Origin of the sequence: Burkholderia orbicola, from assembly GCF_900100915.1 — a bacterium.
GTDB classification, from domain to species: Bacteria; Pseudomonadota; Gammaproteobacteria; order Burkholderiales; family Burkholderiaceae; genus Burkholderia; species Burkholderia orbicola.
In genome coordinates this window covers 2,449,876-2,897,915 of the sequence record NZ_FNKW01000002.1, presented here as the reverse complement: position 1 = coordinate 2,897,915, position 448,040 = coordinate 2,449,876, and the positions used below count along the sequence as shown (strand labels likewise).

General features: G+C 66.9%; 402 protein-coding genes, 1 tRNA gene and 6 pseudogenes (1 of these 409 running past the window's edge). 159 read left to right on the top strand and 250 right to left on the bottom strand.

All coding sequences use genetic code 11. The features are described 5' to 3' along the window. The 3 genes from BLS50_RS29895 to BLS50_RS29880 form a co-directional block, all read left to right on the top strand. A partial coding sequence (locus BLS50_RS29895; RefSeq protein ID WP_176934322.1) for an FUSC family protein occupies positions 1-1,196 on the top strand: 1,196 nt, incomplete at its 5' end. Continuing rightward, positions 1,183-2,727, top strand: a complete 1,545-nt coding sequence (locus BLS50_RS29890) for a TolC family protein (RefSeq protein WP_074806444.1) — start codon at positions 1,183-1,185, stop codon at positions 2,725-2,727. The genes BLS50_RS29895 and BLS50_RS29890, both read left to right, overlap by 14 nt. Before the next feature lie 305 nt (positions 2,728-3,032). After that, positions 3,033-3,740, top strand: a complete 708-nt coding sequence (locus tag BLS50_RS29880) for an MgtC/SapB family protein (RefSeq protein ID WP_006483946.1) — start codon at positions 3,033-3,035, stop codon at positions 3,738-3,740. A 48-nt stretch (positions 3,741-3,788) separates the two neighbouring features. Here BLS50_RS29880 and BLS50_RS29875 read toward each other — a convergent pair whose 3' ends face one another. After that, entirely contained in the window at positions 3,789-4,508 is a 720-nt protein-coding gene (locus BLS50_RS29875) for an autoinducer binding domain-containing protein (RefSeq protein WP_011547409.1), read from the bottom strand. Between the two features lie 73 nt (positions 4,509-4,581). On the opposite strand from BLS50_RS29875, the gene BLS50_RS29870 reads away from it, so the two are divergent. The 3 genes from BLS50_RS29870 (at position 4,582) to BLS50_RS29860 (ending at position 6,659) form a co-directional block, all read left to right on the top strand. Beyond that, positions 4,582-5,025, top strand: a complete 444-nt coding sequence (locus BLS50_RS29870; protein ID WP_011547408.1) for a DUF4902 domain-containing protein — start codon at positions 4,582-4,584, stop codon at positions 5,023-5,025. Between the two features lie 210 nt (positions 5,026-5,235). Then, entirely contained in the window at positions 5,236-5,844 is a 609-nt protein-coding gene (locus tag BLS50_RS29865) for an acyl-homoserine-lactone synthase (RefSeq protein WP_011547407.1), read from the top strand. A 50-nt stretch (positions 5,845-5,894) separates the two neighbouring features. Continuing rightward, positions 5,895-6,659, top strand: a complete 765-nt coding sequence (locus BLS50_RS29860; protein ID WP_175807742.1) for a hypothetical protein — start codon at positions 5,895-5,897, stop codon at positions 6,657-6,659. Between the two features lie 204 nt (positions 6,660-6,863). Here the strand turns inward: BLS50_RS29860 and BLS50_RS29855 are convergent, their stop codons facing one another. Continuing rightward, a complete protein-coding gene (locus tag BLS50_RS29855; RefSeq protein ID WP_074806436.1) occupies positions 6,864-7,154 on the bottom strand; it encodes a hypothetical protein in 291 nt (96 codons plus the stop codon). A gap of 301 nt (positions 7,155-7,455) precedes the next feature. Between BLS50_RS29855 and BLS50_RS29845 the strand changes: the two genes are divergently transcribed. Next, positions 7,456-7,842: a VOC family protein gene (locus BLS50_RS29845; RefSeq protein ID WP_074806853.1), complete on the top strand. Its 387-nt coding sequence runs from the start codon at positions 7,456-7,458 to the stop codon at positions 7,840-7,842. A 21-nt stretch (positions 7,843-7,863) separates the two neighbouring features. Here the strand turns inward: BLS50_RS29845 and BLS50_RS29840 are convergent, their stop codons facing one another. Continuing rightward, the gene (locus BLS50_RS29840) at positions 7,864-8,304 is read right to left on the bottom strand and encodes a GNAT family N-acetyltransferase (protein ID WP_409410370.1); all 441 of its coding nucleotides are present in this window, start codon (positions 8,302-8,304) and stop codon (positions 7,864-7,866) included. Between the two features lie 449 nt (positions 8,305-8,753). Between BLS50_RS29840 and BLS50_RS29835 the strand changes: the two genes are divergently transcribed. Continuing rightward, positions 8,754-9,665, top strand: coding sequence for a hypothetical protein (locus tag BLS50_RS29835; protein WP_012339759.1), 912 nt, complete (start codon positions 8,754-8,756; stop codon positions 9,663-9,665). Positions 9,666-9,837: 172 nt separating this feature from the next. Here the strand turns inward: BLS50_RS29835 and BLS50_RS29830 are convergent, their stop codons facing one another. The 11 genes and pseudogenes from BLS50_RS29830 to BLS50_RS29780 all read right to left on the bottom strand — a co-directional run. Further along, a complete protein-coding gene (locus tag BLS50_RS29830; RefSeq protein WP_074806433.1) occupies positions 9,838-10,197 on the bottom strand; it encodes a hypothetical protein in 360 nt (119 codons plus the stop codon). Further along, positions 10,190-10,504, bottom strand: coding sequence for a hypothetical protein (locus BLS50_RS35700; RefSeq protein WP_124620146.1), 315 nt, complete (start codon positions 10,502-10,504; stop codon positions 10,190-10,192). The genes BLS50_RS29830 and BLS50_RS35700 overlap by 8 nt, the downstream gene beginning before the upstream one ends. 492 nt (positions 10,505-10,996) lie before the next feature. Continuing rightward, on the bottom strand, positions 10,997-11,296 hold the full coding sequence (locus BLS50_RS29820; protein ID WP_074806850.1) for an H-NS histone family protein: 300 nt from the start codon (positions 11,294-11,296) through the stop codon (positions 10,997-10,999). A 232-nt stretch (positions 11,297-11,528) separates the two neighbouring features. Then, complete coding sequence (locus tag BLS50_RS29815) at positions 11,529-12,116, bottom strand: hypothetical protein (RefSeq protein ID WP_124484571.1); 588 nt, start codon at positions 12,114-12,116, stop codon at positions 11,529-11,531. Next, positions 12,091-13,092, bottom strand: a complete 1,002-nt coding sequence (locus BLS50_RS29810; protein ID WP_012339756.1) for a hypothetical protein — start codon at positions 13,090-13,092, stop codon at positions 12,091-12,093. The genes BLS50_RS29815 and BLS50_RS29810 overlap by 26 nt, the downstream gene beginning before the upstream one ends. Next, positions 13,067-15,778 (bottom strand): annotated as a pseudogene (locus BLS50_RS29805) (type VI secretion system Vgr family protein). The gene BLS50_RS29810 and the pseudogene BLS50_RS29805 overlap by 26 nt, the downstream one beginning before the upstream one ends. Positions 15,779-15,999: 221 nt before the next feature. Next, on the bottom strand, positions 16,000-16,398 hold the full coding sequence (locus BLS50_RS29800) for a hypothetical protein (RefSeq protein WP_249191690.1): 399 nt from the start codon (positions 16,396-16,398) through the stop codon (positions 16,000-16,002). A 38-nt stretch (positions 16,399-16,436) separates the two neighbouring features. After that, positions 16,437-16,685: a phage portal protein gene (locus BLS50_RS29795; protein ID WP_074806427.1), complete on the bottom strand. Its 249-nt coding sequence runs from the start codon at positions 16,683-16,685 to the stop codon at positions 16,437-16,439. After that, on the bottom strand, positions 16,682-17,065 hold the full coding sequence (locus BLS50_RS29790; RefSeq protein WP_074806424.1) for a hypothetical protein: 384 nt from the start codon (positions 17,063-17,065) through the stop codon (positions 16,682-16,684). The genes BLS50_RS29795 and BLS50_RS29790 overlap by 4 nt, the downstream gene beginning before the upstream one ends. After that, a pseudogene (locus BLS50_RS36465) lies at positions 17,017-17,271 on the bottom strand (hypothetical protein); the annotation flags it as partial. The pseudogene BLS50_RS36465 and the gene BLS50_RS29790, both read right to left, overlap by 49 nt. Next, positions 17,262-17,792: pseudogene (locus tag BLS50_RS29780) on the bottom strand (ParB/RepB/Spo0J family partition protein); the annotation flags it as partial. The pseudogenes BLS50_RS29780 and BLS50_RS36465, both read right to left, overlap by 10 nt. 127 nt (positions 17,793-17,919) lie before the next feature. On the opposite strand from BLS50_RS29780, the gene BLS50_RS35695 reads away from it, so the two are divergent. The 4 genes from BLS50_RS35695 (at position 17,920) to BLS50_RS29755 (ending at position 20,799) form a co-directional block, all read left to right on the top strand. Further along, positions 17,920-18,318, top strand: coding sequence for a hypothetical protein (locus BLS50_RS35695; RefSeq protein ID WP_124620143.1), 399 nt, complete (start codon positions 17,920-17,922; stop codon positions 18,316-18,318). Positions 18,319-18,483: 165 nt separating this feature from the next. Beyond that, positions 18,484-18,972, top strand: a complete 489-nt coding sequence (locus tag BLS50_RS35690) for a hypothetical protein (protein WP_124620142.1) — start codon at positions 18,484-18,486, stop codon at positions 18,970-18,972. Between the two features lie 339 nt (positions 18,973-19,311). Continuing rightward, positions 19,312-19,779, top strand: a complete 468-nt coding sequence (locus tag BLS50_RS29765) for a helix-turn-helix domain-containing protein (protein WP_074806418.1) — start codon at positions 19,312-19,314, stop codon at positions 19,777-19,779. A 501-nt stretch (positions 19,780-20,280) separates the two neighbouring features. Next, complete coding sequence (locus BLS50_RS29755) at positions 20,281-20,799, top strand: hypothetical protein (protein ID WP_074806413.1); 519 nt, start codon at positions 20,281-20,283, stop codon at positions 20,797-20,799. A gap of 592 nt (positions 20,800-21,391) precedes the next feature. Here BLS50_RS29755 and BLS50_RS29750 read toward each other — a convergent pair. Beyond that, complete coding sequence (locus BLS50_RS29750; RefSeq protein ID WP_074806410.1) at positions 21,392-21,904, bottom strand: hypothetical protein; 513 nt, start codon at positions 21,902-21,904, stop codon at positions 21,392-21,394. 590 nt (positions 21,905-22,494) lie between these two features. Between BLS50_RS29750 and BLS50_RS29745 the strand changes: the two genes are divergently transcribed. After that, on the top strand, positions 22,495-22,788 hold the full coding sequence (locus BLS50_RS29745; protein WP_124620141.1) for a hypothetical protein: 294 nt from the start codon (positions 22,495-22,497) through the stop codon (positions 22,786-22,788). Between the two features lie 139 nt (positions 22,789-22,927). Beyond that, complete coding sequence (locus BLS50_RS36460) at positions 22,928-23,050, top strand: hypothetical protein (protein ID WP_256334219.1); 123 nt, start codon at positions 22,928-22,930, stop codon at positions 23,048-23,050. On the opposite strand, the gene BLS50_RS35685 is transcribed toward BLS50_RS36460, so the two are convergent. The 3 genes from BLS50_RS35685 to BLS50_RS29735 form a co-directional block, all read right to left on the bottom strand. Continuing rightward, on the bottom strand, positions 23,051-23,671 hold the full coding sequence (locus BLS50_RS35685) for a hypothetical protein (RefSeq protein ID WP_124620140.1): 621 nt from the start codon (positions 23,669-23,671) through the stop codon (positions 23,051-23,053). Between the two features lie 100 nt (positions 23,672-23,771). After that, positions 23,772-23,942 carry a hypothetical protein gene (locus BLS50_RS36115; protein ID WP_176934320.1) on the bottom strand — a complete coding sequence of 57 codons (171 nt, stop codon included), beginning with the start codon at positions 23,940-23,942 and terminating at the stop codon, positions 23,772-23,774. 5 nt (positions 23,943-23,947) lie between these two features. Further along, positions 23,948-24,415 (bottom strand): hypothetical protein, encoded by a 468-nt coding sequence (locus BLS50_RS29735; RefSeq protein WP_074806401.1) that lies wholly within the window; start codon positions 24,413-24,415, stop codon positions 23,948-23,950. A 98-nt stretch (positions 24,416-24,513) separates the two neighbouring features. Here BLS50_RS29735 and BLS50_RS36455 point away from each other — a divergent pair, with 98 nt between their 5' ends. Further along, positions 24,514-24,636: a hypothetical protein gene (locus BLS50_RS36455; RefSeq protein WP_256334218.1), complete on the top strand. Its 123-nt coding sequence runs from the start codon at positions 24,514-24,516 to the stop codon at positions 24,634-24,636. A 23-nt stretch (positions 24,637-24,659) separates the two neighbouring features. Here the strand turns inward: BLS50_RS36455 and BLS50_RS29730 are convergent, their stop codons facing one another. Continuing rightward, the gene (locus tag BLS50_RS29730) at positions 24,660-25,256 is read right to left on the bottom strand and encodes a hypothetical protein (protein WP_074806398.1); all 597 of its coding nucleotides are present in this window, start codon (positions 25,254-25,256) and stop codon (positions 24,660-24,662) included. Positions 25,257-25,340: 84 nt separating this feature from the next. Between BLS50_RS29730 and BLS50_RS35680 the strand changes: the two genes are divergently transcribed. Beyond that, complete coding sequence (locus tag BLS50_RS35680; protein WP_124620139.1) at positions 25,341-25,898, top strand: adenine nucleotide alpha hydrolase family protein; 558 nt, start codon at positions 25,341-25,343, stop codon at positions 25,896-25,898. Positions 25,899-25,901: 3 nt separating this feature from the next. Next, positions 25,902-26,435, top strand: a complete 534-nt coding sequence (locus tag BLS50_RS35675) for a hypothetical protein (RefSeq protein WP_074806392.1) — start codon at positions 25,902-25,904, stop codon at positions 26,433-26,435. Positions 26,436-26,454: 19 nt separating this feature from the next. On the opposite strand, the gene BLS50_RS35670 is transcribed toward BLS50_RS35675, so the two are convergent. Next, on the bottom strand, positions 26,455-27,324 hold the full coding sequence (locus BLS50_RS35670; protein WP_124620138.1) for a hypothetical protein: 870 nt from the start codon (positions 27,322-27,324) through the stop codon (positions 26,455-26,457). 119 nt (positions 27,325-27,443) lie between these two features. Further along, on the bottom strand, positions 27,444-27,629 hold the full coding sequence (locus tag BLS50_RS29715) for a hypothetical protein (RefSeq protein WP_074806389.1): 186 nt from the start codon (positions 27,627-27,629) through the stop codon (positions 27,444-27,446). A gap of 36 nt (positions 27,630-27,665) precedes the next feature. On the opposite strand from BLS50_RS29715, the gene BLS50_RS29710 reads away from it, so the two are divergent. Continuing rightward, entirely contained in the window at positions 27,666-28,226 is a 561-nt protein-coding gene (locus tag BLS50_RS29710) for a helix-turn-helix domain-containing protein (RefSeq protein ID WP_074806387.1), read from the top strand. Positions 28,227-28,249: 23 nt separating this feature from the next. Here BLS50_RS29710 and BLS50_RS29705 read toward each other — a convergent pair whose 3' ends face one another. Next, positions 28,250-28,870: a hypothetical protein gene (locus tag BLS50_RS29705; protein WP_074806383.1), complete on the bottom strand. Its 621-nt coding sequence runs from the start codon at positions 28,868-28,870 to the stop codon at positions 28,250-28,252. A gap of 269 nt (positions 28,871-29,139) precedes the next feature. Between BLS50_RS29705 and BLS50_RS36110 the strand changes: the two genes are divergently transcribed. The 3 genes from BLS50_RS36110 to BLS50_RS29685 all read left to right on the top strand — a co-directional run bounded on the left by BLS50_RS36110 (position 29,140) and on the right by BLS50_RS29685 (position 30,305). Continuing rightward, positions 29,140-29,448: an endonuclease VII domain-containing protein gene (locus BLS50_RS36110; RefSeq protein ID WP_074806381.1), complete on the top strand. Its 309-nt coding sequence runs from the start codon at positions 29,140-29,142 to the stop codon at positions 29,446-29,448. A 231-nt stretch (positions 29,449-29,679) separates the two neighbouring features. After that, positions 29,680-30,060: a DUF4031 domain-containing protein gene (locus BLS50_RS29690; RefSeq protein WP_074806378.1), complete on the top strand. Its 381-nt coding sequence runs from the start codon at positions 29,680-29,682 to the stop codon at positions 30,058-30,060. Continuing rightward, the gene (locus BLS50_RS29685; protein ID WP_074806374.1) at positions 30,057-30,305 is read left to right on the top strand and encodes a hypothetical protein; all 249 of its coding nucleotides are present in this window, start codon (positions 30,057-30,059) and stop codon (positions 30,303-30,305) included. The genes BLS50_RS29690 and BLS50_RS29685 overlap by 4 nt, the downstream gene beginning before the upstream one ends. On the opposite strand, the gene BLS50_RS29680 is transcribed toward BLS50_RS29685, so the two are convergent. After that, a complete protein-coding gene (locus BLS50_RS29680) occupies positions 30,296-30,538 on the bottom strand; it encodes a hypothetical protein (protein WP_074806371.1) in 243 nt (80 codons plus the stop codon). The genes BLS50_RS29685 and BLS50_RS29680 overlap by 10 nt on opposite strands. 35 nt (positions 30,539-30,573) lie before the next feature. Here BLS50_RS29680 and BLS50_RS29675 point away from each other — a divergent pair, with 35 nt between their 5' ends. Then, positions 30,574-30,873 (top strand): helix-turn-helix transcriptional regulator, encoded by a 300-nt coding sequence (locus tag BLS50_RS29675; RefSeq protein WP_311767685.1) that lies wholly within the window; start codon positions 30,574-30,576, stop codon positions 30,871-30,873. On the opposite strand, the gene BLS50_RS29670 is transcribed toward BLS50_RS29675, so the two are convergent. Together BLS50_RS29670 and ribA are read right to left on the bottom strand one after the other, a co-directional pair. Then, positions 30,818-32,092: a tyrosine-type recombinase/integrase gene (locus tag BLS50_RS29670; RefSeq protein WP_074806365.1), complete on the bottom strand. Its 1,275-nt coding sequence runs from the start codon at positions 32,090-32,092 to the stop codon at positions 30,818-30,820. The two genes, BLS50_RS29675 and BLS50_RS29670, sit on opposite strands and share 56 nt — an antisense overlap. Before the next feature lie 221 nt (positions 32,093-32,313). Then, positions 32,314-32,964 (bottom strand): GTP cyclohydrolase II, encoded by a 651-nt coding sequence (gene ribA, locus BLS50_RS29665; protein ID WP_006480964.1) that lies wholly within the window; start codon positions 32,962-32,964, stop codon positions 32,314-32,316. 176 nt (positions 32,965-33,140) lie between these two features. Here ribA and BLS50_RS29660 point away from each other — a divergent pair, with 176 nt between their 5' ends. Further along, positions 33,141-33,602, top strand: coding sequence for a CBS domain-containing protein (locus BLS50_RS29660; protein ID WP_006480963.1), 462 nt, complete (start codon positions 33,141-33,143; stop codon positions 33,600-33,602). Between the two features lie 157 nt (positions 33,603-33,759). Here BLS50_RS29660 and BLS50_RS29655 read toward each other — a convergent pair whose 3' ends face one another. After that, a complete protein-coding gene (locus tag BLS50_RS29655; protein WP_006480962.1) occupies positions 33,760-34,089 on the bottom strand; it encodes a DUF4148 domain-containing protein in 330 nt (109 codons plus the stop codon). Positions 34,090-34,600: 511 nt separating this feature from the next. On the opposite strand from BLS50_RS29655, the gene BLS50_RS29650 reads away from it, so the two are divergent. Then, a complete protein-coding gene (locus BLS50_RS29650) occupies positions 34,601-34,999 on the top strand; it encodes a GreA/GreB family elongation factor (protein ID WP_006486027.1) in 399 nt (132 codons plus the stop codon). Between the two features lie 177 nt (positions 35,000-35,176). Here BLS50_RS29650 and BLS50_RS29645 read toward each other — a convergent pair whose 3' ends face one another. Then, the gene (locus BLS50_RS29645) at positions 35,177-36,265 is read right to left on the bottom strand and encodes a porin (protein ID WP_006480960.1); all 1,089 of its coding nucleotides are present in this window, start codon (positions 36,263-36,265) and stop codon (positions 35,177-35,179) included. A gap of 586 nt (positions 36,266-36,851) precedes the next feature. Here BLS50_RS29645 and BLS50_RS29635 point away from each other — a divergent pair. Further along, positions 36,852-37,223, top strand: a complete 372-nt coding sequence (locus tag BLS50_RS29635; protein ID WP_074806358.1) for a YXWGXW repeat-containing protein — start codon at positions 36,852-36,854, stop codon at positions 37,221-37,223. A 250-nt stretch (positions 37,224-37,473) separates the two neighbouring features. On the opposite strand, the gene BLS50_RS29630 is transcribed toward BLS50_RS29635, so the two are convergent. Beyond that, complete coding sequence (locus BLS50_RS29630; protein WP_034175255.1) at positions 37,474-37,860, bottom strand: winged helix-turn-helix transcriptional regulator; 387 nt, start codon at positions 37,858-37,860, stop codon at positions 37,474-37,476. A 330-nt stretch (positions 37,861-38,190) separates the two neighbouring features. On the opposite strand from BLS50_RS29630, the gene BLS50_RS29620 reads away from it, so the two are divergent. Next, positions 38,191-38,667, top strand: a complete 477-nt coding sequence (locus BLS50_RS29620) for a nuclear transport factor 2 family protein (protein ID WP_074806352.1) — start codon at positions 38,191-38,193, stop codon at positions 38,665-38,667. 64 nt (positions 38,668-38,731) lie between these two features. Here the strand turns inward: BLS50_RS29620 and BLS50_RS29615 are convergent, their stop codons facing one another. The 7 genes from BLS50_RS29615 to BLS50_RS29580 all read right to left on the bottom strand — a co-directional run bounded on the left by BLS50_RS29615 (position 38,732) and on the right by BLS50_RS29580 (position 48,431). Beyond that, positions 38,732-39,343: a cysteine hydrolase family protein gene (locus tag BLS50_RS29615; RefSeq protein WP_074806349.1), complete on the bottom strand. Its 612-nt coding sequence runs from the start codon at positions 39,341-39,343 to the stop codon at positions 38,732-38,734. Positions 39,344-39,520: 177 nt separating this feature from the next. Further along, positions 39,521-40,771, bottom strand: coding sequence for an MFS transporter (locus BLS50_RS29610; RefSeq protein ID WP_074806346.1), 1,251 nt, complete (start codon positions 40,769-40,771; stop codon positions 39,521-39,523). Between the two features lie 276 nt (positions 40,772-41,047). Next, the gene (locus BLS50_RS29605; protein ID WP_074806344.1) at positions 41,048-41,695 is read right to left on the bottom strand and encodes a glutathione S-transferase family protein; all 648 of its coding nucleotides are present in this window, start codon (positions 41,693-41,695) and stop codon (positions 41,048-41,050) included. A gap of 250 nt (positions 41,696-41,945) precedes the next feature. Continuing rightward, complete coding sequence (locus BLS50_RS29595) at positions 41,946-42,401, bottom strand: MarR family winged helix-turn-helix transcriptional regulator (RefSeq protein WP_074806339.1); 456 nt, start codon at positions 42,399-42,401, stop codon at positions 41,946-41,948. A gap of 132 nt (positions 42,402-42,533) precedes the next feature. Beyond that, complete coding sequence (locus BLS50_RS29590) at positions 42,534-44,045, bottom strand: efflux transporter outer membrane subunit (RefSeq protein WP_074806336.1); 1,512 nt, start codon at positions 44,043-44,045, stop codon at positions 42,534-42,536. Beyond that, complete coding sequence (locus tag BLS50_RS29585; RefSeq protein ID WP_074806841.1) at positions 44,042-47,215, bottom strand: efflux RND transporter permease subunit; 3,174 nt, start codon at positions 47,213-47,215, stop codon at positions 44,042-44,044. The genes BLS50_RS29590 and BLS50_RS29585 overlap by 4 nt, the downstream gene beginning before the upstream one ends. Before the next feature lie 13 nt (positions 47,216-47,228). Further along, positions 47,229-48,431, bottom strand: coding sequence for an efflux RND transporter periplasmic adaptor subunit (locus tag BLS50_RS29580; RefSeq protein ID WP_074806335.1), 1,203 nt, complete (start codon positions 48,429-48,431; stop codon positions 47,229-47,231). Positions 48,432-48,510: 79 nt separating this feature from the next. On the opposite strand from BLS50_RS29580, the gene soxR reads away from it, so the two are divergent. After that, the gene (soxR, locus tag BLS50_RS29575; protein ID WP_027805447.1) at positions 48,511-48,990 is read left to right on the top strand and encodes a redox-sensitive transcriptional activator SoxR; all 480 of its coding nucleotides are present in this window, start codon (positions 48,511-48,513) and stop codon (positions 48,988-48,990) included. 24 nt (positions 48,991-49,014) lie between these two features. Here soxR and BLS50_RS29570 read toward each other — a convergent pair whose 3' ends face one another. Then, a complete protein-coding gene (locus BLS50_RS29570) occupies positions 49,015-49,776 on the bottom strand; it encodes an SDR family NAD(P)-dependent oxidoreductase (RefSeq protein WP_074806332.1) in 762 nt (253 codons plus the stop codon). 108 nt (positions 49,777-49,884) lie between these two features. On the opposite strand from BLS50_RS29570, the gene BLS50_RS29565 reads away from it, so the two are divergent. Next, positions 49,885-50,796, top strand: coding sequence for a LysR family transcriptional regulator (locus BLS50_RS29565; protein ID WP_011547390.1), 912 nt, complete (start codon positions 49,885-49,887; stop codon positions 50,794-50,796). Positions 50,797-50,820: 24 nt separating this feature from the next. On the opposite strand, the gene BLS50_RS29560 is transcribed toward BLS50_RS29565, so the two are convergent. Then, positions 50,821-51,480 (bottom strand): TetR/AcrR family transcriptional regulator, encoded by a 660-nt coding sequence (locus BLS50_RS29560; protein ID WP_074806329.1) that lies wholly within the window; start codon positions 51,478-51,480, stop codon positions 50,821-50,823. 146 nt (positions 51,481-51,626) lie between these two features. On the opposite strand from BLS50_RS29560, the gene BLS50_RS29555 reads away from it, so the two are divergent. Then, complete coding sequence (locus BLS50_RS29555) at positions 51,627-52,919, top strand: NAD(P)/FAD-dependent oxidoreductase (protein ID WP_074806327.1); 1,293 nt, start codon at positions 51,627-51,629, stop codon at positions 52,917-52,919. A gap of 44 nt (positions 52,920-52,963) precedes the next feature. Beyond that, positions 52,964-53,353 carry a DUF3331 domain-containing protein gene (locus BLS50_RS29550; protein WP_053525057.1) on the top strand — a complete coding sequence of 130 codons (390 nt, stop codon included), beginning with the start codon at positions 52,964-52,966 and terminating at the stop codon, positions 53,351-53,353. 3 nt (positions 53,354-53,356) lie between these two features. Here the strand turns inward: BLS50_RS29550 and BLS50_RS29545 are convergent, their stop codons facing one another. After that, positions 53,357-54,685 carry a dicarboxylate/amino acid:cation symporter gene (locus BLS50_RS29545; RefSeq protein WP_074806325.1) on the bottom strand — a complete coding sequence of 443 codons (1,329 nt, stop codon included), beginning with the start codon at positions 54,683-54,685 and terminating at the stop codon, positions 53,357-53,359. A 154-nt stretch (positions 54,686-54,839) separates the two neighbouring features. After that, on the bottom strand, positions 54,840-56,591 hold the full coding sequence (gene ggt / locus BLS50_RS29540; RefSeq protein ID WP_074806322.1) for a gamma-glutamyltransferase: 1,752 nt from the start codon (positions 56,589-56,591) through the stop codon (positions 54,840-54,842). A 372-nt stretch (positions 56,592-56,963) separates the two neighbouring features. Here ggt and BLS50_RS29535 point away from each other — a divergent pair, with 372 nt between their 5' ends. Then, complete coding sequence (locus tag BLS50_RS29535; protein WP_011547384.1) at positions 56,964-57,842, top strand: MurR/RpiR family transcriptional regulator; 879 nt, start codon at positions 56,964-56,966, stop codon at positions 57,840-57,842. 119 nt (positions 57,843-57,961) lie between these two features. Here BLS50_RS29535 and tssJ read toward each other — a convergent pair whose 3' ends face one another. The 11 genes from tssJ to BLS50_RS29485 form a co-directional block, all read right to left on the bottom strand. After that, a complete protein-coding gene (tssJ, locus tag BLS50_RS29530; RefSeq protein ID WP_256334215.1) occupies positions 57,962-58,519 on the bottom strand; it encodes a type VI secretion system lipoprotein TssJ in 558 nt (185 codons plus the stop codon). Further along, positions 58,489-60,339: a type VI secretion system baseplate subunit TssF gene (gene tssF / locus BLS50_RS29525; protein ID WP_074806316.1), complete on the bottom strand. Its 1,851-nt coding sequence runs from the start codon at positions 60,337-60,339 to the stop codon at positions 58,489-58,491. Before tssF ends, tssJ begins: the two co-directional genes overlap by 31 nt. After that, entirely contained in the window at positions 60,336-63,920 is a 3,585-nt protein-coding gene (locus tag BLS50_RS29520; RefSeq protein WP_256334214.1) for an ImcF-related family protein, read from the bottom strand. Before BLS50_RS29520 ends, tssF begins: the two co-directional genes overlap by 4 nt. Continuing rightward, positions 63,868-65,220, bottom strand: a complete 1,353-nt coding sequence (locus BLS50_RS29515) for a hypothetical protein (protein ID WP_256334213.1) — start codon at positions 65,218-65,220, stop codon at positions 63,868-63,870. The genes BLS50_RS29520 and BLS50_RS29515 overlap by 53 nt, the downstream gene beginning before the upstream one ends. Then, entirely contained in the window at positions 65,172-65,432 is a 261-nt protein-coding gene (locus tag BLS50_RS29510) for a PAAR domain-containing protein (RefSeq protein ID WP_074806309.1), read from the bottom strand. Before BLS50_RS29510 ends, BLS50_RS29515 begins: the two co-directional genes overlap by 49 nt. A gap of 89 nt (positions 65,433-65,521) precedes the next feature. After that, positions 65,522-66,187 (bottom strand): hypothetical protein, encoded by a 666-nt coding sequence (locus BLS50_RS35660; RefSeq protein WP_143028386.1) that lies wholly within the window; start codon positions 66,185-66,187, stop codon positions 65,522-65,524. After that, a complete protein-coding gene (locus tag BLS50_RS29505; RefSeq protein ID WP_412668067.1) occupies positions 66,151-68,523 on the bottom strand; it encodes a hypothetical protein in 2,373 nt (790 codons plus the stop codon). The genes BLS50_RS35660 and BLS50_RS29505 overlap by 37 nt, the downstream gene beginning before the upstream one ends. A 73-nt stretch (positions 68,524-68,596) precedes the next feature. Beyond that, entirely contained in the window at positions 68,597-70,951 is a 2,355-nt protein-coding gene (locus BLS50_RS29500) for a type VI secretion system Vgr family protein (protein ID WP_074806304.1), read from the bottom strand. A gap of 696 nt (positions 70,952-71,647) precedes the next feature. Then, the gene (locus BLS50_RS29495) at positions 71,648-72,994 is read right to left on the bottom strand and encodes an ABC transporter ATP-binding protein (RefSeq protein WP_074806301.1); all 1,347 of its coding nucleotides are present in this window, start codon (positions 72,992-72,994) and stop codon (positions 71,648-71,650) included. A gap of 11 nt (positions 72,995-73,005) precedes the next feature. After that, positions 73,006-74,760: an ABC transporter permease gene (locus tag BLS50_RS29490; protein WP_074806299.1), complete on the bottom strand. Its 1,755-nt coding sequence runs from the start codon at positions 74,758-74,760 to the stop codon at positions 73,006-73,008. An 87-nt stretch (positions 74,761-74,847) separates the two neighbouring features. Further along, positions 74,848-75,057 carry a phosphate transporter gene (locus BLS50_RS29485; protein ID WP_074806296.1) on the bottom strand — a complete coding sequence of 70 codons (210 nt, stop codon included), beginning with the start codon at positions 75,055-75,057 and terminating at the stop codon, positions 74,848-74,850. A gap of 254 nt (positions 75,058-75,311) precedes the next feature. Between BLS50_RS29485 and BLS50_RS29480 the strand changes: the two genes are divergently transcribed. Together BLS50_RS29480 and BLS50_RS29475 are read left to right on the top strand one after the other, a co-directional pair. Further along, positions 75,312-76,256 (top strand): metallophosphoesterase family protein, encoded by a 945-nt coding sequence (locus tag BLS50_RS29480; protein WP_074806293.1) that lies wholly within the window; start codon positions 75,312-75,314, stop codon positions 76,254-76,256. 19 nt (positions 76,257-76,275) lie between these two features. Beyond that, the gene (locus BLS50_RS29475) at positions 76,276-76,617 is read left to right on the top strand and encodes a cupredoxin domain-containing protein (RefSeq protein ID WP_074806290.1); all 342 of its coding nucleotides are present in this window, start codon (positions 76,276-76,278) and stop codon (positions 76,615-76,617) included. Between the two features lie 153 nt (positions 76,618-76,770). Here BLS50_RS29475 and BLS50_RS29470 read toward each other — a convergent pair whose 3' ends face one another. Next, a complete protein-coding gene (locus BLS50_RS29470; protein ID WP_074806287.1) occupies positions 76,771-77,940 on the bottom strand; it encodes an alpha/beta fold hydrolase in 1,170 nt (389 codons plus the stop codon). An 85-nt stretch (positions 77,941-78,025) separates the two neighbouring features. Next, complete coding sequence (locus BLS50_RS29465) at positions 78,026-78,736, bottom strand: HAD family hydrolase (protein WP_074806284.1); 711 nt, start codon at positions 78,734-78,736, stop codon at positions 78,026-78,028. Positions 78,737-78,986: 250 nt separating this feature from the next. Between BLS50_RS29465 and BLS50_RS29460 the strand changes: the two genes are divergently transcribed. Both BLS50_RS29460 and BLS50_RS29455 read left to right on the top strand, forming a co-directional pair. Beyond that, a complete protein-coding gene (locus BLS50_RS29460) occupies positions 78,987-79,295 on the top strand; it encodes an ArsR/SmtB family transcription factor (protein WP_006496873.1) in 309 nt (102 codons plus the stop codon). A gap of 81 nt (positions 79,296-79,376) precedes the next feature. Next, positions 79,377-80,438, top strand: coding sequence for an alkene reductase (locus BLS50_RS29455; RefSeq protein ID WP_011547376.1), 1,062 nt, complete (start codon positions 79,377-79,379; stop codon positions 80,436-80,438). 18 nt (positions 80,439-80,456) lie between these two features. Here the strand turns inward: BLS50_RS29455 and BLS50_RS29450 are convergent, their stop codons facing one another. After that, complete coding sequence (locus tag BLS50_RS29450) at positions 80,457-80,984, bottom strand: GNAT family N-acetyltransferase (protein ID WP_074806281.1); 528 nt, start codon at positions 80,982-80,984, stop codon at positions 80,457-80,459. A 116-nt stretch (positions 80,985-81,100) separates the two neighbouring features. On the opposite strand from BLS50_RS29450, the gene BLS50_RS29445 reads away from it, so the two are divergent. Next, a complete protein-coding gene (locus BLS50_RS29445) occupies positions 81,101-82,057 on the top strand; it encodes an alpha/beta hydrolase family protein (RefSeq protein ID WP_074806277.1) in 957 nt (318 codons plus the stop codon). On the opposite strand, the gene BLS50_RS29440 is transcribed toward BLS50_RS29445, so the two are convergent. After that, positions 82,058-82,978 (bottom strand): phosphatidylinositol-specific phospholipase C, encoded by a 921-nt coding sequence (locus BLS50_RS29440; protein ID WP_176934318.1) that lies wholly within the window; start codon positions 82,976-82,978, stop codon positions 82,058-82,060. Between the two features lie 6 nt (positions 82,979-82,984). On the opposite strand from BLS50_RS29440, the gene BLS50_RS29435 reads away from it, so the two are divergent. Then, positions 82,985-84,007: a LacI family DNA-binding transcriptional regulator gene (locus tag BLS50_RS29435; protein ID WP_074806273.1), complete on the top strand. Its 1,023-nt coding sequence runs from the start codon at positions 82,985-82,987 to the stop codon at positions 84,005-84,007. A 32-nt stretch (positions 84,008-84,039) separates the two neighbouring features. Here the strand turns inward: BLS50_RS29435 and BLS50_RS29430 are convergent, their stop codons facing one another. The 11 genes from BLS50_RS29430 to ypfJ all read right to left on the bottom strand — a co-directional run bounded on the left by BLS50_RS29430 (position 84,040) and on the right by ypfJ (position 96,949). After that, positions 84,040-84,900: a carbohydrate ABC transporter permease gene (locus BLS50_RS29430; RefSeq protein WP_074806269.1), complete on the bottom strand. Its 861-nt coding sequence runs from the start codon at positions 84,898-84,900 to the stop codon at positions 84,040-84,042. After that, entirely contained in the window at positions 84,897-85,766 is an 870-nt protein-coding gene (locus BLS50_RS29425; RefSeq protein WP_006480925.1) for a carbohydrate ABC transporter permease, read from the bottom strand. The genes BLS50_RS29430 and BLS50_RS29425 overlap by 4 nt, the downstream gene beginning before the upstream one ends. Positions 85,767-85,800: 34 nt before the next feature. Further along, a complete protein-coding gene (locus BLS50_RS29420) occupies positions 85,801-87,039 on the bottom strand; it encodes an ABC transporter substrate-binding protein (RefSeq protein WP_074806266.1) in 1,239 nt (412 codons plus the stop codon). 300 nt (positions 87,040-87,339) lie between these two features. Then, a complete protein-coding gene (locus tag BLS50_RS29415) occupies positions 87,340-88,548 on the bottom strand; it encodes a porin (protein WP_027807155.1) in 1,209 nt (402 codons plus the stop codon). A 167-nt stretch (positions 88,549-88,715) separates the two neighbouring features. Continuing rightward, positions 88,716-89,654: a helix-turn-helix domain-containing protein gene (locus BLS50_RS29410; protein WP_012339722.1), complete on the bottom strand. Its 939-nt coding sequence runs from the start codon at positions 89,652-89,654 to the stop codon at positions 88,716-88,718. A 69-nt stretch (positions 89,655-89,723) separates the two neighbouring features. Continuing rightward, positions 89,724-90,344 carry a DUF3156 family protein gene (locus BLS50_RS29405; protein ID WP_074806262.1) on the bottom strand — a complete coding sequence of 207 codons (621 nt, stop codon included), beginning with the start codon at positions 90,342-90,344 and terminating at the stop codon, positions 89,724-89,726. Continuing rightward, positions 90,341-91,843 (bottom strand): APC family permease, encoded by a 1,503-nt coding sequence (locus tag BLS50_RS29400; protein WP_053524878.1) that lies wholly within the window; start codon positions 91,841-91,843, stop codon positions 90,341-90,343. The genes BLS50_RS29405 and BLS50_RS29400 overlap by 4 nt, the downstream gene beginning before the upstream one ends. 221 nt (positions 91,844-92,064) lie before the next feature. Then, the gene (locus tag BLS50_RS29395; protein ID WP_053524879.1) at positions 92,065-93,405 is read right to left on the bottom strand and encodes an aspartate aminotransferase family protein; all 1,341 of its coding nucleotides are present in this window, start codon (positions 93,403-93,405) and stop codon (positions 92,065-92,067) included. A gap of 48 nt (positions 93,406-93,453) precedes the next feature. Further along, positions 93,454-94,956, bottom strand: a complete 1,503-nt coding sequence (locus BLS50_RS29390; RefSeq protein ID WP_074806259.1) for an aldehyde dehydrogenase family protein — start codon at positions 94,954-94,956, stop codon at positions 93,454-93,456. A 220-nt stretch (positions 94,957-95,176) separates the two neighbouring features. Continuing rightward, on the bottom strand, positions 95,177-95,908 hold the full coding sequence (locus tag BLS50_RS29385; RefSeq protein WP_074806257.1) for a helix-turn-helix transcriptional regulator: 732 nt from the start codon (positions 95,906-95,908) through the stop codon (positions 95,177-95,179). 162 nt (positions 95,909-96,070) lie between these two features. Continuing rightward, positions 96,071-96,949 (bottom strand): KPN_02809 family neutral zinc metallopeptidase, encoded by an 879-nt coding sequence (ypfJ, locus tag BLS50_RS29380; protein ID WP_034175238.1) that lies wholly within the window; start codon positions 96,947-96,949, stop codon positions 96,071-96,073. A gap of 433 nt (positions 96,950-97,382) precedes the next feature. On the opposite strand from ypfJ, the gene BLS50_RS29375 reads away from it, so the two are divergent. The 5 genes from BLS50_RS29375 (at position 97,383) to BLS50_RS29355 (ending at position 102,314) form a co-directional block, all read left to right on the top strand. Further along, on the top strand, positions 97,383-98,174 hold the full coding sequence (locus BLS50_RS29375) for an SDR family NAD(P)-dependent oxidoreductase (RefSeq protein WP_074806254.1): 792 nt from the start codon (positions 97,383-97,385) through the stop codon (positions 98,172-98,174). A gap of 176 nt (positions 98,175-98,350) precedes the next feature. After that, the gene (locus BLS50_RS29370) at positions 98,351-99,388 is read left to right on the top strand and encodes a LysR family transcriptional regulator (RefSeq protein ID WP_074806251.1); all 1,038 of its coding nucleotides are present in this window, start codon (positions 98,351-98,353) and stop codon (positions 99,386-99,388) included. 99 nt (positions 99,389-99,487) lie between these two features. Continuing rightward, positions 99,488-100,186: a DUF4286 family protein gene (locus BLS50_RS29365; protein WP_074806248.1), complete on the top strand. Its 699-nt coding sequence runs from the start codon at positions 99,488-99,490 to the stop codon at positions 100,184-100,186. A 57-nt stretch (positions 100,187-100,243) separates the two neighbouring features. Then, on the top strand, positions 100,244-101,563 hold the full coding sequence (locus BLS50_RS29360; RefSeq protein ID WP_053526339.1) for an MFS transporter: 1,320 nt from the start codon (positions 100,244-100,246) through the stop codon (positions 101,561-101,563). Between the two features lie 49 nt (positions 101,564-101,612). After that, positions 101,613-102,314 carry a DUF2848 domain-containing protein gene (locus BLS50_RS29355; protein ID WP_027809445.1) on the top strand — a complete coding sequence of 234 codons (702 nt, stop codon included), beginning with the start codon at positions 101,613-101,615 and terminating at the stop codon, positions 102,312-102,314. Between the two features lie 352 nt (positions 102,315-102,666). Here BLS50_RS29355 and BLS50_RS29350 read toward each other — a convergent pair whose 3' ends face one another. Beyond that, positions 102,667-103,644, bottom strand: coding sequence for an NAD-dependent epimerase/dehydratase family protein (locus BLS50_RS29350; protein WP_074806245.1), 978 nt, complete (start codon positions 103,642-103,644; stop codon positions 102,667-102,669). Positions 103,645-103,743: 99 nt separating this feature from the next. On the opposite strand from BLS50_RS29350, the gene BLS50_RS29345 reads away from it, so the two are divergent. Continuing rightward, on the top strand, positions 103,744-104,646 hold the full coding sequence (locus BLS50_RS29345; RefSeq protein WP_074806242.1) for a LysR family transcriptional regulator: 903 nt from the start codon (positions 103,744-103,746) through the stop codon (positions 104,644-104,646). A gap of 31 nt (positions 104,647-104,677) precedes the next feature. On the opposite strand, the gene BLS50_RS29340 is transcribed toward BLS50_RS29345, so the two are convergent. After that, positions 104,678-104,998, bottom strand: coding sequence for a DUF7660 family protein (locus BLS50_RS29340; RefSeq protein ID WP_074806239.1), 321 nt, complete (start codon positions 104,996-104,998; stop codon positions 104,678-104,680). Positions 104,999-105,043: 45 nt separating this feature from the next. After that, on the bottom strand, positions 105,044-105,916 hold the full coding sequence (locus BLS50_RS29335) for a LysR family transcriptional regulator (RefSeq protein ID WP_011547351.1): 873 nt from the start codon (positions 105,914-105,916) through the stop codon (positions 105,044-105,046). Between the two features lie 147 nt (positions 105,917-106,063). On the opposite strand from BLS50_RS29335, the gene BLS50_RS29330 reads away from it, so the two are divergent. Next, positions 106,064-107,524: an MFS transporter gene (locus BLS50_RS29330; protein ID WP_074806236.1), complete on the top strand. Its 1,461-nt coding sequence runs from the start codon at positions 106,064-106,066 to the stop codon at positions 107,522-107,524. Between the two features lie 92 nt (positions 107,525-107,616). Here the strand turns inward: BLS50_RS29330 and BLS50_RS29325 are convergent, their stop codons facing one another. Then, positions 107,617-107,814 carry an oxidoreductase-like domain-containing protein gene (locus tag BLS50_RS29325; RefSeq protein ID WP_074806233.1) on the bottom strand — a complete coding sequence of 66 codons (198 nt, stop codon included), beginning with the start codon at positions 107,812-107,814 and terminating at the stop codon, positions 107,617-107,619. Between the two features lie 161 nt (positions 107,815-107,975). Between BLS50_RS29325 and BLS50_RS29320 the strand changes: the two genes are divergently transcribed. Continuing rightward, on the top strand, positions 107,976-108,398 hold the full coding sequence (locus tag BLS50_RS29320) for a RidA family protein (protein WP_027809451.1): 423 nt from the start codon (positions 107,976-107,978) through the stop codon (positions 108,396-108,398). Between the two features lie 184 nt (positions 108,399-108,582). Here the strand turns inward: BLS50_RS29320 and creD are convergent, their stop codons facing one another. The 4 genes from creD to BLS50_RS29300 all read right to left on the bottom strand — a co-directional run bounded on the left by creD (position 108,583) and on the right by BLS50_RS29300 (position 113,058). Next, positions 108,583-109,971, bottom strand: a complete 1,389-nt coding sequence (gene creD / locus BLS50_RS29315) for a cell envelope integrity protein CreD (RefSeq protein ID WP_074806230.1) — start codon at positions 109,969-109,971, stop codon at positions 108,583-108,585. A gap of 103 nt (positions 109,972-110,074) precedes the next feature. Further along, positions 110,075-111,526 (bottom strand): two-component system sensor histidine kinase CreC, encoded by a 1,452-nt coding sequence (creC, locus tag BLS50_RS29310; RefSeq protein WP_074806227.1) that lies wholly within the window; start codon positions 111,524-111,526, stop codon positions 110,075-110,077. Between the two features lie 15 nt (positions 111,527-111,541). After that, positions 111,542-112,255, bottom strand: a complete 714-nt coding sequence (gene creB / locus BLS50_RS29305) for a two-component system response regulator CreB (protein WP_027809454.1) — start codon at positions 112,253-112,255, stop codon at positions 111,542-111,544. An 89-nt stretch (positions 112,256-112,344) separates the two neighbouring features. Further along, the gene (locus tag BLS50_RS29300; protein ID WP_074806224.1) at positions 112,345-113,058 is read right to left on the bottom strand and encodes an SDR family NAD(P)-dependent oxidoreductase; all 714 of its coding nucleotides are present in this window, start codon (positions 113,056-113,058) and stop codon (positions 112,345-112,347) included. A gap of 401 nt (positions 113,059-113,459) precedes the next feature. Between BLS50_RS29300 and BLS50_RS29295 the strand changes: the two genes are divergently transcribed. After that, complete coding sequence (locus BLS50_RS29295) at positions 113,460-114,137, top strand: dihydrodipicolinate reductase C-terminal domain-containing protein (RefSeq protein ID WP_074806221.1); 678 nt, start codon at positions 113,460-113,462, stop codon at positions 114,135-114,137. Between the two features lie 92 nt (positions 114,138-114,229). Here BLS50_RS29295 and BLS50_RS29290 read toward each other — a convergent pair whose 3' ends face one another. Together BLS50_RS29290 and BLS50_RS29285 are read right to left on the bottom strand one after the other, a co-directional pair. Then, positions 114,230-115,039, bottom strand: a complete 810-nt coding sequence (locus tag BLS50_RS29290) for an SDR family oxidoreductase (RefSeq protein WP_074806218.1) — start codon at positions 115,037-115,039, stop codon at positions 114,230-114,232. Next, positions 115,036-115,869, bottom strand: a complete 834-nt coding sequence (locus BLS50_RS29285; protein ID WP_074806833.1) for a molybdenum cofactor biosynthesis F family protein — start codon at positions 115,867-115,869, stop codon at positions 115,036-115,038. The genes BLS50_RS29290 and BLS50_RS29285 overlap by 4 nt, the downstream gene beginning before the upstream one ends. A 170-nt stretch (positions 115,870-116,039) precedes the next feature. On the opposite strand from BLS50_RS29285, the gene BLS50_RS29280 reads away from it, so the two are divergent. The 3 genes from BLS50_RS29280 (at position 116,040) to BLS50_RS29270 (ending at position 118,699) form a co-directional block, all read left to right on the top strand. Then, a complete protein-coding gene (locus BLS50_RS29280) occupies positions 116,040-116,834 on the top strand; it encodes an AraC family transcriptional regulator (RefSeq protein ID WP_074806215.1) in 795 nt (264 codons plus the stop codon). A gap of 181 nt (positions 116,835-117,015) precedes the next feature. Then, positions 117,016-117,948, top strand: a complete 933-nt coding sequence (locus BLS50_RS29275; RefSeq protein WP_074806835.1) for a DMT family transporter — start codon at positions 117,016-117,018, stop codon at positions 117,946-117,948. 202 nt (positions 117,949-118,150) lie between these two features. Then, positions 118,151-118,699 (top strand): permease, encoded by a 549-nt coding sequence (locus BLS50_RS29270; protein ID WP_074806212.1) that lies wholly within the window; start codon positions 118,151-118,153, stop codon positions 118,697-118,699. 94 nt (positions 118,700-118,793) lie between these two features. Here the strand turns inward: BLS50_RS29270 and BLS50_RS29265 are convergent, their stop codons facing one another. Next, on the bottom strand, positions 118,794-118,928 hold the full coding sequence (locus BLS50_RS29265; RefSeq protein ID WP_006485835.1) for an entericidin A/B family lipoprotein: 135 nt from the start codon (positions 118,926-118,928) through the stop codon (positions 118,794-118,796). 234 nt (positions 118,929-119,162) lie between these two features. On the opposite strand from BLS50_RS29265, the gene BLS50_RS29260 reads away from it, so the two are divergent. Next, positions 119,163-120,458 carry an aspartate carbamoyltransferase gene (locus BLS50_RS29260; protein WP_011547337.1) on the top strand — a complete coding sequence of 432 codons (1,296 nt, stop codon included), beginning with the start codon at positions 119,163-119,165 and terminating at the stop codon, positions 120,456-120,458. A 144-nt stretch (positions 120,459-120,602) separates the two neighbouring features. Here the strand turns inward: BLS50_RS29260 and BLS50_RS36450 are convergent. Then, positions 120,603-120,671 (bottom strand): annotated as a pseudogene (locus BLS50_RS36450) (VapC toxin family PIN domain ribonuclease); the annotation flags it as partial. 283 nt (positions 120,672-120,954) lie between these two features. On the opposite strand from BLS50_RS36450, the gene BLS50_RS29255 reads away from it, so the two are divergent. From BLS50_RS29255 to BLS50_RS36105, 7 genes are all read left to right on the top strand, one after another. Beyond that, positions 120,955-123,198, top strand: a complete 2,244-nt coding sequence (locus BLS50_RS29255; RefSeq protein WP_074806209.1) for a TonB-dependent receptor — start codon at positions 120,955-120,957, stop codon at positions 123,196-123,198. A gap of 3 nt (positions 123,199-123,201) precedes the next feature. Next, positions 123,202-123,957 carry a tetratricopeptide repeat protein gene (locus tag BLS50_RS29250; RefSeq protein WP_074806206.1) on the top strand — a complete coding sequence of 252 codons (756 nt, stop codon included), beginning with the start codon at positions 123,202-123,204 and terminating at the stop codon, positions 123,955-123,957. Beyond that, positions 123,954-124,637, top strand: coding sequence for a Fe2+-dependent dioxygenase (locus BLS50_RS29245; protein ID WP_074806203.1), 684 nt, complete (start codon positions 123,954-123,956; stop codon positions 124,635-124,637). Before BLS50_RS29250 ends, BLS50_RS29245 begins: the two co-directional genes overlap by 4 nt. An 85-nt stretch (positions 124,638-124,722) precedes the next feature. Continuing rightward, positions 124,723-124,959: a type II toxin-antitoxin system Phd/YefM family antitoxin gene (locus BLS50_RS29240; RefSeq protein ID WP_074806200.1), complete on the top strand. Its 237-nt coding sequence runs from the start codon at positions 124,723-124,725 to the stop codon at positions 124,957-124,959. 259 nt (positions 124,960-125,218) lie between these two features. Continuing rightward, on the top strand, positions 125,219-125,899 hold the full coding sequence (locus tag BLS50_RS29230; RefSeq protein ID WP_256334211.1) for a M15 family metallopeptidase: 681 nt from the start codon (positions 125,219-125,221) through the stop codon (positions 125,897-125,899). A gap of 102 nt (positions 125,900-126,001) precedes the next feature. Further along, on the top strand, positions 126,002-126,586 hold the full coding sequence (locus tag BLS50_RS29225; protein WP_074806191.1) for a nucleotidyltransferase family protein: 585 nt from the start codon (positions 126,002-126,004) through the stop codon (positions 126,584-126,586). Between the two features lie 173 nt (positions 126,587-126,759). Next, a complete protein-coding gene (locus tag BLS50_RS36105; RefSeq protein ID WP_012339712.1) occupies positions 126,760-126,900 on the top strand; it encodes a hypothetical protein in 141 nt (46 codons plus the stop codon). A 53-nt stretch (positions 126,901-126,953) separates the two neighbouring features. Here the strand turns inward: BLS50_RS36105 and BLS50_RS29220 are convergent, their stop codons facing one another. From BLS50_RS29220 to panE, 8 genes are all read right to left on the bottom strand, one after another. Continuing rightward, a complete protein-coding gene (locus BLS50_RS29220) occupies positions 126,954-127,712 on the bottom strand; it encodes an SDR family oxidoreductase (RefSeq protein WP_074806188.1) in 759 nt (252 codons plus the stop codon). Continuing rightward, a complete protein-coding gene (locus BLS50_RS29215) occupies positions 127,709-129,256 on the bottom strand; it encodes an FGGY-family carbohydrate kinase (RefSeq protein WP_074806830.1) in 1,548 nt (515 codons plus the stop codon). Before BLS50_RS29215 ends, BLS50_RS29220 begins: the two co-directional genes overlap by 4 nt. Before the next feature lie 29 nt (positions 129,257-129,285). Beyond that, complete coding sequence (locus tag BLS50_RS29210; protein WP_074806185.1) at positions 129,286-130,374, bottom strand: alcohol dehydrogenase catalytic domain-containing protein; 1,089 nt, start codon at positions 130,372-130,374, stop codon at positions 129,286-129,288. 46 nt (positions 130,375-130,420) lie between these two features. After that, positions 130,421-131,434 carry an ABC transporter permease gene (locus tag BLS50_RS29205; RefSeq protein WP_011354493.1) on the bottom strand — a complete coding sequence of 338 codons (1,014 nt, stop codon included), beginning with the start codon at positions 131,432-131,434 and terminating at the stop codon, positions 130,421-130,423. Then, positions 131,421-133,085 carry a sugar ABC transporter ATP-binding protein gene (locus BLS50_RS29200; RefSeq protein ID WP_412668066.1) on the bottom strand — a complete coding sequence of 555 codons (1,665 nt, stop codon included), beginning with the start codon at positions 133,083-133,085 and terminating at the stop codon, positions 131,421-131,423. The genes BLS50_RS29205 and BLS50_RS29200 overlap by 14 nt, the downstream gene beginning before the upstream one ends. Further along, positions 133,004-133,945 (bottom strand): substrate-binding domain-containing protein, encoded by a 942-nt coding sequence (locus tag BLS50_RS29195; protein WP_074806182.1) that lies wholly within the window; start codon positions 133,943-133,945, stop codon positions 133,004-133,006. Before BLS50_RS29195 ends, BLS50_RS29200 begins: the two co-directional genes overlap by 82 nt. Positions 133,946-134,066: 121 nt before the next feature. Next, a complete protein-coding gene (locus BLS50_RS29190; RefSeq protein ID WP_027812839.1) occupies positions 134,067-135,026 on the bottom strand; it encodes an AraC family transcriptional regulator in 960 nt (319 codons plus the stop codon). A gap of 250 nt (positions 135,027-135,276) precedes the next feature. Next, positions 135,277-136,224 carry a 2-dehydropantoate 2-reductase gene (panE, locus tag BLS50_RS29185; protein WP_069231404.1) on the bottom strand — a complete coding sequence of 316 codons (948 nt, stop codon included), beginning with the start codon at positions 136,222-136,224 and terminating at the stop codon, positions 135,277-135,279. Positions 136,225-136,472: 248 nt separating this feature from the next. Here panE and BLS50_RS29180 point away from each other — a divergent pair, with 248 nt between their 5' ends. Next, the gene (locus tag BLS50_RS29180; protein ID WP_027808829.1) at positions 136,473-138,026 is read left to right on the top strand and encodes a methyl-accepting chemotaxis protein; all 1,554 of its coding nucleotides are present in this window, start codon (positions 136,473-136,475) and stop codon (positions 138,024-138,026) included. Positions 138,027-138,079: 53 nt separating this feature from the next. Here the strand turns inward: BLS50_RS29180 and BLS50_RS29175 are convergent, their stop codons facing one another. From BLS50_RS29175 to BLS50_RS29145, 7 genes are all read right to left on the bottom strand, one after another. Next, on the bottom strand, positions 138,080-141,043 hold the full coding sequence (locus BLS50_RS29175; protein WP_256334210.1) for a hybrid sensor histidine kinase/response regulator: 2,964 nt from the start codon (positions 141,041-141,043) through the stop codon (positions 138,080-138,082). A gap of 92 nt (positions 141,044-141,135) precedes the next feature. After that, on the bottom strand, positions 141,136-141,798 hold the full coding sequence (locus BLS50_RS29170; protein ID WP_074806175.1) for a response regulator: 663 nt from the start codon (positions 141,796-141,798) through the stop codon (positions 141,136-141,138). A gap of 306 nt (positions 141,799-142,104) precedes the next feature. Next, complete coding sequence (locus BLS50_RS35010) at positions 142,105-143,172, bottom strand: fimbrial protein (RefSeq protein ID WP_143028385.1); 1,068 nt, start codon at positions 143,170-143,172, stop codon at positions 142,105-142,107. A 138-nt stretch (positions 143,173-143,310) separates the two neighbouring features. Further along, on the bottom strand, positions 143,311-145,782 hold the full coding sequence (locus BLS50_RS29160; RefSeq protein WP_256334209.1) for a fimbria/pilus outer membrane usher protein: 2,472 nt from the start codon (positions 145,780-145,782) through the stop codon (positions 143,311-143,313). 156 nt (positions 145,783-145,938) lie between these two features. After that, on the bottom strand, positions 145,939-146,661 hold the full coding sequence (locus BLS50_RS29155; RefSeq protein WP_074806167.1) for a fimbrial biogenesis chaperone: 723 nt from the start codon (positions 146,659-146,661) through the stop codon (positions 145,939-145,941). Between the two features lie 58 nt (positions 146,662-146,719). Next, entirely contained in the window at positions 146,720-147,385 is a 666-nt protein-coding gene (locus BLS50_RS29150; protein WP_249183185.1) for a fimbrial protein, read from the bottom strand. 116 nt (positions 147,386-147,501) lie between these two features. Continuing rightward, complete coding sequence (locus BLS50_RS29145) at positions 147,502-148,179, bottom strand: LuxR C-terminal-related transcriptional regulator (protein ID WP_074806162.1); 678 nt, start codon at positions 148,177-148,179, stop codon at positions 147,502-147,504. A gap of 503 nt (positions 148,180-148,682) precedes the next feature. Here BLS50_RS29145 and BLS50_RS29140 point away from each other — a divergent pair. Further along, a pseudogene (locus BLS50_RS29140) lies at positions 148,683-148,868 on the top strand (hypothetical protein); the annotation flags it as partial. 18 nt (positions 148,869-148,886) lie between these two features. On the opposite strand, the gene BLS50_RS29135 reads toward BLS50_RS29140, so the two are convergent. Next, complete coding sequence (locus BLS50_RS29135) at positions 148,887-149,564, bottom strand: LuxR C-terminal-related transcriptional regulator (RefSeq protein ID WP_074806828.1); 678 nt, start codon at positions 149,562-149,564, stop codon at positions 148,887-148,889. Between the two features lie 17 nt (positions 149,565-149,581). Then, on the bottom strand, positions 149,582-149,941 hold the full coding sequence (locus BLS50_RS29130) for a hypothetical protein (RefSeq protein ID WP_256334207.1): 360 nt from the start codon (positions 149,939-149,941) through the stop codon (positions 149,582-149,584). Between BLS50_RS29130 and BLS50_RS29125 the strand changes: the two genes are divergently transcribed. After that, on the top strand, positions 149,940-150,431 hold the full coding sequence (locus BLS50_RS29125) for a hypothetical protein (protein WP_011547320.1): 492 nt from the start codon (positions 149,940-149,942) through the stop codon (positions 150,429-150,431). The two genes, BLS50_RS29130 and BLS50_RS29125, sit on opposite strands and share 2 nt — an antisense overlap. Positions 150,432-150,456: 25 nt before the next feature. Here BLS50_RS29125 and BLS50_RS29120 read toward each other — a convergent pair whose 3' ends face one another. From BLS50_RS29120 to BLS50_RS29090, 7 genes are all read right to left on the bottom strand, one after another. After that, entirely contained in the window at positions 150,457-150,963 is a 507-nt protein-coding gene (locus BLS50_RS29120; protein WP_074806159.1) for a hypothetical protein, read from the bottom strand. A gap of 130 nt (positions 150,964-151,093) precedes the next feature. Then, positions 151,094-152,491, bottom strand: coding sequence for a sigma-54 dependent transcriptional regulator (locus BLS50_RS29115; protein WP_256334232.1), 1,398 nt, complete (start codon positions 152,489-152,491; stop codon positions 151,094-151,096). Positions 152,492-152,626: 135 nt separating this feature from the next. After that, positions 152,627-153,211, bottom strand: a complete 585-nt coding sequence (locus BLS50_RS29110; protein ID WP_074806154.1) for a hypothetical protein — start codon at positions 153,209-153,211, stop codon at positions 152,627-152,629. Positions 153,212-153,366: 155 nt separating this feature from the next. Further along, entirely contained in the window at positions 153,367-154,971 is a 1,605-nt protein-coding gene (locus BLS50_RS29105) for a chemotaxis protein CheA (protein WP_074806151.1), read from the bottom strand. Positions 154,972-155,015: 44 nt separating this feature from the next. Further along, positions 155,016-155,297 (bottom strand): hypothetical protein, encoded by a 282-nt coding sequence (locus BLS50_RS29100; protein ID WP_011547315.1) that lies wholly within the window; start codon positions 155,295-155,297, stop codon positions 155,016-155,018. A gap of 79 nt (positions 155,298-155,376) precedes the next feature. Further along, on the bottom strand, positions 155,377-155,967 hold the full coding sequence (locus BLS50_RS29095; RefSeq protein WP_012339704.1) for a hypothetical protein: 591 nt from the start codon (positions 155,965-155,967) through the stop codon (positions 155,377-155,379). A gap of 111 nt (positions 155,968-156,078) precedes the next feature. Then, positions 156,079-156,402, bottom strand: a complete 324-nt coding sequence (locus tag BLS50_RS29090) for a hypothetical protein (RefSeq protein WP_012339703.1) — start codon at positions 156,400-156,402, stop codon at positions 156,079-156,081. 1,844 nt (positions 156,403-158,246) lie between these two features. Between BLS50_RS29090 and BLS50_RS36445 the strand changes: the two genes are divergently transcribed. Continuing rightward, entirely contained in the window at positions 158,247-158,471 is a 225-nt protein-coding gene (locus tag BLS50_RS36445; RefSeq protein ID WP_256334205.1) for a hypothetical protein, read from the top strand. 224 nt (positions 158,472-158,695) lie between these two features. On the opposite strand, the gene BLS50_RS29065 is transcribed toward BLS50_RS36445, so the two are convergent. After that, entirely contained in the window at positions 158,696-159,619 is a 924-nt protein-coding gene (locus BLS50_RS29065) for an AraC family transcriptional regulator (RefSeq protein ID WP_006480869.1), read from the bottom strand. Between the two features lie 181 nt (positions 159,620-159,800). Between BLS50_RS29065 and BLS50_RS29060 the strand changes: the two genes are divergently transcribed. The 7 genes from BLS50_RS29060 (at position 159,801) to BLS50_RS29030 (ending at position 180,113) form a co-directional block, all read left to right on the top strand. Further along, a complete protein-coding gene (locus tag BLS50_RS29060) occupies positions 159,801-160,262 on the top strand; it encodes a (2Fe-2S)-binding protein (protein WP_012339700.1) in 462 nt (153 codons plus the stop codon). 2 nt (positions 160,263-160,264) lie between these two features. After that, on the top strand, positions 160,265-162,475 hold the full coding sequence (locus tag BLS50_RS29055; protein WP_074806140.1) for a xanthine dehydrogenase family protein molybdopterin-binding subunit: 2,211 nt from the start codon (positions 160,265-160,267) through the stop codon (positions 162,473-162,475). 448 nt (positions 162,476-162,923) lie between these two features. Next, a complete protein-coding gene (locus tag BLS50_RS29050) occupies positions 162,924-163,322 on the top strand; it encodes a winged helix-turn-helix domain-containing protein (protein ID WP_011547308.1) in 399 nt (132 codons plus the stop codon). Positions 163,323-163,722: 400 nt separating this feature from the next. Then, positions 163,723-164,877, top strand: coding sequence for a type III secretion system cytoplasmic ring protein SctQ (sctQ, locus tag BLS50_RS29045; RefSeq protein ID WP_074806137.1), 1,155 nt, complete (start codon positions 163,723-163,725; stop codon positions 164,875-164,877). A gap of 3 nt (positions 164,878-164,880) precedes the next feature. After that, complete coding sequence (sctR, locus tag BLS50_RS29040) at positions 164,881-165,555, top strand: type III secretion system export apparatus subunit SctR (RefSeq protein WP_006480865.1); 675 nt, start codon at positions 164,881-164,883, stop codon at positions 165,553-165,555. After that, complete coding sequence (locus BLS50_RS29035) at positions 165,555-166,340, top strand: lytic transglycosylase domain-containing protein (protein ID WP_074806825.1); 786 nt, start codon at positions 165,555-165,557, stop codon at positions 166,338-166,340. The genes sctR and BLS50_RS29035 overlap by 1 nt, the downstream gene beginning before the upstream one ends. 252 nt (positions 166,341-166,592) lie before the next feature. Continuing rightward, positions 166,593-180,113 carry an LWXIA domain-containing protein gene (locus BLS50_RS29030; RefSeq protein WP_074806133.1) on the top strand — a complete coding sequence of 4,507 codons (13,521 nt, stop codon included), beginning with the start codon at positions 166,593-166,595 and terminating at the stop codon, positions 180,111-180,113. A gap of 78 nt (positions 180,114-180,191) precedes the next feature. Here BLS50_RS29030 and asnB read toward each other — a convergent pair whose 3' ends face one another. From asnB to BLS50_RS28955, 15 genes are all read right to left on the bottom strand, one after another. Next, the gene (gene asnB, locus BLS50_RS29025; protein WP_006480863.1) at positions 180,192-182,162 is read right to left on the bottom strand and encodes an asparagine synthase (glutamine-hydrolyzing); all 1,971 of its coding nucleotides are present in this window, start codon (positions 182,160-182,162) and stop codon (positions 180,192-180,194) included. Between the two features lie 270 nt (positions 182,163-182,432). Next, the gene (locus BLS50_RS29020) at positions 182,433-183,464 is read right to left on the bottom strand and encodes an EscU/YscU/HrcU family type III secretion system export apparatus switch protein (RefSeq protein WP_027807112.1); all 1,032 of its coding nucleotides are present in this window, start codon (positions 183,462-183,464) and stop codon (positions 182,433-182,435) included. Between the two features lie 16 nt (positions 183,465-183,480). Next, positions 183,481-184,290, bottom strand: coding sequence for a type III secretion system export apparatus subunit SctT (gene sctT / locus BLS50_RS29015; protein ID WP_006480861.1), 810 nt, complete (start codon positions 184,288-184,290; stop codon positions 183,481-183,483). Continuing rightward, entirely contained in the window at positions 184,284-184,964 is a 681-nt protein-coding gene (locus BLS50_RS29010) for a hypothetical protein (RefSeq protein WP_074806130.1), read from the bottom strand. Before BLS50_RS29010 ends, sctT begins: the two co-directional genes overlap by 7 nt. After that, the gene (gene sctN / locus BLS50_RS29005; RefSeq protein WP_074806126.1) at positions 184,957-186,333 is read right to left on the bottom strand and encodes a type III secretion system ATPase SctN; all 1,377 of its coding nucleotides are present in this window, start codon (positions 186,331-186,333) and stop codon (positions 184,957-184,959) included. The genes BLS50_RS29010 and sctN overlap by 8 nt, the downstream gene beginning before the upstream one ends. Continuing rightward, the gene (sctL, locus tag BLS50_RS29000; protein WP_011547299.1) at positions 186,330-186,959 is read right to left on the bottom strand and encodes a type III secretion system stator protein SctL; all 630 of its coding nucleotides are present in this window, start codon (positions 186,957-186,959) and stop codon (positions 186,330-186,332) included. Before sctL ends, sctN begins: the two co-directional genes overlap by 4 nt. Further along, entirely contained in the window at positions 186,941-187,690 is a 750-nt protein-coding gene (locus BLS50_RS28995; RefSeq protein WP_074806123.1) for a SctK family type III secretion system sorting platform protein, read from the bottom strand. Before BLS50_RS28995 ends, sctL begins: the two co-directional genes overlap by 19 nt. After that, the gene (gene sctJ / locus BLS50_RS28990) at positions 187,687-188,574 is read right to left on the bottom strand and encodes a type III secretion system inner membrane ring lipoprotein SctJ (RefSeq protein ID WP_012339692.1); all 888 of its coding nucleotides are present in this window, start codon (positions 188,572-188,574) and stop codon (positions 187,687-187,689) included. Before sctJ ends, BLS50_RS28995 begins: the two co-directional genes overlap by 4 nt. Positions 188,575-188,624: 50 nt before the next feature. Next, complete coding sequence (locus BLS50_RS28985; RefSeq protein WP_011694788.1) at positions 188,625-189,101, bottom strand: hypothetical protein; 477 nt, start codon at positions 189,099-189,101, stop codon at positions 188,625-188,627. A gap of 124 nt (positions 189,102-189,225) precedes the next feature. After that, positions 189,226-189,438: a hypothetical protein gene (locus BLS50_RS28980; protein ID WP_006480857.1), complete on the bottom strand. Its 213-nt coding sequence runs from the start codon at positions 189,436-189,438 to the stop codon at positions 189,226-189,228. Positions 189,439-189,579: 141 nt separating this feature from the next. Beyond that, positions 189,580-190,938, bottom strand: coding sequence for a type III secretion system inner membrane ring subunit SctD (gene sctD / locus BLS50_RS28975; protein ID WP_074806122.1), 1,359 nt, complete (start codon positions 190,936-190,938; stop codon positions 189,580-189,582). After that, entirely contained in the window at positions 190,919-192,964 is a 2,046-nt protein-coding gene (gene sctC, locus BLS50_RS28970; protein ID WP_074806119.1) for a type III secretion system outer membrane ring subunit SctC, read from the bottom strand. The genes sctD and sctC overlap by 20 nt, the downstream gene beginning before the upstream one ends. Further along, the gene (gene sctS, locus BLS50_RS28965) at positions 192,964-193,242 is read right to left on the bottom strand and encodes a type III secretion system export apparatus subunit SctS (RefSeq protein WP_074806116.1); all 279 of its coding nucleotides are present in this window, start codon (positions 193,240-193,242) and stop codon (positions 192,964-192,966) included. Before sctS ends, sctC begins: the two co-directional genes overlap by 1 nt. Beyond that, positions 193,239-195,458, bottom strand: coding sequence for a type III secretion system export apparatus subunit SctV (gene sctV / locus BLS50_RS28960; RefSeq protein WP_074806112.1), 2,220 nt, complete (start codon positions 195,456-195,458; stop codon positions 193,239-193,241). Before sctV ends, sctS begins: the two co-directional genes overlap by 4 nt. Positions 195,459-195,708: 250 nt before the next feature. Next, positions 195,709-196,542, bottom strand: coding sequence for a helix-turn-helix transcriptional regulator (locus BLS50_RS28955; protein ID WP_011547293.1), 834 nt, complete (start codon positions 196,540-196,542; stop codon positions 195,709-195,711). A 283-nt stretch (positions 196,543-196,825) separates the two neighbouring features. Here BLS50_RS28955 and BLS50_RS28950 point away from each other — a divergent pair, with 283 nt between their 5' ends. After that, positions 196,826-197,734 carry a helix-turn-helix transcriptional regulator gene (locus tag BLS50_RS28950; RefSeq protein WP_011547292.1) on the top strand — a complete coding sequence of 303 codons (909 nt, stop codon included), beginning with the start codon at positions 196,826-196,828 and terminating at the stop codon, positions 197,732-197,734. A gap of 131 nt (positions 197,735-197,865) precedes the next feature. Here the strand turns inward: BLS50_RS28950 and BLS50_RS28945 are convergent, their stop codons facing one another. Together BLS50_RS28945 and BLS50_RS36100 are read right to left on the bottom strand one after the other, a co-directional pair. Next, positions 197,866-199,512 (bottom strand): NRAMP family divalent metal transporter, encoded by a 1,647-nt coding sequence (locus tag BLS50_RS28945; protein ID WP_074806109.1) that lies wholly within the window; start codon positions 199,510-199,512, stop codon positions 197,866-197,868. A gap of 122 nt (positions 199,513-199,634) precedes the next feature. Further along, entirely contained in the window at positions 199,635-199,772 is a 138-nt protein-coding gene (locus BLS50_RS36100) for a hypothetical protein (RefSeq protein ID WP_162838124.1), read from the bottom strand. Between the two features lie 1,080 nt (positions 199,773-200,852). Between BLS50_RS36100 and BLS50_RS28940 the strand changes: the two genes are divergently transcribed. Together BLS50_RS28940 and BLS50_RS28935 are read left to right on the top strand one after the other, a co-directional pair. Beyond that, a complete protein-coding gene (locus BLS50_RS28940) occupies positions 200,853-201,119 on the top strand; it encodes a hypothetical protein (protein WP_074806106.1) in 267 nt (88 codons plus the stop codon). 90 nt (positions 201,120-201,209) lie between these two features. Next, complete coding sequence (locus BLS50_RS28935; protein WP_074806103.1) at positions 201,210-202,691, top strand: carbohydrate porin; 1,482 nt, start codon at positions 201,210-201,212, stop codon at positions 202,689-202,691. 124 nt (positions 202,692-202,815) lie between these two features. Here BLS50_RS28935 and treA read toward each other — a convergent pair whose 3' ends face one another. After that, the gene (gene treA / locus BLS50_RS28930) at positions 202,816-204,534 is read right to left on the bottom strand and encodes an alpha,alpha-trehalase TreA (RefSeq protein WP_074806100.1); all 1,719 of its coding nucleotides are present in this window, start codon (positions 204,532-204,534) and stop codon (positions 202,816-202,818) included. A gap of 136 nt (positions 204,535-204,670) precedes the next feature. Continuing rightward, entirely contained in the window at positions 204,671-205,300 is a 630-nt protein-coding gene (locus BLS50_RS28925; protein ID WP_074806097.1) for a TetR/AcrR family transcriptional regulator, read from the bottom strand. A gap of 426 nt (positions 205,301-205,726) precedes the next feature. Here BLS50_RS28925 and BLS50_RS28915 point away from each other — a divergent pair, with 426 nt between their 5' ends. Together BLS50_RS28915 and BLS50_RS28910 are read left to right on the top strand one after the other, a co-directional pair. Beyond that, complete coding sequence (locus BLS50_RS28915) at positions 205,727-207,115, top strand: MFS transporter (protein WP_074806096.1); 1,389 nt, start codon at positions 205,727-205,729, stop codon at positions 207,113-207,115. A gap of 355 nt (positions 207,116-207,470) precedes the next feature. Continuing rightward, complete coding sequence (locus BLS50_RS28910; RefSeq protein WP_074806093.1) at positions 207,471-208,682, top strand: winged helix-turn-helix domain-containing protein; 1,212 nt, start codon at positions 207,471-207,473, stop codon at positions 208,680-208,682. 20 nt (positions 208,683-208,702) lie between these two features. On the opposite strand, the gene fabI is transcribed toward BLS50_RS28910, so the two are convergent. Genes fabI through BLS50_RS28890 form a run of 4 tightly spaced genes read right to left on the bottom strand, consistent with a single transcriptional unit; the run spans position 208,703 to position 212,921 of the window. Continuing rightward, a complete protein-coding gene (fabI, locus tag BLS50_RS28905; protein ID WP_074806091.1) occupies positions 208,703-209,464 on the bottom strand; it encodes an enoyl-ACP reductase FabI in 762 nt (253 codons plus the stop codon). Between the two features lie 28 nt (positions 209,465-209,492). Further along, entirely contained in the window at positions 209,493-210,614 is a 1,122-nt protein-coding gene (locus tag BLS50_RS28900) for an alpha/beta fold hydrolase (protein WP_069231428.1), read from the bottom strand. 8 nt (positions 210,615-210,622) lie between these two features. Next, positions 210,623-211,831 carry an acetate/propionate family kinase gene (locus BLS50_RS28895; protein ID WP_074806088.1) on the bottom strand — a complete coding sequence of 403 codons (1,209 nt, stop codon included), beginning with the start codon at positions 211,829-211,831 and terminating at the stop codon, positions 210,623-210,625. A gap of 10 nt (positions 211,832-211,841) precedes the next feature. Continuing rightward, complete coding sequence (locus tag BLS50_RS28890) at positions 211,842-212,921, bottom strand: phosphate acetyltransferase (RefSeq protein ID WP_074806085.1); 1,080 nt, start codon at positions 212,919-212,921, stop codon at positions 211,842-211,844. 36 nt (positions 212,922-212,957) lie between these two features. Here BLS50_RS28890 and atpG point away from each other — a divergent pair, with 36 nt between their 5' ends. After that, complete coding sequence (gene atpG / locus BLS50_RS28885; RefSeq protein ID WP_080486935.1) at positions 212,958-213,833, top strand: ATP synthase F1 subunit gamma; 876 nt, start codon at positions 212,958-212,960, stop codon at positions 213,831-213,833. Positions 213,834-213,843: 10 nt separating this feature from the next. After that, positions 213,844-214,302 (top strand): ATP synthase F1 subunit epsilon, encoded by a 459-nt coding sequence (gene atpC / locus BLS50_RS28880; RefSeq protein ID WP_074806081.1) that lies wholly within the window; start codon positions 213,844-213,846, stop codon positions 214,300-214,302. A gap of 22 nt (positions 214,303-214,324) precedes the next feature. Here the strand turns inward: atpC and BLS50_RS28875 are convergent, their stop codons facing one another. Then, on the bottom strand, positions 214,325-214,543 hold the full coding sequence (locus tag BLS50_RS28875; RefSeq protein WP_006480837.1) for a DUF1653 domain-containing protein: 219 nt from the start codon (positions 214,541-214,543) through the stop codon (positions 214,325-214,327). Positions 214,544-214,600: 57 nt separating this feature from the next. Next, positions 214,601-215,044, bottom strand: coding sequence for a GNAT family N-acetyltransferase (locus BLS50_RS28870; protein ID WP_074806078.1), 444 nt, complete (start codon positions 215,042-215,044; stop codon positions 214,601-214,603). Between the two features lie 205 nt (positions 215,045-215,249). Between BLS50_RS28870 and BLS50_RS28865 the strand changes: the two genes are divergently transcribed. From BLS50_RS28865 to BLS50_RS28850, 4 genes are all read left to right on the top strand, one after another. After that, positions 215,250-215,510: a type II toxin-antitoxin system Phd/YefM family antitoxin gene (locus tag BLS50_RS28865; protein WP_011547275.1), complete on the top strand. Its 261-nt coding sequence runs from the start codon at positions 215,250-215,252 to the stop codon at positions 215,508-215,510. Continuing rightward, positions 215,507-215,773, top strand: coding sequence for a Txe/YoeB family addiction module toxin (locus BLS50_RS28860; RefSeq protein ID WP_074806075.1), 267 nt, complete (start codon positions 215,507-215,509; stop codon positions 215,771-215,773). Before BLS50_RS28865 ends, BLS50_RS28860 begins: the two co-directional genes overlap by 4 nt. Before the next feature lie 49 nt (positions 215,774-215,822). Continuing rightward, complete coding sequence (locus tag BLS50_RS28855; protein WP_006480833.1) at positions 215,823-216,446, top strand: HAD hydrolase-like protein; 624 nt, start codon at positions 215,823-215,825, stop codon at positions 216,444-216,446. A gap of 406 nt (positions 216,447-216,852) precedes the next feature. Continuing rightward, positions 216,853-217,431: a DUF4142 domain-containing protein gene (locus tag BLS50_RS28850; protein WP_006480832.1), complete on the top strand. Its 579-nt coding sequence runs from the start codon at positions 216,853-216,855 to the stop codon at positions 217,429-217,431. A gap of 114 nt (positions 217,432-217,545) precedes the next feature. On the opposite strand, the gene BLS50_RS28845 is transcribed toward BLS50_RS28850, so the two are convergent. Both BLS50_RS28845 and BLS50_RS28840 read right to left on the bottom strand, forming a co-directional pair. Continuing rightward, the gene (locus BLS50_RS28845; RefSeq protein ID WP_012339671.1) at positions 217,546-218,145 is read right to left on the bottom strand and encodes a GNAT family N-acetyltransferase; all 600 of its coding nucleotides are present in this window, start codon (positions 218,143-218,145) and stop codon (positions 217,546-217,548) included. A 60-nt stretch (positions 218,146-218,205) separates the two neighbouring features. Beyond that, entirely contained in the window at positions 218,206-219,120 is a 915-nt protein-coding gene (locus BLS50_RS28840; protein WP_074806072.1) for a LysR family transcriptional regulator, read from the bottom strand. Positions 219,121-219,228: 108 nt separating this feature from the next. Here BLS50_RS28840 and lysA point away from each other — a divergent pair, with 108 nt between their 5' ends. Further along, positions 219,229-220,467, top strand: coding sequence for a diaminopimelate decarboxylase (lysA, locus tag BLS50_RS28835; protein ID WP_074806070.1), 1,239 nt, complete (start codon positions 219,229-219,231; stop codon positions 220,465-220,467). A gap of 191 nt (positions 220,468-220,658) precedes the next feature. Here the strand turns inward: lysA and BLS50_RS28830 are convergent, their stop codons facing one another. Continuing rightward, positions 220,659-221,546, bottom strand: a complete 888-nt coding sequence (locus BLS50_RS28830; RefSeq protein ID WP_074806821.1) for a DMT family transporter — start codon at positions 221,544-221,546, stop codon at positions 220,659-220,661. 128 nt (positions 221,547-221,674) lie between these two features. Here BLS50_RS28830 and BLS50_RS28825 point away from each other — a divergent pair, with 128 nt between their 5' ends. Next, positions 221,675-223,150 carry an aminotransferase-like domain-containing protein gene (locus BLS50_RS28825; RefSeq protein WP_074806068.1) on the top strand — a complete coding sequence of 492 codons (1,476 nt, stop codon included), beginning with the start codon at positions 221,675-221,677 and terminating at the stop codon, positions 223,148-223,150. 42 nt (positions 223,151-223,192) lie between these two features. Here BLS50_RS28825 and BLS50_RS28820 read toward each other — a convergent pair whose 3' ends face one another. After that, the gene (locus BLS50_RS28820; RefSeq protein ID WP_027806945.1) at positions 223,193-224,626 is read right to left on the bottom strand and encodes a nicotinate phosphoribosyltransferase; all 1,434 of its coding nucleotides are present in this window, start codon (positions 224,624-224,626) and stop codon (positions 223,193-223,195) included. A gap of 73 nt (positions 224,627-224,699) precedes the next feature. Beyond that, positions 224,700-225,740: a bifunctional nicotinamide-nucleotide adenylyltransferase/Nudix hydroxylase gene (locus BLS50_RS28815; protein WP_074806064.1), complete on the bottom strand. Its 1,041-nt coding sequence runs from the start codon at positions 225,738-225,740 to the stop codon at positions 224,700-224,702. 186 nt (positions 225,741-225,926) lie between these two features. Here BLS50_RS28815 and BLS50_RS28810 point away from each other — a divergent pair, with 186 nt between their 5' ends. Continuing rightward, positions 225,927-226,379, top strand: coding sequence for an SRPBCC family protein (locus tag BLS50_RS28810; RefSeq protein WP_011547264.1), 453 nt, complete (start codon positions 225,927-225,929; stop codon positions 226,377-226,379). 121 nt (positions 226,380-226,500) lie between these two features. Here the strand turns inward: BLS50_RS28810 and speD are convergent, their stop codons facing one another. Genes speD through BLS50_RS28790 form a run of 5 tightly spaced genes read right to left on the bottom strand, consistent with a single transcriptional unit; the run spans position 226,501 to position 230,008 of the window. After that, on the bottom strand, positions 226,501-226,884 hold the full coding sequence (speD, locus tag BLS50_RS28805) for an adenosylmethionine decarboxylase (protein ID WP_074806061.1): 384 nt from the start codon (positions 226,882-226,884) through the stop codon (positions 226,501-226,503). Continuing rightward, on the bottom strand, positions 226,881-227,030 hold the full coding sequence (locus BLS50_RS36095; RefSeq protein ID WP_153489189.1) for a hypothetical protein: 150 nt from the start codon (positions 227,028-227,030) through the stop codon (positions 226,881-226,883). The genes speD and BLS50_RS36095 overlap by 4 nt, the downstream gene beginning before the upstream one ends. Beyond that, on the bottom strand, positions 227,027-228,544 hold the full coding sequence (locus BLS50_RS28800) for a DUF4178 domain-containing protein (protein ID WP_074806058.1): 1,518 nt from the start codon (positions 228,542-228,544) through the stop codon (positions 227,027-227,029). The genes BLS50_RS36095 and BLS50_RS28800 overlap by 4 nt, the downstream gene beginning before the upstream one ends. 9 nt (positions 228,545-228,553) lie before the next feature. Beyond that, entirely contained in the window at positions 228,554-229,594 is a 1,041-nt protein-coding gene (locus BLS50_RS28795; protein ID WP_012339663.1) for an SPFH domain-containing protein, read from the bottom strand. Between the two features lie 27 nt (positions 229,595-229,621). Then, positions 229,622-230,008 (bottom strand): DUF350 domain-containing protein, encoded by a 387-nt coding sequence (locus BLS50_RS28790; protein WP_006480820.1) that lies wholly within the window; start codon positions 230,006-230,008, stop codon positions 229,622-229,624. A gap of 121 nt (positions 230,009-230,129) precedes the next feature. On the opposite strand from BLS50_RS28790, the gene BLS50_RS28785 reads away from it, so the two are divergent. The 6 genes from BLS50_RS28785 to BLS50_RS28760 all read left to right on the top strand — a co-directional run bounded on the left by BLS50_RS28785 (position 230,130) and on the right by BLS50_RS28760 (position 235,808). Beyond that, entirely contained in the window at positions 230,130-231,644 is a 1,515-nt protein-coding gene (locus tag BLS50_RS28785) for a polyamine aminopropyltransferase (RefSeq protein ID WP_011547260.1), read from the top strand. Next, positions 231,644-233,263 carry an FAD-dependent oxidoreductase gene (locus tag BLS50_RS28780; RefSeq protein ID WP_074806055.1) on the top strand — a complete coding sequence of 540 codons (1,620 nt, stop codon included), beginning with the start codon at positions 231,644-231,646 and terminating at the stop codon, positions 233,261-233,263. Before BLS50_RS28785 ends, BLS50_RS28780 begins: the two co-directional genes overlap by 1 nt. A gap of 124 nt (positions 233,264-233,387) precedes the next feature. Next, positions 233,388-234,143 (top strand): N-acetylmuramoyl-L-alanine amidase family protein, encoded by a 756-nt coding sequence (locus tag BLS50_RS28775; protein ID WP_069231440.1) that lies wholly within the window; start codon positions 233,388-233,390, stop codon positions 234,141-234,143. A 54-nt stretch (positions 234,144-234,197) separates the two neighbouring features. After that, positions 234,198-234,587, top strand: a complete 390-nt coding sequence (locus BLS50_RS28770; RefSeq protein ID WP_006480817.1) for a lysozyme inhibitor LprI family protein — start codon at positions 234,198-234,200, stop codon at positions 234,585-234,587. A gap of 61 nt (positions 234,588-234,648) precedes the next feature. Next, positions 234,649-235,230: a hypothetical protein gene (locus BLS50_RS28765; RefSeq protein ID WP_256334200.1), complete on the top strand. Its 582-nt coding sequence runs from the start codon at positions 234,649-234,651 to the stop codon at positions 235,228-235,230. Between the two features lie 50 nt (positions 235,231-235,280). Next, entirely contained in the window at positions 235,281-235,808 is a 528-nt protein-coding gene (locus tag BLS50_RS28760; protein ID WP_074806049.1) for a GNAT family N-acetyltransferase, read from the top strand. 25 nt (positions 235,809-235,833) lie between these two features. Here the strand turns inward: BLS50_RS28760 and BLS50_RS28755 are convergent, their stop codons facing one another. The 3 genes from BLS50_RS28755 to BLS50_RS28745 form a co-directional block, all read right to left on the bottom strand. Then, complete coding sequence (locus tag BLS50_RS28755) at positions 235,834-237,180, bottom strand: glutamine synthetase family protein (RefSeq protein ID WP_074806046.1); 1,347 nt, start codon at positions 237,178-237,180, stop codon at positions 235,834-235,836. 157 nt (positions 237,181-237,337) lie between these two features. Continuing rightward, the gene (locus tag BLS50_RS28750) at positions 237,338-237,895 is read right to left on the bottom strand and encodes a helix-turn-helix domain-containing protein (protein WP_074806043.1); all 558 of its coding nucleotides are present in this window, start codon (positions 237,893-237,895) and stop codon (positions 237,338-237,340) included. 22 nt (positions 237,896-237,917) lie between these two features. After that, positions 237,918-239,207: an NAD(P)/FAD-dependent oxidoreductase gene (locus tag BLS50_RS28745; RefSeq protein WP_074806040.1), complete on the bottom strand. Its 1,290-nt coding sequence runs from the start codon at positions 239,205-239,207 to the stop codon at positions 237,918-237,920. A gap of 286 nt (positions 239,208-239,493) precedes the next feature. Between BLS50_RS28745 and BLS50_RS28740 the strand changes: the two genes are divergently transcribed. The 4 genes from BLS50_RS28740 to BLS50_RS28720 all read left to right on the top strand — a co-directional run bounded on the left by BLS50_RS28740 (position 239,494) and on the right by BLS50_RS28720 (position 242,829). Then, positions 239,494-239,721, top strand: a complete 228-nt coding sequence (locus BLS50_RS28740; RefSeq protein ID WP_012339655.1) for a hypervirulence associated TUDOR domain-containing protein — start codon at positions 239,494-239,496, stop codon at positions 239,719-239,721. Further along, entirely contained in the window at positions 239,718-240,302 is a 585-nt protein-coding gene (locus BLS50_RS28735; RefSeq protein ID WP_074806038.1) for a DUF488 domain-containing protein, read from the top strand. The genes BLS50_RS28740 and BLS50_RS28735 overlap by 4 nt, the downstream gene beginning before the upstream one ends. Positions 240,303-240,422: 120 nt before the next feature. Then, positions 240,423-241,160, top strand: coding sequence for a sulfite exporter TauE/SafE family protein (locus BLS50_RS28730; RefSeq protein ID WP_027812739.1), 738 nt, complete (start codon positions 240,423-240,425; stop codon positions 241,158-241,160). Between the two features lie 289 nt (positions 241,161-241,449). Beyond that, complete coding sequence (locus tag BLS50_RS28720) at positions 241,450-242,829, top strand: amino acid permease (RefSeq protein WP_074806035.1); 1,380 nt, start codon at positions 241,450-241,452, stop codon at positions 242,827-242,829. A 33-nt stretch (positions 242,830-242,862) separates the two neighbouring features. Here BLS50_RS28720 and BLS50_RS28715 read toward each other — a convergent pair whose 3' ends face one another. The 7 genes and pseudogenes from BLS50_RS28715 to ftrA form a co-directional block, all read right to left on the bottom strand. Next, a complete protein-coding gene (locus BLS50_RS28715) occupies positions 242,863-243,441 on the bottom strand; it encodes an NnrU family protein (protein ID WP_011547246.1) in 579 nt (192 codons plus the stop codon). Positions 243,442-243,752: 311 nt separating this feature from the next. Then, positions 243,753-244,103, bottom strand: coding sequence for a hypothetical protein (locus BLS50_RS36440; RefSeq protein WP_256334234.1), 351 nt, complete (start codon positions 244,101-244,103; stop codon positions 243,753-243,755). 35 nt (positions 244,104-244,138) lie between these two features. Then, positions 244,139-244,402, bottom strand: a pseudogene (locus tag BLS50_RS36435) (TfoX/Sxy family protein); the annotation flags it as partial. Beyond that, positions 244,399-245,508 (bottom strand): malate/lactate/ureidoglycolate dehydrogenase, encoded by a 1,110-nt coding sequence (locus tag BLS50_RS28705; RefSeq protein WP_074806032.1) that lies wholly within the window; start codon positions 245,506-245,508, stop codon positions 244,399-244,401. The gene BLS50_RS28705 and the pseudogene BLS50_RS36435, both read right to left, overlap by 4 nt. 60 nt (positions 245,509-245,568) lie before the next feature. Next, positions 245,569-247,023 carry a M20 family metallopeptidase gene (locus BLS50_RS28700; protein WP_027812735.1) on the bottom strand — a complete coding sequence of 485 codons (1,455 nt, stop codon included), beginning with the start codon at positions 247,021-247,023 and terminating at the stop codon, positions 245,569-245,571. A 78-nt stretch (positions 247,024-247,101) separates the two neighbouring features. Then, the gene (locus BLS50_RS28695; RefSeq protein WP_074806029.1) at positions 247,102-248,172 is read right to left on the bottom strand and encodes an NAD(P)H-dependent flavin oxidoreductase; all 1,071 of its coding nucleotides are present in this window, start codon (positions 248,170-248,172) and stop codon (positions 247,102-247,104) included. Positions 248,173-248,258: 86 nt separating this feature from the next. Beyond that, on the bottom strand, positions 248,259-249,221 hold the full coding sequence (ftrA, locus tag BLS50_RS28690; protein WP_027812733.1) for a transcriptional regulator FtrA: 963 nt from the start codon (positions 249,219-249,221) through the stop codon (positions 248,259-248,261). 114 nt (positions 249,222-249,335) lie between these two features. On the opposite strand from ftrA, the gene BLS50_RS28685 reads away from it, so the two are divergent. Beyond that, on the top strand, positions 249,336-249,755 hold the full coding sequence (locus BLS50_RS28685; RefSeq protein WP_074806026.1) for a rhodanese-like domain-containing protein: 420 nt from the start codon (positions 249,336-249,338) through the stop codon (positions 249,753-249,755). Between the two features lie 90 nt (positions 249,756-249,845). Then, on the top strand, positions 249,846-250,172 hold the full coding sequence (locus tag BLS50_RS28680) for a superinfection immunity protein (protein ID WP_006480800.1): 327 nt from the start codon (positions 249,846-249,848) through the stop codon (positions 250,170-250,172). A 15-nt stretch (positions 250,173-250,187) separates the two neighbouring features. Here BLS50_RS28680 and BLS50_RS28675 read toward each other — a convergent pair whose 3' ends face one another. Together BLS50_RS28675 and BLS50_RS28670 are read right to left on the bottom strand one after the other, a co-directional pair. Continuing rightward, complete coding sequence (locus tag BLS50_RS28675) at positions 250,188-251,357, bottom strand: cytochrome P450 (RefSeq protein WP_074806023.1); 1,170 nt, start codon at positions 251,355-251,357, stop codon at positions 250,188-250,190. Between the two features lie 101 nt (positions 251,358-251,458). Then, positions 251,459-251,725 (bottom strand): YodC family protein, encoded by a 267-nt coding sequence (locus BLS50_RS28670; RefSeq protein ID WP_006480798.1) that lies wholly within the window; start codon positions 251,723-251,725, stop codon positions 251,459-251,461. A gap of 145 nt (positions 251,726-251,870) precedes the next feature. On the opposite strand from BLS50_RS28670, the gene BLS50_RS35640 reads away from it, so the two are divergent. Next, positions 251,871-252,122, top strand: a complete 252-nt coding sequence (locus BLS50_RS35640; RefSeq protein ID WP_143028384.1) for a hypothetical protein — start codon at positions 251,871-251,873, stop codon at positions 252,120-252,122. On the opposite strand, the gene BLS50_RS28665 is transcribed toward BLS50_RS35640, so the two are convergent. The 5 genes from BLS50_RS28665 to BLS50_RS28645 form a co-directional block, all read right to left on the bottom strand. Then, complete coding sequence (locus BLS50_RS28665; protein ID WP_074806815.1) at positions 252,070-252,930, bottom strand: isocitrate lyase/PEP mutase family protein; 861 nt, start codon at positions 252,928-252,930, stop codon at positions 252,070-252,072. The genes BLS50_RS35640 and BLS50_RS28665 overlap by 53 nt on opposite strands. A 145-nt stretch (positions 252,931-253,075) precedes the next feature. Next, on the bottom strand, positions 253,076-254,743 hold the full coding sequence (locus tag BLS50_RS28660; RefSeq protein ID WP_074806019.1) for an ankyrin repeat domain-containing protein: 1,668 nt from the start codon (positions 254,741-254,743) through the stop codon (positions 253,076-253,078). A gap of 183 nt (positions 254,744-254,926) precedes the next feature. Beyond that, complete coding sequence (locus BLS50_RS28655; RefSeq protein ID WP_027808068.1) at positions 254,927-255,352, bottom strand: GNAT family N-acetyltransferase; 426 nt, start codon at positions 255,350-255,352, stop codon at positions 254,927-254,929. A gap of 58 nt (positions 255,353-255,410) precedes the next feature. Continuing rightward, entirely contained in the window at positions 255,411-256,271 is an 861-nt protein-coding gene (locus BLS50_RS28650; protein ID WP_027812727.1) for a MurR/RpiR family transcriptional regulator, read from the bottom strand. Positions 256,272-256,326: 55 nt separating this feature from the next. Beyond that, positions 256,327-256,680, bottom strand: coding sequence for a YgiW/YdeI family stress tolerance OB fold protein (locus tag BLS50_RS28645; RefSeq protein ID WP_074806016.1), 354 nt, complete (start codon positions 256,678-256,680; stop codon positions 256,327-256,329). A 234-nt stretch (positions 256,681-256,914) separates the two neighbouring features. Between BLS50_RS28645 and BLS50_RS28640 the strand changes: the two genes are divergently transcribed. The 5 genes from BLS50_RS28640 (at position 256,915) to BLS50_RS28620 (ending at position 260,903) form a co-directional block, all read left to right on the top strand. Continuing rightward, positions 256,915-257,577 carry a response regulator gene (locus tag BLS50_RS28640; RefSeq protein WP_011547236.1) on the top strand — a complete coding sequence of 221 codons (663 nt, stop codon included), beginning with the start codon at positions 256,915-256,917 and terminating at the stop codon, positions 257,575-257,577. Between the two features lie 5 nt (positions 257,578-257,582). After that, positions 257,583-258,950: an ATP-binding protein gene (locus tag BLS50_RS28635; protein ID WP_412668074.1), complete on the top strand. Its 1,368-nt coding sequence runs from the start codon at positions 257,583-257,585 to the stop codon at positions 258,948-258,950. A gap of 322 nt (positions 258,951-259,272) precedes the next feature. Beyond that, positions 259,273-259,719, top strand: a complete 447-nt coding sequence (locus tag BLS50_RS28630) for a MarR family winged helix-turn-helix transcriptional regulator (RefSeq protein WP_074806010.1) — start codon at positions 259,273-259,275, stop codon at positions 259,717-259,719. 35 nt (positions 259,720-259,754) lie between these two features. Then, positions 259,755-260,123: an antibiotic biosynthesis monooxygenase family protein gene (locus BLS50_RS28625; RefSeq protein WP_060211865.1), complete on the top strand. Its 369-nt coding sequence runs from the start codon at positions 259,755-259,757 to the stop codon at positions 260,121-260,123. Between the two features lie 579 nt (positions 260,124-260,702). Further along, complete coding sequence (locus BLS50_RS28620) at positions 260,703-260,903, top strand: DUF805 domain-containing protein (protein WP_011547232.1); 201 nt, start codon at positions 260,703-260,705, stop codon at positions 260,901-260,903. A gap of 482 nt (positions 260,904-261,385) precedes the next feature. Here BLS50_RS28620 and blaPEN-B read toward each other — a convergent pair whose 3' ends face one another. Beyond that, entirely contained in the window at positions 261,386-262,324 is a 939-nt protein-coding gene (blaPEN-B, locus tag BLS50_RS28615; protein ID WP_074806007.1) for a PEN-B family class A beta-lactamase, read from the bottom strand. Between the two features lie 136 nt (positions 262,325-262,460). Between blaPEN-B and penR the strand changes: the two genes are divergently transcribed. After that, positions 262,461-263,351 (top strand): beta-lactamase transcriptional regulator PenR, encoded by an 891-nt coding sequence (gene penR, locus BLS50_RS28610; RefSeq protein ID WP_027808062.1) that lies wholly within the window; start codon positions 262,461-262,463, stop codon positions 263,349-263,351. A gap of 483 nt (positions 263,352-263,834) precedes the next feature. Here the strand turns inward: penR and BLS50_RS28605 are convergent, their stop codons facing one another. The 3 genes from BLS50_RS28605 to BLS50_RS28595 all read right to left on the bottom strand — a co-directional run bounded on the left by BLS50_RS28605 (position 263,835) and on the right by BLS50_RS28595 (position 275,154). Next, positions 263,835-264,083 carry a hypothetical protein gene (locus BLS50_RS28605; protein WP_027808061.1) on the bottom strand — a complete coding sequence of 83 codons (249 nt, stop codon included), beginning with the start codon at positions 264,081-264,083 and terminating at the stop codon, positions 263,835-263,837. 96 nt (positions 264,084-264,179) lie between these two features. Continuing rightward, positions 264,180-266,402, bottom strand: coding sequence for an amylo-alpha-1,6-glucosidase (locus BLS50_RS28600; RefSeq protein WP_027808060.1), 2,223 nt, complete (start codon positions 266,400-266,402; stop codon positions 264,180-264,182). 154 nt (positions 266,403-266,556) lie between these two features. Further along, positions 266,557-275,154, bottom strand: a complete 8,598-nt coding sequence (locus BLS50_RS28595) for an autotransporter-associated beta strand repeat-containing protein (RefSeq protein ID WP_080486933.1) — start codon at positions 275,152-275,154, stop codon at positions 266,557-266,559. Between BLS50_RS28595 and BLS50_RS28590 the strand changes: the two genes are divergently transcribed. After that, on the top strand, positions 275,153-275,335 hold the full coding sequence (locus BLS50_RS28590; protein WP_074806003.1) for a hypothetical protein: 183 nt from the start codon (positions 275,153-275,155) through the stop codon (positions 275,333-275,335). The two genes, BLS50_RS28595 and BLS50_RS28590, sit on opposite strands and share 2 nt — an antisense overlap. A 529-nt stretch (positions 275,336-275,864) precedes the next feature. On the opposite strand, the gene BLS50_RS28585 is transcribed toward BLS50_RS28590, so the two are convergent. Then, the gene (locus tag BLS50_RS28585; RefSeq protein WP_074806000.1) at positions 275,865-276,557 is read right to left on the bottom strand and encodes a YdcF family protein; all 693 of its coding nucleotides are present in this window, start codon (positions 276,555-276,557) and stop codon (positions 275,865-275,867) included. Between the two features lie 167 nt (positions 276,558-276,724). After that, entirely contained in the window at positions 276,725-277,759 is a 1,035-nt protein-coding gene (gene mreB / locus BLS50_RS28580) for a rod shape-determining protein (RefSeq protein ID WP_023476573.1), read from the bottom strand. A 271-nt stretch (positions 277,760-278,030) separates the two neighbouring features. Here mreB and BLS50_RS28575 point away from each other — a divergent pair, with 271 nt between their 5' ends. Beyond that, entirely contained in the window at positions 278,031-280,451 is a 2,421-nt protein-coding gene (locus tag BLS50_RS28575) for a patatin-like phospholipase family protein (RefSeq protein ID WP_074805997.1), read from the top strand. Positions 280,452-280,549: 98 nt separating this feature from the next. On the opposite strand, the gene BLS50_RS28570 is transcribed toward BLS50_RS28575, so the two are convergent. Further along, the gene (locus BLS50_RS28570; protein WP_006480781.1) at positions 280,550-281,680 is read right to left on the bottom strand and encodes an ATP-binding protein; all 1,131 of its coding nucleotides are present in this window, start codon (positions 281,678-281,680) and stop codon (positions 280,550-280,552) included. Between the two features lie 64 nt (positions 281,681-281,744). Beyond that, positions 281,745-282,455 (bottom strand): response regulator, encoded by a 711-nt coding sequence (locus tag BLS50_RS28565; protein WP_074805996.1) that lies wholly within the window; start codon positions 282,453-282,455, stop codon positions 281,745-281,747. 219 nt (positions 282,456-282,674) lie between these two features. Here BLS50_RS28565 and BLS50_RS28560 point away from each other — a divergent pair, with 219 nt between their 5' ends. Next, positions 282,675-283,589 (top strand): glutaminase, encoded by a 915-nt coding sequence (locus BLS50_RS28560; RefSeq protein WP_074805993.1) that lies wholly within the window; start codon positions 282,675-282,677, stop codon positions 283,587-283,589. 232 nt (positions 283,590-283,821) lie between these two features. Here the strand turns inward: BLS50_RS28560 and BLS50_RS28555 are convergent, their stop codons facing one another. After that, positions 283,822-284,727 carry an SDR family oxidoreductase gene (locus BLS50_RS28555; RefSeq protein WP_074805990.1) on the bottom strand — a complete coding sequence of 302 codons (906 nt, stop codon included), beginning with the start codon at positions 284,725-284,727 and terminating at the stop codon, positions 283,822-283,824. A gap of 638 nt (positions 284,728-285,365) precedes the next feature. Beyond that, complete coding sequence (locus BLS50_RS28550) at positions 285,366-286,175, bottom strand: hypothetical protein (protein ID WP_074805988.1); 810 nt, start codon at positions 286,173-286,175, stop codon at positions 285,366-285,368. Between the two features lie 509 nt (positions 286,176-286,684). Here BLS50_RS28550 and BLS50_RS28545 point away from each other — a divergent pair. After that, positions 286,685-287,896 carry a hypothetical protein gene (locus tag BLS50_RS28545; protein WP_074805985.1) on the top strand — a complete coding sequence of 404 codons (1,212 nt, stop codon included), beginning with the start codon at positions 286,685-286,687 and terminating at the stop codon, positions 287,894-287,896. Positions 287,897-288,278: 382 nt separating this feature from the next. Here the strand turns inward: BLS50_RS28545 and BLS50_RS28540 are convergent, their stop codons facing one another. Beyond that, entirely contained in the window at positions 288,279-288,995 is a 717-nt protein-coding gene (locus BLS50_RS28540) for an alpha/beta fold hydrolase (RefSeq protein WP_176934315.1), read from the bottom strand. 118 nt (positions 288,996-289,113) lie between these two features. After that, positions 289,114-289,719: a hypothetical protein gene (locus BLS50_RS28535; RefSeq protein WP_256334198.1), complete on the bottom strand. Its 606-nt coding sequence runs from the start codon at positions 289,717-289,719 to the stop codon at positions 289,114-289,116. A gap of 260 nt (positions 289,720-289,979) precedes the next feature. Between BLS50_RS28535 and BLS50_RS28530 the strand changes: the two genes are divergently transcribed. Then, the gene (locus tag BLS50_RS28530) at positions 289,980-290,633 is read left to right on the top strand and encodes a cysteine hydrolase family protein (protein ID WP_074805979.1); all 654 of its coding nucleotides are present in this window, start codon (positions 289,980-289,982) and stop codon (positions 290,631-290,633) included. Positions 290,634-290,658: 25 nt separating this feature from the next. Here the strand turns inward: BLS50_RS28530 and BLS50_RS28525 are convergent, their stop codons facing one another. From BLS50_RS28525 to BLS50_RS28515, 3 genes are all read right to left on the bottom strand, one after another. Next, on the bottom strand, positions 290,659-291,390 hold the full coding sequence (locus BLS50_RS28525; RefSeq protein ID WP_027811744.1) for a ribonuclease T2: 732 nt from the start codon (positions 291,388-291,390) through the stop codon (positions 290,659-290,661). Between the two features lie 126 nt (positions 291,391-291,516). Then, positions 291,517-292,095 carry a hypothetical protein gene (locus tag BLS50_RS28520; RefSeq protein ID WP_074805976.1) on the bottom strand — a complete coding sequence of 193 codons (579 nt, stop codon included), beginning with the start codon at positions 292,093-292,095 and terminating at the stop codon, positions 291,517-291,519. Between the two features lie 99 nt (positions 292,096-292,194). After that, the gene (locus BLS50_RS28515) at positions 292,195-293,598 is read right to left on the bottom strand and encodes an HdeD family acid-resistance protein (RefSeq protein ID WP_074805974.1); all 1,404 of its coding nucleotides are present in this window, start codon (positions 293,596-293,598) and stop codon (positions 292,195-292,197) included. 448 nt (positions 293,599-294,046) lie between these two features. Here BLS50_RS28515 and BLS50_RS28510 point away from each other — a divergent pair, with 448 nt between their 5' ends. From BLS50_RS28510 to BLS50_RS28490, 6 genes are all read left to right on the top strand, one after another. Beyond that, positions 294,047-294,613: a helix-turn-helix domain-containing protein gene (locus BLS50_RS28510; RefSeq protein ID WP_074805972.1), complete on the top strand. Its 567-nt coding sequence runs from the start codon at positions 294,047-294,049 to the stop codon at positions 294,611-294,613. Between the two features lie 78 nt (positions 294,614-294,691). Beyond that, positions 294,692-295,273 carry an HD domain-containing protein gene (locus tag BLS50_RS28505; RefSeq protein WP_074805969.1) on the top strand — a complete coding sequence of 194 codons (582 nt, stop codon included), beginning with the start codon at positions 294,692-294,694 and terminating at the stop codon, positions 295,271-295,273. Continuing rightward, positions 295,257-295,409, top strand: a complete 153-nt coding sequence (locus BLS50_RS35635; RefSeq protein WP_249191785.1) for a hypothetical protein — start codon at positions 295,257-295,259, stop codon at positions 295,407-295,409. The genes BLS50_RS28505 and BLS50_RS35635 overlap by 17 nt, the downstream gene beginning before the upstream one ends. A 275-nt stretch (positions 295,410-295,684) precedes the next feature. Further along, positions 295,685-296,878, top strand: coding sequence for an efflux RND transporter periplasmic adaptor subunit (locus BLS50_RS28500; RefSeq protein WP_074806804.1), 1,194 nt, complete (start codon positions 295,685-295,687; stop codon positions 296,876-296,878). A gap of 2 nt (positions 296,879-296,880) precedes the next feature. Then, complete coding sequence (locus tag BLS50_RS28495) at positions 296,881-298,935, top strand: MacB family efflux pump subunit (RefSeq protein WP_074805966.1); 2,055 nt, start codon at positions 296,881-296,883, stop codon at positions 298,933-298,935. 13 nt (positions 298,936-298,948) lie between these two features. Further along, positions 298,949-300,322: an efflux transporter outer membrane subunit gene (locus BLS50_RS28490; RefSeq protein ID WP_074805963.1), complete on the top strand. Its 1,374-nt coding sequence runs from the start codon at positions 298,949-298,951 to the stop codon at positions 300,320-300,322. Between the two features lie 44 nt (positions 300,323-300,366). On the opposite strand, the gene BLS50_RS28485 is transcribed toward BLS50_RS28490, so the two are convergent. Next, on the bottom strand, positions 300,367-301,905 hold the full coding sequence (locus BLS50_RS28485; protein WP_074805960.1) for an MFS transporter: 1,539 nt from the start codon (positions 301,903-301,905) through the stop codon (positions 300,367-300,369). A 185-nt stretch (positions 301,906-302,090) separates the two neighbouring features. Between BLS50_RS28485 and BLS50_RS28480 the strand changes: the two genes are divergently transcribed. Then, the gene (locus BLS50_RS28480; protein WP_012339624.1) at positions 302,091-302,996 is read left to right on the top strand and encodes a LysR family transcriptional regulator; all 906 of its coding nucleotides are present in this window, start codon (positions 302,091-302,093) and stop codon (positions 302,994-302,996) included. An 86-nt stretch (positions 302,997-303,082) separates the two neighbouring features. Here the strand turns inward: BLS50_RS28480 and BLS50_RS28475 are convergent, their stop codons facing one another. The 6 genes from BLS50_RS28475 to BLS50_RS28450 all read right to left on the bottom strand — a co-directional run bounded on the left by BLS50_RS28475 (position 303,083) and on the right by BLS50_RS28450 (position 310,602). Beyond that, positions 303,083-304,222, bottom strand: coding sequence for an enoyl-CoA hydratase/isomerase family protein (locus tag BLS50_RS28475; protein WP_074805958.1), 1,140 nt, complete (start codon positions 304,220-304,222; stop codon positions 303,083-303,085). Continuing rightward, a complete protein-coding gene (locus BLS50_RS28470; RefSeq protein ID WP_074805956.1) occupies positions 304,219-305,010 on the bottom strand; it encodes an enoyl-CoA hydratase in 792 nt (263 codons plus the stop codon). The genes BLS50_RS28475 and BLS50_RS28470 overlap by 4 nt, the downstream gene beginning before the upstream one ends. Continuing rightward, positions 305,010-305,909 carry a 3-hydroxyisobutyrate dehydrogenase gene (gene mmsB / locus BLS50_RS28465; RefSeq protein WP_006480765.1) on the bottom strand — a complete coding sequence of 300 codons (900 nt, stop codon included), beginning with the start codon at positions 305,907-305,909 and terminating at the stop codon, positions 305,010-305,012. Before mmsB ends, BLS50_RS28470 begins: the two co-directional genes overlap by 1 nt. A gap of 18 nt (positions 305,910-305,927) precedes the next feature. Further along, complete coding sequence (locus BLS50_RS28460) at positions 305,928-307,457, bottom strand: CoA-acylating methylmalonate-semialdehyde dehydrogenase (protein ID WP_074805954.1); 1,530 nt, start codon at positions 307,455-307,457, stop codon at positions 305,928-305,930. Positions 307,458-307,563: 106 nt separating this feature from the next. Beyond that, positions 307,564-309,270: an AMP-binding protein gene (locus tag BLS50_RS28455; protein WP_074805950.1), complete on the bottom strand. Its 1,707-nt coding sequence runs from the start codon at positions 309,268-309,270 to the stop codon at positions 307,564-307,566. 198 nt (positions 309,271-309,468) lie between these two features. Further along, positions 309,469-310,602, bottom strand: coding sequence for an acyl-CoA dehydrogenase family protein (locus BLS50_RS28450; RefSeq protein ID WP_011547202.1), 1,134 nt, complete (start codon positions 310,600-310,602; stop codon positions 309,469-309,471). Positions 310,603-310,739: 137 nt separating this feature from the next. Here BLS50_RS28450 and BLS50_RS28445 point away from each other — a divergent pair, with 137 nt between their 5' ends. The 3 genes from BLS50_RS28445 (at position 310,740) to BLS50_RS28435 (ending at position 314,218) form a co-directional block, all read left to right on the top strand. Further along, positions 310,740-311,774: an AraC family transcriptional regulator gene (locus BLS50_RS28445; protein WP_023477776.1), complete on the top strand. Its 1,035-nt coding sequence runs from the start codon at positions 310,740-310,742 to the stop codon at positions 311,772-311,774. Between the two features lie 123 nt (positions 311,775-311,897). Further along, positions 311,898-313,448, top strand: coding sequence for an NfeD family protein (locus BLS50_RS28440; RefSeq protein ID WP_074805946.1), 1,551 nt, complete (start codon positions 311,898-311,900; stop codon positions 313,446-313,448). After that, positions 313,445-314,218, top strand: a complete 774-nt coding sequence (locus tag BLS50_RS28435; protein ID WP_034175199.1) for a slipin family protein — start codon at positions 313,445-313,447, stop codon at positions 314,216-314,218. The genes BLS50_RS28440 and BLS50_RS28435 overlap by 4 nt, the downstream gene beginning before the upstream one ends. A 92-nt stretch (positions 314,219-314,310) precedes the next feature. Here BLS50_RS28435 and BLS50_RS28430 read toward each other — a convergent pair whose 3' ends face one another. Continuing rightward, positions 314,311-315,588, bottom strand: coding sequence for an HAD family hydrolase (locus tag BLS50_RS28430; protein ID WP_074805943.1), 1,278 nt, complete (start codon positions 315,586-315,588; stop codon positions 314,311-314,313). 509 nt (positions 315,589-316,097) lie between these two features. Between BLS50_RS28430 and BLS50_RS28425 the strand changes: the two genes are divergently transcribed. The 5 genes from BLS50_RS28425 to BLS50_RS28405 all read left to right on the top strand — a co-directional run bounded on the left by BLS50_RS28425 (position 316,098) and on the right by BLS50_RS28405 (position 320,753). Continuing rightward, positions 316,098-316,997, top strand: a complete 900-nt coding sequence (locus tag BLS50_RS28425; RefSeq protein WP_011547197.1) for a M24 family metallopeptidase — start codon at positions 316,098-316,100, stop codon at positions 316,995-316,997. 41 nt (positions 316,998-317,038) lie between these two features. Beyond that, positions 317,039-318,826 carry an SDR family oxidoreductase gene (locus BLS50_RS28420; protein ID WP_074805940.1) on the top strand — a complete coding sequence of 596 codons (1,788 nt, stop codon included), beginning with the start codon at positions 317,039-317,041 and terminating at the stop codon, positions 318,824-318,826. A 29-nt stretch (positions 318,827-318,855) separates the two neighbouring features. Continuing rightward, a complete protein-coding gene (locus tag BLS50_RS28415; RefSeq protein WP_011694810.1) occupies positions 318,856-319,761 on the top strand; it encodes a metal-dependent hydrolase in 906 nt (301 codons plus the stop codon). 79 nt (positions 319,762-319,840) lie between these two features. After that, entirely contained in the window at positions 319,841-320,128 is a 288-nt protein-coding gene (locus BLS50_RS28410; protein ID WP_074805937.1) for a hypothetical protein, read from the top strand. Positions 320,129-320,378: 250 nt separating this feature from the next. Next, entirely contained in the window at positions 320,379-320,753 is a 375-nt protein-coding gene (locus tag BLS50_RS28405) for a DUF2917 domain-containing protein (RefSeq protein ID WP_074806801.1), read from the top strand. Positions 320,754-320,924: 171 nt separating this feature from the next. On the opposite strand, the gene BLS50_RS28400 is transcribed toward BLS50_RS28405, so the two are convergent. Then, entirely contained in the window at positions 320,925-321,203 is a 279-nt protein-coding gene (locus tag BLS50_RS28400) for a hypothetical protein (RefSeq protein ID WP_006480752.1), read from the bottom strand. Between the two features lie 794 nt (positions 321,204-321,997). On the opposite strand from BLS50_RS28400, the gene BLS50_RS28390 reads away from it, so the two are divergent. Then, on the top strand, positions 321,998-323,299 hold the full coding sequence (locus BLS50_RS28390) for an NCS2 family permease (protein WP_074805931.1): 1,302 nt from the start codon (positions 321,998-322,000) through the stop codon (positions 323,297-323,299). A gap of 244 nt (positions 323,300-323,543) precedes the next feature. Here BLS50_RS28390 and BLS50_RS28385 read toward each other — a convergent pair whose 3' ends face one another. Both BLS50_RS28385 and BLS50_RS28380 read right to left on the bottom strand, forming a co-directional pair. Next, positions 323,544-323,831, bottom strand: a complete 288-nt coding sequence (locus BLS50_RS28385; RefSeq protein ID WP_006480750.1) for a DUF1488 family protein — start codon at positions 323,829-323,831, stop codon at positions 323,544-323,546. A 239-nt stretch (positions 323,832-324,070) separates the two neighbouring features. Further along, the gene (locus BLS50_RS28380) at positions 324,071-324,346 is read right to left on the bottom strand and encodes a DUF2964 family protein (RefSeq protein WP_023477572.1); all 276 of its coding nucleotides are present in this window, start codon (positions 324,344-324,346) and stop codon (positions 324,071-324,073) included. Positions 324,347-324,530: 184 nt separating this feature from the next. Here BLS50_RS28380 and BLS50_RS28375 point away from each other — a divergent pair, with 184 nt between their 5' ends. The 8 genes from BLS50_RS28375 to BLS50_RS28340 all read left to right on the top strand — a co-directional run bounded on the left by BLS50_RS28375 (position 324,531) and on the right by BLS50_RS28340 (position 329,969). Then, positions 324,531-326,444: a sigma-54-dependent Fis family transcriptional regulator gene (locus tag BLS50_RS28375; RefSeq protein WP_074805928.1), complete on the top strand. Its 1,914-nt coding sequence runs from the start codon at positions 324,531-324,533 to the stop codon at positions 326,442-326,444. 82 nt (positions 326,445-326,526) lie between these two features. Next, on the top strand, positions 326,527-326,829 hold the full coding sequence (locus tag BLS50_RS28370) for a 2Fe-2S iron-sulfur cluster-binding protein (protein WP_006480747.1): 303 nt from the start codon (positions 326,527-326,529) through the stop codon (positions 326,827-326,829). A gap of 58 nt (positions 326,830-326,887) precedes the next feature. Then, the gene (locus BLS50_RS28365; protein WP_011547189.1) at positions 326,888-327,382 is read left to right on the top strand and encodes an SRPBCC family protein; all 495 of its coding nucleotides are present in this window, start codon (positions 326,888-326,890) and stop codon (positions 327,380-327,382) included. Positions 327,383-327,474: 92 nt separating this feature from the next. Further along, positions 327,475-327,852 (top strand): DUF2946 domain-containing protein, encoded by a 378-nt coding sequence (locus tag BLS50_RS28360; RefSeq protein WP_074805925.1) that lies wholly within the window; start codon positions 327,475-327,477, stop codon positions 327,850-327,852. Between the two features lie 291 nt (positions 327,853-328,143). Further along, positions 328,144-328,509, top strand: coding sequence for a copper resistance CopC family protein (locus BLS50_RS28350; RefSeq protein WP_074805921.1), 366 nt, complete (start codon positions 328,144-328,146; stop codon positions 328,507-328,509). 90 nt (positions 328,510-328,599) lie between these two features. Then, positions 328,600-329,043, top strand: coding sequence for a copper chaperone PCu(A)C (locus BLS50_RS28345; RefSeq protein ID WP_027813678.1), 444 nt, complete (start codon positions 328,600-328,602; stop codon positions 329,041-329,043). A 29-nt stretch (positions 329,044-329,072) separates the two neighbouring features. Then, positions 329,073-329,246 carry a hypothetical protein gene (locus BLS50_RS36090; protein ID WP_011547185.1) on the top strand — a complete coding sequence of 58 codons (174 nt, stop codon included), beginning with the start codon at positions 329,073-329,075 and terminating at the stop codon, positions 329,244-329,246. Positions 329,247-329,339: 93 nt separating this feature from the next. Continuing rightward, positions 329,340-329,969: a LysE family translocator gene (locus BLS50_RS28340; RefSeq protein WP_074805919.1), complete on the top strand. Its 630-nt coding sequence runs from the start codon at positions 329,340-329,342 to the stop codon at positions 329,967-329,969. A 15-nt stretch (positions 329,970-329,984) separates the two neighbouring features. On the opposite strand, the gene BLS50_RS28335 is transcribed toward BLS50_RS28340, so the two are convergent. Further along, positions 329,985-331,298: a leucine-rich repeat-containing protein kinase family protein gene (locus BLS50_RS28335; RefSeq protein ID WP_074805916.1), complete on the bottom strand. Its 1,314-nt coding sequence runs from the start codon at positions 331,296-331,298 to the stop codon at positions 329,985-329,987. Positions 331,299-331,441: 143 nt separating this feature from the next. On the opposite strand from BLS50_RS28335, the gene BLS50_RS28330 reads away from it, so the two are divergent. After that, a tRNA-Leu gene (locus tag BLS50_RS28330) sits at positions 331,442-331,526 on the top strand. A 74-nt stretch (positions 331,527-331,600) separates the two neighbouring features. Here the strand turns inward: BLS50_RS28330 and BLS50_RS28325 are convergent. Continuing rightward, positions 331,601-332,473, bottom strand: a complete 873-nt coding sequence (locus BLS50_RS28325) for a LysR family transcriptional regulator (protein WP_023477565.1) — start codon at positions 332,471-332,473, stop codon at positions 331,601-331,603. A 138-nt stretch (positions 332,474-332,611) separates the two neighbouring features. Between BLS50_RS28325 and BLS50_RS28320 the strand changes: the two genes are divergently transcribed. Further along, positions 332,612-333,853, top strand: coding sequence for an MFS transporter (locus BLS50_RS28320; protein WP_027807286.1), 1,242 nt, complete (start codon positions 332,612-332,614; stop codon positions 333,851-333,853). A 76-nt stretch (positions 333,854-333,929) separates the two neighbouring features. Here the strand turns inward: BLS50_RS28320 and BLS50_RS28315 are convergent, their stop codons facing one another. The 10 genes from BLS50_RS28315 to BLS50_RS28270 form a co-directional block, all read right to left on the bottom strand. Beyond that, positions 333,930-335,177 (bottom strand): RhtX/FptX family siderophore transporter, encoded by a 1,248-nt coding sequence (locus BLS50_RS28315; RefSeq protein WP_074806797.1) that lies wholly within the window; start codon positions 335,175-335,177, stop codon positions 333,930-333,932. A gap of 22 nt (positions 335,178-335,199) precedes the next feature. Further along, positions 335,200-336,711 carry a PepSY-associated TM helix domain-containing protein gene (locus BLS50_RS28310; RefSeq protein ID WP_074805913.1) on the bottom strand — a complete coding sequence of 504 codons (1,512 nt, stop codon included), beginning with the start codon at positions 336,709-336,711 and terminating at the stop codon, positions 335,200-335,202. A gap of 1 nt (position 336,712) precedes the next feature. Beyond that, positions 336,713-336,976: a hypothetical protein gene (locus BLS50_RS28305; protein WP_074805911.1), complete on the bottom strand. Its 264-nt coding sequence runs from the start codon at positions 336,974-336,976 to the stop codon at positions 336,713-336,715. Beyond that, entirely contained in the window at positions 336,976-339,159 is a 2,184-nt protein-coding gene (locus tag BLS50_RS28300; protein WP_074805908.1) for a TonB-dependent siderophore receptor, read from the bottom strand. Before BLS50_RS28300 ends, BLS50_RS28305 begins: the two co-directional genes overlap by 1 nt. A 146-nt stretch (positions 339,160-339,305) precedes the next feature. Beyond that, a complete protein-coding gene (locus tag BLS50_RS28295; protein ID WP_074806794.1) occupies positions 339,306-341,066 on the bottom strand; it encodes an ABC transporter ATP-binding protein in 1,761 nt (586 codons plus the stop codon). After that, positions 341,066-342,790 (bottom strand): ABC transporter ATP-binding protein, encoded by a 1,725-nt coding sequence (locus BLS50_RS28290; protein WP_074805904.1) that lies wholly within the window; start codon positions 342,788-342,790, stop codon positions 341,066-341,068. The genes BLS50_RS28295 and BLS50_RS28290 overlap by 1 nt, the downstream gene beginning before the upstream one ends. After that, positions 342,787-343,839, bottom strand: coding sequence for a Gfo/Idh/MocA family oxidoreductase (locus BLS50_RS28285; RefSeq protein ID WP_074805902.1), 1,053 nt, complete (start codon positions 343,837-343,839; stop codon positions 342,787-342,789). Before BLS50_RS28285 ends, BLS50_RS28290 begins: the two co-directional genes overlap by 4 nt. Further along, positions 343,836-349,313 carry a non-ribosomal peptide synthetase gene (locus BLS50_RS28280; protein WP_074805899.1) on the bottom strand — a complete coding sequence of 1,826 codons (5,478 nt, stop codon included), beginning with the start codon at positions 349,311-349,313 and terminating at the stop codon, positions 343,836-343,838. The genes BLS50_RS28285 and BLS50_RS28280 overlap by 4 nt, the downstream gene beginning before the upstream one ends. Beyond that, positions 349,310-353,683 (bottom strand): non-ribosomal peptide synthetase, encoded by a 4,374-nt coding sequence (locus BLS50_RS28275; RefSeq protein WP_074805896.1) that lies wholly within the window; start codon positions 353,681-353,683, stop codon positions 349,310-349,312. The genes BLS50_RS28280 and BLS50_RS28275 overlap by 4 nt, the downstream gene beginning before the upstream one ends. 123 nt (positions 353,684-353,806) lie before the next feature. Further along, positions 353,807-354,748 (bottom strand): helix-turn-helix transcriptional regulator, encoded by a 942-nt coding sequence (locus BLS50_RS28270; protein WP_011547171.1) that lies wholly within the window; start codon positions 354,746-354,748, stop codon positions 353,807-353,809. Positions 354,749-354,965: 217 nt separating this feature from the next. Here BLS50_RS28270 and BLS50_RS28265 point away from each other — a divergent pair, with 217 nt between their 5' ends. The 4 genes from BLS50_RS28265 to BLS50_RS28250 are packed head-to-tail and all read left to right on the top strand — an operon-like array spanning position 354,966 to position 359,120. After that, a complete protein-coding gene (locus BLS50_RS28265; protein ID WP_074805893.1) occupies positions 354,966-356,618 on the top strand; it encodes a (2,3-dihydroxybenzoyl)adenylate synthase in 1,653 nt (550 codons plus the stop codon). Further along, positions 356,615-357,388, top strand: coding sequence for a thioesterase II family protein (locus tag BLS50_RS28260; RefSeq protein WP_074805890.1), 774 nt, complete (start codon positions 356,615-356,617; stop codon positions 357,386-357,388). Before BLS50_RS28265 ends, BLS50_RS28260 begins: the two co-directional genes overlap by 4 nt. Next, on the top strand, positions 357,385-357,690 hold the full coding sequence (locus BLS50_RS28255; RefSeq protein ID WP_011547168.1) for an isochorismate lyase: 306 nt from the start codon (positions 357,385-357,387) through the stop codon (positions 357,688-357,690). The genes BLS50_RS28260 and BLS50_RS28255 overlap by 4 nt, the downstream gene beginning before the upstream one ends. Further along, on the top strand, positions 357,687-359,120 hold the full coding sequence (locus BLS50_RS28250) for an isochorismate synthase (RefSeq protein WP_074805887.1): 1,434 nt from the start codon (positions 357,687-357,689) through the stop codon (positions 359,118-359,120). The genes BLS50_RS28255 and BLS50_RS28250 overlap by 4 nt, the downstream gene beginning before the upstream one ends. A 13-nt stretch (positions 359,121-359,133) precedes the next feature. Here BLS50_RS28250 and BLS50_RS28245 read toward each other — a convergent pair whose 3' ends face one another. Further along, positions 359,134-360,018, bottom strand: a complete 885-nt coding sequence (locus BLS50_RS28245; RefSeq protein ID WP_074805883.1) for a LysR family transcriptional regulator — start codon at positions 360,016-360,018, stop codon at positions 359,134-359,136. A 78-nt stretch (positions 360,019-360,096) separates the two neighbouring features. Here BLS50_RS28245 and BLS50_RS28240 point away from each other — a divergent pair, with 78 nt between their 5' ends. Further along, positions 360,097-361,398 carry an aspartate aminotransferase family protein gene (locus BLS50_RS28240; protein ID WP_074805880.1) on the top strand — a complete coding sequence of 434 codons (1,302 nt, stop codon included), beginning with the start codon at positions 360,097-360,099 and terminating at the stop codon, positions 361,396-361,398. 73 nt (positions 361,399-361,471) lie between these two features. Here the strand turns inward: BLS50_RS28240 and BLS50_RS28235 are convergent, their stop codons facing one another. Further along, positions 361,472-362,221: an SDR family oxidoreductase gene (locus BLS50_RS28235; protein ID WP_074805878.1), complete on the bottom strand. Its 750-nt coding sequence runs from the start codon at positions 362,219-362,221 to the stop codon at positions 361,472-361,474. A gap of 100 nt (positions 362,222-362,321) precedes the next feature. On the opposite strand from BLS50_RS28235, the gene BLS50_RS28230 reads away from it, so the two are divergent. The 3 genes from BLS50_RS28230 (at position 362,322) to BLS50_RS28220 (ending at position 364,622) form a co-directional block, all read left to right on the top strand. Further along, positions 362,322-363,239 (top strand): AraC family transcriptional regulator, encoded by a 918-nt coding sequence (locus BLS50_RS28230; protein ID WP_074805875.1) that lies wholly within the window; start codon positions 362,322-362,324, stop codon positions 363,237-363,239. Positions 363,240-363,312: 73 nt separating this feature from the next. After that, positions 363,313-364,170, top strand: a complete 858-nt coding sequence (locus tag BLS50_RS28225; RefSeq protein ID WP_011547162.1) for an AraC family transcriptional regulator — start codon at positions 363,313-363,315, stop codon at positions 364,168-364,170. A 44-nt stretch (positions 364,171-364,214) separates the two neighbouring features. Next, positions 364,215-364,622, top strand: coding sequence for a DUF2000 domain-containing protein (locus tag BLS50_RS28220; RefSeq protein WP_006484757.1), 408 nt, complete (start codon positions 364,215-364,217; stop codon positions 364,620-364,622). Between the two features lie 30 nt (positions 364,623-364,652). Here the strand turns inward: BLS50_RS28220 and BLS50_RS28215 are convergent, their stop codons facing one another. From BLS50_RS28215 to BLS50_RS28200, 4 genes are all read right to left on the bottom strand, one after another. Continuing rightward, positions 364,653-365,003 carry a VOC family protein gene (locus BLS50_RS28215; protein WP_074805871.1) on the bottom strand — a complete coding sequence of 117 codons (351 nt, stop codon included), beginning with the start codon at positions 365,001-365,003 and terminating at the stop codon, positions 364,653-364,655. Between the two features lie 65 nt (positions 365,004-365,068). After that, the gene (locus BLS50_RS28210) at positions 365,069-365,992 is read right to left on the bottom strand and encodes a DMT family transporter (RefSeq protein WP_023475666.1); all 924 of its coding nucleotides are present in this window, start codon (positions 365,990-365,992) and stop codon (positions 365,069-365,071) included. Positions 365,993-366,005: 13 nt separating this feature from the next. Then, entirely contained in the window at positions 366,006-366,992 is a 987-nt protein-coding gene (locus BLS50_RS28205) for a 2OG-Fe(II) oxygenase family protein (RefSeq protein ID WP_074805868.1), read from the bottom strand. A gap of 29 nt (positions 366,993-367,021) precedes the next feature. Beyond that, a complete protein-coding gene (locus BLS50_RS28200) occupies positions 367,022-368,002 on the bottom strand; it encodes a hypothetical protein (protein ID WP_006480718.1) in 981 nt (326 codons plus the stop codon). A gap of 132 nt (positions 368,003-368,134) precedes the next feature. Between BLS50_RS28200 and BLS50_RS28195 the strand changes: the two genes are divergently transcribed. After that, positions 368,135-368,986, top strand: a complete 852-nt coding sequence (locus tag BLS50_RS28195; RefSeq protein ID WP_011547156.1) for a LysR substrate-binding domain-containing protein — start codon at positions 368,135-368,137, stop codon at positions 368,984-368,986. A 93-nt stretch (positions 368,987-369,079) separates the two neighbouring features. On the opposite strand, the gene BLS50_RS28190 is transcribed toward BLS50_RS28195, so the two are convergent. From BLS50_RS28190 to BLS50_RS28170, 5 genes are all read right to left on the bottom strand, one after another. Further along, positions 369,080-369,781 carry an ABC transporter ATP-binding protein gene (locus BLS50_RS28190; RefSeq protein ID WP_011694813.1) on the bottom strand — a complete coding sequence of 234 codons (702 nt, stop codon included), beginning with the start codon at positions 369,779-369,781 and terminating at the stop codon, positions 369,080-369,082. Then, positions 369,781-370,554 carry a high-affinity branched-chain amino acid ABC transporter ATP-binding protein LivG gene (gene livG / locus BLS50_RS28185; RefSeq protein ID WP_006480715.1) on the bottom strand — a complete coding sequence of 258 codons (774 nt, stop codon included), beginning with the start codon at positions 370,552-370,554 and terminating at the stop codon, positions 369,781-369,783. The genes BLS50_RS28190 and livG overlap by 1 nt, the downstream gene beginning before the upstream one ends. Next, a complete protein-coding gene (locus BLS50_RS28180) occupies positions 370,551-371,822 on the bottom strand; it encodes a high-affinity branched-chain amino acid ABC transporter permease LivM (protein WP_012339585.1) in 1,272 nt (423 codons plus the stop codon). Before BLS50_RS28180 ends, livG begins: the two co-directional genes overlap by 4 nt. 11 nt (positions 371,823-371,833) lie before the next feature. Then, the gene (gene livH / locus BLS50_RS28175) at positions 371,834-372,760 is read right to left on the bottom strand and encodes a high-affinity branched-chain amino acid ABC transporter permease LivH (protein ID WP_012339584.1); all 927 of its coding nucleotides are present in this window, start codon (positions 372,758-372,760) and stop codon (positions 371,834-371,836) included. Between the two features lie 183 nt (positions 372,761-372,943). Next, on the bottom strand, positions 372,944-374,062 hold the full coding sequence (locus tag BLS50_RS28170) for a branched-chain amino acid ABC transporter substrate-binding protein (RefSeq protein WP_074805864.1): 1,119 nt from the start codon (positions 374,060-374,062) through the stop codon (positions 372,944-372,946). 785 nt (positions 374,063-374,847) lie between these two features. Between BLS50_RS28170 and BLS50_RS28165 the strand changes: the two genes are divergently transcribed. Continuing rightward, positions 374,848-375,501 (top strand): hypothetical protein, encoded by a 654-nt coding sequence (locus BLS50_RS28165; RefSeq protein ID WP_074805861.1) that lies wholly within the window; start codon positions 374,848-374,850, stop codon positions 375,499-375,501. A 151-nt stretch (positions 375,502-375,652) separates the two neighbouring features. Here BLS50_RS28165 and BLS50_RS28160 read toward each other — a convergent pair whose 3' ends face one another. The 8 genes from BLS50_RS28160 to BLS50_RS28125 form a co-directional block, all read right to left on the bottom strand. Beyond that, complete coding sequence (locus tag BLS50_RS28160) at positions 375,653-376,021, bottom strand: hypothetical protein (RefSeq protein ID WP_074805859.1); 369 nt, start codon at positions 376,019-376,021, stop codon at positions 375,653-375,655. A 338-nt stretch (positions 376,022-376,359) separates the two neighbouring features. Next, a complete protein-coding gene (locus tag BLS50_RS28155) occupies positions 376,360-376,737 on the bottom strand; it encodes an immunity 22 family protein (protein ID WP_074805857.1) in 378 nt (125 codons plus the stop codon). A gap of 6 nt (positions 376,738-376,743) precedes the next feature. Next, a complete protein-coding gene (locus BLS50_RS28150) occupies positions 376,744-381,249 on the bottom strand; it encodes a DUF6531 domain-containing protein (RefSeq protein ID WP_256334192.1) in 4,506 nt (1,501 codons plus the stop codon). A gap of 7 nt (positions 381,250-381,256) precedes the next feature. Continuing rightward, the gene (locus BLS50_RS28145; RefSeq protein ID WP_011547149.1) at positions 381,257-381,679 is read right to left on the bottom strand and encodes a DcrB-related protein; all 423 of its coding nucleotides are present in this window, start codon (positions 381,677-381,679) and stop codon (positions 381,257-381,259) included. Positions 381,680-381,707: 28 nt separating this feature from the next. After that, entirely contained in the window at positions 381,708-383,828 is a 2,121-nt protein-coding gene (locus BLS50_RS28140; protein WP_074805854.1) for a type VI secretion system Vgr family protein, read from the bottom strand. Positions 383,829-384,231: 403 nt separating this feature from the next. After that, complete coding sequence (locus BLS50_RS28135; RefSeq protein WP_011547147.1) at positions 384,232-384,744, bottom strand: OmpA family protein; 513 nt, start codon at positions 384,742-384,744, stop codon at positions 384,232-384,234. A gap of 86 nt (positions 384,745-384,830) precedes the next feature. Further along, positions 384,831-386,099, bottom strand: a complete 1,269-nt coding sequence (locus tag BLS50_RS28130; RefSeq protein WP_027807264.1) for a diguanylate cyclase domain-containing protein — start codon at positions 386,097-386,099, stop codon at positions 384,831-384,833. Next, positions 386,096-386,803, bottom strand: a complete 708-nt coding sequence (locus tag BLS50_RS28125; protein WP_069231513.1) for a YfiR family protein — start codon at positions 386,801-386,803, stop codon at positions 386,096-386,098. The genes BLS50_RS28130 and BLS50_RS28125 overlap by 4 nt, the downstream gene beginning before the upstream one ends. A 431-nt stretch (positions 386,804-387,234) precedes the next feature. Between BLS50_RS28125 and BLS50_RS28120 the strand changes: the two genes are divergently transcribed. The 5 genes from BLS50_RS28120 to BLS50_RS28100 all read left to right on the top strand — a co-directional run bounded on the left by BLS50_RS28120 (position 387,235) and on the right by BLS50_RS28100 (position 393,839). Continuing rightward, entirely contained in the window at positions 387,235-388,122 is an 888-nt protein-coding gene (locus tag BLS50_RS28120) for a LysR family transcriptional regulator (RefSeq protein WP_012339574.1), read from the top strand. Between the two features lie 145 nt (positions 388,123-388,267). Next, complete coding sequence (locus tag BLS50_RS28115) at positions 388,268-389,704, top strand: N-acyl-D-amino-acid deacylase family protein (protein ID WP_012339573.1); 1,437 nt, start codon at positions 388,268-388,270, stop codon at positions 389,702-389,704. A gap of 80 nt (positions 389,705-389,784) precedes the next feature. Next, positions 389,785-391,125, top strand: coding sequence for an MFS transporter (locus tag BLS50_RS28110; protein WP_080486931.1), 1,341 nt, complete (start codon positions 389,785-389,787; stop codon positions 391,123-391,125). Between the two features lie 14 nt (positions 391,126-391,139). Then, the gene (locus BLS50_RS28105; protein WP_074806785.1) at positions 391,140-392,480 is read left to right on the top strand and encodes an amidase family protein; all 1,341 of its coding nucleotides are present in this window, start codon (positions 391,140-391,142) and stop codon (positions 392,478-392,480) included. A gap of 117 nt (positions 392,481-392,597) precedes the next feature. Then, the gene (locus BLS50_RS28100) at positions 392,598-393,839 is read left to right on the top strand and encodes an NAD(P)/FAD-dependent oxidoreductase (RefSeq protein ID WP_074805851.1); all 1,242 of its coding nucleotides are present in this window, start codon (positions 392,598-392,600) and stop codon (positions 393,837-393,839) included. Between the two features lie 52 nt (positions 393,840-393,891). On the opposite strand, the gene BLS50_RS28095 is transcribed toward BLS50_RS28100, so the two are convergent. From BLS50_RS28095 to BLS50_RS28050, 10 genes are all read right to left on the bottom strand, one after another. Next, positions 393,892-395,037, bottom strand: a complete 1,146-nt coding sequence (locus BLS50_RS28095; protein ID WP_074805847.1) for an alpha-hydroxy acid oxidase — start codon at positions 395,035-395,037, stop codon at positions 393,892-393,894. A gap of 182 nt (positions 395,038-395,219) precedes the next feature. After that, the gene (locus tag BLS50_RS28090; protein ID WP_069231518.1) at positions 395,220-395,987 is read right to left on the bottom strand and encodes a FadR/GntR family transcriptional regulator; all 768 of its coding nucleotides are present in this window, start codon (positions 395,985-395,987) and stop codon (positions 395,220-395,222) included. 68 nt (positions 395,988-396,055) lie between these two features. Beyond that, the gene (locus BLS50_RS28085) at positions 396,056-396,946 is read right to left on the bottom strand and encodes an L-fucono-1,5-lactonase (RefSeq protein WP_074805845.1); all 891 of its coding nucleotides are present in this window, start codon (positions 396,944-396,946) and stop codon (positions 396,056-396,058) included. A gap of 67 nt (positions 396,947-397,013) precedes the next feature. Beyond that, on the bottom strand, positions 397,014-397,955 hold the full coding sequence (locus tag BLS50_RS28080) for an ABC transporter substrate-binding protein (RefSeq protein WP_074805842.1): 942 nt from the start codon (positions 397,953-397,955) through the stop codon (positions 397,014-397,016). An 82-nt stretch (positions 397,956-398,037) separates the two neighbouring features. Beyond that, positions 398,038-399,075, bottom strand: coding sequence for an ABC transporter permease (locus BLS50_RS28075; RefSeq protein ID WP_006480700.1), 1,038 nt, complete (start codon positions 399,073-399,075; stop codon positions 398,038-398,040). Positions 399,076-399,102: 27 nt separating this feature from the next. After that, on the bottom strand, positions 399,103-400,641 hold the full coding sequence (locus BLS50_RS28070; protein ID WP_074805839.1) for a sugar ABC transporter ATP-binding protein: 1,539 nt from the start codon (positions 400,639-400,641) through the stop codon (positions 399,103-399,105). A 12-nt stretch (positions 400,642-400,653) separates the two neighbouring features. Then, the gene (locus tag BLS50_RS28065) at positions 400,654-401,430 is read right to left on the bottom strand and encodes an SDR family oxidoreductase (RefSeq protein ID WP_074805836.1); all 777 of its coding nucleotides are present in this window, start codon (positions 401,428-401,430) and stop codon (positions 400,654-400,656) included. 88 nt (positions 401,431-401,518) lie between these two features. Then, entirely contained in the window at positions 401,519-402,796 is a 1,278-nt protein-coding gene (locus tag BLS50_RS28060; RefSeq protein WP_074805833.1) for an L-fuconate dehydratase, read from the bottom strand. Positions 402,797-402,819: 23 nt separating this feature from the next. Further along, on the bottom strand, positions 402,820-403,662 hold the full coding sequence (locus BLS50_RS28055; protein WP_074805830.1) for an ureidoglycolate lyase: 843 nt from the start codon (positions 403,660-403,662) through the stop codon (positions 402,820-402,822). Between the two features lie 57 nt (positions 403,663-403,719). Further along, positions 403,720-404,484 carry an SDR family oxidoreductase gene (locus BLS50_RS28050; RefSeq protein WP_074806781.1) on the bottom strand — a complete coding sequence of 255 codons (765 nt, stop codon included), beginning with the start codon at positions 404,482-404,484 and terminating at the stop codon, positions 403,720-403,722. Between the two features lie 666 nt (positions 404,485-405,150). Between BLS50_RS28050 and BLS50_RS28045 the strand changes: the two genes are divergently transcribed. The 3 genes from BLS50_RS28045 to BLS50_RS28035 all read left to right on the top strand — a co-directional run bounded on the left by BLS50_RS28045 (position 405,151) and on the right by BLS50_RS28035 (position 407,115). After that, entirely contained in the window at positions 405,151-405,441 is a 291-nt protein-coding gene (locus BLS50_RS28045) for a DUF3331 domain-containing protein (protein WP_006484717.1), read from the top strand. Between the two features lie 170 nt (positions 405,442-405,611). Then, entirely contained in the window at positions 405,612-406,598 is a 987-nt protein-coding gene (locus tag BLS50_RS28040; RefSeq protein WP_074806778.1) for an oxidoreductase, read from the top strand. A 214-nt stretch (positions 406,599-406,812) separates the two neighbouring features. Next, entirely contained in the window at positions 406,813-407,115 is a 303-nt protein-coding gene (locus tag BLS50_RS28035) for a DUF4148 domain-containing protein (RefSeq protein WP_006480691.1), read from the top strand. A 193-nt stretch (positions 407,116-407,308) separates the two neighbouring features. On the opposite strand, the gene BLS50_RS28030 is transcribed toward BLS50_RS28035, so the two are convergent. The 6 genes from BLS50_RS28030 to BLS50_RS28005 form a co-directional block, all read right to left on the bottom strand. Continuing rightward, positions 407,309-408,514 carry a TauD/TfdA family dioxygenase gene (locus tag BLS50_RS28030; RefSeq protein ID WP_074805827.1) on the bottom strand — a complete coding sequence of 402 codons (1,206 nt, stop codon included), beginning with the start codon at positions 408,512-408,514 and terminating at the stop codon, positions 407,309-407,311. A gap of 23 nt (positions 408,515-408,537) precedes the next feature. Continuing rightward, positions 408,538-409,494 carry an alpha/beta hydrolase gene (locus BLS50_RS28025; protein ID WP_074805824.1) on the bottom strand — a complete coding sequence of 319 codons (957 nt, stop codon included), beginning with the start codon at positions 409,492-409,494 and terminating at the stop codon, positions 408,538-408,540. 49 nt (positions 409,495-409,543) lie between these two features. After that, a complete protein-coding gene (locus BLS50_RS28020; RefSeq protein ID WP_074805820.1) occupies positions 409,544-410,032 on the bottom strand; it encodes a thioesterase family protein in 489 nt (162 codons plus the stop codon). Between the two features lie 10 nt (positions 410,033-410,042). Then, entirely contained in the window at positions 410,043-411,008 is a 966-nt protein-coding gene (locus BLS50_RS28015; RefSeq protein WP_011547128.1) for an L-carnitine dehydrogenase, read from the bottom strand. Positions 411,009-411,098: 90 nt separating this feature from the next. Further along, on the bottom strand, positions 411,099-412,028 hold the full coding sequence (locus BLS50_RS28010; RefSeq protein ID WP_074805817.1) for a beta-keto acid cleavage family enzyme: 930 nt from the start codon (positions 412,026-412,028) through the stop codon (positions 411,099-411,101). A 61-nt stretch (positions 412,029-412,089) separates the two neighbouring features. Further along, positions 412,090-413,043 carry a choline ABC transporter substrate-binding protein gene (locus BLS50_RS28005; RefSeq protein ID WP_074805815.1) on the bottom strand — a complete coding sequence of 318 codons (954 nt, stop codon included), beginning with the start codon at positions 413,041-413,043 and terminating at the stop codon, positions 412,090-412,092. Positions 413,044-413,437: 394 nt separating this feature from the next. Between BLS50_RS28005 and BLS50_RS35625 the strand changes: the two genes are divergently transcribed. Continuing rightward, positions 413,438-413,656: a hypothetical protein gene (locus BLS50_RS35625; RefSeq protein WP_124480107.1), complete on the top strand. Its 219-nt coding sequence runs from the start codon at positions 413,438-413,440 to the stop codon at positions 413,654-413,656. A gap of 51 nt (positions 413,657-413,707) precedes the next feature. Here BLS50_RS35625 and BLS50_RS28000 read toward each other — a convergent pair whose 3' ends face one another. Beyond that, positions 413,708-414,589 (bottom strand): LysR family transcriptional regulator, encoded by an 882-nt coding sequence (locus BLS50_RS28000; RefSeq protein ID WP_074805812.1) that lies wholly within the window; start codon positions 414,587-414,589, stop codon positions 413,708-413,710. A 122-nt stretch (positions 414,590-414,711) separates the two neighbouring features. On the opposite strand from BLS50_RS28000, the gene BLS50_RS27995 reads away from it, so the two are divergent. Then, positions 414,712-415,155 (top strand): DMT family transporter, encoded by a 444-nt coding sequence (locus BLS50_RS27995; RefSeq protein ID WP_006480683.1) that lies wholly within the window; start codon positions 414,712-414,714, stop codon positions 415,153-415,155. A 57-nt stretch (positions 415,156-415,212) separates the two neighbouring features. Here the strand turns inward: BLS50_RS27995 and BLS50_RS27990 are convergent, their stop codons facing one another. From BLS50_RS27990 to BLS50_RS27960, 7 genes are read right to left on the bottom strand one after another with little or no spacing between them, the layout of a single operon-like run. Next, entirely contained in the window at positions 415,213-416,718 is a 1,506-nt protein-coding gene (locus BLS50_RS27990) for an aldehyde dehydrogenase family protein (RefSeq protein WP_074805809.1), read from the bottom strand. Between the two features lie 34 nt (positions 416,719-416,752). Continuing rightward, positions 416,753-417,289, bottom strand: coding sequence for a c-type cytochrome (locus BLS50_RS27985; RefSeq protein ID WP_074805807.1), 537 nt, complete (start codon positions 417,287-417,289; stop codon positions 416,753-416,755). Continuing rightward, on the bottom strand, positions 417,286-417,786 hold the full coding sequence (locus BLS50_RS27980; RefSeq protein ID WP_074805805.1) for a c-type cytochrome: 501 nt from the start codon (positions 417,784-417,786) through the stop codon (positions 417,286-417,288). The genes BLS50_RS27985 and BLS50_RS27980 overlap by 4 nt, the downstream gene beginning before the upstream one ends. Beyond that, positions 417,783-418,328: a methylamine dehydrogenase light chain gene (locus BLS50_RS27975; RefSeq protein ID WP_074805802.1), complete on the bottom strand. Its 546-nt coding sequence runs from the start codon at positions 418,326-418,328 to the stop codon at positions 417,783-417,785. Before BLS50_RS27975 ends, BLS50_RS27980 begins: the two co-directional genes overlap by 4 nt. A gap of 39 nt (positions 418,329-418,367) precedes the next feature. Next, a complete protein-coding gene (gene mauD / locus BLS50_RS27970) occupies positions 418,368-419,003 on the bottom strand; it encodes a methylamine dehydrogenase accessory protein MauD (protein WP_074805798.1) in 636 nt (211 codons plus the stop codon). Beyond that, the gene (locus BLS50_RS27965; RefSeq protein ID WP_012339551.1) at positions 419,000-419,554 is read right to left on the bottom strand and encodes a MauE/DoxX family redox-associated membrane protein; all 555 of its coding nucleotides are present in this window, start codon (positions 419,552-419,554) and stop codon (positions 419,000-419,002) included. The genes mauD and BLS50_RS27965 overlap by 4 nt, the downstream gene beginning before the upstream one ends. Positions 419,555-419,561: 7 nt before the next feature. Then, positions 419,562-420,719, bottom strand: a complete 1,158-nt coding sequence (locus tag BLS50_RS27960) for an amine dehydrogenase large subunit (RefSeq protein ID WP_053524667.1) — start codon at positions 420,717-420,719, stop codon at positions 419,562-419,564. A gap of 241 nt (positions 420,720-420,960) precedes the next feature. Here BLS50_RS27960 and BLS50_RS27955 point away from each other — a divergent pair, with 241 nt between their 5' ends. From BLS50_RS27955 to BLS50_RS27935, 5 genes are all read left to right on the top strand, one after another. Then, positions 420,961-421,923: a helix-turn-helix domain-containing protein gene (locus tag BLS50_RS27955; protein ID WP_011547115.1), complete on the top strand. Its 963-nt coding sequence runs from the start codon at positions 420,961-420,963 to the stop codon at positions 421,921-421,923. 93 nt (positions 421,924-422,016) lie between these two features. After that, the gene (locus BLS50_RS27950; RefSeq protein ID WP_006480675.1) at positions 422,017-422,961 is read left to right on the top strand and encodes a GlxA family transcriptional regulator; all 945 of its coding nucleotides are present in this window, start codon (positions 422,017-422,019) and stop codon (positions 422,959-422,961) included. A gap of 492 nt (positions 422,962-423,453) precedes the next feature. Continuing rightward, positions 423,454-425,166, top strand: a complete 1,713-nt coding sequence (locus BLS50_RS27945) for a M36 family metallopeptidase (protein WP_074805795.1) — start codon at positions 423,454-423,456, stop codon at positions 425,164-425,166. A gap of 79 nt (positions 425,167-425,245) precedes the next feature. Beyond that, entirely contained in the window at positions 425,246-426,499 is a 1,254-nt protein-coding gene (locus BLS50_RS27940; RefSeq protein ID WP_074805792.1) for a M20/M25/M40 family metallo-hydrolase, read from the top strand. 134 nt (positions 426,500-426,633) lie between these two features. Then, entirely contained in the window at positions 426,634-426,996 is a 363-nt protein-coding gene (locus BLS50_RS27935; RefSeq protein ID WP_074805789.1) for a YbjQ family protein, read from the top strand. A 13-nt stretch (positions 426,997-427,009) separates the two neighbouring features. Here the strand turns inward: BLS50_RS27935 and BLS50_RS27930 are convergent, their stop codons facing one another. The 4 genes from BLS50_RS27930 to betC all read right to left on the bottom strand — a co-directional run bounded on the left by BLS50_RS27930 (position 427,010) and on the right by betC (position 432,464). After that, positions 427,010-428,260, bottom strand: coding sequence for an MFS transporter (locus BLS50_RS27930; RefSeq protein WP_074805787.1), 1,251 nt, complete (start codon positions 428,258-428,260; stop codon positions 427,010-427,012). Positions 428,261-428,499: 239 nt separating this feature from the next. Further along, on the bottom strand, positions 428,500-429,639 hold the full coding sequence (locus BLS50_RS27925) for a porin (protein WP_011547110.1): 1,140 nt from the start codon (positions 429,637-429,639) through the stop codon (positions 428,500-428,502). Positions 429,640-429,899: 260 nt separating this feature from the next. Next, positions 429,900-430,868 (bottom strand): choline ABC transporter substrate-binding protein, encoded by a 969-nt coding sequence (gene choX, locus BLS50_RS27920; protein ID WP_074805784.1) that lies wholly within the window; start codon positions 430,866-430,868, stop codon positions 429,900-429,902. Positions 430,869-430,913: 45 nt separating this feature from the next. Next, a complete protein-coding gene (betC, locus tag BLS50_RS27915) occupies positions 430,914-432,464 on the bottom strand; it encodes a choline-sulfatase (RefSeq protein ID WP_074805779.1) in 1,551 nt (516 codons plus the stop codon). Positions 432,465-432,704: 240 nt separating this feature from the next. Between betC and BLS50_RS27905 the strand changes: the two genes are divergently transcribed. Both BLS50_RS27905 and purU read left to right on the top strand, forming a co-directional pair. Continuing rightward, on the top strand, positions 432,705-433,610 hold the full coding sequence (locus tag BLS50_RS27905; RefSeq protein WP_074805776.1) for a choline sulfate utilization transcriptional regulator: 906 nt from the start codon (positions 432,705-432,707) through the stop codon (positions 433,608-433,610). A gap of 204 nt (positions 433,611-433,814) precedes the next feature. Next, positions 433,815-434,699: a formyltetrahydrofolate deformylase gene (gene purU, locus BLS50_RS27900; protein WP_074805773.1), complete on the top strand. Its 885-nt coding sequence runs from the start codon at positions 433,815-433,817 to the stop codon at positions 434,697-434,699. 110 nt (positions 434,700-434,809) lie between these two features. Here purU and BLS50_RS27895 read toward each other — a convergent pair whose 3' ends face one another. From BLS50_RS27895 to BLS50_RS27845, 11 genes are all read right to left on the bottom strand, one after another. Next, positions 434,810-436,465: an APC family permease gene (locus tag BLS50_RS27895; RefSeq protein WP_074805769.1), complete on the bottom strand. Its 1,656-nt coding sequence runs from the start codon at positions 436,463-436,465 to the stop codon at positions 434,810-434,812. A 225-nt stretch (positions 436,466-436,690) separates the two neighbouring features. Continuing rightward, positions 436,691-437,554 (bottom strand): glycine betaine ABC transporter substrate-binding protein, encoded by an 864-nt coding sequence (locus tag BLS50_RS27890; RefSeq protein WP_074805765.1) that lies wholly within the window; start codon positions 437,552-437,554, stop codon positions 436,691-436,693. 134 nt (positions 437,555-437,688) lie between these two features. Further along, a complete protein-coding gene (locus tag BLS50_RS27885; RefSeq protein WP_074805762.1) occupies positions 437,689-438,837 on the bottom strand; it encodes an FAD-binding oxidoreductase in 1,149 nt (382 codons plus the stop codon). Between the two features lie 29 nt (positions 438,838-438,866). Beyond that, on the bottom strand, positions 438,867-440,108 hold the full coding sequence (locus BLS50_RS27880; RefSeq protein ID WP_074805759.1) for an aromatic ring-hydroxylating oxygenase subunit alpha: 1,242 nt from the start codon (positions 440,106-440,108) through the stop codon (positions 438,867-438,869). A gap of 53 nt (positions 440,109-440,161) precedes the next feature. Continuing rightward, positions 440,162-440,947, bottom strand: coding sequence for a drug:proton antiporter (locus BLS50_RS27875; protein WP_011547100.1), 786 nt, complete (start codon positions 440,945-440,947; stop codon positions 440,162-440,164). After that, a complete protein-coding gene (locus BLS50_RS27870) occupies positions 440,944-442,113 on the bottom strand; it encodes an electron transfer flavoprotein subunit alpha/FixB family protein (RefSeq protein WP_074805755.1) in 1,170 nt (389 codons plus the stop codon). The genes BLS50_RS27875 and BLS50_RS27870 overlap by 4 nt, the downstream gene beginning before the upstream one ends. A 4-nt stretch (positions 442,114-442,117) precedes the next feature. Next, complete coding sequence (locus BLS50_RS27865) at positions 442,118-444,043, bottom strand: (Fe-S)-binding protein (protein WP_074805752.1); 1,926 nt, start codon at positions 444,041-444,043, stop codon at positions 442,118-442,120. A gap of 3 nt (positions 444,044-444,046) precedes the next feature. Then, complete coding sequence (locus tag BLS50_RS27860; RefSeq protein WP_012339534.1) at positions 444,047-446,110, bottom strand: NADH:flavin oxidoreductase; 2,064 nt, start codon at positions 446,108-446,110, stop codon at positions 444,047-444,049. Between the two features lie 76 nt (positions 446,111-446,186). Beyond that, positions 446,187-446,720 carry a DUF5943 domain-containing protein gene (locus BLS50_RS27855; RefSeq protein ID WP_006480657.1) on the bottom strand — a complete coding sequence of 178 codons (534 nt, stop codon included), beginning with the start codon at positions 446,718-446,720 and terminating at the stop codon, positions 446,187-446,189. Positions 446,721-446,858: 138 nt separating this feature from the next. Then, a complete protein-coding gene (locus BLS50_RS27850) occupies positions 446,859-447,830 on the bottom strand; it encodes a dipeptidase (protein WP_006480656.1) in 972 nt (323 codons plus the stop codon). A 38-nt stretch (positions 447,831-447,868) separates the two neighbouring features. Next, positions 447,869-448,040 carry the end of a serine hydroxymethyltransferase gene (locus BLS50_RS27845; RefSeq protein ID WP_023475628.1) on the bottom strand. The gene runs 1,103 nt beyond the window's last position, so only the last 172 of its 1,275 coding nucleotides appear in the window; its start codon lies off the right edge, out of view — the gene reads right to left on this strand; the stop codon is at positions 447,869-447,871.

Below are 448,040 nucleotides of genomic sequence, written 5' to 3'. Positions count from 1 at the left end.
CGGCCGACGCGCTGCCGCCGCTCGCACGCATCGCCGCGACCGATCTCCAGGATGCGATCACGCATTTCGCGGAGCCGGGCGCGACGGCGCCGACGACTCCGACGACTCCGACGGCCGATGCAACGACGCAGGCTTCGGCCAACGCAACGCCCGCCGCCGCTGCGGCCACGCCCGAAGCACCCGCCGCCGCGCCGGCACCGGCGCCACGCGGCGGCTTCTTCCTGCCCGACGCACGCACCAATCCCGACCACATCCGCTATGCGCTGAAGACGACCGCCGCGGCGATCTTCTGCTATCTGCTGTACTCGCAACTCGACTGGTCGGGCATTCATACCTGCGTCGTCACCTGCTACATCGTGTCGCTCGGCTCGACGGCCGAAACGGTCGAGAAGCTCACGCTGCGGATCTTCGGCTGCATCATCGGCGCATTGCTCGGCACCGCCGCGCTCGTGTTCGTCGTGCCGGTGCTGTCGTCGGTCGGCCACCTGATGGCGCTGGTGTTCGCCGGCGCGTGGCTGTCCGCGTGGATCGCCTTCGGCTCGCCGCGCATCGCGTACGCGGGCTTCCAGGTCGCGTTCGCGTTTTTCCTGTGCGTGATCCAGGGCGCCGGCCCCGGCTTCGACCTGACGATCGCGCGCGACCGCACGATCGGCATCCTGCTCGGCAACGTCGTCGTGTATCTGGTGTTCACACGCATCTGGCCGGTCAGCATCGGCAAGCAGATCGACGTCGCGTTCGCCGCGCTGCTCGACCAGTGGCGACGCATCGCGCAGATCGCGCAGCCGGCCGAACGGCGCGCATTGGCCGCCGAAGCGTTCGCCCGCCACGGCGCGATCTCGCAGGAGCTCGGCCTGGTCCATTACGAGCCGTCGTGGGTGCGGCCGGCCGCGACGTGGCTCGCCACCCGTCGGCGCGCGCTCGCGGAACTCGGCGCGATCGAAGGTCCGCTGTTCCTGCTCGCCGAACGCAGGCCCGGGGATGCGGCAATCGACGCGCGGCTCTCGCGCGTGACCAAACCGGGCAATGGCGACACCGTGCCCCGCACGCCTTCTGCGGCGCCACCGTCGAGCGCCGCCGCCCCCACCGACCCCGCGCGCGATGCGCTGCTGAACCTGATCGACACGCGGCTCGCGCAGATCGCCGACGCCGCCCGTCAAGCCACACCGAAGGAGCCTGCCCCTCATGCGCCTACCTGAACCGCCGGCCGCCACGATCGCCGCCACCGTGCTCGCGACCGCCGTCGCGCTGGCCGGCTGCGCGACGTCGTCGATCGATCTGGCGCCGGAGGCGTCCGACCGCCCGTGGCAGCCGCAAACGTCCGCCGCGGGCGACATCGTGGCGGCGCCGCCGCGGGCATCCGCGCAAGGTGCGCATGACTACACGCTGCCTGCCTCGCCCGCGCTCGCGTCGGTTTCGGCGCCGGCCGCGCTCGACGCCGCGCATGCGTACACGCTGCCCGAGCTGATCGATCTCGCCGAATCGGCCAATCCGCTGACCCGCATCGCATGGAACGACGCGCGCAACGCGGCGCTCGCGGTGGGCCTCGCCAAGTCCGCCTATCTCCCGCGCCTGTCGGCGACGGCGATGGGTGCGTACCAGGCGAACCACGGCTCGACGTCGACGATCCTCGGCGATTCATCGAGCAACACCACCGCGCACGGCACGATTTCGGCGCTGTCGCTGCAATGGCTGCTGTTCGATTTCGGCGGCCGCGCGGCGCGCGTCGAAGCGGCGGAACAGGCATCGATCGCGTCGAACGTCGCGTTCACGGCCGTGCATCAGCAGGTGATCCACGACGTGACGGTCTCGTACTACCGCTACGAAGCCGCCCGCTCGCGCGCGCTCAGCGCGCAACAGGGGCTCACGAACGCGGATGCGATCCTCGCGGCGTCCCGCGCACGGCTCAAGCACGGCGTCGGCACGGTCGTCGAGCTCGCGCAGGCGACGCAGAACCGCGCGCAGGCGAATCTCGCGCTCGTGCAAGCGAACGGTGCCGAGAGCGACAGTTACCTCGCCCTCGTCTCCGCGCTCGGCATCTCGCCGCTGTCGAAGCCGACCATCGCCGCGCTGCCGAAGCGGCCGCTGCCGCCCGCGCTCGGTTCGTCGGTCGACACGATCGTGTCGGACGCGATCGCGCGCCGCCCCGACCTGCAGGGCGCGTTCGCGGTCGAAAAGGCCAACCGCGCGAAGATCAAGGCGGCTCAAGCCGCGTTCATGCCGAAGATCTTCCTGTCCGCATCGACGTCGTATGCGAGCGGCGGCACGTCCATTTCCGCGCTGCCGGCGATCGGCGACCAGGCGCCGACCGTCAACCTGAACGGCAGCCGCTACGGCGGCGGCGTGTTCCTCGGCGTGACGATCCCGCTGTACGACGGCGGCCTGCGCTCGGCCGTGCTGATGCAGGCACGCAACGACGCGGAAAGCGCATCCGCGCGCCTCACGCGGACCAAGGAGGAAGCGGTGCGCCAGGTCGTCGCCGCGCAGAACGCGGTGCAGACGAGCCTGGCCTCGCACGACGCCGCGAAGGCGCTCGTCGATGCCGCGCAAACGAGCTACGACGCGGCGCTGACCGCGTACCGGAACGGCGTCGGCTCGGTCACCGACGCGACGATCGCGCAAAGCCAGTTGCTCGCCGCGCGCAACGCGGAGGTCGACAGCTATGCCGGCGCCTTGTCGGCCGCCGCCGCGCTCGCGCTCGCGACCGGGACGATCGGCTCGGCGCAGTAGCGCCGGCCGCAACGCGGTTGACGCAGGCGCGCGCCGCCCACTAGAATGCCGCCCATTCTTCCTTCAGGAACCATCGTGGACAGTTGCAGCACTCCGTTGCGTGCGCCGCTTGCCGCCTGAACGCCTGTCCGCCGCAGTTCTCCTGCCACGGCTCGCGTTCCGCGAGCCGCACGCTCACCCGTTTCACACTGAATGACGCATTCGCGCGGTACAGTACCGCGCGATGACGGCTAGCGCCGCGTCGCCTTCGGCCTTGCGCCGCGGCGGCGCGTGCCGGCATGCGCTTCTTGCACGGCAGGACAACCATGACTTTCGATTTCGCACTTCGCCTTTTCACCGCGTTCGCCTGCGGCGTCGCCATCGGCCTCGAGCGCCAGATGCGCCAGCGCACGGCCGGCCTGCGCACCATCACGCTCGTCGCGAGCGGCGCGTGCCTGTTCGTCACGCTCGGCGTGCTGACCGGCAACGGCGTCGCGGGCGTCACGCAGATCGCCGCGTACGTCGTGTCGGGCGTCGGCTTTCTCGGCGGCGGCGTGATCATGCGCGACAAGGGCTCGATCCAGGGCATCAACACGGCCGCCACGCTGTGGTGCTCGGCCGCCGTCGGCGTACTGGCCGGCTCCGGCCACTACGTGCCCGCGCTCGCCGGCACCGGCGTCGTGCTGCTTACCAATACGGTGCTGCGCGGCGTCAGCCAGGCCATCAACGCGACGCCCGTCTCCAATGCCGATCTCGTGCGCGAATACCAGATCACCGTGATCTGCCTTGCCGCCGACGAAGTGCACATCCGCACGCTGCTGTCGAACGCGATGTATGCGAAGCCGCTGTCGTTCCAGAGTCTCACGAGCGAGGACGTGCCCGACCAGCCGGACCGGCTGAAGGTCACCGCGACGTTGAAGCTGCATCCGAAGGATCAGCAGAAGCTCGAGCAGATCGCGAGCCGGATGAGCATGGAGAAAAGCATTTCCAGCGTGAGCTGGACCGCGAAGGAAGCGGAGCCGATGATGGAGTGAGCCGCGTGGCGGCCGCCGCCTCCGGCGCCGCCGTCGCGTGGCGTCACGTCAAGGTGTTTCGATGAGCCCGGCCGAGATCGCCTTGACGACCGCCTGGACCTTGTTGGTCGCGCCGAGCTTTTCGAGGATGTTGTTCACGTGGAAGTTGACCGTGCGCTCCGAGATGCTGAGGATCTGACCGATTTCGCACGCGGTCTTGCCCTCGGCCGTCCAGCACAGCACCTCGCGCTCGCGCGCGGTCAGCGTGACGCCCGCCGCCGGCGACAGTTTCGGCACCATGAAGCGGCTCATCAGCGAATGCGACAGGTTCGCGAGCCAGTTGGTCTGAAGCGTCAGCATGTTGATCTCGGCCGGCGTCAGCCGGTCGGCATGGCGGGCGATGCTCAACAGGCCGAATGCGCCGCGCGCCGCCCAGCTCGATTGCGCGACGCCCACCGACAGCCCGAAATCGCGCGCGTCCTGCCACAGCGGGCACGGGTCGATCCGGTCGACGTCCGGCCAGACGATCATGTTGGTGCTGAGCGCGCCGTCGCGAACCGTCGAGTCGATCTCGATGTAGTTCTGCGCTTGGTAGTGCGCCATCCAGCCGTCCGGATAGGTATTGAAGATCGCGACCGCGGGCTTCGAAACGGGCAGCGGTACGCGAATGCCGTAACAGCAGTATTCGAATCCGAGCCGCTTGGAATAGGCGGCGATCCGCTGGAAGAGCTGCTGCTCGTCTTCCGCGGCGCTGAATTGTTGGTAGGCATCCTGCCAGCGCAGTTCCATTCGTTCTCCGACAACGTCACGCTGTCATACTTGTCAGGTTCCAGCACCCGTTCGAGGCTGATACATTCCGCGCATGACTTCACCCTTGCTGCACCCTGTCCCCGGCCCGTCCCCGGACGGCTACGTACGCCTGTCAGAAGGCGCACTGGCCGCACTCGCGCTCGACCATGTCGCGAGCGGCCTCGACCCGTCGCTGCTGGCCGAACTGCGCGACAACGCAATCGACGCCCGCCTCGCCGGCTATACCGAATGGCATCGCCCGGCCGGTGCCGGCGTCGCCTACGTGACGGTCGGCTGGGACTGGTACCTCGAACGCGCGACGGGCACGTTCGTGATCGCGGGCGGCGACGTCCGCAGCAACGTGATGGCCATCGACGCCAGGGGCGCCGACATCGGCATGTTCCGCACGGCCGCCGCGCTCACCGCACGGCTCGCCGCGATCGACTGGCCTGCCGCGGTCGCGTCGGCCCTGCTCGGGCGCGACGACGCCTATCATGCCGGCCCCACGCTCCAGTGACAACCGGCCGCGCATTCTTCCGACGATTTTGCCAGACTGGCGCTCTTTATAAATAAAAGCCGCCCGGTTTTCAATCCCGTCGATCAAGAAACCGTTACCACGTCCCGAATGGCGTCTTTACGTCGCCACCCTGTAAGAGTTACCAGTTACAGGCTCCTCGTGCCGCGCGCTGTAATGCACGCATATAAAAGCACAGATCCGAGGACATCCATGCAGACCTTCGTTCACGAGGAAGGGCGGTTGCCACACGAACTCGCGGCGGATCTCGGGCGCTATCGGCGCCGTGTGTTCGTCGAACAGCTCGGTTGGGCGCTCCCGTCGGCGAACGAAAGTTTCGAGCGTGACCAGTTCGATCGCGACGATACCGTCTACGTGTTCGCGCGAAACGCCGACGGCGACATGTGCGGATGCGCGCGCCTGCTGCCGACGACGCGCCCGTATCTGCTGAAGTCGCTGTTTGCCGACCTGGTCGCCGAGGACATGCCGCTGCCGCAATCGGCCGCCGTCTGGGAGTTGTCCCGATTCGCGGCGACCGACGACGAAGGCGGCTCCGGCAACGCGGAGTGGGCCGTGCGTCCGATGCTCGCGGCCGTCGTCGAGTGCGCGGCGCAGCTCGGCGCGCGGCAGCTGATCGGCGTGACGTTCGCGAGCATGGAGCGGCTGTTCCGCCGGATCGGCATACACGCGCACCGCGCAGGCCCGCCGAAGCAGGTAGATGGGCGTCTGGTGGTCGCGTGCTGGATCGACATCGATCCGCAAACGTTTGCTGCGCTAGGAATAGAGCCGGGGCAGACTACCCGGCAAGCTATCGCCGCCTGAATTGGAACGCGCGTTCCATCCGGGCGGCATCGTAACGAAGGAGAACCAACGTGGATCAGTCTCAGGTCTTTCGCGCGATGATGCCCGGGTTGACGAGCGCCGGCGGCGCCCGCATCGCGGTCGCCTATCCGTCGTTTCCCAGGCCGTTGCCGCTCGTGCGGCTCGATCGTCGCGGGCTCGTGTTTCGTGCCGTCGGCGCCGCGCCGCTCGTGTGCGGGCTGCCGCGCCCGGCAACGCTGCTGGTCGCGGACGAGCCGCTGTGCTCGCTGCGCCTCGTGATCCGCGACATCGCCCCGGCCGGCGACGGCCGCCACGACCTGACGATGCAGCCGTCCGGCGCCGCCGGCGACGAATTGCTGTGGCACGCATTACGCGATCGCGAGCCGTACCGGCAGATTCGGCACCCGCTCGCGCCGGTCGCCCTGCCCGTCGCCAGCGGCGGCGAACCGCATGTGGCGGCCGCCGAAACCGCGGCGCGCCCGTCGCGCAGCGCGGCCTTCCGCCTGCCCAGCCACAGCGACGCGCTGTTCTTCGCGGACTGGCTCGAATATCACTTCGACGAACTGCGCGCGCTGTCGCAACAGCACGGGCCGCAACTGCAGCTCAATCAGCTCGAACGACAGGTCGACGATGATGAAGTCGGCGTGCGTTTCGTCTACGACATCGACGGGCACGCGACGCGGCACGCATTGACCGACTGCGCGCGCGAAGCGTGTACATGGATCGAGACGGAGATGCGCAGCAAATACGCGCTGCCGGTCGCGCAAGAGCGGTTTGGCGCGTTTGCGGCGCATGCACGGGCCGCCGGCATGTGAATGAGGCCGTGCCGCGCGCCGCCGCAACGCGGTCTGCGCGGCGGCAAGTTGCGCGGGTGCAACGAGGGCTTGCAAACGTCCGGGTTTTCCCTTAAATTTACGTCTGTCTCCTCCATGTCTCCAAACATGGATTCAGCCCGCTCACAGTAGCGGGCTTTTTTATTGCCTAAATGGTTTACGGGGCCATATCATCACCTCCGCCGGCTAGCTTGCCGGACGCATCCCGGTCGGCCGCACCCAGTAGTGATGCAGCGCAAATAACAGCGCCACCGCCGCGATCAGTATCAGGAGCAGGTACAACCACCCTTTCCTGGTCGACGGCAGGTCCGCCAAGGCGCTCACGTCACCCGTCAGCGCCGCCAACGCGACCATCGCCAGGCCGGCCAGCACCAACGTCCCCTTTGCCACCCATCCGAACGCGGCCTCCAGCCTGGCTGCCCATCGCGACTGGCGATAGGGTCCGGCAACCGGCCGACGCAGATCAGGCTTACCCATTCGTCAGTTCCCTACCGGCATGCGCGTGTCCGCGCATCGTGCGGCAAGCGCTGCCGGACGCATGAATTTGAATGTCTTGCTGACGAGTAGCCGCTGCGATGCGGAGTGCACACACAGGATTGAAATGCGTCATGTTTTTCTTTCGCGAGACGAGGCTCGACACAATTCGATTCGTTTGGCCGGGCCGAATCGATATCGTTCGATACGGCCAGTATCGCCCGAAACACGATCCGCTCGCCTCGCCCAATCGCGATCGGCCAGCTTATCATTGACCGGCCAGCCACTTCCCGTCGAGGTCATCTTGCACGCCCATCTGCGCATTGCCCGCCCGGTCAACAACCTCGCCCGCACCGAACGCATGTATCGCGACGGCCTCGATCTGTCGGTACTGGCGCGCTTCGAAGATCACGACGGCTTCTCCGGCGTGATGCTCGGACGCGAAGGCCTCGACTATCACTTCGAGTTCACGCACTGCCCCGACCATCCGATCGCGCCGTCACCGACGCCCGAGGACCTGATCGTGTTCTACCTGCCCGATCGGCCGGAATGGGAAGCCGCCTGCGAGCGTGCGACCGTACATGGCTTCATGCCGGTGACGTCGTTCAATCCGTACTGGGAAATATCAGGTCAGACCTTCGAGGATGCCGACGGTTACCGGATCGTTTTGCAGAACGGTACGTGGCGCTGACGGGCTGACACGCGTGAGCGGTTACACGGCGGCGTGGCTGCCGGAGCGGGCGACGTAAACGACGTGCCGTCGCAGTGCGTGCCCTTCTGGCAACGCGGGATGGTCGAAATCGCGCGCGGGCTGGCGCAGCATGCCGAGTCGCTGCATCACTTGTTGCGATCGCAGGTTGGTGTCGGCCGTCCACGCGAAGATCTCGCCGAGCCCGATCCGGTCGAACCCGTCGGCCAATGCGGCAACGGCCGCTTCGCCAATGTAGCCATGCCCCCACGCGTGGCGCGCCTGTCGCCACATGATCTCGACGCATGGCGCCATCGGATGCGTTGCGCGGGCCTCATACGACAGGCCGCAAACGCCGACCAGCAATGCATCGGCGCGACGCTCGACCGCCCACGGGCCGAAGCCGTGCGCATCGACATGCGCATCGAAGCGCGCAATGACGGCACCCGCCTCATCGATCGACATCGGGCCACGCGGTCACGTCCGGATCCGCATGCATCGCCGATAACGCTTCCGCATCCGCAGGTCGCCAGCGGCGCGGCGTCAGGCGTTCGGTTTCGATTCTGAATGGCGTGATCGTCATGGAAATGCGAAACGGATAGACGGCGCGTGCAATGCAGATGACTTCCCGAACGAAGGGGAAAGATCGCGATCGTCGCGTGTACCGGCAACGATCGGAACAACGGATGACGAGAAATGAGCGCAGGCGCGCCCGCTCGGGTTACTCGTTTTCCTCGAAGTAACACCATGCATAGCCACATCAAAAAAGCTACGCCAAAACTTACGCCAACGATAACGACTTCAGATCGACTGCCGGCCCACCTGCCATGCCGTCTGTGGCTGGAATAGAATAACCCCAAAACCAAAATTCACTTACAACTCGCGCGTTCGAATGCTACGGGAAGACCGGGGACATGTCCGAAATTATCACTATTGCCTACGACGTACTTTCACGCATCCCCAACGTTGTTTGGTCTGGAATCGTCGCTTCCCTCATCACAGTCTTAGGTGTGCTCGTCACCAATGCTGGACTCTCAAAGCGCCATCGGCAACAGCTGGCACACTCGGCGAGCGAAAGCAAAGTGGAGCGAGAGATGGAATTGCGGCGGGATATCTACATGCCAGCAATCGAAGCGACCGTCATTGCAACGTCTGCGATTGGTGGTCTGTCCAACCCGGTGACGTCGCAGGATGACGTAACTGAAAAGTACGCCGACGCAGCGGCAAAACTTGGGAAAGCGAGCGCGATCGCGAGCCCCGAAACAGTGCGCACGCTTGGGACACTGACCGAGAGGATGCGCGTCCTGTACACCAAACTGTTGATCTGCCGCCAGCCGATTATGAACGCCCATAGTCGAATGTCAGCCGCTATCGCGCTGATCGACCGCAATAGCCAAGACCGGGACCGCTGGATTCAATCTCGACTGGACGTCATTTATAACGAAGGCGTGAATCAAGAGCGCGATGATTTTCTGGTCAGGCAGATCGATTTTTGCAACCGGATGATTGATCACTGGACCATTCAGCGTGACGAAGTGGGGCTTGAATTGAGCAGAGCGCAGGTTGATTTTCTGAAAGAAATGCTGATTCTGTACCCAGATCTAGCCCAAGCAATGAGTACGGCATGCGTTGCGATTCGAGAAGACTTCAATTTTGAAGGCGACGATCTCGAGGCAGTGCGCCAGGTATTCACCGATAACGCCACCGCGGCAACACGGTTCTTAGACGAAACGACGGCCAGCCTCGAGGTTGCGTTACAGGCACAGGCGCAAGCCTTCGCCGAAGCGCAGGCCCAACGCCAAGACAATCAGAATCCTAGAGCGTGATGCTCCCGGGGGGGACCAGTGACACCCCACCCTAGCCTTATACAGCAAGCCTCATCGGCGAATTTGGCGTAACGCCGAATCACTTCACTTCGCCTCTGCATACATTTCGTCCGCCGGATAGAGCTGCAGCATCGCGCGCGCGACCTCGACGTTCGGCGTCGTCAGCCACTCTTCAAATCCCATCATCCGAAATGATATCGTCGAGCACATCATCTATTCGATAGAGCTTTTCCTTGACGACAACAAATAGCTCCGAGAAAGATGCAATTGCTTCTTTTGTACCGATTTCCCTATCGGAATATTTCACCATATCTACAGACTCCCAATCCCCACTTTGCTCGCAGCGGCTCAGCGCCTCCAAAGTTATCGAGCCAGGGTAATACCAGAGGTATGTCTCATCTTCCCTTTGAGCAATTGACCATTTATATTTATTCTTGTACAAGAAAAAATACTCGCTTTCACCCTTCACTACATTCGTTATGAGATTCCTGTTGAAAACCATCGAATTTACCGCCTGAAAAATTTTACTCATTCCCAACCCCTGCAATAGATTCAATATTCACAACTTGAATATTTTTCAGTTTCTCGCGCATCTCGCTTACAATAGACGGCTTGGATGTCTCCGACAGTTTTCTTCCATTCGCTAAGCGATCTATCTTAAGCACCAAATCTGGAATCGCATCCGATAGACGCTGCTCCCCCCGCATTTGACCGGAGATTTCATGGAGTATGTTTTTTATTTCTTGAATATCGTCGGGCTCGTTCGCATTATACTCATTCAGCCGCTCAATTTTCTCCTTGAGTGCAATCGTGGCAGTTTGTGGTGCGTTTGGCGTCATGTATACCCTAGGCGCCCAGATTGGCAAAGACTCTGCGCATAGCGAGTGTCGAAGTGCCACGGACGAGCTTGATTCCACAAAACGAAAGCTATCTGACACTCAGGGCGAGCTTGACACAATTCGCAAGAATTTCGGCACTTGGAAGGACGCCTTTAATAATTCTCAGAAGACCGTCAATGAGCAGACGTCCCAAATTGCACTTCTGACCGAGCGATTGAAGGCTTCCAATCAGTGTGATTTCTTACGCCGGCAGTTCGATTATTACCAAGGCGAACTCAATACGCATACCTGGACGGCAGACGACCCACGTCGCGACGAACTCATGACTGGGCGTCGTGAAGTTCTGTCTCGCATGGACTCTTGCGCCCATCCGTGAAAATAAAAAAGCCCGCTTGCTTTCGCTTGCGGGCTTTACTCGGACGCACCTCGCGCCCGACGTCGTCAATATAGCGAAACGCGGGCGGGTTTACAACCCCCATCTACTAAAAAGATTTACCCTTCGATCAGGAATCGGTTCCGGTTCTTGGCATCCTTGATCCAAGCCGGCGCGCGGCCACGGCCTGACCAAGTCACGCCAGTCTTTGGATCACGGTACTTCGCCTCCACAGGCACCGTCTTTTGCTTTGCTAATTTGCCACGACGTGCACCGAAAATGTCCTTCTCGGTGATGCCGTACTCTGCGACCCTGGTACGAATGTCATCGATAGTGGATTGCATCTCGGCCCGCCGCGCAGCCTCTGCTTTCTCGGCCAATGCCTCCGCTTGGGCTTTCAGTTCCTTGTAGGTCGCCATGCATTCCTCCAATTGTTGTGTCGTGCATATGATAGACGTTTTGACTTAAGCGAAGGAGCACGTCGATATCGTGCATGTGTGGATTCCAATGGAAGCCTCGGTTACCCGCAGGAGACCGCACAACTTTCAGAGGTGCGACACCTGACGGCGAGTGAGCTCGTCGACCAGACCGAGCTACTCGGCACACTGCCAACGATGTCGCAGAAGTTTTTCAAGCCTACATCGACAAAAACTACTTCTTGCTTTCGACGAATGTACTGCCGTTGTAGCGATACTCACGGGTTGCGGGACCAGCGTCGTCGATATTGGTCCATGCAATCTTGAAACCAGGGGAGCCGTCTAGCCATTCGATCGCGAGGTACGGTGAGCGATTGTTCACGTCGGTGTCGAGCGACACGCTATTCAAACAACTTTGCACGGGCATCGCATACTTCGAGGCGGCGACATTTCCCTTCATTTGGAGGACGTAGAGGGTACCTTCCTCTCCCGAGCCGCAGAAGCCCATCGGATTGTTGCTGGACGACTGGTTCACAACAACCAATACGAATTCCTTCCCGTCGACGACCTTCGAGCTCGCCGATGGGAATCCAATACTCGATGCGGAAGCTACGGCCCGACGAAGTGCCAGCGGCAATTGCACCGTCGCTGAACGATGGTGTCCAACATCGACCTCGACCAAGTGCTTACCGTCTTGTTGCATCTCACGGCCATTTGACAGCCGGATCGAATTAGGTGCTGCGGTCTCTGCGAACGCGCTTGCAGCAATCGAAAGCGCCGCTGCACACAACCACCACTTAGTTTCCGAGAATGTGATCGGCATAACAAATACCTGAATAGGTCCATCGATGGTCTTTGCTCTGACCAGCCTTCATCTTTTTGTACTCGTCCTTGTCGCGCTCATGCAACTCTGCTTCCGTCTTGCCCGCGTTTGTGGGATCGGCGGGGTTCCAGCCGATATTGCCGGTCTGCGAGTCACATAGCATATCTTGACGCTCGAGCTGCTGCGTTTTCGCGTTCCATTGATAGTAACTGCCGCCGTTCCATCTTGTGAAGGTTTCGTGTTTCAACTGGTCCTCAGTATATGGATGCCCCTTGAAGCTGGAGATTGCATCCCTCTGTTTTTGCTGAAACAGCGACGTTCCCGCCTTCATGTTCTCTTTCCAATTCCACACCTGCTCATACGTAGGCGAGGGATGGGTCATCTGAGTCATACCGAAACCTTTGTCGCCTGCGACCACAGGTTCATTGTCGGTATCCCAAAAATTCTTGAAGTGGCTCTCTTGCTCAAGGATCAAGTCAAAGCCAATGGTGTTCGGAATCTGCTTTAGATACGCAAGCACGTCATCCTTCGACGGATTCTTACCAAGGACGAACACCGTCCGCCGGAATTCAGTGCTACCTGCCTTGACTTCGACAGACAGCTTCCCGCCAAGGATCTTGTCGTTGAGCGTAGCTTCCCACGTCGTATCGTTACTGGTGAATGATCCCGTCTCCGAGAATGACCTGACCTTCTTACCACGCTTACCCGATTTTCGAAACGGACTAACCTGTGCGTCCCATACGATGGTCCACTTCCATTGATAGGGAGGCGGCTCGGTGGTCTTAATTTCGAACGTCACCGAAGGGAATTTGGCTGTTTCGTCGATGTAAAACTTGTCTCCCGTCGCCGGCCGTACCCATTCGCCAACGTCGTTCTGAATAACTGCTTTCGTCAGTGAATTTTGATCAGCATTGGTCGTCGACGCATGCCTCACGTGGCGCTTTACAGTCTTACGCTTCTTGGTCTTCGTCGTCATCATCGACCTCCTTGTAGATCGTCAGAGATAGGGACTCCGGCTGTTCAGTGTAGATATGCTGCGTGAAACCATCGGCGTCGCTGTAGCCGCTCCACTTCTTCCCCGACTCGCTCTCAATTTCATAGCGCGTGTGTGGTAATACTGTCTCGCCGTCGTCCTCGACCAGATGGAACTGCTCATGATATCGGGGCGCGTCGCCGGCATGGGGTAGCCCAGGAAGCACGTAGCCTTGTGCCGTCGGTCCGTCCAGACTGTGCGATGCTCCCTTGATATCAATCTTTCCTGGCGCGTGGATCTGGATATCCCCATTTGCAATGCGGATGTAAGCGCCACCAGAAGTAAGGTAGATCTCCTGGTCGGCTGCAACCTCAACCTTCGCGGTTGTCGATTGGACTTTCACCGATTTCTACGCGGTCAGTTCGATGTTGTCCGAATGCGCCTGGACCTCGACCTTCCCGCGGCCGGCAAACAACTTCATCCCTGCGCCCTGGACGAAGATGCTGAGCTTGTCAGCGATACTCGCGATCAGCGATTTTCCGACAGCGAGATGCGTGCTCTGACCGCTCACGATGTTAACGTGTTGGGCGGCAGACAGGTGTGCCGATTCGTTGCTCGAGAGCGCGATACCCGACGGGCTGCCAAACAGCATGATGGGCTCTTTGAAAACGTTCGCGGAACCAGTACCGCCGCCCGCAGTACGGCCACCAGACGCCGCACCCGTGGCGGCCTCTTGCGTCGCATCGGTCAGCTGTTTGAGAGCGTCATACCCTGCCTGCAGATCCTCGGCGTTATGAGCCTTGGTCGCGTCCGACAGTGACTCGATCAAGCTTTCTGCCCGCACTAACTGCTGTTGAGTTTCGCGGGCGTCGAGGGGCTGACTGTTGACCGTCTTCGGATACGTCGAAACATAGAGCCCACGGTTCGCTCGGACGGCACCGTAATTGTCCGTACGTAAATCGAAGCCACTCCCCAGATAGTCACCACGAGCATTGCCCGCTTGATCGATCAGGTAGCCCAAATGAAGTGCTGAGTTCGCTTGGCTGCTGAAAAGTTGCACCCTGTTTTGGCCAGTCGAGTCGTCCATTACCATCTGGTTGTATCCAGCTCCGGCGAACTCTTTCGACCGGTACCCTGATAGCAACCCATTCGTATGCCATTGAGGTTTCGTTGCGCCGTTATACACGCGTGCGATTGCGATCGGACGGTCACAGTCTCCTCCGACGTAATCGATCAAGACTTCTTCGCCGACCCGCGGCAAGTGGACTGCGCCGTAGCCGCTTCCAGTATCTGACTGCGCAATGCGCACCCAGCACGACGCGCTTTCGTTACCTTCATTGACTCGATCCCAAATGAACCGCACTTTGATACGATTCAACTCGTCGGTGTAAACCTCTTCATTTTGCGGGCCGACCACAATTGCAGTCTCGAGATGCGTTGTCGGTTTCGTATGTTCAAACGGGCTCCTGAACGGAACGGTGGTGCGTTGGGCCTCGATCTCGACCTGATAAGCGCCCGTGGGTCCATCAAGAGCTACCGGCGCGGGTGTGGCTCCGTACATGTCTTCAATACCCGATTCCTCAATCTGCTGATCGAGACTGTGAGGCATTCGTGCCGACGCACGCGTAACCGGCAGGTTGTTTCGGACAGTCCAACGTACCGCGATGACGGCAAATTCGCGCTGCTCACCGGAGTCACCGTCATGCTCGGGATGTCCATTCAAGGTGAACCGCTTGCCAGCGTCAGCTGCACGCCAGCCTCCCATGCCGAAAAAGCGCTTCGATCGAGACTCCCACTCCTCCAGACGCGTCTTAGACAGGGCATCTCCCCGCTCCTGTGCCATGAAGGTGTACGCACCGGTGTATTGATAGACTTCCGCCTGCTCAGGCAGATCGCCCTGATTCGGCATCGTGGGCAGGGACGTGCCCTTTGAGTTGAACACGCTCCCTGGGTTCTTGTAGTCGAACGTGCGAGTCGTGAGCGATGTGCTTTGGAGCGTGCGGCTACCGCTCCACTGAGTAAGTCCATCGGAAGCGATAGTTGTGCCGGCGCGAGTGAACGAGAGCGGCACCGCCTGGTCTAGCGCACTCAGGCGATCGGTGATAACAAGCCGATGTGTCTTACCATCGCCATCGTGTTTCCAGTAGCCGTAAAGTCCTTCAGCCTCCAGAAGCCGGTGGACGAAGTTCCAATCCGTCTCATCCTGGCGGCAGAAAGATAGTGACGGCAAGGAGTTGGAAAGATGAAACTCGAAGAAGCCGCGCGCTTGCGGATGCGCATTAAAGATGTCGGTGATGATCGAATCGACAGGCTTGTCTTGCCAGATCTTCTGGTCGCGACGAAATCGGAGGAAGTGCATCCAAGAGGCTATGGTGATCTGATGGAACGTTAAACCACCATCGGCGCCGAGGCGCCTCGCCGTGTGCACGTAGCCATTGTGTGGCGCATATGTCCCATCGCGCTGCTGGATCCACAACGTCACGGGCTGGGCTATGAGGTTCTTGAGCTCAATACTCGATGTTGTCGACACAACATCGACAACAAATTCGAAGTGACGCCCGAGACGGGACTGACCGACCATCTGATGCGGAAGCAGCACATCATTGCCTAACGGCGTGTCAAGCTTAAGAAGGCGATCCTGCTGAATCAGACCGCCTCGTATTGCTCGAACCAAGTCATGCGTGTCCATCTGCACACCTTTCTTTTTTATTACGCAATCTTTCGAATTGGTAATTCAACTCGACTCTCATTTGCGATTGTACAAAAGGCGCGGCGATGCTCTCAAAAATTTGCTAATTCGTATAGTCTTTATATGCAGGATACCTACAGACACTGCGCAAATGGCGATGACAGCAACTAGGTCTAGCCTTACTCACTATAGGCCGCGCGCGCCTCCTTCAACAGACTACGCTAACTCACGTACGGATATAACACCTCCTTCGCAGCCTGATAGCTCGCATGAGCGTCCGACACATCGAGTCCGCGTGGATTGCTCCAGACTTTTGCGCTGCATGCCTCGTTCATCGCGCCGATTCGCTCAGCCTTCATGTGTCGCTGGATTGCTGCGCGCTCCTGCCACGTGAGAGCGTCAACGCACACGTCAACCTGTTCCACGCGCTTCTTCGCCGCCTTCCGGTCGGCCTCCTCCGATCGCTCGTCGGTCGTCAACGTGCGTTCGTCTTCCGAGAAGCCACGACACGACGGATCGACGCGCCCATAACCGAGACTCGGCACATAACCTGCCTGCCAGTCGTACCATTCGTCGAGCAGTTCTTCGATCTGGTTGCTTTCGTCGATCGTCATGTTCATCCTATTTTCGATTTGCTTGAGACACCGGTCGTTAGTCGTTACATGACGACCGTGAAGTTGATGCTGTAGTGCGTGAGCCAATCGCCGATCGCATGGCGCATCGTCCGGTTGCGCGGCCACGGAAACGCGATCTGCGTGCCATGTTCCGTCTCTGTGATCTCGCCGCTGAACGGACATTCGTCGAAGGCGATGAGATCCGCGCCAGTCACCCCGTCGAAATGGTGGATTGCCGAGATGAGCAGCCTCTCAGGCACATCGCTGTACAAGATGCACGCGGCTGCGCTCATGCCCCGTCCCTCAAATCGACTTGGAATGCGCCGCTCTGCAAGAACTGGCCGAGCGCGCGGCATTTCTGGTTGCGGTAGACGTACGCCTTCGTCCGGAACACGCCCGGCTCAACCCACCGCGGATCGGTCTTCGGCATGCGCGCCCGATGCATTTCGGGAATGAACGCGTCCACTTCGACGGCCGTGATCAGTTGCCGCTTGACGGTTGCGATACGGGCGATGCGGAACACGGTCGCATCGATCTCGCGGGTGCGCTCATAGAACACGATTCCGCCGCCACCGCGCTTTCTCGACGCGCTATATACGCCGTCCGGAATCTCAATCCACAGTCTCACTGGCAATTTGCTTCTCCCATCTTTCTGGTGCGCACTGGCGCCCATTCCTCGTATGCCCGATCCCACACATCGAACTTGATCTGCTTCGGCGTACCCACGCGGTTCTGGTCGATCCATGCGTGACAAGCGCTACATCCGGGAACCGTGAATTCATTTTTCGCCTTCAGACCACCCGCCTTGCCGTGTAGCCCTTGGTTCGAATGACATGGCACTACCGTGTCGTCCATCGGATTCAGTCGGCAGAGATCTGGTCGGCCTCGAGCGCATCACGGACGGCAGCCGTGCAATCGAGCAACTTCAACTGCTGGCGGACCGTCGGCACCTCGACGCCGAACATGGTTGCGACGGTTTCTTCCGTGTGGCCGACGTCGAGCATGCGCGCCATCTTCTCGGCGCGGTTAATCGGCGAATCCTCTTTGCGGATCTCGTTCGTGCTAACCATCACGGCAGAGAACGACTTACCGCCGTCATTGATAACCTTCTGCGGGATGGCCGGGATTGTGATCGGCGGCTCGCCCGCGGCGATCAACTGCCGATTGAGCTCGCGGGCATTGATCACCCGCGTGCGGCCGTCGATGACCAGGTTCTTGCCGGTCTCCGGATCCTTGTAGAACAGCACCGGCTTACGCACCCCGATCGCGCGGTAGTTCAACACCGTCTTCGGGTTCGGATCTTGATGCACGCGCCGGTCGTACAGAGGGTGCGACGGGTCTTGTTGATCGGCACGCCGAGATTCCCCGAGAGGAAACGGCTCACCTGCGAATCGTCCCAGCCGAGCGCATCAGCGGACCGCGGCTGCGCGGATCGCTTAGCGCTTCCCGAAACGCCCGCTCAATGCTGGGTCTCCGGATGACCTCAATCGTGTTCATAGCAACTCAACTCCGTTCAAAACTGATTGAATGACCTTGAAGGTCGAATTTTCTAAACTTCAAGCATCAAATCTCGATGCAGATCGGATTAAGGAGAGGGTTCCGGCCCTATCTGTAGAATTAGCAGCTCTCACAACCATTCCGATACGGGGAACCCTCATGAACGAACAAGATGCGAAAAACTTCGAGAACGGGATTGCAATGTCGCTCGCTCACACGGTCGGGATCGCGGCGGCCTTAGCACTGGCTTCCAAAGCCCACCCGAACGGCAAAGAAATGCTTGACACCTATGAGCGCACCCTCCTTTCGTCCTCGATATGGCAACTCGGCAATTCAGCAGCACCACAATCATTCGGTGAAAAGTACCGCGCGGAAGTCCATGAAATCTTCAGCCGTGCCCGTGCAAACGCAGGGTATGAATCAGCCTAACTTTCGCGCCGCTAAGTCGCGAAACGCCTGGATCAGCTGACCCTCGTGATGCTGCTGGCGCTCCGCCCTGAGGTTGAGCGCCGGCCTGATCAGCCAGAGGACCAAACGTGCGTATAAGCGCTTCATGCGACCTCCACTAACGTTACGGAATGTGAAATAACACTCATGATTGATTCACTTGTCTCCGCAGTCGGAGCGGCAAACACCACGTTCGAGTTTCTGAAAAACGCGCTCAGTGTCCGCGACGAAGCGAAGGTGGGAGCCAAAACCGCCGAACTTGAAATCAAGCTCCGAGAAATCAACCAAGCTGCCCTGGTGGCGACCCAAGAAGCACTCAAGACGGCGCAAGATATGCGCGCGCTGGACCAAAAACTTGCCGCTCTCGAGCGTGAAAACCAAGAGCTCAAGGCGAATGCGAATCGCCGCGGTCAGTACGTTCTGGCGGACATCGGCGGCGGAACGCTCGCGTACCGCTATAACCACATCGACGGAGGTTGCGATGCTCCGCACTACCTTTGCCAGCCCTGCATGAGCAAGGGCGATGAGATCGCCCTGCAGCCGTATGGACGCCACGGTAGCTACCGCTGCCCATCGTGCGAGACTGTCTACGTCACGGACGGACAGCCTCCGCGCGCAACGTTCGAGTTTTTTTGACGCCAGCCAATCTGCTTTTGTGGAGCGAAGGACATCCGACGCGACGAAATGAAGCAGACGTGCGTACAGGCGCTTCATGCGATCTCCTTTTGTTGAGCGAGCTCGCTCCACCACGCCTGTATCGCCACGAACGTACTGCTCTTGCAGTCCGATTTCCCTCGCAGGATTCGATTGACCGTCGGCTGGGAAATCTTGAGTCGGTGCGCAATCGCGACTTCGCTCAGACGGCGTTGAGTCTTGATATCGCGGAGAAGCCCCGAGGCGGTAGTTGGCATGTCCACGCCGGCATTCTATACGCGAATGATTAATTGCCAATGCGCGATCGAGTGATTTGTTGATATGGCCTATTCATTGACGCATAGTCTCGCCATGAAAAAAGTCGGTGATCGATTGAGAGAGCTGCTTCTTGCCCACCCCAACTATGGGGAACGTGGGCAGAGCAAGCTTTCGCGTGATACTGGGGTTCCTCAGCCCACGATCAGCCGCATCCTCCGCGGTGGATCGGTTCCAGAGCTGGAGACTTTGGCCGCGCTTGCGATTCCCTTCGGCGTCACATGTGAGTGGCTTCTGACCGAACGCGGCCCGAAGTTTGTGGCAGAGCTATACGCTTCGCAGCCTCATGAGCGCGCGACTGAGACTGCACGCCCTCTTCCGCCAAACGCCCAGAAATTGATTTCCGAGATTAAGCGTGCCAGCGAGGCGGGGGTCCCAGAGGACGCTTTTGCCGCCGTCATGACATTGCTCAGACTGATACCGGCGCAGCAAGGCTCCGCTGATGATGGTGACCTTCCTCACCTGCAGCCATAAGATCTCCACGCTCACTTGGACCAGCGGCCCGAATAGGTTTGAGCGCAGAGTCATACGCGAGCGCGCAGTTGCCAGCGGTTATACGCTTCCTATTTTTTGTTAGCGTCACCCCAGGCTCCCCCAGCAAGGTAACAACCCATTCGGTTCTCGAATGGGCGGCCTTAATCAGGACGATCCGGCCAACTAGGGCCGGACTCCATGCCTCTTTTACCTTTGCCAAATCCCCCGGTCTGCACCGCAGCCCGCTCGCGTTCGTCTCTCGATCCACCCTAGCCCCCGCCTACCTACCTAGAATACTGTATGCATGCACAGTAGTTTAGCCTCTGACAGGAAAACCTTTCAACTAGATTCCACGACTCACTTAGTAGGGCCATACCGATATGGTCGACGCGGCCTATGTCGAGCGACTTTTCGGCGACAATCCAATATCTAATACCGGACGTGCAACGCTCCCCATAGTCATAGGTCGCCACAGGCTCTCAACAATAGACACCATTCGACATGACCGAGAAACTCCTTAACACCATCGGCCAAAACCTCGTCGCGGTCGGGTTATACACCGTTGCTTTCGAATCAATGGTATTGACGTTTCGCGCTCAGATGCATGGGTACCTGAGCAAGTATGACCCAAGCCGTCTTCAGGAATTTGAGAAAAAGGCATGCAAGACGGCAGATCAAACCTTGCAATTCTGTGAGCCAACGCTAGTTCAAGCTGGCATCCTCGATCAAGCAGAAATTGCCGCTTTGACTATACTTCGCAGACGTCGAAACAAAATGGCGCATGAGGGATACAATGAGATGTTCACCCTCACCGTAAAAGACATTGAAGACGATGTCACCCTAATGTTTAAAGCCTCCCGAAAGGTCGAACAATGGCGCCAAGCGATCCGAGAACCCAACCCTGATGGAAGTGTTCCGTTCTCGGTCTCTCCTAGTATTTTTCGCCTCTACCTTTCGGTGGCCCAGGAACTCGCCTGTACAAAACTTAGCGTTGAGACAGGCGGCGCCGACGACACTTGAATTGTCAAACATCAACGCCACCAAAGTTCGTGTGCGTCGCATCTGACACCGGTCTCGCCCAAGTCCCTTTCTGTTTCACTACGATCAGTGGCTCGAAAACGGTAACCACGTCGCTGGGAATCATAACTCGTTCCCGGCTTGCTCCCGGAATATGCGCCACCGGATTGGGATGGCGCAACTTTTTGATTTACTCGGACTCGCTGATATTCGCCTCGATCAAACCAGATGAGTTGAGAAGGCACGAGATGTTGTGCTTCATCTCAAGGTTGTAGCTGTTTCGGGCGGTAAAGCTCGATCTAACACTCGTGTTACCGTTCGGATGATCTGTGACACTCAAATCTACAAAACGTGAAAAATCCACAGTGCTCGAGTGGGTCGCGTGGGATCGAGCATACTCCTTACATAGCGACACGGCTTGGGCACGGTCAATGTTGCTCGGCGTCACAAGCTTTCTATCACCGGCAACATCCCTGCCAGAAAAGTACACATTGAACGCACCGGCACCAGACCCGCACGTTACGTAGAATACTGGTTCGTCCTTTGTGCCTTTTGAGCCGCTGATATAGGCTGAATCCGGCCTGATGTCGCGGCATCAGTCGTTTTCGCGGTAGATCCGGTTCACTCCATCGATAATGGTCGTTTTGTAGGGCCGAGTCACGTCATCAAATGCGAAGTCTGCCTCCGTGAATACTCGCTTTCCGGATGAGTCTACTTGAGGTTTACGCAAGGAACTCGATGGGATCCAGCCAATGTGAGTATCACGCAGCCATTCCGGGTCGGTAACATAAACGCGCGACCATTCGCCTTTGGTGCATTCTTCCGTCACCGTGGTCGAGTTATCGACGGTCATGTACTCGGTCGAATGCGTGACTTGACTGGCCTTCTCGTTAACAAGCTTCTCGGCCTCGGCATTGGGGGCCGCAAGGATTGGGATCCCTTGGCCAGTGATGCTGAAACTCTGTCCGGACTTCACGCTGTCGGAACCGCACGGCTCAGCGATTCCAAGTGGAGCGGAAACACCATCCCCCTTGTCGTCCTTGCCGTTCCCGCACGCGACAAGCACGGCCCCCGCAATGATCGCGCCCGCGATCGCGTATTTGTTCATCTTCTGGTCTCTTTAGTGCGCACACCATTCTTCGGCGCCGGATCCGCCGGAGCCACATACGCAAGCGATATGTCAGCACGGCGTAAGCATGCCGCCACTCTTCCGCCTCCCCCAAACATTTATCCATTTGCGTTTAGTTTTTTCTTGCCATTTCCATTCATTCGCGTATATCTCAACCCAACGCAGTACAGAACGCTGCGCCACCGCCGATGCGGTCGATCTTTAAGAGTGCTAGTGCGCCGGGACCGCAGTACTGGGAGCAACCGGCCGGCTCGACGGTGTAGCCGAGAAACGGGGTAGCGCCCGACACCGCTCAACAGCTTTCAGTGAGGGCGCCTCAAGCCGGCGCGGCGGCTCTAAACAGCCCGTATCCATCGCCACCCCGTAGTGGTATCGAGGCGCCCTCCCTGAACGTTGTTGGAATGCCGGAGCGTTGAATGGCGCGCGGTCGGCCCGCGGATTGTCCGCATCCTATGACCGAGTGCGCGCCCTTGAATGCTTCGACAGCGTTGATCGGACGGCATTGAACGCGAGTGCCGCTCGTTGAGCGCTGTCTTATGTTCGGATTACCAAACATATTGGAGAAAAATTTGACTGCGACCACCAAGGAACAGATCTACGACGAGCAGATCTCGCCGCTCATGACGCAGATCATCTCAATCTGCAAGGAACGCAAGATCCCCATCGTCGCGTCGTTCTTCACGCCCGGTGACGATGATCCCGAGCTCGCGGTCACGACCGCCCTCCTCGGCGCCGGCTTCGAAGCACCGCAGAACTTCAGTAACGCGCTGCGCGAGCTTCGCCCTGAGCTATTCGGTGGAGCACCGTTGATGCTTCGCACCGAACACGGCGACGGCAGCACGTCGCTGAGTGCGGTCATCTAATTACGACCGCGCCACGCAAGATCAACAACGTGAGGTAACGATGAATCGAGATTGGATTCCGCTCTGTGTGATCGCCGGCTTCTACCTACTTGCCCGCGCGGTCGCCCCCCCCGATCGAAGCGCTGATGGGAGTGTGGTCGTGAAAGCCCTTCTGATCCTGTGGCTCAAGAGCCTCGGCGTACTCATCGCCGCAGTGCTGGTTCTTGCTACTACCCAGCAATGGGACGAATCGGCAAGCTGTACCAGCACCTACTGCACGTAACTATGCAGAACCTCTAACCGATTTTTCATTGGTATCGTGGTGGGCTATGTGTAGACAATAGAGTTCGACAGTCGCGTGATACCGCTGAAGGTCTGCGCGAAATCGATCGAGAGCGTGATCGGAATTATCACGAGACTCCATTCGATCGTGAACGGTTTGAACCATCTGGGAAAGCGCAGATTTTATGATGATCAACGCTCGAACCGCGGTTGCACTCCCCAACTCCTGGAGGGGAATTTGTTCAACGGCAGTCAACGCACCCGCAAGAATCGGTCCGTTTTGCCCCTCCCACGTGCGATAGAAGTCCGCTCTGTTCAAGCTAGAGGCTAATCGCGCAACGTTGCCGGCTTGGTCTCGCGCGCCTTCAACAACGGCAATATATGCATCCAACCTGCGACGAAGCGCACGCTCGTCCATTTCACGAGCGTGCTTCAGATTCGCCGCCGACTGACGCTCTCCAATCCAATATGCACCCAAGATAGCGGCGATTGACCCAATCGCTTGAATCCATGCGGCCGCACCTTCGCTTTGACGTTTGAATGCGTAGACAAGAAACGCGAGCACAATACCTAGCGCAACAATCGCAAACCCAACTTCAATCCACTGCCACACTTTCCTCATCGCCCCCCCTTGATTTGGGGTGCATCGTAGCATGGCATCCTTGTTCACCAAGACGTGACTGACGTCACGTGCCTGCTATACGGGCCAGCGATGGCGTAGGCTAATAAAAATCCGGCGGCTCAATCGCAACTCGTTCGCCACCAACAACGTCGAGAAATTTCTGATAGCACTCGTCAAGCTGCGCAAAGTTATTGTTCATGGTCGCTTTTACAGCATAGTCCCCAGGGTAATGTTCAGGTGGATCGAAGCGGCTTTCGTTGTAGTATTTCATATGGCTCAGCAGGCTTTCGCAACGTCGGCGGATTCCAAGGACGGCTCGACCAGCTCACCAGATTCAAGATCAAACACCGGCAGCGATCGGAGCTGGTCGATCGAATCCTGCATGGTGTCCGCAGAGACGGATACAAAGGCGAGCATCCCGAAATCACCTTCGTCTCTTGTGGAAAATTCCAGCTTCTTCGCGCGCGCGTACGCATCGTCCACCAAGGCCTTCAGGGTCGAATGCCGGTTCGCAAGATGATCTGCGCGAGCTTTTTCGGCCAGATCTCGCTGAAACACTTCCTCTCTGCGCCCAAGGAAATATGCACCGCCGATAGCAGCAATCGAGCCAGTGGCCTGTATCCAATACGCCATGTTTTCGATCCTATAGCCAGCCGTGCCGAACGTGGTCGCGCCAAGCCACGCGACAAAGATCGCGATCACGAAGCAAGCGCCCGGTACCGCGAACGACTTCAGTTTTTCCATCCCACCCTCGCGTATTTTGGCGCAAATCATAGCAAGCTGAATGAGCAGCTATCGGCTGCGTCTGGTTCCTCTGTTACCTACCGTGCGGGAGTGCCGCGATGACCCTTCTGAAAATCTGGCTGGGCGCGTTCGTCGCCGTCCTCGCGTTTCTCTACTTGCAAGCCGTCCTATCCGGAAATCTTGACGATGATCGGCAAGCATCGGAGATGCCACTGTCCTGACATACCGCAACAAGCCAAGCATTTCATTCACGTGGACCTGCTGCAGAGATTCGGCTAAGCCACGCCAGCTTCAAGGAATGAACCAGCGAAAGGAATCGCTCCGCATCGTCGGGAGTCGGACGATCGCGTATGGAATGTGCCGCTCTATTTCGAATTTGCTGAAGCTCTCGCAACAAGTGCACTTCGGCATCGGGAAGTTGCCTCTCCCTAATGAGAAGGTTGACAATCTCTGTAGGCCCCGCGGTGGCGAAGATAAGTCGGTTTGTGACCGACAGATCTGAACTGTTCACGAGATCGGCGCCTACTAAGTTCAACTCCTTCCACGCCTCCATTATTACGCCGGTTGGATTTGCGGACAGCGCAACAGGATCAGTTTCCGGGACATCATCGGCTTCGACATCGACGTCATCCCCGAAATCCAACTGAAGCTGTTCTCGCAAATACTCGGCCTTTCGCAACGGAGCTTCGAACTTTCCCGAGATTCCGCCCGGCAACGTGACCTCCGTCAACTTGCCAAGCAAGTCGCGAAAGCGGTCGCTGAATTTGAAAACAAGGATGACGATTGTCCCCGGCCAAGCAACGGCCTCGATGACTTTCGAAGTGAATTCTAGTCCATCCATCCCCTACCCCGATTCTGCGTAATTGTTGTCTGGAATCGTAGCACGAGCCCCCACCCAGACCGCGCACTTACCGCTGCCTCGGATGTGCGGTTTCTTCTCGAGGGCGGTCTGTTTGGCGCCCGTCCATTTTCCCCTCCTGGCTTCAACGGCAGACGCTCGGCAACGCAAATCAGCCGAGCCCCCGCCATTGAAGCTCAATCTACCGATTCAGAGGATGCGATGACTTCGCGTAACCCGTACTTTCTCGACGGACCGAGCCAGTTTGGATTCAGCGGCGGCCGCTCGTCGGCGTACATGCTTGAGAAAACTGTCGAAGCGCACGGCGGTACGCTGCCGGGCTACGTGTTCGTGACGTTCCACAACACCGGGAAGGAACGCCCGGAAACGCTCGAATTCGTGCGCGACGTCGGGTCGTACCTCGGCGTGCATGTCTACTGGACCGAATTCACGGGCGTCTATGGCTCAGGCCTGTCGTGGCGCATCACTGATTTCGAACATGCCGAACGCAACGGCGAACCGTTCGAGCGCGTCCTCGAGTATTACAAGAATCTGCGCGCCATCGAAAAAGGAGAGCCGCCAATCCTGCCGAACCCTGCGAACCGCATGTGCACCGACCGCACGAAGATCAAGGCGGCATCCTGATTCATGCGCGAGCGAGGATACGACGAGTGGGACGCAATCATCGGCGTCCGGGCTGACGAAGAGCGCCGCTATCACAAACGCATGGCCGCGAACGAACGAGGCTCGGACCGCTGGACGAATTACATGCCGATGTTCCACGCGGGCGTGACGAAGCCAATGGTCAATGTGTTCTGGCGATCGATGCCTTTCGACCTGAAGCTCGACCCGAACAGCGACGAAGGCAACTGCGACGCGTGCTTCCTGAAGGCCGAGCACAAGATCGTCCGCATCTTCATGAGGCGACCCGAAGCGGCCGAGTGGTGGATTCGGCAAGAGCGCGAAACCGGGCAGCGGTTCCGGCAAGACCGTCCGTGCTATGCCGACCTGCTGCGCCAGGCTGATTTCTACCGCGCTCAGATGGATCTGTTCCAGCCCGACGAAACCGAAGAAGACATCGCCGACTGCATGTGCGGGACCTATCGAGCTACGATATCAACGACTGGATCGACCGATCTCATCGCGCGACTGCCCCGACCTGATGCGCGCCATGATCGCTGATGGCGTGATGGTACATTATTCAATTGCTTGCCGGTTGGTAAATTAGCGCCCGTGTATCGTCACATGACGCGAACCAAATACAACGCAGTCCCCGAATTGTGGAACGTTGTCGAGCGTCATCGATTTCCGAAATCGATGACCAGAGTACGAAAAGCAAATGACTGTCTGATCGCTTTACTAGGACACCCTTGTCCAAATAGCGAAGAACAACCATTTTGGATAGTACTTGATTGTTAGTCAGCGTCACAGATGCCGTAGGATTTTCCTTAAGCGCTGAAACAGCCGCTCTATCGCCCGCAGAAAACGCTGATGCCGCTAACATCGGCCCGAACAGGATAGCGATTCGCAGTTGTGACACAAGCCATTTCGGAGCTTTATCGATCGGCGGCAACACCAAATACAAGAGCAGGCCCAATAACGCGGCGGTAGCAACCAGGAATCCTCCGAGCTGTCCACCGCCATAGTACAAAAACGCACCACCGTTTACTACCGCGCCGGTCCAGAGGAGCGAATAGGGAGACACAAAGATCCGCACGAACATACGCTTGTGCCATCTCGCCGTGGCGACGCGCGCTACTGCACCGCGATACAACTCCGCCGGATCCGCCCACCCATCCAATCGGCGACCAGCAAGATGAAGCGCAATTGTGATTGCCGTGGCCAGCACCATCGCGGGCAGCCAGTTCACTGCCGTGCGCGCATGATCGCTAAGAGTTGTGGGCACTTGCGCTAGCTCCAAGCCCAAGCGCGAATAGTAGGCCCAGTCGTAGACAACCGAGCAAGGTAAGGCGAGCGCAGCAACAAGAGTGATCCCTTTCGACGCGCTCTCTAGAGCGCTTGACGATCCCGAAGGAACCGCTAGCACGGAGGTCTGTGTATTGTCGGTCATGGAACGTCGGCTCTATACGTTGGTTGGCTTTCACCCATGGAAGTACGTGAAATCATCAGCGCTCCTTCTACGCTATCTGCTTGAAGTCGCGCAAATCCACAGCACTAACTGAGCAAGTTTTACGAGAACTTCCTCGCGTATGCGACCGCTTCGGCCTCGGTGTCGAACTCGCCGAGTCTCCGAAACGCCGCCTCGCGGCTGAATCCGACCTTCGTCACTTCCACCTGCGCGGCAAACTTGCCGTCGTCAGTCGGGCGTGGCGTGCAGTTCATCTCGTACCCACGCATCAGGAAAACCGTCTTCATCTGGTGCTCGCTGGAAAAATCCGGAGGAATCGTAGCATGTCGAGGTCGACACCCAACGCGTGGACGACTGGCGAGGTGCGCCTTCTCGCTCGTCTCTACCCATCACCCATCCCGTCAAGGGCGCTCTATGCTGCGTTTCCGCGGCACCCGCGCAAGTCGGTGCAGACCTACGCGTGCACGGTGCTGAAGATCTCGCGGTCGCCGCGAGATTACAAGACGGTCACGGCGCCGGCCTGGAACCGAATGCGTGCCATCCTCGAAACGAAACAGCTGTCAGCTCGCGAGCTGGTGGAGCGTTGCGGCGTGTCGCAGCAGCGCGTCAGCGAGCTGCTGACGATTCACCGCGCCGAAGTGCAGATCGTCGACTGGATCCCGCCCGTCGGCCGAGCTCAGTGGCGGGCGGTCTGGGCGGTTGGCACCGGGCCTGACGTGCCGTGCCCGGCAGCGATCAAAACCGAAGCCGCTCGCGCGGCGCGCAGCGCCATGAAGCGCAATCCGTTCCTTACCGTAGCGGGTCTCGTGACAATCCCCGTCGGTGAGCGCGGTCGCGTCTTTCAGCAACCCATGGACACTACCGACGAGGAACTTGTGGCATGAGCGAACCGCTCAACGCTCGCATGTCACTCTTGATACGGGCTGGTTACGATGAGCGAAGCCTTCCGACACTCGTCGACCGCGACCCTGAGCAGACTCTCAGCTTCGGTCATCGCCAAGCTGGCGATGCCGAAAGTTTCCTTGCGGCGTTCAGAAATAAGCCGGTCCTTCTCGCCCAGTGACTCCAGAAATTCGGCCGCAGCATGCAGCGTGTCTCGACAACCAGCGAGCCGAAAGGCGCAACGGTTCGGGAGCGGAATCAGCTTCACCTGTTCTTCGTCGCTGCACACACTGATGTCTCGTATGTATGCCAAGAATTCACTAAGGCGAGACGGGGCAGCGTCGTATCGGTGCGCGGCCTGGATCTTCTCGGCCATATACCTGACTCGCGCGAGCGCACTACCGGTTCTGAGCCGCATAGACGCAGCAGTCAGCACCGCGAGCTCATATGCCTCCTTGTGCCGTCGGCGATCTTCCCGTGTTGCGATCCACACCGTCGCACCTATCGCCGCTACGGTTCCGACGGCCTGTGCCCAGCTCGCCCAATCGCTTCGGCTGAAATCTCCCCACGGAACATATTCGTAGCCAAGCGCGCCGATCAGTGACGTGATGACAAGTACAGCATACCTGTTGATGACTTTCTCCATCTCTACCCCGCGATTTTTCGAGGCATCCTAGCATGAGCGAGAACACAAAAATCGAGTGGTGCGACCACATTGATCCGAACGCAACCGGGCGACAACTCGGTGCCTATAAGAGTGCCGCGAAGAAAGTAGGTTGCTCAGTGCAAGAATGGATCGATCGACGCTTGGCGGGCTTGCGACATTGTTTCACCTGTCGGACGTGGAAAGCTCGAACGCAATTCACAGTGGATCGCCAGAGACCGGGCGGCTTAGCCGCTAGGTGTCGCGAATGCATGTCCGACGCGAGCACCGCATCGCGTTACGGCATAAGCGTCGAAGAACTTCACGCATTTCGCGTTGCCCACGACCACCGCTGTCAAATTTGTGGCGCCACTGAGATCCTGTACATCGACCACTGCCACCACACCGGCAAGTTGCGCGGACTTCTTTGCCCGAACTGCAATTCTGGTATCGGTCATTTTCGCGAGAATCCGGCGCTTTTCATTGCCGCACTTCACTATCTCGACATGCATCGCGCAGGCAAGCGCGCCGTCGGCCGCCACCTCGACGGCCGCACGCACGACGAATTCCCGGAGGCATGATGGGCTACGTCAATCCCCTGCTGCGACTGCCGGCCGCACGCGCGCTTACCTCGCTGCCGCTCGAATCGAGGCGTGCCCTATCCGTGGTACTCCGCGCGCTGCGCGACCAAGCGAACGCCGATGCGAGATCGCATGGAAACGCCGCAAGGGGTCGATGGCTGCATATTGGCGCGCCGTCGCGACCTACGCGCGACACCTAGCGCATGCGCTTGACCGCGCAGGAGAATCATCATGACCGTCTACGTCGACGACATGTATCGATCCCCGGTCGGCCGGTTCGGCCGGATGAAGATGTCGCACCTGATCGCGGACACTACCGATGAGCTCGCCATGGCGCGCGAGATCGGCGTCAACCCGAAATGGATTCAGCACCCAGGCACGCGCGACGAACACTTCGACATCGCCATCAGCAAACGCGCCGCTGCGATCGCCGCCGGCGCCATTCCGATTACCTATCGACAATGCGGCGCGATGAACAAGCGCCGCCGCGTCACCGGCGCGCTCGGCTCGCCCGGCGACGCAGTCGAAGGGCTCGAACAGTTCGTCGCGGCGCGCCGCGAGGCACGCACTGCCGCGACCAACACCCAGAACACTACGGAGCCTCAATCATGAGCGAAGCCCCGAAACGCGCCGTCCAGTTCGAGGCGGTCATCCAGGCGGATACGCCCCAGAATCTGGCGGATGCGCTGACCGATATGGCCGCGCTGATCGCCGCCGGAGAGATGCCGGTGCGGTCGATCGGGGGCGGCGTCTATACCACCCACGACTGCACGCTGGTCGTCTCCGAGCATCCGACGCATGAGGAATACGTCGAGCTGCTGCAGGACTATCTGCAACACACGGATGGTCAGTCGTGAGCAACGCGTGACATGAACGGATCAACCGCGTAGTTCGAATTCACGTGGTCGATCACCTGCTTGATATGACCGACCGCCGACTGCGGCTCGAGATCGTAGCCAGTGGCCGTTCGCCCGTTCGCCCCTTCCGGGAAGAGAAAAACCCGCCAGCCAGCCTCATATGCGTGGTGATTGGGAAGGCGCCGGTTCACCTCCGCGATGAACTCTTCCGGCGAAATAACGGGCTTCGACATGGCGGTCTCCGTCTGAATTTTCGAGGAATCGTAGCATGACTACATCGTCCACCATGAAGCCGCTCTACCTCGACTTGCCCGCAGTGGCGATCGCTCTCTCGCTATCGGAAGCGACCGTCCAGAAGCTGGTACGCGAAAGCAAATTTCCGAAGCCGCGCCTGCTTTCCAATCGGCGAGTGGCGTGGCTGACGCGCGAGGTGGAAGCTTGGGCGGAGGCATGCCCTGAATCGGATCTCGCACCTCCGCCCAATACCGGCCACAACAATCGACGTCGGCGCTCTACTTCGTCCGATACTTCAGAGCAAGCTCGTCAAGAAACTGCCCAAGGCGCGTGAGCCATTCGCGCCGCTCGCGATCATAGTGGTGGCGGTTGTACACGCCTGCGACGCCAGGCTGGATGTGGCCGAGTACCGCCTCCGCCACATCGTGCGGGCACCCGAGTGCAGCAAGCATCGTTCTGGCCGTCCGGCGCAAGTCATGCGGCGACCAGTGCGTGACAGGAAGCCGAGGCCGATTATGATTTGGCGCCTGCTTACAGTACGGCTGATGATAGTAGATGCCGTGCGAAATAACGGTCTGCTTCATCATCTCGCCGGTCGACGTCGGGAACAGAAAGCCGTTCACGGCCTGGTCCTTGCGTCGACGGACAACGGCCTCGGCTCGACCAACGAGCGGCACCCGCAAATCCCCTGCTTTCGCGCGCCACGAGTTCTTGGTTTTTTCCTTCGGCACGGTCCACCATAGGCCGTCCGCCTCGTCGGCGATTTCGTGCGACTCCATCGAAATGATTTCGCCGCCACGGGCGCCCGTCCACAGATACAACGTGATCGCGTCGGAAACCGTTAGGCTCATATTCGGCAGCCAGCGGAGCAGCGTGCCGATCTCATCCTCGCTCAATACCCGCTTTTTCGTGCCCATGACGACGCCGTCGATCGTGCGCCCCTTACTGCGAAGCTTGCCGCGCAGGATCATTCGCCACCAATTCGGCGTGCCGTCAGGCAGCCTCCCAGCGTCCATCGCATAGTCCCATGCTCCGCCTAACTCCATGCGGAGGCGCGCAGCGAGTGCCGGCGTGGCACGATAGGAATTCAAGAATTCGAACGCCTGCGCACGAGTTATCGACGCAGCCGGAACGCTCTCGATCGGGCTGAGCATCGCCTTGAACATCCGCCTAACCTCGATCACGCCCTTGTCCTTGCGGTTCGGCTCCAGATAGCCGCCCATATAGTCGAAACACACCTGCTTGACGGTGTATGCGTCGACGGCGCGCGAATGTGCAACCGCGGCGCGTTTCTCACGCTTTGCAGCAGCAGGATCAGCCCCAGCATCACGCGCCGCTCGCTTTTGCTCCCATTCAGAAATCGCCGCAGGGAAACCCATAGCCGGCCACTCGCCGAGCTTCACCTGGCGCATTCGGTCGTCAACGGGGGACTTGTATCGGTAGATCCAGGAACGGCGACTCTCGCTGGCCTGGAAGCGGAGGCCCGGGAGTCCGTCAAAGGTCATGTGTTGTCCCGCAGGCAGCTTGCTCGCGGTTCGTGCGTCGAATCTCATCAGCGGTCGGCGTAGGTTTTTGTTGTAGGCCTAGACCGGAGCGTAGCTTTTCGATCCGGCGTAGGAAAATTCTACGCCAGAGTGCCAAGTTTCCGCTTATTTCGTCAAGTGCAGACAAGGCACCTGACAAACGCAACTTTCGGCTCAAAGCCTTAATCAGAAAGGCTCGGAAGTGTGAGAGCCAGATGGAGTAAGGGGCTCCGCAGAGCCCCTAATTTTCGTTACTCGTTTTCTTCGAAGTAATGTCCGAACTTCGTCTGCTTCGTGCGGATATAACGCTCGTTTTCCTCACGCACGGGCACCGCGAGCGCCACGCGCTCGCAGACAGGAATGCCATGCTTCACGAGCGTATCGAACTTCTTCGGATTGTTGCTCATCAGCCGCACCGACGTCACGCCGAGGATGCGCAGGATCGCAGCGGCCGAGTCGTATTCGCGAGCGTCGTCGGGGAGGCCGAGATCGAGGTTCGCCTCGACGGTGTCACGCCCCTGCTCCTGCAGCGCGTACGCGCGGATCTTGTTGCTCAGGCCGATGCCGCGGCCTTCATGGCCGCGCAGATACAGCAGCACGCCGCGGTCTTCGGCCGCGATGTAACGCAACGCGAGATCGAGTTGCTCGCCGCAATCGCAGCGGTACGAGCCGAACACGTCACCGGTCAGGCATTCGGAATGCAGCCGGGTCAGCACGGACTGTTCGCCCGTCACGTCGCCCATCACGAGCGCGAGATGTTCGGCATCGCTGCCCGATACGCGAAACGCGTATGACGTGAACGTACCGTAGCGCGTGGGCAGCGACGCCGTGGCGACGAGCGTCACGCACTCGTCGGCCTGGCCATTGCCCGGCGTGGGCGATTGGGGACGCGAAGACATCATGAATTCAATCGAAACTTCAGGAATGTAGGAGTTGTGTGGATGGTGCGTGACGGGAGTTTACCGCTAATCTGGAAACGTCACGCGACTGCCGCCGCCCGCCCGGCTATACTGGGCTCACCGGGTGACGCGCAGCACGCCCCGCCTGCCCTGCATCGACCTGCACACGGAGAAAGCGAATGAGTACGACTGTCGCGCAGATTCTCAAGGCCAAGCCGGATTCGGGCCGCACCATCTACACCGTCACGAAGTCCGATCTCGTCTACGACGCCATCAAGCTGATGGCGGAAAAGGGCATCGGTGCACTGCTGGTCGTGGACGGCGACGACATCGCGGGTATCGTCACCGAGCGCGACTACGCGCGCAAGATCGTCCTGCAGGACCGCTCGTCGAAAGCCACCCGCGTCGAGGAAATCATGACGGCGAAGGTGCGCTACGTCGAACCGTCGCAATCCACCGACGAGTGCATGGCGCTGATGACCGAGCACCGGATGCGCCACTTGCCCGTGCTCGACGGCGGCAAGCTGGTCGGTCTCATCTCGATCGGCGACCTCGTGAAGAGCGTGATTGCCGATCAGCAGTTCACGATCAGCCAGCTCGAACACTATATCCACGGCACGCCTACCGTCACGTCCGCCTGATCCGCGCAGCAAAAAAGGCCCAAACGCGTGAGCGTCTGGGCGGAAAGCCGCCGGCATGCGGCGACGGAGGTTCTGCTCCTGCGGACGGACGACGCGCGCAGTTCGCGCGCGTCTCGTCAATTCAGCGGTACGCTCGGGCAGACCGGGGGATGTTCAATCAGTTACCGAAGTACACCGAATTCACGGGATTCGGCGCGTCCCGCGTCACGCGGCGGCCGCCTTGCGCGGCACCCGTCGCCACGGCACCGTAGCCGCTCGTATCGGCTTGCGCGAGCATCGGCTGATTGGGCTGGATGCGCTGCTCGGCAGCCTGGATGTCGCTCGGATATTGCGAATCGCTCGCCAGCGGCTTGTACCCGTTCTGCTCGAGTTGCACGAGTTCGGCCTTGACCTGAGCGCGGGTCAACCCCTGCTCGGACTGTGCGAACGATGCAATCGGAGTGGCAAGGACGGATGCGGCGATAGCTGCGTAGATGATCGACTTCATGATTTACCTCCGGAATATGTTCTCTTTTGACGTCGCCTCGGCAGGACTGTCTGAAGCGATTGAATTCAGTGTAGTGCGCGTCACCCCAAGGGGAAACCCTTAGTTTGAACATACAGCGTTGCATTTTTGGAAAAAATCGCCCACTGTTTCCGGACAGGGTCGTCGCGACTTGCTTCATCTACACAACAATCGCTGACGAAACGCCAACAACCCGATCACATGTCTGGAAGGTTGTGTTGTAGAATCGTAAGGTTTTATTCGCCAGTCGATATTCCATCCACCATGTACGCGCTCACGCCCCTTTCGGTTTCGCCGTCCGGCCCGGCCGGCGTGCGCGTGCGCGCCGGCCAGCCGGCGCATTCCCTCGCTCGACGCACGGCCCAGGCGCCGCTCGCCCCTGCCCGGCGCCTGATCTGACCGCTCGGTCTCCACCCGGAGCCAGGTTAGACAGGCTCCGGGCGATCCTCATAGGCACGCCACGCCTGCCCCGCCGATCATTTGGAGAACCACCATGAAACAACGCCTTTACCAGCTGACCGAACTCGACGTCGCTCGCCTCGAAAAACACGCCGAGCACAACCCGCGCTTCCAGACGATGCTCGACACGCTGCTCGAACGCGCCGATATCGTCCAGCCCGACGCCATCAAGGCGAACGTCGTCACGATGAACTCGCAGATCACGCTGCTCGACGAAGCGACCCAGGAACAAGCCACGTGGACGATCGTTTATCCGGACGCCGCCAACCTCGAACTCGGTCGCCTGAACGTCTTCTCGCCGGTCGGCATGGCGCTGCTGGGCACGCAACGCGGCCAGATGGTCAAGGTGATGCAGCCGAGCGGCGCCGAAAAACTGATGAAGGTTGCCGCGATCGTGTTCCAGCCGGAAGCCAACGGCGAATACACGCGCTGAGCCGCCGGTCGACCCGCGCCGCGCCATACGGGCGCAGAACGAAGAAAGCGAGGCACCGACCTCGCTTTTTTGCATCCGGACGATCCGGCTTGCCGCCATCGCAGTCGGCAGACGAAAAAAAGGCGCCCGAAGGCGCCTTTTTTGATGCTGCGAAGCGGGTTACCCCGCCCGTCACGCTTAGAAGCGGTGACGCAGACCAACCGTTGCTGCGGTTTGGTTGACCGACGAGCTCGATGCCGTCGTGTTGTCGCCGTTGTAGATGCCCGTGCCAACGATGTTGTTGCCCTTCGCGCCACGTTGGTACACAGCTTGTGCGTACACGTCGGTGCGCTTCGACAGCGCGTAGTCAGCTTGCACGCCGAACTGGTTCCAGTGCGAGCTGCCGTTGTTGACCTTCGCGTTCGTGTACGTGTAAGCAGCACCCAGGCCGAGAGCCGGCGTCAGGTTGTACTTTGCGTTGACTTCGTAGTTGTCAGCGCGCAGCGTCGGAACGCCAGCAGCTTGGTTGTCGATACGCGATTGCGTCCATGCAGCGCCGACTTGTGCCGGGCCGAATGCGTAACCAGCAGCAGCACCGTACGTACGGACACGGCCTTGGCCACCCAGCGTCGATGCGCCGTTCGTGTTGGTACCGTCACCCAGGTTTGCTTGCGAGTATGCTGCACCCAGCTTCAGACCTTGGAACTGGTACGACAGACCGCCGCTGTATGCGCGGTTGTTGCCGAAGTTCGTGTTGTTCGAGAACGAGTACGTACCGCCGAATTGCAGGCCAGCGTAGTTAGCGCTCGTGTACTTGATCGAGTTGTTCAGCGCGACGTCGCCGTTCGTGCTCAGACGGTCGTTGTTCAGCGGGTGCGCGAAGTACGTGCCGCCCCACGAGCCCGTTGCCGTCAGCGGCGCCAGGTAGTCTTGCGTTGCGTCATACTGCTTACCCAGCGTGACCGTGCCGTACTGGCTCGACAGGCCGACGAAAGCCTGGCGGTTGAACATGCCGCCGTTGCCGTTTGCGAAGCGGCCGTTACCGATGTTGAAGCCGCTTTCCAACGTGAAGATTGCCTTCAGGCCGCCACCGAGGTCTTCCGAACCACGCAGACCGAAACGGCTTTGGTCGATGCCCGAGCCCATCGACCACAGCGACTTGCCGCCGACGTTGCTTTGGTAGGTGATGCCTGCGTCCAGCACGCCGTACAGCGTGACGCTGCTTTGCGCGTGAGCGACGGTAGCAAACGATGCTGCAGCTGCTGCAACGATCAGAGTCTTGTTCATTCGTGGAGCTCCCTTCTAAAAAGAGGCAGGTCTCGCGACCTTGTTCATAAACGGTCTGCAACCGCCCGGGAGCGCCATCGGTCCTGCTGGCGGCGCCCGGATAGTTGCCCGTTTGGGAACCGTGAGTTTAGGGGTGTACCCTAGGGGAGCGATCCGCAAATAAAGAAATAAGCTTTTCCAGAACTAGAAATAATGAAAGTGGGGCCGCGTCATAAGTATTTGTTTTAACGCTTGTTTTTGACTTCTTGACGAGGGCTTTTTGGAGCCTTTCATCGCACCATTCTTTCATGTCATCGTCTTGACGGTTGCATAGAAACAACAAGCGGATTCGGTCCAGCACCCCGAAATCGGCAATTATTACCCGATTCAATCTCAAATATTGGCCATCCCGCATCTAAAACGTCGCCCTCGGCCGGTAAACAGGAGCGACGCCTGCGCCACGGCGAGATCCCGTCAGCCGTCAGAAAGGGAAAAGGCGGCTCGCGCCTGCCGTGACACGCGGTAACAGCCTTAACCGCCCGCGTAACCCGGTAAGCGTACCGGCAGGCTAATGTAAGGCAGCCTCGAATACAGAACAGGAACCGCCATGAATCGACGCTCGTTGCTGCGCGCCATCGGATTGACCGCCGCCTTCGTCGGCACGGGCTGGCTGCGCGCCGCCGCGGCCCAGCCCGCCCCGCCCGGGTACCGGCCCGCCGGCCCGAACCATGCCCCCGGCCGGCCGCCCTATGCGGATCGGCCGCGTTTCGCGCCGCCGGCGGCACGCCACGACCGTCGCCCGCCGCCACCCCGGCCGCACGGCTATATATGGACGGACGGCTACTGGCGCTGGCAGCGCGGCCGCTATATATGGGTGTCCGGTCGCTGGGTCGCGCGGCGCCCCGGGCGCCGCTGGGTGCCCGGCTACTGGCGCCGCCAGGGACCGGTCTGGATCTACGTCGACGGTTCGTGGCGGTAAGCAGCGGCTCGGCTTCGGCCAATGAAGCGTCCGAGCGGAACGGCGCGCGAGAACCGCCGCCGTCCGCGGCACGGAATCATGCGCGACGGCAGGGGCGCCCGGTCAACCTGTCGTCGGGCCGCCCATTTCGACGACATCCTTCGGATAACGAAGTCACGCGATGGCGATGCGAATGCATCCGGCCATGCTTCAACCCATCGCGCTCATCTGCCGCGCATCGTCAGTCAGCGAACCGATGCGCGCGCCGCGCTCAGTGCCCGCCCTCTTCCAGCTCACGCGCCCGACGGCGCGCCGCGCAGATCGCGCGATGATGTTCGTCGGCCCACCGGATCATCGCCTGCATCGGCGTCAGGAACGAACGGCCGAGGTCGGTCAACGCATATTCGACACGCGGCGGCACTTCGGCGAACAGCGTGCGACTGACGAAGCCGTCCTGTTCGAGCCGCTTCAGCGTGCGCGACAGCATCTGGTTCGATACATCGCCGATCGTGCGGCCGAGTTCGTTGAAGCGCATCGTTCCGCCCGCCAGCGCCTCGAGCACGAGCAGGCTCCACTGGTCGCCGATGCGGTCGAGCACATCGCGGATCGGGCACGGCTGATCGAGTTCGACGGATTCGTCGGCGGACGGAAGCGGCATGACGGGAGTCTCTTTCACGGGCGATGCACGGTCACCGCGGCGTGACCTGTTCACACCGCGGTGACTTCTTGTGACGGGTTCGCGGCAACTGTACCATTCGATCGGCCCGACAGCCGCCCCGGATTCGCCAGTTCAACGAAGCATGACGATGCCGCGCGGCCTCGCCATCCCGGCACCTGCAACCTCACGGTCCGGTCGGCGAAACCTTCGTGCCGATACGACATGCATCCCGCGGCCAAGCCGTCATCGCCCGCGGGTCGTCGCGACTCGCGCAACACCCGGTAGCGCTCGCGCATCCGTCCACGAATCGTCAACCAAGGAAAACGCTACATGCCTTCGTTCCGCTCCCCCGTTCGCGCCGTTGCCGCGTTCGTCTTGCTGGCCGCATCGACGGCCGCGCTGGCCGCCGGCCCGACCGCGCGCGACCTCGCCGCCGAGGAAGCCAACCGCCAGCTCGTGCTGACGTTCTACGACCGCTTCTTCAACCGGCACGAAGCGGTCGAGGCCGCCACCGTCGTCGCGGACGACTACAAGCAGCACAACCCGCACGTGCCGGACGGCAAGCAGCCGTTCGTGTCGTACTTCGTCGGCGCGTTCCAGAAGAACCCGGCATCGCGCGCGCGCATCGTCCGCAGCGCGGCCGACGGCGACCTCGTCTACCTGCACGTGCATGCGACCGAGCGTCCGGGCGATCGCGGCGAAGCGGTGGTCGACATCTTCCGCGTGAAGGACGGCAAGATCGTCGAACACTGGGACGTGATCCAGCCGGTACCCGAAACGTCAGCGAATCGGAACACGATGTTCTGAAGCACGGAGCCCGCGCATCGGCCGGCCGCCGGGGTGGGCCGACCGACGCGCGAACCGGCCGCCGTCACACGACGCCGAGCGCCAGCACCTGCTCGGTCGTCAGCACGTCGCCGAACGTGTCCGACAGCGCGGCCAGCGTCGCACGATGGAGGTCGCGGTGCGGCACCGTGCCGCCGTCCGCGACGTCGAGGTCGCGCGTGGCGCATGCATCGTCGACGACGATCACCGCATAGCCGAGCGGCACCGCATCGCGTGCCGCGCCGGCCACGCACGCATGCGTCATCAGGCCGGTGACGATCAGCGTGTCGATGCCGGTCGCCTTCAGCTGCGCATCGAGGTCCGTCGTCGGGAATACGCTCACCGACGTTTTCTGCACGACTGCGTGATGCGGCGCCGGCTGCAGGTCCGAGTGAAAGCGGAAGCCGTCGCTGCCGTCGGCGAAGATCGGGCTGTCGGCCGTACCGACGTGCTGGACGTGAAACACCGGAATGCCCGCGCGGTCGGCGAACGCGATCACGCGCCGCGCATTGCCCAGTGCACGAGGCCCGTCCGGAATCGGCAGCCGGCCGCTGAAGTATTCGTTCTGGAAATCGATCACCAGCAGCGCGGTGCGAGCGGCGGCGATCGACGTCGGCGCGCTCGCGCCGGCCAGGGTACGGATGGTCGGATGTTGCATGGCATGCTCTCTTGGTTGGCACATTGATGGAACGGCACGCCGGACCTGCCGGCGCCGCCGCACGCAGCCCGGAACCTCTCCGGCCGCGACGCGCCAGTGTCGGGCCGCGCGGCGTGATGCGACAGCGGCGCGCGGGACAACGTCCGACAGGATCGGGCCAACGTGCGTGTGAGCCATCTACGACAACACGGCCGTTCGCGCGCCCGGCCGCGTGCGGCCGTACGCAGCCATCATCGCGAAACTGAGCAGGAAACCCGCGCCGCCGATCAGCAGCAAGCCTGTCTCGCCGAATACGGGCAGCAGGTTCGTCAACGCGCCCGTCACGACCCACGCGACCGCCATTACCGAACCCGCAACACCGAGCGCCCAGCCCTGCCGATCGTCGCTGACGGCATCGGAAAACGCCGTATACATCGTCGTGTACGCCACCATGTCGAAGCAGCCGACGACCATCGCGAGCGCCCACAGCACCGGTTCGTGCGGGAACAGCGCGGACAGGATCTGGCCAAGCCCGGCCACCAGCAGGCCCGTCTTCGCGATATCGATCACGCGCCACACGCGCAGCATCAACCGTACGACGCACAGCAGGCCGAACACGAAGCAGAGGCCGATCACGCCGCTGAACAATCCGAGCCGCGCGCTCGTATAGCCGAATTTCGCCTGCAACAGCAGCATGATGGTCTGCAGGTAGAGCCCGTAGCCGACCTGCATCAGGAAGAACACCACCGACAGGAACGCGACGTTGCGCTGGCGCGCGGCTTCCACGATGATCCGCAGCGGCAGCAGCGGATCGATACGCGTATCGCCGCGCGGCGCGGCGGAATCGCGATACGACACCCAGGTCCAGCACGCGCAGATCAGCGACAGCGCGGCGACCAGCATGAACGGCGTGCCGTAGTCGAACAGCGGCGAGATCGTCCGGTCGGACGTGACGCCGCCGAGTACCGGGCCGACGATCACGCCCGCGCTGAACGCGAGCGACATGATGCTCATGTTGTACGCCTTCGTGTCGGGCGTGCTCAGATCGGTGATGGCCGCCTGCGCGATGCCCTGGCAACCGGCCATCAGGCCGGTGAGCCCGCGGCCGGCCAGCAGCAGCGCGACGCTGGCATGCCACGCGCCGGCCGCCATCATCGCGTAGCCGGCCGCGAGGCCGAGCACGCACAGCAGCAGGACCCGGCGGCGGCCGTAGCGATCGGACAACTCGCCCATCAGCGACGAACCGAAGAACATGCACAACGGATAGATCCCGTAGCCGAGACCGAGATAGAAATTGCGCGCGTGCGCGCCGGCGTCGGCCGGCAGGATGCCCGCGTGCGGGTCGCTGAAAATAGCGGACATCATCGGATAGACGAGCCCGAACCCCATCGCGTCGAGCGCGATGGCGAGCAGGCAGGGGCCGAGCAGCTTGTAGTCGAGCCGGGACATGGCGACCTTCCGGACAGAGTGGATGATCGCCCAAGCGTAATGATCGGGCCGCCGCCGCGGTAGGCCGGCGGCCGCGATGCTAAGCATCGGCTCTCCCAGCTGGTCGTGCGTCTGGACGGCCGGGGTGGCGGCTATACGCCACACTTCCAAAGCGGATCGAGCGGCGCACATATCACGCATTCGAGACGCTTACGGCGAAGGAGAACGATGTTTCCCGGCCGGCGGGCAGCGGGCGGCAAGCGCCCCCACCGTCCATGCGGCGCGGGCAATGCGATGTCAATGCGCCGCCTCGGCCACTGGCGCGCGGCAGGCGATCAGGCCTCGTTGCACGGCCGGCCGCGCGGCGATCTCGGCAAGCCAGCGCTCGACGTGCGGAAAGCCGGCAACGTCGAGATCCAGCTCGCCCGCCGTGCGCAGCCACGAAAACGCGGCGATGTCGGCGATCGAATACCGCGACGACGCGAGATACGCCGATTCCGACAAGCGAGCGTTCACGACGCCGTAGAGACGCAGCGCCTCCTTCCGGTAGCGATCGATCGCTTCCGCGTTGCCCGTCTTCGATGCATGCAGGAACCACCACAACTGGCCGAGCATCGGCCCGATCCCGCCGATCTGGAAATGCAGCCATTGCTGGACCGCCGTGCGCTCGGCGAGCGTGTCAGGCTGCAGGCAGCCCGTCTTCTCGGCGAGATAGCCGAGGATCGCGCCGGATTCGAATACGGCCAGTCCCGTATCGTGGTCGACGATGGCCGGGATCTTGCCGTTCGGATTGATCGCGAGATACGCCGGGCTGCGCTGCTCGCCGGCGGACAGGTTCACCCGCACGCGATCGTGTGCGAGCCCGGCCTCTTCCAGGTAGATCGCGATCTTGTGCCCGTTCGGCGTGTCGGCCGTATAGAACGTGAGGGAATGCGTCGAGGTCATGTCGGTCCTTGTCGTCGGGTTGTCGTTGCAACTACAATCGTTGCAATTGCAATCCTATGCCGGAACCGATGTCGCCGGCGACATGCCAGTACTCGAAGGAGGGACATGCAGACGGCGCGACCCGGTCCGCCCGTGCGGACACCCGATACCCGCCGTGCCGCGGCGGCCTGCCTCGAACGGCTGACGACGCGGCGGCTCGCGCCGCCGGGCGCGGCGGTGTCAGCGTTCGGCGCGCCGTGTGCCGGATACGTTACTTCGCGTCGGCCGCCGCGTCGCGCGCGGCAGCGGTCGCACGGTCAAGCGCGGTGATCATCACCGCCCGGTCCTTGCTGGTGAATTGGTCGAGAAATAGCTCGGCGACCGTCGACTGATACACCTTCCACATCTTTTTGCGCAGCGCCCGCCCCTTGTCGGTGATGCTCGCGAACGCGGCGCGGCCGTCGTCCGCCGAACGCGTGCGCGTCACGAGCCCCTCCTGTTCGAGCCGGTCGACGAGCCGCGTCAGGTTGTAGCGCTCGATCGCGAGCACGTCGGCCAGTTCGTGCATGCGGCGCGTGCCGTCGGGCCCGCTTTCGAGCCCCCACAGCGCGTCGTACCACGCGTACGCGGGCAAGCCAGCCGCCGCGAGGCGACGCTCGATCTCGCGAATCATCGTCCGATGCGCGCGGACGAACGAGAACCACAGATCGGGTTCGGTTGCGTTCATGTCGGGGCATTCCTCTCGCTTGATTGCAGTTGCAATCAAATTTTACCGCGAGAACGATAGCCCTCTCGTGCGATCGCCATCGTCGCCTTCCCCGCCGCCCGCCGAGCGTGTCGTCGCGCCGCGCCGCTCGCGCTACTGCCCCGACCGAGCGAGCGGACCTGGCGTGCCCCGCTCCGTGCCCGACGGCCAGCCGCCCGCGAGCGCCTTGTACAGCGCGACCGTCGAGGCGGCGCTGCGCATCCGCCCGTCGGCCGCCGCATCCTGTGCCTGCAGCAGCGTCCGCTGCGCGTCGAGCACTTCGTAGTAGTCGATCGCACCGGCCGAGAAACGCGCCTGCGCGAGCTGCGCCGCGCGTGCGCTGTCGTCGGCCGCACGCACGAGGTGCGCGGTCTCGTCACGCGTGCGGGCGACACGCAGCAGCGCGTTCTCGGTTTCCTCCAGCGCGCTGAGCACGGCCTGCCGATACTGCGCAAGCTGGCCGGCCGCTTCCGCATCGCTCGCGGCGATCCGCGCACGCACGCGGCCGACGTCGAGGAACGACCAGTCGATGCCGAGCGCGATCAGGTTGGTGTCGCTACCCGCGCGGAAGAACCCGTAGCTGCTCGTTGCGCTGCCGAGCAGCCCCGACAGCGTGAAGCGCGGGAACAGGTCCGCGGTCGCGACGCCGACGCGCGCGGTCGCCGCATGCAGCCGCGCCTCGGCGGCCGCGACATCGGGGCGGCGGCGCAGCAGGTCGCCCGGCGTGCCGGGATCGATGTCGGCCGCGAGCGCCGGCAGCGGCACCGGCGTGCCCATCGGTGTGCCCGTCTTCGGCAAATCGAACCGGCCGATCAGCGCATCCGGCGTCTGCCCGGTCAGCACCGCGAGCCGATGCTCGTCGACACCGATCGCGGCTTCGTACACGGCGATCCGCGAGGTCGTCGATTCGTACTGGGCACGCGCTCGCGCCGCATCCAGTTCGGAGCCTCGCCCCGCGCCGACGCGCGCATTGATCAGCGCGAGCGTCTGCTGCTGGTTGTCGGCGTTCTCGCGGGCGATCCGCAACCGCTCCTGCGAGCCGCGCAGATCGACGTACGTGCTCGCGACCTCCCCCGCGATCGCGACGCGCACCGCACGCACGTCGGCCGCGCTGGCCGCCGTTTCCGCACGCTGCGACTCGATCGAGCGGCGCACGCGGCCAAACAGGTCGAGCTCCCACGCGGCATTGATTCCGACATTGGACGTCGGCGTATCGCGCTGGCTGCGCGGCGCGCCGAACGCCTGGTCCTTGCTCATCAGCTGATGGCCGATCTGGCCGCTCGCGGTGATCGTCGGATAGCGGTCGAACGTGGCCTGCGACAGCAGCGCATTCGACGCGTCGTAGCGCGATACGGCGACCTGCAAGTCCTGGTTCGCCGCGAGCGCCGCGTCGATCAACCGTGTCAGCGTCGGATCGCCGAACCCGCGCCAGAAGGCGGCATCGGCGTCGGGCGACGTGTCGCTCGGTGTATCGGCCGGCGCCGCGTCACGCTGCGTGGCCGGACGAACATCGCGCGCGAACCGCGCGGCCGTGCCGGTATCGGGCCGTTTGAAATCGGGGCCCACCGCACATGCGGCGAGCGTCACCGATATCGCGAGCGCGGAAAGACGGAAAGCGGCACTCATCGGTTTTCTCCTTCGAGGGTGCCGTGCTGTTCGCTCCAGACGGCCGGCGTGCCGCCCGCGAGCTTGCGGATCGCCACATAAAACACGGGCGTCAGGAACAGCCCGAACAGTGTGACGCCCAGCATCCCCGCGAACACGGTGACGCCGGTGGCCGCCCGCACCTCGCTGCCCGCGCCGCTGCCGATCAGCAGCGGCACCGAGCCCGCGATGAACGCGACCGACGTCATCACGATCGGACGCAGCCGCAGCTTGCACGCTTCGAGCGCCGCTTCGACCACGCCCTTGCCCTGGATCTCGAGCTCGCGCGCGAATTCGACGATCAGGATCGCGTTCTTGCACGCGAGCCCCATCAGCACGACGAGACCGACCTGCACGAACACGTTGTTGTCGCCGCCGGACAGCCACACGCCGAACAGCGCCGCGCACATGCACACGGGCACGATCAGGATCACCGCGAGCGGCAGCGTCCAGCTCTCGTACAGCGACGCGAGCACCAGGAACACCAGCATCACCGCGAGCGGGAACACGACGATCGCCGCGTTGCTCTGCGTGACCTGCTGATAGCTGAGATCGGTCCATTCGAGCGTGATGCCCGGCGGCAGCACGTCCTTCGCGATCTGCTGCAGCTTCGCGATCGCCTGCGACGACGACATCGTCTTCGGATCGGCGTCGCCGATCAGGTCGGCGGCCGGATAGCCGTTGTAGCGCACGACCGGATCGGGGCCGTACGCGGGCCCGACCGTCACCATCGAGCCGATCGGCACCATCTCGCCCTTCGCGTTGCGCGTGCGCAGGTTCGCGATGTCGGCGGCCGTCTGCCGGTGGCCGGCATCCGCCTGCGCCATCACGCGATACACGCGGCCGAACACGTTGAAGTCGTTCACGTACATCGAGCCGAGATACACCTGCAACGTGTTGAACAGATCGGTCAGCGCGACGCCCTGCGCCTTCGCCTTCAGCCGGTCGACCTTCACCTCGAGCTGCGGGATGTTCGCCTGGTACGAGCTGACGGGATAGCTCATCCCCGGCGTCTTCGCGACCGCGGCCTGGAACGCCGTGAGCGCCTTCTGCAATTCGCCGTAGCCGAGCCCGCCGCGATCCTCCAGGTACAGCGAGTAGCCGGAGCCGTTGCCGAGGCCCTGGATCGGCGGCGGCATCAGCGCATACGTGATGCCGCCATCGATCGCCGCGAAGCGCGCGTTCAGGTCCGCGTTGATCTGCGCGGCGCTGCGGTGACGCTGATCGAACGGCTTCAGGATCACGTACGAGTTCGTGATGTTCGGCGTGTTCACGCCCTGCAGCGCATTCAGCCCCGCGAACGCCGGCACCATCTCGACGCCGTCGGTGCCGAGCGCGATCTTCGTCATCTGCTCGGTCACCGCGCTGGTGCGCGCGAGCGATGCGCCTTCCGGCAGCTTCGCGCCCGCGAACAGGTACAGCTTGTCCTGCACCGGGATGAAGCCGCCCGGCACCGCGTTGAACAGCAGCGCGGTCGCCGCGAGCAGCGCCGCATAGACGGCGAACACCACGCCGCGCCGCTTCAGCGTGCGCCCGACGACGCCGTGGTAGCGGTCGGAACTGCGCTCGAAGAAGCGGTTGAACGGATGGAACAGCCAGCCGAATGCGCGGTCGAGCGCGCGCGTCAACGCATCCTTTGGCGCGCCGTGCGGACGCAACAGCTTCGCGGCGAGCGCGGGCGACAGCGTCAGCGAATTGATCGCGGAGATCACCGTCGAGATCGCGATCGTCACCGCGAACTGCTTGTAGAACTGGCCCGTGACGCCCGACATGAACGCCATCGGCACGAACACCGCGCACAGCACGAGCGCGATCGCGACGATCGGCCCGGACACCTCGCGCATCGCCTGGTGCGCGGCATCGCGCGGGCTCAACCCCTGCGCGATGTTGCGCTCGACGTTCTCGACGACGACGATCGCATCGTCGACGACGATCCCGATCGCGAGCACGAGCCCGAACAGCGTCAGCGTGTTGATCGAATAGCCGAGCAGGTAGAGCCACGCGAACGTGCCGACCACCGACACCGGCACCGCGACGAGCGGAATGATCGACGCGCGCCAGGTTTGCAGGAACAGGATCACCACGAGCACGACCAGCACCACGGCCTCGATCAGCGTGTGCTGCACCGCGTGGATCGATTCGCGCACGAACACCGTCGGGTCCCACACCGGCCGATACGCGACGCCGGGCGGAAAGCGCTTAGACAGTTCGTCAAGCTTCGCATACACGGCCTTCGCGACGTCGAGCGCGTTCGCACCCGGCGACAGGAAGATGCCGACCACGGCCGAATGCTTGTCGTTGAAATACGAGCGCAGCGTGTAATCGCCCGCGCCGAGCTCGATGCGCGCGACGTCGGACAGCTTCACGACCTGGCCGTCGTCGCCGTTGCGCAACACGATGTCGCTGAATTCCTGCACCGTGCGCAGACGGCCGCGCACGTTGATCGACACGAGGAAGTCGTTTTTCTTCGGCGACGGTTCCGCGCCGAGCTGGCCGGCCGACACCTGCACGTTCTGCTCGCGCACGGCCGCGATCACGTCGCTTGCGGTCAGTCCGCGCGACGCGAGCCGGTTCGGGTCGAGCCACAGCCGCATCGCGTAGTCGCCGGAGCCGTATACGCCGACGTCGCCGATGCCGGTGAGCCGTGACAGTTCATCCTTCACGTGCAGCGTCAGGTAGTTGCGCAGGTACAGCGAATCGCGGCTGTTGTCCGGCGAATAGAGGCTCACGTACATCAGCGGCGTGGGCGACTGCTTCTGCGTGGTCACGCCGTACTGGCGCACCTCGTCGGGCAGGCGGGACAGCGCCTGGCTCACGCGGTTCTGCACGCGCACGGTGGCCGTGTCGGGATCGACGCCCTGCAGGAACGTGACGACGACCTGCAGGCTGCCGTCCGACCCGGCGACCGACTTCATGTACATGATGCCTTCGACGCCGTTGATCGCCTCTTCCAGCGGTTCGGCCACCGACTCGGCGATTTCCTTCGGGTTCGCGCCCGGGTACGTGGCACGCACGACGACGCTCGGCGGCACGACTTCCGGATATTCGCCGGCCGGCAGCATCGGAATCGAGATCAGGCCGAGCGCGAAGATGACGATCGACAGCACGACCGCGAAGATCGGCCGGTCGATGAAGAAGCGGGAGAAATCCATCGTCTCGCTCCCGTCAGTGCGCGGCAGGCGCGCCGGCATCGGCCACGGCCTGCGTGCCGGCGCCGGGGTCCGCCGCGGCGTGTGCGGGCAGCGCCTTCGGCTTCACCTGCGCGCCCGGATAGTAGATGCGCTGCACGCCGTCGACCACCACGCGGTCGCCCGACTGCAACCCCTTCTCGACGATCCGCTCGCCGTCGAGTTCGCGGCCGATCGTCACGTCGCGGCGTAGCGCCTTGTCGCCCGGGCCGATCACGTATACGTACTTGCGATCCTGGTCGGTCAGCACGGCCTTGTCGTCGACCAGCAATGCGTCCTGGTCGCGGCCGCTCACGAGCTGCACGCGCGCATAGAGGCCCGGCGTGAACGTATGGTCCGCATTCGGCAGCCGCACGCGGGCGCGGATCGTGCCGGTTTGCGGATCGAGCCGGTTGTCGAGGAAATCGACGGTGCCCGCATGCGGGAAGCCCGTCTCGTTCGCGAGGCCGACGCGCACAGGGTCGGCGCCGATCGCGCGATGCGTCGGCGCGGCGCGCCGCGCGTTGTAGCGCAGGTAACTCTGCTCGTCGCAATCGAAATACACGTAGACCGGGTCCTGCGACACGACGGTCGTCAGCAGCGTGTCGTCCGCGCGCGCGAGGTTGCCGACGGTCGCGACCGCACGGCCGACCCGGCCCGCGATCGGCGCGCGCACTTCGGTGAAGCCGAGATTGAGCTTCGCGTCGGCCACGGCCGCATCGGCCGCCTGCAGATCGGCACGCGCCTGCTCCGCGGTGGCGCGCGCGTTGTCGAGTTCTTCCTGCGACGTCGCATGCGCGTCGATCAGCGTCTGCACGCGCTTCAACTGCACGTTCGCGAGGCTCGCGGCCGCACGGGCGCGCTGCTGCTGCGCATTCGCCCGGTCGAGCGCGATCCGGTACGGGCGCGGATCGATCTCGAACAGCAGCGCGCCCTGCGCGACCACATCGCCCTCCTTGTACGCGACACGCTGCAGATAGCCGCTCACGCGCGGCCGCAGTTCGACCGCATCGACCGCTTCGACGCGCCCGTTGAATTCGTCCGCGAGGCGGATGGTACGCGGCGCGACGGTGGCGACGCCCACTTCGGGAAGCGGCTGGGCCGACGATGTGCCTTTGCCATCGTGACAGCCCGACAACGCCAGCAACAGGGCGCAGGCCGCGCCCAACGGCGAGGTCCTGCGTAGGGAAAAGGAGAGCATGATGCCTCGCGACGGGTTAAACTGCCACGTAGCATAAAAGTTGAAGTTAACTTCAAGTCAAGCTTTCCCGGAGGGCGTCATGGGTATCCAGGAAACCCCGCAATGGCCGCTGATGTCGATCCGCGAAGTGGCCGCGCGCAGCGGCGTGCCGGCGTCGACGCTGCGTTTCTACGAGACGCGCGGGTTGATCAAGTCGCACCGCAACGGCTCGAGCCATCGCCACTATTCGCGTGCGGTGCTGCGGCTGATCGCGTTCATCGTGTTCGCGCAGAAGATCGGCTATTCGCTCGACGAAATCGCCGAACAGCTCGTCAGCCTGCCCGAGGACACCGCGCCCAGCAACAAGGACTGGCAGCGGCTGTCGCGCGGCTGGAAGCAGCGCGTCGCGAGCCGGATCGAGGAGCTGCAGCGGCTCTACATCAATCTAGACGAATGTATCGGCTGCGGCTGCCTGTCGCTGAAACGCTGCAAGCTGACCAACCCGGAAGACCGTGCCGGCCGCAACGGGCCCGGCGCGCGGCGCTGGCTCGGCGACAAGCCGCCGACCGATGCCGAGTGACGCGCCGGCCGTACGCGCGCTGCGTCACCCGACGCGCCAGCCGCCGTTCACCGCGATCGTCGCGCCGGTGACGAACGACGCGCGCGGCCCGGCGAGCCACGCGACCGCGTCCGCGACGTCATCCGGCTGCCCGGCGCGGCCAACCGGCGTCTGCACGCGGATCATCGCCGCGACGGCCGGCGCGACCCCGCTGTCGCCAAAGAAACGCGTGCCGGCGATATAGCCGGGCGCGACCGTATTGACCGTCGCGCCGCGCGGCCCCAGTTCGCGTGCCAGCGCGACGGTGAAGCCTTCGACGCCGGCCTTCGCGGCCGCATACGCGAGGCCGCCCGGCAACAGGCTGCCGGCGCGCGCCGCGATCGAGCCGATGTTGACGATGCGCGCGGCGCGATCGGCCAGGTGCGGCAGCACGGCCATCGTCGTCAGGAACAGGCTTTTCAGGTTCGCATGGAGCACCGCGTCCCATACGGCCTCCGCTTCGCCCGCCTTCGTATCCGCGCCGACGCGACCGGTCAGTCCCGCGTTGTTGACGAGGACGTCGATACGCGGCCACCTTGCAACGATCGCGGTGACCACCGCTTCCGCGTCGTGCCGCACGCTCAGATCGCCTGCCTGCCCGATCGCCGCGCCGCCGAGCCGCGCGACGGCCGCCTCCAGCCGCGCCGCATCGCGCCCGACGATCGCGACGCGATACCCGTCCTGCACCAGCCGGCTCGCGATTGCGAAGCCGATTCCGCTCGACCCGCCCGTGACGATGGCCGTTCGCTGCTGTTCATTGCCCGTCATGATCTGTCCTCCTGAGTATCGACGGTTGACGACAGGGACATTCTGGGCAGCCCGGAGTGATAGGTAAAATACGAATTCGATGATCTACTGATACATGGGCGGTATCGCATGATCGATCTGCGCCAGTTCCGGCAATTCATCGCGGTCGCCGAGACGCTCAGCTTCCGGCGCGCGGCCGAGCGACTGCACATGGCCCAGCCGCCGCTCAGCACGGCGATTCGCAAGCTCGAGGATGAATTGGGCGTCGCCTTGCTCGAACGCGACAACCGCGGCTCGCGGCTCACGCCGGCCGGCGAGGCCTTCCTGCTCGAAGCACGGCGCGCGCTCGAACAGGCCGAGCGCGCGGTGGCCGTGGCGCGTCGCGCGGGCGCCGGCCTCGGCGGCACGCTGCGGCTGCGCTTCGTCGACAGCACGGTCAACGCGCTGTTGCCGTTGATCCTCCGCGCGTTTCAGGAGCGGCATCCCAACGTCGATTTCCAGCTCGAGGAAGGCACGACCGCCGACCAGGTGCTCGCGCTGCGGCAGGACCGCACCGACGCCGGCCTCGTCGTGCTGCCGGTGGCCGATGCCGGCGACGTGCATGTCGAGCCGCTGCTGCGCGACCGGATGGTGGCCGCGCTGCCCGACGGCCACCGGCTCGCGCACCGCCGCCGCATCGCGCTGGCCGAGCTGGCGGACGAACCGTGGGTCATGTTTGCCGCGCACCACGGGCCGGGCATGCATGCGCTGATCGTAACGGCATGCGCGCAGGCGGGCTTCGCGCCGCGGGTGGTCCAGCAGCCGCGCCAGATGCAGACGACGGCCGGGCTCGTCGCGGGCGGCATCGGCGTCGCGCTGATGCCGCGCCTGTTCGTGCCGATGCATCCGCAAGGCATTACGTTCTGCGAACTGAAGGATGCGGGCAGCCCGCTCGCGTACGAACTGGCGCTCGCCTACCGTACGCCGTCGCCGCTCGTCGATGCGCTGCGCGAGAGCGCGCGGAACGCGGTGCGCGAACTGGGGCTGGTTGCCGCGACCTGACCGCGCGCATCGCGCGCGCGGCGCTCAGGCCTGGTCGCCGAGGAAGTTGAACACGACGCCGAGCACGGCCTCGCGGAACGCCTCCGGCCGTGTCGGGAGCGACGTGTACTCCAGCATCATGTGGCTGTACGACACCGTCGTGCCGATCGCGCTCGCGATCATGAAGAACAGCACGTTCGGATCGACCGGACGAATCGCGCCGGCCTCGACCGCGTCCGCCAGCAGCGGAAACATCGCGTCGTGATACGGGCGCACGATCCGCTCCTGCAGCCGGTCGAGCCGCCCGCCCTCCTCGGTCGCCGCCGTCGAGAAGAACATGCCGATATCAGGCTCCGCGAATTCGTGATCGACGCACAGCTCGAGCGCGCGCCGCACGCGCTCGCGATGCGGCAGCGACGACGCGCGCAACGCACGCAGCGCGTCGAACATCGGTTCGGCCAACTCGACGATCTGCTCGACGACGGCCAGCCATAACGTTTCCTTGGTACCGAAGTGATGGGCGATCAGCGCCGCGTCGATGCCCAGCTCGCGCGCGACTTCGCGCACGCTCGTCGCGTCGTAGCCGCGCTTCGCGAACGTGCGGCGCGCGGCCCGCAATATCACGTCCGGGCCGACGGACGCATCCGCCAGCGGCCGTCCGCGCGTACGCCGCTTCGACGGCGCGCGCTCAGTGACTTCTGCCACGTTTTTCCTGCTCCTTGAATGATTCGAATGCCCGTGTTCGGTCCCCGGTATCACGTACCGGAAGCGGGCGGCCTGCCCCGCTCCGTTGACACGCGGAGCCGGGAAGCGCTAGGATCATACCTTATTCATCACTTGATGATTTATCCATGACAACCCCTACACGCATCGTCATCGTCGGCGGCGGAATCGCCGGGCTGCAGCTCGCGACCCGCCTGGGCGAGCGTCTCGGCCGGTCCGGACGCGCGCAGATCACGGTCGTCGATCGCAGTCCGACACACATCTGGAAGCCGATGCTGCATACGATCGCGGCCGGCACGCGCGACGTCCAGCAGCAACAGGTGATCTTCCTCGCCCATGCCCGCGACCACGGTTACACGTACCAGCCCGGCGAACTGAAGGGGCTCGATCGCGCTCGCCGCCGCGTGCAGCTCGGCGAGATCCGCTCGCAGGACGGCGACGTGGTGATCGACGCACGCGAACTCGAATACGACGTGCTGATCCTCGCGCTCGGCAGCCAGGCCAACGATTTCGGCGTGCCCGGCGTGCGCGAGCACTGCTACTTCATCGACAGCCAGCAGCAGGCGGAGACCTTCAACGAAGCGTTGCGGATGCGCGTGTTCCGCAGCATCGCGCGCGACGAGCCGTTTCGCGTGGCGATCGTCGGCGCGGGCGCGACGGGCGTGGAACTCGCGGCGGAACTGAGCCGTTTGCTCGAAGTGGCGCAGGCCTATGGTGACGACACGGTGCGCGAGCGGCTGCAGCTCACGCTGCTCGAAAGCGGCCCGCGCATCCTCAACGCGTTTCCGCCGAAGATTTCCGCATCGGCACAGCGGCGGCTCGAACAGATCGGTTTTCGCGTGCTGACGTCGACGCGTGTCACGTCGGCCGACGCGAACGGTTTCCATTACGGCGACGGTTCGTTCGCCGAAGCCGACCTGATGGTGTGGGCGGCCGGGGTAAAGGCGCCCGACTTCATGCAGGCGCTGGGCGGGCTCGATACGAACCGCGCGAACCAGATCGTGGTCGGCCCCACGCTGCAGGCGACCGGCGACGAGCACGTGTTCGCGATCGGCGATTGCGGCAGCCTGCTGCCCGACGGCCAGGAGCGGCCGCTGCCGCCCACCGCGCAGGTCGCGACGCAACAGGCCGAGCATCTCGCGAAGCATCTGCCCGCCTGGCTCGACGGCACGCCGATTCCGCCGTTCGCGTTCCACGATTTCGGCGCGCTGGTGTCGATCAGCGATTACGACGCATTCGGCACGCTCGGGCAGTTCGGCTTCTTCCGCGGCGGCTTCATCCAGGGGCGCTTCGCGCAGTTCAGCCACCTGATGCTCTACCGGCGGCACCAGCAGGCGCTGCACGGTTTCTCCAAGGCGACCTTGCTGTGGATCGCCGAACGGATCAACGGCTGGGTGCAGCCGCGCATCCGCCTGTCGTGATGCCGCGCGCCGCGGCACCGCGTAACGTTTCGAGGAACAGAGACATGAACAATCGTGTAGCGCCCTGGCTCATGACCGTCGCCGCAATCGGCAGCTTCGACATGCCGTCCGTTTCGTGGGGCGGGCCGCGACGGCGCAGCGTCACGCGCGACCGGCTGCCGTCGTGGGACGCGACGAGCAAGCCGACCATCAGCGTGCTCGAACGGCCCACCGCCGACACCGTGATGATTTCGTGGTGCGACGCCTGCACCGGGCACTACGGCTACCAGAAGTGGCGCCTGTTCACGACGCGCAAGCGCGGCGTGTGCGCGCTGTCGGGGCGACCGATCGAGATCGGCGACAGCGTCTATGCGCCGCAACTGCTCGGCTCGACGCCGGGCAACGCCGCCGCGATGGTGCTCGCGGCGTGCATCGACGAAGCGCTCGCGGCCTGACCGTCAGGTCGACGTGGGCTGACCGGCGCCATAGGCCGGCGCGTTGTTCTGCCGTTCAAGTTCGGCATCGAGATGCGCGGCATGCGCGCTCGCTTCGGACTCCGACATCAGCTCGCCTTCCCACTTCGCAACCACCGCGCTGGCGATCGAGTTGCCCACCGCGTTCGTGGCCGAGCGCCCCATGTCGAGGAACGTGTCGACGCCGAGAATCAGCAGCAGCCCGGCTTCAGGGATGTTGAACTGGTGCAGCGTGGCCGCGATCACGATGAGCGACGCGCGCGGCACGCCGGCCATCCCCTTCGACGTCAGCATCAGGATCAGCAGCATCGTGATTTGCGTGCCGAGCGACAGGTGGATGTCGTAGGCCTGCGCGATGAACAGCGTCGCGAACGTGCAGTACATCATCGAGCCGTCGAGGTTGAACGAATAGCCCATCGGCATCACGAAGCTCGAGATCTTGCGACGTACGCCGAAACGGTCGAGCGCGTCGAGGATCTTCGGATACGCGGCTTCCGAGCTCGCGGTCGCGAACGACAGCATGAACGCTTCCTTGATCAGCGCGAGCAGCTTGAACACGCGGCGGCCGAGGAACAGCAGCCCGGCCGCGACCAGCGTGGCCCACAGCAGCACGAGGCTCGCATAGAAGTCGCCCATGAACACCGCGAACTTCAGCAGGATCGACAACCCGTTGACCGCCACGGTCGACGCCATCGCGGCCATCACCGCGAGCGGCGCGAGCTTCATCACGTAGCCGGTGATCTTCAACATCACGTGCGCGAGCTGGTCGATCGCCGCGACGAGGATCTTGCCGCGCTCGCCGAGGGCGGCGAGCGCCACGCCGAAGAACATCGAGAACACGACGATCTGCAGGATCTCGTTGTTCGCCATCGCCTCGGCGATCGACTTCGGCACCATATGACCGACGAAATCCTTCAGCGTGAACTTGGACGTCGCGAGATGCGCGGACGCGCCGATGTCCGGCAGCGGCAGGCCGAGGTTCTCGCCGGGCCGCAGCAGGTTCGCCATCAGCAGGCCGAGCAGCAGCGAGATCAGCGACGCGGTGACGAACCAGCCGAGCGCCTTCACGAACACGCGCCCGACCGACGACGCATCGCCCATGTGCGCGATGCCGACGACCAGCGTCGAGAACACCAGCGGGCCGATCACCATCTTGATCAGCCGCAGAAACACGTCGGACACGAGCGAGATGTAGCCGGCGACTTCCGTGGCCGCCTGCTTGTCGGGAAGCTGCGTGTAGATCAGGTAGCCGACCAGGATGCCGGCTGCCATCGCGAGCAGGATCCAGCCTGCCGCAGACATTCGTTTGTTCATGACGGAATTCGCCGGGTGGCGATGGAGTTGACGGAAGAAAGGCGCGCGTGCCGCTCAGACTGGCGGATGCCCGCTGACGGACGCGCTTGCCGCCGCACCGGCATTCGCGGCAACGCGAACGCCGGCGGCAGCGATTCGACTTGAAACGGTCGCGTCAGTAGCCGATCGCCGAGCCGGCCGGGCGGCGCGGGTCGTTGTAGCCGTAGATGAAGCCGACACGCACGTTGCCGGACACCGACGAATCGTTCCCGGAACTCTGGCGGCTCGCCGCTTCGGTGCCCGGCAGGCCGACCATGATCAGCTCGGCGGCGCCCCACGGCGTCTGCTCGACCATCTTGTAGCCCATGTTGCGCAGGATCGCGAGCGTGTCGGGCGACAGGCCGTAGGTTTCGTAATAGACCGCGTCGGGCAGCCACTGGTGATGGATGCGCGGCGCGGCCACCGCGTCCTGCGGCGTCATCCCGTAGTCGATCACGTTCAGCACGGTCTGCAGCGTGATCGTGATGATGCGCGAGCCGCCCGGCGAGCCGACCACCATGAACACCTTGCCGTCCTTCTTCACGATGGTCGGCGCCATCGACGACAGCGGACGCTTGCCCGGCGCGATCGAGTTGCGCGTACCCTGCACGAGGCCGAACAGGTTCTGCGCGCCGACCTTCACGGTGAAGTCGTCCATCTCGTCGTTCAGGAAGAAGCCCGTGCCCGGCGCGATGACCACCGCGCCGAAGCGGCCGTTGACCGTATAGGTCGTCGACACCGCATTGCCGTCGTGATCGACGATCGAGTAATGCGTCGTCTCCGGCTTCTCGTGCACGCCGACACCGGGCTGCACGTCGACCGAAGGCGTCGCCGTATCGGCATGGATGCTCTTGCGGATCTGTGCCGCATATTCCTTGCTCGTCAGCTTCGCGACCGGGTTGTCGATGAAGTCCGGATCGCCGAGCAGCGTGTTGCGGTCTTCGTACGCGTGGCGCATCGCTTCGGTCATGTAGTGGACCGCAGCGGCCGAGTGATAGCCGAGCTTGCGCAGGTCATACCCTTCGAGGATGTTCAGCGTCTCGCACATCGTCACGCCGCCCGAACTCGGCGGCGGCGCCGACACGAACTCGTAGCCGCGGTACGTGCACGTCAGCGGCGCCATGTCCTGCGCGCGATAGGACGCGAAATCGGCCGCCGTGATCACGCCGCCGCCGCGCTTGGCCGCCGCCTCGACGATCTTCGGGATCTCGCCGTGATAGAACGCGTCGGGCCCCTGCTCCGCGATGCGCTCGAGCGTGCGGGCCAGATCCTTCTGCACCAGGCGGTCGCCCGGCTGCAGCGCCGTGCCGTCCGGGCGCAGGAAGATGCGCGCGGCTTCCGGGTCCTTCCTGAAGCGCTCGACCGTCGTGTCGAGGATGTCCGTATCGCCGCGCGTCAGCACGAAACCGTCGCGTGCGAGCCGGATCGCCGGCGCCATCACCTGCTTGCGCGTCAGCTTCCCGTACTTGCGCTGCGCGAGATCGAGGCCGGCCACCGTGCCCGGCACGCCGACCGCGCGATAGCCGTACAGGCTCTGGTCCGGAATCACGTTGCCCGACGCATCGAGATACATGTTCGCGGACGACGCGGCCGGCGCGGTCTCGCGGAAATTGATGAAGCGGTCGCGACCGTCGGCCAGGTGGATCGTCATGAAACCGCCGCCGCCGATGTTGCCGCAGCACGCGTTGGTCACGGCTTGCGCATAGCCGACGGCCACCGCCGCGTCCACCGCATTGCCGCCTGCCTTCAGGATGTCGACGCCGATCTGCGACGCGAAATGCTGCGACGACACCACCATGCCGTTCTTCGCTTCGACCGCCGGGTCCGACGCGGCGAACGCGCATACGCTCATCGCCGACAACAGGGTGAGTACTACGAGCCGCCTCATGACGGAATCCTCCAGACGAATAAACCGGGCCATGCCGGGATGCGTCGACGCGCGACTGGTTGTCGACGCTGCCGGTTCGACATGTAATAAACGATACATTTCAGCGAGGCCGCGATCATATCATTCGCTTTTTTGTACCAAAACCTAGGGTAACCACTGAATTTAAAGTGAATCATCCGGGACGGATCGGATGGCACATGTTTGATTTATTACATATATGAACATATCGTCTGGCCAGGTAATGCGTCCCTCTAATTTGGAACCGCACGCAGCCTGCCGCACGTCGATCGGCTAACATGCGTGCAGTTGCCGGCAGACGCACGTCTGCCGTTTCATTGGGTCATTCAATTCAGATAGAGAGCCGGAGTGCCGATGGGGACGAGCATCAGGGCGTTGCTGTTATCCCAGATGGATAGCTTCACGCCGTCGGAACAGAAGGTCGCGCAGGCGTTGCTGGATCGCTATCCCAGTCTGGGGCTGGGCCCCATCGCGCAGGTTGCGAAGCAGGCGGAAGTCAGCGATCCGACCGTGTTCCGCTTCGTCGTCCGGATCGGTTTTCCGAACTACTCGTCGTTCCAGCAGGCGCTGCACGACGAGATCGACACCGCGATGAATTCGCCGCTCGCGCGGATGGATGCGTTCCACTCGGAAACGGGCATGCGCGATAGTCACGCGGCGATTTTCCAGCGGCTGTCCGAATCGCTCGCGACGACGATCGACGGGCTCGACGCGGCCGCGTTCGACGCAGCCGTGGCGGTGCTGGCCGATCCGGACGTGCGCGTCTTCTGCGGCGGCGGGCGCTATACGGCGCCGCTCGCGTCGCTGTTCTCGTTCATGCTCGCCTATACGCGGCCGCACGTGCAGTACGTCGAGCCGAACGTGAATCTCGCGTCCGTCGCGCTGGCCGACATGGGACGCACCGACGTGCTCGTGATCTTCGATTTTCGCCGTTACCAGAAGGACAGCATCCGCTTCGCGCAGGCCGCGCACCAGCTCGGCGCGCGCATCCTGCTGATCACCGACGAATGGCGCTCGCCGATCGGCGAGTTCGCGGAGATCGTGCTGCGCATCCAGGGCCGCCCTTTCGCGATGCTGCAGACCAACGTGCCCGCGCTGGCGCTCGCCGAAGCGCTGGTGATCGGCGTGACGAACCGGCTGCCGGAACTGGCGCGGCAGCGGATGGAGAAGATCGAGCAGCTCAATGCGGGCGGGATCGAGTGGGACGTGAGTCGGCGGGATTTGCCGGAGTGATGCGTGCGGCCATTCGGCTTGGGCGTCAACGCTCGGCCTCGCCGCGTGTGCAATTCGAATCCCGAACTGCAAATACGCACATGTCACGCGTCTTGCCAACCACCATCGCATTCCCTCGTTCAGGGCGCCAGCTCCATCCAGTTGCTCGTCACGACCAGCTTGACGGGATCCGTCTTCTTCCACTGCGACTTCGGAATCACCAGTTGCCACTCGGCATCGCGCTCATCCCGAAAGAATCCCGCCACGCCCACAACTTGCGCGTCGGCTGCCATTGGCGCGGACAGCGTCACCGTGGCGCCGGGCACGAGCGTGGTCTCGATGCTGCCGAGCAGATCGGTCTTCAGTAACGCACGGTGATCATCGAGCAGCGAGACGTAAGCTGCATTCTCGAAGATATGCGCATCCTTCAACTGGTAGACGCGCATTACAACCGGTAGCGATTGCCCCTGCTCGCTCTCGTTGAGTGCGGCGCGGCTTTCGACCACGAGGTTCATCTGCTTGACCTTCGTGACGAAAATCGCGCGTGTCATGCCGGCGGTCGTCTCTTTCATCGATTGCCACATACCGCAGCCAGACAGCAACGCGGCCGTCATCGCAATAGCAGCCGCCAATCGAATGCGTCGCATCATCGGATGTGCTCGCGGCGTCACAGCCAGTCTCCCGTCTTGATCGTGCATGGATAGCGCCGGCTCGGGCCGCCCACGCCTTCATACAGAACGAGCCGCACCGCGAAATGGAAGCACGCGTAACGACCGACGAAACGGCTGAGTACGTCGCCGAACAGCGCGACGTCACCCGGCCCGGCAAAACCCGACGGCTCGATACCGACGTTCACATTCACGATCCGGTCGACACGCGCCCCGACGCATTCCGTTTCCTCATCGAGCCAAACGTGATGAATCGCATCGATGCGTCGCCGGTTATCGTCCTCCCGTGTCCAGTCGTACAACGACAGCGCGCCGCGCAGCACATTCGCGTCCATCATGTTCAGTTCGGTTGTGCCGGCCCCATTGAAGTGAGAAATCACCCGCCAGTCATAATCGCCGCCGCGCGGCGGATACAGCGGCATCGTCGGGGCCGTCAAATTGTGCACGCGCTCGACACCATTGAAGGTCGAAGCAGGTGTGGTAACCATCGATTCACGCAGCGCCATCCGCGGCAGTCGCCCGTTGTTTGCCAACACCCGGACCGTTACGTGTCCGTCCGGCAAGCTGCCCGGTTCATCCCAAAGATGTCCGCCCAACGTCACGACCATCTCGCGCCGGCCCGTCACGCCCTGCCGAATCGAAGCGTGGTAGTACCGATCCGGCGACTCGTGCCGGATCATCCCGCCGCGGTGCCGGAATGCCTTGATCGACTGATACGGGTATTGCCTTGCGGTACGCGGATCGGTCGCCACGACCGACAGTACATCGTAGGGCTCGACGTGCTCGCCTGCGGAGGCCGGGGCGCGCACCGGATAGTCGCGGTCATGCGCATTGGGGCGGATGGCCTGCGCGTCCAGTTCGAGCAGGTTGATCACCGGCGTGCAGAACAACCGGATGTTGTCCGCGCCTAACGTGGCGTCACCGGGAATCCGGTCTCGAATCACGATCTCGAATTCAAGCCGTGTTTCGCCCGGCGGCACACTGGCCGCGTCGAAACCGCACAAGTCCACGAAGTGGAACTTCTCGGGGAACGCGAAATATTCGAGCATCGTCTGCTCGCGGTCGAGATCGACGTCGCGTGCATCAAGGTCGGTCGGCCACAGTCGCGCCTGCGCGCCGAAGCCCGCCGCCTCGATCGTCATCGCCGGGCGGGGGTGTAGCTGGCCGTCGAGCAGGCGCGGCATGCGCACGCCGATCGACTCCACCTGGCGCGTGAAAACCGCGTACAGCGCCGATGCAGTCGGCCGGTCGCCATGCAGGTATAGCCGGATACGCGACAGGTCGTCCAGCAACCGCTGTTCTCGGTGCAGCAGGTCGAACGCGAGCCGGATCACCGTACGGCCGTCCTCACGCATGCGCGCGCCCGCTTCACGCACGTTGAGCGGCAACAGGTGTATCGCCCGCGTGGTTCGATAGACACATATCGTCCCGTCCGGTCCGACCGGTGTCGAACGTACCTGCAACCCCGGCGGCAGCGTATCGAGTATCCGCGCCTCGCCGGAGCGCGGCACGCACTCGAGGATGGTCAGCGACGGAATCGTGCGGCCTGTATGCGGCCACAGATGATCGAGCAAAGGATCGGTGATTTCCGGCGCTGCGTCGTCGAGCTTCATCCGCAGCCGGCTCGTGAGAAACGCGAAACCCTCGTAGGTCTGCTCGACACTGTCGTGGCGCGCGCCGGGCATCGTCACCCCCACGCGGCGGGCGCCTTGCGGCTGGGACCTCGCGAACTCCCTGCCCGCCTCGCGCAGGTATCGCATCTCCGCATCGAAATAGCGCAGGTACCGGTCGTCCTCCGTCCCGAAACCGCCACCGGCGTGCTTCGTCGGATGGGTCTTGTCTTCACTCATGGCTGGAAATCCGGTGGCAGTGGCGGCAGAAGCGGCATCGTCGGCACGGCACCCGCCTTGCCGACGACGAAAATGCGATCCGGCATGCGGAACCCGCGCAGTTTCAGCAAGTCGATCGGCCCGGCTCCGACCCGCGTGCGCAACACGTACGACAGCGGCTCATCGCCCCCCTTGTTCCACGTGAGCCGATAGCGCGTGCCGTCGAGCGGCTTGATCTCGGCCTGGCTCAGCAAACGCAGGAATGCCCAGTCGCCGGTCGCATCAAATGCCTGTCGCAGGCCAGCGTCGAGCGTCTGCCATGTGAGCCTCGCGTGCCCGTTCAGGCCGTTGCCGGGCCACGCCAACGGGGTCCAGCGCTCCTGCTGATTGAAATAGACGAGCTGCATGCCGTCGACCGACAGTTCCGAGCGCGTCACGTTCGGCGTCGGCAGCGCCATCATGTCGAACTTCTCCCCGGCGTCGGCCTGCGGGTAGAGCTGTGCGCCAACCGTCGACAACTGCCGAACGGCGCTCAGGAATGCCGGGTCGAACCGCAACGCCTGCGGGGCGAGCTCGCTGGGTGCCCAATGGTCGCCCTCGAGTTTCATCACACCGGCCAGTTGCGTCGCAACGAAACGCGAAATCAATCCGGTATCGGGCCGCACGTAGCGGCCAAGCTCGGCGAAGGACGCATCGGCCTGCGTATCGAAGAACGGATAGCGGCCGCTCATCGCCGCGTTGAACGGTGCGGCAACACCGGCTCGCCATGCGTCATTCAGGCTCGCTGCCGCCGGTTGCAGGATCGTCTGCCATGCGGCTTCGAGCGGCTGCGCAAACGCCGTATCGCCGAAACCCGCCCACGCCGTACCCAGGCTCGCGGCCGTGAGCGCCGCGTCGTTGCGCGCCTGCGACAATTCCGACAACTTGCCTTGAAATACTGCCTGGGCGAGCGAGCGCGCCATGACCTGAGCGTCCGGACTGCTCGCGATCTGTTGCAGCTTCAGCCGCATCGTCGTGACGGCCGTCAGGTAGCGCGACAAGCTGACACCACTTAGCGCGATGTCGGCCGGCGTGGCGCGCTTTCCGTTTTCCCCGGCAGACGCCGCGCCCGTGTCGCCCCTCAGCACCAGCAGCGGGCCAAACGCCTTGTCGAGCGGGTTGACGACGGTCGTCCCCATCTCGTCGTCAGCCCCGATCAGGTTCTGCGCCTTTCTCACCAGGGTGTCGGCCAGCGCCTGCGATGGCCGCCCCGCTAACGCCTGATACTGCACGGATCTCATCAGCGCGATCAACGGTGACGTCTGAGCGTCCGCCAGTCGGGAAAGCTGTTCGATCGCACCGCTGAGACTGGACGCCGGTTGCCACTGCATACTGTTGAGCATGCGCTGCCATGCCGCCGTGTACTCGCCAAAATACCGGGCCGTCAATCGCTGCTTCAGTTCCTCGGCTGCACGTTTCTCATTGTCGATCGCCGTGGTTTGGGTCATGCCTGGCGAGAGCGTATTGCCGACCCTGTGCGATCCCTGCGGACCGGACAGCACCCAGTCACTGCTGATCCGGCGTTCATGTGACGCCTTGTCGATTGCCGCGGCGACCATGCCGTCCCACGCGGCACGGGTATAGATCCCCGGGACAGTCTGCGACGCTGCGAACATCCCGCGCGCATCGGCGCCGTTCAGGAGTGTTTCGAGCGACGCGTCGGCGTATTTGTTTTTGACCTCGTCGAGAATGCGCTGGTACACCGTGTCGTCAGCCGATGCGAGTCCCATCTGCGTGACCAGCATGTTGCGGGTCGAAGTCACGATGCGATCGTCAGTCGCGATCCGCCATTCGGGATGTGCTTTCAGATGATCGGCGTAGAAGCCTGCAAGCCGCCTGCCAGTATCGTCACGCTCGCCGAGCGGCATCTCGACCGGCCGCGCCCACAGGGTGACGAGCGCGCGCCTCAGGAATGCGGGCTCGGCAAGCGAGGGCTCGCCGAGCATCAGATAAGTCTTGAGCGCGTTGTAGGTACTACGTCGCGTGTCCTGAGATTGCAGGCTATCGGCGCGCGCCTGATCTGCTGCCTTCAACAGTTCGTCGATCGTTTGTACGACAGGCGCCTGCAAGTTGCGGGTCGCAGCGATTCGGTACGGTTGCCAGAGACCGGCGAGGATATCGTCATTGCGGGACAAGCCCGCCCGCAGGTACCACGGTGCGCCATGCTGCTGCCGGTATTCGAGCCTTTCCATCAACTGTTGTAGCGCCAGTTGCGCGCGCCACGCAGCAGCGGTCTGCGGCCGCGCATCGACCGCTGCGCGCGCTGCCGCCTTCGCTTCGCGCATGAGTTGCTGGTTGCCGACGAACGATGCGGTCATCCATGCGCACCACGCTATCGCCGCAACGATCACGCCGATCGCCAGCGCATCCGGCCAGTAGAATCCTACCCGCCGGCCAATGCGTCGCCGGCTGGCGATTGCGCCCCACGCGGGTAGAAGTGCAGCGGGTTGCGGCGGGAACTCAATCGACATGTTCGTCACCAGTGCGCTCTCGTCCGCAGCGATCGGTACCGGCGTCGGCATGGCCGCTGTCGTCTTGAATATGGGAGCGAACATCACGCCAGCCAGCGGCGCGTGCAGCCACTGCGATGCACGAAGTGCTTGCCAACCGGTAACGATGTGTTCGAGCTGTGTCCCGATGTATTGCGAGATTTCGGCTAGATAGCTGATCCGCGTGGGCGCTGTACATTGCTGCACGCCCGCGTCCGCCGTATCACGCTCGATCGCGGCAAGCTGATCGCGCGGGACCAGCGCCGGCTGCTCCCCCTTGCATGCCGCCCCCGGAAATACACCGATCGCTTCGAACGTTTCGGGGCGATCGCCCTGCGCGGGCACGGCGTGCAGCAATGTAACTGGCGCGGCCCAGCCAATGTCGGTCGACAGCGCGGCAAGTGCGCGTGGCAATTCGATATCGCGCTCGTCCACGTGCGTGACGTGCACAACACCGTCGACCGGCTGTCTGCTCCGCAGCTTACGGATCTGCCGGCGCCATACGCTCGCATCGATGCCATCCGGTGCCGCGTGCACGAGGATCGCATCGCCGACCGGCATCACGCCCGCGCGCTTCAGGCCGGGCGCGACTTGGTCGAGCAACGTGTCCGCACCGGTCACCATCAGCCACTGCGATCGGTATCGCCAGCGTCGGCCCTGCGATACACGTAGCTCCTCGAACAGGCGTTGCAGGCGGGCGTCGCGTTTGAGCGGCTGTCCCGTCGTTGAAGCAGCCTCCTTCTCGCCGGTTTGCAGACGAAACAGTTTGGCAGCGCCCGCATATGCGCCTGTCGATATCGCAATCAGATGAATGATCACGATGACAACCAGCAATACCGGAATACCGATCAATGCCAGTGTGCGAGGCGTGCCATCAGGGACGCCGAGGCGCTCCCCCTGGAACCAAGCCAGCACGAGCGCTGCAACGGCAATAACCAACGCAGCAAGGGGCAGCCCCCAGACTGCGACGCGGCTGGGAGCTTCGTCGGTTAAGGCCGCTTGAGGCCGCGCGTTATGCACGTTATCTTTGGATATCGACATGCGTTGAAGCCGTTTGATCTTGGGGTAAAACATGGAGAATGGCCGATTGCGAGCCATCGACGACGAGTTGCGGTCCGTCACTCGCACCGGACTCGATCGCCGCAGCGATCGCCAGCAGACCGTTCGCTGCCCGCATGTCGCCAACCATACGATCCAGCCGACTCTGCGCAGCGTCTTTTGCGGCAATCACAAACCCGGCAGCATTCAAAGCGCGGTCGCAGTTTTCAACCGGCCGCGTTATCCATGCGCGCGTCACCGACGCGGCATCGGCTTTGCCCCAGATCGCGGCGTTCGCGAAACCATATTCTGGGTCAGCGGAGTCGCCTACAGCGGGCCTATGTAGCGCAGCCTTTCTGCTGACCTCATGCGGAAGCCCGAAACAGCCGGCATCGAGCAACGCAGCCACACATCCCTCGGCGAGGCTCTCATCGATATCATCGTCGTACCACATCGCAGCGATGACGAGGAGCGGACGGGATTCATGCGTATCAAGCCATACATCGGCCACAAGCAACCCGTCGGCAGCCGGAACGGCCCGGACTTCCAAGGGCGGAAGCGCCGCCAGATGCATCGCAGCGCGAACCTGGGTCAAACGCATGTTCGCGACGTCCGATTCGGTCAATACGCGTACTTGGGGCCAATATGCCCTTTCGTATCGAGTTAATGCCTGAATGCTTCCAGCGAGAGGCTCAAGCGCAGCGCGGATCATCTGCACAACTGGATCGGCCTTCTTCGGCCCGGCAGCATTGTCAGTTGGGGTTTCCTCTTCATCCGCCATGAATGAAGCGTCCAGTGGCGGATCATTGGACGGGTCGTCCAGTAGCGGGTCGTTGTCCTCAAAGCGATTGCACAAAACCTTTCCTGAGCCGTGCCGCGGGGCTTGCACCTGCATGAGGGAGTGCTTCCCTATCAGAACGTCGGACAGAGATGCCCCGCCAAGAGGCAGGCAATAGCCTGCGCCGAGTACATAAAGCGGTCGCTGCGCGAACCCGATCTTCTTCGCAAGCCAGCGGTCACGATGATGGTTGCGCCAGTATGCGCGATACCACAGCCCCTCGTAGCCTGCGCGGCCAAAGCCGAGCAGGACCAAAAACAGCCCGTTCGGCATCCCAATAATCAAGCCCCAAAACCTGAGGCCACTCGCAGGCTCGCTTTTCGGCCACGCGAGCAAAACAACCACCGGGCCGAACACATTGCAGACGAACCAAGTTAATGCCCACGGCCAGAAACGCATCCTGGGCGGATACGCGCTGGGGCGCCCGGCGGGAGAAAGATCGACCGGCATTACTCGAAGTGGACGTTCGGTAGCGACGAAATCAATCGACAACCACATGCACATCGATGGCCGTCCAGCGCGAACAGCTTCTCGTCGCGATCGGAATACTTGTCGGCGCCCTCGTCAATGACGGTCGGACCATGCAAGTCGCAGGTCGCATTATCGCCTTTACGTGCAAGCGGCCTGTCCATGAACATCATCCATGGCGAGCCGCTGGTGACTTCACCGCCATGTTCGAGCTTGTCACCTTTGCGAATGGGAGATTGCATATATCGGCTATCTAGTTGAGTAAGGATTTTCTGAGTTCCCAGCACACCGCGAGCCCAATCTCACGGACAAGTTAATGGCGAATGAAAATCTATCGATCCCCTTCGTTTGCCTCAGGAGCCGTCGATCGCAAGGAAACGATTTCAATTCCGTCAAGCACCACAGGAATTCGATCGCTTTCCTTTTTTCCAAGCCTCTTCCCCACAACCTCAAACGAGAAGCACGGAAAATATATTGCATCAGGGCATATTAAAAAATAATCAGGAACACGCACCCTTTCTCGATCGCCATATACTGAATTAACATAGGCAACGGTTCCACCCCACCCCTTTCCTTCATATTTTTTTTGCCATACTATATTACGCACATATCGCCCACCAGAATCTTCCAAAGCAATTTCGTCGGCTGCAGTAACTTTATTCGCAACACTCGAATCTGACACACTCGATCCAGCCACAAAACAACTAAATGATAGCTTCCCGCGCACAACTCCCCTATCCAGCTTCATCACAAGGTAAAAATCAAACGACACAATTCCATTATTTAAATTTACAGACGAGTCAACTATTTTTGATGATATATTTTCACCGAGAATGTATCCACACCGACCCTCCAATAGCGATACATTATCCCGGTAATTGACGTGACCACTCGAAGCAAACTCAGCTCTTGCAGCTCCATCAAGCCAAAAAAATACCAAAAACGCCAAAAAAACATTTCTCATGGCAACTTCCGTCTTGTGAAGTTTTCCGGCCACGTTAGATCCTCCTGATTTGGGCCCTTGAAAACCGCAATATCAGTCAAAACCATTAGCGCATTAGTGAACGACGTCGATCGATCTACTAGACCATTCATGTTTGGTGGATTCTTGCCTGTGGCACCCGGATAGTTCACTGCCGCAGCACAATTCGCAAAGGACTGGTTGTAATACCATACCTTAACCCCAGCATTTGTTCGGATTGCCCTTCTTTCGCTCACCCCCATCTCGTCCGCATATTTATTTGCACTGTCCACCCGTGGTCGCGACGGATTGTTCGCCGTTGGCATTGATTTTCCAGACCAAACCCAATAAGCACCTGCACTATGACTTGCGTGACAAACATCTCTTGCAATCTCGTTTCGCCACGTCAACTCCTGCTCCCCCGGTGGCAAACTCGGGTTTCGACCAATGAATTTAAAATATTTATAATAATTATTATTCCCACCACCCATATTTCCATTAGGATTTGTCAACTGCAAAAAGCCCCGACCAAACCAACCGTTGTGCAAGTCTGTTGCACTATCATTGCGATTCCCTTCCGTAAGATAGCGAAACCACCCTGTCTCCTGTGTGGCATTTGCTATAAAGCACGCCTGCCGATCAGGAGTGTCAAGTTTGAACTTTCTCATCGAATTGTTCAAGCCCAGTCCAAATCTATCAAGCAAAGATGAAGCATAATCCGGATTTGGCGATTCCCATACTCCCTGAGAGGGCGAATTATGCGACCCGGGCTTTCTAATGACGCGATCCGGTATAAGCTGAATCATCTCCTTCTTACTGAGCCACCCGCATTTCCTGAAGTGCCGGATAAATTCAAGCGGATGAAAATACCAGAACTTCTGATCCGCTAGCGACGATTCGGACGGCAACTTGTCCAGAAACTGAAATTTTCCGAGGAACTTAATAAACGAGGTATAGCCATCTGGGTTGGTATCTTTCTGCTTGCCAAAGAATCCATCTGGTTCATTCAGACCTTTATAGCGATCGTCGTTGTCCGACGGATCCCACTCGCTGCGCGCGTTGAACACCAACCCTCTGAGCTTTGTACGCACACCCTCTGCATTCTGCACATAGCCTGCGAGCAACTGGTTGGCATTGTCGTCGTTGTTATTGTCGTATTCGAGCGGCTGGATCATTCCGGACGTTGCCTGTGGATCAGCAACGCCGGTCAGACGGCAAAGCTCATCGTATCCGCATAACCCGTCCTGATTAAACGGTGTATTGCTTTCATCAACTTTTTGCCAACCCTTGAAGAATGGAAAGTCGGCGTCCGATAATTTGATGATCTCGTCAGCAGCGATGTTGACATATCCTTGCGTGCCATTCTCATCGGTTGGCACCGCGACCCAAGTAGCAGGGGCCTCTCCCGGCATCACCGTACTTGAAAGAATTCGCCCAAAGCGCAGCATTTCATAGCCATCGCTCGGACACTCTGAATAGAGTGCTACCGCTCGATCATACAGATCATATTCATACTGTTCCGTTTCTCCGTCGTACGGGTCAGCAACCGGAACCTGTGTAAGCAGGATAACGTTGCCGCTGCTACCACGGTCGATCCACGCGGTTGTATAGCGCCGCCCCTTGTTGAACCACGCTTCCACATAAAGGATGTCTTGCTCACCAATTGAGCCGCCTGGCAGTCGCGGAAACCAGTCGTCCGTCATACCCGCCGGCTGCGCGACAAAATCCTGTGGACCCTTAATGATGAAATAGGAATGTCCCCAGTAGTCGCTCGACGCAGGCTGAACAGGATCTTTCTCACCCAGTTGAACCTGGTGGCCGTCCTGATCAAACCAGGCTGTAAAGTCAGCTTCCGACATGAAAACTTCGAAATGCAGATGCCGCACCCCCTGATGCTGACCGACGTACCCGAGCATGTCCTTGCGGTACACCTTCTTTGCGCCGCCCGGCTGAACGACTCCGTCTTTGCCGCCCGCCGTATCGAGCAGCCATTTGGGGAGGGCATTCATCGATCCCTCGGCCGGCGGATCGGTTGGCTGGGGAGCAAGCCACTCCTGTTCGGTCATGTCCAGCAAATGCATATATAGTGAGTAGAACGTGATCGTTCGCCCATGTCCTGTCTCGGTCTTATGTCTGAGTAAGACAAATCCCGCATTCGAGTTCAGCGCTGGTTGTCCAGTCGGATCTTTCGCGCCATCAGACAGAGCGCTTTTGCAAACGCGATACGCGACCACCTCGCCGTCAGCAATTGCCCGCACCGGTTCGTGCTGCTCGCCCGGATCCAGGTGAATGCCACAGTGAAAGCGCCGGTCAAAGGCAACGGGATAGACCCCATGATGACCAATCTCGAACTGATCGACGACGTCCATCATAGGGTCCGTCTTTGACGCATCGCTAGACGTCGCGCCCGATACGGGCAGGAAGGGAGGGCTGATGATCATGGCTTCAGTGGGACGACGAGTACCGGTCGGAAATCTTCAGGTTGGCCTGCGGTAGCGACGGCAATGGTGTTGTGACGTTGTTCGGCCCGTGAAACGAGAATGACGCCGCCTTTATCGTGAAGGCGCCGGGACAGTGAAATGTCATGTTGCCGTTCTCGATTACGAGCGAAGCTCCACCGCTGTTGAGTGTGATCTTCGATTTGGCCGACACTTGGACGTCCGCACTTTGGCTCGCGACGCGCAATTGCTGCTTCGCGAACAAGTCCATCCCGTCCGTAAGCGCCGCCATCATGACCTTGCCCTTCGCTGCAACAAAATTCAGCCCGAGCTTGTGCGCACACAGCGAGATCAGGTCACCCGCCACCATGCGCAGTCGCCTGACGATGCTCACGTCCATGTTCTGCCCTGCGGTGACGATCACGTTCTCGCCCGCCGATTGCTGTAATGATTTCGGTGTCACGAATGCCATGCCGCCGGGAGCACTCGCAAGCAGCCCTGCGTCGCGAAGCTGATTCAGGCCGTCGAGCAGCGCCGTCTGCGCGGCGCGGTCCGCAGGGTCGGCCTTGGCCTGCGTCGTCGCTGCCGCAAGGTCCGTTACTCGCTGCAAAGCTGCCTTGAGCTGCGCGATTGCTGCGGGCATATCGAGGTGCGGCGTTTCGGACCCGGCTGCTGCATCCGCCGAGAAAAACAGCCCCTTCGGCGCGCGCAACGTGCCCCAGTGCTGCGTGGTCAGTTCGAAACCCTGGCCGCGCTTGTTCTTGTCCCTGTCGACCAGATGGCCCATGTTGAGCGACGACTGCCCGAACACCGTAGCCAACCGGATTCCCTCGTGGTCTTTCAGATCCTCGAAGCGCAACTTGTTGCCGAGCAATGGCGAGCGGAATACGGCGCGGCTGTACCACCCTTCCTTTCCGTGGACGAGGTCCCGACACGCATGGTCATGCAGAGCCCCTGCGATCAGCAGGCGGTCGCAATTTCCCTGGGTCGCGACGACGCGTACTTCGGACTGCGGCAGCAACGGGATGTGCAGGCCGCCCTGATACGACGCGGACGCACGCAACAGCCGCAACGGCATGCTGTTCGTGCCGCGCTTGCCGCTGTGCCGGGTGAACAGCAGCCTGACGCGATATCGGCCATATTCGTCCATCCATGCGTATGGCTCGTCATCGCCGGACTCGACCACACCGATCAGCATGCCGGCGATCCATCGCCAATGCTTTTCAGGTACATATTCGGGCCGATAGGTCTGATGTGCGGGGATCGCCTCGAAGGTGTTGACCACCGACTGGCTGCGGCTGCCGGTCGTGACGAGCTTCGTGATCACCATCCCGTGCGGCGCCTCGTACACCTCGTCATTGGTGATCCGCACCACCATGCCAGGCGTCATGCCGATGACGTTACTCGTGCCCGTGAGCCGCACTTGCCGCGTGAGCAGTTCGTCACGCCGCGCGTCAGCCAGCGCCTGCCCTTCCTCGACCGAATGGAAATGCTCGATGCTGCGGTTGACGCTCCCATAGACCGAGCGGTCGTCATGGGCCACGATCGATTCGACCTGCAGCGGATCGTCGGGGATGCGATAGTTGTGATCCCATTCGCGCACCGTCTGCGGCACCAGCGCGCGCGTGACTTCCAGCGTCAGAACCGCCTCGTGCCAGCTCGTCAGGCCGGAATGCGGCAGCAACGGCACCTCGAGCGCTCGCATATAGCCGCGCGGTGTATTGCCGAACACCAACGTGTCGCGTTGCGGCCCGTCCTCTTTCTTCGCCTGCTTGAAGTAGTAATAGACTCCCGCGCGCCGGCAGTGCCGGTCGATGAAGTTCGCGACCGTCTCCTCATACATCACGGTTTGTTCCAGCTTTCCGTCAAGCCCTTCCAGCTCGAACTCGACGTCGAAGGACTGGAACAGGCTGCGATCGACGATCATGTCGCTCAACAACTCGCGAAGCGATCTGTCCAGCAATACGGCCGAATCGTGCACCTCTTCAAGCAGCGCGAAACGCGGCTTCAGATGGACTTGGTAGGTTGCTTCGTCGCAGGACGTTCTGACGCGAGTCCATTGCGTGACGACGCCGTGCACGGTACGCGCCGCATGCCGGACCGGATCGATCACCGCGGCCAGCGCCGGCACGGAAGCATGCTCCTCGATCGTGAAGACTGCCGGCTGGCCCACAATAGTCGCACCGTCGATCCGCTTGTCCTGCGAGGTTACGGTGATGTCCGCGAGAAATGGCGTATTCATTTCCTCGGTCAGGACGAACGACAAAACGGAGACTGGCGCATCGAGCGCCGCAATCTCGAGATGTAGCGGCTGGGTAACGACCGAATTGGGGTGTTTCAGTACATCCTGAATGGTTCGCATGGTTGCCGTTGAACGAGAGGTTTTACACCGGCACGCTCGCCCATTTACGCATTCAGGGGCGCAGTGCCACAACGCTCTCGCTAGTGAAGCATGTATTCACGAAAATGAACATGCACCGGCATCGGATCTGTTAATCCTGCATTTTCACATCGTCAAGGAAATAGCCTTTTAATTTTATTAATTTATATAAACGCTGATTAAAATTTATATTTTTTATTATCTCTTTTTAGCTCAAACCCAGCGCTCTCAAGCACCGTCAAATGGAATCACCGGATGGCGAAGATAGGCCTACATGCCAGTAAAACTGGGATTCGCGGCCACCCATACTTCAACCCTGCACTGAACACACCAAATTCAATTCAATGGGAATTTAGGTTGATTTCAAGAAGAAATATATCCAATAAATCTCCATTCAAATCATCAACACCCCGAATGACACAAGACAACCAATTCTATAACCAATCGAAATTTACAATGTAGAAAATTGTCACGCATCAATTTCACTGGGCATTGCTGTGAAGCAGGAATGACACCCGGATTCGCTTCCGATTCGGTCGGATAGCGCTTAGGTGAAGCTTGCCGGCACTGTGACGGGGAGAACTTGTCGGCAGTACTGGCTGCCGTGCAGCAGGGCTCGACGTCGACGCGACATCGACGACGAATGGATGTCGCGCCCTACAGTTCTACTTTCCGACTTTACGACTCGACATCCTCCAGACTGAACACTTCCGTCTTGTCGTTGTACGAAAAGACCTCCCCATACCGCCCCCAGTCGATCACCGCATCGAGCGTTTCCTCCGCCGCCTCGTCGGACAGAAAATCCTCCAGCTCCTGCTCGAAGCGCACGCGCGGCGCGCGATGACCCGGACGCTCGTTCAGCACTTTCCTGATCCGCGCGGCAAGCGGCACGTGCTTCAGCAGGTGATCGGCAAACATCAGCTTGCGCTCCTGCGTACCGAATTCCGCGAACACGCGGGCGGGCGGCGTCAGGAACACGTCGCCTTCGCGCACGTCCGCGAAACCAAGGTGCTGCAGCACTTCCGCGATCGGGAACAGTTCGTCGACCTCCAGATGCAGCGAGCGTGCGATTTCCGGCATGTCGGCGCGGCCGTGGTACGGCGCCATCGCGAGCGTTTCGATCAGGCCGGCCATCAGGTTGGTCGATACGCGCGGCATCCAGCTGCCGAGCTCGAGCCCCTTCTTCGTCGCCTCGCCGGTCTGGCGCGCGGTCATCTTCGCGTAGATGTCGTCGACGAGCTTGCGGAAATCGGCATCGAGCCGGTTACGCGGATGCTTGAACGGCACCTTGATCTCGGCGATCACGCGGCCCGGATTCGACGACAGCACGAGAATCCGGTCGCACATGAACACCGCTTCCTCGATGTTGTGCGTGACGATCAGCACCGACTTGATCGGCATGCGTCCCTGCGTCCACAGATCGAGCAGGTCGGTACGCAGCGTCTCGGCCGTCAGCACGTCGAGCGCGGAGAACGGCTCGTCCATCAGCAGGATCGTCGGGTCGACGACGAGCGCGCGCGCAAAGCCGACGCGCTGGCGCATCCCGCCCGACAGCTCGCGCGGGTACGCGTTCTCGAAGCCGTCGAGACCGATCAGGTCGATCGCGGCGAGCGCACGCTCGCGCCGTTCGCGCGCGCCGACGCCGAGCGCTTCGAGCCCGGCTTCCACGTTCTGCAGCACGGTGAGCCACGGGAACAGCGCGAAGGTCTGGAACACCATCGCGACGCCTTCGGCCGGGCCGCGCAGCGGCTTGCCGAGGTAGGTCACTTCGCCGCCGGTCGGCTCGATCAGGCCGGCGATGATGCGCAACAGCGTCGATTTGCCCGAGCCCGAGCGGCCGAGCAGCCCGACGATCTCGCCTTCGCGCAGCGACAGGTTCGCGTCGTCGAGCACGAGCAGTTCGCCCTGCGTCTTGTTGAAGCCGCGGTTCACATGCTCGACGCGCAGGATTTCTTCGCCGAGCCGCGGCGGCTGCAGCGGCTGGGACGTCTTGACGGGGGGGTTGATAACGGTCGAATTTTGCATCGCGCTTACTCTCAATCGAGACGGAGCCGGGATTCCGCATAGGCGTACATCGGACGCCACAGCAGGCGGTTGAACAAGGTGACGAACAGGGACATCACGGCGATGCCCAGGATGATCTTCGGGAAATCGCCGGCGGCGGTCGTTTGCGCGATATACGCGCCAAGACCGTGCGCGACGACCTTCGTGTCGCCCCACTGTACGAACTCCGACACGATGCTCGCGTTCCACGCGCCGCCCGAGGCGGTGATCGCGCCGGTCACGTAGTACGGAAAGATGCCGGGCAGGATCGCCTGGCGCCACCATTGCCAGCCGCGGATGCGGAAATTCTTCGTCGCTTCCTTGTAATCGTTCGGATAGGACATCGCGCCCGCGATCACGTTGAACAGGATGTACCACTGGGTGCCGAGCACGATCAGCGGCGACAGCCAGATATCCGCGTTCAGGTGGAAGTGGACGATCACGATCACGAATACCGGGAACAGCAAGTTCGCCGGGAATGCGGCGAGGAACTGCGCAAGCGGCTGGATTTTCTCGGCCAGCTTCGGGCGCAGCCCGATCAGCACGCCAAGCGGCACCCAGATCACCGACGCGATCGCGATCAGCACCAGCACGCGCAGCAGCGTGATCAGGCCGAGCACGAGCACGTGGCCGACCTCGGCCATCGTCACGCCGGTCGCGACGAAGCTGACGACACGCCACGCAACGTACACCGTCAGCAGGATCACGAATGCGCCCCACACGATGTCGCCGATGCGCGACGAACGGTGCGCCGATGCGCCACGCACGCGTGTACCTGTCAGCGACGGCACGCGCAGCGGAATCCGCGCGGCCTGCGACAGCAGCCAGCCGGCCGGCACGAGCAACTGATGGATCAGGTGCGTGCGACGCATCATGTCGAGCAGCCACGATTGCGGCGCATCGCCCGACGCGGTGTTCTCCATCCGGAACTTGTCGGCCCACGCGACGAGCGGACGGAACAGGAACTGGTCGTAGGCGAGGATCACAACCGACATCGCGACGATCACCCAGCCGACCGCGCCGAGATTCTTGTCGGAGATCGCCCGCGCGAGATACGCACCGATGCCCGGTAGCGTGATCGTCTGGTTACCGACTGTGATCGCCTCCGACGCGACGACGAAGAACCAGCCGCCCGACATCGACATCATCATGTTCCAGATCAGGCCCGGCATCGAGAACGGCACTTCGAGCTTCCAGAAGCGCTGCCAGGACGTCAGGTGGAAGCCGCGCGACACTTCGTCCAGGTCGCGCGGCACCGTGCGCAGCGACTGGTAGAAGCTGAACGTCATGTTCCATGCCTGGCTCGTGAAGATCGCGAAGATCGCGGCCAGCTCGGCGCCGAGCACGCGGCCCGGAAACAGCGCGAGGAAGAACGTGACCGTAAACGAGATGTAGCCGAGCACCGGCACTGACTGCAGGATGTCGAGGATCGGGATCAGCACCATCCCCGCGCGGCGGCTTTTCGCGGCGAGCGTGCCGTAGACGAGCGTGAACACGAGCGACGCAATCATCGCGGCGAGCATCCGCAGCGTGGTGCGCAATGCGTATTCAGGCAGGTTCGACGGATCGAGCGAAATCTTCTGCGTCTGCAGCACGCCGATCGGCGCCATCGTCTGGTGAAAACCGACGATCGCCATCGCGAGTATGCCGATGATCAGCGGAAACGCGATCGCGTCCCAGCGGTTGGGCAGCACGCGCCACGCGGACGCGTTGGCGGTGCGATTCGGATCGAAGAAACTGATATCCATCGGTAGCGTCTTGTGTCTTGTGTTGAATTGAAAATCGATGGGTCCGGCCGCGTGCCGCGCAGCCAAGCGTCGCGGCAGCGGCGCGAATCAGGACAGTCCGTGCAGTACCCGGTGCGAGGTGATCGGCGGCGCGAACGACAGCACCGAGCCTTCCTCGATGACGCGGAGGTCGGCACCGGGATGAACGCCGACATGGGCGATGCCGCGGGCAATGACCGGAAAAAACAGCGCGAGGCCGAGGGGGCGCGTGCGGTGGCCGACCGCACCGCCCGTATCCGTTGCCGCGAGGTTCGGCATGAAGGGCTCCGGAGAGGGGATTCGGAGTGGGAGGCTATCGGGCGGCCGTGACGCAAATGTGACGTGTCACTTACAGGACATTGACGGGTCATCCGGCGGGAGTCGCACACTGCCCCGCCGGCCGCCGACACGGGTGTTCGATCTCGCAACGGTCGGGAATAAATCCGCCGCTTCGCCGGTATCGCATGCGAAGGCGCCGGCTTATTCCAGGACGATCCGGCCGTCCGGTTTCGTCACACGAATGCGAGGCTTACATGTCTTCATCGACCCCCACCCGCCCATCGCGTCGCAAGGCCCTGCAATGCATGGCCTTCGGCGGGCTCGGCACGCTGTTCACGCTGTCGGGCGGCATCCTCACGCCGTTCGACCTCGCGCTCGCGCAGACCGGCGAAGCGCGCCCGGCGGACGCGGGCCGGCCACTGTTCGTGCAGATCAGCGATACGCACATCGGCTTCAACAAGGACGCGAATCCCGACGTGTCGGCCACGCTGAAGCAGACGATCGACCTCGTCAACGGGATGCCCGCGCTACCCGCGCTGGCGATCCATACCGGCGACATCACGCACCTGTCGAAGCCCGAGGAATTCGACCACGCGTCGCAGTTGCTGTCCGCGCTGCGCGTGCCGGAACTGCATACGGTGCCCGGCGAACATGACGTCACCGACGGTTCGGGCGCCGAATATTTCGGCCGGTTCGGCAAGGCGTCGGACACCCGCGGCTATTACAGCTTCGATCACGCGGGCGTGCATTTCATCGCACTCGTCAACGTGATGCATTTCAAGCCGAACGGGCTCGGCAGCTTCGGCGACGAGCAGCTCGCGTGGCTCGCACAGGATCTCAAAGGCCGCTCGTCGAGCACGCCGATCGTCGTGTTCTCGCACATGCCGATGTGGACCATCTACGAACCGTGGGGCTGGGGCACCGGCGACGCGCCACAGACGATGGCGCTGCTGCGCCGCTTCGGCTCCGTCACCGTGCTGAACGGGCACATCCACCAGATCGTGTCGAAGGTCGAGGGCAACGTGACGTTCCATACCGCCCGCTCGACCGCATTCCCGCAGCCGACGGCCGGCAACGGCCCGGGGCCCGTGCCGCTCACGGTGCCGCATGACCGGCTGCCGTCGATGCTCGGCGTGACGACCGTCGAATTCGCCGGCCATCCGGTCGCGTCGTCGCTGCACGATGCGACGCTCGCGTGATCAATATAAGGAGAACGACATGATCCGCTTCCAACGCTCTCGAATCGTCGCGGCGCTGATCCTGTGCGGCGCCGCCGCCGGCACGCCACCCGCCGCGTTCGCGCAGGGCCCGAACGGCCCGCTCGTGACGATCCGCAATTTCATGTTTTCGCCGATGTCGACCACGATCAAGGCCGGCACGACGATCACGTGGAAGAACCTCGACGCGGAGCCGCATACCGTCGTCAACGACGCCGGCATCTTTCATTCGAAGGCGCTCGACCAGGACGAGACGTACGCGTTCCGCTTCGACAAGCCGGGCGTGTACAAGGTGTTCTGCGGAATTCATCCGTACATGAAAGAGACGATCACCGTCGAATGAAGCGGCTCGCCCCGCAACGCGCGGGCGAACGACGGGCGGCTGCCGCCTACAACGGCGGTCGTCCGCTTCGCCTGCGTGGCAGACGAAGCCCAGCACGATGCCTGCATTTTCCGGTCGATTGATTTCGTCGCGGAGCGAGCCTTGCATGGGGGCTCACTGCCCCGCTGCACGCAGTTCCGGCGCGGTGCCGGCGACGACCGGACACGACTGCGGCAACGCCTGCCCGAACAGCACGGCCAGCCCGCAAACGGACGTGAACATGCCGAGGCCGTCATGTCCGACACCCGGCACTTCGACGACCTGCTGCGCGAGATCGTCCGGATGCCGCTTCTTCAGGTAATCGAAATAGGCGAGCCCGCGCGCCAGCCGGTACGGCCCCTGCGCCATCGCCGCGCATGAACGGTCGATGAAATGCGTATAGGGATTCGTGTCGGCCTGCCCGAGCAAGTACACGACACGGCGCGCGACGTAACGCGTTTCGAGGTCGCGCACGTCCTGCGACGCAACGTAAGGCGGCGCCGACTTCAACCCGTATTTCCATTCGGTTGCGCGCGGACAGGCGCCGCCTGTCAGCGCGTCGGCATTCGGCCGTTCGTCGTCGAAATACAGGTAGCTCGACGGGTTCGCGACCACGTAGCGCACGGCAATGCCGGTACGGGACAGCGCGTCGCCTTCGCGCCCGGCCACTGCATAACGCTGCAGCAACTGTGCGCCGGCGGAATGACCGATCACGACGACCGTCGACAACGACGGGTACAGGCTGCGGTCGGCGAAATGCGCGAGCAACGCGTCGAGCGCCGCGAACGAGCTGACCGGGCCCGGCTGGCGCGCCGGTTCGCCGCCCTTCCATCCTTCTTGCGTCCACGCGAGCGTCGATGCGGGCAACGAAAACGCACGGATGTCGGCGCGTGTCAGGAATTGCGGCGCGACGACCATCGTGCCCGGGCCGGCCGAGCCGGCCTTGTCGACGACCTTGCGCCCCGATGCGTAGTACGCGTCGGCATTACGCAGCGTGCCATGAATCACGATGAATACGCGTACAACGTCGGGCGCGGCCTGATCGAGCGGATGGTCGGCGTAGACGGGCAGCACCGCGCTGCCCTGCGGCGTGTCGACGGTCAGCCGCTGGTCGGCGACGGCCTTGACCGGCGCTTCGAGCCGTTCGCGTTGCTTGGGTGTCATGGCTTCGGCCGGCTGCGCACCGACCAGCATGCCGACGGCGGCGCAGGCCAGCACGAGCGGAACGGCATATGACAGCGCCCGGGCGGCCGGCAGCACGCGCGAAAGTCGGATGCGGAAAAACGCGACGGAAATGACGGACATGGCGGCAGCTCGGGTGGCGGATATGACTTGAACGGCGATGGTCGCAGAATCCGTCGCACGCCGCCGGCCGATCATGGAAAACGGGTCAACCGGCCGGTTGCGCACCGCGTTCGGCGTCGGCGCACGTTTCGCCCGCGCGACACTGCATCCGCTGCACGATGCCGAGCAGTTCGCCGATATGCGTGGGCACCGCCTGCTTGCCGGCTTGCGCCCACGCGTCGAACGACGTCATGCCGCTCACCGCGCCCACGAACGGTACGCCGGCACGCTCGGCCGCCTGGGCGTCCACCGCGTGGTCGCCGACGTAGATCGCCGCCGCGGCAGGCAAACCGAGCCGCGCCAGGGCCTGCACGAGCCCTTCCGGGTCCGGCTTGTGGCGCTGCACGTCTTCCCCGCCGATCAACACGTCGACCAGCGATTGCAAGCCGTTGCGCTCGAGAATCGCATCGATCCGGTAGCGAAACTTCGACGACACGATCGCGACGGCGAGCCCTTGCTCGCGCAACGCCGCGAGCAGCGGCGGCACTTCGGGATAGATGCGGGTGCCCGGCACCATGATCTCGTCGGCGCGCACCACGAAGTGCCGTGCGAACGCCTCGGCCCGTGCCGCTTCGGTTTCGCCCGTCAGCGAATGGAACATGTCGGGCAGCGGCAGCCCGATCACTGCGCGGATCTGCGCGGGCGTCGGACCGGTGGCGCCCAGCTGATGCAATGCGTACTCGGTGCATTCGATGATCGCGGCGGACGAATCCGCCAGTGTCAGGTCGAAATCGAATATGACGGCCCGAACAGACATGAAAGGACTCCGTAAACACAACGAACAATGCCGCGTATGTTACGCGTGCAGCGATAGGAAATCGTCGGCGACGCAACCTGCAACCGGGCAGCCGGGTTGCAGGCGCTGCGCCCGGCGTTGATGCGCCCCCGCGATCGTCACACGCTATCAACCCCATTGCCGGCAGTGCTTTCAAACATATCGCAAAAATCCGATATAAGATTCGCACATCGACGATACCCGTTTGCCTGACCGAACACCCAGCCTTTCCATGCCGACCGAACTCGACATCGACGCGATCCTGAAAGCGCTCTCGAACCCCGTGCGCCGGGAAATCCTCGTCTGGCTGAAAACGCCCGGCGAGCATTTCCCGCAGCAGACGCTGCCGTACGAACACGGCGTCTGCGCGGGCCAGATCGACGCGCGCTGCGGGCTGTCGCAGTCGACCGTCTCCGCGCACCTCGCGACACTCCAGCGCGCGGGGCTCGTGACGTCGACGCGGATCGGGCAGTGGGCGTTCTTCCAGCGCAACGAGGCCGTCATCGACGCATTTCACGACGCACTGCGCCGCGAACTCTAGCCAACGGCCGAACCGGCCATGCGGGGCGCCGTCGCACATGACGCGACGGCTTCCCCGCCTTTCGTGAAGAGGTTATCTGCCATGCCCACGCTGTTCGATCCCGTTACCCTCGGCGACCTGACCCTGCCGAACCGCATCGTGATGGCGCCGCTCACCCGCTCCCGTGCGGGCGCGGCGCGCGTGCCGAACGCACTGATGGCGCGCTACTACGCCGAGCGCGCGTCGGCCGGCCTGATCATTACCGAAGCGACGTCGGTCACGCCGCAAGGCGTCGGCTATGCCGACACGCCGGGCATCTGGTCCGACGAACAGGTCGAAGGCTGGAAGCAGATCACGCAGGCCGTGCACGCGGCCGGCGGGCGCATCGTGCTGCAACTCTGGCACGTCGGCCGGATCTCCGATCCGATGTTCCTGAACGGCGACCTGCCGGTCGCGCCGAGCGCGATCGCCGCGGGCGGCAACGTGAGCCTCGTGCGTCCGCCGCGCCCGTTCGTGACGCCGCGCGCCCTCGAACTCGACGAAATTCCGGGCATCGTCGCCGCATACCGCAAGGGTGCAGAAAACGCGAAGGCCGCCGGCTTCGACGGCGTCGAGATTCACGGCGCGAACGGCTACCTGCTCGACCAGTTCCTGCAGGACAGCACCAATCGCCGCACTGACGCGTACGGCGGCCCGATCGAGAATCGCGCGCGCCTGCTGCTCGAAGTGGTCGACGCGGCGATCGACGTGTGGGGCGCGGGCCGGGTCGGCGTGCACCTCGCACCGCGCGGCGACGCGCATACGATGGGCGACTCCGATCCGGCGGCAACGTTCGGTTATGTCGCGCGCGAACTCGGCCGCCGCAAGATCGCGTTCATCTTCACGCGTGAATCGTATTCGGGCGACCAGTTGAGCCCGCGCCTGAAGGAAGCGTTCGGCGGCCCGCTGATCGCGAACGAGCAGTTCACGCTCGACACCGCGCAGGCCGCGCTCGCGAACGGCAGCGCCGACGCGATCGCGTGGGGCAAGCTGTTCATCGCGAACCCGGACCTGCCGCGCCGCCTCGAAATCGGCGCGCCGCTCAACAAGCCGGTGCCGGAGACGTTCTACGCGGAAGGCGAAACGGGCTACACCGACTACCCGGCGCTGAGCGACGCGGCCTGACGGTAGAACAGCGCGGGTTCAGGCGTGCACGTCCGCACGCATAAACACGCGCTGCGTTTCATCGAGACCGAGCGCGACGTGGTGCGCGCGGATTGCGCGCAACGCGTCGTCGAGTGCCGTATCGTCGATGATCCGGAAACCGAGGCGCGCGTAGTACGGTGCATTCCATGGTGCGTCACGGAACGTCGACAGCACCACCTGCTCGACGTGCTCCCGCGCCGCGCGCGCGATCACCTGTTCAATGAGACGCGCGCCGATCCGCTGCCCTGCGTGCGACGGCGCGACATCCAGTTCCTCCAGATACAGCCGCTGCGCATCGAGCAGCCGGTAGAACGCGAACCCGACGCACGTGCCTTGCGGATCGACCGCCACATAGGCGCGACCGTCGTCGATCCGCACGAGCACGGCGGCCGCATCGGTCGGCTCGCCGTCGGCGATGTCGGCCATGCCGATCTCGCGAAAACGCTGCGCGGCGGCGACTTCCACGGCGGCCATCGCGGCCGCGTCTTCCCGCGTGGCGGGGCGAATCAGGATCGGTGGAAACATGACGGCAATTCAGGGAGGCAGTCGGGAACGGCGGTCACTATAATCGAAACTTCAGACGTTTCGAACGATAGGGTGAGTCGCTACAAGCGCGCCGCACCCCTGCCTCGGGAATCGACATGAAAAACCGGCTGCTGGCTGCCCTGCTCTGCCTGTCCGCCACGGTCGCGCACGCGGCCGGCGTCAAGTTTCTTCGGATTCCTGCCGATGCGGCCGGCCCCGAGTTGCGCGCGATGGTCTGGACACCGTGCGCGGACGCCACACAATCGCTCACGGTCGGCCCTTACACACTGAAAGGACGCCGCGACTGTCCAACCGCCGGCGACAAGCTGCCGCTCGTCGTGATCTCGCACGGCCATGGCGGCTCGTTCCTCGGCCACCACGATCTGGCCGAAACGCTCGCCGATGCGGGGTACGTCGTCGCGGCGATCAACCATCCGGGCGACACGTTCTCCGACATGAGCCGTGCGGCCGATCTGCAGGAATTCGTCGAGCGCCCGGACGACATCAAGCGCCTGGTCGACTACATGCTCGGTCACGCGCCGGATGCCGCGCACATCGACCCGGCCCGCATCGGCTTCTTCGGCTTTTCGCGCGGCGGCTATACGGGCCTCGTGCTGGCCGGCGGCAATCCGGATTTCGCGCACGCGCCGGTCGCCTGCCCCGACCCGGCCTGGCCGATCTGCAAGCAAATCCGGGCCGGCGACCTGCCGAAGGCGCCGCTGACGCACGACCCGCGCATCAAGGCCTACGTGCTGGCCGATCCACTCGACGAATTCCCGACCGCCGACACGCTGAAGAACGTCCGCGCGCCGATCCAGCTCTGGGCATCCGAGGCAGGCGGCGACGGCGTGACGCCGGATACGGCGCCCGCGCTGGCCGCGCTGCTGCCGCAACGACCCGAATTCCACGTCGTGCCGAATTCAGCGCATTTCGCGTTTCTCGCGCCGTGCCCCGAGCAGTTGACCCACGACGCGCCCGACATCTGCACGGACGCCAAGGGATTCGATCGCACCGCGTTCCACGCATCGCTCGATGCGAAAGCACTCGCGTTCTTCAACGCGAATCTTCGCTGACTAACAGCGAAACGCCTTGCGCCAGGCGCCCTGCTCCGGCGTGTGAGCGTTGCATTCGATCAGCGCGCGCACCAGCGCCCAGTCGTCGTCATCGCAGAAATCGAGCAGCATCGCGCCGTACGGGCCGGGCTGCTCGCGCAAGCGCTCGGCCAGCCGCGCATGAATGCCCGGCACGCGGCCATCGCCGTGTGCGACCACCGACGGATTCGCACCCATCCCCGTGCCGCTGCAGAAATTGAGCGCCCATCTGCCGCTGTCCGGCAGCGGCAAGTGCGTCAGCAACGCGTCGATCGCGCGCCACTTCCATGCGATCGACGCGGCCACCGGCACGCGGTATTCGTCCTGGATCACGAACGCGCCGTCCGGATGGTCGATCGTGAACGTCGCGTTGTCGGGCCACGCGGTCAGGTCGATGCCGAGCGGCCGGCCGCTGCGAAAGCGCCGCAGCAGCACGACCGTGCCGCGCACGTCGCCGAGTGTCGGCAACGTGCCGCCGGCGTGCCAGCGCAACCCTTGATGCCGCGCGCGATGCGCGTCGAACGTCGCATCGAAACCGCGCGTGCAGGCATGCGCCGGCCACTCGTCCTTCACCGACATCACGATGCATTCGCGCGGATGCGCATCGAGAAACTGCGTACACGTTGCCAGCACGTCGTCGAACGTCATGCCGAGCGCGATGCCGCCGTGATGGATGTCGAACCCGTCGCGCACGTGCCGGCAGCGGATGTCGAGCAGCCGCACGCCATGCGCGAGCTGCGCGTCGAGCGGCGCACGCTGCGTGCGCACCAGCGAATCGTCGACCGTATACGCACAGGTGTCATGGCTGCCCGGTAGGGTCAGCGTATGCAGCGGCCGCGCGTCGTCGAGCGCCGACATCCAGTCGGCAGGCGGCATGCACGTATCGTGGCGCGAAGGGATCATGAATCGATGAATGACAAGGAAAGAAAACCATGGGTGACGGCGTCGGATGTCGCGGCGCGGGCCGGCGTCTCGCGCTCCGCAGTGTCGCGCGCGTTCTCGCCGACGGCAAGCATCGCGCCGCAAACGCGCGAGCGCGTGATGGTCGCCGCGCGGGCGCTGGGCTACCAGGTCAACCTGATCGCGCGCGACATGATCACGCAGCGCAGCAGCATGATCGGCGTCGTGACGGCCGGATTCGAGAACCCGTTCCGCGCGCGGCTGCTGTCGGACCTGATGGCCGCGCTCGGCCAGCGCGCGCTCACGCCGCTCGTGACCAATGCGGAAGATCCGCGCCAGGTCCGGCAATCGCTCGAACAACTGCTCAGCTACCGGATCGCGGGCCTCGTAATGACGTCCGCGTCGCCGCCGCTGTCGGTCGCGCAGCAATATCTCGAACACCGGATTCCGGTCGTGATGATCAACCGCGAAGCGAACCTGCCGGGCGCCGACGTGGTCGTCAGCGACAACGCGGCGGGCGCCGCCCACGCCGCGCAGCGGCTGGTGCGGGCCGGCGCGCGCCGGCTCGCGTTCGTCGGCCCGCGTGGCGCGAGCTACAGCGCGCGGTCGCGCGCCGCGGCGTTCGAGCAGGCGATCGGGCAAGGCGACGCATTCGATGCGACGCTCGCGCAGGTGATCGACACACCGTCCGACACGCATGCCAGCGGAATCGACGCAGCGCGGCAACTGTTCGCGGCGAGTGAGCGGCCCGACGGCGTGTTCTGCTCGTCCGACCTGCTCGCGCTCGGCGTGCTCGACGTCGCGCGTGGCGAATTCGGCTTGCGCGTGCCGGACGACCTGCGCGTGATCGGCTTCGACGATATCCCCGCCGCCGAATACGATGCGTATCGGCTCACGACGCTGCGACAGGACACGCGCGGCCTCGCGCATGCGGCGATCGACCTGCTCGCCGACCGGATGCAGACGTTCGACGGCCCGTCGCGCACGCGCGTCGTGCCGATCACGCAGGTGGTGCGGGACAGTTGCGCGTGATGGCGCAGCATCGGGCGCGGCCACGCCGCGCATCACTTCAGCCCGCCGGCGAAGCCGCGCAACAGGTAGCGCTGCACATAGCCGGCCACCGCGAGCGTCGGCAGCGACGCCATCAGCCCCGCGCTCATCAGGTCGCCCCAGTCGATGCCGTTCTCCGTCACGTAGCCGGCAATCGCGAGCGGCAGCGTGAAACGGCTCGGCGTCGACACGAACAGCAGCGCGATCAGGAATTCGTTCCATGCGGCGATGAACACGAAGATCGCGGTCGCGATCAGCCCCGGCGCGCACAGCGGCAGCACGATCTGCACGAGCCGCCGCGCGAGCCCCGCGCCGTCGATGCACGCTGCTTCCTCGTATTCGATCGGCACGTCGCGCACGAACGCGAGCAGCATCCAGATCGCCATCGGCAATGCGTAGATCTGATACGCGAGCATCAGGCCGAGCGTCGAATCGAGCAGGTGCAGCCGCTTCGCGAGCGCGAACAGCGGCACCGCGATCGTGATCGGCGGCATCAGCTTCAGCGCCAGCACGAGCACCAGGAACAGCAGGTCGAGCCGCGCCGGAAACCGCAGCCGCACGAGCGCGTACGCGGCCGGAAACGCGAGCGCCAGCGCGAGCAGCGTCGTGCCGAAGCCGACCAGCAACGAATTGAACAGCGGCGCGCCGATCCCGTTCGCCCACACCGACGCGAAATGCTCGAAGGTCGGCGCGGCCGGCCAGATCCGCAACGGATGATCGAGGCGTTCGAGCGTCGGCATGAAGGCCGCGCCGGCCATCCACAGGCACGGCAGCAGCAACAGCGCGAGCGCGACGACGCGCAGCGCCCACGGCATCGCGTGACCGAATGCGACGCCCGTTCGGGCGCGCGGGATACCCGCCGATCGCGTCGTCATGCGCGCCGCTTGCGAACCGTCTGCCATACGTACCCCGAGACCAGCAGCGCGGACGCCGCGAGCATCAGCACCGACGCGGCGCTCGCCGGCCCGACGTTGAAGAAGCGGAAGCCCGTGTCGTAGATATAGGTCGACAGTGTCTGCGTCGCATTGCCGGGGCCGCCGCCCGTCAGCGCATAGACCTTGTCGAACAGCTTGAACGTGTCGATCGAGCGCAGCAGCAGCGCGAGGCCGATCTGCGGCGCCGCGAGCGGCAGCGTGATGTCGCGCAGGCACTGCCATTCGCTCGCGCCGTCGGTGCGCGCGGCTTCGTACAGCTCCTGCGGGATCGACTGCAGCCCGGCCAGCACGATCAGGAACGCCATCGGCGTCCACTGCCACACGTCGACGAGCGCGAGCGACCACAACGCGAGATGCGGGTCGGACAGCCAGCGCACGCCTTCGATGCCGAACGCCGCGAGCAGCGCGTTCAGGAATCCGTCGAAGTTCAGCCAGTTGCGCCAGATCGCCGAGCACACGAGCGTGGACAGCATCATCGGCAGGATCGCGAGCGGCAGCGCGATGCGGCGACCCGGAAACGCGCGCACGAACAGCAGCGCGAGGCCGAAGCCGAGCGCGACTTCGGCGAGAGACGCGACGATCGTGAAGCGCAGCGTGTTGCCGAAGCCGGCCGCGAACGCGTCGTCGCCGAGCACCGCGCGATAGTTCGCGAGCCCCGCGAACGCGCGGCGGCCGGCCGAGTAATCGACCCGGCAGAACGAGTCGATCAGCACCTGCGCGACCGGATACAGCGCGAGCGCGGCGAGCACCAGCAGCGCGGGCCCGAGCAGCGCGACGAACGGCAGGCTGCGGCCGAACGCTTTCATGCGCGGCCTCCGGCCGATGGATCGACGTGCGCGATCACTTGCCGGCCGCGGCCGTCGCCTGCGCGATCTTCTGCTGCGCCTGGCGCAGCGCGGCGTCGGGCGCGGCCTGCCCCGTCAGCGCGAGTTGAAGCTGATCGCCGAGAATGCTCTCGACCTGCTGCCAGTCCGTCACGCGCGGCCGCGCACGGCCGGCCTCGAGCGCCTTCAGTTGATCGGGATACCAGCGATACTGGCGCACCAGCGCCGGATCGTTGAACACGCTGCGGCGGGTCGGCGGAATGCCGATGCCGGCGAGGCGCGTCTGCGTATCGCGTGCGGTCAGGTAAGCGAGGAAGTCCTGCGCGAGCTTCACGTGCGGCGCGTCCTTCGGAATGCCCATCTGCCAGATGCCGAGCATCGGCGCCGGGCCCGCGGTCTGCCCCGGCGGCGGCTGCAGCGCGATCTGCCCGACCACGCGCGACTGCTTCGCGTCATCGAGCGCCGGCACCCAGGCGGGCCACACCTCGATCGACTGCGCGGCCGTGCCGCGTTGCAGCGCGTCGCGTACTTCCGCCGCGCCGTACACGTCGACGTCCTTCGGTGCAAACGCCTTCAGCGCGAGGAACGTCTTCAGCGCGGCCTGCGCTTCGCGCGAATCGATCGTCACGTTGCCGGCGTGATCGAATACGTCGCCGCCATACGCCCACAGGATCGGCAGGAAGCCCGTCACGACCGGGTTGCCCTTCGTGCCGCGGAACACGACGCCCGACACGCTCTTGTCCGCGCCGCCGACGGTCTGCGCGATCTTCAGCACGTCGTCCCAGTTGCGCGGCGGTTGCAGCTTGTACTTCGCGAGCAGATCCTTGCGGTACGCGAACATCTCGACGTTACCGACGATCGGCAGCGCGTACAGCGCACCGGCCGCGTTACGGCCGAGCGCGACGGCGGACGGCACGAGATCGGCGTCCGCGAGCGACGCGGGCAGCGGCTTCAGCCAGCCGTTGCCGATGAATTCCGGCGCCCACGTGTCGTCCATCATCACGAGGTCGTACGCGCCGGTGCCTTCGCGCATCGACAGCTTCAGCTTCTGGTACAGGTTCGCGTTCGGCAGCTTGAGCAGCTCGATCTCGGTGCCCGGATGCAGCTTGTTGAAGCCGGCGACGGCGTCGGCCAGCCCCTTGCCGTAGATGTCGTCGCGGCCTGCGATGACGAGATCCGCCGCGAAAGCGTGCGTGGCGGCAACGGATAGCGCAACGGCGGCGGACAGCGCGCGCAGGCGGCTCAGCAGGGTCATGTGGTCTCTCTCGATCGGCGATGGAGCGGAACATTCGTGCGTTGCACACGTGTGCAACGCCGGCGACAGGTCGGGTCGCATGAAGCGTCGCCATTGTTCACGCAGATCGTGAAGGTATTGTGGCAAGCCGCAAGCCGGGCAACTCGACGCACGGATTCCGTCAATCCGGGTCCATTCAGTCAAGCATACGGGCGGCTTTTTTCAAGCATCGCTTTCCAGCAATCGACCGGCGCCGAGCCATGGGCGCGAGGGCCGCGCGGCGGCACGCGACCGACGTGCCGCCCCTGCCCGCGGTCCGAGTCAAAAGTTCACACGAATCCCCGCCATCACCGCCAGTTGCCGGCTCGAATTGCTGTTCGCGAGCACCGGAATCTGCGCATAGTTCGCCGCGTTGCCGTCCGCATCGGTGCCGAGCCCCGTGCCGCTCGCGACCTGGCCGATCGCGACCGCATACAGCGCGGTGCGCTTCGACAGACTGTAGTTCGCGCCGACGTTCACCTGGTGGAAGCGCGTCGTGCCGCGTCCGTCCGTATGCGCGGCGTTGAAGATGTACGCAACGCCGCCTTGCAGCGCCGGTGTGAACATGTACGTGACGTTCAGCTCGCCGATGTCGAACGTGAACGCCTGCGTGCGCGGCTGCGCGGCGGTCGAGAAATAGCGGCTGTCGCCGAGCCGCGTATGCGTGTAGGTCAGCGCGACCGTCGCCGCGCCGAACGTGACCGACCCGCCCGCGCCGAACGCGCGCATCGAGCCGGCATCCTGCAGCAGGCAGTACATCGCGCCCGGGTTGCTGCACGCGAAATCGCCGATATAGCCGCTCGCGCCGCCGAGCGCCGCGTCGAGCGGCTGGTGCAGGTCGAGGTAGCCGACCGAGAAGGCCACCGGCGCGCGCGTGTACGTCGCGGCCACCGCATAGCCGCGCTTCGCGGAAAAATCGCCGGCCTGCCCGCCGAAGCTGAACGTGCCGCCGAACGTGAGCCCGTTGAAATCGGCGCTGGTGAACTTCACCGCATTGTTGAAGTTGAACGCGGCATTCAGGTTGTCGACGTCGCCGAGATGCGAGCCGTACGGCGTCGACCAGTTGTTGCTCGACACGTATGCGCCGAGCATGTCGGTGTACGAGTCGTACTGGCGGCCGAGGCCGAGCGTGCCGATCCCCTCCTGGCGCAGCCCGACCCACGCTTGCCGGCTGAATGCGGTGCCGCCTTGCAGCGCCTGCCCGTTCGCGGACAGGAACTGCTGCTCGAGCGTAAACACCGCATCGAGCCCGCCGCCGAGCGGCTCGGCGCCCTGGAAGCCGAAGCGGGAAGGCACCAGGTTGCCGCCGCCCATCTGCCACGCATGGCCGCCGCCCGTGCTGCCGTCTGCGCGCGTGAACTGCTGGTTCGTCGAATAGATGATGCCGGTATCCACGGTACCGTACAGCGTCACGCTCCCCGAAGTCTGCGCATGTGCGTGCAGGCAGCCCAGCATGGCCGCGGCCGCGGTCAGTCGTCGTCCGTTCTTCATGTCCCGCCCCTCTGTGATCATCGATTCGCAATGCAAACCGAATGTGTTGTCGATATGGGTGACAGGACTTTATCCAGCGAAAATTCCGGACCTCTATCGCAAATCGGCAAACGGTGAGGGGTGCGGCCCGTGACGATGCCCGGCGGCGCCGTCGCAATGCGGATGCGTCATTCGGGACGCGTCGTCTGGGAAGGCAGTTCGCCGAACAGGTCGCGATACTCGCGCGCGAAATAGCCGAGATGCGTGAAGCCCCAGCTCGCGGCGGCTTCGCCGACGCCGAGTTGCTGCGCCGACGTCGTGCGCAGCAGGCGCCGCACCGCGTTCAGCCGGATCGTGCGCAGGTAGCCGACCGGCGTGACGTCGGCCACGCGCTGGAAGCTCGTTTGCAGCGTGCGGCGGCTGCAGCGCAGCGCGCGGCACAGTTCGAGCACGGTGACGGGTTCTTCGGGACGGTCGCGCAGATGCTTCTCGCAGCGGCTCACGATATCGCTGTAGGTCGCGTGCGTGATGTCGCGGCGCTCGACGCCGATCCCCTGTTCGAGCGCATCGAGGAACATGCCGAGCATCGCGTCGCGAAACATCTTGCGGGTCGCCGCGTATTCGAGGCAGCCCGGGTTGCGCTGGGCATCGTCGATCAGGGCCGACAGCCGCACGCCGAGCGCGACGCCCTGCGCGTCGGACAGCCGCGTCACGTGCCGCAGCCTGCGCGCGCCGGCCGCGCCGAATTCGGCCTCGCACAGCTCGTCGACCATGTCGGACGACGCGCTGATCCCGACGAGCCCCATCCCTTCCGGCGTGTGGAATTCAAAATCCTCGCCGGCGCGCAGCGCGAGCAGCGCATAGCCGTCGACCGGCTGGCCCTGGAACGTGCCCGCGAGGGGCACGGACAACGGTACCGCGAGCGACGTGCGCCCGGCCGGCGCAAGCCCGGTTTGCGCGACACGCCGGTTGGTCGTCTCGCGGAAGAAGTGGAAATCGTCGTACAGCACCTGCGTGACGGTGCCCTTGAAGCGGCCCGGCGTCATCTGGCGGTACACCTGATGCCAGCCCGCGATCGCGAGCCCGTGATCGTGCACGTCTTCGTGTGAGCGTGACTGGAACAGCATCGGCATCTCCGGTAAAACCCTGATTCCTGGATGCGCCCGCCGGGTTCGCGCGGCACGCATCGCCACAGCTTACCCTCGCAAAATCCCGCGTAGTGCGGTTTCGAACGCAAGACAGGCCGCCGACAGCGCCGCGACCTGCTCGTCGATCAGCCGGACATAGCGCCGAAACGACGGCATCCGGTTGACGACCTCGCTGCCGCCGAACGGCACGATCGCGAGCGTCCAGCGGCCGTCGCGCGCGTCGCCGTCGTGCGCGTCGATCACGCAGTCGGTCAGGTGCAGCGGCCGCAGCGCGTCGGCCAGCGCCGGGTCGGCAAGCAGCGCGGCCAGCGTGTCGATGAAGGCGGGATCGCATCCGGGCGCGAGCACCGCAGCGATGCCGGTACGGCGCAGCCAGCCGGTCTGCCGCACGCGCGCACTGCCCTGTACGGCCGGACCGTTCGCGGCCACCGTCACCTTCACGCTGACCGTATGCATCAGGAACTGACGCTCGACGCGCTCGTCGACGCGCACGCGCACGCCATTCGGCAACCGCGCCGTGGCACCGCCAACGCCGCCGACGCCGCCAGCACCGTCGTCATCGCGCACGGCCCGCAGGTCGGCGAGCACGCGCGCGGCGATCGCGCCGGGCCGATGGCCCGGCGGCGGCGCAGCGGGCGCCGCGCGCCAGCGGGCGAGCGCGGCCTTCACGACGCGACGTGCTCGTTGCGCAGCACGTCCTCGACCGGCACCGGCCTGAACGGATGCCGGCGCTGCACGACCAGCGTCCAGAACAGCGCGTACAGCGCGGTGAGCCCGAGCATCGCGCCGAACGGCACGTAGATGTCGCGCGGGTTCATGCCGGGCGGCGTGATGTACCAGATCGCGAGCACGATGCCGACGCTCGACACGATCTGCGGCAGCGGGAACAGCGGCGAACGGTACGGCCGCGGCAGGTCCGGGCGGCGGATGCGCAGCATCACGACCGACGCGGTGACGAGCAGGTATGCGGTACCCCACGCGCAGGTCGCGGCGAGCACGAGGTGCAGGATGCTGTCGAGATTGCCGTTGATCAGCCACGCATGGAAGATCGGCACGATCGCCGACGCGACGATGCCGACCACCGGCGTCTTGAAACGCGGATGCAGGTACGCGAAGCAGCGCGGCAGCGCGCCGTCGATCGCCATCCCGTACAGGATACGCGGCAGCCCGGCCATCAGCGTGTTGATCGTCGCGGCGCCCGCGCACAGGAACGCGATGCCGAACCAGATCCGCCCGAACGGCCCGAGCACCTGCAGCGCGAACGCGGGAATCGCGCCCGGTGTGTCGAGCAGGTGCGTGAGGCCGTCGGGGCTCACCGGCACGTTCGCGACCTGGCGACGGATCGCCGCGCCGTACAGGAACATGCAGATCGCGACGCCGACGAGGCCGAGCGCCATCGCGCGCGGGATCGTGCGGCCCGGCGCCTTCATTTCCGGTGCGAGCGGCGTGACGAATTCGCAGCCGACGAACATGAACATCGCCATCCCGACCAGCGACAGCACGGCCGGGATCGACGTGCCGACCTCCGAGCCGCCGAACCAGCCGTCGAGATGCACGGCCGGCGCGGCCGCGAGCCCGAGGATGCCGAAGATCATCAGCGACAGCCACATGCCGGCCGTCAGCACGATCTCGAGCTTGCTGAACACCTTGATGCCGATGATGTTGGTGATCGCGAACGTGACCACGAGGCCGACGCCGACCAGCCACGAACTGTTGTGCTTCTCGAACGCGGCGTTCAGCGATTCGAAGTTCACGAGCGCCATGATGCCGCTCAGGATCGTCTCCGCGGTGCCGGCGAACACGTGCACGAGGAAATAGGCGGAAATCGTGCCGGTGATCGCCCAGAAGCGGCCGAGCCCGCACGACAGGTAATCGTAAACCGAGCCGGCCGTCGGCAGCATCGCGGCGGCTTCGGAGAACGTGGTGGCCTGCGCCTGCATCATCACGAACGCGATGATCATCGCGACCGCGAACGCCCAGCCGCCCATCCCGAAGCCCGACGTCGCGGTGAGGATCACCGGGCTCGCCATGATGAGGCCAACGGCGCTCGCCAGCGCGGTCGGAAAACCGACCGCGCCCGCCTTCAACGCGGTGCCGCCGCCCGCTTCAGCCGGCGAGCCGGCGGGCGTATCGCCCGCGGCGCCGGTCATTCCCGACCATCCCGACATCGTTGTCTCCTTCGTAGGTTGGCCCGAACCGGCGCTTCGTCAGCAGCCGGGGCCAGATGCTATGCGGTCGGCCCCGGGCGGTGCTTCAGCGCTTCGATGCCCGGGTCCCCTGTCGATCACGGCGTGATCCGATGTCGAAAAAATACGCAGGCAAAATAATCCGGTCATAGCGCAAATCGGCAAATCCGCGACGGCGTTTACCCTCCATCGCGGCTTCGCCGTCATGCGAACGGGACAGCCTCGAAGCCGGCCGCGAGCGCGTCGACGATCCGGTCGAGCTGTTCGCGCTGGATCACGAGCGGCGGCGACAGGATGATCTTCGTGCCGACCGGGCGCACCAGCACGCCGTTCTCGCGGGCGACTTCCGCGACGGCGTTCGCATAGCCCGACAGCGGATCGATCGGCTCGCGCGTGTCCTTGTTCGCGACGAGGTCGAGCGCGAGCATCAGCCCCTTGCCGCGCACCTCGCCGACCGCCGCGAAGCGTTCCGCGAACGGCTGCAGCGCTTCGAGCAGATACGCGCCCTGCTTCGCCGCATTCGCCGGCAGATCCTCCTTCACAACGATGTCGAGGCTCGCGATCGCGGCCGCGCATGCCACCGGATGGCCGGCGTACGTGTAGCCGTGCATGATCGCCCCGCCGAAATCGGCATTCGCGGCGAACGCGTCCTCGATCCGCGCGTTCACGACCGTCGCGCCGAGCGGCACGTAGCCCGACGAAATCCCCTTCGCGAGACACATGATGTCCGGGCGCACGCCCCAGCCGCGGCTACCGAACAGGCTGCCGCTGCGGCCGAAGCCCGTCACGACTTCGTCGGCGATCAGCAGCACGCCGTAGCGGTCGCACACCTCGCGCACCAGCGGCCAGTAATTGGCCGGCGGCACGATCACGCCGCCCGCGCCCTGGATCGGCTCCGCGATGAACGCGGCGACCGTATCGGGGCTCTGGAACTGGATCTCGCGCTCGAGCATTTCCGCGCAGATCCGGCCGAGTTCCTCCGGGTCCTGCGTGAACGGGTTGCGGTACAGCCACGGCGTCTCGACGTGGAAGCAGCCGGGCAGGTTCGGCTCGTAGTTGCGGCGGAACACCGTATTGCCGTTCACCGATGCGCCGCCGAAGTGCGTGCCGTGATACCCCTGCTTCAGCGAGATGAACTTCGTGCGGTCGGCCTGGCCGCGCACCTTCCAGTACTGGCGCGCGATCTTCAGCGCGGTCTCGATCGAGTCCGACCCGCCCGAGCTGTACAGCACGCGGCGCATCCCTTCCGGCTCCAGCATGTCGATCACCTTCTTCGACAGCTCCTCGGCGCGCGGATGCGAAATGCCGTCGAACAGCTGGAAATATTCGAGTTCGTCGAGCTGACGCACGATCGCGTCCTTCACTTCCTGGCGGTTGTGGCCGACGTTCACGTTCCACAGGCCCGCGACGCCGTCGACGAGCTTGCGCCCCTGTTCGTCGAACACGTAGCAGCCGTCGCCGCGCACGATACGGATCGGCTTGCGCTGTTTCATTTCGTTCGGGTGCAGCATCGGGTGCCAGAACTTCGCTTCGTTGTAGCTCATTGCAATCTCCACTGTCGGATCGGTTGAATCGGGTTCGCGAATCGCGCGTCAATGCGCGATGCAGACGGATTTGGTTTCGGTGAAGCCTTCGATCGCGTACTGGCCGAATTCGCGACCGATGCCCGATTGCTTGTAGCCGCCGAACGGCATCGACGGATCGAGCGGGATATGGCAGTTCACCCACACCGTGCCGGCCTCGATCTGCGGCACGAGGTTCATCACGCGTTTCAGGTCGTTGCTCCAGATGCTCGCGGCGAGGCCGTACGGCGACGCGTTCGCGAGGCGCACCGCGTCGGCCGCGTCGTCGAACGGCACGACGACGATCACCGGGCCGAATACCTCGTCGCGCACGATCGCGCTGTCCGGGTGCGGATCGGCGATCACGGCCGGCTTCACGTAATAGCCGGGCAGATCGTCGGCCGGCGTGCCGCCCGCGAGGAACGTGAGGCCCGCGCGGCGCGCGCCTTCGATGTGCTGGACCACCTTGTCGCGATGCTGCGCGGACACGAGCGGATTGATCTGCGCGGTGGTGTCGAGGCCCGCGCCGAGCTTCATCGATCGCGCGACGCCCGCGAGGCCGTCCGCGAGCGGCGCGAACTTGCTGCGATGCACATAGATGCGCGATGCGGCCGCGCACACCTGCCCCTGGTTGAAGAACGCGCCGGCGGCGACGCCGTCGAGCGCCTGCGCGACGTCGACGTCGTCGAGCATCACGATCGGGTTCTTGCCGCCGAGCTCCAGCGAGAAGCGCGTCATGTTCTGCACGGCCGCCGCGCCGACCAGCTTGCCGGTCGCGGTCGAGCCGGTGAACGAGATCTTCGCGATCGACGGGTGGCTCGCGAGCGCCGCGCCGCAGACGCGCCCGCCCGTGACGACGTTGAACACGCCGGGCGGCACGCCGGCTTCGCGTGCCAGTTCGGCGAGGCGCAACGCGGTGAGCGGGGTTTCCGGCGACGGCTTCAGCACGATCGTGCAGCCGGCCGCGAGCGCGGGAATCAGCTTCCACACCGCGATCATCAGCGGGAAATTCCATGGCACGATCGCGGCGACCACGCCGACGGGCTCCTTGCGCGTATAGGCCGTATAACGTGCGCCGGGCGGGAACGGGATCGACACGTCGAGCGTCTGGCCGGTGATCTTGGTCGCCCAGCCGGCCATGTAGCGCACGTATTCGACGCTCGCGCCGACTTCGACCGCGCGCGACACGTGAATCGACTTGCCCTGGTTCAGCGTTTCGAGCTGCGCGAGCGTTTCGGCGTCGGCTTCGATCAGGTCGGCGAGTTTCAGCAGGATGCGTTCGCGGTCGGCCGGCCGCAGCCCGCTCCAGACGCGCGTGTCGAACGCGTGTTTCGCGCTGGCGACCGTGCGGTCGACGTCGTGCGCATCGGCATCGGCGACGGTCGCGAGCCGCTCGCCCGTGGCGGGGTCGTACACGTCGACGCGCGCTGCCGCGTGCGCCGGCTGCATGGCGCCGTCGATGAAGAGGCCGAAATCGCGCGCAACGAAGGTGCGCACGGTGTCGCTGACGGCGACGAAGTTCGTGTTGCTCATGGGCGTCTCGTTGATTGTCGTGGCTGGACCGCGTGCCGCCGAGGCACGCGGGCGTCGGACCACTGTAGCGACGAGGAATCGCGCCCGGTGAGCGCAAATTGGCAGCGCGTGGGGGAATCAGATGCGGGTGAGCCGGACGCGCGCAAGCATGGCGTCGCGACGGACGAACGCCGCGTTATCGTCCGACGAATGACGCGGCGGGATTGCGGACAGGGAAAACTTACAGGAACAACGCGCCGACCAGCTCCGTACGGTTCGACACGCCGAGCTTGCGGTACATGCGCATCAGGTGCGTCTTGATCGTCGGTGGCCCGAGCGCGAGGTCGCGCGCGATCTCCTTGTTCGAGCGGCCGTCGCGCACGAGCCGCGCGATCTGCTCCTCGCGGTAGGTCAGCCGTTCCTCGCAACCGATCCGGTGGATGCCGCGCCGCGCGCGCAGCAGCGGGCTCAGCGCCGCTTCGGCGACCGGCTGCAGCCGCGCGAGCGCATCGATCTCGCCGGGGGCGAACCGTCCCGCGGTGCCGTTGCCGTTCGCTTCGCCGATGCCGAAGCGCAGCAGCGAGAACGCGCCGACCGTGCGGCCTGCGTCGTCGCGCAGCCAGATCTCGACGACGTCGGCCACGTCGTGCCGCCGCAGAAAACGGGTCCAGTACGCGGACGCCGCGCGTCGTTCGTCAGGCAGTTGCGACGCGAGCGTGACGACCGCGCGGTCGCCCGCCGCGCAACGCGACGGATGCAGCGGATCGAGCATCCGGTAGCGGGCAACATAGGTACGGTGCATCGATTCCGGCATCCCGAACAGCTCGAAATCGGCCGGCTCGCCGCTCTGGTCGAGCCGATAGAACACGATCGCGGACGGGCTCGCGAACGCGTCGAACGCATCCACGCACGCGTGCAGCGCGCGCTGCCAGTCGGCGGGAGCGTGGTCGGCGGGAACGGACAAGGTCGGCATGGGAAATCGGCTGGCGGATGGACGCATCGAATCTCGAAGTCCGGGCCAGCCTACCGGCGCCGAAAAGCGCCGGTGAGCACGAATCGGCAAATCGTCCCGGGCCGGCCAGGTGGCCGGTTCAGGCGGGACGATGCCGGCGCGCGGCGGTGCGCGCGCCTCGTTTCAGCGGGCGTTCGCGGCGAACGTGTCGCAGGCGCTCACTTCGCCCGACTCCATCCCGCGCCGCAGCCAGTACACGCGCTGCTCGCTGGTGCCGTGCGTGAAGCTTTCGGGCACGACGTAGCCCTGCCCTTGCTGCTGCAGCCGGTCGTCGCCGATCGCAGCAGCCGCCTTCAGCCCCTGCTCGAAATCGCCCGGCTCCATCAGCCGCTGGTTCGCGCGCTGCGCGTTGTTCGCCCACACGCCGGCAAAGCAGTCGGCCTGCAGCTCCATCCGCACCGACAGTGCGTTCGCGCGCGCCTGGCTCGAGCGCCGGCGCGCGGCGTCGACCTTGTCGGCAATGCCGAGCAGGTTCTGCACGTGATGGCCGACTTCGTGCGCGATCACGTAGGCCTGCGCGAAATCGCCGCCCGCACCGAAACGCTTGCGCAGCTCGTCGTAGAAGCCGAGATCGATATACACGTTGCGGTCGCCCGGGCAGTAGAACGGCCCCATCGCGGTCTGGCCGGTGCCGCACGCGGTCGGCGTCGAGTTCGTGAACATCACGAGCTTCGGCGGCTGGTACTGCGCGTGCAGCTGGGTGTTGAACACGCCCGTCCACGTGCGTTCAATATTGCCGAGCACCTTGCGCGTGAACACCGCGCCGGGATCGTTCGCCGGCGCGCCCTGGTGCTGGGTCGGCGCGGGCTGCGCCTGCTGTTGCCGGCCCTGCAGCGCCGACGCGCCTTCGAGCACCACGCGCGGGTCGATCCCGAAGAAATACGAGGCGGCCAGCGCGACCACGATCGTGCCGATGCCGATCGTCGCGCGCCCACCGCCGAACCCTCCGCCACCGCGTCGATCCTCGACGTTGGCGCTTTCTCTTTCGTCGTCCAGCCTCATTGCCGGCCCCTCCCTGTTCTTTTGTCGATGGTCCGGCCGCGCCAGCGCGCAACCGGGCGATACGCCGGGGCGACATGAGCCGTCGGCGGATGCGCTACCTGTGTGTCGGACGCCCGCTCGCGCCGATCCGGCCTGCCGCGCCTTTGCTGGCCGCGCCTTCGCCGGCCGCGCCATTCTTACGACGGAATCGGCTGGCCGACGCGCCGCGCGTCGTTGCAAGCGCCCGCTCGCACTATTTTGCCGGGCTTTCGTGGCTTATCCCAAAAATGTGGAGGATAGAGCGATTCGGCGTCAGACATCGTCAGCCTTTGCAAAATGGGCCACGGCCGCCGCACCTGGCCATCCGGACGGCCCGCGTTCATCCTTTCGGCGGATACCGGCGCGCGCCGGCGCCGCCTAAAGTGGCCGGAACGCCCCCTTTCCGGAGAACGACATGACGCACCCGCCACCCTGCACGATCGCGATCACCGGCGCAGGCACCGGCATCGGCGCCGCATGCGCACGCCGCTTCGCCCGCCGCGGCGACCGCGTCGTGCTGATCGGGCGCCGCCAGGCGCCGCTCGATGCACTGGCTGCCGAAACGGGCGGTCTCGCGCTGGCCGGCGACGCGGCGAACCCCGCCGACTGGGCCGGCTTCCTGCCGCGCATCGCCGAACGCTTCGGCCGCGTCGACGCGCTCGTCGCGTGTGCGGGCGGCCACGGCATCGGCCGCGCGGACGAAACCGACGACGCGCAATGGCGCGACGCGATGCACGCGAACCTCGACACCGCGTTCGTCAGCGCGCGTGCGTGCCTGTCCGACCTGATCGCGCAGCGCGGCAATATCGTGCTGGTCGCGTCGATCGCGGCGCTCGCGGCCGGCCCCGGCGTATGCGGCTACACGGTCGGCAAGCACGCACTGCTCGGGCTGGCGCGATCGCTCGCGCGCGACTACGGCCCGCACGGCGTGCGGGCGAACGCCGTCTGCCCGGGCTGGGTCCGCACGCCGATGGCCGATGCGGAAATGGCCCCGCTGATGGCCGCGCACGGCGATTCGCTCGACGGCGCGTATGCCCGCGTGAGCGCCGACGTGCCGCTGCGGCGCGCGGCCGATCCCGACGAGATCGCGGCCGTCTGCGCGTTCCTGGCGTCGCCGGACGCCTCCTTCGTGACCGGCGCGACGCTCGTCGCGGACGGCGGCGCGATGGTCGTCGACGTACCGACGCTCGCGTTCGACCGGCTTTGACGCCAGCAGGCACGCCGCGCGCGGGAGACATCGAGCGGGCAGCGTGTCCGTGGGCGACTACCGGTACCCGCCCACGGACACGCGCGGCGTCGCCCGATCGTTTCCTGCCCGGGAAATCCGCTACCATCGACCGATCCCGCCGCTGCCGCCGGCACCGCCTCACCGTTCGGAATTCGATGAACATCCGGTTTCTGGAAACCTTCGTCTGGCTCGCGAAGCTGGAAAACTTCCGGCTCACGGCCGAGAAACTGCACACGACGCAGGCCGCCGTGTCGAGCCGCATCGCCTCGCTCGAGGAAGCGTTCGACGTGCGCCTGTTCGACCGCAACACGCGCTCGGCCACGCTCACGCCCGCGGGCCGGCGCATGCTGGCCTACGCGGAGCGGATCGTGCGGCTCGACGGCGAAATGCGGCGCGACATCGACGCGGCGAGCGACGCGGGCCTGATCCGGATCGGCGTGATCGAATCGATCGTGCACAGCTGGTTTCCCGCGCTGATGGCGCAACTGCGCGAGCGCTATCCGCGCCTCGACGTCGAGATCACGAGCGACACGACGCTGCATCTGATTCGCCTGCTCAGCACCGACGGCGTCGACCTGATCCTGCAGACCGACCCGGTGCCGGGCCCGGACTTCACGAACCTGCCGCTGTGCGAATTCCCGGTGCGCTGGGCCGCGAGCCCGCGCCTCGGGCTCGGCGGCCAGCCGCTCGACGTCGTGCGCCTGGCCGGGTTTCCGATCATCAGTTTCTCGCGCCATTCGGGGCCGCACGCGACGATCGAGCGGCTGTTCGCGGCCGTCGAACGGCCGGCCAGCATCAACTGCATCACGTCGGTCGCCGCGATGATCCGCCTCGTCGCCGACGGGCTCGGCGTGGCCGCGCTGCCGCCTGCGATCATCGGGCGCGAGTTGCAAGAAGGCACGCTCGAACTGCTCGACGTCGAGCCGGAATTCCCCGCGCTGCCGCTCGTCGCGACGTACCGCAGCCAGGGGCTGCCGGTCGCCGCGCGTATCGCGGAACTCGCGAGCGAAGTGGCACGCGCGATGGCAGCCGCCGCGAACCTCGCGAACCCGGCCGTCGCCGATCGCGTCGAAGCAACGCCCGCGCGCAAGGCGACGGAGGCAAAGAACAGCACATCGGCAAAGGCGAAGCGCCCGCCGAAAACCGCCGCGCCTGCCGCGCCCGCCGCGAAACGCCGTCCGCGCCGCTCATAAGAAAACCTGTTCACCGCGAATTTGTTTTCTTGTTGGACGGGTGCGGACCGTCTTCGGGACACTGGGGTTTCTGACCTACCCGTCTCGAGGAACCCCGCAATGACCCGCCTTTCCCTTCCGCACGGCCAGCTTTGCGTCTGGACGGATATCGACCCCGCGCACGAAGCCGATTTCAACGCGTGGTACGACCGCGAGCACATGCAGGAACGTGTCGCGATTCCCGGCTTCACGCATGCGCGGCGCTTTCGCGCGACCGACGGCGGCCCGCGCCGATATCTCGCGCTGTACGTGACGGACACGCTCGACGTATTCCGCGGCGACGCGTACCGGCGTGCGTTCACGCAGCAGACCGCGTGGTCGCTCGCGAACTTCGCGCGCATGACGGGCACGCAACGGCGCGTCGGCGAGCTGACGATCGAGGCCGGCGACGGCGAAGGCGCCCATCTCGCGCTGTTCGTGCTGCCGCCGGACCGCATCGACGTGCCGCACCTGCGCGCGCGCTTCGCCGCCGCGCTGCACGAACCGGGCATCCACGCCGCGCGGCTCTTCCGTACGTCGCCGGACCTGTCCGCGCCGATCGGCGCAGCGGCGGCGGCCAGCCCGGCCGCCGATGCGCTCGTGCTGGTCGAAGGCAGCGACGCAGCAGCCACGCGCCGCGTAGCCGCCACGCTCGCCGGGCACGACGACGTGCGCACCTTCGATCTGCTGTGGCGCGCCGCCGCCCCGCTGCCGGATACGCATCGTGACGCCCAGGCCGCGGCCGAACCGGCCGCCGCCGGCGTCGCACTGCCTGCCTGAACGCCCGACGCCGACGCCCACGCCGGCCCCGCGTTTCATCCCGTCATCCGTCACGACCTGCCCGATACCATGAGCACTCTCGCCCAGCCCGCCGCCCACGCGCCCCGCCGTGTCCGCAACAGCCGACTCGCGACCGCGAGCATGATCGGCACGTCGCTCGAGTGGTACGACTTCACGATCTACAACACGCTCGCCGCGCTCGTTTTCAACCATCTGTTCTTCCCGTCGGTCGATCCGCTGGCCGGCACGATCCTCGCGTTCTCGACCTATGCGGTCGGCTACGTGTCGCGCCCGCTCGGCGGCTTCGTGTTCGGCAACCTCGGTGACCGCATCGGCCGCCGCGCGGTGCTGATGCTCACGCTCGTGCTGATGGGCGTGACGACCGCGCTGATGGGCGCGCTGCCGACCTATGCGCAGGCCGGCATCCTGAGCCCGATCCTGCTCGTCGCGCTGCGCTTCGTGCAGGGCGTCGCGCTCGGCGGCGAATGGGCCGGCGCGGTCCTGCTGTCGGTCGAGCACGGCGACCAGAAACGGCGCGGGCTGTCCGCATCGTGGACGCAGATCGGCCCGTCGTTCGGCACGCTGCTCGGCACCGGCTGCATCGCGCTCGTCACGCTGTCGACCACGTCCGACACGTTCCTGTCGTGGGGCTGGCGCGTGCCGTTCGCGGCCAGCGCGCTGCTCGTCGCGTTCGGCTTCTGGGTGCGGCGCGGCGTCGACGAAACGCCGCAGTTCGAGCAGCTCGCCGAATCGCACGCAACCGCCGAAGTGCCCGTCGCCGACGTGCTGAAGTACCACTGGAAGCGCCTGCTGATCGCGGGCGGCTCGCGGATCGGCTCGGACGTGCTGTATGCGCTGATCGTCGTGTTCACGCTGACCTACGTGACGACCGTGCTGCATCTGTCGCGCCCCGTCGCGCTGACGGCCGTGATGATCGGCACGGCCTGCAACGCACTCGCGGTGCCGTTCTTCGGCGCGCTGTCGGACCGCTTCGGCCGCCGGCCCGTGTATCTCGCCGGCGCAATCGCCGGCATCGTGTGGGCGTTCGTGTTCTTCACGCTGCTCGATTCCGCGCGCCCCGTGGCGATCGTCGCGGCCGTCGCGATCGGCCTCGTGATCCATGCGGTGATGTACGGCCCGCAGGGCGCGTTCGTGACCGAACAATTCCCGACGCGCGTGCGCTATGCGGGCTCGTCGCTCGCGTACACGCTCGCCGGCATCGTCGGCGGCGGCTTCGCGCCGCTCGTGATCGCCGCGCTGTTCCGGCAGACGGGCACGACGACGGCCGTGTCGCTGTACGTCACCGCCGCGCTCGTCGTCACGTCGATCGCACTCGTCGCCGCGCGCGAGACCGCGCACCGGCCGCTCGAGGATTGAGCGTCGCCGCCAGCCCAGTCATTCCTTCGCACTTCAAACGGATAACCGCATGCCAACCCTGTCGTTCAACGTGATTTCCCTGCAAGGTGCGCCGGCCGCCGTCGACGTCGACATCGAACGCGTCGTGATCGCCGGCTGGGCCGGCCGCGACCCGGCCGCGATCCAGGCGCACATCGACGAACTCGCGGCGCTCGGCGTCGCGCCGCCGTCGACCACGCCGTGCTTCTATCGCGTGTCGTCCGCACTGCTCACGCAGGCGCCGTCGATCGGCGTGCTCGGCGCACGCTCGGGCGGCGAGATCGAATGCGTGCTGGTCGACAGCCCGGCCGGCACGCTGGTCACGATCGGCTCCGATCACACGGATCGCGAAGTCGAAGCGTACGGCGTCGCCGTGTCGAAGCAGGTGTGCGCGAAGCCGCTCGGCCGCGACGCATGGCGTCATGCGGATGTCGCCGATCACTGGGATGCGCTCGAGCTGCGTTCGTGGCTGATCGCGCACAACGGCGAGCGGCGCGCATACCAGCACGGCGCGGTCAGCGGCCTGCTCGCGCCCGACGCGCTGTGGCACCGGTTCGACGATCGCCGCACGATGCCCGCGCGCTGCGCGATGTATGGCGGGACCGTCGCCGTGCATGGCGCGATTGCCGCGATGGGCGACGGCGATGCGTTCGAGATGGAGCTGCACGATCCGGTGCTCGGACGCAGCCTCACGCATCGCTATGCGGTCGAGGTATTGCCGGTCGTGGCTTGACCGCGAACGGAAAACCGCACGGGACGCGGGCACGACGGCCGTCAGTCGTCGCGCCTGTTCCTACCTGTACGACTCAAAGCAGTGGTAGTCCGGGAAGTTGAACTGCGAGTTGCCGCAGTACAGCACACCTGCGAGGTTGGTACACCCGCTCAATGTGAACATGATTGCCCCCGCAACCGACGCTTTCCAGCCGAAATGCAACATCTCGCCCCCGTTTTCACCTTGTCGGTGTCGACTGACATGATGCGCATCGGACGCACGCGGGTATGTGGAGAATTGTGACCCCGGGCTTCTTCGGTTCGCCGTGACGCGCTTCCGTGCCCGGGGCGCAGCCTGCGCTACCCGCCGTTGCTCACCCGAGACACCCGAGCCCCGCCAGCGTCGCCTCCACTGCCGTATCGAGCGGCGTGACCGGCTCGCGGCCGAGCACCGCGGTCACGCGCGCGTTGTCCATCCGGATCGGCTCGCGCCACAGGTAACGCATCTCGAGCAATTCGCGCAGCGTCGTGACGAACGGCGCAGCCGCCCACACGAGCCACCACGGGAAATCGCGCAGCGCCGGTCGCATGCCGTGCCGCTGCGCGACGCGTTGCACGGCCAGCGCCATCTGCATGCCGTCTTCATCCCAATGCCCGCCCAGATGAAAACGCGCGAACGGCTCCAGCGTCTCGCGCCGCTCGATCAGCTCGACCATCACGCGGGCCACGTCCGGCACATACGACCATTGATGACCGACGCCGCGGCTCGGCACGCTGATGGCCGCGACCGGCCGCCCCGCCTTGATCAGCCCCTGCGAGAACCAGCTGTTGCCGAGCTGCGGCCCGAAGAAATCGCCGGCGCGCACGACGATCGCCGGCACGCCGTGCGCGCTGGCGTCCTGCAGCCGCCGCTCCAGTTCGACGCGGATCGCGCCCTTGCGGGTCGCCGGATGCTGCGGCGCGTCTTCCCGCAGCACCGGAAACGCATCGGCGCCGAAGTTGTAGACCGTCCCCGGCAGCACGACGGTCGCCTGCGCGGCCCGGGCCGCCGCGATCGTGTTGTCGATCATCGGCAGCACCTGCGTGGCCCAGTTCCGGTATCCGGGCGGGTTCACCGCATGCACGATCACGCTGCAGCCGCGGGCGGCGCGCACCACCGCATCACGATCCAGCGCGTCGCCGCGCACCCATGCGATGCCGTCGCGCTCCACGACTTCGGCATCGAGCCCGCGCTTGAGCGCGCGCACCTGCCAGCCCGCATCGCGCAACTGCCGCGCGACTTCCCCGCCGATCCCGCCGCTCGCGCCCAGCACGAGGGCCTGCCGTTGCGTCCCGCCTGCGTTTGCCATCATTGCCGCTCTCCTTGAATGGAACCATCACGACACGCATTCTGGCGCGCCGATGACTATCAAGGAATTGCCGAACCTGGCAGATCGGCTATACATTTATGTATGACCATCGATCTGAACTGGGAACGCTACCGCACCTTCCTCGCGGTCCTGACGGAAGGCTCGCTGTCCGGCGCGGCGCGCGCGCTCGGCATCACGCAGCCGACGGCCGGCCGCCATGTCGCGGCGCTCGAAGCCGCGTTCGGCCAGACGCTGTTCACGCGCTCGCCGTCGGGCCTGCTGCCGACCGAGGCCGCGCTCGCGCTGCGCGGTCACGCGGAGGCGCTGCGCAGCGCGGCGGCCGCGTTCGAGCGCGCGGCGGCCAGCCACGGCGCCGGCGTGCGCGGCATCGTGCGGATCTCGGCCAGCGACGTGATCGCCGTCGAGGTGCTGCCGCCGATGCTCGCGCAGTTGCGGCGCGAGCATCCGGGGCTCGTGATCGAACTGGTGCCGACCGACCGCATCCAGGACGTGCTGAAGCGCGAGGCCGACATCGCGGTCCGGATGGCGCCGCCCGCGCAGGACGCGCTCGTCGCGCGACACGTCGGCGAAATCGAGGTCGGGCTGTATGCGCGCGACGATTACCTGGCGCACCACGGCGCGCCCGCGACGATCGATGCGCTCGCGCATCACACGCTGATCGGCTTCGATACCGTCACGCCGTTCATTCGTTCGGCGGGGCGCGGCATGCCGCTGTGGAAACGCGACGCGTTCGCGCTGCGTACCGACAGCAATCTCGCGCAGCTCGCGATGATCCGCGCCGGCTACGGGATCGGTTTCTGCCAGTCGGCGCTCGCGAAACGCAACGCGCGGCTCGTGCGCGTGCTGCCGGACGCGCTCGGGATGCGGCTGGACACCTGGGTCGTGATGCACGAAGACCTGCGGACCAGCCCGCGCTGCCGGGCCGTGTTCGATGCGCTGGCCAACGGGCTGCGGGCGTATGCGGACGGTGAGGTCGCCGAGTAGAAAGCGGTGGGCGTGAATCGCGCGGGCCGCGCTATTCGTAGATTTTCCCGGCGAACAGGATGTCCGCGATGCGCCCCCACGGGTTATCGGGCACGTCGTAGAAGCGCAGCCCCTCTTCCGACGCCTCGGCCCAGTCGATCATCGCTTCCAGGTATTCGCCGATCGACCGGTTTTCCCAGCCGAGCGCCGCATGGGCGTATGGCGACAGCGGCGCGTCGGCCTCGAGCTGCCGCTCCGTGTGCCAGTCATGGCCGAGCACGCGCAAAAAATGAATCAGCGAACGCTCATCGACCACGCGCTCCAGCGCATGCTGCAGCTTCGCGGCCATCTGGTTCTTCAGTTCGTCGTTCATGCCCGTGGCCCCTTGACGCGCCGCTCGGTGTCGCGCGACATGGTTTTACATCAGCAGTTGACGCGACAGCACCTCGCGCGCCTGGGTGACGGTCTCGCGTTCGCCCGGCAACGGCGGCGTCAGCGAAAACACCGCGTCCGGCAGCGGCGGCAGCCGGTATTTCGTGCCTAGCCGCATCAGGCCGTCGCCGATCGCCGATGCGCACAGGCAGCCGACGCCGAGCCCCGCCGCGAGCATCGACTGCAACCCCGCGACGCCCGACGCGCTGTGCACGAGCACGTACGGCGTGTGTTGCTCGTCGAGCGAGCGCACCGCGACCTGATGCATCATGCAGTCGTCCGGCAGCAGCACGAGCGGCAGCGGCTCGGGCAACTGCTCGGCGAGCGCGGGCGACGCGACCCACGACAGCGGTTCGCGCCGCAGCACCCAGCGCGTGTCGGCCGACACCGGCCGGAACGGCCCGCTCGACATGTTCATCACGACGCCGAGATCGATCTGCCCGCGTGCGTGCGCCGCTTCGATCTCCGCGCTCTTCATCGCGCTGACGTGCAAGCTCAACTGCGGGTAGCACTCCCGCAGCCGCGCCAGCATGCCCGCCACTTCATTCGTGCGGTAGTAATCGGTGATCGCGACGCGCAGTTCGCCCTTGATCGCCTGCCCGCGCAGCTCGTCGAACGCGGCCTCGTTCAGCGCGACGATGCGCCGCGCATGCTGCAGCAGCCGCGCGCCGGCCGGCGTCGGCTCGACGCCGCGCTTGCTGCGCACGAACAGCGGCACGCCGGCGCGCGATTCGAGCTTGCGCACCTGCTCGCTGACCGTCGATTGCGACAGGTGCAGCCGCGGTGCAGCGGCCGTCAAGCTGCCCGCATCCGCGACCGCCGCGAAAGTACGCAACTGATCCAGGTCGAAACCGCGCATCGTCGTTCCTTATCCATCGACTAACCCGATGGATGCTACCACTCTTTCCCGCTTTTCCGAACCATGGGCGATGCCCAGAATAAGGGGTCAACGGCCTGGTTGCGTCGATCGCCTATCGGGCCCTCATTCTTTGGATCTGCTTTCACCATGACGAACAACACCCTCGCCCCCTGCGCACCAGCCTGCGCCGCTGCCGCGGCGACGCCGCGCAGCCATCACGGCTGGGCGCTCGTGGTCCTGCTGGTCGGCGCCATTCTGCCGCCGCTCGACTACTTCATCGTGAATCTCGCGCTCCCGGCCATTCGCGACGGCATCGGCGCGCGCCAGGCCGAGTTGCAGCTCGTCGTGTCGGCCTATGCATGCGCGAACGCGGTCGTCCAGATCACCGGCGGGCGGCTCGGCGACCTGTACGGACGCAAGCGCATGTTCATGATCGGCATGGCCGGCTTCGTGCTCGCGTCGACGCTGTGCGGGCTCGCCGACAACGGCACGGTGCTCGTCGGCGGCCGCGTGCTGCAGGGCCTGTTCGCCGCGATCCTCGCGCCGCAGGTGCTCGCGACGATCCGCAGCGTGTTCAGCCCGCAGGAACAGGTGCGCGTGATGGGCTTCTACGGGTTCGCGTTCGGCCTCGCGGCCGTGATCGGCCAGCTTGGCGGCGGCGCGCTGATCAGCCTGCATCCGTTCGGGCTCGGTTGGCGCGCGATCTTCCTCGTCAATCTGCCGATCGGCATCCTGGCGCTGATCGGCAGCTGGCGCTTCATCCCGGAAAACCGCGCGCCGCGCGGCCAGCGCATCGACGTGCCGGGCACGGTGCTGATGTCGCTGTTCCTGCTGATGCTCGTGTACCCGCTCACGCATGGTCGGGAAGCCGGCTGGCCGCTGTGGATGATCGCGTGCGGCGTCGGCGCGCTGCCGATGCTCGGCGCGCTGCTGGCGGTCGAAGCGCGCCGGCTCGCGCGCGGCCACGATCCGCTGCTCGACGTGCGACTGCTCCGCAACCCGGTCGTCGCGCTCGGGCTCCTGCTCGCGTTCCTGTTCTACACGCTGAGTGCGTTCTTCCTGAGCTACGGGATCTATCTGCAGGGCTGCCTGAACTGGTCGCCGCTCGCGTCCGGGTTCGCGATCCTGCCGCTCGGGCTCGGCTTCCTCGCGAGCCCGCTGCTGACGACGCGCCTCGTCGCCCGCTTCGGCGGGTATCGCGTGCTCACGCTCGGCTTCGCGATGCTCGCGGCCGGCGTCGCGATCGCCGCCGCGCTCGCCCGTGACGGCGCGCCGGGGCCCGGCTTCTATGCGGGCATCGCGGCGATCGGCATCGGGCAAGGGCTCGTGCTGCCGTCGGTCGTGCGGATCGTGCTCGCGGAAGTCGATGCGGCCCGCGCGGGAGTCGCGTCGGGAATGGTCAGCGCGATGCTGCAGATCGGCGCAGCGGTCGGTGCCGCGACGATCGGCGGCGTGTTCTTCGCGCGGCTCGGCGTGCATCCGGCCGCGCTCGATTACGTGCAGGGCTTCAGGGCGTCGATGTTCACGCTGACGATCGTGCTGCTGGGCTGCGTCGCGCTGTCGATGGCGCTCGGGCCGCTGCATCGGCGGCTGCATGCGGATGCGTGACGGCTGACGTGCGACGGTGCCGGCACCGTCAATCCAGGCCCGGAAACGGGCATGGCGCATGCGCGGCGTGGCGGCTCGCCGCCTCCTCCGGTTTACCGGTGAGGCTCGCGCTGTGCCTGCCGCGCCTCCCATTCGGCCAGTTCGACGCGATAGCGCGCGAGCGCCTCGTCGTAAAGATCGAAGACGCACGGCGAGCAGCCGCTGTTGCAGCAGTCTTCCAGTTCGGGTTGGACAGGCGGGGTCGGGCGGGGATCGTCGATGGACGGATCTCCGGAAGCTTGGTTCGGCACGGCGTGGTCCGGTAATGTGGAGTGGTCAGTATAGGGCGATCCGGGCCGCCGCCGCGTTCGGCAGGCCGGCACGGTCGATGATGAACGCGCCGGTCATGGCGCGATCGCCGCATGCGGCACGCCGCTGCGCTCGCCCATTTCGACCCCACAGGAGCCGCACGATGGCCGAAGCCGTGAATCCCCCGGAAGTCTGGGCGCCGTTCGGCGCGTTTTCGATGGCCGTGATCCAGGGCGACGGCCGGATCGTGCATCTGAAGGGACAGGTCGCGCTCGACCGAGACGGGCAGCCAGTCGGCGCCGGCGACATGCGCGCCCAGGTCCGGCAAACGCTCGACAACATCCGCTACGTGCTGGCCGCGCTGGGCGGACAGATGCGCGACGTGATCTCGCTCGTCCATTACGCCACCGACATCGATGCGTTCATGCAGGCCGGCGACATCCGCAAGACCTACTTCGCCGAACCCTATCCGGTGACGACGACCGTCCAGGTCGAACGTCTCTACCATCCCGACCTGCTGATCGAGATCGCGGCCATCGCCGAGATTCCGCTGGCGCGGTTTCGTCGGCCCGAGAGGGCCGTGTGAAAGGCATCGGCCTGTGTGCAAACGCACGTCGGCCGCTGCCTCGACATCGCAGCCATCGCCGAGATTCCGCTAGCGCGGTTTCGTCGGCCCGAGAGGGCCGCGTGAAAGGCACCGGGCCCGCGTAAAAACGCGCACCGGTCACGGCTTTCCCGACCGGCGCGCGCGCTTGCCTGCACCCGCTCGCTTACTTCGCCGGCGCGCCCGGCTTCACCGCTCCCGGCTTGTCGGCCAGCGGCTGCCACGCGGCGCCGAGCGAATACCAGTCGACGCGGCGCGTGAGCGTCATGATGCCGGCAAGGATCGCGAACAGCAGCAGCGAACCGAGCATCAGCGCATTGTCTTCCGACAGCAGCAGCCCGTAGAGCGCCGCGTACAGCATCGCGAGCAGCACGGTGAACGTCGCGCCGCGCTTCACGCTGTGCAGCACGAACGACAGGTAGAAGCCGAGCAGCCCGATGCATGCGCCGCTTGCTGCGAGATACGCATAGCCGAACGCAATATGCTCGGACAGGCTCAGCAACAGCAGGAAGAACAGCGCGAGCGACAGGCCGACCAGCGTGTACTGGATCGGGTGAATGCGCAGCCGCTTCACGAGCTCGTACATGAAGAAGCTCGCGAACGTGAGCATCACGAACAGCGCACCGTATTTCGTCGCGCGTTCGGCCTGCAGATAGACGTTCACGGGTTCGATCACCGATACCGACGCCATCTCGATCTCGCCCCCGCCGTTGCCGGACGCCACTTGCTCGCGCGCCTTCGTGTTGAATGACGTCACGTGCCAGTTACTGACGAAGCCGCGCGCATCGATCGTGCGCTCCGCCGGCAGGAACTCGCCGCCGAAGCTCGGGTGCGGCCACGTCGATCTCAACGAGAAGTCGTTCTGGTCGCCCACCGGCGCGAACGCGACCGATTCGGCGCCCGCGAGCGGCAGGCCGATGCTGAACGGCACGACCGTCGCGCCGGCGTTTGCGTCCGCCAGCGCCGTGAGATCGACGTTCGCATGCACGCCCTGGCGCAGGCTGTCGAGCCGCGTGCCCTGCTCCACGTCGATCCGCTTGCCGCCGATGCGCAGGTCGGGCTGCGCCTTCAACCCACGCAAGTCGCCGATGCCGAGCGCGACGTATGCGCCGTCGATCTTGAAGCTCACGTGGCCGTCGGCCTCCGGCAGCTTCTTCAGGTCCGGCAGCGGCAGTGTGCCAGTGATCCGGCTGTCGAGCCCGTACACGAGCGCCTTGTGGATACCGCGATAACGCACGCTGACCGACAGCGTGCCGTCGACCTTCAGCGTCTTCGGGAACACGAGCAGCCGTTTCGTCTCGCTTTTCAGGCTGGTTTTCGCCTTGCCGCCGGCCCGCGCGTCGTCGCTCACGCGCGTGACTTCAGTGTAACGGACGACGAGCACCGGCCCCGTCACCGTCTGCGGCCCCGCGTAGCTCGCCCAGATGCTCTGCAGCGCACTCTGCCGGTAATCGGCGCGTTCCCGCACGATGCTCTGGACCATCTGCAGCGGGATCAGGATCGCCAGCGCGAGAAACGCGGTGATCATGGACTTGAACAACAGGACTCGATTCATTGCTGGCAGGTACCGGAGTGGAAGGTACGTTCAGCATGAGCGGCCCCGGTGAAGGGCGATTGAAGCCGGCGTGAAGCGAATGTGTGGCGAGCGTGAAGCGCGGTCAGCCGGCCGACGGCAGCGTGAGCGTCGCGCACGCGCCGCCTTCCGCGCGGTTCGCGAGCGCGATCTGGCCGCGGTGCAGCATCGCGACTTCGCGGACGAAACACAGCCCGAGGCCCGTGCTGCGATCCTGTCCGTCGGGCCGCGGCAGCGAATAGAAGCGTTCGAACACGCGCGACAGCGCATAGTCGGGCACGCCGGGGCCGTCGTCGTCGACGCGCACGACCGCGACGTGCGCCCGCCCCGCCGGCTGCCGCTCGAGCGCGATCCGGACCGTGCTGCCTGGCGGCGCGAAATCCAGCGCGTTGTCGAGCAGGTTGCCGAGCGCCTGCCGCAGCAGGAACGGATCGCCGTCGACGACCGCCGGATCGGCCGCATCGTTCGCATCGATCCGCAGGCTCACGCCGCGCTGCCGCGCGCGCGGCTCGATATCGTCGACGAGCTGTTCGAGCACCGGCCGCAGCGCGACCGGCTCGTGCACCGACAGGCGCTGCTTCTGCTCGACCTCGGCCAGCGCGAGCAGTTTGCGGATCATCTGTTCGAGGCGGCCGGCCTGGCGGCGGATGTTCTCGGTGAAGCGCCGGCGGTTCGCGACCGGCATGTCTTCCTGCAACAGTTCGGCCGCACCACTGATCGCGGCCAGCGGGCTTTTCATCTCGTGCGTGAGCGTGTGGATGTAGGTTTCGACGTACTGGCGGTCTTCCAGCCGCTGATGCATGCTTTCCACCGCGCGCCCCAGTTCGGCCAGTTCGTTCGCGCCCTGCAGCGGCATCGATGCGCGCTCGCCGGCCGCGATCGCGCGCGCATAGCGCTGCAGGCGCCGCAACCCGAGCACCAGCCACCACGTGCACGCGGCGCCGATCAGGATCGCGCCGCCCATCAGCAACGCGCCGTACAGCATGATCTTGCGCTGGCTGCGCGCGATGAACGGCGCGACCGTCTGGTTCGGTTTCGCGATCGTCAGCACACCGATGATCTCGTTGCCGCGCCGGATCGGCGCCGCCACGTGCATCACGGTGCTGCCGTCGTCGTTCGGATCGCTGCGCGTGCTGCGCGCGCCGTATTCGCCGCGCAGCGTCCGGTACACGTCGTTCCAGCGCGAATAGTCCTGCCCGAGCGCGCTGCCGGACGAGTCGTAGCGCACGATGCCGTGCGCGTCGGTGATGTAGAGGCGGTAGCCGATCGCGTTCTTCTGGATACCCCACACGTTCGCGCTGACCGGGCGCTCGTGCAGTTTCCCGAGTTGCCGCGCGAATGTGCCGTCGGCGATGTGCCCGTTCGCCATGTCGTCGGCCGCCAGCGTCGCCAGCACCTGCGCGGTATCGACGAGCGTGTCCTCCATCGCTTCGCGCACGCCGGGCTTCACCTCCTGCACGAACACGCGCAGCGTGATCAGCGCGGCCAGGCCGACGATCAGGAAAAAGCCGAAGAAGATGCGCAGGCCGATATGCATGGGCGGTGCCGCTCGTTACGGTTGCAGCGAATAACCCATCCCGCGATGCGTGCGGATCGGGTCGCGCTCGGGATCGATCGCGCGCAGCTTGGCGCGCAGCGTCTTGATGTGCGTGTCGACCGTGCGGTCGGCCGAATCGAGCGCCTCGTGCCACACGAGATCCATCAACTGTTCGCGCGAGTAGATGCGCCCCGGATGCCGGACCAGCAGCGCCATCAGCCCGAATTCGTAGCGCGTGAGGTCCAGCGCGTGGCCGAGCCACGACACGCGCGCGCCGTCGGTGTCGAGCGTGAAGCCGGAGGCGACCGGTGCAGGCGCGTCGGCCGAAGTGGGCGCGGGCGCCGGTTCCGGTGCGGCCGTCCGGTGAAAGCGGCGCAGGATCACGCGGACCCGCGCGGCCAGTTCGCGCGGCGAAAACGGCTTGACGACGTAATCGTCGGCGCCGATCTCGAGCCCGACGATCCGGTCGATCTCGTCGTGCCGCGCGGTCAGGAAGATCACCGGAATATCGGTGAACGTGCGCAGCCGCCGGCATACCTCGAAACCGCTGAGGTCCGGCAGGCCGACATCGAGCACCACGAGATCGACATGCGTGTCGCGCAGGCGGTCGAGCGCCGCCTGCCCGAGCGTGCAGTGGACGGTCTGCATGCCGTCGGTGCCGAGCGCATAGACGATCGTGTCCGCGATCGCCTGTTCATCTTCGACGATCAGGATGGTGGGCTGAGTCATGGTCTCAGGTTCGGGTCTCGGGTTCCGGCCGTGCAAGCCGGTGCGACATTGTACGCACGGCCGAACCCGGCGAGCCCTCCTCCGGCGTACTACGCGACGCGGCCGCTCACCGGAATCGACGCACCGGTAATCGCCTGCGCGTCGTCCGACAGCAGGAATCCGATCGTCGCCGCGAGCTGCTCGGGCCGGACCCAGCGCGAGAAGTCGGCGTCGGGCATGTCCTTGCGGTTCGGCGGCGTGTCGATGATGCTCGGCAGCAGCGCGTTCACGGTCACGGCGCGATCGAGCAGTTCCGCCGCCAGCGCCTCGGTGAGCCGCGCGACACCCGCCTTCGCGGCCGCATACGCGCCCATCCCGGCGCCGGCCTTGAATGCCGCGCCCGCGCCGATGTTGACGATGCGGCCCGCCTGACTCGCCACCAGGTACGGCAGCGCGGCTTTCGACGCGTTCAGCGCCGTCTTCACGTTCAGTTCGTACATGCGGTCCCACGTGGCGGCATCGCCGTCGGCGATCGTCTGCCACACGAATGCGCCGGCGATGTTCAGCAGCGCGTCGACCCGGCCGAATTCGCGGTTGACCGTGTCGAGCGCCTGCACGGCGGCCTGCGGATCGACGAGATCGATGCCGCCGATGCGCAGCGCATCGGCCGGCACGCCGGGCAGCGCCTGCGCCGCAGGCGCCGCGCCGCGGCCGATCAGCGCGACGCGTGCGCCGCGCTCGCCGAGCCACGCGGCCGTCGCGACGCCCAGATGACCGAAGCCGCCGGTGATCGCGATTGCCTTGCCTTTCAGGTCGTGTTCCATCGATGTGTTCTCCTGGATCGAGGGTGATGGGATGAAATGCCGACAGCGTAGCGCCGTTCGCGCGTTCGTGCGCACGGGATGAAGATGCGGCAGTGCGGCGCCTCTATCGTTTCGCTTCGGTTGCCCGGGCGCTAGCCCGGCGGCTGCGCCACGAAACGGATCGCGGTCCACACGCACGCGCCGCGGGCCATCACAACGTCGCGGGCGAGATGGACAGCCGAGGGCGTCGGCGAGCCGATGCGCCGCGACACCACATGCCCGGCCCGACAAGCGCGCCAACCGACGGACGGGCATAATGCGCGATGCCCGCCCGGCGCGGCAAGCGGCACGACAGCCGGGCTTGCTCGACGGCCTGCACCGCCGCCGCCCACTCGCCACCCGAACCTCAATCCGTCAATCCCATGCAAGTACTCGTCATCGGAACCGGCAAGCTCGCCAACGAGTTGCTCGGCTCGCACAAGCTTGACCCGGCCACCTGCCGCGTGATGCCTTGGTCGGACACCGCGCGAACCGACGCCCGGTCGATCGTCGTCCATGCCGGTTCCGGCCGCGAACTCCCCGCCGCGATCGCGTTCTGCCAGGCCACCGCGTCGCCGCTCGTCGAACTGTCGACCGGCTCCGACCTCGAAACCGGGACGTACGGCTTTCCGGTCGTGCTGTGTCCGAACACGAACATCCTGATGCTCAAGTTCATGAGCATGCTGGAAACCAGCGGCCACCTGTTTCGCGACTGCGAGATCAGCGTGACCGAGTCGCATCAGGCCGGCAAGACGTCCGTCCCCGGCACGGCCGTCGGCATCGCCGCGTCGCTTGGCGTGCAGCCGGCAGACATCCACTCCGTGCGCGACCCGGCCGTGCAGCGCAGCGAATTCGGCATCCCCGACGATCAGCTCGGCCGCCACGCGGTTCACCGGATACGTATCGACGACGGTGCATGCAGTCTGCAGTTCGAATCGCGCGTATCCGGCGATACGCCCTACGCGGACGGCGTATCGCGCATCGTCGAGGCCGTCCGGCAGCACGATCTCGAGCCTCGCCGCTATTCGATCGTCGAATTCATCCGCAACGGCTGGCTGTAGTCACGGCGACGGCGTGTGGCACGGCCCGCGGTGGCCCGGTACGCGCGCCTATGCCGCCACAGCCTCGCCGCAGCCCTCCGAACCGCCCCTCGCTATCGATCTCCCAGCACTGCCCCGCTCTCCGGCAAGGTCGCTCCGCCGTCGACGACGATCGTCTGCCCGGTGATGTACGCCGCGTCGGCCGACGCGAGAAACAGCATCGCGTTCGCGATGTCCTCCGGTTCGCCCATCCGCGCGAGCGGAATGTCGCGCGCGATCTGCGCCGCGACCGACGCATCGCCGAGATTGCCGGCCGCCGGCGTGCGAATCATCCCCGGTTCGACGCCGTTGACCGTCACGTTGCGGCGCGCCAGCTCCAGCGCCGCCGCCCGGATGAAGCCGTTCACGCCAGCCTTCGACGCCGCGTAATGCGCAAGCCCCGGATAGACGACGCGCGGCCCCGTCACCGACGACGTGACGAGCAGCCTGCCGGCCCCCGCCCGCTCGAATGCCGGCAACGCGGCCTGCGCGAGCCAGAACAGCGCCGACAGGTTGACCGACAGCGTGCGGTCGAGCGTCGGCTCGTCGATCTGCATGAACGGCGTCAACGGAAAAAACGCGGCATTGTGGATCACGACATCGAGCCGGCCGCCGTCGCGCTCGACTGCCGCGACGAGCGCATCCAGGTCGCCCCGGCTCGCGGCATCGACCCGATACGCGCGTGCGTCGCCGCCCGCGCTGGTCAGCGCGTCGGCCTGCGCGGCTGCCGCGTCGCCGTTCAGGTCGGCCACGGCGACGAACGCGTCGGATTCCGCGAAACGGCGCGCGATCGCCGCGCCGATCCCTTGCGCGGCGCCCGTGACGAGCACGACACGGCCGCCGAAATCCGCGCGCAGGCGGCCGCTGCCCGGCACGGTAGTCATCGCTGCGCCTCGCCGCCGGGCGGGTACACGGTTTCGTTCAGCACTTGCGCGTAAGCGCCGATCTGGAAATTCGACAGCGTGCCGAAATCGCCGCCCTGATAGCCGAAGATCTTGCCGTCGGTCTTGCGCTGCGCGAGGTCGATCAGCACGACGCCGAGCGTCGGCACCACTTTCTCGCGCCACACGAACAGATACAGATCGTCCGCCATCTTGAAGTAATGGCAGCGGTCGACATCGGCCAGCCCGCCTTCGACGCCTTGCAGGCACTGCCACGCGTAGAAATTCTCGTTCAGGTAGATGTGCTCGTAGCATTCGGTCGGGCTGTAGCGGTACATCGTCCGCTTGCCGATCAGCTCGCGCGTGGGCGCATGCAGCGGCCCCGGCTGCGCGTGGCCGCCGAGCGTGCCGTGCCGGAATTGCACGTCGACGGCCGTCAGCGGCAGCCCGCGCGCGACGCGCGTGAACGCATCGATGCGCGTGTCGGCTTCCGTCGGCAGCGTACCGACGACCGACGTCCACACGCCGGTGTCCAGATCGATCACGAGGCTGACCGACGTCGCCCGAGCAGCGACATCGATGTAGTCGACGAAGTACAGTCCATCGCGCAGCCGCGTCACGCGGCACGGCGCGCGGCCGCCCGTATCGGTTGCCGCATCGCGCCACTGCAGCGCATCCGGCTCGAACGTATAGACGCGCCACGCGCCCGATGCGTCGCCAAGCGCCAGCGTCCGCCCGACGAGTGCGTCGACGGGGGCGAGGATGTTCGCCTCCGGCGCGAAGCCGTCCGCGAGCGCGCCAACCTGAATGAATACCGGGTCCTGTCGTTCCACCTGCCGTCTCCCATGCAGCTTCAGGCCCGGCGGGCCGTGTACGCTGCCGATGTGCACATGGTGCCGGCTGCACGCGCCGCGCGATATCCGCCAAAAGGATGAAGGGCGCGCGGCGCCGGAACGCGCTAAAGTGCACGTGATCCGCGCCGCGACCGGCGCGAGGAGCGCACATGCACCGTGTCACCCACTATCGACGCACCGGCGAAGGCATCGAGGCGATCAGCCTCGAATCCGACCGCGCGTTTCCGCGCCATGCGCACGACGAATTCGGGGTGGGCGTGATCGTCAGCGGTGCGCACCGGTCGTGGAGCGGTCGCGGGCAGGTCGACGCGCTGGCGGGCGACGCGATCATGGTCAATCCCGGCGAGATGCACGACGGCTCGCCGCTCGAGGCCGGCACCGGCAGGCGCTGGCGGATGCTGTACCTCGCGCCCGCGCTGGTCGCGGGCGTCGCCGCGGAAGAAGGCCTCGGCGGCGTCGAGCTTGCCCATCCGGCCGTGCGCGACGCGCGGCTCACGGCCGCCGTCGGCCGGCTGCATGCGCGCATCGTCGCAGGCGAAACCCCGCCGCTGGCCCGCGACGAAGCGCTCGTGATGCTCGTCGCCGGTTTGCTCGCCCGGCACGCGAACCGCACGCTGCCGGCGGCCGGCGTCGCGCCGGCCGTCCGCGTCGCGCGGGAGCGGCTCGATGCAGCGCCGGCCGCTCCCGTGTCGCTCGCCGAGCTGGCCGACCTGAGCGGCGTCAGCCGCTTCCAGTTGCTGCGCGGCTTTGCGCGCGAGCTCGGCATCACGCCGCACGCCTATCTGGTTCAGTCGCGCACGCGGCTGGCGCGCGCGCTGCTGGCCAGCGGCCTGCCGATCGTCGATGCCGCGGCCGAAGCCGGCTTCGCCGATCAGAGCCACCTGACGCGTGCGTTCGCACGCCAGTTCGGGATCACGCCGGGGCGGTTCACGCAGGCGGGATAATCAAGACATCGCCGGCGCAGTGCAGAGCTACCGGGCGCAGTGCATTCAAAGGCGGTTGCTACCTCGACGGCAGCCACGACCTATTGCGTCAGTGCCTGTCGACGGCGCACCGCATTCAATGCCTCTCGCGTTGCAATTTCGTTCAAGACGCGCCCCACCGCCATACGCGACGATGCGGCGCATGAAGACACGACTGATTGGCTATCTCTATCTCGCCGCCGCGATGGCGGGCGTCGGCAGCACCGTCATCGCGAGCCGTCTCGCGGCCGGCGGCCTGCCGCCGTTCGCAGCCACCGCGCTGCGCTTCCTGATCGCGACCCCGCTGCTGTTCATGCTGATGCGCGCGCAGCGCATGCGCTGGCCGCGCATTTCCGCACGCGACGCCGTGCTGCTCGTCATCCAGGCGGCGGCGGGCGGCGGCGGCTATACGGTGCTGCTGATCAGCGGCACGAAACTGTCATCGCCGCTCGATGCGGGTGTGATGCTCGGCACGCTGCCGGCCATGTCGACGCTGATCGCGGCCGTCGTGCTGCGCGAGCGGCAGACGCCGCGCGACTGGCTGGCCGCCGCGCTCGCCACGGCCGGCGTGCTGTTCGTCACGTTCGCGCCGGGCCACGCGATGCCGTCGCTGCAAACACTTGCCGGCGATGCGCTGGTGTTGGCGGCCGTCGCATGCGAAGCCGTCTTCATCCTGCTCAACCGACGGCTTGCCGCACCGGTCCCGCCGCTCGCGCTTTCCACCGCGATGTCGGGCCTCGGCTTCGTGCTCGCACTCGTGCCGGCCGCGTTCGAATGGCAAGCAGTGGCGAACGGCTGGACCGTCGGCGCCGTGTCGGCGATCGTCTACTACGCGTTGATTCCGACCGTGCTCGGCTACCTGTGCTGGTATGCGGGTTCGGCCCGCACGAGCGGCACCGAGGCGGCCCTGTTCACGGCGGTCGCGCCGGTTTCGGCCGTGCTGTTCGCGGTCGCGCTGTTCGGCGAAACGCTGACCGGCACGCGTGTCGCGGGCATCGCGCTCGTCGTCGCCGGCATGCTCGTCGGCGCGACGCGACGGCGTGAGCCGCCTGGCGCATCACGCGCTACGCTCGCCGCGCGGACCGCCATCGATTGACTCGCGCGTTCATTGCCTCGCGGCGAAAAGGGCTCCGGCACCCTGCCGTCGCATCGCCCGCCGATCGCCACCTTTCCGCGATGCAGCCCGCGACTGTAGGAATGTGTCCGTGCACCGCAAAACCGTTGCGCACGACTGCGCAAGATGCAATATTCGCGTGGCCACACCCCTTGACAACCATCGAACAACAATCCGCCACGCAATGAACAGGAAGGAAGCCAAAACAAGAATCGCGGTGCTGCTGTCCGCGGGAACGAGGAAGGCCGATGCGCTGGCCGAGCTGTCCGGACAGGGGCTCAAGGATCGCGTGCTCGCGCACCTGATCGCATCGCGCCCGGACCCCGAACGCTGCCGCAAGAACAAGGTGCACGTCCGGATCCTGATCGCGCTCGGCATCGCCCAGTTGGTCATCAGCCTGATGCTTGCGTACTACTTCTTCGCATCCGGCGCCGGCAACGTCCTCGTCACCGTCTTCCTTGCGCTGACCGTGCCGCTGTCGCTGCTGTTCATCTGGGGCTTCGCGACCCATCGGGTGGGCGCATATCACGCGTTCATCGTGCTGTCGCTGCTGCAGATACCGAAGGCCGTCGCCGATCTCGGGCGCGATCCGGCGGCCGCGCTGCCGAGCCTCGCGATCACGGTCGTGCTGGTCGGTTACGTGTGGTTCGTCCGCACCCGGTTGTTCCCCGACTACGGCTGGTTCACGCCGCGCAAGGTCGAAGGCCGCTACGCGTTCGTGGAACGCGCCTGACGCCACCGGCATCGACCCGCGCGTAAAAAAAGGCGCCGAGCCTCCCCGCAATCGCGGGAAGGCCGGCGCCTTCTGCATACCGGAACCGGTCGGCTTACTTGGCCTTTTCAGCCGAATCGCTGATCGCCTGGCCGCCCTTCGAAATGTCCTGGCCCACGCCGGCAACCGTATTGCAACCGGCAAGCGCCGCGGTCACCACCAGCAGCATTGCAGCAATCGTACGCGTCATTCTCATTCTCCTTCGAATCAACATGCCCGACCGGGCGAATCGTGTGCGGCTGGCGCCCGGCAGACTGCCGGACACGGGGCCTGACCTGATTATACGGAGACGCAGGCCGCGCGCCAGTACGGCTCCGCCGAGTGTCATACGCACCACACCGCGCACGCGCGCAGAATTTTCTTGACTTCATCGCGCCAGGAACTAATATACGCACCGCGTATATTTTCCGCCCAGGAGTCGCCGATGACCGTTCCCCAGCAAGCCTTCCTCCGCGACGCGATGCGCCGCCTCAACATGACCCGCGAGGCATTCGCGAATCGCATCGGCGTCAGCCGACGCGCGCTTGATACCTGGCTGCTTCCGGACGATTCGCAGGAATCGCGCGGGATGCCCGAGATCGTCGAGCGCTTCGTGTCGGAAATCGTCGAGCGCTCGGCGCCGGACGGCGAGAACTATACGCAAAGCGTAGACAAACAAGGGCTCGCGAAGCAATTCCTGTTCGAAGGCAAGCCGCAACTGATCTCCGTCGACCAGTTCTCGCGGGACTCGGTCGAGGCGCTGTTCCGCGTGGCCGATGTCATGCAGCCGATCGCGCGACGCCACAAGATTTCACGCGTGCTCGAAGGCGCGGTGCTCGGCAACCTGTTCTTCGAGGCCAGCACGCGCACACGCGTGTCGTTCGGCGCGGCCTTCTGCCGGCTCGGCGGCTCGGTGTGCGATACGACGGGGTTCACGTTCTCGTCGATGGCCAAGGGTGAATCGATCTACGACACGAGCCGCGTGATGGCCGGCTACGTCGACGCGCTCGTGATCCGCCACCCGGAAAAAGGCTCGGTGGCCGAATTCGCGCGCGCGACCAACCTGCCGGTGATCAACGGCGGCGACGGCCCGGGCGAGCACCCGAGCCAGGCGCTGCTCGACCTCTATACGATCCAGCGCGAGTTTTCGCGGCTCGGCAAGATCGTCGACGGCGCGCACATCGCGCTGGTCGGCGACCTGAAATACGGCCGCACCGTGCACTCGCTCGTCAAGCTGCTCGCGCTGTACCGCGGGCTGAAGTTCACGCTCGTGTCGCCGCCGACGCTCGAGATGCCGACGTACATCGTCGAGCAGATCGCGACGAACGGCCATGTGGTCGAGCAGACCAACGACCTCGCGGCCGGGCTGCGCGGCGCGGACGTGGTCTACGCGACGCGAATTCAGAAGGAGCGCTTCACCGACGAGTCGTTCGAAGGCTACACGCCGGATTTCCAGATCAACCAGGCGCTGGTCGACGCGGTGTGCAAGCCCGACACGCTGATCATGCACCCGCTGCCGCGCGACAGCCGGCCCGGCGCGAACGATCTGTCGGTCGACCTGAACCGCGACCCGCGTCTCGCGATCTTCCGGCAAACCGACAACGGCATTCCGGTACGGATGGCGATCTTCGCGGTGCTGCTGGGTGTCGAGAATCTCGTCCAGCACTCGATGCGCGACGCGACGTGGCGACCGCCGGCGTACCTCGGGCCGGAAGACGCGGTGTTTCACGGGATCGACTGACCTGCGGCCGGTGTCGCGCGCCTGAACGCGAGATTGCATCAGTTCAAGGGCCAACGCGCACACATCACGCACCCAACGCGCCGGCTTGCACGGCGCGTTGTCATTTTCGGCGCCGGTAACAACGTGACGGCGGCTAACCCGGCGTCAGGCGGCCCAAGGGTCGATCACACGCAGGCCTGCTGCCTCGAACGGCGCGACGTTGCGCGTGGCCACCTTGGCATTTTGCAGTCACTCGGCGCCCCGCGACGCAATCACTCTAGTCCCACTGCCCCGCCCTTCATACTCGGCCAATCGGCCATCCTTCCCCGCCCCACAAGCCTTCGACCACCCCGCAACATTCGTCAACACTTCCCTTACAAACGCGAACAAGAACGCTTCTCATTTAAAGAAAAATTACATAGAATGCCGCCTGAAAACAAATCGTAATAATTCCCGGCGGCATGCACGTTTCCGCAACGCACCGTCCCGGGGCCACACCGCGAGGTCGAAGCGCACCATGAAATCCCGTCCGGACGAGCTGAAGCTCGGTAAGTTCACCACCTTGTGCAGCGTGCTCGCCGCGAGCCCCGCGTTCGCCGACGGTACGCCGCCCGCGGCGCCCGCCAGCACCGAAGGCCACCTCGCGCCGATCGAGATCCAGGGCAAGACCGAGCACAGCTACAAGGCCGACTTTTCCGCTTCCGCGAAATTCACCGCGCCGCTCGTCGACACGCCGAAATCCGTCACCGTGATCCCGCAGGAACTGATCCAGAGCAGCGGCGCGGCGACGCTGACCGAAGCGCTGCGCACCGTGCCCGGCATCACGTTCGGCGCCGGCGAAGGCGGCAACCCGCTCGGCGACCGTCCGTTCATTCGCGGCTACGACACACAGGGCAGCATGTTCGTTGACGGCATGCGCGACACGGGCGCCACCACGCGCGAGATCTTCAACACCGAGCGCGTCGAGATCACCAAGGGCTCCGACGGCGCGTACGGCGGCCGCGGCGGTGCCGGCGGCAGCATCAACCTGATCACGAAGGCCCCCCACCTCGGCACGACGGCCGCCGCGAGCGCGGGCCTCGGCACCGACCGCTATCGCCGCTTCACCGCCGACGGCAACTGGCAGTTCGCCGAGCACGCCGCGTTCCGCCTGAACCTGATGAGCCACAACAACGACGTCGCCGGCCGCGACGCCGTCAACAACGAGCGCTGGGGCGTCGCGCCGTCGATCGCGTTCGGCCTCGGCACGCCGACGCGCGTGACCGCGAGCTACTACCACCTGCAGACGGACGACATGCCCGATGGCGGCATCCCGTATTTCTACACGACCTCGAACAAGCCCGCGAACGTCGGCACGATCTATCCGGCGCCCGTCGATCGCCACAACTTCTACGGCCTGATCGACCGCGACTTCCGCAAGACCACGTCGGACATCAGCACGATCAAGATCGAGCACGACATCACGCCGAACCTCACGGTGCGCAACACCACGCGCTACACGGAATCGACGCAGGACTACATCTGGACGCAGCCGGACGACAGCCAGGGCAACGTGGTGAACGGCAAGGTCTGGCGCCGCAACAACAACCGCAACAGCTCGATCAACAGCCTCGCGAACCTGACCGAGCTGTTCGGCGAATTCCGCACGGGCCCGTTCAAGCACAGCTTCACGACCGGCATCGAGCTGTCGCGCGAATGGGGCAAGCGCGACTCGTACACGGTCGCGACCGACACCGGCAAGATCTGCCAGAAAGGCATCGGCGCCGCGTCGGGCTACAACTGCACGAGCCTGTGGTCGCCGAACCCGAACGATCCGTGGGCCGGTTCGATCACGCGCAACAACGACTACGCGCATGCGCGCACCACGACGAAGTCGATCTACGGCTTCGACACGATCGAGATCACGCCGCGCTGGCAAGTCAACGCCGGCGTGCGCGTCGACGACTACTCGACCCGCTTCACCGACACCAAGGCCAACGGCGGCAAGACCACCACACGCGACGACACGCTCGTGAACTGGCAGGCCGGCCTCGTGTTCAAGCCCGCGCAGAACGGCAGCATCTACGCGTCGTATGCGACCTCGTCGACGCCCGCCGGCATGATGCTCGGCGAAGGCAGCGAAACGCAGTCGCTCACGCCGGGCCGCGGCGGCGTCGGCCAGAACGCCGATCAGCTTTCGCCGGAAAAAAACCGCAGCATCGAGCTCGGCACGAAGTGGAACGTGCTGAACGACAAGCTGTCGCTCACAGCCGCGCTGTTCCAGATCGACACGACCAACGCACGCGTGACGCTGCCGAACAACCAGTACGCGATGGTCGGCAACAAGCGCGTGCAGGGTCTCGAGCTCGGCCTCGCCGGCCAGATCACGAAGCAATGGCAGGTGTTCGGCGGCTACACGTACATGAAAAGCCAACTGCGCGACAACGGCAAGGACGCCGCGAATAACGGCAACCGCTTCCCGAACACGCCGAAGCACAGCCTCACGATGTGGTCGAACTACGACGTCACGCGGAAGTTCACGGTCGGCGGCGGCGCGTTCTATATGTCGGAAGTATTCGGCGATCCCGCGAACCTGCGCGCCGTGCCGTCGTACTGGCGCTTCGATGCGATGGCGCAGTACCGGATCAACAAGAAGCTCGATCTGCAACTGAACGTGAACAACCTGTTCAACCGCACCTACTTCGATCAGGCATATCCGGCGCACTATGCGTCGATCGCGCCGAGCCGTTCGGCGTTCGTCACGCTGAACGCGCGCTACTGATCGATGGAGGCCGTGTCGCTGAAGGCGCTCGCGTCGGTATCGCCGCGCGAGTTCGCCGACATCCTGGCCGGGCCGCCCGAGCGCGCCGCCGCGTGGGTCGCGGCGGCGGCCGATAACGGCATCGTCGACGCGCAGGCCGTCTACGGGCAATACCTGCTCGACGGGCACGGCGTCGCACGCGACCCGGCCGCCGCGCTCGGCTGGTTCCGGCACGCCGCGCGGGCCGGCCACCCGATGGCGATGAACATGCTCGGGCGCTGTTACGAGTTCGGTTGGGGCACGGCCGCCTGCGCGCCGGTCGCCGTGTACTGGTACCGGCTTGCCGCGCAGGCGGGGCTCGACTGGGGCATGTACAACTACGCGACCGCACTTGCCCTCGGCAACGGCGTCGACGAGAACCGCGCCGACGCGCTCGACTGGTTCCGCCGCGCGGCCGCGCTCGGCCATGCGAAATCGATCAACCTGATCGGCGGGTTCTACGAGGATGGGTGGGTCGTCGCGGTCGACACCGACGCCGCGTTCGACCACTATCGCCGTGCGGCCGAAGCCGGCGATTTTCGCGGCCAGTTCAACTATGCACGGCTGCTCGCCGAGCGTGGACGCGTCGACGAAGCGCTCGCTTGGCTCGCGCGGGTGCCGGCCACCGCGACACCCGCGTTCATCGCGAAGATGCGCGCGTATCTCGTGTCGTCGCCGCTCGACGCTTTTCGTTCGGCGGCCATGCAGCTGGCGCCGCACGCCATGGAATCCGCATCATGATGCTTCATATCCCCGGTGTACTGACCAAGGCGCAGGTCGCGCAATGCCGCGAGATGCTCGATGCCGCCGACTGGGTCGACGGCAACGCAACGTCCGGCGCGCAGTCGGCGCTCGCGAAACGCAATCGGCAACTGCCGGAAGGCTCGCCGGCCGCGCGTGCGGTGGGCGATGCGATTCAGGACGCACTCGCCCGCCATCCGCTGTTCTTTTCGGCGGCGCTGCCGTTGAAGGTATTTCCACCGCTGTTCAATCGCTATGAAGGCGGCGAGACGTTCGGCACCCACGTCGACAACGCGATCCGGCTGCTGCGCGGCACGGATTTCCGCGTGCGCAGCGATCTGTCGGCGACGCTGTTCCTCGAGGAACCCGACGCATACGACGGCGGCGAGCTGTGCGTCGAGGATACGTACGGCGTGCATCGTGCGAAGCTGCCGGCGGGCGATCTCGTGCTGTATCCGGCGTCGAGCCTGCATCACGTGACGCCTGTGACGCGCGGTGAGCGCGTCGCGTCGTTCTTCTGGATCCAGAGCATGGTGCGCGACGACGGCGATCGCACGCTGCTGTTTCAGCTCGATACGCAGATTCAGGCGCTTTCCGCGGAAAAAGGGGCGAAGGACCCGGTGGTCATTTCATTGACGGGGATTTATCACAACCTGTTGAGGAAGTGGGCGGATGCGTAGCGTGAGCCGGTCGCGCGCCGGCGCTCGCGCCGCGTCGAAAGACGGGTCCAAAACGATCTCGTCAAATGACCCCACTCATATCGCGATGCCGCACACCCCCGTATCGAAATCCGAATTCAAGGCTCGCGCACTCGAACACTTCCGGCTCATCGAAACGTCGGGCGAAAGCCTGATCGTCACCGACCACGGCAAACCGACGCTCGAGATTCGGCCGTATCGCTCGCGCGAAGCTCAGCCGCTGGACATATTGCGTGGTTCGGTCATGCGCTACGACAATCCTCTCGATCCGATTGCGAAAGAGGATTGGGAGACGTCGCGGTGATCGTGCTGGATACGCGTGCATCGGCGTGGTGGGCAGCAGGCGACTCGGTGCTCAGTTGATCACCCGCGACGAAAAAATCCGCGCGTACGCGCACGTCAGGACGCTCTGGTAAGCGTCGCCGGCCCCATAGCTCGAACCGCCGCGCATCTTCCGCCCGACTCTGGCATATTGGCGATTCGTCTGACCAAAACGACCGCGGCCGCCCCATTCAACATCGGCCCGCGGCCCGCAACCGTCCTCGCGCCACTTGCCCGCTACCGTGATACCGCTCTCCGATCCCGCCGTCCGCTCGATCGCCCTGCAAGAGTCACACGAAGGATTCGTCGATCTCGCAGGCTTCCATGACCGCATCGCCGTCGATTTCGACCGCCGCGATATCGAAAGCAGGAGCCTGCATTTCCTGAAAGTGCGTCGCAGTGTGGCGGAACGGCTGATCGCCGCCGCGCACGCGTTACCCGCCGGCCTGCGCCTGTACGTCAAGGAAGGCTACCGCCCGCTGGCCCTGCAGCGCCGGTACTTCACCGAGCATCTCGCGCATCTGCGCCGGACGCTGAATCCGCTGCCGGACGAAGACACCCTGGTCGCACTCACCAGCCACTACGTCGCACCGCCGGAAGTCGCCGCCCATCCGACGGGCGCCGCCATCGACCTCACGCTGATCTCGGCGGAAGGCATCGAGATCGACATGGGCACCATCATGAACGCCACCGACCAGGAATCGTCCGGCGCGTGCTACACGCACAACGCGTTCATCAGCCGTGCGGCCGCGCGAAACCGCCAGATCCTGATCGACGCACTGACCCGCGCCGGCTTCACGAATTACCCGTCCGAATGGTGGCATTGGTCGTTCGGCGACCGCTATTGGGCCGTCATGCAGAACGAATCACACGCAATTTACGGTCCCGTCGAGGAAAGCATGCTCGACGAAGCGTCGCGATGACGGTTTTCCCGATCCGGCATACGTGACTCGGTAACATCCTCACTTGCCGATCCCCGTGTGCTCCCGCACAATCGCAGCACCTGCCTCACTCCCCCCGCGCCGATGTCCTATGCGTCACTCGCCACCGGCGTCCTGCTCGCCGGCGGCCTTGGTCAACGCTTCGACCCGAGCGGCCTGCACAGCAAGCTGCTCGCTCGGCTTCCCGACGGCACGCCGGTCGCAGTCGCCGCCGCCCGCCATCTCGCGGCAGCCACCGCCGACGTGATCGCCGTCGTGCGTCCCGGCGCCGAAAAGCTTGCGATGCTGCTGAACGAAGCCGGCTGTCAGGTCGTGTACGCACCCGACGCGTTGCGCGGCATGGGCGCGAGCCTCGCGGCCGGCGTCCGCACGACCCCCGACGCGCATGGCTGGCTCGTCGCGCTCGGCGACATGCCGTGGATCGCGGCGTCCACCTACGAAACGGTCGCACGCGCACTCGAAACCGACGACGCGTCGATCGTCGCACCCGCGCATCGCGGCGTACGCGGCCATCCGGTCGGTTTCGCCGCGCACCACTTCGATGCGCTCGCCGCCCTCGACGGCGACACGGGCGCCCGCGCACTGTTCGCCAGCGCGCCGGTGACGCTGCTCGACGTCGACGATCCCGGCATCCTGCGCGACGTCGATACCCCGGCGGATTTGCGCTGACTTCGATCGCACGGGCCGCGCAGTATCCCGCACGAACACCGCCAATAAGCGAATTTCTCCGACGATCGACGCCCCGTCACAAGAATCCCGCTGCAAACGCGTGCCCGATTGCCTATAACGGAGACGAGGCGCGTCCGCCGCGCCACCGCCGTCACGCACTGCACGAGTTCTCCATGAGCGATCACACGACCCCGACGCCCGAGCCACCGGCCGACCCGAACCGCGATCCGGAAGACGATCCGTTCTCGTCGCCGCCCGGCCATCACGACAACCCGCAGCAGCCGGACGGTCCACCGAGCAAGGACCCGGTCTAGCCGCGCGCCGCCGGCCGCTCCGCGAATGCAACCCGCTACTTGCGTGACGGGGCCTAGCGCGCGGTATATCCGCCGTCGATCGGCAACGACACGCCGCTGATCATCGACGCCGCATCGCTCAGCAAAAACAGGATCGGTTCGACGACTTCGTGCGGCTCCGCGAACCGGCCGAGCGGAATCGCAGCGAGCATCGGCGCACGCTTCTCCGGTTCGCTCCACGCGAACTGCGCCATCGGCGTGAGCGTGACGGTCGGGTTCACACTGTTCACACGAATGCCGTGCGGCCCGAGTTCGATGCACAGCACGCGCGTGATCGCGTCCATCGCCGCCTTCGACGCGCAATAACTCAGATGCGCGGGCAGGCCGACGAGCGCCGCCTGACTCGACACGTTGACGATGCTGCCCCGTGCGTGCGCAGCGCCGCGTCCGTCGCGTTCGATCATCTTGCGCGCCACGGCCCGCGCGACGAGTGCCGCGCCGCGCGCATTGACGGCCATCACGTGGTCGAACTGCGCGGCGCCGACCTCGAGAGCCGGTTCGAGCGACGCGATCCCCGCACAATTGACGAGGCCGTCGAACGCGTCGTACGCGGCGAGTGCTGCGTCGATCGCGTGTTGATCGCCGCCGACATCCATGCGCAACGTATCGCATGCAACCTCGCCGGCGAGCGTGTCGAGCGCGGCCATGTCGCGCCCCGCCGCGACGACGCGCGCACCCGCCTGCGCCAGCGCGACCGCACATGCGCGGCCGATGCCGCTCGACGCGCCCGTGACGAGCATCGTTGCCCCGCTGAAATCGAATCGTGTGTTCATGATGACGTGCCCAGCCTGTGCATGATCGGCTTGAGTGCCGGATACAGCGCCGTGTAGAGCGCAGAACGCGCGTCGTACGTTTTCGCGCGATCGGCATCGGGCCGTGCACGCTCGACGAGTGTGACCCAGCCGCCCTGCGCGTCATCGCGCGACACGAGCCCCGCGCCGACGCCCGCGAGTAGCGCGGCGCCCATCGCGGCTTCGACGTCCTGCTCGATCGTCCATACCGGAAAGCCCGTCACGTCCGCGATGATCTGCATCCACAGCGCCGAATGCGCGGCGCCGCCGACGACGATCAATCGGTCGTCCAGCGCCACCGCGCCGCGGCGGCCGGCCTCGATGTTGTGGCGCAACGCGAACGCGACGCCTTCGAGCACCGCACGATAAAGATGCGCACGGGTATGCGCGAGACTCAGCCCGACGAACGCGCCGCTCGCCTTCGCATCCCACACCGGGCTACGCTCGCCCATCAGGTATGGCAGGAACAGCACGCCGTCGGCGCCGGCCGGCACGCGCTCGGCCGCCTCCTCGAGCAGCACGTGCGGATCGCCGTGCGGCAACAGGCGCGCCGCATCGATTTCCGCGTGGCAGAACTGGTCGCGAAACCACGCCACCGACGCGCCGGCCGTAATCGCGCCGCCGAACACATACAGGTCGCGCTGCCCGTCGAACACGTGCGGCATGCTGACGAGGCCATGGCGCGCATCGACATGCCGGTTCACGTAGCCCCAGCACATGCTGGTGCCGATCATCGCGACGTGCTGCCCGGTACGCGTCGCGCCGGCCGCGAAGGTCGCCACCGCGGCATCGACGCCGCCCGCGACGACCGGCGTGCCGGCCGGCAGCCCGAGTTGCGCGGTCCATTGCGACAGCAGGCCGCCGACGACGTCCGTCGAATCGACCAGCCGTTCGGGCATCATCGTCGCCGGAATGCCGAGCATGTCGAGCGCGTCGTCGGACCACTCGCGGCGCGCGACGTCGTACACGCCGCCGATATTGCCGGCCGAACTGTGGTCGACCGCGACCTCGCCGGTCAGCAGGTAGATCACGTAAGCGTTCGGCGGCAGGAAATAGCGCACGTTCGCCCACACGTCGGGCCGCTGGTCGCGCAGCCACAGCATCTTGGTGAAGCCGTAGTAGCTGTCGACGCCGTTGCCGGTGATCACGCGCAGCCGCTCGACGTTCACGTGTTCGTTGACCCAGTCGACTTCGGCGGTCGCGCGCCGGTCCATCCAGATCAGGCACGGATGCAGCGGCCGCATGTCGATGTCGACCGGGATGCCCGAGCCGCCGTACAGGCTGCTCACGCACACCGCACGGATCGCGTCGGCCGGCACGCCCTGCGCCCGCGCGTCGCTCACGCAGCCCGCGATGCAGTCGCGCACCGCGTCGAACCACACCTGCGGCCACTGCTCGGCCCACAGCGGACGCGGCGTATCGGGCTGGTAGCCGGCCGAGCGTCGCGCGACGATCGTGCCGTGCCGGTCGACCAGCAGCGCCTTGGTGCTCTGCGTGCCGATGTCGACGCCTATGACGTATTCCATGATGTCTCCGGTGAGGCGCACGCCGGCCGTCAGCGGGCCGGCTTCAGCAGCACCTTGATCGATTCGGGCGATTTCGCGACACGGATCGCATCGTCCCAGTCTTCCAGCGCGAAACCGTGCGTGACGATGCCCTTCGACGTGACGAGCCCGCGCGCGAGCAGGTCGATCGCGACCGGATAGCAGTATGGCCCGAGGTGCGCGCCGCGTACGTCGAGCTCCTTGCGGTCGCCGATGATCGACCAGTCGACGGTCGCATCCTCGCCGAACACGCTGAATTCGACGAAGCGGCCGAGCTTGCGGATCAGGTCGAGCCCCTGGTTCACGCCGACCGGCGCGCCGGTCGTCTCGATGTATACGTCGCAGCCGTAGCCGTCGGTGAGCGCGCGGACGATCTCGCGCGCGTCGTCGCGCTGCGGGTTGATCGTCACGTCGGCGCCGTACTGGCGCGCGAGTTCGAGCCGTTCGTCGATCAGGTCGATCACGACGAGTTTCTTCGGCGTCTTCAGGTGCGCGACCTGCGTCATCATCAGCCCGAGCGGGCCCGCGCCCGCGATCACGACGACGTCGTCGAGCTGAACGTCGCCACGGTTCACCGTGTGGATCGCGCACGACAACGGCTCGATGATCGCCGCATCCTCGAGCGATACGCCGAGCGGAATCTTGTGAACGATCGCGGTCGGCGGAATGCGCATGTACTCGGCCATCCCGCCGTCGGCGACCTCGCGCTGGAAACCGAAGATATTGTGCACCTCGCACATCCAGTACTGGCCCGACTTGCAGTAGCGGCACTTGCCGCACGGCACGATCTGCTCGGCGATCACGCGGTCGCCCAGCGCCACGCCGAAATGCTCGGCCGCGCCGTCGCCGAGCGCTTCCACGTAGCCGAAGAATTCATGGCCGGGAATGACCGGCGCCTTCACCCACGGGCTGGGGCCGCCCCAGAACATCTTGGCGCCGGTGTAGCACTTGCAGTCGCTCGCGCAGATCCCGCACGCGGCGATGCGGATCACGAGTTCGTTCGCGCCGGGATTCGGCTTCGCGACCTGTTCGACGCGATAGTCCTCGGGGCCGTGGCAGACGACCGCGGTCATGCGCGGCTGGGCTTCGGGTGTCGTCATGAGTTGTCTCTTTCCTGAGTGATTCGGATGGCTGATTGATCGATCGTTACCGCGATCGCTCGCGGCTGATGTAGATCGCGAGCAGGATGATTCCGCCCTTGATCACGTTCTGCACATACGGGTTCACGCCGATCATGTTGAGCCCGTTGTTGAGCACGCCGAGCAGCAGCGCGCCGACCAGCGTGCCGAGGATCGCCCCGCGCCCGCCGGAGATCGACGTGCCGCCCATCACGACGGCCGCGATCGCGTCGAGCTCGAAGCCCACGCCCGCGTTCGGCTGGCCGCTCATCAGGCGCCCGGTCAGCACGATCGCAGCGAGCGCCGACGTGAGCCCGGCCAGCGTGTAGACGATCAGCTTCACGCGCGCGACCCGCACGCCGGTGAGCCGCGTCGCCTGCTCGTTGCCGCCGATCGCATACACGTAGCGGCCGAACGGCATCCGGTCGAGCAGCAGCCACGCGATCGCATAGACCACCAGCATGATCAGCACCGGCGCCTGGATGCCGAGCACCTTGCCGCTGCCGAAGAACGCAACCCAGTCGGGCAGCCCGTCGATCGGATAGCCGCCCGTGTAGATCAGCGCGAGGCCGCGTGCGATGCCCATCGTCGCGAGCGTGACGATGATCGGCGGCATCCCGGCGAACGCGACGAACACGCCGTTCAGGAAGCCGAAGCCGAGGCCGACCGCGATGCCGATCGCCAGCGCGGCGACCGCGTTGACGCCCGCGACCATCAACCCGGCCGCGAGCGTGCCCGACAGCGCCATCACCGAGCCGACCGACAGGTCGATCCCGCCGGTCAGGATCACGCAGGTCATGCCGACCGCGATGATCGCGTTGATCGACACCTGGCGCAGCACGTTCTCGAGGTTCGCGGCGGACAGGAAGCTGGGGCTCGCGATCATCATCGCGATGCACACGACGATCAGGCCGACGAGCGGATAGAACAGCGTCGAGCGGCGCAACTGCGCCCACATCGCGCGGGGCGGCGGCGCGTCGCCGTTTCCGGCGGTGGCCGCGAGCGTCGTGGAAGGCGTGGAAGAAGAATCAGGCAGGTTCATGGGTCGCTCCTCGCGTGCCGGCCGTGGCATAGGTCATGACCGTGTCGGGATCGATCTCGTCGCCTTCGAGCGTCGCCTCGATGCGGCCCTGCCGGAACACGGCGACGCGATCGCACATGCCGACGATTTCCGGCAATTCGGACGAGATCATGATGATGGCGTAGCCGCGCGCGGTGAGTTCGCGCATCAGCCCGTAGATTTCGGCTTTCGCGCCGACGTCGATGCCGCGCGTCGGCTCGTCGAAGATCAGCACCGACGTGTGATGGTTCAGCCAGCGCGCGATCACGACCTTCTGCTGGTTGCCGCCGGACAGCGTCGCGACCTCGGTGTGGATCGACGGCGCCTTCACGCCGACGCGCCGCATCACGTCGTGCGTGGTGCGCGCTTCGCCGCGCCGGTCGATCAGCCAGCGCATCGACCGGTACTTGCCGAGGTTGTTCAGCGAGATGTTGTCGCGAATCGAGAACGACGTGACGAGCCCTTCCGTCTTGCGGCTTTCCGGCAGAATGCCGATGCCCGCGCGCAACGCATCGGCCGGATCGGCGAGCTTCGCCGCCGCGCCGCGCACGCGCAGTTCCTTGCGATGCGCGCGCGTCGCGCCGATCACCGCGAGCGCGGTTTCGGTGCGTCCCGAACCGACGAGCCCCGCGAAACCGAGGATCTCGCCTTCACGCAGCGCGAAGCGGTTCACCGGGCCGTCGCGCTCGATCTGCAGCGCATCGACTTCGAGCACGGCCGGCGCGTCGGCCGGCAATACCGGCTTCGGCGGAAAGCTGCTTTCGATCCGGCGACCGACCATCATGCGCACCAGTTGCTCGACGTCGGTGCGCGCGACCTCGGTCGTCGCGACGTACTGGCCGTCGCGCAGCACCGTAATGCGGTCGCACACCACGAAGATTTCGTCGAGGTGATGCGAGATGAAGATCATCGCGACGCCCTGCCGCTTCAGCTCGCGCATGATCGCGAACAGGTGCTCGGCCTCGGCCGGCGTGAGCGTCGCGGTCGGTTCGTCGAGGATCAGGATGCGCGCGTCGAGCGACAGCGCCTTGCCGATCTCGACGAACTGCTGCTGCGCGACCGACAGCGTACGGATCGGCGCATCCAGATCGATCGCCACGCCCAGGCGCGCGAAGATGGCCGCGGCCGCCGCGCGCATCCGCTTGCGGTCGCGCGCCCCCCAGCGATTGCGCAGCTCGCGGCCGAGGAACAGGTTGTCGACGGCATCGAGGTGCGGAATCAGGCTGAACTCCTGGAACACGATGCCGACGCCAGCCGCGACCGCGTCGTGATAATCCGCGAAATGGCGCGCGGCGCCGTCGATCTCGATCGTGCCGGCATCCGGCTGGTGGATGCCGCACAGGATCTTCATCAGCGTCGACTTGCCCGCGCCGTTCTCGCCGAGCAGCGCATGGATCTCGCCGCGCGCGATTTCCAGATCGATGTCGGACAGCGCCTTCACGCCGGGAAAGCTTTTCGTGATGTGGCTGAGCCTGAGTATCGTGTCCATCGGCTTCTCCGTGCGAAGGGCGTCGGCCACGCCGCCGCCCTTCGCGTCGCATCGCACGTCGTTCACCAGCTGAAACCCTTCGCGTTGCCGCGATCGACGACCTTCACGTCGACGGGGATCGCCTTCGGCACCGTCGCGCCCCACTTGCGCGCGATCGCGATGCCGAGCGCGATACGCACCTGGTCGGCCGGGAACTGCGCGGTCGTCTCGATGAACTTCGAGTTCGGTTTCTGGATCGCGGCGATCGCCTCGGGTGCGCCGTCGACGCTCGTCAGCTTGATGTCCTTGCCGGAACCCTCGATCGCGGCGAGCGCGCCCATCGAACCACCATCGTTCACGCTGAAGAGCCCCTTCAGGTTCGGATGCGCGGAGATCATGTTCTCGGTGACCGACAGCGCGGTCGCGCGCTCCTGCTTGCCGTTCTGCGTGTCGACGAGCTTCACGTTCGGGAATTTCGCGAGCCCGGCCTTGCAGCCGCGCACGCGTTCGAGAATCGGCACGACCGGAATGCCGTCGAGGATCGCGACCTCGCCGCTGCCGCCGATCGCCTTCGCCAGGTATTCGCACGACATCACGCCCGCGTCGTAATTCTTCGAGCCGACGAACGAATCGACCGGGCCGTTCGCGTTCGCATCGACGGCGACGACCACCGCGCCCGCCTTCTTCGCCTGCGTGATCGCCGACTGGATGCCGGTCGAATCGGTCGGGTTCACGAGCAGGATGTCGATCTTCTTCTGCAGCATGTCCTCGACGTCGCTCACCTGCTTGCTGACGTCGTGATGCGCGTCGGTGACGACGACCTGCGCGCCGATCGATGCGGCCGCGTCGTTCAGCGCTTTCTGCATCGTCACGAAGTACGGGTTGTTCAGCTCCTGGAACGTCATGCCGATCCGCAGCGGCGCGGCATGCGCGGCGGCGGGCAACAGGGCCGCGCCGGCAAGCGCGGCAACGGCCGCCAGGCGGGCGGCGCGACGGGGGGATGAAGCGGGCGATGCGTGCGTCATGACGGTGTCTCCAAAAATTGTGTGCGGCTTTTTCGTGGGTGAATGCGCCCCTCGCGACGTGAGCGACGCGATCGGCTGGGTAAAACGGTTGGGGAAACTCAGGCGGGCAACGGCCCGGCGATCATCCGGGCTGCGGCATGAGTTCGGGCGCACCGGGCGTCAGCACGCGCGGCGGCAGCGGGTTACCGGTCGGCGCCGCATGCAGCGCCAGCTCGCGGCTGCGCGCGTTCAGGCGCTGCAGCGCGCGGAATTCGGACGGCGCCATCCCCTTCACCGCGCGGAACTGGCGGTTGAAGTTCGACACGTTGTTGAAGCCGGCCTGGAAACAGATGTCGGTGATGCTCGCGTCGTCGGCGAGCAGCATCTGGCACGCGGACTCGATCCGCAGACGATTCACGTACTGGACGAACGGCATGCCGGTGTGGCGATGGAACGTGCGCGAGAACGCGCTGACGCTCTGCCCGGTCAATTGCGCGAGATCGGATTCGCGCAGCTCCGACGCGAGGTTCTTGCCGATATACGACAGCGCGTGGCTCAGGCGCGTCGGCGTGACGTCGGCCTGGTCGTACGCGGGGCTCGCGAGCAGCGTACGTTCGGCCGCGCCGCACAGCCGCTCCAGGATCGTCATGAACAGCGCGATGCGGCGCATGCCGCGCGCGGTCAACAGTTCATCGAACAACGGCGCGATCGCGGCGCTCGTCGCGGCATCGAAGCCGACCCCGCGCCGCGCGTCGTCGAGCAGCGCCTGTGCATCGCGGCATTCGGGGAACGCGTCCATGCAGCGGCGCACGAACGACGGATCGAACTGGATCACGAGATTGCGGCGCTCGACGGTTTCGCCTTCGGCCATGTCGCTGACCCAGTTGTGCGGCAGGTTCGGGCCGAGCAGCACGAGATGGCCGGGGCCGAACGAGCCGATGTGATCGCCGACGAAATACTTGCCGTGCGTCGCGACGATCAGGTGCAGCTCGAATTCGGGATGGAAATGCCAGCGGATCGTGCGATACGGATAGCCGTGCGACCAGACCTTGAACGACTCGTCGCGTCGCACGTCGACCACTTCGAGATCGGGGTGCATCATGTTGGCGTCTCCATTCCCATATATTGCTGGCCGGCCTGTTCGGCTGTGCGCGCATCGCCGCGTATCTCGCGCGGCGATGCGACCGGTCGCATGGGAAGCAATGTAGGTCGATCGAGCGCGCGGCTCCACCAACTTTACGCCTGATTTTCGATACTTTTTTGCCGCCCACCGGCTGAAATGGCGCCGGATGGCAAATTTGTTGCAGCGCGGAACGACGCGGGCGGCCGCCCGCGCCGCTGCCAGCACCGGCTTATGCCGCCGCGTGCTCGCGCGCCGTGCGCACTTCGTACGTCTTCAGGTGGTTGTACGCAATCCGCAGCAGCGACAGCGTATCGGCCGCCTGCGGGTCGCGCCGCGCGAGCAGGTCGCCGATCACGTGATCGGCTTCGACGCGCGCATGGTTCTCGACGTCGCGCAGCATCGACGCGGTCAGCGGCGACGGCGTCAGCACCATCCGCTGCATCCGCTCGCTGGCCGCCGGGTCGGGCCGGTGGCCGTTGTGTTCGGCGATCGCGCTGCATTCGGCGAGCATCGTCTCGAGCAGGCGACGGCCGTCCGGCGCGGCGAGAATGTCGCCGATCGAACCGCGAAACAGCGACGTACTCGCCGCGAGCGTCGCGAGGAACACCCATTTGTCCCACATCCGCGCGGCGATGTCGTCGCTGAGCGTGGCATCGAAACCCGCGCCGCCGAGCACGTCGGCTACCGCGCGCACGCGCGGCGATTCGCCGCCGGCAAGCTCGCCGAACGACACGCCGTGCGTATCGTTCAGGTGCACGATGCGCTGTTCGCGATCGAGCGTCGCCGCGATCACGCACAACCCGCCGAGCACCTGCGCGGCGCCGAAGCGCTCGCGCAGCACGTCGAGATGGCGCATCCCGTTGAGCATCGGCAGGATCAGCGTCTGCGGCCCGACGAACGGCGCGAACGATGCAATCGCATCGTCGAGGCTGTACGCCTTGCAGCTCAGCAGCACGAGATCGAACGGCGCGACGCCGGCGCCGGCGTCGCCCGCGCGCACGGTCTGCACGTTCGCGAGCGTCAGGTCGCCGCGCGGGCTGCGGATCAGCAGCCCGTCGCGCGCGAGCGCGGCGGCGCGGCCGTCGCGCACCAGGAACGTCACGTCGCGCCCCGCCGCGGCCAGCCGGCCGCCGAAGTATCCGCCGACCGCGCCGGCCCCTACCACCAGAATCCGCATCGTTGCCTCCTTTCGGTTTCGGTCGGCGTCGCGCTGCCGCCCGTGCGAGGCGCGACGCCGACCGTCGCCCGACAGTATAGCGGCCGCTGTTATGCATATGCATAGATGCCCGCGCTCGCGTCGCGGGCATGGGGAAATAACGGCTTCTAAGGGATTTCCCGTCTACGGCGACGCGCATGGCGCGCCGTCAAACCACTTATCCCGTCACGCCGCTCCGGCGAGCTTCCACGACTGACCGACCTCATACCATGCGCAATCTCTCCCTGAATCAGAAACTCGCCTCGATGATCGTCATCCTGTGGCTCGGCCTGCTCGTGATCGCCGGGCTCGGCGCATGGCAGACCCGCGCGTCGATGATCGCGGACCGCCGCGACCAGCTCGCGTCGCTGGTCGCGCAGGCCGCGAGCGTAACCGATCACTTCTACAAGCTGTCGCAGCAGAACGCGCTGCCGGAAGCCGAGGCGAAGCAGAAGGCGCTCGAGGCGATCGCCGCGATGCGCCACGGCGCCGACGGCTATATCTCGATCAACGATTCGAAACCGGTGATCGTGATGCATCCGATCAAGACCGATCTCAACGGCAAGGACGTGTCGAACTTCACCGATCCGAACGGCAAGCACCTGTTCGTCGAGATCGTGAAGGCCGGCAACGCGGAAGGCGGCAAGGGCTTCGTCGAATATCTGTGGCCGAAGCCGGGCGCGGACAAGCCGCAGGAGAAGACCAGCGCCGTGCAGCGCTTCGCGCCGTGGGACTGGTACCTGGTGACCGGCATGTACATGAACGACGTGCGCTCGGCGGTGCTCGCGAGCATCGGCCGCTGGCTGGCGATGACGGCCGTGCTCGGCGCGATCGCGACGGCCGTGATGGTGCTGGTGCTGAAAAGCGTGCGCGCGAGCCTCGGCGGCGAACTCGAAGCGGCGCTCGATGCCGCGCAGCGCATCGCGCAGGGCGACCTGACCGCGCGCGTGACCGTGAAGCACGACGATCGCGGCAGCCTGCTGCACGCGCTGCACACGATGCAAGGCGGGCTGATCGACATGGTGTCGCGCGTCCGGATGGGCACCGAGAACATCAACGTGGGCGCGAGCGAGATCGCATCCGGCAACACGGACCTGTCGCAGCGCACCGAGGAACAGGCGGCCGCGCTCGTGCAAACCGCATCGAGCATGGACGAGATGACCGCGAACGTGAAGCAGAACGCGGACAGCGCCGCGCAGGCCGCGTCGCTCGCCGGCCAGGCCGCGCAGGTCGCGACGCGCGGCAGCGAGGTGGTCGACGACGTCGTGCGCACGATGAACGAGATCACCGACCGCTCGCACAAGATCGGCGACATCATCGGCGTGATCGACGGGATCGCGTTCCAGACCAACATCCTCGCGCTGAACGCGGCCGTGGAAGCGGCGCGGGCCGGCGAACAGGGCCGCGGCTTCGCGGTCGTCGCGGCCGAAGTGCGATCGCTCGCGCAGCGCTCGGCGACGGCGGCCAAGGAGATCAAGTCGCTGATCGTGTCGTCGAACGAGACGGTCCAGCACGGCGCGACGCTCGTCACGCATGCAGGCGAGACGATGGCCGAGATCGTGCAGTCGGTGCGGCGCGTGAACGAGATCCTCGACGAAATCAGCCACGCGTCCCGCGAGCAGAGCGCCGGGATCGAGCAGGTCAACCGCGCGGTGGGCGAGATGGACCAGGTCACGCAACAGAACGCGGCGCTCGTCGAACAGGCCGCGGCAGCCGCGCATTCGCTGCGCGATCAGGCCGAGGCGCTGCGTGACGCGGTGACGCGGTTCGCGTTGCCGGCGTAATACCGAAAAGCACGCGGGTCCGGCTTCCCATCGCCTGGCCCGCGCGATCGGCTTCACGACGACGCCTTCATCCCGTCGTCCGCCGGCAGCGCGTCGAGCGCATCCTCCAGCTCCATACGCAGCGCCGGCCAGAATTCGGCGAACACGTCGAGTCCTTCGTCATGCACGACCTGTTGCAATCCGGAACACAGTTCCGCCAGCGTGTCATTTCCAATCGACAGAAATCCGCCGCCGAGCGAATGCAGCTCCCGCAAGACGACATCCTTGCCGTTCGCGGTCAATGCCCTGTCGATCGAGGAAAGCGACACACGCGTCACCTGCCGCATCGCGGCGAACAGGAATTTCGGCGGATGGGCAGAATCGCCCGACACACCGTGCGGCTCGCCCGACTGCCAGTCGCCTGCCGTGCACTCGCTCAATGTCCGCGCCAGGGCCCTCAGCGTCAAAGGCTTCTGCAACAATGCAAAAATCCCGACCGCCGTACAACGCCGGTACTCGCCCGCACCGGCATGCGCAGTCATCGCGACGATCGGCAGATGCGCGGCCCGGCCGCGTATCGTCGCGGCGAGCGTCAGACCATCCATGTCGGGTAACTCGAGATCGGTCAGCACGACGTCGAAGTGGCCGCCCGCAAGCGCGGCCAGCGCCTGCTCGCCGTTCTCGACGATCGTCGCATCGATACCCAACTCGCCGAACTGATCGGCCAGCAGCAAACGGCTTGCCGGATGGTCTTCGACGGCCAGGATACGCAGTGGTGCGCCGCCCTCGCCCGCCAGTCGATGCTCTCCCGGCACATCGCCCGGTTCGCCGCCAGCACGCCCGTCGGCCGGCACATCGTCCAGCACCGGCAGCGGAATGCAGACCGAAAACACGCTGCCCCGGCCCGGTGTGCTGCTCACTGAAATCTCGCCGCCCATTGCGTCGGCGAGCCGTCGGCACAGCGCGAGCCCGAGACCCGTTCCGCCGTACTGACGATGAATCGAATCGTCCGCTTGCCGGTACAGCCCGAAAACACTCGCCTGCGCCGCTTCGGCAATGCCGATGCCCGTGTCGATGACGCGAATGTCGACCGATGCGAGGCCGTCCATCTCACCGCCGCGCACCGCGAGCGTCACTGCGCCCGTCCCGGTGAACTTGATTGCGTTGCCCAGCAGGTTCGATACGATCTGCCTGATCCGGATCGGATCACCGATACGATATGGCGCCATCTCTGCCGCGATATCGCAAGTCATGCGCAACCCTTTCTTCGTCGCGAGTGGCCGAAACGCGTCGGCCACTTCCCGCAGCAGTGCCACGCAGTCGAACGGCACCGCGTCGATACGCAATTGCCCTGCCTCGACCTTCGACAGATCGAGCACGTCGTTGAGGATGTGCAGCAACGCGGACGATGACGAATCGGCAACGTCGAGCCGCTTGCGCTGCAGGTCCGGCAACGGCCCGCGCTTCATGAGTTCGAGATGACCCATCACCGCATTCAGCGGCGTACGGATCTCGTGACTCATCGTCGCGAGAAACACCGACTTCGCGCGGTTGGCCTCCTCGGCCGCGCGCCGCGCCTGCTCCAGCGATCGCTCGATCTCCTTGCGCGCCGTAATGTCGATGACCGTACAGAGCAACGCGTCCGTACCCCGGTATCGGACACGGACCAGATTGACGAGCAGGTGCGTGCTGTCGGCATGATCGCCATCGGCGGGGATCGTGATTTCGCGGCCGAAGACGGCTCGCTTGCGTGGCGCCCGATTCGTCTCCCCCGACTGCACGAAACCGGCCCAGATCCGCTGCGACAGCCATTCGCCGGTATCGCCGGTTTCATAGCGGGCCATCGTCTCGTTACGCAACAGGACCTGGCCGTCGACCTCCGAAACCAGTGCGAGGCCGATCGGTGCGGTGCGAATCAGCGTGCGGTTCAAACGCTCGCTTTCCTGCAGGCGCATCGCGCGCCGGTAGGACGGTTCGAGGATACGCCGCTCGACGAGCACGATGCCGGTGACGAGGATGCCGAGACCGAACAGGACCGCGCCGACGATTGCCGCGAGCCTCGGCGCCAGTCCGAGCAAAACCGTTTGGGCCGAATACACGTACATGAGCTGCCAATCGGTCTGCGGAATCGCTTCGTGCAGGACGAACCGCCCGTCGCGGAAGTGCCGCGCGATCGATTGCTCACGATCACGCGCAGAAGTCGCAGCGGCATCATGCAGGCGCGGATCGCTATCCGCGGTCGGCGTCAGGAGGACATGCGCGGCCTGATCGATCAGTGCGAACTCACCGCCGTATACGCCATTGTCCAGGCCGTTCAGGAAACGCCCTGGACGCATCGCATAGACGATCAGTGCGACCGGATGATCGAGATCGTCCAGGACCCAACATGTGGCGCGCATCAGGAGCTCCGACGTGACCGGATCGAAACGCGGCGGCAGCCAGATGACTTCGTCCGTGTATTCGGGTCGCCCGCTCGCGTTGCGAACGATTCCGGCGACATCGGGCCATGCCGTCAGCAACGACGACGGGAGCCGCTCGAATCGTGCGGCCGGCGGCGCAATACCGGCCGTCGCGCGCAGTTGCGTCGCGGCGAACCGGCCGTCGACGCCGATCACATAGATCTGGCTCGGCCCCAGTTGATCGGGGATCCGCGGCGCGTCCTTGCCGAGCAAGCTCTCGCTCAACGCCAGCAATCGTGTGTAGCGACTCGCGGGGTGGTCTGCATCGACCTCGGCCACCGCGGCATCGATCCGAGCGGCATTGCCGTGGTCGCGCAGCAGGAAGCCATGCTGCGCGTCGAATTCGCGCTCGACGTGCGACGACGCCCGGGCGGTCGTTTCCCAGATGCTTTCGGACACTGCCGCGAGCCGCTTCAACACGGCGCTGTTTTCCGACATGCTCGCCAGCACGAGCGTCTTCTGGTTCAGGAAATGCGCCCGCATCGCCGCGTGATATTCCGTCACCTCGACCCATGTCGCCGCGACCGCGCACAGCACGATGAAAAGCCCAAGTGTCGCGCCGCCGGCGCGCATGAGCATGCGATGGTATGCGCGCATCCACGCCGGATCGAACGTCCCGCGGCGTGTAGAACGGCGCCATCTGGCCCGGAGCAGACGCATGCCGGTATGCGTCAGTCGTTCGACGCGGATTCGGCCGTGCTGGATTCGCCGAGCGCACCTTCGTAGCGGATCAGGTCGGCATCGCGCGTCAGGCCCAGCTTGCGCATCGCGGCAAGCTTCTGCGCGCTGACGGTCTTCTTACTGCGGTGAAGTCGCTCCGCGATCTCGCTCACCTTGTACCCTTCGCGGAACAGGCGGACGATTTCGGACTCACGCTGCGACAACGCGTTGCCGGTCGACCGGCTGGCATTGTCGAGCAACGCGGTAATCCTCGGCGACAGATAGCGGCCGTTGGAAAACGCCGCGTGCACGGCAGCCACGAGATGGGACATCGCGTCGCTCTTGCTGACGATGCAATTCACTCCGAGCGACTGAAGCGCGAGAAACACGGCGGGCGTATTGAGCATCGTGACGGTCACGAAGCGCAGGCCGGGGTATCGGCGCCGCAGAAGGCCGATCAGCGCCTGGCCGTCGCCGAAGTCGTCGCCCGGCATGACGTAGTCGAGGACGAGCACGTCGCAGGGCGCCGCATCGAGCTGTTCGATCAGTGTCGCGGCACTCGGGACCACGGCGACGATCTCGATCGTCGGCATGTCGCGCAGCGCCTGCGCGATGCCGTGCCCCGACACGGGATGATCGTCCGCGACGATCACGCGCACTGAGAATTCGTCCATGGAGCGCCCGTAAGTAGGATTCGGCTCGGCTCGCGCCGGCAACGATCATGGTCAGTCGACAACTGCCCCCATTTTATCTCAATAAAATCGGTTCGCGAGCGCGTGTCGGTCGTATTGAAGTACCGTGCGTCGGCGATGCAGCCGCCCGACCAGTCTTGATCTCCCGCCACTGGCGACGTAGTGCCTTTTCTTCCGTCTCGCCAGGTTCATTTCGATAAAACCTGTTCCTCTTGCGCTCGAATCGCGCAAGTCGCGATCGGAAAACAGGGAGGATGCTGAATTTGCATCGCGACCGTCGCATCGTAACTACTGATATGAAAACGTGACCGTGGCGCTGGCCTCCAGCGAGCCTGGCTTGAACGTTGGCGCCGTTTTTACATACCGCGCCTCCAGTGGAATGGACAGGCTGCCGTTCGTGACCCGGCCCGCAAGCCATTGGTTCTTGTTCCCCTTGACGGCTGAGTCGGGTCCGAAGTTGATCGGCGTCCCGCTGCCTTGCTTGTAGATCTGGAGCCCGATACCGCTCGACGTCGAACCGGGCAGCGCGTTCAGGATCGTGCCCTCGTTCGCCGGATTCGCCGCGTCGGTCAGTGTCGTGTAGACATTCACGGTCCCGTCGCAATTGAGGTTCAGGGTGACCCGCGCGGCTTCGTCCGATACGGCGCCCACCGTCTGCAGCTTCTGGCCCACGAGTTGCGGAAGCTTGACATTCATCTGCTTGCCCGATGTCAGCGTGCACCCTTTCGCGGTGACGCTGATCGTCATCGGCTGCAAATAGGTGGTTCCCGAAAACGCGACTGCCCCGCCAGGCGCATAAGCCGTCGTAGTCGCGACCAAACGCTTTGGAATCGTGTAAGTGCCGGTTGCGAGTGAACCCGTAAACACGAGCGCCGTCCGATAAGTAACGATATAGAAAAAGGTTATTTGATTCGCATTCGTGCTCACCAGCGTCTCTTCCGGTCGGACGGCTTTCCAGTTCGCACTCGCTGGCGGGTAGTTATCGCTGCCCGGTACCGCCAGCAGTGCGAATCCAATTCCCGGAACGCCCGTCTCGTACACAGGAAAAGACCTGCCTCCGTAATCGTAGGCCACGTTGGAAAGCGGGGTTCCGGTTGCCTTCACGCCGACCTTTTCCACCTTTCCCGTGCCGGCACAATTGTAGAGATAAAAGCCCTGTGCTTCATTGCTGGCGTACGATGCGATCATTGCGCCTGGTTGCTGTGCATCGCGCACGCTGGTGATTGTCGGGGGATAGCTGGGCGCCAGGGTGGTACCCGACCCAGCGAGTTGACAGGCATGGGCGGTCCCAAACGCCGTCAGCAGCATGATTCCGCTGACCGTCACCTGTGCAGCGGACCTCAGCGCTCGTTGCAAGCATCGATCCAATTTCGAATTTCCGTTCACGCTCAACACTCCATATCAATTCGGCCGCGTACTGCCCGATTCCCAAGATCACTGGGCAGCATCTTTTCTCTCGCACGTTGATGTCTAAAATCGATTTCCACTCATCGCTCACTCGACGGCGGTCACGGTAGGCGCGCGCACGCAGTTCACCGGCTGCCGCTCATACGCCAGCGCCTTGTTCTTCAGCGGCAGCGCGTAGCCGATCGTGCATTGCTTGTCGCCCCAACGCACGTCGATGCTGCCCTGGTCCTCGATACCGAACACCAGCAGGCGCGACTGGTTATCCACCATGCCGAGCAATTTGCCCTTCGCGTCGTACGCCTGCGCGCCAAACGGCACCTTGCCGCCTTCCGCGCGGCTCAATTCGAACTGCACGCGCCGCCCCGACTCGGCGTCGAAGCGAGCCGTGACGATCGCACCCCGCGTGGGCACCACCATCTTCGCGTTGTCGGTGATTTCCGTATCGGTGCCGATGCTCGACGGATCGATGCTCAACCAGTTCTGTCGATACGGTTGCAGATACGGCACGATCGCGTAGCCGCGCCGGTCGGTGCGCGTCGTCGGCGAACCAAACGTCGCGCCGGACACGCCCGGCACCTCGACCACCGCGAACGTCTCGCCCACCGGCTGCGCCGTGGTGATGCCGCCACGGTGCACCACCACGGAACCGGCCGCACCCACGTCCAGATGTCGCCCGACACGGTCCTGCGCGAAGTTGCCGGTCAGCTTCGCATTCGGCGTGTCCCAGCCCGCATTGACGCTGCCTGAGCCGCCACCGCCGCGGCTATAGCCCGCCTGCACGCCGTAGTTGAGCGTGTTGGCTTCATTCAGATAGCCCGACACGCCGGTCTGCATGTTGAAATCGCCGCGCGTCGACGACACCGCATTCGCATAGAGGCGATGCGAACTGGACGCCTTGCCCAGCGGAATGCTGACCGACACGTTGAGTTGCGTGTCCGGGCGCCCGAATGCGCCCGTATCCTGCGTATGCGACGCCGAGACGCTGTAGCTGACGTTCCTGTAGCTGTTGCTGTAACCGACCTGAAAACGGCGGCTACGGCCTTCGCCGTTCCAGTACGTCGTGTCGCCCACGCCGAGATACAGCGAGCCGCTCGCCAGCGGCTGGTTGACGTTCAGATCGACGCGGCTTTTCTGACGCATCAGGCGTGGGCTGTACGAACGATCGAGTTCCTCGACGTGTTGCGCCAGTGTCCGGTAGCCATCGGTCGAATAGCGGTAGCCGACCATCGTGAATGTGGTACTGGTCGGATAGAACGTCTTCGAATACAGGAACCGCACACTCTGGCCTTGCCGGGTGCCGGCCGACGTGCGCGACCGGCTGTGCGTGACATCCAGCGACATGCCGCCGATGCGCGTGTTCATACCGACCCCGAGGTTGGCCGCCAGGTAGTTGTCGGAGGCGAGCACGCCGCCGTAGCCCGTGAAGTTGTCGGACAGGCCATAGATCAGCGTCCCCTGCGCAAGCTTCGGCTTCGCCTGCTCCGCGGAACGATACTGACCGACGGCGAACGAGTAGCGCAGGCTGCCACGGCGTACCATCACCGGCAGGTACGAATACGGTTGTGTAAACGTGCGCACGCGCCCGTCCGCCTCGGTAATCCTGACCTCGAGGTCGCCGTTCGAGCCGCTCGGATAGATGTCGGTGATCTCGAACGCGCCGGGCGGCACCGGCGTCGAGTAAATGACATAGCCGCTCTGCCGCACCTCGACAATCGCGTTGCTTTCGGCGATGCCGCGCACGATCGGTGCAAAGCCAACTTCGCTGTCCGGCAGCATGCCGAGATCGGTGCCGATCTGCGCGCCGACGAAACGCACGCTGTCGAAGATGTCGCCCGACGGGTATAGCTCGCCGGCCGCCGCCCTGCTGCGCAGGCTTCGGATGTCGCGTTCGACGTAGCTGCGGTTGCTGGTGAAACGGCTCCTGGTACCCTTGCTGCCGGTGAGCGTCGATTCGTTGCGCAAGCGCCACCCGCCGACGTTCAGGCCGTTGCGCAGGCCGACGAAGTAATACTCGTTGTTGTAGCCGTGGCCGTCGTTACGGCTGTAACTCACCTGATAGTTGCTGTACAGCGCAGAAACACCGTCGCCCCACAGCGATCGATCGACGTAGCCGCGCGACTTGCGCGACACGTACAGTTGCGGAAAGCTGATGTTCAGCGACAGCGTATTGGGTTCGAACTCCACCGTGGCGCCATCCGCCACGTTCGCCATATCCACGATCGTCTCGTCGTCGGCGCCGGCGGTAATGCGTCCGTCCTTCTCGAGCCGCGTGATATTGACGCCGGCCACGCGCAGCATTCCTAGCGTTACCCGCGGCTTGACCCTACCCTCGGCGTCCGCGACGAACATCACGTTGTCACGCTTGATCAGCGTGTGGTTCAGATAAACATCGACGTCGTAACTGCCGGGCTGAACCGCACTACCTTTCTCGAAATAGCGCAGGTCGACAGGCCCCTCGCCTTTACGCAGGAAGGAATCGTTGAATTCCGCGGCATGGCTCGACGCAGACATCACGAGCCCGAGCAACGCGAGGCTCGGTACGCCGATCTGAGCGGCCATGCGAATATCGGCGTCCTTCCTGACGTTTTCCATACCCTTTTTCTCTCTTTTTAATCACCTCCTGCGCATTCGCAAGCGCGAACACACCCCTCCCCACGACCGGCTCCCCGGGGGGCATGAAGATGAACAGGAATACGACTTATCCAGCCAGCTGCTTCAACCGGCAGTGGTGCTGTCGTGCGGTTCGACCGCGCCGTAATCGTTGATCGATTCGAAATGGACCTTGGCGCCTGCGCCAGCGGTGCCGGGCGGCAGATCCTTCACATCGAAGTAGCGCGTCGCCGATGGGGCCACCATCTCGGCTGCCGCTTTATAGTCGCGACCGCCGCTTTGTACTTTTACCGACGCCAGCGAAATGAAATAGGCCGACGGGTTATTCACTTCGAGCTGCGTCCGGCCATCGCGCTGGACGAGCCGCCAGCGAAGCTGCGCAGGGGCTTCCTGTACCTTGCCCGGCAAACCCGCGGGTCGGTAGAAGAACTTGATGCGCTGACGCACGGCGATCTGCAGCGTGTTGTCGTCCTTGGCCTTCTGCGGAATTTCCTGCACGTTGAGCCAGAATGCCGACTCGCGATCGGTAGGCAATCCCTGGCCGTAGTAAAGAATGCGCAGCGTCTGCTGCTTCTCGCCACCGAGGCGGGCCAGTGACGGCGTGATGGCGAACGGGACGTCCGCCTTGCCTTCTCCCTCGCTCACGTCCATCCACGTCTGGATCATGACGTCGTCCGCCGCCTTGTTCCGGACCATGAGCGATGCCTCCTTGGCCGGTGCAGCCAGCACGACGCGGGTTCCGTCGAGCGTGATGCCCGCGAACGAGGCGCCAGAAGACAACAACAGCGAGCCAGCCAGGGCCAGCCCGGCAAAAGGAAATCGTTTCATTGGAATTGGAATCCGGTTGCGGGCGGGGAATCGCTCCCCCGCCCTGGGGACAGGCTGGTTACTCGTAGGTCAGCGTGAACGGCAGCGTGCCGTCCGCGGTACCTGCCTCGACATCGGTCTTGCCACTCTTCACGTAGCCGGCGCGCAGTGCGAGGTCGGCCGTGTAGGTCGGCGCGTCATCCGTACCACCCTTGACCAGCGCCGCATCGAACGTCTCGTTGGCGCCCAGGTTCAGCAGCGTGCCGTTGACGCTGTAGATACCGATGCCCACGCCCTTGGCCGTACCCGTCGTCTTCAGCAGCTTGTTGTTGACGCCGTCCACGCCCGAACCGCTGGTCGGGTCGAAGCGAACCTTGACCGTGGTCAGGCCCTTGGCGGTTGCGCCGCAATCGAGGCTCAGGTTGATCGCCGTACCTGCTGCGATGCCGCCACCGCCCGTGCTGCTGAGTGCATCCACGCTCACCTTGCCAAGCTTGACGTCGATCGTCTGCGCACCCTTGCCGCCGCCAACGGTCGTGCCGTTGCCACCGCTGATCGCGCACGATGCGGCGGTGATCTCCCCCTTGAAGCTGATCGTGCCGTCTGCCGCGTGAGCAGCGTTCATCGCTACGAATGCCACACCCGCTGCCGCCATCATCATCGTAATTTTTTTCATTTTAAGTTCGCTCAATCTTGAATAGAGAATCATTTCAACGTCGCCATCCTCCCGGATGAACTTCGTCATATTATTTGGATAACTAAACTATCGAATCTTTAATACGATCTTCTTTACCCCCGAAAGTTGAGAAATGAATTTCCCCGCCCCACCGAACGGGCATCAAATAAATCGCTTATGCGCGATTACGGAATCTCGAACCCGTCCACGATCGAATCGTCGACCAGATCGAGGCTGGTCGCACACCAGACCAGTTCAACATCGTTCTTGACACCGAGCTTCTTCATCGCGTTCGTCTTCTGCGCGCTGACCGTCTGCTTACCCTTGCTCAGCCGGGCTGCGATCATGTTGATCGACAAGCCGGACAAGTACAGTCGAATCACCTCGATCTCGCGCGGAGACAGCTTCGACTCGCGCCGGCCCTTGTCGCTCTTGGCCCGGTCGAGCGCATGCTTGATCGTCGGCGACAGGTATCGGCCGCCGCCGCAGCTCGAATAGATCGCGGTCAAGATATGGCGCACGTCGTCGAACTTGCTGACGACACTCGCCGCGCCTTGGGCAAGGATCGAACGCGTGATCACTGGATTGCCGTGCGTCACGAGGACAACGATCGCGATCTTCGGAAACGTGCGCCGCAAATACCCGAGCAACGTCAACCCGCCCATCTTCCCGTTGCCGCGCATCGTATAGTCGATCAGCGCGACATCGCAGCTGTTCCGGCCGAGACAGGCAATCAGTTCGTCGGTGTTCGAGTAGACCCCAACCAGATCGATCGCGCCGCTCGCGCCCGCGATCGACTTCATCCCCGCAAGCGTCAGCGGCCTGTCGCTCACGAGAACGGTCTGAAAACTGAACTTCCGCATTCGCCCCCCCGTGATCCGTGGATTCCATCATCCGACGTCGATACCGCATTCGAACGCCAGCCCACCAGGACAACGAGAGAAAAGCGATATCAGCTCATGAACGTAATTGTAAGAATCGTCCGAAGTACGAGATATGGGACTCGGTCTTGATCTATGAGACCGAAATTGAGACAAGTCTTATATTTGACCTTTATTTGCATTCGAATCGATGCGGGTGCATGTTGACTTCGAATGCGAGCGATGCAATGGCGCCGAAGCAACGCGCGGGTCCGGATCGTTGCTGGAGTGAGCGCTGGCGGGGCAGGACGAGGTGCGTGCATGATCCGCACGACGGTTTGCGCGGGGCAATGGTGAGTGTGGCAGCCGCGCTTGTCGCGTGATTAATAACCGTCACGGACAAGATGTCCCGGCGATCGATCGTGCAACGGCGCACTGCAAGAATTTTCGTACGGTTCGAACAAGTCTCAATAATTGGGGGGGGGGCGTGCCACTCACGCCCCCCGATCAGCCACGCATCGCGCGAGCAGAGCGCCGGGATCGAGCAGGTCAACCGCGCGGTGGGCGAGATGGATCAGGTCACGCAGCAGAACGCGGCGCTCGTCGAACAGGCCGCGGCAGCCGCGCATTCGCTGCGCGATCAGGCCGAGGCGCTGCGCGACGCGGTGACGCGGTTCGCATTGCCTGCCTGACGGCGCCCGCCCGGCCCCTCACGCCGCGCTGCCCGCCCGCAGCGCGGCCTCTCCACTCCCGAGCCCCAGCCCCGCCGCGCGCTGAATCAGCTCGACGTCGTTGTTCGCGCCGAGCTTCTTCATCGCGCTGATCTTCTGCGCGCTGACCGTCTGCTTGCCCTTACTCAGGCGCTGCGCGATCGTCTTGATCGGCACGCCCGACAGATACAGGCGAATCACCTCGATCTCGCGCGCCGACAGCTTCACGGGCGGGTCGCCACGCGTGCCGAGTGCCTCGACCGCGCGCCGGACGGACGGCGACAGGTAGGCCCCGCCGCTGTAGCTCGAATGGATCGCCGTGACGATATGGCCGACTTCGTCGAGCTTGCTGACGACGCTCACGCCGCCGCTTGCCAGGATCGAGCGGAAGATCAGCGGGTTCTCGTTCGCGACCAGCACGACGATCCCGACGTTCGGCCGCGTGCGGCGCAGCCAGTCGAACAGCGCGAGGCCGTCCATCTGCTCGTCGCCGCGAATCGCATAGTCGACCATCACGATGTCGCAGTCGACGCCGCCGAGCGACGCGACCAGTTCGGCCGCGCTCCGGTAGACCGCGACGAGCTCGATCGCGCAACTGCCGCCTGCGATCTGCTCGATACCGGCCAGCGTCAACGGCCAGTCGTACGCGAAGACGATGCGAACATTGAATTTCCTCATGCGCAGTTCCTGGTAATTCACCGGCCGCGCCACGCGAAAGGTGTCGGCCGGTTGGGCGTTGAAAGGACATTCAGGCTATTTTTAGCCCGAACGTCGATTCTATGAACGTGCGCGAGGGCGCGATATCGGACGGCGTACGAATTGGCTACCGAAGACGTAATACTGGTTTGATATTTGCGCCGGCTCCACGCCGGCGGCCGGCGATCGAGCGTCGCGGCATCGGCCCGACGGCCAGGGTCGCGCGCCGCGCGGCCGGTCAGCAGGTAAAATTGCGCCTTTGCATGCCACCCCGGCCCGCCGGCGGCGAGCGACGCGCCGCTGCCGGCCGCGCGCCCCGCCCGTTCGCCGGCTTTGCCCGTACCGCCCGCTTTCCTCATGACCGATTCCGACCTGCAATCCGACGACACCTCCATCCACGAAGACGGCCTCTGGCGCGACAACGGCTGGACGGCCCGCATCATCAAGAACGAAGACGACGACGGCTGGGCCGTCGAGATGGTCAAGGACGGCGAGTCCGAGCCCGCGCTCGTCGGGCCGTGGACCATGGGCCGCGACAAGAAGAACCCGAAGCCGATGGACGCGAACGCGTTCCGCACGCTCGTGAAAACTGCGACCGAAGTGCTGATGCGGCACGAACAGCAGCGGCGCGCGCTGCTGCACAAGGAAGTGACGGTGCAGGACGAAGCCGGGCAGGATGTGTCGGTGACGCTCGACATCGTGCCGGACGAGTTCGAGCCGTATGCGCAGCTCAAGGCATTCGATCCGTATGGCGAGCTGCTGGCCGACGCGAAGGTGTCGGCCGGGTTCAAGCTCAACAAGGCCAGCGCCGAACGCTGGGTCGCCTCGGGCTTCGACCGGCCTGCCTGAACCCACACGGCGCGCCGAAGCGCGATCAGGCGCCGGCGCCGCGCTGCGCGCGCGCGAGCCGGCGTGCGGCCAGCTTGCGCCGCACGAGCTCCTCGAACTGCTGCGTCGCGACCTCCGGGTCGCGCGCGGCGAGGCCCAGCAGGTTGCGCGCGAGCTGGATCGGCGTCAGCACGATGCCCCACGGCAGCCCCCACCAGCCGAGCGTGGCCGATGCGAGCAGCGCGAGCGCCTGCTTCCTGCGCCCGCAGCGGCGGCAGCACACGTGGCGCCGCGTCGCCCAGCGCGTGACGAACACGAGCGACACGACGCGATGCGACGCGTGAACGTCGACCGGCCGCCCTTCTCGCAGGCAGATCGGGCATGGCCCGTAGCGCCAGTCGTCGACGTACTGCCGGACCTTCGCGTCGGGCACCCGTTCGGCCTCGACGACGACCGGATGCGCGTGCGCGCATGCCGGGCCGCAATAGCGGCGCCCGTCGATCGACTGCCCGCCGAGCAGGAACGTCCTGCCGCAGTGACTGCACTCTCCCACGATGACCTCGGATGAACGTGATGTGCCGCGTGCCGGGCGCGCGCACCTCGATGCGCGCGTGCCGGCCGGGCCATTTCATGTTTTAACGGCCGCCGCCGCGAGGTCTTGAGCGGTCGGGCGCCGTGGCGCGTCAGGTGTGCAGCCCGTGCGCGGTCATCAGACGGTACAGCGTCGCGCGCGAGATGCCGAGCTCCGCCGCGACGTCCGCATGCTGGTGGCGGTGTCGCAGCAGCGTTTCCTCGATCGCGTGCCGCTCGGCCTGCCGGCGCGCCTGCGCAAGCGTCGGCGACCGCAGCGACGTGTACGGACGCAATTCGAGATCGGCGGCCGAGATCAGCGGGCCGTTCGTCATCACGACCGCGAAGCGGATCCGGTTGATCAGCTCGCGCACGTTGCCGGGCCACGGATAGTTGTGGATCGCCTCGATCGCGCACGGCGTGAAGCCGCGAATCCGGTACGAGCCGTCGTCGCGATAGCGCCGCAGCACGTCGTCGGCGAGCAGCATGATGTCGCGGCCGCGCATGCGCAGCGGCGGCTCGTCGATCCGCAGCACGCACAGGCGGTAATACAGGTCGGCGCGGAATCGCCCGGCCTGCATCGCGGCTTCGAGATCGACGTGGGTCGCCGACACGATCCGCACGTCGACCGGAATCGACGCATGCCCGCCGAGCCGCTCGATCCTGCCTTCCTGCAGGAACCGCAGCAGGCTCGCCTGGCTCTCGAACGGCATGTCGCCGATTTCGTCGAGAAACAGCGTGCCGCCGTGCGCGGCCTCGATGCGGCCGATCTTGCGCTGGTGCGCGCCGGTGAACGCGCCGCGCTCGTGGCCGAACAGTTCGGCCTGCAGCAGCGTCGTCGGGATGGCCGCGCAGTTCACGGCGACGAACGGTGCGTCGGCACGCGACGACTGCCGGTGGATCGCCGCCGCCGTCAATTCCTTGCCGGTGCCGGATTCGCCGGCGATGAACACGGTCGCCTCGGTGTTCGCGACCTTGCGGATCGTCGCGAACAGCCGGCGCATCGCGCCGCACGCGCCGATCATCGTGCCGCCGGGCGGCGGCGCCTCCGCGGCCGGGTCGCCGTCCGCGAGCTTCAGCATCCCGTACGCATGGCCGACGAGATAGCCGATCGTCGTGTAGGCCGCCGCATTGCGCACGTAGTCGAAGCAGCAATGGCGGATCAGGCGCGCGATCGCGATGTTGCGCAGCCGCTCGCCGTCCGCGAGCGCGACCCAGCCGACCCGCGGGTCACGCAGCAGCGCCTCGAACGACGCGACGTCCGGCGACGCGAAGCTGTCGAAATCGACGATGCCCGCATGCGGACGGTTCGCCTTGACGAGATTCAGCGCGTCCGCGACGGTTTTGGCGCGCCATACGTCCCAGCCGCGCGACGCGAGCACATCGACGAGCGCGGCATCGTGTTGCTGCGACAGGTAGACGAGCGGCCGCGACGGCGCGACGGGATTGTGCCGGACCGCGATGAACGGCAGCGCGCTCACCAGCCGTTCGACATCCCGCGGGCCCGACATGCTCAGCTGACAGCAATGGTTCACGATCGCCTCGCCGCATAAGGGTATGTATCGGAGCGGCCGTTTCCCGATCGCGCGCGGCGGGGCCCGTGGTCCCGCGGCGCGGCGCCGCTCCGTCCTCGAATCGATACTGCGTCATCGGCAGAACACGACGCGCTGCGTGTAGATCTGCGGCTCGACGACAGGCTTCGCCGAGCCGTTGAGATCGTCGCGATAGGCGCGGTAGGTCTTGCCGTTCACCGTCACGTCCGACGCGCGGGCCGTCTCGATCCGGTCGAGCCCGGCGTGCCGCCATTCGTTCACCCGGTCCGCCGCCGTGACGCTCGACTCGCCCGCGATCTGCTGCGTGATCGCGCTGCCGTCGCTCCACGGCTGCGTCTGCATGTCCTCGGTGTGCTGCATCGCGCCGACCGTCTTGCCGGTCGGCTTCGGCCCGTTCTGCGCGTCGAACGGCACACCGCGGCCGTACACCGGCGATTGCCACGACGGCGCGTGACCCGCTTCCGGCATCATGTAGATCATCTGCGGATCGCCGATCATCATCATCGGCGCGCATGCCGTGTTGTCGGGACGGCCGAGCGTCGACAGCGCCTGCTGGACGCTCGCGGCATTCGCGAGGGTCTGCTCGCTCAGGATGACGAAGACCGCGGGATTCTGGAAAACCGATTGCGCAGCGGCCTGCACGCTGGCCAGCCACAAAGCGATCAAAAAGATCCTCATGATTGAGGCCTCCTTGCATCCTCGTCACGCAAAAAGAGGTGTTGACCTCGGGGATGGGAGCAACACCCGTCAAACCGGAAAAGACTGTCGGGCATCGGGCCGAACGCCTGCCGTGCGACCAGCGCGCCGGTCGCACGGCAAACCGGCCCGCACGCCTACGACGAGGTACTCGTCGAGATGACGGTCGGCGCCGGCGCGACCGGTGCAGCCGGTGCGGCCTGCTGGTCGACCGTGGCCGGCGGCAACGCTTGCGCCGGATCGGTCAGCGCAGGCATGCCGGCGGCTTGTGCAGCCGCGGTGCCAGCCGATTCGACCGCGTCCGGGACTTTCGCGTCCGCTGCCGGCATGTCGGCAGGCGCAGCGGCGACGGCAGGCTGCGGGGCTTCCGGTGCAGGCGCTTCGGCGGTGGCCTGCGGCGCCGGTTCGGCCGCCTTCGCGTCGGCTGCGGGCGCCGCGACGACGGCTGCCGCCGGCATCGGTTCGGCAACCGGCTCGCCAGCGGCCTGGGCCGTGTCGGTCGCGGCCGGCATCAGCTCCGGCGCCTTGTCGGCGACGGGCTGGGCAGGCTCGGGGGCCTTGTCCGCGACGGCCGGGGCAGGCTCGGGCGTCTTGTCGGCAACCGCCGGGGCAGGCTCGGCGGCTTTGTCGGCGACCGGCTGCACGGGCTCCGCTGCCTTCGTATCGGCGACCGGTACGGCAGGTGCCGGCGTTGCCTTGTCAGCCACGGCCGGCGCGGCGATGACGGCTGCAGCCGGCACGGCTGCCATTGCGGCCGCCGGTACGACCGAGGCTGCGGGTGCGGCAGCGACAGCAGGCGCCGCGGCGACCGGAACCGCGGCGGCAACCGTCGGCACTGCAACGGCCGGAGCAGCCGCGGCAACGGCGGGCGTCGCGACGGCCGGCGCGGCGGCGACAGGCGCGAGCGCCGGCACCGGGACCGGCATCGAAACGGGCGCGGCGCGCATCGAAGCCGTCTCGATCGGGCGCGTCGCTGCGGGCGCCGGTGCGGCCGAGCCGAGCGGCGGCAGGCCCATCCGGTCGCGCACGATCGGATCGCGATACTTCACGTCGTCCGCGACGGTCGCTTCGACGCTGGGCGCCACGTTCGAACGGGCGAGCGGCGCGGTCGTACCCGGGCACAGGTGCCCGGTCGCTTCCACCGCGCGCCGGTTCGCGTCGCTCTGGCACAGCAGCGCGAGCGCCACGTCGGTCAGGCCCATCGCACGGAATTCACGCGCATCGAGACGCCGCACGCAGGCCTGGTCGACCAGCGTCGTGCCGCCCGTCGCGCCGAACCCCGGGAACGACACGCCGACGCTCACCGAGCCCATGCAGGTATCGGACAGCGTGGTCGTGAGGCCCGGCGCCTGGATCGACGGGTTCGTCTTGATCGTCTGCGTCCCCGAGTAATTGACGTTTTCCGTCGCCTGGGTGTTGTACGGACTGGAGCCTGGCGCGCCGGCCGCGAGCGTGTTCGTGCTCTGCGGCGTCACGTTGCCGCCGGCCGTGCTGGACGGCATCGTCACGTTGACGTTCACGCTCGAATTGCCGCTGCCGCGCACGCCGCTGCTGCTCGTGGCGTTGCCGCCGCGCGAGCTCGTGGTGTTCGTGTTCATGCTCGAGCCGCCGCCCTGACTGATCGCCGTCGACGATGTCGACGACTGCGCGCTCGACGTCGAATCGGCGGTTTGCGCCTGGGCACCGATCGTGGTCATCGCGAACATCGCCGCACATGCCACCTTGATCCTGTTGCTGTTCATTTCACTCTCCGGACGAGGTTTGACCTCCGACCCAGGCAACCGTACTAATTCCCCTGAATGCCTTCAGTTTTCGCTGCTTCCCCGAACTGCTTCCAGCCGCTGCCCAGCTGGGACCACGAGCCGGCCGACATGCCCTGCCACTGCTGGGTGTCCGGTCCGCCGATGGCACTGCCCGACGAAAGCGTTTGTTGTTCTGACGGTTTGGTTGTCTGGTCAGGTTTGTTTGACGTCTGCATAGTCGATTGCCCACCATCGGCAGCACGGTCAGCGCCATACGCCGTCAGAGACGCGAACATCAGAGCGGCGGCAATCAGGTTCTGCTTCATGCCAACTCCTTACGTGACAACGATGCGGAAAAGAGACCAGCGTCGCTGGGAAACTGGAAACTGGTCCCCCCACACCTGACTAATGACTGCTCCCGGTCGCGCTCGAGTCGCCCTGGCTTCCGCCCGATGCGGACGGCGAACCGGCCGGACCGGTACTCCACACGGTCGACGAGTTGTAGTGATTCGAGCCGGTGATCGCGCCCGACCCGCCACTGCCCGTCCATCCCACGGCACCCGCGTTGGCATTGCCGTGGTCGTTCGCGCCCGTGGCCGTGTAATGGTTCGCGCCGAGTACGATCGTGGCGGTCACCCCTCCCGAAAGCGCATTCGCGTTTTCGTTCGTGCTGCCGTTTCCAGCAAACGAGCCCGCGGCACCGATGCCGCCGCCTGCCGCGAACGCGCCCCCGTTCGTGCCCGAGCCGCTGGCCGTCGAAGTCGAGTTGTGGTAGGCGGACGCCGTGCCGGCGGAGCCGGCGGGTGTCACGGTGCTGCCTGCATTCGCGCCGGCCGTCGAATTCGAATTGCTCGTATAGCTGCCGGAGCCGATCAGTACCGAACCGGACACACCCGCTGCGACGGATTGCGTCTGGTTGGTCGTGAACGAACCGGCGGCCAATACGGCCGACGATAGGACGGTGAGCGCTGTCGCTAATATGACTTTGGCTTTCATAGCAATTCCTTGCTGTGAGGAAGTTCGACGGTGGCGGAGCCGGGCCTGCCCTTGCGGGGCAAGACCCGGCATCCGTGCCGCCAGCCAATGACGAACGCTACGCGTCGCGGCTTAGTGGTGATACGTCCAGCCGGTCGAGCCCGCGTTCGCGCCGCTGCTGCCGCCCGCCTGTGCGCCGCCGAAGCCGAAGCCGCCGACCGTCGACGTTTGCGTGTGGCTCGTATACGAGACCGAGCCACTGCCGGGGCCGCCGGCAAGTGCGCCGGCTGCACCGAGTGCCGCGCCGGAATCCGTCGCGGAGAAGTGGCCGAACCCGGCAACCCCTGCCATCGTCTGGCCACCACTCGTCGAATTGCTGCTCGACACCGTGCCGCTGCCGGCAAACGCTGCACCCGAAACCGCCAGAACTGCTGCTGCAATCAGAAGCTTCTTCATGGTCGACTCCAAAACGGCGTGGAGAGAATGAGCATGGAAGATCGCACGCCATCAACCTTCCTGCCTCGAGCAATCCTTAAAAAATAAGGATCACTATCAAATCAAGAAATCATTGTTTAATCGTAAATCGGTTCTTTTATTTTTTGGCCAGCCGAAGTCTAGTTTTATGTTTTTAAGTTGTCCAAAATTTCCGAGTAGGTGTTTTCTATTATTTTTATGAACATTGAAGTCAAATCAAAAACACCTCAATTAGATTTACCGGAATGACGCGCACATCTTTCCGGTTCGCGATTTCAATACCCCGTCGAAAACCGATGCCGGCACTGGCATCCGCTTCCGGAATTGAAAATTCGCGAATGTATCGACTACCGCCAAATGCAGCGACCGCTCGATACGCGCCCTTTAGCCGGGCGATAACGGGCCTGCATTGCAGCCAGACGACATGTCTGCTCCCTGAGCTATCGAAGAAAGGTCTTCCGGATAATCCGGCGGACGCGCGTTCGATCTAATCCGGCCGGCGCCGGCACTGGCCCGGCGCGATCGAAACGGCTCTGCACGGTTGAAGAGGAATCGGCGTCATGCTGTCCGGCACGAACAGCCTGCCCCATCCGGGAATGCTGAATGAGGTCGAGCACCGCTGTCGCCCGGTTGCCGCACGGAACGGCAACCGCTCCAGCACGCGGCGCGCGCGGAGGGCGGGAAATCGGCAAGGCGCGACCCTCGACGCTGGCACTGCGTCGCGAGCACGACCCCGATCATTCCGACTACCCCTGTGATGCGCAAGAAACGCGCGGATCAAGCCACTGCTTATAGTGTTCATCGCCGCTTCCCCGACTGGCTCGTGACGAACTGGTCGCCCCCACATCGTTGTTGCATCGTGTCGACCGCTCGCCGGTGCGTTCAATCTCGCAAACCGCATGCCATGCGATATGCCACCGGGCGTTGCGCGCGGCACGCGGCCGCCAGGCCTGACCATTGCGCCCGGAACGGCATTTTTTGTTTCAGGAATGTATCGCGATAACCAGGGGTAAGCGGCGGCGATCGTTGAACAATGCGATGCAATGCCGTGATTTGACGGACGAATCCGGTGCGCCGAAGCGCGCCGGACACCCCAGCGAACGGGTGTTTCAAACTTGAGAAGCGCGCCTCGGCGCATGGCCCGTCGTTCGTACGTTTCCGCTGACAAACCGCAGGTTGCAGCATGCCGACAGCCGTCCGCTACCCTGGCGAACGGAGCTCCCGGCGCCCGACGCTCCGTGCGGCACGGCCACCGATAAGGCTGGAACCCGGGTTCACTCCGAAATACGAAACGAATTTGATTCATCCGTGAAAATACCGACACGATCATGCGGTGAAAAATCTTGCCGTCCGGCACATTGCGGGCGTAACAATTAAAACAAATGTAAACGCATGACCCGACAGAAACACGAGCATCATTTTTTCATTTCCATTCGTTTCGCCTTTCACCCCATGGTCCATAAGATCCACTCATTGAAGAGACGCTTTCGATCACTTATCCGCTTGATTCTCATCGCTGAAACATGCCGATTAAAAACGGCTTTTAAGTCTCCAATCCCGTAAAAGCCTGATTTATCGCGCGTTTCGTCGTATCGAACCGTATCGCTCCCGCGATCGTCACGGGTGCTTCCCTGTCCCCACGATTCACGCATGCAACACAAACGTTCGCGCCGAACGGTCATTGCATGGCGACGCCCGCATGCAGCGGGACTTCGTCGTTCATGGCATGCCGATTGCCTGAGGTCCGGCTCTCACCGAGCGGCACGCCACGGCACACGAAATACAAGCGGCGGCCATTCGTCAATCAACGTGCTAGGGAAAAGGCGATGAAGATCACCACCGATCGATCGACGCTTGCGTCGTTCAAGCATCAACGGGGTTGTCATCGAAACCGGAGCGCCTGTCGCGGCGCTTCGTCGACATCGGCCGAGGCGGACCGGTGCCTGCCGAAGCGATACCCGTGCGGCGGGATGGAACGCGTGCGCGACGCCGTCGAGCAAATCGACGTGTGGTTCCTGGAGATGCTCGACGAAGAGGAAAGCCATGAATGACAGGGACGCGTTCGACACGCGTGCCGGTCGGCGCGCACCGGTCACGGGCTGCGCAGGCTTTCTCGGCAGCTACGTGTGGGAACGCGTCGTCATGGAAGGTTCATTCGTTAGGGATGCAGATTTCCAGGAGCGCGGCCACCTCGACGAACCGCGCCTGTCGATGTTCGACTGCCTGCGCCACGCGATCGGGCGTCGCGCAATGACGATCGGCGAGCGACCGGCCGTCAGCCGAGCAGTTCCTTCTTGCGCAGATGCACGACGTCGCGCATCGGCGGCGCGCCGAACAGCCGGCTGTATTCGCGGCTGAACTGCGATGCGCTTTCATAGCCGACGACGGCCGCCACCGACCCGACGTCGCCGCCCTGCCGCAACAACAGCCGCCGCGCCTCGTGCAGCCGCAACTGCTTCTGGTACTGCAGCGGGCTCAGCGTCGTCACGTGCTTGAAATGATGGTGCAGCGACGACACGCTCATGTTGACCGCCTGCGCGAGCGACTCGACGCGCATTGGCTCCGCGAAGTGATCGCGAATCCATTCGATCGCACGCGCGATCCGGTGCGTCTGGCTGCCGGCGATCGCCATGTGGCGCAGCCGCGTGCCTTGCCCGCTCGTCATCAGCCGGTACAGCACTTCCTTCTCGATCAGCGGCGCGACGACCGCGATGTCGGCCGGCGTATCGAGCAGCCGCAGCAGCCGCAGTGCCGCATCGAGCAGCGGCGGCGTCAGCTCCGCGAGCGCGATCCCCTCGCCTTCCGGGCCCGCGTCGGGCTCGGGCAGGCGCATCTCGGCCGCCAGCTCGACGATGCGCTGCGGATCGAGCGTCAGCGACAGGCACAGGTACGGTTCGTCCGCCGACGCACGCGTCACGCGTGAGAGGATCGGCAAGTCAATCGACGTAATCAGGCAATTGTGGGTGTCGTATTCATAAGCCTGGCCGGCCACGATCACGCGCTTCGCGCCCTGCGCGGCGATCACCAGCGCGGCGCGCGATACGGCGCAGCCGAGATCGACCGGCCGCGTGTGCCGATGCAGCATCAGGCCCGGCACGGCCGTCGAATGCGAGCCGTCCGCGGGCGCGAAACGGCCGATCAGCGACGCCAGTTCGCGCCGCCCGGCTTCGCGCGACGCGACGATATCGGTCATGTCCATGACGCATCCTCGAATGATTTCCCGTGTCGCGCGAGCATAGCGAAACGGCTCGCCGCGTGCAGGGAATTTGCAGGATTGTTCAATAAATTTGCAGAATTGGGTAGACGCAAAAACCGATGCCTCGCGCACACTCCCGGCTAACCTGCCCGTGTGGCGGGTTTTCCCCACGGAGACACACAACATGCCTACCTCGTTTGTCCTGAACGGCAAGAACGTCACGCTCGACGCCGATCCGTCGATGCCCGTCCTCTGGGCGATTCGCGAACACGCGGGACTGACCGGCACGAAATTCGGCTGCGGCATGGCGCAGTGCGGCGCGTGCACGGTGCATCTCGAAGGCCAGGCCGTCCGCTCGTGCGTGCTGCCGCTCGCCGGCATCGCGGGCAAGCACGTCACGACGATCGAAGGCCTGCAGAGCAAGCCCGCCCAGGCCGTGCAGGCCGCGTGGGTCAAGCTGCAGGTGCCGCAATGCGGCTATTGCCAGTCCGGCCAGATCATGTCGGCCACCGCGTTGCTCGAACAGAATCCGAAGCCATCCGACGCGGACATCGACGCCGCGATGAACGGCAACCTCTGCCGCTGTGCGACCTACGCCCGCATCCGGGCCGCGATCCACGACGCGGCCGCGACGCTGGGAGCCTGACCATGACGATCGAACTCGACCACACCGATGCGGTGCGCCCGTCGCGCCGCACCTTCCTGAAAACCGCGGGGGCCGCGGCCGCCGTCAGCCTGACCATCGGCTTCGACTGGGCCGGCCTCGGCCGCCGCGCGCTCGCCGCGACCGCGCCGGCCGGCGATTTCGCGCCGAACGCATTCCTGCGCATCACGCCCGACGGCGCCGTCACGGTGATCGCGAAGCACGTCGAAATGGGCCAGGGCGCGTATACGGGCATCGCGACGATCGTCGCCGAGGAGCTCGACGCCGACTGGTCGAGCGTACGCGTCGAAAGCGCACCGGCCGATGCGAAACGCTATGCGAACCTCGCGTTCGGCACGATGCAGGGCACGGGCGGCAGCTCGGCCATGTCGAACTCGTGGCAGCAACTGCGCGAAGCGGGCGGCAAGGCGCGCGCGATGCTCGTGTCGGCCGCGGCGGCCCGCTGGAAGGTGCCGGCCGGCGAGCTGACCACCGCCAACGGCGTCGTCTCGCACGCGAAGAGCGGCAAGACGGCCGCGTACGGCACGCTCGTCGCCGATGCGTCGAAGCTGCCGGTGCCCGACAACGTCACGCTGAAGCAGCCGGCCGATTTCAAGCTGATCGGGCACCGGATTCCGCGCGTCGACGGGTCGTCGAAATCGAACGGCACCGCGCATTTCACGCTCGACACCACCTTCCCCGGCATGCGCGTCGCGCTGCTGCAGCGGCCGCCGCGCTTCGGCGCGACGGTGAAATCGTTCGACGCGACGGCCGCGAAGGCCGTGCCGGGCGTCGTCTCGGTCGTGCAGGTGCCGGGCGGCGTCGCGGTCGTCGCGACGGGCTTCTGGGCCGCGAAACAGGGCCGCGACGCGCTGAAGATCGACTGGGACGAAACGAAGGCGGAGAAGCGCGGCTCGGACGAACTGATGCGCGAATACCGGCAACTCGCCGAGAAGCCGGGCACGTCCGCGCGCAAGGATGGCGATGCCGATGCGGCGATCGCCGGCGCGGCGCGCAAGGTCAGCGCGACGTACGAATTCCCGTATCTCGCGCATGCGCCGATGGAGCCGCTCGACGCGGTCGTCAAGCTGACGGCGAACAGCTGCGAGATCTGGGCCGGCGACCAGTTCCAGACGGTCGACCAGGGCAACGCGGCCAAAACGGCCGGGCTGAAACCGGAACAGGTGAAGATCCATACGCTGTATGCGGGCGGCAGCTTCGGCCGGCGCGCGAATGCGTGGTCGGATTACGTGGTCGAGGCCGTGTCGATCGCGAAGGCGCTCGGCGCGGACGGCAAGCCCGTCAAGCTGCAATGGACCCGCGAGGACGACATCCAGGGCGGCTTCTACCGGCCGATGTACTTCCACAAGCTCGACGCGGGCCTGACCGCGGACGGCAAACTGGTGGGCTGGCGCCACCGGATCGTCGGCCAGTCGATCCTCGCCGGCACGCCGTTCGAGGCGTTCATGGTCAAGAACGGCGTCGACGCGACGTCGGTCGAGGGCGCGGCGAACCTGCCGTACGCGGTGCCGAACGTGTCGGTCGAGCTCACCACCACCCAGGTCGGCCTGCCGGTGCTGTGGTGGCGCGTGGTCGGCAGCTCGCACACGGCCTACGCGGTCGAGGCGTTCATCGACGAAGCCGCGCACGCGGCCGGCAAGGACCCGTACGCGTTCCGCCGCGACCTGCTCGCGAAGGAGCCGCGCATGCGCGCGGTGCTGGAGCTGGCCGCGCAGAAGGCCGGCTGGGACCCGGCCAAGCCGCTGCCGAAGGGCCGCGGGCGCGGGATCGCGGTGGCCGAGGCGTTCAAGAGCTATGTCGCGCAGGTGGCCGAGGTCTCGGTCGACGCGGACGGCAAGGTGAAGGTCGAGCGCGTGGTGTGCGCGGTCGACTGCGGGATCGCGATCAATCCCGACATCGTCGCCGCGCAGATGGAAGGCGGCATCGGCTTCGGGCTCGGCGCGGCGATGCACAGCGCGATCACGCTGAAGGACGGCCAGGTGGAGCAGCGCAACTTCGACGGCTACCACGTGCTGCGGATGGCCGAGATGCCGAAGGTCGAGGTGCATATCGTGCCGTCGGCCGAGGCGCCGACCGGGGTCGGCGAGCCGGGCGTAGCGCCCGTCGGGCCGGCCGTGGCGAACGCGATCTTCGCGGCGACGGGCAAGCGGCATTACGTGCTGCCGTTCGATTCGGCGGATAGCGCGAAGGCTTGATGTGACGGGACGCCGGCTGCGGGGCGAGGGGTGCCCTGTGGCCGGCGTTTTTTTCGGCTGCCCATGTAGGGTTCGATATCGGCAAAAATCTTCGCCAACCGTTTGATTCAAAAAGAAAACCCGGCAAGCCCGGTAGGGTTCGATGTAGGGTTCGTTATCCCAGCCGAAGCCTTATCCGGCCGCCCCCGAAGTCCGTACCTTCCCCACGTTACGTCAGACGTAACGCCCGTAACGTCCCCGCCCGATGCTACGTAACAATCCTTCACCATTGCTCCGGCCCTTTCATCACGCGCCCGGCGTTGTGCGTTAAAAATTCTTTTTAAATTCAAGGCTGCCGCGCCGTTCGCGGCCTTCCCGCACGCCGTTACCCCCTGACAACCGCCCCCTGGCCCGGAAGTTGCAGCACAGGACCCCGCAAACACTCCTTTATGGACATGCGAGGGCCACCATGGATTGCAAATACCTGTACATCGACAACATAAAAATCAACTTCGTGCGCCGCACGATCGAAATCGACAACAAGGTCGTTGACGTTACGCCGCGCGAATTCGACGTCGTCGAATTCCTGCTCGACAACATGAACAAGATCGTGCCGCGGCAGGCAATCCAGGAAGCCGTGTGGGGCCGCGAGCTCGGCGTGTCGTCACGCACGCTCGACACCCATATCTCGCGAATCCGTTCGAAGCTGCAGCTCGAACACGACAAGAACCTGCGGATCATCCCGATCTACGCGGTCGGCTATCGGCTGGTGCTGTTCGGTGCGGCGATGACGCACGTCGAGCGCCACGACGCGGCGCCGGTGCTGCGCGCGGCGCCCCAAGCCGCGATGGCCGCCGACTACGCGTAACGCTTCGCCCGCACGCCGCCCGTTCGCGGCACGCCGGCCACGCTTGTCCCACCGCGCTGCGCGGATTCGCAGCCCCTCGCGGCCTGCCAGCCGGATGCGGCCTGCACGCCGCCCGGCCTGTTAGCCAGTCACGCCCCAACCGCCGCCTCCGGGCGGCGGTTGCTTTTGACCGCCGGCCGTCGCACCGCCCGCTCTACCGCACTTCGTCCCTCCGCCGCACTTCGTCACGCTTCGTAGCACCCGGCTCCCGCCGCCTCCGCGCAATGGCCGCGACTACGGATTCCGGCGCGGCACGCGCCCGGCGCCGTCCCTACAATCGACGCAGCAGCCGCGCGCCCTTCGGCGCCGCCGGCCCCAGAACAACCCGTCGAACCAACGCCGAATCCGCCCCGATCCCGCCGTGCCTGCGCTGTTCCTGACGAATGCCGACGCCGGCGACGCCGCGAACCGGGCCCCGCCCGCTGCTTCCCCGCCGCCCGCCGCCGCGCCGGCCGCGGTCGCGCTCGACGCGTCGCCCTACCTGCCGCGCCTGTCCGCCGCCGCCGCGCGCGGGCTGTCGCATGCGTACGGCGCAACCGGCGCCGTCCCGGTCACGCTCGGCGAGCATGCGTACGAGGTGCGCTGGCGCGTCGACGCCGAACCGGCCGCCGATGCGCACGCATACCGCTTCGTCGTCGGCCCGGCCGCCGGCACGCTGTGGATCGACCCGCTCGCGGAAGCCGAATGGCTGGGCGATGCGGCCGACCCGGCGGTGCCCGCCGTGATCCGCGCGGCGCTGCTCGCCGATCTGTGCGCGCCGCTCACGGCCGTGCTGCAGGCGGCGACGCGGCAGCGCGTCGAACTGCTGCCGCCGCCCGACGGCGTGCCGGCCTGGCATGCGGCGCCGGCCGCGCTGCGGTTCGAGTTGCGGCGCGCCGACGCCGCGTGGCGCTGCCACGGCGCACTGCTGTTCGACGCGCCGGATGCGCTGGCCGTGTTCTTCGCGGCCGCGCCGGCCCCGCTCGCCGACGCGCGCGCGGCCTACGCGAACCTGCCGGTGCCGCTCGTGTTCGAGATCGGCCGCACCGAGCTGACGACGGCCGAGCTGGCCGACGTGGTCGGCGGCGACATCATCGCGATCGAGCGCTGGCAGGCGCACGAGCAGAACCTGCTGTGCGTCGCGCGGCTGCCGGCCGCGCCGGCATGGGAGATCACCGGACGGCCGTCGGGCAACCGGCTGACCATCGAACGAATCAGGGAGATGCCATTGGAACCGACCCGCACCGACTCCGCGCCGCCGACGACACACGACGCGCCGCCCGCCGACGCACCGCGCTCGCTCGACGGCCTCGCGGTCGACCTGCGCTTCGAGCTGCCGCCCACGTCGATGCCGTTGGGCGAGCTGAGCGCGCTGCAGCCGGGCGCCGTGATCGAGCTGCAACAGGGAATCAACCAGAGCGTGATCCATCTCGTCGCGAACGGGATGCTGATCGGCACCGGCCATCTGATCGCGGTCGGCCAGAAGCTCGGCGTGCGCGTCGTCACGCTGACGCAACCCGCGCCGCGCGAGCGCTGAACGATGGGCAACCTGCCGAATCCGGTCGCGCTGATCGCGGTGATCGCCGCGCTCGGCATCGCGCCGTTCGCGGCGCTGATGGTGACGAGCTACACGAAACTCGTGGTCGTGCTCGGCCTGCTGCGCTCCGCGCTCGGCATCCAGCAGGTGCCGCCGAACCTCGTGCTGAACGGCATCGCGCTGATCCTGTCGCTGTTCATCATGGCGCCCGTCGGGATGTCGATCCGCGACGCGCTGCAGGCGCGCCACTTCGATGCGTCGGGGCAGTTGTCGACCTCGGACATCGGCGCGCTCGCCGACGCGGCGCTGCCGCCGATCAAGGATTTCCTCGTGTCGCATACGCGCCAGCGCGACCGCGAATTCTTCGTGCGCACCGCGACGTCGGTCTGGCCGAAGAACCGCGCGGACGGCATCAAGGACGACGACCTGCTCGTGCTGGTGCCGAGCTTCACGCTCGCCGAGCTGACGAAGGCGTTCCAGATCGGCTTCGTGATCTACATCGTGTTCATCGTCGTCGACCTGCTGGTCGCGAACATCCTGCTGGCGCTCGGGATGCAGATGATCTCGCCGACGACGATCTCGGTGCCGTTCAAGCTGCTGCTGTTCGTCGCGCTCGACGGCTGGTCGCTGCTCGTGCACGGGCTCGTGCTGTCGTATCGGGTCGCCGGAGCCGGATGATGCGCGCACGCGCCCTGCGAACCGCCGCCGCGTGCGTTGCCGCGCTCGTCGCGCTCGTGCTCGCGTGCGGCCAGCACGGCGTCGCGCATGCGGCCGGCAGCGCCGCCGGTTTCGCGCAACTCGCTCGCGCGTGCGCGCCGAACGTCGACCCCGATACGCTCGCCGCGCTCGTGCGCACCGAGTCGGGCTTCAATCCGTATGCGATCGGCGTGGTCGGCGGGCACCTGACGCGCCAGCCCGCCTCGCTCGACGAGGCGCGCGCGACCGCACGCGAACTGTCGTCGCGCGGCTTCAGCTACAGCGTCGGCCTCGCGCAGGTCAACGAACGCAACTTCGCGAAATACGGGCTCGACGAAGCGACGATGTTCGAGCCGTGCCGCAACCTGCAGGCCGGCGGCGCGATCCTGACCGAATGCTTCTCGCGCTCGTCGGGCACCGGCCGCGCCACGCAGGCCGCGTTGCGTGCGGCGCTGTCGTGCTACTACAGCGGCAACTTCACGACCGGTTTTTCGAGCGGCTACGTGAGCCGCGTCGTCGCGAGCGCGCAGCGCAATGCGCGCGAAGGCGGCGTCGAACCGATTCCCGTCGTGAGCGACACGCCGCCGGCGCGGCAGCGACGCATGGACGCGGTCGCGACCACGCCGCCCGATCGCGCGCGCAGGCTGCCGTTGCCGGCCGCGTCCGCCGACGCACCGTCGTGCCATGCGCGCCCGGTCGTGATGATGTGCCGCGGGCTGCCGGCGAACCAGGCGAAGCGGCTCTGCGTGCGGTGTCTCGATCAGTGACCGCATGATCGCGCGGGGCGCCGGGCGTACGCACCCGCGCCGCTTTCAGGGGTCCGAACGACGACGCGCGGCGTGGCTGCCGCTCGCCGCGCGCATCTCGTAGCCCGCGCGACGCCGGGGCGCCGGCCGCTTCCTGCCGCTACGAAACAGCGGCGTTCCCGCTGCCGGGTGCGTCCGTACACTCGAACGATCACGTCGCGGCGTGCAGGACGCCGCACGTGCCGCGCATCGCGCGGCTCAACGGAGACGAGCATGCTGTTGATCGACGGACTGGGACTGGGTGTCAACTGGCAGCGCTTCCTGTCGGAAACGCTGAATCCGGTCGTTGCACCGCCGCCCCCGCCTCCTCCGCCGCCGAAGAAGGACGACCCGGCCGCCGGGCCCGCGAACCCGACCGCCGCCCCGCCGATTCCCGTCACCGCCTCGCTGGCCACCGATCCGTCGAAGCCGACCAACGCCGAGATCCAGTCCGCGACGTCGCTGATCCAGAGCATGGCCGCGCAATATACGGCGCCGCCGCCCGACATCACCGTCGAGAACGACAAGACGCGCGCGGTACAGAAAGCGATCCAGGACGCGCAGACGAAGTACGACAACGCGTCGCAGACGCTGCAAGGCGCGCAGAACGTGCTGCATCTGGTCAACCGCGATCCCGAGTCGACGGCCGACGACCGCAAGACCGCGCAGGCCGACTACGCGAAGGCGCGCACGACGGCCGACACCGCGCAGCGCGAGCTGAACGTGACGACCGACGCCGGCTACATGATCCTGTACGGCGAACAGGCGAATGCCGACATGCCGGCCGGAATGAAGATCGACGATTCCGGCAAGGTGACCGACCCCGGTGACGCGCAGCACGCGGCCGACCAGCAGTTCAAGACGCTGCTGGACGCCTTCCCCGATCATGCGAACGATCCGAACTGGGTGCCGCAGCCGGGCGACTGCAAGAACCCGCTGCAGATCCGGCTCTACGACGACTGGCAGACCGCGAGCGCGAAGGCGGCCGTGGGTGCGTCCAAATACTTCGCGGACGTCGCGAATTCCAACCTCGCGTATACGCAGTTCCAGTCGTACCTCGCCGATCCGGACTACAAGGCCGCGCTCGACGCGGGCGTCGGGCGGCTGAACGACGCGCTGCAGCCGCTGGAGCTGCAGGTCACGATGCCCGATGCGCCCGCTTCGCAGGATGCCGCACAGCAGGCCGTCACGTCCGCCGCGAAGGATGCGAACTATGCGAACGCCGCGTACGGCGCGGCCAACGACAGCCTGGCGCTCACGAACGCACAGCAGCGCTACGATTCGGCCAGCGGCAAGGAAGGACCGACGGTGATCGTCCCGAACGCCGTGTCGGACGCGAAGACCGCGCTCGCCCGCGCGCAGACGGCCGCGAACACGAGCGGCGGCTATCTGCAGATGCTGTCCGCGCAGCGGCAGGTCGACACGCTGCAGGCCGACTATACGAAGAAGCTGGACGCATCCAACGCGTGGCACAAGGCCAATCCGCACGCGATGATCAAGGACCCGCAGGTCGATCTGGACCTCGGCGATGCGTATGCGAAGCTCGATCAGGCGAAGCAGCAGGCGAGCATCGCGCACGACGGCTTCGTCGTCGCGTACGGTGCGACGCTCGCGCAGCAGTACGACGATCAGGCGTCGCAGATCAAGGCGCAGGTGAACGCGCAATCGATCTTCACGAAACCCGCGCTTCAAACGCCGCTGCTGACGCCGTCGCTGTCGACCGCGAACGGCCTGCCTAGCCTGCCCGCATCGTCGTTGTCGACCGCGACGTCGGCCGCCCCCACCGGCACGCCGACGCTGCCGAGTGCGTCGCCGCAGGCCTCGCCGACGTTGCCCGGGTCCAATGGCGCATCGTCGCTGCCCGCGTCGCCGCTGCTCGACAGCCCGTTCCTGCTGCCGCAGTCGTCGGGCCCGTCCGCCGCGCAGGCCGGCCCGACGATGCTCGACGTGAAGCGCATGCAGACCGTCGCGGGCGCGGTCCGCGCGGCCGATAGCCGGATGTCGGATTCGGTGAACGAGCGCGCGACCCAGCTCGCGCTGTCGCAGGCGCGCATCAAGCAGACGCAGGTGAAGAGCACGCTCGAGTCGGTGCAGAAAAAATACGACGACTGGGCAGCCGCGAATCCGCCGCCGATGCGCTTTCGAACCGTCGCGGGCGACGACATGATCCCGGCGCCGTCGGCGCCGCGTCCGAACCTGTATCAGGGCGAGCTCGACAAGGCGAAGGCGGCCGTCACGCAGGCCGACAACGCGGTGCAGCGCCTGCAGTTGCTGAGCGAAACGTCGCACCAGCAGGTGCTGATGGACGGGTTCGACGCCGGCCTCGACGAACGGCTGCGCTATGCAGCGCCCGGTTCGGACGCCGAGAACGACTACAAGAAGGCACTGCACGATTTCTACGAAGCGCATCGCGGCGAGTTGTCGAACTCGCTGCTCGACGCGGCCAGCGCGAGCACGAACAACGGCGGCACGATCGCGTTCGGCAAGCTGACCGACAACGAGCAGCGCAACCTGATCGGCGTCGCGCTCGGCATGCAGCCGGACGTCCAGAACGACGCGGCGTCGGGCGACGGTTCGGCTCCCGTATCGCCGACGAAGGACGACGTCGCGCGCTACACCGACAAGGACAAGCTGAAGACGATCAACAGCGTGCGCGACAAGCTGCTGTCGATCGGCGGCGGCGCGACGACGCAGGTCAGCGTGTTGCCGATGGTCTACGCCGCCAAGGATGCCGGCATGACCACCAGCGCGCTATTCAAGGTCAGCGGCAAGGACGGCACGCAGTACGTCGACGAGACGGCGAGCAACTACGACGACATCAACGATTACATCGACAACAACGAGCTGTCGACGGACGGCACGGTCGACATCGCGACCGGCCACAATGCGGACGGCACGCTGCAACTCGTGTCGAAGGCCGCGCATCACGAAAGCGGCTTCGACAGTTTTCTGAACACGCTGACGAGCACGGGCCTGAACATCGGCATGATGGTCGGCGGGATGGCGCTCGAAGGCCTCGGCACGCTGCTCGACGGCACCGGCATCGGCGCGATCGTCGGCGTGCCGCTGAACATCCTCGGCGCGGGGATGATGTACACGGCGATCGGCGCGACGATGACGAGCGCCGGCCTCGATCTGGCCAACCGCGCCGACCACGGGCGCAGTCTCAATCCGTTTACCGACGCGGGCGCGCGGGCCGACTTCATCAACCTCGTGCCGATGGGCGCGGCGGGCGCCGCGAAGCTGGCCGGCAGCAAGCTGTTCACGCGCGCGGTCACGGCGCTCACGCGCACGCCGAAAGTCGCGTCGGTGCTCGCCACCGGCGCGCGGACCACCGCGGTCGTGACGGGCGTGGGCGGCGCGGTCGAGGCGTTCGGCGAAGCGGGCTACGAGTATTTCGTCACCGGCGACAAGAAGGCGGCCGGCGAGCAGCTCAAGTCCGGGATCACCAACGTCGCGTTGATGGCCGCCGGCGGCCTCAAGGAACGCGCGGTGACGTCGGTGCGCACGCGCATCGGCCAGCCGGTGCCGATCCGCGGGGCGGACGGCAAGACCGTCAGCGTCGATAGCCAGACGATCGGCCGGATTCTCAACAGCGGCGACGCGTCGTCGCTCGCGGCCGGCCGCACGCGCGTGACGCTCGACGGCGAAGCCGTCAAGGTGTCGCCGGACGGCACGCTGCGGGTGGGCGACAAGGTGCTGACCTACGACAACACGCCGATTCGCGTGCTCGACCGCGCGTCCGCGAAGCGCCTGCCGCCGGGCAAATCGGTGGTGCTCGGCGAAGACGGCACGCTGTCCGTCGTATCGGTGTCGCCGAAGGCCTGGACCAATGGCACGCGTGTGGACGACGTGACAGGCACCGGCGAGCGCATGTCGTTCGGCCCCGACGGCGAGATGAGCGTGACGCCGAAGATCGTCGCGAAGACGCCGCTCGACGTGCTGCAACACGTGCTCGACCAGGCGAGCGACGCCTATCGGCAGACGGTCGCCGGCGCGCAAGCGCCGCGCCGCCTCGCGCAGACGGCGGCCGAAGGCGAAGCCGCGAGCGTGTCCGCCGACGCGCGCAGCACGCGCCGCACCAGCGAGGAACACGCCCGCGTGCAGCAGCAGCGCGACGAAGCCGATGCCGAAAGCAGCACGAGCGCGAGCGCCAACCGGCGTAGCACCGACACGCAATCGATGCGCTGGCGGCCCGTCGCGGCCGACGAGCCGGCCGGCCCGGGCACGCGCGCGAGGCCGGACGGCGCGCCGCCGCGCGTCAACGCGAAGGTCGTCGATCTGACGGACGCCGCGCCCGTCGCGCGCGCGGCGACGTCCGATCCGGCCGGCATCGCCGTGCCGCGCGGGCCGAGCGCCGAGCCGATGGACGTCGGCGATCGCACGGTCTACGTGGTGCGCAGCGGCGAGACACCCGACGCGCCGGGTGCGCGGCCGTCGTCGCCGCGCCCGCAGGATCTCGAGGAACCGGTGATCGTCGTCGCCGGCGAACACGACGCCGCGCTCGCACCCGAGCTTGCGAACCGCTGGCAGAAGCCCGTCTACGCGGCCGCGCCCGACGCATTCGGTGCGGACGGCCAGCTGCGCGCGGGCGCGCGCGTGCTGCGCTTCGATCCCGCGCCGGAGACGGTCGCGGCGACCCATGAAACCGGCCTGCCGGACGGCATCGCGCCCGACGAAGCGCCGCCGACCGCGCCACGCGCGGCCGCCGACGACACGGTGATCGTGCTGGCCGGCAAGCGCGGCCCGAACGACCCGGCGATGCCGCGGCCGGCCGCGCCGCCCGAGCCGGTCAATGCGCTCGATGGCGTGTTCAGCGCGCCGAACCGCGTGCTCGTGCTCGTCAAGCCGGAACGCGCCGGCGCACCCGAACGGATGGCGGAACGCGACACGGCCGCGGCCGACCGCGGCACACGCGCGACCGACGACGCGCACGGCCGGGCCGCCCGCGCGCCGGCGGGCGGCGAGCGCCGCACCGCGGCGAACGACGACATCGGCCTCGCCGCCGCGCACCCGGAAACGACCGAGACCGCCCCACCCGACCCCGGCGCCTCGAAGCCGGGCTGGGTCACGCGGATGCAGATGCGCTTCGGCGGCGCGGCGCTGCCCGAAGCCGCGCAGGCACTCGCGATGCAGTCGGGCACCCTCGCCACGCAACTGCGCATGCTGCAGGACGCCGGGTGGCGCGTGACGCTCGGCAAGCGCGGCGGCGGCAGCCGCATCGACCCGCGCAAGCGCCGCGTGACGATCGACGGCGCGCTCCAGCATCCGGGCAGCATCACGTACACGCTCGCGCATGAAGCGCGCCATGCGGTCGAAGCGATGGCCGGCGTGCTGAACCTCGACTACGGCAACCGCAGCCGCTTCACGCGCAAGGCGCTCGAAGCCGAAGCGCGCGCGCAGATCAACGCGTTCGAGGCACGCTACGAAATCGAGCTCGCGGGTGGCGGCGACATTGCCGCGCACGTGCGCCTGCCGGATGCGATCGAGCGCGAAGGCGCCGCATGGCGCGCGCCGTCGCACGACTATGCGGGCACCGTCGGACGCCTCGTCGACGCGTTCGCGGATGCGCCCGTGTCGGGCCGCGACGGCGAAACCTACCGCGATTTCTACGACGACGTGTGGTCGCGCCAGAAGCGCCGCGGCGGCATCCCGCGCCGGATGCCCGCGCCGCAGACGCACGAGACCGACGGCGCACCGCACGGCGTGCGCAGCTTCGACGAACGCGTGGCATGGAGCCGCGCGCATGCCGAATATGCGTCGCCGTTCGGCGACGGGCCCGTGCCCGCGGCGGCCGACCTGCGGGCGGCGCGCAGCCGCCACTTCACGATGCTGGAGGACGAAGGCGTGCTGATGCTGCACGCCGACACGTTGCCGGACGGCACGCTGCTCGCGGGTGGGCGACCGGCCGGCGTGCATGAATACGCGCTCGACCAGGCGCCGTCGTTCCTGGTCAAGGAGGGCTATTCGATCGTGCTGTCCGCGAAGCACGGCGGCGAAGCGGCTGCCGCCGGGCTCGCGAATCTGTGGCAGCGGCCGGTGTACGCGCCGCCCCCACACGCGGTCGGCGAACGCGCGGCGCTGCTCGACACCGGCGTGTTCCGCCGCTACGACCCGGCGCCCGCGGCACCGCACGATCTCGGGCAACTGGCGGCCGACGCCGAAGGCGTGCACCTCGAAAGCAATCCGGCGGTGCGGATCGACGTCGAGCGTCACGTCGGCGAGTTGCTCGGCGCCGGCGCCGAAAAAACCGTGTTCGCGCTCGGCCACGATGCCGCGCTCGCGGTTTACGACAACGGCCCGCACACGTCCGAGGCGCGCCAGATCGAGGCGGCGATCGACGAGAGCATCGCACTCGACGATCTCGCGTCGTACGGGCTGAAGACCGTGACGATGGACGGCCCGTTCTCCGCGCTGAACCGCGTCGCCGTGCTGTACCGGCCGCTCGGCGTGTTCCACAGCTTCGGCTTCGAGACGGGCGCGCTGCCGCGCGTGGTGTCGCGCGCGGCGCTCGAGCACCTCCGGCAGATTCGCGAAGTCGTCGAACGCACGGGCATCGGCTTCGATCTGCAAGGCCTCTTCACGCGCGGCGGCGACTTCCTGCTGAGTGACCCCGGTGCGATCGGCATGGGCGCGGGCGAGCATTTCACCACGCTGCAGCGGCTCGCGGTGATCGAGCGCGCGCTGACGCAAGGCCTCGAGCGCGGCAACGTCGAACTCGCGCATCCGCGACTCGCCGAAACGCCGCCGCCCGATGCGTTCGTGCAAAAGCCGTCGGTCATCACACGCGTACGGATGCGCTTTGGCGGCGCGCCGCTGCCGAAGGAAGCGTACCGGTTGATCGACGCATCGAGCCTGCTGTCGCAGCAGCTTCGGCTCGGCGCCGACGCAGGCTGGAAAGTCGTGCGCGGCAAGCCCGGCGCCGGCAGCAAGATCGACACGCGACGGCGGCGCGTCACGATCGACGGCGGACTGCAGTCGACCGGATCGATGGTCTACGTGCTCGCGCACGAAGCCCGCCATGCGCTCGAGGCCGCGACCGGCACGCTCGGGCTCGACTACGGCTCGACGCAGCGCTACGTGCGCAGCGCGCTGCTCGCCGAGGCGCGCGCGCAGGTCAACGCATTCGCGGTGCGCGACGAGATCCGCGCGAACCTCGGCATCGACATCGGCCGCCACGTCGCGCTGCCCGACGCGATCGCCAACGAATACGGTCGCGCGCGGGCCGGCGACGCCGCCTCGCTCGCGCGTCTCGCCGACGCGTTCGAGCACAGCCCGACGTCGCTCGACGGCGGCGTGACCTACGGCGAGCTGTATCGGCGTCACGCGCAGGCCGCGCGGCACACCGGCGTCACGATGCCGGCGCCGCGCGAGACGGCCGCGACGCTCGCCGAAGAAACCGCATGGTCGCGCGCGCGTCCGGTGAAGGCATCGCCGTTCGACGGCAAGCCGGTGGCCGGCGTCGACGCGCTGACGCTGGACCGCTCGGGCCCGCTGTCCTACGACCGCGACGGCCGCATCGTGATCGTGCATGGCGTCACCGACGCACAAGGCCGCCTCGTCGATCCGGACGGCCGGCCGTACACGCCGGTCGAGGTCACGCTCGCGCACCGCTCGGTGCTCGGCCTGCCCGGCTCGTCGGTGATTCTGTCGGCACGCAACGGCCGCGACGCCGCCGCCTGGCTCGCGAACGTGTGGCAGCGCCCCGTCTACGCGCCGCCGACGATCGCGGTCGGGCTCGGCGCCGAGGCGCGACTCGGCCATACCAACGCGTGGCTGCGCTACGATCCGGCGCCGCATCAGCGCCCGGACCTCGGCGCGCTCGACGTGGACGGCAACGGCGTCCACGTGAGCGGCGATCCGGCCGCGCGCGTGCCGGTCGAGCGCTTCACCGGCGCGGCGACCGGCGCCGGCATCGAGAAGACCGTGTTCGAACTGGGCCGCCGCAATGCGATCGGCCTCTACGAGGGCACGGACAATCGCGCGATTCTCGGTCACATCGAATCGATCCGCCTCGAACAGGAAGGCCTCGCGGCGCTGCGCGCGCATGGACTGCGCACGCTCACGGTCGGCGGCCCGTTCGCGGCATTCGATCGCGTGGCCGTGATGTACGCGCCGTTCGCGTCGCTGAGCAGCCACGACGTGATGGCCGGCATGCTACCGTCGCGCGTCACCCGCGACGCATTCGCGCAGCTCGACCGCGCGCGCGACATCACCGCGCAGCACCGTCTGTACTACGACTTCGAAGGCGTGTTCGACGCGCACGGCGACTTCTACCTGAGCGATCCGTCGACGGTCATGACCGATGCGCCGAAGCTGAACGTGGAAGGCATCGTCCGCGAGATCGGCACGCTGCGCGTGATGCTCGAGGACGGCATCGCGCGCGGCGCGATCGAACTCGCGCATCCCGGCATCACCGAGCACTTGCCGCCCGACGCATTCGTGCAGAAGCCGTCCGTCATCACGCGCGTCCGGATGCGGTTCGGCGGCGCGCCGCTGCCCAAGGCCGCCCATGCGCTGGTCGACCGCTCGAGCCTGTTGCGCCAGCAGGTCGCGCTGGCCGGCGAGGCCGGCTGGAAAATCGTGGTGGGCCGGCCCGGGCGCGGCAGCCGGATCGATACCGCGAAGCAGCGAATCGTGCTCGACGGGCAGTTCCACGGCGCCGGCACGCTCGTCTACACGCTCGCGCACGAAGCGCAGCACGCGGTCGAGACGATCACGCGCCGCCTCGCGCTCGACCGTTCGTCGCCGCAGGCGCTGACCGAAAGCGCGCTGATGGCCGAAGCGCGCGCGCAGGCGAACGCGTTCGCGGTGCGCCGCGAAATCCTCGACGATGCTGGCATCGACATCGCGAGGGACGCCCGCCTGCCCGATGCGATCGCACGAGAAGCCGACCACGTGATGCCCGGCGACGAAGCCGGGCTGCGCCGGCTCGCGGCCGCCTTCGGCGACGTCGCGCCGTCCGTGCCGGGCCACGCGACCTATCGCGCGTACTACGCGAGCCAGGCCGATGCGATGCACGCGCTCGGCGTGCCGCGCGAAATGCCGGCGCCCGCGCCGCAGCCGGCGTCGAACGCGCCGGTGCCCGCGGCGACGGCGGACGCCGCGCGCCGCCAGCATGCACTCGATCACCTCGCCTCGCACGGCAAACGCGACCTGATCCGCATCGACGGTTCGCAACTCGCGTCGCTCGAGCAAATGAAGGAGGCGTTCGGCACGAATGCGCACGTGCTGATCGCCGAGCATGAAGCGCGGCCGGACGCGTCGATCGACGCGCGCCATGCGCAGCCGACGTTCGTCGCGAGCATGCGCACCGACGAGCACGGTACGTTCGTCGACAAGGCGTCCGCCGATCCAGCCGTGCCGATCCGCGATGCGGTCTATCGCGCGCTGAAGGACAACGGCAGCGCGGAACGGGCGAACGTCGATTTCTACGTGTCGCCCGTGTCGCTCGCGCAATTGCGCGAATACGGCGGCGCCGCGCGAGTCACCGCGCGCAGCGACGGCCGCACGTGGGAAGCCGAACAGGCGGCCGCGACGCCCGACGCGGACGTCGTCACGACGCTGCAGTCGCTCGCCGACGCGCCGCGCTTTCGCCGGCCGAAACAAGCGGCGAAAGCGGCCGGCGACGGCGCGACGCTTTACGCGATCGACAAGGAAACCGGCAAGGTGCTCGGCTACGCGACGCGCAACGCCGCGCACGACTGGACCTATCACGAGTCGACCTCGCTCGGCGACGCGACGATCGCGCCGCGCGATCTCGGCGCCGCGTTCCGCCGACGCGCGCGCAACTTGTCCGGCGGCCGGCGCGGCGTGCGATTCGTCGTGACGGACGTCACGCACGACACGGTCGAGCGCTACGGCGGCTTCGCGCCGGCGGAAATGCGCAAGGCGCTCGGCGACGAGAAGCCGCCGATGCAGAAACTCGGCACGCGCGTGCAGCGCGGCCTCGCGAAAGCCGACCCCGGCGTGCGCCGCAAGATCGCCGAGATCGAGGGCGCCGACAGTCCGTTCCTGCCGCCGAAGCTCGTCCCGGACAGCGAGCAGCTCGCGATCGACTTCAGCGGCGCGAACACGCTGCACCTGATGCGCGCGCTGGAGCTGAAGGCACTGCGCGGCGATCACTACGTGTACGTGTACGAGACCGATCATCCGGTTGCCGAATCGCTGCATACGCGCCGCGGCATCATCGCGATCCACGACGGCAACGCGCGCTGGTACGACGACGCCGAGCAATTGCGCGACCACCCGGACGCGGGCCGCCCGCTCGACGAGATGCCGCTCGGGCGCGGCCCGTTCGGCGCGAACCAGCACTTCCTGCTGTCGACGCTCGCGCCCGATGCGTTCGATCCGCGCGCGACCGCCACGCAGAAAGCCGCGCTCGCGCAACGACTCACGCAGCTGCTCGACGAGAAGTCGTATTTCGATGCGCTGCCGCAGAAGTTCGATCTCGCGACACGCTGGATCCGCACGCAGATCGCCGGCCAGATCGATCGCGTGAAAGCCGCGCAGGCCGACCTCGCCGCGGCCCAGCAAGCCGCGCAGCCGGCGGCCGGCGGCGCCACGGCCCCTGCCGGCCGGGTGCGCAACGCGCTGCGCGGCAAGCGCGGCCGGCGCAACCGCCGCGCCGCGAATGCGGCAAACGCGTCGAACGCGCCGGCCGCGCCGAAGCCGCAGAAGCCACCGAAGACGCCGGCGGCCAAGCCGCTGACGCTGCGGCCCTACCAGCCTAGCCTCGGTTCGAGCACGGTCGCGGAATGGGTGATGCGCTACGGCGCCGCGAAGGTGGCCGACTGGTTCCCGACGATCGACCGCGTGAAGGCGGTCACCGCACGCAAGAACCAGCCCGATGCCGGCGGCCTCGCACTGACCGACGAACCGCAGACGATCCTGGCCGACGCACCGATGCTGAAGGCGCTCGGCATCCCCATCGGTCTCGCGCGCGAGGTGTCGAGCATGCCGTCGCGCGGGCCGGTCGCCGATCCCGGCGGCGATCACAACCGCTTCGTGAAGTGGATGCAGGCGTATGCCACGCGCCACAGCGCGGCACGCATGATCGACAAGCGCGCGATCCAGGCGTTCGTGCGCGCGCCGGCCGAGATCCAGGACCGCGTCGCGCCGATGGCGCGTGCGTTCAACCTGCGCGACGATCCTGCGCTCGCGGTGCGCTACGTCGAGCAATATGGCGGCGCGATGCCGGTGGTGTCGATTCCGGTCGATCCGCACACCCTCGCGGCCGCGCGCGGCGGCAAGCACGATCCGGCGTTTATCCGGCGCGCCCGCAAGTTCGGCTCCCCGATCGGCGCGCGCTACAACGAGGCCGACGCGACGATCACGCGCGAGGCGCCGGACGGCACCACGCGCACGCTCGAGCTCGACGACATCGCGCATCTGCACAAATGGCTCACCGCGGCGTCGCGCCATGGCTTCCAGCTTCGTCTCGAAGCGGCGTCGGGCCGCCCGCTCGTCTCCGCGGACGACCGCCGCACGATCGCCGGCACCAACGACAGCTATGCCGAGTACACGCGGCTGATGACGTCGTTCGAGACGTGGTCGCACGATCACGCGGGCGAGCCCGCGCCGAACGTGATGCTGAGCTTTCACGGATGGGACGCCGTGCTCGAGCCGGTGCCGGGCGCCGGCCACGTCGAGCTGCTCGATGCGCTGCTCGACCGCAAGGCGATCGACTGGCTGCATGTCGGGCTGTCGTACGGCACGCACGGGGCCGACTTCATCGCGAACCAGGACCTGACGCGGGCGCTGGCGGAACGGATCGTCGACTATTACCAGACCGACCGTCACGGCAAGTTCGCGCGACTGCACGGCGCCGATGCGCTCACGCGCGTCTTCGAACCGGTGAGCCCCGAGGCGTTCGCGAACCAGCAGCAGGTGCTGTTCGCGGAGATCGCGCGCATCGGCAAGTCGAAAGGGCTGTCCGACGACGCGCTCGCGACGCTGCGCAGCGAACTGTACGAACGCAACACGACCGCACTCGTCAACCAGGCGCGCAAGGCGACGATCGAGCATGCGATGACGCAGTGGGCGTCAGCCGATCATCCGCCCGCCACGCGCACCGAAAAACTCGCCCGCCGCTTCGGCGAGCGCTGGCTCGCGGAAGCCGGCGGCCGCGCGCCGGCCCGCGGCACCGTCGTGTCGACCGCCGATCCCGCCGGGCCGCTGCCCGACAGTCGCGCGTACTGGCAGTCGGTGGTCGAGCGCGAAGCGCTGAAGAACGATCCGTCGAAGCCGATCAGCGTCGGCCGGCAGATCGCGGCGAACCCGAAACAGGCCAAGATGATCGAGGAACTGCAGGCGCTCGCGCAGATCAACGCACTGCGCGTGCATCGGCCGTCGTTCCGCAAGGCGGAGCTGTGGAAGTCGATCGGCTTCAGCTCGCTCGTCACCGGTGCCGGCGCGCTCGTGATCGCCGATACGCTCGGCGCGACGCACGTGCTGCGGCAGGACATGCTCGGCAGCGCGACGTCGTCGTTCCTGCTGGGCTCGCGCCTGGGCCGCGTGTTCCAGGTCATGCACCAGGGTGCGGTACGCAGCCTGCAGGCCGGCGATCCGAAGGCCGCGCAGGCGGTGCTCACGCGGCTCGAAGTGACGCTGTCGCGGCAACTGCGCTCGGGTGCGCACGATTACGGCCAGAACCGGCGCGCGCAGCTCGAGCAGATCTCGAACGAAGCGCGGACGCTGGCCGCGCAGTATGTCGAGCTGAACCGCGTCGGGCTGATGAGTTTCGACGACGCGACCACCCACATCAAGGCGCTCGCCGCGGACGTGCTCGCGCAGATGCAGGGCACCGTCGGCGGCACGTCGCTGCAGCAGCTCCATACCGGCAACCCGCGCCACCTGTTCGGGATCGCGGGCCGCGCGGGCGCCGCGATCACGTCGACCGCGACGCTCGCGGTCGGCATCAGCGGCGTCGTGCACGCGCACGGGGCGTTCGATCTCGCCTACGGCTCGGCCGCCATCGCGAGCGGGGCGTTCGGCGCCACGTATGCGGGCCTCGTCTACACGATCGGCGCGCACCGCGTGAATGCCGACAAGCGCAGCCGCATCGTGCGCTTCACCGATTCGGCGAGCGACTTCATGGCCGTCGCGTACGGCGGCCTCGGCACCGGCGTGCAGTGGAGCGGCGGCCATTACGACCTCGCGATCGCGACCGGCGTGTCCACCGCGCTGCTGCTCGGCGGCCGTCTGAACACGCATTTCCCGAACGCGACGCCGCTGATCAAGAAGATCCCCACGGCCGTCGTGCTGATTCCGGTCGGCGCGTTCGCGTACAAGCTGATCGAAAGTCTGTGGACGACGTTCTTCGGCTCGGGCTCCGGTTCGTCGAATCAGTCGAATTCGTCGCAGTCGAATCTCGCGCCCGGCGCTTCGCCGAGCGCGTCGGCAAGCGCGTCGGCCAGTCCTTCTGCAAGCGCCTCGGCGACTGCATCGCCCAGTGCGTCGAGTGCGTCGCCTGCCGCGCCGGCTTCGCCGTCGGCCGGCGCCACGCCGTCGACCGCGCAACCGTCCGGGTCGCCGCAGCCCTACATCGTCGTCGCCGGCGATTCGCTGTGGGTCATCGCCGACCAGCATCGCCAGTCGCTGCTCGACGCCGCGCACGTGTCGCGCGCCGACCAGCAGGCGATGACGCGCGGCGAGCAGGATACGCGCGCGTTCAACGAGATCCTGCAGCTCAATCCGTCGGTTTCACGCGATCCGAACCGCCTGTCGGTCGGCACGCCGCTGATCGTGGGCTGATCGTGGGCTGATCGTGGGCTGATAGCGGCGCGCGGGCCGCGTGGCGCCGCGCGCACCGGTTGCGCGCGGCATGCCGCATCACGCCGCCCGCTGATGTTCCAGCCACGCCTGGAACATCAGCACCGTCCACAGCTGGTGCTGCCAGTTCATCCGGCCCGTCTGGTGCTGGCGCCACAGCCGCTCGACCGCCGCCGCATCGAAGAAGCCCTCTTCGCGCAGGCGCGACGGCCGCAGCAGCGCGTCGGCCCAGTCGCGCAGCGCGCCGCGCAGCCAGTGGTCGACGGGCGCGCAGAAGCCCTGCTTCGGCCGGTCGATCAGCGCGGACGGCACGTACCGGTCGAGCAGCCGGCGCAGCAGCGCCTTCGACTGCCCTTCCGGCAAGCGCACCGACGCCGGCACGCGCCACGCGAATTCGACGACGTGATGATCGAGGAACGGCATGCGCGTCTCGAGGCTCACGGCCATCGCCGCGCGATCGACCTTCGCGAGAATGTCGGTCGGCAGGTACGTGAGCGTGTCGATCGCCATCGCCTGCTCGGCGAAGCTCAGGTGCGCGGGCCACGCGGACACCGTGTCGAGCGGCGTCGGCGGCTCCTGCCCCGACAGCGCGAGGCGCTCCGGATGATGCACCGACGACATCAGCAGCCGGTACAGCCCGATGCGGCTCTCCGCCGTCATCACGTGGCCGAGCTTGTGCAGGCGATCGCCGATGCGCGACGCGGATTCGCGCGCTTCCACACCGCCGCCGAACGCACCCTGCGCGACGGCCGCGAGCTGGTCCGCGTGATCGGGCCGCAACGCGTGCAGCGCGGCGGCGATCCGCGCACGCACCGCCGCCGGCACGCGATGCAGCTTGCGCCACAGGCGCGGCGTCAGGAAGTAGCGCGTATAGCCGCCGAACAGCTCGTCGCCGCCGTCGCCGGACAGGCTCACCTTCACGTGCCGGCGCGTCAGTTCGGAAACGAGAAAGGTCGGGATCTGCGACGCATCGGAGAACGGCTCGTCATAGATCGACGGCAGCTTCGGCACGACGCCGAGCGCATGGTCGGCGGTCACGTAAAGCTCGGTATGGCGCGTGCCGAGATGGCGCGCGACGGCCTTCGCGTAACCGGCTTCGTCGTAGCCGGCCTCGTGGAAGCCGATCGTAAACGTGTCGACCGGCGTCGCCGATTGCGCCTGCATCAGCGCGACGATCGCCGACGAATCGATGCCGCCCGACAGGAACGCGCCGAGCGGCACGTCGGCCTCCATCTGCCGCGCGACGGCCTGGCGCAGGATCGTGTCGAGCTGGCCGACGGCTTCGTCGGCGCTGCCCTCGAACGGCTGCGCGCGGCCGGCCTCGATCGCCTGTTCGAGCGTCCAGTACGCGCGCAGGCGCGGCGTGTCGCGCGCATGTTCGAACTGGATGTACGTGCCGGGCGGCAGCTTGCGGATGCCGCGATAGATCGTATAAGGCGCGGGCACGCTCGACTGGCGCAGGTACAGGCACAGCGCGTCGCGATCGACCGTGCCGTCGAAGCCCGGGTAGCCGCGCAGCGCCTTCAGTTCGGACGCGAACACGAGCGCGTCGCCGATCCGCCCGTAGTAGAGCGGCTTCTCGCCGATCCGGTCGCGCGCGAGCGTCAGCACTCGTGACGCGCGATTCCACAGCGCGAACGCGAACATGCCGGTCGCGCGGCGCAACGTCGCCTCGACGCCCCACGCGACGATCGCCGCGATCAGCACCTCGCTGTCGGAGTGGCCGCGCCACGCCGGTGCACGCCCCGCGCGCTCGAGCTCCGCGCGCAGTTCGCGATGGTTGTAGATTTCGCCGTTGAAGACGAGGACGTAGCGACCGCACGCGGAAGCCATCGGCTGCCGGCCGTGCACCGACAGGTCGACGATCGCGAGCCGCCGGTGGCCGAGCGCGATGCCGGCATCCGGGTCGACCCAGATGCCCTGCCCGTCCGGCCCGCGATGCGCGAGGCTTGCCGTCATTCGCGCGAGCGTGCCGCGCGCTGTCTCCTCATCGAAGGCGACGCTATTCAGAAAGCCGTCGATTCCGCACATTGATTTGTCTGCCCCTGTTGACCTGGTCCGTCACGGGTGGCGCAACCTCGCGGCCCGCCGTCGGGCGTGACGGTCGAGCCATATTACGAAGAAATAAATCAGCAATAATTCACCAGTGAATGTCGGCGAAATCCGGAAAAAAATGGACGTCAAGCGCCGTAAGCCGATGATCGAGCGATGGGGTCATATCGAATCCGGCCGGATCGCCGGCAAGCATTGCCGACAAAAAAGGGGCTTGATGCGATGCGACGCCAACCCGCCACATCGCCGTCAAGCGGCGCCGGTCGCCCATTTCAGCAACTGCGCGACCGCGCGGAAATGCTGCGGCTGGATCGTGCCGTTCTCGGGCGTCGTCTCGTACAGCGCCTGCGCGAGCCCGACGTTGGCGAGCGTCGGGCGCAGCGCGTCGCGGGCCAGCCGCACGATCCGCTCGGCCGCGTCGCCCTCGCCGCGTGCGAGCACCCACGGCAGCGAGCCCATCCCGCCGTAGTAGAGCGCGACCGCGACGCGCGGCGAATAGACGACCACCGACGCATAGCCGATCCGGTCGGGCAGCGACGCGAACTGCGCTTCGCGCGCGAGCTGGCGGCGCTTCGCCTGGATGTGCGGATCGCCTTCGTCCTCCTTGTGCTCGCGCCGCACTTCGTCGATCGACATCTTCATCTTCTGGTTGAACTCGTGCCGCTGGTGCACGATGTCGATCAGCGCCATCACGATGTAGATCAGCGCGGCCCAGCCGAACAGCAGCATCAGCAGCTTCACGATCAGCGCGAGGATCGAGGCCGGCCGCGTGAAGCCCGATTGCACCGACGGATCGAGCGACTCGACGATCAGCCAGCCGAGCGTCGCGACGAGCAGCGCCGTCTTCAGCAGCATCTTCGCGAGATTGACGAGGTTGCGCAGCGACCACAGGTTCTTCATTCCCTCGGCCGGGTTGAGCCGCGACAACTGCGGCACGAGGCGGCTCCACGCCATCACGCCGCCCACCTGCACGAAGCCCGCGAGCAGCCCCGCCAGCAGCCCGGCCGCGACGATCTGCGCGGACAGCGTCGCCCAGTCGCGCGCGGCGCCGTCGATCAGCGCCGCGAGCCGCGCGGACGGATCGGCCGCGCCGACCGCGTCGAACACGAGCCGGAACAGCGCCTGCACCCGCGCGAACAGCGAACCGATGCCCACCGCGAGCGCCACGCACACGCCGACGAAGAACGCCGACGACACCGTTTCCGCGCTCTTCGGCACGTCGCCTTTCTCGCGCGCCTCGCGCAGGCGCTTCGCGGTCGGCTTCTGGTCCTTTTCGGCCATCCCGGCTCCGGCGCGCTCAGCCGCCGCCGTGCGCGGCGAACAGCGCGCGCAGCAACGCCATCAGCCCGCTGTCGGGGCTCAGCAGCGAATGCAGCGACGCGTACACCACCGGCAGGAACAGGATCATCATCAGCACCGCGAGCGCACTCTTCAGCGGCTGCGAGAACACGAAGATGTTGAGCTGCGGCACCGCTCGCCCGACCAGGCCGATGCCGAGCTCGACGAGCACCAGCACGATCGTGACCGGCGCCGCGAGCTTCACCATCCATTCGAAGATCGTGTCGGTCTGCCGCACGATGAAGGTCTGCAGCATCGACGAGAAGTCGGGGCCGAGCGAGCCGATCGGCCACCACGCGTACGACTGCGCGAACAGTTGCACGAGCACCTGCAACCCGCCCGCCGTGACGAACAGCGCGATCGCGACGAAATTCAGGAATCCGGAAGTCGGGCCGCCCTCGTGGCCACCCATCGGATCGAAGAACGCGGCGCTGCCGCTGCCGGTCTGGAAGTCGATCAGGTAGCCGACGCCCTGGATCGCGAACAGCACCGCGCTGAACGCGCCCGCGAGCAGCATGCCGACCATCGCCTCCTTCGCGACCAGCAGGCACCACATCAGGAACGGCAGCGCGGCGACCTGCGCGGCATCGATCGTCGGCGCGACGAACGCGGCGATCACGACCGCGATCCCGTTGCGCACGAGGCCCGTGATGATCTGCTCGTTGAATACCGGCACGACGAACATGATCGGCAGCAGGCGCGGCATCACGTAGAGCAGCGGCCGCAGCATGCCGGCGACGTCGTTGAAACCCGCGGCCTGGTCTAGCATCGGCGCTCCGCGGCGGCAGGCGGGGCGGGATCGTCGGGCGCGACGGATGCGTCGGATGCGGCGGTTTCGGTGGCGATGTCGGCGTCCGTTTCCGCTTCGGTCATCGCCGCATCGAACGCGGCCGCGGCCTCGGGCGGCGTGGACGCATGACCGGCCGCGGCGTCGCCCGCACCGGCCACCCAGGTGCCGCCCGTCGCGAAGCGCCGCACCGCGTAGCCGTCCGCGACGTCGTCGGCGTCGCGCTCGACCCGCGCGGCGCGCGCGTGCAGCGCCTTCTCGCCGGCCTTCTCCAGCTTGTCCTCGGCGGCCTTCGCCTTGCGCGCGGCGCGCTGCAGGTCGGCAAGCGTCGCCTCGTGGCCGCGATACACGTGCGCGGCCTCGCTCACCGACGCGTTCGCGGTGCCGATATGCCGGTCGAACGTGCGCGTATCGGCCGCCGCGTTCTGCAACGCGCGGGCCTCGCGCACGTCGTCGGCGAGCCGCGTCTGGATCGCGGCCTTCGCGGCGACCTGCTGCGCGAGCTGCGCCTGCGCGGCCGCGAGTGCGCGCCGGCTCTGCGCGGCGATGCCCTGCTGGCGCGCGGCCGCGACGCGGGCGATCTGGCTGCGCATCTCGCGTACGCGCTTCAGGCGGGCGAGGGTCGCGAGCACGAGGCGGTCGTCGGCTTCAGACATGATCGTTCGCCAGCTTCGTCAGCTTCGCGAGCAGCGCGTCGAAGCGCACGTCCTCGTCCGACACCTGCGCGCAGAACGCACCGATCGCGTCGCGCGCGCGCAGCGCGAGATCGCCGAGCCGGTCGCTGCCTTCGCGATACTCGCCGATCTGCACCAGCAGCTCGATCTCCTGGTACTTCGCGATCAGCTCGCGCACGCGCGCGGCCGCATGCTGGTGCGCGCGGCTCGCGACGAGCGGCATCACGCGCGACAAGCTCGCGAGCACGTCGATCGCCGGATAGCGGTTCGCGAGCGCGATCTTGCGCGACAGCACGATATGGCCGTCGAGGATCGAGCGCACTTCCTCGGCGATCGGGTCCGATTCCTCGTCGCCTTCGACGAGCACCGTGTAGAGCGCGGTGATCGACCCGTGCGCGCCTTGCCCCGCGCGTTCGAGCAGGCGCGGCAATACCGCGAACGTCGACGGCGGGAAGCTGCGCCGCGTCGGCGGCTCGCCGCTCGCGAGGCCGACCTCGCGCTGCGCGCGGGCGAAGCGCGTCAGCGAATCGACCAGCAGCAGCACGCGCTTGCCCGCATCGCGGAAGTGCTCGGCGATCGCGGTCGCGACCAGCGCGGATTTCACGCGCTCCATCGCCGGGCGATCGGATGTCGACACGACGACGATCGAACGCGCGCGCACCTCGGGCGACAGGCTGTGCTCGATGAATTCGCGCACCTCGCGGCCGCGTTCGCCGACCAGCGCGATCACGTTCACGTCGGCCTGCGCGCCGCGCGCGATCATCCCGAGCAGCGTGCTCTTGCCGACGCCGGACGGCGCGAAGATGCCGACGCGCTGCCCGATGCCGAGCGTCATCAGCCCGTCGATCACGCGCACGCCGGTCGGAAACGGCGTGTCGATCATCTTGCGCGCGAGCGGATTCGGCGGGTCCTGCTGCGTCGAGACCCATGCGGAGCCCGTCACCGGCCCGCGATCGTCGAGCGGCCGGCCGAGCCCGTCGAGCACGCGGCCGAACAGCCCCTCGCCCACCGGGAACACATGCTCGCGCCCGGACGGCACGACGGTCGTCTCCGGCGACAGCCCGGCCACGTCGCCGAGCGGCGTGAGCAGCGTCGTCTGCCGCGAGAAGCCGACCACCTCCGCGAGCAGCGTCGGCTGGTTCGGCGTGCGCAGCTCGCAAATCTCGCCGAGCCGCGCGCGGATGCCCGTCGCGTTCAATATCTGCCCGACCGCGTGGTTGACGCGGCCCTGCACCGACACCGGCGAGAAAAACGCGAGCCCTGCGTCGAGTTCGCCGACGAGGCGGCCGCGATCGAACGGCGCGCCGTCGTCGTCGCCAAACGAGGGCGGATCGTTGAGCGGCGCGTTCATCGCGCGGCACCCTTCAGCGCGTCGCGGCGGATCGCCTGACGCAACGCGTCGATCTGCAGGTCGAGGCTCGCGTCGATGCGCCCGGACGGCGTCTCGACCGTGCATGCATGGCGTTCGAGCTGCGCGTCCTCGACGATGCGGATCTTCTGCCGGTTCGACTGCCCGGCGAACGCGCCGTCGAGCGCGTCGCGCATCTCGTCCTTGCGGCCGGGTGCGATACGCACGATCAGGAACGCCTCGTCACGTACGAGCGGCGCGATCCGCGCGAGCGCAGCCTCGTACAGCTTCTGCGTGCTCATCTCGCCGACGATCGCGCGCACGGCCTTCACGACGATATCGGCCATCGCATCCTTCATCGTCTCCATCGTGCGCGTGGCGGCGAGCGCCTGCGTGTACGCCTGCGCGGCCTGCTCGCGCTGCGCGCGGCGCATGCCTTCGTCGTAGCCGGCCGCCTGGCGCTTGTCGAATTCGCGCTGCGCGTCGGCGACGATGCGCGCCGCCTCTTCATGCGCGGTCGCGATCACCGCGGACGCGTCGAGCAGCGCCGCGTATTCGCGCTCCTTGAGCACCTTGCGTTCCGACAGTAGCTGCAGGTTGTCGCTCGTGATCAGAAAAGCCAGTCCCATGACGCAAGCCTCTCGGGAATCAGAAACAGGAACATCAGTTCGCCGAACTGATCGCGCTGCGCGCGGTTCAGCCAGTACGGCGCCTCGTCGTCGATCGCGCGGTTGAATTTCAGGCGCACGCGCCGCGCGACCGCGTCGCCGGCCACGCCGATGAAATCCGCGAGCAGCCGGCCGCCGCGCGCCCGGATCACGACCGGCAGCGCGGCGGGATCGGCGCGCCACGGTTCGAGCGTTTCCGCGAGCGCGCCGAATTCCGGCGCGCGTTCGAGCGCGAGTTCGAGCGCATCGCCGCCGAGCCGCGCCGCGATTTCCGCGCGGATGCGCCGCCCGGCCAGCGCGTCGCGCAGCCACGCGCGATGCAGCAGCAGCCCCGCATACGCGGCCAGTTGTTCGAGCGCCGCGCCCGGCAGCAGCGCGAGCCGCGCGCATGGGTTCGCGACGTCGAAGTCGTGTCGGTCGGCCACGCCGTTCACAGCGAGCAGGTGCCGCGCGAGCAGCTTGCGGCCGGCCGCGCCGAACGCGTCCGGCGAACGGTAGCGCGCAGGCCAGTCGGCCGGCACGCGTGTCACGTGCAGATAGCGGTCGGGCCGCAGGTTGAAGTCGCAGACTAGCGCATGAAACGTGGCAGCGCGTGCGACGGGAGGCGGCGCAAGCGGATGCAGCCATGGCAGCGGCGCCGCGTCGGCCGCGACGCTCGCCTCGCCCGGCGGCAGCGCGTGCGGCTCGCTCATGCGCCGTCGCGCGCGCCGTCCGGCGTACGCAGTCCGCCGCCGGCCTGCTGCGCGGTCGTACCACCGCTCCCGCTCGCCCCGCGCGGCGCACCGAGCAGGCCCGCAAGCCGCGCGCCGAACATCCCGCGCCGCGCGGCCGACAGCGCGATCACCGCACAGGTCAGCAGGATCAGCGCGAACACGAGCCAGCCGAGCGGCGAGCGCAGCCGCAGGATGTCCGACACCGCGCTGCCGATCCCGTCCACGCGCGTCGCGCGCGCGGCGGCCGGCTGCAGGAACAGCGACACGTTGTCGTACTGCAGCCCTTCGATGCTGTGCGCGACGAGATCCTTGACCATCGGCGCCATCGCGCGCAAGTCGACGCCCGGCCGGTAGCGGATGTACACCGCGGCCGACGACGGCTTGATCTTGTCCGCGAGCGGATCGTTCTCCGGAATCACGACCTGCACGCGCGCGACCACCACGCCCTCGATGTCCTGCAGCGTGCGCGACAGATCCTGCGACACGCCGTACAGGTAGCGCACGCGCTCCTCGGCCGGCGTCGACACGAGGCCCTGTTTCTGGAACAGCTCGCCAAGGCTCGCATAGCTCGGCTTCGGCAGCCCGTTCGCCTGCAGCACCGTGAGGGCCGCCTGCATGTCGCCGTCCGCGACGCTCACGAGCCATGCGTTGCGGTCCGACGTATCGCGCGCATCGTTGTCCTTCGACGCGCTGATGCCCGCGTCGCCGAGCACCGCGACCATCTGGTTCGCGTCGCGCTCCGACAGGCCCGAGTACAGCTCCTTCTGGCACCCGGCCAACAGCACGAGCAGCCCCGCGAGCAGCGCGCGCGCCGCCCGGCTGCGCCACGCATGCATGCGCGGCGTCGAATCGATCGTCGTCATCGTTTGTCCGCTTCAGGGCGCGTGAGGCCGCATCCGGCCCACGCGCGCTTTCACTCCTGCGTCTTCAGCACCGTATGCGTGAAGCCGTTCGCCGCCTGTGCAACCGACAGGCTCAACTGGTATTCCGAAATCGTGGTGGTTGCCGTCCACTGGAAATCCATCGCCTTCACCATCGTCATCAGCGGGTCGCTGCGGCTGTCCGCCATCGACGTCAGCATCTCGCTGCGATGCTTGTCGATGTTCGCGTACCGCGAATCGAGATCGTTGCCGTACGTGCGCAACCGCTCGACGAGCGACGACTGGTTCGCCTGCGCGGGCGTCATCTGCACGGCCGGCGCCGCATCCGCCGGCGCGCGCGACATCGCGACACCGGACGAAGACGGCGGGGCGGCCGGCGACGCGCCCGGCTGCATCAGCGCATCGAACTGGCGCACCTGCGCCGGGTCGGACGCCGTGCCCGCTTGCTGCGCGGCACTCGCGAGCGCAGCCGCGCCCGGCGGCGCCGCGCCTACGCCTGTTACCGACATGATCGTGTCCTCCTTGACCGGCAAAGCCGGAAACGGGCCGGCCGGCACGCACCTACGCCACGCCGAGCGCCCGTCACGGGCGGCCCCGGCGTGCGACGTCGCACGGCACGGCCGGCGACCGGCATCACGCGCGGCCGGCGGAACTCAGGTGTTGCGCAACCTGGGCGTTCGCCGTCCCTTCCTGCGCGGTCACTGCGTTGCTGGTTTCGAACGTCGCAGTCGATTGCTGAACCTGGAAGTTGATCTTGGTCAGTTCGAGCTGCGTCTTGGTCAGGTCGTCGGCCTGCTTCTGCACGTCGCCCGTGTTCGTCACACCACCTGCTGCCGAGGTACCCATGCTTCGCTCCTTTACGTGAACAACACACTCCATCTTCCGGCGGCGGCCCCATGCCCCGCCGGCGACGTGACGCGCCGCATGCGCGCGGCGTGTCGCGTAATGCGCGCATCGCCAGGCGCGATGCGCAAATCCTGTCGCGACCTAGTGCGTCGCGCCCTTCGATACGCCGGCCGCCTCGACGGCCGGCGTCGCCGGCGCATCGGGCAACAGCGTCGGCCCCGGCACCGGCTGCGCGACGCCCGCCGCCGCGCCGCTCGCGAGCGGCGCCACGGGTGGCGCCGGTGCCTGTTCGGGCGCACGCGCCGACGGGCCGCCGAGCGGCATCGTGATGCGCTGGCCGTTGCGCTCGAACACCACTTCGTCCGGGCCGATCGACACGACGCTCGCGCCCTCCTTCAGCCGCGCGCCTTCGAAATAGCGGCTGCCGTCGACCGTCTCGATGTAGCGTTGATCGCCGTCGCCGGCGAACACGGTCGTGATCTCCGGAATGCCCGCCGTGCCGCCGAGCGTCGTCGCCGTGCGCGGCGCGGCCGCGTCGGCATCGCGTACGTGATCGACCACCTCGAGCGCCGGGCGCGCGTCCTTCATGTAATTGCGGATGCGCGGCTCGATCTGCGCGCGCGCGGCCGTGCCCGTCAGCTCGATCCGGCCGCGGCCGAGATACGTGACCGTCAGCGCCGTGTCGCTGAAATAGGTCTGCGCGGTCGCGACCAGATCGCTGACCACGTAGATATTGCCGAGCGCCGCGTTGTCGACGCCCGCGACGATCTGCGCGACGCGCTCGCGCGCGGCCGGGTCGCTGACGTAACCCGACACGATCACGCCGTCGTCGCGCGGCGCGACGGCCAGCTCCGGATACGCGTGCAGCAGTTGCTGCAGCCGGTGCGTGCGCGCGAGCACCGATTCGTGCTGCCACGGCAGCCGCCCCGACCACGCGACGAAGCCGTAGCCGAGCGCGCCGAGCAGCACGCCGATCCACAACGCGACCAGCGCGATCACGAGCCGCCGGCTGCCCAGCCGTCGCAGCCCGCCGGTGAGCCAGCCGAGCCACGCCGCTTCACGCGCGGCGTCCGGCGCATCGGTTTCGTCGGGCACCGCGACGCTCGCCTGCGCATGCCGCGCGATGCCGAGCCGGATCGAGCCGACCGTCACGACGTCGTTCGGCGTCAGCGAGCGGCGGCCGCTGCCGAGCGGCTCGTCGTTGAACAGCACCGGCGCGCCGGTGTCGCCGCCGTGGTTCTGCACCGTCACCGCAAGCGCGCCGACCTGCAGGCACACTTGTTTCGCGCCGATCTCTCGATCGGGCAGGATCACTTCGCAGTCGGCCGCCGTGCCGACCCAGTTCGCGCCGCGCGCGAGCGACATCGTGCGGCCGTACATCGGCCCGCTCAGGAAGCACAGGTTCCACGGCGACGCGAGCGCGGCCGCACCGGCCCCCGCGCTTCCCGCGCCGCCGGGCAATGCGCCGTCGCCGTGCGGATCAATGATGCTCGTCGACATGGGTGGGTGCTCCTGCGGTCGTCGCCACCGGCTGCGACGCCGCATCCTTGGGTGGCGCCGGCAACGCCGGCGGACCGAACTTCGTGCCGGGCAGCGGCTTCGGCGTCAGCGGCACCGCGACGTCGTTGTCGGGCGGCCGATACATCGACATCCCTTCCTGGCTCGCCGGCCCATCGACACCCGGGTTCACGGGCGAGCCGTCCGGCGCGTACATCGACGCGTTCGTCACGACCCGCGGCGTCAGCAGGTAGAACCGCTCCATGTGGTTGCCCGACTTGTCGGTGTACTTGAACAGGTTGCCGATCAGCGGAATGTCGGACAGCCAGGGCACGCCGCTCTTGTTCAGCTTCACCTCGTCGTCGTTGAAACCGGCGATCAGGAGGCTCTTTCCTTCGTCGATCATCGTCTTGGTGACGATGTTGCGCTGCTGGATCACCGGCACGTTCGACACGGCCTGCCCCGGCACGATGTTGCCGTCCTGGATGTCGATCGACATCATCACGCTCTGCGGGTTGCCCGACACCGCCGCCGCGTTGCGGATCGCCTCGTCGACGATCATCGGCGTCACCTTGATGCTGGTGCCGGTCGTCACGCTGTACAGCGACGAATCCTGATAGCCCGGCACCTGCACGTAGAACTGCGTGAGGTTCTCGAGAATCGCCTCGGTGTTGTCGAGCGCGAGCACCTTCGGCTTCGATCGCAGTTGCGCCTGGCCTTTCTGCGCGAGCGCGTTCACGCGCGTGAGCAGGTAGTTGCGCAGCGACCCGCCGATCGATGCGGTCAGCGCGATGCCGGTCGGCATGAAGGTGCCCGTCTGCCCGGTTTCCGACGTGCCGATGCCGAACGTCAGCGGCGGGTTGCCGACGCCGTTGTACTGCGTGTTGCCGTTCAGCGCGTTCTGGCCGTTGCCGATCTGCACGTCACCATGCGTCGTGTGCAGGCGCCAGTCGATCCCGAGGCTGTCGAGCGAATCCTCGTTGATGTCGATGATCGTCACGTTGATCTCGACGATGCGCGGCCGCTCGTCGAGCTGACTGATCAGCGACTGGTAGCGGTACATGTTCTCCGGCAGGTCGCGCACGATCACCGCGTTGATCGCCGGATCGGCGACGATCTGCGGCAGCGTGTCGCCGCCGCCGTTGTTCGAGAACGGCGAGAAGCCGCCGCCCATGCCGCTGTCCGCCCCGCCATAACCGCCCTGCCGCGGGCCGCCGGAAATGTCGGGAAAGTCGAGCCGCGGCACCGCGATCGTCAGCCCCGAGCCGAGCTTCACCTGGCGCGCGGCCTGCCCGAGCGGCGTGCTCGACGGCGCCGCGGTCGTGCCGCCGCCCTTGCCGAACAGCCGGCGCAGGATCGTCGCGACGCCCGGCACCGTCACTTCCTTGCCCGAGCGGTTGATCGTGAAGTCCGACGCCCAGCCGTATTTCAGCCGGAACGCGCGGATGTCCGCATGCGCGCCGTTCGCCGACGGATCGCCGATCGAGCCGACCGCCTGCCGCACGAGCTCGACATAGCGGCGCGGGCCGGCCACGTACACGCTGTTCGCGCGGTCGTTGATCACCAGCGTGTAGCGTTTGTCCGGAATCTGCATCGCCTGCAGCGCGCGGCCGATTTCGCCGGACGCATTCGGCGGGATCGGGATCATCTGCGTCTGCGACTGGTCGGCCGGATCGACGTACAGGAACGAGCCGTCGTAGTACCACGTGAGCCCGTAGGTCGAGCAGATCGTGTCGAGCGTCTGCTGCGGCGTGCCGGAGAAGCGGCCGCTGATCACGCCGTCGACCTTCGGGTCGACCACCGCCGTCACGCCCTGCGACGACGCGAGCTCGCGAATGAAGTCGCCGATCTTCTTGCCGTTCGCGACGATCGTGAACGGCTTGTTGCGCCAGCGCAGGTCCGCGGCGCGCGCATGCTGCGCGGGCGCCATGCACAGCGACGCCGTGAGCAGCGCGGTCGCGCACACGGCAAGCGCGGCCCGTTGCAGGCTGCGCGGTTGAAACCGGATCGAGGCGACGCGTCGACGCATCAAAGAACTCCTGTGGAAGAAACGAACATGCGTTCCAGCGCCTGCTGCGCGAAGCGCAGCACTTCGCCGCCGAGCCAGCCGGACAGCAGCACGAGCGCGACCATCACGGCGATCAGCCGCACCGCGATGCCGATGTTGGCGTCCTGCACCTGCGTGACGGCCTGCAGGATCGCGACGACGAGGCCCGTGACGGTCGCGATCAGCACGATCGGCAGCGACAGCAGCAGCACGAGCATCAGCGCCTGGCTCGTCAGGTCGAGGATCGTCGAGCTCGTCATTGCACGACTCCCGGCGCGCGCACGTCGGCGCCCGCGCCGACCGTGCCGTCGTCCGGCGGGTTCTTCACCCAGCCGACCGTATGCAACCGCACGTCCTCCTCGACTTCCTGGTACGACAGCACCGCGAGTTCGGGCAGCACCGGCTGCAGGATCGTCTTCACGTAGCGGCGCGCGCCGAGCGCGACCATCACCGCGAGCCGCGCGCCACCGTGCGCGCCACCCTGCGCGTTGCCGTGGCCGCCGGGGCCGGCCGCCTGCGCGGCCTGCACGATCGCGCGCACCTGTTCGCCGATGTCCTGCTTGACCGCGCTCGACAGCGCAAGGAAATTGCCCTGCTTCGTGCGCATCACCGCGCTCTCGATCCGCTCCTGAAGGTTCTGCTCGAACAGCACGACCCGCAGCTGGCGCGCCGTGCCCGCATGGCGATCGGTGATCATCCGGCGCAGGTCGACGCGCACGAGCTCGACCAGCGCGATCACGTCGTCGGGCTCGTTCGGCGCCCACGTGATCAGGCTCTCGAAGATCACGCGCAGGTTGCGGATCGGCACCTGTTCGGCGAGCAGCCGGCGCAGCACTTCGGTCACGCGCTGCAGCGGCACGAGCCGCGTCAGTTCGCCCACCAGCTCCGGATGGTCGCGGCGCACCAGATGCACGAGCGCCTGCGTCTCCTGGATGCCGAGCAGTTCGTCCGCATGCTGGCGCACGATCTGCTCGACGTGCGCGGCCAGCGCGCTCTCGCTCGACAGCCACTTGCCGTCCGGCGCCGCGCCGTCGGGCTTGATCCACAGCGCGGTCGCGAACGGGCCGAACGCCTCGGCCGGCTGGCGCTCCGCGCGCTCCGGCAGCGGCGCGACGCCGTCCCACAGCAGCCAGCCCGGCTTCAGCGCGCCGTGCGCGACGAGCACGTCCTGCAGATAGATCCGGTACGTACCGGCCGGCGCGCCCTCATCGTCGTTCAGCGTGATGCGCGGGAATACCGTGCCGATGTCCGCGTCGACGCGCGCCTTCGCGCTCGACAGCGCCGCCTGCAGTTGCGCGAGGTTCAGGCCCGTGCGCAGGTCGTCGGACAGCGACACCGCGATCAGCGACGTGACGCCCGCCGCGTGCGATACCTTCGCGGGCTGGCCGTCGTCGGCCGCGCCGACACGCCCCGCGACATGAATCAGGTTGAAGCTCGGCGCGGACGTCTTGCGCTTCAGTTGCGAGAACGCGAAGGCGCCGAGGCCGAGCGCGATCAGCGCGAACGACCATTTCGGAAAACCGGGCACGACGAGAAAACCGCTCAGCACGAACGCCGCGATCAGCAGCGCGCGCGGGTGTGCGCCCAGTTGCTCGCCGAGCTGTTCGCCGAGCTGGCGCTGCCGTGCATCGCGCGTCGCGACCCGCGTGGTCACGATGCCGGCCGCGATCGATACCAGCAGCGACGGAATCTGCGACGCCATCCCGTCGCCGACCGTCAGGATCGCGTAACGCTGCAGCGCCTCGCCGATGTCCATCCCGTGCATCAGCGTGCCGACCGCAATCCCCGCGACGATGTTGATGAACGCGATCACGAGGCCCGCGATCGCGTCGCCCTTCACGAACTTCATCGCGCCGTCCATCGCGCCGTGCATCTGCGATTCCTGCTCGAGCTTCTCGCGCCGCTCGCGCGCCTCGTCGGCGCTGATGATGCCCGCGCGCAGGTCCGCGTCGATGCTCATCTGCTTGCCCGGCATCGCGTCGAGCGAGAAACGCGCACCGACTTCGGCTACGCGCTCCGACCCTTTCGCGATCACGATGAACTGCACGACCGCGATCACGAGGAACACCACGCCGCCCACCACCACGTTGTTGCCGACCACCAGCCGCCCGAACGCGTCGATCACGTGGCCGGCGTTCGCATGCAGCAGGATCAGCTTGCACGACGCGATGTTCAGCGCGAGCCGGAACAGCGTCGTGAACAGCAGCAGCGCGGGAAACGACGAGAAGCTGACCGCCGACGGCACGTAGGTCGACACCGTCAGCAGCACGACGCTCGCCGCGAGATTCAGCGAGATCATCCCGTCGAGCGCGGCCTGCGGCAGCGGCAGGATGAACAGCGCGACGACCGCGACGATGAAGGTTGCGAGAAACAGGTCGGCGCGCGGCGACGCGCCCCCGAGGCGCCGTCCGGACACGCCGCGGCCGGCGGAAAACAACCGCTGCCAGTCGCGGGGGAGCGCCTTCGGTTCAGCCATCGTGCCGTCGTCCTGTCGTTATCGCCGGCTGGCACGGGCAAGCCTGCCCCATGCCGCGCGGACCGTTGAATGGGACGAGTGTAGCGACGGGAAACCGCGGAAAAAGAGGCGCGCCTCGTAGCGTGAAAGCGCGTTTTCCTCAGACGATCGAATCGGACTACGAAACCCGGCGGCCGCTTCGGGCACGCGCCGCCGGAACCGCTTCCATCGCGCGCCGGAGCGCCGGCGCGCGCCTGCGGCAGACGTCAGCTCAGGACGGCAGCCGCCGCGCGGCGAGGTACGCGAGCTGCGCGCGGTTCTGTACGTTGAAGAGTTTTTCGAGCGAGCGGATGTGGTGCCCGACCTTGTGCAGCGACGTGCGCAGCGCGCTCGCGATCTCCTGGTCGGACAGCCCGTGCACGAGCCGGTCGAGCACTTCCTGCTGCTCGTCCGCGAGCGCGAAGCCGCGCATGCGCGCGACCCGCGCCTCGAGGAACGGCAGCGCGACGCGATGCACGGCAAGACTGACCGACAGCGCGCCGCCGATCACGCGATCGTCGATCCATTCGGTGCCGTGCGTTTCCGACGTCAGGTTCACCGCGACGCGCAGGTCGAGCCGCGGCGCCGACAGGCTGAAGATCACGCCGCTGTTCATTGCGTGCGCACGCAAGTGACCGGCCAGCGCCAGCACCTTGCGGTCGCCGCTGCCCTGTGCGGCCGCCTCGATCTCGTCGAGCCGCCATGCGACCGGAAAGCCGCTCTGCCGCACCTGCGCGAAACGCGGGTCGCTGTCGTACAGCATTCCTTCGATGAACGGCTGCATGAACGTCGCCGGCGCGAGGTCGCGCAGCAGATGCGCACGCAGAATGCGCCGCCCGATCATTTCGTAGGCGCCGTAACCCAGCGTACTGAATCCGATTTGCCGCAATCGCGCATGACATTGCGAGAAATCGAATGACGCAAGGTCGGTTTTACCGGGCGCTATTTGAATACCGGTAAAAACGTCACGCTCGATTGCGTGATATTCGTTCGAATAAGCGGCAGCGGCCGCTATATCGGCTTGTGAGAACCACTCGACGCGTGGTGCGCCGTCAGCATATGTCATGAGGAGCCCGCCCTTTCCCATTATGTGAAACTGCGCCCCGTCACGATCTGGTCTTTTCTTTATGATTTTCTGGTCGTCGTTATATGCGCACGAACATGAACCTTTCGCCGCGATTAGTATTACGGCATATTACCCACACACCGACATTTTTGTACAATGCCCCCGCGTTTCGTCAGGGATGACGATCGGCGCATATCACAACGATGCTCGGTCGCACCGCCGCGAATGCCGTACACGATACGGCCGCCGCCAGGCGATGCGCGTCGATTCCGAGGGATGGCTCATGTCCGATATTGCATTGCATGAAGAAGCGGTCGCCCCAACCACCTTGCCGCGCGCGTCGCGCGGATTGAACGCATGCGCGGACGCGCTGCGCGAGCGCCCCGTGCAGGTCGTCTGGTGCGACGACGTGAAGCGCGGCGACGACGCGCAGCCGCACGCACCGAAGCTCGGCGTCGCCGATACGCTCGCGCACGCGCAGAGCACGGCCGAGCGCAACCGGATCGTCACGAGCCTGCTGCATCTGACAGGCTTCTCGACCTTCGCGTACTTCGCACTCGAATTCGCGCGCGAGCGCGTCGAAAGCCTCTACCTGCACGAAGCGTTCACGCCGGCCACCTATCGCGGCGACTACGTGCGGCACAACCATCACGACGTCGATCCACGCACGCTCGGCGCGCGCGTGTGCAACATGCCGATCGTGTGGGACCTGCAGCAATTGCGCCGCGAACACCGCGAGCGCGACGACGCGCCGTCCGTGAGCCCGGCCGCGCTCGACGGCTTCCTGCAGACGATGCAGGACGACGGGATGTGCAGCGGCATCATGTATTCGATGGCCGTGCCCGGCACGCGGCTGCACGCGTTCATGAGCTTCACCGCGCCGCGCCGCACGCGCGAATGGATCACGCCGGCGACGATCGAGCAGGCGCTGTCGATCGGGCTGTCGGTCCACAAGTTCGCATCGCCGCAACTGATCTCGACGTCGCGCGAACGCGCGGTGAACGGGCTCACGCCGTTCGAGCAGGAGCTGCTGCTCGGCATCGCCGAAGGCGCGTCCGACAAGGAAATCGGCCGGCGCCTCGACACCAGCGCGCACAACGTCGACTATCACCTGCGCAAGCTGCGCAAGCGCTTCGGCGTCGCGAACCGGATTCAGCTCACGTACCTGACGTCGAAGCTCGAGCTGATCTGACGCGCGGGCGGCGGCGCGGCGCAGTTTCGTTTCGCCGATCGCGTAAACGCACATGCCGGCCTCGCGGGCCGGCATGCACGGGTTGCGGCGCGGTGCCGGGTCCGGCGCCGCTTCCTCGCAGACGATCGCCGTTACTTCAGCAGCGTCATCTGCACGACCTTCACGATCACGAGCCCGACCGCGATCACCAGATAGCCGCGCAACACGGCCATCCAGATCCGCGTCGCGAGCGTCATGTTCTGCGGCTCGAGCGTATCGAGCGGCGGCATGCGCCACGTGTCGCGCAGCGAGCGGTCGATGCCCGGCTCGACGACGCGCTTGTTGCGGCGAATCAGTACCGTCGCCAGATAGCCGGCGATCGCGAGCACGGTGCCGCCCACCAGCACGTCGACGATCGCCTCCCCGCTGATGTCCGGATACATCACCGATGCGGTCAGGATGATCGACAGCAACACCAGCACCCAGATCACCGCGCCCGTGAACACGTTGAGCTTCGTCGAGTTGACCCAGGGTCCGAGCACCTGCCGGTCGTTGCACAGCACGAGCAGGAACACCGTCGCGCTCGGCAGCAGCACGCCGGCCAGCGTCTGCACGGCTTCGGTCAGCAGGCCGAGCGGGCTGCCCGGAATCAGCACGAGCGTGGCCGCGGCCGCGACGATACCGAAATAGACGAGATAGAAGCCCTTCGCGTCGGTCACGCCGCGGTGCAGCGAGTGGCGGATCTTGAACACGTCGCCGATCGCGTACGCGGTCGACAGCGACACGGCCGCCGCGCCGATGATGCACGCGTCGAGCAGCGCGATCGCGAACAGCGTCGCGCTCGTGCGGCCCGCATACTTCTCGAGGCCGGCGATGATGCCGCCCGCGTCGGTGAAGTTGCCGGCTTCCGGATGGCCAGCAAACAACGCCGAGCTGAAGCCGATCATCGCGACCGCGCCGACCAGCACGAACGCGATGCCGATCCACAGGTCGGCCTTTTCATATTTCATGAAACGCGGCGTGATGCGCTTGTCGATCACGTAGCTCTGCTGGAAGAACAATTGCCACGGCGCGACCGTCGTGCCGACGATCCCGATCACGAGCAGCATCACGTCCGACAGCTTCGCGTGCGCGGGCCAGTTCGGCACGAAGAAGTCGCGCGTCATCTGCGCGGCGGGCGGGTGGATCGACACGAGCACCGGCACGAGCAGCAGGCTCAGCACGCACAGCCCGATCGCGAACCGCTCGAAGCGCCGGAAATCGCCGGTACTCACCGCGGCCATCGTCAGCGCGGCGGCCACGCACACGCCGGCCACCTTCGGCAATCCGAAGAAATCCAGCACGAACGTGATGCCGATGAACTCGGTGACGATGGTCAGCGCATTGAGCAGGAACAGGTCGATCACGCTGAACGCGCCCCAGAACTTGCCGAAGCGTTCGAAGATCAGCCGCGCATGGCCGACGCCCGTGACCGCGCCGAGGCGCAGCACCATTTCCTGGTTCACGTACAGCACGGGCACCAGCAGCAGCAACGTCCACAGCAGCGTCGTGCCGTAGTTCTGGCCGGCCTGCGTATAGGTGCCGAACGCGCCGGCATCGTTGTCGCCGACCATCACGATCAGGCCCGGGCCGATGATCGCGAGCAGCGTGCGCAGGCGCGCCCACCACGTGCCGCGTGCGCCGGTATCGTGGTGCGCGATCGTGCCGAGCGCACCGCGGATGTCGCCCAGGTGGGCTTCGTCGAGCACGGTGCTGCGGTCGGCGGCGATCGGTGGAGAAACGTTGGATGGCGTGGACATGATGTATTCCGTACGGCTAAGGGTTATGCGATTCGGTGAGCGTGTGACCTTGGAATGCGCACGGGACGGCCGCTCGAAGACGGGCGCGCGTGCGCATGCCGAGGCGCGCTCGGCGCTTCTTTTCAGTGGATCAACGCTTTCAGCTGGTTCAACAGGCGGGAGAACACCCGCGGACGGGCGTCGAGCGTCAGCATCGCGTCGTAGTGGTGGCGCGATTCCGTGACGTGCGGAAGGTTCGACAGCAGAAGGCCGAAGTTCATGGTCTGGCTCCGTGCGGCGACGGCAGCGTGCCGGCCGCGTGGTGGGCGCGGGGCCAGCCAGGGGCCTGAACCACGTGTCAGGCTAGTCGGCCGGATTGTCCCCGCGACCCGGGTTCGAAAGGGTCTGCGTATGCAACGGGCATAAGGGACAACTGTCACTGTCGTTCATGGCGGCTCCTGTGCGGTGTTCCGTGGAACACGGTTGACCGCCGGCCGGCGTGCGGGCCGGCATTCGCGCGCCGGGGGGAACGGATGCGCGAACGCGGCCGCCTGCCAGGCGGCGGGGAAACCGGGCAACGCATGCGAAAACGCATCACGCTAACCGGCGCGAATCAGGGTGCACGTAGGGAGTGGCTGCGGAAATACTGCTGCGCGCACCGTTTGCCCGGGAGACAAACGGCGGCTTCGATGAGGCGCGGACGTCGGTCGCTCAGGCGGAAATTTCGTTCGAAGATCGACTACTGCAGGCGTCCAAGGCGGCGGCCCCAAGAGTGAAGATGGCGGATTCTATGGACCGCGCGAAAGTGAAGTCAACCCCTCCTAACCCCATTTTTCGAAATAAATTTCCCGCCTGACGCGACTGAAAGATTTGCCCTTGAAATAACGTTCTGAAACCTTTCAGCGCGGTCATGACGCCACCCCGCGCCGATGCGTGCCAGCAACGGCCCGCCACGCTGCCGCACCTCCTTTTCACGCTCGCCGGGCGGCCGCACGGCGGCCCCGCTCCGCTGCGACGCGCCCACCACACAGCACATTTTTCGTGCGTTTTTTACTTGCGCCGCAGCAAAACTCGCGACTACAATCCGCCCCAATTCATCACGGGAGTCCCTCCGTGGACACATGCTCTAGTTGCAGTTCGATGCCGGTCCAGGCCGGCCACGCCATCGCGAGATAGCAGCCAGACGCATGTCTTTCGCCGCTAGCTCGCATTCGTCGGGTTAGCGCGCCTCATCCGGGCCGGCCATCGCCGGTTCGTCAGTCGCACGCTTCGTTATGTTCATCCTCCGATCGCAGGCCGCGTCACTCACCCGCACTCGATCACGTCGCCCGGCGTTCGCCGGACGGAATGGAGGCAGCGTCATGTTCTTTCCATCGTTCGCGGTCAGACTCAAGCGCGTCGTGCACGTCGCGTGCGACTGCTCGTTTTCCGGCCGCTCGCCGCTCGCCCGGGCATTCGGCCACTGGCGCGGCGTGGCCCTCGCCCACGTGCCGGCCGCACCCCGCCCGCTCGATTGCGTGCTGATCGCCGCGACGGCGGCCGCGGTCGCGCTTGCCGCGCTGCTGTGCTCGGTCGCGCCCCACGTCGGCTTCGCGCAGGTGTGGCGCGTCGGCGGCTGGCTGCCCTAAGCCCTTCTCCGTGCAGGCCGTCTCGCCATGCGGCCCGCATCACGTTCCCGTTTCTTCAGCCTAACTAATCAAACTGCCAACGGAACCCGAATGAAGCAACTCTCTTCCGTCCCGCGCAAGCTTCGCGTCGATGCGCTCGCCGCGCTGCTGCTGTCGCTCGCCGCCGCTTCCGCATTCGCGCAAGCGTCGGCTCCCGCCACCGAACCGGCGGCCGGCACGAACGATGCCGCCGCCCCCGCACAACCGGCCGCCGATGCTGCCGCTCCCGCTCCCACCGGCTTGTGGGAACGGTCGAACCTGCTCGGCAACATGGGCGGCCTGCGTGACGTGCTCGACGAACACGGCGTCACGCTGAGCCTGCAGGAAACCAGCGAGTACCTGTACAACACGTCCGGCGGCACAGGGCGCGGCGGCGCGTACCAGGGGCTCACGCAATTCGGTTTCAACGTCGACACCGGCAAGGCGATCGGCCTGCCGGGCGGCACGTTCAACGTGTCGGGGCTGCAGATCCACGGCACCAACCTCACGCAGCGCTACCTGCAGACGCTGCAGACCGCGACCGGCATCGAGGCCAATTCGACCACGCGCCTGTGGGAGCTCTGGTACCAGCAGTCGCTGCTCGACGGCAAGGTCGACGTGAAAGTCGGCCAGCAGAGCGTCGACCAGGAATTCATGGTGAGCCAGAACGCGGCGACGTTCATGAACGCGACGTTCGGCTGGCCCGTGCTGCCGTCCACCGATCTGCCGTCCGGCGGCCCTGCGTATCCGCTGTCGTCGCTCGGCGTGCGGCTGCGCGTGAAGCCGGCCGACGCGTGGACCGCGATGGTCGGCGTGTTCGACGGCAACCCGGCCGGCCGCAGCGACGGCGACGCGCAGGTGCTGAACGCGCACGGCACCAATTTCAACCTGCGCAGCGGCGCATTCGTGATCGGCGAAGTGCAGTACGCGCTGAACGCGCCGCCGGCCGACCCGAAGGCCCCGCAGCCGGCCGGCCTGCCCGGCACGTACAAGCTCGGCTTCTGGTATCACTCGCAGCACGCGAACGATCCGCGCTACGGCACCGACGGGTTGTCGCTCGCCGATCCGGCCAGCAACGGCACGCCCGCCACGCATCGCGGCAACTACGGGTTCTATGCGGTCGCGGACCAGATGGTGTGGCGGCCGTCCGCCGACAGCCCGCGCTCGGTCGGCGTGTTCGCGCGCGTGATGGGCTCGCCGGGCGACCGCAATCTCGTCGATTTCGCGGCCAACGCGGGCGTGACGCTGAAGGCCCCGTTCGTCGGGCGCGACAACGACGTCGCCGGCATCGCGATCGGCTACGCGAAGATCGGTTCGCATGCGCGCGGCCTCGACGGCGACACCGGCGCGTACACGACGCCCGGCTATCCGGTGCGCCGCGCGGAGACGGTCGTCGAGGCGACCTACCAGTACCAGGTCGCGCCGTGGTGGCAGGTGCAGGCCGACCTGCAGCACTTCTTCCGTCCGGGCGGCGGCATCCCGAACCCGAACGCGGCCGGCGCGCGCATCGGCGACGAAACGGTGGTCGGCGTGCGCACGACGATCACGTTCTGATGCCGGCCGCGTAAAGACAGGGGCCGGACGGTCGCTTGCGCGACGGTCCGGCCCATGCGGTGGCTTGCCGTGCGGGCACGCGGCCCGTGGCGCGCCTTACGCGCCGTGCATTATTCGCCGCGCATTACTCGCCGTACAGCCCGAGCAGTTTCAGCGTGACGCCGTTGGTCCAGCCGAAGCCGTCCTGCAACGGATATTCCCCGCCCCCACCGCCGCCCGTGCCGGTGCCTTCGACCACGTACTTCTCGACGAGCTTGCCTTCGGTCGCATACACATGCTTCACGTCGGACAGGAAACGCGTGCCGATGTCCTTCGCGAGCGCCGGTTCGCCGTAACGGCGCAGCCCGTCGATCGCGATCCACTGCAGCGGCGCCCAGCCGTTCGGCGCATCCCATTGCTGGCCCGTGTTCTCGGTCGTCGTCGCGAGGCCGCCCGGCTGCAGCAGCGTCTTGCGCACTTCGCGCGCGGTCGCCTTCGCACGCTCCGGCCACGCGACGCCCGCGAACAGCGGATACAGCGCGGCCGCCGTCACGCCGTCGCGCGGTTTGCGCAACTGCCAGTCGTAGTCGCCGTAATAGCCGTGACGGTTCCACAGATAATGATTGATCGCGGCTGCCCGCTTGCCCGCGCGCGCTGAAAAATCGGCCACGCACGCGATGTCGCGCGTGAGCGCGCAGCCCTTCACGATCGTCGTCTCGAGATGGAACATCAGGCTGTTCAGGTCGACCGGCACGATCGACGTCGTGCGGATCGTCGCGAGCGTCTTGCCGTCGCCGAACCAGCGCGAGCTGTAGTCCCAGCCGCTTTCGGCGCCCGCGCGCAGGTCGCGGTACACCTCGTTCGCCGGCCGGGACGGCACCGACTTCGCGGTCGTCACGTCCTCGAGATACGACTCGTCGCGCGGCGTGTCGCGCGCATCCCAGTAGCGGTTCAGCACGGCGCCGTCGGGCATCGCGACCACGTTGCGCGCCGCCTGCCCGCGCGGCGTCGTGGTTTCGCCCTGCATCCAGTACGCATGCTCCTTGCGCAGCGCCGGCAGGTATTTCTGGTAGACCTTGTCGCCTTCGACCTGGGCGGCGAGCGTGACCATGTACGCGAAGAACGGCGGCTGCGAGCGGCTCGCGTAGTACGTGCGGTTGCCGTTCGGGATGTGCCCGACCGTATCGATCAGGTAGGCGAAGTTGTCGAGCATGTCGTCGACGAGATCCTCGCGCCCGGACACCTGCAGCCCGAGCATCGTGAAATAGGTATCCCAGTAGTAGCCTTCGCGGAAGCGGCCGCCCGGCACGACGTACGGCTTCGGCAGCGGAATCAGCGAACTGTACGGCGGCGCCGTGGTGCTCGTGCGCGTGAGCTGCGGCCACAGCCAGTCGATGTGCTCGCGCAGCGTCTGGTTCGGCGGCGGCGTCACGCCGCCTGCCGGAGGCGGCGTGAAATGTTGGTCGACGAACGCCTTCAGCGAGAAGCCCGGCTGCGATTTCTGTTGCTGATACAACTGCACGATCGTCGCGGGATCGGTATCGGGCGTGGCGTCGACGAAGGTCTTCTGGTCGGGATAGAGCTGCGCGGTCTGCACCGCGACGAACAGGTCGCCGTAGAGCTGGCTCGGCGGTGGCAGCAGCGTGCCCGACGCGGGAGCCGGCGCGGCTGCGGTGGTGGCCGGCAGCGCGGACTGGCTGGCCGCTTGCGCGGCGGCCTGGTTCGCATTGTCGGCCTGCGCGGCGCAGCCGGCGACGGCGAGATAGGCGATGGCCAGTGCGGCGGCCCAGCGCAGACGCGGCGCGGGCGGTGACTGACGCGACGGGAAGCGAGATGCAAGCGGTGCGGCACGACGTGACGTCATGGCGTGTCCCCTCCTTTCGTTGGTGAGTGGATCGGCACGAGGTCTCGTTCGCGCGCGCGTTCGTCTCGATGGCCTTCGATCGATACGCGTCATGTTGTGGTGCGAGTGGGTCCGACTGTCGCACGAAACATGCATGTCAAGCAAGTTTCGGTTCGCGCGACTCCCGGAGATAACCGCGCACCGCCCGCCACGCACGCGCTTCGAGCGCGTTCGCATCGGTTTCGCCGCGCGCGCCCGCCGCATCGACGATGCCTTTCACGATCGCGAGCAGATCGTGCGCGACCACGTCGGGCGCGGCGACGCGCGGCGCATCGCGCGCTCCGAGCGCATGCAGCAAGATTGCGTGGATGCGATCCGCGACCCGCTCGGTGCGCGCACCGAGCGGCAACCGCGCTTCCTCGAAATCGATCAGCCGCGCGAGCACCGGCCGGCGCATCTGGTGCGCGACGGCCCCGCGCACCAGCATGCGCAGCACGTCGTCGCAGGACGACAGCGCGGCTGCCCGGTCGACGTCGTCGAGCAGATGCGCACTCTCGCGCTCGACGAGCGCGGCCGTCAGCGCGTCGCGGTTCGGGAAGTATTGATAGAGCGAGCCGATGCTCACGCCGGCCAGCGCCGCGACCGCGTTCGTCGTGTAGCCGTCGAAGCCGTCGCGCTCCAGAATGCGAGCGGCGGCCTCGACGATCGCATCGACGGTGGCCACCGAGCGGCGCTGGCGCGGCGCCTTGCGCGGCGAAAGCGGCATGCGCGAGGACGAATCGGACATGGTGGAAAGGTGCACTCCCTCGAATATGAGCAAGTGCTCATATTTTAGAAACGCACCGCCACGCCGTCAAAAGGTATCGACATGACCGCACCGGCTTCAGTGCCGCTCGCCGTGTTCGCGCACGCTCGCCACCGAGACCAATGAGTGGCCGGCGCGCCGCGCAACGCGCCGATCCGCGATCGCCGCGCCGACATCCTGGTGCACCCGGAACAGCGCGCACACGTTCCGCCAGGGCAACGCCGCGCGATTCGTCGGCCACGAGGAGGCGACACGCACGAGCAGCCCGTCGACCGCATGGGCGCAGTCGTTCTTTCCGCACCCCCCGCCGGAAAGGACGACTGTTGCAACATGCGGAACAACTGTTGTCGTACGTGACGCAGCAGTCACATTGTGGGCATAATGGCGTCTTTACCGCGCGCCCAGCCCATGTCGCCCGTCTTTCTAGCACCGCTCATCGTTGCCTGTGCGTTGTTCATGGAAAGCGTCGACGCGAACATCATCGTCACCGCCCTGCCTGCGATGGCGAGGGACTTCGGGCACAACCCCGTCACCCTGAACATTGCGATCACGGCCTACGTGGTCGGCCTCGGCGTGTTCATCCCGATCTGCGGCTGGCTCGCCGACCGCTTCAGCGCGCGCGCCGTGTTCCGCACGGCGATCGGCATCTTCGTCGTCGGTTCGCTGATGTGCGCGGCGTCCAACTCCCTCGGCGTGCTCACGTTCGCGCGCTTCATCCAGGGCGTCGGCGGCGCGATGATGGTGCCGGTCGGCCGCATCATCATCTTCCGCGCGGTGCCGCGCGCCGATCTCGTGCGCGCGATGAACTACCTCGCGATTCCCGCACTGTTCGGGCCCACGGTCGGGCCGCTCGTCGGCGGCTTCATCACGACCTACCTGCACTGGCGGATGATCTTCTTCATCAACGTGCCGATCGGCATCTACGGGATCTACCTCGCGAGCAAGCACATCGCGAACACGCACGAGCCCGATCCGGGCCCGCTCGACTGGTTCGGCTTCCTGCTGTCGGCCAGCGGCGCCGCGCTGCTGCTGATGGGCCTCACGCTGATCGACGGTTCGCTCACGTCGCGCTCGAACGCCATCATGATGTGCGCGGCCGGCGCCGCGATGCTCGCGCTGTACGTGCCGTACGCGCGCCGCAAGGAGCGCCCGGTGCTCGACCTCAGTTTCCTGAAGATCCCGACGTACCACGCGAGCGTCGTCGGCGGGTCGCTGTTTCGCATCGGCCTCGGCGCGGTACCGTTCCTGCTGCCGCTCGCGCTGCAGGAAGGGCTCGGCATGAGCGCGTTCCATTCCGGCCTCATCACGTGCGCATCCGCGCTCGGCGGCGCGGTCAGCCGCTCGACGGCCACGCATACGCTGCGTCGCTTCGGCTTTCGCACGGTGCTGATCTACAACGCGGCATTCGCGGGCCTCGCGATCGCCGCATACGGCGTGTTCCATCCCGGCATGGCGACCTGGGCGATCTGGCTGATCGTGCTCGTCGGCGGCATCTTCCCCGCGCTGCAGTTCACGAGTTTGAATTCGATGATCTATGCGGACATCTCGCCGCGCGACGCAGGCCGCGCGACGAGCCTCGGCAGCGTCGTGCAGCAGATGTCGCTCGGCCTCGGCGTGACGGTGGCCGGCCTCGTGCTGCACGTGTCGCACTGGCTCCAGGGCCATCAGGCAATGGTGTGGTCGGATTTCTGGCCGGCGTTCCTGGTGGTCGGGCTGTGCTCGTTCGCGTCGATTCCGATCACGCGATGGCTGCCGCCGGGCGCCGGCGACGAAGTCGCGCGCGGCAAGCGGGCATAAGCGGCGGCGCCGCGACATGACCTGTCGCTCGGCGACGGACGAAAACCGGAAAAACAAAAAAATTAGCGAACATCCACACGGGGCCGGTGCACAGCCGCGTGGATGTTCGCTCAGGGCTCCGGGTCTCCCGATGGGGGTTGAGAATCCCGGATTCGCTTCCTGCGTGCCATGGACATATGTGCGTCGGAAGCGGAATCGTTGCGCGCACTTGTCGTCGCGCCATGAACTGCACTATAGGGAAACTTGCGCCACGCATCTGTCAACCATTGTCAGACGCGTGGCAGCCGCACGTCGCACGCGCGCGCCGCTTTCGCGCTAAAGTGGTTCCCGATCGCCACCCTCGACCGTCCTGCCGATGCTCACGCTCTCGCCCGCCTCCGCCCGCGCCCTGCATCTCGCCGCACAGGGCCTGCTCACGCCGCCCCGCCGCAAGGCGACCAAGGCCGACGTGCTCGACACGATCCGCCGGATGGCGCAGTTGCAGATCGACACCATCCACGTCGTCGCGCGCAGCCCGTATCTCGTGCTGTTCAGCCGCCTCGGCGATTTCTCGCCGCACTGGCTCGACGAACATCTCGCCGAGGCGCGCCTGTTCGAATACTGGTCGCACGAAGCGTGTTTCCTGCCGATCGAGCAGTTCGGGCTGATGCGCTACAAGATGCTCGACCCGTCGGGGATGGGCTGGAAATATGCGGCCGAATGGCACGAGCAGAATCGTCCGGAGATCGAACGGCTGCTTGCGCGGATTCGCGACGAAGGCCCGGTGCGGTCGGCCGATTTCGCGCGCGAGGACGGCGTGAAGGGCAACGGCTGGTGGGATCGCAAGCCCGAGAAGCGTCACCTGGAAGTGCTGTTCACGACGGGCGACCTGATGGTGTCGGCGCGTCGCAATTTCCAGCGCGTGTACGACGTGCGCGAACGCGTGCTACCCGACTGGGACGATACGCGCGACCTGCCGCCGCGCGAAGCCGTGCTGCCTGCGCTGCTCGACTACACGTGTCGTGCGCTCGGCGTCGTGCGTGCGGACTGGGTGGCCGACTACTATCGGCTGCCGCGCCGTTCGTACCGCGCGGAGCTGGAGCGGCTCGCGGATGCGGGCGACCTGATTCCGGTGCAGATCGACGACTGGAAGGAGCCGGCCTACGTGCACCGCTCGCTCGATGCACTGCTGCCGGCCGCCGCGGCAGACACGCTGCGCTCGACGGTCACGACGCTGCTGTCGCCGTTCGATCCGGTCGTCTGGGACCGGCGGCGCGCGTCGACGCTGTTCGGTTTCGATTACACGATCGAGTGCTATACGCCCGAGCACAAGCGGCGCTACGGCTATTTCTGCCTGCCCGTGCTGCATCGCGGCCGGCTGGTCGGCCGCGTCGATGCGAAGGCGCATCGCACGCTCGGCACGTTCGAATTGAAGGCCGTGCACGTCGAGCCGGGCGTGCGCTTCGGCGCCGGGCTCGCGGCCGACGTCGCGAAGGCCGTGAAAAAGCTCGCGGCGTGGCACGGCACGCCGGAGGTGACGGTCGCGCACGCGCCGCCGGCCCTCGTGCAGGCATTCGCGCGCACCTGACGCCGCGGGCCACCGGCACGCTAGCCGAGCATGTGCACGCCGGCGTCGATATAGTGCGTGCCGCCCGTGATCGCCCGCGCGCCGTCGCCGGCAAGAAACGCGCAGAATGCCCCGACGTCGTCGATGTCGAGCGCGTGATGCAGCGGCGCCCGGCGTGCGGTATCGTCGAGCAGCCGGCCGAAGTCCGGCAGGCCCGACGCCGCGCGCGTCGGCAGCACGCCCGGCGAAATCGCGTTGACACGAATGCCCGCCCCGCCGAGTTCGGCCGCCAGGTACCGCACGCTCGCTTCGAGCGCGGCCTTGACCGGCCCCATCACCCCGTAGTTCGCGACGACCTGCTCCGCGCCGAGATAGCTCATCGCCATCAGGCTCCCGCCGCGCGTCATCAGCGGCTCGGCGAGCCGCGCCATCCGGATGAACGAATGGCACGACGTATCCATCGCCAACGAGAAGCCTTCCGGCGAACTGTCGACCACGCGGCCCTGCAGATCGGCCTTCGGTGCATACGCCACCGAATGCAGCACGAAGTCGAGCGCGCCCCATTGCACCGTGATCGCGTCGAACACCGCCGCCATCTGGTCGGGGCGCCCGACGTCGAGCGGCATCCGGATCGGCGCGTCGAGTTGCGCGAACAGCGGCTCGACGTGCGGCAAGGTCTTGTCCGACTGCCAGGTCACCGCGAGCGTGGCGCCCGCCCGGCAAAACGCGCGTGCACATCCCCACGCGATGCTCTGTTCGTTCGCGATGCCGACGACGAGCCCCCGCTTGTGTCGCAACGTCATGTCGCCTCCCTTGTCGATCCGCGTGGGCCTAGCGCTGCGCCGCGATCCATCGCGCGATGTCGGGCCATACCGTCGCCAGCGTGCGCGTCCCCATGAACAGGCCGATATGGCCACCCGGCACGAGCCGGCTCTCGATCCGCGACGCGGGCGTCCCGAGAAGATCGCGCGCACCGAACACCTGCTCCGGCGTCGTGATGTCGTCGGCCTCGCCGGAGAGCAGATAGACCGGGCACGCGACATCCTTCAGGTCAAGCGTGCGCCCGAGCGCGACGAACGTGCCCTTCGCGAGCCGGTTCTCCTTGAAGATCTGCACGATCGCCTGCAGGTACCAGCGTCCCGGCAGGTCGATCGGGCTTTCGTACCAGTTCGCGAACACCTCGCGCTTGCGCAGGTATTCCGGATCGTCGAGATGCTCGTACAGGTCGACGTGCTCGGCGAGATAGTGCTGGTCGGGATGCATGTTCTTCCAGCCGCGCAGCATGAAGCGCCCGCGCATCAGCCCGCCGCCCATCGCGACGAGTTCCTCGTAGAACGACGTCGGATACGTGTGCACCATCTGCTTGATCGGGCCGTCTCCCGCGTCGGTGTCGATCGGCGAGCCCGCCAGCACGAGGCTCGCGACCTTGTGCGGGAAACGCGCCGCATACATCGCCGACATCCAGCCGCCCTGGCACAGCCCGACGAGATTCACGCGGCCGCCGAGTTCGTCGACGCACACGTTCAGCTCGGCCAGATACTGGTCGATCTCGAGGTCCTTCATGTCCTCGGTGGCCGAGCGCCAGTCGGTCAGGTACAGACGCGTCACGCCGTGCTCGCGCAGCGTCTGCATCAGGCTCTGCCCCGGCTGGTAGTCGGCGATCATCGCGCTGTGTCCCGCGTACGGCGCATCGACGATCGTCGGCAGCCCGTGCGCCGGCGCGGCCGAATAATCGCGAAACGTCATCGTCCGCAGTTCCAGCAACGGCCGGTTCGGCGATGCCAGCGCCGGGTGCGCTTCGAAATGGAGCTTCTCTTCTTCCGCGAGAAAGCGCAGATTGCGCGCCGCGATCTCGGCGCCGGCCGCAAACATCGCCGTGGCGGCAGCCATCGGCCAGAAAATCGGCAGCGCGGGGGCGCTGACGGCAGGGGAAGGCGTGTCGCGTGCTGTCATCGAAGGTCTCACCGGGTCGGATACGGCGTGGAGGGAATCGCGTCGTCCAGCACGCGGCGCGTGTGGCGCGCGATCATCAGGTTCTCGTCGGTCGGGATCACGCGCACCGTCACGCGCGACGCGTCGCTCGAAATCACCGGCAGGCCGGCCGCGTTCGCCGCGTCGTCGAGCACGATGCCGAGCCACGCCGCGCGGCGGCAGATCCGTTCACGCACGCGCGGCGCGTGCTCGCCGATGCCCGCCGTGAACACGAGCGTGTCGAGACCGCCGAGCACGCCGGCCAGCGCGGCGAGTTCGCGGGCCGCGCGATAGGCGAACAGCTCGACCGCATGCGCGGCCGACGGTGCGTCGCTCGCGAGCAGCGTGCGCATGTCGCTCGACACGCCCGACACGCCCAGCAAGCCCGATTCGGCATAGATCAGATGCTCGACCTCGTCGAGCGACCGGCCCGTGTGACGCTGCAGGTACAGGATCACGCCGGGGTCCAGCGCGCCCGTGCGCGTGCCCATCGGCAGCCCGTCGACGGCCGTGAACCCCATCGTCGTCGCGACGCTGCGGCCGTTCGCGAGCGCGCACAGGCTTGCGCCGTTACCGAGGTGCGCGACCACCGTCCGGTGCTGCGTCCACGACGGATCGAGGGCCGCGAGCGCCGTCGCGATGTACTCGTACGACAGCCCGTGAAACCCGTAGCGCACGATGCCCTGCTCGGTCAGCGCGTGCGGCAACGCGAACTCCCGTTCGAGCGCCGGCACCGTCGCATGGAACGCGGTGTCGAAACACGCGACCTGCGGCAGGTTCGGCGCAACCGCGGCCACCGCGCGAATCGCGTCGACGTGATGCGGCTGGTGCAGCGGTGCGAGCGGCGCAAGCGACGCGATCGCATCGAGCACGCGCGCGTCGATCCGCACCGGCGCGGTGAAATACGGGCCGCCATGCACGACCCGGTGCCCGACGCCGTCGAATGCGGCCTCCCGCCCGACGTGCGCGGCGAACCACGCGTGCAGCGCCTCGATCGCGCCTTGATGCCCCGGTCGCGCGACGGCGCTGTCGGCGAGCGTCGCGCCGTGTGCATCGGTCACGAACAGATGCGGGGTGTCATGCAGGTTCTCGACCTGCCCGTGCAGGCCCGCATCGAGCGAACGATCCTCGCGCGTGTCGTAGACCGAAAACTTGAGGCTCGACGAGCCGGCGTTGAGCACCAGGACGGGATGTCGCATCGCGGCCCCGTCAGTGTGCGTCGGCCGCAACCGCCGGCGCGGCCACGGGCGCCGCCGGCGTGCGTGCCGCCGCGACGAGCGCCGCGACCGCGCAGCTCGCCAGGCGCGTGCGTTCGCTGTCCGCGCGACTCGTCAGGATCACCGGCACGCGCGCGCCGAGCACGATGCCGGCCGCATCGGCATTCGCGAGGAACGTCAGCTCCTTCGCGAGCATGTTGCCGGCCTCGAGGTCGGGCACGAGCAGGATGTCTGCATCGCCCGCGACCGCGGAATCGAGATGCTTGAGCCGCGCCGCTTCCGGGCTGATCGCGTTGTCGAGCGCGAGCGGCCCGTCGAGCAGCGCGCCGGTGATCTGGCCGCGCTCGGCCATCTTGCACAGCGCGGCCGCGTCGAGCGTCGACGGCAGCTTCGAGCTGATCGTCTCGACCGCCGACAGGATCGCCACCTTCGGCCGGGCGATGCCGAGCGCGTGCGCGAGATCGATCGCGTTCTGCGCGATGTCGGCCTTCTGCTCGAGCGTCGGACGGATATTGACGGCCGCATCGGTGATGAACAGCGGCTTGGGGTAAGTCGGCACGTCCATGATGAACACATGGCTCAGGCGCCGCGCGGTGCGCAATCCCGTGTCGGCACGCACCACCTCCGCCAGCAATTCGTCGGTGTGCAGGCTGCCCTTCATCAACGCCTGCGCGTCGCCCGCGCGCACCAGTTCGACGGCGCGTGCCGCCGACGCATGACTGTGCGGCGCATCCACGAGCCGATAGCCGGACAGGTCGACACCGAGCGTCGCGGCGAGCATCGTGATGCGCGCCACCGGGCCCACCAGCACGGGCACGATGATGCCGGCCCGCGCGGCGGCAGCCGCCGCGTGCAGCGAGACCTCGTCGCAAGGATGCGCGACCGCGACCGTCACCGGGCGCAATGCGCGGCAACGCGCAATCAGCGCTTCGTATTTCTGATGCGTGCGCAACTCGGTCATCGACTGCCCCTTCGCAAGGATCACGTGAACGGATTCTGGTGCGGGAGCGAGCGACGTCGTTTGATTTCCGTCAATCGTTTCAGGTGAAGTCCCGATAGCATGAAGCCGCACGATGACATCCGGATGGCCGCGACGCCCACCCCTGACATGCACATACGCGAAATCCGCTCGAAGATCGCCAGTACCTCGTCCACGCGCAAGATCACCAAGGCGATGGAAATGATGGCGCGCACCAAGATGGCGAGCGCGCAGCGACGTGCGCGGGAGTTCCGCCCGTACGCGGCACGCATCGGCGCAATGGCGGAACGCGTGCTGCGCGACCGTCCCGACCACGTATCGGCGCTGATGGCGCAACGCGATACCGTGCGCCGCGTCGGCCTGATCGTCGTCAGCACCGATCGCGGGCTGTGCGGCCCGCTCAATGCGCGGCTGCTCGTCGAATGCGTGGATGCGCTCGAACGCTGGGACCGGGCCGGCGTCGCGTGCGAACTGAGCGTGATCGGTGCGCGTGGCCTCGCGCCGCTCGTGCGCCATGGCGCGACCATCGCGGCCCGTGCGAGCGGCCTGGCCGCCGAGCCGCACTTCGAGCAGTTGCTCGGGGCACTGCTCGTGCCGCTGACCGCGTTCGTCAACGGCGAGCTCGACGAAGTGCACGTCGCATACAACCGGCTGACGAGCCCGCTCGCGTACGAGCCGCGCATCGATGCGATGCTGCCGATCATCGGGCTCGACACCGGGGCCGACGCGCCGACCGATGGCGCGCCCGCGTCCGACTATCTGTACGAGCCCGCGCCCAAACCGGCGGTCGACACGTTGCTGCTGCGCTACGTCGAGGCAACGCTCTATCAGGCCGTCGTCGAGAACTACGCGTGCGAGCAATGCGCGCGGATGTTCAGCATGCAGACCGCGACGGACAACGCCGACCGCGTGTTGCGCGAACTGCGGCACCTGTACCAGAAGACGCGACAGGCGCAGATCACCACCGAGCTGTGCGAAATCGTCGCCGGCGCGGCGGCGGTCTGAAGGAGTCCGCATGAAGACGTCGATGAAGCTCGACATCGTGAGCGTGGAAGCGGTGCTGTATGCCGGCGACGCGCATTTCGTCGTCGTGCCGGGGGAAAGCGGAGAGTTGGGGATCTACCCGCACCACGCGCCGCTACTCACGAGAATCAGGCCGGGCGTCGTGACGCTCGTCGATGCGCCGACCGGCGAACATCGCCGCCTCCTCGTCGCGGGCGGCGTGCTGGAGGTCAGCCGTGACGGCGTGACGCTGATCGCCGATCACGCGCTGCGCACGCCCGAACTCGACGATCTGCGCGCACGCGAAGCGCGGCATGCGGCCGACGACTGGCGCCAGCGCTACGCGCACGAAAACCGGCGCGCGTTCGATTTCGCGTCGGCCCGCGCGGAACTGATGGAGGAAATCCGGCGCTTCTTTGCGATGGCGCTGCGGCAACAGGCGCCGCACGACAAGCCGGACAGCGCCGGCTAGCCGCGGCTCCGGTGCTGCCCGCTCAGTCGCGCAGCTTGCGAAAACGTGGCGTGCCGTCTTCGAGATTGCCGTTGAACATCGCTTCCGGCCGCACCCACAGCCCGCGCGCATGCGGCCACAGATGCTCGTAGACGACCACCGATTCCTCGGTTTCGGAATGGCGGGCAACGCCGATGTAGCGGTACAGGCCGCCCTTGTAGTGGCGGTGCGTCGCGAGCTGTTCGGCTTCCTGTTCGGTCATGGTGTGCTTCTCTTCGGCAAAAACGGAAAGCGCGTATTGTATGCGCTGCGAAGCACGTCAGCGTTTCGTGTAGATGTCGGGGCGGCGGATCTCCATCAGCTGCTCGGGGTTCGCGGGCGGACCGAAACCGACCGGCCGGTACAGCGCGTGCGCGTCGGTCGTCGCGAGCATGATGCGGCGCAGGCCCTGCACCATTTCCTGCGCGAATATGTGGTCGATCAGCGCGCGGCCGTAGCCGTTGCCGCGTTCGGCCGGCAGCACGAACACGTCGCACAGGTACGCGAACGTCGCGTGATCGGTGACGAGCCGCGCGAACCCGACGAGCCGGTCGCCGACATACGCACCGAAGCACAGCGAGCCCTCGATCGCCCGCTCGACCACGTCGCGCGGAATGCCCTGCGACCAGTACGCGTCGCGATGCAGGAAGTCGAAGATCGCGTCGATGTCGAGTTCGCGCTTGTCGGTGGAAAATCTCAGCGTGGCGGGGGTGGCTGCGGGCACGTCTGTTCTCCGGTTGGAGGGGCCGGAAGGCGGAGCATCGACGATACCGCGCCGTGGGGTGCGGGACAAGGGTATGGCCGATCCGCCGCGGGAAAACAGATGCGCGTCGCCCTGCCGCACGGCGCCTCGAGACCTGTACAACATTCCGTACATATATTCGAATAGTGCTATACTTGTACCGTTAAAAGTACAAGTGAGGCACGCCATGCGCACGATTCATTTTTCCGATGCCCGCGGCAATCTGAAGACCGTCATCGACCAGGTCGTCGACGATGCGGACGTGACGCTCATTACGCGCCGCGATGCACCGAACGCCGTCATCATGTCGCAGGACTATTACGACAGCCTGATGGAGACGGTTCACCTGCTGCGCTCGCCAGCCAACGTCGCTCATCTCGAACGTTCGATCGCGCAACTGCGCAAGGGCAAAGCGAAAGAACACAAGCTCGCCGAGGACGATGAATGAGCGTACGTCGCGTGCTCTTTACTTCCGACGCATGGGATGACTATGTCTACTGGCAAGGACAGGATCGCAAGACGCTCAAGCGCATCAACCAGCTCATTCGCGAAACCCGGCGCACGCCGTTCGAAGGCATCGGCAAGCCGGAGCCGTTGAAAGCCAATCTGTCCGGCTTCTGGTCGCGCCGTATCGACGATACGAACCGCCTGGTCTACGAGGCTGACGACCTTCAACTCAGCATCGTGTCCTGCCGCTACCATTACGAGTAGCACGGCCGCCAACCAACCTCGCCACGCTCCGCCTCGCACGCCTCACCCGATGACCTACCGCCTCATCGCCTTCGACTTCGACGGCACGCTCGCCGATTCGCTCGACAGCTTTCTCGCCGCGCTGTCGGAAGCGTCGCGCCTGCACGGCTTTCGCGACGCGACGCCCGAACTGCGCCCCGCGCTGCGCGGGATGTCGGCGCGCGACATCATCCGCGCGCTCGACGTGCCGATGTGGAAAGTGCCGCGCGTGACGATCGACATGCGCCGCCTGATGCGGCCGCGCATCGCGAACGTGCGGCTCTTTCCCGGCGTCGACGAAACGTTCGACGCGCTCGCCGCGCGCGGCATCCGCATCGCGATCGCCACGTCGAACACCGAGGAGATCGTGCGCGACCGGCTCGGCCCGCGCGCCGGCGCACGCGTCGACCATTTCGCCTGCGGCATTCCGCTGTTCGGCAAAGCGCGCCGTCTGCGCGCGCTCGTTCACGAGGCCGGTGTGCGCGCCGACGAAGTGCTGTACGTCGGCGACGAAATCCGCGATGCCGACGCGGCACGGCGCGCGCGTATCGCCTTCCAGGGCGTCGCGTGGGGTTACACGGCGCCCGACGCGTTGCAGGCACATTGCGCGACGCCGTTGCTGCCGCGCCTCGATGCGCTGCTCGATCGCGTGTAACGCTTCACGCACGCCGCGCACACACGCACCACTCGCCGCCGACGCGTCGCCACAGCAACGGCCGCGACGACATCGCACCGATGAAATGCCGATGACACGCACGCGCATCTCATGCATTGCATGCGCCACGTGCGCGCAAAAATTGCCGCCGCCGCACGCGCATCAGGTACGCACTACCGGCCTGCGCGCATGCTCATCGATTCGTCTTACCAACCGTTACACAAGCCACAGCACGGTTGCACCTGCTACCCGACCGCTCTCCTAGAATCAGTCGGGCCGGAAAACACTTCGAACGCCGCCGCGGCAGAGCGGCAGTCGAATCCGGCCCGGGCGCGCCCGGTCTCTCGCACAGCGACGGATCACACGATCCGTTTTTCAACCAGAGCCCCGATCGAAAGGAGGTCCCATGAACCGCTTTCCCCCCATTTCGCGCCTTGCCTTGTCTGCCGCTGGCCTGCTTCTCGTCGCCGTGACGGCGACCGCGCAAACCGCGCAACCGGCACCCGCGGCATCCGCCGCGCCGGCCGCGACCGCGACGCGCATCCACGAAGCCGACCAGACCTTCATCACGGACGGCACGAAGACCGTGTCGACCCAGCACGACGCCGCGCGCATCGCCGATTCGCGCACGTCGGACAGCCAGGTCAAGGCGTTCGCGCAACGCGTGTCGACCGACGACGCGAAGATCATCCAGGCGATGCGCGCGGCGAGCCCGCGCGGCGTCGACGTGCCGGCCAACGACCCGGACACGACCGTGCTGAACAGCATCAAGAGCCTGCGCGGCGCCGAGTTCGACAAGGCGTACATCGAACAGGTCGCGCTCGCCGGCCAGCAGAAGACGATCTCGGCATTCCAGGCCGAAATCGCATCGGGCCGCGACGCCAAGCTGAAGGAAGTCGCACGCCAGGCGCTGCCGATCCTGCAGGCGCACTACGCGGACGCGCAGAAGCTCGCGCAGCGTCACCACCTCGCATCGGCGCAGTAACGCGATGCAGCGCCGCGCCTCGTGCGCGGCGCACCGTTCCCCCCGTCGTCGCGCTGCCGACTCCCCTGCCGGCGGCGCGACGCACGCCCAACATTCAACGTCCCGCATCACCCGTTACGTCGCCAGCTTCGCCTCGAGTCGCGCACGCACGTCCGGCCATTCGTCGTCGATGATGCTGAAGCGCACCGAGTTGCGCTTGCGGCCATCCGGCATGATCCGTTCGTGACGCACGATGCCCTCCTGTTTCGCACCGAGCCGCAGAATCGCCGCGCGCGATTTCTCGTTCAGCTCGTCCGTCGTGAACTGCACGCGTACGCATCGCAGCGTGTCGAACGCATAAGCCAGCAGCAACCACTTCGCTTCGGTATTCGCGCGCGTACGCTGCGCCGATTCGCTCAGCCACGTATGGCCGATCTCCAGCTTGCGATTCCCGCGATCGATCTTCCAGAAGCGCGTGCTGCCGATGGCGCGGCCCGACGCGCGATCGACGATCACGAACGGCATCACGGTGCCGGCCGCGCGCCCCTGCAACGCCGTGTCGATGTACGCGTCGACCGTCTGCGCGCCCGGCACGACCGTGACCTTCAGGTTCCACAACTCGCCGTCGGCGGCAGCGTCCAGCAGCGCCTGCCGGTCGGATGCGGCGAGCGGGCGCAGAACGACACGTTCGCCGGTAAGGGTCGGTTGTTCGAGGAAAGACGATGCGTCGGTCATGATGGGATTTCCGGAAAATGACGGCGATGGCGGCGAAACGCCCATCATACGGCGCCGCCGCTAGCCGAGGTGCGCGGCGAGCCGGCGGCGAATCGCCTTCGCTTCGCCGCGCAGCGCATCGGCGAACGCGTCGACGAGCAGGCTCTTCGGCCGGTGCTCGGGCACGATCACGCTGACCCGGTACGGAAACGACCGCGTCAGCGGCCGCACGTGCAGGCCGCGGCCGACGAAATCGAGTGCCGTGAGCGGATTGACGATCGCAGCCCCGAGCCCCTGCCGCACGAACGCGCACACCGATACGGCCGACGGCGTGTCGACCACCGAGCGCGGCGCGACGCCGAGTTGCGCGAATGCCTCGTCGATCATGATGCGGTACGGGTCGTTCAGCGACAGGCTCACGAACGGGCGGTCGACGAGATCCAGCAGGTCGATCGCATCCTGCGCGAGGAGCGGATGGCCGTCGGGCAGCACGCACACTTCATCGACTTCGAGCAGCGGCATGAGCACCGTGCCGGCCGGCGCGGCATCGTGCTCGGTCAGCCCGAGGTCGTAGCGTTGGGCGGTCAACCACTCCTCGAGCACCGGCGACTCCTGCGTCGCGACCGACACGCTCACACCCGCATGCGCATCGTGAAAGCGCCGGCACGCGCCGGGCAGGATCGCGTGCGAGAACGCCGGCAGCGCGATCACCGACAGTTGCCCGTCGCGAAACTCGCGCAGGCGTGCAGCCGTCGCCGCGACGCGTTCGAGCCCCACATACGCGAGCCGCACGTCGTCGAACAGCGTGAGCGCGGCCATCGTCGGGCGCAGCCGGCCGTGCGCGCGTTCGAACAGCGCAAAGCCGACGACCTGCTCCATCCGCGCCAGTTCGCGGCTGATGGTCGGCTGCGACGTGTACAGCATCTCGGCCGCGCGCGTCGTGCTGCCGGTGACCATCAGCGCGCGGAACACCTCGATATGACGGTGCGTCAGCATGATCGTATATATCAAAAGTGAATCGAATGAAGATAAACAGGCATTTTACTGGATAGCCAATCGGGCGCATCATCGCACTATCCGTTCATTCGATCCGATTCATCCGTCATGTCCCTCGATTCCCGCCAGCTCGCGGCCCTCGCGCAGCAATACGGCACCCCGCTGTGGGTGTACGACGCCGACGTCATCCGCGACCGCATCGCCCAACTTCGCCAGTTCGACGTGATCCGTTATGCGCAGAAGGCGAATTCGAACGTCCATATCCTCAAGCTGATGCGCGACGAAGGCGCGTGCGTCGACGCCGTGTCGCTCGGCGAGATCGAGCGCAGCCTCGCGGCCGGTTTCAGCCCGAGCGGCGAGCCGGAAGGCGTCGTGTTCACGGCCGACCTGATCGACCGTCCGACGCTCGCGGCGGTGCTCAAGCACGGCGTCACCGTGAACGCCGGTTCGCTCGACATGCTCGCGCGCATCGGCGAGCACGCGCCCGGCCACCGCGTGTGGCTGCGCGTCAACCCCGGCTTCGGCCACGGCCACAGCAACAAGACCAACACCGGCGGCCCGCAGAGCAAGCACGGCATCTGGATCGACGACGTCCCGCGCGCGATCGAGATCGTGCGCCAGTACGGGCTGAAGCTGGTCGGCATCCACATGCACATCGGTTCGGGCGTCGACTACGGCCACCTGTCGCAGGTGTGCGATGCGATGGTCGACCTCGTCACGTCGCTCGGCCACGACATCGACGCGATCTCGGCCGGCGGCGGCCTGTCGATCCCGTATCGCGACGGCGAGCCGCGCGTCGACGTCGGTCACTACTTCAGCCAGTGGGACGCCGCGCGCAAGCGGATCGAACGGCATCTCGGCCACCCGGTGCGCATCGAGATCGAACCGGGCCGCTTCCTCGTCGCCGAAGCCGGCACGCTCGTCACCGAAGTGCAGGCCGTCAACCGTCGGCCGAAGCACGATTTCGTGCTGATCGACGCCGGCTTCAACGACCTGATGCGCCCGTCGATGTACGGCAGCTATCACGCGGTGTCGGTGCACGCGCACGATGGCGCGCTGCCCGCCGGCCGGCCGCTCGTCGATCTCGCGATCGCCGGGCCGCTGTGCGAATCGGGCGACGTGTTCACGCAGGATGCCGGCGGCGTGGTCACGCACCGCAAGCTCGCGCAGCCGCAGATCGGCGACCTGCTGTTCCTGCACGACGCGGGCGCGTACGGCGCGTCGATGTCGTCGAACTACAACAGCCGGCCGCTCGCGCCGGAGGTGCTGGTCGATCGCGGCACGCCGCGGCTGATCCGCCGCCGGCAGACGATCGGCGAATTGCTCGCGCTCGAAACGTTCGAGTAACGCCCGCCCGGCGTGACGAACGCCAACGGCCAGGCTTGCCGCTACCGGCAGCCTGGCCGTTTTGCTTGGGCCGCGTCATCGGTGCAGGATCGGATGCACGTCGCGATCACGCGCATCAGCGGCAATCGGCTTGCCGCCAGCCTCGCACCGGAGGGCGTCGGCCTGATACGCGACACACCGCTGCCCCTGCGTCACCCTGCGCGCTGCACGGGCGCCATCTTCGAGAAGTACTTCGCGCCCGCCACGCAGCCGACCACCACGACCGTCACGACGACCATCGACGGCGGCACCGTCTCGTGCAGCAGCCCGGCCGCGAGCAGGAAGCCGAAGAACGGCTGCAGCAGCTGCAGCTGGCCGACGCCCGCGATCCCGCCGAGCGCCAGCCCGCGATACCAGAACACGAAGCCGATCAACATGCTGAACAGCGACACGTACGCGAGCCCCCACAGCGCGGCGGCGTCGACGCCGTCGAACGACGCGGGCCAGGTCAGCCACGTGAGCGGCAGCATCAGCGGCAGCGACAGCACGAGCGCCCACGAGATCACCTGCCAGCCGCCGAGCTGGCGCGACAGGCGCGCGCCTTCCGCATAACCGAGCCCGCATGCAACGATCGCGGCCAGCATCAGCGCATCGCCGACCACGGACGCCTGCCCGCCGTTGCGCAGCGCGAACGCGGCCACCGCGCCGCTGCCGACGATCGAGAAGATCCAGAACGGCAACCGCGGCCGTTCGCCGCCGCGCCACACGCCGAACAGTGCAGTCGCGAGCGGCAGCAGCCCGACGAACACGATCGCATGCGCCGACGTCACGTGCTTCAGCGCCAGCGCCGTCAGCAACGGGAAACCGACCACCACACCGAGCGCGACGATGGCCAGCGACACGACCTCGGCACGCGACGGCCGCTTCTGCTTCAGCACGACGAGCAGCAACAGGCCGAGCGCGCCGGCGATCGTCGCGCGGGCGAACGTGAGGAACAGCGGGTCGAGCCCTTGCACCGCGACCCGCGTCGCGGGCAGCGAGCCACTGAAGATGATGACGCCCAGCAAACCGCTGAGCCATCCGTCGGTCGTCTTTTGCACGGTCAATCCTGAATGGAAAGTGGATGACCGATGGATGATCCGCCGCCGGCGAAACCGGCGTAAGCTACAGCCCAATACAATTCAGACAAACTGTACTGGACAACCGGCCGTACAGTTCATCGTTCGCCATGCACCCTTCCGCCCCGATTCCCACCCCACCCGCGCCGTCGCGCACGCGCGTGGAGACCGTCATGGATACGTTGCGCGCGCGGATCGCGAGCCGCGTGCTGATGCCCGGCGCGCGCGTGCCGTCGATCCGGATGATGGCCGACGCGCTCGGCGTGTCGAAATCGACGGTCGTCGACGCGTACGAGCGGCTCGCGAGCGAAGGCGTACTCGTCGCACGGCGCGGTTCGGGCTTCTACGTGTCGGGCCACGCGCCGCCGCTCGCGCTCGCCGAATTGGGCCCGCGCCTCGATCGCGAGCTCGATCCGCTGTGGCTGTCGCGCCAGTCGCTCGAAGCGGCGCCGACGTCGGTGAAGCCTGGCTGCGGATGGTTGCCGTCGTCGTGGCTGCCCGACGAAAGCCTGCGCCGCGCGCTGCGCGCCGTGTCGCGCGACGAAGCCGATGCGCTGACCGATTACGCGACGCCGCTCGGCCTGCCCGCGCTGCGCCAGCAGCTCGCGTGGCGGCTCGCGCAGCACGGTGTCCACGCGGAACCCGCGCAGATCATGTTGACCGACGGCGGCACGCACGCGCTCGACCTCGTGTGCCGCCTGCTGCTGGAGCCCGGCGATACCGTCGTGCTCGACGATCCGTGCTACTTCAACTTCCAGGCGCTGCTGCGCGCGCACCGTGCACGGATCGTCAGCGTGCCGTTCACGCCGAACGGCCCCGATCTCGTGCGCTTCGAGCAAGTACTCGCCGAGCACCGGCCGCGCCTGTACATCACCAACGCCGCGCTGCACAACCCGACCGGCGCGACGCTCGCGCCGCCCGTCGCGCACCGGCTGCTGACGCTCGCGGCCGAGCATGGGCTGCTGATCGTCGAGGACGACATCTTCGCGGATTTCGAGAGCACGCCTGCGCCGCGCCTCGCGGCGTTCGACGGGCTGTCGCGCGTCGTATCGATCGGCAGCTTCTCGAAGACGCTGTCGGCCGCGATCCGCTGCGGCTATGTCGCCGCGCGCCCGGAATGGATCGACGCGCTCGTCGACCTGAAGCTCGCGACGTCGTTCGGCAATGCGCAGATCGGCGCGAACGTCGTGCATCGGCTGCTGATCGACGGCACGTACCGACGCCATCTCGACAGCCTGCGCGCGCGTCTCGCCGATGCGATGGGCGAAACGATCCGGCGCCTCGCGCGGGCGGGGCTCGCGATCTGGACGGAGCCGCGCGGCGGGTTGTTCGTGTGGGCGGAGTTGCCGGACGGGCTCGACGCCGCACGCGTCGCGCGTCACGCGCTGGACCACGACGTCGTGCTCGCCCCCGGCAACGTGTTCAGCGCGTCGCGCAGCGCGACGTCGTACCTGCGCTTCAACGTGTCGCGCTGCAAGGGGCCAGCGGTGTTCGATGCGCTGGCGCGGGCGATGGAGGCGACGCGGGTGGGGGAGCGCGGCGGTGCGCCGGCGGATGCCGGCGGCCCGGTGCTGACCGGCAAGTGACGCGAGCCGGCTGCACAGCGGCGGGATGCCCCGCCGCCTGCGTCACACCTCCCCCGCATGCGCCCTCGCCCTGACCTCGGCGAACGACGTATCGACGAGCAGACGCCCCGTGTCGAACACCGTCTCGAGCGCCTCGTCCCATTCGCCTTCCAGCGCACGATCGTCCCACGCAACCGGCAACGTCACCGTCCGATACTCGCCGGTGCGCCAATTGCGCAGCAGCGTCAACCGCCCCTGCTTCGAACGCTTGCCCTGATCGGTGACCGGATCCTTGCGGACGTCGTGCCATACGTCGCCGCGCCGGATCGCCGAACACTTCATCGCGAAGCGCTGCGTATCGCGGTTCACCCGCTGCAACAACGCACCGCCCATGCCGAACACCACGTTGCCGGCCGCATAGCCCGCCTCGTCGAGCGCGACGAGGATCGCTTCGATCGACTGCTCGTCGACCCCGTCCCCCTGGATCACGCGCACACGATTCAATACGCGCCGGCCCTTGCCGTTCACGGTCGAACCGAACGACGCATCGAGCGCCCGCACGGTCTGCAGCACGATCGTCACCGGGTCGCCGGAATCGGGGCGCACGACGAGCGTCGCGCCCGAATCGAGCACCGCCTGCCGAAGCTCGCCGCCCCACAGATCGAGCGCGGCGAACAGATCGTAGGAGTCCGATACGACCGATACGATCGCGCCCGGCAAACCGAAGCGTTTGATCATGTTGCGGTACGCATCGGCCTCGCCTTCGCGCCCCCACGACGTGATCGTGCTGTGCTCGGCCGCCGGCACCGAGTACGCAGCCATCGGCTCGCGATAAAAACGGTTCGCGGCCAGCACGCCGAGCACCGTGTCCGAGCCCATGAAGCTCACGAGGTGCGCGGCGCCGCCGATCGCGGCCGATTCCGCGCTCGACACGCCGCGTGCGCCGAAGTCGTGCAGCTTGAACGGCAGTTGCGCGAGATCGTCGTCGGTCCTTTCAAGGAAACGGCGAATCGTTTGCCGAAGATGCCAGCTACGGGTCGCCACCGTCACCGGATACCAGATGCGCAACAGCATCGTCTCGAGATACGACGCGAGCCAGAACACCTGCGGGTCGTCGCATTCGACCGTCATCAGCACGTTGTGCACCGGCACGATCGAGCCTTCCGGCACCGCTCGGATCTTCACCGGCAGGTAGCCGTCGTAGCGCTCGACGATATGACGCCATCCTGCTTCGTTGAACGGCTCGCCGTGCACCGTGAAGAAATCGCGCGCGTCGTCGATCATCGCGTGCGTGACCGGCTTGCACAGATACTCCTTCAGCAGCATCTGCAGGCCGAAGAACAGCGTGCGGTCGTAGCGGCCGCCGCGCGATTCGACGTACGAGAACATCGCCGATGCGTCCGGCGGATACTGCAGGAAGTGGGAAGCCTTGTACGAATCCGTGTTGAGAATCGGATTGGCGAGAACCGCGGCAAAGCCGCCGGGATCGTTTTGCATGGCTAGAGCTCCTCTAGGCCGTTGAAATGCCGCCGCGTCTGTCGCGGCGGACCGGATGCGGGGAATCAGCGCGTCACAGCTTCCCCAGAAAGTGATACGCGATGTCGAAGTGATCCTCGAACATCACGTTGCGCATCTGCGCGAATTCGTTGAGCGGGACCCAGCGCGCCTTGTCGGCGTCGTCGCTGCCCTTCACGCGCGGCAACTCGCCGGTCGGGAAGTTGAACAGGCACGCATGCGTGATCGTGCGGCCGCGCAGCGAACGCGTCGGGTGATCGAACACCTGACGATCCTTGATCGAGCCGCGCAGTACGGGCTCCGGCAGCTTGAGGCCGGTTTCCTCGCGCAGCTCGCGGATGCACGCCGCGTCGAGCCGCTCGTCCTGGTTCACGAAGCCGCCCGGCAGCGCCCACAGGCCGCGGCCCGGTTCGCTGCGGCGGCGCACGAGCAGGATATGCCCCGAATGCACGACCACCGCGTCGACCGTCACGAACGTGACCGGATACGGCGCGACCGCCCACGCCTTGCGATACGCGGCGATGAATTCGGCTTCCGACTTCAGTTGCGCGAATTCCGGCTGCGTGCGAAAACGCTCGAGCCAGCCGAACACGGGTTCCGGCACGGCCCACTGCACGAAGCTGTTGGTACGTTCGGCGAAATACTGGTCGCGGATCTCGGTGGCGGAAATGTCTTCCGTCGCGTCGACGTCGACGAGCTCCCATTGCGGGAACATCCGCAGGTAATACGACGTAGCGTCCTTCTCGTGGCCGATCAGCCCGACCTTGCGTTGCGCGACGTCGCCGAGCGCGACGGCCACGGCATCCTGCACCCAGCGCACCCAGTCGCCGTCGTTGTAGGTCGAATCCTGCAGCGGGGCGATCGTCACGCGATCGCGCTCGGACGCGTCGAGCAGCGAAGCCAGCATCTGGCGGCGCTCGTCGAACGAGAACGGGTCCTTGATGGTGCGGGGCTTGTCGGTCGACCCGATCAGCACGCACACGCGTTCGGCCCGACTCAGTGCCGACTTCAGCACGTTCAGGTGACCACGATGCGGGGGCTGGAAACGACCAATGAAAACGAGCGCGTCGAAGCGCCGGTTCTGTTGCGTACTCATGAGGCTCCCTCAAGAGATTGAAACGCTCCGGGTCTGTCCCGAAGGGTTGGGATAAATCCTAGGGGAATTCCCGAGGTGCGTCAATCGCGCTCGTTCGAGCGCATGCTCGACTTGACGAAGTCTGACGAAACACAGGTTATTGGCGCGGTACACTCGATTTCATCCCAATCCGCGCCGCCCACCCTCATGAGGATCTCAGTCAGCCGGACCGTCGGCGTCGACCGCAGGCGCCTGTTCACGTGGTCGCAGGACTACGGACGGCGGCTCGTGTGGGACAACTTCCTCAGCGACGCCTATCTGCTCGACGGCACGACCGCCGATGTCGGCGTCGACGCGTTCTGCCGCAGCCAGTCGGGCGCGACGATGGTGTCGCGCTACATTTCATACCGTCCGCCGCAGGTCGCCGCCGTCGAAATGGTCGAAGGCCCGAAAGTGCTCGAACGCTTCAGCGGCAGCTGGAACTTCGTCGAGCACACGCCCGGGTCGACCGAGGTGAAGTTCACGTACCACTTTCGCGCGCAGCCGTCGTGGCTGCGCTGGCTGCTCGAACCGCTGATCGGCGCGTTCTATCTCGTGCAGACGCGTCGGCGTCTCGATTCGTTCAAGCGCTGGGCCGAAGCCGAAGCGCTGCCGCGCTGACCGGCATGCGCCGGCGGCCGCGCCGCCCGCTATTTGCCGGATTCACCGAGCCGGGGAAACGACCGGCGGCCGCCATCCCGACGACCCGCCGTGGCCGATGCACGGCAGGCGGCATCCTGGCTCAGGCCAGCGCACTGCCGCGCGTCACCTGCTGCCGAACCTGCGCATGCGTGCCGAGCGCCGCCGCGATCGCATCGACCGCATCGGCCGCGCGCGCCGCGCCGCACATGAACGCATCGACGGCCGCGAAGCGATGCTCGGGCCACGTATGGATCGTGATGTGCGACTCCGCCAGCAGTACGACACCCGTCACGCCATGCTCGCCGCCGAAATGATGGAAATGCGCGCCGATCACGCGCGCGCCGGCCCGTTGCGCCGCATCGGTGAGGATCGCCTCGAGCCGCGCGGCGTCGCGCAGCAGCGCCGCATCGATGCCCGCCAGGTCGGCCAGCACGTGCGAGCCGAGCGTCGCGCACGGCGGCGCGATCCCGTCGCACGCGGTCATTTGTGCGACCCGTACGACGAGTAGCCACTGCGCGCCGACGAGCTGCCCCACCCGCCACCGCCCGAACCACTGCCGCCGATCGACGCGCAGCTGAACAACGTGACGACGATCAGGCCGTAGACGCCGTAGAGGATGTACCGGATCACGCGTTGCCCCCGTCCGACGCAAATCGCTTCCACAGCCATTCCGGCAGCCACAGCACCAGCAGGCCGACCAGCACGTAGACGGAGCGGCCGGTGAACGAGAACAGCGAACCGAGGTTGAAGATCACGAGCAACGCGCTGAACATGAACGGCAGCGGCGCGAAACTGTGCGGCCCCTTGCTGCCGAACAACCCCATCGATTCGGTCGCGCCCGTGGCGGCCGTCGTGGCCGCGGCCAGCGCCGGCGTGCCGAAGCGTTCGGCGAGCGCGCCGCCCGACAGCGGTCGCGCACGCGACCAGACGATCTCCGCGTCACTGCGCTCGCGCGTCAGCTTGTCCTTCTGCCAGCCGTAGTCGATGATCGACGTGCGATCGCCCGCCTGCACGCGCCAGTTGAATGCCCCGACCACGTAGACGACCTCCGATTCGTATTCCTCACGCAGCCGGTAAGTCTTGCCGCCGTCGGTCACGTTGCCGGATTCGCTGCCGATCGTCGGCCAGTGGTCGAGCACCTGCACGCGTTCCCAGCGCCCTTCGCTCTGTACGAGCCACAGGAAGCCGCGCTTCGGGTTCAGCAGCAGGTATTCGTCCCATGTCTCGTCGTCGCCCGGCACGCGGCAGCGCATCATGCCGATCACCGTGTACTTCACGCCGTCGAACGTGCCGATCGCGCCGAGTTCGAGCGCGCCCTTCACCGATTCGAGCTTGCGCCGGGCCGCGAACACGGTCTGCTGCTCGGCCGTGCACTGCACGCCCGCGTGGCAACTGCCGCACACGACGTAGTCGGCCACGTTCGGCGCATACGACAGCGGCGCGCCGCAGCTCGGGCACGCGAACGGCACCAGCTCCGCGCCGCGCTTGTCGCGCGTATCGTTTTCGATGTCGCGCAGCCCCGTGAACGCGAGCGCGTCGAATTCCAGCGCCTCGCCCGCATAGACGGCCGGGCTGCCGCCGTTCGACCCGGCGTCGGAATAGTCGTAGGTCGCGAATGCATTGCCCGTGCGCAGGTCGGCGACGCGCGCCTCCCAGCCGGCATCGACGCGGAACGGCAGCTCGCCGTCGCCGCCCGTGCAGCGCGCGGTGCGCACGTCCGACACCAGATACGCGCGGCCGCCGTGGTCGATCCGCATGCCCGGTTCGAGCGTATCGAATGCGGGCCACGCGGTACCCGACGCATCGTCGGATTCGCGCACCGTGATCGCGTACTGGCCCGACGCATCCGACAGCCAGCCGAACGCGCCGTCGTCGAACACGACGTACCACTCGCTCCACGCGCCGGCGTCGTAGGTCATCTGGATGCGGCCGAGCACCGTGAACGCACGCTTGTCGTAGCGCCCGGCCGTGCCGATCTGGATCGGCGAAGCATCGTCGAGTACCGTGGCCAGTTCGCCGATGCGCTCGACCTCGGCGCCGCGCTTGAGCAACGTACTACGGCAGAACGCGCAGACGGCCATCACCGCCGCGGCCGAGCGAAACTCGACCGGCGCGCCGCACTGGGGGCACGAGGTACGGAACATGCGTGCCGCTTACCGGGTGAGCTTCGCGAGGATCTCGGCCTTCGCGCGGGAATATTCGTCTTCGGTCACGAGGCCCTTGTCGAACAGCGCCTTCAGCTGCTCGAGCCGCTGCACGTAATCGGTGCTCTCGGCCGCTGCAGCGGCCACCGGCGCGGCAACGGGCGTGGGCGGAGCGGCCTGCGCCGGTTGCGCGGCGCCCGCGATCTGGCCGGCCATCGCCTGCCCGATCGCCGCGCCCGCGGCGAGCCCCGCGCCGACCCCGGCGATGCCGCCCGGGTTTTGCGCGGCGAGCGGAATCGCCTGCGCGGTCTGGTATTGCGTGGCGCGCGCGAGATCGCCGGCCATCCCGGCACCGATCCGCAGGTCGAGCGCCTTTTGCAGCTCGGCCGGCAGCGACACGCTCTCGACCGCGAACGCGTCGAGCGCCAGCCCGTAACGCGTAAACACCGGCACCAATGCCTCGGCGACGCGCTGCGACAGCAGCGACTGGTTCGCGGCCATGTCGACGAACGGCACGTCGGCCGAGCCGAACGTCGTGCTCATCGCCGTGACGACCAGATTGCGCAATTGCTGCTCGAGATCGTCGACCGTGTATGCCGCGCGCGTGCCGCTTACCTCGCGGTGGAACGCAGCCGCATCGACGATCCGATATGAATAGATACCGAACGCGCGCAGTTGCACGAAGCCGAATTCGCGGTCGCGGATCGTCACCGGCTGCGCGGTGCCCCAGCGCCGGCCCAGCTGCAGCCGCGTGCTGAAGAAGTAGACGTCGGACTTGAAAGGCGACTGAAAGAATTTGTCCCAGTTCTTCAGGTTCGTGAGTACCGGCAGCGTGCGCGTTTCCAGCGTGTAGAGCCCCGGCTGGAACACGTCGGCGACCTTGCCCTCGTTGACGAAGATCGCGACCTGGGTTTCGCGCACGGTCAGCTTGCCGCCGTACTGGATTTCCTGGTCTTCCATCGGATAGCGCCAGGCCAGCACGCCGTCGGTGTCTTCCGTCCATTGCAGGACGTCGATGAACTGCTTGCGGATGAATGAACCCAGACTCATGTCGGTCTCCTCGAAACGCGTGGTGCGTCAGGTCAGGCAGGCGGCATTGATGATGCCGACGACGAGCGACGCGGTGCCCATCAGGCCGCCCATCGCGACGTTGCGATCCTCGATCGCATGATTCATGCCGGGCATCACGCGCGTCAGCACCGCATAGGTGATCAGTTGCACGATCATCGCGCCGACGGCCCAGATCACGACTTCGCCGAGCGTCGAGTTGTGCGCGATGCTGGATGCGAGCGTCAGGCAGAAACCGATCAATGCGCCGCCGAACGACAGCGTCGCGGCCGCGTTGCCGTCGCGGATCAGCGCCAGTTCGTCGAACGGGGTGACCTTCAGGTACACTGCCGCGAACACGAGAAGCAGCACGAACGCCGACAGTAAATGAACCGCATAAAGATAGGCACTATTCATTCTTTTCCTCGGATTTTGTGCTCGGTTCGCCGCCCCGTCGCCGGCCGGCCCGCACAGGGCCGCCAGACGAAAATCCGCGCCAGTATATCCACATTGCCGAACACTGCACAACGGATGCGCGATGCTGCATAAGCGTGCGCTCGTCCTGTCGATTCTCGTGCTCGCGTCGTGCGGGCTCGGCTACGAACTGATCAGTAGCGCGCTGTCGAGCTATCTGCTCGGCGACTCGATCCTGCAGTTCTCGTCGGTGATCGGCTGCTACCTGTTCGCGATGGGAATCGGCTCGTGGCTCGCGAAGTTCGTCGAGGACGACGACGTGCTCGACCGCTTCGTCGACATCGAGCTGCTCGTCGGCCTGCTCGGCGGCGTGTCGGCAGCGCTCCTGTTCGTGGTGTTCGCATGGCTCGCCGCACCGTTTCGCGCGGCGCTTTACGCACTGGTGCTCGCGCTCGGCCTGCTGATCGGGATGGAAATCCCGCTCGTGATGCGCGCGTTCCAGCAGCGGCGACAGGCGTTCCGCCATACCGTCAGCGAGGTGCTGACCTTCGACTATCTCGGCTCGCTGGCCGTGTCGCTGATCTTCCCGCTGGTGCTCGCGCCGCGCCTCGGCCTGCTGCGTACGAGCTTCCTGTTTGGTCTCCTGAACGCATTCGTCGCATTGTGGACGACCCACCTGTTCCGCGACGAGATTCGCAACGTGCGCGGCAAGCTGATGCGTGCGTCGCTCGTGATCGGGCTGCTGGTTGCCGGGTTCGCGCTGTCGGATCGCATCACGCACTGGGCCGAACACGGCGTGTACGGCGATGAGACGATCTATTCGGAAACGACGCCGTACCAGCGCATCGTGCTCACGCAGTGGCACGACGACATGCGGCTGTACCTGAACGGCAACCTGCAATTCTCGTCGCGCGACGAGCACCGCTATCACGAGGCGCTGATCCATCCGGCGATCGAGGCACTGCCGTGGGCGAAGCGCGTGCTCGTGCTGGGCGGCGGCGACGGCCTCGCGGTGCGCGAACTGCTCAAGCACCGCAACCTCGAGCAGATCACGCTCGTCGATCTCGATCCGGCGATGACGAAGCTGTTCTCGACGTCGGCACCGCTCGTCAAGCTGAACCAGGGCGCGCTGAAGGACCCACGCGTGCACGTGATCAACGACGACGCAGTGCGCTGGCTCGAATCGAATGCCGACGTGTACGACGCGATCGTCGTCGACTTCCCCGATCCGACCAACTTCGGGCTCGGCCGCCTGTATTCGGTGCCGGTGTTCCGGCTGCTGGCGCGCCACCTGTCGGAGAACGGTTACACGGTGATCCAGTCGACGTCGCCGTATTTCGCGCCGCACGCGTACTGGACCATCATCGCGACGCTGCACGAAGCCGGGCTCAACACGTGGCCGTACCACTGCTACGTGCCGTCGTTCGGCGACTGGGGCTTCGTGATCGCCGGCAAGCGCCGCGACTTCACGGTGCCGACGCATTACTCGGTGCCGACGCGCTGGCTCGATGCGCAAACGGCCGCCGAGATGTTCCACTTCCCGGCCGACATGCCGGCGCTGTCGATGTCGCCGAACGAACTCAACGACCAGCCGCTCGTGCGCCGCTTCGACGACGACTGGAAGCACGTGCTGCGCTGATGGATCGCCGCACGTTCCTCGTCGCGTCGGCAGCCGCGTCGCTCGCCGCATGCGGCCGCACCGGCTGGATCGAGACGACGCCGCAGGTCGGCTACCCCGGCATGCGCGAAGGCCATGCGCTGCGCGACCATGCCGCGCTGCCCGCGCCGTCCGGCACGATCGAGACGGATGTCGCGATCCTCGGCGCCGGCGCGGCCGGGCTGTCGTGCGCATGGCAGCTCGCGCGCGCGGGCCATACGCGCTTCACGGTGCTCGCCGGCCCCGAATTCGGCGGCAACGCGGCCGGCGGGCGCTTCGGCGAACTCGGCTATCCGAAGGGCGCGCACTATCTGCCGCTGCCGTCGCTCGAATCCGCCCATCTGCGCGACATGCTCGCCGATCTCGGCGTGATCGAATCCGCGCCGTTCTCCGGGCGCCCCGTGTACGACGAGCGTGCACTCGTCCACGCACCGGACGAACGCCTGTTCATCGGCGGGCAGTGGCAGGACGGCATCGTGCCGACCACCGGCCTCGACGCCGACGCGCTCACGCAGCAGGCGCGCTTCTTCGCGTACACGGACGGGCTGCGCACCGCGCGCGGCGCCGACGGCCGCAAGGTGTTCTGCATCCCGATCGCGGAATCGTCGCGCGACCCGCGCTGGCGCGCACTCGACCGGCGCTCGTTCCGCCAGTGGCTGCTCGACGAAGGCTATACCGCGAAGGCGCTGCACTGGTATCTGAACTACTGCTGCCGCGACGATTACGGCGCCGGTTACGAGCATGTCTCCGCCTGGGCCGGCCTGCACTACTTCTCGTCGCGTGGCGGTCATGCGGGCGATGCGAGTGACGGCGCGGTGCTGACCTGGCCCGACGGGCTGCACACGATGGTGACGAAGCTGAGCGATTCGATCACCGCGCGCACCGGCTCGAACGCGTGGTCGCGCGATGGCTTCGCGGTGCGCGCGACCGAACGCGCAGGTGGCGTCGACGTGCTGTGCGCACGCGCCGGCCATGACGGCACGCTGTCGACGTTCATGCTGAAGGCGCGCCGGGTCGTGTGCGCGATGCCGCTGTTCGTCGCGGCGCGCGTGTTTCCGCAGCTTGCCGCGTACGGTTTCGAACCCGCGCGCGACTTGCCGCCGCGCGCGCCGTGGCTCGTATCCAACTTCCTGCTCGACGGCATGCCAGCCGAGGAAGCGGGCGTGCCGCTCGCGTGGGACAACGTCGTCTACGACGGCGCGGGGCTCGGCTACGTCGTGTCGACGCATCAGTTGATCCGGATGTCGCCGCCGACGCGCTCGGTGTTTTCCGCCTATCAGGCATTGAGCACGCAAACGCCGGACGATACGCGCCGCTGGCTCGCGCAGGCGAAGCCCGACGCATTGCGCGAACAGGCGGCGCTCGACCTGCAGGCCGTGTACGGACGCGAACTGTGGAAGCATGCAACCGCGCTCGAGATCACCGTGCGCGGCCATGCGATGGCCACGCCCGACGTCGGCTTCCTGAGCCGGCCGGGGCTGCTCGCACTGCGCGATGCCGATGGCCCCGTCGTATTCGCGCATGCCGACCTGTCCGGGCTATCGCTGTTCGAGGAAGCGTCGTACTGGGGCATGCTGGCGGCGCATCGCGTGCTCGCCTGACAGCCGTCGCGCGTCATTGCGGCGTCGCCGCCACCCGCTATAATCGCGCGACATTCCGACTGCATTGAGCAGGCCGACGGTGGCGCGCCGTTCGACGCGCCGTACGCCCTTCTCGACAACAACAATGACGAACCGAATCCTCCGACGCCTTCCGCTCGTGCGCGCCGCCGCGCGCGTGCTCGCGTGCGCCCCGCTGCTCGGTGCGCCACCGGCGCTGCACGCGGCCGACACCACGACCGCTGCCGAGCCCGCGTCCGGGCGCTACATCGTCGTCGACACCGGCCATACGCCCGCGCATCCGGGCTCCACCGGCGCGAGCGGCCGCGTCGAATACCTGTACAACCTAGATCTGTCCGGCGCGGTCGCCGACAAACTCGCCGCGCACGGCGACCGCGTGCTGCGCACGTCGGCGGACGGCCGCGAGATCAAGCTCGATCAGCGCTCGACGCAGGCGCCCGATGCGAACCTGTTCGTGTCGATCCATCACGACTCGATGCAGCAGCAGTTCATCGACGCGGGCCGGCAGCGTGAATTCCGCGGCTTCTCGGTGTTCGTGTCGGAGCGCAATCCTCACTATGCGGAGAGCCTGCGTTGCGCAAAGGCAATCGCCGAGCGGCTGGTCGCGGCCGGCGAACGGCCGTCGCTGTATCACGCGCAGCCGATCCGCGGCGAGAATCGCCCGCTGATCGACCCGCAACTCGGCATCCACCGCTTCGACGATCTCGTCGTGCTGCGCACCGCGCCGATTCCGGCCGTGCTGGTCGAAGCCGGCGTGATCGTCAATCCGGATGAAGAAGCGCGGCTCGCGCGGCGCGAGACGATCCAGCGCCTGTCCGCCGCGATCGCAAGCGGCATCGACGCGTGTACGACGCCCCAATAAACGACGGCATTTCCCGTCGGATTCAACGGTTTTCACCCAGCCAGGAGCCTCACCATGAAGAAAAAGAATCTGCTCGCATCCTGCGCGTTGCTCGCGCTCGCCGTTCCGTTCGCCGCGCACGCGGCCGGTTGCGGAAAGCCGCGCAGCGCGTTCGACCAGGTGTATTGCACGAGCACGCAGTTCTCGCAATCCGATCGCGATCTCAACGACGAATACGGCCGGCTGCGCAAGCAACTGAGCGGCGACCAGCAGGCGACGCTGAAGGCCGGCCAGCTCGCATGGCTGAAACAGCGCGACGCGCAGTGCAGCGAAACGCGCGGCAGCAGCTACCTCGTCGATATCCAGTGCGCGAACGACATGACGCAGTCGCGGCTGTCGTTCCTGCGCGAACGCGAGCGCGAATGCTCGAGCACCGGCTGCGTGACGTCGAAGCTCGGCGAGTAAGTCGCCACGCGTGCCGTGCCGCGAAGCACGTCGCGGCACGGCACGCTGCTCGAAAGGAACGATGATGCGGCATGAATTCTCCGAAGTCCTCAACGATCTGATCGACTACTTTCTCGTCGGCGATCTTCTGCTGCTGAAACGCTACAAGGACGAACACGGGCTGCCGGACGACGTCGCGTCGGCGTTCACGACCGGCGACAGCGGCGACCACGCGGTGCTGGAAGGCATCGTCATTCCGCTGGCCGGCATCGAGAATCATCCGTATACGGTCATCTTCACGCTGGACGACGACACGCCTGAATTGCTGAAAGCAGGCAGTCGTCTGCAGCATCGGCGCGGCGGATACGTATTGCGCGTCGAGCATCGTGCGGTGATGCTCTACACGTGGCGCATTCTCGAACGTTTCACCGACGACACGGTGAATGCGCTGCTTGCGCGCTATCGCGAACCGAGCCGGCCCGTCATTGAAATCGACAACGGCTGGTACGACGTCGAGATCCTCGGCGGAGAAATCGCACGCGACGGCTGGTTCGAACCCGCGTTCGAGTTCGTGTTGAAGAAAACCGATGCACCGGGCGACGCATCGCACGTGGACATCCACTACCGTTTCGCCATCGAAGCTAGTCTGGGTCCGGCGGCGTGAATCCGGCGGGCAGCAGCGCGGCATAAGGCAACCGGCCACACGGGAGGCACATGGCACCGAACACGACGACGATCGACATCCGCGCGGCCACCTCCGCCGATGCACCGGCCATCGCCGGCATCCACGTCGCGTCGTGGCAAGCCACCTACATGGACATCATGCCGGCGCAGTTCCTCGCCGACCTGTCGGTCGAAAAACGCACGGCCGCGTGGCGCGAGGCGCTCGACGCGGGACGACCGCACGTCGCGCTCGCCTTCGCGAACCACGCACCGACCGGCTGGATCGCGTACGGGCCGACGCGCGACGCCGACAAGGACGGTGCGTGGGGCGAAATCGAAGCGATCTATCTGCACCCGTCGCATTGCGGGCAAGGGATCGGCGCGCGGCTGGTCGACCATGCATGCCGAGCGCTGCACGACGTGGGTCATGCGTGGGTGTCGCTGTGGGTGCTCGCCAAAAACCGTCGAGCGAGGATGTTCTACGAACGCGAAGGTTTCGTCGCCGAAGCCGACATCAAGACCTTCGAGATCGACGGTACGCCGGTCAGGGAAGTGCGCTACTGGCGCGCACTTCCCTGACCGGCATCTTCAACACGCGCGGCAATCACAGAAACCACCGATACTCCCGCGCGCCGATCTCGTTGCGAAAATCCAGCTCCTCCTGCCGCTTGTTCTCGCAATACACCATCACGAACTCGCTGCCGAGCCTTTCGCGCACGGCCGGGTGATCCTGCATCGCGGCGACCGCCGACAGCATCTCCTTCGGAAAATCGATGCCGCTGCCGCGATCGTCGTTGAGCGGCGCGATCGGTTCGCTCTTGGCATCGAGCCCGTGCTCCATCCCCGACAGAATTGCTGCGAGCACAAGGTACGGGTTCGCATCGGCGCTCGCGAGCCGATGCTCGATCCGCAGGTTGCGCGCGTCCGACTCGGGAATGCGGATACACGCGTCGCGATCCTCGAAGCCCCAGCTTGCGCGACTCGCCGCGTTCACCATCGATCCGTAACGGCGGAACGCATTGTGATTCGGCGCGAACACGGGCATGCAATGCGGCAGCAGCGCGAGGCAGCCGGCCACCGCATGCCGCAGCGGCCGCTGCCCGTCCGCCGCGAGCAGGTTGTTCCCTGCATCGTCGTACAGGCTCACGTGCACGTGCATCCCGCTGCCCGGCGCATGCAGGTACGGCTTGCCCATGAAGCTCGCGCGATAGCCGTGCTGCAGCGCGACGCCGCGCGTGCTGCGGCAGAACATCGCCGACCAGTCGGCCGCGCGCAGCCCGTCATCGCAATGGCCGAAATTGATCTCGAACTGGCCGGGCCCGAGCTCGGCCGTGATCACGGTCGCATCGATCCCCTGCGCGCACGCGACGTCAACCATCTCGTGCAGCACGTCGGAGAAACGCGACAGCCGCTCGATATGCATGTTCGGCTGATCGTCGCGATCGTCGGACAGGCGGTCGCGCGGATACTTCGGCATCCCCTCGTCGAGCTGTGCGTCGAACAGGTAGAACTCGAGCTCGAACGCGACGACCGGCCGGATGCCGCGCCGCGCGAGCCGCTTCAGCACCCGCGCGAGCACCTCGCGCGGCTCGAATTCGACCGGTGAATCGGTGCCGTCGGTCGTGATCAGCATCTGGCCGAGCGGCTGCTTCTCCCAGGTCACCGGCTTCAGCGTACCGGGAATCAGCCTGCGCACGGCGTCCGGGTCGCCGTCGTTGAAACAGTAGTCGCCGATCTTGTAGAGGCCGCCCTGCGTGCCGAGCAGGATGCAGTTCTGCGGCAGCTTCAGCAGCGAACCCGCCGCGACCTTTTCGAGCGCATCGATCGGATAGCGCTTGCCGTAGAAGTGCCCGGGCAGGTCGAGGCAGATCAGGTCGACATAACGGATCTCGGGGTGCGCCTGCCGGAATGCGCGGACTTCACTGACCAGCGCGGGAACGACGTCAGCCATGTCTCATCCTTTCCATGTCTTGTATGGCGGTGCCGCGGCGCGGCGAACCGGATTCATGCGACGCACGGGGCAACGCATGCCGCATGTCGATCAGTACTGCAAACAGGCTACGTGACGAAGCGACCAGCACTCCAGCCCGCCCCGCCGACCACTCAACTCAGGTGAATACCCAGATCACGCGTGTCGGCGCGTCGGTCAGGTTCGCGTAACGGAACCGCTTGTGCGCGGGAAGCTGGAATGCATCGTTCGGACCGAGCGTGACCGGTGTGTCGTCGCCGTCGATCCAGATCGTCAGTTCTCCTTCGAGCACGAAGCCGCCCTGCTCGTCGCTGTCGTCGACCGGCCGCTCTCCGCTGCTGGCACCCGGCTCGAGATGGCTTTCGAGGATCGAGAAGCGCGAACGCATGTTCGGCGACACGAGGATGTCGGTAATGCCGGCCGCGTAATACACGGTGCGCCGCTCGTCGGGCCGCGTGACCCACGGCACGCTGCGCGGCTTGCTCAGACTGTAGAAATACGTGGTCGGCACGCCGAGCGCCTCGCCGATCGCGGTGAGATCCGCGACCGTCGGGCGCGACAGCCCGCGCTCGACCTGCGACAGAAAGCCGACCGAGCGGCCGATCCGTTCGGCGAGATCGTTCAGCGTGACCTTGCGATGCTTGCGCAGGTCGCGGATCAGGATCGCCAGACTTTCTATCTCTTCCTGTTCATTCATGATGTGATGGATTCCGATGCAATCAAACGATATCGCGCAGACGGTACCAGGCCTTGCCGATCGCTTCGAGCGGCGCGGCCAGCCGGTCGCCGCCGGGAAAGCGCGGGTTGCGGATGCGCTGGTACTGCGTGAGCAGGCGTGCGTCGCCGAGCACGGCGTCGGCCACCGCACGCGCGCCGGCGAGCGTCGGCAGCACGCCGTGCCCCGAAAAGCCCTGCAGCCAGAAGCGCTGTCCGTGGCGGCCGATGTCCGGCGTGCGGCGCATGCTGATGTCGATGTGACCGCCCCACGCGTAATCGAGCGGCACGCCGGCCAGTTGCGGAAACACGCGTTCGAGGTGCGGGCGCGTCGCCGCCGCGATATCGGCCGGGATGCCGCCGAGATACGTGCAGCCGCCGCCGAACAGCAGCCGGTTGTCGGGGCTCAGGCGGAAGTAGTCCGGCACGAACTGGTTGTCGATCACGCAACTGTTGCGCGGCAGCAGCGCACGCGCGACGTCGGGCGCGAGCGGCGCCGTTGCGACCTGGTACGTGCCGACCGGCAGCAGCCGGCACGCAAGGTCGCGGTCGAGCCGGTCGACGTATGCATTGCAGGCGAGCACCAGCACGTCCGCGCGCACTTCGCCACGCGCCGTGCGGGCGACGTAGCCGCTGGCCGTCTCGCGCCAGTCGAGCACGCGACTCTGTTCGAAGATGCGGCCGCCCGCGCACTCGATCGTCCGTGCGAGACCGAGCGCGAGCTTCAGCGGGTTCAGGTGGCCGGCCTCCGGATCGTGGAGCGCCGCGAGATAGCGCGTGCCGCCGATCCATTCGGGCATCTCGTCGCGCTCGATCATGCGCAGCCGATCATAGCCCCAGCGTTCGGCCGCCTCGTCGCGCGCGTGCGCCAGCATCGCGACGCGCCGCGGGCGCACCGCGGCCCACAGGCTGCCGGGCCGGTAGTCGATGTCGAAACCGTGCCGCGCCGGCAGTTCGCGCACCTCGGCCGCCGCCCACCGCATGCTGTCCCACAGCAGGCGCGCGCCGTCGCGGCCGAGCGCATCCTCGAGCGGCTGCATGTCGCACGACCAGCCGAGCAGCGCCTGTCCACCGTTGCGGCCCGATGCGGCCCACGCGACGCGGCTCGCCTCGAGCATGACGACGCGCTTGCCGGCCAGCGCAAGCCGCAGTGCCGTATGCAGCCCGCTGAAGCCCGCGCCGACGACCAGCACGTCGGCGTCGACGCGCTTGTCCAGCGTCGGCCGAAGCGGGATCGGCGCCGGGTAGGTGCCGGCGTAGTAGCTGGCGACGTGACGGTCGGACTGCACGAACATGCGGACTCCCGTGAAAATTACGCCGAGAAATTTCATGAAAAACTAGCATGACAATTTCACGTGGGCAAGCGGGAGGATCGACGCCCGTGTCGTCATTGAAATGAAAGGCTCACCGATTGCACATGCAGCCCCGGGTCGCCCCGCCACCGTCCGTGTCTTTTACCGTGTGCGGTCGCGGCCGATAATGAATCCATGCACGTTCTCCCTCGCGGCCGGCTTCCCGGCGCGCACTGCCAAAGCCGCGAGGGCCAACCCACCGCACATCGACACAAGGAGGCACCGCGGCATGACCACGCCATTCAGGCTGGGCGACCACGTCCGCTGGAATTCCGAAGCCGGCTACGTGACCGGCACAATCATCGCGATCCACACCGCCGACTTCGACTACAAGGGGCATCGCCATCGCGCGTCGCCCGACGATCCGCAGTACGAGATCAAGAGCGACCGGACCGACCACGTCGCCGCGCATCGCGGCCGCGTGCTCGAACGCATTGCCGGCAAGGACGACGCATGACGCTCCCGTTCTACACGATCGGCCATTCGAACCGCACGCTCGACGAATTCGTCGACCTGCTCGATGCGGTCGAGATCACGTTGCTCGCGGACATCCGCAAGATGACGCGTTCGCGCACCAACCCGCAATTCAACGAAGCGACGCTGCCCGATGCGCTCGCCGCCGCCGACATCGCGTACGAACACATCGCCAAACTCGGCGGCCTGCGCGGCAAGTCGCGCGTCGTACCCGACGACGTCAACGATTTCTGGACGAACCGCAGCTTTCACCGCTACGCGGATTACGCGCTGTCGCCGGCGTTTCACGCGGGACTCGACCAACTGATCGCCCAGGGGCACGGGCAGCGCTGCGCAATCATGTGCTCGGAAGCCGTGTGGTGGCGCTGCCACCGGCGCATCGTGTCCGACTATCTGATCGCGCGCGGCGAAACGGTGCTGCACATCATGGGCCGCAACCGCGTGGAGCCCGCGCGCCTGACCGCCGGCGCGGTGGTCCGGGACGACGGCACGATCGTCTATCCGAATGTCGACGACGATCACGACGACGCCGCACCGGCCAAAGGTGCCCAACCGGACGCGTGACGTCACGCACCCGTGTGCGCACCGGCTTCCGGCGACCGCGATCCTGCATTACCATCGTGCGGCCACCCCGCCCGCGCTCGTCCGGCAAGCGGGCCCCGCCACCTCTTCCGTTGCGCACCGATGCTCGCTCTCATCATCGTCGCCGGCCTCTGGGCCGGCCTGCAGAACGCCCTCGCCGGCGGCGGTTCGTTCGTCACGCTGCCCGCACTGATCGTGTCGGGGATGTCCCCGCTCGCGGCCAACATCACGTCGACGGTCGCCCTGTTCCCCGGCCAGGTCACGACGGGCTGGGCAAGTCGCAACATGGTGAGCGGCGTGGGCAGGCTGCCGTTTCGCGCCCTGTTCGCGATCAGCGTGGCCGGCGGCGCGCTCGGCGGCCTGCTGCTGCTGAAAACGCCGTCGTCGATCTTCTCGCATCTGGTGCCGTGGCTCGTGCTGTTCGCGACGATCGTGTTCGCGTGGGGCAGTTTCTTCCGCAAGCCGGGTGCCGGCGCGCAACATCTCGGCCCGGTCGCGGCCGGGGTCTCGCAGTTCCTGATCGCGATCTACGGCGGCTACTTCGGCGGCGGCATCGGGTTCCTGATGATGGCCGCGCTGACGATGGCCGGCCTGCCGCCGCGTCACGCGATGTCGACCAAGAACGCGCTCGCGGGCGTGATGAACGCGTCGGCAGTCGTGCTGTTCGTCACCTCGCCGCACCTGCACTGGCGTGAGGCGATCGCGCTCGGCGGCGGCGCAATCGTCGGCGGCCTGCTCGGCGCGTGGGCGCTGCATCGCGTGAACGAACGCGTGCTGCGCATCGCGATCGTCTGCATCGGCGCGCTGCTGACCATCGGGTTGTTCGTCAAACCGATCTGAACCCACGCTCATCCTGCCGCGACCGCGGCAATTGATGAGCAAACCGCAAGACGTCTTTCGCATATCTCGTTTGCCGTCGCGGCCACGTCCGACCACAATCCGGGTTGTCGCGATCGGTGCCCTCTCGCGGGCACCGATCGGCACATCGCGGCCGCCATCCCGACTCACCGCCGGCGGCCCGCACATCGCGTCACACACGCTCCCTCGACATCGGCGCGCCCGCGGCGGCGGAACGCCTGCCGTCGTGCCGCCCGATACGTTCCCGGCCAACAATAACTAGAGGTAGGAGATGCAGGACAACACGTTGAGGCAGAGCCTCAAGCAACGGCACATCACGATGATCGCGCTCGGCGGCGTGATCGGCGCGGGCCTGTTCGTCGGCTCCGGCGCGATCATCGCAACGGCCGGCCCCGCGGCAATCCTGTCGTACCTGATCGGCGGCGTGATCGTCACGCTGGTCATGTTCATGCTCGGCGAAATGGCGTCCCGCAATCCCGACAGCGGCTCGTTCTCCACGTATGCGAGCAGCTACCTCGGCGAATGGGCCGGCTTCGCGGTCGGCTGGCTGTACTGGTTCAAGTCGATGATGACGATCACCGTCGAAGCGATCCTGCTCGGTGCGATCCTCCACGATTTCCTGCCGTGGCTGCCGGTCTGGGGCGGCGCGCTGTTCATGCTGGTCACGCTGATCGCGAGCAACGCGTACTCGGTGCGCTCGTTCGGCGAAGCCGAATACTGGCTGTCGTTCGCGAAGGTCGCGACGATCATCGTGTTCATGGCGCTCGGCGCGTCGATCCTGCTCGGCTTCCAGCCGCGCATTCCCGCACCGGGGCTCGTGAACCTGACCGATCACGGCGGCTTCATGCCGAACGGCGTCTCGCCCGTGCTCGCCGGCGTGATGGTCGTGATCTTCTCGCTCGGCGGCAGCGAGATCGCGGCGGTGGCCGCGGGCGAATCGGAAAACCCGAGCAGGAACGTGATCCGCGCGATCAAGAGCGTGATCGTGCGCGTGATGGTGTTCTACGTCGGCTCGGTGTCGATCCTGATCCTGTGCATGCCGTGGACCGACAAGGTCAACCTGAAATCGCCGTACGTGTCGCTGTTCGGCATGGCGGGCTTCACGGGCGCCGCCGTCGCGATGAAGATCGTGCTGTTCGTGTCGTTCATGTCGGTGATGAACTCGTTCCTGTTCTCGAACTCGCGCATGCTGTTCTCGCTGAGCCAGCGCGGCCACGCGCCGGCGATGTTCGGCCGCACCAACGCGAAGGGCGTGCCGATGAACGCGCTCGTGCTGTGCCTCGCCATCTGCGTGTCGATCCTGGGCATTCACTTCGTGAGCGGCGGCGATCTGTTCCTGATGCTCGCGAAGAGCAGCGGCGCGTTCGTGATGATCGTGTGGATCTTCATCATCGTCGCGCACTTCGCGATGCGTCGGCAGACGAAGCACGAGCAACGCGACCCGACGGCGTTCCGCGCGTGGTTCTATCCGGTGTCGAACTGGGTCGCGCTGCTGGCGCTGGTGGCCGTGCTGGGGTCGCAGGCGTTCAACCCGGATTCGCGCTTCCAGTTCTGGTTCACGGTCCTGACGGCGCTCGCGATCGTCGCGGCGTACTTCCTGCGGCGCAGGCAACCGTCGTTCGGGCAGGCCGCCGGCGCGAAGGGTCGTTGACCGGCGGCAGGCCGACCGGCGTGCGCGTTCCGTTCAGCCGAACGGCCGCACGCCGATCAGCGGGCCGTGCAGGAACCGCGCGAACACGGCCCACGCGACGAGTCCAGCCACGACAGTCGCGACGTCGCCGGCCAGCCCGCCGGCCGGATAGCGGACACCGTCGCGGCGATCCCTCGCACGCGACACGACGAAATCGACGATCGACCACACGAAGAACGCGCCGAACAGCACGACCGCGTGCACGGTGCCGTTCACGAGCAGGTGCGCGACCGCCCAGACCATCGTGCCGGCCAGCATGGGATGCCCGACGAGCGTCTTGATCCGGTTGCGCGGCACGTACGACGCGGCGATCAGCACGAACGCGACCGCGGTCAGCATGCCCGTCAGGTGGCGCACGCCGACCGGCGACACCCACAGCAGCGTCGCGCCCGCGCGGGCGATCCCGTACCCCCAGATGATCAGCACGAAGCCGACGATCGACGCGATCGCATAACCGCCCTTCCAGCCCTTCTCGCCGATCCGCTCGATCGTCGCGGACCGCCAGCCGTCGGCGACGATCCGGATCGAGTGCACACCGAGGAAGATCGCTAAACCGAGAATCAGGACGAGCATCGGCTGTCTCCGTCTGGAATGATGAGTGGGGAAGCGTGCCGCGCGGCGTACGGTGCGCCGTTCGCGGGGCCGGCGACGAGGCCGGCGCGGGTCGCGCGAGGCACGGGCGCAACCCGCGCCGATCATAAACGCCGGCGGCGCGGTTGTGAAGCATGCAGGACGTGCGGGGCGTCAAGCTCGATGCGTTCGGGCGCCGGATCACGCGGGCAAGTCCCCCGCACGGTGTGCTGGTCTGCCGCGACAGGTCAGTCTGAAAGTAAGGAAAGCGAAATCGCGAGGTCGTCGCGCCGCGCGGTCAGCACTACGTCTGCTTACGCTTCGCCACGCGTTTCGGTGCCGGTGCGGGCGATGATTTCGATGCCGGTTTCGATTTCTGCGCCGACGCCGGTTTCGATGTGGATTTCGCCGCCTGCTTCGTTTTCTGGGCCGACGCGGGTTTCGTTGCCGGTTTTGTTGCAGGCTTCGTTGCCGGTTTCGATGGGGGTTTCGTTGCCGGTTTCGTTGCCGGGTTCGACGCCGATTTCGACGCCGGTTTCGGCGCAGCCTTCACTGCAGTTTTCGGCGCGGCTTTCGGCCCCGCCCCGGATACCGTCTTCGACGCCGCCCTCGCCTTGCGCTTCGGCGGCCCGGCCAGCAGCGCCGCGCGATACGCGCTGCGGCACCAGTCGAACAGCGCACCCGCGTCCTCGAGCACGTCGGCCGGCGTTTCGTAATAGCCCTCGAGCGAGACGGTACGCGTGGGCCGCGCATACGAGAACGGCCCCATCCCCGCCGCGACGAACGCCGGGCGATTCACGTCATCCACCCGCAGGAATAGCGACCCGCGCGACATGAAGCCGAACATCACGCCGTCGAGCCGCAACGCCGCGCCGCTGAAGAACCGTACGACGGCGACCGTACCGAGCGGCGCAAGCTGATACGCGATTTCCTCGCCGTGCGCCTTCTCCGCCTGCCAGCTCATGCGGGTGCCTCGCAGCGCCGCGTCCACGCATCGAGTTCGGCCGCATCGAAACCGACGGCCGCCGCGCTCTCGCGAATCTGCCGCCACGTCGCACGGTCGACCGGAATACCGGCCGTGCCGCGTGCGGCGCGGCTCGCCTCTTCCGGCTCGCCGGGCACTTGCACCGGCGTATCGCCGGCCTGCGGCGACGCCTTCGCCCACGCGACGAACGCATCGGCTTCGCGTTCGGCGTCGGCCGCGTCGAACGCGTTCGGATCGATCAGCACCGACAGCATCCCGTTGACGATCGCGCTCGTCTTCTGCAGCGTATCGCCGTACGTCGTATGCCCGCCCACCAGCGCGCCGCCGAAGATCTCGCACATCGCCGCGAGCGCATACCCCTTGTGCAGCCCGAACGGCAGCAACGCGCCGAACGGCTGCTCGTGCATCACGGCCGGATCGTCGGTCGGCTCGCCGCGATGGTCGATCAGCGACCCGGCCGGCACGCGCTTGCCCTGGTTGTACGCGACCCGCGTCTTGCCGTACGCGATCGCGCTCGTCGCGAAATCGAGCAGCAGCGGCGGCTTGCCCGCGCGCGGATACGCGGCGCAGAACGGATTCGTGCCGAAACGCGGATCGGCGCCGTGCAGCGGCGCGACCAGCAGGTCGCCCGGCACGTTGACGAAATGGAACGACACGAGCCCCGCGCGCGCGCACTGCTCGGCCCAGTGCCCGATGCGGCCGAGGTGATGGACGTCGCGCAGCCCGATCGCGCAGATCCCCATGCGCCGCGCGCGCTCGACGCCTTCGACCATCGCCTCGAACGCGATCACCTGGCCGAAGCCGCGGCCGCCGTCGATCGTCAGCACCGCGCCGCCGTCGCGCACGATCGACGCGTGCCCGTTCAGCTGCAACTGCCCTTCCCGCCACGACGCGACGTAATTCGGGATCATCCCGATCCCGTGCGAATCGTGGCCCGCGAGATTCGCACCGACCAGGTGATCGGCGACGAGCGTCGCTTCGCGCGGGTTACTGCCGGCCCGTTCCCAGAGTGCCGCGACGAACGCATGCAGCGGTTCGGCGCGCATGCACAGCGGTGCGGTATCGGGCGTCGGCAGTGCGGTCATCGGCAACACTCCATCCAGTCGGTTCGGGTCGGGCAATCGGTACGTCCGATGCTGCGACGATCAGCGCGCGGTCGCGATCACGTCGGCCACCGCCGCCGTGAGCTTCTTCGCGTACGGCACGTGCAGGAACTCGTTCGGGCCGTGCGCGTTCGACTTCGGCCCGAGCACGCCGCACACCATGAATTGCGCGGCGGGAAAGCCTTCCTGAAGCACGTTCATCAGCGGGATCGTGCCGCCGAGGCCCATGTACGCGCAATCGGCGCCGAAGTGGCGGCGCGATGCGGCGTCGAGCGACGACGCGAGCCACGGCGCGAGATCCGGCGCGCTCCAGCCCGTCGCGGCGCCGGCGTCCGGCTTGAACGTGACCTTCGCGTTGTACGGCGGATCGAGTTCGAGCAATTCCTTCAGCTGCTGCACGGCCTGCGCGGCATCGACGAGCGGCGGCAGCCGCAGCGACAGCTTGAACGCCGTGCGCGGACGCAGCACGTTGCCCGCATCGGCGAGCGCCGGCATGCCGGCCGCGCCGGTGACCGACAACGACGGACGCCACGTCGAATTCAGCAGCGCCTCGCGCGGGTCGGTCGTGGTCGGCAGCACGGGCTTGCCGTCCTGGCCGCACGCCCAGGGCAGCCCCTTCCATACCGTGTCGCCGAGGATCGCGGCGGCCGCCTCGGCTTCGCGCACGCGGCTCGACGGAATCTCGCAATGGAACGCGCCCGGCAGCAGGTTGCCGTTCTTCGCGTCCTCGAGGCGCTCGAACAACTGGCGCATCACGCGGAAGCTCGACGGCGCGATGCCGCCGTACACGCCCGAATGGATGCCTTCTTCCAGCACCTCGACCTGCAGATCGCCGGACACGAGGCCGCGCAGCGACGTGGTGAGCCACATCTGGTCATAGTTGCCGGCGCCCGAATCGAGGCACACGACGAGCGAGACCTGCCCGAGCCGGTCGCGCAACGCGTCGACGTACGGCAGCAGGTCGTAGCTGCCCGACTCCTCGCAGGTCTCGATCAGGCCGACGCAGCGCGGCCGCTCGATGCCCTGCTCGTCGAGCGCGCCGAGCGCCGCGAGGCTCGCGTAGATCGCATAGCCATCGTCCGCGCCGCCGCGGCCGTACAGCTTGCCGTTCTCGAACTTCGGCGTCCACGGGCCGAGGTCCGCGCGCCAGCCGTCGAATTCGGGCTGCTTGTCGAGGTGGCCGTACAGCAGGATCGTATCGGTGCTGCCCGAGCGCGTGGCCGGCGTCTCGAAGAAGATCACCGGCGTACGGCCCGGCAGGCGCACGATTTCGAGCTTCAGGCCCTTCACGGGTTGCCGCTCGGCCCACTGCGCGGCGTCGGTGACGACGCGTTCGAGATAGCCGCGCTTCGCCCAGTCGGGGTCGAATGCGGGGCTCTTCGCGGGGATGGCGATGTAGTCGGTCAGCGCGTGGAGGATTTCATCGTTCCACTTGCGCTCGATGAAGGTAACGAGCTTGTCATGGTCGAGGACGGGGGTAGTGTCGACGGAAGTCATGGTGGGGTGCCTGGATCGGGCTGACGAAAACCCAGATCATACGCCGATGCTCCCTCGCCAGCGCCCCCTCCTGGCCGTTCAGCCAGCGTTCGGAAACGCGTCGCGCAGCCCGGCCGCGCAGGCGAGCGCGTCGCGCCACAGGCGTCGCGTGAGCTCACCCGCATCCTCTTCGCGCGCAAGCGCCGCGGCCTCGCCCGACCACAGCAGCGAGAAATCGTCGCGGCCCTGCCGCTCGAACGCGCCGCGCAGCGGATCGACCGCAGCCGTCGCGAGCGGAAACGCGGGCGCGAGCGCACTCATCGGCCCCTGTTCGCGCATGAAGCGCGTCAACAGCCCGCGTGCGGGACGGCCCGTATACAGGTTGGTGATGCGCGTACCGTCGTCGCGGGCGGCGCGCACGGCCGCACGATGCTGGGCCGAACGACCGGCCTGCGGCGTCAGCAGATAGCCGGTGCCGATCTGCACCGCGCGGGCGCCGAGCGCGAACGCGGCCGCAATGCCGCGCCCGTCGGCGATCGCACCGGCCGCGATCACCGGCGCGCGTACGGCATCGACGATCTGCGGCAGCAACGCGAACAGGCCCGGCTGCGCGTGGATATCGTCGGTCAGGAACATCCCGCGATGGCCGCCGGCCTCCGCTCCCTGCGCGACGATCGCGTCGACGCCGCGCGCATCGAGCCAGCGCGCCTCCTCGACGGTCGTCGCGGACGACACCACCTGCGCGCCCGTGCGACGCACGCGGTCAAGCAGCGTGTCGTCCGGCAGTCCGAAATGGAAACTCACGACGGCCGGCCGCAGTTCCTCTACGACCGCGCACGTCGCATCGTCGAACGGCGCGCGGCCGGGGCCGCCTTTCACGTCGGCCGGGTCGAGCCCGGCTTCCGCGTAGTAGCCGGCGAGCGCGGCGCGCCAGCGCGCATCGACCTCGGCATCGGGCGCGGGCGGCGCGTGGCAGAAGAAATTCACGTTGAACGGCGCGGCCGTGCGCGCACGGATCGCCGCGATCTCGTCGCGCAACTGCTGCGGGCCGAGCGCCGCGCACGCGAGCGAACCGAGCCCGCCGGCTTCGCACACGGCAATCGCGAGCGGGCTCAGCGAGCCGACCATCGGGGCCTGGATCAACGGCAAACGGGAAGGCAGCATCGTCATCGGAATCCCTTTTAGTATGAGTGGCCCTCGCCACATGGGTGGTGTTTTTCATCGTCGCGCACGAGCGGCCGCACCGAGCGCGCCCGCTACGTGCCGCCGCGATCCATCCCGCGCCGGTACGCGGCCGGGCTCGTCGCCGCGACGCGCCGGAAATGCCGGCGCAGCGATTCCTCGGAACCGAACCCCGCGCGCGCCGCGACCTGCGCAAGCGGCAACGCGGGCTGCGCTTCGAGCATGTCCTTCGCGACGTTCACGCGTTCGCGGATCAGCCACGCGAGCGGCGACATTCCCGTTGCATCCGCGAACTGCCGCTGCAGCGTGCGCGTGCTCATCGCGGCCTGCGCGGCGAGCGAGGCCAGCGTGTGCGGCTCGGCCGCATGCGCGCGCATCCAGTCGATCAGCTTCGCGAGCCGGTCGGTGCCGCCCGGTGCGACCGGACGCGGCACGAACTGCGCCTGTCCGCCGTCGCGATGCGGCGGCAGCACGAGGCGCTGCGCGACGCGGTTGGCGATCGCGCCGCCATGATCGCGGCGCACCAGATGCAGCAGCATGTCGAGCCCCGCCGCCGAGCCGGCCGACGTGACGATCTGCCCTTCGTCCACGTACAGCGCATCGGGATTCACGCGCAGCGCCGGATAACGCGCCTGCAGGCGTTCCGCATACCGCCAGTGCGTCGTCACGGTGAGGCCGTCGAGCACGCCGGCCGCCGCCAGCACGAACACGCCCGAACAGATCGAGCAGAGCCGCGCACCGCGCCGATGCGCGGCCCGCAGCTTCTTCAGCAACGGCTCGGGCGGCAGTTCGTCCGGATCGCGCCAGCCGGGAATCACGATGGTGTCCGCGCGATCGAGCGTCGCGAGCCGGTAAGGCGCGGCAACGGTAATGCCGCCCGCCGCGCGCACGGGCCCCGGCTCGCTCGCGCAGACCGCGAAGCGATACCAGTCGACGCCGAGTTCAGGGCGCTCGAGTGCGAACACTTCGACCACGCAGCCGAATTCGAACGTGCAGAGGCGATCGTAGGCGAGCGCGACGACGAGATGATTGTGCATGGCGCGATGTTACCGGAACTTGTCGATCGCGCCACTGCCGCGAAACGGGCCGAACCGCGATACTGCCCTTCATTGCGGCGCGTTCCGTGCCCGCTCAACCAGGAGAGCCCGACCATGTCCCATGTCACCGACGTCCCCGCCGCCGACAGCCCCGCCGCCCTCGCGCATTTTGAGGCCTCGCTGCGCTTCGAGACCGATTGCTGGGACGTGCACGACGCCTTCGCGTCCGGTGCGCCCGATTTCGTGCTGCTCGACGTGCGCGGGCCGGGCCTGTTCGCCGCCGGCCACGTGCCCGGCGCGCGCAACCTGCCGCACCGCAAGATCATCGAAAGCAAGCTCGCCGGTTACGCGGCCGACACGTTGTTCGTCGTCTACTGCGCGGGGCCGCACTGCAACGGCGCCGCGCGCGCGGCGATCCGGCTCGCGCGCCTCGGCCGACCGGTCAAGCTGATGATCGGCGGCGTGACGGGCTGGCTCGACGAAGGTTTCGCGCTGAGCAACGACGTGCAGCCGGCGGACGCCGAAGCCGCCTGATCGTCACCAAAAGCGCAACAATCAATTGCCGGCACACAAACGGAAAAAGCGCGACAATCAGCCTCATTGCAGTTCGGACGGAGCAGCACCATGCATGATGCAGTCCTGATTCAAGTGGCCGGTTCAGTCGCGGCGATCGCGCTCTATTTCCTGCCGGCCGTCATTGCCGACCGGCGCGGCCGGCACGACAAGCTGACGATCGCGATGTTCAACGCGCTGTTCGCGTGGACGGGCATCGGCTGGCTGATGACGCTGTACTGGGCGTGCCAGCCGAACCCGCGCACCGACGTCGCGCAAACGATCCTGGCAAAGCGCCGCGGCGTCAGCATGCGGACCTTCTCGACCGGCCTCGTCGAACGCGTGCAGCGCCGCGTCGCCGCCCAGGAGCAATGGGCGGAAAAGCAAGGCTGCCGTTAAGTCCCTCCTTCCCCTTCACCGATTCGCGTCGAACTTCGGCATCCTGACGTTGGTCGACGCGCGGTAATCCCACTTCAGTGCGTCGCGCGGCGGCCAGCCGCCCGCGCGCAACCGCGCCGCGAACGCCCCCGCCGTCACTGCCCGTGCGATCCGCTCGCCCGGACACCCATGCGGCCCCGTGCCGAAGCCGAAATTCGGCCCCGCCGGGCGGCCGGGCGTCAGCCGGTGCGGATCGCGATGCACGGCCGGATCGCGGTTCGCCGCGGCCAGCACGACGAGGATCGCGTCGCCGGCTTCGACGCTCACGCCTTCGATCGTCGTGCGTGCCGCGACGAAGCGGCGCGTGTTCTGCACCGGCGTATCGAAACGTCCGACTTCGGCGACGAATGCATCGAGCGCGGCCGCGTCCGGCACCCCGCCTGAGTCGCCCACGTCGCCGTTCCATGCCACGAGCACATTGCCGAGCCATGCGGCGGTCGCCTCGCACGTCTGCGACAACAACCCGACCAGATTCGCAACCAGCGCGCCGCTCGCGTGCCAGCCCGACGCGCGGGCCGCCTGCTGCACCGCGGCGACCAACGTGCCGTCGTGTGCACGCGACTGCGCGACACATTCCGTCATCCGGTCGAGCAGATGCCGCGCAGCGTCGCTCGCGCGCGCCAGCGCCGCGGCATCCGACAGCGGCGACAGCGCGGCGACGAACTCGACGACGCGCGCCGCGATGTCGTCGAGCTGCGTTTCGTCGAAACCGAGCAGATCGGCCACCGCGCACACGGGCACGGTCATGCACCACGCGTTCAGCGCGTCGGCATCGCCGGGCGCCGGCAACCGCCGCGCGGCGAGCACCTCGGCGCGATCGCGCAATGCATCCGTATCGATCGGCGCGAACGCCGCGCGCAACGCCTGCTTCGGCACGTCGTGTCGCGACGCGCCATCGTTCATGCGCACCAGTTCGCCGAACAGCGCGCCGGCCGTCGTGCCGCGCAACGCGGGCGGCACCGGCGCGTCGAGCGGGCGCACGCGGCAGGCCGGATGGCATAGCACGGCCGTCACGGCCGCCGCGCGGCTCGCGACCCACAGGCCGAGCGTGGCGTCGAACGCGAGCGGCGGCCCGTCGACGAGCGCGGCGTAATAGGGATAGGGATCGCGGTGCGTGACCGCGGCAATGGGATCGGTCGGGTTCATGCGCCCAGTATCGGCGCAGTGCGCCGCCGCATGTTTCGGGATTGCGTGAAATGTCGCTGCACGGACGCCGCGCGTCGCGACATCGCGGCGGCCGGCCGGCGTCAGGCCGCCGATCGATAGCGGTGCGACTGCATGCGCAGCCGGACCCGCCCGGCCGAAATCGCACGCGGCTCGGGCACCACCGTGTCGTGATGGAACATTTCCTGCCGGAACTCGCCGCTTTCGTCGAACCACTGGCAGATCAGCCAGTCGTCGTCGTCGAACACGACCGGCCCGGCATACGTGACGGTCATGCGCGGCCCGCCCGTTTTCAGCGTCACGACATCGCCCACGCGAAACCTGACGCGGTGATTTTCTCGGATCGTCATCGCTCTCTCAGCTTTTTATATATTGAATATATTGATATTCCCGGCGGCCCACTTACCGGTCATTGGAACGTGCCGCAGATTATCAATCAAAAAATCATCCGGCAACTCCCGCGCACGGAAACGCTCTGAACGAGAACCTGCAACAATGCGCGATATCGTCACGCACGACGGCCCGCCGGGCGTCAGATCTGGCGCGGCTGGCGCGCCGGCGGCAGCAGAATGGGCGGAAATGCGGAGAATAGACGATGATTTTCGCGCCATCATCGACGATTATTCGGACGCGAAATCGGTTGATTATTGTCAATCAATGTTTCGGTGGAAACGATTCCCGATTTTATTAGGGTTCATTCGTCTGACAAAATCGGCGAATTATCCGGCGCGGCAAACCAGCGGTTGATATCGCTTCCCGGCACGGCTGCCCGGGTAAAGGTGAACGTGCCGTCGCGCCGCATCTCCGTCGCCGCGCGCAGGAACGCGCCGAGCGCGGCCCGCGCCAGCGCGCCGCCGACGCTGACGCGCTTCACGCCGAGCGCCGCCAGCTCGTCGAGGCTCAGCAACTCGCCCTGCAGGCCCATGACGACATTGACGGGCGCGCCGACCGCCCGCGTCACCGCCGCGATCTCGTCGGCATCGGTGATGCCGGGCGCGTACAGCACGTCGGCGCCGGCGTCGCGATAGGCGACGAGCCGCGCAATCGTGTCGTCGAGGTCGCGGCGGCCGTGCAGATAGTTTTCGCAGCGGGCGGTCAGCGTGAACGGAAACGGCAGCGCGCGCGCCGCGTCGACGGCCGCCGCGATGCGCTCGACCGACGCGTCGCGCGCATAGATCGGCGTATCGGCGCGGCCCGTCGCATCCTCGATCGAGCCGCCGACCGCGCCCGCCTCGGCCGCCAGCCGGATCGTTTCCGCCACCGTGTCGGGTGCGTCGCCGAAACCGTTCTCGAGATCGGCGCTCACCGGCAGGCCGCCCGCGGCGACGAGATCGGCGATGTGATCGAGCATCGCGTCGCGGTCGATCGCGTTGTCGGGCTGCCCCTTCGAAAACGCGTAGCCGGCGCTCGTCGTGGCGAGCGCCTCGAAGCCGGCCATCGCGAGCAGTCGCGCGGTGCCGGCGTCCCACGGGTTCGGGATGATGAATGCGCCGGGGCGCGTGTGCAGCGCACGGAAAGCTTCGGCGTGGCGGGCTTGCTGGTCGGAACGGGTCATCGTGAACTCCGGGAAGGTGTTGACGGTGAGCTTACGCCGGTCGTGCACGCGACGTTTCAGCGTTTGCCGAAATGTCGCCGCGCAACCCGGAAGAATGTGCGCCAAAGCCGAATGCAGGCCACCGCGCCGGGCCGCTCGCGTCAATTTACGTCGATGCAGACGCCCCGCCGTCGATGCCGAGCAACACGTCGGCGACGGCCTCGGAGAACCGCATCGCGCGACCGTCGATCAGCACGCCATCCGGATTCGACGGATCGCGCACCGCTTGCGGCACGCTGTGCGCGATCAGCACGCGCGCGCACGCTTCCCAGTCGGGATCGCCGACGCCCTCCGGTTCGTTGACGGACGCCCAGGACAGCGTACCGAGCGCGTCGCTGCCGAATCCGTGCAGCTCACGCCAGCTTGCGCCGCGCGCGAGCAGGAACGCCAGAAGTTCGGCATCGCCGCGGAACACCGCGTGATTCAGCGCGCTCGCATCCCAGTCGCCGCCGCGCGCGGCGATCGGCCAGCCCAGCTCGACCATCACCTTCACCGCCTCGCGCGAGCCCCACGCGGCGGCGTCCGGCAGTAGCCGCAGCCGGTCGTCGGACAGCGCACCGGGCAGCTCGGGATGCTTCGCCTGAATGCGCCGTGCGTCGTCGGCATCGGCCCGCGCGCAGGCCGCCACGAACGCATCTTGTGCGTCGAGCGTCTCCTCGGCTCCGGCAGCGCGCAACAGCGCCGCGACGTCGGACAACCCAGCCTGCATCGCGAGCCGGTACGCGCTGACGCCCGCCGCGGTCCGCGCGCGGGGGTTGGCGCCGGCTTCCAGCAGCGCGGCGACATGGCGCGCCGGGCAACGCACGGCGATCGCGCGCAGCAACGGCGCGCCCCACGTCTTCGTCGGTCCTTCGCCGGCCGGTTCGTTCGGGTCGCCGCCGTGCGCGAGCAGCAACTCCAGCGCGGCCGCGTCCGGCACGTCGAGCGCGCGCCGCAACGCATTCGTCCCGCCCACCCGTGCGCCGTGCTCGAGCAGCAGACGCGTGCACGCCGGATTCTCCACCGAGTGATACAACGATTCGCCGTCGTTCGGATCGGCGCCAGCTTCCAGCAGCATCGCGGTGAGCGCCGGATCGCGATTGACGCCGGCGGCGCCATACAGCGCCGACAGCGGCGCCGACGCGTCGGGCTCGGCGAGCGAGGCCGGCGGATACCGGTTGCCGATCCGCTGGTTCGGATCGGCGCCCGCATCGAGCAGATGACGCGCGCACGCACGCAAACTGGGCGCGAATTCGGGAAGCTGCCCGAGCCGCGAATGCGTGACGGCGACGAGCGGCGGCAACTTCAGCGCACCGCCGGCGCACGCGATCCAGCCGGGATCGGCGGCCAGCGCCGCCTTCACCGCGTCGAGATCGCCCGCCGCGCATGCGATGATCGGGTCGACCGACACGAGATCGGGATGATCGCGCAGCAGTTGCGCGGCGACGCGCGGCCGGGCCGCGTCGAAACCGCCGGTCACGTCGGCGCCGTAGGCGAGGTCGAGCCAGCGCCGGCTCAACAGCGAGCGCGGTTGCCGCGCGAGCGCATGCGTTTCGACGAACGCGCCGAGATCGGCCCATGAAGCAAAGCCGTACTCGCGTGCGATGCAGGACTGCGCGTCGTGCAGGCGGAGCCCGAGCGTGAGCGTTTCGTCATGCGTGCAATGCGCGGCGGCGGGCAGCGATGCGACGAAGCGCGCGACGGCACCGGCGTCGCCCTGCCGGTACAGGCGCAACAATGCCTTGGCCTGCTTTTTCAGATGATCGGGATGAGCGTCGGGAGGCAGCTTTTTCATGCGAATCCTTGTGCATGGATGGCCGAAGGTCCGCAATACCGCCAGCACGAAGGATGGGGGAAGACTGGATTTGCCGCGACAGGTGGGTTGAACCCTTTCCGCGGACCCGGAAGCGACCTGCATCGCTGCCCGGTATCGTAGGCGACGGCCGTCGGCATCGTCAACCGTGCCGCGCGGCGCCGCTCAGCCCGCGAGTTTCTTCGTCAGGAAGATGCGGGTGTGCCCGACCGGATAATCGGGCAGCTCGCCGAAGCGGACATAGCCGCGCTTCTCGTAGAACGGCCGCGCCTGGAAGTCGAACGTGTCGAGCCACGCGCTGTGGCAGCCGCGCGCGACGGCCTCTCGTTCGGCCAGATCCATGATGCGCGTGCCGGCGCCCTGGCCGCGCGCGGCCTCGGGCACGACGAGCAGGTCGACATGCAGCCAGCCGAACGCCGTGCCGCCCCACAAGCCGCCGACCACCGCGCCGGCTGCGTCGGTCACGATCACAGCCAGCGGCCGGAAGTCGGCCGGGCCGGCCTGGCTTTCGTTGAAGCGGACGAGCGGCGCGACGATCTGCTTGCGCACCTCCGCGTCCGCCGCGTCGGTCACTGCATAGGTCAACGTCATCGGTTACGTCGGGTAGTCAATGAAAGTGGGTTCAACCAGCCGCACATCCCCGCACACGTCAAACGACGTACGCGCCCTTCGCGTGCAGTTCCGCTTCGGTCCGCTCGAGCGCCGCGATCGCGTCGCTGCCTTCGAGCGCCAGCAACTGCGCGACCAGCGTCTCGGCCATCGCATGCGCGGCCACCAGCGACGGAAAGAACGACGGGCTGTCGTGCGTGAAGATCAGTTGCGCGTCCGCGTGCAGCGCGATCGGCGATACCGCACTGTCGGTGATCGCGACGATCTTGCTGCCCTGCGCTTTCGCCGCCTGCGCAACGCGCGTCGCCTCGGCCGAATACGGCGCGAAGCTGACGATCACGGTCACGCTCTGCTTCGCGATCGTGCGCAGCTCCATTTCGAGCGAACCGGCGACGCCGTTGAGCAGCGACACGGTCGGACGAAACAGCCGGTAGCCGTAGACGAAACCGAACGCGACCGGATAGCACGAGCGGAACCCCGCCACATGCACGTGCGATGCCTTGCGGATCAGCTTCGCGGCATCGGCGAGCGCGTGCTCGTTCTGCGCGGCGGTCGCCGACAGGTTGTGCTGCTGCGCGGCGAGCAGATCGTGCGCGAGCGACGCCTTCGCGTCGGGCCGCACGAGCGAGCGCGCGCGCTGCGTGAGCGGCTCGGGCCGCGTACGCACACGCGCGACGCACAGGTCGCGCAGCTCGTTCCAGCCGGGAAAGCCGAATTGCTGCGCGAGCCGCACGAGCGACGCAGGCTGGACCTGCGCGCGCTGCGCGACCTTGCGCATCGACGACGTGGCGACTTCGTCGGGATGATCGAGCAGGAAGGCGGCGCCCGCCTGGAATTGCGGGCTCAGCTCGGAAAATTGCGCCCGGATCCGGGACGCGAGTTCGTCGAAATTGGCGGCCATCTTGGTGGGAACGGGAACCGGTCGTCCATGGTATCACCGGCCCCGCGTCCACCGGTCAGCGCAGCACTTCGACGTGATCGGCGTCGACCTTCACGCGGCCCGACCATTTGCGCTCGAATTCGCCGGTCAGCTTCACTTCGTTCTGGTCGCTGACGGGCTGCCCCGCCGCCCACAGCTTGTGGTCGATCTCGACGCGGATCGTGCCGGTGGCGTCGGCGAACTCGTAATCCTCGCCGCCGACGTGCTTGACGATGCGCCCCTGCAACTGCACGTGCTGGTCATCCTTGCCGTTGGCGAGCAGCTCCTTCACGGTGGTCGTGGTCAGCGCGGACGGCCCCGTGTATTGCGCGTAGACGGCGGCAGGCAGCGCGACGAGCGCGACCGCCAGGATTCTGGCCAGGTGTTTCATGATCTCGGTCCTCTTCTTCGATGTGGCGCCGCGCTCCGTTGAACGCGACGGCGCCAGATTACGGACCGTAAGATTAAGCAAACCTGAAGGGCATGCCGAAGTGACACGGTGCCGCATTGGACGAGTACGAAAACCGCGCCGCGCACCGCGCGCATTTAAGCTTGGCCTAAGACGCGTACGCTTATCATGGGAATCCCGGGCGCCACAGCGCCCCCGTCGGAGAGACACGAATTCATGCGCGTACTGCTCGTCGAGGACGATCCGCTGATCGGCAGCGGGCTCGAACAGGGCCTCAAACAGGAAGGCTTCGCGGTCGACTGGGTGAAGGACGGCGACGCCGCGTCGCTGGCGCTGCGCGCGACCGGCTACGGGTTGCTGCTGCTCGATCTCGGGCTGCCGAACCGCGACGGTTTGTCCGTGCTCGCCGCGCTGCGCCGCCGCGACGAAAACCTGCCCGCGATCATCATCACCGCACGCGACGGCGTGCCCGACCGCATCGCCGGCCTCGACAGCGGCGCGGACGACTATCTCGTCAAACCGTTCGAGCTCGACGAGCTGCTCGCCCGCATCCGCGCGGTCAACCGCCGCCATGCGGGCCGCGCGCAGACGACGCTCGCGATCGGCCCGCTGCGGCTCGATCCCGTCAAGCACCTCGTCTGGCTCGACGACGACGAAGTGCCGCTGTCGCCGAAGGAATTCGTGCTGCTGCACGAGCTGATGCGCGAACCGGGCGCGGTGATTTCGCGCGAACAGTTCGAGGAACGGCTCTACAGCTGGGGCGAGGAAATCGAGAGCAACGCGGTGCAGGTGCATATCCACAACCTGCGCAAGAAACTCGGCCACGACATGATCCGCACGGTGCGCGGCGTCGGCTACCGGATCGGTGACGGCACGTGACGCGCATGCAACGCGCGGTCGCGCGCTGGCGCAACGCGTCGCTGCGACGGCGCCTGCTGACGTGGCTGCTGCCGGCCGCGTGCGTGATCGGCCTGGTCGCGAGCGCCGGCACCTACTGGGGCGCGCTGCGCGAACTCGACGACCTGCTCGACGACCAGATGCGCAGCATGTCGAAACAGATCGTGGTCGGCCCGAACGGCGAGCTGTCGTTCAGCAATCACGCCAAAGGCAAGCACGGCTTCGAAGCGAGCGACCCCGACGCGGTGCTGCTGCAAGTGTGGCGCAACGGCACGCTCGTGTATTCGACCGACCGCGATTCGAAGCTGCCGGCGCCCGCGCAGCAGGGCATCGCGAGCGTCGACGTCGGCGGCCAGCCATGGCGCACCTATGTGACCGAGCGCGGCGGCACGACGATCCGGCTCGCGCAGGCGCGGCATGCGCGCTGGGAGGCGATCGCGGGCATCGCCGTCCACCTGCTGTGGCCGGTGTTCTCGATGCTGCCGCTGCTCGCGCTGGGCCTGTGGTTCGGCATCGGCGCGGGGCTACGGCCGTTGCGAGCGATCGCGTCCGGTCTGAAACGCAGGAATGCGAACAACCTCGAACCGGTCGACGTCGCATCGATGCCGAACGAGGTCCGCCCGCTCGCCGAAGCGATCAACGACCTGCTCGCGCGCCTCGACCGCTCGTTCACGCTGCAGCGCCACTTCATCGCCGATGCGGCGCACGAACTGCGCACGCCGATCATGGGGCTGTCGATCCAGTCGCAATTGCTGCGGCGCGCGGCGAGCGCCGAGGAACGCGAGCACATCCTCGCGCAGATCCAGGCGGGCACGACGCGCCTCGGCCACCTCGCCGAACAGTTGCTGACGCTCGCGCGCCTCGAACCCGATGCGCAGGCGGCCGTCGCCGCGTCGGCGCCGGTCGATCTCGCCGCGCTGTGCCGCTCGGTGGTGTCGGACCGCGCGCGCGTCGCCGACGCGCATCGGATCGACCTCGGCGCGATCGTCGACGCCCCCGTGATCGCCGCGGGCAATGCGGACACGCTGCGCGTGCTGCTGAACAACCTCGTCGACAACGCGATCCGCTATGCGGGCGAAGGCGCACGCGTCGACGTGTCGGTGCGCATCGATGGCACGACGCCCGTGCTCGAAGTCGCCGACGACGGCCCCGGCATCCCGGAAGCCGAACGCACCGACGTGTGGGAACGCTTCTATCGCGGCGAAGGTGCGCAGGCCGCCACGTCGTCGGGCAGCGGGCTCGGGCTGTCGATCGTCAAGCGGATCGCCGAACAGCATCGCGCGAGCGTCGCGCTCGGGACCACGCGCGGCGGGCGCGGGCTGACCGTCACGGTGCGCTTCCCGCCGCCGGCCTGACGCGCGGGCGGCCGAAGGCTTGTCCACAGATAATGTTGGCAAGCTTGTGGACAACCTTCCATTAACGGCACCAAGCCCTTGATCGGAAAGGGATTGTCGTGCGTGCGCGGCAAATGCGCCGGCCCGGGGCAAGCAAGCACGCATGCGTCACTTCTCGTGAACGATCCGCTCGACCCAAAGCCCGGTCGAGGTCTCGTAGATGTTCGCGTGCTCTCCCACGCTGCAATACAAACACCCCTTCTTCTGTGGACGCTCGCCCGTCAATTTGACAACCAGTTGTCCATTACGTAAAATGGTTGTCAATTTACGACCCAAGCTGATCATGACGAAATCCGACAAGTTGACCGCCGTCGCGCTATCCGTATTCCGGTTGAACGGCCTGCTGATCGAATGGGGCAACACTTTCGCCGGGCCGCACGGCTTGACCAGCGCGCGCTGGCAGGTGCTGGGCGCGATCTCGATGGCGCCGGACGCGCCGAACATCCCGCAGATCGCCGACACGATGGGCATCACGCGGCAGGCCGTCCTGAAACAGATCAACGTGCTGACCGACGAAGGGCTGGTGCTGTCGTTGCCCAATCCGGCGCACAAGCGCTCGCCGTTGTATGCGCTGACGCCGCGCGGCGAAGCGGCCTATCAGGCCGTGGTCGAGCAGTGGCAGCGGCATGTCCGCGACATCGCCGGCGACTTCAGCTCGACCGACCTCGACGCGGCGCTGCGCGTGCTGTCGGCGATGTCCGGCGCGCACGACCAGGACGGCCACGCGTAGCCGCCCACTTGCCCTCTACCTCACCAGGAGCCCCGATGCCCCAGTTCAAGCCGATGGATCCGGCCTTTCCGATCCAGCAACAGATTGCGATCGACGCTGAGCCGGTCGTGCTCGTCAACGTGTTCACGCTGGCGCCCGCCGACGAAGCCGATTTTCTCGCCGCCTGGAAAGACGACGCGGCTTTCATGAAGCGGCAGCCGGGATTCATCTCGACGCAGCTTCATCGCGCGCTCGGCGACAGCCCGACTTACCTGAACTACGCGATCTGGGAATCGACGGACGCGTTTCGCGCGGCCTTCACGCACCCGGAGTTCGTCGCGAAGCTGTCGGCCTATCCGTCGTCCGCCGTCGCCAGCCCGCACCTGTTCCAGAAGGTCGGCGTGGCCGGTATCTGTACGGCGTGAGCCCGCGTGCGAAGCGTGGCAGCGTGTGGCGTCCCGCCGCATCGCGAACGCGGACTTCTCCACAGAAAATGTTGGCAAGCTTGTGGATATCCTGCGCACCACGACGCTAAACCCTTGATCCGATGGACTTTGGCACGCGTGATGCAGACGCGGCGTGCGTCATGGCCGTCGCGCACACCGCTTCGCCGCACTTCGCATCACGACGCCACGGCGATGTAGTCCCGATGCACGTCCGATGCTCGTCTAACCCCGCACGCAGGCCGGGCCGGTACTGCGCCACTTACCCACAGATTGTGTTGGCAAGCTTGTGGATATCCTGCGCAAGCCTGCACTAACCCATTGATCGGTCTACGGTTCGTGCCGCGTGTCACCGTTTCGGCAGCGCGCGGTAGCGGCTCGCGCGAACACGGACGATTCAGTGCGATCGCAGCGCTGCGCCGATGCCTTGACGCCCCCGCCCGTCACCCATCAAGATCACGCAAGCCGCACGCGGCCGCGCAGCGCCGGGGACGCGCGTCGGCGCCACGGGCCGGCCGTTCCGCCGGCACCGCATGACGACATTTCAATCCGAGGAAGACCATGGAACACTTCACCGCGTGGCAATTGCTCATCTCGCTCGTGCTCGTCGCCATCGTCGTCTATCCGTACGTCCGCATCGTCCGGCGCACCGGACATTCGGGCTGGTGGATCCTGACGATGTTCGTCCCGGTGCTGAACTTCGTCATGCTGTGGGTGTTCGCGTTCGCGCGCTGGCCCGCCGTCGGCGATCGGCAGCCCTGAGCGTTGCCATCGCGGCAGCGCGCGGGCTTGTCCACAGATTGTGTTGGCAAGCATGTGGATAGCCTGCGCATACCGCGATCAAGCGCTTGATCCGAACGACTTTGTCCGCGCTGCTTCGAAAGCGGCACACGGCCGCGCAAGCGCCGGTTGCGTGCCGCCTCGGCGCGTGACGCACCGCCTCCCACGCCGCCTGCCATGCTTGTCCACAGATTGTGTTGGCAAGCGTGTGGATAGCCTGCGCATACTGGGGCCAAGCGCTTGATCCGAAAGACTTTGTCCGCGCTGCTTCAAACGCGACACGAGAGCGCATGTCGCGCCGGGCGCCGCTGCGCGCGGGCTTGTCCACAATTTTTGTTGGCAAGCATGTGGATATCCTGAGCATGCGCGATCTAAGTCGTTGATCGCACAACGTTTGACCGCGCGGATCACGACTGCGGCACGGCGCGCCCGCGGCGCTCGCCACGCACGCCGTGCCGCGCCGCTCAACCGAACGTCTGCGCGACGATGCGCGCGACCGACGCGATCACGTCGTCCTTCGCCCGCGCATCGGCTCGCGTCTGCGTGTAGTACACGGCCAGCACGATCGGCGCGCGCGACGTCGGCCAGATGACGCCCGCGTCGTTCGTCGTCCCGTAGTCGCCGGTACCGGTCTTGTCGCCGACCGCCCACCCGGCCGGCACGCCCGCGCGAATCCGCTTGTCGCCGACCTTGTTGCCGCGCAGCCACGCGACGAGCTGCGCACGCTGCGCGGCCGGCAATGCGTCGCCGAGCGTCAGCACGCGCAGGCTGGCGGCCATCGCAGCGGGCGTCGTCGTATCGCGCGGGTCGCCCGGCAGCGCGGTATTCAGTTCGGTCTCCCATCGATCGAGCCGGAATGTGTCGTCGCCGATCGAGCGCGCATAGGCCGTTACCGCCGACGGGCCGCCGATCAGCTTCATCAGCAGGTTCGCGGCCGAATTGTCGCTGTACTGGATCGCGGCCTCGCACAGCGCGGCCACCGTCATGCCCGCGCCGACGTGCTTCTCCGACACCGGCGAATAGTTGACGAGGTCGGCCTTGGTATAAGTCACGCGCTGTTGCAGCAAGCCCGGCCGCTCGACGCTCTGCGCGAGCACCGCCGCACTCAGGATCGCCTTGAACGTACTGCAGAACGGGAAGCGCTCGCCCGCGCGATGCTCGATGACGCGACCGCTCGCCGTGTCGATCGCGCACACGCCGAGACGGCCGCCCGCATCCCGCTCGAGATCGGCAAGCGTCGTCGCCGCCGCGGCAGGCGCAATGGCGTCCGCGGGAGCCGCCGCTGCCCGCGTGGCTTCGTCCGGTGCAGCGCCCTGCCGCGACGCGCACGCGGTGACGGTGAGAACGAGCGGCGCCGTCGCGGCAGCCAGCAACAGGGTTCGACGTTTCGATGAGTAGGTCATGTCGGTTGTCTCGTGGTGGAATGGCGGCGAAACGGCGTCGAGGGTTTGAAAACGGCCGGCCGCCGAGACCGCACTATCGAGACTTTACGGTTGCCTGACAAGCAACGATAATTGAGCGCTGACAAAAGAAATTCTTATGACGAAGCTCCGCCCTCATCTTCCGCTCAATGCGTTGCGCGCGTTCGAATCGTCGGCGCGCCACCTGAACTTCACGCGCGCCGGCCTCGAACTGAGCGTGACCCAGGCCGCCGTCAGCCAACAGGTGCGCTCGCTCGAGGAGCGGCTCGGCTGCACGTTGTTTACGCGGCTGCCGCGCGGTCTCGGGCTGACCGACGAGGGACGCGCGCTGCTGCCGGTGCTGAGCGACGCGTTCAGCCGCATCGAGACGGTGCTCAAGCAGTTCGACGGCGGGCGTTTCCACGAGGTGCTGACGCTCGGCGTCGTCGGCACCTTTGCCCTAGGCTGGCTAATGCCGCGGCTGAAGCAGTTCGGCGACACGCACCCGTTCGTCGAGCTGCGGCTGCGGACCAACAACAACGTCGTCGATCTCGCCGCCGAGGGCCTCGATTTCGCGATCCGCTTTGGCGTTGGCAACTGGCCGGCGACGCGCAACGAGCGGCTGCTCGATGCGCCGCTCACCGCGCTGTGCACGCCGGACATCGCACGGCGCCTCGCGCAGCCGGCCGATCTCGCGAACGAAACGCTGCTGCGCTCGTATCGCACCGACGAATGGCTCGGCTGGTTCGACGCCGCGCAGCTCGAACCGTGGGCCGTCAACGGGCCCGTGTTCGATTCGTCCCGGCTGATGGTCGAGGCCGCGATGCAGGGGGCGGGCGTCGCGCTCGCCCCCGCCTGCATGTTCGCGCGCGAACTGCAGCTCGGCTTGCTCGCACGACCGCTCGACATCGACGTGCGCGCCGGCGGCTACTGGCTCACGTCGCTGAAGTCGAAACCGCTGACGCCCGCGATGACGCTCTTTCGCGACTGGATCGTGGCGGAAGCGGCGAGCGCCGCGCCCACCGAATAGCGCGGCCGCGCTTGTCCACAGAAAGTGTTGGCAAGGATGTGGATATCCTGGGTACCCGGCGCCTAAGCCCTTGATCGCGCACGCATTCGCGCGCCGATACACGGCGCGGGCAGCCTTTGCGCACGGGCTTCGCGGCCTGCGGCATTCCGGCCTGATCCTCAACCATTGCGACGCAATCGATTGCGAGTTGTCCACAGATTTTGTTGGCAAGCCTGTGGATATCCGTCAGATCAGACGCGTAACATCTTGATACACAAGGGGATTCGATCCACGGACCTTGACCGGTCAAGGGTGTGGCACCGGAACGATGGTCGAACCGCACACCGCGCACGCGCGGCGCACCCGGCCGAGGGACGGCCGGGTTCTCCACAGATTGTGTTGGCAAGCTTGTGGATATCCTGCGTATCGGGCACCTAACTGATTGAGCGCACGGGCTTTTGTGCTTCGTCTGCCGAATCGGGCAGCGCGTGCGCCGCCCGTGCATCAATGGCGGTCGAGCCCGCCGCGCAATTCGCTCGCCTTGTCGCGCAGCGCTTCGTAGCCCGAACGCGCATGCTCGGGCAGGTCGGGATCGCCGATCAGCGCACCGAGCGTTTCGATCAGGCTGAACAGGATGCCCTTCGCCGCGCCGACCGCGATGCTCTGCGATTCGATCGACTTGTGCAGGTGGTCGACCGCCGCTTCCAGATGCTCGAGCTTGTCGCCGTCGTCGGGCCGGTTGTCGGTCGTCATCGTCTACCTCCGCCATCGTTCAAGGGTCATGTCACGATTCTATGCCGCTGCGCGCGAACGTGGCGCGACATCGCGCAACGTTCGCGCAGCCGGCCGCTACAGCACCGCGACCACCTTCACGCGGCCCGGCTGCTCCGCCGCCGCGACGACCTGGCCATCGACGCGGCGAAACGTCAGCGACACGGTTTCGTCGCCGACGCGCAGCGCGTCGATCCGCAGCCAGTCGACGCCTTCCGGCAAGGCCGGGCGCTCGACGCGCACCTCGTGGCGCGACGCGTCGATGCTCACGCCGAGGCACGCCTGCAGCATCATGAACGGCGCGCCGGCCGCCCACGCCTGCGGCAGGCAGGCCACCGGATACGCGGTCGGCGGTTCGCCGCGCCGGCGCGGGAACCCGCAGAACAGCTCGGGCAGGCGCATCTCGAAGCTCACCGCCGCCTCGAACAGCGCGCGCAGCAGATTCACCGCCGCCGTCTTGTCGCCGTAGCGCGCCAGGCCGCGCGCGATCAGCGCATTGTCGTGCGGCCACACCGAGCCGTTGTGGTACGCCATCGGGTTGAAGCGCGGCTGGCCGGCCGCGAGCGTGCGGATGCCCCAGCCCGTCTGGAACAGCGCGGAGCCGAGCACGCCGGCGACCGCCGCGCCGCGCTCGGCGTCGGGCAGCCCGAATGCGAGCAGGTGGCCCGCATTCGACGCGAACACGCGGCACAGCTCGCCATGACCGTCGAGCGCGATCCCGTAGAAGTCGCCTTCCGGCATCCAGAACAGCGCATCGACCTGATCACGCAGCGTCTTCGCGCGCAATGCGTAGCGCGTCGCGTCGGCCGCATGGCCGCGCCGGTGCGAGCACGCCGACATCGCGTCGAGCGCCGCGCATGCATAGGCCTGCACTTCGACGAGCGCGATCGGTCCATCCGGAAAACGGCCGTCCGCATGGAACACCGAATCGTGGCTGTCCTTCCAGCCCTGGTTCGCGAGGCCGCGCTCCGACGTGCGCTGGTAATCGAGTAGCCCGTACGGATTGCGGTCGCACTTGTCGATCACCCATTGCGCGGCGCGCTCGAGCGCGGGCCACAGCTCGTCGATCAGCGCGTCGTCGCCGGTACGTTCGGCATAGGCGCCCGCGAGCACGATGAACAGCGGAGTCGTATCGACGCCGCCGTAGTACAGCGCGAACGGCACCTCGCCGGTCGCGGCCATCTCGCTGCGGCGGAACTCGTGCATGATCTTGCCGGGCTCCGCGTCGCGGAACGCGGAGGTCTCGCGCGCCTGGTGCTCGGCGAGAAAACGCAGCACGCCGCGCGCGAGCGATGGCTGCAGCCACAACATCTGCAGCGACGTGATGATCGCGTCGCGGCCGAACGGCGTCGAGAACCACGGAATGCCCGCATACGGGTACGGCCCCGTGTCGAGCTGCGTCGTGAGCAGCCCGAGATCCGCGAGCGAACGATCGAGCCACGCGTCGAACAGCGGATTGCCGGTGTTCACGCGCGCCATCGACTCGCGCCGCGTCCGCATCTCGCGATGCACGCCGACGAGCGCGGTGCGCAACGCGACGCGGCCGCAACCGGGCCCTTCGGCCTGCGCGGGCCCGAGCGTCGCGTCGACGGTCAGGTAGATCGACACGCACGCCTGCGCGGGGATCGTCAGCGTGTAGTCGGCACGATCGACCGACAGCGCGTCCGGCGCCGGCGAGAAATGCACGGTCACGTTGCGCTCGACGCCGTCGAGGCCGTCGTAGCGCAGCCGCACCGCACCCGCGTCGACGCGCGGCGCGCCCACCGTGCCGCGCTTCGGCCGCTGCGTGCCGCGCACTTCGAACATGTCCTTGAAATCGGCCGCGAACGACAGCGACAGCGGCACCTCGGCTTCGCTCGCGCCGTAGTTCGTCAGCGTCAGCGCTTCGTACAGCACGTCGCCGGCGAGCACGCGCAGCCGCTCGATGTGGATCACGCCCTCGGGCGTCTCGTGGCCGCCAAGCGGCGGCAGCGGGCGGTTCGTCAGGTGCGCGGTGAACGACGCGTTGTCGGCGCTCGTCGCGCCCGACAGCAGCGACGGCGCGCGGCCGCCGAACGTCAGGCGCCATTTCGACAGCACGCGCATGTCGTCGACGAACAGGCCGTCGTCATGCCCGCCGATGTCGCCGAGCGCGTCGCTGACCACGAACGCGTCGCCGGATTTCAGCACGTACTGGTTGTTGCGCGCGAGGACCTGCGGATCGGCTTCGGGCGCGATGAAAGCGGGACCCGACGCGGGGGTCGGGGGAACCGGCGCGACTTGCGGCGCCTGCGTCGTCGTGGCTTCGGCGTGATTCGGCATCGATGCTCCTGTGTCGAGGCGCAACGCGCGGCGCGCGTCGCGTGTTTCGCACAGGATAGGCCAGAACGGCGAACGTGCGCAGCGCCGAAACGGCCGCGGCGCGCTGCGACGTTGCTTCGTCGCAGCGCGCCGCGCACGGCACCTCAGTTGCCGGTCAGAATTTCCACAGGATGTTGCCGAGGATCGCGTTGTCGCGCACGCCGCTGCCGTACTGGCCGCTGTACGTGAGGCCGAGCGTCAGGCGCTTCGTGATGTTCGCGTCAATGCCGGCTTCGAGCACCGCGCTGTCGCGCGCAATCGGCACGCCCGACACCTGGAACGACGTGCCACCGTTCGCGAACGTGAACGCCGACGACGGCCGCACGTTGCCGAACGCATGCCGCCAGCCGACCGTCCCGCGCGCGGTGAACGTGCCGCTCGCGATCGGGCCGAGTTGCGACGCCGCGCGCAGGCCGAGCGTCGAGAAGCCGACGTGGGTCGTCTCGCCGCCGGCACGCAGGGCCGCCGCGCCGCCGGTTTCGGTATAGCCGTCGGTATGCAGGTTCACATACGCGAGGCCCGCGAACGGCTCGATCGCGACCGGCCCGACCGGCAGCGCGTAGCCGACTTCGCCGAACACCTGCGCCGAATTCGCGTTGTAGCCGGCCGAGTCGTGATCCGAGAAGCCCGCGAAGCCCGGATAGCGGTCGCTGTTGATGCGATACCACGTGTACGACGCGCCGCCGCGCACGCCGAGCGCGCCGTACTGCGCGCCGCCGTACAGCGACAGGTAGTAGCTGTTCACCGCTGCCGACGAACTCTGGTCGTTGTCGAGCGAGCTGTGCGTGACACCGGCGGCCAGACCCGCGCGCCACTTGTCGTTGAGCGCCATGTCGGCGCCGGCGATGAAGCCCGTCATGCTGCGGTTGATCGACGACGCGTTGCCATCGCCGGCGAGCCTGCTGCGGCCGCCGAACGCCTGCCCCCAGACGACCGGCTGATAAGGCGTCCCGCCGTAGCACCCGTCGCGCGAACCGATCCGGCGTTCCGGCGGCAGCGTCGGGTCGACCACGCCGGCCGTGTTGTCGCCGCACAGCGCGGCGCCGCCCGACGACAGGGCCGCGAGCGGGCCCGATCCGGGCGCGAGGCCCTGACGGACGCGATCGGTCACCGCGTCGCGCACATAGCGGCTGTCGAGCAGCAGCATGCTCTTCAGGCTCGCCTGCAGTTCGCCGCCGAGCAGCCCGTACGCGCGGCGTGCGGTCGGCGCGTCGGTCGTCAGCACCGTGTCGTACAGCGGATTGCCGGTGCCGAGCGCGGCCACCGCGGTCGCGACCGAGCGCTGGTTCGGCGTCGTCGCGACGTCGGGCAGCGACGTGCCGTTCTGAACCAGCCGCAGATAGACGTGACCCGGATCGTAGCTGAGGGTCGGCGTCAGGAACGCGTAGTTCGCGCTCACCTGGGTGAACGCGCCCTGCACGCCCGACGACGCGCTGAGGATCGTGTACGTCGTGCTCGGCTGGTAGCCGCTCTGGTTCGCGAGCACCTGCACGGTGCCGCCGTTCAGCGTCGCCGTGCCGCTCGCCGCGAGACTGCCGCTTTGCTGCGGCGTGGCGGCGACCTGGAACATCGAACCCGGCTGGAACGTGACGTTGCCGCCCACGTTCAGCGCCGCGCCCGGTTGCGTGGCGGCCGCCGTCGCGCCGCCCTGCACCACGAGGCCGCCGATCGTGCCGGTGCCCGTCAGCGTCGCGCCGTTCTGCACGGTGACGGTCGACTGGCCGAGCGAACCGTTGACGGCCAGCGTGCCCGCACCGACCGTGGTCGGGCCGCTCAGCGTGCTCGTGCCGGTCAGGGTCAGTTGTCCGCTGCCGGCCTGGGTGAGGGAGCCGGTGCCGGACAGCACGCTCGCGATCGTCACATTGCCCGATTGATTGACGATCAGCGCACCGTTGTCGACGACGTTGCCGGCCACGCTACCCGACGTGCCGCCGTTGCCGAGCTGCAGCGTGCCGCCGGCCGCGATCGTGGTGCCGCCCGTGTACGTGTTGTCGCCGGTCAGCACCTGCGTGCCGCTCGCCACCGTCACACCGCCCGCGCCACCGATCGTGCCGCCGAACGTACTGCTGCCGCTGCCGTTCAGCGCCAGTGCATTCGCACCGAGATTCACGTTCGTGCCGGCCGCCCCCGACAGCGCACCGACCGTTTGCGTGCCGGTCGCACCGCTCACGTCGAACGTGGCGCCGGTACCCGCGAGATTCACCGCGCCCGTCGACGCGAGGCTGCCGCCCGCGCCGAGTGCGAGTGTGCTGCCGCCGTTGATTGTCGTGCCGCCCGTGTACGTGTTCGCACCCGTCAGCGTCTGCGTGCCGGTGCCGGCCAGCGTCACACCGCCCGTTCCGCCGATCGTGCCGCCGAACGTGGTGTTGCCGCTGCCGTTCAGCGTCAGCGCATTCGCGCCGAGATTCACGTTCGTGCCGGCCGCGCCAGCCAGTGTGCCGATCGTCTGCGCGCCCGTCGCACCGCTCACGTCGAACGTCGCACCGGTGCCCGCGAGATTCACCGCGCTACCGGACGCGAGACTGCCACCCGCTCCCAGCGCAAGCGTGCTGCCGCCGTTGATCGTCGTGCCGCCCGTGTACGTGTTCGCGCCCGTCAGCGTTTGTGTGCCCGTGCCGGCGAACGTCACGCCTGCCGTTCCGCCAATCGTGCCGCCGAACGTACCGTTGCCGCTGCCATTCAACGTCAGCGCATTCGCGCCGAGATTCACGTTCGTGCCGGCCGCGCCGGTCAGCGTGCCGAGCGTCTGCGCGCCCGTTGCGCCGCTCACGTCGAACGTCGCGCCGGTGCCCGCGAGATCCACGGTGCCGCCCGACGCGAGGCTGCCGCCCGCGCCGAGCGCGAGCGTGCTGCCGCCGTTGATCGTCGTGCCGCCCGTGTACGTGTTCGCGCCCGTCAGCGTTTGCGTGCCCGTGCCGGCGACCGTCACACCGCCCGTTCCACCGATCGTGCCGCCGAACGTACCGTTGGTGGCGCCATTCAGCGTCAGCGCATTCGCGCCGAGATTCACGTTCGTGCCGGCCGCGCCAGCCAGTGTGCCGATCGTCTGCGCGCCCGTCGCACCGCTCAGATTGAGCGTCGCACCGGCGCCGGTGAGGTTCACCGCGCCCGTCGATGCGAGGCTGCCGCCCGCACCCAGCGCCAGCGTGCCGCCGCCGCTGATCGTCGTGCCGCCGGTATACGTGTTCGCGCCCGTCAGCGTCTGCGTGCCGCTGCCCGACAACGTCAGGCCGCCGGTGCCGCCGATCGCGCCGCCGAACGTGCTGCTGCCGTTGCCGCTCAGCGTCAGCGCGTTGCCGCCGAGGTTCACATTCGTGCCGGCTGCACCGGCCAGCGAACCGATCGTCTGCGCGCCCGATGCGCCGCCCAGATCGAACGTGGCCCCCGTGCCCGCGAGGTTCACGGCACCGGTCGCCGCGAGGCTGCCGCCTGCACCGAGTGCCAGCGTGCTGCCGCCGTTGATCGTCGTGCCGCCCGTGTACGTATTCGCGCCCGTCAGCGTTTGTGTGCCGGTCCCCGCCAGCGTCACGCCGCCCGTCCCGCCGATCACGCCGCCGAACGTACCGTTGCCGCTGCCGTTCAGCATCAACGCGTTCGCGCCGAGGTTCACGTTGGTGCCGGCCGCGCCCGACAGCGTGCCGAGCGTCTGCGCGCCCGTCGCGGCGCTCACGTCGAACGTCGCACCGGCCCCCGCAAGATTCACCCCACTGCCCGACGCGAGACTGCCGCCCGCGCCAAGCGCGAGCGTACTGCCGCCGTTGATCGTCGTGCCGCCGGTGTAGGTGTTCGCGCCCGTCAGCGTCTGCGTGCCGGTGCCGGCAAACGTCACGCCGCCCGTGCCGCCGATCATGCCGCCGAACGTGTTGTTACCGCTGCCGTTCAGCGTCAGCGCATTTGCACCGAGATTCACGTTCGTGCCGGCCACACCGGTGAGCGCGCCGACCGTCTGTGCGCCCGTCGCACCGCTCACGTCGAACGTCGCAGCCGCGCCCGCGAGGTTCACCGCGCCCGTCGACGCGAGGCTGCCGCCCGCGCCAAGTGCCAGCGTGCTGCCGCCGCCGATCGTGGTGCCGCCCGTGTACGTGTTCGCACCCGTCAGCGTTTGTGTGCCGGTCCCCGCCAGCGTCAGGCCACCCGTCCCGCCGATCGTGCCGCCGAACGTGTTGTTGCCGCTGCCGTTCAGCGTCAGCGCGTTGCCGCCGAGGTTCACGCTCGTGCCGGCTGCGCCGGTCAGCACGCCGACCGTTTGCGCGCCCGTCGCACCGCTCACGTCGAACGTCGCACCGGTGCCCGCGAGATTCACCGCGCCCGTCGATGCAAGGCTGCCGCCCGCGCCGAGTGCCAGTGTACTGCCGCCGTCGATCGTCGTGCCGCCCGTGTACGTGTTCGCCCCCGTCAGCGTCTGCGTGCCGGTGCCAGCGAACGTCACCGCGCCCGTCCCGCCGATCGCGCCGCCGAACGTGTTGTTGCCGCTGCCGTTCAGCGTCAGCGCATTCGCGCCCAACGCCACGTTCGTGCCGGTCGCGCCGGTCAGCGCGCCGATCGTCTGCGCGCCCGACGCGCCGCTCACGTCGAACGTCGCCCCCGCGGCCGCGAGGTTCACGGCACCGGTCGCCGCGAGGCTGCCGCCTGCGCCGAGTGCGAGCGTGCTGCCGCCGCCGATCGTCGTCCCGCCCGTGTAGGTGTTCGCGCCCGTCAGCGTTTGCGTACCCGCGCCGGCCAGCGTCAGGCCACCCGTGCCGCCGATCGCGCCGCCGAACGCGTAGTTGCCCGCGCCGCTCAGCGTCAGCCCGTTGCCGCCGAGGTTCACGTTCGTGCCGGCCACACCGGTCAGTGCGCCGATCGTCTGCGCGCCCGATGCGCCACCCAGGTTGAACGTCGCACCCGACCCGGCCAGGTTCACCGTGCCGGTCGACGCCAGGCTGCCGCCCGCGCCCAGTGCCAGCGTGCTGCCGCCGCCGATCGTCGTGCCGCCCGTATAGGTGTTCGCGCCGGACAGCGTCTGCGTGCCGGTGCCCGACAACGTGAGACCGCCGGTGCCGCCGATCACCCCGCCGAACGTGCCGCTGGCCGTGCCGCCGAGCGTCAGTGCGTTGCCGCCCAGGTTGACGTTGGTTCCCGCGACGCCCGACAGCGCGCCGAGCGTCTGCCCGCCCGCCGCGCCGCTCAGATCCAGCGTCGCGCCGGCGCCTGCCAGGTTCATCGCGCCGGTCGATGCGAGGCTGCCGCCCGCGCCCACCGCCAGCGTGCCGGCATTGATCGTCGTGCCGCCCGTGTACGTGTTCGCGCCCGTCAGCGTCGTGGTCGCCGCGCCGTTCTTCACGAGCGCACCCGCGCCGGAAATCGTCCCGCTCAGCCCGAGCGCATTGCTGCCGCCGAGCGTCAGCGTATTGCCCGTCCCGATATCGATCGCATTGCCGACCGTGAGGTTCGTGTTCGTATCGAGCGTGGCCGAGCCGCCGACGTTCAGTGCACCGGCGCCAAGCGCCCCGCTGTTGCCGAGCACAAGGCTGCCGCTATTGAGGTTCGTCCCGCCGGAATAGGTGCTCGCGCCATTCAGCGTCTGCGTGCCGGTGCCCGCGAGCGTCAGGCTGCCGGTGCCGCCGATCGCACCGCTGAACGTGCCGCTGGCGGTCCCGCCCAGCGTCAGTGCGTTGCCGCCGAGGTTGAGGTTCGTACCCGTGACACCCGACAGCGCACCGAGCGTCTGGCCGCCCGTCGCGGCGCTCAGGTCCAGCGTCGCACCGGCGCCTGCGAGGTTCATCGTGCCGGTCGATGCGAGACTACCGCCCGCCCCGATCGCCAGCGTGCCGCCGTTGATCGTCGTGCCGCCCGTGTAGGTATTCACGCCGGTCAGCGTGGTGGTAGCCGCACCGTCCTTCACGAGGCTGCCCGCGCCGGAAATCGCGCCGCCCAGTGCGAGGTTGTTGCTCCCCCCCAGCGTCAGTGCAGCACCCGTGCCGAGATTGATTGCATTGCCGACCGTCAGGCTCGCGTTCGTATCGAGCGTGGCCGAGCCGCCGACGTTCAGCGCGCCGGCGCCCAGCGCCCCGTTGTTGCCGAGCACGAGACTGCCGCTATTGAGGTTCGTCCCGCCGGTGTAGGTATTTGCGCCGTTCAGCGTCTGCGTGCCGGTACCCGCCAGCGTCAGGCTGCCGGTGCCGCCGATCGTGCCGCTGAACGTGCCGCTCGCGGTCCCACCCAGCGTCAGCGCGTTGGCGCCGAGGCTCACGCTCGTGCCGATGCCGCCCGACAGCGCGCCGATCGACTGCGCGCTGCCCGCGCTGATGTCCAGTGCGGCCCCCGGATTGACCAGGTTCACCGTCCCCGTGGACGACAGGCTGCCGCCCGCGCCGATCGCCAGCGTGCCGGCGTTGACCGTCGTGCCGCCGGTGTACGTGTTCGCCCCCGTCAGCGTCGTGGTCGCCGCACCGTTCTTCACGAGCGCACCCGCGCCGGAAATCGCACCGCTCAGCCCGAGCGCGTTGCTGCCGCCGAGCGTCAGCGTATTGCCCGTCCCGATATCGATCGCATTGCCGACCGTGAGGTTCGTGTTCGCATCGAGCGTCGCCGAGCCGCCGACGGTCAGCGCGCCGGTGCCGAGCGCCGAGCCGTTGCCGAGCACCAGTCCGCCGGCATTCAGCGTCGTGCCGCCTGCATAGTTGTTCGCGCCCGACAGCGTGAGCGTCGCCGCACCGTTCTTCACGAGACCGCCGCCGCCGGAAACCACGCCGCCGAGGCCGAGATCGGTGCTGCCGCCCAGGGTCAGCGTCGTGCCCGTCGCGAGGTTGACGCCGTTCGCGAGCGTCACGTTGGTGGTCGCATCGAGCGTCGACGAGCCGTTCACGTTCACCGCGCCGATGCCGAGCGACGTATTGCTGCCGACGACGAGGTTGCCGCCGTTCAGGTTGGTGCCGCCCGTGTACACGTTCGAGCCCGTCAGCGATTGCGTGCCGCTGCCCGACAGCGTCACGCTGCCGGACCCGCCGATCGTGCCGGCATAGGTCGCATTGCCACTGCCGTTGAGCGTCAGCGAATTGGCGCCGAGGGTCACGTTCGTGCCGGCCGCGCCGGCCAGCGAGCCGATGGTCCGCGCGCCCGACGCACCGGTCACGTCGAACGTTGCGCCCGCACCGGTCAGGTTGACCGTGCCGGTCGCCGACAGGCTGCCGGCTCCGTTCAGCGCGAGCGTGCCGCTGTTGATGGTCGTATCGCCCGTATACGTATTCACGCCGCTCAGCGTCGTGGTTGCCGCGCCGTTCTTCGTGAGGCCGCCGCTGCCGCTGATCGTGCCGGTCAGCCCGAGGTCGTTGCTGCCGCCGAGCGTCAGCGTCGAGCCGGTGGCAAGATTGACCGTGTTGGCGAGCGTCACGTTCGTGCTCGCGTCGAGCGCCGCCGACGCGTTGACGTTCAGCGCGCCGATGCCGAGCGCCGAATTGTTGCCGACCACCAGGCCGCCGGCGTTCAGGTTCGTGGCGCCCGTGTAGCTGTTCGCGCCGGACAGCGTCAGCGTGCCGCCGTCGTTCTTCGTCAGCGCGCCGACACCCGACACCCCGCCGGACAGCGTCAGGCCGGTCGCACCCTGCACCGTCAGGCCGCCCGCGCCAAGCGACACGTTGTTGGAGACGTTGAGTCCCGTCGTGCCGGCCTGCAACGCGCCGCCGTTGCCCGTGACGGTACCGGTGCCGAGCGACGCGTTGTTGTTGATGATCGCCACGCCGCCCAACAGCGTCGCGTCCTGCGCGGTGGACGCGCCGTTGATCGTCCAGTTGCCGCTCGTGACGTCGAGGTGATTGAAGTTGATGTAGTTGTTGGCCGCGATCGTGCCGTTCGCCGCAGTTCCCTGCTGCAGGTTGAGCGTGTTGTTGCCGCCCGCGCCGCCGTCGACCACGCCGGTTGCCGCCACGCCGAGCGTGACCGGCCCGACCGTGATGTTGAATGCGCCGCCGGTGCCACCGGCCGTGTTGACCGACGAGCCCGTCACGGCATTGAACGTATTCGTGCTGTTCGCCCCCATCGACACGCCGCCGTTGATCGTGCCCGAGTTGGTGAACGTATTGCCCTGTCCCGGTGTGCCGCTCGACCCCAACGACACGCGACCGGTGATCGTTCCGCTGTTCGTCATGTTGACCGTGCCGCCGCCGTACGCGGCGACCACCGGCGCATCGGCGCCGACGAGGGTCGCGCCGACCAGCGGGGAGGAGCCGATCGTACCCGTATTCGTAATCGTCGACGTGCCGCCCGCGCCGTTTTGAACCGACAGCGCCATGCCCGTCACGCCGCTGATCGCGACGCCGGTCGAGCCCATCATCGTGCCGTTGTTGGTCACGGTCGTGGTGCTCGCCGCCGCGTTGCCGACCACCGTGCCGCTCGACAGCACGCCGAGCCCCGAGCCGAGCGCCGACGGGTCGATCGTGCCGTTGTTGGTCAGCGTGACGTTATTGCCGGTCAGCGACATCGCCGTGCCGCCGACGCCGAGCAGCACGCCGACGCTCGCACCGGGGTTGACCGTCGCGTTCAGGTTGTTGGCGCTGTTCGAATAACTGGGCGCCAGCGGATTCGCGACGCCGGAACAGGTCACCGTGGTGCCCGCCGTGCTGCAGGTCGCGTGGGCGGGAACGATGCCCGCGCCCGACAGCGCCAGAAACACGCCCGTGGGCAACAGCAGTCTCGGAAACGGCTCACCCGCTTTTTTCGAACGCGCAATAGTCATGCTTTCCCTCGTTATTGATTTCGGCTTTGGTATTGGTATTGCGGCCACACCGACTGACGCACGGCAGAAAATCACGGATAAAAGCGTCCGCTCCGGCAATCGCGACGCGATGTCGGTTGATTCATGGATGAATTTTTTAACAACCCGGGAATGCAGGTTCGAAACTAGTCGAATGACATGATGGTGGCCCCTGTATTTTTGCAGCGACTTTCTGGTTGATTTGATTACCGCCCTGCTTTTATCAGACAAGGCTATATCAAACTCGAGCCGTTTTCCAGTCGATATTTCCCCGTCGGATCAAGGGCCAAGGGATATGTACTTTTTACTCCCCGACAGGCTCGTGGCAATAACATCCGGCACGTTTTTCGCCGGTGCTTTTTGACATTTCTCAAAGATATCGGATGCGCCGCATCCGTGAAAACACTGATATATCGCCTTGACCCAGAATATGTGAATTTTGCAGTGCAATATATTTAACATCGCGAATCGCCAATACGACTCATCCGCATTTGCCAAATTGGCATGCGAATGTGGATTTTCAAACAATCACGGGCATTGCTTCGATTTTCGTCCTGAAATGAAGCGACAACGCAAATCGTTATCGTTCGTCCGGTGTCAATGACGTTCGCACCGCCGACACGAGACGGTAGGCAACTGGAGGGGGAAGGAAGCCACGCCGATTGGAAGCGCGCGCTCCCGGCGCCGTCGCCTCACGAAAACAGCCGCATCAAATAAAGCATCGGTCGAAACGAAATCGGCCGCGCATCGGGATTCACCCACAGCCGCACCGCATACACCGCGTAGGCCGGCACCTCGCGCCAGCTCGAATAGACATCGCGCCACTGAAAGCGGCGCGGATACGCGGCGGAGATGTTCGACCGCGCAATGCCGACGCGCTCGAACGCGAGACGCGCCCGCGCAAGGTGGTAATACTGGCTGACGATCAGCACCCGCGACAGGCGATGCGCGTGCAGGTAGGCCAGCGTGTGCTGTGCGGTCGCGAGCGTGTTGTCGCCCTGGTCGTCGACGGCGATCCGGTCCGTCGGCACGCCGCGCGCAACGAGGTAGTCGCGCATCGCGGTCGCCTCGTTCAGCCCGGGGCCGTCGATCGCGCCGCTGACCAGAAACGCCGGGCACTGCCCCGCGCGATAGCAGCGCACGCCCACATCGAGCCGGGCCGCGAGCACGGGCTTCGGCGCGCCGGTGTCGTCGAGCGCGTTGCCGAAGATCACGGCGACGTCCGCCGGGTCGCTCGGCATCCGCATGCCATGGATTACGATCGCGGCCGCCGCCGCGGCCCAGACGCACGCAACGACGGCCAGCACGCGGCCGGCCCGGGCCGCAAAGCTCCGTTTGGTTCGATATTTCAAGGTATTCGGTCTCTCAGGTGTCGTCGGGCGCATCGGCCGGCCCGGCCCCGAACGGGCACGTCACGACGGGCGCGTCACGCTAGCACGGCGCGCTCGCGCCTGTCCATGCGACGAACCGATGCCGGCCACGCAGGCCGGCCATAGGGAGATCGAAAGAATGTGAAGGATGCGCCGCGCCGCGAAACCGGCACCGCCCGGGCTCAATCGGCCGGGCACATCGCGAGCCGCCCCATCGCCTCGCCGGCGCCGCGCACCGCGCAGGTGGCCGGCTCGTCGGCGATCCGCGCGACCAGCCCGGTCTCGTCGTACAGCAGGCGCTCGAGATCGGCGAGCAGCGCGCCGCCGCCGGTGAGCACCACGCCGCGATTCGCAATGTCGGTCACGAGTTCGGCCGGCGCGTTTTCCAGCACCGACTTCACCGCGCCGATCACCTGCTTGAGCGGCGCGGCCAGCGCGTCCGCGACGTCGTGGTTGGACAGCTCGACCGAACGCGGCAGGCCGTCGCCGATGCTGCGGCCGACGGCGCGGGTCGACGTGCGCGGCACCGCGCTGGTGGCCGAGCCGATCGTCTTCTTCACGTGCTCCGCCGTCTGTTCGCCGAGCAGCACGCCGTACAGGTTGCGGACATGGTTGACGATCGCCGCGTCGAACTGGCTGCCGCCGACGCGGATCGCCTCGCGGTAGACGATGCCGCCGAGCGCGATGACCGCGACTTCGGTGGTCCCGCCGCCGATGTCGATGACCATCGAGCCGACCGGCTCGGTCACCGGCAAGCCCGCGCCGAGCCCGGCCGCGAGCGACTCCTCGATCAGTTCGACCTCCGATACGCCGGCCGCGAACGCGGCCTCGCGGATCGCGCGGCGCTCGACGGCCGTCGCGTCGGACGGCACGCACAACGTGACCTCGACGCGGCGGCCGAAGCGCGAGCGGGTGCGCGACATGTCGATGAAGCTGCGGATCATCTGCTCGGCCGCGTGCGCGTCCGCGATCACGCCGTGGCGCATGGGCCGCACGGCTTCCAGATGCCCCGGTTCGCGGCCGAGCAGCGCCTTGGCCAACTCGCCGACGGCCTCGAGCGTCGGCCGCGCGTCGCTCGCGCCGCCCTTGCGGAAGCACACGACCGACGGCTGGTTCAGCACCACGCCGCGTTCATGCGTATAGATCCGCGTACTCGCCGTTCCCGGGTCGATCGCAACGGGTTGCGCAAACAACTTTCCGAACAGCGGTGTCGACATATCAAACCTTGGTGAGGGAACGGGCCGGGACAGCCGCGCCGCACTTTTTGCCGCGCGTCCATACCGCCCCATCACGAGCTTAGCGGCAAATCGTTCCGATACTTTAGGCAATTCCCATGATTTTTTCGCGACGAATTTGCCGAATGTGGCGTTTCGAGCACGTCCGGCTACGCAACGGCCTCTCGCGTCGGGCCTGTAAAACACGGTAATCTCTCGGTCTTGCCTGCTCCCGGCAGGCCTCAGACGCACGATCACGCCAGGTATCTTCACCATGACAGCGACCGTTTTCTTCCGCTGGGCGCCGCTGCGCCCGCTCTGCACGACGCTCGTTGCCTTCTGGTGCTGCACGGTCGCCGCGCAACCGCTGCCGGCCGCCGAATCCGCCGCTGCCCAGACCGTTGCGGCGGCAGCCAACGCGCCGGCCGCCGCAACGCCCGCCGCGCCCACCGCACCCGCTGCGTCCGCGCACACCTGCACGGCCGACGGCGGCCCGGCCGGCCGCCCGTCGATCGGCCTCGTGCTGTCCGGCGGCGGTGCGCGCGGCTATGCACACCTCGGGGTCCTGAAAGTCCTGGAGGACAACCGGATTCCGATCGACTGCATCGCGGGCACCAGCATGGGCGCCGTGGTCGGCGGCCTGTATGCGAGCGGGATGGCGGCCGACGAGATGCAGAGGCGGCTGTCGGAGGTCAACCTGGCGGATATCGCGTTCGACGTGACGGACCGCGCGGACCTGCCGCAAACCAGCCGCGAGGACGAACGCCTGTACATCAACGGGCTGACGCTCGGCTTCGGCAAGAAGGGCGTCAAGGCGCCGGTCGGCCTCGTCCAGGGCAACCGGCTGCAGGCGCTGCTCGCGAACTGGACGGCCGCCGTGCCGACCAACCAGCCGTTCGACCAGCTGCCGATCCCGTACCGCGCGGTCGCGACCGACCTGCAGACGGGCCAGATGGTCGTGCTCGACCACGGCTCGCTGCCGCTCGCGATTCGCGCGAGCATGGCGATGCCGGGCCTGTTCGCGCCGGCCGAGATCAACGGGCGCGCGCTCGTGGACGGCGGCCTCGTCAGCAACCTGCCCGTCGACACCGCGCGGCAGATGGGCGCCAACGTCGTGATCGCCGTCGACATCGGCTCGCAACTGCGTCCGCTCGACGCGCTCGCGTCGCCGGCCGACGTGATGCAGCAGATGGTCGGCATCCTGATCCGCCAGAACGTGACCGCGCAGCGCAAGCAGCTCGACGCGCGGGACGTGCTGCTCACGCCGGACCTCGGCTCGCTCGCGTTCACCGATTTCCAGAACGCGAAGCAGGCGATCGCCGCCGGCGCGGCCGCCGCGACCGCGGCGCTGCCGAAGCTGCGGCGGTTCGCGCTCACGCCGGAACAGTACGCGGCCTACCGGTCCTCACATGCGCAGCCGCTGCCGCCGCCGATCCGGATCACGCGCATCGACATCAAGACCAGCGGCGGCGTGCCGAAGCGCGTCGTCAGCAACGCGCTGCACGTGAAACCGGGCGACATCTATGATCCGAAGACCGTCAGCCAGGACCTGCTCGGCCTCACGACCGGCGGCAACTTCGAGAGCGTCACGCAGCAGATCGTCAGCCGCGGCGACGACAACGTGCTCGAGATCGACGCGCGCGAGAAGTACTGGGGGCCCAACTTCCTGCTGTTCGGGCTCGGCATGTCGAGCAGTTCGACCGACGAAGGCGGCTTCCGCCTGCACGTCGGCTACCGGCGGCCGTGGCTCACGGAATCGGGGCTCGAATTCCGCGCGGACACGACGATCGGCAGCGACCTGCAGTCGGCGCGCGTCGAATTGCGCCAGCCGCTGTCGACCGCGTACGGCGTCTACCTGTCGCCGTACGCGGAATATCAGCGTCGCTACGCGAACCTGTACGACGACTCCGGCGACGTGAAGATCACGCAGTACCTGATGCAGACGGCGCGCGCCGGGATCGACCTCGGCCTGCCGATCGCGCGGCTCGGCGATTTCCGCATCGGTCTCGGCTACGTGACCGGCCACGGCTCGCCCACCTACAACGTGCCGTTCGACGACGGCAGCGGCCAGGCGCTGCTGTGGCCGAGCTTCACGTCGCAGGCGCTGATCGCGCGGGCGCGGCTCGTCATCGATCAACTCGACGATCCGATGTTCCCGCGCAAGGGTTATTTCGGCGAACTGCGGGTCGAACGCTCGCTGGTGTCGCGCAACGGCGGCTCGGCGCAGGATTTCGCCGACGGGATCAGCAACGCGCCTTACACCGAGATCTACGGCAAGGCGATGATCGCGCAGCAGTTCGGCCGGCACAGCGTCAGCGCGACGATCGAAGGCGGCAAGAGCATCGGCGGCACCAACCTGATCAATGCGTTCAACTTCACGCTCGGCGGCTTCCAGCATCTGTCCGCCTATGCGGCCGACCAGTTGAACGGCAACGAGCTCGCGTACGGGCAGATCACGTACATGAACCAGCTGATGACGTTCAACGCATCGCCGGTCAAGGCGCTGTCGGTGGGCGCCAGCGCGGAAGTCGGCAACGTCTGGTCGAGCGGCCAGAAGATCGGCGGCGGCGCGCTCAAGCAGAGCTACACGTTCTTCACGAGCCTGTCGACCGCATTCGGGCCCGTCTATATCGGCGTGGCGCTCGCCCCCAGCGGCCGACGCAACTTCTACCTGCAGCTCGGCCGTACTTATTGAGCATGCGCGGATGCCGCTGCGGCGGCATCCGTGGCGCCGTCCTGGCGGCAGCCGTCGACTTCACGGTGGCCGCGGGTCGGGCCTCGCGCGACGTCGTGCTAGACCGGCCAGCTGATCTCGAATCGCGCGCCGCCGAGTTCGACCGGATCGACGACCGCGATCCGGCCGTTGTGCGCGTGGAGCACCTGTCGCGTGATCGACAGGCCGAGCCCGTAGCCGCCGGTGCGACGGTCGAGGCGCACGAACGCGTCGAAGATCCGTTCGCGCTCGCTCTCGGGCACGCCCGGGCCGTCGTCCTCGACGAAGATGCCGATGTTGCCGTGCACGAGCGAGATTCCGACGACGATCCGCGATTTCGCGTACTTGCTCGCGTTGCGCAACAGGTTGCGCATCGCATACGACATCAGCCGCCGGTCCATCTTCACGCGCAAATCCGCTCCGATCTCGATGCGCGACTCGATCGCCCGGTCCGGATACAGCAGTTGCGCGTCGTTCACCTGGTGCTCGAACCACGCGACGGGCGCCGTCATCTCGAGATTCGACTGCAGCGAGCTGTATTCGAGCCGGGCATACGTGAGGCTCATGTCGATCAGCTCCTCGAGCTCGGTCACGTCCTGCGCGATGCTCTCGAGTGCGCCCTGGTATTCGGCCGCCGAACCCGGTTCGCGCAGCATTTCGAGCGCGAAGCGCACACGCGCGAGCGGGGTGCGCAACTCGTGCGAGATTCCGTTCGTCAGATCGCGCTGCGCGGCGATCAGCCGCTCCATGCGCATCGCGAGCGCATTCAGCGTGCGCGCCAGCGGGCCGATGATCACGCTGTGCGATTCGCGCGCGCGCGTGTTGAAGCGCCCGCCGGTGAAGTCGATCGCGCGCTCGCGCACCATCACGAGATCCGACCAGACCGGCCGCATCCACCGGTACGCGGCGAGCGCGGGCGCGGTGAACACGAACGCGAGCACGATCCAGATGTCGCCCGGCAGCGAGTCGAACGCATGCCACACGACCTGCGGCGACAATTCGACGCACAGCGCGAGCGCGGGCACCAGCGCGGTCAGCAACACGAGGCCGAGCAGATGCAGGTAGGTGCGCAGGTACAGGCGCGACCAGCTCGGTATGCGGTCGGCGCGTGTGTCGGTCCACGCGCGCCGGAAATGCAGCCAGCGCCATTTGACGTAGCGCAGTGTGGGCAGCGGCGGTGCATCGGGGTGCGAACGGGTTCGTCGAATCATCGCGGCTCCCGGCCCGCGGGCGGAATGCCCGCGCGGAACGTGACGGCGGCGCGCGAGCGCGGCGTCATTCCCACGCGTGCTTGCTGAATTGATAACCCTTGCTGCGGATCGTCTTGATCCGCTGCGGGTTGCTCGCGTCGTCGCGCAGCTTGCGGCGCAGCTTCGAGATGCGCCCGTCGATCGTGCGGTCGAGGCCGTCGAATTCGACGCCGCGCAGCTGCAGCATCAGATCGTCGCGGCTGACGACTTCGCCCGCATGACACACCAGCGCCCACAGCAGGTCGAATTCGGCCGACGTCAGATCGGGCGTGCTGCCGTCGGGCAGCACGACGGTGCGGTCGGTGCGGTCGATCGAGAACTTGCCGAACGCGTAGCGCTCCGGCTGCGACGCGGTGCTCTCGGCCGCGCGCGCGGGCGCACGGCGCAGTTGCGCCTTGATCCGCGCGAGCAGGATGCGCGGCTCGACCGGCTTGTGCACGTAGTCGTCCGCGCCGAATTCGAGGCCGAGCAGCTCGTCGAACGGCTCGTCGCGCGCCGTCACCATGATGATCACGCCGTCGTACTGCTTGCGCGCCTCGCGGCAGATTTCGAAGCCGTCCTTGCCCGGCAGGTTCACGTCGAGGATGACGAGATCGGGACGAATGGACAGGATCGCCGGCACCGCGGCGTCACCATGCAGCACGGTGTCGACTTCATAGTCGTTCTTGCGCAGGTAGCCGGCGATCAGCGTGGACAGGCGGGTGTCGTCTTCGACGAGCAGGATGCGAAAAGACATGGGTAGCGGTCGGATCATCGGGAAAGCCGCGGCGGCGCCGGCCGGTGCCGGACGCCGGCCCTCGGCCGAAACGTACCGCATGATACTGCGCCCGCCGCCTGCCTGTTTGCCGGTCTTGAAAATAAGGGCGCGATTCCGGCCGCGCTTGACGAATCGGCGCCGGGACGGTTCCATACGGGCTCGCCGGAATCCGGCCGTGCCTCTACCCTGCCTGACGTGATGAATTACCAGACGATCCTCGAACGCATCCACACCGAACTCGCCCCCTGGATCGGCCAGGGGCGGGTGGCCGACTATATTCCCGAGCTCGCGAAAGTGCCCGCCGACAAGTTCGGGATGGCCGTCGTGACGCTCGACGGAAACGTTTACACGGTCGGCGATGCGTACGAGCGCTTCTCGATCCAGAGCATCTCGAAGCTGTTCGCGTGCACGCTCGCGTTCCAGCTGCTCGGCGACGAGCTGTGGGAACGGGTCGGCCGCGAGCCGTCCGGCACCGCGTTCAACTCGCTGGTCCAGCTCGAAAGCGAGCGCGGCAAGCCGCGCAATCCGTTCATCAATGCGGGCGCGCTGGTGGTCACCGACGTGCTGTGCCGCCGCTTCGTGAAGGCCGAGACGGCGCTCGTCGAATTCGTGCGGCGGCTGATCGGCTCGAACGACATCGACTACGACTCGCGCGTCGCGTTGTCGGAGTTGCAGCACGCGGAACGCAACCGCGCGATGGCGCATTTCATGGCGAGCTTCGGCAACATGCAGATGCCGCCCGATACGGTGATCGACGCGTATTGCCGGCAATGTGCGATCGAGATGAACTGCGTCGAGCTTGCCACCGCCGCGCTGTTCCTCGCGAATGGCGGTGTCGCGCCGGCGACCGGCGAGCGGGTCGTCGATTCGAGTTCGGCAAAGCGGCTGTCGGCGCTGATGCTGACCTGCGGGACGTACGATGCGGCGGGCGATTTCGTGTATCGCGTCGGGTTGCCGGCGAAGAGCGGCGTCGGCGGCGGGATCGTCGCGGTGCTGCCCGGGGAGATGGCCGTGTGCGTGTGGGCGCCGGGGCTGGATGCGAACGGGAACTCGCTGGCGGGGACGCTGGCGCTCGAGTGGTTGACGACTTATACGGGGCGGTCGATCTTTTGAAGCGTCGAAGTCAAGCGTGCCTCATGTGGCGCGACGGCGGCAGATTCCTGTCGGCGCGCGCCAGAGCGCTCAATGGGAAATTCGGCCATCGGCAGCAATCGACCCATCTCGGCCGGTCGACGGCGTAGCCGCGGATTGATCCAATCACCCGCAATCACGCTCCCTCTTTCGCGAGCGACCGCCAGGTCGCACAGAATTCACTGCGAGGATCGGCTGGCCGCGCAGCGCGTGCTCATCCCACCTGCGGTGGACGCGTCGCCGTCAATGCTTCAGCTACTTGCCACAGGCGAATCGAATCCGCGCTCTTGGCGGAGCGGGGCTGTTTGGCAACGTGCGAGTTCCCGACGAGCAGAAAACGTGGGCCGTAGAATGCGCCCTGAGTCGCTGTGGGATCGACTGCCGCGCGCAAGAGCGAGTCCGTGGCCCATTCCACGTCCATGGACGGTACAAGTCGGAACGATAGCCTCTTGCGGGTTGAATCAGTACCCATATTCGGACCGCTCGTCTGAAGATTGGTGCGCGTATGGCCTGGATGGGCACTCGTACTGAGCAGGGGCCAGCCACGCTCGCGCGCAATTTCCGCCAATCGATTCGCCAACAGCAGGCAGGCCAGCTTGGACTGCGCATACGCCGTCATGGGCTTGTACGATCTTTCGCCTTGAAAGTCGTCGAAATTGATTGTGGCGCCAATTGCGGCGCTGCTTGTCATCGTGGCGACGCGAGGAGACTTCGCTTCAAGCAGAAGCGGCAACAGCAGATTGGTCAGTGCGAAGTGACCCAGGAAATTGGTCGCAAACTGTAGCTCGAATCCGTCCGAGCTCAGTACACGCGTCGGCGGCATCATGATCCCTGCGTTGTTGACGAGCACGTCGAGAGGGCGTCCCTCCTCGAGCAACTGGCGACCAAAATTCCTCACACTCGCGAGGCTGGAGAGATCCAACGTGCGGACCTCAATCGATGCCCCTGGAAACTCCTTGCGTATATCCCGGCGAGCGGCATCGCCTTTCGACTCGCTGCGTACCGCCATGATGACGTCGGCACCAGCCGCCACCAATCGCCTGGTCGCCTCCTTGCCGGTGCCGCTATTGGCTCCGGTAATGACAATACGGCGCCCCCGCTGATCAAGAGGTTTGTACATTCGCGTTTCTCCTATGATTTCATTCGATAAAGCCGGGCTCGGACGCGGACAGTTGGCAGGCATTCAGCTTCAGCCGACAACGCACGTGCGGCTGGGAAATGGGTCTGGTGTCGGCCGGTCCGGGTGGACCCGCAGGGATGACTTTGGTGAAGTACACCGCATAGTGTAGTTTTCCGGACGAAAAGTAAACTCACCAGTGTAAATTTTCGGCTGCTTGGGCAGCCCACCCCTGACGTGCCTTACCGACCGCAAGTGGCCGAACCCGGTCGTCGAAGGCAGCACGGCACTCCCCCATCCGTCGGTACCGATGGAATCGCATGCGAATTTATATATTCGTCGCGCAGGGACGCTGGCGCTGGAGTGGTTGACGACTTATACGGGGGCGGTCGATTTTTTTAGGTGGCGAAGTTGGGAATGCCCCCATTCCGCGCGGCGGCGCCAGATTCATATGGCGCGCGCCGGAGCGCTCAATGGGGAATTCGGCCATCGGCAGCAATCGGCCCACACCGGCCGCCCCGTTCTTTCTCCTGAACGGACATTCAAGATGGGCTCTGCGAAAGGCGCTTGTTCGTCCGCTGCTGTCGTACGCAGCATGTGGCGTACGATTGATGGACCAGGAATGAACACGTGAAAGCTGCTTAGTAAACTGTCTTGATGACCTTTTTAACACCGGACAGCAAATCTGTGACTTGCTCTTGCGTTGGATCTGGGGTTTTGGCGTGATCACAAATATTTCGAATATCCCCTAAATGCTGAATGAATCGCCATTGTGGAATGTCGATTACGCCTCCAGCCTTCAGCGCTTCATTAAAGTCACCTATTGTCGGGTTCTTCTTGCCAATAGAAATTTGTCGATCAGAGCACACTTCGCCGAGGTGGCGCTCTAGCACGACTCCTGCAACCGCTCCTGCTGCACGAAAGAACTTTGATTTTGCCAGATGCTCGGCAGCTTCTAACTCAGAGTCCAAGAGATCCGCTTGAACCATGTGGCGAATGTCAAACAGCGAGCTGTCGAAGCGACCTTGCGCGGCTTCCACAATAGCCAGTTGCTGCCGGAAATGAGGGATTGCGGCGTCTTGGCTCACGACCTTTTCCTTGTAAACACCGCGGGTGACATTTAGACCCTGAAGGTAGTCCTCAATTCTGTAATTATCATAAGTAATATCCTTCCGAGTCTTGGGTTTTTCATAGTGGCGGCAGAAGTCCGCGACGCGATCTGGTAAGATCTGGCGCAATAGCGCAAGAGCCTCCGAATACCAACGCTGGTATTCAGTCTCGAAAGATGGAAGATTTTTGATGAATTCATCCGTTTTTTCTTTTAGTTGCTTCTTCAGTTCGGATTTTATTTGATCCGGAAAACAGGCAAGCTGCATGGACATATGCAGCTTGTTGCCGAGCTTGATGAGCTTCGCAAGGTCATTTTTAAAACGATCGATATTGGACGTCATGTGCGCTTCCACGAATAGTTATTGATATCTCCACCCGATTGCCGGAGCGTCTCGATTGTCAACGATTTGGCCGTAGCGGTCGAGCGCCCGAAATTAGCCGGTAGCCGTCGATCTTGACCGCCGGAAACTGGCCAGATGGCGAACTTCGTGCGGGCCACTGGTAAACTCGGGCGGCCAAAGCAACTTTTCCCGGTCACATGGGCACGCAACCCGCTGGAGCACCTGCAACCGTCACCCCAATGATGCAGCAGTACCTGCTCCTTATCTGACAAGGCACCGATTACAAACCTACGCTGAGACCTACGCCTCTCCTTTAGCGCGAAGCCGTTACCCGCCCTGAGCTATCCTTCAGTCGCAAAGCCGTCATCGGATGATGTACGGGCCATGGGATGGCCCGACTCCGTGTGCGAGCTATAGTGCTCAGAACGAATGCGCTCGCAGGATTGATCCCATGCGGTGCGGCGCATTGGAGGGAAGGCGTTGAGCGATGACAGCACGAAGAAGGCCACATGCACCTACTCGCCTCACACTATCAATCTGAGTTCCTGGCTACGCCGCAACTCATACGACTCGACTATGCCAAGGGAAAGGATAGTTTTGAGCCAACGCTGCTGGTGAAGGGCAGCACGCTCTTGCTGAAGTTCATGGTGTTGGGTGCGCGGCTACGGTTTCATCTGGCGCGCGTAAACGGTTGTCTCCTGTATGCATTAACGGCGTACGACGATCCATCTAAGCCTGCGACGCTATGGTCAGTCGTGGAGAACGAGGCAGAAGTCACAGCGCTGCGAGGGCTGGCATCAGGCGAACCGTCCCCCATATTCCTGTTTAACGAGCTTGCCCTGAATGTTGCATGGTCCACCGTAAAGGCTAGCTTCCCTTCGGAGGTGAATGGCTGGATCAGCAACGCGACACTGGGAAAAGGAGACTACACGGCCATTGCTAAAGAGGCAGGCGTCCTGCTGGAACGGGCGTTCAACGGAACTACGACCCCCGACGAGTTGCTGTCTGCAGAAATTGTCCGTATCGACGAGTGGCACGCAGTTTTCAATCACTTTATTACGAGCCACGGCAGTAACAGTCCGGTCGACTTGTTCAGCCGAGACGAGGGCGGACAGCAGGAACAACTTGCGGTCTGGTTAACCGACAGCCTCCACCCGCGTGGGGTACACCACAGTCCCCAGATCCCAAAGGGGAACGGAACACGCGAACTCACCGATATTCTCCTCAGCTACGAGGCCGGTGCACTGTTGATCGAGTCGAAGGCTCTCACTGTCTTCAACCGCGACAAGTTGCCTGATCGAACGAAGCTAGCAAAGGATGTATCGCAGCACGTCGAAAAAGCAGTTCGCCAACTGCGCGGTAGCATTCGGCGGCTCAAAGATGGCGCACCGGTTACCACTCGGGGTGGATCCGCTATAGACGTTGAGCGGTCACAGCCGGCACACGCCGTCGTTCTCATTCCTGAGTTCGACTTGATAGAAAATCAAGAGAACTACGGTCTGGCGTTTATTGTGGACTTCATGGAGGCGACGGGAGGTTTTATCCATCTGCTGGATCTCGCCGAGTTGCTGCGTGTTGTCCAAGCCGCCGAAATGATCTCCAGAGGCAGCGAGAAGGTCACGCCGCTGATGGCTTTGGACTATTACTTGGTGGAGCGAGCCGAGCGAGCGCGCGTTGCGGGAACATTGTGCATCCAAGTTCTACTGCGAATGCAGGAATGAGCGCACGCGTGAGCCGTGCGGCCTAACCTCTCGATCGACACGGACGCCTTGCAGCATCCGCGCCCTAGGTCGCTCCTGCAAGTCGCCGTCATCTCCCCGTTGAGCGTCCGGTTTCTCTAATTGCCACCGACTGCTCTTGGCCAAATCCTGTCGTCGAAGGCAGCGCGGCACTCGCCTGCTTGGTTGGCACCGGGACGACGTGTCGGTTTATATTGCCGAAGTTCCACCACGTTGGCGCTGCAGTGGGTGCCTACGTATTCGGGGCGGGCGATTTTTTGAACTGCGGACCGGACGCGCGCTTCATCTGGCGAAACGGCGGTCGGTTCATATCTGCGCGGCGACCGAGAGTGGCCGCTTCTCGCCCGACAGTCTTGGGGTTCTCTCATGTGGCTGCAATGCCGTCGACGGGGCTACCGATAACCTGCTCTATCAGCCAGCGTCGAGCAATGTCGGTACATATCGATGGCCGCTCCAGCGTCGGAAAGTGCCCGCATCCTTCCAGCGTCTCGAAACGAACATGCGGCATCATCCTGGCGATCCGACGGCCGACATCGACCGGAACGAAGCGGTCTGCCTCGCCCCATATGAGAAGTGTCGGAATCGCACTCGTGGCCAGCGTCGACCAATGATCCGAGCGAGTCAAAGTCGCATCGGATTGTCGCGCGAACATGTCGGCACCCGTATCGCGAGCCATTTGAACAAACGCTGCTCTCGACCTGATATCTACGGGGGGAATGGCGTTTTCGGCAAATTCGGCGATAACTTGCTCATGCTCCCCCTCCCGAATCCTTCGGCTGGTGTCGCGAACACGATCCGGATACGGGGGTAGTCCGGGCTGACAGTTCATCAACCACAGTCCACGCACGCGCTGCGGCGCGCACGCAACTACTTCCATCGCGATACAACCACCGTAAGCCGTGCCTGCAATGATGAATGGGCCGTCGATGGAAGCAAGCAGCCTCTCGGCGCTTTCAGCGAACGTAGGATAGGCCAGCATCCGGACGGACGGTACGACCAAATCGTTCAACCGTTCGAGTTGATCGGCATACATGCGTCCGTCGCAGGGCATTGCGGGCAAAAAGACGAGCGGTAATGGCATGGCACTCTGCGAAGACGGATTGCACGACTGCGGTAACAAGTTTGCGACCTCGGCGGTCAATTTTTTGAAGTACGCGCGCAAAAAATTCAGACGCGACTCGTCAACAGCGCGGACTCCTTCAGGCCCACCGCACCGATTTCCGCTTTAGACACGTTATTCCGCCTGATTCATTTGTTTCCTGCCAATCGTTCGGCCGATCCGGAACGATCGGCGCGGGCGTCGCAAGCCACTGGCACAACGAACCATCGGACAACGCGTCTTTCACCATGCCGTCGATCCCGGCATCGATATCGCAATCCAGCTCCCATCCGGCCGCGACGATGAACATGGGCGACTGGCGTGCCGCGTAATCCTTTATATCAACCAGGAGAGACTCCAGTCGAAATGAATCGGCATCCGCCGACAGCGGCAAGGAAATCGAAAACTGCGCACCCCACTCGCGCTCTTCAATTCGCATGCAACCGCGAGCACCCGTGAATTGTGTCGACTTGGCCCCGTAGACGAAAAGCAGCTCATCCTCCCCCGCCCGCAATCCCGCCAAACCTTCGCCGTCGGCCCATTCCTTGCGGACCTCCAATCCGGTCTTGAAATCGAGGACGGACACCTCGTGAAACGCATCAAAGAACGGAGTGCAGATTTTCGCGAGGGAAAAAACGATCTCCTGGCGCTCGGCCAGCGAGACCGATCGCTCTAACGTCACGGATATATCGAAGCGTTCCGGCATTGCCTGATTCTCCATCGGACAGCCACACTGGAAGTACGCCCTTGAATCAGATCTCTTCAAGCCGAGATCGCACGCTGAACAGCGATCTCGCGACAGCCTACATCGGGGCCCCCTCCGCACCAGCCACGTGCGCCGGCAAAACCTGCTCAGCGGAGTCGGCGCGAGAACGCATCCCGGTTTATATTGCATCGGTTCGCGCGTACCAGCGTCAGATAAGGCTGCACCGAAAAAATTGCCCGAGCTATTGGAGAGCGTCATTCATGAACGAGGAAACCGCACCGGATATCGAAATGGCAACCCACACGCCCGCCCATGGTGACAACAAGCCTGCTCAAAGCACGCTCTACCAAATTCCCCCGATCGCGCCATCCAAAACCGCGCTGCTCGTCATGCATTACCAGACCGACATCCTCGGCCTGTTCCCGTCGGTCGCGCCCGAGCTGCTCGCCAATACGCGCCGCCTCTGCGACGCGGCACGCGCCGCCGGCGTCGGCGTCTGGTTCGCGAATCTCCGCTTCAGTCCCGGCTATCCGGAAGTCAGCCCGCTCAACAAGAACGGCCAGGGCATCAAGCAGCTCGGCCTCTTCATCGACGATGCCCCGTGTCCCGAACTGGCCAAACGATCCGACGAGCCGCTGATCATCGCGCACCGCGCAAGCGTGTTCTTCGGCACCGATCTGCAGGCGCAGCTCATTGTCCAAGGCGTCGATACGCTGATCATGGTCGGCATCGCATCGACCGGCGTGATGCTGTCGTCGATCGCCCATGCGAGCGACGCCGATTTCCGCCTCTACACGGTCAAGGATTGCTGCTACGACCCGGACCCGATCGTTCACGAGCATCTGTTCGCCACCGCGTTCGAGTCGCGCACGACGGTGCTGTCGCTCGCGGATGCGCTGCGGCTGCTGGCGTAACGACGGGCGAGCCGCAGCATCCGCCTCACTTCGCGATAAACACCCCCGACGTCGGACACGTGCCCTGCGTATTGCCGTCCGTCACGAGCGACGCCGCGCTCGGAAACTGCGTGGTCGCATTCGTCTTCACCGCGATCCATGCTTCGGTGAAGTAGCTCACGCCGTTCGTCTTCGTGCACTTCAACGACACCGCGCTGCGCGTGTTGCTGCCGAACGCGCCTTCGAACGCCGACAACAACTGGTTACGCGTGACCGTCTTGCCCGCGTTCGCCTGCAGGAATGCGTTGAACGACGTGTTGCCCAACCGGCTGATCATGCCCGACGCCTGGTTCCAGTACGCATCGGGCGTCGCCGAGTTCGAACACGTGCCGTGCTTGAACCACTCGTGCTTGTCGAGGCACGAAGCAACGCCCGGCATGTACGTCGACAGCGTGTTGCGGGTCGCGCTGCTGATCGGGTACGCGTCCATGCTGCACCACTGGTGCGCGTTGTCGAGGTCGATGTCGTTCTGCGGCACGCCGCAGTAGAACGGCTGGTTGCCGTCGTAGCGGTTCGGCCACAGCCCGTGCAGCGACAGGCTCGTCGCCGCGTACGAGCCGGCGAGGTTCGTGCATTCCGGGGTGTCGTGCGACGCGCAGAAACCCGGCTCCCACGATGCGGCGAGCAACAGGTAGTCGTAACTGGTCTGCGCGGCGGCGTGCAGTGAAACGGAAGCGACGGCGAGTGCGGCAGCGGCGCGAGCGAGCGTCTTGAGCATGGCGTGTTTCCTCGGAAAAGGCTTGCGGTCGCGGGATGCGCCGCAAGGTTGTCGAATGTCTGCCCGCGATTGTTGCTGCCGCAACGTGGCACGAATGTGAAGGTGCACGAAAGAATGTGTGATCGCTCAGGTGCCGAGCTGCGTGCACGCGCGCGCCGACGCTTCGGGCCCCTCGAGCGCGAGAATCTGCCACACGCCGATGCTGACGCGCCGGCGCGCCGCGGTCGACGCATCGGCCAGCAACGCCTCGACACGCGGTGCGACATCGGGCGCCTTCTGCTGCAGCGCAGCGTGGTGCCGCGCGCGCGACGCCGGCTCCGGTTCGTACACGTCGCACAGGCGCACCATGCCGGCGAGGCCGGCCAACGTGTCGTCCTTGTCGATCGCACCCGGCTCGACCGGCGCGAGCCCGTTGCGCTCGTCCGGCGGCAGCTTGTTGCGCGCGCCTTCGTCGATCGCCGTGGCCGAAGCCGGCGGCAGGCCGCCGATCGCCGCGACGATCCGGCTGCCCGCGGCGATCATGTCGCCCTGGCACGCGATCCTCTCGGCGGCCGGGACGTTCGAGCAGAACGACACCGACGTCCGGTACACGTCGTTGCTCATGCGCGGCACTTCGTCGGTGCCCGCCTGCGCGAAGCAGGCGCTTGCCAGCGCCAGCGTCAACGCGGCGGGAATCAGGATTCGGAACGCCGTCGTCTCGTTCATTGTTGTCGTCCGTGGGTTTTTATGGCGGGCAATATCGGCGGGCCGCACCGCGCGCAGGCGCCCCTCGTGATGCCGGACCCGCTTCCGGCGCCACGCGTCTTACTTCATCGACGCCGCCTCCGATCCGCCGGGCGACAGCGCCGCGCTGTCCTGCTCGCGCCATGCACGCCGTGACGCCATGATCGCGCTCACCGCCGAGCGCGCGACCTTCCACCACGCGAACGGACGCGGATCGGCGAGCATGCTGAGCGCGCGTGCATAGTCGAGCGTGAGGCCGGGCGTCCACGCCATCGTCACCGCGCGCTTGCGGATCTGCGCGGCCACCCACAGCTCGGGGGTAAGCAGCAGCCGCACGAATGCACCCCATCCGGCCCGCGCGCCCTTCAGCCGCCACACCGCACCGTCGAGCGCGGCCTCGAGCGCATTCGACACGGTGCTCGAGCAGTTGCGGTACGTGAGGTTGTACGTCGTGTTCTGCCGGTATGACGACCAGAACGCGTCGAGCTTGGCTGGATCGTAGTTGCGGATACGCACGCGCACGGTCGACGGGCACCACGCTTTCGACTCGGTCGCATAGTCGGGCTGGAACAGGCCGGGCACGTCGTTCTCGCGCGTCGCCCGCAGGATGCGCGTGAATTCGTCCGGAGAACGATCGATTTCGACGCCCGGATACAGGCTGATGTAGATACCCTCCGGCGACTCCAGCGCCGCATGGCCGGTCGAGATCACGCCGTTGACGTCCACCGCCGCGATGTAGCGGTCGATCACCGGATAGCGCTGCGCTTCGGCCTTCGACGTGCCGGTCGGCGTCCATACGTGCACGGTGAGCGCCCGCTCGCCGTCGGCCGGCGGGCCGTCCCATTCGGATTGCGCGAACTGCGGCCGGTCCGGTGCGTCGTCGAGATCCGGTGCCAGCGCCGGCGCGGGCGACGTCGCGAACGCCGGGTTGCGCGTCAGCCGCCGCACGCGTGCGGCCAGGCTCAGCATGTGCATCCCGCCGAACATCAGCAGCAGGCCGAGGCAGTACGGTACGGTGCCCGCGTAGTGCGTCGGGTACGGCTGGAAAAAGAAAATCGCCAACAGAATCTCGACCACGCCCCACGCGAACGCGACGTGCCAGCGGCGATAGCGCACCATCCACGCGGACGTGCATTGCAGCAGCCCGTCGACGAGAAACAGCGTGCCGAAGATCATCGACAGCAGAAAGTGGCCGTGATGATGGCCGGCGAACACGAGCCCCGCCGCCACCACGACCGCGATGCCCTTCACGTAGCGCAGGATGCGCTGCCCGCCGACACCGCTGCCGGCCACCGCGAGCGTCGCGAGCCCCTCGATCAGGAAGAGCCACGCGAACAGCTCGATCGGAAAATGCAGCGCGCCGTCGAGCGCGTCGACGAAAATGCCGACGCCCGCGACGACCCACAACCAGCCGAACACGGTCAGCCCGCGCCAGCGGGTTCGCAGATATTCGATGCCCAGCAGCAGCAACACCAGTCGTACCATTGCGCCCTCGTATCTTTTTCGGGATACGCGCGGCCTCGCGCTCCCTGTCGTGTCGACCGCGTGTCGGGCGACGCGCCGGCCGGAAGGCGGTCATCGTTGCCGGCGCGTCATGTCGTCGACATGATCGATGGCGGCCGGCGCGCGCCGCTCTGGGCGAATAATAAGATATGAAGGGGCCGCTTGAAAGCCTCGCGAAAACGTTTTCGACGGGGCGCGGCCGGGCGCGGCTGCCCACTGCCACGGCAGGGTCCGGGTTCGACAACGTGCGACGGATACGCGAGAATCCGGCTTCCGAGGGCGAAAGCCACCCAACCGAACCGCACAGACGGGACAAGAACACATGCATGGACCGATTCAACGCCGGCACATGCTGGCCGCCATTCGCCGGGGTCCACGCCGGCCCCTGTCCGCCACGGCGCTGGCCGACGCATGAAACAGGAGCATCGACATGCCCTACCCGCCGCTTCACCCATCCTCGCTCGGCCCGCAACTCAAGCGCTGGCGCGCGCTGCACCGCGTGAAGCAAAGCCATGCAGCCGAACTGTTCGGCGTCGCGCAATCGACGATCTCGCGCTGGGAAGCCGGCCTCCAGCGGATGTCGCCCGCCGAGCGCGCGACGGCTGAACAGCTGCTCGCCGCTCGCCTCGATTCCGCGGGCGATCACGCGCTCGCACGGCTGATCGCCGGCAGCGCGGGCCGCATGCATCTCGTGTGCGACCTCACGCACCGCCTGCTGGCCAGTTCACCGGCGCGCGCGGCCGAGTTCTCGCAACCGCTTTCGACGTTGCTCGGCGCGTCGCTGTGGCGCTACGCGACACCGGAAATCGTCCGCATGGAAGCCGCGCTCGACCCGCTCGGCTGGCACGACCGCGCGGGGCCGCCGAGCGTCGAGTTCGACACCGGCGCGAATGCGTCGCGCGTCGTGCCGATTCGCGGCAGCCGATGCCGGTGGACACGGATGACACTGTCGGACGGCTCGGCCGTACGGCTCGTGGAAACGCTCGACGCACACTGACAGTCGCGCATATTTCATGCGTGGACGCACCGCGGCCGGCCGGCGTACGCTTGGCGGTTCATCGCACGGACGCCGACCATGAACCCCGATACCATCCACGCGCGACTCGCGTTCCTGCGCGAGGCCGAACGCCTGAAGGACGTGCTGCGCAGCGGCCACACGTCGGCCGGCCGCCCGGAAAGCACGGCCGAGCACAGCTGGCGGCTATGCCTGATGGCGCTCGTGTTCGCCGACGCGCTGCCCGGCGTCGACACGCTGAAGCTGCTGAAACTGTGCGTCGTCCACGACCTCGGCGAGGCGCTGCACGGCGACATCCCCGCGATCGAGCAGGCCGCGCATCCCGACAAGAGCGCACATGAACGCGACGACCTGCTGATGCTGACCGCGTCGCTCGACCGCGTGGTGCGCGACGAGATCGTCGCGCTGTGGGACGAATACGAGGCGGCCGCCTCACCCGAAGCCCGCGCGGCGAAGGCGCTCGACAAGCTCGAAACGATCGTGCAGCACAACCAGGGCAGCAATCCGCCCGATTTCGACTATGCGTTCAACCTCGGCTACGGCCGGCGCTATACCGACGCCGCGCCGCTGTTCCGCGCGATTCGCGAAATCGTCGACACCGATACGCAGCGCAGGATCGACGCGGGTGGACACCACGCGTAAGCGCGCGGAATCGCGCGGCTTCACGCTCACGCACCTCGTCGAATGGTGGTCGACGCCCGAGCGGGTCGACGCACTGCCCGCGCTCGACGACGAACGCGATCGGCCAATGACGGCGATCTTCGCTGAGCGGCAGTAGCGCGGCGCGCGGCGGGGATGCCGCCTTTTCACAGATCGAGACAATTGCACCCTCCGGCCCGCGTATCGGTACGGTGTCCACACAATTCAGCACAATTTCCACACGTTTTGGCGCGAATTCCTCGCTTACCATGAGCGCCTGATTCGATTCGGCACACCCGCGCGATGCGTACGCGGAACCCGTCGCGGGCAACATGCCCGGCATGCGACGCCGACCGGATCGTTCCGCTCGGCCGCACGCATCGCCGGCGCCGGCTTCATCCTCGCCGCATTCTCATGACCCAGAAGACCCATCGCCGCCGGCGCATCGTGCTGGCTACCCTTGCCGTCGTCGCGATCGCCGCCGGCATCACGCTGAAGGCCTGCGCGCCGACCAAGCATCCGCAATACCTGTCCGCGCCGGTCACGCGCGGCGATCTCGAGAACGCGGTGCTCGCGACCGGCGCGCTGCAGGCGTTCAGGCAGGTCGACGTCGGCGCGCAGGTGTCGGGGCAATTGAAGACGCTGAAGGTCAAGCTCGGCGACAAGGTCACCAAGGGCCAGTGGCTCGCCGAGATCGACCCGGTGATCTCGGAAAACGCGCTGCGCCAGGCGCGCGCCAGCGAGGAAAGCCTGCGCGCGCAGCAACGATCGACCGCCGCGCAGTTGACGCAAGCCGAACTCGCGTTCCGCCGCCAGCAGGCGATGTTGCCCGACGATGCGACGTCGCGCGAATCGTTCGAAGCCGCGAAGGCGACGCTCGACGTGCAGCGCGCGACCCTCGCGTCGCTCGCCGCGCAGATCCGTTCGGCCCGCATCCAGATCGAGACCGCACAAGCCAACCTCGGCTACACGCGCATCGTCGCGCCGATCGACGGCGAGGTCGTCGCGATCGTCACGCAGGAAGGCCAGACCGTGATCGCGCAGCAGCAGGCGCCGGTGATCCTGAAGCTCGCGAATCTCGACACGATGACCGTGAAGGCGCAGGTGTCGGAAGCGGACGTGATCCGCGTGAGCGCCGGCCAGACCGCTTATTTCACGACTCTCGGCGAACCGGACAAGCGTCACTACGGCAAGCTGCGCGCGATCGAACCGGCACCGCAGAACTACGCCGACGCGCAAAGCGCGCTCGGCGGAGGGGCCGGCGGCGGCACGAAGCCGAACGCCGCGGTGTTCTACAACGCGCTGTTCGACGTGCCGAATCCCGAGCACCGGCTGCGCATCGCGATGACCGCGCAGGTCAACATCGTGCTCGGCAACGCGCGCAATGCGCTCAGCATCCCGGCCGCCGCGCTCGGCGAGAAGCGCAAGGACGGCACCGTCGCAGTACGCGTGCTGCGTGCCGACGGCAGCACGGAAACGCGCCACGTCCGCATCGGCATCAACAACAACGTGCGCGTCGAAGTACTGGCCGGCCTGAAGGACGGCGAGCGTGTCGTGATCGGCGAAGCGTCGGCGGACGAGCGCGCGCCGCTGTCGGACGTGGTGTAACGATGCGCCAGCCCCTTCTGAAACTCGCCGCTGTCACGCGACGCTTTCCGGCCGGCGACAAGGACGTCGTCGTGCTGAACAACGTCAACCTGTCGATCGGCGCGGGCGAGATCGTCGCGATCGTCGGCGCGTCGGGGTCCGGCAAGTCGACGCTGATGAACATTCTCGGCTGCCTCGATCACCCGAGCGAAGGCACGTACACGGTCGGCGGACGCGACACGCACATGCTCGACAGCGACGAACTCGCGCAGCTGCGCCGCGAGCACTTCGGCTTCGTGTTCCAGCGCTATCACCTGCTGCCGCACGTCGACGCGGTCGCGAACCTCGAAATGCCGGCGATCTACGCGGGCACCCCGCGCGCCGAACGGCACGCCCGCGCCCGCGAACTGCTCGCGCGCCTCGGGCTCGCGGATCGCGCGCATCACCGGCCCGGCCAACTGTCCGGCGGCCAGCAGCAGCGCGTGAGCATCGCGCGCGCGCTGATGAACGGCGGCCAGGTGATCCTCGCGGACGAACCGACCGGCGCGCTCGACACGAAAAGCGGCCAGGACGTGATCCGCATCCTGCACGAGCTGAACGCGCTCGGCCATACGATCGTGATCGTCACGCACGACAAGGCCGTGGCGCGCCATGCGCGACGCATCATCGAGATCAGCGACGGCGAGATCGTCGCGGACCGGCCGAACCGCCACTACGCGGAGGCGCTCGCGGAAGTGGGCATCGGCGCGGCCGCCACGACGGAAACGGCGGCCGACACACCATCCGCGCCGTCCGCACCGGCTTCCGACGATGCACCGCCACCCACCGATAACGATACCGCCACCGATCCCGCCCCGCACGCCCGACGCTTCGCCGCCGGCACCGGCCGTTTCGCCGAAGCATGCCGGATGGCGTGGATCGCACTCGTGTCGCACCGGCTGCGCACGCTGCTGACGATGCTCGGCATCATCATCGGCATCACGTCGGTGGTATCGATCGTCGCGGTCGGCGAAGGCGCGAAGCGCTACATGCTCGAAGAGATCGGCAGCATCGGCACCAATACGATCAGCCTCTATCCGGGCACCGACTGGGGCGACAGCCGCGCGGACACGATCCAGACGCTCGTGCCCGCCGACGTCGCCGCGCTCGCCGAGCAGCCGTACGTCGACAGCGCGACGCCCGAAACGTCGCGCACGCTGCTGCTGCGCTACCGCAACGTCGACGTCCACGCGCTCGTGAGCGGCGTCGGCGACAGCTACTTCCAGACGCGCGGGATGCGTTTCGCGCTCGGCGTCCCGTTCGACGACGATGCGGTGCGTCGCCAGGCGCAAGTGGCCGTGATCGACCAGAACACGCGCCGCAAGCTGTTCGGCGCGACGCGCAATCCAGTCGGCGAGGCGATCCTGGTCGACAACGTACCGTGCGTCGTGATCGGTGTGACCGCCGACAAGAAAAGCGCGTTCGGCAGCGTGAAAAGCCTGAACGTATGGGTGCCGTACACGACCGCGAGCGGGCGCCTGTTCGGCCAGCGCTATCTCGACAGCATCACCGTGCGCGTGCGCGACGGGCAGCCGAGCGCCGCCGCCGAGAAAAGCCTCGAGAAGCTGATGATCCAGCGCCACGGCCGCAAGGACTTCTTCACGTACAACATGGACAGCGTGGTCAAGACCGTCGAGAAGACCGGCCAGTCACTCACACTGCTGCTGTCGCTGATCGCGGTGATCTCGCTCGTGGTCGGCGGGATCGGCGTGATGAACATCATGCTGGTGTCGGTCACCGAGCGCACGCGCGAGATCGGCATCCGGATGGCGGTCGGTGCGCGCCAGTCCGACATCCTGCAGCAGTTCCTCGTCGAGGCCGTGCTCGTCTGCCTGCTCGGCGGCACGATCGGCATCGCGCTGTCGTTCGGGCTCGGCGCGCTGTTCTCGGTGTTCGTCGCGCAGTGGAAGATGGTGTTCTCGGCCGGCGCGATCGTGACCGCGTTCGTGTGCTCGACGCTCACCGGCGTGATTTTCGGCTTCATGCCCGCGCGCAACGCGTCGCGACTCGACCCGATCGATGCGCTCGCGCGCGACTGACGAAAAACCTGCCATGACGCACTCCTTCCCCCTTCACCGTCTCGGCGCATTCGCGTGCGCGGCCGTACTGCTCGCCGGCTGCGCGGGTGCGCGCCATGATCCGCTGCCCGCCGTCGCGATGCCCGCGAACTGGGCCGCGCCGGTCGCGGCCGACGCGCCGGCCGCCACGGGCGACTGGTGGCGCAGTTTCGGCGATCCGCAACTCGACGCGCTGATCGACGACGCGCTGCGCGCGAACAACGATCTCGCGATCGCGGCGATCCGCGTGTATCGCGCGCAGTTGCAGGCCGGGCTCGTCGATACGAACCTGACGCCGAACGTGACGCTCGGCGCGAACGGCGCCGTGTCGCGCACGCTCGACACGCACCAGATGAGCCGCTCGAGCGGCGTCAATGGTTCGCTCAGCTATGAAATCGACCTGTGGGGCCGGCTGGCCGCGCTGCGCGACGCCGCGCGCTGGGAAGCCGACGCGACCGCCGCCGATCTCGAAGCCGCACGGCTGTCGCTGATCGGCACGACCGCGGCGCTGTACTGGCAGATCGGCTATCTGAACCGGCAGATCGCGCTCGGCGACGCGAACATTGCGTATGCGGAGCGCACGCTCGCGCTCGTGCGGTCGCGGCACACGGCCGGCGCCGTGTCGGGGCTCGACCTCGCGCAGGCCGAACAGAGCCTCGCCGCGCAACGCGCGGCGCAGACGCAGCTGATCCAGCAGCGCACCGAGAACCGCCACGCGCTCGCGATCCTGTTCGACCGGCCGCCGCAGCAGCGCGCGGCCGAGCCGGCCGCGCTGCCCGATGCCGCACCGCCCGACGTGGCGGCCGGCCTGCCCGCCAGCCTGCTCGGCCGGCGCCCCGACCTGCGTGCGGCGGAATTCCGGCTACGCGAATCGCTTGCGCAGGTCGACGCGACGCGCACCAGCTTCTATCCGACCTTCACGCTGACCGGCAGCGCCGGCACGACGAGCACGAGCCTCGAGCGCGTGCTGACGAATCCGGTCGGCACGCTCGGGCTCGGTCTCGCGCTGCCGTTCATCCAGTGGAACACGATGCAGTTGCAGATCAGGGTGTCGAAGTCGCAGTACGAGGAAGCGGTCGTCGGGTTCCGCCAGCGGCTCTACACGGCGCTCGCGGAAGTCGAGAACGCGCTGTCGGCGCGCGTGCAGCTCGAACGCGAGGCCGAACAGCGTGCGCTGTCGCTCGCGCAGGCCCAGCGCGCCGAACGGCTGGCCGCCGCGCGCTTCGCGGCCGGCGCGACCGCCGTGCAACCCTGGCTCGACCAGCAGCAGGTGCTGAGGAGCGCGCAAAGCGCCGACGAACTGACACGCCTGAACCGGCTCAACAACCAGATGAAGCTGTACCGCGCACTCGGCGGCGGGACCTCCTGACCGGCCGTCACACGCCGCACCTCACCCGCCGCACGCCGGCCGCGTCATTCGCACACGGCCGCTCCACGCCGCGCCGGCGCAAACGCCACCGCGCTCGCGGTCGCGAGCAGGGCCACGCCCGCCGCGCCGTACACCATCACCCAGCCGAAGCCATGCACGAGCGCCGCGTGCAACGCCGCGCCGCTCGGGTCGGCCTGCGCGAGCGCGGGTGCGATCGCCTGCAGCCCGTCGGTGCGGCCCGCCGCGATCTCCTGCGCGAGCCGGCGCAGCGCCGCGTCGCCGATCGCGCCGGCCGGCCCGCCCTTCAGGCTCGCGACGATCCCCGCCACGAGCACGAAGCCCATCGTCGCGATGTTCAGCGCGAGCGAGATCATCCGCGCGCTCATGTCGATGCCCGACGCCATCCCGGCCCGCGCACTCGGCACCGCGCCCGTCGTCGTGTTGGTGACGGGCGTATTGGTCAAGCCGAGCCCGATGCCGGCGATCACGCAGCCCGGCAGCATCGTCAGCCAGCTCGCATGATCGGCCGCGCTGCCCAACCGCATCAGCACGAAACCGGCCGCGATCGTGAACAGGCCGGCCGGAATCACGACGCCGGGCCCGTAGCGCAATGCAAGCCGTTCGCCGAACGGCGGCGCGATCAGCGTCGGCAGCGTGTACGCGAGCAACGCGAGGCCGGCCGTCACGCTGTCGTAGCCGAGCGCGACCTGGAACCAGATCGGCAGGTAGATCATGAACGGCCAGAAGCTGAAATTCATTCCCATCGAGCCGAAGATCGCGCCGGTGAACGCGCGAATCCGGAACACCGAGAAGTCGAACATCGGCCGTGCGCTGGCGCGCTCCGCGATGACGAAGCCGATCACCGCGAGCACGGTCGCGCCGAGCACGCCGAGGCCGGCCGCGCTCGTCAGCCCGAGTTCGGCGCTTTGGGTGATGTAGAACGCGAGGCCGAGCACCGCGAGCGACAGCGTGACGATGCCCGCCACATCGAGCGCGCCCGCATGCGGATCGCGCGACTCCTGCACCGCGCCGCCGATCAGCACGAGCGCGACGGCCGCGAGCGGCGCATGGACGAGGAACACCCACGGCCAGCTTGCCAGCGCGACGATCGCGCCGCCGACGATCGGCCCGAAGCCGAGCCCGATGCCGAACACGATCCCCCAGATCCCGAACGCGCGGCCGCGCTCGCGCCCTTCGCGGAACTGGTGCGACAGCACGGCGATCTGGCAGATCAGCATCGCGCCGCCGCTCGCGCCCTGCAGCAGCCGGCCCGCGACGAGCACCGGCACGTTCGGCGCGAGCCCGCACAGCAGCGACGTCGCGCCGAACAGCACGGTGCCGATCACGTACACGCGCTTGCGGCCGAACCGGTCCGCGAGCGTGCCGGCCGCCATCAGCACCGTCGTACACGCGATCGTGTACGCGTTCATGATCCACTGCATGCCGTTGAAATCGCCATGCAGCACGTGTTCGAGCGTCGGCAGGATCACCGGCACGCTCGAGATTTCGAGGCCGAACATCAGCGACGTGAGACAGACGGCCGCGAGCGCGACCGCATTCCTGCGGGAGTCGGATAGCGTCATGCGTCTTGCGCGGCGGCCCGGCGACAGGCCGCGCACCTCCAGGTGAGTAGGATTCGCCGCGCGCGGCCGGCGACGCACGCTGGGCGGGAATCGGTACTATAGTGAGAATTCACCTCCCCATTGACGCACCCGCTTCCATGCACTGGGGAATCTCAGGACCCAATAGACACAACACACAACCCGCCATGACCGACAGACTCGACGGCGTGACGACCTTCGTCCAGGTCGTGGAATCCGGCAGCTTCGCGCTCGCCGCGGAACGGCTCGACATGACGCGCTCGGCCGTCGGCAAGGCGATCGCACGGCTCGAGAAGCGGCTCGGCGCGCGGTTGCTGCAGCGCACGACGCGCAGCCAGAGCCTGACCGACGACGGCCAGGCGTACTACGACCGCTGCGTGCGCGCGCTGGCGGAACTGGAAGCGGCGGAAGCCGATCTCGACTGCGGCCGCCACGAGGCGCGCGGCAAGCTGCGGCTGAGCGTGCCGCTCGCATTCGGGCATCACTGCGTGACGCCGATCGTGCTCGACCTCGCGCGCACTTACCCGCACCTGCGGATCGACGTGTCGATCACCGACCGTTTCGTCGATCTCGTCGAGGAAGGGATCGATCTCGCGGTGCGGATCGGCCCGCTCGCGGACAGCACGAGCCTCGCGGTGCGGCGGCTCGGCACGCAATACGGGAGCCTCGGCGCGGCGCCGTCGTATCTCGCGCGCCACGGCACACCGCAATCGCTCGACGATCTGAAAAACCACCGCACGATCGCGTATTCACGCTCGGGCGTCGTGCAGCCGTGGTACCTGCGTGCGCCGGACGGCTCGAGCGTCCACATCGACATGCCGCACCAGCTCAGTTTCGACGACGTGCAGGCGATCGCGGCGGCCGGTGCGTCGGGGTTCGGGATCGCGTGGCTGCCGAGCTGGCTGCTCGATCACTACGTGAAGCGCGGGGAGATGGTGGTCGTGCTCGATCGCTGCTTCGTCTGCGAAGGCGACATTCATGCGATCTGGCCGAAGACGCGCTACCTGCCACGCAAGACGCGCTGCGTGATTGATGCGCTCGTGGAGGCGGTACCGCCGATGATCGAGCGCTGAACGCCAAGCGCCGAGCGCGGACGCAAAGGAAGGAAATACGTGGCAACCGACGCGCCGCACGGGCGCGTCGGGCCGTCACGCGCCGATCACGCCGCGCCGAGATCGGCGAGCGGATGCGCGAACAGCTTCCACGGTGACGTCAGGAAATGCCGCACGCGTTCGGCGCGCAGCTCGACGAGCGACGCAGGCGCCCAGCGCGGCTTGCGATCCTTGTCGACGAGATGCGCGCGCACGCCTTCGCAGAAATCGCCTTCCTCGATCGCCCGCGCCACGATGCCGAGCTCCATCCGGAACGATTCCGCGAGCGTCATCTGCCGGCCGCGCAGCAGCGCCTCGCGCGTCACGGCGAGCATCGTCGGCGAATGGCTCGCGAGCGCGTCGAGCGTCGCCTGCAGCCACTGGCGATGCTCGCGTGCCAGCTCGTCGCGCGCCAGCTCCTGCGTGAGCGTCGCGACGATCCGCTCGACGCTCGAGCGCTTGTCGAAGTGGCGGACGATCCACGGCATCTGGCTGTCGAGCGCCGCATGCGGCACCACGTTGCACGGCGGCTCGAACACTTTGCGCAGCAACGGCAGCGCATCGCCGTCCCACTTGACGCTTTCGATGCGCGTCTCGAACGTGTCGAGCCATGCGGACGGCACGCACAGGTCCGCGAGCTTCGCGCTCAGCGCGTCGGCGCCCGACAGCATCGCGCCGGTCAGCCCCACGTACAGTTCGAGTTCGGTCGGCATGCCCGACAGGAAATGCGTGGCGCCCACGTCGGGCACGAGGCCGATGCGCGTTTCCGGCATCGCGATCTTGCTGCGCTCGGTCGCGACGCGCAGCGCCGCGCCCTGCGCGAGGCCCATGCCGCCGCCCATCGTCACGCCGTCCATGAGCGCGACCACCGGCTTCGGGAACGTGTGGATCGCGTAGTCGAGCCGGTATTCGTCGACGAAGAACGGCAGCCACGTTTCGCGCTGCGCGACCATCTTGTACAGCGCACGCACGTCGCCGCCCGCGCAGAAGCCCTTCTCGCCCGCGCCGCGCAGTACGACCGCGACGATCTGGTCGTCGTGGCGGCAGCGTTCGAACAGCGCGGTCAGCTCGCCGATCATCGCGTACGACAGCGCGTTGAGCGCGGCCGGCCGGTTCAGCGTGATCAGCGCCACGCGGTTCACCACACGAAACAGCACCTCGGGCGCGTGCTCCGCGAATGCGTTGTGATTCGTCACCGGCGTACTCATCGTTGCGCTTCTCCATCGGTGCGCCACTGCGGCGCGCGCTTGCCCAGGAACGCCGCCACGCCCTCGCGCGGATCGGCCGTGTCGAACAGGTCGACGAAGCGTTCGCGTTCGACCGCGAGCGCCGCGCTTCGCGGCACACCGCGACGTGCAAGGCCGATCAGCTCCTTGCTGTAGGCGACCGCGTGCGGGCTTTGCCGCGCGACGTTGCGCGCCAGCGCGAGTGCCGCATCGTGCGCGGCGCCGCTTTCCACCACGTCCTCGACGAGGCCGATCCGCAGTGCGGTGGCCGCGTCGACACGCGCGCCGGTCAGGATGATCTTCTTCGCCCAGCCTTCGCCGACGAGCCAGGGCAGCGTCTGCGTGCCGAGCCCGCACGGCAGCAGGCCGACCGACGGCTCGGGCAGCGCCATCTGCGCATGCGTCTCCGCGATCCGCAGGTCACATGCGAGCGCACATTCGAGACCGCCGCCCATCGCATAGCCGTTGATCGCCGCGATCGTCACCACCCGCGCGTCGTGCAGCGCCTCGAACGCCGCGCCGAAGCGCGCCGCCATCGCGCGCGCGACCGCACGATCGCCGTCGGCGAACGTGTTGAGGTCGGCGCCCGCGCTGAAGAACTTCGGGCCGTCGCCGGTGATCACCAGCGCGCGCACGTGCGGGTTCGCATTCAGTTCGGCGACGGTGGCCTGCAGCTGCTGCAGCCCGTCGGCGGTAAAGGCGTTCGCGGGCGGACGCTTGAGCGTCGCGCACGCGATCGCGCCGTCGTCGACGTAGTCGAGTTCGATCATCACGCGTCCTTCTTCGTGGCCGGTTGATACAGGCGGATCACCGCCGAGAAATCGAGCTGGCCGTCGCCGCGGCTGCTCATCGTCTGGTACAGCTGCTGCGCGAGCGCGCCGAGATAGACAGGCTGACGCGCCTGCTTCGCCGCGTCGTTCGCGAGGCCGAGATCCTTCAGCATCAGGTCGGTGCCGAAGCCGCCCGAGTAGCCGCGCGACGACGGCGCGGTCTCGATCACGCCCGGATACGGGTTGTAGGTGTCCGAACTCCAGCAGCGGCCCGTCGACGTGTTGACGATGCCGGCCAGCACCTTCGGGTCGATGCCGAGCGCGACGCCGAGCGACATCGCCTCCGACACCGCCGCCATCGAGATGCCGAGCACGAGGTTGTTGCAGACCTTCGCGACCTGCCCCATCCCGGTCGCGCCGCAATGGACGATGTTCTTGCCCATCCCGGCGAGCACCGGCTTCACGCGTTCGAAATCCGCATCGCTGCCGCCGACCATGAAGGTCAGCGTGCCGGCCGCCGCGCCGCCGGTGCCGCCCGACACCGGCGCATCGACGAACGCACCGCCATGCTCGCGCACCAGCGCGCCGAACGCCTGCGCGCTCGCCGGGTCGATCGTGCTCGAATCGATCACCGTCGCACCGGCGCCGAGGCCGGCCAGCACGCCGTTCTCGCCGGACAGCACCGAGCGCACGTGCGGCGCGGCCGGCAACATCGTGATCACGAACGTCGCGCCCGATGCCGCATCGCGCGGGGAAGCTGCCACCTGCGCGCCGGCGTCCTGCAGCGCGCGCAATGCATCGGCGCTCAGGTCGAACGCATGCACGTCGTGGCCGGCTTTCAGCAGGTTCAGCGCCATCGGCGCGCCCATGTGGCCGAGGCCGATAAATCCGATCTTCATGTTGGTGTCCTCCGCCGCTCAATGCAGCCGGATCGTCGTATTCACCGGGCCGGCCGTCGTGTCGTCGTCGAACCAGCGCGCGGTGACCGTCTTGGTCTGCGTGTAGAACTGCACGACCTGCTTGCCGTACGGGCCGAGGTCGCCGAGCTTCGAGCCGCGCGAACCGGTGAAGCTGAAGAACGGCACGGGCACCGGAATCGGGATGTTGATGCCGACCTGGCCGACGTCGATCTCGCTCTGGAACTTGCGTGCGGCCGCGCCGCTCTGCGTGAAGATGCCCACGCCGTTGCCCATCGGGTTCGCGTTGACGAGTGCGATCGCTTCGTCGAGCGTGTCGACTTCCATCACGACCAGCACGGGCCCGAAGATTTCATGCGTGTAGATCGTCATGTCGGTTTTCACGCCGGAGAAGATCGTCGGCCCGATGAAGTTGCCTTCCTCGAAGCCGGCCACCTTCACGTCGCGGCCGTCGAGTTCGAGCTTCGCGCCTTCCTTGATGCCCATGTCGATCAGCGACAGAATCCGCGCCTTCGCACCGCGCGACACGACCGGCCCGACGTCGGTGCCCGCTTCCGAGCCCGCGTTGACCTTCAGCGTCTTCGCCTTCGCGACGAGGTCGGGCAGCCATTCGCGCGCCTGGCCCACCAGCACCGCGACGGACGTCGCCATGCAGCGCTGGCCGGCCGCGCCGAAGCCCGCGCCGACGAGCGCATTGATCGCCTGCTCGCGATTCGCGTCGGGCAGCACGATCGCGTGGTTCTTCGCCCCCATCATCGACTGCACGCGCTTGCCGTGCTGGCTGCCGAGGTTGTACACGTGCGTGCCGACGGCGGTCGAACCGACGAACGAGATCGCTTTCACGAGCGGATGCGTGCAGATTGCGTCGACGACTTCCTTGCCGCCGTGCACGACGTTCAGCACGCCTTTCGGTACGCCGGCCTCGAGCGCGAGCTCGACGAGCTCCATCGTCGACATCGGGTCCTGCTCGGACGGCTTCAGCACGAACGTGTTGCCGCACACGATCGCCATCGGGAACATCCACAGCGGAATCATCGCGGGGAAATTGAACGGCGTGATGCCCGCGCACACGCCGAGCGGCTGGCGCAGTGTGTAGGTGTCGACGCCGCCCGCGACGTTCTCGGCGAATTCGCCGAGTTGCAGCGTGCCGATCGAGCATGCGTGCTCGACCACTTCGAGGCCGCGGAAGATGTCGCCTTCGGCATCGGGAATCGTCTTGCCCTGCTCGGCCGTCAGCGTCTTCGCGATGCGCTGCTGGTTCGCGCGCACCAGATCCTGGAACTTCAGCATGATGCGCATGCGCGCGGCGATCGGCGTGTTCTTCCACGTCGCATACGCGGCGTGCGCGGCCTGCACGGCCGCGTCGACTTCCGCGACGGTCGCGAACGGCACGCGTGCGAGCACCTGCTGCGTCGCCGGGTTGACGACGTCGCGCCACTCGCTGGTGGTGGACTCGACGAAGGCGCCGTCGATCAGCAGCTTGACCGTCGGCACGTCTTGCCCCGTGCGGGGCGTCGGATTCGCGTTCATCAGTGCACTCTCCTTGCAGTGGGCCGTGTGGCGTCATTCAACGCGTGGCCCGTTCAGTTCAGTCAGGCGACGGACGGCGGCCGCGGCGCGCACGGCCCGCAGCCGGTCACTTCAGTTCGTTGGCGAAATCTTCTTCCCAGTACTCGCCGGGCATGCGCTCGGTCGCGTCGTCGCCACGCTCGATCTCGCGGCGGCGCAGCTCGACGCGGCGGATCTTCCCCGAGATCGTCTTCGGCAGTTCCGCGAACTGCAGGCGACGGATGCGCTTGTACGGCGCGAGCTTCTCGCGCGAGAAACGGAAGATCTCCAGCGCGAGCGCGGGGCTTTCTTCATAGCCCTGGCGCAGCGTGATGAAGGTCTTCGGCACCGACAACCGCACCGGGTCCGGGCTCGGCACGACGGCCGCTTCCGCGATCGCCGGATGCTCGATCAGCACGCTTTCCAGTTCGAACGGGCTCAGCCGGTAGTCGGACGACTTGAACACGTCATCCGCGCGGCCGATGTACACGTAGTAGCCATCGTCGCGACGCATCGCGATGTCCGACGTGCGGTAGTGACCGTCGCGCATCGCATGGGCCGTCGCGTCGGGATTGTTCGCATAGCCCTTCATCAGCCCGACCGGGCGCGTGACGTCATCGCCGATCGGCAGCGCGACCTCGCCTTCGGTCACCGGCGCGCCGTCCGGGTCGAGCAGCGCGATCCGGTAGCCGGGCAGCGGCCGGCCCATCGAGCCGGCGACCACCGGCTGGCCCGGCGAATTGCCGATCAGGCAGGTCGTCTCGGTCTGGCCGTAGCCGTCGCGAATCGAGATGTTCCAGGCCTTCTTCACGCGCTCGATGATCTCGGGATTGAGCGGCTCGCCCGCGCCGACGATCTCGCGCAGCTTCACGTCGAACGACGCGAGCGGCTGCTGCACCAGCATGCGCCACACGGTCGGCGGCGCGCATAGCGTCGTCACCCGGTACTTGACGAGCGCATCGAGCACGACCTTCGGCTCGAAGCGCGCATAGTTGAACGCGAACACGCATGCCTGCGCATTCCACGGCGCGAAGAAGCAGCTCCACGCGTGCTTCGCCCAGCCCGGCGAGCTGATGTTCCAGTGGATGTCGCCCGGTTGCAGGCCGACCCAGTACATCGTCGACAGATGGCCGACCGGATAGGTGCGGTGCGTATGCTCGACGAGCTTCGGCTTCGACGTCGTGCCCGACGTGAAGTACAGCAGCATCGGATCGTTCGCGTGCGTGACGGCGTCCGGCTCGAACGCGGCGCTCGCCGCATAGCCGTCGTTCATCGCGAGCCAGCCTTCGCGCGGCGCGCCGGCGACGATTTTCTGCTTGAGGCCGAGGCCGGTCTGCTCGAACTTCGCGGTTTCGTGCTCGTCGACGATCGCGTAGGTCGCGCCGCCGATCTGCACGCGGTCGCGCACGTCGTCGGGCGACAGTTGCGTGGTGGCGGGCAGCACGATCGCACCGAGCTTCATCGCGGCCAGCATCGCGTCCCACAGCTCGACCCGATTCGGCAGCATCAGCAGAATGCGGTCGCCGCGTCCGACGCCGATCGAGCGCAGCCAGTTCGCGATCCGCGACGAACGCTCGGACATCTGCGCGAACGAATACGGATCGCCCGTGCCGGTCGCCGCGTCGACGATCCACAGCGCGGGCTGGTCGTTGCCGCGCGCCATCGGGTCGAAGTAGTCGAGCGCCCAGTTGAACGCATCGAGCACCGGCCATGCGAAATCGCGATACGCGGTGTCGTAGTCGGTGCGATGGCGCAGCAGGAAATCGCGTGCGTCCAGGAATGCCTGTACCGTCATGTGTCGTCTCCGTCCAGTCTCCATGCCCAGCGGTCAGCCGGCGCAAGCGCTGCGGCACTTGCCCGGTTCCGTGTTGCACGGCGCACGGTCACGTCGTTGCGTGCCGCGTTTGCCGCGCTGCCCTCGTGCCTGTCTCGTGTGCCTGCCTGTTCGACCGTTTGTTCGACTGCGTGATGCCGGATCGGCGCACGGCGCGGCTCACAGCTGCCGCGCGATCACCATCCGCTGCACTTCGCTGGTGCCTTCGTAAATCTGCGTGATGCGCGCGTCGCGATAATGACGCTCGACTTCGTAATCGACCAGGTAGCCGTAGCCGCCGTGGATCTGGATCGCATCCGAACACACGCGCTCGGCCATCTCGGACGCGAACAGCTTCGCCTGCGACGCTTCCGACAGACACGGCAGCCCGGCCGTGCGCAGCTTCGCCGCGTGATGCACGAGCAGGCGCGCGGCGTTGATCTGCACGGCCATGTCGGCGAGCTTCTGCTGGATCGCCTGATGCTCGGCGATCGGCTTGCCGAACTGCACGCGCTCGCCCGCATAGCGGCGCGCCTTGTCGAACGCGGCGCGCGCGATGCCGAGCGCCTGCGCGGCGATGCCGATGCGCCCGCCTTCGAGGTTCGACAGCGCGATCTTCAACCCTTCGCCGCGATTGCCGAGCAGGTTCTCTTCCGGAATCGCGCAGTTCTCGAACGTGATCGGGCACGTATCCGATGCGCGGATGCCCATCTTCTTCTCGGGCTTGCCGACGATGAAGCCGGGCGTGTCGGTCGGCACCAGGAACGCGGAAATGCCGCGCTTGCCGGCTTCCGGGTCCGTCATGGCAAAAACGATCGCGACACCGGCGCGCTGGCCGTTGGTCACGAACTGCTTCGCGCCGTTCAGCACCCATTGGCCGTCGCGCAGTTCGGCCCGCGTGCGCAGGTTGTTCGCCTCGGAGCCGGCATGCGGCTCGGTCAGGCAGAATGCGCCGATCACGCGGCCGGCCGCCATGTCGGCCAGCCAGCGATCCTTTTGCGCGGGCGTGCCGAAGCCGAGGATCGGCCCGCAGCCGACCGAGTTGTGCACGCTCATCATCGTCGCGCACGCGGCGTCGCCGGCCGCGACTTCCTCCATCGCCAGCGCATACGCGACGTAATCCGTATACGAACCGCCCAGTTCCTGCGGCACGATCATCCCGAGCAGGCCGAGCTCGCCGAGCTGCGCGACGATCGCGTCGGGCAGGTGCGCGTCGTGGTCCCACTGCGCGGCGTTCGGCGCCAGCATCTCGGTGGCAAACGCGCGCGCGGCGTCGCGGATCATCCGCTGGTCTTCGGTGTAAAGCTCGTCCATGGTGCTGCAGTCTCCCGCGGCCGCCGGGCGCGACCGTCCTTGCGTTTCGATGCAACAAGTGTAGGCAAGCGCGCGCGACTGTTCGATGCTCGCGTCGCTCATTTACACTGAGCGTTTTTGCCACACCGGCGACACCGATGAAGCAGGAAGACAAGGGGACCGTCGCGATCAGCCTCGTCGCGTACAGCGTCGCGCTGGCCACGCGGCGCGGCGTCGCGGCCGAGCCGTTGCTCGCGCAGGCCGGCATTGCACCGGCGCTGCTCGGCCAGCCGCGCGCACGCGTGTCCGCGCAGCAATACGGCGCGCTATGGAACGCGATCGCGCGCACGCTCGACGACGAGTTTTTCGGGCAGGATCGCCACCCGATGCGCAGCGGCAGCTTCATCGCGATGAGCCAGGCGGCGCTGTCCGCACGCGACGGGCTGCACGCGATGGCGCGCGCGGTGAACTTCATGCACTGCGTGCTCGACGACCTGCACGCGGAGCTCGACGCGAACCCGCAGCGCGTGCGGCTGCGTTTCGTGCACCGCAACAACGGCGCGACGCCCGCGATGTTCACGTACGCGACCTATTTCATCATCGTGTACGGGCTCACCTGCTGGCTGATCGGCCGGCGCATTCCGCTGCTGCATGCGAGCTTCCGCTGCGACACGCCGCCCGCCGACCACGAATACCCGTCGATGTTCTGCGACGACATGCGTTTCAACGAGCCCGATTCGTATGTCGATTTCGATCCCGAATTCGCGACGCTGCCGGTCGTGCAGAACGCGAAGACGCTGAAAACGTTTCTGCGCAACGCGCCGGCCAGCTTCATCGTCAAGTACCGCAACCCGAACGCGCTCGCGCAGCGGGTGCGCGCGGTGCTGCGCGGAATGCCGCCCGCCGCGTGGCCGGGCGCGGGCGGGATGGCCGCGCGGCTGCACGTGGCCGAGGCCACGCTGCGCCGCAAGCTGCACCAGGAAGGCCACGCGTACCAGTCGATCAAGGACACGCTGCGGCGCGATCTCGCGTTCGAGGCGCTGGCCGACCCCGCCCGCACGATCGCCGACGTCGCGGCCGCAACCGGGTTCGCGGAGCCGAGCGCGTTCTACCGCGCGTTTCGCAAGTGGAGCGGGCGCAGTCCGGCCGAGTTTCGGGAAGAAGCGCTCGCGCGCGGCGGCGGCGCCGGCTGAATGCGCGGCCACCCCTGCCTCGCCTTCGCGCTTTCGGCCGAAACCGCCTAATCTTCAAGCATCGGGCCCACGCCCTTTCCGCCAGCCGGACGGCACGCGGCCGCGCGCCGCCCGGACGTCCCGATGCGCTTTCATCGTCATGGCCCGCCGCCGGCGCCTGCCGCGCCCGACGGCCACCCCCGTCACCCGCTGTCCGCGCGGGTCGCGCGCGCCGCGCTGTTCGCGGCGCTGCTCGTCGTGTGCGCTGCACTCGCCGCGCCGCCATCGGCCGACGCGCCCGCCGCGCACCCGGTCGTCGTGATTCCCGTCAACGGCGCGATCGGGCCGGCCAGCGCCGATTTCATCGTGCGTTCGCTCGACCGCGCGGCCCGCGAGCACGCGCCGCTCGCGATCCTGCAGCTCGACACGCCCGGCGGCCTCGATACGTCGATGCGGCAGATCATCAAGGTCATCCTCGGCTCGCCGGTGCCGGTCGCCGCATTCGTCGCGCCGGGCGGCGCGCGGGCGGCGAGCGCCGGCACCTACATCGTCTATGCGAGTCACGTCGCGGCGATGGCGCCCGGCACCAACCTCGGCGCGGCGTCGCCCGTGCAGTTCGGCATCGGCGGCGCGGCGCCGCCAGGCGCGAATCCCGCCGCGCCGCGACCGACCGGTGCATCGGGTGCATCTCGCGCGTCGGACGCGGCTGCCGCGCTGCCAACCGACACGCAATCGACCGAGATCCGCAAGGCGATGCAGGATGCGTCCGCATACATCCGCGGCCTCGCGCAATTGCGCGGACGCAACGCCGAATGGGCCGAGCGCGCGGTGCGCGAGGCGGTGAGCCTGTCGGCGAACGAGGCGCGCGCGCAGCACGTCGTCAACCTGATCGCGCAGGACCCGGCCGATCTCGCGCGCCAGCTCGACGGCCGCGCGGTGACGACGACCGCCGGCACGCTGCATCTGGCGACCGCGCACGCGCCGCTCGTCGTGCTCGCGCCCGACTGGCGCAACCGGTTCCTCGCGATCATCGCCGATCCGAACGTCGCGCTGATCCTGCTGACGATCGGCATCTACGGCCTCTTCTTCGAATTCGCCAACCCCGGGTTCGTGCTGCCGGGCGTCGCCGGCACGATCTGCCTGCTGGTCGGGCTGTTCGCGATGCAGTTGCTGCCGGTCAGCTATGCGGGCCTCGGCCTCGTGCTGCTCGGGCTCGGCTGCCTCGTCGCGGAGGCGTTCCTGCCGACCTTCGGCGTGCTCGGGTTCGGCGGCATCGTCGCGTTCACGATCGGCGCGCTGATGCTGATCGACACCGACGTGCCCGGCTACGGGATTCCGTGGCCCGTGATCGCGAGCCTCGCGCTCGGCGGCGCGCTGCTCGTCGCAGGCGTGTCGAGCGTCGCGCTGCGCGCGCGGCGGCGTCCGGTCGTGACGGGCGCCGAGGCGATGCTCGGCAGCATCGGCGAAGTGCTCGACGACGGGCTGCAGCTCGACCAGCCGCCAGGCGCGGCCGGTGCGGCGCCGTCGGCCGCCGGCTGGGCGCGCGTGCACGGCGAGCGCTGGCACGTGGCGAGCAGCGCGCCGCTGGCCGCCGGCTGCCGCGTGCGCGTCACCGGCCGCCACGGACTGACGCTGACGGTCGCGCCGCTCTACGACGTGCCCGCACCCGCCCATCCGCAGGGAGAACCTTCATGATCGGTTACACGTTCGGCTTCAGCAGCGTCCTCATCGTCTTCGTCGTGGTGCTCGTCGCGTCGTCGATCCGCATCTTTCGCGAGTACGAGCGCGGTGTCGTGTTCATGCTCGGCCGGTTCTGGAAAGTGAAGGGGCCGGGGCTGGTGCTGATCATCCCGATCGTCCAGCAGGTCGTGCGGATCGACCTGCGCACCGTCGTGTTCGACGTGCCGGCGCAGGACGTGATCACGCGCGACAACGTGTCGGTGAAGGTCAATGCGGTCGTGTATTTCCGCGTCGTCGATCCGGAGAAGGCCGTGATCCAGGTCGCGCGCTTCTTCGAGGCGACGAGCCAGCTCGCGCAGACGACGCTGCGCGCGGTGCTCGGCAAGCACGAACTCGACGCGCTGCTCGCCGAGCGCGAACAATTGAACGCGGACATCCAGAAGACGCTCGACGCGCAGACCGATGCGTGGGGGATCAAGGTATCGACGGTCGAGATCAAGCACGTCGACCTGAACGAGACGATGATCCGCGCGATCGCGCGGCAGGCCGAAGCCGAGCGCGAGCGGCGCGCAAAGGTGATTCATGCGGAAGGTGAGCTTCAGGCGTCGGAGAAGCTGCTGCAGGCCGCGCAGCGGCTCGCGCTGCAGCCGCAGGCGATGCAGTTGCGCTACCTGCAGACGCTGACGACGATCGCGGCGGACAAGAATTCGACGATCGTGTTTCCGCTGCCGGTCGATCTGCTGGGGGCGTTGCTGGATCGGTTGGGCCCGTCGCGCGAGCCTTGATACGCGCACGTGCCGGCCCGCAAGACGCCGCGGGCCGATGTCGATGAGCGCGGGAGCCGCGGCCCGCGCCCGGCGGCCCGCGCCCGCCCGCGTCAGGCCAGCAGCTTGCGCTCGGCCTTGCCGTACTTGATCGACTTCTCGTCCGGAATCATCAGCCCCGTGTGCTCGTCGCGGCCCTGCAGCAGGAAACGCGCGTCCGGGTTGCCGATCTGTTCGGCTGCGAGCTTGCTGTCCGCGCCGATCTCGCCCTTCTTCATCCGGTTGACGATCACGCCGGCCGCGGTGTCCTTGAAATCGCGCAGCATCCACGCATCGCCGTCGCTGTCGCCGAATACCAGCAGCGGCCCGTAGCCCTTCTTCGACACGAGCACGTTGCGAATGCCCACCGTCTTGCCGGGCCCCCAGTTGAAATGCCAGCCGGCCGGATAGGTGCTCGTGTACTTGCCGTCCTGCATGTCGAGACGCAAGCCGATCACGTTCTCGGGCGGCACGCCGTAGCCATAGTTCGGATTGCCGGCGAACACGCGCACGACGTCGTCGAGCGACGCGGTGCTCACGTACACGTCGATGCCGTTCGCCCGCAGCGTATGCATCACCGCGCGGATTTCCTCGTGAATGCGGATGCCGTGGAAATGCGTATCGGCCACCACGCCGGCCTTGCCCGGCAGCGTCTTCGGGCTTTCGTAGCGGACCTTGCGCAGCGCGTCGCCGATCCCGTAGTTGTTCGACGCTTGCGCCATCGCCTGCAACTCGGCGGTCGTCATGTTCTGGTAGAAGTAGATGATCCACTTGTAGCCGACTTCGAGCGGATGCGTGTCGCAGATCGCGTCGTACATGAAGTACAGCTTCGCGCGGAAATCGTTGAACTGGTCGGTCTCGCGGATCTCGTCGAGGCTCTTGTCGCCGCCCAAGCCCTGGTAGTTCGCATGGAGCCAGCGGTAGTCGGACTCGACGTCGGCCGCGAGGTCCTCCATCGTCACCGGCTTGCCGTCGACGGTCGTGTAGTCCTTCATGAACGCGCCCTTCGGCACGTCCTTCCACATCACGGCGACGAATTCGTCAGGCGTCAGCTTGTACTGCAGATGGTTGATCTGGTACATCAGCAACGCCTCTTCGCAGTCGTTCATGATGCACGTGTTGTCCCAGTCGAACACCGCATACGGGCGGCGCTTTCCGTCGTAGCGGGCGCTCGCGACGCCATGCTGGTCGAGCACCGCCTGCAGGCGCGCGGCGTTGAACGGCGACCAGCGGCCGGGGTCCAGCGCGTCCGGGGCGGTTGCGCTCTTCGCGCCGGCGATGCCGGCCTTGAGCATCAGCGGCGTCGCAGCGCTCGCCGCGGCAAGGGTGTTCATGAACTGGCGGCGTTGCATGGTCTCTCCGTTGAAATGCCGAATCGGCTTCGGGCGCTGCCCCGCGCGACGCGCGACACACCGGCCTCGCGAAGCCGCAAAGGCTTCGAATCGGGGCGGATGATGTGACGAAATTATTTCGGCAATTTGACAGCGTCCCACCGCGACGCGACGGGGAGTTGATCCGGTGCGACATGCCGGGCCGTGTGGAAGCCTTGCCTGGCGATCCCCGTCGACTTCCCCGCTGAGGACGCACGGACAAGCGACACCCGTCCCGCCCCAAGCGCCTGAAATCTAGAGCTTCCCCTCCATTTCGGCCCTTCATTAGGAGAAGTCCTCATCTCCAAGGGCTGGCGTGCGACCGCGAACCGGCTATGATCATTACATTACTCAATGACACATTAAATGCTGACTGAATAAGCCGTATGGCGATGGACGCCGGCGGATGCATCCAGATCAGCACCCCAAGCCTTGCCCAGGACCCGCCCTACGCCGAGACGCAAACGCGGGCCGACACATGGAGACGCATCATGACCGCCCACCATCCGCTGCCGGAAGTCCACCTCGACGAGCTGCCGCAATTCCGCGCGGTCCAGCAACTGGCCTACCGCTGCGTCGAAACCGTCGGCGCGATGCTCTACCCCGGCATCACCGAGAAGGAGGCCGCGCGCCTCCTGACCGAATGGCTGCAGGACAACGGCGTGCACGACTGGCTGCACAAGCCGTTCGCGTGGTTCGGCGATCGCACCGCGTTCGAGGGATTCTCCGGTCTCAAGCACATGGGCGGCTTCAATCTCGCGTTCTTCCCGAGCAACCGCCAGCTCGAAACCGACATGCCGGTGATCCTCGACGTCGCGCCGGTGCTCGACGGCATCGTCGCCGACGTCGGCTACGCGCACTGCCTGGGCCGCAACCCGATCCTCGAGCAGTTGCAGGACGACCTGATGGACCATCGCGACATGATCGTGCGGCTCGTGAAGGCGCGCCGGCCGATGGCGGAAGTCGCGCAGGAAGTCGACGCGCTGTGCCGTCGCCAGGGCGTCGAGCCGCGCCACAAGGCCTATCCGTTCAAGGTGCTCGCGCATCGCGTCGCGAAGATCCACAAGCTGTCGAAGCCGCGCTTCGTCGCGCGCTTCGGGCTGAACGCGACGCGCAACCTGCTGCTCGACCAGGGCCGCGCGGCGAAGCAGCAAGGCTGGTCGCCGCTGTGGTCGATCGACCGCCGCTCCGAGCATGCGCCGGTGCCGGGCCTGTGGGCCGTCGAGCCGCATCTCGGCTTCGCCGGCGTCGGCGCGAAATTCGAGGAGCTGCTCGTGATCACCGACGACGACGCGTACTGGCTCGACGAGGATCTGCCGCACGTGCGCCGCTGGCAGCGCCGCCAGGCCGAGCGCGCGCAGGCTGCGTCGACCTTGTCGGCCGCCGCCTGACGAACCACCCACCTCCCGCCTCCCTGAACGACGGACTCACGATGCAGCCTCTTTCCGACGAAGCGCCGCTGGCCCTGTTCGAATCGGTTCACAGCGAAACGGCGGTCGCCTCCGGCGACCTGACGCTCGCGGTCCGGACCTGGGGCGACCCGGCCCGCTCGCCGGTCGTGCTGGTACACGGCTATCCCGACGACAGCAGCGTCTGGCAGCACGTCGCGCCGCTGCTCGCGCGCCGGCATTACGTGATCGCGTACGACGTACGCGGCGCGGGCTTGTCGGGCGTACCGACGCGCACGGCCGACTACCATCTCGCGAAGCTGACCGACGATTTCGTCGCGGTGATCGATGCGCTCTGCCCGGGGCGCGCCGTGCATCTGGTCGCGCACGACTGGGGCTCGATCCAGGGCTGGGAATTCGTCACCGATCCGCGCCTGGCCGGCCGCATCGCATCGTATACGTCGTGCTCGGGGCCGTGCCTCGACCACGTCGGCTTCTGGCTGCGCGAACGCGTGCTGCGCCCGACGCCCGCGTCGCTCGCGAAGCTCGGCGGCCAGCTCGTGCGCTCGTGGTACGTCTATCTGTTCCACCTGCCGTTCATCCCCGAGCTCGGCTGGCGGCTGTGGCTCGGCCGCGCGTGGCCGGGCCTGCTGCGCCGGCTCGAGAAAACGCTCGCCGCGCCGCGCCCGACCCAGGCCGACGACGGCGCGCACGGCGTACGGCTCTATCGCGCGAACTTCATCCGCTGCCTGTTCGCGCCGCGCGAACGCTACGCGCACGCACCGGTGCAGACGATCGTGCCGCTCGGCGACAAATACGTGAGCCCCGCGCTGTCCGAGAACCTGTCGCGCTGGGTGCCGCAGTACTACCGCCGCGAAGTCGCGGCCGGCCACTGGCTGCCGCTCGCCGATCCCGCGCGCTTCGCGGCGCTCGCCGGGCAATTGATCGACGCGGTCGAATCCGGCGACGAACCGCCCGCGCTCGCGAACGCGCGCCGTCGCGCCACCAGCGGCCGCTTCAGCGGCAAGGTCGCGGTCGTCACCGGCGCGGGCAGCGGCATCGGCCGCTGCGCGGCGCTGGCCTTCGCTCGCGAAGGCGCAACGATCGTCGCCTGCGACATCGATCTCGCGAGCGCCGAGCGCACCGCGCTGCTGGTCGGGCTGACCGGCGCGCAGGCCCATGCGAAACGCGTCGACGTCGGGTCCGCCGACGAGATGGAAGCGCTCGCGGCATGGGTCGGCAGCGAACTCGGCGGCGCGGACGTCGTGATCAACAACGCGGGCATCGGCATGGCCGGCGGCATCCTCGACACGAGCGCGCGGCACTGGGAGCGCATCCTGCACGTGAACCTGTGGGGCGTGATCCACGGCTCGCGGCTGTTCGCCCAGCAGATGGCCGCGCGCGGCACCGGCGGGCACATCGTCAACACCGCGTCGGCCGCCGCGTTCGGCCCGTCGCGCGACCTGCCCGCGTATGCGACGACGAAGGCCGCGGTGCTGATGCTCAGCGAATGCATGCGCGCGGAACTCGCGGAGCAAGGCATCGGCGTGACGGCCGTGTGCCCGGGTTTCGCGGAAACCGGGATCATGGCGTCGACGCACTACGCGGGCGCCAATGCACAGGATGAAGCGCGGCTGCGCAAGCGCGCGACGAAGCTGTACCAGATGCGCGGCCTGAAACCGGAAACCGTCGCGCAGGCGATGGTCGACGGCGTGCTGCGCAACCGCCCCGTCGTCGCGGTCGGCGGCGAAGCGCACGCGCTGCGTTTCGTCGGCCGCTTCATGCCGTGGCTGGGCCGGGTGATCGCCCGCGTCAGCATGGCATCGCATTGACGGCGCACGACGCCGCACAGGGAGACAACATGACCGATACCGCCGACTATCACAAGATCAAGGCCCGGCACGTGAAGTTCGACTTCAGCGACACGCCGGTCACCTGGGTGCCGAACGATCCGGGCAGCACGCACATCATCAACACGCTGAACCTGCTCTTTCCGGAAGGCGAGCTGTGGTTCTGCCGCGTGTACAACAAGGCGCTGCCGCTGATCACCGATGCACGCCTGCGCGACGAAGCCGAAGGCTTCCTGCGGCAGGAAGCCGTGCATTCGCGCTCGCACGGCGGCGTGCTGAAGCATTACTACGACCGCCACGGCATCGACACGAAGCCGTTTACGCAGAAGCTCAACCGCCTGTTCACGCGCGTACTGGGCGAGCAGCCGCTGGGGCTGAAGATCGGCCATACGCGCTTCTGGCTGCGGCAGCAGCTGGCCGTGATCGCGTCGCTCGAGCATTTCTTCGGCTATCTCGGCAACTGGGTGCTCAACGCGCACGGCCTCGACGAAGGCCGCGCCGACCCGACGATGGTCGACCTGCTGCGCTGGCATGGCGCCGAGGAAGTCGAGCACCGCACCGTCGCGTTCGACATCTACCGTCACATGGGCGGCACCTATCCGGAGCGCTGCGTGCACATGGCGTTCGTGATCCTGCTGCTGCTCTACTACATCACGACCGGTGCGAAGTTCATGTACCGGCGCGACCCGGACGCCGGCCGCTACCCGGGCTTCGTGCTCGCGTGGTGGCGGGGTTCGCGACGCGGGCACCTGCCGTCGTTCTGGAAGGTGATCGGCGCGGCGCTGCGCTATTTCAAGCCGGGCTATACGCCGCACCACGAAGGTTCGACCGAGCAGGCGCTCGCCTACCTCGCCCGCTCGCCGGCCGCGCAGGCGGCCGCGCACGGCGGCAACTGGGGCGCGGCGAAAGGTGCGTGACCGGGCTTCCGGCCGGCTCGGCGGGCGGCGCCCGCCGAAATGCGTACAATCGCGGCTTCAATTTCCCTGAGGTGCCGCGATGGCCATGAAGAAAACCGATCTCGAAAAGAACAAGGCGCTCAAGCTGACGCACGCGATGAAACAGTCGAGCTCCGCGCGTTTCGGCAAGGGCGCCGACGAAGCAGCCAAGCTGGACCGCCGCGCGCAGCGCAAGCTCGACCAGGAACAGGGCCTCGTGCCGTTCGCGTGCAAGCTCAACGCCGAGCTGGTCGAACAGCTGAAGGCACGCGCGGCCACGCACCCGAAAGGAATGACGGGCCTGCTGTCCGAACTCCTCGTGAACGGCCTCGCGCAACGCGACGCGTAACCGCCACGTATCTCGAAATTTCCGTTGACAGCGCTGCGCCGCGACGACACACTCGTTCGCATGCCTACGTTCAAGCTCGTCGCCATCGCGATTCATTGCCCGGTGAACATTCGAAAGAATGGATCACGGGAGGCGCTTGTGCGTTAGCAATCGAGCAGTACCGCATGTCACACAAGGCCTCGCCGGAAACGGATGAGGCCTTTTTGTTCTGGTGCACGTCATCCGTCCGGCTCACTGAATGGAGCAGACGATGGACCAGGCAAGCCCGCTGTTCGAACGCCGCGATCGGCGCCCCGCCGGCACGATCGCATTACCGACCGTCGTGATCCGTTTCGCGGTCGCGCCGCGCACGACGATGACCTGGCGCGCGCCGCAGGACTCGGAGATCCGCGCGCACGGCGCGGCGCTGTGGATCACGCGCCCGCCGAATGTCGACGATTACTGGGTACAGCCCGGCGACGTGCTGCGCATCGCGCGCGGCGAGCGCATCTGGCTCGGTAGCGATGCCGACCGGTCGGCCGAAGCGACGATCACGACCGCGTACGTGCGGCGCGGCGAACGCGTCAGGCGCATGCTCGCGCAAGTGCAACGTTTGCTCGTCGGGATAGGGAGAAGGAGCGGATGAGCGGCGCGCCGTTGCGCGTGCGTCAAGTACACGACACGCGCAACGGCCGCGACCGGAAACGAACGCACGCGCGGCGCAACGCGTCGCGGGTGCGCATCGAAGGACGCGGCACGCCGACGCGTGCCGCGCGCGATCGCGCGCCGTGCGCAGCGAAAGGATGCAGCAGGTGCATCAGGTGCTGGCGGCGAGACGCGGGCCCGTGCTTCGTGGAGTGGAATCGAGGTCGGGACGTTGCGCGGCCTGCGAGGTCACCCACGGATCGATGCCCTGTTTCTGCACCTCTTCGAGGAATGACACACGTGTGCGCCAGTAATCCGCCTGTAATTTCGCATCGATGACGCGCTGTTCGGCTGCGAACAGTTCCATGCGCGCCGTCACGAGCATCGACGCTGCGGTTTTTTCCGGCGTGGGGGCGTGTCGCATCGCCCAACGGCTGATCCAGTTCAACATGCTGACCTCCGTGATTACGGACGAACCCGCATCGGGCAATCGCAATCGGCCGTGCCTGCCCAAACGCGCAACGACCTTGACCGCCATTCACCGCCTGGCCTGCACGGACTGCGACTCCCCCGCATCGGCAATAACCGGCCGGCGTGTGCATGCGCGGTGTATCTATCCTAGAAAGACTTGCCGGTTTACGCGATGGGGTCTTGCAATCTTTTACACAGAAACCACAGTCGCGCCCGCATCGCGAAATGACGGTTGCGGACGGGACGGCTTCGGCGCACGATAACCCGATCCCTGCGCCCGCCTGGACTGACGAATGGCCGCTGCACGCCGCTGCCGCGCCGTGTATCCGCGCCGGCAGCACACGTACGGACATGCGCACCCGCCATCTGCACCGCGTTCGTGCAGCATGCGGGCGCTCCGTTTCAGTCGCATGTCATCGTGCACCGGCCGTGCGCGACGCAGCCGGCGTGCCGTTGCGCACGCATCGGCCCGCCTCGCCCGCCTCCCCGCGCCGCGTCCGGTCGTTTCCACCGCTCCCGCCGTTTCAGCCATTTCTGCCGGCCCGTGCCGCGCGAACCGGTAAAATGCGCGCCTTCGCCGCACGGGCGGGCCGCCAGACCGTTCGCGCGCAGACAACCGATCGTGCCCTCCAACTATATCGTCCGAGCTATCCGCGCTATTACAATCCGCCGATAGCCGGACAATAGTGGCTGGTTACAGTTAGCCGGCCGCGCTGCCTGTACAACAATTCGGCACAACAATCAACACGACAACCCGACCGGAGAAACGCCTTCATGGAATCCATCAAGCGGTATTTCGGCTTCGCTGAAGCCGGCACCGATTTCCGCACCGAAATACTCGCGGGCGTCACCACGTTCCTGACGATGGCCTACATCATCTTCGTCAACCCCGCGATCCTCGGCGACGCCGGCATGCCGAAGGAATCCGTGTTCGTCGCGACCTGCCTCGTCGCGGCGCTGGCGTCGATCATCATGGGGCTGTACGCGAACTACCCGATCGCCTGCGCGCCCGGCATGGGCCTGAACGCGTATTTCGCGTACACGGTCGTCAAGGGGATGGGCTTCACGTGGCAGGCGGCACTCGGCGCGGTGTTCATCTCCGGCTGCCTGTTCCTGCTCGTCACGCTGTTCCGCGTGCGCGAGGCGATCGTCAACGGCATTCCGAAATCGCTGCGGATTTCCATTACCGCCGGTATCGGCCTGTTCCTCGGCATCATCTCGCTGAAGACGTCGGGCGTGATCGTCGGCAACCCGGCCACGCTCGTCACGCTCGGCGACCTGCACAAGCACGAGACGATCCTCGCGATCGTCGGCTTCTTCACGATCGTCACGCTCGACCACCTGCGCGTGCGCGGCGCGATCCTGATCGGCATCATCGGCGTGACGATCCTGTCGTTCTTCTTCGCCGGCAACCAGTTCCACGGCGTGTTCTCCGCGCCGCCGTCGATCGACGCGACGCTGTTCAAGCTCGACATCGGCGCCGCGCTGTCGACCGGCATCATCAACGTGATCCTCGTGTTCTTCCTCGTCGAGCTGTTCGATGCGACGGGCACGCTGATGGGCGTCGCGAATCGCGCGGGGCTGCTCGTCGAAGGCAAGATGAACCGCCTGAACAAGGCGCTGCTCGCCGACAGCACGGCGATCGTCGCGGGCTCGGTGCTCGGCACGTCGTCGACCACCGCGTATATCGAAAGCGCGTCGGGCGTGCAGGCCGGCGGCCGCACCGGCGTGACCGCCATCACCGTCGCGGTGCTGTTCCTCGCGTGCCTGTTCATCGCGCCGCTCGCCGGCGTCGTGCCGGCGTACGCCACGGCGCCCGCGCTGCTGTACGTGTCGTGCCTGATGCTGCGCGAGATGGTCGAAGTACCGTGGGACGATGCGACGGAAGCCGTGCCGGCCGCGCTGACCGCGCTGCTGATGCCGTTCACGTACTCGATCGCGAACGGCGTCGCGTTCGGCTTCATCGCGTACGGCGGCCTCAAGCTGCTGACGGGCCAGGGCCGCACGGTCAGGCCGATCGTCTGGATCATCGCGGCCGTGTTCCTGTTCCGCTTCTTCTATCTCGGCAGCGAGTAAGCAAAACGTATCGCTGCGCCGCACGATGAAACGAAAAAACGCCACCTTCGGGTGGCATTTTTGTTTTCGCACGATTGTTCCGTGATCCTCAAGAAGCGACGCGCATGATCGCGCCGACGCTCAGGCCACCCCGCCCGGCCCGCATACGAAAATGCCGCCCGACTCCGCCGAACGGCATTGCATGAAGGCCACGTCCGCGCGTGCGCCGCTCGCGTGCGCGCGCCGCCGGACGAGCGTCGTGTCGTCAGCGCCAGTTGGCCTCGTAGAAACGCACGTAGCCGCTGCGCAGCGTCACGCATTGCGCACGCGTCTCCGACAGCAGGCGCCGCGCGGCCGCCTCGATGCGCTCGCGGTGCTGGTCGAACGCGCCGACCATGTCCTCGAAGCGCGGTGATGCCGCGCCAAAGTGGTCTTCCAGCGCCTCGGCGGTGATCTGACATTGGACGCGCTCGCCATTGACCAGTGCCGTGAACGCCAGCATCAGGTCACGCCCCGAATACTCCGGCTTCTCGTTCGTGAAATGGATCTGCATGGAGCCGCCTCGACCGGTAGAAAACGAATGACCGCGTCCGTCGTCCGCTACCGGCCGGACGAAATGTACGCGGGCTCGCCGGCGGAGGCCCCAGCCGCGGAGTGTGGCGCGGTCGATGCATGCCGGTTGAATTCCACTTTAGACGGTTTCGCGCGGGACACAAAAATTTCGGTGTGCGTCGTTCCGACGCGCATTTCGTCTGATCTGCGCGGCATCCGGCACCGTTTCGCCAACGGGCGTCAGTGCGGATCGGTCGGCCAGACGTTGAGCGCGATCGCGGCGGTCGTGACGCCCACCGCAATCGCGGCCGCCCCGTATCTCACCGCATCGGTCAGATCGAACAGCAATCCGTGGATCGCCACGGCAATGCCGCCCAGCATGATGAAGGTGGCGATGGCCGCCAGCACGACTCTCAGTTCCGCCCGAACCATGATGCGTCTCCCGAACGGATGCATGTCGCGTCGCATGCATGTTGCACTGCGGAACACGGCGCGTGCGTGCTCCATTTCCATCATTGCAGGCGGGCGCCTGAAAGCAAGGGGATTTTGTCGGCAGTCGCGCATCGCACGTGGCGCTTGTATGATGATGCGTACCCGGACGGTCGGCTGTCGCGCCGAATGGTGCACCGCGAGCGGAGCCGCACTCCGCCGCCGATTCCGATCCGGTCGCCCCGACGGCCCCGGGAACAGGAGACAAACCATGCCGCAACCCTACGTGCTGCCCGCCACCACGGGTCGCACCGACCTGCTCGCGCAGGCGCATGCGCGTTCGACCGCGGTCGGCCTGCGCGCGCACGAACGCCCCGATTTCTCGCCGCTGTCGCGCATCGCGCTGCGCGAACTGCTCGACACGAACCACACGCTGTTCTCGCACGCACGCCCGGTGATGGAGGACCTCCACGCGCAGATCGCCGAGACGCAAAGCCTCGTGCTGCTGACGGACGCCGACGGCGTGATCCTGCACAGCATCGGCGACGCGGACTTCATCGAGAAAGCCAACCGCGTCGCGCTGTGCAACGGCGTGTCGTGGGCCGAGGGCGCGCGCGGCACCAACGCGATCGGCACCGCGCTCGCATCGGGCCAGGCCGTGGTCGTGCACGGTGCCGAACATTTCCTGCGCGCGAACCACATCCTCACCTGCGCGTGCGCGCCGATCGTCGATCCGTTCGGCCGCACGCTCGGCACGCTCGACGTGAGCGGCGACCCGCGCGGCGCCAGCCCGCATACGCTCGCGCTCGTGCGGATGTCGGCGCAACTGATCGAGAACCACCTGTTCGCGAACCAGTGCGGCGAAGCGCTGCGGCTGCGCTTTCACGCCCACGAGGATTGCGTCGATTCGCTGTTCGCCGGGCTCGTCGCATTCGGCCCCGACGGCGGGCTGATCGCCGCGAACCGCAGCGCCCAATTCCAGCTCGGCGCATCGTTCGATGCACTGCAGCATCAGGCGAGCGACGCGTTGTTCGGCATGCGCTTCGGCCAGCTCGCGCAGCAGGCCGCGCGCGCGCCGGGCGCCACGTTCCGCCTTACGCTGTCGACCGGCGTGCGCGTGCTCGCGCGCTGCGAATTCCCGGAAGCGCAGAAAACGACCGTCGCCGTCACGCCGCCGGCACCGGCCGCACGCGTGCGTGCGCCGGACCCCGACGCGATCACGTTCGCGACGCTCGACACCGGCGACGCGCGCATGGCCGCCGTGCTCGAACGCGTCGCGAAGATCCGCGGGCGTGACCTGCCGCTGCTGATCCTCGGCCAGACCGGCACCGGCAAGGAATGGCTCGCCCGCGCGCTGCACCAGGCGTCGCCGCGCGCGGACGGCCCGTTCGTCGCGGTCAACTGCGCGGCGCTGCCCGATTCGCTGATCGAGGCCGAACTGTTCGGCTATGAAGACGGCGCGTTCACGGGCGCGCGCAAGCGCGGCAGCCCCGGCAAGATCGCGCAGGCCGACGGCGGCACGCTGTTTCTCGATGAAATCGGCGACATGCCGCTCGCGCAGCAGGTGCGGCTGATGCGCGTGCTGCAGGAGCGCGCGGTAATGCCGCTCGGCGGCGCACGCGCGGTGCCGGTCGACGTGCGGGTGGTCTGCGCGACCCACCGCGACCTGCGCGCGATGATCGCGGAGGGCACGTTCCGCGAGGATCTGTTCTACCGGATCAACGGGCTCGCGGTCACGCTGCCGGCGCTTGCCGCGCGCACCGACCTGCCGGCGCTCGTCGAGCGCATCCTTGCGCGGCTCGCGCGCAGCGAGCCGATGCCGCGCCGTCTCGCGGCCGACGTGCTCGATGCGTTCGCGCGCCACCGCTGGCCCGGCAACCTGCGGCAGATGACCAACGTGCTGCGCACGGCCGGCATGCTCGCCGAAGACGAAGCCGAAATCACGCTCGCGCATTTGCCCGACGATTTCTGGCTCGACTGCGACGATGCGCCGGCTACGCCGACGGCCGACACGCCAGCCGTATCGCCCGCGTCGCCTGGCAGGCGTGAAGGCACGACGCTGCAAAGCCATCAGGCCGCGATGATCGACGCGGTGCTCGCGCGGCATGGCGGCAACGTATCGGCGGCCGCGCGCGAGCTCGGCCTCGCCCGCAATACCGTGTACCGGTATCTGCGGCGGCACTGACGCCCACGGCTGGCGGCCGTGGGCCGCCAGCGGGTTCGGGTATGCTTGGCGCGTTGCCGCCGAACCGCCGCCCGCTTCCGTCATGACCGATCCAGATCACCCGCCCCTCGTGCGCATCGAGCCGCTCGGCGCGACCTTCGACGCGCCCGATTCGCTCACCCTGCTCGAAGCCGCCGCGTTCGCGCGCGTGTCGCTGCCACGCTCGTGCCGCAACGGCACGTGCCGAAGCTGCCTTTGCCGGATCGTCAGCGGCAGCGTACGCTACACGATCGAATGGCCGGGGCTCTCCCGCGAGGAAAAGGCCGACGGCTATACGCTGCCGTGCGTGGCCGTCGCGACGTCGGACCTCGTGCTCGACGTGCCCGACGCGGTCATGCTCGACTAGACGCGGCGCGCGACCGCGCGCGTCGCCCCGCAACGCTCGATCCTGCATGGAGAACGTGATGGTCCAGCCAACCGATCGCATCGAAAAACAGACGCTGCTCGCCGCGTCGCCCGACCGCGTCTGGGCAGCCGTGAGCAATTCCGGCGAATTCGGCCAGTGGTTCGGCGTGTCGTTCGACGGCCCGTTCGAGGCCGGCCAGTCGCTGTTCGGCCGCATCACCCCCACCCGCGTCGACGACGATGTCGCCAAGGCGCAGGAGCCCTATGCGGGCACTGTGTTCGAAATCGTCGTCGACCGCATCGAACCCAAGCAACTGTTCTCGTTTCGCTGGCATCCGTTCGCGATCGATCCGGAATTCGATTATGCGTCCGAGCCGATGACGCTCGTCACCTTCACGCTCGCGCCGCAGGCCGGCGGCACGCTGCTCACGGTCACCGAAACGGGTTTCGACCAGTTGATCGAAGCGCGTCGCGCGACGGCGCGCGACATGAACGACCAGGGCTGGGCCGCGCAGATGACGCTGATCGCGAAGTACCTGGCGCAGCCCGCGTAGCGCGCCGCGATGCCGCACGTCGGTGCCGGCCGGCAAACCGGCGTGCGTGGCATAATCGGCCGCATCGTCGTCCACCCGCCGCCGCGCATCGCATGCTGAGTCGTCGCCTCCGGAAGATCGGCAGTCTGATCGGGATGCTCGCCATCCTGATGACGGCGCTCGCGCCGACGATCTCGCAGGCGCTGACCACGCAAGGGCGCGTCGACGCGCTGCTGGCCGGCTACTGTTCGTCCGCACCGGCCGCCGGCACGCCGTCCGCCGATACGGCGACGAAAAGCCTGCAGGCTCATCTCCACGCATGCGGCTATTGCAGCCTGCTTGCCCATACCCCCGCGCTGCCCGCCCCCGAACTTACGTTCGCGGCCCGCGTGCACGCGATCGAGCATCGCGCGGCCACCCGCTTCGAAAGCCTGCGCCGCACGCAGCCGCTCACGGCCGCGCAACCGCGCGCCCCGCCGTTCACGTCCTGATCCGTCGTCATTACGCGTGATGCCGTCGTGCATCACGTCGCCCGCGCACGCCGCCCGCGTGCGCGACGTGTCACGTTTCGAAGGACGATCATGTCTCACCCTGCCGCGCACGGCGTCGTGCCGCGCGCGTGGTCGGCCGTCTCCGGTTCAGATCGCCGCGCTGGCATTCGCCCGCATGCGAATGTCCGGTGTCGCGCGTCCGCGCCGAGCGCCGCCGACATCGATGCCGCTCGCGCGGCCGTCCGTCGAATCCGTCTTTTTCTAACCGATTCGTCACTCGCTCATCCAGCCATGAAAACCGCTACTTTCGTTCGCGGCGCACTCGCCGCACTCGGCTTCGTCGTTATCCACGCCGCTCATGCACATGCCCTTCCGAAAACGCAGGACCCGGCCCCCGACGCCACGGTGTCGAGCGCGCCGCACGCGGTCACGATCGATTTCGGCGAAGCGCTCGAACCGGCGTTCAGCTCGATCGCCGTGACCGACAGCCAAGGGCAATCGGTCGTCGACGGGAAGTCGGCCGTCGACGCCGGCAACCGGAAGCGGATGCACGTCGCACTGGCGAGCCTGAAGCCCGGCACCTACACGGTCGCATGGATCGCGGTGGCCAGCGACGGCCATCGCACGCACGGCCGCTACGCATTCACGCTGAAGTAACGCGTCACGCACGCGATGCGCATCGGCGCTTCGTGCCGAGCGCATTCGCATCGATGCCCGCGGCATCGCACCCAATCAGGAGAACACATGATGAAACGCTCGATTCCGACCGGCCTGCTCGTGGCGCTGGCGCTGCACGCCACCGCCACCTTCGCCGCGTCGACCATCCAGGCCGACGCATGCTGGATTCGCACGATGCCGGCGACGGTGCCGTCGTCCGGCTACTTCACGCTGAAGAACCACGGCGACGCGCCCGCGACGCTGACCGGTATCGACACGCCCGCCTACGGGATGGCGATGGTGCATGAAACGCAGACGAGCGGCAGCACCGCGAAGATGGTGCACGTCGACTCGGTCGTCGTGCCGGCGCACGGCTCGGTGACGTTCAAACCGAAGAGCTATCACGTGATGCTCGAGGAACCGCGCCAGGCCGTCGCACCCGGCGCGAAGGTGCCGTTCCGGCTGCACTTCGCGGACGGCTCGACCGTGTCCGTGACCTGCGACGCGAAGGCGCCGACCTACGCCGGCCAGTAACGCCGCCTGCCTCACGAAAGGAGACGCACATGAAAAACCGCCTGCCGCTGGCCGACCTGATCGTTCGCTACCGGACGCCGCTGAATGTCGCGGTGCTGATCGTCTGCGGGTTATGGGCCGCCTGGATCGCGTGGATGACGCGGCCTGCCGCCATCGATACGCCGCCGTCGATTCCCGCGTACTGCATGCGCGACGCACGCTGACGCGACGGCACGGTTCCGGCGGCGGCCCGCACCCTTATTGGCGTGGCATCATCGCTTCATCCCGACCGCTGGAACCGCCTTCCGGAGCGCCGCATGTCCATTCAGACCTGGATGCTGTTTGCCGCCGCCTATCTCGCCACGACGCTGTCGCCGGGGCCCAACGTGCTGCTCGTGATCCGCAACACGGTGCGCTACGGCGCGCACGGCACCGCCGCGACGATCGCCGGCAACCTCGTCGCGCAGGGCGTGGTCGTGCTGCTGGTCGCGCTCGGCGTCGGCGCGGTGCTGGCCGCGATGCCGCCGCTGTTCGTCGCGATGAAGGTGATCGGCGCCGCGTATCTGATCTTTCTGGGTGTGCGGCAGTTGCGCGGCGAGCGCAAGGCCGCTGCATCGAGCGGCGCCGCGGAGATCGCCGTGCCCGATCGACGGAAGCTGTTTCGCGAAGCGCTGTTCGTGTCGGGCAGCAATCCGAAGACGATGATCTTCCTGTCCGCGTTCATGCCGCAGTTCATCGTGCACGACCGCCCGCTGGCGCTGCAGTTCGTCGTGATGTACGCAACGATCGCCTGCACGGTCGTGGTCGTTCACAGCGTCTATTCGGCCGGCGTGCGCCGCCTGCATCGCGGCTTCGGCATGAGCCGCGCGGTGCGCGCGCTCAAGCGTGCGAGCGGGCTGCTGTTCGTCGGGCTCGGCATCAAGCTGCTGACCGCGCGGCAGGCATGAGCCGCCCCCATCCGGTCAGCGCATGCGCGCGGCCAGTGCGGCCGTGATCTCGTCGAACGACGGCCGCGCATCGACGTCCTCGTTCACGCAGGCCGCCGCCAACGCATCGAGCGCGCCGGCGTGCGGTTCGCAGCGCTCGAGCAATTCGCCGAGCAGATAGCCGAACGCGCGTACTTCGAGCCGTTCGAACCTTGCGCCGCGCGTGCGATCGTCCGGGTCGTACAGCGACGCCGCCCCGAAATCCCCGAGCAGCGCGCCGCCTGCGCCGTCGTGCAGGATGTTGTGCGCATACAGGTCGCCATGCATGATGCCGCGCGCGTGCAGATGGCCGGCGACCGACGCGATGCCGTGCGCGATCCGCAGCGCTTGCGCCGGCTCGAATCTCGCATCGGCGGCATAGACGTCGCGCGTGCAGGACGCGAAGCTCGGCGGCCCGGCGAGGTTCGTCAGCGCGGGATCGACCAGTTCCATCACCAGGCCGTGCGTGCCGTCCGGATGCCCGCGCAACTTGCCGATCACCGGGATCAGGTTCGGATGACCGCCGGCATGCAGGCACGCGGCCATTTCGCAATCGGGCAGGCCGTCGCTCGTCACCGCACCCTTGAACAGCTTGATCGCGACCGTGCGCGGCGGCTGGCCGTCCACGCGCCACTGCGCGCGATAAATGACGCCCGACGCGCCCTCGCCCAGTTTCTGTTCGCATGACAGCGCGGCCCAGTCGATCTCCGCGACGTCCGGCCCGGCGGACGCCGCGGCCTCCGGCGTCGCGCCGAACGGATTGCCGGCCACGGCGAGCCACGCAAGACGCGGCAGGCGCGGCAGCCAGTCGGGCAACGCGTCCAGCCGGTTCGCCGACAGGCGCACCAGCTCCAGCGCACGGCAGGCGGCCATTTCCGCGGGCAGCGCCCGCAGCCGGTTGCCGGCCAGCATGAGCTTCTGCAACCGCGCACAGTCGCCGATGTCGGCCGGCAGTTCCTCGATTGCGTTGTCGGTCAGGATCAGCCAGCGCAGCGCACGCGGCAGCGCGCCGCGCGGCACGGTGTGAATCGAGTTCGCCTTGAAGCCGATCATGTCGAGTTGATCGCACGCGCCGAGCACGTCGGGGAAGGCGGTAAAGCGATTGCCCGACGCGAACAGGATGCGCAGGCGATGCAGCCGCGGCAGATCGTCGGGTAGCGCGGACAACGCATTGCCGGTGAGGTCGAGCACTTCGAGCGTGTCGGCCAGATCGAAGATCTCGCGCGGAAATTCGGTCAATCCGCACGCGAGCTTGAGTTGCCGCGCGCCCGACAGTTGTCCGGCCTGCAGTTGTTCGAGGGTGTGGGTCACGGGGAGAAAACGGGTGGCGGTTGCGGGGACCCGTCGGGTCGATCGGACGAATTCTACCGGGATCGATCGCATGCCCCTACATGAGCTTGTCATACCCCCTTCACAAATGCGGAATGTGACGTTAGAATTGCGCCCCTTGCAGTGCCGACGTGGTGAAATTGGTAGACACGCTATCTTGAGGGGGTAGTGGCGAAAGCTGTGCGAGTTCGAGTCTCGCCGTCGGCACCAGATGCGTTTTCCTCGCATTCCAGCATTTCCGAAACCCGCGACAGCAGATGGCTTCGCGGGTTTTTTGTTTTCCGCTACGCGAGCAGCAGGAAATTCCGCACCACCGCGGACGGCTCGTCGCAACGCGACGCAATGGCCAGCCTCGCGCGAAACCGGTTACCCGCGAACGGCCGGTACACGACCCCGGGCACCTGCACCTGCGTAATCGCCTTCGGCACGACGGACACGCCGAGCCCGGCCGCCACCAGCGTCACCGCGGACGCCATCTGCGGCGCCGGTTGCGCCATGCGCGGCTCGAACCCGGCGGCCTGGCACGCAGCGACGATGTCGTCGAACAGCGCGCCGCCGGCCGCGCGCGGCACCTGCACGAACGACTCGTCGGCCAGCTCCGCCAACTCGATGCGCCGGCGCTGCGCCAGCCGGTGCGCGACGGGCAGCGCGACGAACATCGGCTCCTCGTCCCAGTCGGCTACCCGCAGCGTCGCCGCGATGCGGCGCTCGGGCCGCACGATCGCGACGTCGAGGCGCCCGGCCTCCAGCGCTTCCAGCAGCACGCCCGACGTCGCTTCCTGCAACGTCAGCTCGGCATCCGGGAACGCCTCCCGAAAGCGGCGAATCAGATCCGACACTTTCGGATTGAACGCGGCCGTGCCGGTGAAGCCGACCCGCAAATGGCCGGTTTCCCCACGGGCGGCGCGCCTGGCCGCCCGTGCCGCGCGCTCGGCATCGTCGAGCACGCGTCGCGCCTCTTCCGCGAACACCTCGCCCGCCAGCGTGAGCTCGGCGCCGCGCGCGGTCCGCTTGAACAGCTCCACGCCGAGCTCGTTCTCGAGCGCCTTGATCTGCTGGCTCAACGGCGGCTGGCCGATGCCGAGCGTTTCGGCGGCCTTCGTGAAATTCGACGCGGCCGCGACGGCCAGAAAGTAGCGGAGATGCCGGAGTTCCATGCGTGACGTGACCTCGCGGTGAGTCGTGTTGCCTGTCAGACAGTGTTAAAACATATGGCTTCGGTTCATTTCATATATTGGACATATACATGGCCGTGCGCAAGAATTCGTGTATTCCGTCGCACATCGAGTGCCTTCATGTCCTCCGCTTCGATTTCCCGTTCCATGCCCGGCACGCAGAACGCCGCACCCGATGCGCTGCCGGCCGGCGTGTCCCCGCGCTCGGCCGCGTACAAGCGCATCGCGTTCGCGCTGTTCCTCGCCGGCTTTTCCACTTTCTCGCTGCTGTACTGCGTGCAGCCGCTGCTGCCCGCGTTCGCCCATGAGTTCAACGTCGGCGCGGCGTCGAGTTCGCTCTCGCTGTCGCTGTCGACCGGGATGCTCGCGGTATCGATCCTGTGCGCCGGCGCGCTGTCCGAACGGGTCGGGCGGCGCGGGCTGATGTTCGCGTCGATGACGCTGGCCGCGCTGTTCAACCTGCTCGCCGCGTGGTCGCCGAACTGGCACCTGCTGCTGGTCTGGCGCGCGCTCGAAGGCTTCGCGCTGGGCGGCGTGCCGGCCGTGGCGATGGCCTATCTCGCGGAAGAAATCGCCGCCGACGGGCTCGGCTTCTCGATGGGGCTCTATGTCGGCGGGACCGCGTTCGGCGGCATGATCGGACGGATCGGGATGAGCGCGCTCGAGGAACACTTCTCGTGGCGCACGGCGATGCTGTCGATCGGCGTCGTCGACCTGCTCGCGGCGATCGCTTTCGTGATGCTGCTGCCGGCCTCGCGACGCTTCGTGAAGCGCACCGACCTGACGCTGCGTCACCACCTGCGGCTGTGGCACGCGCAACTGCGTCATGCGCGCCTGCCGTTCGTGTTCGCGATCGGCTTCCTGGTGATGGGTGCGTTCGTGACGATCTACAACTACGCCGGGTTCCGGCTCATGGCGGCGCCGTTCAACCTGAGCCCGACCGCGTGCGGGCTGATTTTCGGCGCATACCTGTTCGGGATGGTGTCGTCATCGAGCGCCGGCGCGCTCGCCGATCGCCTCGGGCGGGCGCCGGTGCTGGTCAGCGGCATCGTCGTGTTCGCGGCGGGCCTCGCGCTGACGCTGTCGCACTCGCTCGTCGCGATCGTCGTCGGCATCGTGCTCGTGACGATCGGCTTCTTCGTCGCCCACTCGGTCGCGAGCGGCTGGGTCGGCGCGCTCGCGGGCGCCGCGAAGGGGCATGCGGCTTCGCTGTATCTGCTGGCCTACTACGTCGGGTCGAGCGTGCTCGGCTCGGTCGGCGGCGCGTTCTGGCAACGCGGCGCGTGGACGAGCGTCGCCGCGTACGTCGCGGTGCTGCTCGTCATCGCATTGCTGGCCGCGCGGCGCTTGAGTCGTGCTTGAGTCGCCCTTGAGCCATGCGTGACGCGGCACGGCGCGGTGCGGCCCGCGCCGTGCACCTGCGCCGGCCGCTCAGCCGTCACGACACCAGCGCATCGTCCCCTTTCATCGCATACGCCGCCTCGCGCCGCCGCAGCTTCATCGCGATCAGCGCCGCCAGCACCGCGAGCGCGACGCCGGTGAGAAACCCGCCCGTATAACCGACCTTCGCGGTCAGCGACAGGATCGTCGACGACGCGATCAGCTCGCCGAGATCGCGCGTGCTCTGCACGGCGGTCACGTCGGTGCCGGCCTGATCGCTGCCGCCCGCGAAACGCATGCCGGCCGTCATGATCGACACGGACGTGATGCCGGTCGCCAGCGAGCCGAGCACCGTGCACAGCCACGCCCACGCCGGCGACACCGGCAGCCACCCGCTCGCCTGCGCGAACCACAGCAGCGCCGCCGCGCCCGCGCAGCTCACGCCGGCCGTGAACGCCCGCCACAGGCCGAGCGCCCGCACGAGCCATGCGCCGCCGCCGCATCCGAGCACGACCGTCACGACGCCGCCCGCCATTCCGAGCTTCCCGATCGCGTCGAGCGACCAGCCCGCGTCGTTGAGGAACAGCTTCGACAGGCCGAAGCCCGATACGGCGGTCATCGCCGACAGCAGCGCGAGCGACAGCAGCGACCACGAACGCGGCCGCTTCGCGAAGCGCACGAGGCTCGCATCGTGATCAGGCCGGATGCGCGCGCGATCCGCGTCGCGCGGCAACACCCACAGCACGCAGACGAGGCTCGCGAGCGGGACGGCGGCCAGCGCGAGAAAGGCGGTTGGCTGGCCGAACAGGCCGATCAGCGTCAACGTGCCGGCGCCGCCGCCGAAGAAGCCGATCATCACGCCCGCGATCTGGATCGCGTTGATCCTCGCGAGCGTGTCGCCGCTGAAATGCTCGGCGGCCATCCCGTCGTTCGCGATGTCCTGCGTCGCGCTCGCGAGCGACGCGACGGCCAGCAGCCCGACCGCCCAGCCCGCCGTCGCGACCGTCATCCCGATCTGCGCGAGGCTGGCCAGGCACAGCACGACGATCGTCTGCATCGGCAGCATCCAGCTGCGCCGCCGGCCGATGCGGGGCGACCAGCGGTTGTCGACGACAGGCGCCCACAGGAATTTCACGACCCACGGCAGCCCGACGAGCGGCAGGAACGCGAGCGCATGAAGTGGTGCGCCGTCGTGGCGCAGCAGCGTCGGCATCGCGTCCATCGCGATGCCGATCGGGATGCCCTGTGACAGGTAAAGCAGCGTGATCGTGATGACCAGGCGGCGATGTTCGAGCAGGTCGCGCATCGAATTCTCCAGTTGCATGAGGTTAAAAAGGTTCGGCGCCGGCCGGCACGCGCGCGGGCTGCATCGCGTCGCGCCGCGGACGGCGCGCCGCACGCAGCAGCAACGCGCCGAAGGCGACGAGCGCCGCGTCGATCGGCCAGTACACGGGTCGGCCCGCGCCCAGCAGCGCGAGCGCGCAATGGGTCGCGCCGGCCAGCCCGTACGCGACACCGGCCGCACGCATCAGCACGCGCAGCCATGCCGCGCGATCCGCGACACAGGCCGCAAGCGCGATCGCGCCGCCCCACACGGCCCAGAACAGCATCGCGAGCGCATGGTCGACGTGCATGCCGTCGGGCAGTGCACGCCCGGCGAACAGCAACGCACCGCCCGCGAGCACGAGCCCGCCGCACACGCCGACCGCGGTGGCGGCCAGCACGTCCGCCGAGCGATCGCGCTGCGCGCGCCGCCGTTCGATCCACAGATGCAGCCCCGTTGCGCACAACGCACACGCGGCGAGCCCCAGCAGGAAATGCAGCACGCGCAGCACGCCACCGGCCGCGCCGACCCAGCCGTATTGCGCGAAATGCAGCGGCTGCACCGCGATGAACGCGCGCAGCCAGAAGCCGCGGCCGCGCGACGTCGCATCGGCGAGCCATTGCCCGTCCGTCGCGCGGTACAGGTGGCGTTCGAACACGGCCGTGCTCGGCAGGCCCGCGGTCGTGCCGGCAATCTCGACGCGTGCGTTCACGTCGCCCCAGCGATGCAGCACGACGGCTTCGGGCCGGAAATCCGGCCTGCGCGCCGCGTCGCGCCGCAACAGCGCATCGAGATCGGGCGCACGCCGCCACGGGCCGCCGGCCTCGACGGGCGGCGGCCCGCCCAGCAGCTCGGCGAACGCACGCTGCGGCTGCCCCGGATACGCGACGCCCGCGAGCGACACCGTGCCGAGCGCGCCGAGCCCCGACAGCGCGCCGGTGAACGCGAACAGCACGAGCCACGGCGTGCCCCACAGGCCGATCCACGCATGCAGGTCGAACAGCGCGACGCGCAAGCCGTGACCGCGCCGGATGCGCGCCGCATCGGGCCAGCGCTTGCGATGCACGACCACGCCCGCGACGATGAGCACGAGCAGCACGATGCCCCACAGGCTGACGAAGATGCGCCCGGGGAAGCCGGCGAACAGCGTCTTGTGCAGCGTGACGATCAACGTCGCCCGCGCGGCGTCGGGCAGCGGCGCGCCGGTCGCCGGATCGAGCGCGAGCGTGCACGTCTGGCGCGCATCGCAGAAACGGATGGCCGGATCGTCCGGCCGCGGCAGCACGATGCGCGCGTCGCGCAACGCCACCCCGAGCGACGCCGCGCGCGCGACGAGCGCGTCGAGCGGCAACGTCGGTCGTGCGACGGCCACCGCAGGCGGCCGCCACCAGCCCTGCATCGAATCGAACGCAAGACTCCAGGTGCCGCTGAACAGCACGACGAACAGCACCACGCCGAACAGCGCGCCGGCGCCGCGATGCAGCGCGCGCCAGCGCGAACGCGACGAAGCATCCATGTCAGCGCCCTCCCCAGAACATCGCGCACGGCACGAGCACCGCGAGCCACGCACCCGCGCGCCACGCGGCCTGCCGCCAACCCGGCGCGACGAGCACCCACAGCAGCGCGGCGACGCTCGCGGCGAGCGTCAGCCACACGGCCGCATAGAGCCGGTTCAGGCCGTCGTCGGGGTAATGACGGACCAGCGTGAGCGCGAGCGCGACCGCACCCGGCAGCACGCCGCCGATCGCGATCGCCACCCGCGCACCCCAGCCGGACGCCATCAGAATTGCCCGCGCACGGTCAGCATCACGTTGCGCGGTTCCCCGTAACGGTTGTTCCAGCCCGGCTGGCTCAGGCTCTGGTAGTAGGTGCGGTCGAACAGGTTGTTGACGTTGAGCGCGGCGCTCCAGTGCTTGTCGTAGCGGTAGCCGAGCCGCACGCTCGCGAGCGCGTAGCCGCCCTGGCTCATCGTGACGCCGTTCGCCTGCGCCGAGTAGCTGCTCTGCACCTGCACGCCGCCGCCGATGCTCCAGCGCCGCTCCTGCCACGGCAGGTCGTAGTTGGTCCACAGCCGGAACAGGTGGCGCGGATTCAGCAGCGGCGCGAACGTGCCCGCGTTCGCGAGGTTGTCCGCATAACGCATCGTGTCGTACGTGTAGCTCGCCCACACGCTCCACCACGGCGTGATGCGGCCGTTCGCCTCGAACTCGAAGCCCTGGCTGCGCACGCTGCCGCCGTTCACGTAGTAGCAGCTCGGCCCCGCGCACGGATGCGCGAGGTCGACCTGCGGGTTGTTGTCGAGATCGATGCGGAATGCCGCGAGCGACACGTCGAGCTTGCCGCCCGCCAGTTCGCCCTTCACGCCCGTTTCGTAGGTGCGGCCCTTCACCGGCGTCAGGATGCCGCCGCCCCACATCGACTTGGTCTGCGGCTGGAACACTTCCGCATAGCTCGCGTACCACGACCAGTCGCGCGCGAAATCCCAGATCAGCCCGCCGTACGGCGTGAACTGGTGGCCGGTGTTGTAGTGCGCGCCGAGGCTGTCCTGGTTCCACCAGCTCATCCGGCCGCCGAGCACGAGCGTCAGCGGCTCCGCAAGCTTGATGCGGCCCAGCCCGTAGACGCCCTTCTGCGAAACGTCGTTCTGCTGCGACTGCTGGTACGGCCCGATGCCGGGCTCGGGCACGCTGCTCGGGTTCCAGCGATACACGTTCACCGGCGTGCCGGCCACGTCGCCGAGCAGCGGCGCCGTCATCTGCCCGCTGCTGCTGTTCGCGTAGGTGACGCCGAACAGCAGGTCGTGCGTGAGCCCGAACGCATGCACGGGGCCCTGCACGTTCGCATCGACGCTGCGGCTGTAGCTGCTGAACTGGTACGCGGCGCCGGTCAGCCGGCCGCCGGCGCCCGTCGCCGGATCGATCGCGCCGAACGAACCCGCGTACTTCAGGTCCGAGCGCACGCTCTGGTATTCGCCGCTGACCTTCGCTTTCCAGCCGGCGCCGAGCTTCTGCTCGACCGATGCGAACGCGCGCGTCGTGTCCCAGTTGAAGCGGCCCCACGCGGTGTCGAGGAACGTCGAGCGCGACAGGCCGAGGCTCGACCCGTCGCGCGCCATCGGCACGCCGGACATGTCGGGCACCGATGTCGTGGTCTGGTACTGCGCGCCGAACGTGAGCAGCGTGTCGCGCGTCACGTCGACTTCCGTGACGCTGTAGATCGAACGCGTGTCCTGCTTCGCGTGGTCGTAGAAGAAGTGGCGATCCTCGTACGCGGCCACGAGCCGGCTGCGCACGGTGCCGGCGGCATTGAGCGGGCCGCCGATGTCGGCTTCCGCGCGATAGCGGTCCCAGCTGCCGACGCTGGCGGTCGCATGCGCGGAGAACTGGTATTGCGGGCGCTTGCGCACGAGGTTGACGGTCGCGGCCGGATTGCCCGAGCCGTGCAGCAGCCCGTTCGCGCCGCGCAGGATTTCGACGCGTTCGTACACCGAGATGTCCTGCGGCGCGCTCGCCATGTCGCCGATCACGACCGGCACGCCGTCGAATTCGAACGAATCGACCTTGAAGCCGCGCACGAAGTACGCGGTGGTGAGCAGCACGTATGGCTGGACGGTCACGCCGGCCGACTGCTGCATCACCTCGTCGAGCGAGAACAGGTTCTGCTGGTCGATCCGCTCGCGCGTCGTCACGCTGATCGACTGCGGAATCTCGCGCAACGCGAGCGGCATCTTGCCGACCGTCGCCACGGACGGATCGTCGGCGACGCCGCGCGACGCATTCACCGCAATCGCCTTCAACTCGCTCCCGGCAGGCTGCGCGGCGGCCGCTTCGTCCTGGCGGACTTCCGCGCCGGCCGCCGGCGCCGCATCGGCGAACGCCGCCGCCGGATGCGCGGCGATCAGCAGGCCGAGGTACAGCGACGGACGCCAGCGCCCGAAACGGGCGACGCGTGCGCCCTGCATCATCGATCTCTCAGGTTCCCGTACCTCGTACCGCATTCACGCCCCCGTATTTGATAATCATTCTCATTATCAATTAGAACCGGGAGGCAATTTTTCGATCGAGGGGCTTTTCCTATCGATTCCGGGCACGGCGGCCCGCATTGTTCACGTCACTGCTCGGATTCGGCCGGGCGGGTTTCGGCGTCCGCGCCGGCGGGTGGCGCCCCGTCGGGCCGCCCCGCACGGGCGAACGTCGCGTACCACGCATCGGTCGCGATCAGTTGCGCATGCGTGCCGGTCGCCCGCACGCGGCCCGCGTCGAGCACGACGATCGTGTCGGCGGCCGCCGCGAGCGCCGGCTGGTGCGTGACGACGATGCGCGTACGCTGCCCCCGCAGCGCGACGAGACTGTCGCGCACGCGTCGCGCGCTCAGCTCGTCGAGGCTCGCGGTCGGCTCGTCGAACATCAGCACCGGCGCCCGCGCGAGCAGCGCACGCGCCAGGCACGCCCGCTGGCGCTGCCCGCCCGACAGCAACTGGCCGCCCGGCCCCACGTCGGTGTCGAGGCCGTCCGGCAGTCGCTCGGCGTCGCGCAGCAGGCCGACCGCATCCAGCGCGGCGCGCAGCTCGGCATCGGTCGCGTCGGGCCGCCCCATCCGCACGTTCCACGCGAGGCTGCCGCGAAACAGCCCGTTGTCCTGGAACACGAGGTTGCGCGTCGCGGCGAGCGTCGCCTCGCTCAGGTGCCGCACGTCGGCGCGGCCGAGCAGCACGCGCCCGGCGCACGGATCGTCGAGCCGCGCGAGCAGGCCGAGCAGCGTGCTCTTGCCCGCCCCCGTCGGGCCGACGATCGCGACGAAGCCGCCCGCCGGACAATGCAGGTCGATCCCGTCGAGCAACGTCGCGCCGCCGGCCGACCGGTAGCCGACCTGCAGCGCGTCGACGCTCGCGTCGTGTACCGGCGTGCCGCGCTCGGGGCTGTCGAAACGTGGCGCATGCAGCACCGCGAGCACCGTATCGAGCGCGCGCCAGCCGCCGCGCAGCGCCTGGTCGAGCTGCGTGAGCTGCGCGAGCGGCTCGATGAAGCGCACGAGCAGCACCAGCACCGCGACGGCCGTCGCCGCGTCGAGCCGGCCGGCCGCGACGGCCCACGCGCCACCGATCAGCATCGCGACGAACACGCCCTGCACCGCACCGGCGAAGCCGAGCTCGATCGGCAGCGAGCGCCGCATCAGCGCCCGCGTGCGGCGATGCTGTTCGTCGAACGCGCGCTGCAGCACCGCGCGTGCGTCGCCGTCCCGGCCCGCGAAGCGCAGCAGCCCCTGATGCGCGGCGAAGGTCTGAAGCTGCACGGCCATGTCGCGATCGCCCGCGGCGCGCGCCTGTTCGAACGCAAGCGTGCGGGCGCCGCCGCGCTCCAGCAGCGCGAACAGCAGCACGGCCGCCGCCGCGAGGCACAGCGCGATGCGCCAGTCGATCCACGCGAGCCCCGCGACGACCGCGAGCGGCGTGACGACCGCGCCGATCAACGGCCCGAGCAGGTGCGCGGGAATTCCCATCGCCTGCATCACCGGCCCGCGCAGCAACCCGGCCGGATGACTGTCGCGCACGGTCTGCCACGACGCGATGCGCGGCAGGTGGTGCACGAGGCGTTCGACGAGGCCGACGGCCAGCGCGCCGCCCGCGCGATAGCCTCGACGTTGCGCGACGTACAGCACGAGCGCGTGGCACAGCGTCAGCGCGCCGAGCACGGCCGTCCAGTGCAGCGCGGCTGCCTGCGCACCGGCGAACCAGGCGCGGATCAGCGGCACGAGCAGCAGCCCGCACGCGCCGTCGAGCAACGCGGCGGCCACCGCCCAGCCCAGCCCGCGCCACAGCGCGCGGCGCGTGTCGCGCGGCAGGCACTGCAAACGTTTGAGCGATGTCGTCATCATGCGGCCTCCCCGCCTGCGGCGCCGCGTTCGCGCCAGAGCCGCGCATACAGCCCGTGCGCGGCCAGCAGCGCCGCGTGCGTACCGCGCTCGACGATGCGGCCACGTTCCATCACGAGGATCTGGTCCGCGTGCCGGATCGCGTCGAGATCGTGGCTGACGATCACACGGGTACGCATGTCGGCGCGCAGCGCGTTGCGCAACGCGCGTCCGGTTTGCGGATCGAGCGCCGACGCCGGTTCGTCGAGCAGCAGCAGCGGCGCGCGCGACAGCAGCGCACGCGCGATCGACAATCGCTGCAGTTCGCCGCCGGACAGCCGCACGTCGCGCCCGCACACGCAGTCGTAGCCGTCCGGCAATGCGTCGATGCGCTCGTCGAGACAGGCCGCACGCGCGGCGGCGCGAATCGCGTCGCGATCGGCATCGGGCCGGGACAGCGCGATGTTGGCGGCAATCGACACATCGTCGAGCGCGGTGGCCTGCTGGAACACCATCGCGACCTGTGCGCGGCGCGTGTCCGACGTGAGCAGCCGCAGATCGGCGCCGCCGAGCCGCACCGTGCCGCGATCCGGGTCCATGAAGCGCGCGAGCAGCATCAGCAGCGTGCTCTTGCCCGCGCCCGACGGCCCGACGATCGCGGTGGTCGTGCCGGCCGCAATCGTCGCGTCGAGGTCGCGCAGGATCGGCTCGCCGTCGATGTCGACCTGCACGCCGCGCAGTTCGATCGACGCGTCGCGCGGCGCCTGTGCCGCGCCGTCGGCGGGTTCCTGCAGGCCCGGTTGCACGAGCAACGCATCGAGCCGCGCGGCGGCCGCGCGCGCGTCGCGCAACGCATCGGCGCCATGACCGAGCGCACGCACCGGCGCCGCGACCGCCCAGATCAGCAACGCGAACGCGCACAGCGTGCCGACCGGCAACTGCCCGGCCGTCAGCCACGTCGCGCCGAACACGACCCACGCGAGCAGGAACGGCGTGCCGAGCAGCACCTGCGTACACGCGCCGAGACCGCCGATGCGGCCGACCCATGCCGCGAACGCGTGCGAGAAATGTCCGGCCGACGCCAGCGCGGCCGCCTCGATGCCGGCGCCCGGATACTGCCGCACCAGCGCCGGGTTCTGCGCGAGCTGCGCATAGTCGCCCATCAGCCGTTCGAGCGCCGCGTTGCGTGCGGCGAAGGCCGGCGCGAAGCGTGCCGAGCGCATCCAGCGGAACAGCGCCGCACCGGCGACGAGCGGCGCGAGCGCGAACGCGAGCAGTGCGGGATTCAGATAAAGCAGGCACGCGAGCGCCGCGCATGGCACGACGACGAGCTGCGTGAGATCGGCCGGCGCATGCGCGACGAGCTGATGCAGCGCGCGCACGTCCTGATCGACGTGGCGCGCGACGCGGTCGCTGCCCGCGCGTGCGAACCAGCCGAGCGGCAAACGTTGCAGATGATCGGCGAGGCGCTTGCGCAGACGGTCGCCGAGATCGGCGTCGACGCGGTGCGTCAGGTGCAGTGCGACCGTCTGGCCGCCCAGCCAAAATGCGCCGGCCGCCACGGCGGCGACGAGCCAGCCGCGCGCCGCCGCGTCGAGCTGTGGCGCGACGCGCCATGCGTCGGCGAGATGCGCGAGCGCGAGCCACGGCACGAGCGACGCGACGCCGGCCAGCGCCTGCAACGCCACCGCCGCGACGAGCGGCACCGCGAACGGTCGCAACATCGAAAGCAACGGCCCCTTCATGCGGCACGCTCCAGCAGCATGCCGAGCGTCGCGGCGCGCGCGTCGCCCGGCGGCTGCGCCGGAAAACCGAGTTGCGCGGTCAACTGCTGCCAGACGCGCGCCACGTCGATGCTGCGCTGGTTGCACGCGTGCAGCCCTTCGCCGGACACGAGCCGGTCGACCGCGCGCACGGCCGCCTGCGGCCAGCAGCGCGCGTGAATCTCGCCCCAGGTGTCCTGTGCGTCGTCGCAGATCTGGATGCTCGGCATGTCGTCGCCGGCCGCCTCGCCGAAGATCGGGAACAGGCCGTCGTCGTCCAGCGCCGGCTCGCGCAGCGCGGGCGCCCACCACAGTGGGCCGTGCGGCGACGCGAGCGTCCACGTGCCGGCGTCGGTCGTCAGCGTGATGCCGAACAGCAGGCTCATCCGGCCGTCGTCGGCCGCCGCCATCTCGTTGTGCACGCGCAGCGACACCGGCGTTTCGGCAAGCACCATCGCGCATTCGCGCATCGACGACAGCGCCGGCCCGATCGGTTCGACCGACCACGGCCCGACGCCCTGCAACGCGGCCGCGAGCACGTCGAGCGCCGCGTAGCTCGCCTGCACCGAGCACACGACATCCGCATGCACCGGCGCGCTCGTCTCGCGCAGCCGCCGTGCGACCGCGATGAAGCGCGCGACGACCGGCAGGTTCGGATAGAAGCTGTTGAGCAGGCAGCGGCGGCCGTGGCGCGACGCGGTGCGCAGCACGCTGGCCCATTCGTCGGGCAGCAGCGGATGCTCGATCACGACGTCGATCCCGCGTTCGAGCAGCCGGCACGCGAGCGCGGCGCCTTGCGCGCCGCGCGCCGCGCCGCCGACGGCGACGCACGCGATGCGCACGTCGTCCGGCAGCGCGTCGACGCGATCGAACACCGGCGCACCGACGCGTGCGGCCAATGCGGCCGTGCGCGCACTGCCTTGCCCGAGGATGCCGGCGACGTGATACGAACCGGACGCCGCGAGGCCCGCCGCATAGAACTGACCGAAACGGGAACCGGCCACGACGACCGGCAGCGGATGGACCTTCATCGTGCCTCCTTCAGGCGCGTATCGACGAACGCGGCGTTCAGGCAGTCGAAATGACCGCCGGGGATATCGACGGCCGTGATACCGCCGAGCGCCTGCGCCGTCCAGTAATCGGTGAGCGCCGCGCGCTGCTGCGGAATCAGCGGATTGCAGCGCTCCGGCACGAACAGCCGCAGCGCGCCCGCATACGGCGCATCGCCGGCCCAGTGGGACGCCTGCACCGAATGCATGAAGAGCCGGTAGAGCCGCTCGCGCTCGTCGAGCAGCGGATGCGCGAGCGCGTCCTGCAGCGACAGGCCGGCCGCCGCGCGCAAGACGCGGCGGCGCAGCACGTCGAGCGGCTCGCAACGATCGCCGAAGATCTCGAGCTGCGCCTGCAGGCTGCCGGGCGCGAGCCGCGTAGGGTCGGCCTTCAATGCGTCGGCCAGCGCGTCGGCCAGCACGTACGTTTCCGGAAAGCCGAGCGCATCGAGCGGCAGCCCGAGCGTCGCCGCGAAGTTGAACAGCACGAGCCGTTCGTCCTCGATCAGGTACGGAATCCGGTAGCTCGACACGATGTCGAGCGTGCGCACCGCGACGCCGAGCTGCACCAGCGACTTCGCCATCTCCAGCGCGACCAGCCCGCCCGAGCAGTAGCCGAGCACGTCGACCTCGCGCACGCCGCTGCGCCACAGCGCATCCGCGTAACGCCGGCCCAGCGTCGCGTTCAGGTGGCGCACCGGCAGGTCGAGATAGTCCTGCGCGTCGCGCACCGCGAAGCCGAGCACCGGGCCGAGCCGCGCCAGCGCGGGCAGTACCGGACGATACGCGTGCACGGTGCCGAGCCCTTCGTGCACGATCACGCGCGGCGCGCCGTCACCCGGCGCGAGCGGAATCGGCCGCACGCCGGGGCGCACGCGCGGCGCCGGCGCATGGATGACGGCCGATGCAGGCAGCGTGCGCGATGCAGCAGGCGCCGCAGACGGCGTCGCGCTCGCCGGCTGCTCGCTCGCGTCGCGCAGGCATTGCGCGAACGCGGCGGGCGTCGGCTGCGCGAGCACCCAGCGCAGCAGCCGGTCGAACGGATGCGCATGCGCGAGCGGTTCCTCGCCGCGCAGCCGCGACACGAGCTGCGCGATCAGCAGCGAATCGCCGCCCGTGGCGAAGAAGTCCTGATGCGGCGACACGTTGCGCGTATCGAGCACGGTTTCCCACAAGCCGATCAGTCGCGCGAGCAGCGGATCGGCTGCCGGTGCGGGCACCGCTCGCACCACGGCCGGCGCCGGTTCGCGGATATCGGCGATGCCGGCCAGCGTGCGGCGGTCGATCTTGCCGTTCGCGGTCACCGGCAGACGTTCGAGCGCGCGCAGTTGCGACGGCACCATGTAGTTCGGCACGCGCTCGGCCACGAACGACAGCAGCGTATCCGGCGCGATACGCGCGGCGCCGCGCTTCACGTGAGCCAGCAGGATGTCGTAGCCGAGCGCGGCGAGCGGCGTGTCGGGCGCGACACAACCGAGCGCACGATCGCCCGCTTCCGCCTGCAGCCATTCGAGCCACTGCGCGTGCGGCACGAACAACCGCGCCGATGCGGCACGCGCGTCGTCCGGCGTCTCCATCATCAGCCCCTGACTGATGCTGATTTCCGGATGCTCGGCCGTCAGTTCCTGGATCACCCACCACGCGTCAGGCGCCGACAGCGCGCGCAAGCCGGCGATCAGCGCGACCGTATCGCGCGCATTGTTCAGCGCGCCGGAGCTGATCGTCAGGTCGACCGAATGCGGCGCAATGCCCTGCGCGTCGCACGGCGCGTTCATGTCGAAGCGCACGAAGCGCATCCACGGATACGCGGCGAAACGCTCGCGCGCGGCCGCGAGGAAGTAGCTCGACACGTCGCTGAACAGGTAATCGATGTGCGTGCCGGCTTCGACCAGCGGCGCGAGCGCCTCGACGATCGCACGCGTCGCGGCGGCCGTGCCCGCGCCGATTTCGAGGATGCGCCACGCGCGCTGCGGTTCGCGCGCGACGACGGCGCACACGGCCTGCGCCATCCCGCGATGCAGCGCGCGGGCATGTTCGCCGTCGCTGTACATCGCTTCGGCGATATGCGAGGCCCCTTCCGGGAACATCAGGCCGGCCGGCGATACGCTGCCGTCGATTTGCGCGCCGAGGCATCCGGCGCTCGCGCGGAAGTAGTCGACGAGCACGGCCGGCCACAGCGCGGGCGACGCGTACTGCGCGAATGCGTCCCAGCACGCATGCGCGTCGGCCAGGCTCGCGCCCGGACGCATGCGCCAGCCGTCTTCGGCATCCGCCTCCAGCACGCCGTGCGCGACGAGCATCGCGAGCCAGTGGCGCAGCAAATGGCGTCGTGCCGCCGGCACACGCAGCCGCTCGCACAAGGTCGCGAAACCGGTCGAAGCATCGGTCGTCAAACCGCCGGCCGGCACGATCCATGCGGCGAGCGACGCCACGCACGCCGTTTCGAGCCGCGCGACCGAACGCACCACGTCTGCCTGTTCGGGCCAGCGTGCGGTGTCGAATGCCGTGCGCACCTGCGTCGCCAGGTCATCCAGCGCGTCGTCCCGCGCCGACGCAGGCGCTTCCGCACTCTGCAGCGACACGAAGCTCGCGAGCCGACGCTCCGCGCCTTCTCCGAGCACGATCGTGGCCGCCGCGCCGACGAGCGGATGCGCGGTCAGCGCCGCATCGATCTCGGCCAGCTCGATCCGGTAGCCGCGGATCTTCACCTGATCGTCCTGCCGCCCGAGGAATTCGAGCGAGCCGTCGGCGCGCACGCGCCCGAGATCGCCGGTGCGGTAAAGCCTGCGCCCGTCCGCATGACGGATGAACCGTTCGGCCGTCCGCACCGGATCGTTCGCGTAGCCCGTCGCGAGCCCGACGCCACCGATATGGATTTCGCCGCGCACACCCGGCGGGCACGGCCGGCCGAGTGCATCGAGTACCTCCATCGTCTGCCCGGTCAGCGCGCGGCCGTACGGAATGCTCGCGAGCTGCGTGTCTTCCGGACGGATCGGATGCTCGATCGACCAGATCGACGCTTCGGTCGCGCCCCCGAGGCTGAACAGCGCGCTATCGGGCCAGCGCCGCCACCAGCGGGCCGGCAGCGTCACCGGAATCCAGTCGCCCGACCACAGCACGCGGCGCGGGCCCGGCACGTCGAGCGCCGGTTCGCCTTCGAGATAGTCGATCAGCATCTGCCCCTGGGCGGGCACCGAGTTCCACAACGTCACGCGATGGCGCGCCATCAGTTCGGCCCAGTGCGACGGATCGTTGCCGCGCGCCGGATCGGGCAGCACGATGCACGCGCCGCGCGCGGTCGCGCCGAAAAAGTCGTAGACGGACAGGTCGAAGCTCAGTTCGGCCAGCCCCAGCACCACGTCGCCCGCGCCGACCGCATGGCGCGCGCTGATGTCGGCAAGCGTGTTGCACACCGCCGCATGGCTCAGCATCACGCCCTTCGGCTCGCCGGTGGAACCCGATGTGTAGATCACGTAAGCCAACGCATCGGGGGCGATGTCGCACGCGGCGCGCGGCGGCCATTGCGGATCGCTCGACAACGCATCGATATCGATGCGCACGCAACCTTCGTGTTCGAATGCGAGCGCCTGCACGCTGACGACCGCACGCACTCGCGCATTGCGGAGAATGGCCTGTTGCCGCAGCGCCGGCTGACGGCTGTCGACCGGGACGTACGCGGCACCGGCCTGGACGATCGCGAGCACGGCCGCGAGCTGATGCGCGCACTTCGGCATCAGCACCGCGACGGTATCGCCCACGCCGACGCCGGCCTGTTCGAGCGCGGTACGCAGCGCCGCCGCCTGTTGCGCGACCTCGCGGTACGTGCGCGCACCCAGCGCGTCGATCACGACCGGCGCATCGGGCGTGCGCAACGCCTGCGCGGCGAAACCGGCCGCGATATGCGTATCGGCATCCGGATGCGCGTCGGCGACGGGCGCCGCGGACGGCAGCACGATATCTCCCTCACGCGACCACCATTCGGCATCGTCGGCCAGCCGGCCCAGCAGCGCGACATACGCGTCGAACATCGCGGCCGGCATGCCGTCCGGAAACAGGTCGTCGCGCACGTCCCAGCCGATTTCCAGCCCGCCGAACTGGTCGGTCACCTGGCAGTCGAGCCACACCTGCGGCGTCTGGCTGATCATGGTGCGCGGCGGTTCGGCGCGCGTCGCGTGCTCGCCGAGCAGGCGCCCCACGCTGCCGATCCCGCTCGTGAACACCACCGGCATCAGCGCCGCGTCCTTGCCGTGCCGCCGCGCGAGTTCGCGCATCGCGTCGACGCCGGTGAAGGCGCGATGATCGAGATCGTCGAACATCCGCGCGCCGATCGTGCGGGCACGCTCGACGAAATCGCGCCCGTGCGTCGCGTCGACGGCCAGCAGGCTCAGCGCGGTGAAATCGCCGAGCACCGCATCGATGCACGGATGCACGGGCGGACGGTTCAATACCGTCAGGTTCAGGCAGAACGCCGGCGCCTGGCTCCAGCGGCCGACCACCTCGGCGAACGCGGCCAGCGCCACGCTCGCCGCGCTCAATCCGAAACGGCTCGCGTGGCCGCTCAGCGCGGCCCATTGCGCGCGATCGAGCCGCGCATGCCGGTGCGTGAAGCGCGGCGGCCCGTCGGCGCGCCTCGCGGGCACCACCGGCAGATCGGGACGCGCGGGCAGGTCGTCGAGTCGACTGAGCCACCACGCCTTGTCGCGCGCATGGTCGGCTCGCATGCCCGCCTGCGCTTCATGCAGCACATAATCGCGAAACGTCGCATCGAGCGGCGTGGGCTGCCATTGCGGATCGTCGTAACGGCGCCGCCATTCGGCGAGCAGCAATTGCAGGCTCGCGTAGTCGATCAGCGTGAAATCCACGGACAGGTGCAGCACCGCGCCATCCGGGCCGAGACTCACTTCCGGCTGCAGCACCGGCCAGCGGTCGAGCGCATGCACCGCATGGTCGAGGCGCTCGCGCACGCGGTTCAGGTGGGCGTCGAATGCGTTCGCGTCGGCCTCGCGCAGGTCGTGCACGGTGAGCGGCTGCCACGGCACGTCGGGCAGCACGCGTTGCCAGGCGTTGTCCTCGACGATCGCGCGCAGCATCGGATGGCGCGCGACGCACGCATTCCACGCGGCTTCGAAGCGCACGCAGTCGAGATCCTTCGGTTCATCGTATTCGACGTACAGATGGCACGCGCTGCCGCCGAACTCGAACGATTCGTGGCGACCGAGCACATACGCGGCCTGCACCGGCGTCAGCGCGAACCGTTCGTACTGGTGCGCCGGATCGCTGCGCCATGCTCCGCCCTGAAGGAAACGGACGAACGCGTCGCGTTCGGCCTTGATGCGCGCGGCGAGATCCGCATCGAGCGCGCCGGCCGGCGCGCGATAGCGCAACTGGCCGCCGTCGTCGCACCACAGTTCGATCTGGCGTTCGCGGCAGAGATCGAGCACGTCGTCGAAGTTCACAGCACGCCCTCCTCGATCGTCGCGACCGACGCATCGCCGTCGGCGGGCGCCGCCGGCGTCAGTTCGTCGAGCTGCGCCGCGAGACCGGCGAGCGTCGGCTGCCGGTAGAACGCGGCCATCCCGATCCGCACGCCGAGCCGCTCGCGCAATTGCGCGAGCAGGCGGGTCGCGAGCAGGCTGTCGCCGCCGAGCGCGAAGAACGTCGCGTCACGCGCGTTCGCCGCGCGGCCGAGCGCCTGCTCCCAACAGGCCAGCAATATCGCGTGCCGTTCGCCGGCCGGCACGAACGCGTCGTGCGCGGCCGGTGCGTCGCCGAGTGCGCGCGCGAGTGCATCCCCGACCGCCCGGCGATCGATCTTGCCGTTCGCGTTGAGCGGCCAGCGCGGCACGCACCACAGCGCATCGGGACGCATCGCGTCGGGCAACCGGTCGCGCAACCAGTCCGCGAGCGCCGTCTGTTCGATCGGCTCGCCGACCCGGCGCGCATCGATGCAGGCGAATGCCGCCGAGCGCCAGCTGCGCGCATCGAGCGCAAAGCCGCACGCATGGGCGGCCGCCGCCAGCGCATCGTGCGCGAACGGCCGCGGCAGCGATGCATCGCCCGCGACGCTCGCGACGAGTTCGCGCAGCGGCGAGTCGCGCAGCACGTCGGCGAGCAGCAGGCGGCCGTCCCGCGCAAGCAGCGCGGCCGCGATCCGGAAGGTGTCGCGCGGATCGTCGCGCAGGTGGGCCGCCGCGAAACTGATCACGCAATCGAATGCGCCGAGATGACGTGCGGGCAGCAAGCCGTCCTGCATCGTCTGCAACGCGGGCAGCGTTCGCGTGAAGCGTGCCTGCGCGTTGTGCAGCAGGCCCGGCGACACGTCGAACAGCGTCACGTCGAAGCGCGGATCGTCTAGCACGCCGAGCCCCGCATCGAGCGCCTGGCCCGCGCGGGCATCGAGCACCGCGACGCGCAGCACACCTGTGTGTGCCGCGGCCTGCGCGTCCAGCGCGGCGGCGAATTCGCGCAGCGCACGAACGCCGTCCGGCAAACGTGTCGCAAACGCGAGCGGCGCCACGCACGGGTCCAGCGGCACGCGCTGTGCGGCGGTATCCGGGTCGGCGGCGAGCGCGCGCAGCGCGGCCGTCAGATCGTCGAGATCGGTCGCCTGCCAGTCGAGATGACCGAGCGCGTCGTCGATCTGGATCGATGCGTCACCCTTTGCGGGCCAGTGCGCGAGCAGCGCCGGCGGCAAGCCCGCGTCACCGTCGAGCAGCCGCCCGGCAACGGCGCGCGCGACAGCCGCTTCCGCCGGCATCGTGTCGGCCATGTCGGCGGCCGCGAGCAAGGATGGCGCGGTGTCCGCTGCTGCGCGATCTCCCGGCACGAACGCCGCGACGATGCGCGCGGCCTCGCCGTGGACGACACTCGCACACGCGCCGTCGATCAGCGGATGCGCGGCCAGCGCCGCCTCGATCTCGCCGAGCTCGATCCGGTGCCCGCGCACCTTCACCTGCCGATCCTCGCGCCCGAGGAATTCGAGCGTCCCGTCCGGCCAGTAGCGGCCGCGATCGCCGGTGCGATACCAGCGGCCGGACGCGTGCTGCACGAAACGCTGCGCGGTCAGTTCGGGATCGTTCCGGTAGCCGCGCGCGAGACTGTCGCCCCCGATCAGCAATTCGCCCGGCACGTAATCGGGCACATCACGGCCGTCGCCATCGACGACGCGATACGCCTGCCCCGGCAACGGCCGGCCGTACGGAATCGAACGCCAATGCGGCGGCACGTCGCGCACCGCCTGCACGTTCGACCAGATGCCGGCCTCGGTCGCGCCGCCGAGCGCGTGAAACGCACAGGCATCGCCGCAGCGCTCGCGCAGGCGCGCCGGCAGGTCGAGCGCGATCCAGTCGCCGGACAGCAGCGCCGCACGCACGCTGCGGCACGCGCCGCTCGCCGCCGGCACGGCCAGCGCCATTTCCAGCAGCGCGGGCGCCGAGTTCCACAGCGTCACACGATGCTGCGCGATCAGTTCGATCCAGCGCGCCGCATCGCGCGCTTCGTCCTGCGTCGGCAGCACGAGTTGCGCACCGGCGCCCAGCGCGCCGAACAGGTCGTACACCGACAGATCGAAATCGAGCGCCGACACCGCCAGCAACCGGTCGTCCGCGCGCACGCCGAGCAGCGCATCGATCGCATCGATCGTGTTGATCGCCGCCGCGTGGGTCATCTCGACGCCCTTCGGCACGCCCGTCGAACCAGACGTGTAGATCACGTAAGCGGTCGCCTGCGGCGCGACCTCGAGCGGCGCGGCCAGCGGCGCATGCCGCAGCAGCGCGGCAATGCCGACATGCGGCAGCGGCCCGCCCGCGCACGCGATGTCGTCGATCACCGCCTTCACGCCCGCCGCACGCTCGATCAGCGCCTTGCGCGCGACCGGCTGCGCGATGTCGAGCGGCACGTAGCATGCGCCGGCCGCCAGCACGCCGAATACCGCCGCGACCTGCTCGGGCCCGCGCGGCAAACTGATCTCGACGGCATCGCCGTGCCCGATCCCGGCCGCGCGCAAGCCGCCCGCGATCGCAAGCGCCTGCGCGGCCAGTTCGCCGCGCGTCACCGCGCGATCGCCGCATCGCAACGCCACGGCGGCCGGCTCGCGTGCGGCCAGCGCGAAGAAATCGTGATGCAGCGTGCGCGCGCGGCCGGGAGCCGGCAACGCATTGAGCGTATCGCGCACGCGTCGCTGCGCGGACGGCAGCTCGACCGCGATCGGCAGCCGCCAGTCGCGATCGCACAGCGCCTGCACGAACGCGACATACGCGCCGAACATCGCGTCGATCATTCCGTCCGGGAACAGCCCGTCGACGCTGTCCCACGCGAGCAGCGCACCACCCGGCACGCGATAGAGCTGATGGTCGAGCCATACCTGCGGCGTCTGCGAAATCATGTCGTGCAGATCGCCGAACACCTGCGCGAACGCATCGGGCACGAACGGTTCGTCACCGAGATTGCACGAGAACACGACCGGCGCCGCGCGCGGCGTGCCCTGCCGACGCGCATCGCGCAGCACGTCGAGCGCCGGATACGCGGCCTGCGCGATCGCACCGTGCAGCCGCTGCTGGAACGCGCGCACCGCGTCGGCCGCGCTCGCGTCGGCGCGCACATCGCATTCGACGAGCAGCAGCGTTGTGAAATCGGCGATCACGCGGCCCAGATCGGGCGCATCGCCGTGCCGGTCGAACAGCGGCACGTTGAGCAGGAATGCGTGCCGGCCGCTCCAGCGCGCGAGCACGGCCGCGAACGCCGCGCCGAACACCGACGACAGCGTGACGCCATGCTGCGCGGCGCGCGCCTGCAGACGCGTCAACTCATCCGTGCTCAGCGTGTGCGCCACGCGGCTGAAACGCGGCGCGCGGATCGTTTCCGGCGCGCGGGCGAGCGGCAGCGCCGGCCCTTCCGGCAACGTCGCAAGCCGTGCCTGCCAGGCGTCACGCGCCGCGGCCCGCGCATCGCGCGTCTCGGCCGCGCGACGCGCGAGCCAGGCCGGGAACCACGTCGACGGCGCAGCCGGCAGCGCCAACGGCTCGGCATACGCGACGCCGATCTCCTGCATCAGCAGCCGCACGCTGTCCACGTCGGCCGCGAGCAGGTCGACGCTGAGCCACACGCGATCCTCGCCGCCGGGCATCTGCACGAGCCCCATCATGAACACCTGCGCGTGCTCGACGTCGAGACATTCGTGCGAGCGGAACGCGCGCAGCGACGCCCATTCGGTTTCCGCATCGTCCGCCGTCCGGTCGCGCCAGTCCGCGTGCGCGAACACCGGCGCGTCCGATTCGGCCAGGATCTGCTGACAGCCGCCGTCGAAACGTGCGCGCAGCATCGGATGACGCTCGCGCACGCGCCGGCATGCCGTGTCGAGACGAACGGGATCGATCGCGCGGCTGCGGAATTCGAGAAACGCGTGGCAGCTCACGTTGCCGAGCACCTCGCCGTCGCCGCGGCCGAGCCAGTACGCCTGCTGCACCGCGGACAACTCGAACGGCGCATGCACGTCGACCGCTTCGGCAGCAACGACGGCTTCCGTGCGCGCGATACGCGGCGCATTCGCGAGCAGCGTGGTCCACGCGCCGAGCGTCGGCGTGCGCGCGAGCACATCGAACGTCAGCGCATGGCCGAGCCGGTTCACGCGGGTCTGCAGATACATCAGCCGGATCGAATCGAGGCCGCAGCTCAGCAGGTCCTCGTCATCGTCGAGTGAAGCGATCTCGTCGACGGATTCGTCGAGCAGCTCGGCGATCAGCGCAACGAGCCGCGCGCGAAATTCAGTGGGAGAACAACAGGAAGGATCGGAATGGTCGGTAGTGGAATCGACAACGGTCTGGCTCATGGGCACGCCTTGTATGGGTCGTTCGACGGCGGTTCCGCGCGGCGGCGGCCACCTGTGAATGAGAATCTATCTCATTAACGCCCATGAGCCCGGTCGATTCCTTTAGGCGGCCGGTCAGTTGTTTTAGATCGCCGCGCCCGCCAGTTCCTCGTTGTCGATCGCGTTCGACGACACGCGGATATCGCTCGGCGAAATGCCGTAGCGCTTGCGGAACGCGATCGAAAAATGCGCGGGGCTGTAGCCGACGCGGTACGCGACGGTCGACACGTTCGCATCCTCCGCGCACAGCATCGCGTGCGCGGTCCGCAGCCGGTATTCCTGCAGATACGCGTACACGCTCGTGCCGAACACCTTGCGGAAGCCGGCCGTCAGCTTGCGCGAATTCATCCCGACGCGGCTCGCGAGCGCGTCGAGCGTCGGCGGATGCTGAAGCTCGCGCGTCAGGATGTCGCTCGCCGCATACACGCGCTCGACATCCGACGACGTGACCCGCACGTCGGCCGGCGCGTGCTGCCGCTGCGTGGCCAGCAACTGCGCGCTCAGCGCGGTCAGCTCGAACGCCTTCGCCTTCAGGTAGTACTCGCGCACCGCGCCCTCGAACGGGCACGTGGCGATCTGCACGGCGAGCGCCTGCAGCGCCTTCGACGCCGGGCAACTGACGATGCGCGGATCGCCGCCCGTCGGCGCGAGCATCTTCTCCGGCAGCAGGCTCAGGTTGCGGTCGAGCGCATCGAGGCCGAGCTGCACGATCGTGTAGCGCAGCGGTACGTCGCGGTCGTAGATCTGGTGCGTCGTGAATTCGCCGTCGTTGGCGATCACGCACAGGCCCGGCCCCTTGATGCATTGCTCGGGCTGGCCCGGCACGCGGCAGCGCAACTGCCCGCTCTGCACGAGGACGAGCTTCAGCCCTTTTTCGAGCGGCTCCTCGTACCAGTCGCGGCTATCCGAGCACAGCGTGCCGCTCATGAGTTTCATGCCCGCGTCGATGTGCACCACACCCGGATGATTGCCGGGCACGAGCACCGGCGGGTGACGTCGTGACGAAGCGAAGGAGGTCGATCTCATCGGAGGTCCGTTGGTTGGGCGGCACGCGCGGACCGGCGCGCGCCGGCGGCAACCGGCCGATTGTCCGGCCGGACCGGGCGGGTGCCGCGCGACCGACGCCCGATCGAACGAAATTGCCGCGATATCGAAAGAAACGGCGCTATCGCAGCACCTGTTGCAAATGATAATACCTCTCATTTACATTTTCTGACAACTTGCCGGAACCCAAGGTCAGCGCATGCAATCCTCCCCTTCCTCCCTGGCGGCGGCCGTGCCGGCCGACGCGCCCGACTGGCCCGACGACTTCGCGCGCCGCTACCGCGACGCCGGCTACTGGCAGGACACGACGTTCTTCGACGCGCTCGATGCCTGCGCGCAGCGCCATCCCGACGCGCTCGCCGTCGTCGACGGCGCGCTGCGGCTGCGCTATCGCGATCTGCTCGCGCGCATTCGCCGCCTCGCGGGCGGCCTCGCGCGCCTCGGCCTGGTGCGCGGCGACGCAGTCGTCGTCCAGTTGCCGAACGGCGCGCGCTTCATCGAGACGTGCTTCGCGCTGTTCCAGCTCGGCGTGCGGCCGGTGCTCGCGCTGCCCGCGCACCGTCACTACGAGATCGGCGCGTTCTGCCGCTTCGCCGGTGCGCGTGCTTATCTCGGCGCGTCGCAGCTCGGCGATTTCGACTGCCGGCCGCTCGCGGCCGCGTTGCAGGCCGACTGCCCGACGCTCGAGCACATCGTGATGGCCGGCGACGATCACGCGTTCACGTCGTTCGACGCGCTGTACGACGCGGCGCCCGTGCACGACTGCGCGGCACGCGCCGACGACATCGCGTGCTTCCAGCTGTCGGGCGGCACGACCGGCACGCCGAAGCTGATTCCGCGCCGCCATCGCGAATACCTGTACAACGTGCGCGCGTGCAGCGCCGCGAGCGGTTTCGATGCCGACACCGTCTATCTCGCCGCGCTGCCGATGGCGCACAACTTCACGCTGTGCTGCCCCGGCACGATCGGCGCATTGCTCGCAGGTGGCCGGGTGGTAACGACCGCGCGGCCCGAGCCCGACCAGAGTTTCGCGCTGATCGCGCAGGAACGCGTCACGCATACCGCGCTCGTGCCGCCGCTCGCGCTGCTGTGGCTCGACGAGCAGCCGCAACGGCAGGCCGACCTGTCGAGCCTGCGCGTGCTGCAGGTCGGTGGCGCACGGCTGATGGACCACGCGGCCGAACGCGCGACGCCCGTGCTCGGCTGCCGGTTGCAGCAGGTGTTCGGCATGGCCGAAGGGCTCATCTGCTGCACGCGGCTCGACGATGCGCCCGAGCGCATCGCGCACACGCAGGGCCGCCCCGTCTCCGAAGGCGACGAAGTGCGCATCGTCGACGAAAGCGGCGCACCGGTCGCGCCCGGCGAGATCGGCGAATTGCAGGTACGCGGCCCGTACACGATCCGCGGCTACTACCGGCTCGCGGAGCACGACGCGACGGCATTCACGGCCGACGGCTTCTACCGCAGCGGCGACCGCGTGCGGCGCACCGCGGACGGCGACCTCGTCGTCGAAGGCCGCGACAAGGATCAGATCAACCGCGGCGGCGAGAAGGTCTCCGCCGAGGAAGTGGAGAACCTGTTGCTTGCGCATCCGCAGGTGCACGACGCGGCGGTCGTCGCGATGCCCGACCCGATCCTCGGCGAGCGAACCTGCGCGTTCGTGGTCGCACGCGCGCCGGCCCCGTCCCGACTCGTGCTGAAACGCTACCTGCGCGACCGCGGGCTCGCGGCCTTCAAGATCCCCGACCGCATCGAATTCATGCCGCGCTTTCCGGAAACCGGCATCGGCAAGACCAGCAAGAAATCGCTGCGCGACCTGCTGCGCCGCCAGTTGCAGGCGGCGGCCGCATGAGCGCGCCCGCGACCGGTTCGAGCTGGATTCGCGAGTTGCGGCTGTCGCCGTGCCCGCGCGCGCAGCTCGTCTGCTTCCCGCATGCGGGCGGCACCGCGAATTTCTTTCGCGGCTGGAGCCGTGTGCTGCCGTGGGACGTCGATCTGCTCGCGCTGCAGTATCCGGGCCGCGAAGAACGCTTCGGCGAGCCGTGCCTGCGCTCGATCGACGCGCTCGCCGGCCCCGCCGCCGACGCGCTGCAACGCTATGCCCATGCACCGCTCGTGCTGTTCGGGCACAGCCTCGGTGCGGCCCTCGCGTACGAGGTCGCGGTGCGGCTCGAGGCGCGCGGCGCCGCGCCGCTGTACGTGGCCGTTTCCGCGCTGCCGCCGCCGCATCGCCAGCGCCCGTCGGACCTGCACCTGCAATCCGACGACGCGCTCGTCGGCGACGTCGCCCGGCTGTCCGGCGAGCACGCCGCGCTGCTCGCCGATCCGGAAATGCGCGCGATCTACCTGCCGATGATCCGCCACGACTACCGCGCGATCGAAACGTATCGGCGCGACCGCCCGCCGCGCATCGATGCGCCGCTGGGCGTGATGCTGCCGCTCGCCGATCCCGAGCTGGACAGCGACGAGGCGCACGCGTGGCAGGACGTCGCGTCGCGCCCGATCCGCGTCGAGACGTTCGACGGCGACCACTTCTACCTGCGACACCAATACCCGGCGGTGATCGCTCATCTGGTCGAACGGATCGACCAATCCCTTCGTTACGGAAAGGAGTACACATGAAAACACCGGACGCCTGCACGGGGCTGCCCGACATTCGCGAAGCGATCGATCGGCTGGACGCCGACATCATCGACGCGCTCGGCCGGCGCATGCAGTACGTGTTGGCCGCGTCGCGCTTCAAGCCGAACGAAGCGAGCATCGCCGCGCCGGAGCGGGTGGCCGCGATGCTGCCCGACCGGCGCCGCTGGGCCGAACAGGCCGGCCTCGACGCCGACTACGTCGAAACGCTGTTCGCCCAGCTCATCGCGTGGTACATCGCGCAGCAAACGCAATACTGGCGACAACAGCGGGGGCTTGCATGAACGCCGGCCTTCCGCTGCTGCACGACACGTTCGCGCGTGCGGCCCGCCGCGCCGCCGCCACCGGCACGCCGACGCTGGCGTCGGTCTCGGTGCCGCTGCGCCCGCTCGACTTCTTCAACCTGATCGCCGCGTGGGACGACGGCGTCACGCCGTGGTGCTTCCACGAAGCCGGCGATGCGTCCGTCACGCTGTACGGCTGGGATTGCGCGGTCGAACTGAGCGCCACCGGCGACACGCGCTTCGCGCAGATCGATGCGCGCTGGCGCACCCTCGTGAGTGATGCAATCACGGCCGGCCCGCAGCCGCCGCGGCTGGTCGGCGGCTTCCGGTTCGATTCGCGCGGCCCGCGCAGCGCGCACTGGGCATCGTTTCCCGATGCGAGCATGACGCTGGCGAAGCTGCTGATCGTGCGCGAAGGCGATGCGCACTGGGCCGTGTGCCAGCAGGTCGTCGCCGCCCACGACGATCCCGCCGCGCTCGCGCATGCGTGCCTCGCGCGGATCGAGTCGCTCGGCGCGCTTGCTCCGGCCGCGGAAGACGACGCGCCGCACCTGCTGCACACGCAGGCGCTCCAGGCGAGCGAATGGCAGCACGAAGTCCGTCGTGCGGTGGACGCGATCCACGACGGCGCATTCGGCAAGGTCGTGCTCGCCCGCGACGTGCTCGAACAGTACGCGCGGCCTGTGGCGATCGCGCCGCTGCTGCGCCGGCTGCGACGGCGCGACGCGCATGCGCACCTGTTCGCGGTCCGTCGCGACGGAGCGTGCTTCGTCGGCGCGACGCCGGAACGGCTCGCGCGTGTCGCGGCCGGCGACGTGCGCACGCATGCGCTGGCCGGCACGATCCGGCGCGGCGCCACGCCCGACGACGATCGCGCACTCGGCGCCGCGCTGATGGCTTCCGCGAAGGAGCGGCTCGAGCATGCGCTCGTCGTCGACGCCATCCGTGCCGCGCTCGCGCCGCTGTCGCGCGCACTCGACGTGCCCAATCAACCGTCGCTGCACCGGCTGCCGAAGCTCCAGCACCTGAGCACGCCGATCCGCGCGACGCTGAATGCGGATGCGACGCTGTTGCAGGTGGTCGCGGCGCTGCACCCGACGCCCGCGGTGGCCGGCCATCCGCGCGCACCAGCGCTCGATCACATCCGTGCGTACGAAGGCTTCGATCGCGGCTGGTATGCGGCGCCGATCGGCTGGATCGATGCGCACGGCAACGGCGACTTCATCGTCGCGCTGCGCTCGGCGCTGATCGCGGGCGGCGCGTGCCGGCTGTTCGCGGGCTGCGGCATCGTCGCCGATTCCGAGCCGATCAACGAATATCAGGAAACCGAACTGAAGCTGTCCGGCATGCAGGCGGCGATCCGCGTGCGCGAGGCGGCGACGGAGCGGCCGGGCCGCACGCAGGCGTCGGCTTCGTCGATGGTCGACTGATTCACGTCGGCCGTCAAAGCAACGGCAGCGTTTGCCGGATATGGTCGGCGAAGGCTGCCGTCAGGTGCGACGGCCGCTTCCGGTCGAACCGCAGCGTAATGCCCACGGCGGGCAACGGCGGCAAGCGCGGATCGCCGTTGACGATCGCAAGATCGGCCGGCACGGCCGTCTGCGTCATCACCGCGAACGCCTGACCCGAACGCACCAGCGCGATCAGCCCGGCAAGGCTGCTGCTCGCATACGCGACGCGGTAGTCGCGGCCGGCGCGGTTCAACGCGTCGCACGCCGCGAGGTGATCGAGCGTGTCGCGGTCGGACAGCGCGAGCGGCAGCGGATCGAAATGCGCGGGTGCGAGCCCCGGATAGCCGATCCAGACCAGCGGCTCGCGGCGAATGACGTCGTCGGTCGCGCCGTCGTCCGGCACGGAAATCATCGCCAGATCGACCGCGCGCTTCTCCAGCTGTTCGACGAGTCGCGGCGTCGGCCCACAGACGACTTCGACGATCGCCTGCGGATGCTGACTCGAAAACTGCCGCAGCAGCGACGGCAGCCACACTTGCGCGTAATCGTCCGGGCACCCGAACCGGATCGTCCCCGACAGCCCCGTGCCGCACAGGTCGGCCATCGCCTCGTCGTGCAGCCGCAGGATGCGCTGCGCATGCACGAGCAGCCGCTCGCCCGGCTGCGTCAGCACCACGCCACGGCCGGTGCGCTGGAACAGCGGCTGGTCGACCACTTCCTCGAGCCGCTTCATCTGCTGGCTGAGCGCGGATTGCGTGCGGCCGACGCGCGCGGCCGCGCGGCTCAGCGCGCGCACCTCGGCGATCACGACGAACGAGCGCAGCAGGTCGATTTCGAGCGAAAGCGCCAAGGTATTAGCCCCTTTTCTAGCTTGCATTAGAACTATTCGATTCCATCAAACCAGACGCGCGCCTAGACTGCAAGCGATCCCTGCCCTTTTGCCCGGAGCCGCCCGATGTCCCTGAACGACGACGCAACCTTCTGGCGCAACGCCAGGCAGCACCTGGTCCGCTACGGCGGCACGTTCGAGCCGATGATCGTCGAGCGCGCGAAGGGCAGCTTCGTCTACGATGCCGACGGCCGCGCGATCCTCGATTTCACGTCGGGCCAGATGAGCGCGGTGCTCGGCCACAGCCATCCGGAAATCGTGTCCGTGATCGGCGAATACGCGGGCAAGCTCGACCACCTGTTCAGCGGGATGCTGTCGCGGCCGGTCGTCGAGCTCGCGACGCGCCTGGCCGATCTCACGCCCGCCGGCCTCGACCGCGCGCTGCTGCTCAGCACCGGCGCGGAATCGAACGAGGCGGCGATCCGGATGGCGAAGCTCGTCACCGGCAAGTACGAGATCGTCGGCTTCGCGCAGTCGTGGCACGGGATGACGGGCGCCGCCGCGTCGGCCACGTACAGCGCCGGCCGCAAGGGCGTCGGCCCCGCGGCGGTCGGCTCGTTCGCGATTCCGGCCCCGTTCGCGTACCGGCCGCGCTTCGAGCGCAACGGCGCGCACGACCCGCTCGCCGAACTCGACTACGCGTTCGACCTGATCGACCGCCAGTCGAGCGGCAATCTCGCCGCGTTCATCGCGGAGCCGATCCTCAGTTCGGGCGGGATCATCGAATTGCCGGAAGGCTATATGGCCGCGCTCAAGCGCAAGTGCGAGGAACGCGACATGCTGCTGATCCTCGACGAGGCGCAGACGGGCGTCGGCCGCACCGGCACGATGTTCGCGTGCCAGCGCGACGGCGTGACGCCCGACATCCTGACGCTGTCGAAGACGCTCGGCGCCGGGCTGCCGCTCGCGGCGATGGTCACGTCCGCGGCCATCGAGGAACGCGCGCACGAGCTCGGCTACCTGTTCTATACGACCCACGTATCCGACCCGCTGCCGGCTGCGGTCGGCCTGCGCGTGCTCGACGTCGTGCAGCGCGACGGCCTCGTCGCGCGCGCCAACACGATGGGCGAGCGGCTGCGGCGCGGCCTGCTCGACCTGATGGAACGCTTCGACTGCATCGGCGACGTACGCGGACGCGGGCTGCTGCTCGGCGTCGAGATCGTCAAGGATCGCCGCACCAAGGAGCCGGCGGACGGGCTCGGCGCGAAGATCACCCGCGAGTGCATGAAGCTCGGGCTCAGCATGAACATCGTGCAGTTGCCCGGCATGGGCGGCGTGTTCCGGATCGCGCCGCCGCTGACCGTCAGCGACGAAGAGATCGACCTCGGCCTGTCGTTGCTGGAGCAGGCGATCAAGCGGGCGCTGTAACGTAACGCCGTTCTCTCCGTCACGCGATTCGTCGCGCCGGTTCAACCGGCCGGCGCGACGGATTCCCTCTCGTTCAACCCGCTTCCGCCGCCCACGCCTGCGCATCGGCGCCGGCCGGCATGCGCATCGGGCTGGACGGATCGGTCGCCGCGCGCCACACGGCTTCGGCGACGTCCTGCGCATGGGTGATCGGCCCCGACGCATCGAGCATCCGCGCGACGGCCTTGCCGACGAAATCCGCATACGCCTCGTGCTCGAAGCCATGCATGTTGGCTCGTGCGTTGTCGGAGAAACGCGTGTCGGGCGCGCGGCCCGGCAGCACGAGATGCGCGCGCACGCCGAACGGTTCGAGCTCGGCCGCCATCGATTCGGTATAGGCATTGACTGCCGCCTTGCTCGCGCGATACGCGCTGACCAGCGGCAGCGCTTTCAGCGTGACGCTCGACGTGACGTTCACGACCACGCCGGCGCCGCGCGTGCGAAACTGCGGCAGCACGGCCTGCGTCACCGCGATCGTGCCGATCGTATTGGTGTCGAACAGCGCGCGCACCGTGTCGAGCGGCAGGAGTTCGGCCGGTGCGGCCGCGCCGAAGCCCGCGTTGTTGACGAGCACGTCGATCGGGCCGGCGGCGTCGATCGCGGCGCGAATGCTGTCCGCGTTCGTCACGTCCAGCGGCAGCACGCGCAAGCGCTCCGACGGCGGCAGCACGTCGTCGTTCGGCTTGCGCATCGTCGCGACGACCTGCCAGTCGCGCGCCAGGAAATGGCGCGCGATTTCGAGGCCGAAGCCGGAGGAACAGCCGGTAATCAGTACGGTCTTCATGCGAACTCCTCGGGTGTGTTGAGCATGTGTCCGTACGATAGATGGCCGGAACCGTATTCGCTACAATCGACAATCCGCTTTTCTTTTGCGAGAGTCCGGCATGATCGACCCGCTGACCGAAGTCGTGACGCTGCTGCAACCGGGCGCGCGGTACTCGAAGTACGTCCGTGGCGCGAGCCCGTGGGCGATCAGCCGCACGGTCGCCGGCGAGCCGTTCTATTGCGCGGTCCTCGACGGCGGCTGCCGGATCGCGATCGACGGGCACGCGCCGATCGAGCTGCTGGCCGGCGATTTCATGCTGATTCCGGCGGCCTACGGCGTGGCGATGTCGAGCCTCGAACCGCCGCCGCCGGGCGTCGACACCGCGCCGCCCGTCATGCTCGACCACGGCGAATACCGGATCGGTGATCCGGCCAATCCGGTCGACACGCGAATGATGGCCGGCAACTGCAGCTTCGGTTCGCCCGACGCGGCGCTGCTGGTGTCGTTGCTGCCGCGCTTCGTGCACGTACGCGGCGAGCCGCGGCTGACCACGCTCGTGCAACTGGTGCGCGACGAATCGCGCGCGCAGCGGCCGGCCCGCGAAATCGTGCTGGCGCGCCTGCTGGAAGTGCTGCTGATCGAGGCGATGCGGTTCACGACCGGCACGCATGCATCGCCCGGCCTCGTGCGCGGGCTCGCCGACAGCCGCCTCGCGGCCGCGCTGCGCCGGATGCACGAACGCCCCGCGCACCCGTGGACGATCGTCGAACTCGCGAAGGAAGCCGCGCTGTCGCGCTCGACGTTCTTCGAACGCTTCAGCCGCGCGGTCGGCGTCGCGCCGATGGAGTACCTGCTGACATGGCGCATGGCGCTCGCGAAGGATCTGCTCCGCCGCAACGAAGGGCGCATCGCGGAGATCGCGGCGCGCGTCGGCTACAGCTCGGCGAGCACCTTCAGCGTCGCGTTCGCGCGGCACGTCGGCCGGCCGCCCGCGCAATATGCGCGCGACGAACAAGCGATGGTGAGCGAATCATGACCCGCACCCGCCCTCCCTGTTCCGCCACCCGCAACCCCGTTTCGTCGCACCACGACGACGGTCGAGGCCCCCGATGACGACCGACGCCAAGGCCGTCGGCACGACCGACCACTGGCTCGTCGCGCGCCGCGACGCGGAAACCGGCATCGAGAGCCTGCACGCGCATTTCAACGGCCATGCGTACGATGCGCACGATCACGACGACATGCTGGTCGGCTTCACCGAACAGGGCGTGCAGCGCTTTCAGTGCCACCGCTCGCTGCATACCAGCGTGCCGGGCCGCGCGATCCTGATCGAGCCGGGCGCGATGCACGATGGCCATGCACCCGAAGCCGGCGGCTTCACGTACGGGATGCTGTACCTGCCGCAAGCGTGGGTCGAGCGCGCCGCGCGCCGGCTCGACCTGCCGGGCCTCGGCAGCGTCGAAGCCACGTTCGGCCATACGCTCGTCGACGATCGCGGCCTCGTCGATGCGATCCGGAACGCGTTCTTCGCGATCCACGACAACGAAGGCCGGCTCGCGCGCGACCAGACGCTCGACCGCCTGCTGATACGGCTCGGCAGTCAACTGGGCGGCCCACTCGCACTGGAAAGCGGCGTCGTGCCGCCCGCGATCGCGCGCGTGCGCGACCTGCTGCACGCACACATGGACGGCAACCTCGGCCTCGACGAACTCGCGAGCGTCGCCGGCATCGACCGGTTCCGGCTGACGCGGATGTTCCAGCGTGCGTTCGGCACGTCGCCGCACGCGTACCTCGTGCGCTTGCGGCTGCGCGCCGCGCGCAAGCTGCTGGCTGCCGGCCGCACGCCCGCACAGGCGGCCGCCGACGTCGGCTTCGCCGACCAGAGCCACCTCGGCCGCTGGTTCCGCCGCGCGTACCGGATCACGCCGGCCGCGTACCGGCAACTCTGCACAAACGTTCCAGACTGATCGCGCACGACGTCCGATCATGGGCGCTCCAACGAGGAGCAAGCATGTTCGATACCAAAGTAGCGCTGATCGTGCGCGACGATCTCGCCGCGTGGCAAAAACTCAACGTGGTCGCATTTCTCGCGACGGGCGTCGCGGCCGGTGCGCCTGACGCGCTCGGCGAGCCTTACGAGGATGCGGCCGGGCGCCGCTACAGCCGGATGCTGGGCCAGCCGATGCTGGTGTTCGCGGCCGATCTGAATGGATTGCAGGCCGCGCACCGGCAGGCGCTGTCGCGCGAACTGACGATCGTGCCCTACGTGCGCGCGATGTTTTCGACCGGGCACGACGCGGCCAACCGCGCGGCGTTTCGCGCCGAGGATGCGGACAATCCGGATCTGGTCGGCCTGGCGTTGCACGGGCCGAAGAAGGCCGTCGACAAGGCGGTGAAAGGGCTGGCGTTGCATGCGTGAACGCCGGCATGCCCGGTTCGCCGTCGCCGCTCAGCGATGCGCGAGCACGTTGACGAGCTTGCCGAACGGGTCGCGCACGTAAAACCGCCGCACGCCCCACGGCTCGTCGGCCGGCCCGTATTCGACGGAAATGCCGGCCGCCCGGACCCGCGCGAGCGCTTCATCGACATCGTCGACCTCGATCGACAGATCGGGCGTCGGCGTGCTCGATCCGCCCTGCGACGCGAAGCTGATCTGCACGTCCATCTGCTCGGCGTTGCCGTAGGTCGCGATCCAGCCGTGGTCCATCAGCAGGTCGAGACCGAAGATCCGTTGGTAGAAGCACTTTGCATCGTCGATCGAGCGCGTGTCGACGTTGGCGACGATCCGTTTGACTTTCATCGGGTTCCTTCACGAGTCGGGCAGTCTCGCGAAGCTACACCGGAATCGCGCGCGCAACCAGTGCGTCAGCGGCCGGCCGTCTCCAGGTCCGCGCAGCGCGGCCGCGCGGGCCGCGCGCCGGGCTTGCCGGCCAGCCAGACGCCGATCGCGACCACGACGATGCCGACGTAGGTCGTCACCGCGATCCGGTCGCCGAACATCCACGCGGCCCACAGCAGCGTCACCGGCGGTTCGAGATAGACGAGCGTCGCCACGCGCGTCGCCGGCATGCGCTTGAGCAGCGCCCACAGCGACAGGTAAGCGATGAAGGTCGAGAACACCGTCAGCCACACGACCGACACCCACACGTTCGGCTGCGTCGGCACGTGCAGGTCGCCGGTGACGATCCCGCACGCCGCGAACAGCACGAGGCTCACGCCACCCTGCACGAACAGCGGCAGGAACAGCCCGTCCTCGTTGCTGCGCGCGGCCGTCAGCGCGCGGCGGCGCTGATAGATCGTCGCGATCGACAGCCCGAACGCGGACACCAGCGGCAGCAGGTACATGACGATCCCGACCGACCCGGCCGGCAGCGCATATTGGCCGCCGATCACGATGCCCACGCCGACGAACCCGACGACGAGCCCGGCCCACTGGCGCGCCCCGCTGCGCTCGCTGCCGCCGAACGACGTCATCGCCGCCGTGATGAGCGGCTGCAACGCCGCGACGATCGCGGCGATGCCCGGCGGCAGGCCGTGCTGGATCGCGACGTACACGCAGGCCAGATAGAGGAACTGCGACAGGAAGCCGATCACCGCGTGGTAGCGGATTTTCTCGAGCGTCAGGCGCCCGAGCTGCCGATTGAGGACGATCGCGAGGCACAGCGTCACGAGCAGGAACCGCCAGAACAGCAGGTTGAACGCGCCGGCCGTCTCCGCGCCGAGCTTGGCGCCGATGAACCCGGAACTCCACGACAGGACGAAAACGAGTTGAAGCAGGAAGAGCTGCATGGCGCGACGGTTCTCAGAAAGTGGCCGGAGCCAGGCGCTGGTCGCCCAGATCGTCCGGCCGGATCGGTTCGAGCCCCAGGCGGCGGTACTGCAGCTCGGCGTCGTCCCTGAGGGCACGCCGCAGCGCCAGCCAGTTCACGACGGTGCGTGCAATGCCGTCGTCCGACGCGAGATGCCAGAACCCGTTGTCGTCCTCGCGTGTGTAGGGGCAATGAAACGACAGCACCAGCGACATGCGACGCCCGGCCTCGACCGGTTCGACGCCATGAAACAGCTTGCTGCCGTAGATCAGCAGCGCATCGCCCGCGTGGTCCAGGTTCGCGTTCCTCACGTGCCGGCGCTCGGGATCGTGACGATCGAACGTCTCCGCCCTCGATTCGTAGAACAGAAAGTTGCCGCCGGCGTAATCGGCGCGATCCGACAGCACGATGTTCAGCACGAAGCTGGTGCCGTCGGTGTGCCACATGCCGAGTTGCGCCTTGCCGTCGCGCTGATCCGTCGGATAGTAGTAATTGAACTGCGAGCGCGCATTGGCCATCGGATACGGGATCAACGGCACACCGGCGAGGCGCGACACCCGCAGCAGGAACGCGCGGTCGTGCATCATGTCGTCGATGAAGCGCGAGCGGTCCGTCACCGCACGCACGCGCTTCGAGATGATCCAGTTGCTGCTCGACGCGCTGCGCTCCAGCGCGCGGCCGATCTCGCGCAGCGCGTCGACCGCTTCGTCGGAAAACAACCCGCGCAGGTGACACACCGCATTCAGCGCATCCGAGCGCGTGCCGCGCATCGGCACGTCGCGATAACCGAGATCGTCGAGGTTGCGGCGGTAGCGCACCTCGTAGCCGTCGCGCAGGCACGCGCCGCTCCAGCGCATCGGTTCCGCCGACGCGTCGAGCGTGCCGCCGACGTTCGCGCCGCCGGACAGCGACGTCCGCAGCGCCAGCGTCACCCGGCCGAACCCGCGCGCAAATACCGGCAATGCATGTCCGTTGTTCATCGCGTGCCTCGCTGTCGACGTTTCGCCATTCAGCCCTTGTACTGCGCAATCTGGTACACGACGCTGCCGTCCCCGCTGTGCAATTCGTCGATCACGCGGCAATTGCCGTGGCTCAGGCGGACGTGGCGGAATTGCTCCGGCGTGTATTTCAGGCAGACGTTGGTGATCAGATGCCCGTCGGCCCCCGCTTTCGACACCGGCTGCAGCGTGACCGCCACATGGAACTGGTCGCCGAGCAGATTGAGCCTCACGATCGAGACATGATGCTTGCCGAGCGGCTCGAAGCCCTGCTGCCGGCTGACGATTTCGGAGAACCGCACCATGTTCTCGTTCTGGTAGAAGTCGTAGATGGGCTCTTCGCGCCCTTCCACGAGCAACTGCATCTCCGACACGACATAGGTCGACTTGCCGCCGAGATTGCGAATCAGCCGGCCGATCGTCACCGGCAACTCGTTGCCTTCCTGGAACCCGAGCATCGTGATGAAGGTCACGTCCTGGCCCAGGTCGATATGGTTCCACTGCACGTTCCGGTAATCGTCGGCGATGTAGTTGAAACAGCCGGGCGTTTTCAGGAACGGCATGATCGCGTGCCGCATCGCGTCTTCCGACGACTCGTTGATGTCGACGGCCGTGTAACGCAGATGATCCGGCCCGCCGCCGCTGACCGCTTTCATCAGCTCGGTCGTCTTGACCGGCTCGGGCCCCAGCTCGATGTAATGGACATGGCGGCCGCGCGACAACGTCGCGAGCCGCTCGCTCAATGCGCCGATCGCTTCGCGCAGCGAACCCTTGCCGTCGCGATCCGCGCACAGCGCCGGGCTTCGCACGCCCAGCTCGTTCAGGTTGCGCATCAGCGAAAAGACTTCGCGCCCCGCTTCCCGTCGCCGCGCGTCATCGCCAGTGCGATGCAGCGTCGAATATTTTTCGTGATTCTCGACCGTCCATACCGACTCCGCCTTCAGCTTCCTGTCCCGCACCAATGCATCTACGACAAAATCATTGATCGACATGAATCGTTCCCCGGATGCGTGCAACGCCCGACCGGCTGCCTGCCGTTGTCTGCCTGTTGACCCGAGAATAGGGATGCCCAATAATTCCGTCAATCGACATTACCTGAATCACTGATTCGGAAAAACCAAATCATGCCGCGCACCCTGGACGTCGACCTGCTGCGTACCTTCCACGCCGTCGCGAAGCTCGGCCGCTTCAAGGATGCGGCCGTTCATGTGAACCGCAGCCCGTCGTCCGTCACCGCGCAGATTCAGAAGCTGGAAGAGATGGTCGCGCAGCGGCTGTTTACGCGAAACAACCAGGCGGTCGAACTCACGCAGTTCGGCCACAAGCTGCTGAGCGACACCACCGAGTTTCTGTTGAGCCACGACCGGCTCGTCGAATCGCTGTCGCCGCAGATGCTGACCGGCAAGCTGCGGCTCGGCATCCCCGATTCCTACGCGGCGCATTTCATGGCGGAATTCCTGCCGCGCTTCGCCGCCGACCGGCCGCTGCTCGAACTGACGGTCGAAGCGCGCTCCAGCGAAGAGTTGCAGCAGCTGTTCGCGCGCGGCCAGCTCGACATCACGATCGCCGTGGTGCCGAAAGCGCTGCCGCACGCCGAGCTGCTCAGCAAGACCCATCCGGTGTGGGTCGCCGCGCGCACCTTCAAGTTCAATCCCGATGCGCCGCTGCCGATCGCGGTTCAACTGCAGGGCTGCCCATACCGCGACACCGCGCTGAATGCGCTGAAGAAGGCGAAGATCGCGCACCGGATGCTGCTCGAAAGCGCCAGTTCGCCGGCGGTCGAAGCGTGTATCGCGAACGGGCTCGCGGTCGGCCTGATCGAGCATGATCGCGTGTCGGGCAACCTGACGAGCCATGTCGCCGGCATCGTGCTGCCCGATCTGCCGCCGCACCTGATCACGGTGCTGACGGACGACAGCAATCGCGCCGCGCTGCATCTGCGCGACGTACTGAAAAGTACGTTCAGGATCGGATAGGGAAGACAAGGCCGGGAAACCGGCCTTGCAAGCAGAAACGAACCGCCGGAAAAGCTGCCGCCGGCCCGTTGCAGGCCAGCGGCTTCCCGTCGATCAACCGCCGAGATACGCCTGCTTGATGCGATCGTTCGCGAGCAGGTTCGCGCCCGTGTCGGCCAGCACCACGCGCCCCGTTTCGAGCACGTAGCCGCGATCGGCCACGCCGAGCGCCTTGTTCGCGTTCTGCTCGACGAGGAACACCGTGACGCCTTCGTCGCGAATCGTCCGGATGATGTCGAAGATCTGCGCGATCACGAGCGGCGCGAGGCCGAGCGTCGGTTCGTCGAGCAGCAGCAAGCGCGGCTTGCTCATCAGCGCACGGCCGATCGCCAGCATCTGCTGCTCGCCGCCCGACATCGTGCCGGCCCGCTGCGTCGCGCGCTCCTTCAAGCGCGGAAACAGCTTGAACACGTGCTCGATGCCGTCGTCGATCTCGTGACGGCTCGCGAAGAAGCCGCCCATCTTCAGGTTCTCGAGCACCGTCAGGCTCGGGAACACGCGCCGCCCTTCCGGCGAGATCGCCATTCCCTGCCGCATGATCTGGTGCGTCGACATCGCGGTGATGTCGTTGCCCTCGAACAGCACGCGGCCCGACGACGCGCGCGGCGTGCCGCATACCGTCATCATCAGCGTCGTCTTGCCGGCGCCGTTGCTGCCGATCAGCGTGACGATCTCGCCCTTGTTCACCTCGATCGACACGCCCGCGAGCGCTTCGACCGCGCCGTAGTGCGTATGGACCTGTTCCAGCTTCAGCATCACTCTTCCCCCAGATACGCCTTGATCACGCGCGGGTCGTTGCGGACCGCTTCCGGCGTGCCGATCACGATCGGCCGGCCGTGCTCCATCACGAGGATGCGGTCGGACACACCCATCACGAGGCTCATGTCGTGTTCGATCAGCAGCACCGATACGCCGAATTCACGGCGCAGCTTGTCGATCAGGTGCTGCAGCTCGATCTTTTCCTGCGGGTTGAGGCCGGCCGCCGGCTCGTCGAGCATCAAGAGGCGCGGCTCGGTGATCATGCAGCGCGCAATCTCCAGACGCCGCTGGTGCCCGTACGACAGCGTGCCGGCCGGCCGGTTGGCGACCGCCGTCAGCCCCATCCGGTCGAGCCACACGGCCGCGCGCTCGAGCGCTTCCTTCTCGGCGTGACGGTACGCGGGCGTCGCGAACAGGCCGTGCAGCAGCCCGGCCTTCACCTTGCGGTGCTGCGCGACGAGCAGGTTCTCGACCACGGTCAGCGACTTGAACAGGCGGATGTTCTGGAACGTCCGCACCAGGCCCTTCAACGCGATCTTGTGGCTCGGCAGCCCGGCGATCGCATGGCCGTCGAGCACCACGTCGCCGCCGGTCGGCTTGTAGAAGCCGCCGACGCAGTTGAACACCGTGGTCTTGCCCGCGCCGTTCGGCCCGATGATCGCGAACACCTCGTCGCGGCGCACGTCGAAATCGATGCCGTCCACCGCGAGCAACCCGCCGAAGCGCATCTGCAGCCCGGCGACCTTCAACAGTTCTGCATTCGCGCTCATTGCGGCAGCTCCACGTGGGGACGGCTCGCGGGCAGCAGGCCCTGCGGACGCCACATCATCATCAACACCATCACCAGACCGAAGATCAGCATCCGGTATTCGGCGAACCCGCGCGCGACCTCCGGCAGCACGGTCAGCAGGATCGCCGCAAGAATCACGCCGAGCTGCGAGCCCATCCCGCCGAGCACGACGATCGCGAGGATCAGCGCCGATTCGATGAAGGTGAACGATTCAGGATTCACGAGGCCCTGACGCGCCGCGAAGAACGCGCCGCCGATACCCGCGAACGCCGCGCCGAGCGTGAACGCCGACAGCTTGATGCGCGTCGGGTTCAGGCCGAGCGAACGGCATGCGATCTCGTCGTCGCGCAACGCTTCCCATGCGCGCCCCATCGGCATGCGGATCAGGCGGCTCGTCACGAACAGCGTGAAACCCACCAGCAGCAGCGCGATCAGGTACAGGAAGATCACCATGTGCTCGCCGCTGTATTCCAGCCCGATCAGTTCATGGAAGGTCTTCGCGCCTTCGACGCTCGCCGAGCGCGCCATCTCGAAGCCGAACACCGTCGGCTTCGGAATGCTCGAGATGCCATCCGGGCCGCCGGTGAGGCTCGTCAGGTTGTTCGCGAGCAGGCGGATGATTTCGCCGAAGCCGAGCGTGACGATCGCCAGATAGTCGCCGCGCAGGCGCAGCACCGGGAAGCCGAGCAGGAAGCCGAACGTCGCCGCGGCGATCGCCGCGATCGGCAGGCACTCCCAGAACGACAACCCGAAATACTGGTTCAGCATCGCGTACGTATAGCCGCCGACCGCGTAGAACCCGACGTAGCCGAGATCCAGCAGCCCCGCGAAACCGACCACGATGTTCAGCCCGAGGCCGAGGATCACGTAGATCAGCGCGAGCGTGGCGACGTCCACCGCGCCGCGCGAGCCGAAGAACGGCCATACGAGGCCAACGGCGAGCAGCACCCAGATGATCACGCGCTGCTGCTGCGCGCCCATCGTCGGCGCCGCCGGCAGCTTCACGGCCGCTTTCGCGCGCATCAGCCACGGCTTGAACAACTGGAACAGGAACACGGCCGCGACCGCGATCCACACCGGGCGCCAATGCGGCGTCAGCACGACCTGGTAACCATCGAGCTTCAGTTGCAGCCCGAGCACCGGAATCGTGAGGATCGCCGTCAGGATCGCGGCGGCCACCGCATTCTTCAGCGCCTGGCCGACCGACGCGTCGGCGGCCGGGCGGCGAACGGAAATGACTTGACTCATCTGCGTCTCCCTCAAACCTTTTCGATGTCCGACTTGCCGAGCAGGCCGGTCGGGCGGAAGAGCAGGATCAGCACGAGCAGGCCGAACGCGACCACGTCCTTGTACTCGGCCGGCATGTAGCCCGCGGCGAAGGTTTCGGCCAGGCCCAGCAGCACGCCGCCGAGCATCGCGCCCGGAATGCTGCCGATCCCGCCGAGCACCGCGGCGGTGAACGCCTTGATGCCCGCGACGAAGCCGATATACGGATTCAGCTTGCCGATCGTCAGCCCGATCAGCACGCCGCCGACGGCCGCCAGCATCGCGCCGAGCACGAACGTGAACGAGATCACGCGGTTCGTGTCGATGCCGAGCAGGTTCGCCATCTTCATGTCCTCGGCGCACGCGCGGCACGCACGGCCCATCCGCGAATGCGAGATGAACAGCGTGAGCGCGATCATCAGCACGAGCGTCACGCAGACGATCAACAGGCGCGCATACGGAATCGTCACGTCGTAGTCGCCGCCGAGATGGATCTCGAACGCGCCGGAGATCAGCACGGGCACCGACACGTCGCGGGCGCCCTGGCCGATCTGTACGTAGTTCTGCAGGAAGATCGACATGCCGATCGCGGAGATCAGCGGCACGAGGCGCGGGCCGCCGCGCAGCGGGCGATACGCGACGCGCTCGACCGCGAAGCCGTACAGGCCGGTGACGATCACCGACACGATCAGCGCGGCGCCGAGCACGAGCGGCAGCGGATAGCCGGCGGAGATGCCGATGGCCGTCAGGGTCACGAGGCCCACGTACGCGCCGATCATGTAGATCTCGCCGTGGGCGAAGTTGATCATGCCGATGATGCCGTAGACCATCGAATAGCCGATGGCGATCAACGCATAGATCGCACCCAGCGTCAGGCCGTTGACCAGCTGCTGGGCGAATTGAGGAAAGAAGTCAGTCATGTGCGGGAAGCTCCCGTTGGCATTGGGTCGCATGCCGTCGCCGGATCACGGCGGTCGGCCGCGCGCAACGCACGGTGTCGTCTCGGGCCGCCCTCCTTGGCCGCGCACGGGGAATGCGCGGCCAATACGCACCCGCCCCGTCCGGGTTTCGGACAGGGCGGGCGCATGGGCGGGTACTCCGTCTTACTTGGCGGCGGTCTTCGTCGCGTCCTTGTGCCACGTGTACACGACGAACTTGAACGCCTTCAGGTCGCCCTGTGCGTCATACGCGACCTTGCCGATCGGCGTGTCGAACGTCGTCTTGTGCATGTACGCGGCGACCTTCGTCGGGTCGGTCGTCTTCGCTCCCACGATCGAGTCGGCGATGATCTTCACCGCGGCGTACGCCGGCATCTGGAACGGGCCGTTCGGGTCGCGCTTCTTGTCCGCGAACGCCTTCACGAGCGCCGCGTTGGCCGGATCGGCCGAGAAGTCGGCCGGCAGCGTGACCAGCATGCCTTCCGAAGCCGGGCCGGCGATCGCCGTCACGTCCTTGTTGCCCACGCCTTCAGGCCCCATGAAGGTCGCCTTCACGCCCTGCTCGCGCGCCTGGCGCATCAGCAGGCCCATTTCCGGGTGGTAACCGCCGAAGTAGACGAAATCGACGCCTTGCGACTTCAGCTTCGTGATGATCGCCGAGTAGTCCGAATCGCCGGCATTGATGCCTTCGAACAGCACGACCGGGATCTTCGCCGCTTCGAGGTCCTTCTTCACCGACGACGCGATGCCCTGGCCGTACGACTGCTTGTCGTGCAGGACCGCGACCTTCTTCGGCTTCACGTTGTTGATGATGTAGTGCGCGGCGGCCGGGCCTTGCTGGTCGTCGCGGCCGATCGTGCGGAAGATGAAGTGGCGCTTCTTGCCTTCCGTCAGCTGCGGCGCGGTGGCCGACGGCGTGACCATCACGATGCCTTCGTTCTCGTAGATGTCCGACGCGGGAATCGTCGAACCCGAGCACACGTGGCCGATCACGTACTTGATTTTCTGGCTGACGATCTTGTTGGCGACGGCGACGGCCTGCTTCGGTTCGCACGCGTCGTCCATCATCACGACTTCGAACTTGTTGCCGCCCGCACCGCCGGCCGCGTTGATCTGTTCGATCGCGGTCAGCGCGCCGGCCTTCACCATGTCGCCGTATTGGGCGACCGAGCCGCTCATCGGACCAGCGATGGCGATCTTCACGGTTTCCGCTTGCGCGGCGGCGGCGCCGGCGGCGAACAGCACGGCGGCGACGGAAATGGACGTAAGACGGGACAGCGTCATCTGGGAGCTCCTCGATGTTGTTTAGTCATACGGGCAAAGGCGGCATGACTTGCGCAATCGAACAGCACCCGAGGCGAGGACATGGGACACGCCCGAGACACATAGAAGACGGAACTCCAGCGGAATGTTGCGTAGCGGGGCCCGGCTCTTGCAGTCCCCGATGGGGACGTCTGGTTCGGAAAGACATCGTGATGCGTCTTGCATTGCGCAAGCGTTTCGCCTGCCCCGCTTGCCAACTGCTCGTTCGGAGGGATGGTCCGACAGCCGTTGGCAAGGCAACCGAAATTATATGGGCGTTTTTTAATCGTCTGTCAAAAATGCCTGTCGACCGAGGGAAAACACGTAGGCTTTTGAGATAGGTGGGTGGCGATCGCGGCGCAACCTCGGGGAGGCGAGAACGTTTGCTCCGAGTGCAATCGGGTTGCTATTTTGCCAAGAAGGTGGGGCGGGTTCCTTGCTGGGCTTGGCGTTCGGCGATGGAGACTCCCCGGTGATGCGTTTTTTAGGTTGCCAAGGGCCCTGGTCGCTGGAAATCAATCGACTGATGATTGTGTGAGCACGCACCATGACGGGGCGCTCGGTGAGACGGAAATTCTTACTGTTTATCTGCGAAACTAAACAATTTGAAAGCTTTTTGATATTTCCATGAAATAATACGAACTCGCTTCTGCAATCCAGCCAGCCTCCCTGCAAGTCGCCTTCACCGCGCCTCGCAGTCGCTTCAGGGCCGCTTCGACGCACCCTCGTCGCTCAGCCGCCAGCCAGTGATCTGCCGTTTTTGTTCAATGCACATCACCTGCTTCGGATCGCCCATGAATTGCCCAATCCGCCTCTCTTCCGCCGCCGCGATCGCGTGCGCGCTTTCTGTTTCTGCTTCCCATGCTTCAGGACGCGATACGCTGACCGATCGGTCGGCCGGTGCCAACGTGTTTCGCTCGGAGCGGCGTGCGGCTGCTCGGGATGACGGGCATGCGGCGCGTATGAGCCGCCGACGGGTGCAGTTCGCTGCGCCTGCCGAACGTAGCCCGTTCGATACACCGGATACGCGGCCGTTGCGGGTGACGAGCGACGCGCTGGTGGCGCCGCTGCCCGCTTCTTCCGGGCGTGAACCCGATTTCGTCTTGCCGCCGAACCGCGTCGCGCTCGGCGCGGGCGGGAGCGATAGCCTGGGTCGCGCAGTGCCCGGGTATGAGCAGCGCGAGCAGAACTGGAATGAATACCTGCGCGCGAACGGCTCGCGGCCTGCTGGAAGTGGCGGTTCGTATGCACCGCAGCGGCCGTACGATGCGCCGCGCGGTCCGCATGGGGCGCCGAATCCGTTCGATCCGTCGGTGCCGCAGCCGGAGACGCGGACGTTCTACGACAACGGTTCAGGGACGAAGTGCACGGCTACCGGTGGTGCGGGGACGTCGCGGTCGTCTTGCGATATTGCTTGGTGAGGTGGGGTTTTGGGGTAGCTGCCGTTTAGGGCTGGTCTACGCATACCACGAGAAATTTTCGTCACGAAAAAGACAAGTGCACAGCTCACCTCGTTCGGCCCCGTTTATCTACTACGTCGAGAATCTTGCCGCAACCTACCATCATCTCAGTTCAGCAGGAAAAATCACCTTTTTTATAGCTATCCCACAGCACTTTAACCGGCCAGCTATCCACTTTCTCAGCCAACATACTCTTCGCGATCAGTTCGACGTCGTCGGAAACCCTTCCTGCGATGTCGAGATTTCCGGAAGCATGAAACGAGAGCTTGAACGCCTTTTCTCTAACAGAGCCCAAGAATTTCTCGTCATCAGCGGAGAGGAAAAATCCATCGACCTCGTCGAATGCCCGCATCCAGAGATCGTCAAAGTGGATGGCGTCCCTTTTATCAAGCATGTCGTCGAAGTCCAAGCCAGATAAAAAATCAAAGAAATTCGACCTTGATATCTCCACATCAATATCAATCAAAATTTTGTTTACCATTGCACAACACCCGATCGCCAAGCCAGTTGCATCGTCACGGCGCTACTATTTGATATAAATTCCTCTCCCTTCAGGGCGACGACGATTGCCAACAGCGTGCCGTGAATTGCCGGATTCGACATGTCGAAAAGTATGTGACTTTCTTTCATTTCGGCACGAAGCTTTTGGGGTGCGGCAGCTCAGCCGCCGTGCCGCGGTAGTCGTTCTCCGCCCTCCATGGCGCACGAATGTGAACACAAGCGCTATCCGCGTGGCGGTACTCCATCGCACGGTGCGTGTCCGTAAATTCGTAAGCCCTGTTTGCTTCGATCTCGCCGTTTTGAACTACACCACCAAGCCTACTTCTGAAAATCAAACGTCCCGACGAAGCGCACACGGGAGGCAGGACGGACGTTTTCTGCGTTCTCGTACTGGAAGTTATAAAGCAGGATCAGACCGTTATCATCAGCACTGCGCATAGCTTCGAGCTGAGGAATCAGCACGTCGGCAAAACTATCAATCCAAGAAAATCCCACAAGATTCTCTCGGAGGCTTAGATCCGGTTGCAGCATGTCCGCCTCGCGGAAGCCATCGTCAAACCCATCAATTCCGGTATCGTCTCGAAATTGATTGGAAGAGTCACCGTTCTCGTCGTACGCGTTCTCGATGTAGTCCGTAAGATCATCGTCGTCAGTGAACTTCCCAACCCAGACTGATACCTTGTTAGCTTTTTCCATTCTTCGTTACTCCGTCGGCGGCCGAAGACCCGCGGGAAGGTCGTCGACGCCATTTGTGAGCCGATAATTTCCCCAGTTCTGCAAACGCCGTAAGTACGTTGCATAGTCCGTGGACGAATCGACAATATCAATAATTTCGCCATGCGCCGTCCCTGATCCTTTCTTTCCGTGCATCCAGTCAGGGTTGATACCACCAGTGGATTTCGTCGGCGTTCGATTTCCCCAGATATCTTCTGCAGTGAGCCCCCAACGCTTAAAGGTAGGGGCGCGACTTACTGGCAACCACTCGTGCATTTTGCCAGGCCAACGCAGTCTGTCCTCAATCGTCCCTCGATAGTCCTTCCAGTAGGCGTCGAACTCGTCGGGCGTCAACTTATTAAACCATTCCGCGAAGCCTTCACGGATACCTGGAATCGGACATCGCTGGAGCCCCAACGGATCAGTCTCGTCAGTCGGAGTCGGGACGTATCCATAGTTGCGAGTGCCGCCCCGCAGGCCGATCGGATCCTGACTAAGATACGCGCCGGAATCCGGATCATAATACCGATTCAGGTTGTAACTGAGTTCCGTTTCGTCGTCCACCCACTGGCCAGGGAAGCGCAGCGTTGTGTCAATCGCTGACGGGCCGTCATTAGCGGCACGCCGTGCCGGCAGCAGTTTGCCCCACAACGAATACGCAGACTTCCACACTGGCTTGCCGTATTGGTCAAACACGGCCTTCGGCAGACCGACCTGATCGGTCAGGATCGGGTAGAGGCCGTCGTCGGTCTCCTGCGCGAGCGGCGAAAAACTGCCCGGCTCGATATGCCATGTCACGACTTGGCCCGTCGTACCATCCCGCTGCTCGGTCCATCGTTCTGCCAGCGTCGACCCGTCCCACAGGAACCTCACCGTTTCACGGCCGCCGACTTGCTGCTTCTCGATCCGGCGATTGAAAGCGTCATAGCGATACGCCCAAACACCGCGCTCGGGCGTAACGACCTTCACGAGCCGATTGAGGCCATCCCAAGTGTATTGCCACGTTTTCGGCCTGAACCCCGGCTGTTCGACCGTCTTCTCGATCGTGCGGCCACGTGCATCGTATTGATAGCGTGCATAGCCAACCTGTTCCGGCAGACCTCCGCGGCGATAGTGGTGGGCATCCACAGGTGCCCGTTGCCCGTGCGCGGCAATGTTCATCACAGCGTCGTAGCGGAAGTGCTCGCTTGGCTGCAGCAGACTTTCTGCGGAGATGATCTGGCCGCGCTCATCGCGCTGGTAGGTGAGCGTATCCGCGCCGGTGTCCACTCGCTCCAGTTGTCCGGCTGCGTCGTAGTGATAGACCTGCCGCGTCAATTGCTCGAGCGCCCGGGCCGGATCGGCTTGCAACGCATCGAAGGCTACCGCAGGCCCTGCGATCTGCCGGCGTATACGGCCGAGCGCATCGTACTGTTGCTGCGCGACAAAATCTCCCGCCTGCCGCCCGATCTCGCGCCCTAAGCCATCGCGCTGGATCGTCAGCCCGGCGACCTGCGTAAGCGCACCCAATGCATCATAGGTATAGGCCGTCTCCCGCCGAGGCGTCAGCCGAAGGCGCCGCTGCCCATCCGCGTCATAGACGTGCCGCAACAGTTCGCCATGCTGATCTTCTCCGATCAAGCGGCCATTCCTGTCGTAGGCAAAGCGCGTCACGTGAACGTGCTCACCCTGGACCTCCGCCGACGCCAGTCGTCCGCTCGCATCGTAGCGGTAAGCAAGCTTCACGTCGCCGGCATCGATCTCGATGAGCCGGTCGGATGCATCGTACGTATAGCGCCACTGGCCACCGTCGGGCAGTGTCTTCGCCAGCAGGCGGCCGACGGCATCGCGCTCATATCGAGTCGCGCGGCCGCCCCAGTCGATCTCCGCCGCGAGACGCCCGGCCGCGTCGTAGCGGTACGTGTAAGTCTCTCCCAGCGCATTGATGACCTTCGTCAGCCGGGTGGCATGGTCGTACTCGAAACGCGTTGCATGACCGGCCGCGTCGACCGACGCCGTGAGCAAATCGAACGGGCCGTAGGTTCGCCGGATCGTACGTCCGAGCGGATCGATCCACTCGACGGGCAGGCTCTCGCTGTTGTATCGCGCCCTCGACACCGAGCCATCGGGGCGCGTGATCGCGCTCAGCAGGCCGCGCGGATTTGCCGGGCCGTCAGCATAGTCGAAGCGCGTCACGTGCCCGTCGGGCGCCGTCTCCTCCAGCAACCGGCCCAGCACGTCAATCTTGCGCCTGAAGCGCGCACCTGTCGGCAACTCGATGTCGGTCAGCCGCAACCGGTCATCGTAGTCCAGGCGCGTCTCGCGATCACCCTGAACCACCCGCAGCAGTTCGCCTCGGGGGCCGTAGCGATAGGCAGTTCTGTTGCCGTCCGGCTCGGTGCGAGCAATCAATCGATACAGATAGTCATACTCGAGCCTGATCCGGCCGCCATTCGGCAAGCGCGTGCCGGTAAGGCGCTGCTCGTCGTCATAGTCGAACTCGACCGTCCTCCCCGAGCTTTCGACGACCGAAGTCAGTTGACCACGCTCGTCGTATCGATAGTCCGTCCGTCGCCCCAGCGAATCGATCCGGGCCATCAGGCGACCAAGCTCCCATTCGGAGCGAGTGCAATGGCCGAGCGGATCGGTTTCGGCCGTTACAAGACCTTCATCGTTATAGTCATAGGTCCATTCTCCGTCGACATCGATCACCCGTGTGCGACCGGCCTCGTAGATGAACCGACCTGTGTGATAACCCTGCTGCGTGCCGGTCTCGACTACACGACCAGCGGTGTCGTACCGATATCGAACGTCGGTCTGGTCCGTATCCCGCCACTGGGTCATCCAGCCGTGTTCGTCGTATGCGTAGTAGAACTGGCCAAACTGGAAGCTCGCCACGTGGGTAAGCATGCCGTTCTGGTAGTCGTAGTTCACGAGTGTCCGGGAGCCACCGTCCGCATCGTGAAGAACGATCCGCTCCAGCCGTCGGTCGCGCCCGTGACAAACAATCTCGAGCCGATAGCCGTCGCTATGGGCCATGCCACTCAAACGGCCGGCAATATCGTACGAGAGAACGATCGCGTTACCGTCGAGGTCCTCGATCCGTTCGAGGCGAGACGAACGCCCATCGACGAGCGGCGCGAAAATACGCAGTTGCCGCGTATCGCGATCGAAGATGCGCGGTTCGAGCCGGCTTCCGACCAGCCGATAGCGCGGCTCGCGCAGGTTGATGCCGTTGAGCGCCATATCCGGCGCGTCAAAGCCGATCACCAGGCCGGCGCCGTCGTGGAATCTCACGAAGCGGCCGCCATCGAACGTCAGTTGCTGCGACCAGTTGTCCGACCAGCGGTGACCGAGCAATCCGTGGTCGTCCGATCGAGTCCGATAGCGTCGCTTGAACTCGAGAGGCAGGATGCCGGGAATGACGAGATCCGTACGGATCTCGAGCATTTCTCCGGAGACCGGATCAACCGGGTCCTTGCACGTCGGCCGGTTCTCGTCCTTGATGCCCTTCTGTTCCGCGGACCGGGTTGGCTCAGGCTTGAATTTTTCGCGCAACCCCCGCAGCCCCTTGCCGGCAAATTTTCCGACTCCGCCTCCTACGATCCCCCCGAGCAAACCCGCCAGGAATTCCTGAGTCGCGGACAACTCCGGGTTCTTCGGACCGTAGTGTCCAGTCGTCTTGTCGATCCAGATGCTGTTACGCCCCGAATTGACCTTGCCGCTACAGTGCGTTTCGTGGCCGATCCGCACCAGCGGCAGGCCGTTGACGAACACGGTCTTGCTGCCGTCGACGAGTGCCTGCGGCACGCCGGAATGGTGATCGCATTTCACCAGGTCCGTGACACGCGCCACCTTCTTGCCTTCGAAGTACACGTTGCTCGAACCGGTGACGATCTCGCCACAGTTGGTGCCCATGCTCTGGCTCGCCGACGCGAGCGCACTCCCCAGCGTCAGGCCGCCCGCCATGCACGCGCCGACGATCAGCGCGCCGGCGAGTCCACCGGTTGCCACGGTCGCCGCCACTGCCACGCCAATCGCGACCCCCACGGCAATGCCGGCGAGAATCCCCATAAAACCCGACGAGTGCGCGATCCGATCGCCAATGCAGGCGGGATGCGGATCGCCGCGGCCGATCGTGAGGCCGAGCGCGTCGCCAACCTGTGTGAATTCCTTTGACAGCCAGCCGGTCACGCCAACCTTGTCGAGCGCCCACGCACCGCCGACCGCAATCGCCAGCGGAAGCATGACGGTGCCCGCCGCAATCGCGCCCGCGCCCAGTGCTGCCCCGCCGGTCGCCCCACCCGCGAGCGCCGTACCGGCGGCACCCAGCCCGGCGGCCGTCCCCTCGACGGCGGTCAGGCCCGCATCGGCGCCGAGCATCCCGTAGTTGAGGTGTTCGTAAAACGGCTGCTCGGCGGCTTTCGCGGCTTCACCGTCCTCCAGCCTGGCGATCTGGTCGAGACGCTCCTGGGCGCTGCCGCTCGGCTCGTTGTAGTTCGGCGTGTCCGACATTGCGGCCTCAGACCGGATCGCGCAACTGAAGGCTCTGAATCACGGTCCGGATTTGTTCGCGCTGTGTGTCGCTCAGCGTACCGGGCGCGGTGAAGGTGAGCATCAGGACAACCTGCCCGTATTCCACCATCGTCAACCGCTGATGAATGAGCGCCTGGTTGTTGGTCCAGGTGAACTCGTGCACGTGTGCAGCGCGCCCGGATACCGTGGCGTCTTCATTCGCGACCTCGGCGTAATCCGGAACCTGCTTCGCCACCTTCCGGATTTCGCTCGTCACATATTCGGCGAACTTCATGCCCCACGGCAGCCGCTCGCGCGTGATCACGAAACTCACGCCCTCCGTGCCAGTCGCCGCCGACACGAACACGTTCATCGTTTTGTCCTGCCATTCCACGGGCAGCGCCAACGTGCCTTCCTGCATCTGGTACATGCTTTGTTATCCTTATTGGTTATTGGTATTAGCCGTTCTTCGGGTTGATGTCGGTTCGGGCAGCCTGGATATTGATATTGCCGTCATCCAGATGGATCACCGACTCGCCCTTGTAGATGTCGATCGAGTCGGCTGTCATGTGGATCCGCGTGCCGCCGTCGCCGCCGATCTTGATCCAGAGTTCCTTGGCTTCCAGCGTGTGCACACCCTGCGGCGTCTGATGCAGCGTATTGCCCTGCACGACAACGTCCGACAGGTTGCCAACCGCGATAGCCGTCGTATGGTTGCCCTTGCCCACCTCGACGGTCCGGTCGCCTTTGAGAACCTGAGTCCACTGAGCGTCCTCGACCACGGTATGCATGTCCTTCTGCGCATGCATGTAGAGCATCTGCGCACCATTGACGTCGCTCATCAGCAACTCGTTCGACCCCTGCCCCTTGTGCGTCTGGCTCTTGATCCCCATCGTCTGCCCGGCCGCGCCGTGATACGGGTTGCCCTGCTCGCCGTTGAACACGCGGCCGACGATCACCGGGTTATCCGGATCACCCTGATTGAACGCCACCAGCACTTCCTGCTTGATCCGCGGAATCGCGGCCGCGCCCCAGCCGTCGCCCGCCCACGGTTGCGACACGCGCACCCACATCGAATCGGAGCCGTCCTTCTTGCCGCGCCGATCCCACGGGAAATGCACTTTCACCGCGCTGCCGTTCGTATGAATTTCCTCGCCCTTCGGCCCGACGACGATCGCCGACTGCGTGCCGTGAATCACCGGCTTTGGCGTCGCGCGCGGCGCACGGTACGGAATCTTCTTCGGCAACAGCGAGAAGCTGTTGCGGTACGGCAGCTTCGCGCTGTGCTGCGTATAGTCGTTCACGGCCTCGTGACGCACGTGCAGGATCACGTACTCCTGGTTGTTTTCGAGGACGGGATGATTCGCGACGGTCACGGCGCCCGCCGTGGTCATGCGCCACGCGTAGCCGCCGCCGGTATAGCGATGGGCTTGCGCCTCCTCGGCCTCCATCGCGAAACGGGCGTAGCGGTTGCCGTCGTCGCCGTGGTCGTACAGCGACTGGTGCTCGAACCGCTCGGTCGCGTCGAGCCTCGCATGCTTGAGGTTTTGCGGGCCGGCCTCCACCAGCATCAGCGGCGACGACGGATTCTGGTGATTGAAGTCGCGGAACGTGACCTTGCCGACGCCGAAGCGCCGGCCTTCGTGCAACTGGTCGATGCCGCTGTCTTCGCTGGCCTCGGTCGCGGCGAACGGCACGGTGGCGAGCCCGTCGATCGGGCGGAACAGCAGGTTCGTGTCGCCGATCACGAGAAAGTGCTTGTCCTTCTCGTAGCGGTGCGTCCAGATGAGCCCTTCCTGCTCCATCAGCCGCGCGCAGAAGTTGTAGTAGCTCTCCTGGTACATCACGACGTACTCGAGCGGCTTCTGGGTGGTCCGGATGTCAAACGTGAAATCGGAAAACCCGTGTTCCTGGAAAATCTCGGTGAGGATGTCCTGCGCGGTCTTGTTCTGGAAGATCCGGCAGTCGGTCGAGCGCGTCAGGAACCAGAACCACGGCACGGCCGTCAGGTGGTATTGCGTGACGTTGCCGGGGTTGCCGGCGCGATCGAACGACGCGACGTAGCCGTCGAAGTAGCGGTCGTTGTCGCCACCGCCCGCCGCCACGACGCGTTCGAGCGTCGACAGGCGCGCCTGCTGGTCGAAGCGGATCTTGACCTGCTGGCCGATCAGATCCTCCGGGCGCAGGTCGTGGCGATGCGACAGCAGGTCGAGATGGATTTCCGGCAAGCGGTTCACGTGCTCGTCGACGACGGCCGCGCTGACCAGCAGCACATCCGGGCCGAGCGGCGTATCGAGCGTGACGTAACGATTGAGCTGGGTCAGACGCGCGGGGTTGGCGGCGCCGTTGATCGCCTCGGCGATGGCGCCGGGCGTCTTCTCCATCAGCGAGAAACCGGTCTGTGCGAGCTGCAGCGCGCGCTGGACGGTGTCGACGTGCCCGGCCAGCCCCGCGAGCGGCCCGAGGCTGCCGGCCACACTCGACGCCACCGGGCCGGCGAGGCCGCCGAGCGCGCTCAGGGAGCCGAGCGCACCACCACCCAATCCACTGGGAATACCCCCATTCGGAGCGAAACTCATTCTTGTTCCTTGCGTGTGATCTCAGGTTCCATCGGCCGGCTCGCCGGTCCGCAGCCACGATAATGTAGGGTAAAACCCGACCGCTTGAAAGTCTCCGGCAAACGTTTGCTTTCCGACCCTTAAAATCGAAAAACGGACCGGCAGCCGGACACGAGACCGCGGTCGCCCACGGCCAGGCAGCACGACGGTCGGCAATGGAAACCGTGTCACCCCGCATGTCTCGACAGGCCGCACGGCGCGGGACACGGCGGCGATCAACGGATGCTGGAGTATCCGCGTGACAATGGCGGGAAACAGCTGAGACTGACCGCGCCAAGGCCTTCCCGGGTCAGTGTTTGAACGAACATACTAGAGACGACCTCCTCGTCGGCAAGCGTGCAATCGCCATCCCGGCGCACCACCCTCATCGCGGCGAAACCACGATCGCCGCCCGCCGATTCTGCGCCCGCCCTGCCGGCGTCCTGTTATCCCCGACCGGGTCGAGCTTCCCTTTTCCGACGATCGCAATCCGCTTCGCATCCAGCCCGACGTCAACCAGCTCGACCGCAACGACTTCCGCTCGCCGCCTGGACAACTCGGCGTCGTAAGCAGCCGTCCCCTCGTCATCCGAGTACCCGTACACGCGCACTCCGTTGATCCCCGCCGACCGCAACGTCCGCCCGATCCGTTCCACGATCCGCCGCACATCCGGCTTGAGGTTGTAGCGGTCGAAATCGAACAGGATCGGCCCGGTCGACCCGAATTCGAATCCCTGTCCAGTCTCCTGGAACCCGGCCGACTTCAGCGCCGTCACCTGCGTCTGCGTCAGCCCCCGATGAAGCGGCGGCGGCGTCTGGCAGCCCACCAGCAGCATGCACAGCAGCAGCGCGCTCCCGACGCACGTCCGCCCCGTGCTCACAGGAAACGAGTGGTTCATTTTGCCTCCCCTTCCATCGCGCCCGCCCTGCAGACGCTTCTTTTAACCGCCGCCGCGGCCTCGCCCGCGGCGCGAGTCGATCGAGCTCAAACCGGCCCTGCAACGCTCTCCGCCAACTGCCACGATCCCGGCCGCGCGCGCTTGGCGCGGTACATCGCGATATCCGCCGCGCGCAGCAAGCCGCTCGCGTCCAACGCGTGATCGGGATACAGCGCAACGCCGGCACTCATCATGGTGGCCACCACGCGGCCGTCGGACAGCTCGATCGACGGCGCCATGCCGGACAAAATCTCGTCGGCGATCCGGCACACGCTGCCCGCTTCAGGCACCGCCGCCAGCATCACCGCGAATTCGTCGCCGCCCAGGCGCGCGACGAGATCGGTCTCGCGCACCCGCGTGCGCAGCCGCGATGCGATGTCGATCAGCACCGCGTCCCCGGCGTCGTGACCGAAACCATCGTTGATCTCCTTGAAGCGGTCGCAGTCGAGATAGAGGACGGCGACCCGCTGCCCCGTCAACGTGGCCTCGCAAAGCGCAAGCGCGAGGCGCGACTCGAACTGCACGCGGTTGGGCAACCCCGTGAGCGCATCGTGCGTCGCCTTGTGCTCGAGCGACGCGTTCTCGTCGCGCAGCGTGTTCTGCCAGTCTTCGAATTCGTCGAGCAGCGCGTTGAAGTCGTCGCCGAGCTGGTTCAGTTCCGCGATCGCCGCCGGCTCGACGCGCCGCGCGAACGCACGCTCGCGCCGCACCGCGTGCGCGACGCCAGCCAGCGCGCGCAGCGGCGAAACGATGTCGCGCAGCAGGCGTTTCGAACTGACGTACGCGCCGAACACGCTGACGGCCAGGCAGCCGAGAATGCCGCCGACGCCGCCGAGCAGGAAGCCGAAGAACTGGTGGCCGCGGCCGCGCACGACGACGTGGCCGACGATGATGCCGTCGTGCATCACCGGAACGGTCACCGGCCCCGGCAGCGCCACGTCGGCCACCGCGCGCTCGAGTCGCGCGAGGCCGTTTCCGGCCGGCAACTGCCACGTGGCGAACAGTTGTCCCTTGCTGTCGGTGACGACCACCTGCGCGACGTCCTCGTCGCCGGCGATCATCCCGATCGCCTCGTTCGCCGCGACGCGATCGCCGAACACGAGCGCCGCCTCGACCGTATACCCGAGCGAGCGCGCCAGCAGGTTCAGGTTGTTGCCGGCATACGCGCGCAACGCGATCACGGCGACGACGATCAACGACACGGCGGCCATCGTCACGGCGACGAACGCGAGGCGCAGGTGCGCGCGACGCAGCACGCTTTGCAGCGTCGGGCGCGGCGGGCGCGAAGCGCGAATGGGAGGCGCGGCGCGTGTCATGGCGTCACCGGCCGTCGCGCCAGATTGAGGACGTTCGGATGCACGCGCACGCCGCTGCGCGCGACGGCGTCGAGATTGATGTCGAACGACACGCGGTCGCCGTCGACGTCGAGGCAGAACATGCCGCCCGCGGTGCAGGACGGGTCGTGTTCCGCGATCGTCAACACCGGATGGCCGGCCAACGCGGCTCTCACCCGCGCACGCTCGTCGTTGCTCAAGGCGCCGAGATAGACGACGTCGCAGGCCATGCCGAGCGACGGATCGTCGAAGCGCACGCGTTGCACGTCGAGCAACGTCGAGCCGGCCTGCAGCGTGTCGGTCAGGCCGCGCGCGTAGTCGGGCCGCCCGGTGACGCACAGATGCAGGCGAACGGGGGTGGTCGGCCAGCGCGTGAAGCTGATGATGCCGAGCACGACCTGGCGCACGGCCGTGTCGTGTGACGAAATGGCGGGACCCGTTGGGCTGGCCGGCGTGGCGGTGGTGGCAACCTGCACCGCATCGACCGGGGTCTCGTCCATCACGGCAGGCGCGCCGGCGATGACCGGTACGGCGCTCAGAACGCAAACGATTGCGGCAAGCGCATGGCGGAACGTGGCGACTCGGCCCCACTGGCCGGACGCCTTTCGCGCGGCGAATGCCGCCGCACACGCTGGCGTCGATGCGACTGCAAGACTCGCAGCCGCCGCGCACACACTTGCATCCATGATGGAAACATCTGCTGCAGTCGTTCCCGGCCCTGCCTCCCGCCTCCGGCTTGCCATGCGCGTGCAGGCACCGTATCACGCGCACGATTCCTTCCATCTTAGGTAAAAATTCGTATCCCAAACCAGTGGGATACACCCGCGAATCCTGCCGGAAAGCATGCTGAACCGGTGCTGCGGCAACCCACGGCGGTCCGGTGTCGGCGTCGGCACATTGATCTGCGGATTGAACCCCGGCTCACGGCAAACTTCATCCATCCGCCAGTCACGCATTCAAGCATCTCGCGTGCGTCAAACGGCTCGATCCGCCATGCATGTACGCTCCACGGCCGTACGGGCCACGCGGTGGACAATGAATCGATATCGACGAGAATGTCCGCTCGTCCCGCGGCCATACGTCGGAATGCCGGATCCAGCCTGCACAACGGAGCGTCATGAAAATCGAAAACTCGGAACTCGAAGCATTCGTCGCCGTCGCGGAACTCGGCACGTTCCATCGCGCGGCGGAAAAACTGAACCTGACCCAGCCGGGGCTGTCGCGCCGCATCCAGAAACTCGAGCAGACGCTCGGCGTCGAGTTGTTCCAGCGCACCACGCGAAGCGTGACGTTGACGGGTGTCGGCCGCCAGTTCCTGCCGATGGCGCGCGAGCAGATCGCGCAGCTCGGCATGATGCTGTCGTCGATCCAGGACATCGCGCAAAAACGTTACGGCAAGGTGCGGCTCGCGTCGATCCCGACGATCGTCGCGCAGGCGCTTCCCGACGTACTGCGTCGCTACGCCGCAAAGTATCCGCACGTCGCCGTGCAGATCCTCGACGGCAATCATGACTTCGTGCTGTCGCAGGTGCGCGCGGGCATCGCCGAATTCGGCGTGAGCCTGCATCCCGGCGACGACGACGATCTCCTGTTCGAACCGCTCTTCACCGACCGTTACGTGCTCGCGGCGCATGACGACGATCCGCTGGCGCGCGCGGACGCCGTCACGCTCGGGGAGTTGCGCCAGGCGAAGCTGATCATCGGCGGTCGCGACAGCGGCAACCGCCTGCTGCTCGAAATGCTGATGGGCCAGGAAGCGGTGCGAACCCGCTGGTTCTACGAAGTCGAACACATCTCGTGCGTCGCGGCGCTGGTGGCGGCCGGGGTCGGCTGCGCGATCCTGCCCGAGAGCGCACTGCGTGCGTACGGCTCGCCGGCGGTGCGCGCGGTGCCGATCGCGAGCCCGACGATCGAGCGCACGGTCGGCATCGTTCGGCATCGCGGCATTTCGATGTCCAGCTTCGCGGGCGACCTCCAGGCGCTGGTGAAGGCGTCGTTCGCGTGACTGCGCGGGAATTGATGACGGTTTCGCATGAATCGCGAGCCGAACGGCATTGGACACCCGAAAAATGGCTGGGGACGATGGGGGCGAACATGAACGACGGAAACGGGTAACGCCCCGAATCCGGACGGATTCCGGAGGAACCACCATGCATTTCGACGTGATCCTGCGTCGCGGCGAGTTGATCGACGGCACCGGGGCCGCACGCTTCGAAGCCGATCTCGGCGTGACCGGCGCGCGCATCGCGGCGATCGGCGACCTGGGCGGTGCGACGGCCGCGCATACGGTCGATGCGAGCGGCCTCGTCGTCGCGCCGGGCTTCATCGACAGCCACACGCACGACGACGCGTTCGTGCTGACCGATCCCGACGTCGAGCCGAAGGTCGCGCAAGGCGTCACGACGGTGATCGCCGGCAACTGCGGCATCAGCCTCGCGCCGCTGCTCGCCGAAAGGGACGTGCCGCAGCCGCTCGACCTGCTGGGCGCGTGGCAGGCGTTCCGCTTCCCGTCCTTTCGCGCCTATCTCGACGCGCTCGACGCCACGCCCGCCGCCGTCAATACGGCGGCCCTGATCGGCCACTCGACGCTGCGCGTGCGGCACATGGCCGATCTCGACCGCGCAGCCAACGCGGCCGAAATCGCGGCAATGGCGGCCGACGTGCGCGAAGCGATGGCGGCCGGTGCGTTCGGCGTCTCGTCGGGCACCTTCTACCCACCCGCGGCAGCCGCGACGACGGACGAACTGATCGACGTGTGCGCACCGTTGCGCGAGACGGGCGGTGTCTTCGCAACGCACCTGCGCGACGAAACCGACGCGATCATCGCGTCGCTCGACGAAGCGTTCTCGATCGGCCGCGCGCTCGACGTGCGCGTCGTGCTGTCGCATCACAAGGTGGCCGGCAAGGCCAATCACGGCCGCTCGGTCGAAACGCTCGCGCATATCGACGCGCAACGCACGCGTCAACCGCTGTGTCTCGACTGCCATCCGTATCCGGCCACGTCGACGATGCTGCGCGCGGATCGCATCCATCAGTCGTCCCGCGTGATCCTCGCGTGGTCGAAGCCGCATCCCGAACTCGCGGGCCGCGACTTCCATGAACTGCTGCCGCTGTTCGGCGATTCGGTCGACGCCGCGATCGACGCGCTGCGCCCCGCCGGCGCGATCTACTTCGTGATGGACGAAGCGGATGTCGAGCGCATCGTTCGTCACGAACTGACGATGGTCGGCTCCGACGGCCTGCCCAACGACATGCGCCCACACCCGCGGCTGTGGGGCACGTTCCCGCGCGTGCTCGGAGAATTCTCCCGCGAGCGCGGCCTGTTCCCGCTCGAAACCGCGGTGCGAAAAATGACGGGGCTCACCGCCGAGCAGTTCGGCATCGCCGAACGCGGACGGCTCGCGGTCGATCATTACGCCGATCTCGTCGTGTTCGACCCCGCCCGCGTGATCGACCGTGCGACGTTCGCGAGCCCGACGCTGCGCCCCGAAGGCATCGAGCACGTGTTCGTCAACGGGCAGGCCGTGCTCGAACATGGCCGGCACACCGGCACGCGTCCCGGCCGGGCGCTGCGCCGCGACATCTAGAACCGGCCGATCGGGAGCGCGCGGTCGCGCGGTCGCGCGGTCGCGGCAGCCGCCCCGAAGGCCACCTGCACGGAGTCACCATGACGAATCCCAACGGTGCCGCCACGCCGCGCGGCATGCAAGCCGGCCCGCCGGCGCACGCGCAAGCCGTCGCCCCCGGCCTCGATGCACTGTATGCACGCCTGAGCCGGCGCATCATTCCGCTGATCCTGGTCTGCTATTTCTTCGGCTATCTCGACCGCGTCAACGTCGGCTTTGCGAAGCTGCAGATGGTGACGGACCTGCACCTCACGGACGCTGCGTACGGCGTGGGTGCGGGCCTGTTCTTCGTCGGCTACCTGCTGCTGCAGGTGCCGGCCGGCTGGCTCGTGCGGCGGATCGGCGTGAAGCGCTGTCTCGCCGGCTCGATGCTGACGTGGGGCATCGTGTCGGTCGCCACGCTCACGACCCGCGACACCGCGAGCTTCTACGCGCTGCGCTTCCTGCTCGGCGTGACCGAAGCGAGCTTCTTTCCGGCCGTGATCGCGTACTTCAGCGTGTGGTTTCCGTCGCACCGGCTCGCGAAGGTCATGGCGTTTCTGTTTCTCGCGATGCCGCTCGGCGTGATCGTCGGCGGCCCGCTGTCCGGCTGGATCATGGACGCCACGCACGGCGGCTTCGGGCTGCGCGGCTGGCAGTGGATGTTCCTGATCGAAGGTCTGCCGGCCATCGTGCTGGGGGTGTACCTGCTCGCCCGTGTCACGGAGCGGATCGACGATGCAACCTGGCTGACCGATACGGAAAAGCGGATGATTCACGCGGAGATGGCGCAGGAAGCGGCCGGCAAGCGCACCCGCCTCGGCGCCGCGCTGCGCGAGCCGACCCTGTGGCTGCTGTTCGCGACGTCGTTCCTCTACAACGTCGGCAACTACGGGCTCGTGTTCTGGATGCCGACGATGATCAAGGCGCTCGGGTCGTTGAGCAACCTCCAGATCGGCCTGGTCAGCGCGATCCCGTACCTGGTCGCGTCGGTCGCGATGGTCGCGAACGCGCAGCATTCGGTGCGGACCGGCGAGCGCCGCTGGCATACGGCGCTGCCTGTCGCGATCGGCGGCATCGCGCTGCTCGCGAGCCTCGGCATGCGCACGCATCCCGTGCTCGCGGTCGCGTGCCTGACCGTCGGCGTGGCCGGCATCATGAGCACGCTCGCGATGTTCTGGAGCCTGCCGTCGCGAATTCTCGCGGGAGAAGCGGCCGCGGGCGGCGCCGGGCTCGTCAACATCGGCGCGGCCGTCGCGGGTTTCGTCGGCCCGACGCTGATGGGCTATGCAACCGGATTGACGGGCAGCACCGAGCTCGGTGTGGCGCTGCTCGCCTTCACGCTGTTCGCCGCCGCTGCGCTGATCCTGTCGATTCCGCGCCGGCTCATGGTGCGCACGTGAGCGCGGCGCCATCGATGCGCAGCGCGCTGGCGTTGGCGGCGAAGGTGCGCGCCGGGCAGGTGAGCGCGATGTCGCTCGTGCAAGCCGTGCTCGCCGACATCGCCGCCCGCGACAGCGCGATCAACGCGTGCGCAGCCACCTTCGACGAGCGAGCACGGCGCGATGCGCTGCGCATCGACCGCCTCGTGTGGGCCGGACGCGACCCGGGCCCGCTGGCCGGCGTGCCGTTCCTCGTGAAGTGGAACATCGACGTGGCGGGTTATACGACGGTTGCCGGATCGCCGGCGCGCGCGACGTTGCCGCCCGCCGTCGCCGATGCGACGATCGTTGCGCGAATGTGCGCGGCCGGCGCGGTCCCCATAGGGGCGACGCAGATGGATGAACTCGCGTGCGGCGCCACCGGCGTGAATCCGCACTACGGCGCGGTGCGCCTCCCGGCCGACCCGACACGCATGACAGGCGGCTCGTCGAGCGGCTCGGCCGCCGCGGTCGCCGCCGGCTACGTGCCGCTCGCGCTCGGCAGCGATACCAACGGCTCGATCCGCGCACCGGCGGCGCTGTGCGGCGTATGGGGGTTCCGGCCCGGCGACGGACGGCTGTCGCGGGCCGGCTGCCTGCCGTATGCCGACTCGCTCGATACCGTCGGCGGGTTCGCGAACGATGTCGACGATCTTGCGGTGCTGTATGACACGCTGCGCGAAGCGCATGTACCGCACGCGCAACGGCCGCGCGATCCGGCCGCCCCGCTTCGCGTCGCCGTACTGGCCGGTGATTTCGAAACACATGCCGATGCGGATGCGCAACGCGCTGTCCGACGTGCAGCGGCCTGCCTGCGAGCGAACGAAACAGTAGCAGTCGCCAGCGACGAAGTCGCGCACGTGCGCGAAGCGGCGCTCGTGATCTCGAACGTGGAGCTCGCGCGCGCCCATCACGGTTTGGTCGACGCGCCGGCGGCGCTCGTCTCTGAACACCTGCGGTCGCGCCTCGCTGCCGGCCTCGCGACGTCCGACACCGCGTATCGGCGCGCGCTTGCCCACCGTGCCGCCTGGCGTGCGCGCATCGCGGTGCTGTTCGCGCGCTACGACCTGCTGCTCGCGGCCGCGACGCCCTGTGCAGCGCCGCGCATCACCGACGCGACCGTCGATGTCAACGGCGTCGCACTCGAACCCGCGAAGACGCTCGGCCTGCTGACGCAACCGATCTCGTTCGCGGGGCTGCCGGTCGTCAGCGCGCCGTGCTTCGCATCGGGCGAACTGCCGGTCGGGGTGCAATTGATCGGTGCACCCAGCGACGACGCGGTGTGCTTCGACGCCGCCCGGCAGTTCTCGGCCGCATGGGCCGACATGCTCCGTTAGCGACGCGCCCCTTGGTGCCGCGCGCCGCCGCGAGTATGCTTGCAGCTCGAACATTCTCCAACCGGGCGCGCGCGCCGCACCGCGGGCAAGCGCCCCGCCAACCGTCACTCACCATCGATGGATTTCGACGTCATCGTTCTCGGCGCCGGCATCGTCGGCGTCTCCGCCGCGCTGCACCTGCAGGATCGCGGCCGCAAGGTCGCCCTCGTCGATCGCGGCGCGCCCGGCGAAGGCACGAGCTTCGGCAATGCCGGGCTGATCGAGCGCTCGTCGGTCGAACCGTATCCGTTCCCGCGCAGCCCGTTCACGCTGATGCGCTATGCGCTGAACCGCTCCACCGATCTCTACTGGCACAGCGCGTCGCTGCCCGCGTTCGCGCCGTGGCTCGCACGGTTCTGGTGGGAATCGGCGCCGCCGCGTCACGCAGCGGCCTCGCGCGACATGCTGCCGCTGATCGAGCGCTGCATCGTCGAACACGACGCGCTGATCGCGCGGGCCGGCGCCGGCGAACTGGTCCGCGCCAGTGGCTGGCTGGAAGCGTTCCGCACGCCGGCCGCATTCGAACGCGGCGTGGCCGAGGCCGGCCTCACCGCGCGCCGCCACGGGCTCGGCATCACGCCGCTCGATGCGGCCGCGCTGCGCGCGCACGAACCCAGCCTCGCACCGGGCTTCTGCGGCGCGCTGCACTGGCTCGACCCGAAAAGCGTCGTCGACCCGGCCGCGCTCGTCAAAGCGTATGCGCACCTGTTCGTGCAGGGCGGCGGCACGCTGCTGACGGGCGACGCCGCGAGCCTCGACGCGCTGTCGCCCGGCTGGCAAGTGCGCACCGACGACGGCCCGGCGGCCGCGCCGGCCGTCGTCGTCGCGCTCGGCCCGTGGTCCGACACGGTGTTCGGCAAGTTCGGCTACAAGATCCCGCTGCGCGAGAAGCGCGGCTACCACATGCACTACGCGCCGTCCGCGTGCGGCGTGCCGTCGGCGCCGATCGTCGATCGCGAATACGGTTATGTAATCGCGCCGATGCGGCGCGGGCTGCGACTGACGACCGGCGTCGAGATCGCGCGGCGCGGGCTTCCGCCCACGGGCGTGCAGCTCGAACGCGCGGAACGCGTCGCGCGGCCGGTGTTCGGTTTCGGCGAGCGGCTCGACCCGCATCCGTGGCTCGGCTTCCGGCCGTGCACGCCCGACATGCGCCCGGTGATCGGCCCCGCGCCCGCGCATCGCGGGCTGTGGTTCGCGTTCGGGCACAACCATCACGGGCTGACGCTCGGCCCCGTCACCGGCCGCCTGCTGGCCGAGATGATGACCGGCGAGGCGCCGTTCACCGACCCGGCACCGTATCGCGCGGACCGCTTCTGAGCGCGCGATGCCGGCGCCGGCACGCAGGCCGGGATGGCGCCGAAACCCGCCGTCAGCGAAAACGAAGCTGGTTTCGCCCGAGCTGCGCGACGGATGCGCAGCCCATGAGCCGCATGTCGCGTTCGATCTCCGTGCGCATCAGTTGCAACGCACGCTCGACACCGGGCTGCCCGGCAGCGGCGAGCGGGAACAGGTAATAACGCCCCAGCCCGACGGCCTTCGCCCCCAGCGCCAGCGCCTTCAGTACGTGCGAACCCCGCTGCACGCCCCCATCCATCATCACGTCGATCCGGTCGCCCACCGCGTCGACCACCTCGGCGAGCTGGTCGAACGCGGCGCGCGAACCGTCCAGCTGCCGCCCGCCGTGGTTCGACAACACGATGCCGGTACAGCCGATGTCCGCCGCCCTGCGGGCGTCGTCGACCGACATCACGCCTTTCAGGCAAAACTGCCCGTTCCACTCGCGCACCATCGCGGCGACGTCGTCCCATGACATCGACGGGTCGAGCATGTCCGTGAAGTAGCGGCTGATCGACATCGCGCCGCCGCCCATGTCGACATGCCGGTCGAGCTGCGGCAAACGGAACCGCTCGTGCGTCAGGTAGTTGACCGCCCAGGCCGGCTTCAACGCGAACTCGGTCAGCCCCGCGAGCGTCAGCCGGAACGGAATCGAGAAGCCGGTGCGCTTGTCGCGCTCGCGATTGCCGCCGGTGATGCTGTCCACCGTCAGCATCATCACGTTCACGCCGGCCTGCCTCGAGCGGTTCATCATCTCGCGGTTGAGGCCGCGATCCTTGTGAAAGTAGAACTGGTAGACCTGCGGGCCCGGGCTGATTGCGCGGGCTTCTTCCAGGCTCACGGTACCGAGCGACGACACGCCGAACATCGTGTCGAATTTCGCGGCTGCTGCGGCGACGGCCCGCTCGCCGTCATGATGAAACAGGCGTTGCAGCGCGGTCGGCGAACAATAAACCGGCATGCCGAGCTTTTGCCCCATGACCGTCACCGACAGATCGACATCGCGCACGCCGCGCAGCACGTTCGGCACCAGATCGCAGCTTTCGAATGCGCTCGTGTTGCGTCGATACGTGGTTTCATCGTCGGCCGCACCGTCGATGTAATTGAAGATCGGCCCCGGCAACCGCCGCTTCGCCAGTTCGCGGAAGTCGTGGAAATTGTGGCAATCGTTCACGCGCATTCGTCACACTCCATTCGGCGCGCGGGCGGCATGCCGGCGGGCCGGCACGCGTCGCTCGCGTCGCTGCGTTCGTTCTATACCGACGTCCGGTGTCCTCGCGCGGGACGGTGGCCGTATCGGCACCCGGAACCGCGCCGCATCGCGCCACCGCTGCCGACCCTGCAGCGAATCGATTCGCACGCTCAGTCGAGCGCGCGGCCGAAGATGCGAATCACTTCATCGAGATGCTCGGCCATCGCTCGGCGCGCGGCGTCGGGGTCGCGCGCGCGGATCGCATCGAGGATCGCACGATGTTCCAGCTCCGACCGGTGCGGCATGTCGTTCGGCATGTACAGCGACTGCAGCCGCTGGAACATCAGGTCGTACTTGTGCGCGAGCAACTGCTTGATCATCAGCGCATACGCGGCGTTGTCGCTCGCCTCCGCGATGCGGATATGGAACAGCCGGTCGCCCGGGTGCGTGAGCGAGCCGCTGCGGTTGTCGTCCTGGTTGCGCAGGAATGCTTCGTGGATGCCTTCGATCTGCGCGTCCGAGCCGTGCTTCGCGGCGAGCGCCGCGGCTTCCGGCTCGATCAGCCGGCGCGCCTGCAGCAGCGCGAACGGCGGGATTTCGGTGTCGAGATCGAGCGCGATGCCGAGTTCCGGATCGATCTCGACGATCGAGAACGGCGCGACCGTCGCGTCGGGAGCCGGCGCGGGTTCGGGCGCCGCGGCCGCTTCGGGATGGCGCACCTTCACGCCGTCGCCGACGCGCACGCTGACGAGTCCGTTCACTTCGAGCGCGATCAGCGCCTCGCGCACCGACGTGCGCGACACGCCGAACCGTTCGGCGAGTTCGCGCTCGGGCGGCAGATAGCTGCCCGGCGGGAAATCGCCGGACTCGATCATCGCACTGAGCTTGTCGGCGATCTGCTGGTAGAGGCGGCGGTTCTGAATCGGCTGGATGGACATACGTTGACGCTGGTAATCGGTTTCGTTCCGGACGGCCTGTCAAATCGCACAGACCGTTCGCGCCTATTTTATATGCCGCGCTTCACATCGCCCGGCACCGCGTAGCAGCGCGCGGCCGTGCCGCCCCACAACGCGCCGCGCTCGGCCGCCGACAGGCGCGATTCAGCCCAGCGTTCGACCAGCGACGCAACCTCGTCATACGACGCCGCGAGCAGGCACACGGGCCAGTCCGATCCGAACATCAGCCGCTGCGGGCCGAACGCGTCGAGCGCCGCGTCGAAGCACTGCTCGATATGCCGGATGTCCTGGCCACGCAGACCCCGCCGCCAGTCGGCTTCGGTCACGAGCCCCGACAGCTTGCACGCGACGTGCGGCAGCGCGCCCAGCTCACGCAGCGACGCGCGCCAGCGCGCGAGCGCGGTGTCGTCACGCTCGAACTCGGCGAGCGCCGGCTTGCCGACGTGGTCGAGCACGAGCCAGTGCGCATCGTGCCGCGCGCAGAACGCACGGACGTCCGGCAACTGGCGTTCGAACACGAGCACGTCGTACACGTAGCCGTTCGCCTGCAGCCAGGCGACGCCGCGATTGAAAGCGGGATCGGCGACGAACGCGCCAACGTCGGCTTCGTCCTGCACCTGATGACGAAAACCACGCAGCTTCGGGCTGCGCCACTCGGCGACGCGGTCGGCCAGCGCCGGCGCACCGAGATCCTCCCAGCCGACCACCGCCGCGATGCGTGCATCGTCGCGCGCCAGATCGAGCAGGAACGCCGTCTCGTCACGGCCGGCGCGCGCCTGCACCGCGATCGACGCGCCGAGCGCCTGCGCATGCATCTGCGGCCACAGTTCGTCGGGCAGGTAGTCGCGTGCGAGCACGCCCATCCCGGGGCCGATCCACGGATAGTCGGCCGCGCGATAACGCCAGAAGTGCTGATGCGAATCGATACGCACTGCGCCCATGATGCCCTCGTGTTCAATCACCGCGGCGGCGACGGCCCGCAGCGTCGCCCCCGCCCATCCGCCACGTTCAGTCGTACAACACCGCCGCGATCTTCGGATCGCCGATATTGGTCTTGTCGTACCAGTAGAACCCGGTATCGATGACCTTCGGCAGCTTCTCGCCCTTGATCGCCTTCACGGCCGCCTCGACCGTCTTGTAGCCGATCCCGATCGGGTTCTGCGTGATCGCGCCGGCCATCAGCCCGCTGCGAATCGCGTCCTTCTGCTGCTTGCCGGAATCGTAGCCGACGATCACGACCTTGCGCTTCATCTCGCGCACGCCGTTGACCACGCCGATCGCCGAACCTTCGTTGGTGCCGAACAACCCCTTGAGCTTCGGGTACGCCTGCAGGATCGACTTCGTCACTTCGGTCGACTTCAACTGATCGCCTTCGCCGTACTGCACGGTCACGACCTGCACCTTCGGGTGCGCGGACTTCATCCGGTCGAGGAAGCCGTCGCGGCGGTCGATGCCGGTGCGGCTCGTCTGGTCGTGCGAGACCACCGCCACCTGCCCTTCGTCCCCGATCAGTGCGGCGAGCTTGTCGGCCGCAAGGGCGGCCGCGGCCTTGTTGTTGGTCGCGGCCGTCGTCACCGGGATGTCGCTGTCCACGCCCGAGTCGAACGCGATCACCGGGATCTTCTCGGCCTGCGCCTTCTTCAGCAGCGGCAGCGCGGCCTTGCTGTCGAGCGCCGCGAAGCCGAGCGCGGCCGGCTTCTTCGCGATCGCGGCCGACAGCATGTCGATCTGCTTGTCGACCATCGCCTCGGTTTCCGGCCCTTCGAACGTCACCTTCACCTTGTAGTCCTTCGCGGCCTGCGTCGCGCCCGATTTCACGGCCTGCCAGAACTGATGCTGGAAGCCTTTCGAGATCAGCGGGATATAGGTTTCCTGCGCCTGCGCGCCGGCCGTGACGCCCGCGGCGAACGTCAGCCCGACGATCGCGTTCAACACCTTGCTCCTGATCACTTCGCGTCTCCTTGGTTGGTATCGACTGAAATGCCGGCCCGGCCGGCGGTGAAGCCCATGCCCTGGCGCCTCGGTATCGGCGTCAGCGGCGACGCCGGCGCAGGATGTCCACGTAGACGGCGAGAATGATGATCACGCCCGTCACGACCGTCTGCCATTCCTGCGCGACCGACATGATGCGCAGGCCGTTGGTCAGCACGCTCATGATGAACGCGCCGATGATGGTGCCGACGATGCTGCCCGCGCCGCCCGACAGCGACGTGCCGCCGATCACGACGGCCGCGATCGCATCGAGCTCGTAGCCCTGCCCGAGCGCCGGCTGCGCCGAGTTCAGCCGCGACGCGATCAGCAGGCCGGCGATCCCGCACACCGCGCCGCTGAACGTATAGACGGCGATCTTCCACGCATCGACGTTCACGCCGGACAGCCGCAGCGCCTCCTCGTTGCTGCCGAGCGCGAACGTGTAGCGGCCGAAGATGGTCCGGTTCAGCACGATCGACGCGCCGATCGCGACGAGAAACAGGATCAGCACCGCGTTGGGAATCGGTAGCGCGGGAATGAGGTTGCCGATCAGCGAATCCTGCGCGATCGACGTGAAGCCCGGCGTGTCGTTGAAGTAGATCGGCCGCGTGCCCGAGATCACGAGCGACAGCCCCTTGAGCAGCATCATCATGCCGAGCGTCGCGATGAACGGCGGCACCTTCATCTTCGCGATCACGAAGCCCGACACGCAACCCGACAGCGCGCCGAAGCACAACGCGGCCAGAATCCCGAGCGGCAGCGGCATTCCCCATTTCGTCAGCACGACGCCGGCCATCACCGCGCAGAACGTCATCAGCGTGCCGACCGACAGGTCGATGCCGGACGTGATGATCACGTACGTACAGGCGACGGCCAGCACGCCGTTCACGGCGGTGGCCTGCAGGATCGACACGAGGTTATCGACTTCGAGGAAGTTCGACGATGCGAAGCTGAAGAACACGATCAACAGCACGAGGCTCGCGAACGCGAGCAGCTTCTGCCGCGCGGCCGGGTTGAAGAAGCGCGATTTCAGGCTCGACGCGGCGGCCGGCGTGTCGCCGGTGGCGAGGGGCGGAACGGGATGCGTATCGTTGGACATGATCGTTAGGCGTCTGAATCGGGACAATCAGGACAACACGGTCGACTCGCGCTGCGTCGCGAGCTGCATGATCTTTTCCTGCGTGGCGTCGGCCGCGCGCAATTCGCCGGTCACGCGGCCTTCGCACATCACGAGAATCCGGTGGCTCATGCGCAGCACCTCGGGCAATTCCGACGAGATCATCACGATCGCCTTGCCGTCGGCGGCGAGCGCGTCGAGCAGCTTGTAGATCTCGCTTTTCGCGCCGACGTCGATGCCGCGCGTCGGCTCGTCGAAGAACAGGATGTCGCAGTCGCGCAGCAGCCATTTCGCGATCACGATCTTCTGCTGGTTGCCGCCCGACAAGAGCCGCGCGGGCTGCGCGACCGACGGCGTGCGGATCGCGAGCTGCCGCACGTAAGACTGCGCGGCCTCGCGCATTCCACGCGCATCGAGAAACAGGCCGCGGCGCACGAAGCGGCGCATGCTCGACAGCGCGATGTTGTTCTGCACGTCCATCCCGACCGCGAGCCCGAAGTGCTTGCGATCCTCGGACAGGTAGCCGATGCCGTATTTCACCGCGTCGGCCGGCGTGCGGATCGTCACGGCCCGGCCGTTCACGCGGATCTCGCCCGCATCGACCGGGTCCGCGCCGAACACCGCGCGCGCGACCTCGGTGCGGCCCGCGCCCATCAGCCCGGCGAAGCCGAGAATCTCGCCGCGCCGCAGCGTGAAGCCGACGTCGCGGATCGCGCGGCCGCGCGACAGCCCACGCACTTCGAGCGCAATCTCGTTCGCGGACGTATCGGGCGGCGTGCGGCTTTCCGTATCGAGCTGGCGGCCGACCATCATCGAGATGATCGATTCCATCGACGTGTCGGCCATCGGCACGGTCGCGACATACTTGCCGTCGCGCATCACGGTCACGCGATCGGCGATCTGGCGCAGCTCGTCCATCTTGTGCGAGATGTAGACGATGCCGACCCCATGCGCGCGCAGGTCGCGGATGATGCGGAACAGCTCGGCGATTTCCGCGTTGTTCAGCGCTGCGGTCGGCTCGTCCATGATCAGCGCGCGCGAGTCGAACGACAGCGCCTTCGCGATCTCGACCATCTGCTGCTTCGCGACCGTCAGTCGGCCGACCGGCGTGCGCGGATCGAGATCGAGCCGCATCCGCTGGAAGATCGCGGCCGCGTCGCGGTTGAGTTTCTCTTCGTCGACGAACACGCCGAAGCGGCCGCGCGGCTCGCGGCCGATGAAGATGTTCTGCGCGACGCTCAGGTGGTTCATCAGGTTCAGCTCCTGATGGATGATGCCGATGCCGAGCGCCTGCGCGGCACGCGGGTCGGCGATCTCCACCGGGCGGCCGTCCATCCGGATCTCGCCCGCGTCGCGCTGGTAGACGCCCGCGAGGATCTTCATTAGCGTCGACTTGCCGGCGCCGTTCTCGCCCATCAGCGCATGCACTTCGCCCGCGCGCAGGTCGAAACGGCAATCGTCGAGCGCCTGCACGCCCGGAAAGCGCTTGCCGATGCCGGTCAGCGCGATCAGCGGCTGCGTGGTGTTCGGGTTCAGGTCGGGTTGCATCGCGCGCGGCTCTCAGCTGATCGCACGATCGAGATGCGTGTAGCCGCCATCGACGAACAGCCACTGGCCCGTCGTGTGCGACGCACGCTCCGACAGCAGGAACACCGCTGTATCGGCAATTTCGTCGGCCGTCGTGAAGCGCTGGCCGAGCGGCACCTTGCCGGCAATTTCCGCGACCTTCGCTTGCGGATCGTCGAAGCCGGCGATCCAGTTCTGATAGAGCGGCGTCATCACCTCGGCCGGAATCACCGCGTTCACGCGCACGCCGTCGTTGCGCAATGCGACGGCCCATTCGCGCGTCAGCGCGAGTTGCGCGCCCTTCGACGCGCAATAGCCGCTCGTGTTGCCCTGCCCGGTCACGGCCGTCTTCGACGAGATGTTGACGATCGCGCCGCGCGCCGCCTTCAGGTGCGGCACGCAGTAGTGCGCCATCACGTAGTAGTGGATCAGGTTGCGTTCGAGCGACGCGACGAACGCATCGCGCCCGGCGTCGAGCCCGATGCTGTCGTTGATGCCCGCGTTGTTGACGAGGCCGTCGATACGGCCGAAGCGGGCGAGGGTCTGCGCGACGCCGTCGCGGCACTGTGCGTCGTCCTGCAGTTCGACAGTGACGCACGCGGCGCGCGGCTGTTGCTGCGTGAGTTCGCGCCAGAAGCCGTCGTCCGGCGCGTGGCGCGCGAACACCACGGGAACCGCGCCTTCGCCGGCCAGCCGCATCGAGATCGCGGCGCCGATACCCGACGCGCCGCCGGTCACGATCACGACCTTGTCTTGCAGATTCAAATCCACTTCGCGTCTCCGTCGTTCATGTTGTCGCCGCGCACGATGCCCACGACGCACACCATGCAAATGGCGCGCCGTCGTGCATTGCCCTGCGTCAGCCGCGGAACCGGTACTGCTCCAGCGATTCGGGCTTCATCTCGATCGAGAAACCGGGCGCCGTCGGCGGCATGTACGCCGCGCCGCGCACCACGCACGGTTCGACGAAATGCTCGTGCAGGTGATCGACGTACTCGGTCACGCGCCCTTCCTTCGTACCGGAAATGCACACGTAGTCGATCATCGACAGGTGCTGCACGTACTCGCACAGCCCGACGCCGCCCGCGTGCGGGCACACCGGCAGCCCGTATTTCGCGGCCATCAGCATCACCGCGAGAATCTCGTTCACGCCGCCGAGCCGGCACGCGTCGATCTGCACGACGTCGATCGCGCCGCGCGCGATGAACTGCTTGAACAGCACGCGGTTCTGGCACATCTCGCCGGTCGCGACCTGCACCGGCGCGATCGCCTCGCGGATCTTGCGATGCCCCTCGACGTCGTCGGGGCTCGTCGGCTCCTCGATGAACCACGGCCGCGCGAACGCGAGTTCGCGCACCCAGTCGATCGCCTCGTCGACTTCCCACACCTGGTTCGCGTCGATCATCAGCTTGCGGTCGGGGCCGATCACCTCGCGCGCGATCGTCACGCGGCGGATGTCGTCCTCGAGGTTCGCACCGACTTTCAGCTTCACGTACTCGAAACCTTCGTCCACCGCCTCGCGGCACAGCCGGCGCAGCTTGTCGTCGCTGTAGCCGAGCCAGCCGGCCGACGTCGTGTAGCACGGGTAGCCGTCGCGCTCCAGCGCGGCGATCCGCGCGGCCTTGCCGGGCGCCTGCCGGCGCAGCAGGTCGAGCGCTTCGTCCGGGCGCAGGCAGTCGGTCAGGTAGCGGAAGTCGATCGCCCGCACCAGCTCCTCGGGGCTCAGGTCGGCAACGAGCCGCCACAGCGGCTTGCCGACGGCCTTCGCCCACAAATCCCACACCGCGTTGACGACGGCGCCCGTCGCGAGGTGGATCGCGCCCTTGTCCGGGCCGATCCAGCGCAACTGGCTGTCCGACGTCACGTGCCGCCAGAAGCGGCCCATGTCCTCGCGAATCCAGTCGAGGTCGAGGCCGACGACGAGGTGACGCATCGCGTCGATCGCCGCGCAGCAGATTTCGTTGCCGCGCCCGATGGTGAACGTGAGCCCGTGGCCTTCGAGCCCGTCGCGGTCGGTTTCGAGCACGACGTAGGCCGCCGAATAATCGGGGTCCGGATTCATCGCGTCGGAGCCGTCGAGCTGGCGCGAGGTCGGAAAGCGCACGTCGAGGACGCGCATCGATCGAATGATAGGCATGACGAACCGTCCGTTGAAGGGAATCAGGCCTGCACGGTGCGCTGACGCTGCTCGCCGAGCCCGTCGATGCCGAGCGTGATCACCTGTCCGGCGCGCAGGTAGACGGGCGGCTTCTGCCCGAGGCCAACGCCCGGCGGCGTGCCGGTCGAGATCACGTCGCCCGGTTGCAGGCTCATGAAACGGCTCAGGTAGCTGATCAGGTGCGGCACGCGAAACACCATCGTCGCGGTCGTGCCGTTCTGGTAGCGGTGGCCGTCCACCTCGAGCCACAGCCGCAGCGCGTGCGGATCGGGCACTTCGTCGGCCGTCACGAGCCACGGGCCGATCGGGCCGAACGTGTCGTTGCCCTTGCCCTTGTCCCACGTGCCGCCGCGTTCGAGCTGGTATTCGCGCTCCGACACGTCGTTCACGACGCAGTAGCCGGCGACGTGCGACAGCGCATCGGCTTCGTCGATATAGCGGCCGCCCTGGCCGATCACCACGCCGAGTTCGACTTCCCAGTCGGTCTTCTCCGAGCCGCGCGGGATCTCGACGTCGTCGTTCGGGCCCGAGATCGCGCTCGTCCACTTGCCGAACACGACGGGCTCCTTCGGCACCTCCATCCCCGATTCGGCTGCGTGATCCGAATAGTTGAGCCCGATGCAGATGAACTTGCCGACACGGCCGACGCACGCGCCGAGCCGCGGCGTGCCTTCGACGAGCGGCAGCGACGAAGGCGGAATGTCGCGCAGCCGCGTGAGCGACGCAGGCGTCAGCGCGTCGCCGGCGATGTCGTCGATCACGCCGGACAGGTCGCGAATGTGACCCTGTGCATCAAGCAGGCCCGGCTTTTCATGGTGTTTGTCGCCAAATCTCAGCAGTTTCATAGCGTTGTCTGAACGGAAAGGGGAGGTGAGCGGAAAGGGGTGGTCAGTTCGACACGGTCAGTTTGACCAGCCGCCGTCGATCAGGTGAATCGTGCCGGTGGTGAACGACGCTTCGTCGGACGCCAGGTACAGCGCGAGCGCGGCCACTTCGTCCGCGCTGCCGATACGGCCGATCGGCTGGCGCGCGACGAACGCCTGGCGCACCTCGTCGGCGGACACGTGGCGCGTGTGCGCCTGGTCGGCGATCCGCTGCTCCAGCGACGGCGATTCGATCGTGCCCGGGCAAATCGCGTTGCAGCGGATGCCGCGCTCGACGAAATCGGCGGCCACCGCCTTGGTCAGCCCGATCACGGCCGCCTTGGTGGTGCCGTACACGAAGCGGTTCGGCACGCCCTTCACGCTCGACGCGGCCGACGCCATGTTGACGATCGACCCGCCACCGGCTTCGAGCATCGCGGGCAGCAGCGCGCGGATCAGCCGGTACATCGACGTGACGTTCAGGTTCAGCGAGAACGCCCACGCGTCTTCGTCGCACTCGAGGATCGAACCGTGATGCACGTAGCCCGCGCAGTTGAACAGCACGTCGAACGCGCGTTCGCTCGCGGCGAGCGCGGCGACCTCGTTCGCGGCGGTGACGTCGAGCCGCCGCGTGACCAGCCGGCCGCCCGCGCGTTCGGCGTCGGCCTCGAGCCGCACCAGCGCCGCTTCGTTGATGTCGGTCGCCAGCACGTCAGCGCCCTCGCTCGCGAACCGCAGCGCGGTCGCGCGGCCGATACCCTGCCCGGCCGCCGTCACCAGCGCGCGTTTGCCCTGCAATCTCATGAGCATCTCTCCGAAAAAGCCGGCCGCCAGTCGGCCGATTGGCACAAAGGACTAAAGGTCCAACCAATCATAGGAAGGGATCGCCCGTTTGTCACGGAATCGCGATTCAGTATTTACCCGGGGCGGATCAATCCGTCCGGCACGCAAGAATGCGGCGTGCGAGCGACATTGAAGTCCGGCCTCTCGATTCGCGCAAACCCAGTACCGGCGGGCGTTCCAGTCGATTCTTCAGCGACGTTCGGGACGGCGGCCGCGCCAAACTGACAAAAAAGTCATGTTCGCGTCAGGGTGCCAACGGGTGGCGCACGCCATCATGGTGTTGCCGGACCGCGCTTCCGGTACATCGCCTCCCCGCCCGCGCCGGATCCCTGCGGGCACCTCCGTCCCCTGGCGATGTATCCCGTGACTGGGCGAGCAGACACGGCGCGCGGGCCGATTTTCCGCCCCGGGCTTTCCGTCCGGGGCTTTTTGTTCTTGGTTTTTCAAGAAAATAAGCGTGGATTGTTTCTAAATCGGCAAAAGGTAATTTGAGCCAGACAGGATGTTTTTTCCGGTCACAGACGCTTACATTTAGCGCACCACTCATGGAAACCCCTACGGATTCCCCCTTGGGTAGTGACACCCACTGCCATGGCCGAACCCGCACGGGCTTTAGGAAACGGCAAAATGAAGGCCTCCAAATCCCTGCCTGCGCTCGATCCCGCCGACGTCCACGTCGAAATCCTCGAACGTTCCGATACGCTGCTCGTCGTCCGCTGGGTCGAGCCCGGCCGCTGTCACTACGGCGAGCAACGCTGGCGCCGCCGCTTCGCGCAGCGCACCGGCACCTGCGCGCTGTCGCGCCAGGTCATCCATCGCGGCGACGAAGTGTTCCGCCCGGCCGAGCGTCCGGCCCCCGCGAACGCCGCCGCCATGATCTCCGCCGCCGAGGTACTCGCGCTGGCCGGCAGCAGGTAACACCTGCCGGCCGTGCGCCAGGCTGGCGGCGCCACGCTATCCGCCAGCCAGTCCTAGAAGCGCCGGTCTAATTCCTCCGCTTGTCTGCTCCGTCCGCCCGCACTATCGTTACACCACTCAATGTAACGATTACGTGCGGCGGCCGACCGGCCGCGTCGATGGAGGCAGACATGCATGCATGGAGCGCGCGCCACGTCCCGGCGCAAGGCGGCAAGGTCGCGGTCGTGACCGGCGCCAACAGCGGTCTCGGCTGGCACCTCGCGGAAACGCTGGCCGCGAAAGGCGCGACGGTCGTGATGGGCTGCCGCGACGCCACCCGCGGCGCGCAGGCCGCCGACGCGATCCGCCGGCTTCATCCTCATGCACGCGTCGAAGTCGATCCGCTCGACCTCGCCGATCTCGCGTCGATCGCCCGTTTCGCGGCCGACGTCGGTGAACGCCACGGCCGCGTCGACATCCTCTGCAACAACGCCGGCGTGATGTTCCTGCCGCTGCGGCACACGCGCGACGGCTTCGAGATGCAGTTCGGCACCAACCACCTCGGCCATTTCGCGCTGACCGGCCAGCTGCTGCCGGCGCTGCGCGCCGCACGTCGGGCGCGCGTCGTCACGATGTCGAGCGGCTTCAACCGCGGCGGCCGGATTCGCGTGGACGACCTGCGCGCCGCGCATCGCTACAACCGTTATCTCGCCTATTGCGACAGCAAGCTCGCGAACCTCGTGTTCGCGCTCGAGCTGCAGCGCCGCTTCGAGCGCGCGGCGTTCGCCGGCATCAGCGTCGCCGCGCACCCCGGCTATGCGGCGACCAACCTGCAGTTCGCGGGCCCGGCGATGGACCGCTCGCCCACCCGCGCCGCGCTGATGCGTGCCGCGAACCGTTATCTCGCGCAGCCGGCCGATCAGGGCGCGCTGCCCGCCATTCATGCGGCCACGTCGCCCGATCTGGCCGGCGGCGCGTACATCGGCCCGTCCGGCTGGTTCGAATCGCGGGGGCTGCCGGCACCGGCAAACGTGCCGCGCGCGGCGCGCAACGTGGCAACGGCGGCGTTGCTGTGGGAAGCCTCGGAAGCCGCGACGGGCGTGCGCTTCCTCAGTTCCGGCGCACCCGCGGGCCGCGCGTCGGGCCGGCCGTTCGATACGGCGGCCGAAGCACGCTGAATCGCGCGCCGCCGGCCACGGTATTCTTCATACTTATTACGCCAACCGAAAAGAAAGCCCGTTGAAAGACTGTTTCGACGCCTCACTGTTACCAGTCAGGAAACAATTTATCGTCAAATTCAGCGTTTACCCTGAACACGCCGGTGACTAACATTTGATCAATCGCTCAAGACATGGTGTCGAGAGCGAACTCAATAAAACACCGGAGGTCACCATGAAATCGCTCGTTTCCGCAGTCGTTGCCGCTGCCGCCCTGTCCGCTTCGTTCGGCGCATTCGCTCAACAAAGCACCGTGACGCGCGCTCAAGTGCGCAACGAACTGGTCCAGCTCGAACAGGCCGGCTACAAGCCGGGCGTGTCGAGCCCGTACTACCCGAACGACATCCAGAGCGCCGAAGCGCGCGTTCATGGTGTCGACAGCAGCGGCTACGGCGCGCAACCGGCGCCGCTCGTCCACTCGGGCGCGCCGGCAGCCGCTTCGTCGAACGCACGCGACTCGATCTTCTTCGGCCAGTAAGCCGACGCGCCCCCGGCGGGCGCCGCGCGTCGCGCGATGAAGTCACGCAGTCCTGACGAGCCCCCTTCGCGGGGCTCGTCTGTTTTGTGAAACGCATACCTCCGCCGCCCGGCAGCGGGTGGCTTCGCCCGGGCGCCTCGCGTCCGGGTGCTTTTTCCCGGCGAGGTGTGCGAGAAGATGCCGTGTATGTCGGTCAGCCGGCCACGGCCGCGGCCCCGGCCGGCGCCGACCGCGACAGCACGCGCCAGCGCGACAGCAACTCGTCGCGATCGACGTAACAGCCCTGCAGGTGCCGACGGCCCGTCGACGGATCGAACCCGGTGCGCGCATGCAGCACGCGCCGGTTGTCGAACGCCCACATGTCGCCCGCCCGCAGCCGGCGCTGTACGCGAAACCGCGGCTCGCGCGCCAGCGCGAGAAACCGCCGGTACGCACGATAGACCGCCGGGACCGAACCGGCCGGCGCATCGAGCGGCCCGCGCAGGAAGTTCGCGACGCGCACTTCCGTCACGTTGCCGCGTGCATCGAGGCCGATCACCGGCGCCGAACAGCGGTAGTCGCTGTTCGCGCTCTTGTTCCAGAACTCGAACGGCGTCGATGCGAGCGACTCGAAATCGTCCGGATGTTCGCGCCGCAGCGCATCCGCGAGCGCGAAGCCGTCGAGGAAAATGCTGTCGCCGCCCGTCGCGTCGTTCGCGAGGCAATGCAGGAACTGCACGCCCGGCTGCAATTCGCGCGTCGGCAGGTCGGTATGCGGCGGAAGATTCAGCGACGTATACGCATTGCTGTCCGGGCGCGGCTTCGATTCGACGTCGAACAGCACACCGAAATTACTTTCGCGGATCAGGCCGACACGGCGTGCGATCTCGTCGACGCGGCCGCGCTCGGCCGGCACGCCTTCGACGAGCGTGAGCCCCGTGCGCTGCAACGCGCCGAGCCATGCGAGCAGCGCGCGGTCGTCCTCCATCACGTCGCGCCACGCGAATACGCCGATCGCCGTCGCATCGTCGCCGGTCCATACGTGCCGCCCGTGCGCGGCCAGACGCTCGGCGCGCGACGCGTCGTCGTACGCATGCGCACGCAACCAGCCCGGCGACCACGCGCTGCGGTGCCCGTCGTTCCATTCCACATACAGCGCGCCGTCGGTCTCGACGTGCACGGTGAGCGCCGACAGATCCTCGCGCGCATCGGCGATCTCGAACACCTGTTCGCGCGTGATCGCATGCACGCACGCGGAACACGCGCAGTTGTCGCGCAGCCAGTCGAAATGGAACGGCGAGCGTCGCGCGTCGCTCCACTCGACCTCCACTGCGTCATCGCCGATCGTCGCCGCCGCGATCGCCGCGTCGGCCGAAAACGTCCGCCAGTCCTCGATACGGTGTTGCGCCGCTGCCTGCATCGTTGCCTCCCGGAAAACGCCCGCTACGCGTGTGGTGCGAGCAAGAACCCGCCGACCAGCCGGTGCATCCGCGCGGCCTGCGGACTCGTCCCGAGCGCGCGCCAGCAGCCGTGCACCAGCCCCTCTCCCATCCAGTAGCGCGCGATACCGCCCGCCGCGCGAATCCGTTCGACGTACACGCGCGCATCGTCGCGCAGCGGATCATGCTCCGCGCCGATCGCGAGCACCGGCGGCAAACCGTCGAAGCGTGTAGCTTCGAGCGGCACCGATGCACGCAACAGCGGGTTGCCGTCGCGCAGCACGTCGGCCAAGTCGCCGCCCCAGTACAGCGCGCGATAGCGATGCACATCGTCGAGCGTCAGCATCGGCGCGTACGCTTCCGCCTCGCGCGCGGGCGACTGCGGTTCGAAACCGAGCATCGGATAGACGAGCGCGATGCCGTCCACGTTGCGTTCGCCCGCATCGCGCAGCGCGGTCGCCACCGCCGCCGCGAGCATCCCGCCCGCGCTGTCGCCCGCGAGCGTCAGCGGAGGCACGCACGGCCCGAACGGCCAATGCGCGTCGCGTGCGGCACGCGTGACTTCCAGGCAATTGTCGAGCGCGGCCGGCGCACGGTGCTCGGGCGCGAGCCGATAGTCGACGGCGATCACGTCGAGGCCCGTATCGGCCGCCAGTCGCGCGGTGATCAGCGCATGGCTGTCGAGCGAGCCGACGACGAAGCCGCCGCCATGAAAAAACAGCACCGTGCCGCGCGGCGTGCCGTGTGCGCACGTATAGCGCCGCAGTGCGATCGTGCGGCCGCCCGGTGCGCGCCACACGGCGTCGTGCTGCACGATGCCGGCCGGCAGCGCGGCCGGCGTCCATTCGGCCGCGAAGCGGTCGTAGAGACGGCGCTGCTCGTCGGGCGAACGCGCCGCCGCATCGGCCGGATACCACGCGTCGACGGCCGCGACGAACGCCGCGATTTCCGGTTCGAGCATCCTGTGCGCTCCGCGGTCGAAGATGAAGATCGAAAGGTGCAGCGGGCCGCTAGCGGCGCGGCGGCAGTCCGATCACGCGGCCTGCATAAGCCGGCGCCGCGCACTCGCGCTGCAACGCATGCAGTTCGGCCACGCGCGCGGCCACGTCGTCGTCGAACGGCGCCGATTTCGCGCCGTCGCGCGTATCGACGTGCAGCAGCATCTGCTCGCTCGCCGACACCGCGTCGTCATGCCCGCCGGCGAACAGTTCGAGATACAGGTGCAGCCGCTTCGCGTCGTGCGCGAGCACCCGTGCATCGACGCGCACCGGCGCGCCCTCCTTGATCTCGTGCAGATAGTTCACGTGCGCTTCGAGCGTGTAGACCGAGCGTCCCCGCTCGCGGCGCGCGGCGTCTTCGAGGCCGATGCGATCCAGCAGCGCATCGGTCGCGAAGCTGAAGATCAACAGGTAGAACGCATCGCGCAGGTGGCCGTTGTAGTCGACCCATTCGGGCCGCACGACGTCGCGGTAAATCGTCAGCGGGGTATCGCCCGTCATCGCCTGTCCTTTAGTCCTCGAATCGCATCCCGTGCCGCGCCTTCACCGCGGCAATCGATTTCAGCACCTCGGTGATGCACTCGTCGCGATAGCGTTCGAGCTCCTTGATGCTGCGCGTGCCCTGCTGTTCAGTCGTGCCTTCGACGACGCTGTCGATCAGCGCGTCGGTCAACGTCGGCGCGACCAGCTTCGTCCACGGCAGTTCGAGCGCGGGGCCGAATTGCTGCATGAAGTGTCGCATGCCCGCGTCGCCGCCGGCCAGCGTGTAGGTCAGGAACGTGCCCATGAACGACCAGCGGATGCCCGCGCCGAAGCGGATCGCATCGTCGATCTCGCCGGTCGTCGCGACGCCTTCGTTGACCAGATGCAGCGCCTCGCGCCACAACGCTTCGAGCAAACGGTCCGCGATGAAGCCCGGCACTTCCTTGCGCACGTGCAGCGGCCGCATGCCGAGCTTGCGATAGACCTCCATCGCGCCCTCGACCGCTTCCGGCGACGTGCGCGCGCCGCCGAGCACCTCGACGAGCGGCAGCAGATAGACGGGATTGAACGGGTGACCGACCACGCAGCGCTCCGGATGCGTGGCCCGCGCGTAGAAGTCGGTCGGCAGCAGCCCCGACGTCGACGACGCGATGATCGCGTCGGGCTTCGCCGCGCGGCTGATCTGCTCGTGCAGTTCGAGCTTCAGCGCCTCGCGCTCGGGCGCGCTCTCCTGGATGAAATCCGCATCGGCGACGCATGCCTCGATCGTCGATACGAAGCGCAGCCGCGCGGGATCGGCGCCTGGCGCGAGGCCAACGCGTTCGAGCGCGGGCCACGCGTTCGCGACGTTCGCGCGCAGCCGCGCTTCGGCGCCCGGCGCCGGGTCCCACACGACCACGTCGAGACCGTGCGCGAGCGCGCGGGAAATCCATCCGCTGCCGATCACGCCGGTGCCGATGGCGGCAAACGTCTTGATGTCGGTCTTCACAGCCATGTCAACGCATCCTTCGAATCAGGGGAAATCGGTCGGCGGCCGCGCGTGGACGCATGCCGCCGTGCCATGTCAGTCAGTGGGTGAAAAAGCTCACGCGAATTCGGCGATCGCACGACGTTCGAGCAGTCGCTCGCCGCGCGCCGGCAGGCCGAGCTTGCGACGCCCTTCGGCCGGCGTCAGTACGCGGCCGCCGAGGCGCTCGACGATCTCGCGGGCGCGCTCGACGAGCGTGCCGTTGGTCGCATGCACGCCGCGGTCGAGCCAGATGTTGTCTTCGAGGCCCACGCGCACGTGGCCGCCGAGCAGCATCGCCTGCGCGACCATCGGCATCTGCATGCGGCCGATCCCGAAGCCGGCCCAGTGCGCGCCGGGCGGCAGGTTGTCGACCATCGCCTTCATCGTGCCCGTGTCGGCCGGCGCGCCCCACGGAATGCCGAGGCACAGCTGGAACAGCGGCGGATCGTCGAGCAGCCCTTCCTTGAGCAACTGCTTCGCGAACCACAGATGGCCCGTATCGAAGATCTCCAGCTCCGGCTTCACGCCGAGTTCCTGGATGCGCTTCGCGCCGGCGCGCAACTGCGCGGGCGTCGACACGTAGATGTAGTCGCCGTCGCCGAAATTCAGCGTGCCGCAGTCGAGCGTGCAGATCTCGGGCAGCAGTTCCTCGACGTGCGCGAGGCGCGTGAGGCCGCCGACCAGATCGGTGCCCTTGCCGAAGCGCATCGGGTCCTCGCCGGGGCCGATCTCGAGATCGCCGCCCATGCCGGCCGTCAGGTTGATGATCACGTCGACGTCGGCCGAGCGGATGCGGTCGACCACTTCGCGATACAGGTTCGGGTCGCGGCTGCCGCGCCCCGTCTGCGGATCGCGCACGTGGCAGTGGGCCACTGTCGCGCCGGCCTTCGCGGCTTCGATCGCGGCGGCCGCGATCTCCTTCGGCGTGACCGGAATCGCCGGATGCTTGCCGACCGTATCGCCCGCGCCGGTGACGGCACAGGTGATGATGACTTCGTGGTTCATGCTGGATGCCTCGCTTGATTCGGGTTGTGTCGCATTGCTAACAGCGTATGGGCGCAGGCCATCACAGGCCGAGATACGCCTTCACGGCAGGCAGGCCGTCCTTGCCGTCGAACGTCTTGACGCCCGCGAGCCACGGATCGAGCACCTGCGGGTTCTTCTTCAGGTACGCCTTCGCGGCCTCGGCCGGCTTGGTCTTGTTCATCACCGACTGCATCAGCTGGTTCTCGAGCTGCGTCGAGAAGCGCAGGTTCATCACGAGCTTGCCCGCGTTCGGGCAGCGCGCGATGAAGTCCGGCGCGGTGAGCGTGTACACGCGCGCCTCGCCGTAGTTCGGGCCGAACGCGGCGTCGCCACCGGACAGGTAGTTCATGCTGAGCTGGATGTTCATCGGATGCGGCTCCCAGCCGAGGAACACGACCCACTTCTTGTCGCGGACCGCGCGCTCGACCGTCACCAGCATCCCCGCTTCGCTCGATTCGACGAGCTTGAAGCCGCCGAGCCCGTACTGGTTCGTGTCGATCATCTTCTGGATCGTCGCGTTCGCGCTGCTGCCCGGCTCGATCCCGTAGATCTTGCCGTCGAGTTCCGCGCGGTGTTTCGCGATGTCGTCGAAGGTCTTCAGGCCGGCCTGGTATGCGTAGCTCGGCACCGCGAGCGTCGCCTTCGCGCCGGACAGGTTCGGCGGTTCGACGACGTTGATCGATTTGCTGTCGAGGAACGGTTGCAGCTGCTTCTGCTGCACGGGCCACCAGTAGCCGAGCGACACGTCGAGCTGCTTGCTCTTGAGGCCGGCGAACGAGATCGGCACCGACGCGATCGTCGTGGTCGGCTTGTAGCCGAGCGCCTCGAACACGGTCGACGCGAGCGCCGTGGTCGACGTGATGTCGGTCCAGCCGATATCCGCGAAACGCACGGTCCGGCAGGTCGCGGCCTCCGTCTCGGCCAGCGCGGCGTGCGTGAACGCGCCGGTCGCCAGCACGGCCGCAGCGAGCGCGGCGATCTTCGTCGACTTCATGGTTCGGTTCCTCCCGGTTGGTCTCGCGGCAGCCGGTGCGCGGAGTGTGCGCCGGCCTGCATCGTGGGAGTAAAAGTAACGAGCCATATTCGCCGCGAGAAGACCGGCGGCGACCTGTTCTTGCCTGTTTGCGACTATGAGTGGAAACCACTAGGCTGCGCTTGAGGCTTGCTGGACGGGGGTTTGGGGTTTTTCTGGCGTGCGGAGAGATTGCCCGGATGCGGCGCACGCCTTTCGATTCCGCCACGGCCTTGCTGACAGACTTCCGACACGTCGCCGGATGCCGTGTGCGGGCCCTATGCTGGCAGTCGCCGGGCGGTCGTGCGCGGCCCGCCCGTTGCCGCGCCGCCCCGGGCCCGGATACTGCACATCACTGAAATGGAGGGAGACGAACATGACCGGCCGTCGCGATGTCCGTCTCCGGTTTTCTTCGGCCAGGAGCAATACGATGCTTGTCGCTTTCTTCGTCGTCGCCCTTTTCGCCACCATCGTGGCCATGCATCGCGGCGTGACGCGCGGCGCGAATGCGAAACTTCGCGCGCGATTCGACGCGGAAGGCCCGCGCGGCGAGCTATCGCGGCGGTTGATGCGCGACGCGGGGTACCGCGTCTGAGTCATGACGTCGGTTCGACCGAACACACGGGCCGATCAGGAAGCGGCCCGTTCAGCCCGCCGTCACCGCCCGCACGAACGCCTGCGCGAGCACCGTCGGCTCGACCGGCAACACCAGCGCGCACACCGACTGCGCATCCTCGTCCGAAATCGGCACGAACACGACGCCGTCGATCCCGACGCTCGCCATCCGCGCCGGCACGATCGCCACGCCCCGGCCGGCCGCGACGAGATTCAGCATCGACGTCTTCGGCGACACGATCCGCGCGGCCGCCGGCACGAAGCCACGCTTCAGGCACAGATCGAGCACGACGCGCGCGAGGCCGCCGCGCTCCCGATACACGGCCGACACGAACGGCTCGCGCCGCAACCGCGCTATCGCGATGCGCTTGCGGCCCGCGAGCGGATGATCGGCCGGCACCGCCGCGCACAGGCGCTCGGCCGCCAGTTCGACGAAACGCACGCGTGCATCGCGCCGCAGCACCGGCAGCCGGACGATCCCGATATCGGCGTGGCCATTCGCGACGTCCGTCACCTGATCCTCGGACGACGCACGATCGAGATCGATCCGCGCGCCCGGACAATCGCGCATGAAACGGTCGAGATCCGGCATCAGGCTGCTGACGGGCACGGTACTGGAATGCAGCAGCCGCAGCACGCCGGCTTCCCCGCGCGACAACTGCGAACCTTCGTCGGCCGCCGCCGCGAGCGTGGCCGGGATCGACGCCACGCGTTCGCGGTAGATCGCGCCGGCCGGCGTGAGCCGCACGCCTCTCGGCTCGCGGTCGAACAGCAGGAACCCGAGTTCGTCCTCGAGCTGACCGATTTGCCGGCTGAGCGCCGACTGCGCGACATGGAGCGCGCCCGCGGCCGGCGTGAAGCCGCCGAGGTCCGCGACGGTCAGGAAATACTGGATTTGCCGAAGTGATGGCATGCCGAAACGAGATGGATGAGCGCCAGATTCGATATTTGCGTTATACCGGCGCGCTCCGCAGAATGAAAGCCCTCCATGCCGGGCATCACCGTTGCGGCCATCCTTTCGGAGCGTTCATCCTCGTGGCTACCCTCCTGTCCTATCTGCTGGTCGTGGCGGCCGGCATCAGCGTTGCGTTGCAGCAGGTGCTCAACGCGAACCTGCGCGCGCAAATCGGCTCGCCGTGGTGGGCCGGCTCGGTCAGCTACCTCGTCGGCCTGGCCGCGATGCTGGCAGTCGCGTTGCTGTCGCCTCACCCGCGCCTGAGCGGCACGTTTTCCGGCGCAGGCTCGTGGTTCAGCTGGACGGGGGGATTGTTCGGCGCGGTATTCGTCGGCGTCGCGATCCTGATGGTGCCGCGATTGGGCGCGGCGACGACGCTCGCGCTGATCGTCGTCGGGCAGATGACCGGCGCGCTCGTGTTCGATCACTTCGGCGTGCTGGGCATCGCGCAGCATTCCGCAAGCCCGATCCGCGTGGCCGGCGCGGCGTGCCTCATTCTCGGGGTCGTGCTGATCCGCGCTTGACGGCGGCGCGTGCGTACGTGGCCGGCATATCGGCAACGCATGCACGCGCCGCGACGCTCACGCGGTGTTCATCATCACAGACTTGCTCTCCGTGTACTGGTCGATCACCGCGCGACCGAGTTCGCGGCCGAAGCCCGACTGCTTCATCCCGCCGAACGGCAACGCGTTGTCGCGCAGCGAGTGGCAGTTGACCCACACGGTGCCCGCGGCAATACGCGGGATCAGCTTGTGGATCGCCGCGAGATCGTTCGACCAGATGCTCGCGCCGAGGCCGTACGGCGTGTCGTTCGCGAGCTGCACGGCCGTATCGACGTCGTCGAACGGCATCGCGACGAGCACCGGCCCGAAGATCTCCTCGCGCACCACGCGCATCGCCTGCGTCGTATCGACCAGCACCGTCGGCTCGACGAAGAAGCCGGGGCCGTCGATCGCGCGGCCGCCCGCGGCGGCACGCGCGCCCTCGCCGAACCCCGAGTCGATGTACCCGCACACGCGCTCGCGCTGCTTCGCCGACACGAGCGGGCCGATCTGCGTCGCCGGGTCCATCCCCGGGCCGATCTTCAGGCTCGCGGCGATCTTCGCGACGCGCTCGATCACGCCGTCGAACACCGTCGAATGAATGTATGCGCGCGAGCCGGCCGTGCACACCTGCCCCTGGTTGAAGAAGATCGCGTTCGCGACGCCCAGCGCGGCCTTGTCGAGATCGACGTCGGGCAGCACGATCACCGGCGACTTGCCGCCGAGCTCCAGCGACATCCGCGTCATGTTGTCGAGCGCCGCGTGGCCGATCGTCTTGCCCGTCTGCGTCGACCCGGTGAACGCGATCTTGTCGATGCGCGGATCGCGCGACAGTGCCGCGCCGGCCGTGTGACCGTAGCCGGTGACGATATTGACGACGCCGTCCGGAAACCCGGCCGCCTGGATCAGCTCACCGAGCCGCAATGCGCTCAGCGGCGTGTCTTCGGCGGGCTTCAGCACGACGGTGCAGCCGGTCGCGAGCGCCGGCGCGATTTTCCACGCGGCCATCAGCAGCGGGAAATTCCACGGAATGATCGCGCCGACCACGCCGACGGGCTCCTTGCGCGTATAGGCAAAGATTTCGCTGTCCGGCAGGTACGGCATGCCGGCGTCGATCACGCTGCCTTCGATCTTCGTCGCCCAGCCGGCCATGTAGCGGAAGCACTGCGCGGCCATCGCGACGTCGAGCCCCTGCGCGACCAGCACCGGCTTGCCGTTGTCGAGCGATTCGATCTCGGCCAGCTCGCGCGCATTGGCCTCGATCAGGTCGGCGAGCACGAGCATCAGGCGCTCGCGGTCGGTGGTCTTCGCAGTGCGCCACGGGCCCGCATCGAAGGCACGGCGCGCGGCCGCGACCGCCTGCTGCACGTCGCGTTCGTCCGCTTCCGGCACGCGGGCAAGCACGGTGCAGTCGGCCGGGTTCACGACATCGAACTGGCGGCCCGACGCGGCGTCGCTCCACTCGGCGCCGATCAGCATCTTCTTCGGCTTCGCGAGAAACGCGCGCGTCGCGTCGAGCAACGCAAAGGTTTCGTTCGTCTCCATGTTCCTGTTTCCCCTGATTCGTTGAGTGAGTCGGTCAGTAGCGATCCGCGACGCCGTCGATCCCGCGCGCCTGCAACGCGCGGACGAGACCGGCGCGCACGGTCGCGACGTCGGACAGCGCGGGGCGGCGGTGCGCGGCGACTTCGGCGGCCGTATAGGGCTTGAAGTCGCGCGGCAGCGCATCGAGGTTCATCGTCGTGAGCACCCAGTTGAGCACGTCGGCCAGTTCCCGATCCGACAGCGCCGAATTCGACGCACCGGGCACACGCATCACGTACTCGCGCCCGGCCGGCAGATGCGTGAAATAGCCGAGCGAATTCGCGAGCGGCGGCACCTTGCCGGGAATGCCGCCGCCCGTCGCCGTGTGGCAACCCATGCAGTTGAGCACCCAGTGCTGCCGTGCGAGCGCGGCATCGGTCGCGCCGTCTGCTTGCGCGGATGCGGGTGCGGCGAACGCACCGGCCGCCGCGGCCGCCAGCAGCAGCCAGCACGACAGCCGATGCGACATGCCGCCGAGCCACGACGACGCCGCGCACCGCGCGCCGTGCACGGACGCGCGCACGCCGTTCACAGGCCGAGCCCCTTGATCACCACCGCGCGCTGCGCATGCACGGCCGTGCCGTCCATCTGCTTGGCCCGCGCCGCACGGATATCGGCCGCGGTGAACGGCCTCGCGTCGCCGTGCCGCGCGTTGAGGTCGAACACGACGTAGTTCAGCACGTGCGCGATGTCGTCGTCGCTCGCGCTCGCGAACGACGGCATCTTGAAGTTGTAGCGCTTGTCGTGCACCTCGATCTCGCCGAACATCCCGTGCAGCAGCGTCGCGATCAACTGCGCCCGCCCGGCTTCCGCCGCCGCGTACCTGCCCGGATAGTCGGTCAGCGGCGGCGCGAGGCCGTCCTGCCCTTTTCCGCCCGCCTGGTGACACACCGCGCACTGCGCGTCGAACAGGCTTTTCCCGGCCGGGTAATGCACGGCTTCCTGCGCGTGCGCCGCGGCGGGAAACGCGAAGGCCGTCGCGGCCGCCATGCATGCAACGATGCGCTTTCCTGCTTGCTTCACTTTCATTGCTTCGCCGCTCCCAGCAGAACCGAAACCGAACAGTGGTAATTCGAATTACCGTTCGCCATGCACCAGTTGATGTCGTTGTTCAACGACAGCTTGTACAGCGGCTTCTCGCGCTCGTTGCGGTTGCAGAAGCACTTGCCGCACGACGTCTTGCCGCAGCAGTCGTTGTACGACACGATGTAGTCCGAACCGTCGTGCGGATTGCGGCAGGTACCGATCCACGTGATCGGCGAAGGCGTCGTGCCCGGCGGGCAACTGCTCGACGTGCCGCCGCAGCAGCTGCAGAGCCAGCCGTCGATCGCGCAGTACTTCCAGTAGTCGCAGCTCATCGGATCGTCGCTCGCACCCGCGGCGGCGGCGCCGGATGCGCTCGACAGACCCGACGCCGCATCGGCCGCATACGCGGTGCGATCGACGGGCAGCAACGGCAGCAGCGCCGAACCGACCAGCACCTTGCCGAGCCTTGCCATCGCGCTGCGCCGCGAACTGTGCTGCGCGACGCCGCGCGCCGACCGCTCGAACCATGAATCAAACACGCCCATGTCGTCGTTCTCCAATGACGTTGAAAAAGGTTCGGCCGGTCATGCGTGCTGCGCGTGCGCGTCGTGCGCATCGTGGCTGTGATCGCCATGCACGAACTGCTGCAGCGACGCGACACCGCGCTCCTTCGCCTCAAACAGGCTCTCGAGATGCTCGCGCGTGTTGACGAGCCCCTTCGCGCGCACGGTGCCCGTTTCGTCGAGCAGCACCGCATACGGCAGCTTGCCGATCTGGTACGCGAGGCCGAGCTCCTGCGACAGCACGTACGGGAACCGCCCGAGGTCGTGCTTTCGTGCGAAGCGCGTGTGTTCGTCGGCATCGCCGTCGCTCGCGAGCACGATGTTCACCGGCGTCGCCTCGCTGGCCTGCAGCGACGGCAGCAGCGGCAGCAGCTTCTTGCAGACGGGGCACGTCGGCGACAGGAAGAACAGCAGCGTGGCCTTGCCCGCCGCGTCGATGCCGCCGACCTTCACCCGCGCGCCGCGAATGTCGGTCAATTCGAACGTCGGCGCGATCGCGCCGACCGCCGGCCCCTTGTCGATCATCAGCGCGCCGGCCGGCATGATGCGTTCGTACAGGATGCCGATCTGGCGCACCAGCGCGAGGCAGATCGCGCCGAGCGCGAGGACGGCCACCCACAGCAGGGCGGTGGAAACGGTGAGAGCGGTTTGCATCATGAATTCCTCAGGTGGGAAAGGCGCGGGACGTTGGCGAGCAGCACGTCGACGGTGAGCAACGCGCAGACGATCAGCAGCACGGAGAAGAACAGCGTCAGGTAGTCGAGCCACACCACGGCGCGCGTGCCCGGCTCGACGAACGCGGTCGCGGCCAGCGCGACGAGCAGCAGCACGCGGCCGACATGCAGCCAGCCGATGCCGCGCGGGGCGTCGGCGCGAGCGGCGGTGAAGCCGGAACAGCCGCAGTCGATGTCGGTGTGGCCGCGCAGCAGGTTGATCGCGAGTCCGGCCGCGAACGCGAGAAGCAACGCGCTCAGGCCGGTCGCGCCGGCCGTGCGCGTATCGGGAAACAGCAGCGCCACGGCGGCGACGGCTTCCGCGAGCGGAATCGCGAACGCGACGGGCGCGGTCAGTGCATCGGGCAGCAGCCGGTAGCCGGCGAGCGCCTGGCGGAACGCGGCGGGCCGGCGCATCTTCGCGAAGGCGCCGAGCAACACGATGGCGGCCGCACCGGCCTGCGCGCTGGTGGCGAGTACGGGATCGAGGGTCATCGCGGCCTCACGGGTTGACGAGCAGCGACGACGTATTGCCGACCTGCTTCTCGACGTGCTGCAGCGCGCCGGTGCGCGCGTCCATCACGACGAGGTCGGAGGTCGCCGTCAGCCCGTAGAACAGCGGCTTGTCGTCCTCGCTGACCTGGATCGACACGAGCGGATCGACCTTCAGTTGCGCGAGATCCCAGCGCGCGACGCGCTGCTTCGACTTCAGGTCGACTACCCACACCTGCGTGCCCGGGTCCTTGTGCGAGCCGTCGGTGCCCTTGTGCATCAGCACGTAGTAACGGTTCTGTTTTGCCTGCACGGCCGTCTGCTGCATGCCGCCCGGGCGCCAGCCTTCGGCACGTTCGGCGTCCGTCAGCAGCGGCCACGGCTTGCCGAACGCTGGCTTGTCGCCGCTGAAATCGGCACTGCGCACGTTGCCGCCGTAGGTGGTGAACAGGTATTCGCCCTTGTACCGCGACGCGTTCACGAACGCCGGGTCCTTGTCGACGTCGATGAATGCCTCCGACATCGTGCGCTTCGTCTCCTTGCCGTTCGCGTCGAGCGTGACGGTCAGCGCCTTGCCGCTTTCGCACAGCGCGGTGAAGCGGTCGTTACCCGACGGATACGCGAGCACGCACGCGGCCGTGTCGATCTCCGACAGCACCTTCTTCGAGACGGCGTCGATCACCGTCACCGACGCGGACGGCGTGATGTTCGCCACGTACAGCCGCTTGCCGTCGGCGCTGAATGCGGTGTTGTACGGCGACGGCACGTGCTGCGCGTGCTTCGCCGGGATCACGATCTCGCCCGCGTGATCGAGCGTCGCGTTGTCGATCATCTCGACGACGTCCGTGCGCGTGCCGTGCGAGCCGCGCGAGAAGTAGGTCGTCGCGACGAAGCTGGTCTTGCGATCGGGCGAGATCGCGAGGCCGGGCGCGAAGCCGCCGTCGATCTGGCCGAGCAGCTTCTTCGCATCGGCGTCGTACACGTAGATGCGCCCGTCGGTCATCGACGGCATCGAGATGTCGACGATATAGACCTCGTGCGGATGCCATGGCGGCATCTTCTGCACGACCAGTTCCTCGGGTTTTTCCGCCGCGTTCGCGCCGCCGGCCCATGCCGCCGCCAACGCCAGCGTCGCCGCGAGCGCCGCGGTTCGTCGCCTTGTCCTCATGCCGCCTCCAGTGGGAATTCACGTTATGTGGGGCGACTGTAGTTCGACAATAAAACCGTCCAGCACCCGGACCGGCAACGCGTACGTGCCGATTCGGGATATTGGAAATGCGCGTGAAAGCCGTCTGCCCCGCGCCCCTTCCGACCCTCTGCAGCACGTGTCCGGAATAGCGCTCCTCCTTATTGCGCCGACCGCTCGGCCGGTTTAATCTTGCGCGGTCCAAACGACCGCCGGAGGCGCCGTGCTCGTGTTACATCAGAGGTTCGACGACGCAGACCGGCATGCCGAGGCGCTGCGCGGCTGGAATCAGCGTTACGACCAGATCGGGTCCGGCGCGTATCGCAGCGCGGTCAAGCACGCGGTGCTCGACGGCGTGCAGCTGTTCCAGGAAACGGCGAACGTGCGCATCATCCAGCGCGGATGTTTGCCGCACGGCCATACGGTGTTCGGGATGCCGCTCACCGGCTCGGGCACCTTCGCGTTCGGCGGTGCGCGCATCGAGCGCGGCACGATCGTGATGGCGCGCGGCGGCATACCGTTCGAACTCCATTCACCCGACGACATGTCGCTGATCGGCGTGGTCGTCGAACCCGAATTGATGCAGCAGATCGAAGATGCCGCCGACGTCCGGCTGGACGCACGCGCGCTGCGGCACGGCGTCGTCGAGGTGCCGGTCGCCGCGCGCGAACGCGCGAGCGTGCAGCTCGCGACGCTGCTCGAACGCGTGCTGTCGGCGCCCGATACGTTCGACGCGGCACGCGCGCAGTGCGCGATCCGCGCCGACGTCGGCAATGTGCTCGTCGATCTCCTCACCTACCGGATGCCCGAGCCGTCGAACCGGCTCACGCACGCCTGCCACGCCGACATCGTGCGCCGCGTGCACGACTACGTGATCGAGCACCCGGAAGCGCCCGTCGACATCCTGAGCCTGTGCACGCAACTGCGCGTGAGCCGGCGCACGATGCAGAACAGCTTTCAGTCGGTCGTGCAGACGAGTCCGCTCAATTACACGCGCTCGCTGCGCCTCGCGCAGGTCCGACGCCTGCTGCTCGACACGCGGCAATCCGACCTGCCGATCAGCGAGGCGGCCGCACGCTGGGGCTTCCTGCATCTCGGGCATTTCGCGAGCGTGTACAAGGCCCAGTTCGGGGAATTGCCGTCGGCGACGGCGCGCCGGACGGTGCATCGCGCAAAAACGCGCTGAACGCCGGCAAAAAACCGCGATAATTCCGGCTTGACCGTTCGGCGCCCGCTCGCCGCGGCGCGCGACGACCACCTGCTTCCACCCCACGCCCCGATGCCCGAGGATTTCCACTTCCTGCTGCTGCCCGGCTTCTCCGCGCTCGGCTTCATGTCCGCGGTCGAGCCGCTGCGCGTCGCGAACCGCTTTCGCACCGAGCTGTATCGCTGGCACGTGATCAGCGCGGACGGCGCGCCCGTCGCCGCGAGCAACGGCATTCCGGTCGCCGCCGAAGCCGCGTGCGCCGACGTCCCGCAGGTCGATACGGTATTCGTCGTCGCGGGCTTCGATCCGCTCGTGTGCTACACGCGCACGCTCGGCGACTGGCTGCGCCGCCAGCACCGGCATGGTGCGACGCTCGGCGGCATCGATACCGGCAGCTTCGTGCTCGCGGAAGCCGGGCTGTTCGACGCGTCGCAGCCGCTCACGCTGCACTGGGAAGCGCTGGCCGCGTTCCGCGAGCGCTATCCCGGCCTGAACGCGACGCAAGAGCTGTTCGAGATCGACGACCGGCGCATCACGTGCGCGGGCGGCACCGCGTCGATCGACATGATGCTCGACCTGATCGGCCGCCGGCACGGCGCCGATCTCGCGGCGGCGATCTCCGAGCAGTTCGTCGTCAGCCGCATCCGGCAGCGCTCGGACAGCCAGCGGCTCGAGATCGCCGCGCGCTACGGCGTGCACAACCGCAAGCTGATCCAGGTGATCGGCACGATGCAGCGGCACATGGAGAACCCGCTCGGCTCGGACGCACTCGCGCAGGAGGTGTCGATCACGCGGCGCCAGCTCGAACGGCTGTTCAGCGCGACGCTGAACGACACGCCGACGCGCTTCTACCTGAACCTGCGCCTCGATCGCGCACGCGAACTGCTGCAGCAGACCGACATGAGCATCACGTCGGTGTGCGTCGCGTGCGGCTTCGAATCGCCGTCGCATTTCTCGCGTACCTATCGCGCACGATTCGGGATGAGCCCGCGCAGCGATCGGCGTGCGACACGCTGATCGTCACGGCTTTTGATCACAATCCGGCGCGGTATTGCATGTTCCGGCAGCGTTTCCCGCCGCTCGCTGAACAATGCCGGCAATTGATCGACCAACCGAAGCGGTCGTCGAAAATAATTTGGAATGTCGCTGAAAATATTCTGTAACATATCAAACAAAGTTAGATAGGCAGCCTAACGACACGCCTGCTGCATCTCGACGCGCGTCGCGCCACGCAGGCTGCCCACCGATATCCAATATCGATCCGAGGGGTATGACATGACGATGCTCGCTTCGCCGTCGCCGCACCTGCCTGCCGTTCGCATCCCTTCACGCGCGTCCCCCTCTTTGCCTGCCCGCTTCTTTTCGACCTGACATTTAGTCCTCCTTAGTCAGTCGATACTCCCCACACCGCTTCGCCGCACCGGTTCCATCGAACCGGCGCGCGGGCCGTGTCGTGCCTGCTCGCCACGAGCGCGCGGGCGTGTCCAACCGTTGAGATGAGGATCACGTATGCAGACATCACGCAAAGCATTGCCGCTCGCCCTGAGTCTCGCGCTCGGTTTCGGCATCGTCGGCGGCACCCTGGCCGATACGAAAGTGTCGAATCCGCAGGCCGCCAGCCTGCGCGAAAGCCTGACGCGCGGCGTCGCGCCGCCGGCCGCGAAGGCCGACACGGCCGCCGGGCAATTCCGCTCGGACGGCGTCGCCGTCACGCTGTACAACCCGGCCTGGCGCGTCAAGAAAGCCGCCGCGACGCCCGCCGCCACCGCGCGCGACTTCGTCGCGTCGCAAGCGGCGCAGCTCGGGCTCGACGCGGCGGCGCTCGCGAGCCTCGTCGTCACGTCGGAACGCAACGATGCCGACTTCACCGTCGTGCGCCTGCAGCAGCAGGCTGCCGGGCTGCCCGTGTACGGCAGCGACATCGCGGTGACCGTCGCGAAGGACGGCCGCGTCCTGTACGTCGCGAGCAACACGATCAGCGGCGTGGTCGCGACGACGCGCAAGTCGCAGGCCGTCGACCAGCAGCAGGCGCTCGACCGTGCCCGCGCGTATCTCGGCGTGAGCGGCTTCACGCATCTCGACGCCCAGCTCGTCGCATTCGTCGACCAGGCCGGCACGCACACCGCGTGGAAGGTGCGCGGCCGCCCGCAGGACGGCCCGAAGGGCGACTGGGAACTGCTGATCGATTCGGGTAGCGGCGAAGTGCTGCGCGCCGAGGACAAGGCGTTCTACGCGACCGACGGCACCGGCTTCGTGTTCCGCCCCGATCCGCTGTCGCCGACGAAGAGCAGCTACGGCAGCACCGGCTACAAGGACAGCAGCGACGCCGATTCGACGCAGCTCACGGCCGCACGCGTGCGCGTGACGCTGAAGGAGCTCGCGCAGTCGGGCACGCGCTACACGCTGACGGGCCCGTACGCGGTGTGCGTCGATTTCGATGCGCCGCTCGACAAGGCGTGTCCGTCGCAGTCCACGCCCGCATTCGAATTCACGCGCGGCAACCTGTATTTCGAGGCCGTGAACGTGTACTACCACATCGACACTTTCCTGCGTTACGTGAACCAGACGCTCGGCATCAAGGCGCTGCCGTACCAGTACACGGGCGGCGTGCAGTACGACCCGCACGGCGAATCGGGCGACGACAACTCGTCGTATTCGTCGAGCAGCGGCCGGCTGACCTTCGGGCAAGGCGGCGTCGACGACGCGGAAGACGCGGACGTCGTGATCCACGAGCTCGGCCACGGCATCCACGACTGGGTCACCAACGGCGGCCTGTCGCAACAGGAAGGCCTGTCGGAAGGCACCGGCGACTATCTCGCCGCCGCGTACAGCCGCGACTTCAACCAGTGGAGCCCGTCAGACGCGCAGTATCACTGGGTCTACAACTGGGACGGTCACAACGAGTTCTGGGGCGGCCGCGTGACCAACTGGAACGTCGGGCGCACCTATGCGCAGGCGCGCGGCGCGGAGATCCACACGGCCGGCCAGTACTGGGCGTCGTGCAACCTCGTCGCGCGCGATGCGATCGGCGCGCAGGCGATGGACAAGGCGTTCCTGAAGGGGCTGTCGATGACCAACAGCTCGACCAACCAGAAGGCGGCCGCACAGGCCGTGCTGACGGCCGCCTCCGCACTCGGCTACAGCAGCGCGCAGCTCACCGCGATCGGCAACGCGTACAACAAGAGCTGCACGTACGGCGTGACCGTTCCGCAGAAGTCGTAATGCCGCAGCAGGCGGGAGCGCGTCGCACGACCTGCGGCGTGCTCTCTTCATCGACATCGCCATTCTCACGAGATCGAACATGCCTACTCTGAAACCGACCCGCCTGAGCGCCGCGCTGGGCGGCATGCTGCTGACCGCCGCCGCGCACGCGACGCCCGTCTGGATCACGCTCGGCGACACCGCGTTCCGCCAGCTTCAACGCATCGATGCGACCGCAACCGCGCAATACAGCACGAGCGTCGACGCCGGCAAGGCGGCCGACGGCGCCGCGCGCCGCGAAACCGTTCACGTCGTCGAGATCGACGATGCCCGGCTCGGCGAGCTGGCCCACGCGGTCCACCACACGCGCGGCCACGGGCCCGGCTACGTCGTGCACGATTCGTTCGACGACGCGCGGCAGGCGCTGCAACCGTTGCCGGCGACGCTCGCGAAACGGGCCGCCGCTCCCGCGTACACGGTGTCGAACGTGCCGCAGATCGGCACGTGGGTCCAGCAACTGCAGGCCAGCAACATCGTCGGTACGATCACGTCGCTGTCCGGTTTCACGAACCGCTACTACACGACGTCGCACGGCGTCGCCGCATCCGACTGGCTCGCACTGCAATGGAAGCAGCTGGCGGGTTCGCGTGCCGACATCACCGTCGAACAGTTCGCACATACGGGTTTTCCGCAGAAATCGGTGATCCTGACGATCCGCGGCAGCGATCCGGCCGCCGGCACCGTCGTGCTCGGCGGCCACCTCGATTCGACCGTCGGCCGCACGACGGAAAACACGCGCTCGCCCGGCGCGGACGATGACGCGTCGGGCATCGCCAGCCTCACCGAGGCGCTGCGCGTGCTGCTCGCGAACAACTACCGGCCGAAACGGACCATCAAGTTCGTCGGGTATGCGGCCGAGGAAGCCGGCCTGCTGGGTTCGAAGGCGATCGCGAAGCAGTTCCGAACGCAGAATGCGAACGTGGTCGGCGTGCTGCAGCTCGACATGACGAACTACAAGGGCGATCCGAAGGACATCTACCTGATCACCGACTACACGAACGCGGCGCAGAACACCTACGTGAAGAACCTGGCTGCGACCTACCTGCCGGAGCTTGCGATCGGCACGTCGCAGTGCGGGTATGCGTGCTCGGACCACGCGTCGTGGAATGCGCAGGGGTATCCGGCATCGTTCCCGTTCGAGGCCGACCAGAACGACAGCCCGTACATCCACACGGTGAACGACACGCTGGAGAACTCCGATCGACAGGCCAACCATGCGCTGAAGTTCGGCAAGCTGGCGCTGGCCTATGCGGTCGATCTCGGCGGCATTGCCGGCGCGACGGTCAAGCGCTGAGCGTACCTCGCCGAGCGGTTTTCTCGCATTCGGCAATGAAACGGGCGTTCACCCGTGTGGGTGCGCCCGCTCGAATGACTTTTCTCCGTCCGGCTAGAATCGTCGTTCGACCACTCGCTACACGCTTGCCCACCATGACCGAACCCAATCGCTCCATCGACGACCTGTCGCCCGCCCGCGTCACGACCGCGTTCGACCTGCCCGGCCATACGACCGTTCGCTCGCTCGGCGTCGCACAGGGCATCGTCGTGCGCTCGCGCTCGATCGTCGGCTCGTTCGGCGCGTCGCTGCAGACGATCTTCGGCGGCAACATCACGCTCTATACGTCGCTGTGCGAGAAGGCGCGCCAGCAAGCATTCGACAAGATGCTCGCCGAGGCGCGCAAGCTCGGCGCGAATGCGATCGTCGCGATGCGCTACGACTCGACCGAGATCGGCTCGGGCGTGACCGAAGTCATCTGCTACGGCACGGCCGTGCGCGTGACGCAGGACGCGTGACGTGTGATGCGCGTCACGCGTCGCGTTCGAGCGACTTCATGTTCGTGAGCTGCGGAAAGAGCCGCATCCACGTCAGCGCGACGGCGATCGTCGCCGCGCCGCCGACGACGATCGCGGCCGGCGCGCCCCACCACGCAGCCGTCACGCCCGATTCGAAATCGCCGAGCTGGTTCGACGTGCCGATGAACAGCGAGTTGACCGCGCTCACGCGGCCGAGCATGTCGTCGGGTGTGCGCAGCTGCACGAGCGACAGGCGCACGACGACGCTGATCACGTCCGATGCGCCGAGCGCGGCCAGCGCCACGAGCGACAACGCGAAGTGCCGCGACAACCCGAACACGATCGTCGCGATGCCGAACGCGATCACGCCGCCGAACATCGCGCGGCCCGGCCGTCCCTTCAACGGAAAACGCGTGAGCCACAGCGTGCCCGCGAGTGCGCCGACCGCGGGCGCCGCGCGCAGCGCCCCGAGTCCCCACGGGCCGACCTGAAGGATGTCGCGCGCATAGATCGGCAGCAGCGCGGTCGCGCCGCCGAACAGCACCGCGAACAGGTCGAGCGACAGCGCGCCGAGAATCGCCGGCTCGCGCCGGATGAACGCGATGCCCGAGAACACCGAGCGCAGCGTGACCGGCTCGCGCGCGGGCGGCGCGCTGCGCAGCGGAATCGTGCCGCTCAGCATCGCCGCGACCGCGAATGCCGCGACGCTCGTGCCGAACGCGACGGGTGCGCCAACACCGTAGAGCAACCCGCCGAACGCAGGCCCGAGGATCTGTGCGGCCTGGTTCGCCGACGTCGACAGCGCGGTCGCGCGCGGCAGGTCGGTGCGCGGCACGACGGCCGGCAACAGCGACGACACCGACGGCGACTCGAACGCACGCGCCGTGCCGACGATCGCCGCGAGCGCATACACGGCCGGCGCGGCCAGCCACCCTTGCACCGCGCCGAGCAGGAACACGCCGGCAGCCAGCGCCTCGACGCTCTGGCAGATCGTCGCGATGCGCCGGCGGTCGTAGCGATCGGCCACCTGCCCGACGACGAGCGTCAGCGCGAACATCGGCACGAACTGCGCGAGGCCGACGAGACCGAGTGCGAACGCGCTGTGCGTGAGCGCATACACGTACCAGCCGATCGCGACCGACAGGATCTGGAAGGCCAGCGACGACATCACGCGCGCGCCCCAGAAACGCTGGAACGGCGCGTGGCGAAACAGGTTGGCGGGTAACGGGGATAACGGACTGGAATCAGGCACGGGGGTGGTCATCGGGTTCTCGGCGGCTGGCGGTGCGCACCGCAACCGTTCGGGAAAACGGCGACGCACGCGGGTACGTGCGGCAACGGTGCGGACGCGGCCAAAGCGCGATGATATGCCAACCGCCGAAAACCGGCCGGCCGCCTGCCCCGAGCGCCATCGAGCCGGCGCATCGCAAAAAAAAAGCGCGAACCGCGGTTCGCGCCAAAGAGAGACCTCGCTGAAGACGTCACACCATCCCGCCACTCCGCTCAGAACGAATGCCGCATCCCGATCCGCACGTCGGCCTGCGTCTGCGTCGTCGACGGCGTGAAGCTGTAGCCGACCACCGCATCGACGCCCTGCGACGCGCGCAGGTAATCGCCGGAGATGTAGATGTCGGTGCGCTTCGACAGCAGGTAATGCAGGCCGGCCGTGCCCTGGTTCCAGTGATGGCCTTCGAAGCGCGTGTGCTGGTAGCCCGCGATGAAGCTCAGCGCCGGCGTGAACTGGTACAGGCCGCCGCCTTCGTACACCTGCATGTGCGACGACTGGCCGAAACCCTTGATCGTCGTGTACGAGTAGTTGGCGTCGAGCGTCAGCTTGCCGATCGTGTAGCTGGTGCCGATGCCGAACGTGCCCTGGCTGTCGACGTCCATCGGCGTGTTCGCGAACAGGTCGGTGCGCGCGCCGGTCGCCGGATCGACGGTGACGGTCTGCTGGCCGAGGAACGTGTGCGTGCCGATCATCGCGTACGGGTCGAACGCGTAGATGCCGTTCGGGTTGTTCAGGCGCGTATACGCGGCGCCGATCGAGAAGTCACCCTTCGTGAAGCTCGCGCCCGCGCTCCATGCGCTGTTGCGATGGAAGTTGCCCGCGACGTTGCCGAACGAGTACATCGCGCCGAACTTGAAGCCGCTCAGGTCGTTCGACAGGAACTTCACCGAGTTCGGCAGGCGGTCGCCGTTGAAGCGGTCGAAGTCGCCCTGGTGGATCGCGTAGCCGCTGCCCCACGCCGAGATGTTGTAGATCGATACGAGTTCGTTCGTGATGTCGAGCTGGTTGCCGAACGACAGCGTGCCCCAGTCGTTCTGCAGGCCGACATACGCCTGCCGGCCGAATTCCGCGCCGCCGAAGCCGAGTTGCCCGTTGCCGAGATGGAAGCCGCTCTCGAGCGTGAACACGGCCTTCAGGCCGCCGCCCAGGTCTTCGGTGCCCTTGAGGCCGAAGCGGTTCCCGTAGGCGACGCCGTCGTCGAACTTGACCACGTGCGAACCGCCCGTGTTGTTCACGTACGTGATACCCGCGTCGAGAATCCCGTACAGCGTCACGCTGCTTTGCGCATGTCCGACGGCGGGAATACAGGCCGCGCATGCAAGCGCGGCGGCTACGGCAACTTTCGTATGCTTCATTATCGACCACCCTCCCTGAACCGTTCGATGGATAGAATCTCGTCCCGACGCGTGCCGCGATGCGCCGGTGGATTCGAATTCAGACCGCCCCGCTGGCTTCGGTATTTCGTTTTCCGCAATAACGCAGCCATTGGCGAAAAATACAAACCCATATTTCAGGCCACCCGTCTGAAGGCGACACTAAATGGTCGCCATGCGACGGATCGGGAAAACACGTAGACAGGCGGCACGGTAAATACCGGCCGCCCGGAGGGAGGGAATCAGCGGCCGTCGAGGGCCGCGCGCACGGCCGGCAGGCCCGGCGCTCCGGCCGCCGTCGTCACGCCGTCGAGCCAGCCGGCGACCAGCGCCGGCTCGGCCTTCAGCGCATGTTGCGCCGCGAGTGCGGGCGAGGTCTTGTTGTCGAGCATGTCGGCGATCATCCGGTTCTCGACGTCGACGGAGAACGTCATCTGCCGGAACAGCCGCGCGAGGTTCGTGCACTGGCCGGCGAACCCGGCACGCGTGACCGTGTTGACCGTCGCGCCGCCGTAGTTCGGGCCGAAGTACGCATCGCCGCCCGACAGATACGTCAGATGAAACTTCGTGTTCATCAGATGCGGCTCCCACGCGAGAAACACGATCCAGCGCTTGTCGCGCACTGCGCGCTCGACCTGCGTGAGCATGCCCGTCTCGCTCGATTCGACGAGCGACCAGTTCGCGGGCCCCAGCACGTGGTCTGACAGCATCCGCTTGATGTTCTGGTTCGCGGGCGCGCCGGGCTCGATCCCGTAGATCTTGCCGCCGAAGCGGTCCGCGTAGCGCGCGAGATCGGCGAATGTGTGTACGCCGGCCGCGGCCACGTAGTCGGGCACCGCGAGCGTGAATTTCGCACCACTCAGGTTCGCGTGTAGCACGTCGATCGATTTTTCGTCGACGAACGGCTTCACGAGGGGGGCCTGCGCGGGCATCCAGTTGCCGAGGAACACGTCGACCTGCCCTTTCTTCAACCCCTGGTACGTGATCGGCACCGACAGGTTCGCCACGTCCTGCCGGTAACCGAGCGCCTTCAGCACGACGCCCGCCATCGCGTTCGTCGCGTCGATGTCGGTCCAGCCGGGCGCCGCCATCTTCACCGCGTCGCACGTCTGCGGATCGGCGGCATACGCCGGCTGCGTCGCCGCCACGCACGCGGCGGCGGCAAGCGCCGCGCCGATCCTTCGGATTGCTGCATTGCATTGCCGTTTCATCGTCCGCTTCCTCCGTCGTTCATGAATGTTCGCACTGCCGGACGCTCAGCGCCCGACGCGCGGAAAACGCGCCATCGCCTCGAGCGTGTCGAGTTCGATGTGATTGCGCATGTAGCGCTGGCTCGCGTCGGTGAACGGCTGCCAGTCCCACGCGTGGATGCGGCCCTGCGTCGTCGCCGCGTAATGGAAGCGCCGGCGCCGCTGGCTCGCGCGCACCTGCCGGTCCAGCTCGGGCAGGTTCCAGCGCTGTGCGGCCTCCGCGCGGAACGCGGCGAGCACGTCAGCGGCTTCCGGCTGCCCGGCCAGGTTCGTCAGCTCGCGCGGGTCGTCCGACAGGTGGTAGAGCTGGTCGGGATCGGCCGGGCAATGCACGTATTTCCAGTCGCCGCGGCGAATCATCACGACCGGCGCGAGCGCGCCTTCCGCGAGGTATTCGCCGAGCGCGACATCGTGCGCGGGCGTGCCGTGCAGGTGCGGCACGAGGCTCGTACCGTCGACCGGGTCCGGCCATCCGGCGTCCGGCCAGCCGCCGGCCGGCGCCGTGCCGGCCAGCTCGACGAGCGTCGGCAGCAGGTCGACGTGCGACACGGGCCCGCGCACCCGCGCGGCGCCGAAGCGGCCCGGCGCATGCACGATCAGCGGCACGCGGCAGCCGCCTTCGAAGAACGTCATCTTGTACCAGAGCCCGCGTTCGCCCAGCATGTCGCCGTGGTCGGACGTGACGATCACGATCGTGTCGTCGGCGAACCCGCATTGCTCGAGCGCGGCCAGCACACTGCCGAACTGCGTGTCGACGTAGGACGTCGCACCGTAATACGCGCGGCGGGCCGCGCGGATCTGCGCATCGGTCGGCGGCGTGCGGTCGTTCTCGCAGACGAAGCGCAGCCGCTGCGAATGCGGATCGCTTTCGGCCGCATCGAGCCGCACGGCCGGCATGTCGATGTCTTCGTCGCGGTACAGATCCCAGTATTCGCGCGTGATCGCATACGGGTCGTGCGGATGGGTCAGCGACACGACCATGCAGAACGGCCGCGTATCGTGTCCGGCCGCACGCTCGCGCGCGACGTCGTACAGCTTCTGTTTCGCGGCGAACGTCACTTCGTCGTCGAAGTCGAGCTGGTTCGTACGCACGCAAGGGCCGGCATCGAGCACCGAGCTCATGTTGTGATACCAGCTCGGCCGCTCGGTCGGCTGGTCCCAGTCCGGCACCCAGCCGAAATCGGCCGGATAGATGTCGGTCGTGAGGCGCTCCTCGAAGCCGTGCAACTGATCGGGCCCGCAGAAATGCATCTTGCCGGACAGCATCGTCCGGTAGCCGCCCGCGCGCAGGTAGTGTGCGAACGTCAGCGTTTGCGCCGGCAATTCGGCGGCGTTATCGTAGGCGCCGATCCCCGACGGCAGCTTGCCGGTCAGCAGCGAGAAGCGCGACGGCGCGCACAAAGGGCTCGCGCAGTACGCGGCGTCGAACACCACGCCTTCGGCGGCGAGCCGGTCGAGCGTCGGCGTACGGGCGACGCGGTTGCCGTACGCCGGCAGCGCGAACGGCGTGAGCTGGTCGGCCATCAGGATCAGGATGTTGGGTGTCGGGTTCGTCATCGGCGATCGTGGGGAAAGCGGTGTTCGAATGGAACGGCGCGCCGCTTTGGCAGCGAGACGTCCGGCATGACGGAGGCGGTCCGCAGAAACTGCCGCGCGCAGGGGCCGCGCTGGCTAGAATTGCCGAATGCATTGCGCGGCGGCACGCGAAGCGCATGTGCCGTACCGTCCGCTGCACTATCGCCCGCCCGAATTCACGCGGGTAGGCGTCCGGCCCTTATGGGGCCATTAGAGGGACTTATGTCGAAACCCGAACCGTTACCGTCGATGCAGGCGCTGCGCGCGTTCGAATCGGCTGCCCGGCTGGCGAGCTTCACGGCCGCCGCGCGCGAGCTCGGCTCGACGCAGCCGGCCGTAAGCCAGCAGGTGTTCCAGCTCGAAGCCGAACTCGGCGTGCCGCTGTTCGAACGCAGCCCGCGCGGCGTCACGCTGACGGCCGACGGCCAGTGCCTGTACGAAGCCGTGCGGCTGAGCCTCGACACGCTGCGCGGCGCGACCGCGACGTTGCGCGCGCGCCGCGAGCACGGCGCACTCACGATCGTCACCGATTTCGGTTTCGCGACCTACTGGCTGATGCCGCGCCTGGCCGGGCTGAAACGCGTGATGCCGGACGTCGACGTGCGTGTCGTCACGTCACAGGATTACGACGCACAACGCGACCACGGCGACATCGCGGTCCTGTTCGGCGACGGTCACTGGCCGTCGTGCACGGCCGCGCGGCTGTTTCCGGAATCCGTCACGCCCGTCTGCTCGCCCGCGTTCCGCGACACGCACCGGGGCGTCACGCGGGCCGACCATCTGCTCGCGCTGCCGCTGCTGCACGTGCAGCCGACGCGCCCCGAGCGCTGGCTGTCGTGGTCGGGCTGGTTCGACGCGCACGGGCTCGAATCGCCGGCCGCCACCCGCGGCGTGACCTTCAACAGCTATGCGCTCGTGATCCATGCGGCGCTGCTCGGCGAAGGCGTCGCGCTCGGCTGGGCGCCGCTCGTCGACGAACTCGTCGCGGCCGGCCAGCTCGTGAAGCTGGTCGATGCACCCGTCGTCACGTCGCGCGGCTACTTCCTGGTGCGCCCGCCGCAGCGGCCCGAGCCGGACGCGACCCACGTGTTCCGGCGCTGGCTGCTCGACGCGTGCGCGGCGGCCTGAAGCAGCACGCGCCCTCGCGTCCGTTCCGCTTCTCCGCGCCCCTTCCCCGCTCCCGCCCGCTGGCGCACCGATACCAGCCACACGGCGCGTTGGTTCTATCCGCGCCGAAATCGTCCTGATTTACTTGAGCCTCCCGCTACCCGCGCGGCGCGGCGCTGTCGTGCGCCGCCGCGCGGCCGTGCGCCCTGCCATCCGAGGAGTCTCATGACCGCCGAGCACCGCCCCGATCAATTCGTCCTGACACTGTCGTGCCCGAGCGCGGCCGGTCAGGTCGCCGCCGTCGTCGGCTTTCTCGATCGCCATCGCTGCTACGTCGATGCGCTGAACGTGTTCGACGACGATCTCAGCAACCGCTTCTTCGTGCGCTGCGTCTTTCATCCGACGGATGAAACGCTGCAGATCGACGCGCTGCGCCAGGAATTCGCACCGATCGCGGCCGGACTCGGCGGCCACGGTGGCGACAACCAGTGGGCGATCCACGACGTCAACGCACGGCCGAAGGTGCTGATCATGGTGTCGAAGCTCGAGCACTGCCTCGCGGATCTGCTGTTCCGCTGGCGCATGGGCGAGCTGAAGATGGACATCGTCGGCATCGTGTCGAACCATCCCGATTTCGAGCCGCTCGCCGCGCAGCACGGGCTGCCGTTCCGCCACTTCCCGATCACGGCCGACACCAAGGCGCAGCAGGAAGCGCAATGGCTCGACTTCTTCGAATCGAGCGGCGCGGAGCTCGTGATCCTCGCGCGCTACATGCAGGTGCTGTCGCAGGAGACGAGCGCGAAGCTCGCGAACCGCGCGATCAACATCCATCACTCGTTCCTGCCCGGCTTCAAGGGCGCGAAGCCGTATCACCAGGCGCATGCGCGCGGCGTGAAGCTGATCGGCGCGACCGCGCACTTCGTGACCGACGATCTCGACGAAGGCCCGATCATCGAGCAAGTCGTCGAGCGCGTCGATCATGCGCTGCGGCCCGAGCAGTTGCTCGCGGTGGGGCGCGACGTCGAAAGCCTCACGCTCGCGCGTGCGGTGAAGGCGTTCATCGAGCGGCGGGTATTTTTGAACGGCGACCGGACGGTGGTGTTTCCGTAAGCGGGCGGCGGCCGCACCCGAACGCGGCGGAAACGAACAAGGCCCAACCGGCGTGTAACCGGTTGGGCCTTTTTGTCGTCGTGCGACAGCGGCGCGCCCGCCTTACCGCATCACTTCACCCACGCGAAGTAATACGACAACCAGATCGTCAACGCCGCGCCGATCAGCGCCGCATACGGCATCAGGTTCAGCCACGGCGCGCGCTTCGGCACTTCCAGTTCCATGTCGCGCTGCATCTGTTCAGGGAAGCGGCCGCGATCCTGCCAGTAATGGCGGAACAGGAACACCGGCACGATCAGCAGCATCGCGATCAGCCCGTTGCGCAGCGTGCCTTCGCCCTGCAGGTTCGCGCCCGCGCCGACGTAGACGAGGTTCGCGTAACCGCAGATCGCGCCGCCGACGAGCAGCCAGGTCGGGCAGCGGAACGGCCGATCCCAGTTGCCGCGATCCATCCGGTGAATCCAGCCCGACTGAAGATTCAGGAATACGAACAGCATGTAGCAGACGTTCGAGATCGACAGCACCGTCATGTAGTCCGACATCATCAGCAACACGAGGTTGAAGCCGAGATCGGTCCACATCGCACGCGTGGGCGAGCCGTGCTCGTTCACGTGCGACAGGTACTTCGGCAGCCAGCCGTCGACCGATGCCTGGTACAGCGTGCGCGACGAACCCATCATCGACGTCATCACGATCAGCAGGATCGACAGCATCAGCATCACGACGACCGCATTCGCGACCCACGCGCCGCCACCGACGATCTTCGCCATCGCGGCCGCGACGCCCGTGCCGTCGCCGATCGACGGATCGAGCATCGCCTGCGTGCCGAGCGCACCCTGGAACGCCATCGGCACGAGCGTCATCACGACGAGACACAGCGCGCCCGACCAGAAGATCGCCTTCGCGGTGTCGCGCCGCGGATCGCGGAACTCACGCGTGTAGCAGACGGCCGTTTCGAAACCGTACGAGGCCCAGCCAGCCATGAACATCGCGCCGAGCGCCATCGTCACGCCCTGCCCGTTCCACGAACCGAAGCTCGCGGCCGTGAGGTTGCCCTGTGCGTCGTGACCAAGCGGCAAGAGCGGCAGCAGGTTCGACATCGGCACGTCGCCGGTGACGAACGGCACGATGCCGACGATCAGGAGCGGCGTGAGCGATGCAATGCCGAGAATGCGCTGCGTACGTGCAGCCTTCGACGCACCGCTGTGCTGAAGCTTGAACGTGATGAGAAGCAGAATCGTCGCGATGATGAACGTCGCGTTGATCCGCAGGGATAGACCCGGCTTGATGAACCCGAGATCCGCAACCTTGAGCTGCCAGTGCAGCACCGCCGCATTGGCGGGAAAGAGACTCGTGAGCGCGTAGCTCGCCGCGAGGCCGCAGCCGAGTGCAAGCATCGGCGACCACGCGAGCCAGTTGCACCACACGGAAACCGGGGCAATCAGCTTGCTGTAACGCACCCAGCCAATCGCGCCATACACGGACGCGCCGCCCGATTTATGGGGAAATAGCCCGGATATTTCCGCATAAGTCGCGCTTTGAATCAGCCCCATCGTGATCGCGGCGATCCAGATCGCCCACGCGGGCTGGCCGATCGTCGCGCATACGCCGCCGATCGTGAACAGCACGCCTGCCGGCACGCCGCTCGTCACCCAAAAAGCGTCTTTCCAGGTCAGGCCACGGTGCAGCGTATGGCCCGTCGAATCATGTGAGATGGTTGCCTCAACATCACTGGTGCGATTAGCACGCAGTCCTGCCTGACTCATCCAATTCCTCCTCTCGATCAGTGTTAGCGCTTTAGCGCTTACGCTGCTCCGATACAAAGCAGATGACTCCGCACAAGGGCGCTAGTGTAACAACTTACGCGCTTTTTTGCAGAATCCGCAAAAGAATTCCGGGATATGGCCGCATTGCATCCGTATTATTTCGGATTCCTGCATGCCATTCCCGGCGTATTTTTTTGATGTTTCTTACGACGTAGCTCGAGGTGCTTACTGTGCGCCTTCCGTCCACGAATTCACGCGGTCGGCATGCGCCGCAATCCACGCATCCGCGGCCGCTTCCGGCTTCGAGCCGTTCTGGATCGCCAGCATCACGCTGTCGATTTCACCCGGCTTCCACTGGAATTTCTTCAGGAACGCGACGACCGGCTTCGCCTTGGTTTCGAGGCCCGGATTCACGACACTGTCGACGTGCTCGGCGCCGCCGAACACCTTCTTCGGATCCTCGAGGAAGCGCAGCTTCCACTTCGCGAACATCCAGTGCGGCGCCCAGCCGGTCACGATCACCGGCTTGTTCGCGCCGACCGAACGCGACAACTCGGCCGTCATCGCGCTGCCCGAGCTGGGCATCAGCGTGTAGTTCAGCCCGTAGCTCTTGATCGCGTCGTCGGTCTTGCGCATCACGCCGGCGCCCGCATCGATGCCGACGATCCGGCCGCCGAAGCTGCCCTTCTCCGCATTCAGGTCGTCGATGCTCTTCGCCTTCACGTACGCGGGTACGATCAGGCCGATCTTCGCATCGGGGAAATTCGCGCCGAGGTCGACGACCTTGGCCTTGTACTCGTCCCAGTACGAGCCGTGCGTGACCGGCAGCCAAGCGGACAGCGTCGCATCGAGATCGCCGCGCGCGACGCCTTGCCACATGATGCCGGCCGCGACCGGCACGAGCTTGACCTCGTAGCCGAGCTTCTTCTCGATCACGCGGGCCGCGACGTTCGACGTCGCGACGCTGTCGTCCCAGCCTTCGACGTAGCCGATCTTCAGCGTGGGCTTCGTATCGGCGAGCGCCGATGCGCTCAATGCCACCATCGCCGACAGGGTGCCGGTCCACAACAGTTTTCCGAACAGTTTCATGGTCGATCTCCTTGGTCTGCGCACCGTGCGCGTTGTCTCTCTAGGTTCTTCAACCACAAATCCGCGGTATCGTTGTTTTCCGACAGATGCTTGTCCGGACGCGACGCGCCCGGGCAGCCGATGGTGTGCTTCGACTACTTGTCGATCACCAGATCCGACAGCGGCTTGCTGCAGCACAGCAGCACCATCCCCTGATCGATTTCGCGCTGGCGGATACCGCCGTTGTGCTTCATCTCGACCTGCCCCGACACGAGCTTCACCTTGCAGGTGCCGCACATGCCCTGCGTGCACGAGGCGGGCAGCCGCACGCCCGACTGGCGCGCCGCGTCGAGCACGTGCTGCTGCGAGCCGCACGCGATCTCGCGGTTGCTCTTCGCGAAGCTGACCGTGTACTGCTTCGTCGCGGCGTCGACGCCGTCGGCGGCCGGCACGAGTTCGGCGAGTACTTCGTCGCTCGCGGTCTGCGCGAGCGTTTCGAACGAGAAGCTTTCCTCGTGATACTGCTTGCGATCGAAGCCGGCTTCGTCGAGCAGGTCGCGCACGGCCTTCATGTACGGCGCGGGGCCGCACGTGAAGATCTCGCGTTCCATGAAATCCGGCGCGATCAGCTTGAGCAGCGGCAGCGTCAGGAAGCCCGTGACGCCCGGCCAGTTGGTACGTGCGCCGACGCGCTCGACGACGAACGACGTGCGGAAATTCGTATGGTTCGACGCGATCAGGTCGAGCTCGCGCGCGAAGATGATGTCGTCCGGCGTGCGAGCGCTGTGCACGAACAGGATGTCGCGATCCTCCGCGAGATCGTGGTGCGCGCGGCTCATCGACATCAGCGGCGTGACGCCCGAGCCGGCCGACAGGAACAGGTACTTGCGCGCCGGATGCCGTGCGCAGGTGAATTCGCCGGCCGGGCCGAGCACGCGCACCGCCGCGCCCGGCTGCAGGTTGTCGTGCAGCCAGTTCGACACCTTGCCGCCCGGCACGCGCTTGACCGTGATCGAAATCGTGTGCGGCCGCGCCGGCGACGACGAGATCGTGTAGCAGCGGTTGATCGTCTCGCCGTCGATGTCGAGCTCGAGCGTGATGAACTGCCCGGGCTCGAACGAGAACGTGCGGCCCTGCGGCGAACGGAAGAAGAAACTCTTCACGTCGTGGGTTTCCTGCCGCACGTGGCAGCACACCAGCGTTTCCTCGACGTCGCTCGTCCAGCGCTCGGGCAGCGCGTTCCAGAACGCCGGGTGCGTCACCCGGCTGTCCGCCGGCTCGAAATTGGCCGCATCTCGCATCATGTCTTGCTCCGCTTATACGCTGCTGGATACTACGCGCCGGTTTTTTCGGCGAGCCGGCCGATGTACCAGGCCGAGAATTTTTCGACGAGACCTTCCGTGTACGGCGAATACGGGCCCGGCTCGTACGCGCTGCTGTTCGCGCCGCGCTGCGAGAATTCGACGAGCGCGCGATCCTGGTCGTTGGTCGCGTTCCACACGGCCGTGAGGTTCTTCACGTCGTAGTCGATGCCTTCCTTCGCGTCCTTGTGCACGAGCCACTTCGTGCGCACGAGCGTCTTGCCGGCCGACAGCGGAATCACCGAGAACGTCACGATGTGATCGCTCATGAAGTGGTGCCACGAGTTCGGCTGCGTCCAGAACGACAGCCCGCCGAGGTCCGCCTTGTCGAAGCCGCCGAGCAGCTTCTTCGACGCGACCTTCGCATCGAGCGTCTGCGATTCGCCGTGACGGTCGAGCGGCAGACGCTGCGTGCGGAAACCCGTCACGTCGAGCAGCTTTTCGATTTCGGCGGACGGCAGGCCCATCTCGGCCCACTCCTTGCCGCGCCGCACGCAGGTTTCGGCGAACGCGTCCATGCCCTCGGCGTTCGCGTCGGAACGCTGGTAGCCGAAGCCGTATTCGTACAGCGAGATCGTCAGCTCCGGATGGTTCGCGACGCAGTGATAGCACTCGCGGTTGTTCTCCATCGTGAGCTTCCAGTTGCCTTCCTCGATGATGTCGATCTGCGCGGCGATCTTGGTGTTCGGCAGGTCGTGCGGCAGCAGGTACGGCTCCATCTCGGCGCGCATCTGCGCGAAATCGACCGGCGGCTCGTCGGCGAGGCAGATGAAGATCAGGCCCGCGAGATTCTCGACGTGCACCGTCTTCAGGCTGTGCTTGCAACGGTCGAACTTCTCGCCCATGTGCTCCGCGAACATCAGCTGGCCCGTCAGGTTGTAGGTCCAGCTGTGGTACGGGCACACGATGTTGCCGACCGAACCTTTATCTTCGTTGCACAGACGCGCGCCGCGGTGACGGCACACGTTGTGGAACGCGCGGATCGCCATGTCGTCGTCGCGCACGATCAGGATCGAATCGTTGCCCAGCTGCACCGTCACGTAATCGCCCGGCTCGGGAATGTCCGGTTCGATCGCCACCTGGATCCAGTGCTGGCGGAAAATCGCCTCCATGTCGAGCGCGAAGATGTCCTCGCTCGTGTAGAACGGTGCGTCGAGGCTGTGCCCTTCCTTGCGCCGCTCGATCAATGCACGAATGTCTGCCGATACTTTCATCGTTTGCTCCGGATTCCTTGCATCCCTGGGTTTCTTGCCGACAGGCATCAAAATCAGTAGTCGATGAGCTGATGCTCGCGCAAATACGCGAGGATCACTTGTGCTTTTTCGACCGAACTCCCTTCATTTACGACGTTGCCGCCACGGCTTTCGGTCGTCGTCGCGGACAGCATCCGGGCATGCCCGGAGCGCTTCTCGGCGGCGACCAGTTTTACGGGTTTACGCTCGACCGGGCCGACCGTCCACGCGGTGGCGTCGGCGTCCGCACCGGGCGCCGCGAGCGCCGGCCGGATCGCGCCGGCGCGCAGCCGCGCATACGCATAGCGCGGCTCGACACCCGCGAGCGGATGGACGGCGACGACGGCCGGCAGCGCCGCGTCGACACGCCGCCGCAGCCCTTTCGGCAAAAATTGCCGGACCGCCGCACGGCCGCCCTCGACCGTCACGTCGACGGCCGAGCCGACGAGCGGATAGCCGAGTGCCGCGGCGACGCGGTACGGCAGCATCCCGGTGTCGTACGCGCCCTCGGCGCGCGTGCCGGTCAGCACGAGGTCGTAGCCTTCGACGCGCGCGGCGAGCGCGTGCACGGCATCATCGCCGTCGCGGCAGGCCAGCACCTCGACCTCCCGCGCACCGAGCGCGAGATACTCGGCCAGCGCCGAATTCGCGGGGTCGCCCGCGTGGATCACGTCGAGCGTCGCGCGATGCTGCTCGGCGAGCTGCCGGCCGGTTTCGAGCGCGGCCGCGTCGTTGCGGCTGTAGCGCGCGACGCCGCTGACCGGGTGCCGGCCGACGGACACGAGCACCGCGATGCGTTGCAAGGGACGAGGGGCGTTCATGCGGCGACTCCTTCGGGTTCACGGGTACCGGCCGCGGCCGGCGATTCGCCGCGCGCGGCCCGCGCGGCCTGGACCTGTTCGATCAGCGCGGCGATCGTCGCCTGCGCGTCGCCGACTACCGTCAGGTTCGCGCGCTTCGCGATCGGCGCGCTGCCGTCGAGGTTGACCGCGATCACGTGGCGGCAGTCCTTGATCCCCTGCAAATGCTGCACCGCGCCCGAGATGCCGAACGCGATGTACACGCTTGCCTCGACCGTCTTGCCGGTCGCGCCGACCTGCTTGTCGCGCGTGAAGTGGCCGTTGTCGACCGCGACACGGCTTGCGCCGATCGCCGCGCCGAACACGCTGGCGAGCCGCTCGAACGCGCCGATGTCGGACACGCCGTTGCCGGCCGACACGATGAAATCGGCTTCCTCGAGCGCGACCTGGGCCGCGTCGATTTCGTCGAGCCCGAGATCGCGGTACGGCTGCGCGGCGTCATGCGCCGGGCGGATGAAATCGGCGGCCAGGCGTTCGCCCGCGCCGACGAACGGCAGCTTCGCGTCCACCGCGTTCTGCGCGAGCAGGATCACGTCGGGCAGCGCACGGGTCGCGAACGCACGCCCCGCGTGCGCATACGCGCCCACATGCTTCGCGTCGATCTCGACGACGTGGGTCGCGACGCTCGCGCCGGCGGCCGCCGCGTAACGCCGGCCGAGATCGCCGTCGCCCGTCGCGTTGTCGGGCACGAACACGTGTTTCGGTGCGAGTGCGGCCACGCAGGCCTGCAATGCTTGCAGTTCGCTTTCGGGATCGAACGCACGGCGATCGAAGCCGGCCAGCTCGATCAGCTTGTCGACGCCGAGTTCCGCGACGTCATCCTTCAGTTCGCCGAATGCCAGCAGCGCGACTTCCGTCTGCGCATCGGCGAGCACGGCGGCGGCGGCGATCGCCTGCCGTGAATGGTCGTCGAGCGCGCCGCGTTCGCTGTGCGCGACCACCAGCATCACGTGCTTCGGGTCCTGCAGCGCGCGGCGCGGCTTCGCGGCCGCGGCGCCATGACCATGCGCGGACCATTGCGCGGCGTTCGCATCGGCGCTGCCTTCCTCACCGAGCGTGATGCGCTTCAGGCCGGCGGCCGTGATGATGAACGGCCGGCGCGGATCGATTCGTTTGATCGTATTCATCGATTCACTCCAGCGAGGCGGCGACGAGTTCGGCGACGTCGAGCACGTCGGGGCGCGGGCCCACGACGCCTTCGAGCATGGCCGTGCAATTCGGGCAAGCCACCGCGACGACGTCCGCGCCGATCGTGCGCGCGTCGGCGATGCGGATGTCCGGGATGCGCTGCTTGCCGGGGACGTCGGTCAGCGGCGCACCGCCGCCACCGCCGCAGCAGCGGCCGCGCATGCCGTTGCGCTCCATCTCGACGACCTGGATGCCGATCGTCTTCAGCAGCTTGCGCGGCGCTTCCGTTTCGCCGTTGTAGCGGCCGAGGTAGCAGGGATCGTGGTAGGTCGTGCGCTTCTCCTGCAGCGCCTCGACGGCCTTCGGCGCGATCTTGCCGCTGTCGGCCAGTTCGGCCAGATAGGTCGTGTGATGCTTGACCGTCACACACAGCCCGAGCGCGCGGTATTCGTTGCGCAGGCTGTGCATCACGTGCGGGTCGGCCGTCACGATCTGCTGGTACGACAGCGTGCCGAGCGTGCCGATCAGGCGCTTCGCCATCTGCTGGAACGTCGCTTCGTCGCCGAGCCGGCGCGCGACGTCGCCCGTGTCGGTCTCGGTCGAGCCGAGCACCGCATAGTCGACGCCCGCCTTGTTCAGCACCTTCACGAACGCACGCAGCGTGCGCTGGTAACGCATGTCGAACGCACCTTCGCCCGCGACGAACAGCACGTCGACCGGCTTGCCCGGCTGCGCGACCGGCGCGCTCAGGTCGACCGACCAGTCGTAGCGCGCGGCCGTGTCGTAGCCGCCCATCGTGCCCGTCTCGCGCAGGTTCGCGAGCACTTCCTGGCCCTTGCCCGGCACCGTGCCGTGCACGAGCGTGCGGTTGCGGCGCATGTCGACGATCGCGTCGACGTGTTCGATCAGCATCGGGCACTCCTGCACGCACGCGCGGCAGGTGGTGCACGACCACAGCGTCTGTTCCTCGATCAGGCCCGACACGATCGGGCCGTTCGGTTCGCCGCGATGCTGGCCGACCGGGATGCCCGGCGACGGGCTGCCCGCGTAGGCCGCATCGGAGCCGCCGGCCATCCCGACCACGAGATCCTGGATCAGCTTCTTCGGATTCAGCGGCTGGCCCGACGCGAACGCGGGGCACGCGGCCTCGCACTTGCCGCACTGCACGCATGCGTCGAAGCTCAGCAACTGGTTCCAGCGGAATTCGACCGGCTTCGCGACGCCGTACTCCTGATGCTCGATGTCCGGCAGCTTCAGTGCGGTTGGCGGCGTGGCCGTGCCGTTGCCGGTGAACGATTCGCGCGTGGCCGCGAAACGCTCCTGGCGCGGGTGGAACGCGAGATGCAGCAGCCCGGCGATCGCATGCTTCATCGGGCCGCCCTTCGCGGCGCCGACCGTCATCGTGAACGCGCCGACGCCGATCAGCAGCGCGCAGAGCACCGCGAACGCACCCGACATCGCGCCGGTCGGCACCAGCATGAACAGCACGAGGCCGAGCGCGAACGAACCGAGCAGCCAGGGCAGCGTGTTCCACGGGCCGCGCGACAGGCGCGCCGGCACGTCCTTGGCTGCACGTCGACGCCACACGAACACCGCGCCGACCAGCATCGCGAGCGCCGCGAGGAAGATCAGCTTGTCGAGCCACGGCGAGTAGATCGCGAGGCCGTAGTTGACGAACACCAGCGCGAGCGCGCCGATCGCGCCGCCGGCGGTCGCGACGTGGGTCTTCGCGATGTACGGATCGCGGGCGACCACGTGGTGCAGGTCGACGAAATAACGCTTCGGAATCGCGAACAGGTTCGCGACGCCGAACGAGCCGGGCGCCGTGGCGCGGCCCAGACGCCAGTAGGACGAGCGCTTCGCGACCGCGAACGCGAGCCCCGCCACCGACAGCCACAACAGGGCGGTAATGAGGAAGGACAGGTTCATCTTTTAGAAATCCTTCACGAGACGCAGCGAGTCGTAGATCGCACCATGGACGTTGTGCATCGAGATGCAGTCGCCGACACGGAACAGCAGGAAACGGCCGTTGCCGAGTTCTTCCGACAGGCACGGTTGCGGCTCGGCCGCGAACAGCGTGTGCGGATCGATCTGGCCGCGGTTCACCGATTCCGGCTTGAGCTTCCAGTACAGCTCGTCGTTCGGCGACGAGCCGTTCTCGATCACGACCTGGTCGACCGCGCGCTCTTCCAGTTCTTCCGTGTACTCGTTGCGCAGCACGGCGATCATCTTGCCGTTCTCTTCATAGACGCGATCGAGCATCGTGTTCGGCGTCGGAATCACGCCGAACGCGTACAGGCGGCGATAGAAGATCGGGAACGTCGTGCCGCCGCAATCGTCGGCCACCTTCACGTCCGGCGTGACGACCTCGACCTTCGAGCCGCGGCTCGCCATGAAGTCGGCCACGCCCGCGCCCGCATGGGTGCTCACGCCGTCGAACAGCAGCACGTTCTGCTTCGGCTCGACCTTGCCGGTCAGGATGTCCCACGCGCTGACGGCGAGACCTTCGGCGACGCCCCACGCCGGCACCTGCCACGTGAAGCTCGACCCGCCCGTCGCGAGCACGACGATGTCCGGCTTCTCGGCCATGATCATCTTCTCGTCGGCGGCCACGCCGAGGCGCCGGTCGACACCCAGACGCTTCGTTTCCATGTCGAACCAGCGGATGATCCCCGACATCTGCTCGCGCTGCGGCGCCTTCGCGGCGATCATCACCTGGCCGCCCACTTCCGCGTTCTTCTCGAACAGCACGACGTCGTGGCCGCGCAGCTTCGCGACACGCGCGGCCTCGAGGCCCGCAGGGCCGGCACCGACCACCACGACCTTGCGCTTCGGGCCGCGCGACTTCTCGATGATGTGCGGCATCGTCGCTTCGCGCGACGTCGCCGCGTTCTGGATGCACAGCACGTCGAGGCCGTTGTACTGGCGGTCGATGCAGTAGTTCGCGCCGACGCACTGCTTGATTTCGTCCTCGCGGCCGTCGCGGATCTTGATCACCATGTGCGGATCGGCGATCTGCGCGCGCGTCATGCCGACCAGGTCGATCATCCCGTTCGCGAGCAGGCGCTCGGCCTGGCCCGCATCGCGGATGCTCTGCGCGTGCATCACCGGAATCTTCACGACCGACTTGATGCCGGCCGCGAGGTGCACGAACGGCTCCGGCGGCAACGCCATCGGCGGCATGCAGTTGGCGATCGTGTTGTGCGTATCGCCGCCCGAGCCGACCACGCTCAGGTAGTCGATCAGGCCCGTCTCCGACATCGCCTGCGCGATTTCCTTCAGCGCTTCGTGATCGAGGCCGTCCTCGTGGAATTCGTCGCCGCACATGCGCAGGCCGACGCAGAAATCCTTGCCGACCGCCTCGCGCACGGCCGTCAGCACTTCGATGCCGAAGCGCAGGCGGTTTTCGAGGCTGCCGCCCCATTCGTCGGTGCGGTGGTTCGAACGCTTGCTCCAGAACTGGTCGATCAGGTGCTGGTGCGCGGCGGAGATTTCGATGCCGTCCATGCCCGCCGCCTTCACGCGCTTCGCGGCCGCCGCGAAATCGCCGATGATGCGGCGAATTTCCTCGATCTCGATGATCTTCGCGTTGCCGCGGTGCACGGGCTCGCGCACGCCCGACGGCGACATCAGGTGCGGCCAGTGCTCGCCGTGAAACGACGAGCGGCGGCCCATGTGCGTCGCCTGGATCATGATCTTCGCGCCGTGCTTGTGCATCGTGTCGGCCAGACGCGTGAGCGGATCGATGATCTTGTCGGTCGACAGGTTCACCGATTTCCACCAGCCTTGCGGGCTGTCGATCGACACCGGGCTCGACCCGCCGCAGATGGCCAGGCCGACGCCACCCTTCGCCTTTTCTTCGTAGTAGCGGATATAGCGGTCGCCCGGCAGGCCGCCCGGCTCGGCGTACACCTCCGCGTGCGCGGTGCTGACGATCCGGTTGCGCAGCGTCAGCTGGTTCAGCTGCATGGGTTTGAACAGGTGGGGATAACGCATCGCTGGCGACCTCTGGCGTTCGAATGTCTCGTGTTGCGGGTGTTGTTCTGCTTCAGTGAATCAATGCGTCAGTGCATCAGTGCGCGATCGGCGACACTTCGAAGACGCAGTGGTCGTGATGCTCGGCCGCGCACTGCACTTCCTTCGAGTACGCACGCGGCGCGCCCTTGCCTTCCGGCGTCGTGTCGTTGACCCAGTCCATCGCGCCCGCGAACCAGCCCGCGAACATGTAGCAGAGCTTGCCTTCCTTGCCCGGTTGCTGGAGCACGAACGACGAGTGGCGCAGCTCGATCTTCGCGCGTGCGCTCGCCGGATCGGCCTCGATAATCGAGAACAGGCCCCAGCCGCGTTGCGACAGGCGCTTCAGGTAATGCTCGAACACGGCCATGCCGGTGATGCCGTGCTGCTTCGCTTCCTTGTCGCACCAGTGGTAGGCGGATTTGTAGCCGGCCTTGTAGAGGATCTCGGCATACGCTTCGACGCCGAGCGCTTCCTCGACGGCAACGTGGTTGTTCGTGAAGAAGTGGCGCGGCACGTACAGCATCGGCAGCGCGTCGGTGGTCCAGACGCCGGTATCGGGATCGACGTTGATCGGCAGTTGCGGTTGCATCGTGGTGACTCCGTGAGGAAATTGGCCGCGCGGCTCGGTGCGCCGGCGCGACATCGTCCGCGCGCCCACGCTGCTTGCGCGGGCACGTCCCGATTTTTTTATGTTGAAACGAAGGGAGCGGTTCGGCTCGGTGAGGGCTTACGCGCCCCACACGTCCTTGAACACACGCACCCAGTTCTCGCCCATGATCTTGCGGATGCGCGACTCGCTCCAGCCGTGGCGCTCCATCGCGGCGGTCAGGTTCGGGAATTCGCCGATCGTGCGGATGCCGTCCGGGTTGATCACCTTGCCGAAGTTCGTCAGTTGGCGATAACGGCCCTTGTCATGCGTCAGCATGTCGAAGAATTCCTTCGCGAAATCCTGCGTGAAGTCCGTGCCGATGCCGACCGCGTCTTCGCCGATCAGGTTCACGACGTAGTCGATCGCCTCGATGTAGTCGTCGATGTTCGCTTCGATGCCGCGCTTCAGGAACGGCGCGAACATCGTCACGCCGACGAAGCCGCCCGCATCGGCGATCTCCTTCAGCTGCGCGTCGCTCTTGTTGCGCGGATGTTCCTTCAGGCCCGACGGCAGGCAGTGCGAGTAACACACCGGCTTCTTCGAGAACGCGATCGCTTCCGACGACGTGTTGCCGCCCACATGCGACAGGTCGACCATGATGCCGACGCGGTTCATCTCGGTGATCACTTCGCGGCCGAAGTCCGACAACCCGCCGTCGCGTTCGTAGCAGCCGGTACCGACCAGGTTCTGCGTGTTGTAGCAGAGCTGCACGACGCGCACGCCCATGTCGGCGAACGCTTCGATGTAGCCGAGGTTGTCCTCGAACGCATGCGCGTTCTGGAAGCCGAGGATGATCCCGGTCTTGCCTTCCTTCTTCGCGCGGAAGATGTCGTCCGTCGTGCGCACGAGCGTCAGCAGCTCGCCGTTGTCGCGGATCTTCTTCTTCATCACGCCGATGTTGTCGACGGTCTTGGTGAAGTTCTCCCACACCGACACCGTGCAGTTCGCGGCCGTGATACCGCCCTTTCGCATGTCCTCGAACACCGGCTTCTCGAACTTCGAGATGTTCAGTCCGTCGATGATGATGCTGTCCTGATGCAGCGTGCTCATATCTGCTCTCGCTCGTGTGACTGTTCTTGTGGGGTCGATCAATAGATCGGGAAGCGCTCGCAGAGCGCGAAGATCTCGCGGCGCACGCGCTGTTCGGTTGCGGGGTCGCCTTCCGGGTTCGCCCGCAGTGCGTCGAACACTTCGAGGATCAGGCGGCCGACTTCACGGAACTCCGCGACGCCGAAACCGCGCGTCGTGCCGGCCGGCGTG

Excerpts from the sequence above, each read along its gene's own strand:
- BLS50_RS29820 (WP_074806850.1), bottom strand. The coding sequence starts at position 11,296 with ATGGCGACCTACAAGGAACTGAAAGCCCAAGCGGAGGCATTGGCCGAG.
- BLS50_RS36100 (WP_162838124.1), bottom strand. The coding sequence starts at position 199,772 with ATGAACTTCGGCCTTCTGCTGTCGAACCTTCCGCACGTCACGGAATCG.
- speD (WP_074806061.1), bottom strand. The coding sequence starts at position 226,884 with ATGACCGCGTGCGACGGGATCGCGCCGCCGTGCGCGACGCTCGGCTCG.
- BLS50_RS29250 (WP_074806206.1), top strand. The coding sequence starts at position 123,202 with ATGGAGGCCGTGTCGCTGAAGGCGCTCGCGTCGGTATCGCCGCGCGAG.
- BLS50_RS28095 (WP_074805847.1), bottom strand. The coding sequence starts at position 395,037 with ATGCGCGTGAACGATTGCCACAATTTCCACGACTTCCGCGAACTGGCG.
- BLS50_RS29440 (WP_176934318.1), bottom strand. The coding sequence starts at position 82,978 with ATGATCCCTTCGCGCCACGATACGTGCATGCCGCCTGCCGACTGGATG.
- BLS50_RS27940 (WP_074805792.1), top strand. The coding sequence starts at position 425,246 with ATGCCTACTCTGAAACCGACCCGCCTGAGCGCCGCGCTGGGCGGCATG.
- BLS50_RS28670 (WP_006480798.1), bottom strand. The coding sequence starts at position 251,725 with ATGACGATCCGAGAAAATCACCGCGTCAGGTTTCGCGTGGGCGATGTC.
- BLS50_RS28780 (WP_074806055.1), top strand. The coding sequence starts at position 231,644 with ATGGATCGCCGCACGTTCCTCGTCGCGTCGGCAGCCGCGTCGCTCGCC.
- BLS50_RS28525 (WP_027811744.1), bottom strand. The coding sequence starts at position 291,390 with ATGCTCAAGACGCTCGCTCGCGCCGCTGCCGCACTCGCCGTCGCTTCC.
- BLS50_RS28995 (WP_074806123.1), bottom strand. The coding sequence starts at position 187,690 with ATGAGCGAGCCGCACGCGCTGCCGCCGGGCGAGGCGAGCGTCGCGGCC.
- BLS50_RS29330 (WP_074806236.1), top strand. The coding sequence starts at position 106,064 with ATGACGAACAACACCCTCGCCCCCTGCGCACCAGCCTGCGCCGCTGCC.
- BLS50_RS28110 (WP_080486931.1), top strand. The coding sequence starts at position 389,785 with ATGACGAATCCCAACGGTGCCGCCACGCCGCGCGGCATGCAAGCCGGC.
- BLS50_RS28350 (WP_074805921.1), top strand. The coding sequence starts at position 328,144 with ATGAAAACCGCTACTTTCGTTCGCGGCGCACTCGCCGCACTCGGCTTC.
- BLS50_RS29125 (WP_011547320.1), top strand. The coding sequence starts at position 149,940 with ATGACCGATTCCGACCTGCAATCCGACGACACCTCCATCCACGAAGAC.
- BLS50_RS28420 (WP_074805940.1), top strand. The coding sequence starts at position 317,039 with ATGCAGCCTCTTTCCGACGAAGCGCCGCTGGCCCTGTTCGAATCGGTT.
- BLS50_RS28165 (WP_074805861.1), top strand. The coding sequence starts at position 374,848 with ATGCACATCACCTGCTTCGGATCGCCCATGAATTGCCCAATCCGCCTC.
- BLS50_RS29400 (WP_053524878.1), bottom strand. The coding sequence starts at position 91,843 with ATGTCGGGATGGTCGGGAATGACCGGCGCCGCGGGCGATACGCCCGCC.
- BLS50_RS35695 (WP_124620143.1), top strand. The coding sequence starts at position 17,920 with ATGACCTTGAAGGTCGAATTTTCTAAACTTCAAGCATCAAATCTCGAT.
- BLS50_RS29610 (WP_074806346.1), bottom strand. The coding sequence starts at position 40,771 with ATGTCCCGGCTCGACTACAAGCTGCTCGGCCCCTGCCTGCTCGCCATC.
- BLS50_RS29815 (WP_124484571.1), bottom strand. The coding sequence starts at position 12,116 with ATGCCGATCACATTCTCGGAAACTAAGTGGTGGTTGTGTGCAGCGGCG.
- BLS50_RS29465 (WP_074806284.1), bottom strand. The coding sequence starts at position 78,736 with ATGTCTGTTCGGGCCGTCATATTCGATTTCGACCTGACACTGGCGGAT.
- BLS50_RS28940 (WP_074806106.1), top strand. The coding sequence starts at position 200,853 with ATGTTCTTTCCATCGTTCGCGGTCAGACTCAAGCGCGTCGTGCACGTC.
- BLS50_RS28480 (WP_012339624.1), top strand. The coding sequence starts at position 302,091 with ATGACCGACAGACTCGACGGCGTGACGACCTTCGTCCAGGTCGTGGAA.
- BLS50_RS29755 (WP_074806413.1), top strand. The coding sequence starts at position 20,281 with ATGACCGAGAAACTCCTTAACACCATCGGCCAAAACCTCGTCGCGGTC.
- sctJ (WP_012339692.1), bottom strand. The coding sequence starts at position 188,574 with ATGACGACGATCGATTCGACGCCGCGCATGCATGCGTGGCGCAGCCGG.
- BLS50_RS28430 (WP_074805943.1), bottom strand. The coding sequence starts at position 315,588 with ATGCAACGCCGCCAGTTCATGAACACCCTTGCCGCGGCGAGCGCTGCG.
- BLS50_RS28660 (WP_074806019.1), bottom strand. The coding sequence starts at position 254,743 with ATGAAAAAGCTGCCTCCCGACGCTCATCCCGATCATCTGAAAAAGCAG.
- BLS50_RS28715 (WP_011547246.1), bottom strand. The coding sequence starts at position 243,441 with ATGCTCGTCCTGATTCTCGGTTTAGCGATCTTCCTCGGTGTGCACTCG.
- BLS50_RS28875 (WP_006480837.1), bottom strand. The coding sequence starts at position 214,543 with ATGACCGAACAGGAAGCCGAACAGCTCGCGACGCACCGCCACTACAAG.
- BLS50_RS29655 (WP_006480962.1), bottom strand. The coding sequence starts at position 34,089 with ATGAAGTCGATCATCTACGCAGCTATCGCCGCATCCGTCCTTGCCACT.
- BLS50_RS28745 (WP_074806040.1), bottom strand. The coding sequence starts at position 239,207 with ATGTTCGTGCAGTCCGACCGTCACGTCGCCAGCTACTACGCCGGCACC.
- BLS50_RS35625 (WP_124480107.1), top strand. The coding sequence starts at position 413,438 with ATGACCGGCCGTCGCGATGTCCGTCTCCGGTTTTCTTCGGCCAGGAGC.
- BLS50_RS35675 (WP_074806392.1), top strand. The coding sequence starts at position 25,902 with ATGCGCGAGCGAGGATACGACGAGTGGGACGCAATCATCGGCGTCCGG.
- BLS50_RS28840 (WP_074806072.1), bottom strand. The coding sequence starts at position 219,120 with ATGCTGACGCACCGTCATATCGAGGTGTTCCGCGCGCTGATGGTCACC.
- BLS50_RS28980 (WP_006480857.1), bottom strand. The coding sequence starts at position 189,438 with ATGGGTACCTCGGCAGCAGGTGGTGTGACGAACACGGGCGACGTGCAG.
- BLS50_RS29265 (WP_006485835.1), bottom strand. The coding sequence starts at position 118,928 with ATGACGCGTACGATTGCTGCAATGCTGCTGGTGGTGACCGCGGCGCTT.
- creB (WP_027809454.1), bottom strand. The coding sequence starts at position 112,255 with ATGACTCAGCCCACCATCCTGATCGTCGAAGATGAACAGGCGATCGCG.
- purU (WP_074805773.1), top strand. The coding sequence starts at position 433,815 with ATGACCGCCGAGCACCGCCCCGATCAATTCGTCCTGACACTGTCGTGC.
- BLS50_RS29840 (WP_409410370.1), bottom strand. The coding sequence starts at position 8,304 with ATGTCGATCGATGAGGCGGGTGCCGTCATTGCGCGCTTCGATGCGCAT.
- BLS50_RS29345 (WP_074806242.1), top strand. The coding sequence starts at position 103,744 with ATGACCATCGATCTGAACTGGGAACGCTACCGCACCTTCCTCGCGGTC.
- BLS50_RS29010 (WP_074806130.1), bottom strand. The coding sequence starts at position 184,964 with ATGTCTGAAGCCGACGACCGCCTCGTGCTCGCGACCCTCGCCCGCCTG.
- panE (WP_069231404.1), bottom strand. The coding sequence starts at position 136,224 with ATGCGGATTCTGGTGGTAGGGGCCGGCGCGGTCGGCGGATACTTCGGC.
- sctV (WP_074806112.1), bottom strand. The coding sequence starts at position 195,458 with ATGGCTGAACCGAAGGCGCTCCCCCGCGACTGGCAGCGGTTGTTTTCC.
- BLS50_RS27965 (WP_012339551.1), bottom strand. The coding sequence starts at position 419,554 with ATGACCCTCGATCCCGTACTCGCCACCAGCGCGCAGGCCGGTGCGGCC.
- BLS50_RS28145 (WP_011547149.1), bottom strand. The coding sequence starts at position 381,679 with ATGTACCAGATGCAGGAAGGCACGTTGGCGCTGCCCGTGGAATGGCAG.
- BLS50_RS29245 (WP_074806203.1), top strand. The coding sequence starts at position 123,954 with ATGATGCTTCATATCCCCGGTGTACTGACCAAGGCGCAGGTCGCGCAA.
- BLS50_RS35670 (WP_124620138.1), bottom strand. The coding sequence starts at position 27,324 with ATGACCGACAATACACAGACCTCCGTGCTAGCGGTTCCTTCGGGATCG.
- BLS50_RS28915 (WP_074806096.1), top strand. The coding sequence starts at position 205,727 with ATGTCGCCCGTCTTTCTAGCACCGCTCATCGTTGCCTGTGCGTTGTTC.
- BLS50_RS28435 (WP_034175199.1), top strand. The coding sequence starts at position 313,445 with ATGATCGGTTACACGTTCGGCTTCAGCAGCGTCCTCATCGTCTTCGTC.
- BLS50_RS28455 (WP_074805950.1), bottom strand. The coding sequence starts at position 309,270 with ATGACGGTACAGGCATTCCTGGACGCACGCGATTTCCTGCTGCGCCAT.
- BLS50_RS29500 (WP_074806304.1), bottom strand. The coding sequence starts at position 70,951 with ATGCGAACCATTCAGGATGTACTGAAACACCCCAATTCGGTCGTTACC.
- BLS50_RS29240 (WP_074806200.1), top strand. The coding sequence starts at position 124,723 with ATGCCGCACACCCCCGTATCGAAATCCGAATTCAAGGCTCGCGCACTC.
- BLS50_RS29855 (WP_074806436.1), bottom strand. The coding sequence starts at position 7,154 with ATGGGTAAGCCTGATCTGCGTCGGCCGGTTGCCGGACCCTATCGCCAG.
- creD (WP_074806230.1), bottom strand. The coding sequence starts at position 109,971 with ATGAATCGAGTCCTGTTGTTCAAGTCCATGATCACCGCGTTTCTCGCG.
- BLS50_RS29415 (WP_027807155.1), bottom strand. The coding sequence starts at position 88,548 with ATGAAGAACGGACGACGACTGACCGCGGCCGCGGCCATGCTGGGCTGC.
- BLS50_RS29340 (WP_074806239.1), bottom strand. The coding sequence starts at position 104,998 with ATGAACGACGAACTGAAGAACCAGATGGCCGCGAAGCTGCAGCATGCG.
- BLS50_RS29510 (WP_074806309.1), bottom strand. The coding sequence starts at position 65,432 with ATGCAATCTCCCATTCGCAAAGGTGACAAGCTCGAACATGGCGGTGAA.
- ggt (WP_074806322.1), bottom strand. The coding sequence starts at position 56,591 with ATGAGGCGGCTCGTAGTACTCACCCTGTTGTCGGCGATGAGCGTATGC.
- BLS50_RS29175 (WP_256334210.1), bottom strand. The coding sequence starts at position 141,043 with ATGCTCATGCGCGCCGGCGGCGCGACACTTGGGCTTTTCATCGTGCTG.
- BLS50_RS28910 (WP_074806093.1), top strand. The coding sequence starts at position 207,471 with ATGCTCACGCTCTCGCCCGCCTCCGCCCGCGCCCTGCATCTCGCCGCA.
- BLS50_RS28230 (WP_074805875.1), top strand. The coding sequence starts at position 362,322 with ATGATCGACCCGCTGACCGAAGTCGTGACGCTGCTGCAACCGGGCGCG.
- BLS50_RS27880 (WP_074805759.1), bottom strand. The coding sequence starts at position 440,108 with ATGAAAGTATCGGCAGACATTCGTGCATTGATCGAGCGGCGCAAGGAA.
- BLS50_RS29135 (WP_074806828.1), bottom strand. The coding sequence starts at position 149,564 with ATGAGGAAATTCAATGTTCGCATCGTCTTCGCGTACGACTGGCCGTTG.
- BLS50_RS36455 (WP_256334218.1), top strand. The coding sequence starts at position 24,514 with ATGACCCTTCTGAAAATCTGGCTGGGCGCGTTCGTCGCCGTCCTCGCG.
- BLS50_RS28765 (WP_256334200.1), top strand. The coding sequence starts at position 234,649 with ATGATGCGGCATGAATTCTCCGAAGTCCTCAACGATCTGATCGACTAC.
- BLS50_RS29395 (WP_053524879.1), bottom strand. The coding sequence starts at position 93,405 with ATGAGCTACAACGAAGCGAAGTTCTGGCACCCGATGCTGCACCCGAAC.
- BLS50_RS28500 (WP_074806804.1), top strand. The coding sequence starts at position 295,685 with ATGACCCAGAAGACCCATCGCCGCCGGCGCATCGTGCTGGCTACCCTT.
- BLS50_RS29685 (WP_074806374.1), top strand. The coding sequence starts at position 30,057 with ATGAGCGAAGCCCCGAAACGCGCCGTCCAGTTCGAGGCGGTCATCCAG.
- BLS50_RS28495 (WP_074805966.1), top strand. The coding sequence starts at position 296,881 with ATGCGCCAGCCCCTTCTGAAACTCGCCGCTGTCACGCGACGCTTTCCG.
- BLS50_RS28925 (WP_074806097.1), bottom strand. The coding sequence starts at position 205,300 with ATGTCCGATTCGTCCTCGCGCATGCCGCTTTCGCCGCGCAAGGCGCCG.
- BLS50_RS28180 (WP_012339585.1), bottom strand. The coding sequence starts at position 371,822 with ATGAGTCAAGTCATTTCCGTTCGCCGCCCGGCCGCCGACGCGTCGGTC.
- BLS50_RS29765 (WP_074806418.1), top strand. The coding sequence starts at position 19,312 with ATGGCCTATTCATTGACGCATAGTCTCGCCATGAAAAAAGTCGGTGAT.
- BLS50_RS29320 (WP_027809451.1), top strand. The coding sequence starts at position 107,976 with ATGGCCGAAGCCGTGAATCCCCCGGAAGTCTGGGCGCCGTTCGGCGCG.
- choX (WP_074805784.1), bottom strand. The coding sequence starts at position 430,868 with ATGAAACGGCAATGCAATGCAGCAATCCGAAGGATCGGCGCGGCGCTT.
- BLS50_RS36110 (WP_074806381.1), top strand. The coding sequence starts at position 29,140 with ATGTCCGACGCGAGCACCGCATCGCGTTACGGCATAAGCGTCGAAGAA.
- BLS50_RS28150 (WP_256334192.1), bottom strand. The coding sequence starts at position 381,249 with ATGTCGGACACGCCGAACTACAACGAGCCGAGCGGCAGCGCCCAGGAG.
- soxR (WP_027805447.1), top strand. The coding sequence starts at position 48,511 with ATGGGTATCCAGGAAACCCCGCAATGGCCGCTGATGTCGATCCGCGAA.
- BLS50_RS29595 (WP_074806339.1), bottom strand. The coding sequence starts at position 42,401 with ATGAACGCAACCGAACCCGATCTGTGGTTCTCGTTCGTCCGCGCGCAT.
- BLS50_RS27930 (WP_074805787.1), bottom strand. The coding sequence starts at position 428,260 with ATGACCACCCCCGTGCCTGATTCCAGTCCGTTATCCCCGTTACCCGCC.
- BLS50_RS28405 (WP_074806801.1), top strand. The coding sequence starts at position 320,379 with ATGGACCAGGCAAGCCCGCTGTTCGAACGCCGCGATCGGCGCCCCGCC.
- BLS50_RS29800 (WP_249191690.1), bottom strand. The coding sequence starts at position 16,398 with ATGAACATGACGATCGACGAAAGCAACCAGATCGAAGAACTGCTCGAC.
- BLS50_RS29290 (WP_074806218.1), bottom strand. The coding sequence starts at position 115,039 with ATGACTACCGTGCCGGGCAGCGGCCGCCTGCGCGCGGATTTCGGCGGC.
- BLS50_RS28270 (WP_011547171.1), bottom strand. The coding sequence starts at position 354,748 with ATGAGATCGACCTCCTTCGCTTCGTCACGACGTCACCCGCCGGTGCTC.
- BLS50_RS28595 (WP_080486933.1), bottom strand. The coding sequence starts at position 275,154 with ATGACTATTGCGCGTTCGAAAAAAGCGGGTGAGCCGTTTCCGAGACTG.
- BLS50_RS29155 (WP_074806167.1), bottom strand. The coding sequence starts at position 146,661 with ATGAAACGATTTCCTTTTGCCGGGCTGGCCCTGGCTGGCTCGCTGTTG.
- BLS50_RS28675 (WP_074806023.1), bottom strand. The coding sequence starts at position 251,357 with ATGAACCCGACCGATCCCATTGCCGCGGTCACGCACCGCGATCCCTAT.
- BLS50_RS29145 (WP_074806162.1), bottom strand. The coding sequence starts at position 148,179 with ATGCGGAAGTTCAGTTTTCAGACCGTTCTCGTGAGCGACAGGCCGCTG.
- BLS50_RS28200 (WP_006480718.1), bottom strand. The coding sequence starts at position 368,002 with ATGTCGATCAATGATTTTGTCGTAGATGCATTGGTGCGGGACAGGAAG.
- BLS50_RS28215 (WP_074805871.1), bottom strand. The coding sequence starts at position 365,003 with ATGAAAGTCAAACGGATCGTCGCCAACGTCGACACGCGCTCGATCGAC.
- BLS50_RS28705 (WP_074806032.1), bottom strand. The coding sequence starts at position 245,508 with ATGACCGCACTGCCGACGCCCGATACCGCACCGCTGTGCATGCGCGCC.
- BLS50_RS28295 (WP_074806794.1), bottom strand. The coding sequence starts at position 341,066 with ATGACGACATCGCTCAAACGTTTGCAGTGCCTGCCGCGCGACACGCGC.
- BLS50_RS29650 (WP_006486027.1), top strand. The coding sequence starts at position 34,601 with ATGAAACAACGCCTTTACCAGCTGACCGAACTCGACGTCGCTCGCCTC.
- BLS50_RS28000 (WP_074805812.1), bottom strand. The coding sequence starts at position 414,589 with ATGCCATCACTTCGGCAAATCCAGTATTTCCTGACCGTCGCGGACCTC.
- BLS50_RS28935 (WP_074806103.1), top strand. The coding sequence starts at position 201,210 with ATGAAGCAACTCTCTTCCGTCCCGCGCAAGCTTCGCGTCGATGCGCTC.
- BLS50_RS29375 (WP_074806254.1), top strand. The coding sequence starts at position 97,383 with ATGACGCACCCGCCACCCTGCACGATCGCGATCACCGGCGCAGGCACC.
- BLS50_RS29470 (WP_074806287.1), bottom strand. The coding sequence starts at position 77,940 with ATGTCCGTCATTTCCGTCGCGTTTTTCCGCATCCGACTTTCGCGCGTG.
- BLS50_RS29270 (WP_074806212.1), top strand. The coding sequence starts at position 118,151 with ATGAACAGGAAGGAAGCCAAAACAAGAATCGCGGTGCTGCTGTCCGCG.
- BLS50_RS27885 (WP_074805762.1), bottom strand. The coding sequence starts at position 438,837 with ATGATGCGAGATGCGGCCAATTTCGAGCCGGCGGACAGCCGGGTGACG.
- BLS50_RS28300 (WP_074805908.1), bottom strand. The coding sequence starts at position 339,159 with ATGATGCAGGGCGCACGCGTCGCCCGTTTCGGGCGCTGGCGTCCGTCG.
- BLS50_RS29875 (WP_011547409.1), bottom strand. The coding sequence starts at position 4,508 with ATGGAACTGCGCTGGCAGGATGCCTACCAACAATTCAGCGCCGCGGAA.
- BLS50_RS29830 (WP_074806433.1), bottom strand. The coding sequence starts at position 10,197 with ATGAGTAAAATTTTTCAGGCGGTAAATTCGATGGTTTTCAACAGGAAT.
- BLS50_RS28620 (WP_011547232.1), top strand. The coding sequence starts at position 260,703 with ATGGAACACTTCACCGCGTGGCAATTGCTCATCTCGCTCGTGCTCGTC.
- BLS50_RS27860 (WP_012339534.1), bottom strand. The coding sequence starts at position 446,110 with ATGCGTTATCCCCACCTGTTCAAACCCATGCAGCTGAACCAGCTGACG.
- BLS50_RS28815 (WP_074806064.1), bottom strand. The coding sequence starts at position 225,740 with ATGAGTACGCAACAGAACCGGCGCTTCGACGCGCTCGTTTTCATTGGT.
- BLS50_RS29450 (WP_074806281.1), bottom strand. The coding sequence starts at position 80,984 with ATGTTTCCACCGATCCTGATTCGCCCCGCCACGCGGGAAGACGCGGCC.
- BLS50_RS28310 (WP_074805913.1), bottom strand. The coding sequence starts at position 336,711 with ATGGATGCTTCGTCGCGTTCGCGCTGGCGCGCGCTGCATCGCGGCGCC.
- BLS50_RS28855 (WP_006480833.1), top strand. The coding sequence starts at position 215,823 with ATGACCTACCGCCTCATCGCCTTCGACTTCGACGGCACGCTCGCCGAT.
- BLS50_RS28700 (WP_027812735.1), bottom strand. The coding sequence starts at position 247,023 with ATGACTTCCGTCGACACTACCCCCGTCCTCGACCATGACAAGCTCGTT.
- BLS50_RS28565 (WP_074805996.1), bottom strand. The coding sequence starts at position 282,455 with ATGTCTTTTCGCATCCTGCTCGTCGAAGACGACACCCGCCTGTCCACG.
- BLS50_RS28540 (WP_176934315.1), bottom strand. The coding sequence starts at position 288,995 with ATGCCATTACCGCTCGTCTTTTTGCCCGCAATGCCCTGCGACGGACGC.
- BLS50_RS27975 (WP_074805802.1), bottom strand. The coding sequence starts at position 418,328 with ATGGGCGTGTTTGATTCATGGTTCGAGCGGTCGGCGCGCGGCGTCGCG.
- BLS50_RS27890 (WP_074805765.1), bottom strand. The coding sequence starts at position 437,554 with ATGAAACTGTTCGGAAAACTGTTGTGGACCGGCACCCTGTCGGCGATG.
- BLS50_RS28115 (WP_012339573.1), top strand. The coding sequence starts at position 388,268 with ATGCATTTCGACGTGATCCTGCGTCGCGGCGAGTTGATCGACGGCACC.
- BLS50_RS28070 (WP_074805839.1), bottom strand. The coding sequence starts at position 400,641 with ATGCAACCCGACCTGAACCCGAACACCACGCAGCCGCTGATCGCGCTG.
- sctR (WP_006480865.1), top strand. The coding sequence starts at position 164,881 with ATGGGCAACCTGCCGAATCCGGTCGCGCTGATCGCGGTGATCGCCGCG.
- BLS50_RS28820 (WP_027806945.1), bottom strand. The coding sequence starts at position 224,626 with ATGCAAAACGATCCCGGCGGCTTTGCCGCGGTTCTCGCCAATCCGATT.
- BLS50_RS28520 (WP_074805976.1), bottom strand. The coding sequence starts at position 292,095 with ATGAACGAGACGACGGCGTTCCGAATCCTGATTCCCGCCGCGTTGACG.
- BLS50_RS29835 (WP_012339759.1), top strand. The coding sequence starts at position 8,754 with ATGTCCGAAATTATCACTATTGCCTACGACGTACTTTCACGCATCCCC.
- BLS50_RS28515 (WP_074805974.1), bottom strand. The coding sequence starts at position 293,598 with ATGGTACGACTGGTGTTGCTGCTGCTGGGCATCGAATATCTGCGAACC.
- BLS50_RS28400 (WP_006480752.1), bottom strand. The coding sequence starts at position 321,203 with ATGTTGAACTGGATCAGCCGTTGGGCGATGCGACACGCCCCCACGCCG.
- BLS50_RS28755 (WP_074806046.1), bottom strand. The coding sequence starts at position 237,180 with ATGGCTGACGTCGTTCCCGCGCTGGTCAGTGAAGTCCGCGCATTCCGG.
- BLS50_RS29490 (WP_074806299.1), bottom strand. The coding sequence starts at position 74,760 with ATGGATATCAGTTTCTTCGATCCGAATCGCACCGCCAACGCGTCCGCG.
- BLS50_RS29105 (WP_074806151.1), bottom strand. The coding sequence starts at position 154,971 with ATGAACAGCAACAGGATCAAGGTGGCATGTGCGGCGATGTTCGCGATG.
- BLS50_RS28210 (WP_023475666.1), bottom strand. The coding sequence starts at position 365,992 with ATGCAGCTCTTCCTGCTTCAACTCGTTTTCGTCCTGTCGTGGAGTTCC.
- BLS50_RS28345 (WP_027813678.1), top strand. The coding sequence starts at position 328,600 with ATGAAACGCTCGATTCCGACCGGCCTGCTCGTGGCGCTGGCGCTGCAC.
- BLS50_RS29095 (WP_012339704.1), bottom strand. The coding sequence starts at position 155,967 with ATGAAAGCCAAAGTCATATTAGCGACAGCGCTCACCGTCCTATCGTCG.
- BLS50_RS35690 (WP_124620142.1), top strand. The coding sequence starts at position 18,484 with ATGATTGATTCACTTGTCTCCGCAGTCGGAGCGGCAAACACCACGTTC.
- ftrA (WP_027812733.1), bottom strand. The coding sequence starts at position 249,221 with ATGCACAATCATCTCGTCGTCGCGCTCGCCTACGATCGCCTCTGCACG.
- BLS50_RS28305 (WP_074805911.1), bottom strand. The coding sequence starts at position 336,976 with ATGGCGTCCGGCTGGGGTGCGCGGGTGGCGATCGCGATCGGCGGCGTG.
- BLS50_RS28865 (WP_011547275.1), top strand. The coding sequence starts at position 215,250 with ATGCGCACGATTCATTTTTCCGATGCCCGCGGCAATCTGAAGACCGTC.
- BLS50_RS29420 (WP_074806266.1), bottom strand. The coding sequence starts at position 87,039 with ATGACCCTGCTGAGCCGCCTGCGCGCGCTGTCCGCCGCCGTTGCGCTA.
- BLS50_RS27850 (WP_006480656.1), bottom strand. The coding sequence starts at position 447,830 with ATGAGCACGCTGCATCAGGACAGCATCATCATCGACGGACTGAACATC.
- BLS50_RS28240 (WP_074805880.1), top strand. The coding sequence starts at position 360,097 with ATGTCCCTGAACGACGACGCAACCTTCTGGCGCAACGCCAGGCAGCAC.
- BLS50_RS29810 (WP_012339756.1), bottom strand. The coding sequence starts at position 13,092 with ATGACGACGAAGACCAAGAAGCGTAAGACTGTAAAGCGCCACGTGAGG.
- BLS50_RS27855 (WP_006480657.1), bottom strand. The coding sequence starts at position 446,720 with ATGCAACCGCAACTGCCGATCAACGTCGATCCCGATACCGGCGTCTGG.
- BLS50_RS28035 (WP_006480691.1), top strand. The coding sequence starts at position 406,813 with ATGAAATCGCTCGTTTCCGCAGTCGTTGCCGCTGCCGCCCTGTCCGCT.
- BLS50_RS29195 (WP_074806182.1), bottom strand. The coding sequence starts at position 133,945 with ATGACGCACGCATCGCCCGCTTCATCCCCCCGTCGCGCCGCCCGCCTG.
- BLS50_RS28460 (WP_074805954.1), bottom strand. The coding sequence starts at position 307,457 with ATGAACGCGAATCCGACGCCCCGCACGGGGCAAGACGTGCCGACGGTC.
- BLS50_RS29605 (WP_074806344.1), bottom strand. The coding sequence starts at position 41,695 with ATGACCTCGACGCATTCCCTCACGTTCTATACGGCCGACACGCCGAAC.
- BLS50_RS27950 (WP_006480675.1), top strand. The coding sequence starts at position 422,017 with ATGCCCGAGGATTTCCACTTCCTGCTGCTGCCCGGCTTCTCCGCGCTC.
- BLS50_RS29180 (WP_027808829.1), top strand. The coding sequence starts at position 136,473 with ATGCGCAATCTCTCCCTGAATCAGAAACTCGCCTCGATGATCGTCATC.
- BLS50_RS29030 (WP_074806133.1), top strand. The coding sequence starts at position 166,593 with ATGCTGTTGATCGACGGACTGGGACTGGGTGTCAACTGGCAGCGCTTC.
- BLS50_RS28625 (WP_060211865.1), top strand. The coding sequence starts at position 259,755 with ATGCCCCAGTTCAAGCCGATGGATCCGGCCTTTCCGATCCAGCAACAG.
- BLS50_RS29280 (WP_074806215.1), top strand. The coding sequence starts at position 116,040 with ATGCACCGTGTCACCCACTATCGACGCACCGGCGAAGGCATCGAGGCG.
- BLS50_RS29260 (WP_011547337.1), top strand. The coding sequence starts at position 119,163 with ATGACCGTTCCCCAGCAAGCCTTCCTCCGCGACGCGATGCGCCGCCTC.
- BLS50_RS28665 (WP_074806815.1), bottom strand. The coding sequence starts at position 252,930 with ATGACCCGTTCCGACCAGCAAGCCCGCCACGCCGAAGCTTTCCGTGCG.
- BLS50_RS28090 (WP_069231518.1), bottom strand. The coding sequence starts at position 395,987 with ATGTCCATCCAGCCGATTCAGAACCGCCGCCTCTACCAGCAGATCGCC.
- BLS50_RS27990 (WP_074805809.1), bottom strand. The coding sequence starts at position 416,718 with ATGGAGACGAACGAAACCTTTGCGTTGCTCGACGCGACGCGCGCGTTT.
- BLS50_RS29350 (WP_074806245.1), bottom strand. The coding sequence starts at position 103,644 with ATGATGGCAAACGCAGGCGGGACGCAACGGCAGGCCCTCGTGCTGGGC.
- BLS50_RS29205 (WP_011354493.1), bottom strand. The coding sequence starts at position 131,434 with ATGAACCTGCCTGATTCTTCTTCCACGCCTTCCACGACGCTCGCGGCC.
- BLS50_RS29735 (WP_074806401.1), bottom strand. The coding sequence starts at position 24,415 with ATGGAAAAACTGAAGTCGTTCGCGGTACCGGGCGCTTGCTTCGTGATC.
- BLS50_RS28205 (WP_074805868.1), bottom strand. The coding sequence starts at position 366,992 with ATGAACAACGGACATGCATTGCCGGTATTTGCGCGCGGGTTCGGCCGG.
- BLS50_RS29630 (WP_034175255.1), bottom strand. The coding sequence starts at position 37,860 with ATGCCGCTTCCGTCCGCCGACGAATCCGTCGAACTCGATCAGCCGTGC.
- BLS50_RS36445 (WP_256334205.1), top strand. The coding sequence starts at position 158,247 with ATGAAGATCACCACCGATCGATCGACGCTTGCGTCGTTCAAGCATCAA.
- BLS50_RS29705 (WP_074806383.1), bottom strand. The coding sequence starts at position 28,870 with ATGGAGAAAGTCATCAACAGGTATGCTGTACTTGTCATCACGTCACTG.
- BLS50_RS29750 (WP_074806410.1), bottom strand. The coding sequence starts at position 21,904 with ATGAACAAATACGCGATCGCGGGCGCGATCATTGCGGGGGCCGTGCTT.
- BLS50_RS28340 (WP_074805919.1), top strand. The coding sequence starts at position 329,340 with ATGTCCATTCAGACCTGGATGCTGTTTGCCGCCGCCTATCTCGCCACG.
- BLS50_RS28470 (WP_074805956.1), bottom strand. The coding sequence starts at position 305,010 with ATGATCGAACTCGACTACGTCGACGACGGCGCGATCGCGTGCGCGACG.
- BLS50_RS28370 (WP_006480747.1), top strand. The coding sequence starts at position 326,527 with ATGACCGATCCAGATCACCCGCCCCTCGTGCGCATCGAGCCGCTCGGC.
- BLS50_RS29790 (WP_074806424.1), bottom strand. The coding sequence starts at position 17,065 with ATGGGCGCCAGTGCGCACCAGAAAGATGGGAGAAGCAAATTGCCAGTG.
- BLS50_RS28285 (WP_074805902.1), bottom strand. The coding sequence starts at position 343,839 with ATGAAGGTCCATCCGCTGCCGGTCGTCGTGGCCGGTTCCCGTTTCGGT.
- BLS50_RS28275 (WP_074805896.1), bottom strand. The coding sequence starts at position 353,683 with ATGAGCCAGACCGTTGTCGATTCCACTACCGACCATTCCGATCCTTCC.
- BLS50_RS28440 (WP_074805946.1), top strand. The coding sequence starts at position 311,898 with ATGCGCTTTCATCGTCATGGCCCGCCGCCGGCGCCTGCCGCGCCCGAC.
- BLS50_RS29580 (WP_074806335.1), bottom strand. The coding sequence starts at position 48,431 with ATGCTCTCCTTTTCCCTACGCAGGACCTCGCCGTTGGGCGCGGCCTGC.
- BLS50_RS29365 (WP_074806248.1), top strand. The coding sequence starts at position 99,488 with ATGACCCGCCTTTCCCTTCCGCACGGCCAGCTTTGCGTCTGGACGGAT.
- BLS50_RS29890 (WP_074806444.1), top strand. The coding sequence starts at position 1,183 with ATGCGCCTACCTGAACCGCCGGCCGCCACGATCGCCGCCACCGTGCTC.
- BLS50_RS29050 (WP_011547308.1), top strand. The coding sequence starts at position 162,924 with ATGGATTGCAAATACCTGTACATCGACAACATAAAAATCAACTTCGTG.
- BLS50_RS29385 (WP_074806257.1), bottom strand. The coding sequence starts at position 95,908 with ATGCCGACCTTGTCCGTTCCCGCCGACCACGCTCCCGCCGACTGGCAG.
- BLS50_RS28055 (WP_074805830.1), bottom strand. The coding sequence starts at position 403,662 with ATGAAACTGCTGAGATTTGGCGACAAACACCATGAAAAGCCGGGCCTG.
- BLS50_RS28385 (WP_006480750.1), bottom strand. The coding sequence starts at position 323,831 with ATGCAGATCCATTTCACGAACGAGAAGCCGGAGTATTCGGGGCGTGAC.
- BLS50_RS29680 (WP_074806371.1), bottom strand. The coding sequence starts at position 30,538 with ATGTCGAAGCCCGTTATTTCGCCGGAAGAGTTCATCGCGGAGGTGAAC.
- BLS50_RS28390 (WP_074805931.1), top strand. The coding sequence starts at position 321,998 with ATGGAATCCATCAAGCGGTATTTCGGCTTCGCTGAAGCCGGCACCGAT.
- BLS50_RS29090 (WP_012339703.1), bottom strand. The coding sequence starts at position 156,402 with ATGAAGAAGCTTCTGATTGCAGCAGCAGTTCTGGCGGTTTCGGGTGCA.
- BLS50_RS29730 (WP_074806398.1), bottom strand. The coding sequence starts at position 25,256 with ATGGATGGACTAGAATTCACTTCGAAAGTCATCGAGGCCGTTGCTTGG.
- BLS50_RS28060 (WP_074805833.1), bottom strand. The coding sequence starts at position 402,796 with ATGCCTATCATTCGATCGATGCGCGTCCTCGACGTGCGCTTTCCGACC.
- BLS50_RS28650 (WP_027812727.1), bottom strand. The coding sequence starts at position 256,271 with ATGGCCGCCAATTTCGACGAACTCGCGTCCCGGATCCGGGCGCAATTT.
- BLS50_RS28125 (WP_069231513.1), bottom strand. The coding sequence starts at position 386,803 with ATGGATGCAAGTGTGTGCGCGGCGGCTGCGAGTCTTGCAGTCGCATCG.
- BLS50_RS29690 (WP_074806378.1), top strand. The coding sequence starts at position 29,680 with ATGACCGTCTACGTCGACGACATGTATCGATCCCCGGTCGGCCGGTTC.
- mauD (WP_074805798.1), bottom strand. The coding sequence starts at position 419,003 with ATGATGCAAACCGCTCTCACCGTTTCCACCGCCCTGCTGTGGGTGGCC.
- BLS50_RS28695 (WP_074806029.1), bottom strand. The coding sequence starts at position 248,172 with ATGACGATGCTGCCTTCCCGTTTGCCGTTGATCCAGGCCCCGATGGTC.
- BLS50_RS28630 (WP_074806010.1), top strand. The coding sequence starts at position 259,273 with ATGACGAAATCCGACAAGTTGACCGCCGTCGCGCTATCCGTATTCCGG.
- BLS50_RS29590 (WP_074806336.1), bottom strand. The coding sequence starts at position 44,045 with ATGAGTGCCGCTTTCCGTCTTTCCGCGCTCGCGATATCGGTGACGCTC.
- BLS50_RS28025 (WP_074805824.1), bottom strand. The coding sequence starts at position 409,494 with ATGCTCGAACCGGAAATCGCGGCGTTCGTCGCGGCCGTCGACGCGTGG.
- BLS50_RS28860 (WP_074806075.1), top strand. The coding sequence starts at position 215,507 with ATGAGCGTACGTCGCGTGCTCTTTACTTCCGACGCATGGGATGACTAT.
- BLS50_RS28155 (WP_074805857.1), bottom strand. The coding sequence starts at position 376,737 with ATGGAAAAAGCTAACAAGGTATCAGTCTGGGTTGGGAAGTTCACTGAC.
- BLS50_RS29670 (WP_074806365.1), bottom strand. The coding sequence starts at position 32,092 with ATGAGATTCGACGCACGAACCGCGAGCAAGCTGCCTGCGGGACAACAC.
- BLS50_RS28195 (WP_011547156.1), top strand. The coding sequence starts at position 368,135 with ATGCCGCGCACCCTGGACGTCGACCTGCTGCGTACCTTCCACGCCGTC.
- BLS50_RS28685 (WP_074806026.1), top strand. The coding sequence starts at position 249,336 with ATGTCCCATGTCACCGACGTCCCCGCCGCCGACAGCCCCGCCGCCCTC.
- BLS50_RS28040 (WP_074806778.1), top strand. The coding sequence starts at position 405,612 with ATGCATGCATGGAGCGCGCGCCACGTCCCGGCGCAAGGCGGCAAGGTC.
- BLS50_RS28045 (WP_006484717.1), top strand. The coding sequence starts at position 405,151 with ATGAAGGCCTCCAAATCCCTGCCTGCGCTCGATCCCGCCGACGTCCAC.
- BLS50_RS29545 (WP_074806325.1), bottom strand. The coding sequence starts at position 54,685 with ATGAACAAACGAATGTCTGCGGCAGGCTGGATCCTGCTCGCGATGGCA.
- BLS50_RS28560 (WP_074805993.1), top strand. The coding sequence starts at position 282,675 with ATGAATTACCAGACGATCCTCGAACGCATCCACACCGAACTCGCCCCC.
- BLS50_RS29435 (WP_074806273.1), top strand. The coding sequence starts at position 82,985 with ATGAATGACAAGGAAAGAAAACCATGGGTGACGGCGTCGGATGTCGCG.
- BLS50_RS28375 (WP_074805928.1), top strand. The coding sequence starts at position 324,531 with ATGCCGCAACCCTACGTGCTGCCCGCCACCACGGGTCGCACCGACCTG.
- BLS50_RS29485 (WP_074806296.1), bottom strand. The coding sequence starts at position 75,057 with ATGCCGAACCTCGCGGCAACGGATACGGGCGGTGCGGTCGGCCACCGC.
- BLS50_RS28570 (WP_006480781.1), bottom strand. The coding sequence starts at position 281,680 with ATGATTCGACGAACCCGTTCGCACCCCGATGCACCGCCGCTGCCCACA.
- BLS50_RS28645 (WP_074806016.1), bottom strand. The coding sequence starts at position 256,680 with ATGAAACACCTGGCCAGAATCCTGGCGGTCGCGCTCGTCGCGCTGCCT.
- BLS50_RS27875 (WP_011547100.1), bottom strand. The coding sequence starts at position 440,947 with ATGAACGCCCCTCGTCCCTTGCAACGCATCGCGGTGCTCGTGTCCGTC.
- BLS50_RS28575 (WP_074805997.1), top strand. The coding sequence starts at position 278,031 with ATGACAGCGACCGTTTTCTTCCGCTGGGCGCCGCTGCGCCCGCTCTGC.
- BLS50_RS29220 (WP_074806188.1), bottom strand. The coding sequence starts at position 127,712 with ATGAACACACGATTCGATTTCAGCGGGGCAACGATGCTCGTCACGGGC.
- sctN (WP_074806126.1), bottom strand. The coding sequence starts at position 186,333 with ATGAACGCGCCGCTCAACGATCCGCCCTCGTTTGGCGACGACGACGGC.
- sctT (WP_006480861.1), bottom strand. The coding sequence starts at position 184,290 with ATGCTAGACCAGGCCGCGGGTTTCAACGACGTCGCCGGCATGCTGCGG.
- BLS50_RS28290 (WP_074805904.1), bottom strand. The coding sequence starts at position 342,790 with ATGAAGGGGCCGTTGCTTTCGATGTTGCGACCGTTCGCGGTGCCGCTC.
- BLS50_RS28680 (WP_006480800.1), top strand. The coding sequence starts at position 249,846 with ATGCATGATGCAGTCCTGATTCAAGTGGCCGGTTCAGTCGCGGCGATC.
- BLS50_RS28825 (WP_074806068.1), top strand. The coding sequence starts at position 221,675 with ATGCACCCTTCCGCCCCGATTCCCACCCCACCCGCGCCGTCGCGCACG.
- BLS50_RS28655 (WP_027808068.1), bottom strand. The coding sequence starts at position 255,352 with ATGACGTTGACCTATGCAGTGACCGACGCGGCGGACGCGGAGGTGCGC.
- BLS50_RS29615 (WP_074806349.1), bottom strand. The coding sequence starts at position 39,343 with ATGCAACATCCGACCATCCGTACCCTGGCCGGCGCGAGCGCGCCGACG.
- BLS50_RS29100 (WP_011547315.1), bottom strand. The coding sequence starts at position 155,297 with ATGAAGCAGAACCTGATTGCCGCCGCTCTGATGTTCGCGTCTCTGACG.
- BLS50_RS29215 (WP_074806830.1), bottom strand. The coding sequence starts at position 129,256 with ATGGAATACGTCATAGGCGTCGACATCGGCACGCAGAGCACCAAGGCG.
- BLS50_RS28425 (WP_011547197.1), top strand. The coding sequence starts at position 316,098 with ATGACCGCCCACCATCCGCTGCCGGAAGTCCACCTCGACGAGCTGCCG.
- BLS50_RS27960 (WP_053524667.1), bottom strand. The coding sequence starts at position 420,719 with ATGAGGACAAGGCGACGAACCGCGGCGCTCGCGGCGACGCTGGCGTTG.
- BLS50_RS28775 (WP_069231440.1), top strand. The coding sequence starts at position 233,388 with ATGACGAACCGAATCCTCCGACGCCTTCCGCTCGTGCGCGCCGCCGCG.
- BLS50_RS28955 (WP_011547293.1), bottom strand. The coding sequence starts at position 196,542 with ATGACATATGCTGACGGCGCACCACGCGTCGAGTGGTTCTCACAAGCC.
- BLS50_RS35685 (WP_124620140.1), bottom strand. The coding sequence starts at position 23,671 with ATGAGGAAAGTGTGGCAGTGGATTGAAGTTGGGTTTGCGATTGTTGCG.
- BLS50_RS28555 (WP_074805990.1), bottom strand. The coding sequence starts at position 284,727 with ATGTACAAACCTCTTGATCAGCGGGGGCGCCGTATTGTCATTACCGGA.
- BLS50_RS29710 (WP_074806387.1), top strand. The coding sequence starts at position 27,666 with ATGTCGAGGTCGACACCCAACGCGTGGACGACTGGCGAGGTGCGCCTT.
- BLS50_RS28585 (WP_074806000.1), bottom strand. The coding sequence starts at position 276,557 with ATGCGCCCGACGACACCTGAGAGACCGAATACCTTGAAATATCGAACC.
- BLS50_RS29445 (WP_074806277.1), top strand. The coding sequence starts at position 81,101 with ATGAAAAACCGGCTGCTGGCTGCCCTGCTCTGCCTGTCCGCCACGGTC.
- betC (WP_074805779.1), bottom strand. The coding sequence starts at position 432,464 with ATGACGAACCCGACACCCAACATCCTGATCCTGATGGCCGACCAGCTC.
- BLS50_RS29620 (WP_074806352.1), top strand. The coding sequence starts at position 38,191 with ATGCCTTCGTTCCGCTCCCCCGTTCGCGCCGTTGCCGCGTTCGTCTTG.
- livG (WP_006480715.1), bottom strand. The coding sequence starts at position 370,554 with ATGAGCGCGAATGCAGAACTGTTGAAGGTCGCCGGGCTGCAGATGCGC.
- BLS50_RS28895 (WP_074806088.1), bottom strand. The coding sequence starts at position 211,831 with ATGCGACATCCCGTCCTGGTGCTCAACGCCGGCTCGTCGAGCCTCAAG.
- BLS50_RS29300 (WP_074806224.1), bottom strand. The coding sequence starts at position 113,058 with ATGGAACACGACCTGAAAGGCAAGGCAATCGCGATCACCGGCGGCTTC.
- BLS50_RS29570 (WP_074806332.1), bottom strand. The coding sequence starts at position 49,776 with ATGACGGGCAATGAACAGCAGCGAACGGCCATCGTCACGGGCGGGTCG.
- BLS50_RS29425 (WP_006480925.1), bottom strand. The coding sequence starts at position 85,766 with ATGAAAGCGTTCGGCCGCAGCCTGCCGTTCGTCGCGCTGCTCGGGCCC.
- BLS50_RS28490 (WP_074805963.1), top strand. The coding sequence starts at position 298,949 with ATGACGCACTCCTTCCCCCTTCACCGTCTCGGCGCATTCGCGTGCGCG.
- BLS50_RS28485 (WP_074805960.1), bottom strand. The coding sequence starts at position 301,905 with ATGACGCTATCCGACTCCCGCAGGAATGCGGTCGCGCTCGCGGCCGTC.
- BLS50_RS28475 (WP_074805958.1), bottom strand. The coding sequence starts at position 304,222 with ATGAGTACGCCGGTGACGAATCACAACGCATTCGCGGAGCACGCGCCC.
- BLS50_RS28005 (WP_074805815.1), bottom strand. The coding sequence starts at position 413,043 with ATGAAGTCGACGAAGATCGCCGCGCTCGCTGCGGCCGTGCTGGCGACC.
- BLS50_RS29430 (WP_074806269.1), bottom strand. The coding sequence starts at position 84,900 with ATGACGACGCGATCGGCGGGTATCCCGCGCGCCCGAACGGGCGTCGCA.
- BLS50_RS28985 (WP_011694788.1), bottom strand. The coding sequence starts at position 189,101 with ATGTCGGTAACAGGCGTAGGCGCGGCGCCGCCGGGCGCGGCTGCGCTC.
- sctL (WP_011547299.1), bottom strand. The coding sequence starts at position 186,959 with ATGGGACTGGCTTTTCTGATCACGAGCGACAACCTGCAGCTACTGTCG.
- BLS50_RS35700 (WP_124620146.1), bottom strand. The coding sequence starts at position 10,504 with ATGACGCCAAACGCACCACAAACTGCCACGATTGCACTCAAGGAGAAA.
- atpC (WP_074806081.1), top strand. The coding sequence starts at position 213,844 with ATGAAGACGTCGATGAAGCTCGACATCGTGAGCGTGGAAGCGGTGCTG.
- BLS50_RS28170 (WP_074805864.1), bottom strand. The coding sequence starts at position 374,062 with ATGACGCTGTCCCGTCTTACGTCCATTTCCGTCGCCGCCGTGCTGTTC.
- BLS50_RS29210 (WP_074806185.1), bottom strand. The coding sequence starts at position 130,374 with ATGACGACACCCGAAGCCCAGCCGCGCATGACCGCGGTCGTCTGCCAC.
- BLS50_RS28050 (WP_074806781.1), bottom strand. The coding sequence starts at position 404,484 with ATGAGATTGCAGGGCAAACGCGCGCTGGTGACGGCGGCCGGGCAGGGT.
- BLS50_RS28410 (WP_074805937.1), top strand. The coding sequence starts at position 319,841 with ATGGCCATGAAGAAAACCGATCTCGAAAAGAACAAGGCGCTCAAGCTG.
- BLS50_RS28120 (WP_012339574.1), top strand. The coding sequence starts at position 387,235 with ATGAAAATCGAAAACTCGGAACTCGAAGCATTCGTCGCCGTCGCGGAA.
- BLS50_RS28795 (WP_012339663.1), bottom strand. The coding sequence starts at position 229,594 with ATGAGTCTGGGTTCATTCATCCGCAAGCAGTTCATCGACGTCCTGCAA.
- BLS50_RS28360 (WP_074805925.1), top strand. The coding sequence starts at position 327,475 with ATGCTGAGTCGTCGCCTCCGGAAGATCGGCAGTCTGATCGGGATGCTC.
- mreB (WP_023476573.1), bottom strand. The coding sequence starts at position 277,759 with ATGTCGACACCGCTGTTCGGAAAGTTGTTTGCGCAACCCGTTGCGATC.
- BLS50_RS28325 (WP_023477565.1), bottom strand. The coding sequence starts at position 332,473 with ATGGAACTCCGGCATCTCCGCTACTTTCTGGCCGTCGCGGCCGCGTCG.
- BLS50_RS28135 (WP_011547147.1), bottom strand. The coding sequence starts at position 384,744 with ATGAACCACTCGTTTCCTGTGAGCACGGGGCGGACGTGCGTCGGGAGC.
- BLS50_RS28220 (WP_006484757.1), top strand. The coding sequence starts at position 364,215 with ATGTTCGATACCAAAGTAGCGCTGATCGTGCGCGACGATCTCGCCGCG.
- BLS50_RS29865 (WP_011547407.1), top strand. The coding sequence starts at position 5,236 with ATGCAGACCTTCGTTCACGAGGAAGGGCGGTTGCCACACGAACTCGCG.
- BLS50_RS29020 (WP_027807112.1), bottom strand. The coding sequence starts at position 183,464 with ATGGCCGAAAAGGACCAGAAGCCGACCGCGAAGCGCCTGCGCGAGGCG.
- BLS50_RS28130 (WP_027807264.1), bottom strand. The coding sequence starts at position 386,099 with ATGACACGCGCCGCGCCTCCCATTCGCGCTTCGCGCCCGCCGCGCCCG.
- BLS50_RS28800 (WP_074806058.1), bottom strand. The coding sequence starts at position 228,544 with ATGTTCCGTACCTCGTGCCCCCAGTGCGGCGCGCCGGTCGAGTTTCGC.
- BLS50_RS28415 (WP_011694810.1), top strand. The coding sequence starts at position 318,856 with ATGACCGATACCGCCGACTATCACAAGATCAAGGCCCGGCACGTGAAG.
- BLS50_RS28225 (WP_011547162.1), top strand. The coding sequence starts at position 363,313 with ATGACGACCGACGCCAAGGCCGTCGGCACGACCGACCACTGGCTCGTC.
- BLS50_RS29335 (WP_011547351.1), bottom strand. The coding sequence starts at position 105,916 with ATGCGCGGTTTCGACCTGGATCAGTTGCGTACTTTCGCGGCGGTCGCG.
- BLS50_RS28735 (WP_074806038.1), top strand. The coding sequence starts at position 239,718 with ATGACGCTCCCGTTCTACACGATCGGCCATTCGAACCGCACGCTCGAC.
- BLS50_RS29355 (WP_027809445.1), top strand. The coding sequence starts at position 101,613 with ATGCCAACCCTGTCGTTCAACGTGATTTCCCTGCAAGGTGCGCCGGCC.
- BLS50_RS28260 (WP_074805890.1), top strand. The coding sequence starts at position 356,615 with ATGAGCGCGCCCGCGACCGGTTCGAGCTGGATTCGCGAGTTGCGGCTG.
- BLS50_RS28600 (WP_027808060.1), bottom strand. The coding sequence starts at position 266,402 with ATGCCGAATCACGCCGAAGCCACGACGACGCAGGCGCCGCAAGTCGCG.
- BLS50_RS29150 (WP_249183185.1), bottom strand. The coding sequence starts at position 147,385 with ATGACGAAGTTCATCCGGGAGGATGGCGACGTTGAAATGATTCTCTAT.
- BLS50_RS28640 (WP_011547236.1), top strand. The coding sequence starts at position 256,915 with ATGCGCGTACTGCTCGTCGAGGACGATCCGCTGATCGGCAGCGGGCTC.
- BLS50_RS28020 (WP_074805820.1), bottom strand. The coding sequence starts at position 410,032 with ATGACGGGCGATACCCCGCTGACGATTTACCGCGACGTCGTGCGGCCC.
- BLS50_RS29645 (WP_006480960.1), bottom strand. The coding sequence starts at position 36,265 with ATGAACAAGACTCTGATCGTTGCAGCAGCTGCAGCATCGTTTGCTACC.
- BLS50_RS28255 (WP_011547168.1), top strand. The coding sequence starts at position 357,385 with ATGAAAACACCGGACGCCTGCACGGGGCTGCCCGACATTCGCGAAGCG.
- BLS50_RS28605 (WP_027808061.1), bottom strand. The coding sequence starts at position 264,083 with ATGACGACCGACAACCGGCCCGACGACGGCGACAAGCTCGAGCATCTG.
- BLS50_RS28770 (WP_006480817.1), top strand. The coding sequence starts at position 234,198 with ATGAAGAAAAAGAATCTGCTCGCATCCTGCGCGTTGCTCGCGCTCGCC.
- BLS50_RS28760 (WP_074806049.1), top strand. The coding sequence starts at position 235,281 with ATGGCACCGAACACGACGACGATCGACATCCGCGCGGCCACCTCCGCC.
- BLS50_RS29515 (WP_256334213.1), bottom strand. The coding sequence starts at position 65,220 with ATGTGGTTGTCGATTGATTTCGTCGCTACCGAACGTCCACTTCGAGTA.
- ypfJ (WP_034175238.1), bottom strand. The coding sequence starts at position 96,949 with ATGAGGCTGGACGACGAAAGAGAAAGCGCCAACGTCGAGGATCGACGC.
- BLS50_RS28030 (WP_074805827.1), bottom strand. The coding sequence starts at position 408,514 with ATGCAGGCAGCGGCGCAACACCGTATCGAGGACTGGCGGACGTTTTCG.
- BLS50_RS27935 (WP_074805789.1), top strand. The coding sequence starts at position 426,634 with ATGACCGAACCCAATCGCTCCATCGACGACCTGTCGCCCGCCCGCGTC.
- treA (WP_074806100.1), bottom strand. The coding sequence starts at position 204,534 with ATGACGTCACGTCGTGCCGCACCGCTTGCATCTCGCTTCCCGTCGCGT.
- BLS50_RS28510 (WP_074805972.1), top strand. The coding sequence starts at position 294,047 with ATGCCCTACCCGCCGCTTCACCCATCCTCGCTCGGCCCGCAACTCAAG.
- BLS50_RS28245 (WP_074805883.1), bottom strand. The coding sequence starts at position 360,018 with ATGCAAGCTAGAAAAGGGGCTAATACCTTGGCGCTTTCGCTCGAAATC.
- BLS50_RS36105 (WP_012339712.1), top strand. The coding sequence starts at position 126,760 with ATGAGCGATCACACGACCCCGACGCCCGAGCCACCGGCCGACCCGAAC.
- BLS50_RS28365 (WP_011547189.1), top strand. The coding sequence starts at position 326,888 with ATGGTCCAGCCAACCGATCGCATCGAAAAACAGACGCTGCTCGCCGCG.
- BLS50_RS29275 (WP_074806835.1), top strand. The coding sequence starts at position 117,016 with ATGAAGACACGACTGATTGGCTATCTCTATCTCGCCGCCGCGATGGCG.
- BLS50_RS29635 (WP_074806358.1), top strand. The coding sequence starts at position 36,852 with ATGAATCGACGCTCGTTGCTGCGCGCCATCGGATTGACCGCCGCCTTC.
- BLS50_RS28250 (WP_074805887.1), top strand. The coding sequence starts at position 357,687 with ATGAACGCCGGCCTTCCGCTGCTGCACGACACGTTCGCGCGTGCGGCC.
- BLS50_RS29035 (WP_074806825.1), top strand. The coding sequence starts at position 165,555 with ATGCGCGCACGCGCCCTGCGAACCGCCGCCGCGTGCGTTGCCGCGCTC.
- BLS50_RS28790 (WP_006480820.1), bottom strand. The coding sequence starts at position 230,008 with ATGAATAGTGCCTATCTTTATGCGGTTCATTTACTGTCGGCGTTCGTG.
- BLS50_RS28950 (WP_011547292.1), top strand. The coding sequence starts at position 196,826 with ATGTCCGATATTGCATTGCATGAAGAAGCGGTCGCCCCAACCACCTTG.
- BLS50_RS35640 (WP_143028384.1), top strand. The coding sequence starts at position 251,871 with ATGCGCGATATCGTCACGCACGACGGCCCGCCGGGCGTCAGATCTGGC.
- BLS50_RS28140 (WP_074805854.1), bottom strand. The coding sequence starts at position 383,828 with ATGAGTTTCGCTCCGAATGGGGGTATTCCCAGTGGATTGGGTGGTGGT.
- lysA (WP_074806070.1), top strand. The coding sequence starts at position 219,229 with ATGTCCCTCGATTCCCGCCAGCTCGCGGCCCTCGCGCAGCAATACGGC.
- BLS50_RS28740 (WP_012339655.1), top strand. The coding sequence starts at position 239,494 with ATGACCACGCCATTCAGGCTGGGCGACCACGTCCGCTGGAATTCCGAA.
- BLS50_RS28160 (WP_074805859.1), bottom strand. The coding sequence starts at position 376,021 with ATGGTAAACAAAATTTTGATTGATATTGATGTGGAGATATCAAGGTCG.
- BLS50_RS28530 (WP_074805979.1), top strand. The coding sequence starts at position 289,980 with ATGAACGAGGAAACCGCACCGGATATCGAAATGGCAACCCACACGCCC.
- BLS50_RS28190 (WP_011694813.1), bottom strand. The coding sequence starts at position 369,781 with ATGCTGAAGCTGGAACAGGTCCATACGCACTACGGCGCGGTCGAAGCG.
- BLS50_RS28720 (WP_074806035.1), top strand. The coding sequence starts at position 241,450 with ATGCAGGACAACACGTTGAGGCAGAGCCTCAAGCAACGGCACATCACG.
- BLS50_RS36090 (WP_011547185.1), top strand. The coding sequence starts at position 329,073 with ATGAAAAACCGCCTGCCGCTGGCCGACCTGATCGTTCGCTACCGGACG.
- BLS50_RS28945 (WP_074806109.1), bottom strand. The coding sequence starts at position 199,512 with ATGTCCACGCCATCCAACGTTTCTCCACCGATCGCCGCCGACCGCAGC.
- BLS50_RS29505 (WP_412668067.1), bottom strand. The coding sequence starts at position 68,523 with ATGATGGACGTCGTCGATCAGTTCGAGATTGGTCATCATGGGGTCTAT.
- BLS50_RS27925 (WP_011547110.1), bottom strand. The coding sequence starts at position 429,639 with ATGAAGCATACGAAAGTTGCCGTAGCCGCCGCGCTTGCATGCGCGGCC.
- sctC (WP_074806119.1), bottom strand. The coding sequence starts at position 192,964 with ATGCGTCGACGCGTCGCCTCGATCCGGTTTCAACCGCGCAGCCTGCAA.
- BLS50_RS28635 (WP_412668074.1), top strand. The coding sequence starts at position 257,583 with ATGCAACGCGCGGTCGCGCGCTGGCGCAACGCGTCGCTGCGACGGCGC.
- BLS50_RS29455 (WP_011547376.1), top strand. The coding sequence starts at position 79,377 with ATGCCCACGCTGTTCGATCCCGTTACCCTCGGCGACCTGACCCTGCCG.
- BLS50_RS29055 (WP_074806140.1), top strand. The coding sequence starts at position 160,265 with ATGACGATCGAACTCGACCACACCGATGCGGTGCGCCCGTCGCGCCGC.
- BLS50_RS28380 (WP_023477572.1), bottom strand. The coding sequence starts at position 324,346 with ATGATGGAAATGGAGCACGCACGCGCCGTGTTCCGCAGTGCAACATGC.
- BLS50_RS29190 (WP_027812839.1), bottom strand. The coding sequence starts at position 135,026 with ATGATGCACCCCGATCTCGAAGTGGTCGACGTGCGACGCGACGAGTCG.
- BLS50_RS29410 (WP_012339722.1), bottom strand. The coding sequence starts at position 89,654 with ATGCTGTTCCAGTCACGCTCACACGAAGACGTGCACGATCACGGGCTC.
- BLS50_RS29225 (WP_074806191.1), top strand. The coding sequence starts at position 126,002 with ATGTCCTATGCGTCACTCGCCACCGGCGTCCTGCTCGCCGGCGGCCTT.
- BLS50_RS27905 (WP_074805776.1), top strand. The coding sequence starts at position 432,705 with ATGTCGAAACCCGAACCGTTACCGTCGATGCAGGCGCTGCGCGCGTTC.
- ribA (WP_006480964.1), bottom strand. The coding sequence starts at position 32,964 with ATGATGTCTTCGCGTCCCCAATCGCCCACGCCGGGCAATGGCCAGGCC.
- BLS50_RS29585 (WP_074806841.1), bottom strand. The coding sequence starts at position 47,215 with ATGGATTTCTCCCGCTTCTTCATCGACCGGCCGATCTTCGCGGTCGTG.
- BLS50_RS28265 (WP_074805893.1), top strand. The coding sequence starts at position 354,966 with ATGCAATCCTCCCCTTCCTCCCTGGCGGCGGCCGTGCCGGCCGACGCG.
- BLS50_RS29130 (WP_256334207.1), bottom strand. The coding sequence starts at position 149,941 with ATGAGGAAAGCGGGCGGTACGGGCAAAGCCGGCGAACGGGCGGGGCGC.
- mmsB (WP_006480765.1), bottom strand. The coding sequence starts at position 305,909 with ATGAAGATCGGATTTATCGGCCTCGGCCACATGGGCGCGCCGATGGCG.
- BLS50_RS27870 (WP_074805755.1), bottom strand. The coding sequence starts at position 442,113 with ATGAATACGATCAAACGAATCGATCCGCGCCGGCCGTTCATCATCACG.
- BLS50_RS28535 (WP_256334198.1), bottom strand. The coding sequence starts at position 289,719 with ATGCCGGAACGCTTCGATATATCCGTGACGTTAGAGCGATCGGTCTCG.
- BLS50_RS27945 (WP_074805795.1), top strand. The coding sequence starts at position 423,454 with ATGCAGACATCACGCAAAGCATTGCCGCTCGCCCTGAGTCTCGCGCTC.
- atpG (WP_080486935.1), top strand. The coding sequence starts at position 212,958 with ATGCACATACGCGAAATCCGCTCGAAGATCGCCAGTACCTCGTCCACG.
- BLS50_RS28010 (WP_074805817.1), bottom strand. The coding sequence starts at position 412,028 with ATGAACCACGAAGTCATCATCACCTGTGCCGTCACCGGCGCGGGCGAT.
- BLS50_RS29370 (WP_074806251.1), top strand. The coding sequence starts at position 98,351 with ATGAACATCCGGTTTCTGGAAACCTTCGTCTGGCTCGCGAAGCTGGAA.
- BLS50_RS28750 (WP_074806043.1), bottom strand. The coding sequence starts at position 237,895 with ATGAATGAACAGGAAGAGATAGAAAGTCTGGCGATCCTGATCCGCGAC.
- BLS50_RS29170 (WP_074806175.1), bottom strand. The coding sequence starts at position 141,798 with ATGGACGAATTCTCAGTGCGCGTGATCGTCGCGGACGATCATCCCGTG.
- BLS50_RS28900 (WP_069231428.1), bottom strand. The coding sequence starts at position 210,614 with ATGACAGCACGCGACACGCCTTCCCCTGCCGTCAGCGCCCCCGCGCTG.
- BLS50_RS29565 (WP_011547390.1), top strand. The coding sequence starts at position 49,885 with ATGATCGATCTGCGCCAGTTCCGGCAATTCATCGCGGTCGCCGAGACG.
- BLS50_RS28845 (WP_012339671.1), bottom strand. The coding sequence starts at position 218,145 with ATGACCGACGCATCGTCTTTCCTCGAACAACCGACCCTTACCGGCGAA.
- tssF (WP_074806316.1), bottom strand. The coding sequence starts at position 60,339 with ATGAGTGAAGACAAGACCCATCCGACGAAGCACGCCGGTGGCGGTTTC.
- BLS50_RS29555 (WP_074806327.1), top strand. The coding sequence starts at position 51,627 with ATGACAACCCCTACACGCATCGTCATCGTCGGCGGCGGAATCGCCGGG.
- sctS (WP_074806116.1), bottom strand. The coding sequence starts at position 193,242 with ATGACGAGCTCGACGATCCTCGACCTGACGAGCCAGGCGCTGATGCTC.
- BLS50_RS29550 (WP_053525057.1), top strand. The coding sequence starts at position 52,964 with ATGAACAATCGTGTAGCGCCCTGGCTCATGACCGTCGCCGCAATCGGC.
- BLS50_RS28730 (WP_027812739.1), top strand. The coding sequence starts at position 240,423 with ATGCTCGCTCTCATCATCGTCGCCGGCCTCTGGGCCGGCCTGCAGAAC.
- BLS50_RS29295 (WP_074806221.1), top strand. The coding sequence starts at position 113,460 with ATGCAAGTACTCGTCATCGGAACCGGCAAGCTCGCCAACGAGTTGCTC.
- BLS50_RS29795 (WP_074806427.1), bottom strand. The coding sequence starts at position 16,685 with ATGAGCGCAGCCGCGTGCATCTTGTACAGCGATGTGCCTGAGAGGCTG.
- BLS50_RS28100 (WP_074805851.1), top strand. The coding sequence starts at position 392,598 with ATGGATTTCGACGTCATCGTTCTCGGCGCCGGCATCGTCGGCGTCTCC.
- BLS50_RS29480 (WP_074806293.1), top strand. The coding sequence starts at position 75,312 with ATGTCTTCATCGACCCCCACCCGCCCATCGCGTCGCAAGGCCCTGCAA.
- creC (WP_074806227.1), bottom strand. The coding sequence starts at position 111,526 with ATGCATATCGGCCTGCGCATCTTCTTCGGCTTTTTCCTGATCGTCGGC.
- livH (WP_012339584.1), bottom strand. The coding sequence starts at position 372,760 with ATGACTGACTTCTTTCCTCAATTCGCCCAGCAGCTGGTCAACGGCCTG.
- sctD (WP_074806122.1), bottom strand. The coding sequence starts at position 190,938 with ATGTCGACGAGCATCATTGATCCGCACGGCGACGGCGCATTGCCCGGC.
- BLS50_RS28235 (WP_074805878.1), bottom strand. The coding sequence starts at position 362,221 with ATGAAGACCGTACTGATTACCGGCTGTTCCTCCGGCTTCGGCCTCGAA.
- BLS50_RS28810 (WP_011547264.1), top strand. The coding sequence starts at position 225,927 with ATGAGGATCTCAGTCAGCCGGACCGTCGGCGTCGACCGCAGGCGCCTG.
- asnB (WP_006480863.1), bottom strand. The coding sequence starts at position 182,162 with ATGTGCGGAATCGACGGCTTTCTGAATAGCGTCGCCTTCGATGAGGAG.
- BLS50_RS29660 (WP_006480963.1), top strand. The coding sequence starts at position 33,141 with ATGAGTACGACTGTCGCGCAGATTCTCAAGGCCAAGCCGGATTCGGGC.
- BLS50_RS29870 (WP_011547408.1), top strand. The coding sequence starts at position 4,582 with ATGACTTCACCCTTGCTGCACCCTGTCCCCGGCCCGTCCCCGGACGGC.
- BLS50_RS29675 (WP_311767685.1), top strand. The coding sequence starts at position 30,574 with ATGACTACATCGTCCACCATGAAGCCGCTCTACCTCGACTTGCCCGCA.
- BLS50_RS27895 (WP_074805769.1), bottom strand. The coding sequence starts at position 436,465 with ATGAGTCAGGCAGGACTGCGTGCTAATCGCACCAGTGATGTTGAGGCA.
- BLS50_RS29065 (WP_006480869.1), bottom strand. The coding sequence starts at position 159,619 with ATGGACATGACCGATATCGTCGCGTCGCGCGAAGCCGGGCGGCGCGAA.
- BLS50_RS28450 (WP_011547202.1), bottom strand. The coding sequence starts at position 310,602 with ATGGACGAGCTTTACACCGAAGACCAGCGGATGATCCGCGACGCCGCG.
- BLS50_RS28320 (WP_027807286.1), top strand. The coding sequence starts at position 332,612 with ATGTCCTCCGCTTCGATTTCCCGTTCCATGCCCGGCACGCAGAACGCC.
- BLS50_RS29255 (WP_074806209.1), top strand. The coding sequence starts at position 120,955 with ATGAAATCCCGTCCGGACGAGCTGAAGCTCGGTAAGTTCACCACCTTG.
- BLS50_RS28445 (WP_023477776.1), top strand. The coding sequence starts at position 310,740 with ATGAAGCAGGAAGACAAGGGGACCGTCGCGATCAGCCTCGTCGCGTAC.
- BLS50_RS29475 (WP_074806290.1), top strand. The coding sequence starts at position 76,276 with ATGATCCGCTTCCAACGCTCTCGAATCGTCGCGGCGCTGATCCTGTGC.
- penR (WP_027808062.1), top strand. The coding sequence starts at position 262,461 with ATGACGAAGCTCCGCCCTCATCTTCCGCTCAATGCGTTGCGCGCGTTC.
- BLS50_RS28085 (WP_074805845.1), bottom strand. The coding sequence starts at position 396,946 with ATGGGCGCAGTGCGTATCGATTCGCATCAGCACTTCTGGCGTTATCGC.
- BLS50_RS28075 (WP_006480700.1), bottom strand. The coding sequence starts at position 399,075 with ATGTCCAACGATACGCATCCCGTTCCGCCCCTCGCCACCGGCGACACG.
- BLS50_RS28550 (WP_074805988.1), bottom strand. The coding sequence starts at position 286,175 with ATGACGTCCAATATCGATCGTTTTAAAAATGACCTTGCGAAGCTCATC.
- BLS50_RS29535 (WP_011547384.1), top strand. The coding sequence starts at position 56,964 with ATGGGGACGAGCATCAGGGCGTTGCTGTTATCCCAGATGGATAGCTTC.
- BLS50_RS27980 (WP_074805805.1), bottom strand. The coding sequence starts at position 417,786 with ATGAAAGTGAAGCAAGCAGGAAAGCGCATCGTTGCATGCATGGCGGCC.
- blaPEN-B (WP_074806007.1), bottom strand. The coding sequence starts at position 262,324 with ATGACCTACTCATCGAAACGTCGAACCCTGTTGCTGGCTGCCGCGACG.
- BLS50_RS28015 (WP_011547128.1), bottom strand. The coding sequence starts at position 411,008 with ATGGCTGTGAAGACCGACATCAAGACGTTTGCCGCCATCGGCACCGGC.
- BLS50_RS28850 (WP_006480832.1), top strand. The coding sequence starts at position 216,853 with ATGAACCGCTTTCCCCCCATTTCGCGCCTTGCCTTGTCTGCCGCTGGC.
- BLS50_RS29060 (WP_012339700.1), top strand. The coding sequence starts at position 159,801 with ATGCCTACCTCGTTTGTCCTGAACGGCAAGAACGTCACGCTCGACGCC.
- BLS50_RS28785 (WP_011547260.1), top strand. The coding sequence starts at position 230,130 with ATGCTGCATAAGCGTGCGCTCGTCCTGTCGATTCTCGTGCTCGCGTCG.
- BLS50_RS29110 (WP_074806154.1), bottom strand. The coding sequence starts at position 153,211 with ATGAGGATCTTTTTGATCGCTTTGTGGCTGGCCAGCGTGCAGGCCGCT.
- BLS50_RS29460 (WP_006496873.1), top strand. The coding sequence starts at position 78,987 with ATGCCGACCGAACTCGACATCGACGCGATCCTGAAAGCGCTCTCGAAC.
- tssJ (WP_256334215.1), bottom strand. The coding sequence starts at position 58,519 with ATGCACGATCAAGACGGGAGACTGGCTGTGACGCCGCGAGCACATCCG.
- BLS50_RS29520 (WP_256334214.1), bottom strand. The coding sequence starts at position 63,920 with ATGTTTTACCCCAAGATCAAACGGCTTCAACGCATGTCGATATCCAAA.
- BLS50_RS27865 (WP_074805752.1), bottom strand. The coding sequence starts at position 444,043 with ATGAACCTGTCCTTCCTCATTACCGCCCTGTTGTGGCTGTCGGTGGCG.
- BLS50_RS28545 (WP_074805985.1), top strand. The coding sequence starts at position 286,685 with ATGCACCTACTCGCCTCACACTATCAATCTGAGTTCCTGGCTACGCCG.
- BLS50_RS29390 (WP_074806259.1), bottom strand. The coding sequence starts at position 94,956 with ATGAGCAACACGAACTTCGTCGCCGTCAGCGACACCGTGCGCACCTTC.
- BLS50_RS29115 (WP_256334232.1), bottom strand. The coding sequence starts at position 152,491 with ATGTCGGGCCCGCGGGATGTCGAACGGCTGGTGAGCGCGCTGCCGTTC.
- BLS50_RS36115 (WP_176934320.1), bottom strand. The coding sequence starts at position 23,942 with ATGAAATACTACAACGAAAGCCGCTTCGATCCACCTGAACATTACCCT.
- BLS50_RS28315 (WP_074806797.1), bottom strand. The coding sequence starts at position 335,177 with ATGCGCGACCTGCTCGAACATCGCCGCCTGGTCATCACGATCACGCTG.
- BLS50_RS29880 (WP_006483946.1), top strand. The coding sequence starts at position 3,033 with ATGACTTTCGATTTCGCACTTCGCCTTTTCACCGCGTTCGCCTGCGGC.
- BLS50_RS28105 (WP_074806785.1), top strand. The coding sequence starts at position 391,140 with ATGCGCAGCGCGCTGGCGTTGGCGGCGAAGGTGCGCGCCGGGCAGGTG.
- fabI (WP_074806091.1), bottom strand. The coding sequence starts at position 209,464 with ATGACGTTGCGACACAAGCGGGGGCTCGTCGTCGGCATCGCGAACGAA.
- BLS50_RS29160 (WP_256334209.1), bottom strand. The coding sequence starts at position 145,782 with ATGGCCGCTCAGATCGGCGTACCGAGCCTCGCGTTGCTCGGGCTCGTG.
- BLS50_RS28505 (WP_074805969.1), top strand. The coding sequence starts at position 294,692 with ATGAACCCCGATACCATCCACGCGCGACTCGCGTTCCTGCGCGAGGCC.
- BLS50_RS29495 (WP_074806301.1), bottom strand. The coding sequence starts at position 72,994 with ATGCAAAATTCGACCGTTATCAACCCCCCCGTCAAGACGTCCCAGCCG.
- BLS50_RS28590 (WP_074806003.1), top strand. The coding sequence starts at position 275,153 with ATGCTTTCCCTCGTTATTGATTTCGGCTTTGGTATTGGTATTGCGGCC.
- BLS50_RS29715 (WP_074806389.1), bottom strand. The coding sequence starts at position 27,629 with ATGAAGACGGTTTTCCTGATGCGTGGGTACGAGATGAACTGCACGCCA.